The sequence below is a fragment of the Polymorphobacter sp. PAMC 29334 genome (genome assembly GCF_019431245.1).
GTDB classification, from domain to species: Bacteria; Pseudomonadota; Alphaproteobacteria; order Sphingomonadales; family Sphingomonadaceae; genus Polymorphobacter_B; species Polymorphobacter_B megasporae.
This window is the reverse complement of record NZ_CP080243.1, coordinates 617,034-1,068,092: the sequence shown is the minus strand read 5'-3', so window position 1 is coordinate 1,068,092 and position 451,059 is coordinate 617,034. Positions and strand designations below refer to the sequence as shown.

Annotated in this window: 433 protein-coding genes, 5 tRNA genes and 5 pseudogenes (1 of these 443 cut by a window edge); 236 read left to right on the top strand and 207 right to left on the bottom strand. The window is 66.6% G+C overall.

The window, feature by feature from the left end:
* Together KZX46_RS08980 and KZX46_RS08975 are read left to right on the top strand one after the other, a co-directional pair.
* Positions 1-2,008, top strand: the 3' portion of a protein-coding gene (locus KZX46_RS08980) for a YjbH domain-containing protein (protein WP_219776298.1). Its footprint begins 158 nt before the window's first position; the window shows 2,008 of its 2,166 coding nt (coding positions 159-2,166); the start codon falls outside the window, past its left edge; its stop codon occupies positions 2,006-2,008.
* A gap of 15 nt (positions 2,009-2,023) precedes the next feature.
* Complete coding sequence (locus tag KZX46_RS08975) at positions 2,024-3,460, top strand: mannose-1-phosphate guanylyltransferase/mannose-6-phosphate isomerase (protein WP_226896194.1); 1,437 nt, start codon at positions 2,024-2,026, stop codon at positions 3,458-3,460.
* 17 nt (positions 3,461-3,477) lie between these two features.
* Here the strand turns inward: KZX46_RS08975 and KZX46_RS08970 are convergent, their stop codons facing one another.
* Both KZX46_RS08970 and KZX46_RS08965 read right to left on the bottom strand, forming a co-directional pair.
* Positions 3,478-4,200 carry a GDP-mannose 4,6-dehydratase gene (locus tag KZX46_RS08970; protein WP_219776297.1) on the bottom strand — a complete coding sequence of 241 codons (723 nt, stop codon included), beginning with the start codon at positions 4,198-4,200 and terminating at the stop codon, positions 3,478-3,480.
* Positions 4,200-5,456, bottom strand: a complete 1,257-nt coding sequence (locus KZX46_RS08965) for an MFS transporter (protein WP_219776296.1) — start codon at positions 5,454-5,456, stop codon at positions 4,200-4,202. The genes KZX46_RS08970 and KZX46_RS08965 overlap by 1 nt, the downstream gene beginning before the upstream one ends.
* A gap of 88 nt (positions 5,457-5,544) precedes the next feature.
* Between KZX46_RS08965 and KZX46_RS08960 the strand changes: the two genes are divergently transcribed.
* From KZX46_RS08960 to KZX46_RS08945, 4 genes are all read left to right on the top strand, one after another.
* Entirely contained in the window at positions 5,545-6,147 is a 603-nt protein-coding gene (locus KZX46_RS08960) for a DUF937 domain-containing protein (protein ID WP_216710993.1), read from the top strand.
* Positions 6,148-6,155: 8 nt separating this feature from the next.
* Positions 6,156-6,698 carry a J domain-containing protein gene (locus KZX46_RS08955; RefSeq protein ID WP_219776295.1) on the top strand — a complete coding sequence of 181 codons (543 nt, stop codon included), beginning with the start codon at positions 6,156-6,158 and terminating at the stop codon, positions 6,696-6,698.
* A gap of 86 nt (positions 6,699-6,784) precedes the next feature.
* A complete protein-coding gene (locus KZX46_RS08950; RefSeq protein ID WP_219776294.1) occupies positions 6,785-7,846 on the top strand; it encodes a glycerophosphodiester phosphodiesterase in 1,062 nt (353 codons plus the stop codon).
* 100 nt (positions 7,847-7,946) lie between these two features.
* The gene (locus tag KZX46_RS08945) at positions 7,947-9,410 is read left to right on the top strand and encodes a capsule assembly Wzi family protein (RefSeq protein WP_219776293.1); all 1,464 of its coding nucleotides are present in this window, start codon (positions 7,947-7,949) and stop codon (positions 9,408-9,410) included.
* Here KZX46_RS08945 and KZX46_RS08940 read toward each other — a convergent pair.
* Genes KZX46_RS08940 through KZX46_RS23230 form a run of 12 tightly spaced genes read right to left on the bottom strand, consistent with a single transcriptional unit; the run spans position 9,385 to position 13,818 of the window.
* The gene (locus tag KZX46_RS08940) at positions 9,385-9,837 is read right to left on the bottom strand and encodes a PaaI family thioesterase (RefSeq protein ID WP_219776292.1); all 453 of its coding nucleotides are present in this window, start codon (positions 9,835-9,837) and stop codon (positions 9,385-9,387) included. The genes KZX46_RS08945 and KZX46_RS08940 overlap by 26 nt on opposite strands.
* Positions 9,834-10,274, bottom strand: coding sequence for a PaaI family thioesterase (locus KZX46_RS08935; protein ID WP_226896193.1), 441 nt, complete (start codon positions 10,272-10,274; stop codon positions 9,834-9,836). The genes KZX46_RS08940 and KZX46_RS08935 overlap by 4 nt, the downstream gene beginning before the upstream one ends.
* Positions 10,271-10,675, bottom strand: a complete 405-nt coding sequence (locus tag KZX46_RS08930) for a SufE family protein (protein ID WP_219776291.1) — start codon at positions 10,673-10,675, stop codon at positions 10,271-10,273. Before KZX46_RS08930 ends, KZX46_RS08935 begins: the two co-directional genes overlap by 4 nt.
* Before the next feature lie 40 nt (positions 10,676-10,715).
* Positions 10,716-10,955 carry a hypothetical protein gene (locus tag KZX46_RS08925; protein ID WP_219776290.1) on the bottom strand — a complete coding sequence of 80 codons (240 nt, stop codon included), beginning with the start codon at positions 10,953-10,955 and terminating at the stop codon, positions 10,716-10,718.
* A gap of 24 nt (positions 10,956-10,979) precedes the next feature.
* On the bottom strand, positions 10,980-11,261 hold the full coding sequence (locus KZX46_RS08920; protein ID WP_216710987.1) for a hypothetical protein: 282 nt from the start codon (positions 11,259-11,261) through the stop codon (positions 10,980-10,982).
* Between the two features lie 28 nt (positions 11,262-11,289).
* Complete coding sequence (locus tag KZX46_RS08915) at positions 11,290-11,556, bottom strand: hypothetical protein (protein WP_216710986.1); 267 nt, start codon at positions 11,554-11,556, stop codon at positions 11,290-11,292.
* 11 nt (positions 11,557-11,567) lie between these two features.
* Positions 11,568-11,843 carry a hypothetical protein gene (locus KZX46_RS08910; protein ID WP_216710985.1) on the bottom strand — a complete coding sequence of 92 codons (276 nt, stop codon included), beginning with the start codon at positions 11,841-11,843 and terminating at the stop codon, positions 11,568-11,570.
* A 23-nt stretch (positions 11,844-11,866) separates the two neighbouring features.
* Positions 11,867-12,268 (bottom strand): hypothetical protein, encoded by a 402-nt coding sequence (locus KZX46_RS08905; protein ID WP_216710984.1) that lies wholly within the window; start codon positions 12,266-12,268, stop codon positions 11,867-11,869.
* 24 nt (positions 12,269-12,292) lie between these two features.
* Entirely contained in the window at positions 12,293-12,673 is a 381-nt protein-coding gene (gene pspC / locus KZX46_RS08900; RefSeq protein ID WP_216710983.1) for an envelope stress response membrane protein PspC, read from the bottom strand.
* A gap of 11 nt (positions 12,674-12,684) precedes the next feature.
* The gene (gene pspB, locus KZX46_RS08895) at positions 12,685-12,984 is read right to left on the bottom strand and encodes an envelope stress response membrane protein PspB (RefSeq protein WP_216710982.1); all 300 of its coding nucleotides are present in this window, start codon (positions 12,982-12,984) and stop codon (positions 12,685-12,687) included.
* A 5-nt stretch (positions 12,985-12,989) separates the two neighbouring features.
* Positions 12,990-13,661, bottom strand: coding sequence for a phage shock protein PspA (gene pspA / locus KZX46_RS08890; protein ID WP_216710981.1), 672 nt, complete (start codon positions 13,659-13,661; stop codon positions 12,990-12,992).
* Between the two features lie 25 nt (positions 13,662-13,686).
* Positions 13,687-13,818 carry a hypothetical protein gene (locus KZX46_RS23230; RefSeq protein WP_255602164.1) on the bottom strand — a complete coding sequence of 44 codons (132 nt, stop codon included), beginning with the start codon at positions 13,816-13,818 and terminating at the stop codon, positions 13,687-13,689.
* 176 nt (positions 13,819-13,994) lie between these two features.
* Here KZX46_RS23230 and pspF point away from each other — a divergent pair, with 176 nt between their 5' ends.
* From pspF to KZX46_RS08855, 7 genes are all read left to right on the top strand, one after another.
* A complete protein-coding gene (gene pspF, locus KZX46_RS08885) occupies positions 13,995-15,038 on the top strand; it encodes a phage shock protein operon transcriptional activator (protein ID WP_219776289.1) in 1,044 nt (347 codons plus the stop codon).
* A gap of 83 nt (positions 15,039-15,121) precedes the next feature.
* A complete protein-coding gene (locus tag KZX46_RS08880; RefSeq protein ID WP_370647510.1) occupies positions 15,122-15,724 on the top strand; it encodes a superoxide dismutase in 603 nt (200 codons plus the stop codon).
* A 115-nt stretch (positions 15,725-15,839) separates the two neighbouring features.
* Positions 15,840-16,394, top strand: coding sequence for a ubiquinol-cytochrome c reductase iron-sulfur subunit (gene petA, locus KZX46_RS08875; protein ID WP_216710979.1), 555 nt, complete (start codon positions 15,840-15,842; stop codon positions 16,392-16,394).
* Positions 16,395-16,404: 10 nt separating this feature from the next.
* Entirely contained in the window at positions 16,405-17,739 is a 1,335-nt protein-coding gene (locus KZX46_RS08870; RefSeq protein ID WP_219776288.1) for a cytochrome b N-terminal domain-containing protein, read from the top strand.
* Between the two features lie 5 nt (positions 17,740-17,744).
* A complete protein-coding gene (locus KZX46_RS08865; protein WP_219776287.1) occupies positions 17,745-18,572 on the top strand; it encodes a cytochrome c1 in 828 nt (275 codons plus the stop codon).
* A 99-nt stretch (positions 18,573-18,671) separates the two neighbouring features.
* Entirely contained in the window at positions 18,672-19,511 is an 840-nt protein-coding gene (locus tag KZX46_RS08860) for an S-methyl-5'-thioadenosine phosphorylase (protein ID WP_219776286.1), read from the top strand.
* Positions 19,508-20,038, top strand: a complete 531-nt coding sequence (locus KZX46_RS08855) for an adenine phosphoribosyltransferase (protein WP_216710975.1) — start codon at positions 19,508-19,510, stop codon at positions 20,036-20,038. The genes KZX46_RS08860 and KZX46_RS08855 overlap by 4 nt, the downstream gene beginning before the upstream one ends.
* Before the next feature lie 3 nt (positions 20,039-20,041).
* Here KZX46_RS08855 and KZX46_RS08850 read toward each other — a convergent pair whose 3' ends face one another.
* Both KZX46_RS08850 and ychF read right to left on the bottom strand, forming a co-directional pair.
* Positions 20,042-20,632: an LGFP repeat-containing protein gene (locus tag KZX46_RS08850; RefSeq protein WP_219776285.1), complete on the bottom strand. Its 591-nt coding sequence runs from the start codon at positions 20,630-20,632 to the stop codon at positions 20,042-20,044.
* Between the two features lie 49 nt (positions 20,633-20,681).
* Complete coding sequence (ychF, locus tag KZX46_RS08845; RefSeq protein WP_216710973.1) at positions 20,682-21,782, bottom strand: redox-regulated ATPase YchF; 1,101 nt, start codon at positions 21,780-21,782, stop codon at positions 20,682-20,684.
* 144 nt (positions 21,783-21,926) lie between these two features.
* Here ychF and KZX46_RS08840 point away from each other — a divergent pair, with 144 nt between their 5' ends.
* The gene (locus KZX46_RS08840) at positions 21,927-23,027 is read left to right on the top strand and encodes an ankyrin repeat domain-containing protein (protein WP_219776284.1); all 1,101 of its coding nucleotides are present in this window, start codon (positions 21,927-21,929) and stop codon (positions 23,025-23,027) included.
* On the opposite strand, the gene pth is transcribed toward KZX46_RS08840, so the two are convergent.
* Positions 22,996-23,565, bottom strand: a complete 570-nt coding sequence (pth, locus tag KZX46_RS08835; RefSeq protein WP_216710971.1) for an aminoacyl-tRNA hydrolase — start codon at positions 23,563-23,565, stop codon at positions 22,996-22,998. The two genes, KZX46_RS08840 and pth, sit on opposite strands and share 32 nt — an antisense overlap.
* Before the next feature lie 21 nt (positions 23,566-23,586).
* Positions 23,587-24,234 carry a 50S ribosomal protein L25/general stress protein Ctc gene (locus tag KZX46_RS08830; RefSeq protein WP_216710970.1) on the bottom strand — a complete coding sequence of 216 codons (648 nt, stop codon included), beginning with the start codon at positions 24,232-24,234 and terminating at the stop codon, positions 23,587-23,589.
* Between the two features lie 328 nt (positions 24,235-24,562).
* Here KZX46_RS08830 and KZX46_RS08825 point away from each other — a divergent pair, with 328 nt between their 5' ends.
* A complete protein-coding gene (locus tag KZX46_RS08825; protein ID WP_226896192.1) occupies positions 24,563-25,189 on the top strand; it encodes an alpha/beta hydrolase in 627 nt (208 codons plus the stop codon).
* Here KZX46_RS08825 and KZX46_RS08820 read toward each other — a convergent pair.
* Both KZX46_RS08820 and KZX46_RS08815 read right to left on the bottom strand, forming a co-directional pair.
* Entirely contained in the window at positions 25,186-26,058 is an 873-nt protein-coding gene (locus KZX46_RS08820) for a TraB/GumN family protein (protein WP_219776283.1), read from the bottom strand. The two genes, KZX46_RS08825 and KZX46_RS08820, sit on opposite strands and share 4 nt — an antisense overlap.
* Positions 26,059-26,065: 7 nt before the next feature.
* Positions 26,066-26,674, bottom strand: coding sequence for a TMEM175 family protein (locus tag KZX46_RS08815; RefSeq protein WP_219776282.1), 609 nt, complete (start codon positions 26,672-26,674; stop codon positions 26,066-26,068).
* A gap of 82 nt (positions 26,675-26,756) precedes the next feature.
* Here KZX46_RS08815 and KZX46_RS08810 point away from each other — a divergent pair, with 82 nt between their 5' ends.
* From KZX46_RS08810 to ppdK, 4 genes are all read left to right on the top strand, one after another.
* Entirely contained in the window at positions 26,757-27,113 is a 357-nt protein-coding gene (locus KZX46_RS08810; protein ID WP_216710966.1) for a DUF6481 family protein, read from the top strand.
* A 197-nt stretch (positions 27,114-27,310) separates the two neighbouring features.
* Complete coding sequence (locus KZX46_RS08805; protein ID WP_219776281.1) at positions 27,311-28,201, top strand: glycine--tRNA ligase subunit alpha; 891 nt, start codon at positions 27,311-27,313, stop codon at positions 28,199-28,201.
* A gap of 18 nt (positions 28,202-28,219) precedes the next feature.
* Positions 28,220-30,649 (top strand): glycine--tRNA ligase subunit beta, encoded by a 2,430-nt coding sequence (gene glyS / locus KZX46_RS08800; protein WP_219776280.1) that lies wholly within the window; start codon positions 28,220-28,222, stop codon positions 30,647-30,649.
* A gap of 55 nt (positions 30,650-30,704) precedes the next feature.
* Positions 30,705-33,395: a pyruvate, phosphate dikinase gene (ppdK, locus tag KZX46_RS08795; protein WP_219776279.1), complete on the top strand. Its 2,691-nt coding sequence runs from the start codon at positions 30,705-30,707 to the stop codon at positions 33,393-33,395.
* Between the two features lie 47 nt (positions 33,396-33,442).
* On the opposite strand, the gene ispZ is transcribed toward ppdK, so the two are convergent.
* Positions 33,443-34,033 (bottom strand): septation protein IspZ, encoded by a 591-nt coding sequence (gene ispZ / locus KZX46_RS08790; RefSeq protein ID WP_226896191.1) that lies wholly within the window; start codon positions 34,031-34,033, stop codon positions 33,443-33,445.
* A 19-nt stretch (positions 34,034-34,052) separates the two neighbouring features.
* Here ispZ and ccmA point away from each other — a divergent pair, with 19 nt between their 5' ends.
* From ccmA to KZX46_RS08755, 7 genes are all read left to right on the top strand, one after another.
* Entirely contained in the window at positions 34,053-34,643 is a 591-nt protein-coding gene (ccmA, locus tag KZX46_RS08785; RefSeq protein ID WP_226896190.1) for a heme ABC exporter ATP-binding protein CcmA, read from the top strand.
* A complete protein-coding gene (gene ccmB / locus KZX46_RS08780; protein WP_219776277.1) occupies positions 34,640-35,278 on the top strand; it encodes a heme exporter protein CcmB in 639 nt (212 codons plus the stop codon). The genes ccmA and ccmB overlap by 4 nt, the downstream gene beginning before the upstream one ends.
* 90 nt (positions 35,279-35,368) lie before the next feature.
* On the top strand, positions 35,369-35,872 hold the full coding sequence (locus KZX46_RS08775; RefSeq protein ID WP_219776276.1) for a hypothetical protein: 504 nt from the start codon (positions 35,369-35,371) through the stop codon (positions 35,870-35,872).
* 69 nt (positions 35,873-35,941) lie between these two features.
* Positions 35,942-36,676, top strand: coding sequence for a heme ABC transporter permease (locus KZX46_RS08770; protein ID WP_219776275.1), 735 nt, complete (start codon positions 35,942-35,944; stop codon positions 36,674-36,676).
* Entirely contained in the window at positions 36,673-36,801 is a 129-nt protein-coding gene (gene ccmD / locus KZX46_RS08765; protein ID WP_219776274.1) for a heme exporter protein CcmD, read from the top strand. Before KZX46_RS08770 ends, ccmD begins: the two co-directional genes overlap by 4 nt.
* Positions 36,798-37,238, top strand: a complete 441-nt coding sequence (gene ccmE / locus KZX46_RS08760) for a cytochrome c maturation protein CcmE (protein ID WP_370647509.1) — start codon at positions 36,798-36,800, stop codon at positions 37,236-37,238. Before ccmD ends, ccmE begins: the two co-directional genes overlap by 4 nt.
* A gap of 4 nt (positions 37,239-37,242) precedes the next feature.
* The gene (locus tag KZX46_RS08755; RefSeq protein WP_219776273.1) at positions 37,243-37,767 is read left to right on the top strand and encodes a redoxin family protein; all 525 of its coding nucleotides are present in this window, start codon (positions 37,243-37,245) and stop codon (positions 37,765-37,767) included.
* A gap of 3 nt (positions 37,768-37,770) precedes the next feature.
* Here KZX46_RS08755 and KZX46_RS08750 read toward each other — a convergent pair whose 3' ends face one another.
* Together KZX46_RS08750 and KZX46_RS08745 are read right to left on the bottom strand one after the other, a co-directional pair.
* Positions 37,771-37,992: a DUF3072 domain-containing protein gene (locus KZX46_RS08750; protein ID WP_216710111.1), complete on the bottom strand. Its 222-nt coding sequence runs from the start codon at positions 37,990-37,992 to the stop codon at positions 37,771-37,773.
* Positions 37,993-38,058: 66 nt separating this feature from the next.
* Entirely contained in the window at positions 38,059-40,800 is a 2,742-nt protein-coding gene (locus KZX46_RS08745; RefSeq protein WP_219776272.1) for a TonB-dependent receptor, read from the bottom strand.
* A gap of 190 nt (positions 40,801-40,990) precedes the next feature.
* On the opposite strand from KZX46_RS08745, the gene KZX46_RS08740 reads away from it, so the two are divergent.
* Both KZX46_RS08740 and KZX46_RS08735 read left to right on the top strand, forming a co-directional pair.
* Positions 40,991-41,770, top strand: a complete 780-nt coding sequence (locus KZX46_RS08740) for a glucose 1-dehydrogenase (RefSeq protein ID WP_219776271.1) — start codon at positions 40,991-40,993, stop codon at positions 41,768-41,770.
* A gap of 155 nt (positions 41,771-41,925) precedes the next feature.
* On the top strand, positions 41,926-42,867 hold the full coding sequence (locus KZX46_RS08735) for a DMT family transporter (protein WP_226896189.1): 942 nt from the start codon (positions 41,926-41,928) through the stop codon (positions 42,865-42,867).
* 4 nt (positions 42,868-42,871) lie between these two features.
* Here KZX46_RS08735 and KZX46_RS08730 read toward each other — a convergent pair whose 3' ends face one another.
* The 5 genes from KZX46_RS08730 to KZX46_RS08710 all read right to left on the bottom strand — a co-directional run bounded on the left by KZX46_RS08730 (position 42,872) and on the right by KZX46_RS08710 (position 48,126).
* Positions 42,872-43,417, bottom strand: coding sequence for an HD domain-containing protein (locus KZX46_RS08730; protein WP_219776270.1), 546 nt, complete (start codon positions 43,415-43,417; stop codon positions 42,872-42,874).
* A 26-nt stretch (positions 43,418-43,443) separates the two neighbouring features.
* Positions 43,444-45,183: a class I adenylate-forming enzyme family protein gene (locus KZX46_RS08725; protein ID WP_219776269.1), complete on the bottom strand. Its 1,740-nt coding sequence runs from the start codon at positions 45,181-45,183 to the stop codon at positions 43,444-43,446.
* A gap of 71 nt (positions 45,184-45,254) precedes the next feature.
* On the bottom strand, positions 45,255-45,686 hold the full coding sequence (locus KZX46_RS08720; RefSeq protein ID WP_219776268.1) for a GNAT family N-acetyltransferase: 432 nt from the start codon (positions 45,684-45,686) through the stop codon (positions 45,255-45,257).
* A gap of 7 nt (positions 45,687-45,693) precedes the next feature.
* The gene (locus KZX46_RS08715) at positions 45,694-46,827 is read right to left on the bottom strand and encodes an acyl-CoA dehydrogenase family protein (RefSeq protein ID WP_219776267.1); all 1,134 of its coding nucleotides are present in this window, start codon (positions 46,825-46,827) and stop codon (positions 45,694-45,696) included.
* 135 nt (positions 46,828-46,962) lie between these two features.
* Positions 46,963-48,126 (bottom strand): acyl-CoA dehydrogenase family protein, encoded by a 1,164-nt coding sequence (locus KZX46_RS08710; protein WP_216710118.1) that lies wholly within the window; start codon positions 48,124-48,126, stop codon positions 46,963-46,965.
* Between the two features lie 39 nt (positions 48,127-48,165).
* On the opposite strand from KZX46_RS08710, the gene lgt reads away from it, so the two are divergent.
* The 5 genes from lgt (at position 48,166) to KZX46_RS08685 (ending at position 52,384) form a co-directional block, all read left to right on the top strand.
* Positions 48,166-49,041 carry a prolipoprotein diacylglyceryl transferase gene (gene lgt / locus KZX46_RS08705; RefSeq protein ID WP_219776266.1) on the top strand — a complete coding sequence of 292 codons (876 nt, stop codon included), beginning with the start codon at positions 48,166-48,168 and terminating at the stop codon, positions 49,039-49,041.
* Positions 49,042-49,088: 47 nt separating this feature from the next.
* Positions 49,089-50,075, top strand: a complete 987-nt coding sequence (locus KZX46_RS08700; RefSeq protein ID WP_226896270.1) for a class I SAM-dependent methyltransferase — start codon at positions 49,089-49,091, stop codon at positions 50,073-50,075.
* Entirely contained in the window at positions 50,072-50,605 is a 534-nt protein-coding gene (locus tag KZX46_RS08695) for a GNAT family N-acetyltransferase (RefSeq protein ID WP_219776265.1), read from the top strand. The genes KZX46_RS08700 and KZX46_RS08695 overlap by 4 nt, the downstream gene beginning before the upstream one ends.
* The gene (gene pgeF, locus KZX46_RS08690) at positions 50,602-51,366 is read left to right on the top strand and encodes a peptidoglycan editing factor PgeF (protein ID WP_219776264.1); all 765 of its coding nucleotides are present in this window, start codon (positions 50,602-50,604) and stop codon (positions 51,364-51,366) included. Before KZX46_RS08695 ends, pgeF begins: the two co-directional genes overlap by 4 nt.
* 82 nt (positions 51,367-51,448) lie before the next feature.
* The gene (locus KZX46_RS08685) at positions 51,449-52,384 is read left to right on the top strand and encodes a ribose-phosphate pyrophosphokinase (protein ID WP_216710122.1); all 936 of its coding nucleotides are present in this window, start codon (positions 51,449-51,451) and stop codon (positions 52,382-52,384) included.
* On the opposite strand, the gene KZX46_RS08680 is transcribed toward KZX46_RS08685, so the two are convergent.
* Both KZX46_RS08680 and KZX46_RS08675 read right to left on the bottom strand, forming a co-directional pair.
* Complete coding sequence (locus tag KZX46_RS08680; protein ID WP_219776263.1) at positions 52,381-52,599, bottom strand: hypothetical protein; 219 nt, start codon at positions 52,597-52,599, stop codon at positions 52,381-52,383. The two genes, KZX46_RS08685 and KZX46_RS08680, sit on opposite strands and share 4 nt — an antisense overlap.
* 61 nt (positions 52,600-52,660) lie before the next feature.
* Positions 52,661-52,972 (bottom strand): REDY-like protein HapK, encoded by a 312-nt coding sequence (locus tag KZX46_RS08675; RefSeq protein WP_219776262.1) that lies wholly within the window; start codon positions 52,970-52,972, stop codon positions 52,661-52,663.
* Between the two features lie 182 nt (positions 52,973-53,154).
* Here KZX46_RS08675 and KZX46_RS08670 point away from each other — a divergent pair, with 182 nt between their 5' ends.
* The 4 genes from KZX46_RS08670 to KZX46_RS08655 all read left to right on the top strand — a co-directional run bounded on the left by KZX46_RS08670 (position 53,155) and on the right by KZX46_RS08655 (position 56,857).
* Entirely contained in the window at positions 53,155-53,616 is a 462-nt protein-coding gene (locus KZX46_RS08670) for a hypothetical protein (RefSeq protein WP_219776261.1), read from the top strand.
* 145 nt (positions 53,617-53,761) lie between these two features.
* The gene (locus KZX46_RS08665; protein ID WP_219776260.1) at positions 53,762-54,217 is read left to right on the top strand and encodes a MarR family winged helix-turn-helix transcriptional regulator; all 456 of its coding nucleotides are present in this window, start codon (positions 53,762-53,764) and stop codon (positions 54,215-54,217) included.
* Positions 54,217-55,275 carry an HlyD family secretion protein gene (locus tag KZX46_RS08660; protein WP_219776259.1) on the top strand — a complete coding sequence of 353 codons (1,059 nt, stop codon included), beginning with the start codon at positions 54,217-54,219 and terminating at the stop codon, positions 55,273-55,275. Before KZX46_RS08665 ends, KZX46_RS08660 begins: the two co-directional genes overlap by 1 nt.
* 31 nt (positions 55,276-55,306) lie before the next feature.
* The gene (locus KZX46_RS08655) at positions 55,307-56,857 is read left to right on the top strand and encodes a DHA2 family efflux MFS transporter permease subunit (RefSeq protein WP_219776258.1); all 1,551 of its coding nucleotides are present in this window, start codon (positions 55,307-55,309) and stop codon (positions 56,855-56,857) included.
* 33 nt (positions 56,858-56,890) lie between these two features.
* Here KZX46_RS08655 and KZX46_RS08650 read toward each other — a convergent pair whose 3' ends face one another.
* Entirely contained in the window at positions 56,891-58,924 is a 2,034-nt protein-coding gene (locus KZX46_RS08650) for a M13 family metallopeptidase (protein ID WP_219776257.1), read from the bottom strand.
* Positions 58,925-59,062: 138 nt separating this feature from the next.
* Here KZX46_RS08650 and KZX46_RS08645 point away from each other — a divergent pair, with 138 nt between their 5' ends.
* Positions 59,063-59,410: a hypothetical protein gene (locus KZX46_RS08645; protein ID WP_216710130.1), complete on the top strand. Its 348-nt coding sequence runs from the start codon at positions 59,063-59,065 to the stop codon at positions 59,408-59,410.
* On the opposite strand, the gene KZX46_RS08640 is transcribed toward KZX46_RS08645, so the two are convergent.
* Positions 59,407-60,417, bottom strand: a complete 1,011-nt coding sequence (locus KZX46_RS08640) for a histone deacetylase family protein (RefSeq protein ID WP_219776256.1) — start codon at positions 60,415-60,417, stop codon at positions 59,407-59,409. The genes KZX46_RS08645 and KZX46_RS08640 overlap by 4 nt on opposite strands.
* A 10-nt stretch (positions 60,418-60,427) precedes the next feature.
* Complete coding sequence (locus KZX46_RS08635) at positions 60,428-63,250, bottom strand: pitrilysin family protein (protein ID WP_219776255.1); 2,823 nt, start codon at positions 63,248-63,250, stop codon at positions 60,428-60,430.
* A gap of 261 nt (positions 63,251-63,511) precedes the next feature.
* On the opposite strand from KZX46_RS08635, the gene KZX46_RS08630 reads away from it, so the two are divergent.
* Positions 63,512-66,256 carry a TonB-dependent receptor gene (locus KZX46_RS08630; protein ID WP_370647550.1) on the top strand — a complete coding sequence of 915 codons (2,745 nt, stop codon included), beginning with the start codon at positions 63,512-63,514 and terminating at the stop codon, positions 66,254-66,256.
* Positions 66,257-66,363: 107 nt separating this feature from the next.
* On the opposite strand, the gene KZX46_RS08625 is transcribed toward KZX46_RS08630, so the two are convergent.
* On the bottom strand, positions 66,364-66,693 hold the full coding sequence (locus tag KZX46_RS08625) for a YMGG-like glycine zipper-containing protein (protein WP_216710133.1): 330 nt from the start codon (positions 66,691-66,693) through the stop codon (positions 66,364-66,366).
* A gap of 71 nt (positions 66,694-66,764) precedes the next feature.
* Positions 66,765-67,751 (bottom strand): D-glycerate dehydrogenase, encoded by a 987-nt coding sequence (locus tag KZX46_RS08620; RefSeq protein ID WP_219776254.1) that lies wholly within the window; start codon positions 67,749-67,751, stop codon positions 66,765-66,767.
* 76 nt (positions 67,752-67,827) lie between these two features.
* Between KZX46_RS08620 and KZX46_RS08615 the strand changes: the two genes are divergently transcribed.
* Positions 67,828-68,328: an SH3 domain-containing protein gene (locus KZX46_RS08615; RefSeq protein WP_219776253.1), complete on the top strand. Its 501-nt coding sequence runs from the start codon at positions 67,828-67,830 to the stop codon at positions 68,326-68,328.
* A gap of 6 nt (positions 68,329-68,334) precedes the next feature.
* Here the strand turns inward: KZX46_RS08615 and KZX46_RS08610 are convergent, their stop codons facing one another.
* From KZX46_RS08610 to KZX46_RS08595, 4 genes are all read right to left on the bottom strand, one after another.
* Positions 68,335-69,756: an MFS transporter gene (locus tag KZX46_RS08610; RefSeq protein WP_226896187.1), complete on the bottom strand. Its 1,422-nt coding sequence runs from the start codon at positions 69,754-69,756 to the stop codon at positions 68,335-68,337.
* Between the two features lie 239 nt (positions 69,757-69,995).
* On the bottom strand, positions 69,996-71,102 hold the full coding sequence (locus tag KZX46_RS08605) for an FAD-dependent monooxygenase (RefSeq protein ID WP_219776252.1): 1,107 nt from the start codon (positions 71,100-71,102) through the stop codon (positions 69,996-69,998).
* Positions 71,096-71,812, bottom strand: coding sequence for a methyltransferase domain-containing protein (locus KZX46_RS08600; RefSeq protein ID WP_219776251.1), 717 nt, complete (start codon positions 71,810-71,812; stop codon positions 71,096-71,098). The genes KZX46_RS08605 and KZX46_RS08600 overlap by 7 nt, the downstream gene beginning before the upstream one ends.
* Positions 71,813-72,907, bottom strand: a complete 1,095-nt coding sequence (locus KZX46_RS08595; RefSeq protein WP_219776250.1) for a type III polyketide synthase — start codon at positions 72,905-72,907, stop codon at positions 71,813-71,815.
* A gap of 112 nt (positions 72,908-73,019) precedes the next feature.
* On the opposite strand from KZX46_RS08595, the gene KZX46_RS08590 reads away from it, so the two are divergent.
* Positions 73,020-73,955 carry a P1 family peptidase gene (locus KZX46_RS08590; RefSeq protein WP_219776249.1) on the top strand — a complete coding sequence of 312 codons (936 nt, stop codon included), beginning with the start codon at positions 73,020-73,022 and terminating at the stop codon, positions 73,953-73,955.
* Here KZX46_RS08590 and KZX46_RS08585 read toward each other — a convergent pair.
* Positions 73,916-74,485 carry a hypothetical protein gene (locus KZX46_RS08585; protein WP_219776248.1) on the bottom strand — a complete coding sequence of 190 codons (570 nt, stop codon included), beginning with the start codon at positions 74,483-74,485 and terminating at the stop codon, positions 73,916-73,918. The genes KZX46_RS08590 and KZX46_RS08585 overlap by 40 nt on opposite strands.
* Before the next feature lie 87 nt (positions 74,486-74,572).
* On the opposite strand from KZX46_RS08585, the gene KZX46_RS08580 reads away from it, so the two are divergent.
* Positions 74,573-74,649 (top strand) — tRNA-Arg (locus tag KZX46_RS08580).
* A 135-nt stretch (positions 74,650-74,784) separates the two neighbouring features.
* Here the strand turns inward: KZX46_RS08580 and KZX46_RS08575 are convergent.
* The 5 genes from KZX46_RS08575 to KZX46_RS08555 form a co-directional block, all read right to left on the bottom strand.
* Positions 74,785-75,546 (bottom strand): class I SAM-dependent methyltransferase, encoded by a 762-nt coding sequence (locus KZX46_RS08575; RefSeq protein ID WP_219776247.1) that lies wholly within the window; start codon positions 75,544-75,546, stop codon positions 74,785-74,787.
* Positions 75,547-75,669: 123 nt separating this feature from the next.
* Positions 75,670-76,134, bottom strand: coding sequence for a nuclear transport factor 2 family protein (locus KZX46_RS08570; RefSeq protein ID WP_219776246.1), 465 nt, complete (start codon positions 76,132-76,134; stop codon positions 75,670-75,672).
* Positions 76,131-76,778, bottom strand: coding sequence for a pyridoxamine 5'-phosphate oxidase family protein (locus KZX46_RS08565; RefSeq protein WP_219776245.1), 648 nt, complete (start codon positions 76,776-76,778; stop codon positions 76,131-76,133). The genes KZX46_RS08570 and KZX46_RS08565 overlap by 4 nt, the downstream gene beginning before the upstream one ends.
* 63 nt (positions 76,779-76,841) lie before the next feature.
* The gene (locus KZX46_RS08560; RefSeq protein ID WP_219776244.1) at positions 76,842-77,840 is read right to left on the bottom strand and encodes an alpha/beta fold hydrolase; all 999 of its coding nucleotides are present in this window, start codon (positions 77,838-77,840) and stop codon (positions 76,842-76,844) included.
* Between the two features lie 70 nt (positions 77,841-77,910).
* Entirely contained in the window at positions 77,911-78,462 is a 552-nt protein-coding gene (locus KZX46_RS08555; protein WP_219776243.1) for a carboxymuconolactone decarboxylase family protein, read from the bottom strand.
* 121 nt (positions 78,463-78,583) lie between these two features.
* On the opposite strand from KZX46_RS08555, the pseudogene KZX46_RS08550 reads away from it, so the two are divergent.
* The 4 genes and pseudogenes from KZX46_RS08550 to KZX46_RS08535 form a co-directional block, all read left to right on the top strand.
* Positions 78,584-79,348: pseudogene (locus KZX46_RS08550) on the top strand (LysR family transcriptional regulator); the annotation flags it as partial.
* 8 nt (positions 79,349-79,356) lie between these two features.
* Positions 79,357-79,464: pseudogene (locus tag KZX46_RS23480) on the top strand (hypothetical protein); the annotation flags it as partial.
* Between the two features lie 39 nt (positions 79,465-79,503).
* Positions 79,504-81,186, top strand: a complete 1,683-nt coding sequence (locus KZX46_RS08540) for a hypothetical protein (RefSeq protein ID WP_219776240.1) — start codon at positions 79,504-79,506, stop codon at positions 81,184-81,186.
* Between the two features lie 31 nt (positions 81,187-81,217).
* The gene (locus KZX46_RS08535; protein WP_219776239.1) at positions 81,218-81,766 is read left to right on the top strand and encodes an OmpH family outer membrane protein; all 549 of its coding nucleotides are present in this window, start codon (positions 81,218-81,220) and stop codon (positions 81,764-81,766) included.
* Positions 81,767-81,780: 14 nt separating this feature from the next.
* Here the strand turns inward: KZX46_RS08535 and ppc are convergent, their stop codons facing one another.
* Complete coding sequence (gene ppc, locus KZX46_RS08530) at positions 81,781-84,471, bottom strand: phosphoenolpyruvate carboxylase (protein ID WP_219776238.1); 2,691 nt, start codon at positions 84,469-84,471, stop codon at positions 81,781-81,783.
* 98 nt (positions 84,472-84,569) lie between these two features.
* On the opposite strand from ppc, the gene KZX46_RS08525 reads away from it, so the two are divergent.
* From KZX46_RS08525 to fghA, 3 genes are read left to right on the top strand one after another with little or no spacing between them, the layout of a single operon-like run.
* Positions 84,570-85,679, top strand: coding sequence for an S-(hydroxymethyl)glutathione dehydrogenase/class III alcohol dehydrogenase (locus KZX46_RS08525; RefSeq protein ID WP_219776237.1), 1,110 nt, complete (start codon positions 84,570-84,572; stop codon positions 85,677-85,679).
* Between the two features lie 18 nt (positions 85,680-85,697).
* On the top strand, positions 85,698-86,081 hold the full coding sequence (locus KZX46_RS08520; protein ID WP_219776236.1) for a VOC family protein: 384 nt from the start codon (positions 85,698-85,700) through the stop codon (positions 86,079-86,081).
* Positions 86,081-86,917, top strand: a complete 837-nt coding sequence (fghA, locus tag KZX46_RS08515) for an S-formylglutathione hydrolase (RefSeq protein ID WP_219776235.1) — start codon at positions 86,081-86,083, stop codon at positions 86,915-86,917. The genes KZX46_RS08520 and fghA overlap by 1 nt, the downstream gene beginning before the upstream one ends.
* A gap of 409 nt (positions 86,918-87,326) precedes the next feature.
* On the opposite strand, the gene cysN is transcribed toward fghA, so the two are convergent.
* On the bottom strand, positions 87,327-89,273 hold the full coding sequence (cysN, locus tag KZX46_RS08510) for a sulfate adenylyltransferase subunit CysN (RefSeq protein ID WP_219776234.1): 1,947 nt from the start codon (positions 89,271-89,273) through the stop codon (positions 87,327-87,329).
* The gene (gene cysD / locus KZX46_RS08505; protein ID WP_219776917.1) at positions 89,273-90,217 is read right to left on the bottom strand and encodes a sulfate adenylyltransferase subunit CysD; all 945 of its coding nucleotides are present in this window, start codon (positions 90,215-90,217) and stop codon (positions 89,273-89,275) included. The genes cysN and cysD overlap by 1 nt, the downstream gene beginning before the upstream one ends.
* Positions 90,218-90,612: 395 nt before the next feature.
* On the opposite strand from cysD, the gene KZX46_RS08500 reads away from it, so the two are divergent.
* The 5 genes from KZX46_RS08500 to KZX46_RS08480 all read left to right on the top strand — a co-directional run bounded on the left by KZX46_RS08500 (position 90,613) and on the right by KZX46_RS08480 (position 95,430).
* Entirely contained in the window at positions 90,613-90,879 is a 267-nt protein-coding gene (locus KZX46_RS08500; RefSeq protein WP_219776233.1) for a hypothetical protein, read from the top strand.
* Between the two features lie 269 nt (positions 90,880-91,148).
* Entirely contained in the window at positions 91,149-92,006 is an 858-nt protein-coding gene (locus KZX46_RS08495) for a Wzz/FepE/Etk N-terminal domain-containing protein (RefSeq protein ID WP_219776232.1), read from the top strand.
* A 61-nt stretch (positions 92,007-92,067) separates the two neighbouring features.
* Entirely contained in the window at positions 92,068-93,120 is a 1,053-nt protein-coding gene (locus KZX46_RS08490) for an EpsG family protein (protein ID WP_219776231.1), read from the top strand.
* Positions 93,121-93,153: 33 nt separating this feature from the next.
* Positions 93,154-94,245 carry a glycosyltransferase family 1 protein gene (locus KZX46_RS08485; protein WP_219776230.1) on the top strand — a complete coding sequence of 364 codons (1,092 nt, stop codon included), beginning with the start codon at positions 93,154-93,156 and terminating at the stop codon, positions 94,243-94,245.
* Positions 94,246-94,248: 3 nt separating this feature from the next.
* On the top strand, positions 94,249-95,430 hold the full coding sequence (locus KZX46_RS08480; protein WP_219776229.1) for a glycosyltransferase: 1,182 nt from the start codon (positions 94,249-94,251) through the stop codon (positions 95,428-95,430).
* Between the two features lie 100 nt (positions 95,431-95,530).
* On the opposite strand, the gene KZX46_RS08475 is transcribed toward KZX46_RS08480, so the two are convergent.
* The 4 genes from KZX46_RS08475 to KZX46_RS08460 form a co-directional block, all read right to left on the bottom strand.
* Positions 95,531-96,712 (bottom strand): putative sugar O-methyltransferase, encoded by a 1,182-nt coding sequence (locus KZX46_RS08475; protein ID WP_219776228.1) that lies wholly within the window; start codon positions 96,710-96,712, stop codon positions 95,531-95,533.
* A gap of 136 nt (positions 96,713-96,848) precedes the next feature.
* Positions 96,849-97,688 carry a GDP-mannose 4,6-dehydratase gene (locus tag KZX46_RS08470; protein WP_219776916.1) on the bottom strand — a complete coding sequence of 280 codons (840 nt, stop codon included), beginning with the start codon at positions 97,686-97,688 and terminating at the stop codon, positions 96,849-96,851.
* A 42-nt stretch (positions 97,689-97,730) separates the two neighbouring features.
* Positions 97,731-98,765, bottom strand: coding sequence for a GDP-mannose 4,6-dehydratase (gene gmd, locus KZX46_RS08465; RefSeq protein ID WP_219776915.1), 1,035 nt, complete (start codon positions 98,763-98,765; stop codon positions 97,731-97,733).
* 156 nt (positions 98,766-98,921) lie between these two features.
* Complete coding sequence (locus tag KZX46_RS08460; RefSeq protein WP_219776227.1) at positions 98,922-99,962, bottom strand: glycosyltransferase family A protein; 1,041 nt, start codon at positions 99,960-99,962, stop codon at positions 98,922-98,924.
* A 218-nt stretch (positions 99,963-100,180) separates the two neighbouring features.
* Here KZX46_RS08460 and KZX46_RS08455 point away from each other — a divergent pair, with 218 nt between their 5' ends.
* Positions 100,181-101,692: a lipopolysaccharide biosynthesis protein gene (locus KZX46_RS08455; protein WP_219776226.1), complete on the top strand. Its 1,512-nt coding sequence runs from the start codon at positions 100,181-100,183 to the stop codon at positions 101,690-101,692.
* Here KZX46_RS08455 and KZX46_RS08450 read toward each other — a convergent pair.
* From KZX46_RS08450 to KZX46_RS08410, 10 genes are all read right to left on the bottom strand, one after another.
* Positions 101,649-102,593, bottom strand: a complete 945-nt coding sequence (locus tag KZX46_RS08450; RefSeq protein ID WP_219776225.1) for a class I SAM-dependent methyltransferase — start codon at positions 102,591-102,593, stop codon at positions 101,649-101,651. The genes KZX46_RS08455 and KZX46_RS08450 overlap by 44 nt on opposite strands.
* Before the next feature lie 28 nt (positions 102,594-102,621).
* Positions 102,622-103,464 carry a hypothetical protein gene (locus KZX46_RS08445; RefSeq protein ID WP_219776224.1) on the bottom strand — a complete coding sequence of 281 codons (843 nt, stop codon included), beginning with the start codon at positions 103,462-103,464 and terminating at the stop codon, positions 102,622-102,624.
* Positions 103,457-104,296 carry an NAD(P)-dependent oxidoreductase gene (locus tag KZX46_RS08440; RefSeq protein ID WP_219776223.1) on the bottom strand — a complete coding sequence of 280 codons (840 nt, stop codon included), beginning with the start codon at positions 104,294-104,296 and terminating at the stop codon, positions 103,457-103,459. Before KZX46_RS08440 ends, KZX46_RS08445 begins: the two co-directional genes overlap by 8 nt.
* Positions 104,293-105,519 (bottom strand): class I SAM-dependent methyltransferase, encoded by a 1,227-nt coding sequence (locus KZX46_RS08435; RefSeq protein WP_219776222.1) that lies wholly within the window; start codon positions 105,517-105,519, stop codon positions 104,293-104,295. The genes KZX46_RS08440 and KZX46_RS08435 overlap by 4 nt, the downstream gene beginning before the upstream one ends.
* Positions 105,516-106,076 (bottom strand): dTDP-4-dehydrorhamnose 3,5-epimerase, encoded by a 561-nt coding sequence (gene rfbC / locus KZX46_RS08430; protein WP_219776221.1) that lies wholly within the window; start codon positions 106,074-106,076, stop codon positions 105,516-105,518. The genes KZX46_RS08435 and rfbC overlap by 4 nt, the downstream gene beginning before the upstream one ends.
* Positions 106,076-107,128 carry a CDP-glucose 4,6-dehydratase gene (rfbG, locus tag KZX46_RS08425; protein ID WP_226896185.1) on the bottom strand — a complete coding sequence of 351 codons (1,053 nt, stop codon included), beginning with the start codon at positions 107,126-107,128 and terminating at the stop codon, positions 106,076-106,078. Before rfbG ends, rfbC begins: the two co-directional genes overlap by 1 nt.
* Positions 107,125-107,898, bottom strand: coding sequence for a glucose-1-phosphate cytidylyltransferase (rfbF, locus tag KZX46_RS08420; RefSeq protein ID WP_219776219.1), 774 nt, complete (start codon positions 107,896-107,898; stop codon positions 107,125-107,127). The genes rfbG and rfbF overlap by 4 nt, the downstream gene beginning before the upstream one ends.
* Positions 107,899-108,734: 836 nt before the next feature.
* Positions 108,735-109,814, bottom strand: coding sequence for an IS630 family transposase (locus KZX46_RS08415; protein WP_219774168.1), 1,080 nt, complete (start codon positions 109,812-109,814; stop codon positions 108,735-108,737).
* A gap of 787 nt (positions 109,815-110,601) precedes the next feature.
* Positions 110,602-110,685 carry a hypothetical protein gene (locus KZX46_RS23475; protein WP_370647549.1) on the bottom strand — a complete coding sequence of 28 codons (84 nt, stop codon included), beginning with the start codon at positions 110,683-110,685 and terminating at the stop codon, positions 110,602-110,604.
* A 239-nt stretch (positions 110,686-110,924) separates the two neighbouring features.
* Positions 110,925-111,014 (bottom strand) — tRNA-Ser (locus tag KZX46_RS08410).
* Positions 111,015-111,158: 144 nt separating this feature from the next.
* On the opposite strand from KZX46_RS08410, the gene hspQ reads away from it, so the two are divergent.
* The 3 genes from hspQ (at position 111,159) to KZX46_RS08395 (ending at position 115,621) form a co-directional block, all read left to right on the top strand.
* Positions 111,159-111,587, top strand: coding sequence for a heat shock protein HspQ (gene hspQ / locus KZX46_RS08405; protein ID WP_219776218.1), 429 nt, complete (start codon positions 111,159-111,161; stop codon positions 111,585-111,587).
* 105 nt (positions 111,588-111,692) lie between these two features.
* Positions 111,693-113,510, top strand: a complete 1,818-nt coding sequence (locus KZX46_RS08400) for an ABC transporter ATP-binding protein/permease (RefSeq protein WP_219776217.1) — start codon at positions 111,693-111,695, stop codon at positions 113,508-113,510.
* A 74-nt stretch (positions 113,511-113,584) separates the two neighbouring features.
* Complete coding sequence (locus KZX46_RS08395) at positions 113,585-115,621, top strand: amidohydrolase family protein (RefSeq protein ID WP_219776216.1); 2,037 nt, start codon at positions 113,585-113,587, stop codon at positions 115,619-115,621.
* A gap of 282 nt (positions 115,622-115,903) precedes the next feature.
* Here the strand turns inward: KZX46_RS08395 and KZX46_RS08390 are convergent, their stop codons facing one another.
* The 8 genes from KZX46_RS08390 to KZX46_RS08355 form a co-directional block, all read right to left on the bottom strand.
* On the bottom strand, positions 115,904-116,476 hold the full coding sequence (locus KZX46_RS08390) for a fasciclin domain-containing protein (RefSeq protein WP_216709630.1): 573 nt from the start codon (positions 116,474-116,476) through the stop codon (positions 115,904-115,906).
* Between the two features lie 81 nt (positions 116,477-116,557).
* Complete coding sequence (locus KZX46_RS08385) at positions 116,558-117,298, bottom strand: anti-sigma factor domain-containing protein (RefSeq protein ID WP_219776215.1); 741 nt, start codon at positions 117,296-117,298, stop codon at positions 116,558-116,560.
* Positions 117,295-117,840: a sigma-70 family RNA polymerase sigma factor gene (locus tag KZX46_RS08380; protein ID WP_226896184.1), complete on the bottom strand. Its 546-nt coding sequence runs from the start codon at positions 117,838-117,840 to the stop codon at positions 117,295-117,297. Before KZX46_RS08380 ends, KZX46_RS08385 begins: the two co-directional genes overlap by 4 nt.
* Positions 117,837-118,598, bottom strand: coding sequence for an ABC transporter ATP-binding protein (locus KZX46_RS08375; RefSeq protein WP_216709632.1), 762 nt, complete (start codon positions 118,596-118,598; stop codon positions 117,837-117,839). Before KZX46_RS08375 ends, KZX46_RS08380 begins: the two co-directional genes overlap by 4 nt.
* The gene (locus tag KZX46_RS08370; protein WP_216709633.1) at positions 118,598-119,398 is read right to left on the bottom strand and encodes an ABC transporter permease; all 801 of its coding nucleotides are present in this window, start codon (positions 119,396-119,398) and stop codon (positions 118,598-118,600) included. The genes KZX46_RS08375 and KZX46_RS08370 overlap by 1 nt, the downstream gene beginning before the upstream one ends.
* A complete protein-coding gene (gene alr / locus KZX46_RS08365) occupies positions 119,395-120,408 on the bottom strand; it encodes an alanine racemase (RefSeq protein ID WP_219776214.1) in 1,014 nt (337 codons plus the stop codon). Before alr ends, KZX46_RS08370 begins: the two co-directional genes overlap by 4 nt.
* 134 nt (positions 120,409-120,542) lie before the next feature.
* Positions 120,543-121,577, bottom strand: a complete 1,035-nt coding sequence (locus KZX46_RS08360; protein ID WP_219776213.1) for a right-handed parallel beta-helix repeat-containing protein — start codon at positions 121,575-121,577, stop codon at positions 120,543-120,545.
* A gap of 604 nt (positions 121,578-122,181) precedes the next feature.
* Positions 122,182-123,687, bottom strand: a complete 1,506-nt coding sequence (locus tag KZX46_RS08355) for a replicative DNA helicase (protein WP_216709801.1) — start codon at positions 123,685-123,687, stop codon at positions 122,182-122,184.
* A gap of 129 nt (positions 123,688-123,816) precedes the next feature.
* Here KZX46_RS08355 and KZX46_RS08350 point away from each other — a divergent pair, with 129 nt between their 5' ends.
* Positions 123,817-124,494: a pyrimidine 5'-nucleotidase gene (locus tag KZX46_RS08350; RefSeq protein WP_219776212.1), complete on the top strand. Its 678-nt coding sequence runs from the start codon at positions 123,817-123,819 to the stop codon at positions 124,492-124,494.
* Positions 124,491-125,339 (top strand): 2,3,4,5-tetrahydropyridine-2,6-dicarboxylate N-succinyltransferase, encoded by an 849-nt coding sequence (dapD, locus tag KZX46_RS08345; RefSeq protein WP_219776211.1) that lies wholly within the window; start codon positions 124,491-124,493, stop codon positions 125,337-125,339. The genes KZX46_RS08350 and dapD overlap by 4 nt, the downstream gene beginning before the upstream one ends.
* Here dapD and KZX46_RS08340 read toward each other — a convergent pair.
* The 4 genes from KZX46_RS08340 to KZX46_RS08325 form a co-directional block, all read right to left on the bottom strand.
* Complete coding sequence (locus KZX46_RS08340; protein WP_219776210.1) at positions 125,336-125,596, bottom strand: hypothetical protein; 261 nt, start codon at positions 125,594-125,596, stop codon at positions 125,336-125,338. The two genes, dapD and KZX46_RS08340, sit on opposite strands and share 4 nt — an antisense overlap.
* A 127-nt stretch (positions 125,597-125,723) precedes the next feature.
* Positions 125,724-125,879 (bottom strand): hypothetical protein, encoded by a 156-nt coding sequence (locus KZX46_RS22830; RefSeq protein ID WP_226896183.1) that lies wholly within the window; start codon positions 125,877-125,879, stop codon positions 125,724-125,726.
* A gap of 309 nt (positions 125,880-126,188) precedes the next feature.
* Positions 126,189-126,470 (bottom strand): type II toxin-antitoxin system Phd/YefM family antitoxin, encoded by a 282-nt coding sequence (locus KZX46_RS08330; protein WP_219776209.1) that lies wholly within the window; start codon positions 126,468-126,470, stop codon positions 126,189-126,191.
* A 49-nt stretch (positions 126,471-126,519) separates the two neighbouring features.
* Complete coding sequence (locus KZX46_RS08325) at positions 126,520-127,065, bottom strand: TlpA disulfide reductase family protein (protein ID WP_226896182.1); 546 nt, start codon at positions 127,063-127,065, stop codon at positions 126,520-126,522.
* A 52-nt stretch (positions 127,066-127,117) separates the two neighbouring features.
* Here KZX46_RS08325 and argH point away from each other — a divergent pair, with 52 nt between their 5' ends.
* The 5 genes from argH (at position 127,118) to KZX46_RS08300 (ending at position 131,902) form a co-directional block, all read left to right on the top strand.
* On the top strand, positions 127,118-128,443 hold the full coding sequence (gene argH / locus KZX46_RS08320; protein ID WP_219776207.1) for an argininosuccinate lyase: 1,326 nt from the start codon (positions 127,118-127,120) through the stop codon (positions 128,441-128,443).
* Positions 128,440-128,667, top strand: coding sequence for a hypothetical protein (locus KZX46_RS08315; RefSeq protein WP_219776206.1), 228 nt, complete (start codon positions 128,440-128,442; stop codon positions 128,665-128,667). The genes argH and KZX46_RS08315 overlap by 4 nt, the downstream gene beginning before the upstream one ends.
* On the top strand, positions 128,667-129,935 hold the full coding sequence (lysA, locus tag KZX46_RS08310) for a diaminopimelate decarboxylase (RefSeq protein WP_219776205.1): 1,269 nt from the start codon (positions 128,667-128,669) through the stop codon (positions 129,933-129,935). The genes KZX46_RS08315 and lysA overlap by 1 nt, the downstream gene beginning before the upstream one ends.
* A gap of 54 nt (positions 129,936-129,989) precedes the next feature.
* A complete protein-coding gene (locus KZX46_RS08305) occupies positions 129,990-130,871 on the top strand; it encodes a UTP--glucose-1-phosphate uridylyltransferase (RefSeq protein ID WP_219776914.1) in 882 nt (293 codons plus the stop codon).
* Between the two features lie 272 nt (positions 130,872-131,143).
* Positions 131,144-131,902: a bifunctional precorrin-2 dehydrogenase/sirohydrochlorin ferrochelatase gene (locus tag KZX46_RS08300; RefSeq protein WP_219776204.1), complete on the top strand. Its 759-nt coding sequence runs from the start codon at positions 131,144-131,146 to the stop codon at positions 131,900-131,902.
* On the opposite strand, the gene KZX46_RS08295 is transcribed toward KZX46_RS08300, so the two are convergent.
* Together KZX46_RS08295 and KZX46_RS08290 are read right to left on the bottom strand one after the other, a co-directional pair.
* Entirely contained in the window at positions 131,899-132,585 is a 687-nt protein-coding gene (locus tag KZX46_RS08295) for a VIT family protein (RefSeq protein ID WP_226896181.1), read from the bottom strand. The genes KZX46_RS08300 and KZX46_RS08295 overlap by 4 nt on opposite strands.
* A 143-nt stretch (positions 132,586-132,728) precedes the next feature.
* A complete protein-coding gene (locus KZX46_RS08290) occupies positions 132,729-133,037 on the bottom strand; it encodes a hypothetical protein (RefSeq protein ID WP_219776202.1) in 309 nt (102 codons plus the stop codon).
* Positions 133,038-133,082: 45 nt separating this feature from the next.
* Here KZX46_RS08290 and KZX46_RS23225 point away from each other — a divergent pair, with 45 nt between their 5' ends.
* Positions 133,083-133,208 carry a hypothetical protein gene (locus KZX46_RS23225; RefSeq protein WP_255615356.1) on the top strand — a complete coding sequence of 42 codons (126 nt, stop codon included), beginning with the start codon at positions 133,083-133,085 and terminating at the stop codon, positions 133,206-133,208.
* A gap of 9 nt (positions 133,209-133,217) precedes the next feature.
* Positions 133,218-133,451: a hypothetical protein gene (locus tag KZX46_RS08285; RefSeq protein ID WP_219776201.1), complete on the top strand. Its 234-nt coding sequence runs from the start codon at positions 133,218-133,220 to the stop codon at positions 133,449-133,451.
* A gap of 8 nt (positions 133,452-133,459) precedes the next feature.
* Here KZX46_RS08285 and KZX46_RS08280 read toward each other — a convergent pair whose 3' ends face one another.
* On the bottom strand, positions 133,460-133,858 hold the full coding sequence (locus KZX46_RS08280; protein WP_219776200.1) for a hypothetical protein: 399 nt from the start codon (positions 133,856-133,858) through the stop codon (positions 133,460-133,462).
* A gap of 118 nt (positions 133,859-133,976) precedes the next feature.
* Between KZX46_RS08280 and purB the strand changes: the two genes are divergently transcribed.
* From purB to KZX46_RS23315, 4 genes are read left to right on the top strand one after another with little or no spacing between them, the layout of a single operon-like run.
* On the top strand, positions 133,977-135,281 hold the full coding sequence (purB, locus tag KZX46_RS08275) for an adenylosuccinate lyase (RefSeq protein WP_219776199.1): 1,305 nt from the start codon (positions 133,977-133,979) through the stop codon (positions 135,279-135,281).
* A gap of 51 nt (positions 135,282-135,332) precedes the next feature.
* Entirely contained in the window at positions 135,333-136,598 is a 1,266-nt protein-coding gene (locus KZX46_RS08270) for a Xaa-Pro peptidase family protein (RefSeq protein ID WP_219776198.1), read from the top strand.
* Positions 136,599-136,607: 9 nt separating this feature from the next.
* Positions 136,608-138,218, top strand: a complete 1,611-nt coding sequence (locus KZX46_RS08265) for a M28 family peptidase (protein ID WP_219776197.1) — start codon at positions 136,608-136,610, stop codon at positions 138,216-138,218.
* Positions 138,199-138,564, top strand: coding sequence for an aldo/keto reductase (locus tag KZX46_RS23315; protein WP_304610429.1), 366 nt, complete (start codon positions 138,199-138,201; stop codon positions 138,562-138,564). Before KZX46_RS08265 ends, KZX46_RS23315 begins: the two co-directional genes overlap by 20 nt.
* A 277-nt stretch (positions 138,565-138,841) precedes the next feature.
* Here KZX46_RS23315 and KZX46_RS08255 read toward each other — a convergent pair whose 3' ends face one another.
* Genes KZX46_RS08255 through hppD form a run of 4 tightly spaced genes read right to left on the bottom strand, consistent with a single transcriptional unit; the run spans position 138,842 to position 142,537 of the window.
* Positions 138,842-139,849, bottom strand: coding sequence for a fumarylacetoacetate hydrolase family protein (locus KZX46_RS08255; RefSeq protein WP_219776196.1), 1,008 nt, complete (start codon positions 139,847-139,849; stop codon positions 138,842-138,844).
* Positions 139,846-141,114, bottom strand: a complete 1,269-nt coding sequence (hmgA, locus tag KZX46_RS08250; RefSeq protein WP_219776195.1) for a homogentisate 1,2-dioxygenase — start codon at positions 141,112-141,114, stop codon at positions 139,846-139,848. Before hmgA ends, KZX46_RS08255 begins: the two co-directional genes overlap by 4 nt.
* Entirely contained in the window at positions 141,114-141,461 is a 348-nt protein-coding gene (locus KZX46_RS08245; RefSeq protein ID WP_219776194.1) for a TfoX/Sxy family protein, read from the bottom strand. Before KZX46_RS08245 ends, hmgA begins: the two co-directional genes overlap by 1 nt.
* Positions 141,461-142,537 carry a 4-hydroxyphenylpyruvate dioxygenase gene (hppD, locus tag KZX46_RS08240; RefSeq protein ID WP_226896180.1) on the bottom strand — a complete coding sequence of 359 codons (1,077 nt, stop codon included), beginning with the start codon at positions 142,535-142,537 and terminating at the stop codon, positions 141,461-141,463. Before hppD ends, KZX46_RS08245 begins: the two co-directional genes overlap by 1 nt.
* Before the next feature lie 194 nt (positions 142,538-142,731).
* On the opposite strand from hppD, the gene KZX46_RS08235 reads away from it, so the two are divergent.
* The 10 genes from KZX46_RS08235 to KZX46_RS08190 all read left to right on the top strand — a co-directional run bounded on the left by KZX46_RS08235 (position 142,732) and on the right by KZX46_RS08190 (position 152,171).
* Positions 142,732-144,861 carry a TonB-dependent receptor gene (locus tag KZX46_RS08235; RefSeq protein ID WP_219776193.1) on the top strand — a complete coding sequence of 710 codons (2,130 nt, stop codon included), beginning with the start codon at positions 142,732-142,734 and terminating at the stop codon, positions 144,859-144,861.
* Positions 144,862-145,396: 535 nt separating this feature from the next.
* On the top strand, positions 145,397-147,526 hold the full coding sequence (locus KZX46_RS08230; RefSeq protein WP_219776911.1) for a prolyl oligopeptidase family protein: 2,130 nt from the start codon (positions 145,397-145,399) through the stop codon (positions 147,524-147,526).
* 51 nt (positions 147,527-147,577) lie between these two features.
* On the top strand, positions 147,578-148,042 hold the full coding sequence (locus KZX46_RS08225) for a universal stress protein (protein WP_216709655.1): 465 nt from the start codon (positions 147,578-147,580) through the stop codon (positions 148,040-148,042).
* A gap of 67 nt (positions 148,043-148,109) precedes the next feature.
* Positions 148,110-148,667, top strand: a complete 558-nt coding sequence (locus KZX46_RS08220) for a NifU family protein (RefSeq protein WP_216709656.1) — start codon at positions 148,110-148,112, stop codon at positions 148,665-148,667.
* Positions 148,664-149,248 (top strand): malonic semialdehyde reductase, encoded by a 585-nt coding sequence (locus KZX46_RS08215; RefSeq protein WP_219776192.1) that lies wholly within the window; start codon positions 148,664-148,666, stop codon positions 149,246-149,248. The genes KZX46_RS08220 and KZX46_RS08215 overlap by 4 nt, the downstream gene beginning before the upstream one ends.
* On the top strand, positions 149,248-149,841 hold the full coding sequence (gene tsaB, locus KZX46_RS08210; protein ID WP_219776191.1) for a tRNA (adenosine(37)-N6)-threonylcarbamoyltransferase complex dimerization subunit type 1 TsaB: 594 nt from the start codon (positions 149,248-149,250) through the stop codon (positions 149,839-149,841). Before KZX46_RS08215 ends, tsaB begins: the two co-directional genes overlap by 1 nt.
* A complete protein-coding gene (locus KZX46_RS08205) occupies positions 149,838-150,305 on the top strand; it encodes a GNAT family N-acetyltransferase (protein ID WP_216709658.1) in 468 nt (155 codons plus the stop codon). The genes tsaB and KZX46_RS08205 overlap by 4 nt, the downstream gene beginning before the upstream one ends.
* 96 nt (positions 150,306-150,401) lie before the next feature.
* Entirely contained in the window at positions 150,402-150,824 is a 423-nt protein-coding gene (locus tag KZX46_RS08200) for a MucR family transcriptional regulator (RefSeq protein ID WP_219776190.1), read from the top strand.
* A gap of 61 nt (positions 150,825-150,885) precedes the next feature.
* Positions 150,886-151,353, top strand: coding sequence for a Fur family transcriptional regulator (locus KZX46_RS08195; protein WP_216709660.1), 468 nt, complete (start codon positions 150,886-150,888; stop codon positions 151,351-151,353).
* Positions 151,354-151,379: 26 nt separating this feature from the next.
* Positions 151,380-152,171 (top strand): 1-acyl-sn-glycerol-3-phosphate acyltransferase, encoded by a 792-nt coding sequence (locus KZX46_RS08190; protein ID WP_226896266.1) that lies wholly within the window; start codon positions 151,380-151,382, stop codon positions 152,169-152,171.
* An 86-nt stretch (positions 152,172-152,257) separates the two neighbouring features.
* On the opposite strand, the gene KZX46_RS08185 is transcribed toward KZX46_RS08190, so the two are convergent.
* Entirely contained in the window at positions 152,258-152,935 is a 678-nt protein-coding gene (locus tag KZX46_RS08185; RefSeq protein ID WP_219776188.1) for a DUF4136 domain-containing protein, read from the bottom strand.
* Between the two features lie 281 nt (positions 152,936-153,216).
* Here KZX46_RS08185 and KZX46_RS08180 point away from each other — a divergent pair, with 281 nt between their 5' ends.
* Positions 153,217-153,891, top strand: coding sequence for a PEPxxWA-CTERM sorting domain-containing protein (locus KZX46_RS08180; RefSeq protein ID WP_226896179.1), 675 nt, complete (start codon positions 153,217-153,219; stop codon positions 153,889-153,891).
* Between the two features lie 39 nt (positions 153,892-153,930).
* Here the strand turns inward: KZX46_RS08180 and trpS are convergent, their stop codons facing one another.
* The 3 genes from trpS to secB form a co-directional block, all read right to left on the bottom strand.
* Positions 153,931-154,953 carry a tryptophan--tRNA ligase gene (gene trpS / locus KZX46_RS08175; protein ID WP_219776187.1) on the bottom strand — a complete coding sequence of 341 codons (1,023 nt, stop codon included), beginning with the start codon at positions 154,951-154,953 and terminating at the stop codon, positions 153,931-153,933.
* Complete coding sequence (murJ, locus tag KZX46_RS08170) at positions 154,950-156,530, bottom strand: murein biosynthesis integral membrane protein MurJ (protein WP_219776186.1); 1,581 nt, start codon at positions 156,528-156,530, stop codon at positions 154,950-154,952. The genes trpS and murJ overlap by 4 nt, the downstream gene beginning before the upstream one ends.
* A 186-nt stretch (positions 156,531-156,716) precedes the next feature.
* Positions 156,717-157,235 carry a protein-export chaperone SecB gene (gene secB, locus KZX46_RS08165; RefSeq protein ID WP_219776185.1) on the bottom strand — a complete coding sequence of 173 codons (519 nt, stop codon included), beginning with the start codon at positions 157,233-157,235 and terminating at the stop codon, positions 156,717-156,719.
* 171 nt (positions 157,236-157,406) lie between these two features.
* Between secB and KZX46_RS08160 the strand changes: the two genes are divergently transcribed.
* Genes KZX46_RS08160 through KZX46_RS08150 form a run of 3 tightly spaced genes read left to right on the top strand, consistent with a single transcriptional unit; the run spans position 157,407 to position 159,762 of the window.
* A complete protein-coding gene (locus tag KZX46_RS08160; protein ID WP_219776184.1) occupies positions 157,407-158,039 on the top strand; it encodes a Tim44/TimA family putative adaptor protein in 633 nt (210 codons plus the stop codon).
* A gap of 3 nt (positions 158,040-158,042) precedes the next feature.
* The gene (locus KZX46_RS08155; RefSeq protein WP_226896178.1) at positions 158,043-159,251 is read left to right on the top strand and encodes a murein transglycosylase A; all 1,209 of its coding nucleotides are present in this window, start codon (positions 158,043-158,045) and stop codon (positions 159,249-159,251) included.
* Positions 159,229-159,762, top strand: coding sequence for a Smr/MutS family protein (locus tag KZX46_RS08150; RefSeq protein ID WP_219776183.1), 534 nt, complete (start codon positions 159,229-159,231; stop codon positions 159,760-159,762). The genes KZX46_RS08155 and KZX46_RS08150 overlap by 23 nt, the downstream gene beginning before the upstream one ends.
* Here KZX46_RS08150 and KZX46_RS08145 read toward each other — a convergent pair.
* The 8 genes from KZX46_RS08145 to KZX46_RS08110 form a co-directional block, all read right to left on the bottom strand.
* The gene (locus KZX46_RS08145; protein WP_219776182.1) at positions 159,746-160,561 is read right to left on the bottom strand and encodes a ferritin-like domain-containing protein; all 816 of its coding nucleotides are present in this window, start codon (positions 160,559-160,561) and stop codon (positions 159,746-159,748) included. The genes KZX46_RS08150 and KZX46_RS08145 overlap by 17 nt on opposite strands.
* Positions 160,562-160,636: 75 nt before the next feature.
* Entirely contained in the window at positions 160,637-161,047 is a 411-nt protein-coding gene (locus tag KZX46_RS08140; protein ID WP_216709669.1) for a F0F1 ATP synthase subunit epsilon, read from the bottom strand.
* On the bottom strand, positions 161,047-162,501 hold the full coding sequence (gene atpD / locus KZX46_RS08135; RefSeq protein ID WP_219776181.1) for a F0F1 ATP synthase subunit beta: 1,455 nt from the start codon (positions 162,499-162,501) through the stop codon (positions 161,047-161,049). Before atpD ends, KZX46_RS08140 begins: the two co-directional genes overlap by 1 nt.
* A gap of 21 nt (positions 162,502-162,522) precedes the next feature.
* A complete protein-coding gene (locus KZX46_RS08130; protein ID WP_219776180.1) occupies positions 162,523-162,927 on the bottom strand; it encodes an organic hydroperoxide resistance protein in 405 nt (134 codons plus the stop codon).
* Between the two features lie 10 nt (positions 162,928-162,937).
* Positions 162,938-163,231, bottom strand: coding sequence for a hypothetical protein (locus KZX46_RS08125; protein ID WP_219776179.1), 294 nt, complete (start codon positions 163,229-163,231; stop codon positions 162,938-162,940).
* Positions 163,228-164,127, bottom strand: coding sequence for a F0F1 ATP synthase subunit gamma (locus KZX46_RS08120; RefSeq protein WP_219776178.1), 900 nt, complete (start codon positions 164,125-164,127; stop codon positions 163,228-163,230). The genes KZX46_RS08125 and KZX46_RS08120 overlap by 4 nt, the downstream gene beginning before the upstream one ends.
* A gap of 22 nt (positions 164,128-164,149) precedes the next feature.
* Positions 164,150-165,685, bottom strand: a complete 1,536-nt coding sequence (gene atpA / locus KZX46_RS08115) for a F0F1 ATP synthase subunit alpha (protein WP_219776177.1) — start codon at positions 165,683-165,685, stop codon at positions 164,150-164,152.
* A gap of 2 nt (positions 165,686-165,687) precedes the next feature.
* Positions 165,688-166,242, bottom strand: a complete 555-nt coding sequence (locus KZX46_RS08110) for a F0F1 ATP synthase subunit delta (RefSeq protein ID WP_219776176.1) — start codon at positions 166,240-166,242, stop codon at positions 165,688-165,690.
* A 184-nt stretch (positions 166,243-166,426) separates the two neighbouring features.
* Here KZX46_RS08110 and KZX46_RS08105 point away from each other — a divergent pair, with 184 nt between their 5' ends.
* Both KZX46_RS08105 and KZX46_RS08100 read left to right on the top strand, forming a co-directional pair.
* Complete coding sequence (locus tag KZX46_RS08105; protein WP_219776175.1) at positions 166,427-166,933, top strand: DUF4142 domain-containing protein; 507 nt, start codon at positions 166,427-166,429, stop codon at positions 166,931-166,933.
* 236 nt (positions 166,934-167,169) lie between these two features.
* A complete protein-coding gene (locus KZX46_RS08100) occupies positions 167,170-167,751 on the top strand; it encodes a PEPxxWA-CTERM sorting domain-containing protein (protein WP_226896177.1) in 582 nt (193 codons plus the stop codon).
* On the opposite strand, the gene KZX46_RS08095 is transcribed toward KZX46_RS08100, so the two are convergent.
* Entirely contained in the window at positions 167,748-170,024 is a 2,277-nt protein-coding gene (locus tag KZX46_RS08095; RefSeq protein ID WP_219776174.1) for a patatin-like protein, read from the bottom strand. The two genes, KZX46_RS08100 and KZX46_RS08095, sit on opposite strands and share 4 nt — an antisense overlap.
* A gap of 76 nt (positions 170,025-170,100) precedes the next feature.
* Here KZX46_RS08095 and KZX46_RS08090 point away from each other — a divergent pair, with 76 nt between their 5' ends.
* Together KZX46_RS08090 and KZX46_RS08085 are read left to right on the top strand one after the other, a co-directional pair.
* A complete protein-coding gene (locus KZX46_RS08090) occupies positions 170,101-170,712 on the top strand; it encodes a TMEM175 family protein (protein ID WP_219776173.1) in 612 nt (203 codons plus the stop codon).
* 50 nt (positions 170,713-170,762) lie between these two features.
* Positions 170,763-171,044: a hypothetical protein gene (locus KZX46_RS08085; RefSeq protein ID WP_219776172.1), complete on the top strand. Its 282-nt coding sequence runs from the start codon at positions 170,763-170,765 to the stop codon at positions 171,042-171,044.
* A gap of 52 nt (positions 171,045-171,096) precedes the next feature.
* Here the strand turns inward: KZX46_RS08085 and KZX46_RS08080 are convergent, their stop codons facing one another.
* Entirely contained in the window at positions 171,097-171,603 is a 507-nt protein-coding gene (locus KZX46_RS08080; RefSeq protein WP_219776171.1) for a PEP-CTERM sorting domain-containing protein, read from the bottom strand.
* Positions 171,604-171,778: 175 nt separating this feature from the next.
* Here KZX46_RS08080 and radA point away from each other — a divergent pair, with 175 nt between their 5' ends.
* The 7 genes from radA (at position 171,779) to KZX46_RS08045 (ending at position 179,776) form a co-directional block, all read left to right on the top strand.
* The gene (gene radA, locus KZX46_RS08075) at positions 171,779-173,149 is read left to right on the top strand and encodes a DNA repair protein RadA (protein WP_216709681.1); all 1,371 of its coding nucleotides are present in this window, start codon (positions 171,779-171,781) and stop codon (positions 173,147-173,149) included.
* 5 nt (positions 173,150-173,154) lie between these two features.
* Positions 173,155-173,877 carry a CvpA family protein gene (locus KZX46_RS08070; RefSeq protein WP_226896176.1) on the top strand — a complete coding sequence of 241 codons (723 nt, stop codon included), beginning with the start codon at positions 173,155-173,157 and terminating at the stop codon, positions 173,875-173,877.
* Positions 173,874-175,226, top strand: a complete 1,353-nt coding sequence (gene cysS, locus KZX46_RS08065) for a cysteine--tRNA ligase (protein WP_226896175.1) — start codon at positions 173,874-173,876, stop codon at positions 175,224-175,226. The genes KZX46_RS08070 and cysS overlap by 4 nt, the downstream gene beginning before the upstream one ends.
* 231 nt (positions 175,227-175,457) lie before the next feature.
* Complete coding sequence (locus KZX46_RS08060) at positions 175,458-176,681, top strand: acetyl-CoA acetyltransferase (RefSeq protein ID WP_219776170.1); 1,224 nt, start codon at positions 175,458-175,460, stop codon at positions 176,679-176,681.
* Between the two features lie 80 nt (positions 176,682-176,761).
* Complete coding sequence (locus tag KZX46_RS08055; RefSeq protein WP_216709684.1) at positions 176,762-177,193, top strand: nuclear transport factor 2 family protein; 432 nt, start codon at positions 176,762-176,764, stop codon at positions 177,191-177,193.
* A complete protein-coding gene (locus KZX46_RS08050) occupies positions 177,190-178,971 on the top strand; it encodes an AMP-binding protein (RefSeq protein ID WP_226896174.1) in 1,782 nt (593 codons plus the stop codon). Before KZX46_RS08055 ends, KZX46_RS08050 begins: the two co-directional genes overlap by 4 nt.
* Positions 178,972-178,981: 10 nt before the next feature.
* The gene (locus KZX46_RS08045) at positions 178,982-179,776 is read left to right on the top strand and encodes a DUF1295 domain-containing protein (RefSeq protein WP_226896173.1); all 795 of its coding nucleotides are present in this window, start codon (positions 178,982-178,984) and stop codon (positions 179,774-179,776) included.
* A 34-nt stretch (positions 179,777-179,810) separates the two neighbouring features.
* On the opposite strand, the gene KZX46_RS08040 is transcribed toward KZX46_RS08045, so the two are convergent.
* From KZX46_RS08040 to KZX46_RS08025, 4 genes are read right to left on the bottom strand one after another with little or no spacing between them, the layout of a single operon-like run.
* Entirely contained in the window at positions 179,811-180,197 is a 387-nt protein-coding gene (locus tag KZX46_RS08040) for a nuclear transport factor 2 family protein (RefSeq protein ID WP_219776168.1), read from the bottom strand.
* Positions 180,198-180,217: 20 nt separating this feature from the next.
* Positions 180,218-181,150 carry a nitronate monooxygenase family protein gene (locus KZX46_RS08035; protein WP_219776167.1) on the bottom strand — a complete coding sequence of 311 codons (933 nt, stop codon included), beginning with the start codon at positions 181,148-181,150 and terminating at the stop codon, positions 180,218-180,220.
* Positions 181,147-182,292, bottom strand: a complete 1,146-nt coding sequence (locus KZX46_RS08030; RefSeq protein WP_219776166.1) for an acyl-CoA thiolase — start codon at positions 182,290-182,292, stop codon at positions 181,147-181,149. Before KZX46_RS08030 ends, KZX46_RS08035 begins: the two co-directional genes overlap by 4 nt.
* Positions 182,289-183,323 (bottom strand): hypothetical protein, encoded by a 1,035-nt coding sequence (locus KZX46_RS08025; protein ID WP_219776165.1) that lies wholly within the window; start codon positions 183,321-183,323, stop codon positions 182,289-182,291. The genes KZX46_RS08030 and KZX46_RS08025 overlap by 4 nt, the downstream gene beginning before the upstream one ends.
* Before the next feature lie 85 nt (positions 183,324-183,408).
* On the opposite strand from KZX46_RS08025, the gene KZX46_RS08020 reads away from it, so the two are divergent.
* A complete protein-coding gene (locus KZX46_RS08020) occupies positions 183,409-185,085 on the top strand; it encodes a class I adenylate-forming enzyme family protein (RefSeq protein WP_219776164.1) in 1,677 nt (558 codons plus the stop codon).
* On the opposite strand, the gene KZX46_RS08015 is transcribed toward KZX46_RS08020, so the two are convergent.
* Positions 185,082-186,539: a carotenoid oxygenase family protein gene (locus KZX46_RS08015; RefSeq protein ID WP_219776163.1), complete on the bottom strand. Its 1,458-nt coding sequence runs from the start codon at positions 186,537-186,539 to the stop codon at positions 185,082-185,084. The two genes, KZX46_RS08020 and KZX46_RS08015, sit on opposite strands and share 4 nt — an antisense overlap.
* 108 nt (positions 186,540-186,647) lie before the next feature.
* On the opposite strand from KZX46_RS08015, the gene KZX46_RS08010 reads away from it, so the two are divergent.
* The 5 genes from KZX46_RS08010 to KZX46_RS07990 are packed head-to-tail and all read left to right on the top strand — an operon-like array spanning position 186,648 to position 190,624.
* A complete protein-coding gene (locus KZX46_RS08010; RefSeq protein WP_219776162.1) occupies positions 186,648-187,127 on the top strand; it encodes a limonene-1,2-epoxide hydrolase family protein in 480 nt (159 codons plus the stop codon).
* A 52-nt stretch (positions 187,128-187,179) separates the two neighbouring features.
* Positions 187,180-188,133, top strand: coding sequence for a helix-turn-helix domain-containing protein (locus KZX46_RS08005; RefSeq protein ID WP_219776161.1), 954 nt, complete (start codon positions 187,180-187,182; stop codon positions 188,131-188,133).
* Between the two features lie 37 nt (positions 188,134-188,170).
* Positions 188,171-189,061, top strand: coding sequence for an SDR family oxidoreductase (locus tag KZX46_RS08000; protein ID WP_219776160.1), 891 nt, complete (start codon positions 188,171-188,173; stop codon positions 189,059-189,061).
* Between the two features lie 4 nt (positions 189,062-189,065).
* Positions 189,066-189,812, top strand: coding sequence for an SDR family NAD(P)-dependent oxidoreductase (locus KZX46_RS07995; RefSeq protein ID WP_219776159.1), 747 nt, complete (start codon positions 189,066-189,068; stop codon positions 189,810-189,812).
* The gene (locus tag KZX46_RS07990) at positions 189,809-190,624 is read left to right on the top strand and encodes an SDR family NAD(P)-dependent oxidoreductase (protein ID WP_219776158.1); all 816 of its coding nucleotides are present in this window, start codon (positions 189,809-189,811) and stop codon (positions 190,622-190,624) included. Before KZX46_RS07995 ends, KZX46_RS07990 begins: the two co-directional genes overlap by 4 nt.
* A gap of 13 nt (positions 190,625-190,637) precedes the next feature.
* Here the strand turns inward: KZX46_RS07990 and KZX46_RS07985 are convergent, their stop codons facing one another.
* Complete coding sequence (locus KZX46_RS07985; protein WP_219776157.1) at positions 190,638-192,968, bottom strand: TonB-dependent receptor; 2,331 nt, start codon at positions 192,966-192,968, stop codon at positions 190,638-190,640.
* A gap of 269 nt (positions 192,969-193,237) precedes the next feature.
* Here KZX46_RS07985 and KZX46_RS07980 point away from each other — a divergent pair, with 269 nt between their 5' ends.
* From KZX46_RS07980 to KZX46_RS07970, 3 genes are all read left to right on the top strand, one after another.
* A complete protein-coding gene (locus KZX46_RS07980) occupies positions 193,238-193,687 on the top strand; it encodes an iron-sulfur cluster assembly scaffold protein (RefSeq protein WP_216709699.1) in 450 nt (149 codons plus the stop codon).
* Positions 193,687-195,474, top strand: a complete 1,788-nt coding sequence (locus KZX46_RS07975) for a monovalent cation:proton antiporter-2 (CPA2) family protein (protein WP_216709700.1) — start codon at positions 193,687-193,689, stop codon at positions 195,472-195,474. The genes KZX46_RS07980 and KZX46_RS07975 overlap by 1 nt, the downstream gene beginning before the upstream one ends.
* A 78-nt stretch (positions 195,475-195,552) precedes the next feature.
* A complete protein-coding gene (locus KZX46_RS07970) occupies positions 195,553-196,572 on the top strand; it encodes an NADP-dependent oxidoreductase (protein ID WP_219776156.1) in 1,020 nt (339 codons plus the stop codon).
* 457 nt (positions 196,573-197,029) lie between these two features.
* Here the strand turns inward: KZX46_RS07970 and KZX46_RS07965 are convergent, their stop codons facing one another.
* Positions 197,030-198,466, bottom strand: a complete 1,437-nt coding sequence (locus KZX46_RS07965; RefSeq protein WP_370647507.1) for an AMP nucleosidase — start codon at positions 198,464-198,466, stop codon at positions 197,030-197,032.
* 74 nt (positions 198,467-198,540) lie between these two features.
* Between KZX46_RS07965 and KZX46_RS07960 the strand changes: the two genes are divergently transcribed.
* The 4 genes from KZX46_RS07960 to KZX46_RS07945 are packed head-to-tail and all read left to right on the top strand — an operon-like array spanning position 198,541 to position 200,659.
* Entirely contained in the window at positions 198,541-199,686 is a 1,146-nt protein-coding gene (locus KZX46_RS07960; protein ID WP_219776154.1) for an acyl-CoA dehydrogenase family protein, read from the top strand.
* Complete coding sequence (locus KZX46_RS07955) at positions 199,683-200,045, top strand: DUF423 domain-containing protein (protein WP_219776153.1); 363 nt, start codon at positions 199,683-199,685, stop codon at positions 200,043-200,045. Before KZX46_RS07960 ends, KZX46_RS07955 begins: the two co-directional genes overlap by 4 nt.
* A gap of 57 nt (positions 200,046-200,102) precedes the next feature.
* Positions 200,103-200,459, top strand: coding sequence for a hypothetical protein (locus tag KZX46_RS07950; protein ID WP_219776152.1), 357 nt, complete (start codon positions 200,103-200,105; stop codon positions 200,457-200,459).
* Positions 200,456-200,659, top strand: a complete 204-nt coding sequence (locus KZX46_RS07945; RefSeq protein ID WP_219776151.1) for a hypothetical protein — start codon at positions 200,456-200,458, stop codon at positions 200,657-200,659. The genes KZX46_RS07950 and KZX46_RS07945 overlap by 4 nt, the downstream gene beginning before the upstream one ends.
* Here KZX46_RS07945 and KZX46_RS07940 read toward each other — a convergent pair.
* The 4 genes from KZX46_RS07940 to KZX46_RS07930 are packed head-to-tail and all read right to left on the bottom strand — an operon-like array spanning position 200,656 to position 204,277.
* Positions 200,656-201,432: a class II aldolase/adducin family protein gene (locus tag KZX46_RS07940; protein ID WP_219776150.1), complete on the bottom strand. Its 777-nt coding sequence runs from the start codon at positions 201,430-201,432 to the stop codon at positions 200,656-200,658. The genes KZX46_RS07945 and KZX46_RS07940 overlap by 4 nt on opposite strands.
* Positions 201,433-201,466: 34 nt before the next feature.
* Positions 201,467-202,303: a tyrosine-type recombinase/integrase gene (locus KZX46_RS07935; RefSeq protein WP_255615537.1), complete on the bottom strand. Its 837-nt coding sequence runs from the start codon at positions 202,301-202,303 to the stop codon at positions 201,467-201,469.
* Positions 202,304-202,359: 56 nt separating this feature from the next.
* On the bottom strand, positions 202,360-204,150 hold the full coding sequence (locus KZX46_RS22820; RefSeq protein WP_226896172.1) for a hypothetical protein: 1,791 nt from the start codon (positions 204,148-204,150) through the stop codon (positions 202,360-202,362).
* Entirely contained in the window at positions 204,140-204,277 is a 138-nt protein-coding gene (locus KZX46_RS07930; RefSeq protein ID WP_219776148.1) for a hypothetical protein, read from the bottom strand. The genes KZX46_RS22820 and KZX46_RS07930 overlap by 11 nt, the downstream gene beginning before the upstream one ends.
* Before the next feature lie 198 nt (positions 204,278-204,475).
* On the opposite strand from KZX46_RS07930, the gene KZX46_RS07925 reads away from it, so the two are divergent.
* The 3 genes from KZX46_RS07925 to KZX46_RS07915 are packed head-to-tail and all read left to right on the top strand — an operon-like array spanning position 204,476 to position 206,201.
* The gene (locus KZX46_RS07925; RefSeq protein ID WP_255615536.1) at positions 204,476-204,958 is read left to right on the top strand and encodes a shikimate kinase; all 483 of its coding nucleotides are present in this window, start codon (positions 204,476-204,478) and stop codon (positions 204,956-204,958) included.
* Positions 204,955-206,052, top strand: coding sequence for a 3-dehydroquinate synthase (gene aroB, locus KZX46_RS07920; RefSeq protein WP_219776146.1), 1,098 nt, complete (start codon positions 204,955-204,957; stop codon positions 206,050-206,052). The genes KZX46_RS07925 and aroB overlap by 4 nt, the downstream gene beginning before the upstream one ends.
* The gene (locus tag KZX46_RS07915; RefSeq protein ID WP_219776145.1) at positions 206,052-206,201 is read left to right on the top strand and encodes a DUF2256 domain-containing protein; all 150 of its coding nucleotides are present in this window, start codon (positions 206,052-206,054) and stop codon (positions 206,199-206,201) included. Before aroB ends, KZX46_RS07915 begins: the two co-directional genes overlap by 1 nt.
* Here the strand turns inward: KZX46_RS07915 and KZX46_RS07910 are convergent.
* The gene (locus KZX46_RS07910; RefSeq protein ID WP_219776144.1) at positions 206,191-207,084 is read right to left on the bottom strand and encodes an MBL fold metallo-hydrolase; all 894 of its coding nucleotides are present in this window, start codon (positions 207,082-207,084) and stop codon (positions 206,191-206,193) included. The genes KZX46_RS07915 and KZX46_RS07910 overlap by 11 nt on opposite strands.
* Before the next feature lie 128 nt (positions 207,085-207,212).
* Between KZX46_RS07910 and KZX46_RS07905 the strand changes: the two genes are divergently transcribed.
* The 6 genes from KZX46_RS07905 (at position 207,213) to infB (ending at position 214,040) form a co-directional block, all read left to right on the top strand.
* On the top strand, positions 207,213-207,674 hold the full coding sequence (locus KZX46_RS07905) for a hypothetical protein (RefSeq protein WP_219776143.1): 462 nt from the start codon (positions 207,213-207,215) through the stop codon (positions 207,672-207,674).
* Positions 207,667-208,236 (top strand): hypothetical protein, encoded by a 570-nt coding sequence (locus tag KZX46_RS07900; RefSeq protein ID WP_219776142.1) that lies wholly within the window; start codon positions 207,667-207,669, stop codon positions 208,234-208,236. Before KZX46_RS07905 ends, KZX46_RS07900 begins: the two co-directional genes overlap by 8 nt.
* Positions 208,237-208,373: 137 nt before the next feature.
* Positions 208,374-208,937, top strand: coding sequence for a ribosome maturation factor (locus tag KZX46_RS07895; RefSeq protein WP_219776141.1), 564 nt, complete (start codon positions 208,374-208,376; stop codon positions 208,935-208,937).
* Between the two features lies 1 nt (position 208,938).
* Positions 208,939-210,531 (top strand): transcription termination factor NusA, encoded by a 1,593-nt coding sequence (gene nusA, locus KZX46_RS07890; protein WP_219776140.1) that lies wholly within the window; start codon positions 208,939-208,941, stop codon positions 210,529-210,531.
* Positions 210,518-211,234 carry a DUF448 domain-containing protein gene (locus tag KZX46_RS07885; RefSeq protein ID WP_219776139.1) on the top strand — a complete coding sequence of 239 codons (717 nt, stop codon included), beginning with the start codon at positions 210,518-210,520 and terminating at the stop codon, positions 211,232-211,234. The genes nusA and KZX46_RS07885 overlap by 14 nt, the downstream gene beginning before the upstream one ends.
* A complete protein-coding gene (gene infB, locus KZX46_RS07880) occupies positions 211,227-214,040 on the top strand; it encodes a translation initiation factor IF-2 (protein ID WP_219776138.1) in 2,814 nt (937 codons plus the stop codon). The genes KZX46_RS07885 and infB overlap by 8 nt, the downstream gene beginning before the upstream one ends.
* Before the next feature lie 68 nt (positions 214,041-214,108).
* Here the strand turns inward: infB and KZX46_RS07875 are convergent, their stop codons facing one another.
* Positions 214,109-216,088 carry a bifunctional diguanylate cyclase/phosphodiesterase gene (locus tag KZX46_RS07875; protein ID WP_219776137.1) on the bottom strand — a complete coding sequence of 660 codons (1,980 nt, stop codon included), beginning with the start codon at positions 216,086-216,088 and terminating at the stop codon, positions 214,109-214,111.
* A 254-nt stretch (positions 216,089-216,342) separates the two neighbouring features.
* Here KZX46_RS07875 and KZX46_RS07870 point away from each other — a divergent pair, with 254 nt between their 5' ends.
* Genes KZX46_RS07870 through KZX46_RS07855 form a run of 4 tightly spaced genes read left to right on the top strand, consistent with a single transcriptional unit; the run spans position 216,343 to position 220,614 of the window.
* Positions 216,343-217,479 (top strand): fumarylacetoacetate hydrolase family protein, encoded by a 1,137-nt coding sequence (locus KZX46_RS07870; protein WP_219776136.1) that lies wholly within the window; start codon positions 216,343-216,345, stop codon positions 217,477-217,479.
* The gene (locus KZX46_RS07865; RefSeq protein WP_370647506.1) at positions 217,476-218,285 is read left to right on the top strand and encodes an SDR family NAD(P)-dependent oxidoreductase; all 810 of its coding nucleotides are present in this window, start codon (positions 217,476-217,478) and stop codon (positions 218,283-218,285) included. The genes KZX46_RS07870 and KZX46_RS07865 overlap by 4 nt, the downstream gene beginning before the upstream one ends.
* The gene (locus KZX46_RS07860) at positions 218,285-219,169 is read left to right on the top strand and encodes an SMP-30/gluconolactonase/LRE family protein (protein WP_219776135.1); all 885 of its coding nucleotides are present in this window, start codon (positions 218,285-218,287) and stop codon (positions 219,167-219,169) included. The genes KZX46_RS07865 and KZX46_RS07860 overlap by 1 nt, the downstream gene beginning before the upstream one ends.
* Before the next feature lie 35 nt (positions 219,170-219,204).
* Entirely contained in the window at positions 219,205-220,614 is a 1,410-nt protein-coding gene (locus KZX46_RS07855) for a sugar porter family MFS transporter (protein ID WP_219776134.1), read from the top strand.
* 38 nt (positions 220,615-220,652) lie between these two features.
* Here the strand turns inward: KZX46_RS07855 and KZX46_RS07850 are convergent, their stop codons facing one another.
* Positions 220,653-222,437, bottom strand: coding sequence for an IlvD/Edd family dehydratase (locus KZX46_RS07850; RefSeq protein ID WP_219776133.1), 1,785 nt, complete (start codon positions 222,435-222,437; stop codon positions 220,653-220,655).
* Entirely contained in the window at positions 222,434-223,432 is a 999-nt protein-coding gene (locus tag KZX46_RS07845) for a LacI family DNA-binding transcriptional regulator (RefSeq protein ID WP_255602405.1), read from the bottom strand. The genes KZX46_RS07850 and KZX46_RS07845 overlap by 4 nt, the downstream gene beginning before the upstream one ends.
* A gap of 325 nt (positions 223,433-223,757) precedes the next feature.
* On the opposite strand from KZX46_RS07845, the gene KZX46_RS07840 reads away from it, so the two are divergent.
* On the top strand, positions 223,758-226,163 hold the full coding sequence (locus KZX46_RS07840; RefSeq protein ID WP_219776132.1) for a glycoside hydrolase family 3 N-terminal domain-containing protein: 2,406 nt from the start codon (positions 223,758-223,760) through the stop codon (positions 226,161-226,163).
* Between the two features lie 4 nt (positions 226,164-226,167).
* Positions 226,168-227,088, top strand: a complete 921-nt coding sequence (locus tag KZX46_RS07835) for a polysaccharide deacetylase family protein (protein ID WP_219776131.1) — start codon at positions 226,168-226,170, stop codon at positions 227,086-227,088.
* Positions 227,089-227,095: 7 nt separating this feature from the next.
* Here the strand turns inward: KZX46_RS07835 and KZX46_RS07830 are convergent, their stop codons facing one another.
* Positions 227,096-228,583 carry a tryptophan halogenase family protein gene (locus KZX46_RS07830; RefSeq protein WP_219776130.1) on the bottom strand — a complete coding sequence of 496 codons (1,488 nt, stop codon included), beginning with the start codon at positions 228,581-228,583 and terminating at the stop codon, positions 227,096-227,098.
* A gap of 362 nt (positions 228,584-228,945) precedes the next feature.
* Here KZX46_RS07830 and KZX46_RS07825 point away from each other — a divergent pair, with 362 nt between their 5' ends.
* The 7 genes from KZX46_RS07825 (at position 228,946) to KZX46_RS07795 (ending at position 237,482) form a co-directional block, all read left to right on the top strand.
* A complete protein-coding gene (locus KZX46_RS07825) occupies positions 228,946-232,149 on the top strand; it encodes a TonB-dependent receptor (protein ID WP_219776129.1) in 3,204 nt (1,067 codons plus the stop codon).
* 130 nt (positions 232,150-232,279) lie between these two features.
* Positions 232,280-233,050, top strand: coding sequence for a SapC family protein (locus KZX46_RS07820; RefSeq protein WP_226896169.1), 771 nt, complete (start codon positions 232,280-232,282; stop codon positions 233,048-233,050).
* Positions 233,047-234,078, top strand: coding sequence for a cupin-like domain-containing protein (locus tag KZX46_RS07815; protein WP_219776128.1), 1,032 nt, complete (start codon positions 233,047-233,049; stop codon positions 234,076-234,078). The genes KZX46_RS07820 and KZX46_RS07815 overlap by 4 nt, the downstream gene beginning before the upstream one ends.
* 62 nt (positions 234,079-234,140) lie before the next feature.
* A complete protein-coding gene (locus KZX46_RS07810) occupies positions 234,141-235,571 on the top strand; it encodes a GH1 family beta-glucosidase (protein WP_219776127.1) in 1,431 nt (476 codons plus the stop codon).
* A gap of 69 nt (positions 235,572-235,640) precedes the next feature.
* A complete protein-coding gene (gene rbfA, locus KZX46_RS07805; RefSeq protein WP_219776126.1) occupies positions 235,641-236,045 on the top strand; it encodes a 30S ribosome-binding factor RbfA in 405 nt (134 codons plus the stop codon).
* Positions 236,046-236,073: 28 nt separating this feature from the next.
* Positions 236,074-236,457: a hypothetical protein gene (locus KZX46_RS07800; protein WP_219776125.1), complete on the top strand. Its 384-nt coding sequence runs from the start codon at positions 236,074-236,076 to the stop codon at positions 236,455-236,457.
* Between the two features lie 98 nt (positions 236,458-236,555).
* On the top strand, positions 236,556-237,482 hold the full coding sequence (locus tag KZX46_RS07795; protein WP_219776124.1) for a Gfo/Idh/MocA family protein: 927 nt from the start codon (positions 236,556-236,558) through the stop codon (positions 237,480-237,482).
* A 43-nt stretch (positions 237,483-237,525) separates the two neighbouring features.
* On the opposite strand, the gene aceB is transcribed toward KZX46_RS07795, so the two are convergent.
* Positions 237,526-239,118 (bottom strand): malate synthase A, encoded by a 1,593-nt coding sequence (aceB, locus tag KZX46_RS07790; RefSeq protein ID WP_219776123.1) that lies wholly within the window; start codon positions 239,116-239,118, stop codon positions 237,526-237,528.
* 149 nt (positions 239,119-239,267) lie between these two features.
* Positions 239,268-240,677 carry a short-chain fatty acyl-CoA regulator family protein gene (locus KZX46_RS07785; RefSeq protein WP_219776122.1) on the bottom strand — a complete coding sequence of 470 codons (1,410 nt, stop codon included), beginning with the start codon at positions 240,675-240,677 and terminating at the stop codon, positions 239,268-239,270.
* Between the two features lie 142 nt (positions 240,678-240,819).
* On the opposite strand from KZX46_RS07785, the gene KZX46_RS07780 reads away from it, so the two are divergent.
* From KZX46_RS07780 to KZX46_RS07755, 6 genes are all read left to right on the top strand, one after another.
* Positions 240,820-242,415: an isocitrate lyase gene (locus tag KZX46_RS07780; protein WP_219776121.1), complete on the top strand. Its 1,596-nt coding sequence runs from the start codon at positions 240,820-240,822 to the stop codon at positions 242,413-242,415.
* Between the two features lie 112 nt (positions 242,416-242,527).
* Entirely contained in the window at positions 242,528-244,822 is a 2,295-nt protein-coding gene (locus tag KZX46_RS07775; RefSeq protein ID WP_219776120.1) for a molybdopterin cofactor-binding domain-containing protein, read from the top strand.
* A complete protein-coding gene (hemH, locus tag KZX46_RS07770; protein WP_219776119.1) occupies positions 244,819-245,835 on the top strand; it encodes a ferrochelatase in 1,017 nt (338 codons plus the stop codon). Before KZX46_RS07775 ends, hemH begins: the two co-directional genes overlap by 4 nt.
* A gap of 33 nt (positions 245,836-245,868) precedes the next feature.
* On the top strand, positions 245,869-246,591 hold the full coding sequence (gene phbB / locus KZX46_RS07765; protein WP_219776118.1) for an acetoacetyl-CoA reductase: 723 nt from the start codon (positions 245,869-245,871) through the stop codon (positions 246,589-246,591).
* 1 nt (position 246,592) lies between these two features.
* Positions 246,593-246,817 carry a ribbon-helix-helix domain-containing protein gene (locus KZX46_RS07760; RefSeq protein ID WP_226896168.1) on the top strand — a complete coding sequence of 75 codons (225 nt, stop codon included), beginning with the start codon at positions 246,593-246,595 and terminating at the stop codon, positions 246,815-246,817.
* A gap of 44 nt (positions 246,818-246,861) precedes the next feature.
* Entirely contained in the window at positions 246,862-247,515 is a 654-nt protein-coding gene (locus tag KZX46_RS07755) for a PEPxxWA-CTERM sorting domain-containing protein (RefSeq protein ID WP_226896167.1), read from the top strand.
* Positions 247,516-247,583: 68 nt separating this feature from the next.
* Here the strand turns inward: KZX46_RS07755 and KZX46_RS07750 are convergent, their stop codons facing one another.
* Entirely contained in the window at positions 247,584-248,096 is a 513-nt protein-coding gene (locus KZX46_RS07750) for a GNAT family N-acetyltransferase (protein ID WP_219776117.1), read from the bottom strand.
* 338 nt (positions 248,097-248,434) lie between these two features.
* Here KZX46_RS07750 and KZX46_RS07745 point away from each other — a divergent pair, with 338 nt between their 5' ends.
* The 10 genes from KZX46_RS07745 (at position 248,435) to KZX46_RS07700 (ending at position 258,116) form a co-directional block, all read left to right on the top strand.
* Positions 248,435-249,652: a hydrolase gene (locus KZX46_RS07745; RefSeq protein ID WP_219776116.1), complete on the top strand. Its 1,218-nt coding sequence runs from the start codon at positions 248,435-248,437 to the stop codon at positions 249,650-249,652.
* Positions 249,640-250,668 (top strand): arginine N-succinyltransferase, encoded by a 1,029-nt coding sequence (locus tag KZX46_RS07740; protein WP_370647505.1) that lies wholly within the window; start codon positions 249,640-249,642, stop codon positions 250,666-250,668. Before KZX46_RS07745 ends, KZX46_RS07740 begins: the two co-directional genes overlap by 13 nt.
* A gap of 3 nt (positions 250,669-250,671) precedes the next feature.
* Positions 250,672-252,066 carry a succinylglutamate-semialdehyde dehydrogenase gene (gene astD / locus KZX46_RS07735; protein ID WP_219776114.1) on the top strand — a complete coding sequence of 465 codons (1,395 nt, stop codon included), beginning with the start codon at positions 250,672-250,674 and terminating at the stop codon, positions 252,064-252,066.
* Positions 252,063-253,334, top strand: a complete 1,272-nt coding sequence (locus KZX46_RS07730; protein WP_219776113.1) for an N-succinylarginine dihydrolase — start codon at positions 252,063-252,065, stop codon at positions 253,332-253,334. The genes astD and KZX46_RS07730 overlap by 4 nt, the downstream gene beginning before the upstream one ends.
* Before the next feature lie 481 nt (positions 253,335-253,815).
* On the top strand, positions 253,816-254,583 hold the full coding sequence (cobA, locus tag KZX46_RS07725; protein ID WP_219776112.1) for a uroporphyrinogen-III C-methyltransferase: 768 nt from the start codon (positions 253,816-253,818) through the stop codon (positions 254,581-254,583).
* Complete coding sequence (locus tag KZX46_RS07720) at positions 254,580-254,867, top strand: DUF2849 domain-containing protein (protein WP_370647504.1); 288 nt, start codon at positions 254,580-254,582, stop codon at positions 254,865-254,867. The genes cobA and KZX46_RS07720 overlap by 4 nt, the downstream gene beginning before the upstream one ends.
* Positions 254,867-256,501 carry a nitrite/sulfite reductase gene (locus KZX46_RS07715; protein WP_219776111.1) on the top strand — a complete coding sequence of 545 codons (1,635 nt, stop codon included), beginning with the start codon at positions 254,867-254,869 and terminating at the stop codon, positions 256,499-256,501. The genes KZX46_RS07720 and KZX46_RS07715 overlap by 1 nt, the downstream gene beginning before the upstream one ends.
* Positions 256,494-256,895: a RidA family protein gene (locus KZX46_RS07710; RefSeq protein WP_219776110.1), complete on the top strand. Its 402-nt coding sequence runs from the start codon at positions 256,494-256,496 to the stop codon at positions 256,893-256,895. Before KZX46_RS07715 ends, KZX46_RS07710 begins: the two co-directional genes overlap by 8 nt.
* A complete protein-coding gene (locus KZX46_RS07705; RefSeq protein WP_219776109.1) occupies positions 256,892-257,374 on the top strand; it encodes a DUF934 domain-containing protein in 483 nt (160 codons plus the stop codon). The genes KZX46_RS07710 and KZX46_RS07705 overlap by 4 nt, the downstream gene beginning before the upstream one ends.
* The gene (locus KZX46_RS07700; protein WP_219776108.1) at positions 257,367-258,116 is read left to right on the top strand and encodes a phosphoadenylyl-sulfate reductase; all 750 of its coding nucleotides are present in this window, start codon (positions 257,367-257,369) and stop codon (positions 258,114-258,116) included. Before KZX46_RS07705 ends, KZX46_RS07700 begins: the two co-directional genes overlap by 8 nt.
* A gap of 25 nt (positions 258,117-258,141) precedes the next feature.
* On the opposite strand, the gene KZX46_RS07695 is transcribed toward KZX46_RS07700, so the two are convergent.
* From KZX46_RS07695 to hslV, 4 genes are all read right to left on the bottom strand, one after another.
* A complete protein-coding gene (locus tag KZX46_RS07695; RefSeq protein ID WP_219776107.1) occupies positions 258,142-258,645 on the bottom strand; it encodes a DUF1993 family protein in 504 nt (167 codons plus the stop codon).
* Between the two features lie 64 nt (positions 258,646-258,709).
* A complete protein-coding gene (locus tag KZX46_RS07690) occupies positions 258,710-260,113 on the bottom strand; it encodes an MFS transporter (protein WP_219776106.1) in 1,404 nt (467 codons plus the stop codon).
* A gap of 390 nt (positions 260,114-260,503) precedes the next feature.
* Positions 260,504-261,844, bottom strand: a complete 1,341-nt coding sequence (hslU, locus tag KZX46_RS07685; protein ID WP_219776105.1) for an ATP-dependent protease ATPase subunit HslU — start codon at positions 261,842-261,844, stop codon at positions 260,504-260,506.
* A gap of 5 nt (positions 261,845-261,849) precedes the next feature.
* Positions 261,850-262,395, bottom strand: coding sequence for an ATP-dependent protease subunit HslV (hslV, locus tag KZX46_RS07680; RefSeq protein WP_219776104.1), 546 nt, complete (start codon positions 262,393-262,395; stop codon positions 261,850-261,852).
* A 176-nt stretch (positions 262,396-262,571) separates the two neighbouring features.
* On the opposite strand from hslV, the gene infC reads away from it, so the two are divergent.
* Both infC and KZX46_RS07670 read left to right on the top strand, forming a co-directional pair.
* A complete protein-coding gene (gene infC / locus KZX46_RS07675) occupies positions 262,572-263,108 on the top strand; it encodes a translation initiation factor IF-3 (protein WP_216709747.1) in 537 nt (178 codons plus the stop codon).
* Positions 263,105-263,797, top strand: a complete 693-nt coding sequence (locus tag KZX46_RS07670; RefSeq protein WP_219776103.1) for a class I SAM-dependent methyltransferase — start codon at positions 263,105-263,107, stop codon at positions 263,795-263,797. The genes infC and KZX46_RS07670 overlap by 4 nt, the downstream gene beginning before the upstream one ends.
* A 55-nt stretch (positions 263,798-263,852) precedes the next feature.
* Here the strand turns inward: KZX46_RS07670 and KZX46_RS07665 are convergent, their stop codons facing one another.
* The 3 genes from KZX46_RS07665 to dgcA form a co-directional block, all read right to left on the bottom strand.
* Entirely contained in the window at positions 263,853-265,946 is a 2,094-nt protein-coding gene (locus KZX46_RS07665) for an acetate--CoA ligase family protein (protein ID WP_219776899.1), read from the bottom strand.
* Positions 265,947-266,246: 300 nt separating this feature from the next.
* On the bottom strand, positions 266,247-266,651 hold the full coding sequence (locus tag KZX46_RS07660; protein WP_219776102.1) for a host attachment protein: 405 nt from the start codon (positions 266,649-266,651) through the stop codon (positions 266,247-266,249).
* A 70-nt stretch (positions 266,652-266,721) separates the two neighbouring features.
* Positions 266,722-267,717 carry an N-acetyl-D-Glu racemase DgcA gene (dgcA, locus tag KZX46_RS07655; RefSeq protein WP_219776101.1) on the bottom strand — a complete coding sequence of 332 codons (996 nt, stop codon included), beginning with the start codon at positions 267,715-267,717 and terminating at the stop codon, positions 266,722-266,724.
* Between the two features lie 28 nt (positions 267,718-267,745).
* On the opposite strand from dgcA, the gene KZX46_RS07650 reads away from it, so the two are divergent.
* On the top strand, positions 267,746-268,048 hold the full coding sequence (locus tag KZX46_RS07650) for a hypothetical protein (RefSeq protein ID WP_219776100.1): 303 nt from the start codon (positions 267,746-267,748) through the stop codon (positions 268,046-268,048).
* Between the two features lie 3 nt (positions 268,049-268,051).
* Here the strand turns inward: KZX46_RS07650 and KZX46_RS07645 are convergent, their stop codons facing one another.
* From KZX46_RS07645 to KZX46_RS07625, 5 genes are all read right to left on the bottom strand, one after another.
* Positions 268,052-269,224: a glycosyltransferase gene (locus tag KZX46_RS07645; protein ID WP_219776099.1), complete on the bottom strand. Its 1,173-nt coding sequence runs from the start codon at positions 269,222-269,224 to the stop codon at positions 268,052-268,054.
* Positions 269,221-269,748: a DUF2141 domain-containing protein gene (locus KZX46_RS07640; RefSeq protein ID WP_219776098.1), complete on the bottom strand. Its 528-nt coding sequence runs from the start codon at positions 269,746-269,748 to the stop codon at positions 269,221-269,223. The genes KZX46_RS07645 and KZX46_RS07640 overlap by 4 nt, the downstream gene beginning before the upstream one ends.
* Positions 269,745-270,659 (bottom strand): hypothetical protein, encoded by a 915-nt coding sequence (locus KZX46_RS07635; RefSeq protein ID WP_226896166.1) that lies wholly within the window; start codon positions 270,657-270,659, stop codon positions 269,745-269,747. Before KZX46_RS07635 ends, KZX46_RS07640 begins: the two co-directional genes overlap by 4 nt.
* Before the next feature lie 125 nt (positions 270,660-270,784).
* A complete protein-coding gene (locus KZX46_RS07630) occupies positions 270,785-271,573 on the bottom strand; it encodes a DUF2334 domain-containing protein (RefSeq protein WP_219776097.1) in 789 nt (262 codons plus the stop codon).
* Between the two features lie 21 nt (positions 271,574-271,594).
* Positions 271,595-271,668, bottom strand: a tRNA-Cys gene (locus tag KZX46_RS07625).
* Between the two features lie 146 nt (positions 271,669-271,814).
* Between KZX46_RS07625 and KZX46_RS07620 the strand changes: the two genes are divergently transcribed.
* The 8 genes from KZX46_RS07620 (at position 271,815) to KZX46_RS07590 (ending at position 279,010) form a co-directional block, all read left to right on the top strand.
* Positions 271,815-272,447: a protein-L-isoaspartate O-methyltransferase gene (locus KZX46_RS07620; protein WP_219776096.1), complete on the top strand. Its 633-nt coding sequence runs from the start codon at positions 271,815-271,817 to the stop codon at positions 272,445-272,447.
* A 23-nt stretch (positions 272,448-272,470) separates the two neighbouring features.
* Positions 272,471-273,988, top strand: a complete 1,518-nt coding sequence (locus KZX46_RS07615; protein WP_216709756.1) for a TolC family outer membrane protein — start codon at positions 272,471-272,473, stop codon at positions 273,986-273,988.
* Positions 273,985-274,272 carry a DUF2497 domain-containing protein gene (locus KZX46_RS07610; protein WP_219776095.1) on the top strand — a complete coding sequence of 96 codons (288 nt, stop codon included), beginning with the start codon at positions 273,985-273,987 and terminating at the stop codon, positions 274,270-274,272. Before KZX46_RS07615 ends, KZX46_RS07610 begins: the two co-directional genes overlap by 4 nt.
* A 92-nt stretch (positions 274,273-274,364) precedes the next feature.
* Positions 274,365-274,562, top strand: a complete 198-nt coding sequence (locus KZX46_RS22815; protein ID WP_226896165.1) for a hypothetical protein — start codon at positions 274,365-274,367, stop codon at positions 274,560-274,562.
* Positions 274,546-275,181 carry a zeta toxin family protein gene (locus KZX46_RS07605; RefSeq protein WP_226896164.1) on the top strand — a complete coding sequence of 212 codons (636 nt, stop codon included), beginning with the start codon at positions 274,546-274,548 and terminating at the stop codon, positions 275,179-275,181. Before KZX46_RS22815 ends, KZX46_RS07605 begins: the two co-directional genes overlap by 17 nt.
* An 18-nt stretch (positions 275,182-275,199) precedes the next feature.
* The gene (locus KZX46_RS07600; RefSeq protein ID WP_219776093.1) at positions 275,200-277,980 is read left to right on the top strand and encodes a valine--tRNA ligase; all 2,781 of its coding nucleotides are present in this window, start codon (positions 275,200-275,202) and stop codon (positions 277,978-277,980) included.
* Between the two features lie 81 nt (positions 277,981-278,061).
* Complete coding sequence (locus KZX46_RS07595; RefSeq protein ID WP_219776092.1) at positions 278,062-278,496, top strand: hypothetical protein; 435 nt, start codon at positions 278,062-278,064, stop codon at positions 278,494-278,496.
* A gap of 85 nt (positions 278,497-278,581) precedes the next feature.
* The gene (locus KZX46_RS07590; protein WP_219776091.1) at positions 278,582-279,010 is read left to right on the top strand and encodes a hypothetical protein; all 429 of its coding nucleotides are present in this window, start codon (positions 278,582-278,584) and stop codon (positions 279,008-279,010) included.
* Here the strand turns inward: KZX46_RS07590 and KZX46_RS07585 are convergent.
* Both KZX46_RS07585 and KZX46_RS07580 read right to left on the bottom strand, forming a co-directional pair.
* Positions 278,997-279,965 (bottom strand): DNA topoisomerase IB, encoded by a 969-nt coding sequence (locus tag KZX46_RS07585; protein WP_219776090.1) that lies wholly within the window; start codon positions 279,963-279,965, stop codon positions 278,997-278,999. The two genes, KZX46_RS07590 and KZX46_RS07585, sit on opposite strands and share 14 nt — an antisense overlap.
* Positions 279,966-280,048: 83 nt before the next feature.
* Positions 280,049-280,300 (bottom strand): hypothetical protein, encoded by a 252-nt coding sequence (locus KZX46_RS07580; RefSeq protein WP_219776089.1) that lies wholly within the window; start codon positions 280,298-280,300, stop codon positions 280,049-280,051.
* Positions 280,301-280,693: 393 nt separating this feature from the next.
* Between KZX46_RS07580 and KZX46_RS07575 the strand changes: the two genes are divergently transcribed.
* From KZX46_RS07575 to KZX46_RS07565, 3 genes are all read left to right on the top strand, one after another.
* Entirely contained in the window at positions 280,694-281,374 is a 681-nt protein-coding gene (locus KZX46_RS07575) for a S24 family peptidase (protein ID WP_216709764.1), read from the top strand.
* A gap of 70 nt (positions 281,375-281,444) precedes the next feature.
* Positions 281,445-283,223 (top strand): acyl-CoA dehydrogenase, encoded by a 1,779-nt coding sequence (locus tag KZX46_RS07570; RefSeq protein ID WP_219776088.1) that lies wholly within the window; start codon positions 281,445-281,447, stop codon positions 283,221-283,223.
* Entirely contained in the window at positions 283,220-284,158 is a 939-nt protein-coding gene (locus KZX46_RS07565) for a cation diffusion facilitator family transporter (protein ID WP_219776087.1), read from the top strand. Before KZX46_RS07570 ends, KZX46_RS07565 begins: the two co-directional genes overlap by 4 nt.
* 4 nt (positions 284,159-284,162) lie before the next feature.
* On the opposite strand, the gene KZX46_RS07560 is transcribed toward KZX46_RS07565, so the two are convergent.
* From KZX46_RS07560 to KZX46_RS07535, 6 genes and pseudogenes are all read right to left on the bottom strand, one after another.
* Entirely contained in the window at positions 284,163-284,432 is a 270-nt protein-coding gene (locus KZX46_RS07560; protein WP_216709767.1) for an HPr family phosphocarrier protein, read from the bottom strand.
* A gap of 3 nt (positions 284,433-284,435) precedes the next feature.
* Entirely contained in the window at positions 284,436-284,840 is a 405-nt protein-coding gene (locus KZX46_RS07555) for a PTS sugar transporter subunit IIA (RefSeq protein ID WP_216709823.1), read from the bottom strand.
* 20 nt (positions 284,841-284,860) lie between these two features.
* On the bottom strand, positions 284,861-285,847 hold the full coding sequence (gene rapZ / locus KZX46_RS07550) for an RNase adapter RapZ (RefSeq protein ID WP_370647548.1): 987 nt from the start codon (positions 285,845-285,847) through the stop codon (positions 284,861-284,863).
* A gap of 243 nt (positions 285,848-286,090) precedes the next feature.
* Positions 286,091-286,234 (bottom strand): annotated as a pseudogene (locus KZX46_RS23470) (HPr kinase/phosphorylase); the annotation flags it as partial.
* Between the two features lie 74 nt (positions 286,235-286,308).
* Positions 286,309-287,865 carry an ATP-binding protein gene (locus KZX46_RS07540; RefSeq protein ID WP_219776086.1) on the bottom strand — a complete coding sequence of 519 codons (1,557 nt, stop codon included), beginning with the start codon at positions 287,863-287,865 and terminating at the stop codon, positions 286,309-286,311.
* Positions 287,866-287,901: 36 nt separating this feature from the next.
* The gene (locus KZX46_RS07535; protein WP_216709769.1) at positions 287,902-288,663 is read right to left on the bottom strand and encodes a response regulator transcription factor; all 762 of its coding nucleotides are present in this window, start codon (positions 288,661-288,663) and stop codon (positions 287,902-287,904) included.
* 153 nt (positions 288,664-288,816) lie between these two features.
* Here KZX46_RS07535 and KZX46_RS07530 point away from each other — a divergent pair, with 153 nt between their 5' ends.
* Together KZX46_RS07530 and KZX46_RS07525 are read left to right on the top strand one after the other, a co-directional pair.
* Positions 288,817-290,418, top strand: a complete 1,602-nt coding sequence (locus KZX46_RS07530) for a phosphoenolpyruvate carboxykinase (RefSeq protein ID WP_219776085.1) — start codon at positions 288,817-288,819, stop codon at positions 290,416-290,418.
* An 84-nt stretch (positions 290,419-290,502) separates the two neighbouring features.
* Positions 290,503-291,522, top strand: coding sequence for an NAD-dependent epimerase/dehydratase family protein (locus KZX46_RS07525; protein WP_219776084.1), 1,020 nt, complete (start codon positions 290,503-290,505; stop codon positions 291,520-291,522).
* 41 nt (positions 291,523-291,563) lie between these two features.
* On the opposite strand, the gene KZX46_RS07520 is transcribed toward KZX46_RS07525, so the two are convergent.
* On the bottom strand, positions 291,564-292,628 hold the full coding sequence (locus tag KZX46_RS07520) for an NAD(P)-dependent alcohol dehydrogenase (protein WP_219776083.1): 1,065 nt from the start codon (positions 292,626-292,628) through the stop codon (positions 291,564-291,566).
* A gap of 182 nt (positions 292,629-292,810) precedes the next feature.
* Between KZX46_RS07520 and KZX46_RS07515 the strand changes: the two genes are divergently transcribed.
* A complete protein-coding gene (locus KZX46_RS07515; protein WP_219776082.1) occupies positions 292,811-293,680 on the top strand; it encodes a 3-hydroxybutyryl-CoA dehydrogenase in 870 nt (289 codons plus the stop codon).
* A gap of 39 nt (positions 293,681-293,719) precedes the next feature.
* Here the strand turns inward: KZX46_RS07515 and KZX46_RS22805 are convergent, their stop codons facing one another.
* Positions 293,720-294,094: a TipAS antibiotic-recognition domain-containing protein gene (locus KZX46_RS22805; RefSeq protein ID WP_226896162.1), complete on the bottom strand. Its 375-nt coding sequence runs from the start codon at positions 294,092-294,094 to the stop codon at positions 293,720-293,722.
* Between the two features lie 40 nt (positions 294,095-294,134).
* Here KZX46_RS22805 and KZX46_RS23220 point away from each other — a divergent pair, with 40 nt between their 5' ends.
* Positions 294,135-294,323 carry a hypothetical protein gene (locus tag KZX46_RS23220; RefSeq protein ID WP_255615333.1) on the top strand — a complete coding sequence of 63 codons (189 nt, stop codon included), beginning with the start codon at positions 294,135-294,137 and terminating at the stop codon, positions 294,321-294,323.
* Here KZX46_RS23220 and KZX46_RS23465 read toward each other — a convergent pair.
* Both KZX46_RS23465 and KZX46_RS07505 read right to left on the bottom strand, forming a co-directional pair.
* Positions 294,285-294,380, bottom strand: a pseudogene (locus KZX46_RS23465) (MerR family DNA-binding transcriptional regulator); the annotation flags it as partial. The gene KZX46_RS23220 and the pseudogene KZX46_RS23465 sit on opposite strands and share 39 nt — an antisense overlap.
* A 134-nt stretch (positions 294,381-294,514) precedes the next feature.
* Positions 294,515-296,830 (bottom strand): DNA translocase FtsK 4TM domain-containing protein, encoded by a 2,316-nt coding sequence (locus KZX46_RS07505; RefSeq protein WP_219776080.1) that lies wholly within the window; start codon positions 296,828-296,830, stop codon positions 294,515-294,517.
* A 113-nt stretch (positions 296,831-296,943) separates the two neighbouring features.
* On the opposite strand from KZX46_RS07505, the gene KZX46_RS07500 reads away from it, so the two are divergent.
* The 4 genes from KZX46_RS07500 (at position 296,944) to KZX46_RS07485 (ending at position 302,044) form a co-directional block, all read left to right on the top strand.
* Entirely contained in the window at positions 296,944-298,182 is a 1,239-nt protein-coding gene (locus tag KZX46_RS07500; protein ID WP_219776079.1) for a UbiH/UbiF/VisC/COQ6 family ubiquinone biosynthesis hydroxylase, read from the top strand.
* Positions 298,183-298,342: 160 nt separating this feature from the next.
* Complete coding sequence (locus KZX46_RS07495; RefSeq protein WP_219776078.1) at positions 298,343-298,720, top strand: VOC family protein; 378 nt, start codon at positions 298,343-298,345, stop codon at positions 298,718-298,720.
* Between the two features lie 270 nt (positions 298,721-298,990).
* Entirely contained in the window at positions 298,991-300,742 is a 1,752-nt protein-coding gene (locus KZX46_RS07490; RefSeq protein WP_219776077.1) for an ABC transporter permease subunit, read from the top strand.
* Positions 300,743-300,751: 9 nt separating this feature from the next.
* Positions 300,752-302,044 (top strand): AAA-associated domain-containing protein, encoded by a 1,293-nt coding sequence (locus KZX46_RS07485; protein ID WP_219776076.1) that lies wholly within the window; start codon positions 300,752-300,754, stop codon positions 302,042-302,044.
* Between the two features lie 13 nt (positions 302,045-302,057).
* On the opposite strand, the gene KZX46_RS07480 is transcribed toward KZX46_RS07485, so the two are convergent.
* Entirely contained in the window at positions 302,058-303,335 is a 1,278-nt protein-coding gene (locus KZX46_RS07480; protein ID WP_219776075.1) for an amidohydrolase family protein, read from the bottom strand.
* Between the two features lie 28 nt (positions 303,336-303,363).
* Here KZX46_RS07480 and KZX46_RS07475 point away from each other — a divergent pair, with 28 nt between their 5' ends.
* Positions 303,364-305,550, top strand: a complete 2,187-nt coding sequence (locus KZX46_RS07475) for a penicillin acylase family protein (protein WP_219776074.1) — start codon at positions 303,364-303,366, stop codon at positions 305,548-305,550.
* A 9-nt stretch (positions 305,551-305,559) separates the two neighbouring features.
* Here the strand turns inward: KZX46_RS07475 and KZX46_RS07470 are convergent, their stop codons facing one another.
* On the bottom strand, positions 305,560-307,659 hold the full coding sequence (locus tag KZX46_RS07470) for a prolyl oligopeptidase family serine peptidase (RefSeq protein WP_219776073.1): 2,100 nt from the start codon (positions 307,657-307,659) through the stop codon (positions 305,560-305,562).
* A gap of 141 nt (positions 307,660-307,800) precedes the next feature.
* On the opposite strand from KZX46_RS07470, the gene KZX46_RS07465 reads away from it, so the two are divergent.
* Positions 307,801-309,288 (top strand): M28 family peptidase, encoded by a 1,488-nt coding sequence (locus KZX46_RS07465; protein WP_219776072.1) that lies wholly within the window; start codon positions 307,801-307,803, stop codon positions 309,286-309,288.
* 16 nt (positions 309,289-309,304) lie between these two features.
* Here KZX46_RS07465 and KZX46_RS07460 read toward each other — a convergent pair whose 3' ends face one another.
* Positions 309,305-310,246: a LysR substrate-binding domain-containing protein gene (locus KZX46_RS07460; RefSeq protein WP_219776071.1), complete on the bottom strand. Its 942-nt coding sequence runs from the start codon at positions 310,244-310,246 to the stop codon at positions 309,305-309,307.
* Between the two features lie 141 nt (positions 310,247-310,387).
* On the opposite strand from KZX46_RS07460, the gene KZX46_RS07455 reads away from it, so the two are divergent.
* From KZX46_RS07455 to KZX46_RS07445, 3 genes are read left to right on the top strand one after another with little or no spacing between them, the layout of a single operon-like run.
* Positions 310,388-313,579 carry an efflux RND transporter permease subunit gene (locus KZX46_RS07455; RefSeq protein WP_219776070.1) on the top strand — a complete coding sequence of 1,064 codons (3,192 nt, stop codon included), beginning with the start codon at positions 310,388-310,390 and terminating at the stop codon, positions 313,577-313,579.
* Positions 313,572-314,762, top strand: coding sequence for an efflux RND transporter periplasmic adaptor subunit (locus tag KZX46_RS07450; RefSeq protein ID WP_219776069.1), 1,191 nt, complete (start codon positions 313,572-313,574; stop codon positions 314,760-314,762). The genes KZX46_RS07455 and KZX46_RS07450 overlap by 8 nt, the downstream gene beginning before the upstream one ends.
* Entirely contained in the window at positions 314,749-316,167 is a 1,419-nt protein-coding gene (locus tag KZX46_RS07445) for an efflux transporter outer membrane subunit (protein WP_219776068.1), read from the top strand. Before KZX46_RS07450 ends, KZX46_RS07445 begins: the two co-directional genes overlap by 14 nt.
* 18 nt (positions 316,168-316,185) lie before the next feature.
* Here the strand turns inward: KZX46_RS07445 and KZX46_RS22795 are convergent, their stop codons facing one another.
* From KZX46_RS22795 to KZX46_RS07425, 5 genes are all read right to left on the bottom strand, one after another.
* On the bottom strand, positions 316,186-316,737 hold the full coding sequence (locus tag KZX46_RS22795) for a tetratricopeptide repeat protein (protein WP_226896161.1): 552 nt from the start codon (positions 316,735-316,737) through the stop codon (positions 316,186-316,188).
* Positions 316,728-317,987 (bottom strand): retropepsin-like aspartic protease, encoded by a 1,260-nt coding sequence (locus KZX46_RS07440; RefSeq protein WP_226896160.1) that lies wholly within the window; start codon positions 317,985-317,987, stop codon positions 316,728-316,730. Before KZX46_RS07440 ends, KZX46_RS22795 begins: the two co-directional genes overlap by 10 nt.
* A 150-nt stretch (positions 317,988-318,137) precedes the next feature.
* Complete coding sequence (locus tag KZX46_RS07435; RefSeq protein WP_226896159.1) at positions 318,138-319,448, bottom strand: DUF5690 family protein; 1,311 nt, start codon at positions 319,446-319,448, stop codon at positions 318,138-318,140.
* Positions 319,445-320,251: a phosphonoacetaldehyde hydrolase gene (gene phnX, locus KZX46_RS07430; protein WP_219776067.1), complete on the bottom strand. Its 807-nt coding sequence runs from the start codon at positions 320,249-320,251 to the stop codon at positions 319,445-319,447. Before phnX ends, KZX46_RS07435 begins: the two co-directional genes overlap by 4 nt.
* A complete protein-coding gene (locus KZX46_RS07425; RefSeq protein WP_219776066.1) occupies positions 320,248-321,384 on the bottom strand; it encodes a TIGR03364 family FAD-dependent oxidoreductase in 1,137 nt (378 codons plus the stop codon). The genes phnX and KZX46_RS07425 overlap by 4 nt, the downstream gene beginning before the upstream one ends.
* 123 nt (positions 321,385-321,507) lie before the next feature.
* Between KZX46_RS07425 and KZX46_RS07420 the strand changes: the two genes are divergently transcribed.
* The 8 genes from KZX46_RS07420 to KZX46_RS07385 all read left to right on the top strand — a co-directional run bounded on the left by KZX46_RS07420 (position 321,508) and on the right by KZX46_RS07385 (position 337,102).
* Entirely contained in the window at positions 321,508-322,473 is a 966-nt protein-coding gene (locus KZX46_RS07420) for a LysR substrate-binding domain-containing protein (protein WP_226896158.1), read from the top strand.
* Positions 322,470-323,003 carry an HD domain-containing protein gene (locus KZX46_RS07415; RefSeq protein ID WP_219776065.1) on the top strand — a complete coding sequence of 178 codons (534 nt, stop codon included), beginning with the start codon at positions 322,470-322,472 and terminating at the stop codon, positions 323,001-323,003. Before KZX46_RS07420 ends, KZX46_RS07415 begins: the two co-directional genes overlap by 4 nt.
* Positions 323,004-323,266: 263 nt before the next feature.
* The gene (locus KZX46_RS07410; RefSeq protein ID WP_219776064.1) at positions 323,267-325,987 is read left to right on the top strand and encodes a TonB-dependent receptor; all 2,721 of its coding nucleotides are present in this window, start codon (positions 323,267-323,269) and stop codon (positions 325,985-325,987) included.
* A 58-nt stretch (positions 325,988-326,045) separates the two neighbouring features.
* Positions 326,046-328,040, top strand: a complete 1,995-nt coding sequence (locus KZX46_RS07405; RefSeq protein ID WP_219776063.1) for a tetratricopeptide repeat-containing sulfotransferase family protein — start codon at positions 326,046-326,048, stop codon at positions 328,038-328,040.
* Between the two features lie 292 nt (positions 328,041-328,332).
* A complete protein-coding gene (locus KZX46_RS07400; RefSeq protein WP_226896157.1) occupies positions 328,333-329,997 on the top strand; it encodes a ShlB/FhaC/HecB family hemolysin secretion/activation protein in 1,665 nt (554 codons plus the stop codon).
* A gap of 47 nt (positions 329,998-330,044) precedes the next feature.
* The gene (locus KZX46_RS07395; protein ID WP_219776062.1) at positions 330,045-333,557 is read left to right on the top strand and encodes an MBG domain-containing protein; all 3,513 of its coding nucleotides are present in this window, start codon (positions 330,045-330,047) and stop codon (positions 333,555-333,557) included.
* Between the two features lie 5 nt (positions 333,558-333,562).
* Positions 333,563-334,222, top strand: a complete 660-nt coding sequence (locus tag KZX46_RS07390; protein ID WP_226896156.1) for a L,D-transpeptidase — start codon at positions 333,563-333,565, stop codon at positions 334,220-334,222.
* Between the two features lie 243 nt (positions 334,223-334,465).
* Positions 334,466-337,102 carry a TonB-dependent receptor gene (locus KZX46_RS07385; RefSeq protein ID WP_219776061.1) on the top strand — a complete coding sequence of 879 codons (2,637 nt, stop codon included), beginning with the start codon at positions 334,466-334,468 and terminating at the stop codon, positions 337,100-337,102.
* Positions 337,103-337,157: 55 nt separating this feature from the next.
* Here KZX46_RS07385 and KZX46_RS07380 read toward each other — a convergent pair whose 3' ends face one another.
* From KZX46_RS07380 to ligK, 3 genes are read right to left on the bottom strand one after another with little or no spacing between them, the layout of a single operon-like run.
* Positions 337,158-338,048, bottom strand: a complete 891-nt coding sequence (locus KZX46_RS07380; protein ID WP_219776060.1) for an amidohydrolase — start codon at positions 338,046-338,048, stop codon at positions 337,158-337,160.
* Positions 338,045-339,112, bottom strand: a complete 1,068-nt coding sequence (locus tag KZX46_RS07375) for a 4-oxalomesaconate tautomerase (protein ID WP_226896155.1) — start codon at positions 339,110-339,112, stop codon at positions 338,045-338,047. Before KZX46_RS07375 ends, KZX46_RS07380 begins: the two co-directional genes overlap by 4 nt.
* Entirely contained in the window at positions 339,105-339,779 is a 675-nt protein-coding gene (gene ligK / locus KZX46_RS07370) for a 4-carboxy-4-hydroxy-2-oxoadipate aldolase/oxaloacetate decarboxylase (protein ID WP_219776059.1), read from the bottom strand. The genes KZX46_RS07375 and ligK overlap by 8 nt, the downstream gene beginning before the upstream one ends.
* A gap of 98 nt (positions 339,780-339,877) precedes the next feature.
* On the opposite strand from ligK, the gene KZX46_RS07365 reads away from it, so the two are divergent.
* The 10 genes from KZX46_RS07365 (at position 339,878) to KZX46_RS07320 (ending at position 350,149) form a co-directional block, all read left to right on the top strand.
* Entirely contained in the window at positions 339,878-341,029 is a 1,152-nt protein-coding gene (locus KZX46_RS07365) for a LysR family transcriptional regulator (RefSeq protein ID WP_219776058.1), read from the top strand.
* Positions 341,030-341,093: 64 nt separating this feature from the next.
* Positions 341,094-341,921 carry an NAD(P)-dependent oxidoreductase gene (locus tag KZX46_RS07360; RefSeq protein ID WP_219776057.1) on the top strand — a complete coding sequence of 276 codons (828 nt, stop codon included), beginning with the start codon at positions 341,094-341,096 and terminating at the stop codon, positions 341,919-341,921.
* Positions 341,918-342,943, top strand: a complete 1,026-nt coding sequence (locus KZX46_RS07355) for an amidohydrolase family protein (protein WP_219776056.1) — start codon at positions 341,918-341,920, stop codon at positions 342,941-342,943. Before KZX46_RS07360 ends, KZX46_RS07355 begins: the two co-directional genes overlap by 4 nt.
* The gene (gene ligA / locus KZX46_RS07350; protein ID WP_216710231.1) at positions 342,940-343,392 is read left to right on the top strand and encodes a protocatechuate 4,5-dioxygenase subunit alpha; all 453 of its coding nucleotides are present in this window, start codon (positions 342,940-342,942) and stop codon (positions 343,390-343,392) included. The genes KZX46_RS07355 and ligA overlap by 4 nt, the downstream gene beginning before the upstream one ends.
* Entirely contained in the window at positions 343,392-344,234 is an 843-nt protein-coding gene (locus tag KZX46_RS07345) for a class III extradiol dioxygenase subunit beta (protein WP_219776055.1), read from the top strand. Before ligA ends, KZX46_RS07345 begins: the two co-directional genes overlap by 1 nt.
* Positions 344,231-345,193 (top strand): Gfo/Idh/MocA family oxidoreductase, encoded by a 963-nt coding sequence (locus KZX46_RS07340; RefSeq protein WP_219776054.1) that lies wholly within the window; start codon positions 344,231-344,233, stop codon positions 345,191-345,193. Before KZX46_RS07345 ends, KZX46_RS07340 begins: the two co-directional genes overlap by 4 nt.
* On the top strand, positions 345,190-346,350 hold the full coding sequence (gene pobA / locus KZX46_RS07335) for a 4-hydroxybenzoate 3-monooxygenase (protein WP_219776053.1): 1,161 nt from the start codon (positions 345,190-345,192) through the stop codon (positions 346,348-346,350). The genes KZX46_RS07340 and pobA overlap by 4 nt, the downstream gene beginning before the upstream one ends.
* 101 nt (positions 346,351-346,451) lie before the next feature.
* On the top strand, positions 346,452-347,900 hold the full coding sequence (locus tag KZX46_RS07330) for an aldehyde dehydrogenase (RefSeq protein ID WP_219776052.1): 1,449 nt from the start codon (positions 346,452-346,454) through the stop codon (positions 347,898-347,900).
* 29 nt (positions 347,901-347,929) lie between these two features.
* Positions 347,930-348,766, top strand: a complete 837-nt coding sequence (locus tag KZX46_RS07325; RefSeq protein WP_219776051.1) for a p-hydroxycinnamoyl CoA hydratase/lyase — start codon at positions 347,930-347,932, stop codon at positions 348,764-348,766.
* A 57-nt stretch (positions 348,767-348,823) separates the two neighbouring features.
* Positions 348,824-350,149, top strand: coding sequence for an alpha/beta hydrolase (locus tag KZX46_RS07320; protein WP_219776050.1), 1,326 nt, complete (start codon positions 348,824-348,826; stop codon positions 350,147-350,149).
* A gap of 15 nt (positions 350,150-350,164) precedes the next feature.
* On the opposite strand, the gene KZX46_RS07315 is transcribed toward KZX46_RS07320, so the two are convergent.
* Together KZX46_RS07315 and KZX46_RS07310 are read right to left on the bottom strand one after the other, a co-directional pair.
* Positions 350,165-351,127: a hypothetical protein gene (locus tag KZX46_RS07315; RefSeq protein WP_226896154.1), complete on the bottom strand. Its 963-nt coding sequence runs from the start codon at positions 351,125-351,127 to the stop codon at positions 350,165-350,167.
* Positions 351,128-351,189: 62 nt separating this feature from the next.
* Complete coding sequence (locus KZX46_RS07310; RefSeq protein WP_226896153.1) at positions 351,190-352,173, bottom strand: LacI family DNA-binding transcriptional regulator; 984 nt, start codon at positions 352,171-352,173, stop codon at positions 351,190-351,192.
* Positions 352,174-352,281: 108 nt separating this feature from the next.
* Here KZX46_RS07310 and KZX46_RS07305 point away from each other — a divergent pair, with 108 nt between their 5' ends.
* From KZX46_RS07305 to KZX46_RS07275, 7 genes are all read left to right on the top strand, one after another.
* Positions 352,282-353,460 (top strand): cytochrome P450, encoded by a 1,179-nt coding sequence (locus KZX46_RS07305; RefSeq protein WP_219776048.1) that lies wholly within the window; start codon positions 352,282-352,284, stop codon positions 353,458-353,460.
* A complete protein-coding gene (locus KZX46_RS07300; protein WP_219776047.1) occupies positions 353,457-354,578 on the top strand; it encodes a CapA family protein in 1,122 nt (373 codons plus the stop codon). Before KZX46_RS07305 ends, KZX46_RS07300 begins: the two co-directional genes overlap by 4 nt.
* On the top strand, positions 354,575-355,603 hold the full coding sequence (locus KZX46_RS07295; RefSeq protein WP_219776046.1) for a hypothetical protein: 1,029 nt from the start codon (positions 354,575-354,577) through the stop codon (positions 355,601-355,603). Before KZX46_RS07300 ends, KZX46_RS07295 begins: the two co-directional genes overlap by 4 nt.
* 119 nt (positions 355,604-355,722) lie before the next feature.
* Positions 355,723-358,347: a TonB-dependent receptor domain-containing protein gene (locus tag KZX46_RS07290; protein WP_226896152.1), complete on the top strand. Its 2,625-nt coding sequence runs from the start codon at positions 355,723-355,725 to the stop codon at positions 358,345-358,347.
* On the top strand, positions 358,347-359,891 hold the full coding sequence (locus tag KZX46_RS07285; RefSeq protein WP_219776044.1) for a tannase/feruloyl esterase family alpha/beta hydrolase: 1,545 nt from the start codon (positions 358,347-358,349) through the stop codon (positions 359,889-359,891). The genes KZX46_RS07290 and KZX46_RS07285 overlap by 1 nt, the downstream gene beginning before the upstream one ends.
* Positions 359,891-361,252 carry an MmgE/PrpD family protein gene (locus tag KZX46_RS07280; RefSeq protein ID WP_226896151.1) on the top strand — a complete coding sequence of 454 codons (1,362 nt, stop codon included), beginning with the start codon at positions 359,891-359,893 and terminating at the stop codon, positions 361,250-361,252. The genes KZX46_RS07285 and KZX46_RS07280 overlap by 1 nt, the downstream gene beginning before the upstream one ends.
* Before the next feature lie 175 nt (positions 361,253-361,427).
* The gene (locus KZX46_RS07275) at positions 361,428-361,880 is read left to right on the top strand and encodes a MarR family winged helix-turn-helix transcriptional regulator (RefSeq protein ID WP_226896150.1); all 453 of its coding nucleotides are present in this window, start codon (positions 361,428-361,430) and stop codon (positions 361,878-361,880) included.
* Between the two features lie 13 nt (positions 361,881-361,893).
* Here KZX46_RS07275 and KZX46_RS07270 read toward each other — a convergent pair whose 3' ends face one another.
* From KZX46_RS07270 to KZX46_RS07245, 6 genes are all read right to left on the bottom strand, one after another.
* Positions 361,894-363,618 carry a tannase/feruloyl esterase family alpha/beta hydrolase gene (locus KZX46_RS07270; protein WP_219776043.1) on the bottom strand — a complete coding sequence of 575 codons (1,725 nt, stop codon included), beginning with the start codon at positions 363,616-363,618 and terminating at the stop codon, positions 361,894-361,896.
* A gap of 2 nt (positions 363,619-363,620) precedes the next feature.
* Positions 363,621-365,864, bottom strand: coding sequence for a TonB-dependent receptor (locus tag KZX46_RS07265; RefSeq protein WP_219776042.1), 2,244 nt, complete (start codon positions 365,862-365,864; stop codon positions 363,621-363,623).
* Between the two features lie 232 nt (positions 365,865-366,096).
* Entirely contained in the window at positions 366,097-366,996 is a 900-nt protein-coding gene (locus KZX46_RS07260; RefSeq protein ID WP_219776041.1) for an ROK family protein, read from the bottom strand.
* Complete coding sequence (locus KZX46_RS07255) at positions 366,993-368,762, bottom strand: alpha-amylase family glycosyl hydrolase (RefSeq protein WP_219776040.1); 1,770 nt, start codon at positions 368,760-368,762, stop codon at positions 366,993-366,995. The genes KZX46_RS07260 and KZX46_RS07255 overlap by 4 nt, the downstream gene beginning before the upstream one ends.
* Positions 368,763-368,912: 150 nt before the next feature.
* Positions 368,913-371,132, bottom strand: a complete 2,220-nt coding sequence (locus tag KZX46_RS07250) for a TonB-dependent receptor (RefSeq protein ID WP_226896149.1) — start codon at positions 371,130-371,132, stop codon at positions 368,913-368,915.
* Positions 371,133-371,249: 117 nt separating this feature from the next.
* Positions 371,250-372,326, bottom strand: coding sequence for an alpha/beta hydrolase (locus KZX46_RS07245; protein WP_226896148.1), 1,077 nt, complete (start codon positions 372,324-372,326; stop codon positions 371,250-371,252).
* Positions 372,327-372,503: 177 nt separating this feature from the next.
* On the opposite strand from KZX46_RS07245, the gene KZX46_RS07240 reads away from it, so the two are divergent.
* A complete protein-coding gene (locus KZX46_RS07240) occupies positions 372,504-373,610 on the top strand; it encodes an alpha/beta hydrolase fold domain-containing protein (protein ID WP_219776039.1) in 1,107 nt (368 codons plus the stop codon).
* 26 nt (positions 373,611-373,636) lie between these two features.
* Positions 373,637-374,539, top strand: coding sequence for an alpha/beta hydrolase (locus KZX46_RS07235; RefSeq protein WP_219776038.1), 903 nt, complete (start codon positions 373,637-373,639; stop codon positions 374,537-374,539).
* A gap of 4 nt (positions 374,540-374,543) precedes the next feature.
* On the opposite strand, the gene KZX46_RS07230 is transcribed toward KZX46_RS07235, so the two are convergent.
* From KZX46_RS07230 to KZX46_RS07220, 3 genes are all read right to left on the bottom strand, one after another.
* A complete protein-coding gene (locus KZX46_RS07230) occupies positions 374,544-375,848 on the bottom strand; it encodes an MFS transporter (RefSeq protein ID WP_370647547.1) in 1,305 nt (434 codons plus the stop codon).
* 67 nt (positions 375,849-375,915) lie between these two features.
* A complete protein-coding gene (locus KZX46_RS07225; protein ID WP_226896147.1) occupies positions 375,916-376,971 on the bottom strand; it encodes an alpha/beta hydrolase in 1,056 nt (351 codons plus the stop codon).
* A complete protein-coding gene (locus KZX46_RS07220; protein ID WP_219776885.1) occupies positions 376,971-378,035 on the bottom strand; it encodes an alpha/beta hydrolase in 1,065 nt (354 codons plus the stop codon). The genes KZX46_RS07225 and KZX46_RS07220 overlap by 1 nt, the downstream gene beginning before the upstream one ends.
* 228 nt (positions 378,036-378,263) lie before the next feature.
* Between KZX46_RS07220 and KZX46_RS07215 the strand changes: the two genes are divergently transcribed.
* Complete coding sequence (locus tag KZX46_RS07215; RefSeq protein ID WP_255615322.1) at positions 378,264-379,250, top strand: substrate-binding domain-containing protein; 987 nt, start codon at positions 378,264-378,266, stop codon at positions 379,248-379,250.
* 38 nt (positions 379,251-379,288) lie between these two features.
* On the opposite strand, the gene KZX46_RS07210 is transcribed toward KZX46_RS07215, so the two are convergent.
* From KZX46_RS07210 to KZX46_RS07200, 3 genes are read right to left on the bottom strand one after another with little or no spacing between them, the layout of a single operon-like run.
* Positions 379,289-379,486: a Trm112 family protein gene (locus KZX46_RS07210; RefSeq protein WP_219776036.1), complete on the bottom strand. Its 198-nt coding sequence runs from the start codon at positions 379,484-379,486 to the stop codon at positions 379,289-379,291.
* Positions 379,483-380,166, bottom strand: coding sequence for an LON peptidase substrate-binding domain-containing protein (locus KZX46_RS07205; protein ID WP_226896146.1), 684 nt, complete (start codon positions 380,164-380,166; stop codon positions 379,483-379,485). Before KZX46_RS07205 ends, KZX46_RS07210 begins: the two co-directional genes overlap by 4 nt.
* Positions 380,167-380,180: 14 nt before the next feature.
* On the bottom strand, positions 380,181-381,080 hold the full coding sequence (locus KZX46_RS07200; RefSeq protein ID WP_219776035.1) for a tetratricopeptide repeat protein: 900 nt from the start codon (positions 381,078-381,080) through the stop codon (positions 380,181-380,183).
* A 164-nt stretch (positions 381,081-381,244) separates the two neighbouring features.
* Here KZX46_RS07200 and KZX46_RS07195 point away from each other — a divergent pair.
* Positions 381,245-381,319 (top strand) — tRNA-Gly (locus KZX46_RS07195).
* 31 nt (positions 381,320-381,350) lie between these two features.
* On the opposite strand, the gene KZX46_RS07190 is transcribed toward KZX46_RS07195, so the two are convergent.
* Genes KZX46_RS07190 through hemC form a run of 3 tightly spaced genes read right to left on the bottom strand, consistent with a single transcriptional unit; the run spans position 381,351 to position 383,969 of the window.
* A complete protein-coding gene (locus KZX46_RS07190) occupies positions 381,351-382,364 on the bottom strand; it encodes a hypothetical protein (protein WP_219776034.1) in 1,014 nt (337 codons plus the stop codon).
* Positions 382,365-382,386: 22 nt separating this feature from the next.
* On the bottom strand, positions 382,387-383,064 hold the full coding sequence (locus KZX46_RS07185) for a uroporphyrinogen-III synthase (protein ID WP_219776033.1): 678 nt from the start codon (positions 383,062-383,064) through the stop codon (positions 382,387-382,389).
* Positions 383,061-383,969: a hydroxymethylbilane synthase gene (gene hemC, locus KZX46_RS07180; protein ID WP_219776032.1), complete on the bottom strand. Its 909-nt coding sequence runs from the start codon at positions 383,967-383,969 to the stop codon at positions 383,061-383,063. Before hemC ends, KZX46_RS07185 begins: the two co-directional genes overlap by 4 nt.
* Positions 383,970-384,077: 108 nt before the next feature.
* Here hemC and tsaD point away from each other — a divergent pair, with 108 nt between their 5' ends.
* A complete protein-coding gene (gene tsaD, locus KZX46_RS07175; RefSeq protein ID WP_226896145.1) occupies positions 384,078-385,133 on the top strand; it encodes a tRNA (adenosine(37)-N6)-threonylcarbamoyltransferase complex transferase subunit TsaD in 1,056 nt (351 codons plus the stop codon).
* Positions 385,130-386,104, top strand: coding sequence for an NAD(P)H-dependent glycerol-3-phosphate dehydrogenase (locus KZX46_RS07170; protein ID WP_219776030.1), 975 nt, complete (start codon positions 385,130-385,132; stop codon positions 386,102-386,104). The genes tsaD and KZX46_RS07170 overlap by 4 nt, the downstream gene beginning before the upstream one ends.
* Here KZX46_RS07170 and KZX46_RS07165 read toward each other — a convergent pair.
* Positions 386,101-386,295 (bottom strand): DUF1674 domain-containing protein, encoded by a 195-nt coding sequence (locus tag KZX46_RS07165; protein WP_226896144.1) that lies wholly within the window; start codon positions 386,293-386,295, stop codon positions 386,101-386,103. The two genes, KZX46_RS07170 and KZX46_RS07165, sit on opposite strands and share 4 nt — an antisense overlap.
* A 62-nt stretch (positions 386,296-386,357) precedes the next feature.
* Here KZX46_RS07165 and KZX46_RS07160 point away from each other — a divergent pair, with 62 nt between their 5' ends.
* A complete protein-coding gene (locus KZX46_RS07160) occupies positions 386,358-387,179 on the top strand; it encodes an SDR family oxidoreductase (RefSeq protein WP_219776029.1) in 822 nt (273 codons plus the stop codon).
* 312 nt (positions 387,180-387,491) lie between these two features.
* Here the strand turns inward: KZX46_RS07160 and KZX46_RS07155 are convergent, their stop codons facing one another.
* The 6 genes from KZX46_RS07155 to KZX46_RS07130 all read right to left on the bottom strand — a co-directional run bounded on the left by KZX46_RS07155 (position 387,492) and on the right by KZX46_RS07130 (position 392,267).
* Entirely contained in the window at positions 387,492-388,115 is a 624-nt protein-coding gene (locus tag KZX46_RS07155; RefSeq protein ID WP_219776028.1) for a glutathione S-transferase family protein, read from the bottom strand.
* Entirely contained in the window at positions 388,112-389,650 is a 1,539-nt protein-coding gene (locus KZX46_RS07150) for an ABC transporter permease/substrate-binding protein (protein WP_219776027.1), read from the bottom strand. The genes KZX46_RS07155 and KZX46_RS07150 overlap by 4 nt, the downstream gene beginning before the upstream one ends.
* Positions 389,647-390,408, bottom strand: a complete 762-nt coding sequence (locus KZX46_RS07145) for an ABC transporter ATP-binding protein (RefSeq protein ID WP_219776883.1) — start codon at positions 390,406-390,408, stop codon at positions 389,647-389,649. Before KZX46_RS07145 ends, KZX46_RS07150 begins: the two co-directional genes overlap by 4 nt.
* A 144-nt stretch (positions 390,409-390,552) precedes the next feature.
* Positions 390,553-391,269 carry a M48 family metallopeptidase gene (locus KZX46_RS07140; RefSeq protein ID WP_219776026.1) on the bottom strand — a complete coding sequence of 239 codons (717 nt, stop codon included), beginning with the start codon at positions 391,267-391,269 and terminating at the stop codon, positions 390,553-390,555.
* Positions 391,247-391,684 (bottom strand): YcgN family cysteine cluster protein, encoded by a 438-nt coding sequence (locus KZX46_RS07135; RefSeq protein WP_216710263.1) that lies wholly within the window; start codon positions 391,682-391,684, stop codon positions 391,247-391,249. Before KZX46_RS07135 ends, KZX46_RS07140 begins: the two co-directional genes overlap by 23 nt.
* Entirely contained in the window at positions 391,674-392,267 is a 594-nt protein-coding gene (locus KZX46_RS07130) for an SCO family protein (RefSeq protein ID WP_219776025.1), read from the bottom strand. The genes KZX46_RS07135 and KZX46_RS07130 overlap by 11 nt, the downstream gene beginning before the upstream one ends.
* A 58-nt stretch (positions 392,268-392,325) precedes the next feature.
* On the opposite strand from KZX46_RS07130, the gene KZX46_RS07125 reads away from it, so the two are divergent.
* The 3 genes from KZX46_RS07125 to KZX46_RS07115 all read left to right on the top strand — a co-directional run bounded on the left by KZX46_RS07125 (position 392,326) and on the right by KZX46_RS07115 (position 394,874).
* Positions 392,326-392,919 (top strand): ankyrin repeat domain-containing protein, encoded by a 594-nt coding sequence (locus KZX46_RS07125; RefSeq protein ID WP_219776024.1) that lies wholly within the window; start codon positions 392,326-392,328, stop codon positions 392,917-392,919.
* A 72-nt stretch (positions 392,920-392,991) separates the two neighbouring features.
* A complete protein-coding gene (locus KZX46_RS07120) occupies positions 392,992-394,311 on the top strand; it encodes an ActS/PrrB/RegB family redox-sensitive histidine kinase (protein WP_219776023.1) in 1,320 nt (439 codons plus the stop codon).
* A complete protein-coding gene (locus KZX46_RS07115; RefSeq protein WP_216710267.1) occupies positions 394,308-394,874 on the top strand; it encodes an ActR/PrrA/RegA family redox response regulator transcription factor in 567 nt (188 codons plus the stop codon). Before KZX46_RS07120 ends, KZX46_RS07115 begins: the two co-directional genes overlap by 4 nt.
* Positions 394,875-394,943: 69 nt before the next feature.
* Here the strand turns inward: KZX46_RS07115 and KZX46_RS07110 are convergent, their stop codons facing one another.
* From KZX46_RS07110 to KZX46_RS07065, 10 genes are all read right to left on the bottom strand, one after another.
* Positions 394,944-395,465, bottom strand: coding sequence for an MmcB family DNA repair protein (locus KZX46_RS07110; protein ID WP_219776022.1), 522 nt, complete (start codon positions 395,463-395,465; stop codon positions 394,944-394,946).
* Between the two features lie 40 nt (positions 395,466-395,505).
* Positions 395,506-396,147 (bottom strand): cell wall hydrolase, encoded by a 642-nt coding sequence (locus KZX46_RS07105; RefSeq protein WP_219776021.1) that lies wholly within the window; start codon positions 396,145-396,147, stop codon positions 395,506-395,508.
* Between the two features lie 173 nt (positions 396,148-396,320).
* Positions 396,321-396,644 (bottom strand): DUF1491 family protein, encoded by a 324-nt coding sequence (locus KZX46_RS07100; protein ID WP_219776020.1) that lies wholly within the window; start codon positions 396,642-396,644, stop codon positions 396,321-396,323.
* Positions 396,641-397,105 (bottom strand): PTS sugar transporter subunit IIA, encoded by a 465-nt coding sequence (locus KZX46_RS07095; protein ID WP_216710271.1) that lies wholly within the window; start codon positions 397,103-397,105, stop codon positions 396,641-396,643. The genes KZX46_RS07100 and KZX46_RS07095 overlap by 4 nt, the downstream gene beginning before the upstream one ends.
* Entirely contained in the window at positions 397,105-397,680 is a 576-nt protein-coding gene (hpf, locus tag KZX46_RS07090) for a ribosome hibernation-promoting factor, HPF/YfiA family (RefSeq protein WP_216710272.1), read from the bottom strand. The genes KZX46_RS07095 and hpf overlap by 1 nt, the downstream gene beginning before the upstream one ends.
* A gap of 85 nt (positions 397,681-397,765) precedes the next feature.
* The gene (gene dnaQ, locus KZX46_RS07085) at positions 397,766-398,431 is read right to left on the bottom strand and encodes a DNA polymerase III subunit epsilon (RefSeq protein ID WP_216710273.1); all 666 of its coding nucleotides are present in this window, start codon (positions 398,429-398,431) and stop codon (positions 397,766-397,768) included.
* Between the two features lie 34 nt (positions 398,432-398,465).
* Positions 398,466-399,041: a dephospho-CoA kinase gene (coaE, locus tag KZX46_RS07080; protein WP_219776019.1), complete on the bottom strand. Its 576-nt coding sequence runs from the start codon at positions 399,039-399,041 to the stop codon at positions 398,466-398,468.
* Entirely contained in the window at positions 399,038-399,859 is an 822-nt protein-coding gene (gene aroE, locus KZX46_RS07075; protein WP_219776018.1) for a shikimate dehydrogenase, read from the bottom strand. The genes coaE and aroE overlap by 4 nt, the downstream gene beginning before the upstream one ends.
* On the bottom strand, positions 399,856-400,446 hold the full coding sequence (locus tag KZX46_RS07070) for a nucleoside triphosphate pyrophosphatase (protein ID WP_219776017.1): 591 nt from the start codon (positions 400,444-400,446) through the stop codon (positions 399,856-399,858). Before KZX46_RS07070 ends, aroE begins: the two co-directional genes overlap by 4 nt.
* Positions 400,443-401,279: a pyruvate, water dikinase regulatory protein gene (locus KZX46_RS07065; RefSeq protein WP_216710277.1), complete on the bottom strand. Its 837-nt coding sequence runs from the start codon at positions 401,277-401,279 to the stop codon at positions 400,443-400,445. The genes KZX46_RS07070 and KZX46_RS07065 overlap by 4 nt, the downstream gene beginning before the upstream one ends.
* 366 nt (positions 401,280-401,645) lie before the next feature.
* Between KZX46_RS07065 and hemE the strand changes: the two genes are divergently transcribed.
* The 3 genes from hemE (at position 401,646) to rho (ending at position 404,649) form a co-directional block, all read left to right on the top strand.
* Positions 401,646-402,689, top strand: coding sequence for a uroporphyrinogen decarboxylase (gene hemE / locus KZX46_RS07060; protein ID WP_219776882.1), 1,044 nt, complete (start codon positions 401,646-401,648; stop codon positions 402,687-402,689).
* The gene (locus tag KZX46_RS07055; RefSeq protein WP_216710279.1) at positions 402,689-403,129 is read left to right on the top strand and encodes a CopD family protein; all 441 of its coding nucleotides are present in this window, start codon (positions 402,689-402,691) and stop codon (positions 403,127-403,129) included. The genes hemE and KZX46_RS07055 overlap by 1 nt, the downstream gene beginning before the upstream one ends.
* 263 nt (positions 403,130-403,392) lie before the next feature.
* Positions 403,393-404,649, top strand: a complete 1,257-nt coding sequence (gene rho / locus KZX46_RS07050) for a transcription termination factor Rho (protein WP_216710280.1) — start codon at positions 403,393-403,395, stop codon at positions 404,647-404,649.
* A gap of 51 nt (positions 404,650-404,700) precedes the next feature.
* On the opposite strand, the gene KZX46_RS07045 is transcribed toward rho, so the two are convergent.
* Entirely contained in the window at positions 404,701-405,681 is a 981-nt protein-coding gene (locus tag KZX46_RS07045) for a quinone oxidoreductase (protein ID WP_219776016.1), read from the bottom strand.
* A gap of 80 nt (positions 405,682-405,761) precedes the next feature.
* Between KZX46_RS07045 and KZX46_RS07040 the strand changes: the two genes are divergently transcribed.
* The 6 genes from KZX46_RS07040 to KZX46_RS07015 are packed head-to-tail and all read left to right on the top strand — an operon-like array spanning position 405,762 to position 411,461.
* Entirely contained in the window at positions 405,762-405,998 is a 237-nt protein-coding gene (locus tag KZX46_RS07040; RefSeq protein WP_219776015.1) for a DUF6489 family protein, read from the top strand.
* A gap of 7 nt (positions 405,999-406,005) precedes the next feature.
* Positions 406,006-407,292 carry a tRNA uridine-5-carboxymethylaminomethyl(34) synthesis GTPase MnmE gene (gene mnmE, locus KZX46_RS07035; protein ID WP_219776014.1) on the top strand — a complete coding sequence of 429 codons (1,287 nt, stop codon included), beginning with the start codon at positions 406,006-406,008 and terminating at the stop codon, positions 407,290-407,292.
* 54 nt (positions 407,293-407,346) lie between these two features.
* The gene (gene mnmG, locus KZX46_RS07030; protein ID WP_219776881.1) at positions 407,347-409,197 is read left to right on the top strand and encodes a tRNA uridine-5-carboxymethylaminomethyl(34) synthesis enzyme MnmG; all 1,851 of its coding nucleotides are present in this window, start codon (positions 407,347-407,349) and stop codon (positions 409,195-409,197) included.
* Between the two features lie 47 nt (positions 409,198-409,244).
* On the top strand, positions 409,245-409,808 hold the full coding sequence (gene rsmG / locus KZX46_RS07025; RefSeq protein WP_219776013.1) for a 16S rRNA (guanine(527)-N(7))-methyltransferase RsmG: 564 nt from the start codon (positions 409,245-409,247) through the stop codon (positions 409,806-409,808).
* Positions 409,805-410,584: a ParA family protein gene (locus KZX46_RS07020; RefSeq protein ID WP_216710284.1), complete on the top strand. Its 780-nt coding sequence runs from the start codon at positions 409,805-409,807 to the stop codon at positions 410,582-410,584. The genes rsmG and KZX46_RS07020 overlap by 4 nt, the downstream gene beginning before the upstream one ends.
* Complete coding sequence (locus KZX46_RS07015) at positions 410,577-411,461, top strand: ParB/RepB/Spo0J family partition protein (protein ID WP_219776012.1); 885 nt, start codon at positions 410,577-410,579, stop codon at positions 411,459-411,461. Before KZX46_RS07020 ends, KZX46_RS07015 begins: the two co-directional genes overlap by 8 nt.
* Before the next feature lie 2 nt (positions 411,462-411,463).
* Here KZX46_RS07015 and holA read toward each other — a convergent pair whose 3' ends face one another.
* Genes holA through KZX46_RS06995 form a run of 4 tightly spaced genes read right to left on the bottom strand, consistent with a single transcriptional unit; the run spans position 411,464 to position 415,998 of the window.
* Entirely contained in the window at positions 411,464-412,492 is a 1,029-nt protein-coding gene (gene holA, locus KZX46_RS07010) for a DNA polymerase III subunit delta (protein WP_219776011.1), read from the bottom strand.
* Positions 412,493-412,502: 10 nt separating this feature from the next.
* Entirely contained in the window at positions 412,503-413,009 is a 507-nt protein-coding gene (gene lptE / locus KZX46_RS07005) for an LPS assembly lipoprotein LptE (protein WP_219776010.1), read from the bottom strand.
* Positions 413,006-415,582, bottom strand: coding sequence for a leucine--tRNA ligase (gene leuS, locus KZX46_RS07000; RefSeq protein WP_219776880.1), 2,577 nt, complete (start codon positions 415,580-415,582; stop codon positions 413,006-413,008). The genes lptE and leuS overlap by 4 nt, the downstream gene beginning before the upstream one ends.
* A 5-nt stretch (positions 415,583-415,587) precedes the next feature.
* Positions 415,588-415,998 carry a DUF3576 domain-containing protein gene (locus tag KZX46_RS06995; protein WP_226896142.1) on the bottom strand — a complete coding sequence of 137 codons (411 nt, stop codon included), beginning with the start codon at positions 415,996-415,998 and terminating at the stop codon, positions 415,588-415,590.
* A 271-nt stretch (positions 415,999-416,269) separates the two neighbouring features.
* Here KZX46_RS06995 and KZX46_RS06990 point away from each other — a divergent pair, with 271 nt between their 5' ends.
* The 4 genes from KZX46_RS06990 to KZX46_RS06975 all read left to right on the top strand — a co-directional run bounded on the left by KZX46_RS06990 (position 416,270) and on the right by KZX46_RS06975 (position 421,940).
* Positions 416,270-417,073: a hypothetical protein gene (locus tag KZX46_RS06990; RefSeq protein ID WP_219776009.1), complete on the top strand. Its 804-nt coding sequence runs from the start codon at positions 416,270-416,272 to the stop codon at positions 417,071-417,073.
* Between the two features lie 32 nt (positions 417,074-417,105).
* Entirely contained in the window at positions 417,106-417,774 is a 669-nt protein-coding gene (locus KZX46_RS06985; RefSeq protein ID WP_216710291.1) for a YggS family pyridoxal phosphate-dependent enzyme, read from the top strand.
* A 51-nt stretch (positions 417,775-417,825) separates the two neighbouring features.
* Positions 417,826-419,952 carry a M3 family metallopeptidase gene (locus tag KZX46_RS06980; protein ID WP_226896141.1) on the top strand — a complete coding sequence of 709 codons (2,127 nt, stop codon included), beginning with the start codon at positions 417,826-417,828 and terminating at the stop codon, positions 419,950-419,952.
* A 65-nt stretch (positions 419,953-420,017) separates the two neighbouring features.
* A complete protein-coding gene (locus tag KZX46_RS06975; protein WP_219776007.1) occupies positions 420,018-421,940 on the top strand; it encodes a M61 family metallopeptidase in 1,923 nt (640 codons plus the stop codon).
* Here the strand turns inward: KZX46_RS06975 and KZX46_RS06970 are convergent, their stop codons facing one another.
* From KZX46_RS06970 to KZX46_RS06950, 6 genes are all read right to left on the bottom strand, one after another.
* Positions 421,941-422,312, bottom strand: coding sequence for a MerC domain-containing protein (locus KZX46_RS06970; protein ID WP_219776006.1), 372 nt, complete (start codon positions 422,310-422,312; stop codon positions 421,941-421,943). It lies immediately after the preceding gene.
* Positions 422,313-422,368: 56 nt separating this feature from the next.
* A complete protein-coding gene (locus KZX46_RS06965; RefSeq protein ID WP_216710295.1) occupies positions 422,369-422,716 on the bottom strand; it encodes a teicoplanin resistance protein VanZ in 348 nt (115 codons plus the stop codon).
* On the bottom strand, positions 422,713-423,213 hold the full coding sequence (locus KZX46_RS06960) for a L,D-transpeptidase (RefSeq protein ID WP_219776005.1): 501 nt from the start codon (positions 423,211-423,213) through the stop codon (positions 422,713-422,715). The genes KZX46_RS06965 and KZX46_RS06960 overlap by 4 nt, the downstream gene beginning before the upstream one ends.
* 10 nt (positions 423,214-423,223) lie before the next feature.
* Positions 423,224-424,294, bottom strand: a complete 1,071-nt coding sequence (ribA, locus tag KZX46_RS06955) for a GTP cyclohydrolase II (protein WP_226896140.1) — start codon at positions 424,292-424,294, stop codon at positions 423,224-423,226.
* Entirely contained in the window at positions 424,291-425,094 is an 804-nt protein-coding gene (locus KZX46_RS22790) for an exodeoxyribonuclease III (RefSeq protein WP_226896262.1), read from the bottom strand. Before KZX46_RS22790 ends, ribA begins: the two co-directional genes overlap by 4 nt.
* 267 nt (positions 425,095-425,361) lie before the next feature.
* The gene (locus tag KZX46_RS06950; RefSeq protein ID WP_219776003.1) at positions 425,362-425,964 is read right to left on the bottom strand and encodes an outer membrane lipoprotein carrier protein LolA; all 603 of its coding nucleotides are present in this window, start codon (positions 425,962-425,964) and stop codon (positions 425,362-425,364) included.
* 119 nt (positions 425,965-426,083) lie between these two features.
* On the opposite strand from KZX46_RS06950, the gene KZX46_RS06945 reads away from it, so the two are divergent.
* Complete coding sequence (locus KZX46_RS06945; protein WP_219776002.1) at positions 426,084-427,040, top strand: hypothetical protein; 957 nt, start codon at positions 426,084-426,086, stop codon at positions 427,038-427,040.
* A gap of 8 nt (positions 427,041-427,048) precedes the next feature.
* Here the strand turns inward: KZX46_RS06945 and KZX46_RS06940 are convergent, their stop codons facing one another.
* The 3 genes from KZX46_RS06940 to KZX46_RS06930 all read right to left on the bottom strand — a co-directional run bounded on the left by KZX46_RS06940 (position 427,049) and on the right by KZX46_RS06930 (position 429,081).
* Positions 427,049-427,933 (bottom strand): tyrosine recombinase XerC, encoded by an 885-nt coding sequence (locus tag KZX46_RS06940; RefSeq protein WP_226896261.1) that lies wholly within the window; start codon positions 427,931-427,933, stop codon positions 427,049-427,051.
* 133 nt (positions 427,934-428,066) lie between these two features.
* Entirely contained in the window at positions 428,067-428,720 is a 654-nt protein-coding gene (fsa, locus tag KZX46_RS06935; protein WP_219776000.1) for a fructose-6-phosphate aldolase, read from the bottom strand.
* A gap of 61 nt (positions 428,721-428,781) precedes the next feature.
* Positions 428,782-429,081 carry an EthD family reductase gene (locus KZX46_RS06930; RefSeq protein WP_226896139.1) on the bottom strand — a complete coding sequence of 100 codons (300 nt, stop codon included), beginning with the start codon at positions 429,079-429,081 and terminating at the stop codon, positions 428,782-428,784.
* A gap of 146 nt (positions 429,082-429,227) precedes the next feature.
* On the opposite strand from KZX46_RS06930, the gene priA reads away from it, so the two are divergent.
* From priA to KZX46_RS06915, 3 genes are read left to right on the top strand one after another with little or no spacing between them, the layout of a single operon-like run.
* A complete protein-coding gene (gene priA, locus KZX46_RS06925) occupies positions 429,228-431,522 on the top strand; it encodes a primosomal protein N' (RefSeq protein WP_226896138.1) in 2,295 nt (764 codons plus the stop codon).
* A 59-nt stretch (positions 431,523-431,581) separates the two neighbouring features.
* On the top strand, positions 431,582-431,956 hold the full coding sequence (locus tag KZX46_RS06920; RefSeq protein WP_219775999.1) for a type II toxin-antitoxin system RelE/ParE family toxin: 375 nt from the start codon (positions 431,582-431,584) through the stop codon (positions 431,954-431,956).
* Entirely contained in the window at positions 431,953-432,282 is a 330-nt protein-coding gene (locus KZX46_RS06915) for a helix-turn-helix domain-containing protein (protein WP_219775998.1), read from the top strand. Before KZX46_RS06920 ends, KZX46_RS06915 begins: the two co-directional genes overlap by 4 nt.
* A gap of 128 nt (positions 432,283-432,410) precedes the next feature.
* Here the strand turns inward: KZX46_RS06915 and KZX46_RS06910 are convergent, their stop codons facing one another.
* A complete protein-coding gene (locus KZX46_RS06910; protein WP_219775997.1) occupies positions 432,411-433,181 on the bottom strand; it encodes a DUF3800 domain-containing protein in 771 nt (256 codons plus the stop codon).
* Positions 433,182-433,314: 133 nt separating this feature from the next.
* On the opposite strand from KZX46_RS06910, the gene KZX46_RS06905 reads away from it, so the two are divergent.
* Positions 433,315-434,571 (top strand): MFS transporter, encoded by a 1,257-nt coding sequence (locus KZX46_RS06905; protein WP_219775996.1) that lies wholly within the window; start codon positions 433,315-433,317, stop codon positions 434,569-434,571.
* 77 nt (positions 434,572-434,648) lie between these two features.
* On the opposite strand, the gene hisD is transcribed toward KZX46_RS06905, so the two are convergent.
* Together hisD and hisG are read right to left on the bottom strand one after the other, a co-directional pair.
* Positions 434,649-435,938, bottom strand: a complete 1,290-nt coding sequence (gene hisD / locus KZX46_RS06900) for a histidinol dehydrogenase (protein ID WP_219775995.1) — start codon at positions 435,936-435,938, stop codon at positions 434,649-434,651.
* The gene (gene hisG, locus KZX46_RS06895; protein ID WP_219775994.1) at positions 435,922-436,593 is read right to left on the bottom strand and encodes an ATP phosphoribosyltransferase; all 672 of its coding nucleotides are present in this window, start codon (positions 436,591-436,593) and stop codon (positions 435,922-435,924) included. The genes hisD and hisG overlap by 17 nt, the downstream gene beginning before the upstream one ends.
* On the opposite strand from hisG, the gene KZX46_RS06890 reads away from it, so the two are divergent.
* From KZX46_RS06890 to dcd, 8 genes are all read left to right on the top strand, one after another.
* Positions 436,574-437,683 carry a DUF2332 domain-containing protein gene (locus KZX46_RS06890; RefSeq protein ID WP_219775993.1) on the top strand — a complete coding sequence of 370 codons (1,110 nt, stop codon included), beginning with the start codon at positions 436,574-436,576 and terminating at the stop codon, positions 437,681-437,683. The genes hisG and KZX46_RS06890 overlap by 20 nt on opposite strands.
* Positions 437,671-438,249 (top strand): nucleoside triphosphate pyrophosphatase, encoded by a 579-nt coding sequence (locus KZX46_RS06885; protein ID WP_219775992.1) that lies wholly within the window; start codon positions 437,671-437,673, stop codon positions 438,247-438,249. Before KZX46_RS06890 ends, KZX46_RS06885 begins: the two co-directional genes overlap by 13 nt.
* A complete protein-coding gene (locus tag KZX46_RS06880; protein WP_219775991.1) occupies positions 438,242-439,219 on the top strand; it encodes a ribonuclease E/G in 978 nt (325 codons plus the stop codon). The genes KZX46_RS06885 and KZX46_RS06880 overlap by 8 nt, the downstream gene beginning before the upstream one ends.
* On the top strand, positions 439,206-439,379 hold the full coding sequence (gene yacG / locus KZX46_RS06875) for a DNA gyrase inhibitor YacG (protein ID WP_219775990.1): 174 nt from the start codon (positions 439,206-439,208) through the stop codon (positions 439,377-439,379). Before KZX46_RS06880 ends, yacG begins: the two co-directional genes overlap by 14 nt.
* 23 nt (positions 439,380-439,402) lie before the next feature.
* Positions 439,403-439,477: transfer RNA gene (locus tag KZX46_RS06870), tRNA-Phe, on the top strand.
* 1,056 nt (positions 439,478-440,533) lie between these two features.
* Positions 440,534-440,980 carry a hypothetical protein gene (locus KZX46_RS06865; RefSeq protein ID WP_216710310.1) on the top strand — a complete coding sequence of 149 codons (447 nt, stop codon included), beginning with the start codon at positions 440,534-440,536 and terminating at the stop codon, positions 440,978-440,980.
* Complete coding sequence (locus KZX46_RS06860) at positions 440,937-442,169, top strand: hypothetical protein (RefSeq protein ID WP_216710311.1); 1,233 nt, start codon at positions 440,937-440,939, stop codon at positions 442,167-442,169. Before KZX46_RS06865 ends, KZX46_RS06860 begins: the two co-directional genes overlap by 44 nt.
* Positions 442,162-442,842, top strand: coding sequence for a dCTP deaminase (gene dcd, locus KZX46_RS06855; RefSeq protein ID WP_219775989.1), 681 nt, complete (start codon positions 442,162-442,164; stop codon positions 442,840-442,842). Before KZX46_RS06860 ends, dcd begins: the two co-directional genes overlap by 8 nt.
* A 120-nt stretch (positions 442,843-442,962) precedes the next feature.
* Here dcd and KZX46_RS06850 read toward each other — a convergent pair whose 3' ends face one another.
* The 7 genes and pseudogenes from KZX46_RS06850 to KZX46_RS06825 all read right to left on the bottom strand — a co-directional run bounded on the left by KZX46_RS06850 (position 442,963) and on the right by KZX46_RS06825 (position 450,327).
* Positions 442,963-443,976, bottom strand: coding sequence for a hypothetical protein (locus KZX46_RS06850; RefSeq protein ID WP_219775988.1), 1,014 nt, complete (start codon positions 443,974-443,976; stop codon positions 442,963-442,965).
* 71 nt (positions 443,977-444,047) lie between these two features.
* The gene (locus KZX46_RS22785; protein WP_370647546.1) at positions 444,048-446,105 is read right to left on the bottom strand and encodes a S8 family serine peptidase; all 2,058 of its coding nucleotides are present in this window, start codon (positions 446,103-446,105) and stop codon (positions 444,048-444,050) included.
* Between the two features lie 525 nt (positions 446,106-446,630).
* Positions 446,631-446,918: pseudogene (locus KZX46_RS22780) on the bottom strand (DNA polymerase IV); the annotation flags it as partial.
* 459 nt (positions 446,919-447,377) lie between these two features.
* Positions 447,378-448,238: an alpha/beta fold hydrolase gene (locus KZX46_RS06840; protein ID WP_216710315.1), complete on the bottom strand. Its 861-nt coding sequence runs from the start codon at positions 448,236-448,238 to the stop codon at positions 447,378-447,380.
* Between the two features lie 305 nt (positions 448,239-448,543).
* On the bottom strand, positions 448,544-448,825 hold the full coding sequence (locus KZX46_RS06835; protein ID WP_216710316.1) for a DUF427 domain-containing protein: 282 nt from the start codon (positions 448,823-448,825) through the stop codon (positions 448,544-448,546).
* Positions 448,826-449,001: 176 nt separating this feature from the next.
* Positions 449,002-449,205 carry a hypothetical protein gene (locus KZX46_RS06830; RefSeq protein WP_216710317.1) on the bottom strand — a complete coding sequence of 68 codons (204 nt, stop codon included), beginning with the start codon at positions 449,203-449,205 and terminating at the stop codon, positions 449,002-449,004.
* Between the two features lie 540 nt (positions 449,206-449,745).
* Entirely contained in the window at positions 449,746-450,327 is a 582-nt protein-coding gene (locus tag KZX46_RS06825; RefSeq protein WP_226896136.1) for a TetR/AcrR family transcriptional regulator, read from the bottom strand.
* A 168-nt stretch (positions 450,328-450,495) separates the two neighbouring features.
* On the opposite strand from KZX46_RS06825, the gene KZX46_RS06820 reads away from it, so the two are divergent.
* On the top strand, positions 450,496-450,894 hold the full coding sequence (locus tag KZX46_RS06820; RefSeq protein ID WP_216710318.1) for a RidA family protein: 399 nt from the start codon (positions 450,496-450,498) through the stop codon (positions 450,892-450,894).
* The last annotated feature ends 165 nt before the right edge of the window (positions 450,895-451,059 follow it).

Sequence of the window (451,059 nt, the reverse complement as noted above, 5' to 3'; positions counted from 1 at the left end):
GTCGTGGCTTGAAGCAACGTTGCGCTACACCTCGGTCCGCAACCGGCTCTATTCGGACGTTCCCGCATTCAGCGGCAATCAGAGCTACAAGGATCGCGGCTTCGATCTCAAGCTCAAGCTGCTCGGCGAAGGGCGCATCCGTCCGGCCATCGCCTTCGGCTTGCGCGATTTTGTCGGGACCGGGCTGTTCAGCTCCGAATATCTGGTGGCGAACAAATCGTTCGGGCCGTTCGACGCGAGCTTCGGCATCGGCTGGGGCAATCTTGCGACGCGAGGGCCGATCCGTAATCCATTCACTTATATCTCGAGCAGCTTCGACAACCGGCCTACCTTCAGCGGCGGCGGTGGCGAGTTCAACAACACATATTTCAAGGGCCGGCGTGCGGGCCTCTTCGGCGGAATCCAATACGCGACACCGATACGCGGCCTGTCGCTCAAGGTCGAATATGACCCGAATAACTATCAATCGGAAGCGCTCGGCAACCGCTTGCGCGATCGCGCACCGGTCAATGCCGCGCTCGATTACCGGGTGTTCTCGTGGTTGCACGCGGCGGCGAGCTTCGAGCGCGGCGACAAGGTCGGCCTGACCTTCACCGCGACGACGAATTTCAATCGCCAGACCGAAGCTCCCAAGTACGATCCGCCGGCGCCGCCGATCGGCGTGGACGCCCAACCCACGCCCCCGACCGTTCTTTCCGCACCGCCGCCTGCGCAGAAGCTGGCGGCGGAGAGTCCGGTGATGCCGTCCGCCACCCCGACGCGCGCGCCGGCACCGGTTGCGCCGGTGCTGACCAGTGACGGAGCGCGGGTCCAGGCAGCGCTTTCAACGCAGGGCGCAACGCTGTTCGCCGCTAACTTCAGCGGCAATTCTGCCGAATTGTTCGTGACGCAGAACCGTTTCCTCAATGTCGCGACCGGCCTCGGGCGGGTCGCTCGGGCAGCCTATTCGGTGCTGCCAGCCAAGTTCACCTCGCTTACAATCGTCTTCGTCGAGAACGGCCTGCGAATCATGGCGGTCACAGTGCCGCGCGAAGGGCTGATCGAAGCGGTCAACGCGCGGCGGGGAGAGCCGGTCGACGCGCTGCTCAAGCAGACCGAATTCGCTCCTCCGCCAGCCGGCCTCGATAACGCCGAATATCAGGGTGATGTCCGCAAGGCCTATCCGCATTTTTATTACGCGTTGCGTCCTGGCCTCAAGACGACGTTCGGGCGCCCCGAGGCATTCGTGCTCTATGACGCCTTTGCGGCGTTCAACGGCGGCCTGTCGATCAGCCGCGGCCTCGGCATCGACGGCCAGTTTACGCTCAACCTTGCCGATAACTTCGATCGGCTGCGACTTCAGTCTGACAGCTCGCTACCGCACGTCCGTACCGACATCGCCCAGTATTTGAGCAAGGGCAAAACTGCGATCACTCATCTCCAAGCCGACTATAATTTCAACATTGCCCCGAACCTCTACGGCCATGCCTACGGCGGCCTGCTCGAGGAGATGTTCGCCGGCGTCGGCGGTGAGGTGCTGTGGCGACCGTATAATTCGAGCTTCGCGCTCGGCATCGAAGGGGCGTATGTCGCCCAGCGCGGTTACGACCAACTGTTCGATCTGCGCCAGTACCGGACGTTCACTGGCTTCGTCTCGGCGTACTACACCTTGCCGGGCAATCATGTTGACGCGTCGGTGAAGGTCGGGCGCTATCTTGCACGTGATTTCGGAGCGACCTTTGAATTGTCGCGACGCTTCGAATCGGGAGTCCGCGTCGGTGCTTTCGCGACGTTTACCAATATCTCGGCAGCGCGTTTCGGCGAGGGCAGCTTCGACAAGGGCTTCTATTTGTCGATCCCGCTCGATCTGCTTTACACGCGTCATGTTCGCAGCAGTATCGGCGTCGAATATCGACCGTTGATTCGCGACGGCGGCGCGCAGTTGATCGTTCGTCAGCCTTTGATCGGTACGACCGACGCAATGCGCGAGGGAAACTTCGATCGCGACTGGGATGGACTGACGAATTAGCCTGCGGAGACCATAGTGACCGAGCTTACCACACTCATCGTTCCAGTCGTGCTGTCGGGAGGATCGGGCACCCGGCTGTGGCCGGTTTCACGCTCTCTTCATCCAAAGCAGTTGCTGCCGATCGCCGCCGACCATTCGATGCTCCAGGCAACGGTCGCACGGCTGAGCGGGACGGGCTACGCCGGGCCGATCGTCGTCGGCGGCGAGGAGCACCGCTTTCTCATCGCCGATCAGCTCGCCGAGCACGGCTGCGTGCCCGCCGCGATCATTCTCGAGCCGGAGGGCCGCAATACTGCCGCAGCGATCGCACTCGCTGCGCTCAGCGCGCTGTCGCACGACCCGGCAGCGGTGCTGCTCGTGGTCCCATCTGACCACGTCATTGCCGACACGGCGGCATTTGGTCGCGCCGTCGAAACTGGATTGTCGGCCGCGAAGGCTGGGCATCTCGTCACCTTTGGCATCGCTCCCGCCGGGCCCGAGACCGGCTACGGCTATATCGAACACGGTGCGCCGCTCGATGGACTGGCTGGCGTCAGCGGCGTCGCGCGCTTTGTCGAGAAGCCCGACTCGGCGACCGCGCAACGGTTCGTCGACGGGGGCCATCATGCGTGGAATGGCGGCATCTTCCTGTTCGGTGCGCGCACTTATCTCGATGAGCTTGCAGCCTATGCTCCCGCGGTTGCCCATGCCTGCGCTGCAGCGATGTCCGCAGCGACGACGGACGGCGTCTTTATCCGCCCCGAACGGGCTGCGTTCCTCGGCAGCCCGAACATCTCGATCGACTATGCGGTAATGGAGCACACCGCCCACGCCGCCGTCGTGCCCGTTGAAATGGGCTGGTCCGACGTCGGATCATGGGGGGCATTGTGGGACATCGCGCCGCACGACGCTGCGGGCAATGCGCTCGATGGCGATGTCGTCGCGATCGAGTCAAGCAACTGCCTCGTCCGCGTGGACAACGGCCCGGCGGTCGCGATCGTCGGTGTCGAAGACCTCGTTGTCGTCTCGACCCGCGACTCGGTGCTGGTGATCCCGCGCAATCGCTCGCAGGAGGTCCGCGCCGTCGTCGACGAACTCAAGTCGCGCAACAGCACGCGGCACTCGCTTCAGCCGGTCGTCCATCGCCCATGGGGGACGTACGAGACGACCGACATGGGCGAGCGCTTCCAGACCAAGCGGATCGTCGTCAAGCCGGGCGGCCAGCTATCGCTCCAGATGCACTACCACCGGTCCGAGCATTGGATCGTGGTGTCAGGGACTGCGCTGGTCACAATCGACGGCATCGAGAAGATCGTCGGCGAGAACCAGTCGGCGTACATCCCGGCGGGGTCGCAGCACCGCCTCGAGAACCCCGGCAAGGTGCCGCTGCACCTGATCGAGGTCCAGTGCGGGCCGTATCTCGGCGAGGACGATATCGTCCGCTACGAGGACAAGTACGCCCGCGCCGGGTAAGCGGGGTCGGCGGTCGCCTACCCGGCAGCGACACCTTCGCAAAGCACGGTGACGAGATCCTCGCCCCACGTCACCGCCCGCCAGCCGAGCGCCGATGACGCCGGTCCAGAGTTGCCCGCATCGCCGTGTGCGATTGCGACTGAGGCGGCGGTTTTGGCGGCGGGGCGCTTGAAATAGGCGGCGGCGACTCGCGCGACGTCTTCGCCGGTCAACAGGCGTCCTGTAGCGATCTCAAGGACTTCAGCGGCTGGGCGCTGGAGCATGCGCCACATCGCGTCGACGTATTCGGGGGTCCAGCCGCAGTCGGTGGTGGTGGTGAGATCGGCGGGATCGGGGTCGATCCCGGCGGCGGTTGCGGCGACGATGCGGGCGACTGGCGTGGTGCCCGGGCCGAAACGTGATTCGTGCGGGTAGACATAGCCGATGGCGACGAATCGGCCGTCAGGCTTGGCGACGGCAGTGCCGGGATCGGCGGCGATGAAAACGCTCGCTGTGCCGCCCAGCGCGAACATATCCGCCGATGCCGCGACGTCGCCGCGTAAGTCGTAGATTTCATCGGCTCCTGCGATCGCGTCAGCAGCCTCCTCGGCCTGCGTCACATCGTCGGCCACCCCGAGTCGCGCGAGCAGGTCTTTGCCTCCGGTGCCGCGCACGACATAGCCTCGCGCGCCGAGGAGTCGTGCGAGATACGCCCCTGCGGCGGTGTCGAGACCAAGGATCGCCGCCGTCTTCACTGCCATCAAAGCCTCCGCAAAAGGGGAATCAACACGAGCGCACTAGCCCCGCACATCGCCAGAACGACGACGATCGGGACGCCTCCCGCGACCGCACTTCCCGCCAGCAACGTGCCGCCGACCTGAAACGCCGCATTGACGATGTTGTTCGCCGCAACCGCCCCCGACCGCGTCGCCGCGCCGCCCGCGGTCTGGAGGATACCGTAAAGCGGGACCGAGAATACGCCGCCGGCAAAGGCGAGGACGAACAGCGCGAGCAGGATCGGCCACGCCGCCGGACTGGTAACGAAACCGACGATGTCGCCCCCGTGTCCGCCGTCGCGGACCGTCAGCAACAGGCTGAGGCTCGCCGCCGCCATCGCCACCGCCGCCCAGGGTGCTGCCTTCGCCGAGACCCGGCCCTGAAGGAGCCGCCCTACCGCGGCCGAGCCGGTGGCAATCCCGACGGTGAACACCGCAAGGAACAGCGTCGCGACCGCCTCGGACGCGTGCAGGCTGCCCTTTACGAGCGGAACGAACTCGGTGGTGAAGATTGCGCCGAGTGCCCAGAACCATGAGATCGCCAGCGTCGCCAGCCATACCGGACGGACCGCGAAGGCCTCGCGGATGACCGCAGTCGATGCGGTCACTGGATTCCAGTCGATCGCCGGTGCGGCGGCCGCTGGCGGCGCGGGCGGAATGAAGCGCGACGCGACAACCCCGGCAAGCGCCGCCGCGAGCATCGCGCCGGCAGCCCAGCCGGTCGGCAACAGCCCGCCAGCGATCTGGCCGAGCAGGATCGCGACGAAGGTCCCGCCCTCGACCAGCCCGGTCCCGGTCAGGAGATGCTCGGGGCGCAGGTGCTGCGGCAGGATCGCGTATTTGACCGGGCCGAATACCGTCGAATGCGTCCCCATGCCGAACAGGCACGCAAACAACAGCGGGACCGATCCGAACATCAGCGCTATGCCGCCGATGCCGAGGATGACGACCTCGGCGAGTTTGACCGCGCGCGCGATCGCCGCCTTGTCGCGCGCGTCGGCTAACTGGCCCGCGATCCCCGAGAACAGAAAGAACGGCAGGATGAATACGCCCGCCGCCGCCGTCACCATCGTTGCCGCACTCTTGATATCGACGCCGGGCAGATGGAAGGTGATCAGGAACAGCATCGCCGTCTTGAACAAATTGTCGTTGAACGCCCCGAGGAACTGGGTGCCGAACAGCGGAACGAAGCGGCGCGAGAGTAGATCGGGTGTCTGATCGGGCTTGAGAACGTCGGGCATGGCCAACTCTAGCCCGGAGCGTCGCGATCTGTCACATCGGCATGATAGCCTTCACGCCTTATATAAGACCGAGACCAAGGGGCCAGCCATGTCGCAACAGCTTCTCGACCTGATCAACCGCTTTGGCGGCGAAGACGCGATTGCCGCAATGGCCGCGCGCGTCGGCCTGTCGCCCGAACAGACCCAATCGGCGATGGCCGCGTTGATGCCTGCGGTCGCGGGCGGCATGGCGAAGCAGGTCGAGGCACAGGGGCCGGGTGCGCTAGACGCCGCCGCCGCTCCGGCGACCGCACTGGCAAGCGGCGGCACGGTCGCCAGCGACGCGGCGGTCGAGCATGGCACCAATATTCTCGGCTCGCTGTTCGGCTCGTCGCAGGTCACCGACGTTGTCACCGGCAACGCCGCCGCCGCAACCGGGCTCGACGCGTCGAAGCTGTCCGCATTGCTGCCGATGATCGCGACGCTCGCGGCAGGTGCGCTTGGTCATGCCGGCGGCCAGGCCCCCGCCGAGGGCGGAGGGTTGGGCGGCATGCTCGGCGGGCTGCTCGGCCAGGTCACCGGCGGCACCACGGCGGGCACGGCCCCCGCGACCGGCGCGGCGGGAACGCTGATGTCGATGCTCGACTTCAACAAGGACGGCAACGTCATGGACGACATCATGGGCGTCGTCGGCAAGTTGCGAGGTCACTGACGAACGCCATGGCCGGCCCGTCACGCAACATGGACTGGGGTTTTCCCCGCTGGCGCGATTATGGCGGCACCGGCAACGCTGCGGTCACGGTGCGGATCTGCGACCGCGACGGCTGCAACGAGCCTGGCGATCGCCCTGCTCCCAAGGCCCCGAATCGCCCCGAACGCTGGTATTTCTGCGAGACGCACGCGGGCGAGTACAACCGCAACTGGAACTACTTCGAGGGCCTTAGCGCCGCCGACGCGCGTGCCCGTGAAGCCGACGAGTCCGCCGAGACGACCTTCACCCAGGCGAAGCACTGGGGCTGGGGCGGCGCGGGCGACGGCAGCCGCAGCCGCGCCGAACTCGATGCGCTGACCGCGCTCGAACTCGGCTCCGACGCCGACTTCGCTGCGGTCAAGGCGGCCTACCGCCGCCTTGCCAAGGCCAATCATCCCGACGTCGCGCCGAACGATGCCGCAGCAGCGCGGCGGTTCCAGGCGACGCAGGCGGCGTACGAAGTTCTCGAGCGCGCCGAGGAACGCCGCGCGACGACGTATTCGCCGGTCTGACCACGCTCGCGCGCCGGAGGCGGCAAAGTGTCGCCCGACTGTCATAATCGTGCCGTATCGCTGCCCGACACTTCGGGGGTGACATTATGCGCATACTTTTGGCGATGGCGATCGGGCTGCTCGCAGTGAAGGCAGCGGCAGCTGCTGCTGCGACAGTTGGGCAACCGATCATCATCGGCCATCGCGGCGCGGCGGGCGAACGTCCCGAACACACGCTCGAATCTTATCGGACGGCAATCGCGGGCGGGGCCGACTTCATCGAACCCGATCTCGTACCGACCAAGGACGGCGTTCTCGTCGCGCGCCACGAGAACGAGATCGGCGGCACCACCGACGTCGCCAAGCACCCTGAATTCGCCGCGCGGCATGCAACCAAGACGATCGACGGCGCGAGCATCACCGGCTGGTTCACCGAGGATTTCACCCTCGCCGAGCTGAAGACGCTGCGCGCGCGCGAGCGCCTGCCCGCGCTGCGCCCCGGCAACACGGCGTGGGACGGTAAGTTCGACATCCCGACCTTTGCCGAGATCCTCGCGCTGGCGAACTCCGAGTCGGCGCGAACCGGGCGGACCATCGGGGTCTATCCCGAGACCAAGCACCCGAGCTATTTCGCCGCGATCGGCCTGCCGCTTGAGCGCAAGCTCGTCGATGCACTCGCCGCCGCCGGTTATACGAAAAAGACCGATCCCGCCTTCATTCAGTCGTTCGAGGTCGCCAATCTCAAGGCGCTCAGGAAGATGACTGGGCTGCGGCTGATCCAGCTCGTCGACGAGGGCCATCCCGCCGACGATGCCGTGACGACCTACGATACGATGATGAGCCCTGCCGGGCTCAAGGCGATCGCGCTGTACGCTGACGGCATCGGCCCGGCGAAGTCGCGGATCATCCCGCGCGATGCCGCCGGTCGCTCGCTCGCGCCGACCAGTCTCGTCGCCGACGCGCATGCGGCCGGGCTGCTCGTCCACCCCTACACCTTCCGCTCGGAAAATTATTTCCTGCCCGTCGAGCTGCGCCGCGGCGACGATCCGAAGGCGCACGGCGATGCCGCCGCCGAATATCGCATGTTCTTTGCCGCTGGAGTCGACGGGCTATTCTCCGACTTCGCCGACGAAGCGTTCAAGGCACGCGCCCAAGCCAGGCCAGATTGAGCGGTACTGCACATCGATGCGCGACATGCATCCCGCGCGCGCCTATGGCTCGTAACGCAATGACAATGACCACGGCGCTGACGTCACATCCGAGGGAACGGTGAGGTCCAACAACCGGGTCCTGGCACTCGCTTTATTCTTGTCACTTGCCGCCGGTGCTCCGGCGTTCGCCGCACCTTGGGCCGAGGCCGGCGACGAGCAACTCCGCTCGGACCTGATGATCCTCAACGACGCGGGGGTAATTCGCGTTTTGACGACGCAATGGCCGATCCCATGGGCAGGCGTCGCGGCGGGGCTCGACGACCCTGTCCTTTATACCAAGCCCGCGTATGTCCGCGAGGCGGCGCGGCGCGTGCTCGCGCGGATCAAGCGCGAGACTGCCGAAGGGACCCGCGTCGAGAATTTCAGCGACGCGACCAACCGCCCCGCGCTGATCCGCGGGTTCGATGCGCAGGGGCAGGCGAACGCGCAGGATCAGGAGATCGTCGACATCACCAGCGGCGGCAGCGACCTCCACGTCGCGGCGGGGGCGATCAGCGACAATCGCAACAACGGCGGTGGGGCTGCGCTTGATCTCGACGGCAGCTATCTCGCGCAGCGGGTCAAGGGCGTCGAGATCTACGCGGGCGAGGTCGGCCATTGGTGGGGTCCCGGGTGGATTTCTGCATTGAGCTATTCGACCAACGCGCGCCCGTTCCCGCAGGCTGGCATCGCCAGCGCCGGAACGCAACGTTTCAAGACCCCTTTGCTGAGCTGGATAGGACCGTGGCGCGGCGAATTCGTCGTTGGCCTGCTCGACGACCGCCGCATCGACAAAAACACCTTGTTCGACGCGTTCCGCTTCACGTTCATGCCGCTTCGCGGGCTTGAGATCGGCTTCGCGCGGTCGCAGATCCTGTGCGGCGCGGGCCATCCGTGCAACGCGATCGACGCGATCAACCCGATCAACGACGATCTCCACCCGAGCAAGACGGCAAGCGAGGCCGTGTTCGACTTCAAGTACCACAGCACGATCGCCGCGCATCCGGTCGAGATCTACACCCAGATCATGAACGAGGATTCGAGCCCGATCACCCACAGCTTTTCGAGTTATCTGATCGGCACGAGCGCGTGGTTTCCGGTCGGCAAGAACACGCTGCGCGTCACCGGCGAATATGTCAGCAGCATCTCGACGTTAAACCTGTTCAGTTTCGGCACCGTCGGCTACGGCATCAGCTACACCGACAGTAAATACCCCGACGGGCTGCGGTATCGCGGGCGGGCGTTCGGTTTCAGCCTCGACAGCGACTCACGGCTGGCGTCGCTTCAGGCGAATCTGACCGACTCGGGCGATCGCAGCTACACGCTCAGCCTCCACCATGCGCTCGTGTCCCGCCCGGCGACGGGGACCGCCAACCCGATCACGACGACGCCGGTGACGATCGACTATGCCGAGGCGCGCGTTGGCTTGCCGACGCGGATCGGCGTGCTCGGACTCGCCGGGCGGGTTCAGACCGACCAGCCGCGACCGTCGCGCGGCGCGACCGCCGCTGCTGAAATCAGCCTGCGGGTTCGGATTCGCTGACGGCGGAAAGGATGATGTTGAGCTTCGCCGTCGCGATCGGACGGCTGTGGTCGTACTGCCACGCCACCGCAGTCAGGTTCGCCACCCGCCGCCCGAGCCGCATCACCGTCGCTACCGCAAACGTGTCGCGCATCCCGCCAGCGCGGAGATAGTCGACCGTCGCGGTCAGTGGCTTGAGCCGGGGCAGCGGCGCGTCGTCAGGCAACGCGAGGAGCAATGCCGCCAGCCCGGCAAATTCGAGCAGCCCGGCGACGACCCCGCCGTGGAGGCGTTCGGGCGATCCGATCAGCGCCGGGTCGAACGGCAGCCGCAGCCGCACCTCGTCGCCGTCGCGCTCGAAGGTCAGCCCGAGCAGCGCCGGATACGGCAACACGTCGAGCGTCCCGCGCTCGCTCCGCAGCAAGTCGCGCATTGGCTCGAGGCTCATGCCGCGCCGCCGTACATGAAGGTGCCCGCCATGTTGGCGAGCGGCAGCGCCGGGTCGCCCTGATGGGCGAAGCCGCGGACGAAGGCGACGCTCGACGTCAGCCGGTAGCAGATCGCCCGGCCGACGATCGTCACCCCCGGCTCGGGCCCGTGAAGATAGTCGAGGCGCAGGTCGAGCGTCGCGTGGCCGGCCATCGACTTGAGCTTGGCGAACACCGCGAAGCCGGCCGCGGAGTCCATCAGCGAGAAGATCGCACCGCTGGCGATGACGCCGTCGTCGACGATCAGCGATGGCGAGTACGGCAGGACGAGTTCGGCCCAATCGTCGCCGTGCGCCTGATAGCCGATGCCGAGCGCCTTCAAATGGGGGACGCCGTCCATGAAGCGCTGGATGAAGCGGGCGTTGCGCGCCTCGCGCTCGGCCTCGACGTCGCTCATGCCGCGAGTTCGCCGATCCGCGCGAGCATCGACGCGAGCCCCTGCGTCCGGTTCGACGACAGATGCCGCGCAAGTCCGAGCGCATCGAGGTTTGCCTTGACCGCGGCGACGTCGATGTCGGCCGGGCGGCGATCCTGGACCAGCAGCAGCACGAGCGCGACGAGGCCCTTGACGATTGCGGCGTCGCTGTCGGCGGAAAAATGAAGGAGGTCGCCTTCGCGCACCGGGTAGAGCCAGACCTGGCTGGCGCATCCCCTGACCCGGGTTGCCTCGGTCTTGAGCGCGTCGGGCATCGGCGGCAACGCGCGGCCGAGGTCGATCAGCAGGCGGTATTTATCGTCCCAGTCGTCGAACGCCTCGAACTCGGCCTCGACATCTTCGAAAGTGGTTGGCAGCGGCATCGCCGCTCGGTGGACTCGGGACGGCGCGGGGTCAAGGCGGTTAAAAGTCGACTCCCGCGGCGATCGCCTCGAGCTTCTTGATCCGCTCGCGCAGGTCGGCGAGGTCGATGCGGTTGGCGACGGCGGGGACATCCCCCGTCAACCGCCCGCCGCCGACGTCGAGCTGGTGGCGGCGCAGGTCGAGCCATGCCTTCCAGCTCCACGCGAAGACCATGCTCAGCAAGGCCAGCCCGACGAGGCTGCTCGCGGCGATGATCAGAAGCGAATCGGCGGGGACCATGATGAGTTCCTTTCGAAACTGGTTTCAGCGGTCGCGGTTCGGGGTACCGAGCGCGTCGATTTGATCCGACAGGCGCTTCGACGGATCGGTGGCAAGGCGTTCGAGGACGCGGATGCGCTCGTTCAAGCGGTCGATCTCCGACTTCATCCGCGTGCCGTCCTCGATGCTCACCGCGTTCGGCGCATCGACGAAGTCACGGTCGCGGCGGCTGCGCCTGCCCGATCTGCCGACCCCGTAGCGCGCGCTCGCGACCCTGCCGATCGTGACGATGAGAATGATCAAAACGACCATTTCGAACGGGTTCATCGAACGGATTCCTCTGTGAACGGTTGGGTTAGTTGAGCTTCGACGCGGGCGTGCGCAGATCGTCGATTTCGGCCGCCAGGCTGGTACCGCGGTCGGTGACGATGCGGTTGAGGACTGCGACATGCGCCTCGAGCCGCTCGATCTTCGCCGCATATTGCGCCGCCTGTTCGCCTGCGACCTTGGCGGTCGTGTCGAGCTGGCGCTCCTTGAAACTGAGCCAACGCTTCGCGACGCCGGCGAGGATTGCGGTCAGCGGGATCAGCACCCAGACGGCGCCCCAGATATAATTGTCCATGGCGTGTCCCCTTAGTTGAGCGGTGACGGCGCGCGCAGCGCCTCGATTTCGTGGGCGAGACCCGTCGCCCGGTCGGTGGCGATTCGGTTGAGGACCGCAACATGCGCCTCGAGCCGCTCGATCTTCGCGGCATGGTCCGCCGCCGTCGTGTCCGCGATCTTCGCCGCGAGTTCGTGCTTGCGTTCCTGCAACGCGATCCAGCTCATCAGTGGCTTGGTCAGCAGCGCAATGACCGGGATTGCCAGCACCGCGAGCGGAATAAATACCCAAAGAAAATCGAGGTCCATCGCCGCTCTCCTGCTGGCCGCGCCTAGCGCAGCGCCTCGATTTCGCGCGCGGTCCGCTGCGCGGGGTCGGTGACGATCGTTTCGAGCGTCGCGGTGCGGCGGGCCAGCGCGGCGACGTCGGCGGCCATGCGGGCCTGCTCGCTTGCGGCCTCGACAACCTCAGGCCGGTCGAGCTTGGCCGGGCGATGGCGGCGGCGGCGCGCCCAAGTCTGGAGGACGTAATAGAGCAGCAGCCCCACCATCAGGCCGAAGGTGAACGATCCACCGTCGAAGGGCCGCGAGGAATGGACACCGACGCTCCAACTATCATTTGCTCCCAGATGGCTCTTGTGCGTCGGGGTCGGTGGGGACGGCGGGCCGTCCTCGTCGCTCTCGACGACCGTGGTCGAACCGTCCGCCGAAGTCGTGATCGTCTTGGTCGTCATCAGATATCCCCTTGTCCGGCGCGCCTAGCGCAGCTGGTCGATTTCGTTGGCAAGGCGGCTGTTCGACGAGGTGACGTACGCCTCGATGTCGCGCAGCCGGCGCTCGGTTTCGCGGAAGCTCGACCGCGTGTCGCGGATCGTCCGCTGCGGTGCGACGCGGACCTTCTTCCAGAACTCGCGCTCGTCGGGCGTCTCTTCATAAAGCGAATAGGGCTTCGGCGAGGCGGTCCAGGCGACGATGAAATACGCGAAGAAGATCGGTGGGAAGAGGAAGAACATCGTCATGACGAAGCCGAGGCGGATCCAGAGCACGTCGACGTCGAAGTAGTCCGCGACTCCCGCGCACACCCCGGAAACCTTGGCGTTGCGCTTGTCGAGGTAGAAGCTCGTGCGGCGGGCAGACATGACGGTTCCCCTTAGCGGCGGGTGGCGAGGCGCGGCTCGGCCGCGTCGGTCAGGCGGTCGGCGATCCGGTCGGCGGGGCCGCGCAGCGCGCTGTCCTTCCAGCCGGGATTGTCGGCGGTGATGATCCGTTCGATCGAGTCGAGCCGGGCATCGAGCCGCCGGGCGGTTTCGTGGAGATCATCGAGGAGGTTTTCGTCCTCGATCGTGATCCCCTTCGTCCGCCGCCACTGCGACACGTAGTGAAGGATGATCCACGGCAGCCCGATGAAGAGCATCGCGCAGATCGTGATCGGAATGACCGCGTCTTCCATGACCGTCAGCCCTCGTTCTTTGCGAGCCGGGCCTTCATCGCCGCAAGCTCTGATTGAATTCCGTCGGTCTGGCGGAGGTCGGCGAACTCATCGTCGATCGTCCGCAACGGGCCACCGAGGTCGTACGAATCAGCGTGCCCCTCGGCGAGATCGGCGCGACGCTCGATCACCTCGAACTTGGCGAAAGCGTCCTCGATCCGGGGGCCCTTGTACATCGCCCGCATCCGCGACCGCGTGTCGGCGTTCTCGATCCGCTTAAGCAGGCTGTTCTGGCGCTGCTGCGCTTCGCGGATCTTGCCTTCGAGGCGGCGAATATCCTCGCCGTTGGCGTTGAGACCGTCCTCGAGCTGGGCGATGTCGGCGCGGGTCGCGTCGGCGAAGCTCTTCGCCTTGCTCTTCTCGAGCAACGCGGCGGTGGCGAGGTCCTCACGGCCCTTCGACAGCGCGAGCTCGGCCTTTTCGGTCCAGCTCGCCTGCGCTGCCTCGGCGCGAGCGACGGCGCGCTCCATTTCCTTCTGGTCGGCGATCGTGCGCGCAGCCCCGGCGCGGACCTCGGCCAGCGTCTCCTGCATCTCCATGATGATCATGCGGATCATCTTGGCCGGATCTTCGGCCTTATCGAGAAGCTCGGTGACGTTGGCGGCGATGATGTCTCGGGTGCGCGAGAAGATGCTCATGTGGGTCTCCTGGGGAGAAACGATTTTAGACGATGCGGCTGGCAGCGATAGGGGCAGCATAGGCCGGCCCGGCAGCAGCGGCGACGAAGCTTACCGCGAGCAGAGCCGAACCGAGGATGCCGATCACGGCGCGGGCGAAGGGGAAGTTGCTGGTCATCGTGGGTCTCCTGATTGGGCGGGGGCGATCCCCGTCTATGCAACATGCTATGCAGGAGCCGTGCCAAGTGTTTTCTGGAGACTAAGCCATTGTAATCGCTGAGCGGAGAAAATGAGAACTGCGCCGCCACGCGGAATAGTTGCGAACTATTGGGAAAATCCGCTAATATCGGGTTCATGCAGTTGCCCGCCGCCTTGATCGGTCACGCGCCGAGCTTCCTCGACGCGATCGAGCACGCCACCCGCGCGGCGGCGATCAATCGCCCGGTGCTGGTGATCGGCGAGCGCGGGACCGGCAAGGAATTGATCGCCGAACGACTCCACCGGCTAAGCCCGCGCTGGAGCGGACCGCTGATCACGCTGAACTGCGCGGCGCTCCCTGAAAATCTGCTCGATGCCGAGCTCTTCGGCTACGACACCGGCGCGTTCACCGGCGCCACGCGCGGGCGCCCCGGGCGGTTCGAGGATGCCGACGGCGGCACGCTGTTCCTCGACGAGATCGCGACGCTATCGCAGGCCGCGCAGGAACGCCTGCTCCGCGTCGTCGAATACGGCGAGTTGACCAGGCTCGGCTCGAACCGCGTCATTCGTGTCGACGTCCGCGTTGTCGGCGCGACCAATGAGGACCTGCCCGCGCTCGTCGCCGCGCACCAGTTCCGCGCCGATCTGCTCGACCGGCTGAGCTTCGAAGTCGTGACCTTGCCGCCCCTCCGCGCGCGGGCCGACGACATCCCCGTCCTTGCCGGACATTTCGCGCGACGGATGGCGGTCGAACTTGGCTGGGCGGGCTTTACCGGCTTCAGCGAAGCCGCCGAACATGCCCTCGCCGCGCACGATTGGCCGGGCAATGTCCGCGAACTGAAGAACGTCGTCGAACGGTCGCTGTACCGCTGGGGCGACGCCGTCGAGCCGGTCGGGCACATCGTCTTCGACGCGTTCGACTCGCCGTACCGGCCGGGAATTCGTCATCTGCCGTCGATCATCGCCGCGAACGATGCGCCCGCGCTGCCCGCCCTCGTCGCTCCTGGATCAGGCGGGTCGCCTGCGATCATCGACCACAGCAGCATCGCCGACCTTCGTCTCGCGGTGGCGTCGTACGAGCGCGACATCCTGACTGCGGCGCTCGCGAAGTGCCGCCACAACCAGCGCGCGACCGCGACTGCACTGGCGCTGACCTACGACCAGCTCCGCCATGCGCTCAAGCGCCACAATATGCTGTGAACGGGTTGCTTAAGCCGCGAGATTGAGGCGTTGTCTGCCCGCATTAACCGCCTGACCCGTAATCAACCTTGGAGGATCCGATCATGTTCACTTTGCCCCAGCTGCCGTTCGAACCGACCGCGCTCGAGCCGTACATGTCGGCGAACACCTTCAGCTATCACCACGGCAAGCATCACAAGGCGTATGTCGACAAGGCCAACGCCGCGATCGAGGGCACGCCAATGGCCAACATGTCCGATGTCGAGGTCGTTCGTGCGGCCAAGGCGAAGGGTGACCAGGGGCTGTTCAACAACGCGGCGCAGGCGTGGAACCACAGCTTCCTGTGGAACTCGCTGTCGCCGATGGGCGGCGGCAGTCCGATGGGCGCACTCAAGGATGCAATCGACCGTGACCTCGGCGGCGTCGAGAGCTTTGGTGAAGCGTTCAAGAAGGAGGCGGTCGGCCATTTCGCCAGCGGCTGGGCGTGGCTCGTCCACGATGGCTCGGCGCTCAAGATCATCAGCACGCACGACGCCGACACCGCGCTCGTCCACGAAGGCCTGACCCCGCTGATCACGCTCGACCTGTGGGAGCACGCCTATTACCTGGACTATCAGAATGCGCGCCCGGGGTTTGTCGACTCGTACCTCATGCACATGATCAACTGGGACTTCGCGAGCGAGAATTACGCCGCCGTCGCCGCCTAGAGCGTACATCCGCGCCAAAATGCCCGTTGCGCTCGCGCAACGCGCGCGTCTATCAGGGGTCATCCATTCGGGTGGCCCCTAATGCTGCCCGGTTTTGCGTTGACAAGGGCACGGCATGGCAACCCATCCGACCGACGACCTTACCCCTACGGGCGAGCGCCGCCGCGATTTCATTTTCGTCGCTACCGGCGCTTTCGCCGCAGTCGGCGCGGCCACGGTGCTGTGGCCACTGATCAACCAGATGAACCCGTCGGCCGACGTGCTCGCGCTGGCGTCGATCGACCTCGACCTCGCCGCGATTCAGCCCGGCCAGGCGGTCGTCGTCAACTGGCGCGGCAAGCCGGTGTTCGCGCGCAACCTGATGCCCAAGGAAATCGCCGAGGCGAAGGCGGTTCCGATCGCGTCGCTCCGCGATCCGCAGACCCTCGACGAGCGGACCAAGCCCGGCCACGAAAACTGGCTGATCACGCTCGGCGTCTGCACCCACCTCGGCTGCGTCCCGCTCGGTGCGCGCGAAGGTGAGAACCGCGGTGCCTTCGGCGGATATTTCTGCCCGTGCCACGGGTCGCAGTACGACACCGCCGCGCGCGTTCGCGCCGGACCGGCGCCGAAGAATCTCGAAGTGCCGGTGTACGCGTTCAAGACGCCCACCCAAGTCACGATCGGTTGAGGGTCACACCATGAGCTTCCCCTGGGCCAAGCATTACGAGCCGCAAGGCGCGTTCATGCAGTACGTCGACAGCCGGCTGCCGATCCCGCGGCTGGTCTACGACAGTCTCGGCGCCGGCTACCCGGTCCCGAAGAACCTCAACTATTTCTATAACTTCGGCGTCCTCGCTGGGGTCGCTCTGGTTATCCAGATCCTGACCGGGGTCATACTCGGCATGCATTATGCCGCGAACACGACGATCGCCTTCGACTCGGTCGAACACATCATGCGCGACGTCAACGGCGGCTGGATGCTCCGCTATATGCACGCGACCGGCGCATCGTTCTTCTTCGTCGTCGTCTACGTCCACATCGGCCGCGGGCTGTACTACGGGTCGTACAAGCCGCCGCGCGAAGTGCTGTGGTTGCTCGGCCTGGTCATCTTCCTGCTGATGATGGCGACCGCATTCATGGGCTATGTCCTCGTCTGGGGGCAGATGAGCTTCTGGGGCGCGACGGTCATCACCAACCTATTTTCGGCGATACCGCTCGTCGGCGAGACGATCCACACGTGGCTGCTCGGCGGCTTCGCCCCCGACAATGCGACGCTCAACCGCTTCTTCTCGCTGCACTATCTCCTGCCGTTCATCATCCTCGGCGTCGTCATCCTCCACGTCTGGGCGCTCCACATCCCGGGGTCGAACAACCCGACCGGGATCGACGTCAAGTCGGAGGCCGACACCGTTCCCTTCCATCCGTATTACACGGCGAAGGACTTCTTCGGCCTCGGCGTCTACCTGACGCTGTTCTGCGTCGTTGTGTTCTTCCTGCCGAACATGCTCGGCGAGCCCGACAACTACATTCCGGCGAACCCGCTCTCGACGCCGGCGCACATCGTTCCCGAATGGTATTTCTGGCCGTTCTACGCGATCCTTCGCGCCTTTACGCAGGACTTCCTGTTCATCCCGGCCAAGCTCTGGGGCGTGCTCGGCATGTTCTCGGCGATCCTGATGTTCTTCTTCCTGCCGTGGCTCGATACCTCGCCGGTGCGGTCGAACAATTATCGCCCGCTGATGAAGCAGCTATTCTGGATCTTCGTCGTCGATATCCTGGTTCTCGGCGTCTGCGGCGGCAAGCCGGCGGGTGAGCCGTGGCTGCGGATCAGTCAGATCGCCAGCGCCTATTACTTCATCCATTGGTTGATCCTCGTGCCGATCGTCAGCCGCATCGAGAAGCCGCTGCCGCTGCCGAATTCGATCAGCGAAGCGGTGCTCAAGAAGCAGACGAACACCGGCGCGCCGATCGCGCTCCAACCCAAGGGTGCAGGGATTGCAGAACTCCCCGCGTCCGGCCAGCCGGCGGAATAACTGACATGGTCAAGCTGATCGCCTTTCTCGTCGGTGCGGTGTTTTGCGTCGCGCTCCTGTTGGGCGCGGTCGTACCGCGCGACGCCACGCCGGCCGATCCGGTGGCGAAATACCATCTCGCGCCGAAGGAAATCACTTGGCAGAACGATGGGATCTTCGGGACCTTCGACCGCGCGCAGCTCCAGCGCGGCTACCAGGTCTACAAGGAGATCTGCTCGGGTTGCCACTCGATCAACCGCGTCGCCTTCCGCAACCTGACCGAGATTGGGTTCACCCCGGCGCAGGTGAAGGCGCTGGCGAAGCAGTCCGACGTCGCGACGATCGACGACAAGTCGGGCGACCCCACAACGCGCAAGTGCATCCCCGCCGACAAGATACCCGGGCCGTACGCCAACGATACCGCCGCGCGCGCCGCGAACAACAACGCGCTGCCGCCCAACCTCGCGCTGATCACCAAGGCGCGTGAGGAAGGTCCGCGCTACGTCTATTCGCTGCTGACCGGCTATCGCGACGCGCCGAAGGATTGGACCGTTCCCGACGGGTTGTATTACAACCCGTACTTCCGGTCCTTGAACGTCGCGATGCCGCCGCCGTTGTCGTCCGACGGGCAGATCACCTACACCGATGGCACCAAGTCGACGGTCGACCAGAATGCCAAGGACGTCGCCGCTTTCCTGACGTGGACTGCGGAGCCGAGTCTCGAGGCGCGCAAGCGTACCGGCGTCGGCGTGGTGATCTTCCTGATCATCCTGAGCGCGCTCGGCTACCTCAGCTACCAGCGCGTCTGGGCCGACCTCAAGCGCAAGCGACCGGGGATCGTCCCCGCCGAGTAGGCCTGACCTTACCGTCATCATCCCCGCGAAGGCGGGGACCGATCTCCAGCAACCGGAGACAGGTCCCCACTTTCGCGGGGATATTTTTTGGAGACCAGCATGCCCCTCGGCATCATCGGCGGCAGCGGCCTCTATGACCTGCCGCTCGACGACGCCGAGTGGCGCGCCGTCGACACGCCATGGGGCCCGCCCTCCGACGAGCTCCTCCACGGCCGCCTCGGTGAAACCGACCTTGTCTTCCTTCCCCGCCACGGCCGCGGCCACACGATCGCACCGTCGGACCTCAACGCTCGCGCCAATATCGCCGCGCTCAAGGCGGCAGGGTGCACCGCGATCCTGTCCCTGTCGGCATGCGGTTCGTTCCGCGAGGATCTCCCGCCAGGCAGCTTCGTCGTCATCGACCAGCTCGTCGACCGGACACGCGGGCGCGCCAACAGCTTCTTCGGCGACGGTATCGTCGCGCACGTCAGCCTCGCCGACCCGTTCTGCGCCAGCCTTGGCGACGCGATCGCCGCCGCCGCGCCCGATTGCATTCGTGGCGGCTCCTATCTCGCGATGGAAGGGCCGCAATTCTCGACCCGCGCCGAAAGCCGCCTGTACCGCGCCGCGGGGCTCGACGTCATCGGCATGACCGCCGCGCCCGAAGCCGCCTTGGCGCGCGAAGCCGAACTTTGCTACGCCACCGTCGCAATGGTCACCGACTACGATAGCTGGCGCGAGGGGGAGGCAGTCGACGTCGCCGCGATCGTCACCGTCCTCACCGCCAACGCTACGCGCGCGGCGGCGCTCGTCGCCGGTGTCGCCGCCGGGTGGAGCGGTTTCGCGTGCGGGCACGGCTGCGGCCATGCGCTCGACCACGCGATCATCACCGACCGCGCGAAATGGCCGCCCGCTACAGCCAAGCGGCTGAGCGGCATCGCCGGACGAGTGCTCGCATGAACGACGACCTTCGCGCCCTCGTCCGCACAATCCCAGACTTTCCCCACCCTGGGATCATGTTCCGCGACATCACCACGCTGCTCCTCGACGGCCCGGGCTTTGCGCGGTCGGTCGAGCTGATGGCGGAGCAGGTCGGGACCGGGTTCGACCTCATCGCTGGGATCGAGGCGCGCGGCTTCGTTTTCGGCGCGGCGCTCGCCAACCGTCTGGCCAAGGGCATGGTGCTGATCCGCAAGAAGAACAAGCTGCCGGGCGCGGTGATCGGGGTGAACTACGCGCTCGAGTACGGCGAGGACCGCGTCGAGATCCACGCCGACGCGGTGACGCCCGGCGCGCGCGTCCTGATCGTCGACGACCTGATCGCGACCGGCGGCACCGCGCTCGCAGCGGCTCAGCTCCTGCGCGCCGCAGGAGCAATCGTCACGCATGCGATCTTCGTCATCGACCTGCCCGCGCTCGGTGGCGCCGAACGGCTGCGCGCTGCTGGCGTCGAGGTCGACGCGCTCCTCGCCTTCGACGGCGAGTAAAGCCTACCCCTTGGCGGGGACGGGTGCGGTGTCGATCTTGACCGCGACGCCGGTGCATTGCGCGTTGGCGGCGCGCGCGCCGGCGATCCAGCTGATCGTGCCAAACTGGAAATTGCTCCGGCGGCCGCCCTGGACGCCGAATTCGTCGGTCGTCGGATAGCCGCAGGTGCCGCCCTCGCGACCGGTCGCGATCCACTTCGCACGGATCAGCCCGATGACGGCGTGGGTACCGGCCTTTGGCAGGAAGGCGATCGTCGCGTTGTTCGAAAAGTCGTTGTAGCGCCCGCCGCTTGCACCAGGCATCTCGTCGGTGACCGGGAAGCCGAGCCCGAGTTCGCGGCCGAGGCCGTTCCACTTCGCGCCGATCAGCCCCCACGCGGCATGCGCGCCGTACTTCGGGTGCCACGTGACGAAGCCGTTTTTGAAGCTGTTGATCCGGCCGCCATCGGCCGCCGGTCCCTCATCGCTCGCCGGCACGCCGAGCGGGCCAGACGACGCGCCGAGCGCGCGCCATTTGTTGCCGATCTCGCCGTAAACCTGAAACGCCCCTGCCGGCCGCCCCAATGCGAGACTCGCCACAAGCAATAAGATCACTCGCATTGTCCCCGAAGCCCCCCGGCAGTGTGGGAGGCACAGTAGCGCGTTAGACGTTGAACCGGAAATTGAGGATATCGCCGTCGGCGACGACATATTCCTTGCCCTCCGAGCGCAATTTTCCGGCATCGCGCGCGCCCGCTTCGCCGCCGAGGCGAACGAAATCGTCATAGGCGATCGTCTCGGCACGGATGAAGCCGCGCTCGAAGTCGCCGTGGATGACGCCCGCCGCCTGCGGGGCCTTGGTCCCAGCGGGGATCGTCCACGCGCGCGTCTCCTTCGGTCCGGCGGTGAAATAGGTCAGCAGCGCGAGCAGGTCGTAGCCGGCGCGGACGACGCGGGCGAGGCCGGTCTCTGTCAGCCCGAGTTCGCTGAGGAAGTCGGGGCGGTCGGCGGGGTCCATCTGCGCGATTTCGGACTCGATCGCCGCCGAGATGACGACCGACGCCGCTCCGCTCGCCGCCGCCATCTTGGCGACTGCCGCCGACAGCGCGTTGCCGCCTGCCGCCGACGCTTCCTCGACGTTGCAGACGTACAGCACCGGCTTCGCAGTCAACAATTGCGCCTGCGCCAGCACGCGCTCCTCCTCCTCGTCTTTCGGCACCGCCAGCCGCGCGGGCTTGCCTTCACGCAGCAGGTCGAGCGCGACACCGAGGATGCTCGCAGCGATCTTCGCTTCCTTGTCGCCCTGCGTCGCCTTCTTGATGAAAGCGGGAACGCGCTTCTCGAGCGATTCGAGGTCGCTGAGCATCAGCTCGGTCTCGACGGTCTCGGCATCGGCGACGGGATCGATCCGGCCTTCGACATGGGTGACGTCGTCGTCGACAAAGCAGCGCAGGACGTGGACGATCGCGTCGGTCTCGCGAATATTGCCGAGGAACTGGTTGCCGAGGCCTTCGCCCTTCGACGCGCCGCGAACGAGCCCGGCGATGTCGGTGAAGCCGAGCTGGGTTTCGATGATCTTGGCGCTGCCGGCGATCTTGGCGATCGCGTCGAGGCGCGGGTCGGGGACGGGGACGTTGCCGACGTTCGGCTCGATCGTGCAGAATGGATAATTCGCCGCCGCCGCGCTCGCGGTCTCGGTCAGCGCGTTGAACAGGGTCGACTTGCCGACGTTCGGCAGCCCGACGATACCGCAGCGGAAACCCATAGTCTGTCCTGGTGATAAAGGGGTGGCGGCGGGGCCGCGATGCCGGGATGCGTTACCGCGCTCCCCTCGCAAACGCCAGCCGTTGCGGCGACCGCGCGCGCATGCGAGTTTCCCCGGCAGGGGTGGCGGGCGTGGGGGACTGGGATGGGCGCAAAGCTGCTGGCGTTGATCGATCGACTCCGGAAGGCACCGTGGGTAGTCATCGCGCTCTTGCTCGCATCGACGGTCGGCGCGCTCGCGCAGTTTACCGGCGCGACCAAGACCCTCGTCGCCCTGCTCCATCCGCCGAAGCCTGACCCGCGCGCCGAGCTCGCCAAGCTCAATATTGCCTTCACTCCCGAGGCGATGGCGAAGGCCGCGACCGACGGCGACGCGCGCGCCGTCGGGCTGCTGCTCGACGCCGGGATGGCCGTCGACGCCGCGCCCGACCCGGCACAACCGCCACTAATGCTTGCGGCGCAGTCGGGGTCGGTCGCGACGGTGGCGCGGCTGCTGGCGGCCGGCGCCGATCCCGCGCGCAATGGCGCGGCCGGGACCGCGCTCGACTTTGCCGTCCGCTACCAGCACCCCGAAGTCGTCAAACTGCTGATCGCCAAGCCGCTGCCACCAGCGGTGGTCTTCGAGGCCTTCGTCAACGCGGGCTATTCGGGCGACGTCGCTGCAATCCGATTGCTCGCTCCACGCCTTGCCGACAAAAAGGCGGCAGCGACGGCCGCGCTTCAAGCTCTGGTCGTCGACACCCGCGATGGTCCGCGCGCCGCCCCCACGGTAGCGGCGCTGGCGGCGCTCAAGCCTGACCTGAACGCGATCGATGCCAACGGGCTCTCGCCACTGCACCGCGCGGTCGACGCCGATGCGATCACTGTTCTGACCGCATTGCTAAAAGCCGGTGCGAACCCGAACGTCCGCGCTTTTTGCCAGTACGAGGCAAATCCGGTGACGGCGACGCCCTTGGGTTGCGCGGCGACGCGCGGTTCGTCCGAGGGCCGCGCAAGCGCGTTGGCACTGATCGCGGCGCACGCCGATATCGAGGCGCGCGGTCCGGGGGGCAAGACGCCGCTGATCCTCGCGGCTGACAACAGCGACGCCGCGATGACTATCGTGTTGCTCGATGCCGGTGCCGATCCGCGCGCGACCGATGACAAGCGCCGGACCGCGCTCGACTATCTCCGCGCCGACAAATTCCACGACCTTTCCGACGCGATCGGCGCGCTCAACCGAGCCTTAGCGCAACGTCGTTTGTGAAGCGCACGTCGTCACCGGTGACGAGCCATTCGGCTTCGGCGGCGACGGCGTCGAGCATCGCCTCGCGGTCCTCGATCTCGGTCTTGGCGAAATTGCCGAGGACGTAGCCCAGCACGCGGTCCTTGTGCCCGGGGTGGCCGATGCCGAGGCGGACGCGGCGGTATTCGGGGTCGGACAAATGCGAGTCGATCGAGCGGATGCCGTTGTGGCCCGCCGCACCCCCGCCGCGCTTGACCCGGACCTTGAACGGCACGAGGTCGAGTTCGTCGTACAGCACGGTAAGCGCGTCGGTGCCTAGTTTGTAGAAGCGCAGCGCCTCGGCGACCGAGCGGCCGCTATCGTTCATGAACGTCGCGGGCTTGAGCAGCACGACCTTCTCGGTCCCGATCCGCCCGTCGGCAGCGAGGCCCTGAAAGCGGGTCCTCCACGGGTCGAACCGCCAGCGCGAATGGATCGCGTCGGCGGCCATGAAACCGATATTGTGGCGCTGGCCGGCGTGGACAGCCCCTGGATTGCCGAGGCCGGCGAAGATTTGCACTTCGCCGACCCCTGCGAACCGTTAGGCGATCTTGGCGGCAGCCGACTCGGCGGCAGCGGCAGCAGCGACGGCTTCGTCGGCGGCAGCATCGGCCGACTGGAGCGCCGACGGCGCGACCAGCGAGACGATGGTGAAGTCGCGATCGTCGATCACCGGCGTCACGCCATCGGGCAGCTTGACTGCCGAGATGTGAACCGAGTCGCCGATGTCGAGGCCAGCCAGCGAGATTTCGATCTGGTCGGGGATAGCATCCGACGGGCACGACAGCTCGATTTCGTGACGCACGACGTTGAGCGTGCCGCCGCGCTTCATGCCGGGCGACTTGTCCTCGTCGGTGAAGTGGACCGGAACCGCGACATCGATCGTCGCCCCGGCGGCAAGGCGCAGGAAGTCGATGTGGATCGGACGGTCGCTGACCGGGTGGAACTGGACGTCGCGCGGCAGGGTCCGCTCGACGACGCCGTCGATTTCGACCTCGACGACCGAATTCATGAAGTGCCCGGTCGACAGGAGCTTGGTCAGCTCCTTCAACGGCACGTGGATCGTGGTGGGGGCGGTCTTGTTGCCGTAGATGACGGCAGGTACGCGACCAGTCAGACGCACGGCACGGGAGGCTCCCTTGCCAGCCCGCTCGCGCACCGACGCCGCGAGTTTCATCGCTTCGCTCATGTGCTTTCTCCATAACCCCGCGCGCCTCCAGGGATGCGGGCGCGGGATTGGGGGCCATAAGCGAGAAAGCCGGTAAAGGCAACGTGAGTCTTCCTGTCTCCCCACCCGTCGAAACCGAAAGTGAGGAGGCGGCAGGACGTGCGTTCCCGCAACTTCGCGTCGCTCCCCCGCAACAAAATCTATCCAATCCCTACTCGAGCGATGGGGTATGTTTCGATCGTCGAGCGGATCACCCATGGTCTCCCCCGAAAGTGCTCGACCAACTGGGCGGGGATGTCGTGCCCATCGACGCTCCCGCCCACCTTTCCGGCCCTGCGGAGGATGCGTCATGGACAGCGACGGCGTGACCCGGATCATCGTCATACCCGGGCTCGGCGGCTCGGGCCCCGATCACTGGCAGGCGCTATGGGCGGGGGCACGGCCCCACGCACGGATGGTGCGGCAGGCGTCGTGGGACGATCCCTACCCCGACGACTGGATCGCCGTCATCGACGCCGCGATCAACGCCGCGCCGACCCCCGCGGTCCTCGTCGCGCACAGCCTCGGCTGCCCCGCGGTCGCGCATTGGGCGGCGCGCAACCCCGGCAACGAGCGAGTCGTCGGGGCATTGCTTGTCGCGCCGTGCGACGTCGAGCGTCCCGATGCCTGCCCCGCCATCGCCCGCTTTGGACCAGTTCCGCCCACGGCGCTGCCGTTCCGCTCGGTCGTCGTCGCCAGCCGTGATGACCCGTATGTCGAGTTCTCGCGCGCGCACTGTTTTGCCACGCGGTGGGGGAGTGCCTTCGTCGACGCCGGCGCGCTCGGCCACATCAACGCGAAGAGCGGCCTCGGCGACTGGGGCTTCGGGCAGGTGCTGCTCGACGACCTGCTCGCGGCGACGCGCGACGACCGTCATGCCCGGGTCGCGACCTTGCGCGGCGAGCTCTCGCCCCCGCCGCCATGCTTCGGCCTCTAGGGCAGTCGCTCGACCGTCAGCCCCTTCGCCTCGAGCAATTTGACGACGCTGTTCCTGCCCCCAAGATGCCCCGCGCCGACCGCGACGAACACCCGCCCGGGGGTCGCGAGCCGCGCTGCGATCCAGTCCGCCCACGCCTTGTTCCGGTTGGTCAGCAAGGCGCGCTCGAGGTTCGGCGTCGCCTGGAAGCCCTTGTCGAAGTCCTTCGCCAGCGCTTCGGTCTCACCCGCCTGCCAATAGGCGACGAGCGCGTTGGTATCGTCGCGCGCGGTCGACAGGTCGTCGACGGTCGAATCGAGCAATGCACGCGCATCGGTCTCGGACAGGTTGTCGAACAGCCGCAGCTGCGCCTCGGGAGTCTCGAGCCCGATCACCGGCTTGTTCTCGCCCTTCGCCCGCGCGGTCAGCGTCGCCTCGACGCCGTCGCCCGCGGTCAGCCCTAGCTGAGTGACCGCGCCATCGCCGAGTGCAATCGCCGCGAGCCATGTCTTCATTCCGTCGAGTCGCGCCGCCGGGAGCCCGAGCGCCGTCTCCCCCGCGAGCAATGCCGCGCGCTTCGACGGCGCGACGCGCGCGCTGAGCGGCGGCAGGCCGCGCTTCTCGCCGAGCATCGCCACCAGCGGCCCGAGCCCGGCGGGGTCGTCGGGCAGCACGGTTTCGAGAACGAGCGTGTCGGCGGCGTCGACCCGCGCGGCGATCTTCGGGCTCAGCCACTTGCTCCCTGCGGGCAGCGCATGGATCGTGCCGAACAAGGTTATATCGGTATCGGCGTCGTGGACGTGCCACATCGCGGGTTCGGCGGCGGCGGGAGCGGCCAATGCCAGCGGAACGGCAACAATGGCGGCGGCGAACAAGGGAAACAGGCGCATCGCGGCGCTATAGGCGCGGCTCGGGCTGAACGGAACCTGTCTCGCGGGCAGCGGCCCGGCCGACGCGGCGGTCGGGGATCAGCCACATCAGCGCGACCAGGGCGTAGATCAGGTCGGCCACCACGGGGGCGACGAACGCCATGCCGATCCCCGCAAGATACAGGAACGGCGACGCCTTGCCTTTGAGGTCGCGACCGAGCGCGGCGCGCAACGGCGAATCGGCTCCCTGCTCGCGGACGATCATCGACTGCATGGTGTACCAGGCGAGCGCGGTCATCCCGAGCGAGACGCCATAAACCGCAGTGGGCACCGGCGCGAACGGGTGCTCGCCGGTCCATGCCGTGGCAAAGGGAATCAGCGACAGCCAGAACAACAGGTTGAAATTCGCCCACAGGATCGCGCCGTCGACTCGCGGCGCGAGATGAAAGAAATGGTGGTGGTTGTTCCAGTAGATCGCCACGTAGATGAAGCTGAGGGCGTAGCTGAGGAAGATCAGCGCCAAATGCCCAAGCGCGGCGGGGTCGGTCCCCTCGGGCGGCTTGAGCTCGAGCACCATGATCGTGATGATCACTGCGATCACCCCGTCGGTCAGCGCCAGCAGTCTGTCGGATCGCATTGCCGTCTCCACCCGCCCTACATAGTTGCGAGTCATGCGGCATCGCACTATGTGCGAGGCACCATCCAACCAAGCGAGACTTATGGCCTTCAAGCTACCTGATTTCAACGACCGCAAGGCCACCGCCACCGCCGCGCGTCAGGCCGTCCTCGACAAGTTCAAGGCCGTGCCGGTTGCGACCCCCGAGGAACTCGCCGAGCGAGCCGCCCGCGCTGCGGCGCAGGAAGCCAAGAAGATCGAAAAGGCGCAGGCGCTCAAGGACCGCATCGCTGGCGAGAAAGCCGCCGTGATCGCCTCGCGCGAAGCCAAGGAAGCCGCCGCGCGCAAGGCCGCCGAGGACGCGCTGATCACCGAGGAAATGAAGGCGGCGGCGAAGAAGGCCGAACGCGACGCGAAATACGCCGCGCGCAAGGTCGCGAAGAAAGCGGCGAAGCGCTAGCTCCAGTTCGGAGGGGAGTCTCCCTTTTGGTCGTCACCCCGGCGAAGGCCGGGGCCCAACGAGCCCCGCTATGCGAACTTTGTAGTCTGCACGGCGATGGGCCCCGGCCTTCGCCGGGGTGACGGGCGAGGTTGAGGCCTCTCTGCCCTGTGCAACTTGACCCCCCTTCCCCGCGCCCGCTACACCCCGCGGCATCCATGTTGCACCCGCGAACATCTCCGGCGACGCCGCTGACCTTCCAGGACATGATCCTGACGCTCCAGCATTATTGGAGCGAGCGCGGCTGCGTCATCCTGCAACCGTACGACATCGAGGTCGGCGCGGGGACCTTCCACCCCGCCACCGTCCTCCGCGCGCTCGGCCCTGAGCCGTGGCGCGCCGCGTACGTCCAGCCGAGCCGCCGCCCGTCCGATGGCCGCTACGGTGAAAACCCCAACCGGCTCGGTGCTTATTATCAGTTCCAGGTCATCCTCAAGCCGTCGCCGCCCGACATCGTCGACGCGTATCTCGGCAGCCTCGCGGCGATCGGCATCGACGGGCGCAAGCACGACATCCGCTTCGTCGAGGACGACTGGGAGAGCCCGACGCTCGGCGCATGGGGGCTCGGGTGGGAGGTGTGGTGCGACGGTATGGAGGTGTCGCAATTCACCTATTTCCAGCAGGTCGGCGGCATCGACTGCGCTCCCGTCAGCGGCGAGATCACCTACGGCCTCGAACGGTTGGCGACATACATCCAAGGTAAGGATTCGGTGTACGACCTGCAGTACAACGACACGATGACCTACGGCGATGTCTTCCGCGAGAACGAGCGCGAGTTCAGCGCGTACAGCTTCGAGGCCGCCGACACCGACTTGCTGTTCCGCCAGTTCACCGACGCTGCGGGCGAATGCCGCGCGCTCGTCGAGCGTGGCCTGCCGCTCCCCGCCTACGACCAGGCGATCAAGGCGAGCCACATCTTCAACCTGCTCAATGCCCGCGGGGTGATCTCGGTCGCCGAGCGCGCCGCGTATATCGGCCGCGTGCGCGACCTGACGAAGGCGGTGTGCGAGGGCTGGGTGGCGAAGAACGCGGCGCGGTGGGCGGCGTGATTTACGCAGTGACCGGCATTGCCTGACTTCCTCCTCGAACTCCTCACCGAGGAAATCCCCGCGCGGATGCAGGCCCGTGCGATCGAGCAACTGCGCGACCGCTTCACCGCCGGGCTCGCCGCCGCCGGCCTCGCCGTCGGCCCGATCGCTGCGTCCGTCACCCCGCGCCGCCTCGTCCTCCACGCGGCCGGCCTCGACGCCGCGAGCACCCCCGTCAGCGAAGAACGCCGCGGTCCGCGCGCCGACGCCCCCGAGCAGGCCGTAGCCGGTTTCGTCAAGTCGACCGGCCTCGCCCGCGATGCGATGGAGGAGCGCGACACGCCAAAGGGGCGCTTCCTTTACGCGACGATCGTCACCCCCGGGCGCAGTGCCGAGGCGATCATTGCCGAACTGATCCCGGCGATCGTCCGCGACTTCGATTGGCCCAAATCGATGCGCTGGGGCGACGCCTCGACGAGCACCGCCAGCCTGCGCTGGGTCCGGCCGTTATCCGGCATCGTCGCGCTGCTCGGCGACGCGGTGGTCACGTTCGCGGCGGCGGGCGTGACGAGCGGGCGGACGACGTTCGGGCACCGCTTCATGTCGAGCGGGCCGATCGAGATTGGCGGCGCCGCGAGCTACGTCGACCAGCTTCGCGCCGCACACGTCATGCTCGACGCGAGCGAGCGGCGCGATCTCATCATCCGTGGCGCGGACGCCGCCGCGAGGGCCGAGGGGTTGGGGATCATCCCCGACGACGGTCTCGTCGCCGAAAACGCAGGGCTGACCGAGTGGCCGGTGCCGCTGATCGGGCGCTTCGACCCGGCGTTCCTCGACGTGCCGCGCGAAGTCATCCAGCTGACGATGCGGACCAACCAGAAATATTTCGCCTGCACCGACGCCAGCGGCAACCTCGCCCCGGCGTTCGTCTGCGTCGCCAATATCGCGGCCGACGACGGTGGCGCGGCGATCGTTGCGGGCAACCAGAAGGTGCTCGCGGCGCGGTTGTCCGACGCGAAGTTCTTCTGGGACGCCGATATCGCGCGGGTCCGCGACAGCGGCCTCGCCAGCTTCACGCCGAAGCTCGCCGACATCGTCTTCCACGAAAAGCTCGGCACCGTCGCCGACAAGGTCGACCGCGTCGCCAAACTCGCCCGCTGGCTCGTCGAAAGCGGCGCCGTCCTTCCTTCTCCCTCTCCCCTCAAGGGAGAGGGACGGTCGCGCCCTTCGCGCGACCAGGGTGAGGGTAAGGATGGCATAAGCCACTCTCCCGCCACTCACCCTCACCCTGGCGCGCAAGGGCGCGCCGTCCCTCTCCCTCAAGGGGAGAGGGAAGAAGCGCTCGCCGATCTCGCCGAAACCGCCGCGCGGCTGTGCAAAGCCGACCTCGTCTCGGCCACCGTCGGCGAGTTCCCCGAAGTGCAAGGCATCGCCGGCGGTCACCTTGCGCTGGCGGAGGGCCTCGACCCCCAAATCGCTGCCGCGATCCGCGACCACTACAAGCCAGTCGGGCCGAGCGACACTGTGCCGAAAGCGCCGGGCACGGTAGCCGTCGCGCTGGCGGACAAGCTGGATACGTTAATCGTTTTTTTTGCGGCCGGCGAAAGACCTTCAGGATCGCGTGATCCATTCGCCCTGCGTAGAGCTGCACTTAGCATAATTAATCTACTTCTAACCAATAATATTCGTATTGGTTTGACCGAAGTTATTGCAACTTCCATTATTGAGTTACTTCGACAGGCGGTGAAAGCGCAAGTTGCCGCACTCGACAATTCAGAGACCACCGCTGCTGATATTCAGCAGGCGATGTCTACATATCTCGCAGCGACAGAAAATCTAGCCGGCAAAGCGTTAGACGTCACATCGATACAGCTTCAGTCGAACTTTCGTTTCAGCAGTTTTATGCGACGCCTGAGCTCCCTTGAAGCCAATGACAGAGATGATCGGGCCGATGTCGTTATCTTCCTCGCAGACCGCCTTAAAGTTCAGCAGCGCGAAGCCGGTGTCCGCCCCGACATCATCGACGCGGTCTTCGCCCTCGGCGGCGAAGACGATCTCGTTCGTCTCTTGGCGCGGGTTAAGGCACTTCAGGCTGTCCTACAGACCCCCGATGGGCGTAGTCTCCTCGCGGGGTATCGGCGGGGTGTGAACATGTTGCGTATCGAAGAACTCAAGGACGGGCCTATCGACCCCGAGGTCGACGCCGAACTCCTTGTCGAACCAGCAGAAATTGCGCTCAACGCTGCGCTCGACGTGATCGTGCCGATCGTCGCGGCGGACGTCTCGGAAGAACGTTTCGAATCAGCAATGACCGCGCTCGCGCGGCTGCGGCCCGAGGTCGATTCGTTCTTCGATAGCGTGACGGTCAATTCGGGGGAGCAGGAGGTTCGTCGCAACCGCCTCGCGCTGCTTGCGCGGCTTCGCACCGCAGTCCATTCGGTCGCCGACTTCTCGAAGATCACCGACTGACAAAACATCGTCTTTAGTGTGAACTTATTTTGAACTTCGTGTTGGATACCCCGTGATGGCCACCGCCCCCGCCCCCGCCGCCACCCAGTTCGTCTTCCGCTTCGGCGGCGGTACCGCCGAGGGCGACGCCGGGATGAAGACCCTGCTCGGCGGCAAGGGCGCGAACCTCGCCGAGATGGCGTCGATCGGCCTGCCGGTGCCCCCGGGCTTCACCATCTCGACCGCGATGTGCGGCGTCTATTACGACAGCGGCGAAGACTTCCCGCCATCGCTCCACGACGAGGTCGCAGCGGGGCTCAAGCACATCGAGACGATCGTCACCGGCGTTGGCTTCGGCTCGGCCGACAACCCACTGCTCGTCTCGGTCCGCTCGGGCGCGCGGGTGTCGATGCCGGGGATGATGGACACGGTCCTCAACCTCGGGTTGAACGATACGACCGTCGAGGGGCTGGCGAAGGTCAGCGGCGACGCGCGCTTCGCGTGGGACAGCTATCGCCGCTTCATCCAGATGTATGCCGACGTCGTCCTCGGTATCGACCATTATCTGTTCGAGGAAGCGCTCGAGATCCTCAAGGAAGACCGCGGCGTTACGCTCGACACCGAGCTCACCGCCGACGACCTCAAGGGCCTCGTCGCCGATTATCTCGCCAAGGTCGCCGCCGAGCTCGGCCACGCCTTCCCGCAAGACCCGCACGACCAGTTGTGGGGCGCGATCGGCGCGGTGTTCGGTTCATGGCGGTCGGAGCGCGCGCGCGTCTATCGCCGGATCAACGACATCCCCGAAGCGTGGGGCACCGCGGTCACGGTCCAGGCGATGGTGTTCGGCAACATGGGCGCGACGTCGGCGACCGGGGTCGCTTTCACCCGCGACCCGTCGACCGGCACCAAGGCGCATTACGGCGAATTCCTGATCAACGCGCAGGGCGAGGACGTCGTCGCCGGCATCCGCACCCCGCAATACCTAACCCGCGCAGCACGCGAGGCCGCCGGCGCGAAGGCCGCGTCGATGGAAGAGGCGATGCCCGAGGTCTTCGCTGAACTGGCAGGCGTCTTCGACCTGCTCGAAGGCCACTACCGCGACATGCAGGACATCGAATTCACCGTCCAGCAGGGCAAGTTGTGGATGCTCCAGACGCGATCGGGCAAGCGCACCGCCAAGGCCGCGCTCAAGACCGCGGTCGACATGGCCGACGAGGGGCTGATCACGTCGGAAGAAGCCGTGCTGCGCGTCGACGCCGCTGCGCTCGACCAATTGCTCCACCCGACGCTCGACCCCAACGCGCACCGCGACGTGCTAACGAAGGGCCTGCCCGCATCGCCGGGAGCCGCGAGCGGAGTCGCGGTGTTCGATTCGGAAACCGCCGAGCGCCGCGCCGGGCTGGGTGAGGACGTCATCCTCGTCCGCACCGAAACCTCGCCCGAGGACATTCACGGCATGGTCGCGGCGCGCGGCATCCTGACCTCGCGCGGCGGCATGACGAGCCACGCCGCCGTCGTCGCGCGCGGCATGGGGCGCCCGTGCGTCAGCGGCGCGGGCGCTTTGTCGGTCGACCTCAAGACGCGGACCGCGCGCGTCGGCAACCGGACGATCAAGGAGGGCGACATGCTCACGCTCGATGGGTCGACCGGCGAGGTGATGGCGGGCAAGGTCGCGACGGTCGAGCCCGAGCTCCACGGCGACTTCGGGCGGCTGATGGAATGGGCCGACGCCCACCGCCGGATGAAGGTGCGGACCAACGCCGAAACCCCGCTCGACTGCCGCGTCGCACGCGGCTTCGGTGCCGAGGGCATCGGGCTGTGCCGGACCGAGCATATGTTCTTCGACGCGAGCCGGATCACCGCCGTCCGCCAGATGATCCTCGCCGAGGACGAAGCGGGACGCCGCACCGCGCTTGCGGTCCTGCTCCCCGAGCAGCGCGCCGATTTCGTCGCGATCTTCGAGATCATGGCGGGGCTGCCGGTTACGATCCGCCTGCTCGACCCGCCGCTCCACGAATTCCTGCCGCATGTCGAAACCGAATTCGCCGATGTCGCGAGCGCGGTTGGCCTGTCGGTCGACGCGCTCAAGCGACGGGTGGCGGAGCTGCACGAATTCAACCCGATGCTCGGACATCGCGGCTGCCGGCTGGGGATCACCTACCCCGAAATCTACGCGATGCAGGCGCGCGCGATCTTCGAGGCGGCGGTCGACGTCGCGGTGCGGACGGGCGAGAGCGTCGTCCCCGAAGTGATGGTGCCGCTCGTCGCGGCCCCACGCGAACTCGAGATCATCCGCACCGCGATCGACGCCGAGGCAAAGGCGGTGTTCGCCGAGACCGGACGCACGCTCGACTATCTCGTCGGCACGATGATCGAACTGCCGCGCGCCGCGATCCGCGCGAAGGAGATCGCCGCCTTCGCCGACTTCTTCTCGTTCGGCACCAACGACCTGACCCAGACCGCGCTCGGCATCAGCCGCGACGACGCGTCGAAGTTCCTCACCGCGTACGTCGAGCAGGGCATCTATGCGCGCGATCCGTTCGTCAGCATCGACGTCGAGGGCGTCGGCGAGCTGATCGGGATGGCGGCAGAGCGTGGACGAGAAGCCAAGCCGGCGATCAAGCTGGGGATCTGCGGCGAACACGGCGGCGATCCTGCGAGCATCGCGTTCTGCGAATCGCTCGGGCTCGATTACGTCAGCTGCTCACCCTACCGCGTTCCAATCGCGCGCCTCGCGGCAGCGCAGGCGGCGTTGAAGGCGCGGTAATCCTCTAGTTTGTCATCCCGCGAAAGCGGGGATGACAGTAGGCGGCCCTACTCCGTCGGCGGAGTATGCCGCATCAGGATCGGCGTCTGCGCGAGCGCGAAAACGAAGGTCAGCGCTGTCACGCCCCACACCTTGAATGTCACCCAGTCGTCGGTCGACAGGTTACGCCGAAGCACCTCGTTCAGCACCGCGAGCGCGATGAAGAAGACGATCCAGTTGCGCGTCAGCTTCGCCCAGCCGGCATCGCTCAACCCGGTAAAAGCATCGCCAAGGACGAGCTTGAGCAGTGGCCGCCCGGTCATCGCGCCGAAGATCAGCACGGCGGCGAGCAGGACGTAGATCACGGTCAGCTTGATCTTGATGAACGCCGGATCGTGGAGCAGCAGCGTCGCGGTGCCGAAGACGAAGACCATCACCCCAACCAGCCACAGCATCGGCGGGATTCGTCCGTAGCGGAAGTGCGCGATCGCCATCGACAGCAAAGTCGTCGCCATCACTGCCCCGGTCGCGACGTAGATGTCGGCGACGCGGTTGGCGATGAAGAAGACGAGCAACGGCGCGAAGTCGAGGATCGCCTTGACGGTCGGGCTGGGCGTGCGGCGGGGAACGGGCATGCCGCGCTGTAGCGGTTCGCTCATGGCCGGGCTAGGGGGAGGCGTGTCCGCGCCATCCTCGACCGCCATCACCATCACCGACCTCGCCTGCGACCGTGGCGGGCGGCGGGTGTTCGACGGTGTGTCGTTCACCCTTAGCCCCGGCGAGGCGCTTCAGGTCGAAGGACCCAACGGCGCGGGCAAGTCGAGCCTGTTGCGGCTGCTCGGCGGCTTGCTCGCCCCGGCGGCAGGGACGATCGACAATCCGTATCGTGTCGCTTGGGCGGGGCATGACGTCGCGCTCAAGCCGGGGGTGACGCTCGCCGACGAGCTCGCGCATTGGGCGCGGCTCGACGGTGCCGAACCAGCGGCGGTCGCGGCGGCGGTGGCGGCGTTCGCCCTGACGCCGCTTGTCGACCTCCCTGCCGGTATCCTGTCGAGCGGGCAGCGGCGGCGCGCTTCTTTGGCGCGGGCGATGGCGTCGGGGGCCGAGCTGTGGCTGCTCGACGAACCCGGAGTCGGCCTCGACACCGCGTCGCTCGGGCTGCTCGCAGCAGCGATCGGGCGGCATCGTGCGGCGGGTGGACTCGTCGTCGCGGTGACCCACGGCGAGATCGGCATCGACTGCCCGCAAACCCTCCGGCTCGGCGCATGATCTTCGTCACCCTCGTCCGCCGCGACCTCGCGCTGGCGTTGCGGCGACCCGGCGCGCTCGTGCTGCCGGTGCTGTTCTTCGTCCTCGTCGGCGCGCTGTTTCCATTCGCGGTCGGCCCCGATGCGCGCCTCCTCGCTCGGATAGCTCCCGGCGTGGTCTGGGTCGCGGCGCTCCTCGCCAGCCTGCTGCCGGTCGAGACTTTGGTCGAACCCGACCGCGCCGACGGGACGCTCGACCAGATCGTCACGCGCGGCATCGCGCTCGAGGTCTGGGCGGCGGCGCGGCTCGTTGCGCACTGGCTGGGCTTTGCCGGGCCGCTGCTGCTTGCGCTGCCGGTAGCAGGCATCCTGCTCGGCGTCCCGTTCGCGGTCATGGGCCAACTCGCCCTCGCCCTGCTGCTCGGCACCCCCGCGCTCGCCGCGCTCGCGCTGCTCGCCGCGAGCCTGACGACGGGGCTGCGCGGCGGCGGCGCGCTCGCCGGGCTGATCGCGCTGCCGCTGGCGTTGCCGGTTTTGATCTTCGGCGTCGGGATCGGCGGTGACGGCGCGCTCAAGCTCCTCACCGCGAGCAGCCTCGTTCTCGTCGCGCTCGCGCCGTTCGCGGCGGCGGCGGCGCTGAAATCCGCGCTCGAATAGACAATTTGGTACATTGCGGGTGCAGCTTTCGCGGAGCATTAATGCCGTCGTGCGGTCGGATTAGCCGGTGTCGCACGGAGGGGATATTCGATGACGCTCAAGATTTTCGCGCTCGCCGCCGCCTTCGGCCTCGCCGCCGCAAGCGCTCATGCCGCACCGCCCGCCCCGCAGGCGGTGACGCCGGTCAAGGGCATGAACTACGATTGCACCAAGGCCGGTAACAAGAACAAGGCCGCGTGCAAGAACGTCACCCCGGCGGGCGTTACCGCGACGACGCGGCCCGCGATTCCCGCCGCGACGACGCCGGCCCCCGCAAAAGCAGCGATGAACTACGACTGCACCAAGGCGGGCAACAAGAGCAAGGCGGCGTGCAAGAACGTCGTCGTCCCGCCGGTCGTCGCCGCCAAGCCGACCGCGCCGCTCGCCGCGACGCCGATGGCGGCCAAGCCAGCAATGGCGGCCGCGCCGCGGACTGCCGCTGCGAAGCCCGCCAACCCAAACCTCGTCGCCGCGACGCAGAAGAACGGCAAGGTCGTCCACTACGATTGCTCGAAGGCGGGCAACAAGGACAAGACGGCGTGCAAGGCGGCGTGATTCGCGCCTGACGTCATGGCGTCGCGGCCGGGGTGCCAATCCCCGGCCGCGATGTTAAATGGGTATCGCATGCATCGCTTCGCCAATCCCGCCCGCTTCCTCCGCATCGCGCGCGTCTGCACGCCGGTGCTGACGATGAGCGGGCTCGTGCTCGCCGCTGTCGGGCTATGGATCGGTTTATTCGCGTCACCGCCCGATTATCAGCAGGGCGACAGCGTTCGCATCATGTACGTTCATGTCCCCGCCGCATGGCTGGCGTCGGGTGGCTATCTCGGCCTCGCTATCGCCAGCGCCGTCGCGCTCGTCTGGCGGCACCCGCTCGCGGCGATCGCGGCGCGCGCGATCGCCCCGGTCGGCGCCTTGTTCACCGCCATCTGCCTCGTCACGGGCTCGCTCTGGGGTAAGCCGACGTGGGGGACGTATTGGGTGTGGGATGCGCGCCTGACGTCGATGCTCGTGCTGCTGTTCCTGTATATCGGCTATCTTGCGCTAGCCGGAGCCGAGGACGAGCGCCACGGCGGCGATGTCACCCTCGGGCGCGGCGCGGCGATCCTCGCGCTCGTCGGCGTCGTCAACCTGCCGGTCATCAAGTTTTCGGTCGAATGGTGGAACACTCTCCACCAGGGGCCATCGATCACGCTGACCAAGTCGACGATCGATCCGGCGATGCTGCTGCCGCTGCTGACCTCGCTCGCGGGCTTCAGCTTGCTGTTCGGCGGCATCGTGCTGATGCGGATGCGCGCCGCACTCGCCCGCCAGATGGTCGAGGCGCGCGGACGGCGGCTCGCGGAGGCTTACGCGTGAACCACGCTGAATTCGTTTATCCGAGCTATGCGCTGACGATCGCCGGGATGGTCGGCGTCCTCGCATGGAGCTGGCTGGCGATGCGGCGCGCCGAGGCCGCAGCAGCGAAGGCGAAGCGTCGATGAGCAAATTGAAGCCGAAGCACCAGCGGCTCGTCTTGCTGTGTGCTGCTTTGATCACGCTCGGTGGCGCAAGCACGTTGGCGCTGAGTGCCTTGGGCGACAAGGCGACGTATTTCTACGCGCCGAGCGATGTCTTCGCCCACGCCCCCGAACCCGGCACCGCGATCCGCCTCGGCGGGCTCGTCGAGCGCGGGTCGGTGGCGAAGCAATCCGACGGGCTGACGATCGCCTTCCGCGTCACCGACAACGCCCGCGAAGTTCCGGTGCGCTACACCGGCATCGTCCCCGACCTGTTCCGCGAAGGGCAGGGCGTTATCACCGAAGGGCGGTTCGGCCCCGGCGGCGTGTTCATGGCCGACACCGTCCTCGCCAAGCACGACGAGAAATACATGCCCCCCGAGGTCGCGGGGTCGCTTCACAAGGTCGGGCGCGTCGGTTGAGCCGATGACCTTGTGGCGGCGACCGAGCCGCATTGTTGCCCCGGTCGCGCTGGGCTTGGCGGTGGTGCTGCTCGGCTATCGCTGGTCACAGCGTCCGGTCGACCACCCCGCAATCGGCGCGCCCTTCCCCCCGCTCGCGCTCGCCTCGCTGTCGGGCACACCGCCGCTGACCGACGCCGGGCTCCGCGCCGGACATGTCACGCTAGTCAATCTGTTTGCGTCATGGTGTGTGCCGTGCCGCGCCGAGGCACCCCAGCTCGCCGCGCTCCACGATGCGGGGCTCGTCGTCGTCGGCATTGCCGTCCGCGATACGCCGGGCGATGCGGCCGCGTTCATCGCGGCGACGCATAGCAAGTTCGACCATGTCGAGCTCGACCCGCACTCGGCGGTACAAGCGGCACTTGGCACGACCGGTATTCCAGAAACCTGGGTCGTCGACGGGCACGGCTTCGTCCGCGCGCGGTTCACCGGCGACCTGCACGCCGGCGACCTGCCCGCGGTTCGCGCGGCGGTCGCGGCAGCATCATAAGCGCTACTTCCCGCGCCCGGTCGTCTCCTGAAGCTCGTCGATGCGCAACGAGGCATCAGCCTTGGTCAGCTCGGGATCGAACTCCTCATGCGCCTCTTCGCTCAGCGTCTTGAGATACGACGCCTGCGCCCCGGTCATCGGCTCGGCCCCCGTCGTCCAGTCGTGCGGATCCTTCTCCGCGTTCGACGTCGGGTTGGTCTTCGGGTTGGCGGTTTCGTCGGCCATTGTCGGTCTCCTTTAATCGACAAGAAAACCGGCTAGACCCGATGATGTTCCTTTTTCGTTCGTGCGTCAGAATTTCGCACGGACGGTTACCCCGAAGGTCCGCGGCTCGGCGGGAAAGACGATATACAGCTGGTTGGTCGAGGTGCCGTACTTCGCCGTGGCGTTGATCGTGCCGCCGCCCTGGAGCGGGGCATCGGCGGCAACCTGCTGGTATTGCTGGTTGAGCAGGTTCTGCGACCAGAGCTCGATGCCGTAGCGATGCCCCTTGCCGTACAGCCCGATGCGCGCGTTGACGAGGATGAAGCCGTTCTGCATTTTCTCGGCATCGAGGTCCGAGCCGGTGTTGAGGTCGGACTGGTAGCGGAAGTCGAGATACGCCAGCGCGGAGAAGTTCTCGTCGATCGCCGGGGTCCACGCCACCGATCCCGTCGTCGTATAGACCGAGGCGTTCGACAACTGGCTGCCGGGCAACTGGAACAGCGTCGGGGCGAGCGGGATGCCGCCGAGCCCGGTCAGGTTCTTCGCGTATTTCGTATCCTGGTAGGTGAAGCCCGCGGTGAAGGTGACGTCCTTCGCCGGATAGATGAACGCCTCGAGTTCGGCACCCTTCGAAACGACGCCCGGCCGCGCCCGGTTCGACGCGCACGTCACCGTCGTCGCGACGGTGTTGGTCCCGCCGGCAACGCTGTCGGCGCAGCCCTGGATGTTGGTCACCTCGAAATTGACGCCGTTGAAGGTGTTGAGCTGGAACTGGTCGAATTCCTCGTAGAACAGCGCGCCGTTGAGCTTGAACTGGCGCAGGTCGAGCTTTGCGCCGAGCTCGTAATTGGTGACGAGTTCGGGTTCGAAGCGCAGGTTCGACGCCTGAGGCTTGGCGGCGTTGAGCGCCGACGTGTCGAGGTTGAACCCGCCCGCCTTATACCCGCGTGAGTAGGACGCGTAGGTCAGGACCGCCTTCGACGGCTTGTACGACAGGATCGCAGCACCGGTGACGCGGTCCTCGTTCTTCGTCGCGCCGGGGTCGGTCGCGGTGGTGAAGCCGGTCCCGCTCGTGCCGTTGATCGCGCATGGCAGCCCGCCGAGCGCGGCGAGCGGCGACGCCCGCAGCGCCGCGCAGAAGGTGTTGTTGTGGTTGAAGCTCGTGTCGAGCGTCTTCTGTTCGTTGGTGTAGCGCGCGCCGATCGTCAGCAGGAGTTTATCGGGGACGATGCTGATGACGTTGTGGGTGAAAAAGGCGTAGTTGCGGCTCGTCTGGTCGAAGACGTCGCGGACGACGCCGGTGCCGCCGAACAGCGGCGATGCAGTTGGAAAGCCGATCGCGTTGGCGACCGAACGGAAACCGCCGATTGAATTCGCGGGTGACGACAGGCCCGACAGCAACGCGATCTGCCCTTTGACCGACGCCGGCACCGCCGCACTGCCGAGCAATGCCGCCGCGGTTGTCCGGTTGAAGCAGCTCGAGTCGGCGACGTTGACCAATGCCGCGCCAACGCCGAGCGCGCGGGCGAAATTGTCGGCGAGGACGCAATTCGAATAGCGTTCGGCATCGGCCCCGAACTTCAGGTCGTCACGCACCGTCAGGTTCTCATGGGCGTAATAGGCGCCGACGAGGAAATCGAGGTGGTTGGCGAATGCTGTCCCCTGAAGGCGGAGTTCCTGGGTGAAGGTCTTGAACTTGCGGTCGAGATCGTTGCGGCGAAGGATGTCGAGGTTTTCGAAATCGGCGTCGGAGCCGTTGTTTGCCTCATAGACCCGGTACGCGCTGATCGAGGTCAGCTTGACCGCACCGAGGTCCCAGTTGACCTCGCCCGACAGGCCGTAATCCTTGCTCCGCTGATGATAATTGACCCCAGGAGTGATCGAATCGAAGCGGCTAAACGGGGTGCTGCCGGTCGACTGGTTGATCACGCCGCCGAGCGCGTTGATGATCGGGATCAAGCTGTTCGGCGACGCCACGACATTGCCCTGTGCGTCGCGCGACAGGTTGCGCGCTGGGCTGAGGAACGCCGCCGCGCAGCACTCCTCGGCCTTGTGGCTGTAATCGCCGATCAGCCGGATGCTCAGGTCGTCGGTCGGCTTGATCAGCAACTGCCCGCGAATCAGGTAGCGGTCGCGGTCACCGGTCTTGCGCCCCGAGATCGAGTCGGTCAGCAGCAGCCCGTCGCGCTTGACGTAGACGCCGTCGATCCGCGCCGCGATCTTGTCGCCGACGACCGGCCCGGTGACGCTGCCCGCGAGGCGATAATAATTGAAGTTGCCGTAGCTCGCTTCGGCATTGCCGCCGAGGTCGAACGACGGCCCCTTGGTGATGATGTTGATCAGCCCCGCCGAGGCGTTGCGCCCGAACAGCGTCCCCTGCGGTCCGCGCAGGACTTCGATGCGGTCGACCTCGCCGAGTTCGGTCAGGCCGACGCCGGTGCGGCTGCGATAAACGCCGTCGATGAACACCGCGACCGACGATTCGAGCCCCGGGTTTTCGCCGACGGTGCCGATGCCACGGATTCGCGCGACCCCCGAGGCTTCGTTGGTCGCCGACGAGACGAGCAGCGACGGCGCGAGCTGGTTCAATTGGCGGATATCGCTGCCGCCCGAATTCTGCAGCTGTTCGGCCGAGACCGCGCTGACCGCGATCGGCACGTCGGACAGAACCTGGCTGCGGCGCGTTGCAGTGATGATGATGTCGTTGGCGTCGAACGCGGTCGCAGCAGCAGTGGCCGGCGCCACCGGTGGTGCCGTCTGGCCGACCGCCGCGCCGCCGCCTCCGCTCGCCGCAATCAACGCGCACGACGCCAGCCAGATGTTCTTCATGATTTCCACCCCCGCGGATGAGGCATTGTGCCTCGTTATTGAACTGAGGCTACGACAATCGCGGCGAGGCGCAAGGCTTATTGTGCAGATTGCTGCGTGGTGTTGCTGCACGGTATCGGTGCAGCATGCACTGTTCGGCTTGCTCTCGTGAGCGTCCGCGCTAAGGGTCGCCACAATCAGGGAGAAGCAGATGGCGAACGGTCGGCTGGCGGGAAAGGTGGCACTCGTCACCGGGGCGGCGTCGGGGCTCGGCGCGGCGATGGCGGCAAAGTTCGTCGCCGAGGGCGCGCGAGTCGTGCTGACCGACCTCAACGGCGCGGGGGCCGAGCGTCACGCGGCTTCGCTCGGCGATGCAGCGGCAGCAATCGCGCATGACGTCACCTCGCCCGACGAATGGACTGCGGCGGTGGCGTTCGCCGAGAAGACCTTCGGGGGCCTCCACATCCTCGTCAACAACGCCGGCATCGGCACCGGCGGGACGGTCGAAAGCACGAGCTTCGACGATTGGCGGCACCTTCACGCCGTCGACCTCGACAGCGTCTTCTACGGCTGCAAGCTCGCATTGCCGCTGATGGCGGCGTCGTGTGCCCGCGACGGCAAGCACGGGTCGATCCTCAACATCTCGTCGATCGCCGGGGTCATCGCCAGCGCCAACATGGCGGCTTACAACTCGGCAAAGGCGGGCGTCCGGCACCTGTCGAAGTCGGTCGCGCTCCACTGCGCCAAGCAGCGCTACAACATCACCTGCAACTCGATCCACCCGGTCTTCATCGACACGCCGATCCTCGACAATCTCGTCGGCGGCATCGAACGCGAGGAAGGATTGGCGAAGCTCGGGCGGCAGATCCCGCTCGGCCGGGTCGGCGAACCCGACGATGTCGCGTGGGGCGCAGTGTATCTGGTGTCGGACGAGGCGAAGTTCGTGACCGGGACCGAGCTGTACATCGACGGGGGTATCTCGGCGATGTGAGGGTGTCGGCCCTTCTTCCTGCTCCCCTCCCCTTCAGGGGAGGGGTCGGGGGTGGGGCAGTCGTCACGAACACCTCAGCAGAGGCAGGCCCCACCCCCGGGCCGCGCCAATCGGCACGTCTCTCGCCCCTCCCCTGAAGGGGAGGGGTAGAAGCGGTGCTTGCCCCCGCCTCCCCCGCCCGATACCCCGCGCACATGACCCCCGCCCGCCTTGCCTTCCCCGCGATGCTGACCGGCAGCGCTGCGCTCGCTTTCGGGCCGTGGCTCGTCCGGCTCGCCGATGTCGCGCCGGTGTCGTCGGCATTCTGGCGGCTCGCGCTCGCGATCCTGCCGCTGATCGTGCTGGCGCGTGTCGCCACGGGAGTACGTCGTGCGGACAGCGGTGCGCCTGTTGTGCGGCCGTCGCTTTCGACGGTCGGCGTGATCGCGCTGGCGGGTGTGTTCTTCGCCGCCGACCTCGCGCTGTGGCACCTCGGGATCAAGCGGACGACGCTCGCCAATGCGACGCTGATGGGCAATTCGGCGAGCTTCATCCTCCCCGCCTACGGCTTCATCGTCACCCGCACCCTGCCGGGACGCTCCGCAATTGCTGCGTTGTTGTGCGCCGCCGCCGGGATCGGTCTGCTCCTCGGGCGTAGCGCCGACGTGTCGGGCACGCATCTGGTCGGCGACCTGATCTGCATGGCGGCCGGAGCATTTTACGCCGCCTATTTCATCGTCGTCGACCGCGTCCGCTCGCAGGTCGCGCCGCTGACGCTGCTGGCGATGGCGACAGCGTTCGGGGCGATCGCGCTGCTCCCGGCGGCGCTGGCGATGACCGCGCCGGGGGCCGGATTCTGGCCGCACAACTGGACCCCGTTGATTTTGCTCGCGATCGGCAGCCAGGTCATCGGCCAGGGGCTGATCATCTTCGCGATGGGCTATCTGCCGCCGCTCGTCATCGGGCTGACCTTGCTCGTCCAGCCGGCGATTTCGGCGACGATCGGCGCGCTCCGCTTCGGCGAAGGTGTCAGCGGCGTCGAGGCGCTCGGCATGGCGCTGGTCGCGACCGCGCTGGTACTGGTCCGCCTGCCGTCGCGACGAGTCGCGACGGTTTAGACCGTCAGAATATCCGCTTCGGCGCGCTGAAGACGCGGGTCACTTCGGGTTCGAAGCTGGCGAGGCTGTCTGCCGGGAAGTCGGGGTCGAACGCCGGCGCATCCCATTCGTCGACGAGCTTCTCGGCAAAGGCGAACCACGGCTCGCTGCGGAAATCTTCGCGCATCGTCGGGGATTGCCCCATATATTCATAGTAATAGCGGCCCTGGAACGCCTGGTGGTGCTTGACCGCGTGGTAGATATCGTCGCGGACGTAGGGCTTGAGGATCTCGGCGGCGATCGCGCCGTGGTTGGGGATGCTCATCAATTTCCCGAGGTCGTGGCACAGTGCCGCGACGATCTCCTCGTCCGGTGCCCCCGCCCGCCGCGCAAGCGTCGCCGCCATCAGGCTGTGGCCGAGCTGCGACGCGGCGAACCCGACTTCGATCGCGTCGAGGCGGGCGAGCGACTCCATGATCTGGCGCGGGGCGGCCGATTTCTGATGGGTGCCGTGCTCGCGGGCGATATGCCCCCAGTCCTCGGCGGTTCCCTCGACCATGTTCGTGAACATCGAAAATGCTCCTCAGCCAGGACGCCTTATACCGCAGGTGCCGAGTAGATGTGACTGGTTTCTGCGAAGAGCTGCCGGTAGCGTTGCCGCAGCGCGACCTTGTCGATCTTGGCGCTGCCGAGCTTGGGCAGCGGTTCGTCGCTGAACCAGATGTGCGCGGGGACCTTGAACGAAGCGAGGTCGCGCGCGACGAACTGGGTCAGCGCCTCCGCCTCGAGTGCCGCGCCGGGCTTCGGATAGACCACCGCGCCGACGAGCTCGCCGAGCCGGTCGTCGGGCAGGCCGAAGACGCTCGCCTCGGCCACCGCCGGATGGGCGTAGAGCGCGGCCTCGACCTCCTGGCAGCTGATGTTCTCGCCGCCGCGGATGATGATGTCCTTCTTGCGGTCGACGATGAACAGATAGGCGTCGGCGTCGAGATAGCCGAGGTCGCCGGTGCGGAACCAGCCGCCCGGCATGAACGCCGCCGCGGTCGCCTCCGGATTGCGCCAATAGCCGCGGACGTTGGCGACCGACTTGATGCAGATTTCGCCGACGGTCCCGCTGGGCTGCGCAACCATCGCATCGTCGAAGATGCCGATCTCGACCAGCGGAGCCGCTGCGCGTCCGGTAGACGCCGGCTTGGCAAGGTAATTGTCGCGGTAGATGCCCGCGCCGACGCCGTTGGTCTCAGTCAGGCCGTAGCCCTGGACCGGGTGCTTGCCGGGGAAGGTGTGCTCAAGCCGATCGACGTGCTCGGGCGGGCGCGGGGCACCGCCGCTGGCGATGTCGACGAGGCTCGACAGGTCGTATTTGTTGCGGTCGGGATGGTTCATCAACTCGAGGCTCATCGTCGGGACGCCGACGAAATACGTCGCCTTCTCCTCGGCGATCATCCGCAGCGCCTCGCCCGCGTCCCATTTGTGCATGATGATCATCTTGCGCCCGATTGCGATCGACACGAGCAACACCGGCACCGACCCCGTGATGTGAAACAGTGGGACGTTAAGCAGCATCACCTGCTGTACAGGAGCCGGCGCCCCCGACGCGGCGGTCAGGCTGAGCAATGCCAGTCCGGTGACGAGATAGTTAAGCGACCCCGACACGATCGCGCGCTGGGTCGATACCGCGCCCTTCGGCATGCCGGTCGAGCCGCTTGTGTACATGATCGTCGCGTCGTCCTCGGGCACGATCGGCGGCAAATACCACGGCGCGGCACCGGCCGTGGCGAGCGCGTCGTCGAGGCGTGACAGGCCGAGCCCCGCCGCGACTTCGGCCGAGGTGCGGACCGTCAGCACCGGCACCGTAAAGCTGGGCATCGCCGCCAGCCGCCGCGCGCGCTCCTCGTCGGCGATGACGAGCCTCGTGCCGCTATGCGCGACACCGAACGCGAGTTCCTCGCCCTTCCACCACGCATTCATGGGCACCGCGACAGCGCCGAGGATGTGGATGCCGCAGAAACTCGTGATCCATTCGGGATAGTTGCGCATCGCCACTGCGACACGGTCGCCCTTGGCAATACCGCGAGCCTGAAGGACGGCTGCGACCTTCTGCGCCTGCGCGTAAATCTCGGCGAAGGTGTAGCGCTCGTCGCGGTAGACGAGGAACTCCTTGGCGGCATTGGCGGTAAAAAAGAAGGCGAGATAGTCGCGCATGTTCGTCGGGGCGTTGTCGAACACCGGATAGTCGGCGCCGCGCACCGTCGCGTGGCCGACTGCAAGCTGGCCGCCGGGGGCGGTTATCTGAGCGACGACGGCGTCGATCTGCTGGTCAAGGACGGATGTCATCGGCGAACTCCCAAGGGGGCGTGGCTCGATTCCACGTCTCTCATGCCCCTGATGTAACGCCCGCGAACGCTTTACAATCGCTTCGCGTAATTGATCGTTCGACCCACCTCGATGAAGCCGGTCGCCTCATGCCAGGCCGCGCCGGGCGAATTCTCCAAATCGCTGTCCGAGCCAAGGTAGCCGACGCCGCGAGCGCGCAGCCAATCTTCGACCGCAGCGAGCAGCAGCTTGCCGATTCCTGCGCGGCGGTCGTAGCCGGTGACGAAGATTCCCTGCAAGAAGCCGCTAAGTCCGTCGGGTGCGCCGTCGACATAATGTTGCAGCGTCGCCTCGGCCAAGCCGAGCGCAACACCGTCGCGTTCGGCGAGAAATGCGCCGAAATCATCTCTTGCGAGCAGCGCGGCGACGCCGGCCTCGTCGCTGATGTCGTCGGGCCACAGCCGATACTGGAGATCGTAGATGACTGCGGCGTCACCGACAGTCGCGCGCCGGACCGTAATCACGACGCGCTCAGTACCCCATCAGGGTGGCGAGGCGGTCACCGTGGAAGGCGATATCGCCGAAAGTCTCCTGCGCCGCGCGCGCCCGCTTCATGAAGAAGCCGATGTCGAAGTCGTCGGTCATGCCGATGCCGCCGTGCATCTGGACCGCCTCGTTGGTCGCGAGCTGGGCGACCTCGCCGGTCTTGGCCTTGGCGAGGCTGGCGAACAGCGGCACGCGGTCTTCGTCGGCGTCGAGCGCGGTCAGCGCGCGCAGCGTCGCCGAGCGGGCGAGCTCGACCTCGCAGAACAGATGCGCGGCGCGATGCTGGAGCGCCTGGAAGCTGCCGATCTTCGCGCCGAACTGCTCGCGCTGCTTGAGATAATCGACGGTGCGGGTGAAGCTCTCACCCGCGACGCCAAGCATCTCGGCGGCGAGGCACGCGCGCCCGGCATCGAGAACGCGGTCGAGGATCGCCCAGCCGCCGCCGACGCTGCCGAGGACATCGGCCCCGTCGACCTGGACGTCGGTCAGTGTGATCGTGGCGGCGTTGCGGCTGTCGACCATCGACCGCCGCTCGACCGCAACTCCGCCGGCCTTCGCATCGACGAGGAACAGCGTGATGCCGTCATTCCCGTCGTCGCCGGTCCGCGCCGCGACGATCAGCGTGTCGGCGACATTGCCGTCGAGAACGAAGGTCTTGGTGCCATTGAGCTTGAAGCCGTTGCCCGATGCCTCGGCGCGGGTGGCGACGTGGTCGGGCGTGTGCCGTACCGCTTCGTCGGCAGCGAGCGCGAACAGCCGTTTGCCGCTCGCGATCTGCGGAAGATACTGCGCCTGCTGCTCGGGCGAGCCGCCGCGGAGCAGCGCGGTCGCGCCGAGGATGGCAGTCGACAGCAATGGCGACAGGCTAAGGTTGCGGCCGACCGCCTCCTGGAGCAGCCCGGCGGCGACATAGCCGAAGCCCGACCCGCCGTGCGCCTCAGGCACCAGCACCCCGGCAAACCCCATCTCCGCCATCTTGTGCCACAGCGCGCGGTCGAAGCCGGTCGCATCGGCGGCATCGCGGAGCCGCCGCAGTTCGCCGACGGGCGCTTCGCTCGCGAAGAAGCCATCCGCCGACTCGCGGATCATCGTCTGGTCGTCGGTCAGTACCAAGGCCAAGTCGTCACTCCCCCAATATCTTCTTGCTGTCATGCTGGCGAACACCAGCATCCACGGCCGTGTCGGCATCGAACCCTGCGTTGCGCTCGACCGTAGATGCTGGCGTGCGCCAACATGACGGCGGGGTCGGTGCGCTCACGCCCCCGGCAATTGGAGCACTCGCTTCGCGATGATGTTGAGCTGGACCTCGCTGGTGCCGCCCTCGATCGAATTGGCGCGGCTGCGCAGCCAGTGGCGCGAGAGGTCGCCCTCGCCCTTGCCTGGGCCTTCCCAGACGAGCCCGTCCGATCCCGCGACCGACATCAGCAGTTCCTGCCGCTGCTTGTTGAGCTCGGTCCCGTAGTATTTGAGCATCGACGAGAGCGCGCCGACGCCCTGCCCCGCCTTCGCCTCGTCCTTGACCCGCTCCATCGTCAGCCCGAACGCGAGCGCATTGATCTCGTGGCGGACGATGTCGGTCCGCAGCGGCGCGACCCCGTCCTCGCCGAGCGCCTTGACCGCGATCTGGCTGAGCGAGCGGCGGCCGTCGTCGAGGTCGCCGATCATCTCGCGCTCGTGGGTGAGCAAATACTTGGCGATGTCCCAGCCCTTGCCCGCTGTCCCCATCAGGTTGCCCTTCGGCACGCGGACGTCGTCGAAGAAAGTCTGGCAGAACGGCGAATAGCCCGAGATCAGCTTGATTGGCGAAGTCGTGACCCCCGGCGACGCCATGTCGAACAGCAGGAAGCTGATGCCGAGATGCTTCGGCGCGGCAGGGTCGGTGCGGACGAGGCAGAAGATCCAGTCGGCCTTGTCGGCGTAGCTCGTCCACACCTTCTGGCCGTTGACGATATAGTCGTCGCCGTCGAGGATCGCCGAGGTCCGCAGCGCGGCAAGGTCGGACCCTGCGCCCGGCTCCGAATAGCCCTGGCACCAGCGGATCTCGCCGCGCGCGATCTTCGGCAGATGCTCGAGCTTCTGTTCCTCTGAACCGTATTTGAGCAGCGCCGGCCCAAGCATCCAGATGCCGAACGACGACAGCGGCGACCGCGCACGGATCGCCCGCATCTCGCTCGCCAGCACCTTCGCCTCGTCCTTGCTCAAGCCGCCGCCGCCGTACGCGACCGGCCATTCGGGGACGGTCCAGCCCTTCGCGCCCATCCGGTCGAGCCAGAGCCGCTGCGGCCCGGTCAGCGTCGCATGGCGCCCACCCCAGCAGACGTCGGCGTCGCTCGCGATCGGCAGCCGCATCTCGGGCGGGCAGTTCGCGGCGAGCCAGTCGCGGGTTTCTTGGCGGAACGTCTCGAGCGTGTCGGTCACGGCAGGCCTCACCCAATTGTCTTATCGCTTTCCCCGACTATGGTGCCGCGACGTCGCGACACAAGGGAAATCACGTTGCTCGACCATGCCCGGATCGCGCTCGATTGGTCGAGCCTCGGCCTATCGCCGGTTCTTTTCGAATTCCACGGTTTCGCGCTGCGCTGGTACAGCCTCGCCTATATCGGCGGCATCCTCGGCGGCTGGTGGCTGCTTGGCCGGATGCTCGATTCGTGGGCGGCCCCGATGAGCCGAGCCAATGCCGATGCGCTGATCACCTGGGCGACGGTGGGGATCATCCTCGGCGGGCGGATCGGCTATGTCCTCTTCTACGACTTCGCCAAATTCGCCGCCGACCCGCTCGCGATCCTGCGATTGTGGGAGGGCGGGATGTCGTTCCACGGCGGCGCGATCGGCTTTACCGCCGCGATCTTCCTGTTTGCCCGCGCCAACAATCTGCCGGGCATGCGCATCTGCGATTACGTCGCGTGCGTCGCCCCCCTCGGACAGGGCCTCGGGCGGCTAGCAAACTTCATCAACGGCGAGCTATGGGGCCGCGTCACCGGCAGCGACTGGGGGATCATCTTCCCGGGCGCGGGCACCGCACCGCGCTATCCGAGCCAGTTGTTCGAGTTCGCCGGTGAGGGCGTCCTGCTGTTCGTCGTGCTCAATGTGCTGTTCTACCGGACGCGCGCGCGGCTTTACCCGGGGTTCCTCGTCGGCGTCGGAACGTTCGGCTTCGGCCTCGTCCGCTTCTGCATCGAGTTCTTCCGCGAGCCCGATATCCAGGTCGGTTATCTCAAGTTCGGGCTGACGATGGGGCAATGGCTGTGCCTGCCGATGGTTTTCCTCGGTCTGTATCTGATGTGGTCGAGCCGGGCGCGAGCGATCCCTGCCGGGGCACCGATCCCGGCGTGACGCCGCTCGGCGACCGGCTCACGCGTGAGATTGCGGCGTCGGGGCCGATGCCGGTCGCGCGGTGGATGGGCCTGTGCAACTCACATTATTACGCGACCCGCGACCCGTTCGGCGCTGGCGGAGACTTCACCACCGCACCCGAAATCAGCCAGATGTTCGGCGAGCTGATTGGCGCGTGGCTGACCGATGTGTGGCGTCGCGCGGGGTCGCCAGACCGGGTTCGGCTTGTCGAACTCGGGCCGGGACGCGGAACGTTGATGGCGGATATGTTGCGCAGCATGGCTGCAGCGAGATGGGCTCCGGCGGTAGATTTCGTCGAGACGAGCCCGGTGTTGCGCGCGGCACAGGGCGATCGCGTGGCGAACGCGAGGTGGCACGATAGCCTCGACGCCGTGCCCGACGATGCGCCGCTGCTTCTTGTCGCCAACGAGTTCTTCGACGCGCTGCCGGTGCGCCAGTTCGTTCGCAGCGCGATCGGTTGGCACGAGCGTATAGTGGCGGTGGGCGATGCAGGCTTTGCGGCAGCGCTCGGGAACGCCGCTGCGACGCCGCTCATCCCAGAGTTGCTGTGGAACGCCCCCGTCGGCAGCGTCGTCGAGACCTCCCTCGCGTCGACCGCCATCGCCGCCGAGATTGGCGCGCGGCTGTCGTTGCACGGCGGGGCGGCGCTGTTCATCGACTACGGCCACAGCGGGCCGGTCACCGGCGATACGCTCCAGGCGGTGCGCGGCCACGCCCCCGCCGACCCCTTCGCCGACCCCGGCGAGGCCGACCTGACCGCGCATGTCGACTTCACCGCGCTCGCCGCGGCGGCGGGCACAGCCGCGTCGGGCCCGACCGGGCAAGGCGACTTTCTCCGCGCGATCGGCATCGACGCGCGCGCCGAGACCTTGCGCCGCCGGGCAACTGCGGTGCAACGCGAGGCGATCGACGCGGCGGTCGCGCGGCTTACCGGGGAGACGGCGATGGGGCGATTGTTCAAGGTTATGGCGCTGACCGGGCGCGACTGGCCCGCGCCGGCGGGGTTCGCATGAGCATCACCTATCGCACCGCGACCGTCGCCGACGCCGCCCTCCTCGCCGACCTCGGCGCGCGGACCTTCACCGCAACCTTCGGGCATCTGTATTCCTCGGCGAACCTCGCGATCTTCCTCGATAATCACACACAAGAGCGATGGGCGGCGGCGCTGGCGGGCGACGCGACGGTGCGCCTTGCCGAGGTCAACGGCGTTGCCATCGGCTACGCGCGGATCGGGCCGCTGACCTTTGCGGTCGAGCGCGGCGGACGAACCGCGGCCCAGCTCTATCAGCTTTATGTCGACGCACCGTGGCACGGCAGCGGCATCGCCGCGACGCTCCTCGACTGGTCGGCGACGACCGCGCGCGAGCAGGGTGCCGCCGACCTGTGGCTGTCGGTCTTCGTCGACAACCCGCGCGCCCGCCGCTTCTATGCGCGCGCCGGGTTCGTCGAAGTCATGCCGTACACTTTCATGGTCGGCGACCATGCCGACGAGGACATCATCTGCCGCCTCGCGCTCGATGTCCGCACTGAGGCCGCCGCATGACCGTCCCGTTCGTCACCGCCGCGGCACTGACGGGCACGCGACACGGCTTCTGCGGGCGGCGCGGCGGCGTTTCGACCGGCATCTTCGCCTCGCTCAACACCGGGCTCGGGTCGAGCGACGACGCGGCGGCGGTCGCCGAGAACCGGCGGCGCGCGGTCGCCGCTGTAGCTCCCGGCGCGACGCTCGCCACGGTCCACCAGATCCACAGCGCGATCGTCGTGATCGCTGACCCCGCGACCGCCGACGCCGATCGCCCGCACGCCGATGCGCTCGTCACCGACCGCCCCGGCGTCGTTCTCGGCGTCCTTGCCGCCGACTGCGCCCCGGTGCTGTTCGCCGACGTCGCCGCCGGGGTGATCGGCGCGGCGCACGCCGGGTGGAAGGGCGCGCTGTACGGCGTGCTCCCCGCGACGATCGCTGCGATGGAGGCGCTCGGCGCGCGCCGCGACCGCATCGCCGCCGCGATCGGGCCGTGCATCGCCCGCGCGAGCTACGAGGTCAGCCTGAGCTACGCCGACCCATTCGTCGCGGTCGATCCGTCGTTCGCAAGCTTCTTCACTGCCTGTCGTCCGGGCCACCTCCAGTTCGACCTCGAAGGCTTCGTCGCCGCGCGGCTTGCGGCCGAAGGCCTGACGCGGATCGAGGCTACCGGGCGCGACACCTATGCCAACCCCGGCGACTGGTTCAGCTATCGCCGCACGACGCACGCCGGCGAAGCCGATTACGGGCGGAATCTCGCGCTGATCGCGCTGGACCGATAACAGTGAGCGTCCGTCGGCGCAGCAAGTGTTGCCGATCGATGACGCCGCCGCTAAGACGCCGCGCATCAAGGGGACCGTGCGCATGAAGATTCTGGCGGGGAACGCCAACCCCGAGCTGGCGCAGGCGATCGCGTCGTACCTCGACCTCAAGCTGACGTCGGCCAGCGTCCGCCGCTTCGCCGACGAGGAGGTCTTCGTCGAAATCCACGAGAACGTGCGCGGCGAGGATGTCTTCGTCGTCCAGTCGACCTCGGCCCCGGCGAACGACAACCTCATGGAATTGCTGATCTGCATCGACGCGCTGCGCCGGGCATCGGCGCGCCGGATCACCGCTGTCGTGCCGTATTTCGGCTATGCCCGGCAGGACCGGAAGTCGGGCTCGCGGACGCCGATCTCGGCGAAGCTGGTCGCCAACTTGATCACCAAGGCAGGGGCCGACCGGGTCCTCGCGGTCGATCTCCACGCTGGGCAGATCCAGGGCTTCTTCGATATCCCGACCGACAATCTGTTCGCCGCACCGGTGATGCACGCCGATATCGTCGCGCGCCTGCCCAAGACCAACCTGACCATCGTCTCACCCGACGTCGGCGGCGTCCTCCGCGCCCGCGCGCTGGCCAAGCGCCTCGGCAACGCCCCGCTGGCGATCGTCGACAAGCGCCGCGAGAACCCGGGCGAATCCGAGGTCATGAATATCATCGGCGACGTCTCGGGCCGCGCCTGCGTCCTCGTCGACGACATCATCGATTCGGGCGGGACCCTGTGCAACGCCGCCGCCGCGCTGATGCAGTCGGGCGCGACGAGCGTCACCGCCTACATCACCCACGGCGTCCTGTCGGGCGGCGCGGTCGCGCGGGTCGAAGGATCCGAACTGACCGAACTCGTCATCACCGACTCGATCGCGCCGCTCGATGTCGTCAAGACTGCGAAAAAGATCCGGCTGATCACCATTGCACCGCTTCTCGCCGAAGCGATGCGGCGGACGAGCGAGGAAAGTTCGGTGTCGAGCCTGTTCGACTAGCGCGACGCGAGCGCGACCACCGGGGCATCGGCCTTCTGGCAGTGAACCGCGACGACCGGATAGCTGACATCGGTCGTCCGCGTCAGGATTTCCTCTGCCGCAGCATTGCACGCATCGACGGTCTGGTAGCGCGGGGCGAGAACCCGCACCGCCTGGCACTGGTCACCAGCGTCGCTGCAGCCGAGCAGGGTCATCGCGATCAGCAGGGGCGACATCAGGCAACTCCTTGGAGCTCTCCACTCGTCGCCTGATAACGTCGCTTCGTCGCGCTGGTTCCTAGGCGAGCGGCTCGGTCAACATGAAGAATGGCTCGGCACCGAGAAACGCCTTGAACTCGCGCGCGATGGCCTGGCTCGATGCGCCGGCGACGTCGGTCGTGAAGCCCTCCATGTCGGCGATGTCGATGATCTCGACATATTGATACGGCGCGGGGGCACTGCCGCCAAGCAGGCCGGTCGTGCGGTAGATCTGGAAGTCGTCGATCGACGGCAGCGCGCGAACACCGGGAATGTCGCGGGTTCGCGCCCAGTCTTCGTAGGCGGCAACATCGGTATCGGGCTTGAGGTTGAACAGCACGACGACACGCATGATCTTACTCCGAAGCAATTAACCACGCCAAAGTGGACGAAGCCGTGCGCCGCGGCAATCGCGATCGTCGCCGGATCGCCGCCGCCGCCAGCGCGTTATGTCCCGAGCCAGAACGATCGCCGATTGAGCGACCGCGCGCCTCTGCTACAGGGAGGTGGTAACCGGCGGAAGTGGACCGAATGATGCGTGCGACGATCGCCTTGATGATAATACTGGCGAGCGCCGCGGCTACGCCCGTCGCAGCGCAATCGATGCTCAAGGCTGCGCCGACCGACACCAGCCTGCCCCGGCAGAAGGTCGTCGAAGTCTTCGGCACCGATCCGTGTCCCAAGTCGACCGATCCCGACGAGATCATCGTTTGCTCGCGCCGTCCTGACGAGGACCGTTACCGGATTCCGCCGGCAGTTCGCAGCGACGCCCAAGCGCTCGCGCCGAACGTTGCCAACCGCAAGCTGCTGCTCGGCGACGACGCCGGCGGCGCGGGCGGCGGCATCGGGTCGTGCAGCGCGGTTGGCCCGGGCGGCGGCACCGGCTGCAACCAGGCGATCCAAGACCAGTATCGCGCGGCGCGGAAGCGCGGCGATGTCCCGCAGTCGATCTTGCCGCAGATCACCCCCGACGCGACGATTACGCCGCCCTACTAATCAGCACAAATCGTCGGGCATAAGGCGCAGGTCGTTCGGCCTACGCCTGTTGCCGCGCCGTGTCTGCGCCGCTCGAGCGGAACATATGCCGCGCTGCAGCATTTGACGCCTTGCTGATTACAAGCATGGCTATTATCTAGTACGCATGAAACAGGACTCGCTTGCCTTCCTCCTGAGCGACACCAGTCGCCTGCTGCGGCGGCGGTTCGATGCCAAGGCGCGGTCGCTCGGCGTGAGCCGCGCGCAGTGGCAGGTGCTGTTCGCCCTGTCGCGCAACGAGGGGATCAACCAGACCGGCCTCGCCGATTATCTCGAAGTCGAGACGATAACGCTGTGTCGGATGGTCGATCGGCTCGAGGAAGCGGCGCTGGTCGAGCGGCGCGCCGACCCCGCCGACCGCCGGGCGTGGCGGCTCCATCTGACGCCGACCGCACATCCGTTGCTCGAGAAGCTGCGTGGCATCGGGGAGGGTGTCGTCGAAGACGCGCAGGCGGGGGTCGACCCCGATGGGCTCGCAGCCGCGATGGCGGCGCTGTCGGTTATTCGCGCAAATCTTTCTTCACGCGCCGAGCCGTGTGTGAAGAAGTCGGGAGTCAAGTGATGCACGATGTGGTTGGACGCGACCAGCTGGTCGCCGCCCCGCGCCGGACGTTGTGGGAACGGGCTCGCCGCCCGCTGCTGATGATCCTGCTGCCGCTCTTCGTCATCGCTGGCGGCGTCTACTTCTGGTTGACCTCGGGCCGGTCGGTGTCGACCGACAATGCCTATGTCTCGCAGGACAAGGTGTCGATCAGCTCCGACGTCACCGGGCGCGTGATCGAGGTCGACGTCGGCGAGAGCCAGCAGGTCCACAAGGGCCAGGTGCTGTTCAAGATCGACCCCGAGCCGTTCCAGATCGCGCTCGAACAGGCGACCGCCAACCTTGCGACGGCGCGCGCGCAGGTTGCTGGGATGCGCTCGACCTTCACCGGCAAGGGCGCCGATGTCGCCGGCAAGCGCGAGGCGATCGCGTATGACGAGATCGATCTCAAGCGCCAGCAAGATCTGATGAAGGACGGCTTCACGACGCGCGCCCGGCTCCAGCAGGCCGAGCATACGCTGGCGCAGGGCCACGCGGACATGAATTCGGCACTCGCCGACGAAGCCAATGCCAGTGCCGCGCTCGCAGGCACCCCGGCGGGCCCGATCGACCGCCATCCGCTTGTGCTTGCGGCGGCGGCGGCGCGCGACAAGGCGGCGCTCGACCTGCGCCGGACATCGGTCATCGCCCCCGCCGACGGGCTCGCCAGCCAGACGACCAAGGTCCAGCCGGGCCAGATCGTCGCGCTCGGCATTCCGACGATGAGCCTGCTGCTCAGCGGCCACGACTGGGTCGAGGCGAACTTCAAGGAGACCGATCTCGACCATATGCGGATCGGCCAGAAGGCGACGGTCAAGCTCGACGCCTATCCGGCGACCCCGCTGACCGGGCACGTTCTCAGCGTCGGCGGCGGCACCGGGTCGGAGTTCTCGGTCCTGCCCGCGCAGAACGCGACGGGGAACTGGGTCAAGGTCGTCCAGCGCGTTCCGGTCCGCATCGCCATCGACGATCATCGCGGCCTGCCGCCGATCGCCGGCCTGTCGGCCAACGTCACGGTCTATGTGAAGCAGGACAAGTGAGCGGGCGGCGGTTCAGCGGCGTGACCGCCTGATGGCATCGACCGCGCTGCCCTTCGCCGCCGCGCCCGACAAAGCGGTCAATCCGCTGCTGGTGACGTGCGTCGTCATGCTGGCGACGTTCATCACCGTCCTCGATTCGACGATCGCCAACGTCGCGCTGCCACACATGCAGGCGAGCCTCGGCGCGGCGTCGGACACGGTGACGTGGGTCCTGACGTCGTACATCGTTGCCGCCGCGATCGCGACGCCGCTGACCGCATGGCTCGGCGGCAAGGTCGGGCGCAAGCGGCTGTTCGTCTTCGCCATCGGCGGCTTCGTCGTCGCGTCGATGCTGTGCGGGCTCGCCCAGTCGCTCGAGCAGATGGTGTTTTTCCGCCTGCTGCAGGGCGCTTCGGGGGCGTTTCTCGTGCCGCTCGGCCAGTCGTTCCTGCTCGACGCCTACCCCAAGGAAAAGCACGGTCAGGCGATGGCGCTGTGGGGCGTGGGCGTCATGGTCGGGCCGGTGATGGGGCCGGTGCTCGGCGGCTGGCTGACCGACAATTTCGAATGGCGCTGGGTGTTCTACGTCAACCTGCCCTTCGGCCTGCTCGCGTTGTTCGGCGCGCTTGCGGTCCTGCCCGCGCCTGAGAAATTGATGCGCAAGTTCGATGCGTTCGGCTTTCTCGCGCTCGGCATCGGCATCGGTGCGCTGCAGCTGATGCTCGACCGCGGCCAGCAGCTCGACTGGTTCTCGTCGTGGGAGGTGCGGATCGAGGCGGCGGTGTGCGTGATGGGGCTGTGGGTGTTCGGCGTCCACATCTTCACCGCGCGCGACACGATCCTGCCCGCGGCGCTGCTCAAGGACCGCAACATCGTCACCGGCTTCGCGTTCATCTTCCTGGTGGGGATGCTTCAGGTCGCGACGAGTGCGCTCCTGCCGCCGATGCTCGAACAGCTTTACGGCTATCCGGTCGTCATCTCGGGGCTGACGATGGCCCCGCGCGGGGTCGGCACGATGGCCGGAATGCTCCTCGTCGGGCGGCTGATTGGCCGGGTCGACGCGCGGATCATGATGATCACCGGCATGTCGCTGGTCGCGATCACGATGTACTGGATGACCGGCTTTTCGCCGATCATGGGCACCGGGCCGTTCCTGTGGTCGGGGCTCGTCCAGGGTTTCGGCGTCGGGCTGATTTTCGTCCCCCTCAACACGCTGGCGTTCGCGACGGTCCCGGCGGCGCTGCGGACCGAGGCGGCGAGTTTCTTCAGCCTGTTGCGCAACCTCGGCGGGTCGGTCGGGGTCAGCCTGTCGGTCGGCGTCCTCGCGCGCCAGACGCAGATCGCGCACGCCGATGTCGGCGCGGCGATCAGCCCGTTCACGATCACCGGCGCCGATCCGAGCATCGCCGCGGCGATGGGATCGGCGGGAGACACCGTCCTTGCGCTGGTCGATGCGGCGGTCAATCAGCAGGCGGCGATGATCGCCTATCTCGACGACTTCACGCTGATGATGTGGCTGTCGATCGCGGCGATCCCGCTGATCTTCGTCCTGAAATCACCGAAGAAGATCGTGATCGATCCCGAACATTCGGTGATGGAATAAGCGCCGGCGCGTCAACCGCACCGGCGCCGACCCTTACCAGATGCGGACGCGGTCGTCGGGCTTGAGATACAGTTTGTCGCCCGGCTTGACGTCGAACGCGTCGTACCACGGACCGAAGTTGCGGACTTCGAAGACGCGCTCTTTCTCGGGCGAATGCGGGTTCGACGTCAGCTGCGACAGGACCGCGGCGTCGCGCCGCTTGCCGCGCCACACCTGCGCGTAGCCGAGGAAGAAGCGCTGGTCGCCAGTCAGCCCGTCGATCACCGGCGCGGGCTTGCCGTGAAGCGACAGCTGGTACGCCTCGTACGCGATCCGTAGCCCGGCGAGGTCGGCGATGTTCTCGCCGAGCGTCAGCGCGCCCTTGATGTGGGTGCCGGGGAGCGGTTCGTACGCGTCGTACTGCGCGATCAGCTTGTTCGCGCGCGCGGTGAAGGCGGTGGCGTCGGCCGAGGTCCACCAGTCGCGCAATGCGCCCTTGGCGTCGTACTGGCGCCCCTGGTCGTCGAAGCCGTGGCTGATCTCGTGGCCGATGACGACGCCGATCGCGCCGTAGTTGACCGCCGAGTCGGCGTCGGGATCGAAGAACGGCGGCTGGAGGATCGCCGCGGGGAACACGATCTCGTTCATCGGCGGGTTGTAATAGGCGTTGATCGTCATCGGCGTCATGCCCCACTCGGTGCGGTCGAGCGGACCGCCGAGCTTGGCGAGGTTGCGGTCGTATTCGAACGCGTCGGCGCGGGTCGCATTGCCGACGGCATCGCCCGCGACGACCTTGAGCTTCGAATAGTCGCGCCACTTGGTCGGATAGCCGATTTTGGGATTGAACGTCGCCAGCTTGGCGCGCGCCTCGACCTTGGTCGCGGGCGACATCCAGCTGACCTGGTCGATCCGCTCGCCCATCGACGACAGGAGGTTGTGGACCAGCGCGTCGATCTTCGCCTTGGCGTCGGGGGTAAAGTATTTCGCGACGTAAAGCTGGCCGACCGCCTCGCCCATCGCGTCGTTGACCGCGTCAACGCCACGCTTCCACCGCGCCCGCTGGTCGGGCTGGCCCGACAGCACGGTGCCGTCGAAGGCGAAGTTTTCGGCGACGAATGCCTTGGGCAGTTCATCGGCGCGCGCCTTGAGCGTCCGCAGCGCGAGATAGTCCTTCCACACCGCGAGCGGCCGGTCGGCGACGAGCTTCGCCGTGCCGGTGAACGCTGACGGCTGGGCGACATCGAAGCGCGTCTGGTTGCCGACACCCGCGGCGGCGAAGAACACCGGCCAATCGAGTCCCGGAGCCTCGGCGGCGAGTGCGGCGGGGGACCGGAGGTTGTACGTCTTGATCGGATCGCGGTTCTCGACCTGCGTCCAGTGCGCCTGCGCGATCGCCTTTTCGAGGTCGTAGACCGCCTTCGCCCGCGCGTCGGCGTCGGTCATCCCGGCGAGGCGGAACATCGCGGCGATATGCGCGAGATACTTGGTCCGCGTCTCGACGAACTTCGGGGTGTCGACGAGGTAATAGTCGCGGTCGGGCATGCCGAGGCCGCTCTGGCCCATGCCGACCATGTAGCGCTCGGGGTTCTTCGGGTCCTGCTCGACGCCGACGTAGAACGGGCCGGGGACGGCGACGCGCTCGTCGCTGCCAAGCGCGCGGGCGAGGTCGGCGCGGGTCGAGATCGCGGCGATGCGGTCGAGCTCGGGCTTGATCGCGGCGATGCCCTTCGCCTCGATCGCCGCTTCGTCCATGAAGGTCGAATAATAAGTGCCGACGCGCCTGGCATCGGCGTCGCCGCTATTGCCGCCCTTCGCTGCCGCCTCGATAATCGCGCGCGTCCGGGCCCGCGACAGGTCGTCGAGGATCTGGAAGCTGCCCCAGCCCGCGCGATCGGCGGGAATCTGGGTCTTCTTGACCCACGCGCCGTTGCCGTAGCTGAAAAAGTCGTCGCCGGGCTTGACCGACTTGTCCATTCCCGCCGTGTCGACGCCGAAATCTCCGTATTGCGGAGCGGCGCTGGCGGTCGTTGCGGAAGTGATTGAAATCGCGAGAGCGATAAGGGAGACGGCAAGCGAAGTCGGGCGCATATAGGTCCTTCGAGTCGAAGAATGTGACAGCAGGGTTAATCTTCGTCGGCATAATCGGCAAGCCTCGCGGATCGTTCCGCTCCCGTTGAACGTTGCGCGGGGCGTGACGTCTCGTCACGTCAAACGGAGCCGCATTTCATGAACAAATATCTCGTCGCGCTCACCGCCGCCGTCATGGCCGCCGGTGTCGCCATGCCTGCGGCCGCCGCGATCAACGCCCGCCAGATCGAACAGCGCAACTCGATCGACGCCGGTGTCCGCAGCGGCACGATCAGCGCCCACGAAGCGCGCGTCCTGCGCCAGGAGCAGAACCTGATCACCCGCGCCAAGCTCCACACCAAGGACCGCAAGGGCGGCCACCTGAGCGCGATGGACAAGAAGAAGATCCACGACATGCAGGATGCTGCTGCCCGCCACATCGCGCGCTTCAAGCACAACGCGCATCGCGGCCACAACCATCGCGTCCTCGGCGCGAAGGTATTCTAAGCGAAGCCTGACAGGAAGGCGGCGACATTGTCCCCGAGTTCAGCGGTCGCATAGCCGCCTTCCATGACGACCAGGGTCGGGAGCGACAGGCTCGCGATCCGCGCGGCGACGGCGGGATAATCCGCCGTCGCCAGCGCAAACCCAGAGATTGGGTCGCCCGCGAAGGTGTCGGCCCCGAACGACACGACCAGCAGCGACGGATCATACGTCTTGAGCGCCGCCAGCGCGGTGTCGAGCGCCGCGAGATAGGGCGTGATCCCCGTCCCGCGCGGCAGCGGCAGGTTGAGCGTCGTTCCCGCTCCCGCCCCCTCGCCCGCCTCGTCGGCGTGGCCCCAGTAGAACGGATAATCGGTCGCCGGGTCGGCGTGAATCGATGCGTAAAATACGCTCGGGTCGGCCCCGAAGATGTCCTGTGTGCCGTTGCCGTGGTGGTAGTCGATGTCGACCACCGCGACGCGCGCGTGTCCGGCATCGCGCGCCGCCCGGGCGGCGATCGCGGCGCTGTTGAGGTAGCAATAGCCGCCGAAATAGTCGCTCCCGGCATGGTGTCCGGGCGGGCGGCACAGCGCGAAGCTGGTCCGCACGCTGCCGTCGAGCAGCGGCGCGAGCGCGGTCAACGCGGTCTGCGTGCCCCAATACGCCGCCTCCCACGTTCCGGGTGCGATCGGCGTCGCCGCATCGAAGCTGAAGCGGCCGAGCAATGCGTCGATCCGGCTGAGCTTGAGCGGCCGCCGCCCGACGACCGGCCAGACGTACGGCAGCGCGTCGCCCTCGCGCCCCGCCGCCTGCCACAAGGCGAACGCATCGCGGAGGAAGTCGACGTACTCGGCGGCGTGGACGCGGAGGATCGGCCCGAGCCCGAAGTCGCGCGCCGGGGCGAGGGGCGGCAGCGCGGCGACGATCGCTTCCGCCCGGGCGGCGGTCTCGGCGTGCTTTATCCATGCGCCGTTGTGCATCTCGCGTGCGGGCCTGTGCGCCAGCTGTTCGCGTGCGAAGACGCCAATCATTCCCGCGACTTCACTTGCCGAGCGTCGCCGAATCGAGGTCGAGCCGTGCGGCCGGAATCACCTCCGCCGTGATCCCCGCCTTGGCGAGTTCGGGCAGGAACTGCTTGGCGTCACCGACGATGATCGTGCTCGCCAGCGCCGGGTCGAACAGCGTCGCCGCCGTTGCGGTGATCGTCCCCGGCGTCACCGCGTTGACCGACGGCGAGAACCGCGCCAGTTCGCCGAGCGGAATCCCGTCGATCGCCAGACCGGCGAGCCGCCCCGCCAGCCCCGACACCGTCTCGACCGACCGCCCGAAGCCGCCGTTGAGCACCGCCTGCTGGATGTGGAGTTCGGGGAGCGGCACCGGGGTCGTGCCCATCTTCTTCAATTCACTCGCGATCAGCCCGGCGACCTCGGGGGCACTGGCGTTCTTGGTCGCGGTCGACGCGGTCAGCGACCCGACCCCGCGCCGCGCATCGATCCCGCTATTCGCCCCATACGCCAGTCCGCGCTTGACCCGGATCTCCATGTTGAGCCGCGACGAGAACCCACCGCCCAATGCCGCATTGGCAACGATCGCCGAGTAATACGCCGGGTCGGCGCGTGCCAATCCGGGTCGCGCAACGACCACCGAAGCCTGCGCCGCGCCGGGCAGGTCGACGACGATCGTCCGCGGTTTCGGGTAGGTCGCGGCGGCGGGTGCCGGACGTGTCTCCGCCTTCCCTGGAGCCCAGTCGCCGAACGCCTTCGTCGCCAGCGCGACCGCGCCGTCGAGGTCGATATCGCCGGTCATGATCAGCGTCGCCCCCGCCGGATTCCATCCGGCATAGGCTGCCGTCAGATCGGCGTGCGTGATTGCTTTCAACGACTTGATCGTCCCGCTGGCGATATGGCCGTACGTCGTGTCGCCGAACACTGCCTTGGTCGCGGTCATCCGCGCGAGGCTGGGCGGGCTCGTCAGCGCGATCCCGGCGTCGTCGATCGCCTGCGTCCGCGCCCGCTCGATCTCGTCGGCGGCGAACTTCGGATGCCGCGCGACATCGGCGAACACCGCCATCGCCGCACCGATCCGGTCGGTCTTGACCGTCATCGACAGCGTCGTGCCATCCCACGACGCCCCCGCGCCGATATTGCCGCCAAGCGCCTCGATCTCCTGCGCAATCTGCGTCGCCGACCGCGTCGCCGTGCCCTTGGTCAGTAGCGTCGCGGCAAGCTCGGCGGTGCCGCCACGCCCCGCCGGATCGTTCGCCGCGCCGCTACTGGTGACGAGCACTGCCGCGATCAACGGCACGTTGCGCCGGGTCGCGACCGCGACCCGCAGCCCGTTCGGCAGCGTCCGTTCGGCAACCACCGGCACCGGCACCGCGACCGGGGCCGCGGGCGGCGGCGGCGCGATGCGCTCGGCCGCGGTCGCCGGGACCACAACGACGACCCCTGGCGGCACCGTCAGCGGCGCGGGATGGACCGTCGCGGCGACGGTGATCGTGTCGCCCTTGGCACCCTTCGCGCTCTCGGCGGGAAGATAGCGGATCGCCGCGCTCGCCGAATCCTGCAGATACTTGCGCGCGACACGCTGGACGTCGGCAGCCGTGACCGCAGCGAGGTCGGCGACCGAGCGGTCGGCCGACGCCGGATCGCCGTCGACGATCACCGCCTCGGCGAGCGCGTTGGCGCGGCCGAGCGGCGTCTCGCGCTCCTTGATCGCGGCGGTCAGCAGCTGATTCTTGGCGACGTCGAGTTCGGCGGCGGTCGGCGGCGCGTCACGCAGCCGGGCGACTTCGCGGCGCAGTGCCGCCTCGCCGTCGGCCGCCGACTTGCCCCCCGCCAAGATCGCATAGACCGCGAACACGCCGGTATCCTGGCGGTCGTCGAGGTTCGCCCCCGCCGACGACGCGAGCTGGTCGCGGTAGACGAGGCTTTCGTACAGCCGCGAGCTTTCGCCCGCCGACAGGATCGCGTCGAGCACCGACAGCGCGGCGTCGTCGGGCGACTTCGACGGCGGCACCGCCCAGCTGATCGCGACCGCGGGCAGCGGCGTGTTCGGCGCATAGACGGTGTGCGTCGTCGCGACGGTGCGCGGCGGCTCGACCGTCGTCACCCGCGGGATCGCCCGCGCCGGGGTCGGGATGTTGGTGAAATACTTGTCGACCCAGCGGTCGAGGTCGGCGGGCTTGAAGTTGCCCGCGACGACGAGGACGGCATTGTCGGGGCGATAGTAGACCGCGTGGAAGGCACGAATGTCGTCGATCGTCGCGCTGTCGAGATCGGCGATGCTGCCGATCGGCGACCGCGCATACGGGTGGACCGAGTAACTGATCGCGGGGAGGTAGGTCTGGAATAGCGTGCCGTACGGGCGCGCCTCGCCCTGGCGAAGTTCTTCCTCGACGACGTTGCGCTCGCTGGCGAAGACCTTTGGCTCGACGACGAGCGACCCCATCCGCTCGGCCTCCGCCCACAGGATCGGCTCGAGATGATTGGCGGGGACGGTCTCGTGATACTCGGTGAAGTCGTCGTGGGTACTGGCGTTGTTGTTGCCGCCGACGTCCTCGGTCAGCCGATCGAGCTGTTCGGGGACGAGGTCGCGGGTCGACTTGAACATCAGGTGCTCGAACATGTGGGCGAAGCCCGATCGCCCGGCGGGGTCGTTCTTTGCGCCGACGTCGTAGATTACCTCGACCGCGACGTTCGCCGTCGTCGGGTCGGGCATCGCGAAGACCCGCAGGCCATTTGGCAGCGTCCGCATCGTATACGCGAGCGGTGCGACGGGCGAAGCCGGCACCGCCGGTGCCGCGAGCGCCGTGCTCCCGAGCAGGACCGCCGACATCGCCGCAAGCACCGTGGTCGTCCGCATTCACGCTTCCTTCGTCACATAAGCTGCGCGGACCATAACGGTATTTGCTGCGCCTGCCACCGCGCACCGTCGCCACGCACCTGTGGCGTATCCGCCACATGCCCGGGGCCATCAGTACGGTCGCGGACACGATTGCTTGCCGCACACGGCAACCTCCCGTAAGCGCCGCGCCGAGCGGTGTTAAGACCGTAACAAATATCCTTGGGAGTTACCGTGAAGCATATTCTGTTATTGTCGGCGTGCGCGTTCGCCATGCCCGCCATGGCTTTTGCGCAGGACGCAGCCGTCCAGAACCCGACCGCGCCACCGGCAAATACCGCTCCGGGCGCCAGCGCCGCCACCGCCGCAGTGGCCGATGGCAACGCGAGCGAGAACGCCGATACGCGTGACATCATCATCACCGCGACGCGCCGCTCGACTGCGCTGTCGAACGTTCCGATCGCGGTCAGCGCGGTCAACGCCGAATCGCTCAAGAATTCGGGCGCGAACGACGTCCGTGCGTTGAACCAGCTCGCCCCGTCGCTCCTCGTCTCGTCGACCGGCAACGAAGCCAACGCCTCGGCGCGCATCCGCGGCATCGGCACCGTCGGCGACAACCCGGGACTCGAATCGTCGGTCGCGGTGTTTATCGACGGCGTCTATCGCAGCCGCACCGGGTCGGGCCTCAACGAACTCGGCGAGATCGACCGGATCGAAGTCCTGCGCGGCCCCCAGGGCACGCTGTTCGGGCGCAACGCGTCGGCCGGCCTGATCAACATCGTCACCGCCAAGCCGTCGTTCGAAATCGGCGGCAACGCCGAGGCGACCTACGGCAACTACAATTATTACCGCCTGTCGGCCGGCATCACCGGCCCGATCATCGCCGACAAGCTCGCCGCGCGGATCGACGGCGTCTATGTCAAGCGCGACGGCTTCTACAAGGACATCACCGGCACCGACGGCAGCGACAACAATCGCGACCGCTATTTCGTCCGCGGCCAGCTGCTGTTCACCCCGTCCAGCGACATCAGCCTGCGTCTGATCGGCGACTACACCCACCGCGACGAAAAGTGCTGCGCCGCGGTCTATGTCGCGACCAGAGAGACAAGCGATCCCACCCCGAACACGACGACGCCGGGCTTCAACACCGACATGGCGGTCACTACCGACGCGTCGAACCGCATCGTCGATGTCCTGAAAAGCCTCGGCGGCGTCTTCCCGACCGACCCGTACAGCCGCCAGGTCACCGTCACCCCGAACCGCACCTATCGCAACACGACGACCGACGGCGGCCTGTCGGGCCAGCTCGACTGGGATCTCGGCAAGGTCAAGCTGACCGCGATCACCGCGTATCGCGTCTACAAGGCGGGCGGCGCCGGCGACATCGACTATACCAATGTCGACATCACCTACCGCCCCGACGACGGCAACGCCTATCGCCGCTTCCGCACCTTCACCCAGGAAGTCCGCGCGCAGGGGTCGCTGTTCGATGACCGGCTCGACTGGCTCGTCGGTGGTTTCTACTCGAAGGAGAAGCTCCAGGTCGTCGACAACGCCAAGTTCGGCACCCAGTACGGCGCGTTCGCGTCGTGCCGCCTCGTCGCCACCGTCAGCCCGGTCGCGGCGTTGCGCGATCCGACCGCGGCGGGCTGCCTCAGCCCGACCGGCCGCGCGGTGTTCGGCGGTGCGTTTGGTGCCGCTGCCCCCGCGATCATCGCCGGGCTCAACCGCCTGTCGACGCTCAACAATCTCGGCTCGGTTCGCGACGTCTATAATCAGGACAGCGAGAACTATGCGATCTTCACCCACAATATCATCAAGGTTACCGACAAGCTGAGCCTGACGCTCGGCGGTCGCTACACGCATGAGCGGAAGATCTTCGACGCCAACTTCAACAACAACAACACCGTCTGCCCGGCGCAGCAGGCGGCGCTCGGGCCGTTCCTGTCGAACGCGGCGCTCGCGGCGTTCGCCGGCGGCATCATCACGCTGACCTGCACCGGCAACTCGAGCGTCGACTCGAACCTGCTCAAGCTCAACAGCCGCCTGTCGGAGGGCCAGTTCACCGGCACCGCGGTCGTCTCGTACAAGCCGGTCGATTCGACATTGCTCTACGCGTCGTATGCCAAGGGCTATAAGGCGGGCGGGTTCAACCTCGACCGCTCGCCGCTCGGCGGATTGAACGGTGTCCTGACGCCGCGGACCAACGCCAACACCAGCGGCGACGAATTGAAGTTCGAAGCCGAGAAGGTCGATTCGTACGAGGCTGGCCTCAAGTTCAAGAGCCACATGTTCACCGCGAACGTCGCGGCGTTCCGTGAGGAGTTCAAGAACTTCCAGCTCAACACCTTCAACGGCAGCGTTTTCATCGTCCAGAACATCAGCTCGTGCGCGACCGGCCTTAACGGGGCCGACCGCGACAACTCCTCGACGACGGGCGCATGCACCAGCGGGACCAAGCCGGGCGTGATCAGCCAGGGCGTCGAGGTCGAGACCGGGATCTACCCGGCGAAGGACCTCGCCTTCTCGATCGGCTACACCTACGCCGAAACCAAGTACCAGCGGAACCTCGTGTCGAGCAGCGGCGGAGCGCCGTTGTCCGCCGCGCTGTTCCTGCTGCCGGGCAGCCAGGTCTCGAACGCGCCGAAGAACGTCGTGACGACGTCGATGGGCTTCACCCCCGACATCCCGAACACCGACGGCCTGAGCGCACTGTTCTACGTCGATAGCCGCTTCACCTCGGGCTACAACACCGGCTCCGACCTGTTCCCCGAAAAGCGCCAGCCGAGCTTCACCACTGTCAATGCCCGCGTCGGCATCCGCGGCAAGGACCAGCGTTGGGCGATCGAGTTCTGGGGGCAGAACGTGTTCAACCAGAACTACACGCAGGTCGCGTTCAACACGCCGTTCCAGGGCTCGCAGTCGGTCGCGCAGGTCCAGGCGTTCGGCGGCACCGGCAACCAACTATTCTCGGCGTTCCTCGCCGAGCCGCGGACCTACGGCGCGACGGTCCGCGCGCGCTTCTGACAATAGTGGCTGTCATCCCCGCGAAGGCGGGGATGACAGCCGGAAGATGCAAAAAGGCCCGCGCCAGTGATGGCGCGGGCCTTTTCGTTCGCGACGGGTTCAGGCGATCAATAGGGATCGTAGACGCGGTTGCGACCGTTCTCGTAATGATAGCGGCGGTTGTCGCTTTCGTAATAATAGCGGCGGCCGTTGCGATCCTCGTAGCGGTTGTGGTCGTCGGCGACGGCACCGACGACGGCACCACCGGCGGCACCGATCGCCGCGCCAAGCAGCGGGTTACCGGTCAGCGCACCGACAACAGCACCACCGGCGCCGCCGATCAAGGCACCCTTACCGGCACCGTTGACGTGCTGGTCGCCGTAGCGGTCGGTCGTGCAGCCAGTGGTCATCGCGCCGAGCGCAGTGATCGCGGCAAGGGCTAAAGGCAGGCGGGTCATTCGTTGGTCCTTCCGAAAACGTTACAGTCACAACCACCGGTCTTGCCGGTCGTTCCGTGAACGGTCCGTGACTAGGCCCAGCCCTCGAGAACCTGGTCGGGCGGGCGGTGACCGTCGGACCAGGTGCGGATATTGGCGATGACCTTCTCGCCCATCGCCTGCCGCCCCTCGAACGTCGCCGAGCCGAGGTGCGGCACGAGGACGACGTTGGGCATGTCGAGTAACGCCGGCGTGATGACCGGCTCGCGTTCGAAGACGTCGAGCCCGGCCCCGGCGATGCCGCCCCGCGCGAGGCACGCCGCGAGCGCCGCCTCGTCGAGGATCTCGCCGCGCGCGACGTTGATCAGATAGACGTGCCGCTGCATCAGCCGCAGCGCCGCCTCGTCGATCAGATGGTGCGTCTCGGGCGTCAGCGGGCAGTTGATCGAGACGATGTCGACCCGCGCGAGCATCGCCGCGAGCGTCGGCCAGTACGTCGCCTCGACCGCTTGCTCGGCGGCCGCCGGCAGCCGCTCGCGGTTGTGATAGTGGATCGAGCAGCCGAATGCGCGCGCGCGGACCGCGACCGCCTGGCCGATCCGCCCCATGCCGACGATGCCCAATCGCTTGCCGGTGACGCGGTGGCCGAGCATGCCCGTCGGCGACCAGCCGATCCATTCGCCCGCGCGGAGCAGTTTCTCGCCCTCGCCGATCCGGCGCGGCACGCTGAGGATCAGCGCCATGACCATGTCGGCGGTGTCGTCGGTGAGGACGCCGGGGGTGTTGGTGACGACGATGTTCTTCGCCCGCGCCGCCGGAAGATCGAGGTGGTCGACCCCGGTGCCGAAGTTCGCGATCAGCTTCAATCGCGGCCCGGCGGCACCGATAATCTCCGCCGTCAGGTCATCGCTGACGGTCGGCACCAGCACGTCGGCGCGCGCGCAGGCGTCGGCGAGCTGGCCCGCATCCATCGCGATATCGTCGAAGTTGAGTTCGACATCGAACAGCTCTGCCATCCGCGTCTCGACCGCCTGCGGCAGGCGGCGGGTGACGATGACCTTCGGGCGGGCGCGCGACATGAACAAGGGCTAGTTGCGGCGGCGATAGGCGTCAACCTTCGCGCTCCCTCTTAGCGTTGCGAGGCGTTATAGTGCGATGATGTTCCTCGCCGTCCTTGCCCTCGCTGCCGCTACCCCCGCCGCCAAGCCTGCGCCGATCGACGGCGACGCGACGCGCGGCGTGTCGGGGCTGCCGGTGCCGCGCTTCGTCAGTCTGAAGTCCGACAAGGCGTATCTCCGCACCGGCCCGGGCGACCGCTACCCGGTCAGCTGGGTCTATGTGCGTAAGGGGCTGCCGGTCGAGGTGATCCGCGAATACGGCATCTGGCGGCAGATCCGCGACATCGGCGGCAGCGTCGGCTGGATGAACAAGCAGCTCATCGCCGGCACTCGCACCGCCGTCGTCACCGGGCAGGTCCGCACGATGTTCGCCGGGGCCGACCTTCAATCGAACCCGGTCTGGCGGATCGAACCGGGCGCGCTCGTCCGTGTCGTGCTGTGCGACCAGGCATGGTGCCGCGTCGATCGTGGCGGCAAGTCGGGCTATATCCTGCGCAGCCAGCTGTGGGGCGTCCAGCCGGGCGAGACGATCGGCTGACCACGCTCAGCGCGGGGCCAGACGCTCCCCGCCCTTGACGAACATCAGCACGACCAGCCCGACCAGCACCAGCCCCGAGATCGGCAGCAGCCCGAGCCGCTGTGACCCGGTCGCGCCGGTCGCGATCTCGACGAGCAGCGGGCCGAGCCACATCGTCGCGTTGCCCGCGATCGCGAACAGCCCGAAGAACACTCCGACCCGATGCGGCGGCACCACTCGCGTCAGCATCGTCCGCCGCGACGCGTACGCCGCCGTCACGCTGACGGCACCGAGAAAGCCGCAAACGAGCAGCGCGATATCGGGCTGGGTGCGGAACAGCGGGCCGTTCCAGACGAGGGCATGTGCATGCTGGTCAAACGGCTGGAAGAACATCCGGTCCTTGCCCTGCCCGAGCCCGAGGATTTGCGACACGATCACCCCGACGAGTTCGATCTTAAGCGCCGCCTTCGGCCCGATCGTCTGGTCGAGCCAGCCGCCGAGAATGCCGCCGACGACCGAGAAGCAGCTGAGGATCATCCCGTAGGCGAGCAGCTCGAGCGACCCCCAGCCCATCGCCCCGCCCGCATAGATGCCGGTGAAGACGAGGATGCCGGTCAGGCCGTCGGTGAACAACAGCACGCTGCCGAGGTAGATGAGCGCATTGCGGTTGCCTCGTGCCTCGCGGAACAGCGCGACGAGGTCGGCCGCACCGCCACGGATCGCCGCGCCGATGCGCGTGCCGGTCGACGCGACGTCGGGAACGAAGGCGAACAGCGGGATCGATCCGACGAGCATCAGCGCGGCGACGAGCGGCCCGACGATCCGGTCGGTCTGATGCGTGACCGGGTCGAGGCCGAACAGCGGGTGAGCGGGAATGAAGCTCCACGCGACCTTGCCCGGCAAGGCGAATGCCCCGAAGATCACCGCGAGCATCACCACCGAGGTAAAGTTGACCAATGCCAGCGCCGCGCCCGACGCCGCCCCGGCGCGTGCCATCCCGGCAGCGGGCAACAGCAGCGCGTTGTGGAGCGTGTCGGACCACGCGATCAGCACGTTCATCGCGGCGAAGATCGCCAGCGCGCCGAGCGGCCCGATCACCCCGCCCGGCGTGACCCACCATAATGCGGCGACAAGCGGCACCATCAGCGCGAGTGTCGCTGCGAGCCATGGCTTGCGCGGCCCCATCCGGTCGACCGCCGCGCCGAGCAACGGCACCGTCAGCAGGACGATCCAGCCGCCGTACTTCGCCGCCGCCGCGACGAGCAACTGCCCCTGCACCGGATTGCCGATGACATCGCGGACGAAATACGGCGCGAAGATGTAGATCGTGACGAGGACGACGTACGGATCGCGGACCCCCTGGAACAACGCCCAGCTCCACGAGGCGCGGTCGAGTGCCTTCGGCGGCACGACTGCGCCGCCGCTCGTCACCGGTGCGATGCTTGCCACGATCGATGTCCTCCCCAGGACGGTTTTACCGATGATGGCGTAATTGAGCGGGCGTGCCTAGCGGGGTGGAGACCACCATTCCGGGCTTGACATTATGAACCGGATAGGCTAAGAAAAATCGAGTGTGGGAAAGTGTGCGTTACACAGAAATTTCTTGCAGAGTCGTTTTCCTTGAGCGGAAATGGAAAACGCAAAACACGTGCGTTTGTGTGAACTTGTTTTGAACTTAGCGGAATAGGTTAAATCTGCAGCCCGGCCCGCCGGAGCGCGGTGGGCGGTACCCGGGTCAGCGCCGCAGCCCAGCGCAGCAACGGCGGCACCAGCCCGATCCCGGCCACGAGCAGATGCCGCCCGGCGACCGTCTCGCCCGCCCGCTGGAGCCACGTCGCCCGGCCGATCTGCGCGGCGACATCGTGGCGGAAGCGCGCATGGTACGCTGCCGGGGTCGCCCCGCCGAGCACCGCCGCCGCCGCCAGCCGAGCGCTGTGGAGGGCGATGGACATGCCGTCTCCCGAAAACGACGGGATCACCCCCGCCTGGTCGCCGAGGCGGAACGCGCTGTCCTCGCCACGGTGGACGAAGCCGTACGGCACCCCCGAAATCGTCAGCGGACGGTCGAGCAGGGGGGTCGCATTGCCCAGCCGCCGCGCCAGATGCGGCTCACGGAGCAGGTCGGCGAGCAGCCCCTCGCCGCCCCCCGCCGCGTCGAACCTTGGGCGCCCAACGAGCAGGCACAGGTTGACCATCCCGTCCTCGACACGCTGCAGCCCGGCATAGCCGCCATCGAACAGGACGATCTCGATGACCCCGGCCAACGCCCGGAACGTCGCCGCATCGGCCCGGTAATATTGCTTGAACCCGATCAGGTGGTCGAGCGTCCCGGTCGTGTCGCGCTTGGCCCCCCGGACATCATGCTTGCCCGTCGCCAGCAGCAGGCTCGCCGGGGTCAGCGCGCCGCTGGTGGTGGCCAGCGCGGTGCCGTCGACCTGCCGGACCGTGACGCCACGCTCGACCTTCGCCCCCGCCGCCGCCGCGTGATCGAGCAGCGCCGCGTCGAGCCGCCGCCGGGTCAGTCCGAGCGCGGTGAACGGCAGCTGCGCCTCCGCGCTCCGGCTGCCCGACACCAGCCGGACCCGGTCGATCGGGCTCCCGCCGAGCCGTCCGGCATCGAAACCGAGCGCCGCCAGATGCGCCTGCGCCTCGGTCGACAGGAACTCGCCGCAGACCTTGTCGTGCTCGCCCGCCGTCTTCTCGAGTAGCAGCGGCCGCTGCCCTCCCTGCGCCAGCAGCGCCGCCGCCGCCCCGCCCGCCAGCCCGCCGCCGACGATGACGGTCGTGGCTACCACGACGTGCGCTTGAGCCGCTCGACGCACAGCCGGAAGGGGAAGACCTGGCTCACCGTCGCCCCGGTGATCCCGGCGGTGCCGAGCGCGCGCTCCCATTCGTCGGGGACGAAGCTCCGCGCCACCGACACCGGCCCGTCGTGGCGGACGAAGCGGTGCCAGCGCATCACTGCCGCCAGCGCGGTGAAGCCGTAGAAGGCGAACCAGTGGCGGCGGAGGTCGTTGACGAACCAGCCGCGGACCGCCTTCGCCTCCATCCACATCAGGAAGCGCCCGACCTGGCGGTCGGTCAAATGATGGGTGACGAGCGAGCTGACGATGAAGTCGACCGGCTCGTCAGGGTCGAAGTCGAAGACGTCGCCGGTCCGGTAGTCGATGCCCAGCGCGGGGTCGGTCGCGGCACGCGCCGCAGGCTCGCTCAACGGGTTGAGGTCGACCCCGATCAGCCGCGGGCGGAACCCCTTCGCGGTCGCCCAGCGGTGGATCGCCCGCAGCATGTCGCCCTCGCCGTAGCCGACATCGACGAGCGTGAAGGTGTCGCCGGGGTTCATTGTCGTGGTCGACTCAGCAAGCCACCTCAGCGTCGGCGGCCGTGCCAGCGTCACGGTGTTAACCGTCGCGAGGTCGCGCAGGCACGCGGCGAAGTCGGCCGCAGTCACACCGTCGGCGTCCATCATCTCGGACTCGGGCGATCGTTCGGCGAAGCTCCGCATCTAGACCGTCCGGAAGCGGAAGCTCTCCGCCGCCAGCCCAGGGCCGAAGGCGACGCCGAAGCCGTCGGTGGCGCTCTCGACAGTCGTGCCGATGCCCCGCAGGATGCGGTCGAGAACGAACATCAGCGTCGCCGAGCTCATGTTGCCGAAGTCGCGGAGGACGCCGCGCGACCAGTTCAGCTTGTCGGGAGCGAGGTCGAACCCGGTCTCGACCGCGTCGAGAATCGTCCGCCCGCCGGCGTGGACCGCCCATAGCGGATAGTCCGACGGGCGCGTGCCACGGAGCAGCCCGCGGTCGTCGTTGCGCTCATATTCGTGCTTGAGGGCGCGGGCGATCTTGCCCGGGACCTCTCCCGACAAATGCATATCGAAGCCCTGATCGCCGACCGCCCAGGTGATCGACTCGCCCGAATCCTCGATCGTCGTCGCGCGGAAGTCCTTGAGCGCGATGCCGGTCTCGTCGGCGGTAACGAGCGTCGCCGCGCAGCCGTCGCCGAACAGCAGCATCGACAGCAGCTGTTCGAGGTTGGCGGTCTGCTGGAAGTGGAGCGTGCACAGCTCGAGGTTGACCACCAGCACCCGCGCCGACGGGTCCGAGCGGACGAAGTGATGCGCCAGCCGCAGCGAGTTGACCGCCGCGTAGCAGCCCATGAAGCCGACCCCGGTCCGCTCGACTCCCGGATCAAGCCCCGCCGCCTTGACGATCAGCTGGTCGATCCCCGGAGCGATGAAGCCAGTGCACGACGCGACGACAAGGTGGGTGATTCGCTCACGCTCGCCGTCGAGATTGAGCGCGTCGATCGCCTGCATCGCCAGCCCGGGGGCGGTCTTAGCGAAGCGCGCCATCCGCGCGGCGGTGCCGGGAAAAGCGTCGGGGGTGTAGAAGCCCTCGGTGTCGGCCTCGAAGCCGTCGGGGTTCTCGACCGGGACGAAATACGAATAGCGATGCTCGATCGCCGCCCGGCTGACCATCCGCTTGAACACCGCCGCCTCGCGCCGTTCGGTGATGAAGCGCTGGACGAAATTGACGAACGCGGCATGGACGTCGTTCGGCGGAACGGCAGTGCCGATCCGATTGATATGCGCCGTCGCCAAATCGTGTCTCCTAGGGCGCACCCGAATCGATGTCGCAGCGATAACCAACCGCGCGCCGGATAGTTACGCTACACGGCTGGCCGTCGATGCCCCGATGCGTCACGGTAGCACAATGGCCGATGAACAACTCGATGGCTTCGCGCCGGTAGACTGCTTCACCGATGTGCCGGGGCTTGGCGTCGGCCATGCCGAGGACCGCTCGGCGCTGACCGGCGTCACCGTCATCCTGCCCGACGCGCCGATGACGATGGCAGTCGACGTCCGCGGCGGCGGCCCGGCGACGCGCGAGACCGACGCGCTCGCACCACATACGCTGGTCGAACGCGTCCACGCTCTGGTGCTGAGCGGGGGGTCGATGTTCGGCCTTGCCGCCGCCGATGCCGTCGCCGTCACGCTGTCGCAGAGCGGCATCGGCCTCGCGGCGGGGCCACTGCCGATCCCCGTCGTGCCGGCGGCGTGCCTGTTCGACATGGCGAACGGCGGCGACAAGACATGGGTCGAGCCGCCGCATCGCGCGCTCGGCCGGACTGCACTCGCAGCGTGCGCCCGCCCCGACTCGAGCGGCGCGGCGGGAGCCGGGTTCGGCGCGATCGCAGGTAGCCGCCCGGGTGGTATCGGCAGCGTCAGCGTGAGGGCACACGGCTTCACCGTCGGCGCGTTGGTCGCGGTCAACAGCTTCGGCGAAGTCTATCCCGGCGCCCCACCTGAGGATGCCGTCGCGCTGCCCAAGCTCGCGCGGTCCGGCGGACTATCGGCGCAAAGCACCTGCATCGGCGCGGTCGCCACCGACGCGCCGCTGACCCGCGCGCAGGCGCAGCGCGTCGCGATGATGGCGCACGACGGCCTCGCCCGCGCGATCCGGCCGATCCACACGCCGTTCGACGGTGACGCGATCTTCGCGATCTCGACCGGACCAGCAACCGGGGTCGACGCCGTCGCGCTCGCGATCATCGGCACGCTTGCCGCCGACTGCGTCGCCCGCGCGGTCCGCCGCGCGGTCTTTGGCAATCAGGGAGCGGCGGTCGCCGCTGCCGACGCCGCGGCATAGCTCGCGTCATATTCAGCCTGAAGCGCATCGACCCGGCCGATCACGGCCCCGGTCGCCTTGAGCGGCGCGGCAACATCGGCGCCGCCGCCCGCCGCCGCCGCAAGCTTCCCCGCGATGCCGTCGAGCTTCCCGCGCAGGTCGCCGAGCTGGTTGCCGAGGCGTTCGAGCCGCGTCAGTTCAAGCTGCGCCTTAGCCCACTCCTCGCTGTCGGCCTTTGTCCCCTTCGCCGATTTCGCCGCTTCCGCCGTCGCCGCGCGCTGCTCACCGATCCGCGTGCCGAGATTCGCAGCATCGCGGTCGATCGTCGCCAGCTGCGCGGGCACGTCGCCGATAGCAGCTCCGGCGCCTGTCGCCGGCGGCGGCACGGCGGCGGGAGCAGTCACGACAGCGGCCGTAGCGACGGGGGTTCCAACGGCGGCAGCCGATGGCCGCGGCCCCTCGATCGGACGCCGCGCGAGGCTGGGCCACGTTCCGTCTTTTCCGGCGCAGCCGGTCGCGACGAAAGCAAGCAGGAGGAGGAATGCACGCATCGCGATGCTCGTAAGGTGCACGCCCGCGACCCGCAAGCCGAACGCGCACTTGCATCCGCGCGCCGCACCCCCTATTGCCCCCTCAGCGCGCCCGTAGCTCAGCTGGATAGAGCATCAGACTACGAATCTGAGGGTCGGACGTTCGAATCGTTCCGGGCGCACCATTTTTCGCAGACTTTACCGACGATCGTTTGATCGTCGCTCTATCGGCTGTCCGCCTTGCGACGACGTCAGCGAACATGTGCCTGTGAGACTTGTCGGCAGCGAAACCTGACGGCCATAGCGCTAGCGGCAACCGATCACTTGGGGCGCTGAAAAACGAAGAAGAACTGGTCGGTGTGGCCGCTGACGGCAGAATCGAAGACCCTTGTTGTATGGGGGTCGGCGGGATTGCGCAGGAGGTCGCTCGCGCCCACGAACCGGAAACCCGCCGCTGCCATGTCGGATTTGACGACCTCGGGGTCGATCCGATGGGTGGTATTGGTCGCCTCGGTCTTCGTGCCAGCGGGCGCGACATGATCGATTACGACAAATCGGCCACCCGGTTTCAACGCTTGGAATACTGCCCTGTTGAATGCCGCAATGTCGGCGGGACCCATGAACGGGTCGTAGAGGTCGTGATAGTTATTGCGGATCCAGATCAGATCGGCCTTCGCCGGAAGGCGGAGTGTGTTGACGTGGGAAACCACGGTCACGACGTTCTTATGCCCCTCAAGGACCGTCGACCCAGCCGGCGGCGTCGCGATCTTGTCGTCCGTGTCGCCTTCGACCAGATGGACAGCAAAGACTCGTCCGGACTGACCGACCACGTCCGAGAATAATCGATCCCAGTAGTCGCCGGGCCAAATATCCGCGACGGTATTGCCCGGTTGAATGTGCAGGAAGGCAAGCAACTCGGCGGGATGCCGTAACGCATCTTTCGCACGATCGGCATCGGGCCTGCCAGGATTGGCAACAGCCGCTGAGATACTCGTGCCGGCCACGGGTACGGCATCGGCGGTGGCCCCGAAGAAGAGAGCGACACCGGCGACCACGCCGAACCGCCTGATTTTATGTGTCATATTTCCACCTCGCTTATTCAAACCACGACACTGCAGTCGTTACGACCAGCTTCGTCGTTGAGTTCGACCGCGCTAGACGCGCGGTTACCGACAGAAACGTCAGCAATTTCGGCTGCGGGCCGGTTAGAAACCCAGATCGCTCAGGCCCGGATGATCGTCGGGCCGCCGACCCAAGGCCCAGAGAAATTTACGATCGGCCTCAGTGATCGGGTGTTCGTTGATGCTGGCGATGCGCCGTTCCATCAGCCCGTCGGCGTCGAATTGCCAGTTCTCGTTGCCGTAGGCGCGGAACCAGTGGCCGCTGTCGTCGCGATATTCATAAGCGAAGCGGACGGCGATGCGGTTTGCCGTATGCGACCAGACTTCCTTGATCAGGCGATAGTCGAGTTCGCGTTGCCATTTACGTGACAGGAACGCCTCGATATCATCCCGGCCGGTGACGAATTCGGCGCGGTTCCGCCATTGGCTCCCTGGCGTATAGGCCAAGGCGACGCGCGCGGGGTCGCGGCTATTCCAGGCGTCCTCGGCGAGCCGCGCTTTTTCCGCAGCGGTGGCGTCGGAGAACGGCGGTAGTGGGGGGCGGCTCATGGCGTGGTCCTTCCAAGCTCGTGCCGGAGACCGGCGTTCTCGATTTCGAGGGCTGCGACACGGTCCTCGAGGCGTTTTAGCGCGATCGTCACGTCGGCAGCGTCGATCTTTTGTGGAATGTGCTGCGGGCAGTTGGCGTCCCAGGCTTCGATCTCGAAGAGGATCACCTGCTCGGGCCGCGCTCGATAATCCTGAGGCATCAGCAGAGCAGTCAGCTCGGCATCTCCCGTGACGACCCGCGCCCGGCCCCACAGCTTGATCCGGCGGCGATGGGCGTAATCCATCAGAAACAGGAACGCCCGGTCATTGTCGGCTAGATTCCCGACCGAGATATACTGTTTGTTGCCGCTGAAGTCGGCAAAGCCGATCGTCCGCTCGTCGAGTACATGGATGAAGCCCTTGGGACCGCCGCGATGCTGGGCATAGGGTTGCCCGGCGGCGTTGGAAGTCGCGAGGTAGGCCGTGTCGACCTGCGCCAGAAACTGCGTCAGGTTCTCGTCGATCGTCGTGTGAAAACCGCCGAGCGCCTCCTGCCGGGCGTAAGCGGCCCGCGACCCGCGCGCCGCCTGCATCGCCTTCACTGTCGCGGTGAAGGCAATATCGCTCGCCGGAACATTCACTGTGGAGCCTCGACCATCAAGCATTTCAACGTTCATTCGGTGACCGGCGGCCGGGATCACGCAGCCGAGATCCCGGCGCCGGGTCGGCTACTTCTTCGGCTTCACGTGCGCATCGTAGAAGCTCAGGATATGGCTCGCGATGAAGGGCAGATTGTCCTCGGTGGCGAAGTGCCCGGCATTGAGCCGGTAAAACTCTGCCTTGGGCAGGTCCTTCAGGTACGATTCACCGCCTTCAGGAGTGAAGAACGGGTCATGCTGGCCCCAGAAGATCAGCGTCTTCGGCTGCTTGTCCCGCAGGAACTTCTGCCACGTCGGGTAAAGCGCGACATTGTTCCGATAGTCGTAGAACAGGTCGAGCTGGATCCGCAGGTTCTTGGGCCCGGCGACCGAGGCCGCGTCGGTCTCGTAGCTCTCCGGGGCGATCAGCTCGGGATGACTCGAGCCGCCGAGATAGACCGTGTTCTTGATCGCATCGAGCGTGTTGAACCCGGCAAGCGGTGCCTCGGTGGCCGCAGTGCGGTTGACCCAAAGGGCCTTGCGGAAGCCGTCCCACGCCGGCGAAAGGCCGTTTTCATACGCGTTGGTGTTCTGGATGATCAGCCAGTCGAGCGCCTTGGGATTGCGGCCGACAATCCGGAAGCCGACCGGGCCGCCATAGTCCTGCACAAACAGGCCGTAATGGTCGAAACCCTTGGCCGCGAGGAACTTCTCGACCGTCACCGAAATCGCGTCGAACGAATAATGGTACGTCGCCGGATCGGGATGCGCGCTGTTGCCGAAGCCCTGATAGTCCGGGGCAATGACGTGGAACCGGCCCGCCAATGCCGGTATCAGATCGCGATACTGATGCGATGAGGAGGGCCAGCCATGGAGCAGCACGAGCTTTGGACTGCGCGGGTCACCCGCCTCGCGATAGGCGATGGTAAGGCCATCGACCTGGGTTGTGCCGTAGCGAACCTGGGTCGCGGCAACGGGGGTCGTGATGATCGTTGTGGGCGCAGCATACGCGGCAACCGACATGACGAGAGTCGAAACGGTAACGACAGCGCTCAAGGCGGCCGCCAGAAGGCGGGATTTACGGGTCATTGTCAGGTCCTTTGAAATTGGAGGGCTGCAAGCGGAGGCAGCAGATTGGTCGGGGCATCTGGCCAGTGGCTCAGGCGGCCTTGCGGACTTCGACAACGGGGAAGTCGATTTCGGTGCCGAAAATCTCGTTGACGTAGAAAGTCCAGGTGTTCAGCACGACGTGCTGGACGATCTCGAGCAACTGGGCATCGGTGTAGCCGGCGCGGCGCACCGCTGTGATGTCGGTCTCGCCAATGCGGCCACGCTGACGTGCCACCTTGGCGGCGAAGCGGACAGCGGCGTCGGCTTTGGGATCGTTCGACGCGCCGCTGCGGTTGGCGGTCATTTCCGCGTCGTCGAGGTTGGCGATGTGCTTGCCGATATACGTGTGCGCCGACAGGCAATAGGCACAGCCGTTCACTTCGGCGACTGCAAGCGCGATCCGCTCACGCGTCGGGGCGGCCAAGTCGCCTTTGCCGAGCGCGCCGAGCATGCCGAGGTGGGCCTCGAGCGCATGCGGGCTCGTTGAAATCAGCCGGAACATGTTCGGCACGATGCCGAATTGAGCATTGACGGCCTCAAGCAGCGGCTGCGACGTGATGGGTGCATCGGCGATCGTGGCGGGCGTCGGGATACGGGACATCGGAGCATTCCTTTTGGTCGCTGGCGGGCTGCAGCGCCCGGTGACAGTCGACTAAGCGCTTCCGATTTTGCGCAGTATCCGGTAATATCGACAGCCTTCCTTCCATGGATCGGGAGCATTAATGGACCGCCTCGATGCAATGGCCACGTTGATCGCCGCAATCGACGGTGGGAGCCTGTCGGCCGCATCCCGGAAGCTCGGCATGCCGCTCGCCACGGTCAGCCGGAAGGTGTCAGAGTTGGAGGCGCATCTGCGCACTCAGTTGGTGGTGCGAACCAGCCGCAAGCTGTTGCTGACCGAGGCCGGCCAGATCTATGTCGTCGCCAGCCGACGCATTCTCGATGAAGTCGAGGAGGCCGAGCGCGCGGCGTCGGGTGAATATCGTGCGCCGCAAGGCCATCTGACGATCACCGCGCCGATCATGTTCGGGCGGATGCACGTCGCGCCTGTCGTTCTTGCCTTCCTTCAGGCTTATCCCGAAATCGACGCGCGGCTGGTGCTCGCCGATCATGTCGTCAGTCTAATCGACGACCATGTCGATGTTGCGGTCCGGGTGGGCCCGTTGCCGGACAGCGCGATGGTGGCGACACGGCTCGGGGAAATCCGCCGGGTAACGTGTGCGAGCCCGGATTATCTCGCCGCTCGCGGGACACCCGAAACGCTGGCCGCGCTGGCCGGCCACGACTGCGTCATGTTCGAAGGCCTGTATGCCAATACTGTCTAGAGCTTCGGACGCGGCAAACAGGCCGTAACCGTGCCGGTCCGCTCGCGCTTTGCGGTCAACACGGCCGATGCTGCCATCGCCGCCGCGGTCGCCGGTACCGGTATCACGCGCGTTCTGTCCTATCAGGTCGCCGAGGCGGTAGCCGACGGCAAGCTCCTGCTGTTGTTGCAATCATTCGAACCGGAGCCACTGCCGGTCCATCTTGTTTATCCCGCCCAATTGGCACGAGCAACGTCGTCAACGGCGTCGGCGCGCTCGCCTTCGGAAATCGTAATCAGGTAACCGGTGACGGTTCGCTTGCCTTCGGTTCGGACATCGTGACCGGCGGTGCCAACACACTGGCGGTCGGTAACAACACCACGACGATGGGCGATCGTGCGTCGGCGTTCGGTAATCTTGCCAGCGCGGACGGCCAGCAGAGCACGGCGGCGGGCTATGCAGCTACGGCCGATGGACCCTTCAGTGTGGCGGTGGGCACAAGTTCCACCGCGAGCGCGTACGCTTCGACGGCACTCGGACAAGGTGCCATTGCTTCGGGCGCCGGTTCGGTCGCGCTTGGCACAGGAGCACAGGCAACGCAGCGAGGCAGTGTCGCGCTTGGTGGCGCTTCGGCGACTCTTCGCGGTGCTGCTGCGGGCTACTCGGCATTCGGCCTCGCCCCGTCACAAGACTCTGTCGGCGAAATTGCCATCGCCCAGTCACTCCCCTTTACCGATCCAGTGACCGGACTTCCGGCGGTTTTAGGCAATCGCCAGATTACCGGGGTGGCAGCGGGCAGTGCCGATACCGACGCGGTCAACGTCTCCCAGCTCCGCGGCGTGTCCAACTCGCTCGGCAGCGTCTTTGCCACCAGCCTCGGCGGCGGCGCATTTTATAATCCCGCCAACGGGGCCCTTACCGGCCCGGCCTATGTGATCAACGGAGCGAGCTACACGTCGGTCGGCGACGCGCTCGCCGCGGTCAGCGGGGCCAACGCTGCGACGGCCAATGCGGCCGTCCTGTACGACACCGCGGCCAAAGATGTCGTGACACTCGGCGGTGCAGCTGGAACGACGGTCCGCAACGTTGCGCCCGCCACGCTCGCGGCAACGTCGACCGACGCCGTCAACGGCAGCCAGCTGTTCGCCACCAACCAGCAGGTCGGCGCGAACACCGCTGCGATCACGACGCTCAGCAACAACATCGCTGGGTCGACGATCAGCCCGGTGCAATACTCGAACGCCGCGACGCCGACGGTCTCCAACGGAGGCGTCGTCACCAACGATGTCACGCTCGTCGGCAGCAACGCTGCGCTTCCGGTGGCGGTGCACAACGTCGCTGCGGGGACGCTCGCGGCGGGCTCGACCGACGCGGCCAACGGCGCGCAGCTCTACTCGACCAACGCGCATGTCGCCGGCGACACGGCAGCACTTGGCGGCGGCGCGGCCTTCAACCCCGCGACCGGCACCTACACGGCTCCCACCTACACCGTGCAGGGAGCCGCGGTGAACACCGTCGGCGGGGCGGTCGCGGCACTCGATAGCGCGGTCAGCCGGGCGCTCGTGGTGACGGCGAATACCGTCGGCTACGACGATGCCTCGCATGCCAGCCTGACCCTCAACTCGGGCGGTGCCGCGACGACCATCCATAATGTCGCGGCGGGTGTCGCTTCCGGAGACGCAGTCAACGTCGGCCAGCTCCAGGCGGCGTCGAACGCGACGCTGGCGTCGGCAGAGGGCTACACCGACCTGAAGATCGCGGGGCTCAACTACGACCTCCGCCGTCGCATGGATGCAACGGGTGCGAAGAGTGCCGCACTTGCCGGGGTACCCCAGTCGATCAATCCCGGCTCGGGCTTCATCGGTGCCTCGATCGGCGGACAGGGTAGCGAAGTCGCCTTCGCGATGGGTGTGTCGAAGGTGTTCGACGGGGCGCATCTCCCGGTCGTCAAGGCGGCGATCTCGGTCGACGCTCGCGGCTACAGTCCCAGCTACAACGTCGGTGCCGGCATCCACTTCTAGCACTGCACCGCAGCACGGACATCGACTGTCGATGAAGATCGCGCTCCAACTGGCCTTGCTGGCGACCTTAACGGTCGCCAGCAAAGTCGTTGCCGAAACACCGGCCGCGGTGCCTCCCGGGTTTTGCCTGTTTTCGCGAGGCACTGCGATCGCCTCCTCGCGCGCTGGCAATTCGGCGATCCATCAGCTGGATGAGCTTCAGAAGACTGCGGCCGCCTCGCTGGCGCGGCAGGAAGCGATGCTCAAACTTGAAGACCAGACGCTTGCGGGACAGCGCTCCAAGCTGTCCGCGACCGACTATCAGATTCGCCTGACCGAGCTCGAGATCCGGGTGCAGGACGTTGCCACCGCCAGGAGCCTCCACGACGAACAGGTTGCCCGGACCCGCGTCGCGGCTCAGGCGGCGATCGACGCCACGCTTGACCCGATCGTCGAAGCCTTGTTCCGCGAGAAACACTGCGCGGTCGTCATGGAGCGCAACAGCGCATATTTCTACGCCAACAACATAGATTTGACCGCCGAAGCGAGTCGCCGTCTCGACGCGGCTCTGACCGGCCGCAGCGCCGAAGCCCGGCGCTAACGGCAATGACGGCGCTACCCGCTGTTACGCAAGCCGGCGGCAATGCCGTTGATCGTCAGGTGGATCCCCTCGGCGATGCGCGGATCGTCTTCACCCGCGCGGCGTCGCCGGATCAGCTCGATTTGTAGTTCGTTCAGCGGATCGATGTACGGCAGCCGCAGCCGGACCGAACGCGCAAGGGCGGGCTGGCGTTCGAGCAGATACGCCTCGCCGGTGAGGTCGAGGAGCGCGTCGCGGGTCTGGGTCCAGCCACCCTCGATCCGCCCGAATACTTTCGCCCGCAGCGCCGCATCGGGGACCAGCGCAGCGTAGCGGCCGGCGACCCCCATGTTCGATTTCGCCAGCACCATCTCGAGGTTCGACAGCGTCGCGGCGAGGAACGGCCATGCCGCGACCATCTCGGCGAGCAACCCGCGGTCGGCGAACCCGGCGAACGCATGGCCCGCGCCGTACCATCCCGGCAGCATGATCCGCGCCTGCGCCCAGCTGAACACCCACGGGATCGCGCGCAGGTCCTCGATCCGGTCGGACTTGGTCCGCGATGCCGGGCGCGAGCCGATGTTGAGCTCGGCGATCTCGGTGATCGGCGTGGCGGCGCGGAAGAAGGTGTTGAAGCCAGGCGTGCCGTAGACGAGGTCGCGATATTCGGCGTTCGCGGCGGCGCTGATCGATGCCATCGCCGAACGGAAGCGCGCGAAGTCGGCGGGTGCCAGCTTCGGGGGTTCGAGGCTGGCGAGGACGGTGGCGGCGGTCATCGTCTCGAGGCTCGCCTCGGCGGCGGCAGGCGTCCCGTATTTCGATGCGATGACCTCGCCCTGCTCGGTAATGCGGATGCGCCCGGCGACGGTGCCCGCCGGTTGGGCGCGGATCGCGGCGAAGGCGGGACCGCCGCCGCGACCGACCGCACCGCCGCGCCCGTGGAACAGCTGCATCCGCAAATTGCGCGCGGCAAACACCGCGGCAAGCTCGAGCGCGCCTTCGTGGAGCGACCAGTTCGACGTCAAATAGCCGCCGTCCTTGTTCGAGTCCGAATAGCCGATCATCACTTCCTGATAGCCGCGCGCGGCAGCAAGCGCGGCGGCCTTCGGGCGATCGAGATAGTCGGCCATGACCTGCGGCGCGGCTTCGAGGTCGGGAATCGTCTCGAACAGCGGTACTGCCATGATCGGGCAGTGCGGCGGATCGCCGGGGATGTAGAGCCCGGCCTCCTTGAGCAGGACATAGACTTCGAGCAGGTTGGCGACGCCGCTGGTCTTCGACACGATGTACGCGCGGATGACGTCGGGGCCGAACGCGGCGTGCGCGGCGGCGGCGGCGCGGGCGACCGCAAGCTCGCTCAGCGTCTCGTCGCCGTAAGTGGCAAACGGGTTGAACAGCATTCGCGGGCTGGCGAGTTCGGTACCGAGGACGGCGACGCGCGCATCATCGTCCATCGCCTCATAGTCACCGGGAACGCCCGCGACCCGGAGCAATTCGGCGACGACGCGTGCGTGGACATCGGCGTTCTGGCGGAGGTCGAGCGTCGCCAAGTGAAAGCCGAAGATGCCGACCGCGCGCACCAGCCGGTCGAGCCGCCCGGCGGCAAGCGCCTCGCCGCCGTGCGCGGTCAATGATCCGGTGATTGTCGCGAGGTCGGCGAGCAGGTCGGCGGCGCGCAGGTAGGCGATGGCGGGGACGATGCCCGGGCGGCGCGATGCATGTCCCGCCAGCGCGGCAAAGCTCTCCGCGGTGCGTGCATAGACCCCCGACAAGGCGCGGCGATACGGCTCGTCGGCGCGGCTCGCCGAGGTGTCGCCGCTGGCATCGGCGAGCGCGGCGAGTTCGGGCGTGACCACGACGTTCGCCGCCGACATCGACAGCTCGGCCCCGAGCGCATCGAGCTCGTCGAGATAATGGCCGATCACGACCTCGGCCGCCTTCGCCAGCGCGGTCTGGAGCGTCGCCGCATTGACGTTCGGGTTGCCGTCGCGGTCACCGCCGATCCAGCTGCCGGGGCGCAGGAACGGCGGCAGCGTCGTGCCGGTCGCCGCCTCCCAGCGCGCCTGCAGCCGCGGCAGCACCGTGATGAAGTTGCCGAGGTACGTCAGGACCGACGAGATCTCGTCGCCGACGACCGGGCGAACCGCGCGTAAGGGGCGCGTCTGCCACAGGATCGTGATCTGGCGGATCAGCTCGGCTTCGGTTTCGGTGTCGCAGAAGCCGTCGCTGCACGCTGCCATCAGGCTGTTGATCGCACGCTCGCGGTCGATCACGCTCTTGCGGCGGACCTCGGTCGGGTGCGCGGTCAGGACCGGCGCGATCAGCGCGCCATCGAGCAACGCCGCGACCGCCGCCCGGTCGATGCCCTGCCCGCGCAGCGTTTCGATCGCCCCCGCCAGCGTCGCCCCCGGCGCGGTTTCGGGTGACGACCGTCGGTCCTCGGCGAGGTTGCTCAGGATCGAGAACAGCAGGAAGCCGCGGACGAAACGCAGCGTGTCGCCAAGGTCGAGCCGGTCGAGCCGCGCGCCGAGGTCGGCCGCCGCCGCCGCGTCGCCGTCGCGGTGGGTGACGACCGAGGCGGCGCGGATGCCCTCGATCGCATCGAACACCGCCGCGCCCTCCTGTTCGCGGATGACGTCGCCGAGGAGCCGCCCAAGATAGCGGAGGTCGGCACGTCCGGCGTCAGCAGTTAAAGCGGGGGCAACGGGTGCGGCGGACTGGTTCATCGCGCCAGTCAACCCGCATCGTCGCGGCCTGTCGAGCAGCGATTGCTGCGACGCACCGTATTGCTTATGCGGTGGCGCAAGCGAGATCGGAAACAACGATGAAGACACGGGCAGCAGTAGCGTTTGCGGCGAAAACCCCGCTCGAAATCGTCGAACTCGACCTTGAAGGACCGCGCGCCGGCGAAGTGCTCGTCGAGATCATGGCGACCGGCATCTGCCACACCGACGCCTACACGCTCGACGGCCTCGATTCGGAGGGGCTGTTCCCGAGCGTCCTCGGCCACGAAGGCGCGGGCATCGTCCGCGAGGTCGGGCCGGGCGTCACCTCGGTCGCAGTCGGCGACCATGTCATCCCGCTCTACACCCCCGAATGCCGCCAGTGTAAGTCGTGCCTCAGCGGCAAGACCAACCTGTGCACCGCGATCCGCGCGACGCAGGGCAGGGGGCTGATGCCCGACGGGACCAGCCGGTTCAGCTACAAGGGCCAGCCCGTCTTCCATTACATGGGCTGCTCGACCTTCTCGAACTTCACCGTCCTGCCCGAGATCGCGGTGGCGAAGATCCGCACCGACGCGCCGTTCAAGACCGCATGCTACATCGGCTGCGGCGTCACGACCGGGGTCGGCGCGGTGGTCAACACCGCCAAGGTCGCGCCGGGCGATACCGTCATCGTCTTCGGCCTCGGCGGCATCGGCCTCAACGTCATCCAGGGCGCGCGGCTGGCGGGTGCGGGGCAGATTGTCGGTGTCGACATCAACCCGGCGAAGGAGGATTGGGGCCGCCGCTTCGGCATGACCCACTTCGTCAACCCGAACGAGATCGACGACGACGTCGTCGGGCATCTGGTCGCGCTAACCGACGGCGGCGCCGACTATACCTTCGATTGTACCGGCAACACGACGGTGATGCGGCAGGCGCTCGAGGCGTGCCATCGCGGCTGGGGCACGAGCATCATCATCGGCGTCGCCGAGAGCGGCAAGGAGATTTCGACCCGCCCGTTCCAGCTTGTCACCGGGCGCAACTGGCGCGGGACCGCGTTTGGCGGGGCGAAGGGCCGGACCGACGTGCCCAAGATCGTCGACTGGTATATGAACGGGCGAATCGAGATCGACCCGATGATCACCCACGTCCTGACGCTCGACGAGATCAACAAGGGCTTCGAGCTGATGCATAGCGGCGAAAGTATCCGCAGCGTAGTCGTCTACTAAACCAAGGGGAGACAGAAGATGTTCAGTCACATGATGGTCGGCAGCAATGACATCGACCGGTCGAAGACGTTCTACGATGCGCTGTTCGGCGCGGTCGGCGGCAAGCCCGCGATCACCGATGAACACGGCCGGCTGATCTACATGCACAACGGCGGCATCTACATCATCACCAAGCCGATCAACGGCGAACCCGCTCACCACGCCAACGGCGGCACGGTCGGCTTCGCGATGAGTGGCCCCGAGCAGGCCGATGCATGGCACGCGGCGGGCGTCGCCAATGGCGGCACCGCATGCGAGAATCCTCCGGGCGTCCGCACCGGCGGCATGGGCTCGCTCTACCTCGCCTATCTGCGCGATCTCGACGGCAACAAGCTGTGCGCGCTGCACCGCATGCCCGCCTAATGCCATTCGAGACGCTCAGCGAAGTCCGCGCACACGGCGGCATCCAGGGCGTCTACCGCCACGATAGCACCGCGACGGGTACGCCGATGACCGTCGCGGTGTTCGTGCCGCAGCACGAACCGGGCACCCGCCTGCCGGTATTGTGGTATCTGTCCGGACTGACCTGCACCCACGCCAACGTCATGGACAAGGGCGAATATCGCGCGGCGTGCGCCGAACACGGCATCATCTTAATCGCCCCCGACACGTCGCCGCGCGGTGAGGCTGTCCCCGACGATGCAGCGTACGACTTCGGCCAGGGCGCGGGCTTCTACGTCGACGCCACCGAAGCGCCGTGGGCGGCGAACTTCCGCATGCGCACGTACATCGAGGACGAGCTGCCCGCGCTGATCGCTGCGGACTTCCCCGTCGACATCGACCGGCAGGGAATCACCGGCCACTCGATGGGCGGCCACGGCGCGCTGACGATCGGTCTCCGCAACCCCGACCGCTTCCGCAGCGTGTCGGCGTTCGCGCCGATCGTCGCGCCGATGCAGGTGCCGTGGGGCGAGAAGGCGCTCGGTGGTTATCTCGGACCCGACCGCGCGGCGTGGCGCGAATACGACGCCTGCGCGCTGATCGCCGACGGCGCGCGAGTCGCCGAGATGCTCGTCGACCAGGGCGACGCCGATAATTTCCTCACCGGCCAGTTGCGACCCGAATTGCTCGCTGAAGCGTGCAGCGCGGCGGGGATCGACCTGACCCTGCGTATGCAGCCCGGCTACGACCACAGCTATGGCTTTATCTCGACCTTCATGGCCGATCATATCGCGTGGCACGCTGCCCGACTGGGGTAACTAGTTGCAAAGACGGGGGATATCTCCTCTCGCTGACTCGGCTGAGTCCCCTGAATTGAAACCAGCGAAGCGGTTCGCGGTGGTGAAAGGTCACACGAAGTTCACGGAATGCGACATCGATTTGCGTTCTGACTTTGGCCCTTTTGAATACGCTCTACTGCCTCCCCTCCCCGTCAGGGGAGGGGCGAGAGACGGCGCACTTGCGCCGGCCCGGGGGTGGGGCTGTTCCAGCCTGAGGTGTTCGGGGTGACTCCCCCACCCCCGGCCCCTCCCCTAAAGGGGAAGGGAGCAGGAAGAGGGAGCGACCTCGCGACCAACAATGAGAAAGAACACGACACCGGCCTGACGGAACCCGACTCGAAGCCGGAGGCGTACCCCCTGCCCGCCCCTGTAGGACAGCGAAAATCGCTTAAGCAGTCCCGCCGCGCGCCAGCACCCCAACCAGCATCTCGACCGCCTCCTCGGGCGTCATCGCCGACGTGTCGATGCGGATCTCCGGCTGCTCGGGAGCCTCGTACGGGCTGTCGACCCCGGTGAAATGCTTGAGCTCACCCGCGCGGGCCTTTTTGTACAAGCCCTTGACGTCGCGGCGCTCGGCCTCCGCCAGCGCGGTGTCGACGAACACCTCGACGAACTCGCCCTCGCCGAACATCGCGCGCGCCATCGCCCGCTCGGCGCGGAACGGCGAGATGAACGACACCAGCACGACCAGCCCCGCGTCGACCATCAGCCGTGCGACCTCGGCCACCCGGCGGATGTTCTCGACCCGGTCTGGGTCGGTGAAGCCGAGGTCGCGGTTGAGGCCGTGGCGGACGTTGTCGCCGTCGAGCGTGTAGGTGAAGCGCCCTTCGGCATAGAGACGCTTTTCGAGCAGGTTGGCGATCGTCGACTTGCCCGCCCCCGACAGCCCGGTGAACCACAGGACGCGCGGACGCTGGCCGGTCAGCGCGGCGCGCGCGGCCTTGTTCACGTCCATCGCCTGCCAGTGGATGTTGTGGGCACGGCGCAGCGCGAAACGGATCATCCCTGCGCCGACGGTGGCGTTGGTGATCCGGTCGATCAGGATGAAGCCGCCCATGTCGGGGCTCTGCTCATACGCATCGAACGGGACGGTCCGGTCGAGGCTGATGTTGACGACCGCGATCGTATTGAGGTCGAGCTGCTTCACTGCGAGATGATCGAGCGTGTTGACGTTGATCGCGTATTTGAGCTCGGTCACCTGCGCCGAAACCAGCCGCGTGCCGATCTTGAGCCAGTACGGCCGCCCGGCCAACAGCGGCGCGTCGTCCATCCACACCAAGGTCGCCTCAAACTGGTCGGCGACCTCGGGCGGGGCGGCGGCGGTGGCGATGACGTCGCCGCGCGAACAGTCGATCTCGTCGGCGAAGGTCAGCGTCACCGACTGGCCCGCGACCGCGCGCGGCAGGTCGCCGTCGAGCGTGACGATCCGCGCGACGGTACTCGTCGCTCCCGACGGCAGCACCCGGATCGCGTCACCCGGCGCGACCGACCCGGCGACGATCTGCCCGGCGAAGCCACGGAAATCGAGGTTCGGGCGGTTGACCCACTGGACCGGCAGCCGCAGCGGTCCCGCCGCCAGCCGCTCGGCGTCGATGTCGACGTTTTCGAGATGCTCGATCAGGACCGGCCCGTCGTACCACGGCGTCAGCACGCTACGGCTCGCGATATTGTCGCCCGCGAGGCCCGAGATCGGGATCGCGGTGAAAACGTCGATGCCGATCTGGGCGGCGAAGGCGCGATAATCGGCGACGATGCCGTCGAACACCGCCTCGTCATAGCCAACAAGGTCCATCTTGTTCACCGCCAGCACGACGTGGCGGATGTTCATCAGGCGGACGAGAAAGCTGTGCCGTCGGGTCTGCGTCAGCACGCCCTTGCGCGTATCGATCAGGATCACCGCAAGGTCGGCGGTCGACGCGCCGGTGACCATGTTGCGGGTATATTGCTCGTGCCCCGGCGTGTCGGCGACGATGAACTTGCGCCGGTCGGTCGCGAAGAAGCGGTAGGCGACGTCGATCGTTATGCCCTGCTCGCGTTCGGCGGCGAGACCGTCGACAAGCAGCGCGAAATCGATGTTCTGCCCCTGCGTCCCAACGCGCTTCGAATCGGCTTCGAGCTGCGCGAGCTGATCGTCGAAGATCATTTTCGAATCGTACAGCAGCCGCCCGATCAGCGTCGACTTGCCATCGTCTACCGAGCCGCAGGTGATGAAGCGCAGCAGCGACTTATGCCGGTGCTGGTCGAGATACGCGTCGATGTCCTCGGCGATCAGCGCCTGCGCGCGATACGAGGGATCGATCACGGCGGCGTCGATCGCGTCGACTGGGGCGGCCATCAGAAATACCCCTCCTGCTTCTTGCGTTCCATCGACGCGTTCTGGTCATGGTCGATCGCCCGCCCCTGCCGCTCCGACGTGGTCGTCAGCAGCATCTCCTGGATCACCTCGGGGAGCGTCGCGGCGGTGCTCTCGACCGCTCCGGTCAGCGGGTAGCAGCCGAGCGTGCGGAAGCGGATCGACCGCTCGACCGGCACCTCGCCGGGCCGAAGGCGGAAGCGATCGTCGTCGACCATCACGATCATGCCGTCGCGTTCGACCGTCGGCCGCATCGCCGCGAGATACAGCGGCACGATCGGGATGTTCTCGAGGTGGATATATTGCCAGACGTCGAGCTCGGTCCAGTTCGAGATCGGGAAGACGCGGATGCTCTCGCCCTTGTTCTTGCGCGCATTATACAGCCGCCATAGCTCAGGACGCTGCTGCTTCGGGTCCCAGACATGGTTCGCCGAGCGGAACGAGAAGATCCGCTCCTTCGCCCGGCTCTTCTCCTCGTCGCGCCGCGCCCCGCCGAACGCTGCGTCGAAGCCGTATTTGTCGAGCGCCTGCTTGAGCCCCTGCGTCTTCCACAGGTCGGTATGCAGCGCCGAGCCATGATCGAACGGGTTGATGCCGCGTGCAAGGGCATCGGGGTTCTGGTGGACGATCAGCTCGAATCCATAATCGCGCGCGATCCGATCGCGCAGCGCGTACATCGCCTGGAATTTCCACGTCGTATCGACGTGGAGCAACGGAAACGGCGGCGGCGACGGGTAGAACGCCTTGCGCGCAAGATGCAGCATCACCGCCGAATCCTTGCCGACCGAATACAGCATCACCGGCCGCTCGGTCTCGGCAACGACCTCACGCATGATCTGGATCGACTCCGCCTCGAGCCGCTGGAGATGGGTCAACGCCGCCGCCCCCCCCTCAACCGCCTCGGCCCCATCACGTGCATCCGCAATCTTCGCAACCGCCACATCGTTTCCCTCGCTCCGCGCGACGAGGAAGACGTACGCGATTTGCCGCGTCGGTGTCGAAGTAGCTGTTCTAGTGGCGGAGAAAGCTGGCGAATGGGAGGGGAGGGCATGCCGTGGCGGAGAGGGTGTTTGTCGAGCGCTTTGTTATAAGGGCATGATTATTGGTGACTACATATTAGATCTCCTGACATGATACCCCCCGAATATTTCCCGAGGACGACCGACTGCATTTCTCTTGAAGCTGTTCACACGGTGCGGGCCAAGGAGGTTTGTGTTCGGCCTGTGTAGAGTGCGCTCCGGCATCCCGGCATATCCGCTCAATTGATCATTGCCTAAATACTTTCTGCATCATCAATTTGCGTGAAATCAGGATTTGCAAATTGTCTGCTAAGCTGATGATGCTCAGGTCAACATCCATTATACCGTGGCAGACGGAGGTGATAAGTCATGAGCTCAAGCGCCGTTCCCCAGAAAAACACGGGCGCGAACAATTTAAAAAAGAGTTAGTCGACACACTCGCGCCGCGACTTGTGCATAAAAGGCCTGTCGTTTTTGCGTACCCACACGCCCGGCACGGCATCGACATTCAATGGCCGACCGCTTTCGCCGTGATCCAGTTCCACAATGCGATTGAAGTCAGCCGTTGAGAGGAGAGAAACGCAGAGGGGGCGGATGCAACTCTCTGATGCTGTCGGGATCCATCTCTACCGATAGTTGAAGCGCTCGCACGAATGCGCGCTGAAGGTAGCGTGGCCTCAAATGCGTGCAAGCATACCCAGTAGGCCGCCCCCCCCAAATCGTGTCTAAGCCACATCCGGGTCTCAGCGGACTGCTGCTTTGCGCGTGGAATGTTCTGCTATATGACTGTCAGCGCGCAGCGGATATCCGAATAGCGATAAGGGCGTCGAAAACCAGAATGAGTGAACAAATTCCGGTGCAACCGCCGATCGCTTCGCTGGTTAATTTTTTTCACGCTGTCCGTCGCGGATGGTGGATCATCCTTATTTTCACCGTTGCAGGTACCGCAGTGGCGCTCGGGGTCGCTTATATTCTGCCTGTGACATACCGCGCCGACGTGTTGCTACAACCGGCGGATGACGAGACGCCAAAGGCATTGGGCGGCTTAGCGGCTCAATTTGGTGTCGGACTTCCGAACGATTCGAAGGCGGCCGAAGCTCAGGCCATTCTCGAATCGAAAGAATTTACGATTGAGTTCATCCAACGGGGCAACCTGATGCCCCTGCTGTTCGATAATATCTGGGATCCGGCAAAGCAGCGATGGATGGTCACGGATCCACGTAAAATCCCTACTCCGCTAGACGGTTATCGCAAGTTTCGCGACTCGATACGGCAGGTAACCCGCGACCGAACCACTGGTCAGGTGCTTCTGGCGATCGAGTGGAAGGACGGGGAGCATGCTGCCGCGTGGGCTAACGCGATGGTTGCGCAATTAAATGAGACCGTTCGGCAGCGAGCACTTCGCGAGGCCAACGAGAGTTTGCGATATCTCCGAGTTGCTTATGGGGACACAACTTTAACCGATGTGCGTACAGCGGTTTTGTCGCTGATGGCGAGCGAGCTCAACAAGGCGATGCTTGCGAACGTCCGTACCGACTATGCGTTTCGCGTGCTCGATCCGGCCATCGTTCCCAATCGCCGGGAAAAACCAAATCGAGTGTTGATCGCCGCCGCTGGTCTCGCGATTGGACTCGCTTTGGGTGTGATCATTGCACTGCTCGTGGATGCCAATCGGCGCCCGCTCTTACGCGACTGACCGACCGCCTCCCGTGGAACCCTATGTAGCCGTCTTCTGCCTGCTAACGGCATTGGCCATAGTGGAAATCTATGTTGACGATCCGGCCCTCAAGCCTAGCTTGGGACTGGCCTGCATCGTCATACTAACGCTATTTTCCGGCTTGCGCTGGGAGACGGCAAACGATTGGGGTAATTATCTCGAGTTCTTCCGCTTTACCCGTTCGGTCGATTACAATCCGTTCGATTTCGAAGTAGGATTCCGTGCTCTCGTCGTAGCGTGCCGCTGGGTCGGGCTGGGCTATACCGGTTTCCTGCTCGTATCGGCGCTGATCAGCAACGCCGCGTTCGTCTATATATTCGCACGACTTGGCCCGGTGGCTGTGCTCTCGGTCATGTATTTCTGTAGCTACTATTTGGGCTATATCGGTACACAGCGGCAGACGCTCGCCGGAGCATTCGCCGGGCTTGCTCTGCTAGCGTTCTTCGACGGGAAGCGGGTCAGGGCGGTAGCGCTCGTAGCGGTAGCAAGCCTCTTTCACAGCAGCGCCGTCGTCTGTCTCCTCGGCCTCGTCGTGCCACGCCGAAGTTTACCACTTCGGGTGCTAGCTGCCGCCGGCGTTGTAATCGGCGGTCTCGCGTTGGCAGCAGGTCCAATCGTTTCTCGGCTTCTGGAAGGAGCGGGTCTAGGCGGTCCAGTTTTTGGGAAACTGCTCTCTTATGTAGTCAAGGATGGTGGTTTAGCCCCACCAATTGACAACATTTTCTTAGGAGCGATCAAGCGGGCAATGCTCGGCTGCCTCTTTGCCGTGGCCTGCCGAGATCGATTTGCATCTCTTAGCAACTATATATTGAACTTATACCTTCTTTCAGTCGCATTGTTTTTTATGTTTTTGGCAATTATTCCGTTGCTTGCTCTTCGTATTGGATTGTATTTTACCTTTTTCGAGAATTATTTGATCTACGTTACAATTGTTCGGCTAGCACAAAGATATTGGCGTGAGGCGACGACTGCCTCATTGGTACTGCTAAGCTCTTTGCGGCTCTATTGGAGCATCACTGGTTACGAATCGGCATTGTTCGTGCCTTATAAATCTATTTTTAGCTATCAGGATCATAGTCGCTTCGCCTATTGACCCAGCGCCTTACAACCAGATTCGGGAATGATTTTGAAGACGATTGCGATCGATGCTGCCGCCTTGGCACCGCGCCGGACCGGCATCGGCAACTACCTTGTCAATCTTGTCAAAGGGTTGCTCGAAATTGCCGATGGCGTGCACTTCGTTTTTTACTCCAATGCGCCGGTCCTGGTCGACGACCTCCCGGGCGTGGTCGTGCGCGTATCACAGCCGGTCGGCCGCCGCGGCCCATATTGGCAGAACACTCAACTCGGGCCGGCGCTGATCGCGGATCGGCCGGCGGTGTTCTGGGGCGTGAATGGTTTGCTGCCGATCGTCCGGCCGCGGACGATGCGGACCGTCGTCACCGTGATGGACCTCGTCTATCACTTCGCCGGCGAAACTACGCCGCCGATCAGCCGCCTGTCGCGCCGTCTGCTTCAACCCTATGCTGTACGCGCTGCCGACCGGATCACGACGATCTCGGATGCGACCGCGGCGGACGTCCTCGCTGTCTATGGACGATCGTGCGATGCCGTTATCCGCCCTGTCGTCAATCAGGCCTATGGTCCGTCGGCGGCGGCCGATCGCGCGCGGGTTATAGCCAAGCACAATTTGCCGCGCGATTATCTCCTGACGCTCGGGACGCTCGAACCGCGCAAGAATTTGGTCGAGCTCGTCCGGGCCATACTTCTTTTAGCTGGACGGAACATCACGCTGCCGCCGCTGGTGATCGCCGGCGGACGCGGCTGGAGCGACGGAGCGCTGACCCGCGCCATCGAGGAAGGGGAGGCCGCCGGTGTCGTCCGCCGTCTCGGCTTCGTAGACGATGCCGATATGCCGGGCCTTTACGCCGGTGCCTGCCTGTTTCTGCTCGCCTCGCGCTACGAGGGGTTCGGCATGCCGGTCGTCGAGGCGCAACTCTGTGGAATTCCAGTGGCGGTATCCGACATCCCGTCGCTGCGCGAGTCGAGCGGAGGCTATGCGATCTTCTTTGCGCCTACCGCGGAGGGGATCGCCGACTGCCTCGCCGGTATCTTTGCCGGAACGACGGCGACGGTTTCGCGACCGCTCGCCACGATCGACAACGACCCAAACGACGCTGCACGTCGGATGTGGTCTGTTATCCAGCCGTTGCTATAATCGATGGCCAACCTGCTCGTTCTGACCCCGCGTTATCCCTATCCCCTGATCGGCGGCGACCGGTTGCGGATCCACACGATATGCCGCGAACTTGCCAAGAATCACCGTCTTACGCTGCTAAGCCTGTGTGAAACACGCGAAGAAATGACCGCCGAGCCCCCTGACGGTGTCTTTGCCACGGTTGAGCGCGTTTATCTGCCAAAATGGAAGTCGATGGCGAACACGCTCGCTGCCCTGCCATCGCGCACGCCCCTCCAGATCGCCTATTACCGAAGCGCCGCGTTTCGTTCGGCTGTCGAGCGGCTTGCTCCTGGTCACGATGCCGTCCTAGCGCACCTTGTCCGCACCGCAGAATACGCGGTTGCTTTCCCCGGTCCAAAAATCCTGGAGATGACCGACGCAATCTCCCTCAATTATTCGAGGGTTCAGCAGACTGGCAGCCGATCGCTACGGCGTCTGATCTACATGGTAGAGCAATCTCGGCTGGAGCGTTACGAGCGGGCAATCGCCGATAAATTCGATCTTTCCGTCCTGGTCTCGGAGATCGACAGGAAATTCCTGTTCGGTGACTCCCCAGGCCGGCTCGAGCGCACACTCGTGTGCTCAATCGGGGTCGACTGGGCGAAGCTGCCGTTCACCGCAAACCGCGCGGGCACGGTGATCGCCTTTGTCGGAAATATGACAACGCTGCAGAATCTCGATGCCGCGCGCCGCTTTGCCACCGATGTCCTTCCACTCATAGCGCAGCGGGTATCTGGCGCCACGTTCCGTGTGGTTGGGCGAATCAACGATGCGGGACGGCGCGCCCTCGCTTTGCCCGGCGTAGAGGTTACCGGCGAGGTCGACACGATTGCCGCCGCCGTGCGGGATGCGGCCATCGCTGTCTGCCCGATGCGGTTCGGTGCGGGAATACAAACCAAGGTGCTCGAGTACATGGCTCTTGGGCTGCCGACGGTGATAACGCCGATCGGACTGGAGGGGCTGGGAGCCGTCCCCGACCGCGATGTCGTTGTCGCGGACGGTGCCGAAGCCTCTGCGGAAGCAGTCGTGGCGTTGCTGCGCGCTCCGTTGCATCGCGAAAGCCTGGCGATCGCCGCTCGCCGCTATGTTGAGGATCACCACGGGTGGGACGCTTCCCTGCGCGCGCTGAGCACCCGCGTCGTGACGTTGCTCGGTACGCACTGAATATTGTGAATCCAAGTATTCAGATCGGACTAACGTGACAACTCAGTGAACCCCCAATTGTGCCTAACCGGCTATGCACGTTCTCAATACCGACTAACAGTTATATTGGTTGAGGTTTCCCGATATCATACCATTCGGTTACGTAACCCTTACGTAGCCAAAAAGGTGCACGGCTTCTTCGAGTAAATCCGCCCACGCCTGTTACCAAATCCGGCACGTTGTTCTGTGCCTGACCCCCGCCGCTTGGAACCTGACACTCTTGGTTGATACTCAGCATTTGCTTGGTTGTCTTTTTGATCCAGTTTAAATAGTCAAGCACGGCAGTAGCATCAATTTCCGGAAATGAGTCGACGTTGACTACAACGTCGTAGATGTCATCTACCATCTCACGTGCAAAGTATGGCGCGATAATAACTTCTGCTGTAGAATTTGCTGTCTCGCCAAAAAATTGGAAGCATCGTTCGGGCATGGTGCGGGCTAGGTAGTATGACTGAAGGACATTCATATGCGGCAGATCGATGATGCTGTACTTTTCGGTCCCAAACTTCATGCTCCAATAAGCGAGACGGCCAATTCCCCCGCCAATTTCGCAAATTTTTCGAGCATCACCGTTTGAATGCAAGGTATGCGCAATCGACTGACCATATACGTCGCGTTTATGTATCACGCGGCCACCCGACACGAGCTTGTAAAGGCCGCCGTCTATTTGAGGTGTGTGCAGCGAACGACCGATCTTCAACTCGATCATTTCAAGAAGGTCGGCGGCCGGCACGCTAAGCAACCAGCCCGCCTGCCCTTGCTCCGGATTCTCGACGGGCACAGCACCGACCTCTTCGGCAAAGGACGCGATCCGGTCTTTCATCCAGACGGCCATGAACCGGTTGTAGCTGCCCGATAAAGTGAGACGACGATGGGCGTGCTGCCCCTGCATAGTGCCGTGAGTCGCGTCTGTGCGGTACATATTGCAAAGATAAAATGCCAGTTGGTCAGCGGTACCATTTATAAGAATATCAAGGTAGCTATGCTGGATTGTCCGCACATCGGCCCAAATATCGTTAGTTGGACCGATAACCGCGCGCTCGGCCTCATTGGCCATACGAAACGCCTTCAGCAAACGCGCGGCGATGTGTCGATCTAGGTCAGTAGGAGCAATATCAGGCATGGCGAGCAGAGGCTCGTTTAAGACACGACTACTATCATGAATGATGATCTCCCACTCTTGACGGGAAACGAAAAATTGCCACCGAGCTCGGCCAATGCCGCGTCGGACAATCGAAAACATAGGGCCTCCCCGTTAAACCAATAGTATGTAGCGTGTCCCACCGACGGGACGATGATCAGCCGCGAAACGTGCTTGTGATCTGACAATAAACGTTTCTTAGAAAGGACGCCACGCCGCTTTGCATCGGTTTCGCCAGTCAGGCGTCCAGCATCCAGCGCAGCGTTCCGATAAAATCGTGCCTTTCCATCTTGCCGGTGATCGCGTCAAGCTTTGCGGAACTGCCGGTCAGCATCTTGACTTCTTCGGCGCGCATGAACGCCGGGTTGGTGACGATCTTGATCGTGTGACCGGTGATCTCCGCGCAGCTATCGACGATCCATTGCAGCGAGTAGCTTCGCCCCGAGCAGATGTTGACGATCGCACCGGCCACCGGTGAATCGAGCAGCCGGGCATACGCGGCGGCGACGTCGCGGACGTCGCTGAAGTCCCGGGCCACGTCGAGGTTGCCAAGCTCGACAACCTCCGCGCGGCGGCGGAAATGATCGACGATCTTTGGGATGAGGAAGCTCGGCGACTGGCCGACTCCGGTGTAGTTAAATGGCCGGGTCACCAAGATCGGCAGGCGGTCGAACCATTGCCGCGCCATAAGCTCCATCGCCAGCTTGCTGCAGGCATAGTGATTGACCGGCGCCGCCGGCATCACCTCGGTCAGCGGCGAAAGAGGAGAGTTGCCATAGATGTTGGCGCTGCTGGCGAGGATGATCTTGGTCGGCACGTGCCTCGCAGCCGCCGCAGCTTCGAGTAGGTTCGTCGTGCCGACGGTGTTGACGCGGTAGAAGTCGGCAGGATCGCCATGTCCAACGAAGCTTATCGCGGCCAGATGGATGACGGCATCGGGCTCGGCCACAGCAAATGCCGTCACTAGCGAGTCCCGCTCCTTCAGGTCGAAGCCCGGACTGGCGATCTCTGGATCGACTATCTCATGTCCCTTGGAGCGCAGTGTATTTTCGACATACCGGCCGGTGAACCCCGACATGCCGGTAACAAGGATTCGCAAAGGCACTTTTAGCTGAGCAAGTCAGAACGAGACGCCGGCGGTGACGCGGCGCATGTCGGCATCGACCATCAGCCGGCACAATGCCTCCAGGCTGGTCGTCGCCTCCCAACCCAGCTCAGCTTTGGCTCGGGCGGGATTGCCGATCAGCAACTCGACCTCGGCTGGGCGGTAGAATGCCGGGTCGACACGCACCACGGTCGCTCCGGTTGCAATATCGACGGCAGTCTCAGTATCGCCGCTACCGCAAAATTCGAGTTCCACTCCGACAGCCCGGAACGCCATCCGTACAAAGTCGCGAACCGTCTCGGTGCGATTGGTCGCCAGCACATAAGAGTCCGGCGTGTCGGCTCGCAGGATTCGTATCATACCGTCGACATAATCCTCGGCGAAGCCCCAGTCGCGCTTGGCATCCATGTTGCCGAGCGCCAACGTATCGAGCTTGCCAACCTTAATCCGCGCAACCGCGTCTGTGATCTTCCGGGTCACGAACTCCAGCCCACGTAGCGGCGACTCATGGTTGAACAGTATGCCGCACGATCCGTGAATGTCGTAGGATTCGCGGTAGTTGACGGTCATCCAATGCGCATAGAGCTTGGCAACGCCGTAGGGGCTCCGCGGATAGAATGGGGTCGTCTCGTCCTGTGGGATCGCCTGCACCTTCCCAAACATCTCCGACGTCGAAGCTTGATAAAACCGAATTTTCGTATCGATCAGCCGAATCGCCTCGAGCAGGTTAAGTGCGCCCAATCCGGTGATCATCGCCGTTGCGGTCGGCTGTCGAAACGACACGCCGACGAAGCTCTGCGCGGCCAGATTGTATATCTCGTCGGGCTTGATGCCGGAGATGAGTGACATAGTCGCGCCAGGGTCGACGAGATCATGTTCGACCAACTGCAGGTCGGGATGATCCCGCACCCCCAACTCGTCAATGCGCCAAAAATTCGCCGAGCTAGTTCGACGAAAAGTGCCGACTACCTTGGTTCCTTCGGCAAGCAGTTGGCGCGCCAGATATGCGCCGTCCTGGCCCGTTATGCCGGTGACAATCGCTGTGCGCATGAAAAAGAAGACTCCAGAAAACAGATTGGCGAGCTCGGCCACATAGAGGCACGCCAGCAAAGATCGAACCCAGATTGGAGGGCGAACTACTCATCAGTTGGCAAATTGTCACGCACTTTGCGACGGTAGCGAGCACGGCAGCGCCGCGGCGCAAGGCTAGTCCGGCTGGCGAGCCACCGCTGGCCTGCTTACACGGCACCGGTCAGGACCCTTCAAATCGATTGCTCGGCCAAGCTGAAAAGCCAGCCATAGCCGACGCGCCAACAGGCGCGGACCACGTGCCAACCCTCGGTCATGCCAATCCGTCCCTTCACACATACTTGCAAATGTGGCGTCCAGCTCGTTAGCTCGCGCTCGATTTGACGGGGTCAACGCCCATTGTGTAATGCGTGAGCCGTAGAGCATGCTTTCCCGCGCCAGAAGGCGAGCGAGGGCGTAGCGTGCCGGTGGCGACGTGGTCATCTCCGTAAATTCTTGCTGGATCGCCGCCATGTAGGAGGCCAGTGCCTCGACATGAGCGTTTATTTTCGCCGGCGTCATCATTCCGGAGGCACTCCCGGCGTGAAGCCGATATGCACATTGAGCGGTCTGAAGGCAGGCTTTGTGCCCGAGCGCAGATAGTCGCGCGAATAGCAGATCGTCGGCAAACAACAGGCTCGGAAAAGCCGGAATCCCTTCGACCTTGATGTAGTCGGACCGGCGAAAAACATAACCAATTCCGAACGAGTCTCGTAAGCCCCAGCTTCGAGCTTGAATAAAGTCAACTGCACTTTCCGTATGTGGAATAGGTCGGCAGGGCCGTATCTGGCAACCTGTATCATCGACCAAATTGAACAAAGCCTGGTAGAGAGAGGCTGTCGGTGTCGACCTTATCAAGGCATTAATTGACAACAGAAAATCGGGATAAAAATAATCATCATGGCCAATAAACGTGACGAAACAATCACCAAAATGATCCTCTTTTAGTAATTCTAGTCCGCGCTGCCAGTTTTCTACTATCGACAAGGGCCTATTGGCGCATCGTACGGTAATCCTGCTGTCGCTGTACTGGGATAATATATCCAGGGTATCATCCGTGCTAAAATTCTCTAGGATGACAAGGTGCCAATCACCATAGGTTTGGGTAAGAACGCTTTCGATGGCCGTAATTATATACGGTGCGCCATTACGCACCGGGAGAATGATCACGTGCTTCATCAAAAATCCGTTAGCCTTACAAGGAGGTACGATCGTGAAAAAGAGCATGGGGGCGCTATGCATCACGGCTTGTAAGCGCGTAATGCCCTCCCGTACAGTTTTTGGGAGTCGATCGCTTTGATACAAACTCGCCGTTTGGCTACGGTCGGGTGCCATCCAATGAATCTCGATTCGAAATCCGTTCCGGCAGGGCAATGAAACCCAGATTATCGTATAGCTTGTTGGCGACGGTCTTTGGCCGAGGCCTCTCCGGTGGACTGGCTCTGGTCGTAACGCCTGTCTACATCCGGCTCCTTGGTACCGAAGCGTACGGCCTTTTTGGTTTTTACTTGGTGCTCTTTGCCACAGCGATGTTTCTCGATCACGCGGTCAGTTCCACGATCATCCGTGCTCTCGCCCGCCCTCCAAGCAATGACGACGAGCGCCAAGTCTATAATGACACTCTTCGCACCGGCGAAGCGCTATCGATCGGTACGGCGTTGATCGTTGGCGCCGCAATCATCGGTTTTGCGCCGTGGCTTGCCCGGACGATGATTCACGCTGGAAGCCTACCGCACGATCAGGTCGCCGATGGCATCCGGCTTATTGGGTTGGTGACGGCGGCGCAGTGGCCGACGATGTTGTATAGTGGTGCCCTAACCGGTCTTGGCCGCCTCGTCGAGCTTAGCCTCGTACGCGGTGCCGTAGCAGTAGTGCAGTGGCTAGGCGGCGCGGGACTTCTGTGGCTAGTTTCACCTCGCATCGAGGTATTGCTCGCTTGGCAAGGGGCTTGCGTCTTTCTTCTCGCTATATTGCTCCGGTATATGATCCACCGTTCGATGCCGCGATCTAAGGCACCCCCGCGCTTTTCAAAGCAGGTGGTTGCGACCTCGTGGCGTTTTGGATTGGGTGCAATGACCATCGCCGTAACCGGCACCATTCTCACGCAAGCCGACAAGCTGCTCGTGTCGAGTTCACTTCCAGTAACAACCTTCGTTGCGTACTCCCTGGCTTTTACCGTCGCGTCAGTCACGTCCGTGTTTATAGTCGCCCCGGCGATGAGTGTCGCTTTTCCACATTTTACCCGACTATACGCCACTGCCGATGACTTGCGGCTAGGCAACGAATACCGAAGGTGGACGCAATTGACGATCGTCTTTCTGGCCCCCGCGACATGTGTGCTCGTCTTGGCGCCCGCCTCATTGCTTAATGCCTGGCTCGGCGCACGCTCGACGATGAGTGCTGAAATTGCAGCTTATCTGCCTTGGATTGCGTTGGGAACTATGATCAATGCGGTAATGCTGCTGCCATTCAACTTACAACTTGCAGCAGGCTGGACGTTACTTTCATCTATAAAGAATCTACTGCTGTTGCCGATATTCTTGCTTACGATCGTGATTGGCATACCTCGGTATGGTGCAATCGTAGGGGCAGAAGCGTGGCTAGCTCTTAACCTAAGCTACTATATCGTTGAGGTTTACTGTATGCATCGCCGACTTCTTAAAAATCACCTTCTTCGTTGGTGGGGTATAGACACGCTGCTTCCTGTAGCTGCCAGCTTTGCAATTTTTGAGCTACTACATACACGTTTTACCCCATCAAGTAGTTCTATAATCGAGCTATTGCGATCAGCGGTAATCGCGCTGATCGTTACAATAGCACTTATCGCGGCACTGCCATATCCGCGTGCGATCGCTTCAGACTTGTTTAGCCGGGCAAGGTTTGCACGGGCTCAACGTCGGCTCGACTAAAAATTGCAGTAATGCCGGCGCCTTTAAGTTCGTCTCGGCTGTTCCGCCTGCAAAGGTCGCGCACCGTCGAAAATATCAGTGCAAAAATGCCCCTTACATAACGGAGCTTAATGTGTTCGAAGACGTGTAGATTGTCAGCGGATTTGCTTAGATCGCGACTTAAGCGATCGTTGGTCGTGATCGTCGCCAGACGCAACGACAGACTAGTGCACATAGCGACAAGCGCATCCGGCGACCAAAAGTAAATGTGACGTGGAGCATCCAAGTGATACCATGATGCGCCGAATCGCTTCGCCTGATCGCCGGCGATATTGGGAACTGCGATAAGCAAAATGCCTTTCGGCTTGAGCCGCTGCGCCGCTGCGCGAATGACGTCCCATGGAGCAGGTAGGTGTTCTAGGCTGTGCCAGAAAACGATTACATCATAAAGCTTGTCACGGGCATCAAGTGTCGCTGCCGCATCGTCCGACTGGGTCACGCCAACGCCGACCGTGTCGCGCAGAAATTCGACCGCAACTGGGTTCATCTCGATTGTGTCGACATTGAACCCGGCATCCTTTGCGTTAATACTAAATAACCCTATCCAGGGGCCCACCTCAAGTAGATCGCCCCCGCGACAATGAGTCAGGATCGGTTCCAGTCGATAACGCTCGGCCATTGCCAATTTGCGAAGTTCCGACAGAGATTCTGGAATCTCCTGATATCCCCCCGCGTAAAACTGCGACAAGTTTGTCGGCAACGGATCAAGAAAGAATAGTTCACATTTTGGACATAGAAAGTAGTCGAATTCTTGTTCCGAAAGATGCCGATTTGTGTCGAAGGCGGCCAGTGCGAGAGGTGCTGGCGTACCGCAACGATGGCAGGCAGCTTGCCTCGGTTGTCCGGAAATAGAATTAAGCACTCATATTCTCCATGAGACGTTCTATTGCTTAACGGCTGACCAAAGCCGTGTTGCTTTGCGATCCCCAAGCCAATTGCGTGAGCAACTGACGAAAGCCTGGCTCAGACGTAAGAAACTGGTCCGTTCGATTGTCAGCGATAATTAGGTTATTCTGATTATTTGTCCGAAACGTATTGCTGTGCGGCCACTGGGTGGGGCTGAAGATCTGCCCATCGGCACCAGCCACGACAAGCTGGCCGCCTCGCGCACAAAGATGGCGGGACAGGCCAGACCGTCCGCTTTCGAGGATCAATGCTTGCTCCTTCGTCCGCGGCTCACATCGAATAGCACCAAAGCGGGAAAATGCCGAGCGAGAAACCAATACGCCATTCGAGCGCAAATGCGGATTTGGGAATTTTGGAAATCGGGTTAGGAAACGCGTAAGCTGTATTCGAGCGAGATGATGTCGGGCGCGAGCCAGTCTCGATGCACCGGGTAGCGGTGACCAACGAGGCGTTTCCCACGAGCCTGTCGCACCGGCCATGACCACGTCGGGACTAGCCAATGCCGCGGCCAGCAACGCTAGCCAGCCATCGACCTGCGGTCGCGCGTGAGAGTTAAGCAGGCACAGGTTTTTATGACTAAGCATGCGGGCAGCTTGGAAATAAGCGCTCCAGTCGAAGCCAGTCTCCGGTACGTCGATAGTACTGGCACCACAGGATGCAGCAAGTTGCTCGACCTCGTCCCGCTGATCTGCCTGCCAATTCTTCATTAGGAAGATCAGGTCGTGCGAGCATCGCGCCGGGTAAAGGGAATAAGCTGCAATAAACTTTTCGACAGTCTCGATCCCGTGCGCGCCTCGCGCGATATACGTGATTGCAATCTCAGCCATCGATTTCACCGAGCAGGCGCTCCAGCCGACTAGATGAGCCCCAAAATGCCATAGGCTCGTAATCCGGATACGGGAATATACCGCGATCGAGCGTGATCGACGAGCCGTTCTCACGCACGACGCGCTCGACAAAGCCGCGCACTGATGTCGGCTTGCCCGAGCAGACATTAAGGATCCCGGCACCTTGTACGCCCAGCGCCACATCGACAATCGCAGCTGCGACATCGACAACTGGCAGAAAGTCACGCAGTTGCTCGCCACCCGACATAGGAAACCGCGCATCGCCGCGTGCTATGGCAGCCATGATCTGCGGGTAAAGCGAAGTTGCCGCCTGACCTTCGCCGTACATGTAGAACAAACGCAGCCACGTCAGGTCGAAAGGCCGTGCTGCACGCAAAAACTCCAGCTGCTGCCGCAGCGCATCCTTGGCGTAGGCATACGGATTTCCGGGCCGGGCATCCACGGTCTCGTCGAGCTCACCATCCTGCATGCCGTATTCGTAACAAGTGCCAGCGATTATCAGACGGTCGGCCCCGCCGTCGATCAGCCTGCGGAGAAACGCATATTGTAACGGCAACTCAGTCTCGAAATGGTGGAGCGAGCGATAGTTCGGCAGGCCGGCCCAGGCGAGATGGATGATTGCGTCGGGACGACTAAGCCGGTCGAAGACATCGCCCGCGTCGGCAAGGTCGATAGCGACATGGGCAATGCCCACCGGCAAGTTGACAGGACGCGTCCGCGACGACGCCACGACCTCGACGCCGCGCCGCGCCAGAGCGGCAACGACGTGCCGTCCGACGAAACCGCTGGCGCCGGTAACCGCGACCTTCACGTCACGGCGATTTCGGGAATCGCGGTAACGAAACGCCCGCCCCAATCGCGGATATAGGCGAGCTGCTCGACGATCTCGCTGCGGAGGTTCCACGGCAGGATGATGACGTAATCGGGCCGCAACGCCTTCAGATGGTCCTCATCGACGATGGGAATCCGGCTGCCAGGCATAAAACGGCCCTGCTTGCCCGGGCTCCGGTCGACCACCCACGGTAGCAGGTCGGGCCGTATCCCGGCATAGTTGAGCACGGTGTTGCCCTTCGCGGCGGCGCCATAAGCACCGACGCTACGGCCGTCGCGCTTTGCGTCGAGCAGGAAGCGGACGAGTGCGTCCTTGATCGTGTCGGCGCGCGCCTGGAAGTTCTCGTAATAAGCGGCGGTCGTCATGCCCGCGTCGACTTCGGTCGCGAGCATCCGTGCGACCGCTGCCGTCACCGGATGCGTCGCGCTGTCGGCACGTTGGGCGAACACGCGCAGGCTGCCGCCGTGGGTCGAGACTTCCTCGACGTCGAACACCTGCAGGCCGTTGGCGGCGAAGATCGCGCTGACTGCGGTGAGCGACAGATAAGAAAAATGCTCGTGGTAGATTGTGTCGAACTGCGCCTCGGCGATCAGCTTCAGCAAATGCGGAAATTCGAAGGTCGCGACGCCGGTGGGCTTGAGCAGGACCGCAAAGCCGGCGGCGAAGTCGTTGATGTCCGGCACGTGCGCGAGAACGTTGTTCGCGGCGGTCAGGTCGGCGGCATGACCATCGGCGACGAGGCGCGTGGCCAGCTCGACCCCGAAGAAATCCTCGACCACCGGGATGCCCTTGGCACGCGCGGCAGCGGCAGTGCTTGCGGTCGGCTCGACGCCGAGGCAGGGGATGCCGCGCGCGGCGACGTGCTGCAGTAGATAGCCATCGTTCGACGCGACTTCGACAACGTTCGAACTGCTGTCGAGGCCGAAGCGGGCGATCATCGCGTCGACATACGCCGCGGCGTGCGCCAGCCAACTCGTCGAGGTGCTGCTGAAATACGCATAGTCGTGTGCGAACAGCTCCGCCGCGTCAGCATGATCCTGCGTCTGGACCAGCCAACAGTTGGTGCAGGTGAAAACCGTCAGCGGATACGACTTCTCGGCAGCTAGCAGCGCATCCTTGGTCAAATAGGCGTTCGACGGCGGCGACGCGCCGAGGTCGATCAGCTTGAGCGTGACCTCCGCGTGGCAGTGGCGGCACTTCATGCATCTACTCCGGTAAAATCTTCTTGGTTAACGGGATGTCCCGCATCACGCGCCGAAATCGTCGTCACAGCGAGCGGCCACGCAATCCCCAGTGACGGATCGAGCGGAGAAAGCCCAGCTTCAGCGTCAGGAGCATATGCGCGCGAGTGAAGATAGAGGAGCTCGCACCCGTCTTCCAACGCTTGAAACCCATGGGCGCAGCCCTGCGGAATCAGCAGCGCGCGGCCATTGTCGGCGGATAGCTCCTCGGCGTGCCAGCGCAGAAATGTCGGCGACCCCGCACGCAGGTCCACCGCGACGTCAAATACGCGACCGCGGATACACGTGACGAGCTTGTCCTCGGCATGCGGCGGACGCTGGTAATGGAGTCCGCGCATGGTCCCAGCCGTTTCGGTCAGCGTGTGATTGATCTGCGCGACCGGCAGCGCGAAGCCGGCTTCGCGAAGCTCATCGGCACAGAAGATCCGGCTGAGGAAGCCGCGAGCGTCACCAATCCGTTGGCGCTCGACGATGACAACCCCTGCGAGCGGGGTCGGTGTGACGGTGAAGCGGGCCATTAGGATGCCGCGTAGCGCGTGATCTGATCGCGGCAAACCTCGGCCATGACCTCGCCGTCGCGCCAGCGCCGATGCCACTCGACCGTAGCCTCGAGCGCAGTCGCCAGGTTCCAGCGCGGATGCCAGCCGAGGATATGCCGCGCCCGGCTGCTGTCGAGCTTGAGATAGCCGGCTTCGTGCAGCGCGATCTTTTCCTCTGCCTGCCACGTTGCACCGGGCGTCGCGGCGCAAAGATGGTCGAGAATCCATCGGACGGGGCGGGCATCTTCATCGGCAGGGCCGAAATTCCACGCGGTGTCGATGCCGTCGCCGTCGGTCGCAAGCCGCTTCGCCAGCGCCAGATAGCCCGCGACGGGTTCGAGCACGTGTTGCCATGGCCGCGTCGCACCCGGGTAGCGCACATTAAGCGCCTGTCCGGCGTCGGTGCTGCGGAAGAAGTCGGGGATCAGCCGGTCGGCCGCCCAATCGCCGCCGCCGATGACGTTGCCCGCACGCGCACTGGCGACGCGGACGCCCGCAGCGGAGAGAAATGAGTCGCGCATCGCGGCGGTGACGATCTCGGCGCACGCCTTGCTCGCGGAATAAGGATCACGTCCACCAAGCGGCTCGTTCTCGCGATAGGCCCATAACCATTCGTTGTTGGCGTAACATTTGTCAGTCGTCACGCTGACCACGGCACGAACAGTCGGGCAACTGCGAACCGCCTCGAGCAGGTTCGCGGTTCCCATGACGTTCGTCGCAAAGGTTTCGATCGGCTCGCTATACGACAGCCGGACGAGCGGCTGGGCGGCAAGATGAAAGACGATCTCGCAATCGGCTGCGACCAGCGCGGCGGTCAGCTTTGCGGAATCGCGTACGTCGCCGATTGTGTGGCCGGCAATCCGGTCAGCCATACCCGCAACGTCGAACAGCGAGGGGGTGGTCGGCGGTGCCAGCGAATATCCGTGGACCTTCGCGCCAAGCTCGCTGAGCCAAAGCGACAACCAGCCGCCCTTGAAGCCGGTGTGGCCGGTAACGAAGACCGACTTGCCTGCCCAGAACGCGTCGCTCACGTCCAGCACTTCCACGGTGCCGTCCCCGACGCCCATAATTGCTCGAGGTGGTTCTTGTCGCGCAGCGTGTCCATCGGTTGCCAAAAACCGGTATGCATGTACGCCTGAAGCTGACCAGAGGCGGCGATCCGGTTGAGTGGTTCCGCCTCCCAGGTCGTCGCGTCGCCGTCGATATAGTCGATGCACGCCGGCGACAGCACAAAGAAACCGCCGTTGATCCAGCCGCCGTCACCGCGCGGCTTTTCGACGAAGCCACGCACCTCCGACCCGGCCATGTCGAGAGCGCCGTAGCGGCCCGGCGGCTGCACGGCGGTCACTGTTGCAAGCTTGCCGTGCGCGCGATGGAACTCGATGAGAGCGGTGACGTCAATGTCAGCGACGCCGTCGCCATAGGTGAAGCAGAACTCACTTTCGCCCTTGAGATGCTCGGCAACCCGTCGCAGGCGACCGCCGGTCATCGTTTCGTCGCCGGTATCGACCAGCGTCACGGTCCACGGATCCGCCTTGCGGTTATGGACCTTCATCTCGTTGGTGCTCATGTCGATCGTCACATCCGACATGTGAAGGAAGTAATTGGCAAAATACTCCTTGATCACATAACCCTTATAGCCGCAGCAGATCACGAAATCGGTGATGCCATGATGCGAATAGAGCTTCATTATGTGCCACAGGATCGGGCGAACGCCGATCTCAACCATCGGCTTTGGCTTCAGATGTGTCTCTTCGGAAATTCTTGTGCCGAGACCGCCTGCAAGGATCACCGCTTTCAAACCACAAAACTCCCTAGTGCGTGCTGAAGTGCGTTCCGCGACGAGCGGAACGCTGTCGACGCGCGCCCTTAGCACTTGTCTCTGACCCAAGAAAGCGGGAGTACCTTCTTGGCCCCCCAAGATGGCTGTTGCGGCGGATCACGACCGAGATCGAGATCGCATCCGCAATGAGCGGCTGCGCATAATTATGAGCAGTCTAGAGGTCTACATGGCCAATTGTTGGGGCTGATCGGATTGGGTTACCCCAGATTGCGGCCAATTCAAAGCCACTGAAAGTATGAGTATGTGCGTGAACAGCGAGGCTCTGCACAAAAGCGTTGTCGAGCAAAGGCCGTAGACGGCCTATGCTCGCTGCGACTGCGTTCCAGTACATCTATCAACCGCCGTATTTCACACAGGGGGTGGCCGTCGCCGTTGCGGCGGTTGCCGAAGAGCGACCTGATTACTTCGGCCTGCCGCGCTGCAGGCACCTCGCCGTAGCTTGTAAGGTCGTAATCGGCGACGTGTATACCATGTTCTGGCTCCACGCTTTGAAGTCCTCAGCAGTGGTGAAGCGCTGCTCGCCGAGTTGGGCAATGGTCTTCCGGATCCCACCTCGTACCGCATCTTCCGAAGGTAGACTCATGAACACCTGCAACCCCAAGAATGAGCGCATCAAGCGAAGCTATTTCAACTGGAATGCCAACGCTAAGGGGCGTTTGCCAACGACAATCGATCACGCTGGACGAGCTATAAGATCCTACGAACTTTTATTGGCCAAAAAGACTTCAAGACATTTAGAAGCTGCGGTAGCTGGGGAACATGAAGCGACTACGACCGGTCACAGTTTGTATCGCCTAGTGGATTGATTCTAACGTTTGGTGCCCTCGCCTGACGGCGGCGATGATTTCGTCTGGATCGGCGCGCCAGACGAAGGGTCGGGGCTGCTGATTGTGCTCCTTGATGAAGCGGTTGATAGCGGCCTGGAGGTCGACAACGGAGCAGAAGACGCCGTTTTTCAGGCGCCGGCGGGTGAGCTTGGCGAAGAAGCCCTCGACGGCGTTGAGCCACGAACACGACGTCGGCACGAAGTGGAACGTCCAGCGCGGATGCCGGGCCAGCCAGGCGCGGACTTTGGGCTGTTTGTGGGTAGCGTAATTGTCGAGGATGACGTGGACGGCCTTGTCGGGCGGCAACTCGGCCTCGACGGTGTTCAGGAAGCGGATAAACTCCTGGTGCCGATGGCGCTGCATGTTGCGCCCGATCACCGAGCCGTCGAGCACGTTCAACGCCGCGAACAAGGTCGTCGTGCCGTTGCGCTTGTAGTCGTGGGTCATGGTCGCACCCCGGCCGCGCTTGAGCGGCAGCCCCGGCTGGGTGCGATCGAGCGCCTGGATCTGGCTCTTCTCGTCCACGGACAGCACGATCGCGTGCGCCGGCGGCGAGACGTAGAGGCCGACCACGTCGTGCAGCTTCTCGGCAAAAGCCTTGTCGTTGGACAGCTTGAAGCTCCGCCAGCGGTGCGGTGCCAGGCCATGGTCGTGCCAGATCTTGACGACCGAGGACGCAGCGATGCCGACCGCCTTGGCCATCGCGCGGACTGTCCAGTGCGTCGCTTCATGGTCGGGTGGTGCGAGGGTCAACGCCACGATCTTGTCGACCAGCGCAGTCTCGAGCGGCGCGATGCCCGGAGGTCGGGTCTTGTCGCGCAGCAAGCCATCGACGCCTTCGGCCATGAAGCGCTCCTGCCAGCGCCACACGCAGGTCTTCGACTTGCCCGTCGCCGCCATGATCGCAACAGTGCCCAGGCCGCCCGCTGTCAGGAGAATGATCCTGGCCCGCCACACGTGCTTTTGCGGGGAGCCGCGCGCCGCGACAATCGCTTCAAGCCGAGCCTTGTCCGAGGCCGTGACCTCGATCCTGATACCAGTGCGCATCCCCCAACGTCGCACGTTCGACCGTCGCCGGGAATCCCCAACAGGACTCGTCCGTCCCGATCAATCCACTAGATGGACTCGACGGCTTGAGCAACCAGCGGGCCTACCGATTTTTTGCGAATATCGGCCTCGCGAGCGGCTGTAAGCTTCATCTTCGCAGCCGGTATTTCCCAAACGGGGTCGGCGCCGTCTAGATGCGCAAACTCCGTTTACTCGGCGTGGCGAAGCACACTTGGACGCACGGCCATCAAGGCCAGCAGTCGAGAAGAAATCTTGGTGACAGGAGACGCCACTGCCCACTCATCGTCGACAAGAAGCTGACGTGCCTTAAAGCGATTGGTTGGCACTTGTTGACGTCCTTTAACCGAGAGTGGCTTAATTGCACTTCGAACGATCGCCGCGGGATCAGACTGCCCGATCCCCGATGCGATGGCATATACGAACACGCCAGATATACGTTGACGAAGGCGACGCGCCGTCTCGATCGCCGGGCGCTGCGCGACAACTCGCAGCGTCTCCAGCGCAATCCCGGCGTGATCTGGTTAATCGGCAAAACGCCTAGCGCCGGAAAGACATCGTTGCGCAAACTATCGATTACATAGTTCGCGTTGTCGGATTGCATTCCGCCTTGTTAAGATCGTTCCATGCGTTCGCTTAAATCTCAAAGATGTTGGCTGCTCCGGGCGGGCCCTCCACAACTGCAAGCTTCTTGATCCCAGGATCACGCCCGGCGCGGAGTACCACGCATACTGCATCACGTTTTTCGCGCGCCTTGCCGAGTTTGACCTCAGTACGGACCGAACGTCAGAACCTTTTCCTTGCCGGCGAATCTGTACTTCATCCGCCACGATCGATCACCGGTGACTGACACGTAGAGATAGAGGCCTTTGCCATCCGCGAACTTGTAAAGCTTGTTGGTGGGCTTCGCAGCTTTGCTTCAAAATCGGTTACCGCCATCATCCCCCCATCGAGCGATACTCCTGTCCCTCATATAACTCTAGTTGGCTGGATGCTGGGTATTGGGCTAGATCGCCTCGGACACAGACACGACCTTACCCGTAAGGAAAGTAATTCGCTGTGGGCTGATTTAGACTGTGCTGGACAAGTCCGTGGCGGAGAGGGTGGGATTCGAACCCACGGTGAGCTTGCACCCACAACGGTTTTCGAGACCGTCCCGATCGACCACTCTGGCACCTCTCCGCGAGGCGGCGTCAAGGGCGTTGGCCCGGTCGAACGCGGGCGTATAGACGAGCACGTCGTGGTTTGCCAATGCCCTTCACGAAACCCGGGCGCCTATTATATGTTATCTTTGCGTAACAGGGCTTCGGCCCGCTGAGGTCAACCATGACAGTGATCGATTTCACCTCGCCGGGCGGTCCGGAATCCGGCAACTCCGGTCTGGGCACACCAGCGGCGGATCAGGTGCAGCACGCGTCGGTCCCTGACCCGGCGGCGATCGCGCGGTTCGGTATCGGCGAGGTCGTCCGCCACAAGCTGTTCCCGTTTCGCGGCGTCATCTTTGACGTCGACCCGGAATTTTCGAACTCCGAAGAGTGGTGGGAGGCGATCCCCGAGAATGTTCGTCCGCGCAAAGACCAGCCTTACTACCATTTGCTCGCCGAGAACGACGACAGCGCGTACGTCGCCTATGTCAGCCAGCAGAACCTGATCCACGACGACCTGCCCGAACCGGTCCAGCATCCCGCGGTGACGCAGATGTTCGCGGCCTTCGAGGGCGGGCGCTACATTCTGCGCCCCGAGGTCAGGAACTGACTTTCGCTTAGGCCCTGCATCGCAGCCTGCGCCGCTCGCGATGCGAGCGGTGCAGGCTGCCGCACGGCGTTGCAGCACGGCGCGTTTCGTCCCATTTAGAGGGGCATGAGAGACTCCGCCGCCGTCATCGATACCAATCCCGACGTCAAGACGCTCCGCCGCTTCCTGCCGTATCTGTGGCCCGCTGATAGCCAGGGCCTGCGTCGCCGCGTCGTGGCATCGCTGCTGCTCGTCGCGGCCGGCAAGTCGGTCGGCTACGTCATGCCGTATTCGCTCAAGGGCGCGATCGACCGGATGAGCGAGGGATCGCACGGCGCGGTGGCGCTCGCGGTCGCACTCGTCGCTGCCTATGCCGTCGCGCGCTTCGCCGGAGTCCTGTTCGACAATATTCGCAATGCGATCTTCGAGCGCGTCGGTCAGACCGCGGCGCGCCATCTGAGCCAGGACGTCTTCGTCCATATTCACCGCCTGTCGCTGCGCTACCACCTCGAGCGGCGGACCGGTGCGCTGACGCGGATCGTCGAGCGAGGGACCAAGAGCATCGACACGATGCTGTATTTCATCCTGTTCAACATCTTCCCGACGATCGTCGAGCTGATCGTCACGACGACGATCTTCTGGCTGAGCTTCGGCTGGGGCCTCGCCAGCGCGACGATCGTCATGGCGACGATCTACATCGTCTTCACCCAGAAAGTGACGAGCTGGCGCAACGCGCTGCGGCGCGAGATGGTCGAGACCGACAACCGCGCGACGGCGCGTGCGGTCGATGCGCTGCTCAACTACGAGACCGTCAAGTATTTCAACGCCGAGGCGCACGAGGCGCAGGGCTACGGCGCCGCGATGAACAAGTGGACCGAGGCGGCGATCAAGAACCAAAATTCGCTGTCGTGGCTCAATATCGGCCAGTCGTTGATCACCAACGCGCTGATGGGCGGGGCGCTGGCGTATTGCGTGTGGGGCTGGAGCCGCGGGCGCTTCAGCGTCGGCGATGTCTTCCTGATCCAGACGCTGCTGGCACAGCTGTTCCGGCCGCTCGACATGCTCGGCATGGTCTACCGCGAGATCAAGCAGGGGCTGATCGACATGGAGGCGATGTTCAAGCTGATCGACACGCAGGCCGAGATCGCCGACGCCCCGGGCGCGCAACCGCTCCACGTCACCGGCGGGCATGTCGCCTTCGATCACGTCGACTTCGCCTATGAGAGCCGCCGCCAGATCCTCCACGACGTCAGCTTCGACATCCCGCCGGGGCACAAGGTCGCGGTCGTCGGCCATTCGGGGGCGGGCAAGTCGACGCTCAGCCGCATCCTGTACCGCTTCTACGACATCGAGCGCGGCAGCGTAACGATAGACGGGCAGGACCTCCGCAGTGTGACGCAGGACTCCTTGCGCCGTGCAATCGGCATCGTCCCGCAGGACACCGTGCTGTTCAACGACACGATCGGCTACAACATCGGCTACGGCCGCCCCGATGCAACGCAGGCGCAGATCGAGGCGGCGGCGCGTGAGGCGGCGATCCACGACTTCATCATGGGGCTGCCCGATGGCTACAAGTCGACCGTCGGCGAGCGCGGCCTGAAGCTGTCTGGGGGCGAGAAGCAGCGTGTTGCGATCGCGCGGACGATCCTCAAGGATCCCGCGATCCTGATCCTCGACGAGGCGACGAGCGCGCTTGATTCGGGAACCGAGGCGGAAATCCAGGACTCGTTACGCGCGGTGTCGCGAAGCCGGACAACGCTCGTCATCGCCCACCGCCTGTCGACGATCGTCGATTCGGACCAGATCCTCGTCATGGCCGAAGGCCGGATTGCCGAGCGCGGGACGCACGGCGCGCTGCTGGCGCAGAACGGCATCTACGCCGAGATGTGGGCGCTTCAGCAGGCCGAGGATGAGGACGCGGGGCAGCTGCAGGCGGCGGAATAGACCGCCAGCCGCGTATCCTTGCGCGGCTTCGAAGCCCGACGCATTGTCGCACCCTGACTTCGGGGGATTTTGGTATGAAGCGTTCGGTCTATCTCGGCGGCGTTGCCGTCCTGCTCGCCACGACTGCCGCGGCTCAGGTCCCTGCGGCCGACCTCGCCAAGCCACCCGCCACCGCGACGCACTTCGTCATCGAATCGACCGGCGGCAAGCATGGCGACTCGTACGTCTGGACGACCGCCGACGGCACCCGGATGGGGCGCGAGAGCATGAACCTGCGCGGACAGGTGTGGGAAACCGACATGTCGGGCAAGCCGGGCGCCGACGGCTTCCCCGCGACGATGACGATCCGCGGCGTCGCCCCGACCGGCGATGTCGCCGAGACCTTCGCCGTCGCCGACGGCACCGCGACATGGACCAGCCCAATCGACAAGGGCCAAGCGCCGTTCTCGGGCCACGCCTTCTACGCGTCGCAGGGCGGGCCGGCGGCGACCAACCTGTGGTTGCTCGAGCAGCTTCTCGCGAGTCCCGACAAGTCGCTCGACTTGCTTCCCGGCGGCAAGGCGCACGCGGCGAAGCTGACGAGCGTCGAGGTCGGCGAGGGCAAGGCGAAGCAGACCGTCACTTTATGGGCGGTGTCGGGGCTATCGACCTCGCCCTTCCCGTTCTGGGCGGACGCCAAGGATCATGTCTTCGCGACGACCTTCGGCATCGGCTGGCTGCCCGAGGCGTATGCGGGCGAGCAGGCGAAGCTCGAAAAGGCACAGGCCGCCGCGCTCGCCGAACAGGCCCCGGCGCTGGCGAAGTCGCTGGTGACGATCCCGCCCGCGCCTGTCGCGTTCGTTAACGTCAAGATGTTCGACGCCGACAAGGTGCGCTTCCTCGCCAACCAGACCGTCGTCGTCGACAAGGGGCTGATCGTCGCGGTCGGCCCGGCGGCGTCGGTCAAGGTCCCGAGCGGGGCGCAGGTGATCGAGGGCCACGGCCTGACACTCGTGCCCGGCCTGTGGGATTGCCACATGCACGTCGGCGACGATTATACCGGGCCGCAGGAGCTCTCGCTCGGCGTCACTTCGGTCCGCGATCCGGGCAACGACGATCTCAAGACGATCGACCGGCGCGAGCGCGCCGCCAAGGGCGTACTGCTGTTCCCGCATGTCTATCCGTCGTCGCTGATCGACGGCAAGGGGCCGTACACCGCGCAGGTGGCAAACGTCGCGACGAGCGAGGCGGAGGCGATCAAGCTCGTCGATCGGGCGCACGATAACGCCTTCACCGGGGTCAAGTTCTACGGCACCTTCGACCCGGCGTGGCTGCCCGCGACGATCGCCGAGGCGCACAAGCTCGGCCTCCACGTCCACGGCCACATCCCGCATGGGATTCGCACCTCTGTCGCGATCGCCGACGGTTACGACGAAGTCACCCACATCAACTGGATCGTGATGGAGGGCGTCCCCGAAAGCGCGCTGGCCACCGACAACGGCATCGGCCGCTTCGAAGCGCCCGGGCGCTATGCCAAGGACATGAACCTCGACAGCCCGGCGATGACGGGGCTGATTGCGACGATGGCGGCGAAGCACATTTATTCGGACCCGACGATGGTGACCTTCGAAGCGCTGTACGTCCCTGATAACGGCGACCTGTCGCCGGCATATGCGCCCTTTGCGGGAACGCTCCCGCCGACGACCGAGCGGGGCTTCCGCAGCGGCGGCTTCGCGGTGCCGAAAGACCTGACGCGCGGCGACTATCGTGCGAGCTGGGCGAAGATGGTGACGCTGCTCGGCAAGATGCACAAGGCGGGGGTGCCGATCGTCGCCGGAACCGACGGGTCGGGGATCGAGATCATCCGCGAGCTCGAGATCTACCAACAGGCGGGCTTTACCCCCGCCGAAGCGCTCGCGGCGGCGACGATCGTCCCCGCGCGACTGGTCGGGCAGGACAAGCACACCGGCTCGATCAAGGTCGGCAAGACTGCCGATCTCGCGCTGGTCGAAGGCGACCCCTCGGTCCGGATCGGCGATCTGCGTCAGACCCGGCTGGTGATGCTCGATGGTAAATTGCTCAACGCCGATGCGCTCAGGACCGCGGCTGGATATTCGGGCCGCCCCAAATAAGCACGTGAACCTTTCTGTACGTTATCGTACTGTTTATTACAATTGCGGAATTAATCGTGTTTTTGCCGAAACGGCGTGCTCGCAATTACTGCGCGGAAAAGCGATTAATTTGAACAAAATCAGACTGTTATACACTATTTCGTGCATCTCGGGGACGGAATAGTAGAATTGCCATTCTTGATTTTTGTCAACGATACATCGCTAGTCAAAAACGATCGTGCAGCTCCAAATAAAAAGGGGCGGACCTTACGGCCCGCCCCCTCATCATAGTCGTCTTGATGATTACGGCATCAACACGGTATCGATGACGTGGATCACGCCATTCGACTGATAAACGTCGGCGATCGTGACGGTCGCCATGCCGCCCTTCGCATCGGTCAGCATGAGCTTCTTGCCCATCATCTTCGCGGTCAGCGGCTCACCCTGAACGGTGGTCAGCGTCGCGGTGCCGTGACCAGCCTTGATCGCTGCGGCGATCGCCTTCGAGTCCATCGATCCCGAAATGACGTGGTACGTCAGGATCTTGGTCAGCGTGTCCTTGTTCTCAGGCTTAACCAGCGTGTCGACCGTGCCGGCAGGCAGCTTGTTGAAGGCAGCGTTGGTGGGCGCGAAGACGGTGAACGGACCCGGGCCCGAAAGCGTCGGGACGAGGCCGGCAGCCTTGACCGCGGCGACGAGCGTCGTGTGATCTTTCGAATTCGCGGCGTTCTCGACGATGTTCCGCGACGGCAACATCGCCGCACCGCCAACCATCACGCTCTTGGTGTGCATCATCTCGGCATTCGCCGAGATCGCGAGGCCGCTGGCAGCGACCGCGAACAAGGCAGCGCGGAAAGCGCCGTTAGTGATCTTCATGAAAAGCTCCCTCGGGATATCGTCCGTTGGTGGACACCGCGAGCTACGTTCGACCGATCGTATCGGTTGCGTCCGAACGATTCAGATCGGCGCGAGCTTACCGGCTGCGACGACAGGTCCCGTCGGCGCGCCCGTACGCGATCCGCCGGGGGGCTCGAGGCTGATCGCCAACGTCGCGCCGCTACTCATCTCGGCGCGCAACGCGGCCGGAATACGGTGCGCTTGCGGATCCTTGAGGTCGATCACGCCGAGCGATCGCGGTGCATCCTTGCCGACGATGATCCAGAGCTCAGGGGTCAGGCCCCGGCTCGAATCGGCAGCGGCCGGAGTCAGGATCACCGCGCCACGCGCCGGATCGTAGGTCGCCGTGATCAGCACCGCCTTGCTACTGTCGGTCGCTGCCATCGACGCCGCGAGCAACGCGCCCGGCGGCTGCACCACCAGAGCCGGCACCGGTGCCGGGCCAGGGCGGCTGACGAGCAGCGCGACCGCGATTGCCGCAACGCCGCTCGCGCCGAACGCAACCGCACGCCAGACCGCCAGCGGCGCCCACAGCGATTGCGATATCGCCAGGGTGCGCGAGGCGGCAACGCGGAACAGCTCGCGATCGACCGCATCCCAGACCGCACGCGGAGCCTCGATCGGCGCGATTTCGTCGGCCAATGGAGCAAGTCGTGCCTGCCATTCTGAAACTTCGCGCGCGAACGCCGGATCGCTCCGCAGGCGCAGCTCGGCACGCCGCATCGTCTGACCGTCGAGCGCGCCCAGCGCGAAGTCGAGCGCCAGGGCCGCGTCGGAGCCTTCGGGAATCTCGTCGGTCATGCCTCGAGCGCCGTCCGCATCCGCATCAGCCCACGCCGGACCCAGCTTTTCAACGTCCCGATCGGCACACCCTCGCGATCAGACATCGCCTCATACGTCAGGCCCTCGAAGTAAGCACTCCGAATGATCGCTGCGTGCTTGGGATCAAGTGTCGCGAGGGCCGCATTGACGCGCTTCGCATCGTTGTGCGCGTCGATCACGACATCGGCACCGGGCGCGGTGTCGCGCACCTCCGCAGCGTCATCGAGCGTCGTCGTCGGGCGGCTGCCGCGCGCACGCAGGCGGTCGATCGCACGGTTCCGCGCGATCGTGACCATCCACGTGATCGGGCTGGCACGCGTCGCGTCGAACTCCGCCGCCTTGCGCCAAACTGTGATGTAAACTTCCTGGAGCACGTCTTCCGCCTCGCCCCTTTCGAGCAAGATACGGAGGATAACACCAAACAGCTTCGCCGACGTCGCTTCGTAAAGCATCTTTAATGCATTGCGGTCTCCCGCGCCGATGCGGTCGAGCATCGACACCAGCCCCGCCGTGCCGCTCACGCGGTCTTTATCTGCATTTTGATCGGCCCCTCTGCACGGCCATTTACGAACTGATCGACGTATTCGTTCCCGCTGGCATCGATTTTTGCGACGGGGCCGTTCCAGATCATCCGTCCAGAATAAAGCATGGCGATCCGGTCGGCAATCTTGCGCGCGCTCGCCATATCGTGGGTGATCGTCAGCGCAGTGATCTTGAGATCGCGGACAAGGTCGACGATCAGGTCGTTGATGACGTCGGCCATGATCGGATCGAGCCCGGTGGTCGGCTCGTCGAAAAAGATGATTTCCGGTCGCACCGCAATCGCACGCGCCAGAGCGACGCGCTTCTGCATACCCCCCGACAGCTCCGACGGCCGCAAATCGGCGATGTCGGCACCGAGCCCGACCTGTGCGAGATTGTCGATCGCCGCCGCCCTGAGCGACGCCGCGCCGCGCCCGCGCGGCAGCGCGAAGCTGACGTTGCGCCAGACGGGGAGCGAATCGAAGAGCGCGCCGCCCTGAAACAGCATCCCGAACTTCGCACGGTGGTCGGCGAGCGCACGGCCTTGGAGATTGGTGACCTCGACCCCGTCGACCTTGATGCTTCCCGAATCGACCTTGAGCAGCCCAAGGATCGACTTGATCAGCACCGACTTGCCGGTCCCCGACCCGCCGATGACGACCATCGACGTGCCCGCCGCAATCTCGAGATCGACCCCAGCGAGGACGATTTTCGACCCGAAGCGCTTGTGGACGCCGCTGAGCTCGATCTTGTTCATCAGCCGCCGCCAAAGACGATGACGGTGATGATCAGGTTCGACATCAGGATCAGGATGAACGCGCTGACGACGGCATTGGTCGTCGCCTTGCCGACCCCGGCCGCGCCGCCGTTCGAATGAAAGCCGTGGTAGCAGCCCATCAGCGCGATGATGAAGCCGAACACCGCCGCCTTGACCATCGACGAAACGACGTCGTCGGTCTTGAGGAACGACACCGTCGTCCGGATATAGCCTGCGCCGTTGAAGTTAAGCCGATACGTCGCCAGCAGATACCCGCCGAGGACACCGATGATGTTCGACACCAGCACGAGCAGCGGCATGACCACGACCGCGGCAACGACGCGCGGCGCGATCAGGTAGCGATACGGATCGGTCCGGAGGGTCGTCAGGGCGTCGATCTGTTCGGTCACCCGCATCGTCCCGAGCTCGGCCGCCATCGCCGACGACACCCGCCCCGCGACCATCAATCCGCCGAGCACCGGGCCCAACTCGCGGACGATGCCGATCACCGTCACTGCGGGCACCGTCGACGAGGCATTGAAGCGGCTGCCGCCGATGAAGATCTGCTGCGCGAGCGCCGAACCGGTGAACAGCGCGGTCATGCCGACGACGGGCAGCGAGAAATAGCCGATGACGATCATCTGCTCGGCGAGCCGCGCCGGATAATAAGGCGGCAGCAGCGCGCGGGTGATCGCCTCCCACGCGAACATCACGACGCGGCCGACCGACGCGAGGCCGCCGAGGACGAAGCGTCCGATCGCGCGGAGCACACCGAGGATATCGTGAGGAACGCCGGTCATTGGTATTCACGCGCATAGCGGTGGCCGAGGCCGGTTAGCAACTCATACCGCGACCGCCCCGACGCCGCCGCCGCCTGGACGAGGTCGAAATCGACGCGCAGCCATCCGCCCTCGGTCACATCCGCGCCGGTGACGTCGACCGCAACGAGGTCCATCGACACACGTCCGATCACCGGACACGCAACGTCGCCGGCAAAGGCTTGGCCGATGTTCGACATCGCCCTCGGGTAGCCGTCGGCGTAACCGATGTTGAGCACGGCGACGCGAGTCGGACGCGCCGCGATCCACGTTGCCCCATAGCCGACGCTGTCGCCGGGAGCGATGTCGCGGACCTGGACCACCCGCGCGGCCAGCCCCGCGACCGGGACAGCTCCGGCGGTGCCGCCGTACAGCCCGATGCCGGGGCGGGTCAGTCCGAACGCATAGTCGGGGCCGAGCATGATCCCCGACGAATTCGCGAGGCTGGTGCGACGAGCGGGGACTGCGGCGACGACCTCGCGGAAGGCGGCGAGCTGGCGCGCGTTCATCGGATCAGCGGGGGATTCGGCGCACGCGAGGTGGCTGTGGAGCGTGTCGATCGCCAGCCCGTCTAGCAGCCCGAGATCGGCGCGCGCGAGGCCGAGCCGGTTGATGCCGGTATCGACCATGACGTCGCACGGCCGGGTCGTCGCGCTGCGCCAGGCGGCGACCTGCGCCGGCGTGCACAGCACCGGGACCGCGGCGGACTCGAGCGCGGTCGCCAGCTCATCGTGCTGGACGCCGTGGAGGACCGCGAGCCGCGCGCCGTCGGGCATTGCCCCGAGCGCCGCCACCTCGGCCCACGATGCGACGAAGAAATCGCGGCATCCGGCGCGGGCGAGCGCGAACACGATCTCGACCGCGCCGAGTCCGTACGCATCGGCCTTGACCGCCGCCCCGCACGCGGCCGCGCCCGACGCGTGCGCGAGGCGCCGCCAGTTATCGGCGAGCGCGCCGAGATCGATTGTCAGGCGGAGGTTGGCGGTATCCATTTTCGCCCCCGCGCTTACGCGACGACGCGCGCGGAAGGCAAACCTCCCGCGCGCGTCTTCACGATGATCGATGTCGACGCGGCGGTGCCGCGGCGGTCGTGGCCGCCGCCCCCGCGGGAGCGGCGGCGGCAACATCAAGCGGCGACGACCCGCGCCATCGGGCGGCGGGTGGCGAGCCCGACGAGGCCGAAGCCGGCGAGCAGCAGCGCCCACTCGCCCGGTTCCGGGATCGTCGCGGCGATCCGCTCCATGCTGGCGGTCGCGCCGATCGACGAAAAGTCGGCGAAGGTCGGCTTGTAGGTCGTGCCGGTCAGCCGGAAGTAAGCCGAAGCATAGTCGGTCGGCAGGACCGACGACGTGTTCAGCGAGCCAAAGGTATTGCCGGACACGACGTTGTTCGACCCGCCAATGACATTCAAGTTGACGAAGTGGGGGGCACCGGGCTGCGACGACAGGAAGTTGTTGGTGATAAAGCTATCGACGCAGCCATAGCAGGCGACGCCCTGCGACATCAGGCCGTTGATGATGTTTCCCGTCATGGTGATGCGCAGGCTACCCGTCGCGGACCCCAGGAATGAGGTGAATCCCTGGGTCATGCCGGTCGCGATATTATCGATGACCTTGATGTCCGATTGGACCGGCAGTCCGCCGGTGCTGGCAAGCTGGACGCAATCAGGGTGTGCGCCCGCCTGCGGCTTGCTGCCGCTGCAGCTATTGTTGGCGATGACCACATTATGGTCGTTGTAGGCGTCGTAGCCGTCCTTCGTCGCGCCGACGACCTTGTTACCGGTCAGCGTGATGTAGCTCGATCCGGTGACGCCGACTCCGACGCCGACGTTGGTGAAGGTCGAGTTCGTCACACTTGCATTGGTGACACCCTCCAGCCCGACTCCGGTTTCGCCGTCGGTGCCGCTTGCCACCACGGTGAGCTTGTCAAAGGAAAGGTTGCTGCTTTTGTAGACGACGATTCCTCGGCCGTACGCCGTCGGACCGCCCGTCGAGTCGTACCGTCCACCGACGACCTTGATATTATTGACCGACTGAAACTTGAGCGTCCCGATGAAGGTCGCTTTCGTTGCATCGATCGTGATCGCCTTCGTGGCGGTCTTGTTCTGGAGCGACGTGGTGCCGGCAAACGTCCCCGACAGCCGGATGGTGTCGCCGCTCACCGCCGTCTTCCAGATGCTCATTATGGTCGAAGATGTCGCATAAAGGATTTTTGCGTCTGCCGGAATCGACACGCCGACGGCACAGACAAGAGCAAAATGCTTAATAAGCTTAATCATAATACGCAACTCCACAAATACACACGTTACTATTTTATAAACAACTCTCCGACCGTATGCTTTTCGAACTATTTCCCTGTTACTATGGGGCCCAACTGTCCGTACCCGCAGCTACGAGATTGGTTGCACGTTCCACAGAGTAGAAAAGTGGTTTATCCATATTAGTCTTCAATCTTGTCATTTAGACTCTGTAATTTGCAGTACGAATAAATTCTGTACTTTGCTGTGCCGATGGATGCGTTGATAATCTGTTTACGATCTGCAGAGAGATTCGCGTCCGACTCACAGATCGCATTCGATGTTGCGTATATCAGAGACATGACTGTCCTAGCGACTCGGCGCCCCACGCCGCGTCCGCTGTCATCGAGTAATCGTCTGTTAAGGGCTGCGCAGCGGGCGAGAGCGATCAGCGTACGACAAGTGTACGCAACGTGACCGCAGAAGCGATCGTCAACTGCCCGTCATGAGTAGTCGCGCGTTGCGCGGGTCAGTCGTACCGCTCGGGTAGATACGCATCGTTAGCCCGGTCGCTGAATTTTGTCGTCGTCTTGTGGAATGTAAGTGGCACAGTACCGGTCGAGCCGTGGCGCTGCTTGGCAACGATGACTTCGGCAAGTCCGTGAAGCTTCTCGGCACGCTCTTTCCACTTGGCGTATTTCTCGATGTCTTCTTCGTCGGGCTGCTTCATCGCGTGATAATATTCTTCGCGGTAGATAAACAGGACGATGTCGGCGTCCTGCTCGATCGTCCCAGATTCACGAAGGTCGGCGAGCTGAGGCCGCTTGTCCTCACGGTTCTCGACCGCGCGGCTGAGCTGCGACAGTGCGAGCACCGGCACCTCGAGCTCCTTCGCCAGCGTCTTCAATCCGCGGGTGATCTCGGAAATCTCCTGGACACGATTCTCGTTCGCCGATTTCGCCGAGCCCTGGAGGAGCTGAAGATAATCGACGACGATGATTCCGACCCCCTTTTGGCGCTTCAACCGCCGCGCCCGCGTCCGCAGCGCCGCGATCGACAGCGCCGGGGTGTCGTCGATGTACAGTGGCAACTCGCTCAACTGCCCGGCGGCGCGCGCAAGGCTGTTGAATTCGGACTGGCTGATCTTGCCCATCCGCAGATTTTCCGAATTGACCCCCGACTGTTCGGCGAGGACGCGCGTCGCGAGCTGGTCGGCAGACATTTCGAGGCTGAAGAACGCGACCCCCGCCCCGCTCGACTGGCCCGGCTCGACGCCGTCGGCCTTGTCGCGTAGGAACCGCGCCGCCGCCGAGAACGCCATGTTGGTCGCAAGGCTGGTCTTTCCCATCGCCGGACGCGACGCGAGGATGATCAGGTCGGACTTGTGCAGCCCGCCGATCTTGGCGTTGATCGCGTCGAGCCCGGTCGTGTAGCCCGACAGATGCCCGCCCGACTTCATCGCGCGGTCGGCCATCTCGACCGCGAGCCGCGTCGCCTGGCCGAAGGTCTTGACCGACCCCGACACCTCGCCCTGCTCGGCGACCTTGTACAGTGCGAGCTCAGCGGCCTCGATCTGCTTCAACGGCTCGACCCCGGCGCCGGTGTCGAAGGCATTGGTCGCCATGTCGCGGCCGACGCGGATCATTTCGCGAAGCAGCGCGAGGTCGTAGATCTGCTGGGCGAAGTCGCGCGCGGCGATCAGCGCAGCGGACTGCTCGGTGAGGCTCGCGAGATATGCCGTGCCGCCGATCGCCATCATATCGGGGTCGGCGTCGAACAGCGGCTTGAGCGTCACCGGGGTCGCGACCATCCGCCGGTCGATCAGCATCAGGATCGCGTCGTACACCCGTCCGTGGAGCGGCTCGAAGAAATGCTGGCTGCCGAGCTTGAGCTGGACGTCCTCGACGAGCCGGTTGTCGATCATCATCGCCCCGAGCAGCGCCGCCTCGGCCTCGACATTATGCGGGAGCGCCGCTGCGGGAACGAGCGCGATCGGCGTGGCGGCGGCGGGTGTGTAGGGTGTTGGAAGCTGCATCGATCGCTTGTCGCGCAATCCCATCATCGGGACAAATTCTGCAGGGGATAACTCGGTGGGAAACCGTGCCTGAACCGTGTGGATGAGAAATATTTTCCACGTTACCGGCCCACCCGCTACACACCCGCCATGCCGCACCCGCTGAGCCACATCGACGCCTGGATCTTCGATCTCGACAACACGCTGTACCCGGCGAAAACTAACCTGTTCGCGCAGATCGATGCACGAATGGGGGCGTATGTCGCGCGCCTGCTCGGGGTCGACGCGGTCGAGGCGCATCGGGTCCAGAAGGGGTTCTTCCACCAGCACGGCACGACGCTGCGCGGCCTGATGGACGAGCACGGCGTCGACCCGCTCCATTTCCTCGACGACGTCCACGACATCGACCTGAGCGTCGTCGACCACGCGCCGCTCCTCGTCGAATCGATCGCGCGGCTGCCCGGACGCAAGCTGGTCTTCACCAACGCCGACACGTCGTACGCCGCGAAGGTGCTCGACCGGCTTGGACTCGAGGGCGCGTTCGAGGCGATCTACGACGTCCACTCGATGGCGTATCTGCCCAAGCCCGATGTGCGCGCGTATCGCGGACTATGCGAAACCCACGGCGTCAACCCCGCCCGCGCGCTGTTTGCCGACGACATGGAGCGCAATCTTGCTCCCGCCAAGGCGATCGGCATGGCGACGGTGTGGGTCGACAACGGCTCCGAACAGGGGCCGCGCCACGCCGCCCCCGACTTCATCGATTACCGCATCACCGACGTTTCCGATTGGCTCGCGGGCGTCGTCACCGAACTGGAAGCCGCATGACCGACCTGCCCAACGACCTCATCGCCCCGATCGACGAGGGCTGGGAAGCTCGAGCGACGATCACTCCCGCCACCGACGGCGCGGTCCGCGCAGCGGTCGAAGCGGCCATCGCCGGGCTCGACAACGGCGACTTCCGCGTCGCCGAGCAGGTCGACGGTGAGTGGCGGGTCAATCAGTGGCTCAAGCAGGCGGTGCTGCTGTCGTTCCGGCTGAGCGACAACACGCTGATCACCGGGGCTCCCGGCAAGTCGAGTTGGTGGGACAAGGTCCCGTCGAAGTTCGATGGCTGGGGCGAAAACCGCTTCCGCAGCGCCGGCTTCCGCGCCGTCCCCGGCAGCATCGTCCGCCGCGGCGCGTACATCGCCCCGGGCGTCGTGCTGATGCCGAGCTTCGTCAACATCGGCGCGTACGTCGGCGAGGGCAGCATGATCGACGCATGGGCGACGGTCGGATCGTGCGCGCAGATCGGCAAGGGCGTCCACATCTCGGGCGGCGCGGGGATCGGCGGGGTTCTCGAACCCCTTCAGGCCGGACCGGTGATCATCGAGGACGGCGCGTTCGTCGGCGCGCGTGCGGAGGTCGCCGAGGGCGTGATCGTCGGCACCGGCGCGGTCCTGTCGATGGGCGTCTATCTCGGCGCATCGACCAAAATCGTCGACCGTGCGACCGGCGAGGTTTTTGTTGGGCGCGTGCCGCCGTATTCCGTAGTCGTGCCGGGAACCCTCCCCGGCAAGCCGCTCCCGGACGGGTCGCCGGGACCGAACCTATACTGCGCCGTGATCGTGAAGCGCGTCGACGCCCAGACAAGGGCGAAAACCGCGATCAACGACCTACTGCGCGACTAAGCGGCGCGGGCGTCGAGGCGGCGCGGCAGGTCGTCGCCGGCGCACGCCGTCGCGTCGACGCTGATCACGACGGGGGTGACGAGGACGATCGAGTGGGCGATCGCCTTGCTCTCGTCCTGCGCGAAACGGACGGCATCGGCGCGGCTGGCGAACGCGCCGCCGATCACGCCGTGGTTCTCGCAGACGCAGTAACGGCCACAGAAATCTTGGCCGACGAGAAAGATCGTCGGGTCTTCGGGCGATGCAAAACGAGCCATACGGCCTCCACGTCGGGCCGGCGCGCGATGGCGGCCGATCGGCGACATCGGCGAAGATGATCGTGCGGGCATAAAGTTGCCATGTGGAAAGCTGAGCGGGCCGATAAGCCGGTCGGAAGCGTGACGCTCAGCGGCGCCGCCGTGCCGACAGGACCATTCTCGCCGGATCGTCGTCCCACGGATCGAACACCGCCGCCCCGCTCAGCCGGACGTCGCGGACATTGCGCGTGACGAGATAGAGGTCGTGCTCGATCGCGGTGGCCGCGAGCAGCGTGTCTATCACCGGCGGCGGGTGGCCGGTGTCACGCTTGATCCGCCCGTTGATCGTGCCCCAGCGGCACGCGACTTCGTCTGAGACGGGCAGAATGCGGCCGGCAAAATCGGCGGCGAGGTTGGCGCGTTGTGTTGCGATGATTGCGCGGCGAAGGTTCTCGTTGGGCAGGTTGGCGATCCCCTTGTCGAAACTCTGCCAGTGACAGGACGCTGATGTAGACCGTCGGCCCCGCCTGCGCCTTCGACCACGACTGCACTCGCCGATTACCGTTTGGTTTGATGATTTCCTGCGCGACGTTGGTATCGAGCAGCCAGACGATCAAAACTCGATGTCCCGGCCGGTGTCGCGATCGCGCTCGCTCTCGAGTTCGCCGAGCTCGGTCAGTCCTTGCAGCATATCGAAGAGCGAACGCGGCTTCACCGGCGGCGACAGGCGGTCGTACTCATCGGCGGCGACGACGACGACCGCAGGACGGCCACGCACCGTCACGCGCTGCGGGCCCACGTCGCGCGCGAGGCGGACGACCTCGCTGAAGCGCGCCTTAGCATCTTCGAGCTTCCACACGGGGTCGGCAGATTCAACACCGGTCTGGATCGTCATCGCGCTTCCTGACTAGATGACCAGTTGCACCATGCGTGCGCTTGCGATCCTACCCCAGCGCCGCCGCCACCTCGGGCGAGCCCCACTTGAGCGGTCCGTTGACGCGCCACTTCTCTCGCCCGTCGGTCCCGTAAAGGATCGACAGTGGCAGACCGGTCGCGCCCATCTTGACTGCGTAATTGCCCGGCTGGTCGAGCCACGTCATCAGGTTGGCGAACTTGCCGGGGGTGAAGAACTTGTCGACGCCGCGCCAGCCTTCAAGGTCCTCGCTGATCGGCAGGACCGTCAGCTTCGCCCCCTGCGCCTTCGCAAGCGCGTCGAGCGCGGGCATTTCGGCGCGGCACGGGACGCACCACGTCGCCCACAAATTGACCAGCACCGGCTTGTGCGCGGCGGCGACGAGCGCGGCGACCGTCGTCGTCTTGCCGCCCTTCGCCTCGATCGAGATCGGCGGGGCGGCCTCCCCGGCGTGGCTGCGGTCGATCTGGCCGAGCTTCGCCGGTTGCGACGCCTTCGCGTTTCCCTTAGTCGCCACGGCAGGGCCACCGCTCGCGAGGCCGGCCAACAGGAGCGTTCCGATTACGACGCGCAACATCACTTCCAATTCGCTATGGGGCGGCCGCTTCGGGGATGGCCCGGCGGCGGTGATGCGCGACATTAACGCCTCGATCCCGTTCGACAAGCGGCTGTGGCGTCAGGACATCGCCGGATCGCAGGCGCACGTCGCGATGCTCGGCACGCAGGGGATCATAGACGCTGCCGATGCCGACGCGATCGCCGCGGGACTGACGACGATCGCGCACGAATACGACACCGTTGGGGTCGTCGAGAACCTCGACCTCGAGGATATTCACATGCACGTCGAGACGCGGCTCGCCGAGCTGATCGGCCAGGCGGCGGGGCGGCTCCACACTGCGCGGTCGCGCAACGACCAGGTCGCGACGAGCTTCCGCCTGTGGGTCCGCGATGCGATCGACGCGGTCGACGACGGGCTCGCGGCATTTTCCGCCGCATTGCTCAGTCGCGCCGCCGAGCATGCCGAGACGATCATGCCGGGGTTCACCCATCTCCAGATCGCCCAGCCGGTGACGCTCGGGCATCACCTGATGGCGTATGTCGCGATGGCGGCGCGCGACCGCTCGCGCTTCGCCGATGCGCGGGCGCGGATGAACGAGTGTCCGCTCGGCGCGGCGGCGCTGGCGGGAACCGGGTTTCCGATCGACCGCGACGCGACGGCGAAGGCGCTTGGTTTCGACCGGCCGACGGCGAATTCGCTCGACAGCGTCTCGGACCGCGACTTCGCGATCGAATTCCTCAGCTGCGCGACGATGACCGGGCTGCACCTGTCGCGGCTCGCCGAGGAGATCGTCATCTGGGCGTCGCAGCCGTACGGCTTCGTCACGCTGCCCGACGCCTTTTCGACCGGGTCGTCGATCATGCCGCAGAAGCGCAACCCCGACGCGGCGGAACTTGTTCGTGGCCATTCGGGGCGGCTGATCGGCTGCCTGACCGCGCTGCAGGTGACGATGAAGGGGCTGCCGCTCGCCTATTCGAAGGATATGCAGGACGACAAGCCGCCGGTGTTCGAGGCGTTCGACCTGCTCGCGCTGAGCCTCGCCGCGATGACGGGAATGGTCGAGACAATGACGTTCAACCCCGGCCCGATGGCAGCGGCGGCGGGCGCAGGTTTCTCGACCGCGACCGACCTCGCCGACTGGCTGGTGCGCGAGGCGAAGGTGCCGTTCCGCGAGGCGCATCACATCACCGGGCGCGCGGTCCGCGCTGCCGAAGCGGCAGGCATCGGGCTTGCCGACGTGCCGCTCGTCGAGCTTCAGGCGATCGACCCGCGGATCACCGCGCAGGTGTTCGATGTGCTGTCGGTCGAGAAGTCGGTCGCGAGCCGGGTCAGTTTCGGCGGCACCGCGGCGGTCCGCGTCCACGAGGCGATCGCCGCCGCGAAGGCGGCGTTGTGAAGCGCGCGGTTGCTCTCCTTCTCCTGCTGGCGGCGTGCGGCAAGCAGGGCGAGCTGATGCCCAAGGCACCGCCGGGGGAGATGCCGAAGGTCGACCCGACCAAGCCGCTGCCGTCGACGCTGCTGATCCGTCCGACGCAGGCCGAACCCGCGCGGATCGACGATCCGCTCAGCCGTTCGCAGGAGCGCCGCGACGACCGCTTCAACCTGCCGCCGCCGGGCTGATGGATCACTTTGCCGATCGCGGGGGCGCGTTGTTTGCCGAGGATGTCGACCTCACCGCGCTCGCGGGCGAAGTCGGCACCCCGCTGTACGTCTATTCGACCGCGACGATCGAACGCCACTACCGCGTCTTCGCCAAGGCGCTCGCCGGGCTGAACAATCCGCTGATCGCTTATGCGGTCAAGGCCAACCCTAATCTGTCGGTAATCGCGACGCTCGCGCGGCTCGGCGCGGGGGCCGACGTCGTGTCGGAGGGCGAGATGCGCCGCGCGCTCGCTGCCGGGGTGCCGCCGGGCCGGATCGTTTTCTCGGGCGTCGGCAAGACCCGGGGCGAGATGGCGGCGGCGCTCGCGGCGGGCATCTATCAATTCAACGTCGAGGGCGAAGCCGAACTCCACGTCCTCAGCGACGTCGCGGTCGCGCTCGGCCAAACCGCCGCCGTCGCGCTCCGAGTCAATCCCGGGGTCGACGCCAAGACCCATGCGAAAATCTCGACCGGGCGCGCCGAGAACAAATTCGGCATCGCGATCGACCGCGTTCCCCACGCCTATGCCCTCGCGGCGTCGCTCCCCGGCCTGCGCGCTGTCGGAGTCGGCGCGCATATCGGCAGCCAGCTGACCGACCTCGCCCCGCTCGAGGCGACCTTCGCGCTGCTCGGCGACCTCGTCGCGCGCCTCCGCTCCGGCGGGCTGGCGGTCGAACGCGTCGACCTCGGCGGCGGGCTCGGCATCCCGTATCGCACCGGCGACACAGCCCCGCCGACCCCCGCCGATTACGGCGCACTCGTTGCCCGCGCGACCGCCGGGTGGGATGTCCGGCTGATGTTCGAACCCGGGCGGATGATCGTCGGCAACGCCGGGGTGCTCGTGTCGCGTGTCGTCACCGTCAAGCCGGGCGAGGCGCGCAGCTTCGTCGTCGTCGACGCGGCGATGAACGACCTGCTCCGCCCGGCGCTCTACGGCGCATGGCACGATATCCGCGCGGTCACCCCGCGCGGCGGGACGATGGTCGCGACGATCGTCGGCCCGGTGTGCGAGACCGGCGACACCTTTGCCGAAGACCGGACGATCGACCGGGTCGACGCAGATGACCTGATCGCGTTCATGACCGCTGGCGCCTACGGCGCGACGATGGCGTCGACGTATAACTCGCGGCCGCTGGTCCCCGAAGTGCTCGTCGACGGCGCAGATTGGGCGATCGTCCGCCCGCGCGAGGACATTGCCGCGCAGCTTGCGCGCGACCGGATCGCACCTTGGTTAAGCAACCATTAGGCAACTTCGTGTCTTTAGGGTGCGGTGCAGCAAAAGGGGAGTAAACCAACGATGATCAAGCCGGTTCGCAAGGCGATCTTTCCCGTCGGAGGGCGCGGCACACGCTTCCTGCCCGCGACCAAGGCAGTCCCGAAGGAAATGCTCCCCGTCGTCGACCGGCCGCTGCTGCAATATGCCGTCGAGGAGGCGATCGCCGCTGGGATCGAGCAGATGATCTTCGTCACCGCGCGCGGCAAGGCGGCGCTCGAGGAGTATTTCGACGTCGCCGCCGAACTCGTCGCCGAGCTCAAGGCGAAGGGCAAGACCGCCGAACTCGCGGTCCTCGAGTCCACCCAGCTCGAGCCTGGCCGCGTCGCCTACGTCCGCCAGCAGGAGCCCGCCGGGCTCGGCCACGCGGTGTGGTGCGCGCGGCTGATCACCGGCGACGAGCCGTTCGCGGTGCTGCTCCCCGACGACCTCGTCTACGGCCCGTCGTGCCTCAAGCAGATGGTCGATGCGTACAACCGCGTCGGCGGCAACGTCATCGCGGTCGAGCAGGTCGCACGCGAACGGACCGGCAGCTACGGCATCGTCACCCCGGGCGCGACCGACGGCAACCTGACCGAAGTGCTCGGCCTCGTCGAAAAGCCCAAGCCCGACGTCGCGCCGTCGACCCTCGCGGTGATCGGCCGCTACATCCTCCAGCCCGAGGTGATGACGATTCTCGCCGAGGGCAAGCGCGGCGCGGGCAACGAGATCCAGCTGACCGACGCGATGGCGCAGCTGATCGGCAAGCAGCCGTTCCACGGGCTGGCGTTCGAGGGCACGCGCTTCGATTGCGGCGACAAGGCCGGGCACATCATGGCGAACATCGCGCTCGCGCTCGACCGAGACGATGTCGGGCCGGCGGTGCGGGCGTATATCGCGGGGCTGGGGATCGCGCCGGCCGGCAACTAAGGTCGCTCGGCCAAGGAGCGAATCGCACCCTATCGCCGTCACCCCGGCGCAGGCCGGGGCCCAACTACCCGCGCAACGCGAAGTTCGGAGTGTGCACGACGATGGGCCCCGGCCTTCGCCGGGGTGACGGAAACAGGTGCTGTGCGCACATAAGCGGGTGCCGTGCGCACATCAGCAGGCGTGGAGCACACGTACGCGGGTACTGTGCGCATCAGCGGGCGCGGAGCGCACCTACACGGGTGCGGGCTTCACGAAATCGGATACAGTGCGCCATGCACTCGCTCCCCATCTTCGTCCGCCTCACCGGCATGCACGTCCTCCTCATAGGCACCGGCCCCGCCGCCGAGGCCAAGGCGCGGTTGATCGAGGGGGCGGGCGGGGTCGTCGTCCGTGACCTGCCGGCGCGGATCGCCTTCGTCGCGCTCGACGATGCCGCCGAAGCCGAGGCCGAAGCCACCCGCCTCCGCAGCCATGGCCTGCTCGTCAACGTCGTCGACCGCCCGGCGCTATGCGACTTCACCGTCCCCGCGATCGTCGACCGCTCGCCGGTCATCGTCGCGGTCGGCACCGGCGGCGCGTCGGCGAGCCTCGCCAAGGCGTTGCGCGAGCGCTTCGAGGCAATGCTCCCGGCACGGCTGGGCGGACTCGCAGACGCGATCTTCGCCGCCCGCGCCGCCGTTGCGGCGACGCATCCGACGATCGACGCTCGCCGCCGCCTGTGGGACACCGCGCTCGCGCCGGGCGGCGGGCTCGACCCGTTCGCGGATCACGGCCAACCCGCCTCGTCGGTCGCGGGGATCGGTGATGCCGAAGCCACCGCCGCGCTTGTTGAGATCGTCCTGACCTCCCGCGACCCCGACGACCTGACGCTACGCCAGCTCCGCCTGCTCAATCAGGCCGACACGATTTATCACCCAGCTGATGTTCCGCCCACAATCCTGGACCGTGCCCGGCGCGATGCCGACCGGATCATCGGGGCGGCGCCGCCATCGCTCCCTCCCGGGCGGACGGTGGCGCTGCGCCTGATCTAACCCACCGCCGTCCCGAACAAGTGCCCGACTCCGGCAGTCACCGCCATCGCCAGCGCGCCCCAAAATACCACGCGCACCGTCGCCGGGACCATCTTCGCACCCCCTGTCCGCGCTCCTGCCGCGCCGAGCACCGCGAGCACGACGAGCGCCACCGCGAATGTCGCATGGAGCAGCACCGGCGGCGGTGCGAGCAGGACGGTCAGCACTGGCCAGATGCCCCCCGCGGTGAACGTCGCCGCCGACGCCAGCGCGGCCTGCACCGGGTTCGCAGTCGACACCTCGGTGATGCCGAGCTCGTCGCGGGCGTGCGCAGCGAGCGCGTCCTTCGCCATCAACTGCGCCGCGACCTTCTTCGCCAGATCGGCGTTCAGCCCGCGCTTGATGTAAATCGCCGCGAGTTCGCGGGTTTCGCCGCGCGGGTCGTCTTTTTGCTCCTGCTCTTCGCGGGCAAGATCGGCGGCTTCGGTATCGGCCTGGCTGCTGACCGAGACGTATTCGCCCGCTGCCATCGACATGGCCCCGGCAACGAGCGCGGCAATCCCGGCGAGCAGCACTTGCCGCCCCTGCGGATTTGCCGCCGCGACACCGGCGATGACGCTCGCGGTCGACAGGACGCCGTCGTTCGCGCCGAGCACCGCGGCGCGCAGCCAGCCGATCCGGGTGATGAAGTGGTTTTCGTTCATCCGTCCGCTCATCGCTCCCACTGCAGGCCCGGCATGCACCCGAGATTTACCGCGAGGTCACGCTACAACGGAAAATGGGACGGCGCTCGCGCACCGTCCCATTCATCCGACTAAACTGCGATCAGTTCGATCGCAGCGCGATCCTACTGCTGCGGGGCAGGCGTCGCCGGCGGCGTCATCGCGTTGCCCGCGGGCGAACCCATCGGCGCGGCATCGGGCGTCGCCATCGGTGCAGCTGCGCCCGAGTCAGACATCGCGCCATTGCGCGGTGCCATCGGGGCACCCATCGATCCGCCGCCCGATGCCTGGGCAAGCGACTTTTCGTTGAGCGCCTTGGTCGCTTCCGACCCGCTCGACGCGTGCGATGCCATGCGGTGATGCATCGGCTTAGCGATCGCGGTGGATGTGATCGCCGCAGCGGCGATTGTGGCGAGAATGATCTTCGTCTTCATCTATAATCTCCTTGGCAGGCCATTGGGCCGACACCCGCTCGCGCAATGAACGCGTCGAGCGGGCATCGGTTGCCCGCCTACTGCGGTGTCGTCGCCGCAGTGCCCGGCGTCGTCGAGCTGTTGGGCGACATCGAGCCATGGCTCATACCGGTCGACGACCGGCGGTTGTGATGCTTCGTCGTGGTCGACGACGACGTCCCCGGCGACATGCTGCTCGACGACATGCTGTCGGTCGAGCTGCCCGTCGACGACATCGTGTCGGTCGGGCTGGTGCCGGTCGTCCCTATCGAACTCGATCCTGCCGACCCACTCGGTGACGAGGGGACCATTTGGGCCGAGGCCGTCGTTGCAGCGAGTGCCGTAGCGGCAAGTGCGATCATGAGTTTCATGGTCAATCTCCCAAGGTTTTGTTGAGTTTAAGTTCAGCGCGGCGGCGGATTGGTCGTCGACGTTGTCGGCGTCGTCCCGCTCGTCGCCGGCATTCCGCCGGTCGTGCCGTTGACCGCGGGGCTGGTGGTCGATCCGGGAGCGAGTGTCCCGACCCGGCCATCACCCATAGTCCCAGCGGTTGAAGCCCCGATCGGCGGCGTCACGCCGGTTGACGGCTGGGGCAGGCCAGGCGAATTCATCGAACCCGGCGACATCGCACTGCCGAGACCGGACGGGGTCGTTCCCGGCGCCCGCACCCCTGCCGGCGAATACGCTCCCGGGGCCGCTGATGCCGACCCGCCGACGATGCCGCCAGCGGCAGTCTGGGCATTCGCCGCACCGGCGAACACGAACGTTGCCGCACTCGCTGCAATAGCTAAGTGTTTGATCATAAAGACCTCCTGTCGTGTGCTGGTTAACGGACGGCGGCGGCGTCGGTTTCACCGTCCGTCGCGTTGGCGGCTCGGCCCGCCCCGTGCTAATTGCCGCACCCCGCACTGGAGCCGTCGCATGATCCCCCGCTATTCCCGCCCCGAGATGGTCACGATCTGGGAGCCCGAGACGCGCTTTCGCATCTGGTTCGAGATCGAGGCGCACGCGATGGATGCGCTCGCCGAACTCGGGGTAATCCCGGCTGAAGCGGCGGCGACGATGTGGGCGAAGGGCAAGTTCGAGGTTGACCGGATCGACGAGATCGAGCGCGAGACGCGCCACGACGTCATCGCCTTCCTGACCAACCTTGCCGAGCATGTCGGCGAGCCCGCGCGCTTCGTCCACCAGGGAATGACGAGTTCGGACGTCCTCGACACCTGCCTCGGGGTTCAGCTCGCGCGCGCCGCCGACCTGATGATCGCCGACATCGACGCGCTGCTTGTCGTTCTCAAGCGCCGCGCGTTCGAGTTCAGGATAACCCCGACGATTGGCCGGAGCCACGGCATCCACGCCGAGCCGACGACCTTCGGGCTCAAGCTGGCGCAGGCGTATGCCGAGTTCGACCGTTGCCGCGACCGGCTCGTCGCCGCGCGCGCCGAGGTTGCGACGTGCGCGATCTCGGGCGCGGTCGGGACCTTCGCCAACGTCGACCCGTTCGTCGAGGCGCATGTCGCCAAGGCAATGGGGCTGACGGTCGAACCGGTCTCGACGCAGGTCATCCCGCGCGACCGCCACGCGATGTATTTCGCCACGCTCGGCGTCGTCGCCGGCTGCGTCGAGCGGCTCGCGACCGAGGTCCGCCACCTCCAGCGCACCGAAGTCCTCGAAGCCGAGGAGTATTTCGCGCCGGGGCAGAAGGGGTCGAGCGCGATGCCGCACAAGCGCAACCCGGTGCTGTCGGAGAACCTAACCGGCCTCGCACGGCTGGTCCGCGGCTATGTCACCCCGGCGCTCGAGAACGTCGCGCTTTGGCACGAGCGCGACATCAGCCATTCGAGCGTCGAACGGATGATCGGCCCCGATGCGACGGTCACGCTCGACTTCGCGCTGGTCCGCCTGACGGGCATGATCGACAAGTTGCTGGTGTATCCCGACCGCATGCTCGCCAATCTCAACAAGATGGGCGGGCTGATCCATTCGCAGCGCGTGCTGCTTGCGCTGACGCAGGCGGGGGCGAGCCGCGAGGAGGCGTACGGCCTCGTCCAGCGCAACGCGATGCAGGTGTGGCAGGCCGACGGCAAGCTCCAGCTGCTCGACCTGCTCGTCGCCGACCCCGACGTGACACGTTGGCTGCCGACGGCGGAGATCGAGCCGCTGTTCGACCTCGGCTACCACCTCAAGCACGTCGATACGATCTTCGCCCGGGTGTTCGGCACGACTTAGGCTCGCCGACGGCCCTTGTCTTTCGCGCGCGGCGTCTCGATGATGCGGCGCATGATCCAAGCCGGACTCGACCGCCGCTCGCTCCTCGTTTCGGGGGCGGTGCTCGGCGCGCTCGCGATCCTCCCCTCGGGAACCGCCGCCGCCGAGATCGACACCGCCGGGCTTACCTCGATGACCGGCGACGTCCGCCCGATCGGCCCCGCCGAACGCGCAGCGCGGCTCGACGCGGCGCGCGCGTTGATGGCGGCGCACGGGATCGGGGCGGTGGTGATCGAGCCCGGCGCATCGATGGTCTATTTCACCGGGGTGAAATGGCGTCGGAGCGAACGGTTGACGCTCGCCCTGCTGTTCGCGACCGGCGACCCGGTGATCGTCACGCCGTTCTTCGAGGAGCCCTCGGTCCGCCAGAGTCTCGGCATCCCCGCCGACGTCCGCGTCTGGCAGGAAGACGAAAGCCCGGTCGCGCTCGCCGCGAAGATCATCGGCGAGCGCGGTGCCGCACGCGGCGATATCGGGATCGAGGAGACGGTGCGCTTCTTCGCCAGCGACGGGCTCGCCAAGGCGCTGCCGGAGGCGCGGATCGTGTCGGCGAACCCGGTCGTGCGCGGCTGCCGGATGCTCAAGACGCCCGCCGAGCTCGCGCTGATGCAGAAGGCGAGCGACATCACGATCGCCGCGTATCGCTGGACATGGCCGCGGGTCCGCGAGGGGATGACCCCCGGCGATATCGGCGCGCTGATGGACGCCGCCACGGTCAAGCTCGGCGGCGTTCCCGAATTCGCGCTCGTCCTGCTCGGCGAGGCCGCGGCGTATCCGCACGGCTCGAGCAAGCCGCAACGCGTCCGCGAGGGCGAGGTCGTGCTGATGGACTGCGGCTGCACCGTCGACGGCTATCAATCCGACATCTCGCGGACCTTCGTCCCCGGCCGCGCTCCCGACGCCGTCCGCCGCGTCTGGGACACCGTCGCCCGCGGGCAGCAGGTCGCGTTCGGGGCAGCGAAAGTCGGCGCCCCGGCGGGGAGCGTCGACGACGCGGTCCGCGCTTTCTACACCGCGCAGGGCTTCGGCCCCGGCTACCGCCTGCCCGGCCTGTCGCACCGCACCGGCCACGGCATCGGCCTCGACGGGCACGAGCCGGTCAACCTCGTCCATGGCGAGACGACGCCGCTGATCCCCGGCATGTGCTTCTCCGACGAGCCGGGACTGTATCTGCCGGGGCAATTCGGCGTCCGGCTCGAGGACTGCTTCCACATCACCGCCGATGGGCCGCGCTGGTTCTCGACGCCGCCGCCGTCGCTCGACCGGCCGTTTGACTGAGGGACCCTCATGATTGCCATCTCGCTCGCCGTGGCCCTCGCCGCCGCGTCGCCGATTTCCGCTGAGCACATCAAGGCCGACGTCCGCGTGCTGTCCTCCGATGCCTTCGGCGGGCGCGGGCCCGGCGAGGCGGGGGAAGCGAAGACGATCGACTATCTCGCCAAACAGTTCTCCGCTGCCGGCCTGCAACCCGGCGGCGAGAATAGCGGCTGGTTCCAGGATGTCCCGCTGGTCCGGCTCGACCGCGCCCCCGGCGCGACAATGGTCCTCGGCGTGCAGGGAACCGCGCGCCCGCTCGTCCTCGGCCGCGACGCCGCGCTGTCGCTGCGCAACGCCGGCACGACGACGGTCACCGCCGCGCCGCTGGTCTTCGCCGGCTTCGGCATCGTCGACCGCGCGAAGGGGTGGGACGCCTATGCCGGGGTCGACATGGCCGGCAAGATCGCGGTCGTCCTGGCCAACGACCCCGACTTCGAGGGCGGGCGCGACCTCGGCTTTGAAGGCCGCCGGATGGTCTATGCCGGGCGCGTCGGCGCGAAGCTCGAGGCGGCAGCGAAGGCGGGCGCGATCGGCGCGCTCGTCATCCACGAGGACGCGGCGGCGAGCTACCCCTTCTCGCAGGTCGGCAGCGGCGACACCTTGCCGCAATTTACCTTCGCCCCACTCGGCCCCTCGGCGTTCAAGTTCAGCGGCTGGCTGACGCGCGACGTCGCGGTCGACCTGCTCCGCCGCCACGGCCTGACGCTCGACGGGCTCAAGACCCGTTCGCGCGATCCGGGGTTCCGCGCCTTCGCGCTCGACGGCAGCACGGTATCGGCGAGCGGAATTCTGACCGCGACCCCGGTCATAAGCCACAATGTCATCGCCAAGCTGACGGGAGCATCGCGGCCGAAAGAGGTCGTCCTCTACGGCGCGCACTGGGACGCCAACGGGATGAACGGCCCCGACGCGACCGGCGACACGATCCGCAACGGCGCGGTCGACAACGCCACCGGCACCGCCGAGGTGCTCGAGATCGCCCGCGCCTTCGCGCATGGCGCGCGGCCGGCGCGGACTGTCGTCTTCGCGGCGTGGACCGCCGAGGAGAAGGGCCTCCTCGGGTCCGACTATTACGCCGCGCACCCGCTGTATCCGCTGGCGACGACCGCTTTGATGATCAACCTCGACCCGCACGTCGTTTTGCCGGCGGCGCGCGACATCGAGCTGATCGGCGGCGGGCGCACCCCGGTCGAGGCCGACGTCCGCCGGATCGCCGCCGCGCAAGGGTTGCGGGTCGACGACGAGCCCGCGGTCGAGGCCGGCTGGTACTTCCGCTCCGACCAATATTCGTTCGCCAAGCGCGGCGTGCCCGCGATCACGTTCCGCGCCGGGCGCGACCTGGTGGACGGCGGCCTCGCGGCGGGGGTGCCGATCGTCGCCGACTATAACGCCAAGCGCTACCACCAGCCGAGCGACGAATTCGACCCCAAATGGACCTTCGCCGGGACCGCGCAGGAGGCGAGCGTTGCGTTCGCGCTTGGGGCCGAGGTCGCCGATAGCGCGGCGTGGCCGGCCTGGAATCCCGGCGGCGAGTATGCACCGTTGCGCGCTGTGAGCGCGCGTGAGCGCGCACCTAAATAGCGGCGCAGACGGCCGCGTGCTCGACGGCGTCGCGGCCGATCTTGGCGTCACGCCGATGCAGGTTGCGCTCGCGTGGCTGCCGTGGCGGTCGCCGAATGTCCTGCTGATCCCAAGAACGTTGTCGGTGGTGCATCTGCGCGAGAACCTTGCGGTGGCGGCGATCGACCTGCCCGAAGACGCTATGGCGACGCTCGACACGTTGTGTCGGCGGCGACGCCAGTTCCGCCCGCGCACTGAATTCGCTGTCCTACACCCGGTTTGCGGGGGTATCGCAGGGGCTTCGAGTCGCCACCGGGCGGCGGGACGTGCGCTTTCTCATTGTCATCCGCTACAGCGCTCCCGCTAGATCGGTCGGTGCTGCAAGTTATCGGTCGGCGGAAGCCGCCGTCGACCGCCCTACCGGCGAATCCGCCACCTGCGGTGACGCGCGGTTCGCTGAAAAACGGTAGATTATGTCAACGCTGTCAACTTAAGCCGCTTGTCCAAGCCGCGTAGCGAGAATTCGATCCGCTGGAAGCATCGGTTAAATTAACAGTCAGGTCCGCGACTTCGGCGAGCGTTCGCCTCGAACGAAAACGTCCGATTTCGTCAACTCTGTCAACTTAACCGAACTGGCGGAGGGTTCAGTCCGCGACAACCGCCTGCTCGATCGCCCCGAAGATCGAATGATGCCGCTCGTCGAGCATCTCGATCCGGACGACATTGCCGGGGCGCAGGAACGGCGTCGTCGCCGCGCCGCCGGTGATCGTCTCGACGACGCGAACTTCGGCGATGCAGCTGTAGCCGCGCCCGCCCGCCGCAACCGGGAGCCCCGGGCCGCCGTCGGTGCCGCGGTTGCTGACGGTCCCCGAGCCGATGATGCTCCCCGCGCCGATCGCCCGGGTCTTCGCCAGATGCGCGATCAGCGTGCCGAAGTCGAAGGTCATGTCCTCCCCCGCGTCGGCGCGTCCGAACGCCTGTCCGTCGAGATCGACCGACAGCACGCCGTGGAGCTTGCCATCGCGCCAGCGGTCGCCGAGCGCGTCGGGGGTGACGAACACCGGCGACAGCGCGCTCGCCGGCTTCGACTGGACGAAGCCGAAGCCCTTGGCGAGTTCGGGGGCGATCAGCCCGCGGAGCGAGACGTCGTTGACCAGCCCGACGAGGCGGATCGCCGCAAGCGCCTCGTCACGGCTTGCTCCGCGCGGGACGTCGCCGGTGACGACGACGACCTCGGCCTCGAGGTCGAGCCCCCACGCATCGTCGACGAACGGGATCGGGTCGCGCGGCGCGAGGAACTGGTCCGAACCGCCCTGGTACATCAGCGGGTCGGTCCAAAAGGTCGCGGGCATCTCCGCTCCGCGCGCCTGCCGGACCAGCGCGACGTGGTTCACATACGCCGAGCCATCGGCCCACTGGTACGCCCGGGGCAGCGGCGCGGCGGCCTCGCGCTCGTGGAAGCGGCTGTGCGGGACGGCGTCGTGCGACAGGCTCTCGGCCACGCCGCGCAGCACCGGCTCGGCATGGTGCCAGTCGTCGAGGGCCGACTGGAGCGTCGGCCAAGCCAGCGGCGGCGCTGCGCACCATGCAAGGTCGTCGGACACCACGACCAGCCGTCCGTCGCGACCGTGCTTGAGACTGGCGAGCTTCATGGCAGTTTGGCCTTTGGAAAGCCGGCCCATGCGGCGTCATAGTCGGGCTGGGCGCGGTCGAGGGCGAAGCGGGTCGGGCGGAACGGCCAGCAGCTTTCGACCATGAACGCCATCGTCGCGTCGAGCTTGCGCGGGGCGAGTTGGGCGGCGCTGGCGGCCTGCCACGTCGACAGGTCGGGGCCGTGCCCCGCCATCAGGTTGTGGAGCGACAGCCCGCCGGGCGCGAAGCCTTCGGCCTTGGCATCGTACGCCCCGTGGATCAGCCCCATGCACTCGCTCATGATGTTGCGGTGGAACCACGGCGGGCGGAAGGTGTCCTCGGCGACGAGCCAGCGCGGCGGGAACAGGACGAAGTCGGCGTTGGCGCGCCCCGGCACCCCCGACGACGAGGTCAGGACGGTGTAGATCGACGGGTCAGGATGGTCGAAGCTGACGCTGCCAATCGTGTTGAAGCGAGCGAGGTCATACCGCCACGGCACGAGGTTGCCGTGCCAGGCGACGACGTCGAGCGGGCTATGGTCGAGCTGCGTCGTCCACAGGCTGCCGAGCGACTTCTGGATCAGCTCGAACGGCTCGTCGCGGTCCTCGAACCACGCCTCCGGGGTCTCGAAGTCGCGCGGGTTGGCGAGGCCGTTCGCCCCGATCGGGCCGAGGTCGGGCAGGCGGAACAGGCTGCCGTGGTTCTCGGCGACATAGCCCTGCGCGGTGCCGTCGGGGAGGAGGGCGCGGAAGCGGACGCCGCGCGGGACGAGGGCGATCTCACCGGGCGCAACGTCGATCCGGCCGAGCTCGGTGAGCAGCGTCAGCCGCCCCGCTTGCGGGATGAACAGCAGCTCGCCATCGGCATCGACGAAGGCGCGGACGTCCATGTCCTTGGCCGCGCGGTAAAGGTGGACGGCGACCCCTTCGAGGCTGGCCGGATCGCGGTTGGCGACCATCGTCGTGATCGAATCGATCAGGTCGAGCGGCGCGGCGGGCATCGCCAGCGGGTCCCAGCGCAGCCGGTTCGGCGCGAGCGGGTCGTCGACCGTGCCGGGGGCAAAGTCGGGGGCGCCGGTGTAGCGGACGAAGGGCGGGTGTGAGGCGCTCGGGCGGAGCCGGTAGAGCCACGACCGCCGGTTCTCGTGCCGGGGCGCGGTGAAGGCGGTGCCGCTGAGCTGCTCGGCGTAGAGGCCGAAGGCGGGACGCTGCGGCGAGTTGCGCCCGACGGGGAGCGCGCCGGGGACTGCCTCGGTGGCGAAATGGTTGCCGAAGCCGGTCAGCATCAGCCCTTCGCCTTCTTCACCGGCTTTGGCTTGAGCCCGGCCACGCTGGCGACGGCCCAGTCATGGAGCGCGGCGGAGTCGGCGACGACCTCGGACGGCAGGACGACGTAGGACTTGCTCGACGGGGCGTCGGGTTCATAACGGAGCGGCAGAGCGCCCGGCAGCGCCAAGGCCCGGTCACGCTCGGTGCCAGACAGCTTGAGCGCGAGGCCGACGTCGGACAGCGAGGCGAAGACGACCCCGGCGGCATAGCCCATGATGCCGCCGAACATCTTGCGGAACGACAGGTCGAGATCCGGGGCGGCGGCGAGAAGCTGCGCCTGCAGGTCGGCCGGGTCGGTTGCCATCAGGCCTCGACCTTGCCCGGGATGACCCCGCGGCGGAGCTGGTCGAGCTCGAGGCTTTCGAACAGCGCCTTGAAGTTGCCCTCGCCGAATCCGTCGTTGCCCTTGCGCTGGATGATCTCGAAGAAGATCGGCCCGACCATGTTCTCGGTGAAGATCTGAAGGAGGAGGCCGCCGCCGGTCTCGGGCGCGCCGTCGATCAGGATGCTGCGCGACCGCATCTCCTCGACCGAGTGGTTGTGCCCGGGGAGGCGCTGGTCGATCATATCGAAGTAGGTGTCGGGCGACTCCTGGAAGCGGATGCCGTTGGCGCGGAGCTTGTCGACGGTGGCGAAGATGTCGTCGGTGGCGAGCGCGAGGTGCTGGATGCCCTCGCCCTTGTAGGCGCGGAGAAACTCCTCGATCTGGCTGTGCTCGTCCTGGCTCTCGTTCAAGGGGATGCGGATCTTGTCGTCGGGGGCGGTCATCGCCTTGGAGAACAGCCCGGTCGACTGGCCCTCGATGTCGAAATAGCGGATCTGGCGGAAGCCGAAGATGCGCTCGTAGAACTCGGCCCAGTGCGCCATCCGCCCGCGATTGACGTTGTGGGTCAGGTGATCGAGCGTGTGCAGCCCGACCGAGTTATCGTCGACCCCGGCCCCCGGCACCGGCTTGAAGTCGACATCGTAGATCTCGTGCTCGCCGGTCCGGTCGACGAGGTACAGGTTCGACCCGCCGATCCCCTCGATCGCCGGGATGGCGAGCTCCATCGGCCCGACCGGGCCGGTCACCGGGGTGGCGCCGCGCGAAACCGCCTCGGCAAAGGCGTGCGCCGCGTCGCCGACCCGGAACGCCATCGCATTGGCGGAGGGGCCATGGGCGTTGCGGAACTCGGCCGCCTGTCCCGCGGTATCCATGTTGAGCAGGAAATTGATCGCCCCCTGCGCATATCGCCGCACGTCCTTCGACCGGTGGGTCGCGACGTGGGTGAAGCCCATCGCCTCGAACAGGGCAGCGAGCGCCTGGGGGTCGGGGCCGGTGAACTCGACGAACTCGAAGCCGTCGAGGCCCATGAAATTGTCGGTCGTGGTCGTTGCCATCGATGTCTCTCCCGGCCGGATGCAGGCGCTTCAGCGCCCGTTCACTGTTGCTGCGGACATAGGCGCACGCAGCGAGACCGGCAACGGCAGGCTTGAGATGACCGATGGCGGTAGCCTTGATGAACGATAAATGGTTTAGGCAGCGGTCGCTCGCTCGGGTAGATGTGATACTATATCGTTACATGGAGTTGCTCGTGCGCCCTACCCTGTCGACCGCGTCACTGCTCGCCGCGACCTGCCTGCTCCCCATCGCCGCCGTCGCCCAGGTCAAGCCGACGACACCACCCGCGCCATCCGACGAGATTGTCGTCACCGCGCGCAAGCTCGATGCCGCGCGCGACGCGATCCTGCCGAGCCTCGGCGCGAGCGACTATAGCTTCGACCGCGCGACGATCGACTCCCAGCCCGGCGGGCAGGACCGCGGGATCTCGCAGTTGCTCCAGCAGGCCCCCGGCGTCAGCCAGGACAGCGACGACGAGATTCACGTCCGCAACGAGCATGGCAACGTCCAGTACCGGCTCAACGGCGTCATCATCCCCGAAAGCATCGCCGGGTTCGGCCAGACGATCGACACGCGAATCGCCAAGTCGGTCAATCTGCTCACCGGCACCCTGCCCGCGCAATACGGCTACCGCACCGCCGGGGTGGTCAACATCGCGACCCAGTCGGGGGCGTTCGACCTTGCCGGTAACGTCGACCTGTATGGCGGGTCGAACGGGCGGGTCGAGCCGAGCTTCACGCTGCAGAACTCGACCGGCGGCCTCAACTATTTCGTCTCGGGAAGCTACCTCCGTGACGACCTCGGTATCGAGAACCCGACCCGGTCGCGGAGCGCGATCCACGACCGGACCGAGCAGTATCGCGGCTTCGTCTATCTGTCGCAGATCCTGTCCGACACCAGCCGGATCAGCGCGTTTGGCGGGACGGCCATCGGCAAGTTCCAGATCCCCAACAATCCGGGGCAGGTCGGCGCGTATCAGCTCAACCGCCAGACGACCTTCGATTCGTCGCTGCTCGACCAGAACCAGCGCGAGGTCACCCACTACGGCGTCGTCTCGTATCAATATTCAGGCGACGCACTCAACGTCCTCGTCGCGCCGTTCGTCCGCTATTCGCGGACCAGCTTCCTGCCCGATCCGGCGGGCGGCGACATCATCTTCAACGGCTTCTCCGACCAGTCGCGGCTGTCGAGTCTCGTCTACGGCGTCCAGGCCGACGCCAGCTACAAGCTGTCCGAGGCGCATACGCTCCGCGGCGGCGTCTTCTTCCAGAACGAGCGGACGCGGTCGAACGTAACGTCACGGGTCCTGCCGACCGACAGCGAGGGCAACCAGACGAGCGACACCGCCTTTCCGATCACCGTCGCCGGCAGCAAGACCGGCCAGCTTTACGGCGTCTATCTCCAGGACGAATGGAGCCTGACGCCCGAACTCACGCTCAACGTCGGGGCACGCTTCGACGCGGTCGACGCCTACACCAGCGAGAACCAGCTCAGTCCGCGGATCAATCTCGTCTACACGCCGACGACGGGAACGACCTTCCATGCCGGCTATGCCCGCAACTTCACCCCGCCGCCGCAGGAGCTGATCGGGACGACGACAGTCGCCCAGTTCAACGGCACGACCAAGCAGCCCGAGGTCCCCTTCTCGTCCGCGGTCAAATCCGAGCGCGAGCATTACTTCGACGCCGGCGTCCTCCAGACCGTCCTCCCCGGGCTGACGGTCGGCCTCGACGGCTATTACAAGATCAAGAAGGACCTGCTCGACGAGGGCCAGTTCGGCGAATCGCTCGTCCTGTCACCGTTCAACTACGAAAAAGGCTATGCCTGGGGCATTGAGCTGACGACGACGTACCGGCGCGGCGCATTGTCGCTGTACGGCAATGCGACGCGCGGGCAGGAGAAGGGCAAGAACATCGTCTCCAGCCAGTTCTTCTTTGCCCCGGCCGAGCTCGCGTACATCCAGAACCACTATATCTACACCGACCATTCGCAGAATTGGAGCGCGTCGGGCGGCGGCTCGTATGCGTTCGGCGACGGCATCGGCAAGCTCACCCCGTCGGCCGACTTCATCTATGGCGATGGTCTGCGCGCGGGGGATCCGGCGGGGATCGTCCCCAACGGCGGCAAGCTGCCGTCGTACGTCCAGGTCAATTTCGGCGTCAGCCAGTCGATCGACGCGCTCAAGGGCCTGTCGATCCGCTTCGACGTGACCAACGCCTTCGACCACAGCTATGCGATCCGCGACGGGTCGGGGGTCGGGGTCGGCGCGCCACAGTACGGGGCACGACGGGCATTCTTCGGGGGAGTCCGCGCGTCGTTCTAGTGGCGCGGCCGGGCCGGAAGGTTACACAAGTCCACTGAACGACCAGCTTTTTCGCATCCACGCGCGCTGTGATTGCCGCGTAGGCTGCGATCGCCCACTCCGCCGTCATCGCCGCGAAGGCGGGGACCCATTGTCCCAACGTTCAGTGGTGATGGGTCCCCGCCTTCGCGGCGATGACAATTCAGGCAGACGTCTCAGCATCTTGCCAATGCCACCCGCGGCCGACCGTGCCCAAAGGTTACACAAGTCCACGAAACGACCAGCTTTCGAGCTTTGAGCATGCAAGCTCTGCGGAGAAATCACGACGAATTGCATGTTTCGGTGACAGCCCTCCCGAGCCGCATAAGACAACGACTCCAACAATGAGAAAGAACGCGGTGCCGGCAAGTACGCGCCGACTCGAACCCGCGATCATACCGCATCGCCAGCCCTGTAGGACAGCGCCGCGCCGCTGATCGCGTCGCCGCAGGGATTGTCGTTCGCCGTCGCGGTCGCCTAGGTTGCTTGCGCCTTTGAGTCCGATAGGAACCCCGTGATCCGAACCCTGCTCGCCGCCTCGACGATCGCCACCCTCGGCGGTGCCGCCGCACCGGCAGCCGCCGCCCCCCCTGCCGCAACCGCGACCCCCGCCGCTACCGCTGCCGACCCCTACCTCTGGCTCGAAAGCGTCGACTCGCCCCGCGCGATGGCGTGGGTCAACGCGCGCAACGCCTACAGCACCGGGGTGCTCGAGGCCGACCCGCGCTACAAGACGCTATACGACGAGGCGCTCGCTATCGCTGGGGCGAAGGACCGGATTCCGCAGCCGACCTTCACCCACGGCGCGATCTATAATTTCTGGCAGGACCCCGACCATCTCCGCGGCATCTGGCGGATGACGACTCTCGCCAGCTATCGGACCGACGCGCCCGACTGGAAGACAGTCCTCGACGTCGACGCGCTCGGCAAGGCCGAGGGGAAGAGCTGGGTGTGGCACGGCGCGCATTGCCTCGAACCCGACGAGCGGCGCTGCCTGATCTCGCTGTCCGACGGCGGCGAGGACGCGGTCGTCGTCCGTGAATTCGACCTCGACACCGGCAAATTCGTCGCTGGCGGCTTCGACCTGCCGCGCGCCAAGCACGCCGTCGCGTGGGAGGACGCCGACCATTTGCTCGTCGCGAGCGAATGGACCCCCGGCGACCTGACCAGCTCGGGCTATCCGTACATCGTCAAGCGGCTAACGCGCGGCCAGCCGCTGTCATCCGCGGTCGAGGTCTATCGCGGCACCAAGGGCGACGTCGAGGTCAACCCGGTCGTCCTCCACGACGCGCAGGGCCGCCAGCTGACGATCATCCAGCGCGCGATCGACTTCTTCCACTATGAGACCTTCGTCGTCACGCCGACCGGGACGAAGCGCCTCGCGATCCCGGCGAAGGCGAGCGTCGCCGACCTCGTCGCCGGCCGCGTCGTCGTCAGGCTCGACGAGGCGTGGACGGCCGCCGGCACGACATTGCCGTCGGGGTCACTCGCCCAGCTCGACCTCGCCGCGGTCGAGGTCGCGCCCGATGCGCTCAAGCCGAGCCTGATTTGGGCGCCCGGGCCGCGCGATGCATTGGGCGACGTCGCCGCGACGCGCGACACGCTCGTCGTCACGACGCTCGACAACGTCCGCGGGCGGGCGTGGGTGTTTACCCCGGCGGCGGGCGGGCGGTGGACCCGGGCGAAACTCGATGTTCCCGATAATCTCGCGGTCGACCTCGGCGACGCCGACCGCCGCTCGAACCGCGCGTTCGTGCGGATGAGCGGCTTCCTGACGCCATCGTCGCTCGCGCTCGCCGACGCCGCGACGGGCTCGCTGGCAACGGTCAAGACGCTGCCTGCGAAGTTCGATGCGTCGCGCGACGTTGTCGAGCAGTTCGAGGCGACGTCGACCGACGGAACGAAAATCCCGTACTTCGTCGTCCACCGGAAGGACCTGAAGTACGACGGCTCGACCCCGACCCTGCTGTATGCGTACGGCGGGTTCCAGGTTAGTGAGACCCCCGATTACAGCGGCGCAATGGGCAAGCTGTGGCTCGAGCGCGGCGGCGCGTACGTCCTCGCCAATATCCGCGGCGGCGGCGAGTTCGGCCCGGCGTGGCACGAAGCTGGCTTGGGCGTGAAGCGCCAGATCGTCTACGACGACTTCGCCAGCGTCGCTCGCGACCTGATCGCCAAAAAGATCACCTCGCCGCGCCGCCTCGGCATCGAGGGCGGGTCGAACGGCGGGCTGTTGATGGGGGTCGAGTTCACCCAGCACCCCGAATTGTGGAACGCGGTAGTCATCCAGGTGCCGCTGCTCGACATGATCCGCATCGGCCAGATCGCCGCCGGGGCATCGTGGCAGGGCGAGTACGGCAACGTCGACGACCCGGCGGTGATGGCATTCTGGCAGAAGACCTCGCCGTACGCGAACCTGCGCGCGGGGGTGAAATACCCCGAGCCGTTCATCTTCACCACGACCAAGGACGACCGCGTCGGCCCGCAGCACGCGCGCAAGTTCGCCGCGCGGATGGAGGAGATGGGCTATCATTTCTATTATTACGAGAACACCGAGGGCGGGCACGGCGCAGGGGCGGACCTCAAGCAGGCAGCGCATACGACCGCGCTGACGATGACGTATCTGCAGAAAAAGCTGATGGAATAGGGTTAATTTGCCGGGCTTGTCCGGGGGCGGCAAGCGCCTAGACTGTGCCCCGTGGACAACGTTCGGACCTTCCTCGTCGTCGTCGACGACACTCCCGAGAGCCGGGTGGCGATGCGCTTCGCGGCGCTGCGCGCGGCGCACGTCGATGGCCGTGTCACCCTCCTCCACACGATGCCGGTCACCGAGTTCATGCAATGGGGCGGGGTCCAGGAGTTGATCGAGGCCGAGGCCAAGGCGAATGCCGAAGCTTTGCTCGCGGGCGTCGCCGACGAGCTTTTCACCTTGTCGGGGCAGCGGCCGGGGATGATCGTGCGGCAGGGCGAGCCGACCGCGGCGGTGCTCGAGACCGTCGCCGCCGATCCGTCGATCCGCGCGCTGGTGCTCGGCGCGGCGCCGAAGGGTGCGCCCGGTCCGTTGGTGGCGTTCTTTTCGGGCGAGCGCGCGGGGACGCTGCCGTGCCTCGTGATGATCGTCCCCGGCAGCCTCAACGACGCGCGCCTCGCCGAACTGGCGTGAGCGGCCGGCCCCGACTTGATCTGACGGGCGTGGCGCGCCACATGCGCGGTGACCCCGGAGACTGACCATGTACATCGAGACCGAGCGCACGCCGAACCCGCAGACGCTCAAGTTCCTGCCGGGACGCCCCGTCATGCCGTCGGGGACGATCGGCTTCACCACGCCGGAGGACGCCGCCGCATCGCCGCTCGCTGCCGCATTGTTCGGCCTCGGCGACGTCGAGGGCGTGTTCTTCGGGTCGGACTTCGTTTCGGTCAACAAGGCGGAGGGATCGGCCGACTGGTCGTCGCTGAAGACGCAGGTGCTCGGCATCCTCGTTGACCACTTCAGCAGCGGTGCGCCGATCATGGCGGGCGAAGCCGCTCCCGCCGCGGCGATCGACGACGACCCCGAGGATGCCGACATCGTCGCGCAGATCATCGACCTGCTCGACACCCGGATCCGCCCGCAGGTCGCGAACGACGGCGGAGACATCATCTATCGCGGCTTCAACCGCGGCATCGTCTCGCTCCAGATGCAGGGCGCGTGCTCGGGCTGCCCGTCGTCGACCGCGACGCTCAAGGGCGGGATCGAGTCGCTGCTCAAATATTACGTCCCCGAAGTCGTCGAAGTCCGCGCGGTATGATGCTCGACGACGCGGCGCTCGACACACTGTTTCGCACCGCCCGGACTTATTACAGCTGGGCCGATACCCCGGTATCCGACGCAACGCTGCATACGCTGTATGAGCTGGCAAAGCTCGGGCCGACGGCGGCGAATTCGTCGCCCGCGCGGTTCGTCTTCTGCCGTTCGGTCGAGGCGCGCGAGAAATTAGCCGGGTGCGTCAGCGCGGCCAACGCCGACAAGGTCCGCACCGCGCCGGTGACCGCGATCATCGGCATGGACATGGAGTTCTACGAGAAGCTGCCGCACCTGTTTCCGCACGCCGACGCGCGGTCGTGGTTCGCCGGCAAGCCCGACGCGATCCACGAGACGGCGTTCCGCAATTCAAGCCTGCAGGGCGCGTATTTGATCCTTGCGGCGCGGTCGCTTGGGCTCGACTGCGGGCCGATGTCGGGGTTCGACAAGGCCAAGGTCGACGCCGCGTTCTTCGCCGGCACCACGGTCGAGGCCAATTTCATCTGCTCGATCGGGCACGGCACGACCGAGAAACTGTTCCCCCGCTCGCCGCGGCTGGACTTCGACGAGGCGGCACAAATCAGCTGATGCGCCTCGTCATCGAAACCGCGTTCGCGCTCTCGGTGGCGTTGCTCGACGATGACCGCATCGTCGCCGAGGAGCATCGCGAAGTCGGCCGCGGCCATGCCGAGGCGCTGATGCCTGCCGTCGCCGCCGTCGTCGGCAACTCCCGGGTGACGGAGATCGTTGTCGACATCGGCCCCGGCAGCTTCACCGGCCTGCGGATCGGCATCGCCGCCGCGCGCGCGCTCGGACTGGCGTGGGGCGTACCCGTTACCGGCGTCGGATCGCTGAGCCTGATCGCCGCCGCCGCGTTCGCTGCCGACCCGTCACTGGCCGCAGTCACCGCAGTCGCCGATGCCGGTCGCGGACAAGTCTACTGGCAATCGTTCGACCGCGACTTCGCCGAGACGGGCGAGGCGGCGGCAGGCACTCCGGAAACGATCGCCCTCCCGCCGAGCACGACCTGCGCCGGACCGGGAGCGGCCCTTATCCCCGGCGCGCGATGCCTCGATCTTTCGCCCCCGCGCGCAGCGAGCCTCCGCAACCTGCCGCGCTCCGCCTGGTCGCTGCCCCCAGTGCCACTCTACCTCCGCGCGCCCGACGCGGTCGCGGCATGACCGCAGCGCTGCGCCTCGCCGACGGTCGCGACATCGCGCCGATCATGACGGTGATGACCGCGGCGTTCGACCCGCGTTACGGCGAGGCGTGGTCGGCGCCGCAGGTTCTCGGCTCGTTCGGCACCGGGATCGCCTGGGCCCGCCTTGCCGAAGATCATGGTGAACCGGTCGGCTTCACACTCTGTCGCCGTGTCGGGCCCGAGGCCGAACTGTTACTCATCGGCGTCCCGCCTTTATGTCGCGGCAAAGGCTATGGCGGCGAATTACTCAGTGCCGCACGACACGATGCACAAATCCGCGGGGCCGACGCACTATTCCTTGAAGTGCGGGAAGACAATAGTCCCGCTCTCGGACTGTATCGACGTGGCGGATTTATCGCTATCGGCAGGCGGCGTGACTATTACCGCGGCCCCGGCGACGTCAAGTTCGACGCCATCACATTGCGTTGCGATCTGGCCCGATAAATTAACTCACATATAGTCGCCTAGTCGCTTGTCAAAAAAGGATGCTCACTGCATATGACGCGATAATCATCCTCCACAAATAGTTAAGGGCTTACCATGACCGACCCCCGCGCGGCGCACGCCGAGTTGCTCACGTTGACCGCCGACATCGTCTCGTCGCACGTCGCCAACAATACCGTCGCCGTTTCCGATCTCGCGACTGCGATCAGCAGCGTCTATGCTTCGCTCGCTGGCCTTGGTGGCCCAGAGCCGGTCGAGACGCCGAAGCTTGAGCCCGCCGTGTCGGTCCGCGCTTCGATCAAGCCCGATCACATCGTCTGCCTCGAAGACGGCAAGAAGCTGAAAATGCTCAAGCGCCACCTGATGACGCGCTACGGCATGACCCCCGACGCCTATCGCGCCAAATGGTCGCTGCCCGCCGATTATCCCATGGTCGCCCCCGACTATGCCGCGCAGCGCCGGACGCTCGCGAAGAAGATCGGCCTCGGCACCAAGCGCAACGTTGCGCGCTCGCGCTAAGGCACGGCTTGCCGCTGCGCCCCGGCCTTTCTAGGGTGCGGCGGCAGCAGGACGTGACCCGATGAGCGGCAGGATCGATATCGAGACGTTGTGCGCGGCGAAGGGTCTGCGGATCACCGAGCAGCGCCGGACGATTGCGCGCGTCCTGTCGGATGCGGTCGATCATCCCGATGTCGAGGAGCTGCACCGTCGCTCGGCGGCGATCGACCCGGGCATTTCGATTGCGACGGTCTACCGCACCGTCCGTCTGTTCGAAGAATACGGCATCCTCGAGCGCCACGACTTCCGTAACGGGCGCTCGCGCTACGAAGCGGCGGGCGAGGAACATCACGACCATCTGATCGACATCGAGAGCGGTCAAGTCATTGAATTTCATGACGCCGAGCTCGAGGAACTTCAGCGCAAGATCGCCGAGCGCCTCGGCTTCCGCCTCGTCGATCACCGCATGGAATTATACGGGGTGCCGATCGTAAAGTCCTCGGCGGACGAACCCGCGGTCGCGAAGTCTCCGGTAGCCACGCCAACGTGACCAGCCCGGCGACGCGCGTGGCACGGATGCGTCCGGTGCGCGGGCGTGGCTTCGGGCGGACACGGGCGTTTGCTGGGATCGGCGCGGCGGCGGCGGCGCTGGTGCCGATCGAACTGGCGATGCGGCGGATCTCCCCCAAGAATCGCCCGCGAATTCCGTGGCTTTTCCATCGCGCCTTGACCCGGTCGCTCGGCATCCATGTCGTCGTTCACGGGCGGCAGGAGCGGCGCGGGGGGGTGCTGTTCGTCGCCAACCACGTCAGCTGGGCCGATATTCCCGTAATGGGAAGCAATATCCTTGCGGCGTTCGTGGCGAAGTCCGAAGTTGCCAATTACGGCCCGGTCGGCTGGCTATCGACGTTGAGCCGGACAGTCTATGTCGAACGCGACCGTCGGCAGAAGACCGGTGAAGCGCGCAATGCGATAGTCGAGCGTCTCGCGGCGGGTGAGAATGTCATCCTGTTCCCCGAAGGAACCAATAGCGACGGCGTCTCGGTGCTGCCGTTCAAGTCGGCACTATTTGCCGCGATCGAGGGACCTGGGTGCGAGGACTTCATCATCCAGCCGGTCGCGATCGCTTATACTCGGCTCAATGGCATCCCGATCACACGGGAGCGGCTGCCCGACATCGCGTGGATCGGCGACACCGCGCTCGCGCCGCATATGCTCAGCTTCATGTCGCTCGGTAAGGTACGGGCAGAGTTACGATTTTTCCCGGCCGTCAAAGTCGCCGACTTCGCCGACCGCAAAGCGCTGGCGCTGCATTGTCACAACGTGATCGCCGACGGTTACCGAAAGATGATGCGCGGCGAGGCCTGATCCGGCCTGCCGCACACACCCCGCACATCGACCGCACCCCGTCCCGAACCGCACCGCCGCAGTGGCGCGCATCCGGAACGCCGGATTTATCCGAGGTGCTTCGACGTATCGACGCGAACCTTGACCGTCTGACCCGAATTGCCGGGGAAGTTGGTGAACATCGCGGCGATCAAGTTCGGGACCAGCTTGGTCAGGTCGTTCGTCGTCGCGACGGTCTCGGCGCGGCCCTCGAAGACGCTGAGATTGTCGGCGACACGATTGATCCGCATGTCGACGTAGCTGTTGTACTGGGTCACCGAATAAATCTCGGGGCCGTAGCCATAGCCGCCGAAGCCACCATAACCGAACCCGCCGAAACCGCCGCCGTAACCGAAGCCGCCATAGCCGAACCCGCGACGGCCGAAACCGCCGTAGCCGAACCCGCCGTACGGGCCGAAGCCGCCGTAGCCATAGCCGAAGCCCGGGGTCGACTCGATCCGCTCGCGCGGCATGCCGACGGCATAGTCGAAGTTGACGACGAGCGTCGCGGCGCGCGGATCGGCGGCGGGGCGATAGCCAACCGCCTCGAGGCGCTGCGTGACCAGGTTGGCGTAGGTCGCGAACTCGAGCCCGCCCGCCTTGCGCGCGTCACGCGACTGGATCGTGAAGGTCTGGCCTGAGGGGGCGGGAAGCTGCTGGAAGCGCGCGACCCGCGCCTCGAACGGTTCGGCGCAGGCACCGACGAGGGTCAGCGCGACCAGCGGAGCAATAGTGGCAAAACGCATGTGGCTACCCTCGAAACGAATGATGAACCGCCTTATCGACCTGGCGGTGAATAAGGTGTGAACCCGAATACGCGGCAGAGGGTTCCTGTCCCTCGAATATGGCGTCCGGGCGCGACGGTTCAAGCCAGCCGGACGATTAGGGCGATCGACGGTCGGAAAACAGCAGCGCTCCTTCGCCCCGCTGGTCGAAAGTCGTAGATTGTCGGGCACGTTTACAGTCTGATTCCGATCACACCGTCGCCCGACAAAGATTTCAATTGGTTAACGTTTTGGCACGCTTCTTGCTCAAATTACTGAACGGCAATGCACTGCTAGGTCAATTGATTATGAAAATCCTCTTCGTGTCGATGCTACTGGTCAGTGCTGCATCGGCGGGTGCCTCGACGCTTTATTCGCAGTCGGCGACGTCGGGCGGCGCCGCTTACGCCAGCCAGAACGACACCTCCGGGACGTATGGCTATTTTGCCGTCGCATCGGATGACTTTACGCTCGGAAGCTCGGCCAGAATTACCACGGTCGACTTCGTTGGAGCGTATTTCGTCGGCGCGCCCAGCACCATCACCGCCTTTACACTGACGTTCTCCGCCGACTCCTCCTCGGCGCCCGGTGCGACTCTCTACAGCACGAAGATCGCGGGCAATGCCGGCGAAAGCCTTACCGGCGTCGTTGGTTCGTATTCGGCGGCGGTCGATTTCGCCGCGACCAGCGGGACGAAGTACTGGCTGTCGATCGTTCCGGACCTGACTTACCCGCCATCATGGGGCTGGGCGGCAGGCAACGGCGGCAACGGCACGGCCTATCAGGTCTTTTTCGGTGAGAGTACGGCTCTGCCAACCGATCTCGCCTTTTCGCTCGAAGGTGGTGCTGTTCCGGAACCGGCGAGCTGGACGTTGATGATCGGCGGGTTCGGACTCGTCGGCACCGCGCTGCGTCGTCGACGGCCGGTGGCAGCGTAACGGTTCAGGATTTCCGCGAACGCATGCAACCTGTCCCGGTCATCGCAGGAATCCAACCGCGTCGTAGACCTTTGCCAGCACCGGTTCGGCGATCGTGCGAGCGCGCATGGCACCATCGCGCAGGACGGTGTCGATGTGCCCCGGATCGGCGATCAGGCGGACGTATTCCGCATTGATCGGCGCGAGCTTCGCCACCGTCAGCTCCGCGAGCGCCGGCTTGAATGCGCCGAAACCCTTGCCGCCATACTCGGCCAGCACCGCGTCGACGGTCATTCCAGCCAGCGCCGCATAGATGCCGACGAGGTTGCGCGCCTCGGGGCGGCCCTCGAGTCCGGCAGCGGTGTCGGGAAGCACGTCGGCGTCGGACTTGGCGCGCTTGATCTTGGCGACGATCGCCTCGGCGGTGTCGGTCAGGTCGATCCGGCTCGCGTCGGCCGGGTCGGACTTCGACATCTTCGCCGCGCCGTCGCGCAACGACATGATCCGCGCCGCCTCCCCCTTCGCCCCGCCGATCACCGGCTGCGGCGGCACGAGCAGCCCCTCGCCGTAGGTCGCGTTGAACTTGATCGCGATGTCGCGGGCGAGTTCGAGGTGCTGCTTCTGGTCGTCGCCGACGGGGACGTGGCTCGCGCGGTAGCCGAGGATGTCGGCGGCCTGGAGGACGGGGTAGACGTACAGCCCGACGCTCGGCCCCTCGGCGTCCTTCCCGCGCTTCTCCTTGAACTGGATCATGCGGTCGAGCCAGCCGGTGCGGGCAATGCTCATCAGCACCCACGCGAGTTCGGCGTGAACCGCAACCGCGCTCTGGGCGAACAGGACCGTCTTCGCCGGATCGATCCCGGCAGCGAGGATACCCGCCGCCATCGACCGCGTCGCATCCGCCAGTCCGCTCGCGTCGTGCGGCATCGTGATCGCATGGAGGTCGACGATGCAATAGATGCACTCGTAGGCCGGATGCCCGCCGGTCCCGTCCTGCATCGCCACCCAGTTGCGCAGCGCGCCGAGGTAGTTGCCGAGGTGGAGGTTGCCGGTCGGCTGGATGCCGGAGAAAACGCGGTTCATTTGGGGGCCCTGCGGAGCTGGCTCTTGAGGTCGGCGAGCGAGAAGGCGCGGAGGAGATACGCCGCCACGACATAGGCGATCCCGCCGCCCGCGATCAACAGCGCGAGCGCGACGCCGCGTTCGACGAGGCTGCCGGTCATCCACGGCGCGACGAGGCGGTCAGCGACGAGCAGCACCGCCGCCATGACCGCGCTCGCCGCGACGAGCCGCCATGCATTCTTGCGCAGACGGTGGTCGACGCTGAAATGGCGGCGGCGGTGGAGGGTGAGGTAAAGCAGCCCGGCATTGACCCACGCCGCTATCGCGGTCGACAGTGCGATGCCGAGGATTCCGAGCGGCCAGATCAGGGCGATGTTGCCGACAAGGTTGACGAGCATCGATGCGACCGCGATCCGCACCGGCGTCTTGGTGTCCGACCGCGCGTAGAACCCCGGGGTCAGCACCTTGATCAGCACATACGCCGGGAGCCCGAGCGAGAAGGTCGCGAGCGCTCCGGCGGTCGCGACCGAAGCGGTGGCGGTGAAGCGGCCGTGTTCGAGCAAGGTATGAATGATCGGCCCGGCGCTGACGACAAGCGCGGCGGCGGAGGGGAGGGTCAGCAGTAAAACGAGTTCGATCGCGCGGTTCTGCGTGTGCATCGCCTGAGCTTCGAGCCCGCCCGCAAGCTGGCGCGACAGCGTCGGCAGCAGGACGGTGCCGATGCCGATGCCGATCAGCCCGAGCGGCAGCTGGTTGAGGCGGTCGGCGTAATAGAGATAGCTGATCGCGCCCTCGCCGAGGAAGCGCGCGGCGAGCGCGGTCGAGATCAGCAGGTTGAACTGGACCGCCCCCGAGCCGAGCGCGGCGGGGCCGATTACCCGCAGCAAGGCGCGGACCGGCGGGGTCAGCCGTGGCCATGTCAGCCGCAGGTTGATGCCCGCACGGTGGCACGCCCACAGCAGCCAGACGAACTGGAGGATGCCCGCGACGGTCACCGCCGCCGACTGGACCCGCGCGCTTTCGACCGGCGTCGCGCCGTGGAACAGCGTCAGCCCGGCGATCAGCGCGAGGTTGAGCAGGATCGGCGCGGCGGCGTTGACCCAGAAGCGCCCGATCGAATTGAGGATGCCGCCGAGCAGCGAGACGAGGCTGATCAGCAGCAGATACGGAAAGGTGATGCGGGTGAACTCGACCGCGAGGCGGTATTTCTCGGGACTGGCGTCGGGGAAGCCGCCGGTCATCGCCCACACCACCGGTCCGGCAAGCGCGACCATAAGGATCGTGAACCCGGCGAGGACCGGGAGCAGGACCGACAGCACCTGCTCGGCGAACACCCGCCCGGCGGCAAGGTCGCCCCCCGTCCCGTCGCCGCGCCCCGGCCCGAGCGTCCGGCTGAACATCGGCACGAACGCGGCGGAGAACGCGCCCTCGGCGAACAGAGCGCGGAACAGGTTGGGCAGACGGAAGGCGATCAGGAAGCAGTCGGACGCGAGGCCCGCTCCGACGAAGCGCGCGAACAGAACGTCGCGGGCGAAGCCGAGAACGCGGCTGATCAGGGTCAGGCCGCCGATCGTGCCGGTGGCGCGGACGAGGTTCATAGCGTGCCGGGCGATTGGGGGACGCGATGTGCGATCGACGGTCCGCAAAAGAGCGCGACAAAGCCGTGCCCACGGACAGGTTCGGCGGGACTAACCGGCCGCCCCGCCGTCCGGCTCGGCGCGAGTCCGCCGGCTGCTAACGAACGCAAGGGCGCTCGCTTCGCTGCCGGACGGCCGCGCCTTCGCTCAGGCATTCCCCATCGCGGGAGCGCCGGCACCCTCGGCGAGTTGCGCCTGCTGCGCCATATACAGCGAGCCGAAGTCGATCGGCTCGAGCAGCAGCGGCGGGAAGCCGCCGTCGCGGGTCGCGTCGGCGACGATGCGGCGGGCGAACGGGAACAGGATGCGCGGTGCCTCGACGACGAGGAACGGCTCGAGCGCTTCCTCGGGCAGGTTGCGGATCGCGAACAGCCCGCCGTACAGCAGGTCGACGACGAACGCGGTCTGGTCGTTGTTGTACGCGCGCGCCTCGATCTTCAGCTCGACCTCGTACAGGTCGTCACCCGCGCGGCGGGCGTTGACGTTGACGTTGATCTCGATTCGCGGCTGGGTCTCCATCTGGAGCGACGCGGGCGCGTTCGGGTTCTCGAACGACATGTCCTTGGTGTACTGGGTCAGGATGCTGACCTGCGGCTGCGCCAGCGCTTCGGCGTCGACGCCGTTTCCGCTGCTCGCGCCCATGAAGCCTTCGGTCTCGTCGACCATGTCTTGTCTCTCATCTGGGAAAATGCCGGACCGACCCGCTATCAGGCACCAACCGGGCGCGCAAGCGTTGGAGGGGCCGGTTGTACCGCAGGTGCGTGCACCTATGTCACACCGATGGACCGGCGCGCCGTGCGTTGCTATGGTTCGGTACGTTACCAGAGGCGAAGACCAATGTCGGACAGCGGAACCTGGATCGAGATCGTGCTGCTGGCGATGCTCGCTGGCTTCATCGGGCTGCGCCTCGTCAGCGTCCTCGGCAAGCGGACGGGCAGCGAGAAGCCGGTCGGTGATGCGTTTCGCCCGGGCAACCCCGCGGTGGTGCCCGTTGCCGCGACCCGCGTCGAGGCCCCGGCGCGCCGCCTCATCACCATTCCTACCGGCACCGCCGCCGACCTTGCTCCCGCACTGCAGGCGGTTGCCGACGCCGACCCGAGCTTCGAGCCGGAGAAGTTCGTCACCGGCGCCCAGGCCGCGTACCGCATGATCCTCGAAGCCTATTGGTCGGGCGATGCCGCGGCGATGGACAAGCTCGTCTCGGACGAGGTCGCGACGCACTTCCAGCGCGCGATCGAGCAGCGTGGGGGCACCGCCCTGGCGAACAAGCTCGTTCGCATCGACGCGGCGGCGATCACCGCGGCGCAGATGATCGGGCAGATGGCCGAAGTCACCGTTCGCTTCGACGCCGATATCGTCGCCGAGGGTTCGACCGCAGATGCGGAGACCCACGACGTCTGGACGTTCAGCCGCCATGTCGGCACCTACGATCCGGCCTGGCTCCTGATCGCCACCGACGTTCACGCGTAAGCGGTGACGTTCCGGCTCGCCCCGTTGCGGGCGCTCGCCGTTGCCGCCGGTCTGGTGCTCGCGGGTTGCGCGGGCGGCGTTAAGGTTGCGACGGTCCCGCCCGCTCCTTCTCGCGTCGCCGTCAAGGCCGAGACACCGCGCCCCACGATTACTTTTGCTGCGCCGCTCGCCAGCCGTCCGGGTTTTGCGACCGCCTACTTCGGCCCGGCGCTGACCGCATTTCGCCGGTCATGCCCAGCGTTACTCAAGCGGACCGACGCAAGCGGGCTGACGCTGCCCGGCGACTGGACCGCCGCCTGTGCCGCCGCCGCGACCGCGACCGACCCGCGCGCATTCTTCGCCACCGCGCTCCGCCCCGTGGTCGCCGGTGACGGCCGCGGCCTCGACACCGGCTATTTCGAGCCCGAACTCGCCGGGTCGCGCACCGCAGCGCCGGGCTTCGCGGTGCCGCTCTACCGCCGCCCGCCCGACCTTATCGACCTCGACCTCAGTACATTCGACACCAGCCTGACCGGCAAGCACGTCCGCGGGCGGATCGCGGGCAAGACCTTCGTTCCCTATTTCGATCGTGCCGCGATCGACGACGGCGCGCTCACCGGTCGCAGCCTCGAACTTGCGTGGGCGGCGGATCCGTACGAGGCGTTCTTCCTCGAGATCCAGGGATCGGGACGACTGCGGCTGCCCGACGGCACTATCCTTCGTGTCGGCTACGACGGCCAGAACGGCCACGCCTACACTGCGATCGGCAAGCTGCTCCGCGATCGCGGCGTCCTCGCTCCCGGGCAGGCGACGATGGACGGCATCATCGGCTGGATGCGCAGCCACCCCGCCGACGGGCGCGAGCTGATGCGCGCCAACCGCAGCTATGTCTTCTTCCGCGTCCTGACGACCCCCGCCGACCTCGGCCCGACCGGCGCGATCGGCGTCCCGCTGACCCCACGCGTCAGCGTCGCCGCCGACCCGAAGTTCGTCGTCCTCGGCGGCCCCGTGTGGCTCGACACGACGGTCGACGGCGCGCCGTTCCGCACCCTTGTCGTCGCGCAGGACACCGGCGGCGCGATCAAGGGTGCGAACCGGCTCGACGTTTTCTGGGGAGCCGGAGCAGCGGCGCGCGCCACCGCCGGCGGGCTGTCGTCGACCGGCAGCGTCACCCTGCTCCTGCCTGCCGCCGCCGCCGAAAGGCTGGTCCATGGCGCGCCGCCTGCACCCTGACGAGAGCGCCTTGTGGGCGCAGGTCGCGGCGTCGATCCGGCCGCTTCCCGGACGCGTCCGCCCGATCGTCGGCCCCGCCCCGCGCGTCATCGTCGACCAGCCGCCGCCAGCACCTGCGCCGCCGAAGCGCGCGCCCGCGGCGAACCGGATCGCGGTCGACGCGGCGACGCTCGATGGCGGCTGGGACCGCAAGATGCGGACCGGGCGGCTCGCCCCAGACCTGACGGTCGACCTCCACGGCTATACGCGCGACCGCGCCCATGCACTGTTGACGCGGATGATCGTCGAGGCGGCGACCGGCGGCGCGCGGGTCATGCTCGTCATTACCGGCAAGGGTGCGCGCGACAGCGACGAGGTTGCCAATAACTTTGGGCGTCCGCGCGGCGTGATCCGCGCCTCGCTCCGCGACTGGCTCCAGTCGTCCGACCTGCGTCCTTATATCGCCGCGCTGCGCCCCGCCCACCCGCGCCACGGCGGCGGCGGCGCGTGGTACGTCATCCTGCGGCGGTAGCGACCCGCAGGCGGAGAAGGCCCCACATCGCCGCCGACGCCATGCGGAACAGCGTGCCATTGGGGCGCAAGGCAACCGCGCGAAGCAGCATCCGCACGCCGTTATCGACGTGGCGGCGGCGGTACAGCCGGAGTGCACGGATGCCGTATTCACGAGTGTAGCGGCGATGATATTGCGCGGTGCGGTCGTGCGGCAGGACGTTCGCAGCGAACCATGCCCAGCCGAGTTCGTCGTCGCCCGCCTCGCTGAAGCGCGTGACGGCGACGACCAGCCGGGTGCGCAACGAGACCGGCGCAGCGGCGTGGTATCGGGTGAAATGCGTCTGGAACAGGCGATAGTGCGCGAATTCGTCGGCGGCGATGCGCCCGGCGATCGCCTGTAGCACCGGCTCGGGCGTCGCATCGCGGATCGCCGAGTAAAAGGACGAGGTGCCGGTCTCGACGACTTGCCGGGCAACCAGCTCGCCGCAGCGCGATCCCCGGATCGACTGGTCGGCGCCCTGCGGAATCTGGAACCCGGCGCGAAAATCATCGAGTGCGCGGGCAAAGTCGAACCCCGGGTCGGCGAGCTCGGCCCAGCGCCCAAGGATCGCGCCGTGCTGCTGCTCCTCGACCCCCCAGCGCTCGATTTCGCTGAGGAACGCCGCGTCACCCGCGAACACGCCGCTGAGGTATGCGACATAGTCGGCGGCGTTCGCCTCGACGAGCGCAGCGGTCTTGATCACCGCGAGCAGGTCGGCGTCGACCGCAGCGCGCTCGAAGCGCGCCCACGGTATTTCGTCAGGGGTCCAGCCGGTCATTACGCGATCAATACCAAAGTCGCGCGAAAGTTGCCATTAACCCGAAGGTTACGACTTTCGAGCGATTCACGTGGCTTAGTTGACCGCGACCGCCTGCATAGCTTCGAGCTTGGCGATGCGGACTTCGGCCGCCGCTATCTCGGGCTCACCGCTCGCGGAGCGGAGCGCCTCGCGCGCCGCGGCGAGATCGCGGGCTGCACCCTCGACATCGAGTTCGCCGACCGGGATCGCGCTTTCGGCGAGGATCGTCAGCCCGTCGGGACCGACCTCGGCGAAACCGCCGTCGATGAAGATGCGCTCGGGCACATCGTTCATGCTCGTCGGAAACACCTGGATTGCGCCGGGGCGGATCGTCGACACGAGCGGCGCATGGCCCGGCAGCACGCCGAAGTCGCCCTCGGTGCCGGGAACGACGACCATGTATACCTCACCCGAGCGCAGGAGCTTCTCGGGGCTGACGAGCTCGAAGTGGAGCGTTTCGGCCATTATGCCGCGTCCTGCGCCAGCCGCTCGCCCTTCTTGACTGCGTCCTCGATCGTGCCGACGAGGTAGAACGCCGCTTCGGGGAGGTGGTCGTATTCGCCCGCGACGATCGCCTTGAAGCCCTTGATCGTGTCTTCGATGGCGACGAACACACCCGGGGTGCCGGTGAAGATCTCGGCGACGTGGAACGGCTGGCTGAGGAAGCGCTGGACCTTGCGGGCGCGGGCGACGGTCAGCTTATCTTCTTCCGACAGCTCGTCCATGCCGAGAATGGCGATGATGTCCTGGAGCGACTTGTACTTCTGCAGCACCTCCTGGACCGAGCGCGCGACGGCATAATGCTCGTCGCCGACGGTGCGCGGCTCGAGGACGCGGCTGGTCGAGTCGAGCGGGTCGACGGCGGGGTAGATGCCGAGCTCGGCGATCGAGCGGCTGAGCGTCGTCGTCGCGTCCAAGTGGGCGAACGACGTCGCCGGGGCCGGGTCGGTCAAGTCGTCGGCGGGGACGTAGATCGCCTGGATCGAGGTGATCGACCCCTTGTTGGTCGAGGTAATCCGCTCCTGCAGCTGGCCCATGTCGGTCGCGAGCGTCGGCTGGTAGCCGACGGCGCTAGGGATGCGCCCGAGCAGCGCCGACACTTCGGAGCCGGCCTGGGTGAAGCGGAAGATGTTGTCGACGAAGAACAGGACGTCCTGCCCCTCGACGTCGCGGAAATATTCGGCATTGGTCAGGCCCGACAGCGCGACGCGGGCGCGGGCTCCCGGCGGCTCATTCATCTGGCCGTAGAACAGCGACACCTTCGACCCGGCGCTGATCGCATTGCCGTCGGCGTCGCTGGCGATGACGCCGGCTTCGAGGAATTCGTGGTAGAGATCGTTGCCCTCGCGGGTCCGCTCGCCGACGCCGGCGAACACCGACGTGCCGCCGTGGCCCTTGGCGATGTTGTTGATCAGTTCCTGGATCAGCACGGTCTTGCCGACGCCGGCGCCGCCGAACAGGCCGATCTTGCCGCCCTTGGCGTACGGGGCGATCAGGTCGATGACCTTGATGCCGGTGACGAGGATCGCGCTCTCGGTCGACTGGTCGATGAACAGCGGCGCCTCGGCGTGGATCGGCATCGTGATGTCGGCATTGACCGGGCCGCGCTCGTCGATCGGCTCGCCGATGACGTTGAGGATGCGTCCGAGCGTCATCGGACCGACGGGGACGCGGATCTGCGAGCCGGTGTCGGTGACGGGCTGGCCGCGGACAAGGCCGTCGGTCGCGTCCATCGCGATCGTGCGGACGGTGTTCTCACCGAGGTGCTGCGCGACCTCGAGGACGAGCCGCCGGTCCTCGACGCGGGTTTCGAGCGCCGACAGAATCGCGGGGAGCGCGGTGTCGAACTGGACGTCGACGACGGCGCCGATGACCTGCGACACGCGGCCGATGTTATTGGTGGTGGGAGTGGTGGCCATGATGCGGTCCTTAGAAATCGGTCAGACGACGGTCGGCGTCACGGAGATATTGCCGCGTGTCGCTTTCGAATAGGGGCAGATCTGATGGGCTTCGGCGACCATCGCCTCGACCTTGGCGTGGTCCTCGCCGGGCACCGACACGGTGAGTTCGACCGACAGGTCGTAGCCGGTGTCGCTCTGGCCGAGCGTGACCGCTGCAGAGACGCGCGCCTTCGCGCCGTCGACGCCGTGCTTGCGCGCGACGAGCATCAGCGCCGAACCGAAGCATGCCGAATAGCCGAGCGCGAACAGCTGCTCCGGATTATGCCCGTCGCCCGCGCCGCCCATTTCCTTCGGCGGAGCCATCGCCAGCGCGAGCGCGCCGGTATCGAGCATGGCGCGGCCTTCGCGCCCGCCCTTCGTCGTTGCCGTGGTCGTGTACGCCATCGTTCCGATCCTAGTGCTGCGGCAGCGACGAGCAGCGCGGGCCGCCGTCGAGCCAATCCCAGCCGGTGCCGTTTTTCGCGACGAGCGCGGTCGTCGGCGTCCACTTCGCGCGTGTAAAGCGCTCCTGGTACGAACACTTCAGCTCGCTCGGGTCACCGAGTGCGGCGCACGACAGTTTGCGCATCGGCGGGCACGTCTCGCCCTTCGCGGTCCGCAGCGCGGTGAATTCGGTCGCGCTCGGCCCGACGGGCGCGGCAGCGACGATCGCCAGCGCTCCGAGCGCGAGAAGAGCGCGCGCGATCACAGCGATTCGGCGCCCGCGATGATCTCGATCAGTTCGGTCGTGATCGCCGCCTGGCGGGTGCGGTTATAGACGATCGTCAGGCGGGTGATGATGTCGCCGGCGTTGCGCGTGGCGTTGTCCATTGCGGTCATCTGCGCCCCGAAGAAGCTCGCCTGGTTCTCGAGCATCGCGCGGAAGATCTGCACCGCAAGGTTACGCGGGAGCAGGTCAGCAAGGATCGATTCCTCGTCGGGCTCATACTCGATCGCAGCGGGGGGCGGGCCTCCAGCGGCGACGACGGGCTCGGCAGTCTTGGCGACCGGCAGCGCGGCGGGGATCAGCTGGACCGTCGTCGGCTCCTGAACCAACGCCGAGCGGAAGCGCGAGAAGAACAGCTCGGCGATGTCGAACTCGTGCTTGTTGAAGCGGTCGATGACCTGCTGCGCAATGACCTGCGCGTCGGCGAACAGCTGCGCCTTGCCGTGGACGAGGTCGAGCGTGTCGAGGATCATGTCGCGGTGGGTGCGGATGAACGCGGCGCGGCCCTTGCGCCCGGCGAGGAGCAGCTTGACGGTCTTGCCCTGCGCGATCAGCTCGTCGGCACGCTTGCGCGCCATGCGGACGATGTTGGTGTTGAACCCGCCCGCGAGCCCGCGCTCCGAGGTGACGACGACGAGCAAATACGTCTGGTCGGCCCCGGTACCGGCGAGCAACTTCGGCGACTCAGGTCCGACGGTGATCCGTGAGCCAAGCGACGCCATCACCGCCGCCATCCGCTCCGAATACGGACGCGCGGCCTCGGCGGCTTCCTGCGACCGGCGCAGCTTCGCCGCGGCGACCATCTTCATCGCCTTGGTGATCTTCTGCGTCGACTTGATCGACGAGATCCGCAGCTTGAGCGCTTTGAGCGATGCCATCTAGCTTTCCCCAGCCGCCCGCTTACGCGAACGTTCGCCCGAATTCGGTCAGCATCGCGTTCAGCGCCTTCTTCGTGTCGTCGCTGATGTCCTTCGACGTGCGGATCGCGGTGAGGACGTCGGCGTGGTTGGTCCGCGCCTCGGCGAGCAAGCCGGCCTCGTAGCGCGTCACGTCCTTCGTCGGCACCTTGTCGAGGAAGCCGTTGACCCCGGCGAAGATCGAAACAACCTGCTCCTCGAACGGCATCGGCTTGTACTGGCCCTGCTTGAGCAGTTCGGTCAGGCGCGCACCGCGGTTGAGCAGCTTCTGGGTCGAGGCGTCGAGATCGGAGCCGAACTGCGAGAACGCCGCCATCTCGCGATACTGGGCGAGCTCGAGCTTGATCGTGCCGGCAACCTTCTTCATCGCCTTGGTCTGTGCGGCCGAACCGACGCGCGACACGCTCAGGCCGACGTTGATCGCGGGGCGGATGCCCTGAAAGAACAATTCGGTCTCGAGGAAGATCTGGCCGTCGGTGATCGAGATGACGTTGGTCGGGATGTACGCCGAGACGTCGCCCGCCTGCGTCTCGATGATCGGCAGCGCGGTCAGCGAGCCGTTGCCGTGCGCATCCGACATCTTCGCGGCACGCTCGAGCAGGCGTGAGTGGAGATAGAAGACGTCGCCGGGATAGGCTTCGCGGCCCGGCGGACGGCGGAGCAGCAGCGACATCTGGCGATACGCGACCGCCTGCTTCGACAGGTCGTCGTAGACGATGACCGCGTGCATGCCGTTATCACGGAAATATTCGCCCATCGTGCAGCCGGTGTACGGGGCGAGGAACTGAAGCGGCGCGGGCTCCGACGCGGTCGCGGCGACGACGATGGTGTACTCCATCGCGCCATTCTCTTCGAGCGCGCGGACGATCTGGGCGACGGTCGAACGCTTCTGGCCGATCGCGACATAGATGCAGAACAGCTTCTTGCTGTCGTCGTCACCGGCGGCGGCGTTCGGGGCCTTCTGGTTAATGAAGGTGTCGATCGCGACGGCGGTCTTGCCGGTCTGGCGGTCGCCGATGATCAGCTCGCGCTGGCCGCGGCCAACGGGAACGAGCGCGTCCAGCGCCTTGAGGCCGGTCTGCATCGGCTCGTTGACCGACTTACGCGGGATGATGCCGGGAGCCTTGACCTCGACGCGGCTGCGCGTGACGTTTTCGATCGGGCCCTTGCCATCGATCGGGTTGCCGAGGCCGTCGACGACGCGTCCGAGCAGGCCCTTGCCGATCGGTACGTCGACGATCGTGCCGGTGCGCTTGACGGTGTCGCCTTCCTTGATGCCCGAGTCCGAGCCGAAGATGACGATACCGACGTTATCGGCTTCGAGGTTCAACGCCATGCCCTGCACGCCGCCGGGGAATTCTACCATCTCGCCCGCCTGGACATTGTCGAGGCCGAAGACGCGGGCGATGCCGTCGCCGACCGACAGGACCTGGCCGACTTCGCTGACCTGCGCTTCGGTGCCGAACGAAGCGATCTGGTCGCGGATGACTTTCGAGATTTCTGCGGCGCGGATGTCCATCGTCAGCCTTTCATCGCCGTGGCGAGCGTGTTCAATTTCGTGCGGATCGAGCTGTCGACCATCCGGCTTCCGACGCGGACGATCAGCCCGCCGAGGATTTCGGGATCGACGTTGAGAATGAGGGCGGCATCGGCACCGAGACCGGCGCGGAGCTTCGCCTTAAGCTGGACCTGCTGGTCGGCGTCGAGCGGATGCGCGCTCGTCACTTCGGCGGTGATCTCGCCGCGCTGGCTCGCGGTCAGCTTGGAAAAGTCGCGGATGATCGCGGGCAGTGCCGACAGCCGCCGGTTGTGCGCGAGGACGCCGAGGAATTTCGCGGTCAGCGGATCAAGCTGCATCGCGCCCGCAACCGCCTCGATCGTCCGGGTCGCGGTGACGCGGTCGATCATCGGGCTCGTCGTCAGCATCCGCAGGTCAGCCGATTCGGCGAGGCCAGCGGTGACCGACGCGAGGCTCGCCGCAACCGCGTCGATCGCCTTCGCGTCGCGCGCGAGGTCGAACAGGGCTGTGGCATAACGCCCCGATAGTCCAGCAACGATGCCGCCCGATGTTTCCACGAAACTCGCCCAAACAGGAAGCCAAAGAGCAGATTTGCCCCGGATATGCCCCACGCGGAACCGCAGGGCGGCCCCCGGCGCTAGGCGAGCGGGGCGTTAGCATGGGGGTCCCGCGCGCGCAACCCGGCGGGAACCTGCGAACCGGAGCGGCATTGACCGGCACCATCGTAAACAGGAGTTTCCCGTGAAGACATTCACTTTCCTCGCCGCTGCCGCCGTCACGCTGGTCCCCGTCGCCGCCTCGGCGATCGCTTTGCCCGCGAAGACCTATGTGATGAAGGCCGGCGCGTCCGACATGTTCGAAATCGAATCGGCGAAGCTCGAGACCGGCAGCGCCGATCCGCAGGTAGCCAGCTTCGCGCAGATGATGATCGCCGACCACGGTAAGTCGACCAGCGACGTCATGGCGGCAGCCGCCGCCGATGGCCTGCCCGCGATGACCCCGAAGATGACCTCCAAGCAGGAGTCGATGATCGACAGCATGAAGCGGACATCGGGCACCGCGCGCGACACGCTGTACAAGAAGCAGCAGATCCAGGCGCACCGCGACACGCTGATGTTCCAGAAGCAGTTCGCGATGTCGGGCGACAAGCCGCAGCTCAAGGCCACCGCCGGCATGATCGTCCCGGTCGTCGAGAAGCACCTCGACATGATCAAGGGCATGTCGTCGGGGGCGATCAAGGCACAGTAAGCCAGCAAGCACCGAACTTCGAGACGGCGCGGCGGGAATCCCGCCGCGCCGTTTTCACGTCGGCGACACCTCGTTTCGGCGGTTGAATGCCGAAGGGGTATTAACCATCCTGATCGATCGATCTGTACCGCAACGGTTCATCGCAAATACAGGCTTATAGTTAACCAAACGCGCGTCCGCCCACCCTCCAGCTGCGTAGTGCCGCGAGGGACTTTGAGATGGCGATGGAGACGAGCATGCGATTCTGGATAACGGGCAGCATCGGAATAATGGCGATCGGTGTCGCCGCGACGGCGAACGCCAAGGTCGTGACGACGATCGTCAACGCAAGCACCTACAATACGCCGTACACCATCGACACCGGCGGCGGAAACAGCCTGACGCTGAGCACGATCGACAAGAGCGCCTATTCGTTCAGCCCGGAGGCGGTCTCGACCGGCGGCGGGCTCGAGGTCACGAGCCTCGGCTTCCCCTTCTACTCGAGCCCGCAGCCGTCGGTATTCTTCGCCAACCGCGGCGGCGACATCGGGCCGACGACGTTCATCGGCTTCTCGTCGTTCGCGACCCCGACGACAATCCAGTATTCGGGCTCGGAAAGCATTCTCGGCTTCCGCTTCGATAGCGGCAGTGGCACCCAATATGGTTATGCCGACTTCACTGGGTCGAACCTCCACGGGTATCGCGTCGAGACCACCCAGGGCGCCAGCGTCGCAATCGGTTCGGTTCCCGAGCCGGCGGCATGGGCGTTGATGATCAGCGGCTTCGGCTTTGTCGGTGCCGGAATGCGGTCACGCCGGGCAGTCGCAGCGGCCGCCTAAGCCGCGTCGATCTCGCGGCGCAGTGTCGCGAACAGGTCGGGAATTGCCGTCAGGAACGGGCGTTCGGCGTCGAGTATCGCGTCGAACGCCTTTTTCTTGAGCGCGGCGATCCGTACCGGGTCGATCGCATCGTCGACCGTCGACACGACGATGTCGATCAGCCGGTCGGCGGCGTGGAGGCGGCCCCACAGATAATCGTTCTCGCGGTAGGCGCGGCTGAAGAACGCGCCGAACGAGTTGAACTGCGTCCCTTTGAGCGTCGCCATATAGCCGCCGCCGCGAATCGTCGTCGCGTCCTCCGGCGCGATCCGGTCGACCTTGATCTCATCGAATTCGTCGAGCCCGTCGCCCTGGAGCAGCGGCAGCATCGCGATGTCGTAGAACGGAAAGCCGAGATAGGCGCGGAGCAGCGCACGGCGGACATCCTTGGTCAGGTCCATCGCGAACAGCTCGACCAGCCGCGCGTCGGTCGCGGTGTCGAGCGCGCGCAGGTCGAGCGCCGCCTCGAACGCCGCCATCGCCGCCGCCGGTTCGCCCGCCACGCCGGCGCGGACGTCATCGCCGTAGAACTCGTCGCGCCGCCGGTCGAGATACGGGGCGAGCAACGCGTACATCGATGCCTTGAGCGCCTCGATCGCATGGCGGTCGGCCAAGTCGATCTGCGCCACTGCGAGCCGGTTCAACCGCCGCAGCAGGAAGCGAAGCCGCCGGATGCGGAAGTCGAGATCGAAACGCCGCAGAAAGCCGACATACGCCGACCCCGCCCCGCCGCGCTCGGCGGCATCCTCGACGACGAGCGCCTGGCTGGCAACATAAGCAGTGACGCCCGGGCCCGACCCGCCGAGTGCGGCGATCCGCGCAGCAATGCCGTCGACGACCTGCGCGAGCTTGAGCTGGCCGTATGCCGAATAGGCAAAGCCCGCACGCTGCGCCGCGACCGTCTGCGCCCGCGACCGCCAGTCCGACAGCCGCGCCGCCGACAGCGGCAGGAAGAAGAAGCGCGCGCCGATTGCCCCCTCGATCGCCGTGTCGACCTGCCCCGCCATGCCGTCGACGACCTGCCGCAGCCGCCGGACCCGCACCGACAGCGCCGCGATCGCCTCGAGATTGTCGCGGATCGGCTGCTCGCGCGGAATGTCGGCGAGCGCGCGGAGGATCGTCGTGAAGAACCCCGGCGGCTCCCCGGGCGTGCTCTTGCCGCCGTGCGCGCCGGGCTTGGGGTCGATATAGACGAAGCGGCGGTCGACCTCACGGTGCGCCGGGCGGTGACGCAGCGCCTCGATCGCCGGGCCGAACGGACGGTTGTTAAGCACGCTGCCATCGATCAGCGAGGCCTGCTCATAGACCTGCCCCATTGCTGCGCGGCGCGGGAAGATCCGCTTGAGGAACGCCGTCCGCCCTGGCCACGCCGCATTGCGCTCGGCGAGCACCGCGTCGATCTCGCCGACCTGCGCCGGCGGGAAGGCCCCCGGAAACGACGCGGTCGCGCGCGCGGCGAAGGCGAGTTCGGCGGGATCGCCGATGCTGCGTGGCCCGGCATGTTCACCACTGCTGTGAAAGTCGATCACCAGCCGATGCTCGGTCTCGATGATCTGCGGCGGCGAATGCAGCGCGAGCGCCTCGGGGCGCCCGTGAAAATCGGTCACCGTGACGAACAGGTCGAGCGGCAGCCCTTCCGGGATCAACGGCGGCGCAGGCGCATGGATCTCCATCGCCTTGAGCGCGTCGTACAGCATCGCGGTGAAGCCGACGCCCGAGAACGGCGGACGGAACCAGCGCGAGCGCATGAAGCGCGACAGCTTGGCGCGAACCTCGACCCGCGCCGCCGGATCGACGACGTCGTCGGCCATGCCATAGCCCTTCGACCGGGCGTACCAGACGAGCGGCGTCGCCCACCATTTGCTCATGCGCCCGTGCGCGACCGCCTGCGGATCGAGCAGCCGGTCGACGTCGGCCCCCGCCAGCCACAGGTCGCGGAGCGGCTCCATGTCGTGCCCGCCGGCGATCGCGTGCGACAGCAGTATGCCGTTGATGCCTCCCGCCGACGCCCCCGCGACGATGTCGACGAGGACGCGGAGGTTGAGATGCGGCTCGAGTTCATCAAGCAGCGCCGCGTAGACGATCTCGGTATCGCCCGGCGGTGCCTCGCCGTGCGTCCGCGCCGCCGACGCGCGGAGCAGCTTCCACACCTCCTTGGTGATGCCGTGCATGTAGATCGCGAGGCTGACCCCGCCGTAGCAGACGAGCGCGAGCCGCAATTCCTTCTCGCGCATCGTCACGCCTCCCTGCCGTCCATCTACGCTATCATTCGGCCGGAACCCCGAATAGTTTCACGGCTCAGGGGGCGACATGACCGACAAGAGCCACGACCGTTTCCAGCTCGAGCGGCTGGCGTTCTTCAGCGACGCGGTGTTCGCGATCGCGATCACGCTGCTGATCATCGAGGTCCATCTGCCGGTGACGACGCCGGAGACCGAGCAGGGCATCGCGCAGGGGCTCGCCGATCTCATCCCGCAATATATCGGCTTCTTCGTCAGCTTCTTCGTCATCGGGCGCTTCTGGATCGGCCATCACCGTGTCTTCGGGCGGCTGCAGAGCGTCGACGACGGGCTGATCTGGCGCAATATGCTGTTCCTGATGACGATCGCGTTCATGCCGTTCCCGACCGCGCTCGTCAGCCATTATGTCAGCACGCGGGTCGCGGTCGGCGTCTATGCTGGGTGGCTGACGTTCGCGGGCGTCCTCAACCTGCTTCTCGAGCGCTATGCGATGAAGGGGCCGCTCGCCGCGCCGGGCGGGCTCGACGACCTGCGTCGCTGGGCGCGTGCGGGCTCCGCCCCCATCATCGTCGGCGTCCTCGCGTTCGGCTTTGCGATGGTCTCGCCGCACCTTGCGCTGATCCCGCTGCTGAGCAGCCCAATCATCACAGCGCTGGTCAACCGCAAACCGAAAGCGGTCTAGGCGCGCGGCGCGAGCGGTGACAGCCACGCGGCGAAGTGCCAAGCAGGGGCATGGATCGCCACCCCAATATCCTTAATGCCGCGACCAACCTGCTCGGCGTGTGCTTCTTCATCCTCACCGGACTGCGGCTGACGCATTCGACGGCAATCACCTATGCCGACGAGGTGGCGTGGGTGGCGGCGCTGTGCCTGCTCTGCAGCACGTTCCTGTCGTACGTCGTGATCCGCAGCGAAAAGCCGAGGCAGTGGATCGAGCGGATTGCCGAAGCGACCTTTTTTGCCGGCATCGGCCTGCTGACAGTGGCGGTCGCGCTCCTCTGGCAGCTCTATTGACCGCGATGCCAGCCTGACCGTCGCCACCGGTCAGCCGCAAGGCGAAGGCGGATCAGGCGCGCGTTAGGCGGCGGTAGCGGAGTGCGACACCGGCAAAGCCCAGCCCGGCGACGAGCATCACCCACGTCGCCGTCTCGGGGACCGTCGCGACCCCCGAGACCAGATAGCGGACGTCGCCGCCGCTCGCGTTGTAGCAGTTCCCCGACCCGCGGCACTCGTACGATGACGTCAGCAGCGCGACGCTGCCGGTCGCCGTCGTGATATCCGACACGAAGCCGAGATGAAGGTCGGCGGTGTAATCGTGCTGGTTCACGTCGAGCCCGAACGCGGTGTTCGACGCCGAGTCGCTGGGGACCGCATAGGTCGCCCCGGTGAACACGCCCTGCGCTTTCGTCGTCAGGTGCGCGGTGTCGAGGAAGCCGTAGACGTTGAACGAGAAGCGTCCGGCCAGCGCGGTGCCATCGCTGAACACGCCATTGATCTTCCACACGCTGGCGTCGGCGGCGGCCGGGAGCACCAAAATCGCGGCAATCGCCAAGCGCTTGAAAAATCGTGTCATGCCCATCCCCATCGCCAATCTTGTGCGCGCCCAAATCCCCGGCACCCAAGTCGTTACGGTTCAATAACCATAATCCATTAAGATTGGCTTGATTACCGACGGCACCCCCGCAAGTAATCCGGTTGCGTGCCGTCGCCCGCGCGCCTATGTTCCCGCTTCGTTCACCGGAGATCGCATGGCCCGCGCCGCCGTTCGCTACGTCTGCCAATCGTGCGGGACAACGAGTCCGCGCTGGGCGGGGCAATGCGGCGACTGCAACGAGTGGAACACGATCCAGCAGGAGGCGGCCCCGGTCGTTACCGCCTTCAGCGCCAAGCACTCGCTGAGCAGCGGCGGTCGCGGCATCGGGCTGACCGGGCTCGACGACGACGTCGCGATCCCGCCGCGCACGTCGACCGGGATCGCCGAACTCGACCGCGCGCTCGGCGGCGGGCTGGTTGCGGGGTCGGCGGTGCTGATCGGTGGCGACCCTGGGATCGGCAAGTCTACGCTATTGTTGCAGGCCGCCGGGCGGATGGCGCTCGACGGCACCCGCGTCGCGTATATCTCGGGGGAGGAGGCCGCCGACCAGGTCCGCCTCCGCGCCCGGAGGCTGGGGCTGGCCAAGGCACCCGTCGCGCTCGCGGCGGCGACGTCGGTGCGCGATATCCTGACGACGCTCGGACAGGGCACGACGCCGGGCCTCGTCGTCATCGATTCGATCCAGACGATGCATTCGGACACGCTCGAAGGCGCGCCCGGCACCGTCAGCCAGGTCCGCGCCGCCGCCCACGAGCTGATCCGCTATGCCAAGACCAGCGGCGCGGCGCTCGTGCTCGTCGGCCACGTCACCAAGGACGGTCAGATTGCCGGCCCGCGCGTCCTCGAACACATGGTTGACACCGTGTTGTATTTCGAAGGCGAGCGCAGCCACCAGTACCGCATTCTCCGCGCCGTCAAGAACCGCTTCGGCGGCACCGACGAGATCGGCGTCTTCGCGATGGGGGCCGACGGGCTCGAGGAGGTCGCCAACCCATCGAGCCTGTTCCTCACCGACCGCGAGCACGCGGTCAGCGGCGCGGTGGTGTTCCCGGCATTGGAGGGCACGCGACCGGTCCTCGTCGAAATCCAGGCGCTCGTCGTCCGCCTGCCGTCAGGGGCGACCCCGCGCCGCGCCGTCGTCGGCTGGGACACCGCGCGGCTGGCGATGATCCTCGCGGTCCTCGAAGCGCGCTGCGGCCTGAGCTTCTCGAATTGCGAGGTCTATTTGAACGTCGCCGGCGGCCTGAGAATCAACGACCCTGCCGCCGACCTCGCCGTCGCCGCCGCGCTCGTCTCGGCGCTGACCGAGACCCCGGTCGGCCACGACACCGTCGCGTTCGGTGAGATCGCGCTGTCGGGTGAAGTCCGCGGGGTGGGCCACGCCGGGCTGCGGCTCAAGGAAGCGGCGAAGCTCGGGTTCGCCGCGGCGCTGGTGCCGGGGAGCACCGATGCGAGCGGCGGCATGCGCACGGCGAAGTTCCGCACGCTCGCCGGGCTGGTCGATCATTTGGGCGTGAAGACCTGACTAAAATGTTGGCCGTCATCCCCGCGAAGGCGGGGATGACGGCATGGGCGGGACCCGCTAACACCCCCTCCATCATGGCCAGCCTAACCGCCCTCGACATCGTCGTCCTCCTGCTCATCCTCCTCGGGGGCCTCGCCGGCCTCGCGCGCGGGTTCGTGACCGAGGTGCTGTCGCTGCTCGCGTGGGTCGCGGCGATCATGGCGGTGCGATTCCTGTATCCGGTCGGCAAGACCGTTGCGCTCCACATCACTGGAACCGATTCTGGCGCGGCCATCCTCGCCTTCGCGTCGATCTTCCTGACGACGTTCATCGTTTTCCGGATGATCGCGGGGGAGCTCGGCGACCGCACGAAATCATCGGTGGTCGGCCCGGTCGACCGCGTCCTCGGCCTCGGCTTTGGCGCGTTCAAGGGGCTGATCGGGGCATCGATCCTGTTCCTGATCGTCCAGTTCGGCTACGACACGATGGAGGACGGCGCGCCGCGCCCGTTGTGGCTGACCGCATCGCGGACCGCGCCGCTGCTCGAAGTGACGTCGAAGGCGATGGTCGATTTTGTCGAGAAGCGCCGCCACCCGGCCCCGGCGGCAACGGTCGACGATCCGGCGAGCAGCGACCGCGCCGGGCACGACCGGCCCAGCCGCGGGCATCCTGCCGCCAAGGGCTATGACAAGGACGATCGCGGCGCGCTCGACCGGCTGCTCGACAGCGGCAGCAAGACCCCGCTGTGAGCAACATCCGCCTCTACGACACGATGCGCCGGGCGAAGGTCGACTTCGAACCTGCCGATCCCGCGCGGGTCACGATGTACGTCTGCGGCCCGACGGTTTACGGGCGCGCGCACATCGGCAACGCGCGGCCTGCAGTAGTGTTCGACGCGCTCCAGCGCTTGCTCCGCCACACCTACGGCGCGAAAAACGTCATCTACGCGCGCAACATCACCGACATCGACGACAAGATCATGGCGGCGGCGGTCACGGAAGGCGTCGACCCCAAGGTCATCACCGACCGCTATGAGGCGCACTACCTTGCCGACATGGGTGCACTCGGCATCCAGCCGCCCGATCTCGCGCCGCACGCGACCGATCATGTCCCGCAGATGGTCGCGATGATCGGCGACCTGATCGCCAAGGGGGCCGCGTATGAAGCCGAGGGCCACGTCCTGTTCGACGTTGCCGCGCCGGGCGATTACGGCAGGCTGTCGCGCCGCCCATTGGACGAGATGATCGCCGGGGCTCGCGTCGAGGTCGCGCCGTACAAGCGCAACCCCGCCGACTTCGTCCTGTGGAAGCCTTCGGCAGACGATCAGCCCGGCTGGGAATCGCCGTGGAGCCGCGGGCGTCCGGGGTGGCACATCGAATGCTCGGCGATGATCGCCGCACATCTCGGGCACACGATCGACATCCACGGCGGCGGACTCGACCTGATCTTCCCCCACCACGAGAACGAACTCGCCCAGTCGAGCTGCGCCCACGACGGTGCGCCGCTGGCGCGGGTATGGATGCACAACGGCTTTCTCAGCATGGGCGACACGAAGATGTCGAAGTCGCTGGGGAATGTGGTCACGGTCGATGCACTATTAGAGCAGGGGTGGAGCGGCGAAGTCCTGCGGCTGGCGCTGCTGAGCGCGCATTACCGGCAGCCGCTGGCGTGGACGGAGGACTTGCTCACGCAGAGCAAGGCGACGCTCGACCGCTGGCAGGGTTTCGTTCGACGCTCGGACGTCGCCGCGACCGAGGTGCCCGAGCGCGTGATTGCCGCGCTGGCCGACGACCTCAACACACCCGCCGTGGTGGCGGCGATCGCGCGCCTGTCGCGCCTCGACGACGTCGGCGGGATGCGCGCGGCGATGGGGCTGATGGGATTGCTCGAGCCGATCCCCGAGCATGCCGAGCAACTTGTTCTGGCGACCTCGGATGCGACGCCGGTCGCCACGACCATCGACGACCTCGTTGCCGCCCGCACCGCTGCGCGCGCCGACAAGAACTTCGCCGAATCCGATCGCATCCGCGACGATCTCGTGGCGCAGGGCATCATTCTCGAAGACGGCCCCGGCGGCACGACGTGGCGGCGCGCCTGACGCTACGTCTCACGGCAATTTCTCCGGCGGATGATATTTCGCTGATACAATGACGCTGAGCCTCGTGAGCGCGGGGACTTATCAACTGTCCCTTGGAGATGGGCCCCTGCTTTTGCGGGATGACCGTTTGCACCCGCGGTCGAGCAACCCGCCCATTCTCCCCGCAACAAAGCGTTTGCGCCTCGCCGCGACACTTGTATAACCGAACCCACTTGGGACAGGACGCGCTAGATGACATATATCCTCGGCGGGTGGCAGAGCGATTTCTCGCAGAACTGGGATCGACGCGGGATCGACATGGCGGGGGCCTTCGCCGAGGCGATCAACGAGGGCATGGCATCGGCAAAGCTCGACCCGGCCGAGATCGACACCGGCCACGTCGGTAACTTCGTCGGCGACCTGTTCGCCGGACAGGGGCTGCTCGGCGGCTTCTTCGGCCTCGTCGACCCCGTGTTCGATGGCCTACCGACCTCACGTCACGAGGCGGCGTGCGCGTCGGGCAGCGTCGCCATGCTTGCCGCCACCGCCGAGATCGAGGCCGGGCGCTACGACCTCGCCTGCGTCGTCGGTCTCGAGCAGATGCGCAACGTGCCAGGCCAGACCGCTGCCGAAAACCTCGGCGCGGCGGCGTGGAACGGCCACGAATTCGGGGACGCCAAGTTCGTCTGGCCGCGCGCCTTTTCCGATCTCGCCGACGAATATGAAAGGCGCTACGGCCTCGACTACGCGCACCTGATGCGGATCGCCGAGATCAATTTCGGCAACGCCAAGCACAACCCGAATTCGCAGACGCGCGCGTGGAAATTCACCCCCGAAAGCTTCACCGCCGACGACGCCGCGAACCCGGTGGTCGAGGGACGGACGCGCAAGATGGATTGCGGGCAGGTCACCGACGGCACGGCGGTCGTCTTCCTCGCCTCGCCGAAGCGTGCCGCCGAATATGCCGCGAAGCGCGGCATCGCGCTCGACAGCCTGCCGCGGATTGCCGGCTGGGGACACCGCTCGGCGCCGATCAGCTATTCGCAGAAGATCCGCAACAGCCGCGACAACGCCTATGTCTTCCCCCAGGTCCGCCGCGCGATCGTCGATGCGCGCGCCCGCGCCGGGATCGACCTCGACGCGATCGACCTGATCGAGACCCACGACTGCTTCACCGCAACCGAATATATGGCGATTGATCATCTCGGCATTACCGCCCCCGGCGAAAGCTGGAAGGCGATCGAGGACGGCACGATCGAGCGCGGCGGCGCGCTGCCGATCAACCCGTCGGGCGGACTAATCGGCACCGGCCACCCGGTCGGCGCGACCGGCATTCGCATGGCGCTCGACGCGTTCAAGCAGGTGACGGGGACCGCCGGGGATTATCAGGTCGAGGGCGCGAAGACCGTCCAGACCCTCAATATCGGCGGTTCGACGACGACGACGGTGAGCTTCATCGTCGACCGCGCGGCATGATCGATCGACGTGAATTTGTCGCGGCGACCGCGGCCGGGCTGCTGCTCGGACCCGCGGCGGCGTCAGCAGGGGAGAAAAAGATGGACACTCGTTTCAAGCAGTTCAGCGCGGTCATCGACGCGTGGAAGCGCAAGGACACCGACTTCATCTTCGCCGCGATGACCGACGACATCGTCTGGCATTACGCTGCCGCGGTCGCCCCGGCGGCGCACGGCAAGGACGAGGCGCGCAAGTTCCTCGCGGCGTTCGGGCCGGGCGTCGGCGCGGTGCGCTGGCGGATCTTCACCCACGCCGAGACCGCTGACCGGCTGTTCGTCGAAGGCGTTGACGAATACGACACGCCCGAGGGCAAGACGATCATCGCGCCGTATTGCGGCGTCATCGAATTTCGCGGCGACAAGATCAGCGGCTGGCGCGACTATGTCGACCGCAGCGTGATCGACGACCAGAAGGCGGGGAAGCCGGTCCCGGTCCAGGTCACCGAACTGGTCAGCCGCCCCGTCGCCCGATGATGGCGACGGCAGCGCTCGCGGCCCCGTTCCGCGAGGCCGAGTTCATGCCGGTCGATCTCGCGGTCGATCGGCGTGCTGACGGCAGTGTCGTCATCCGCTCAAGGATCGAGCTCGGCGCGTATGAGGCGAACATTCCCGCCGCCTTCGCCGCGAGCGCCGCCCGCGCCGGGGACAAGACTGCGCTCGCGTTTCGCGGGGCTGACGGGGAATGGGCGCATACGAGCTATGCCGCGCTCAAGCACGACATCGACGCGGCGACACAATGGCTGCTCGACCATGTCCCGCGCGGCCGGGCGATCATCGTCATTGCAGGCAACACCCTCCCCGCCGCGGTCCTTACCTTCGCCGCCTACGCCGCCGGGGTGATTCATTGCCCGGTCGGACTCGCGTACGGCATGGCGGGCGGAGACCGCGCGCGGCTGCGCCACGTCATCGCCAAGACCGATCCGGCGCTGATCTACACCGACGCCAGTCCCGCACTCGCCGCGTCGATCGCGGCTGTCGGCGGCGACATCCCCGTAATTACGCCCGACCCGGCGCTGTTCGGCAGGAACGCGATCGCCTGGGCCGACGTCGTCGCGACCCTCATAACCCCGGCGGTTCAAGCCGCGCTCGCCGCGGTCGATCCGCAAGCGGTCGCCTCGTACATGCTAACCTCGGGGTCGACCGGCCTGCCGAAGGTCGTGCCGACGACGCAGGACAATATCGCCGCGTGCACGCAGCAGGGTCTGCTCGCGATCGGCAAGGCGGCGGGCTGGGGCGGGACGATGCTCGACTGGCTGCCGTGGCATCATGCGGCGGGGGCGTCGGTCCTGCGCGCGACCCTGCTTGAGGGCGGCACGCTGTACGTCGATGCGGGAAAGCCCGCGCCGGGGCTGTTCGATGCGACGATCCGCAACCTGCGCGAGATTCCGGTCGCGTATTTCAACAACGTCCCGCTCGGCTATGCGATGCTCGTCGACGCGATGGAGACCGACGAGGTCCTCCGCCGCCAGTTCTTCAGCAAGCTGCGGCTGATGCTCTACGGCGGCGCGGGGCTCGCGCAGCACGTCCTCGACCGGCTTCAGGCGATGGCGGTCGCCGAGACCGGGCATCGCATCCACATGACGACCGGCTACGGAATGACCGAGACCGTCACCGGCTGCATGGTCATCCATTTCCCGACCGACAAGGTCGGCATCGGCCTCCCAGCGGCAGGGCTCGAGGTCAAGCTGGTCCCGTACGACGAGCGGTTCGAGGTGCGGCTGCGCGGGCCGAATGTGATGCGCGGCTATCTCGACGATCCGGCCAAGACCGCAGCGGCGTTCGACGATGAAGGGTTCTACCGCACCGGCGACCTTGCGGTATTCCATGACCAAGCGGCACCTGAGGCGGGCCTCGCCTTCGCTGGACGGCTTGCCGAGGAATTCAAGCTGTCGAACGGGACGTGGGTCTATGGCGGGCAGCTCCGCGACGGCCTGCTCAAGGCGCTTGCGGGGCTCGTCGGCGAGGTCGTGCTGGCCGACGATGGCCGCGATTATCTGTCCGTGCTGGCGTGGGGAACGCCGGGTGCGAGCCTCGACATGGTCGTCGAGCGGCTGCGCGGCTTCAATGCCGGGCAGCATGGCGGATCGGCGACGGTGCGCCGGGTGCTGCTGCTCGACACCCCGCCCTCGGTCGACGCCAACGAGATTTCGGACAAGGGCACGATCAACCGCCGCGCCGTCCTCGACAATCGGCAGCCCGCGGTCGCCGCGCTGTACGCCGAGCCGCCGGGACCCGGCGTCGGCGTCATCTAAGGAAATTATGATGACCGCGCTGACCTTGGTGGCGACGAACGCCGCGATCCTCATCCTGTTGTTCCTCCTGCTCTGGGCGATCTGCCTCCAGACGCGCGACGTGACACCGGTCGACAGCGTCTGGGCGCTCGGCATGGTGGCGATGGCGGGGACGACGTTCATCCAGGCCGACGGCGATCCGACGCGCAAGGCGCTGCTGTTCGGCCTGTGCGCTGTGTGGGGGCTGCGCCTCGGCGGATACATGCTGTGGCGGTGGCGCGATCATGGCCCCGACCGCCGTTATCAGGTCATGCTCGGGCGCGCGCAGGAGGCGAAGGGCTGGGGTTTCGCCCGCGCGACGCTTGTCCTCGTCTTCGCGACCCAGGCACCGATGCTGTTCATCGTCTGTCTGCCGGTCCAGCTCGGGCAGGTCGACGGCGGCCCGCCGGTCGGGACGCTTGGGATGATCGGCGCGGGAATGGCGCTGTGCGGGATCGTCTTCGAAAGCATCGGCGACTGGCAGCTGACGCGCTTCCGCAAGAACCCGGCGAACGCGGGACAGGTGATGGACCGCGGCCTGTGGCGCTATACCCGCCACCCCAACTACTTCGGCGATGCGCTAACGTGGTGGGGGCTGTTCGCGATCGCCGCCGAGACTGGCACCGGACTGTGGGCGCTGCCGGGGCCGGTGCTGCTGACGTGGACGCTGATGAAATGGTCGGGCGCACCGACGATCGAGGGGCGGATGAAGCGCAAGAAGCCGGGCTACGACGATTATGTCCGCCGCACCCCGGCGTTCGTCCCATGGTTCCCCAAGGCGGCGTGATGCGGGGACCGCGGCCCCCGCATCGGCGGCCGCGCTACCGTCCGAACGAGCGCAGTGCCTTGCCCTGCGCCGAATCGAGATACTCGTCGAGCCGGGTGATCAGGCCGTCCTCGATCTTGATGACGCAGCACGCATCCATCGACCACGCGGTGCCGTCGGGTAGCGTCGCCTCGAGGACGTGCTGCTGGAGGAAGCCGTCGGCGAGCGCGACGCGGCGGACGACGCGGTAGTTGCGATCGGGCAGCGTCCGGACGAACCAGTCGAGCACCGCCATGTTCTCGTCGACGGTCTGCTCGACGCGGTCGGTGTTGTGCCACAGCTTGGCGCCGGGTGCGTAGCAAGCACGGACCGTGGCGACATCGCCGCGCTGGATCGCGCCGACGAATTTTTCGGCGAAGTCGAGGATTTCCTGTTCGGTCACGGTGCGTCTCCCAAGGTTGTTTATCGAACTGGTGAGTCGGGCCACGCGGCGAGCCGAGTGGCAGCGATGCGGAATTCATTCTCAAGCTGGTCGACGATCGCGGCGACCGGCTCGACCGCGCCAACGGCGCCGATGCCTTGCCCCGCCGCCCACAGGTCGCGCCACTTCTTCGCCGGGTCGCCGCCGTAATCGCGCCGCGCCGGTCCGCCGAGCGCGTTGGGGTCGTAGCCTGCCGCAGCGAGCGACGGCCGCAGCCACGATGCCGCCGTCCCGGTGATCGCGGCGCTGACGACGAGGTCCTCGAGCTCGGAAGCGACGACCATCGCCTTATATCCCGGGACCGCCATGCTCTCGGCGGCAGCGAGGAAGCGGGTGCCCATGTAGACGAGGTCGGCTCCGGCCGCGACCGCGCCGGCGATGCCCGCGCCATCGGCGATCCCGCCGCCGACGCAGATCGGTCCGTCGAAGAAGGCGCGGAGTGCTGACACGAAGGCGAACGGCGACAGCATTCCGGTGTGACCGCCCGCCCCGGCCGAAACGCAAACGAGGCCGTCGGCTCCCGCCGCTGCGGCCTTGCGCCCGAGCGCGACGGTGACGACGTCGGCGAGGACAATGCCGCCATAGGCATGGACCGTCTCGACCGCAGGTCGCGGACTGCCGAGCGCGGTGATGACGATCGGCGGCCGGTATTTCGCGACCATCGCGAGATCGTCGGCGAGGCGGGGGTTGGTCGAATGCGTGACGAGATTGACCGCCCATGGCGCATCGCCGGTACCGAGTTGCGCGGTGATTCGTGCCATCCAGTCGCCGACCTCGGCTGTGGTCCGGCAGTTGGGCGTCGGGAACGCACCGATGACCCCTGCGCGGCACGCGGCGACGACCATCTCCGGCCCCGAGATGAGAAACATCGGGGCGACGACCACCGGCAGCCGCAGACCGGGCCAACGGATCATGCGAGCCGCTCGACGATCATCGCGACCCCGACGCCCTGCGCGCCGGTCGCGACGACGAGGCCGAAGCGCCCGCCGCATTCGTCGAGCGCATCGAGCAGCGTCGACAACAGGATTGCGCCGGTTGCCCCCATCGGGTGGCCCTTGGCAATGTGGCCGCCGCCGACGTTGACCTTCGCCGGGTCGGGACGGCGATCGCGGTGGAACTTGGCGATGGTGACGGCGAACGCCTCCATGAATTCGATGCGGTCGATGTCGGCGAGGTCGAGCCCGGCGCGGGCCAGCGCGAGGTCCATCGCAGCGAAACCGGCGAGCAGCGATGCCCGCGCCTCCCCGCCCGCCTCGGCGAAGGCGACGATGCGCGCGCGCGGGTTGCCGCTCGCGGGGCCGATCAGCGCGAGCCCCGCGCCGTCGGTCATCGGCGGGGCGTGCGCCAGCGTGTGCCGATGGTCGACCGGCGCGTTACCGATGACGCCGCGATAGTCGGCGGCGATCCCGGCGAACGCCGCCGGCATGCCTGCGAGCTTGGCTGCGGTTGTCGCGCGAACTGCTTCATCGCAGTCGAGCCCGCCAACCGCGATCCGCGACGCGAGCAGCGCCGGGCGATCCTCGGCGGCAGCGGCGCGCGTTTGCGACTCGAGCGTCACCGCGTCCATCGCCGCGCGGTCGATGCCCTCGGCCTCGGCGAGCATGTCGGCGGCGAGTGCGACGGGGATGTAGCGCAGCGGCGGGGCGAAGTCGGTCGCGCTATAATAGTCGGCGGCGTCGGCCTTGAACGCGACGCGCGACAGCATCTCGACCCCGCCGGCGAGGGCGAACTGGGTCGTGCCGGCGTCCACCGCCGCGGCGGCATGGCCGATCGCCGACAGGCCCGAGGCGCAGAAATTGTTGAGGCTGTGCGCCGCCGTCGCCGGGTCGAGCCCGGCGGCGAGCTTGGCGACCATCGCGATGTGCCCGCCCTGCGCCGCGACCTGGCCGACGCAGCCGAGCACGAGCAGCCGCGCCGCGCGCGGATCGCGGCCGCGCGCATCGAGCGCATCGACGAGGTGGGCGACAAGACCGTGCGGGGTTTGCGCCGCGAGTCCACCGTCGGGCCGCGCCCGGCCGCGCGGCGTGCGGACCGCGTCGTGGATATACGCGGTCATGCGCGCCACGCCGTCGGCTGGTATGCGAACAGCCCGGGGGGTGCCGCGACAACGTCGGGAATCGCGCGAATCGCCACCGCCATCGTCGCGTCGGTCAGCGCGCGCGACGGCGGGCGCGTCGGATCGGCCTCGGCGATATCGAGTGTTATCGCGATGTTCGGGCGCCCGGCGATGTCGATCGTCCAGTGCCCGGGAACGAGCCCCTCGTGGAGCGCGCGGTCGGCGGTCCACAGGATAGCGAGGACGAATTCGACCCCGTTCGCCATGATCGCGGTCCAGCGCCACTCGGTTGCCGCGACCCGGCCCTTCGCGATCGTCCCGGCGGCGATGACGATATCGCGGGGCGCGAGCGTTAGCCGGTGGTCGGGGACGATCCGCGCGACCGTCGTTGCCATCGCCGCCGCCGCAAAATGGAGCACCTCGCCGAACAAGGTCGAATACAGGTCGCCGAGCGGTCCGTCGCGGATGTCTCCCGCCGCCGGGTCGGAGCCGAGCCCCATCAGGTCGAAGACGAACGCGGGCGACGCCATCGCGCTCGCCTCGACGGTCTCGCGGACGATGATCCGGTCGAGGTCGACGCACATCGCCGTCGCCGCGAGCGCGATCCGCTCGACGATCATTCCCGGATTGACCCCGACCCCGGCGAGCGTGACGCCACCGCGGATCGCCGCGTCGCGCAACCGGTCGGCGTACGCCGGACCATGCGCGTCGGGCCAATGGAAGCCAGCGGTCGAAACGATGTTCTTGCCGCTTTCGAGCAACGCGACGACGTCGTCGACGAGCGCGTCGTACGGCAAGGTGATCCGCGGGGTGTGGACGACGACGGTCGCGTCGGTCGCAAGGATCGCGGCGCGGTCGGCGGTGGCGAAGACCCCGGTCGGCGGGCGCTTCACCAGCGTTCCTGCATCGACCCCGGCCTTCGCGGGATTGTAGGCATAGACCCCGCGCAGATCGAGCCCGGGATGGTCGAGGATGCGCCGCAGTGACGTCCGCCCCATCGCTCCGGTCGCCCATTGAACGACGCCGATCATGCTCGCTTCCACCCCATGAATGGGGTCTAACCGACTTGTTCGGGCGTGTCAGTTACTTTATGCAAGTGACCCTGGGGAGTAGCCGATGTTTCTGACACCGCCCGAACGGGTCGCCGATTACAGTGCGCGGGGTTGGTGGCAGGGGATCACCGTCGACGCCCTTTTCCAGCGCACCGCCACTGTCGACGGCGATGCGGTGGCGCTGGTCGACCCGCCGAACCGGACCGCGCTCGACGGCAAAATGCCCGAGCGGCTGACGTGGAGCGCGGTTGTCGAGCGCGTCGAGCGGACGGCGGCGGCGTTTCTCGCGCTCGGACTTGTCAAGGACGACATCATCGCGGTCCAGTTGCCGAACACGGTCGACGCGGTCGTCGTCCTGCTCGCCAGCGCGCGGCTCGGGCTGATGGTCACGCCCGTCGTGATGCAATATCGCGAACACGAGCTTGCCTACATCCTCGCCCAGACCACCCCGCGCGCTTTCATTACCGTAACGACCTTCGCCGGATACGATCATGTGGGGCTGGCGGCGCGGCTGGCGGCCGACGTTCTGGACATGCGCGTCGTCACCGACATCGGCGCACTCGCGGCGGCCGCCGATCATGCAACGGTCGCGCCATACGTCGCAGATCATCCGACCGATGCGGCCGAAGTCCTGACGATCTGCTGGACCTCGGGAACCGAGTCGCGGCCGAAGGGCGTGCCCCGCGACCATAATCACTGGCTGCTCAATGCGCGCGTCGTCGCCGAAGCGACCGGAATGGTCGCGGGCGACGTCCTCCTCAACCCATTCCCGCTGGTCAACATCGGCTCGATCGGCGGGCTGGTGCTGCCGTGGCTGCTGCTCGGCGGGCGTCTGGTGCTGCACCACCCGTTCGACCTCGGCATCTTCCTCGGCCAGATCGCGAGCGAGGGCGTGACCTACACGATCGCGCCGCCGGCGGTGCTGACCGCGCTGCTGAATCAACCGGGACTGATAACCGGCGGGGCGATCGCCTCGCTGCGCGCGATCGGGTCGGGGTCGGCGCCGCTGTCGCCATGGCTGATCGACGGCTGGCTAACCCGCCACAATATCCAGATCTGCAATATCTTCGGCTCGAACGAGGGCGCGTCGCTGTTTTCGAGCCACGTCGACGTGCCCGACACGACTGAACGCGCGCGTTATTTTCCGCGCTACGGGGCCGAGGGCGTCGAGTGGCCGGGGCTGACGCCGAGCGTGATGCGGACGCGGCTCGCCGATCCGGTGACGGGCGCAACGATCACGACTCCCGGGCTGCCTGGGGAGCTGAGGATCGGCGGCGGCAATGTCTTCGGCGGCTATTGGCGCGCGCCCGAGCTGACCGCAGCGGCGTTCGACGAGCACGGTGACTTCCGCACCGGCGACCTGTTCGAGATCGCCGGCGACGGAGCGCTTGCGCGGTTCTACCGCTTCGTCGGGCGGTCGAAGGAGATCATCGTCCGTGGCGGCGTCAATATATCGCCCGCAGAACTCGACGACCTGCTCGTCGGCATGCCGCTGCTCGCCGAAGCCGCGACGGTCGGCATCCCCGACGACCGGCTCGGCGAGCGCGTCGCGGTGGCGGTCGTGCCGAAGGGCAGCGAAACCCCGACCCTCGCCGACGTCGTCGCGTGGATGGCGCGCGCGCACGATGTCGCGGTGTTTAAGCGCCCTGAGCGCATCTTTGTCGTCGACCGGCTGCCGCGCAACGCGATGAACAAGGTCGTCCGGAGCGACTTGCGCTCGCTCGTCCTCGCCAGGCTCTAGGCTTGGCGGAGGACCCGGCGGTCGGCCCAATGCGCGTGGGTGCCGCTTGAAATCTTGTGCGGCAGCGCGATCCGGCAGACCGGACCGGCAGCGAAGTCCTTGCAATCGATCAGGATGCACTCCGACGTGCCGCGATTCTCGTCGATGATGAAGCTGACGAGATAACCGTCGTCCTCGTCGATCGCACCGACGCGCGGGGCGAACGGTGCCTCGCTCGCGTAGCGACCCTCGTCGAGCTGCAACACCGTCGACTCGCCGGTCAGCATGTCGTGCTTGACGAAGCCGTTGAACAAGAACCAGCCGGGCTTGGTCGTCGTGCTGTACGCATAGCGGTACTTATGCCCGGCGTACGCCTGGTTGATCGTGCCGAATTCGAGCAGGCGCTCGTCGAGGCGCTCCTCGCGGGTAGACCCGTCGGTGAGATTGAAGCGCCAGCGATGGAGCGTCGGCTTGAAGCTATGCTCGTCGACGTGCGCCATCAGGTGGCCATAGCCGTCGTCGTTCGCGACCGGGCCGGGGGTCGGATTCTCCTGGAAATAGCCGTCGACGATGACCTCGTCCCCCTCCTCGTAGGCGTTGAGGAAATGGAGGACATAGGTCGGCGCGGCTTCGAACCAGCGGACCTCGCCGCCGTGACGCGGGACCAGCGCGAAGCGTGCCGGAATGTCGCGATGGAAACGAACCGCATGGACATCGCGCTTGAGCAATTCGGCATCCCAGAACACCGGCAGGTCGTTGAGGATCGACCAATGTTCGGAAAAGATCATGTCGTGCGGCAGCCGCGGCCCGGGCAGCGGCACCGGCTGGTACGTCGTCAGCTGGCCCTGCGCATCGACGACACCGTAATGCATGTACGGCGCGTGCTTCGAGTAGTTGAAGAACATCAGTTCGCCGGTGTGGTCGTCGACCTTGGGGTGCGCCGAGATGCCGTCGAGCGGGACCCACGGTGCAAGGCCCGACTGGTCGAGCGTCTCGGGATCGAGGACATAGCCCTCGCCGCACTGGTAGAAGGTCGAGATCGCCTTGCCGGCGTGGACGATGATGTCGGTGCTCGACGAATCCTTGAGGCGGCCGTGCGCGCCGAAGCCCGGGCGGAGCGAGACGCCGGTCCCGTCCATCAGCCCGCCCCACAGCGACCCGCCGGCGTCCTGCTCGGCGGCGAAGCACCGCGTCCGCACCCAGCGATTGCGGTATGTTGCCGAGCCGTTGCTGAAGTCGATCGCGTGGATCATCCCGTCGCCGTCGAACGGATGATAGCGGCCGAGCGGCTGGTGGAGCTGGTTCTCCGTATTGCGCAGATAGATGCCGTCGATGTCGGTCGGGATCGCTCCCGAAATGACGTCGAGGTCGACTGCGGTGACCTCCTCGTGCTGCGGCGTCCACGCGCCGTTCAAATATGGATGGTTGCTCGGCCGGAGCGACGCCACGACGGGCGGGAGGCGTTCGATCTGCATGTGAACAGGCGTAATTCAACCGGTTCGATTGTGCAAGTTAGTCTTGACGGCGCGTCACCGAGTCGCTCATAGGTTCTTTCATAAACATACCTATGGGGGGATAGATCGATGTTACGTTCGTTGCTGATTGCACTTGCGCTCGTGCTCCCCGCCGCCTCTCTCGCCGCGAAGGAGCCCATGATGCACAGCGACCCGAAGACTGTCGTCCAGACGATGATCGATGCGTGGGATCACCGCGACTGGAAGAAGGTGACCGACCTGTTCACCGACGACGGCGTCCTCCATTCGATGATGCTCGAACCTATCGTCGGCAAGGAAGCGATCGGCAAGCGGATCGACCTGCTCGGTGCCGGGACCGAGTCGATTACCCTCAACATTCATAACATCGCGGTCACCGGCAACACGGTCTTCATCGAGCGGACCGACGAGTTCGTCTTCAATGGCCATGCCGGCAAGGTTCCGGTCGTCGGCGTCCTCGAAGTCGAGGGCGACAAGATCAAGGCGTGGCGCGAATATTACGACCGCGCCGAACTCGTCGCGGCGATGGGGCTCGAGAAAGATTTCCACCCGGCGCCGACGACGCACTGAGGGTTACGCGTCTCGACGCGTCGCCCTGCCATAGGCTATGGTCGCTGCGACAATGCAAGCGACCAACCTCATCCGCACCTGCTCGATCTGGCGCGCGCTCGAGACCGTCGGCGACACACCATCGCTGCTGATCATCGAGGCGAGCTGGCTCGGCGCTCGGCGTTTCGACGATTTCTGGCGGATGACCGGGCTGCTCAAGGCGCTGCTCAGCGATCGGCTCAAGCGGCTGATCGAGGCGGGCATCTTCACCAAGACGCCGTATTCGACGAGCCCGCCGCGCTTCGACTACACCCTGACCGCCAAGGGTCACGACCTGTATCCGACCGCGCTGATGCTGCTGCGCTGGGAAAGCCTGTGGCGGTCCGATACCGACAAGATCCGCGTCGAGCTGACCCACAGCAAATGCGGCGCGGTGTTCCAGCCGGTGCCGAGCTGCAAGCATTGCCATGCCGAGGTCGTCGCCCCCGATGTCGACTGGATCGAAGGCCCCGGCGTCGGCTGGATGGCGCCGATCTACAGCCGCCGCCGCCAGCAGCGCGCGAGCAGCGGCGTCGCGACATCGCTGCTCGAGGATGCCGCGCAATTGATGGGCGACCGCTGGGCGAGCCTGATCATGCGGTCGATCTTCACCGGTATCCGCCGCTTCGACGAAATTCGCCGCGACACCGCGATCGCCACCAACATCCTCGCCGAACGACTCGCGTGGCTGACCAGCGCGGGGATCATCCGCCAGCATCAATACGCCGCCGGCCCGGCGCGGTCGGAATATCGCGTCACCCGCAAGGGCGTCGATTATTATCCGGCGCTGCTGCTCCTGCTCCAGTGGGGCGACAAATATTATTGCTCGCCCGAGGGTCCCCCGGTGCGGCTGACCCACAAGCCGTGCGGCCATGAGCTTGGCACCGTCGTCACCTGCTCCGCATGTCACGAGCCGGTCGTCGCGCACGACGTGACCTTCACCGTGACGAGGCGAGCGGCAGACATCGCGGTCGAAGCGACGGTTTAGACTTTCACTACCATACCGACAGGTTTAGGGTCGCGGCATGGCGGCATCTTCCAGCACCGATTTCAACGGCGATACCGGACGGGTGGTCGTCGTCACCGGTGCTGGGAAGGGCCTCGGTGCGGCCTTCGCGCGAGGGTGGGCGGCACGCGGCGCGCGGGTTGTCGTCAACAACCGTCATCACGGCAATGGCGCATCATCTGCGGAGACGCTTGCCACGGCGTTGCGTGCCGATGGCGGCGACGCGGTCGCCGATCTCCACGCTGTCGATGCACCGGGGGCGGCGGTGGTGATCGTCGCGGCCGCGCTCGCGGCGTTCGGGCGGATCGACGCGCTAATCCTCAATGCGGGAATCACCGGCCCGGCCGCAAAGATCCCTGCCCTGCCAGCCGACGCGCTGGCGGAGGTCATGGCGATCAACTTTTTCGCCAATACCGCGCTAATCGACGCCGCGCTCCCGCATATCGCGGCGTCGCCATCGGGGCGCATCCTGTTCGTCTCGTCGACCGGCGGCCTGTATGGGGTCCGCGGGCGGTCGGCGTATGCCGCATCGAAGGGCGCGATCACCGCCTATGCGCTCAGTCTCGCGCACGAGCAGCGTCGCGCCGGGATCGGAGTCAATGTCCTGTGCCCGTACGCCGCAACGGCGATGACCGCGGCACCCGGGGTCACCGTCGATCCGCGCCTCGCCCCTGATAAAGCCGCCGCCGCAGCCGTTTGGCTCACGAGCAGCGCCTGCACAGCGACCGGCGAAATCTGGGTGACCGGCGGCAATCTCGTTCGCCGTGCCCTGGCCATCGAGGGCGCGATGGCCGACGCCGCGACCCCCGAAGCCCTCGCCGCCGCACCGCCACCCCCGCCCGCCCCGGGCTTCGACGGCGGCGAGGCGGCCTTCACCGATTTCTACTCCCACCTGACCAAGGAAGCCTGATCCCATGAACATCGACGGCTGTACTGCGATCGTCACCGGCGGCAACCGCGGTATCGGCGAGGGCTTCGTCGACGAGCTGCTCGCGCAGAACGCGCGCCGCGTCTATGTCGCCGCGCGCTCGCTCGCTGACGCACAGGCGGCGGCGGCGCGCGACCCGCGGCTGGTCGCGATCGAGCTCGACGTCACCGACGATGCCGCGGTCGCAGCGGCTGCGGCGGCGTGCCCCGACGTCGACCTGCTAATCAACAACGCCGGCGCATTCGGCATGACGACCCTGCTCAGCGCACCCGACATGACCGCGATGCGCGCCGAGATTGCGACCAACTATCTCGGGATGGTCGCGATGGTCCGGGCGTTCGCGCCGATCCTCAAGGCGAACGGCGGCGGCGCGGTGGTCAACGTGCTGTCGGCGGGCGGCATCGTCGCCGTGCCGAACATGGGCGGCTACAGCCCGTCGAAGTTCGCCGCGCGCGCCGCGTCGGATTGCCTGCGCGCCGAACTCGCGCCGCAGGGCACGCATGTCGCCGCGCTGATCGTCGGCTCGGTCGACACAAGGATGGCGGCGCATGTCACCTGGGTCGAAAAGACCAGCCCGCGCGACATCGGCAAGGCCGGGCTGCTCGCCGCGCGCCACAATATTCCCGAGCACGATACCGACGTGCATGCGGTCTCGGTCCGCGCCCATCTCGCGCGCGATCCGTCGGGGCTCGCCAAGGCGATGGCCAAGTCGCTCAATCCGGCCGCGCGATGACCGCGATCCTCCACGGCCGGACGATCCTCGTCACCGGCGCCGCGGGCGATATCGGCGCCGCCGCCGCGCGCCACTTCGCCGCCGAGGGCGCGCGCGTCGTCGTCACCGACCGCCGCGCCGACGAGCTAAGCGCGGTCGCGGCGATGATCGGCGGCGACGTGCTCGCCCACGCGTGCGACCAGACAGACCCCGATGCAGTCGCGGCGATGTTCGCGGCAATCGCCAATTGGGGATGCCTCGACGGCGCGTTCGTCAACGCCGGGTTCGGCCGCTACGGTGCGCTCGTCGAGATGGACTATGCCCAGTGGCGGCGGCACGTCGACGTCAATTTGAACGGCGGGTTCCTGATCGCGACGGGCGCGGCGCGGGCGATGATCGCGGGCGGCAGCGGTGGCGCGATCGTGATCAATGCCTCGACCGCGGCGAACCATGTCTGCGACTTGCTCGGTGCCTATGCCGCGTCGAAGGCGGGGCTGGCGATGCTCGCGCGATCGCTTGCGTCCGAACTTGGCGTCCACCGCATTCGGGTCAACACGGTGTTGCCGGGTGTGATCGAAACGTCGATGACGCGGTCGCTGCTCGAAGACGCGGCGACCCGCGCCGATGTCCTGGCGGAAACCCCAGCAGGGCGGCTCGGCGCGCCCGGTGACGTCGCCGCGCTCGCCGCGTTCCTGCTGAGCGATGCCGCCGGCTACATCACCGGGGCCGAGATCCTCGTCGACGGCGGCCAGACGATCCACGGCTACCCGCGCTGGTTCCGCAGCGACTACGCCACCCCCGGATCACCGTGGGTGGCGCAGGCCAAGCCGTAGCGCGCTGCCCCCCCTAGAAGCCTGCGCTCAGCTCGATTCCGTACGTCCGCGGCGGGGCGTAGGTCGAGACCTGGTCACCGAAGAACGCGATGATGTTCGTCCGATACAGCTTGTCGGCGATGTTCCGGCCATAGACCGAGACCGTCCAGTCACGGTGGGGCAGCTTGAGCGACACCCTCGCATCGATCAGGCCGTACGGATTTTCCCAATTAAAATTGTCGGGAGCCCAGTACATCTTGCCCTGGTAGCGGTACGTCACCCGCCCCGACAGCGCCCGGTCCCAGCTGCCGAGCGAGGTCGTAGCCTCGACGCCGAGCGAAGCCTGCCACGTCGGCGTCCGCTGGAGGAAGTGCCCGGTGTTGTTGACGCCGTTGGTGTCGACGAATTGGTCGTAGCGCGAGTCGAGCACGTCGCCGGTGCCGAAGATCCGGAACCACGACACCGGTGCGACCTGGATTTCACCTTCGATGCCCTTGATCGTCGCCGACGAGGCGTTGTTGATGATGTTGCACAGGCACGACGCGCTGGTCTGCTGGACCTGCAAGTTCTTGTATTTCTCATAGAAGAACGCGGCGTTGACGCGGACGCGATGCTGCCAGAATTCAGTCTTGAACCCGGCTTCGTAGTTGGTCACGGTTTCGGGGTCGTACGGGGTTCGCGCGGCGAAGGCATTCGGCGCGTCGTTCTGGAAGCCACCGCCCTTGAAGCCGGTCGAGATCGTCGCATACGCGAGGATGCCGTCGGCCGGGGTCCACGTCAGCGTCGCCTGCGGCGTCGTCCGCTGCCAATGCTTGCCGTACGGCGTGGTGAAGCCCGGGTTTGCGGTCAGCGGGGTCAGCGGCGTCGGGTCGGTCGGCACGAAGCGGTCGCCGGTCGCGATGACGGTACCGGTCTGGGTACCGTCCTTCTTGTCGTACGTGTAGCGAACCCCCGCCTCAAGCTTGAGCCGCGGCGTGATCTTGAACCCGACCTGCGCGAAACCGGCGATGTCCTGGTTGAGCGCGGCGTCGTCCCAATGTGATTCACCCGACAGCGAGGCGAGCGCGAACGGCGGGCGTCCACCCGGCTGGAACGGCGTCTCGCCCCAGAAGCGCGCGAAGACGTGAACCTTGTTGTGGAGGTAATAGGCCCCGACGATCCAGTCGAAGCGGCTGTCGGCATAGTTCGACGTCAGGCGGAGTTCCTGCGAAAACTGGTGGTCGTCCTCGATGAAGTTGACCGGCTCGGCGAACAGCAATGTGGTGATGACGTTGTACGGATTCGTCGGCCCGAGGCCGGTCTGATCGTAGAGCGTATACGCGCGGCCATCGCGAAAGCCGCTGATGCTCGTCAGGCGGATGTCTTCGGCGACATCCTTTTCGAGGCGGAGGATATAGCTCGCATTCTTGTGCCGGACATATTGCGGGCTCGGCGAGGCATCGCCGGCGAAGGTCGGCCAGTCGGGCAGGCTCTGGCGGACCGATAGTCCGCCCGGACGCAGCGCGGCGATCAGTGCACGCCCGGTCGACCACGGCCGGACACCCGTCAGAACCGGGTCGGGGACGCCGACGCGGTTGATGCCGTCGCTGGTGTCCTTCGAATAGTCGACGATGAGCGACGCGGTGAAGTCAGAGTCCTTCGGCTTGTACAACAGCTGACCGCGGAACTGGACCGAATCGAGGTTTTCGAGGTCGACATTATGAATGACGTCGCGGGCATAGCCCGAGTGGTTGATCGTCTGGAACGAGAAGCGCGCGGCGAGCGTGTCGGTGATTGCGCCGGTTGCATAACCGCTGGTCTGCTTCAGATCGTAATTACCGTACGCCAGCGAAATCCGCGCCGATGTATCGAACGATGCGGGCGCCGACAGAATATTGATCGCGCCGCCGGCGACATTCTTGCCGAGCAGCACGCCCTGCGGCCCGCGCAGGACTTCGATCCGCGCGAGGTCATAGAACGACGTGTTGAGATTGCCCGAACGGCTGACATAGACATCGTCGACGAAGGTTGAAACCGATTGATCGGCAGTCGGCGAGCTCAAGCGCGTATTGACGACACCGCGAATATTGATCTCGTTCGACTGCGGCGAATTCGAGGTAAATGAAATGCCTGTAATGCTGCTGGCAAGATCGGCTAGGGACAAGATTTTTTGCTTCTCGATATTTGCGCCTGAAAGGGCGGTAATCGACAATGCAGCCTTCTGGACATTCTCTTCGCGCTTTTGCGCGGTCACAACGATCGTTTCGAGTGCTTCACTTTCGGGTACGGCGGCTGGACCTGCGGTCGCTACCTGCGCGGCCAACGGTGACGAGGCAAGCGCCGCTGCACCGATAGCGAGCATCGAGACCGTATAAAGTAACCGCATTTGCTTCTCCCCCCGCGTCGAACTTGGCGAAGCGCTAATCGCGCTCCTTGTCATCAGTCGACCGACACACCTTAAGCGAAGACGGGTGGGTATGTCAATGCAAGCTAAAGGCGAAACCGTACAAACGCCACTGCCTGTCGGGGCAGGATCAAGCGGTCGCAATTCGGGCCGGGCACTCGCCACCTGTGCCAAGAGGCGGCACCGCAAAACATAGTAATAGCGCGGCCGCGGGTTTGGCGGCGGCGATGCCATCGCCTATATCGGCTGGCATGAGCGAGACCCTGTACAACACGCAAATTCTGCGCCTCGCCGCATCGATCCCGCATGCCGTGCGCCTCGACGCACCGCAGGCGAGCGTCGTCCGGGTGTCGCCGATCTGCGGCAGCCGGGTGACCGTCGACCTCGACCTCGACGATGCCGGCCGCGTCGTGCGCTTCGGGCAGGAGGTCCGGGCGTGCGCGCTGGGGCAGGCCTCGGCGTCGCTGCTCGGGACGCACATCACCGGGCGAACCCGCGCCGAGATCGCCACCGCGCGCGATGCGCTCGCTGCATACCTTAAAGGTGACGCGGAGGCGCCGGGCGAATGGCCCGGTCTCGAGCTGTTCGCCCCGGCGCGGCCGCACAAGGCGCGTCACGGCTCGATCCTGCTCGCCTTCCAGGCGGCGGCACAGGCGGCGGATCAGGCCGCGGTCGGCACCATCGCGCTGACCCCCGCGTGATGCACGATACGTCCGCGCTCCGCGACGCGGTCGTCTATCTCGCTGCGGTCGTCATCCTCGTGCCGCTGTTCGCCAAGCTCAAACTCGGCGCGGTCCTTGGGTATCTCGCCGCCGGCATCCTGATCGGCCCCGGACTTCTCGGCCTCGTCACCGACACCAATGGCATCGGCCAGATCGCTGAATACGGCATCGTCCTGCTGCTGTTCGTTATCGGGCTCGAACTCAAGCCGTCGCGGCTGTGGGCGTTACGGCGCGACATCTTCGGACTTGGTTTCCTGCAGGTGACGCTGTGCGGGCTAGCGCTGACCGGCGTCCTGCTCGGGGTCACCGGCCTGTCGTGGCAGGCGGCGCTCGTCGTCGGGCTGCCGCTCGGCCTGTCGTCGACCGCGCTCGTCATGCAGCTCCTCGCCGAACGCCAGCTGACCGACACCCCGTTCGGCGAACGCATCTTCGCGATCCTGCTGTTCCAGGACATCGCGATCGTCCCGCTGCTGACCGTCGTCGGCGCGCTGTCGCGACTGCCCGACCCGACCGCGCGGCCCGGCTGGCAGACCGCCGCGCTGACCGTCGCTGCGCTCGCCGGGCTGGTGCTGGCCGGGCGCTATTTGATGAACCCGCTGTTCAAGCTGATCGGGCGGCTCGGCGCGCGCGAGGCATTCGCCGCCGCCGCTTTGTTCACCGTCCTCGGCGCGGCGCTGCTGATGCAAAGCCTTGGCCTGTCGATGGCGCTCGGCGCGTTCGTCGCCGGGGTGATGCTCAGCGAATCGCCGTACCGCCACGCGCTCGAGGCCGACATCGAGCCGTTCCGCGGGCTGCTTCTCGGGCTGTTCTTCGTCTCGGTCGGGATGACGCTCGACCTGACGGTGCTGCGCGACAATCCGGTGATGGTCGTGCTCCTCGTCGCGGCGCTGATGGCGACCAAGACCGTCGTCATCGGCGGGCTCGCGCGGCTGTTCGGCACCGGCTGGATCCGTGCGCTGCAGATGGGCCTGCTCCTCGCGCAGGGCGGCGAGTTCGGCTTCGTCCTCTTTGCGCAGGCGCAGCGCGGGCTGCTGATCGATGCCTCGGCGGCGAACCTGTTCGGCGCGGTGGTGACTGTGTCGATGGTGCTGACCCCGTTCGCCGCGAAGTTCGCCGCGGTGTTCAACCGCGCCGCGCCGAAGCGCACCGATCTCGACGGCCCCGACAAGGTCGTCCACCGCGACGCCGACGCGCGGGTCATGCTCGTCGGCGCGGGGCGGTTCGGGCAGGGCGTCGCCCAGATGCTGCTCGCGCGCGGCGTCGAGGTTATCGCGATCGACCTCGACCCCGAACTGATCGACGTCAGCAACCTGTTCGGCAACCGCGTCTATTTCGGCGACGGTCGGCGGGTCGACGTCCTTCGCGCTGCCGGGGCCGAGGGGGCGCAACTGCTCGTGTTGGCGAATGACGGCGCGTGGCCGCCCGAAGCCACGCTCGAACCGATCCGCGCGGCGTTTCCGCACCTGAAGATCCTCGCGCGCGCCTTTGACCGGATCCACCTGCTCGCGCTGACCCGGGCGAATGTCGACGCGACGGTGCGCGAGGTCTTCGATGGGTCGATCGCGCTCGGCCGCGAAGCGCTGGCGCTGCTCGACACCGATCCCGAGACGATCGTCGCGATCGAAGCCGAATTCCGCCGCCGCGACGCCGAACGGCTCGAGGAGCAATTGTGCAGCGGCGACCAGATGTCCGGGCTCGACAAGCTGTTCCGCCCCGGATCGGTGTTCGTCCCCGACGCGCTGGGCGAAATTCCCTTCCAAATCTGACGGGCGGACCGACGACGCCTCGACAGCGCCGCCCGGTTGCCCGATACGTCAACCAAACGCACCGTGGGGAGTTCGAGCATGACGACGAGCCGTGAAGTACGCTTGATGAGCCGTCCCGAGGGGATGCCTGTCGCCGACAATTTCGAGGTCGCCACCGTCGATCTCTCCGCACCGACCGCCGGGCAGATCCGCGTTCGCAACCGCTTCATGTCGGTCGATCCGTATATGCGCGGACGGATGTACGACCGCCCGAGCTATGTCCCGCCGTTCCAGATCGGCCAGCCGCTCCAGGGCCACGCGATCGGCGAAATCGTCGAGAGCCACGCCGACGGCTACGCGGTCGGCGATATGGTGACGTCGATGCTTGGCTGGCGCGAGGAATTCGTCGTCGACCCGACGGTCTTTGCCGCCATGCCCGGAATGTTCGATAAATTACCGACGTTGGCCGGGATCAGCCCCAGCGCATTCCTCGGCGTCCTCGGTATGCCGGGGATGACAGCGTACGCCGGGCTGCTTCAGATCGGTGCGCCGAAGCCGGGTGAAACCGTGTTCGTCAGCGGGGGTGCGGGCGCGGTCGGCTCGGTCGTCGCGCAGATCGCCAAGCTCAAGGGCTGCACGGTGATTGCCACTGCGGGCAGCGCGGAAAAGTGCGACTGGCTGCGGTCGCTCGGCGTCGACCACGCGATCAATTACAAGACCGGCAATTTGCTCGACGCCGTCCGATCGGCAGCGCCGAAGGGCATCGACGTGTATTTCGACAACGTCGGCGGCGAGCACCTCGAGGTCGCGATCGAATTGGCCAACCCGTTCGCGCGCTTCGCCGAATGCGGGATGATCGCGCAGTATAATGCCACCGAAGTCGTGCCGGGGCCGCGTAACATGATCCTGGTGGTCGGCAAGCGACTCAAGATTCAGGGCTTCATCGTCAGCGACTTTGCCAGCTTGCGCGACCAGTTCATGACCGAGATGGGCGGCTGGATCGCCGAAGGCCGGATCAAGTCGGAGGAGACGGTGATGGAGGGCATCGACCAAGCCCCAGCGGCATTCATGGGGCTGTTCACCGGGGGGAATACGGGGAAGATGGTGGTCAAGCTTTAGCGGCCATGCGCAGCGAAGCGGACGCCCTTCGCGTCTGTGAGCAGCGGCGGACTCGCGAAAGCGCCCGGCCGGCGGGGCGGCGGCCTAAAGCCGCCGAACCTGTCCGACGAAGGCGGGGGCTTTGCCCGCGCCCGCCCGCGATCTCTTCTGTCCTACACCCCCGTACCCGGCGTACCGTCAAACACTCGAGTCGCCACCGGGCAACTCCGCGTTCATTCTCATTGTTGGTCCCGTCGAGAGGGCTGGCTCCAATGATTCCACAGCCGGTGCAGCGCGAAGAACCACATGCGTTTGTGTGAACTTATTTTGAACTTAAGCTTTGGAGGGCGTCGCGGCAAAGCCGCGCCGTCGGTCGGGTTCGGCGATAAAGGTTCGCCGACCCGCCGGCCGGCTTCGCGCGAGTCGCGCGATAAGCGGCAAACGCGAAGGGCGTTTTCCGCTTATCGCTTGCCGCGCTTCAGCGGAAAGGCGGCTCGTCGAACGCTCTTAGCTTCCGCGAATGCAACCGGTCCCCCGCCGCGCGCAGCCGGTCGATCGCCGCGATCCCGATCTGCAGGTGTTCGGAAATCGCGCCCTCGTAAAAGCGGTTCGCCTGCCCCGGCAGCTTGATCTCGCCGTGCAGCGGCTTGTCCGACACGCACAGCAACGTCCCGTACGGAACGCGGAAGCGATAGCCCTGCGCCGCAATCGTCGCCGATTCCATATCGACCGCGACCGCGCGCGACTGGTTGAAGCGCAGCGCGGTGCGGCTGAAGCGCAACTCCCAGTTACGGTCGTCGGTCGTCACGACCGTTCCGGTCCGCAGCCGCGGCTTGACCGCCTCCCCATGCAAGCCAGTGATCGCCTCGGTCGCCTGCTGAAGCGCTTGCTGGACCTCGGCAATCGGCGGGATGGGAATTTCGGGAGGCAAAACGTCGTCGAGGACATGGTCGTCGCGTAGATAGGCGTGCGCCAACACATAGTCGCCGATCGCCTGGCTTGGGCGCAACCCGCCGCAATGCCCGATCATCAGCCACGCCTCGGGACGCAGCACCGCGAGATGGTCGGTGATCGTCTTGGCATTCGCCGGGCCGACGCCGATGTTGACGAGGGTGATGCCTGCGCGTCCGGGAGCGGTCAGGTGATATGCCGGCATCTGGTGGCGCCGCCACGCGCCGTCGGCTATCGCCCGCGCCGGGTCGGGATCATCCCGGCCGATGACGGTCCCGCCGCTGCACGACAGGCTGGTGTAAATCGTGTCGCCCTGCAACTGGCGGCACGCCCATTGGACGAACTCGTCGACATAGCGGTGGTAGTTGGTCAGCAGGACATATTGCTGGACGTCGGCAGCGGGCGTGCCGGTGTAGTGCTTGAGCCGGGCGAGGCTGAAGTCGGTGCGCGGCGCGTCGAACAAGGCGAGCGGACGCGTCGCGTTGAGCGATAGGTCCCACAGCCCGTCGGGCAGTTCGTCGCCGATATGCGTCAGCTCGGTCGTCGGGAAGAAGCGCGCGAGGTCGGCGGCGGCGACGGTGTCGAGCCGCAGGTCGTCGGCGCCGTCGAGAACGTACGGGTAGGGAATCTCGACCCCCGAGCGCGCCACCTCGATCTCGACTCCGAAGTCGGCGGTGAGCAGATCGAGCTGTTCGACGAGATAGTCGCGATACAGCTCGGGGTGGGTCACCGTCGTCGCATAATCGCCGGGCACGGTGACGCGGGCATAAGCGCGGATCAGCCGAGGCGCGCCGCCGCCATGGTAGCGCAGCCGCAGTTCGGGGTAGGCGAACGCCCCCGCCGCGCGCGCCGCCGGGTCGGGCGGAGTGCCGTCGCGGAGGTATGCCCCGAGCGCGGCGCGGAGCGCGGCGACCGAGGTGGCGTGGATGGCGGTGAGGGCATCGACGATCTGGGTGGAAGTCATCGCCTGCGGCATGCCCGATAATTGGCGGCCGGTCGACCGTCTGCTAGGGCAGCGCTCCCGACGGAGCCTTTTGCATGCAGTTCGACCTGACCGACGACCAGCGCGAAATCCAGGAGGTCGCGCGCCGCTTCACCGCGAGCGAGATCACCCCCAATGCGAGCCATTGGGACGAACACCACGTCTTTCCGATCGACACGATTCGTGCGGCGGGCGCGCTCGGCTTCGGCGCGATCTATGTCTCGGAGGCGAGCGGTGGCATCGGACTCGGGCGGATCGAGGCGGCGTTGATCATGGAAGCGATGGCGTACGGCTGCCCGTCGACCAGCGCGTTCATCTCGATCCACAACATGGCGTCGTGGATGATCGACAGCTTCGGCACGGCGGACCTGAAGGCGCGCTATTTGCCCGCGCTGGTGCCGATGGACAAGATCGCCAGCTATTGCCTGACCGAGCCGGGGTCGGGCTCCGACGCCGCCGCGCTGCGGACGCGCGCAGTGCGTGACGGCGATGACTACATCGTGACAGGGAGCAAGGCGTTCATCTCGGGCGGCGGGGTCAACGACGTCTATGTGACGATGGTCCGCACCGGCGTCGACGGACCGAAGGGCATCTCCTGCCTCGTCATCGACAAGGACATGCCAGGGGTCAGCTTCGGGGCACCCGAACGCAAATTGGGGTGGCACAGCCAGCCGACGGCGCAGGTCAACTTCGATGCGGTGCGCGTGCCGGTGGCGAATCGTGTCGGCGATGAGGGGCAGGGCTTTTCTATCGCCATGACCGGGCTCGATGGCGGGCGGCTCAACATCGGCGCGTGCTCGCTCGGCGGGGCGCAGCGTGCGCTCGACGAGGCGGTCGCCTACACCCGCGGGCGGTCGCAGTTCGGCAAGGCGATCGCCGATTTCCAGGCGACCCAGTTCAAGCTTGCCGACATGGAGACCGAGCTGCAGGCGGCGCGGATGCTGCTCTACGCTGCCGCTGCACGGGTCGAGGACAACGCCCCCGACAAGACGCGCTTCGCGGCGATGGCGAAGCGGCTGGCGACCGACACCGGCATGGCGGTGGTCGACCGCGCGCTCCAGCTCCACGGCGGCTACGGTTACCTGATGGATTACCCCGTCGAGCGCCTGTTCCGCGACCTCCGCGTCCACCAGATCCTCGAGGGCACCAACGAAATCATGCGCGTGGTGATTTCGCGCGAGTTGATGCGGGCGAGCAATTGACCGCGCGCTACCTCCCGTCGCTTGCTGCGTTGAGCGCGTGCCTGTCGATCGCGGTCGGCGCGGCGGCGGTCCACGGCGTCACCGACCCACTGGCAAAGGGCTGGCTCCAGACCGGGGTCCAGTTTCAGCTTCCCCATGCGATCGCGGTGTTCGCGCTGCTCGGCTGGCGCGATACCCCGGCGGTGCGCGGCGGTGCGTGGGCGCTGCTGATCGGCAGCCTGATCTTTGCCGCCACGCTCGACGGCCTCGCGCTCGGGGCTCCGCGCTGGTTCGGGGCGATTACCCCGATCGGCGGATCGGCAATGCTGCTCGGCTGGCTGTGGCTCGCGCTTGCCCCGTTCGTACCGGGGCGTCGCTAGCTTGTAGGAAACCAGCGGGCGGCTTATCATGATAAGGAAGATGATAAGGAACGATCGATGGCCGCCACCGCCCGCGTCACCGTCCTGTTCGATCCAGCCGAGAAGGCCGCGTTGCAGTCACATGCCTCTGCCGCGAAGATCAGCACGGGCGAATATATCAAGCGCGCGGTGTCGGCGTACGAGATGTACGAGGAGGTCGAGCTGACGCCGGAGGTCATGGTCCAGCTCGAAACCTATGCCGAGTTGCTCAACTCGGCGACGCGGACGATGAATGCGCAACTCGACGCAACGATCGCCCGGATCGACCGCGCGCTCGATCCTGCGCGGGAGGATGAAATCCGTGTACGCGTGATGCGCGAAATTGCCGGGATGAACCTCGACCGCGTCGCCGATTTATTCAGAGCCAACGCTTGAGCATCATCGACAATATTCTGAGCGGTACGCGTAACCTCCTGTTGCTGCAGTACAAGGTCGATCAGCTCACCGCGGACTACGCAAAGCTCGAGGCCCGGCAGGACAGTCTAACCGAGCGCGTCATCCGACTCGAGGTCATCATCTCCGAAGCGCAACGCGCCGCGGCGCGCACACCCGCCCTGCCGCCGCCGAACGCCTAGTTCCGGAAGCTCGGGTCAAGCCGGTCCATCTTCCGCAGCAGCGCGGGCCATGCGAGGCGGTCGGCGACGACGTCGAGCCCGTTCTTGCCTTGGCCCGCGGTCTTTTCTGGCGACCCCTGCGGCGGGTGGTAAAGGTTCGCGACGCCGCCCGACAGCGCCATGATCTGCGCCTCGCACGCACGCTCGAGGAAATACATCTTGATGAAGCATTGGCCGACGTTCTTGCCGACAGTCAGCGTGCCATGGTTGCGCAGGATCATCGCGTCCTTGGTACCGAGGTCGGCGACGAGACGCTCGCGCTCCTCCAGGTCGAGCGCGACGCCTTCGAACTCGTGATAAGCCACCTCGCCGCGAATCAGCATCGCGGTCTGGGTGAGCGGCATCAACCCTTCCGCCTGCGCCGCGACCGCCTGCCCAGCCGGGGTGTGGAGGTGCATCACCGCGAACGCATCGTCACGTGCCATGTGCAGCGCCGAATGGATGGTGAAGCCGGCGGCGTTGGTGATGTATGGCGTCGGCATCACCGGTTTGCCCTCGACGTCGATCTTGACGAGGCTCGACGCGGTGATCTCCTCGAACATCAACTGGTAGGGATTGATCAGGAAGTGATGCTCGGGACCGGGGACGCGCGCCGACAAATGGGTGAAGATCAGGTCGTCCCAACCGTAATGCGCGACGAGCCGGTACGCGGCGGCGAGGTCGACACGGATCGCCCATTCCTCGGGGCTGACTTGGTCCTGCACGTTGTCGACGGTCTTGAAGGCGGTAGCCACGGCGACTCTCCCAGTTTTTTTGAGTGTGCGCCCGTCAGACCTTGTCGGCAAGCGGATGGCGGGTGTTGACCAGCTCGACGAGCTTCGCGCTCTGGACATGGGTATAGATTTGCGTCGTCGCGATATCGGCGTGCCCGAGCAGCGTCTGCAGCGTCCGCAGGTCGGCACCGCCCTCGAGCAGATGCGTCGCGAAGGCGTGGCGCAAGACGTGCGGGCTGATCCGGTCGGGCGGGATGCCGGCGTCGGCGGCGAGGTCCTTAACGAGCTGGAACAGGCGGACGCGCGACAGATGCTTTGTCCCGCTGGGAAACAGGTAGCGCTCGGTGACGGCGACAGCGGCGGCGTGGGCGGCAACTGCGGCGAGCGCGCGCTGGCCGATCGGGACAAGGCGCTCCTTGCCGCCCTTGCCCGTCAGGATGGCGAAGCCCCGCCCCGGCTGGACCGCGTGGCGTGGCAGACTGACGAGCTCGGTCGCGCGCAGCCCCGAGCCGTAGAGGAGTTCGATCAGCGCGGTCAGCCGGAGGTTCGCGAGAGTCGGTGCCCGGTCGGCGAGCGCCGCGAACAGCCGCTCGACGTCGCCCAACCCGAGCGACTTCGGCAGCGGGCGAGCGCGCGCGGTCTTCGGCAGCCCCGCTGCGGGATCGTCGGCGCGGAGTCCCTCGGTAATCAGGAAGGTGAAGAACCCGCGCAGCGCCGACGATTTGCGCTGGAGCGAGGCGCGCGCGAGGTCGCGCCACTCATGCGCCAGCCGAGCCAGATCGTCGGGGGTCGCCGCCACGAGCCGCCCGCCGAGCAGCGCACTCGCGCCGTCGAGATCGCGGCAGTAGGCAAGGATCGTATTTTTCGCCGACCCGCGCTCGGCGGCGCACATGTCGAGGAACAGGGCGATGGCGCGGGTGTCGGCCAGAGCCTCTGCAACCGCTCCCGTCACCCCCGCGTGACGGCTTCGGCGGCGAGCATTCGCGCCTCGTGGTTCCAGCCAACCGCAACATAGGCAGCTATGATGTGCGCGAAATACGCTGGCGACACCGCCGCCCAACGCACCTGCAGCCCGGTCGCAGCGAGGACCGCGACCTCGCCGGTACGGTGCGCCGCCGCCGCCGCGTCGATCGCGCTGCTCCAGCTGTTGGCGACGGTCAGCCCGGCATCGCTTTTCGACGAACTCCAGTCGCTGCCGCGCGCATGGCCCAAGCCGTCGAGTGCCGCGAGCAGCAGTGCCGCGCGGTGCGGCGAGACGTCCTTGGCGTAAGCGGCGAAGCGGTCGGGCGATACTGCTATGCCGCCATTCGCACCGACCGCGAGCAGCGCCCACGCGCTGCGGCTCGCGGCGTCGTCGCCGCGCGCGACGACCGGCCACCATTTGGCGGCGCGGTCCTCGATCCCTGCCGACAGCATCGACGCAATCAATTCGGGCGCGTCGGACGCCACCGCTTGATCGACCGGCAACCGCGCGGCGGCGAGCGCGGTCTCGACGTGCGCGGCATAGCGGTCGTGCTCGTCGGCGCCACTTGCCCAGATCGTCCGCATCGCCGCGACGCGCTCGACCGTCGTCGGCGCGGCATAAGCGGCGCGCAGCGTTCCCGCCGGGGACGCGTCGAGCGCACTGCGATCGAGATCGGCGCTCGCCGCGCTGATCGCGCTGACCATGTCGTCGACCGAGACGATGCCGATTGCCGCCGCCGGGCGCAGCGCCGCCGCGCGGACGTCGGCGGCCTGTCCGGGCGCGCGGAGCACCCAGCCCCAGCTCGTGCCACCGGTCGCCTCGGCGAGCTTGGTCAGCAGCGGAAGCGGCACCGCGACTCCCGCGGCGGTCGCGACGCCGAAGCGATAGGGCGTCAGCCGGTCGACCGCGTCCCATTCGACGTTCGCCGCGCGACCGCCACCGGCCCCGCTGATCGTCGCAATGCGCTCGCCGAGCATGATGTCGAAAGGGTCAACTTGGTTACCGTCGCGCAGGCCGTCGAAGCCGCTCGCCGCGGTGATGTCGTCGCCCGCCATCGCCGCGCACATCGCCTCGCTCAGCTTCCACAGCGGGTCGGTCGAGACCGCGCCGCCGGTGTCGGCGAGCGGACACAGGCCGGGGAGATCGGCGGCGGCGAGGTGGACCTGCCCCTCGACGCGAACCAGCCGCGGCGTCACCCGGTCGATCGGCAGATTGTCGATCAACGCCTTGGCCCCGTCGATCTCGCCCATCTCGAGCAGGGTCCGCGCACGCTCGGCGATCCAGTCGCCCGCGTTGATACCGGCCGGGGCGGGAGCCTCCGACAGCAGCGCGCGACGCAGGACGATATGCGCCCAGCGCGCGGCGACCGGGGTCCGCAGCCGCCGCAGCAGGCCGGCGACGAAGCGCCCGTCGGACCCGGCGAAGACGTCTGGCCCATAACCGCCCGCATCGGGGGTCAGCGGACCGACGCTGCCGAGCGGCGGCCCGCTCGGCTCGGCGGCCGCCGCAGCGGTCGTTGCTGTTGCGGCTGCCGCATCGGCAGGCGCGACGGCGTCGGGCGTCGCATCGGCATCCGGCGCGGGGGGCAGCGCCAGCGGCGCGGGCGCGACGACCGGGGCGGACGGTGCCGCACCGAAGCTATCGGGCAGCAGCGACTTCGGCGCAGCCCCCGGAGCCGCTGCGGCGTCGGGCGCGGGCGCGACCTGCGCAGCCGACGGACCAGCCGCGAATGCCGCGATCAGCAGCAGCGCGAGGGGACGGCGATCAGTGGCCAAGGCGGTCGTTCGGGATGACGCGCTCGACGTGGTGCGTCGGCGCGGGGACGTTGGCGGTCATCAGATAGACGACCCCGCCCACGACGATCACCAGGACCGCAAGCAAGACCCACAACAAAAACCGCATGTCGTTCTATTCCCGATACCAATGTCGCGGGGCTTTGCCCGTCTTCGGCGCGGTGTATAGCGTAAGCTTGTCATGGAGTGCGACGCAAAAAGCCCGGCCGCAACGGCCCACCCGCCGCGGGTCGCGGCAGCACCGGCGACAGTGTCGCGTGCTGCGCCCGCAGCGGCGCCGACGCGGACGATCGTGCTCGTCGGGCTGATGGGCGCAGGCAAGTCGACGATCGGGCGTCGGCTGGCGTCGCGGCTCGGACTGCCGTTCGTCGATGCCGATACCGAAATCGAGCGCGCTTCGGGCCTGTCGATCGCCGAAATCTTCGAACGCTTCGGCGAGGCGCATTTCCGCGACGGCGAACGCCGCGTCATCGCCCGGCTGATCGACGGCCCGGTCAAGGTCGTCGCCACCGGGGGCGGTGCCTTCGTCGCCGCCGACACCCGCGCGCTGATTCTTGCCCGCGCGGTCGCGATCTGGCTCGACGCCGATATCGCGACGCTCGCCGAGCGCGTCCGGCGGCGCAATACGCGGCCGCTGCTCCGCGACCGCGATCCCGCCGAGGTGCTCAGCGAGCTCGCCGCGATCCGCAACCCGCTCTACGCCGAGGCGCATATCCATATCAGCAGCAAGCCGACTCCGCATGACGCCACCGTCCGCGCGATCCTCGCCGCGCTGGCGAAGCCGCGATGATCGTCCGGGTCGCGCTCGGCGAGCGGGCGTACGACGTCCACATTGCGTCCGGCCTGCTCGCGCGCGCCGGGGAGATCGTCGCGCCGCTGACTGCGCGCAAGCATATCGCCGTCGTTACCGATTCGACCGTCGCGCGCCTCCATCTCGAACCGCTGCGGACGGCGCTGACGGCGGCGGGGCTGACGATCGCGCCGATCATCGTGTCCCCCGGCGAGGCGACGAAAAACTGGCGGACGCTCGAAACCGTCGTTGAAAGCCTGCTCGGCTTCGGCGTCGAGCGCGGCGACGTCGTCGTTGCACTGGGCGGCGGGGTCGTCGGCGACCTGACGGGGTTCGCCGCCGCGATCCTTCGCCGCGGATGTAAATTCGTCCAGATCCCGACGACATTGCTCGCGCAGGTCGACAGCTCGGTCGGCGGCAAGACCGCGATCAACGCGACGGCGGGCAAGAACCTCGTCGGCGCGTTCCACCAGCCCGCCGCGGTGCTGATCGACCCGTCCCTGCTCGACACGCTGCCGCCGCGCGAATTGCGCGCGGGCTATGCCGAGGTCGTCAAGACTGCGCTGCTCGGCGATGCGGCATTCTTCGACTGGTGCGATGCCAACGTCGCTGCGCTGCTCGGGGGTGATCCCGCCGCGCGGACACATGCGATCGCCACCAGCGTCGCTGCCAAAGCCGCGATCGTCGCCGCCGACGAGCGCGAAACCGGCGACACCCGCGCACTTCTCAACCTCGGCCACACCTTCGGCCACGCGCTCGAGGCCGAGGCAGGGTTCTCCGACCGGCTGCTCCACGGCGAGGCGGTCGCGATCGGCTGCGCGCTGGCGTTCGCCTTTTCCGCCGAGCGCGGCTTGTGCCCACCTGCCGACGCGGCGCGGGTCGCCGATCATCTTGCCCGCGCCGGTCTGCCGAACCACCCGCGCGGGATCGCGACGACCGCTGCGCCGCTGATGGCGCATATGCTCCAGGACAAGAAGATGCGGAACGGCACGCTCGCCTTCGTCCTTGCCCGCGGCATCGGCGACGCTTTCATCGCCCGCGACATTCCGCTCGGTGAGGTCGAGACGTTCCTCGACCGGACGCTCGCCGCCTGATGCCGAAGGGCGTCAAGAAGGCCGATCTCCCGACGAAGATCTGCGCCGCCTGCGCCCGCCCGTTCGCGTGGCGCAAGAAGTGGGAGCGCGATTGGGAGAACGTCCGTTACTGCTCCGATGCGTGCCGAGCGAAGGGCGTCAGTTCGTAAAGCTCGACGCCGCCGCCGGAACCCAGGTGAAGCCGTCGCCCTTGGCGGCAATCGTGCCGACGCCGGGGTACGGGAAGTGCGGCGCAAAGATCATCTCGTGGCTCGCGGCGAGCCGCGTCAGTTCCGCTCGGCGGCTGACCTTGCCGACCGCCTTGTCCGAATCGAAGCCCATCGACCAGTCGGGCTTCGCCAGCGACACGATCGTGCTGTGCGCGGTGTCGCCGATATCGAGCAGCCGCACCTTGCCCGAGACGATCTCATAGGCGACGTGGCCCGGCGTGTGGCCGGGGATCGACATCGCGGTGATGCCGGGAACGACCATCGTACCGGGGGTGAAGGTCGCGACCTGCGGGGTGATCGCCGCGACCAGCTTCGCCGCGCCGGTGTTCGCCTGGAGGAAGGTCCATTCGGCCGCCGACATGCGTACTTTCGCATTCGGGAACGCCTGCGCCCCGTCGCTTGTGATCAGGCCGCCGACGTGATCGCCGTGGCTGTGGGTGATGAGGACGTCGGTAACATCGCCCGGTTTGACCCCGGCCGCGGTGAGGCTCGGCATGAGCTGGCTCGCCGCAACGCCGACGCCGGTATCGATCAGGACGAAGTGCCCCGGCAGCTCGACCAGCAGCGCGTTGACCCCGACCCGGACCGTGTCGGTCGGCGCCCCCGCCGCGGCGAGCACCGCCGTTACCGCAGGCACGCCAGCATCGACGCCGAAGGTCCCGCCGTCGTTGGGGATGAGGAAGTCGGTGTCGTGAAGCGCCGCGACTCGCAGCGCGCCGACAGTGACCCAGCGCGCTTCGGGCGCGACCGGCTGCGGCATCGGCGCCGCGGTCAGCGGCACGGCCAGTACGGCGGAGAGCAGCAGGGCGAGCTTGAAGGACATATGCGTCTCCTTTGCGGTATTGATGCACTCTTAGCGGGCGCACGATGGGTTCGGAAGCCATGCGATCGCGCTGAACGCCCGGGATGGGACATCTTGGCTCCCGACCGATATTGTTCTAAGCCTCAGTAATGGGCTACAAGACGTCACTCTCAATTAGAGCGTGTGCTTTAATTCTGGTTACGGTCCAGCTGTCCTCGCCAGCCTCGGCGGGAAACGAAATCCGCTGGTTTTCAGTTTTGGGCCAAACCGAGTTCAGCGACGTCCGGTCGCAGCTTCAAGTCCTGACCAACGAACTTGGCCATGCCCAGAAAAACCGCTTTTGCGTCGTGGGGCAGGTGGTCGGTCGTGATCGCCAAGCATATGTGCAGTGGCTGACGGCAAACAAGCTGATTTTGTGGGAGCCGCAGGAGAGCAACCCGAGGGCGATCGCGGGCTCTCGTCGTTACCTCGACCTCGACCGCGACGTCGTTGCTGGCAACGACGTCGACGGAAGTACTTATCAGCTGACCCGGGCGACGGCGAATAGGATCGTGCGAGCTTGTCGAAAGTTCGGCAATACTTTCACTGTTGAGCGACGCATCGATGGGTGACCCCAATGGTAACGATGAGGTCCACCTTGCGCCCGCCAGCACCGATGCCGGCGCGATGGAACGTTTGTTCCTGCTTGAGGCAACCTCTCCGGGCTACATCAACAAATATCGAGCCGAGGAAAATCTTTCGTCGATGCGCCTGATGCGTCAAACGATTGAAAACCGGCTGAAGTCGCCGCGTGAATATGGCGCGCGTGGAGCAACCACGCCGACCGACATCGTGGAGCTTGGCAACCAGTTTGCAGGCTTCAGCGCTTACCCGATTCTCGATGCGCGCATGGGTGCTAATCTGCAGGACATCTTGCGGTTCGCCAATGATTCGCATCACCCGCTGCAAAAAGCCTACCGCCAGTTCATTGCCGACAGTGTGACCGCGGCTACCGAAGATGTAGTGTCACTAAAGGCGATCTTTCCTAACGTCACCGCTTGGCGAACGCATGGCTCTTCATCGCCTGGACCACGTTTTCGCGAGTTGACGACTCTGAGCGGAAATACCTTTTATTCGACGCTGCCGGTCCCGCCGCATCCGCCACACGATGTCAGGCATCGCTCCCGGCCATAGATCGACATGCTGCGATTTGTGTAATCGTGTTGCACCGTTCGGTCCGTGGGACTATATCGCCTTTATCTTCACATCGTCAGCTTGCGAAGGTCGGCCCGGAACGCTCCGGACCGCCGCGAATGTCGTACAGGGTTCATTTGGCTACAGCCGCCGTCCTCGCCGAATTGATCGGCCCGATCGCCACCGCTCAGGGGCTTGCCCTCGTGCGCGTCCAGATGAACGGGTCGAAGGCCGGGCAGACATTGCAGGTGATGGCCGAGGACCCGGCGACTGGGCAGTTGACGCTCGAGCAATGCGAGACCTTGAGCCGCGCGCTGTCCGACATGCTCGACGAGAAGGACCCGATCGAGGCCGAATACGCGCTCGAAGTATCATCGCCGGGGATCGACCGCCCGCTCACCCGGCTCGGCGATTATGCTAAATGGGCCGGGCACGATGTCCGGGTGAAATTCACCGAGAGCATCGACGGGCGCGCCCGGCTCCACGGCGCGATCGTCGGCGTGACCGGCGAGAATGTCGATTTCAACGTACCGACGGTTGGCCCGGTGACGGTGCCGTTTGCCGCGATCGAAAGCGCCAAGCTGGTGCTGACCAACAAATTGATCGCCGCCAGCCGCCCGCTCGATTTCGGCGATGCCGAGCAGATCGTCGAAGACCCGGCCGAATTTGCCGACAACGACAACACGCAGGATGAGGACTGACATGGCCCAAGCCGCCACCGCGACCAAAGGCGTCGCCGCCGTCACTGCCAACCGCGCCGAACTGATCGCGATCGCCGACGCCGTCGCACGGGAGAAGTCGATCGACCGGATGATCGTCATCGAGGCGATGGAGGAGTCGATCCAGAAGGCCGCGCGTGCGCGTTACGGCGCCGAGAACGACATCCGTGCCAAGATCGATGCGAAGACCGGCGACCTGCGGCTGTGGCGCGTCCTCGAAGTCGTCGAAGCCCCCGAAGATTTCTTCAAGCAGATCAACCTCGTCGACGCCGCCAAGCTGCAGAAGAACCCGGCGCTTGGCGATTTCATCGTCGACCCGCTGCCCCCGATCGAATTCGGCCGTATCGCCGCGCAGGCGGCGAAGCAGGTCATCGTCCAGAAGGTCCGCGATGCCGAGCGCGACCGCCAGTACGAAGAATATAAGGACCGGGTGAACGAGATCATCACCGGCGTCGTCAAGCGTGCCGAGTTCGGCCATGTCGTCGTCGATCTCGGCAAGGCCGAAGGCGTGATCCGCCGCGACCAGCAGATTCCGCGCGAAGTCCTGCGCGTCGGCGACCGCGTCCGCACGCTGATCCTATCGGTCCGCCGCGAAATCCGTGGGCCGCAGATCTTCCTCAGCCGCGCTGCGGGTGAGTTCATGAAGAAGCTGTTCGCGCAGGAAGTCCCCGAAATCTACGACGGCATCATCGAGATCAAGGCGGTCGCGCGCGACCCCGGCAGCCGCGCGAAGATCGGCGTGATCAGCCGCGACTCGTCGATCGACCCGGTCGGCGCATGCGTCGGCATGAAGGGCAGCCGCGTCCAGGCGGTCGTCCAGGAGCTTCAGGGCGAGAAGATCGACATCATCCCGTGGTCGCCCGACGTCGCCACCTTCGTTGTCAACGCGCTCCAGCCGGCCGAAGTCAGCAAGGTCGTGATGGACGAGGAGGACAACCGCATCGACGTCGTCGTTCCCGACGACCAGTTGAGCCTCGCGATCGGCCGCCGCGGGCAGAACGTCCGCCTCGCCAGCGCGCTGACCGGACGCCAGATCGACATCATGACCGAGGCCGACGAGAGCGAGCGGCGCCAGAAGGAATTCGTCGAGAAGTCCGAGCTGTTCCAGACCGAGCTCGACGTCGACGAGACGCTCGCGCAGCTGCTCGTTGCCGAAGGCTTCAGCGAGCTCGAGGAAGTCGCCTATGTCGACGTCGCCGAACTCGCGGCGATCGAAGGCTTCGACGACGACCTCGCCGGCGAGCTTCAGCAGCGCGCGCAGGACGCCTTGGACCGCAAGGAAGCCACCGCCCGCGAGGAGCGCCGTGGCCTTGGCGTCGACGATGCGCTTGCCGCGATCGACGGCTTGACCGAAGCGATGCTCGTCGTTCTCGGCCATGCCGGCATCAAGACGATCGACGACCTTGGCGACCTCGCCAGCGACGAACTCGTGGCGAAGCGCGACGGCATCCTCAAGACGTTCGGCTTGTCGGAAGACGACGGCAACCGCATCATCATGGCGGCACGCGCGCACTGGTTCGACGAAGAAGTGAAGCCGGAAGCTGGGGAGGTCGCTAACGCGGATGTCCCAGAATGAAACCGGCATAGCGACCGACATCGACGTTCAGGGACCGACCGGGAAACCGTCGGCCCCCGAACGCAAATGCATCCTGACGGGTGAGCACGGGTCGCGCGACGCGTTTATCCGCCTTGCGCTCGACGACGCCGGGGGGGTCCACGCCGACCTCGCGGCGCGGGCGCCGGGGCGCGGGGCATGGCTGTCGCCCGACCGGACGTTGATCGCCACCGCCGCCGCCAAGGGCAAGCTGCGCGGCGTGCTGATGCGCGCCTTTAAGACGACGAGCATTACCGTCCCCGACACGCTCGTCGAGACGATCGCTGCTGGGCTCGAACGCCGCGCGCTCGACCGGCTCGGGTTGGAAAACAAGGCCGGGCACCTCATCTGGGGATCGGAGCGGATCGGCGATGCGTTGAGCGCAGGGCGGGTCCGGCTGCTGCTTCACGCGAACGACGCAGCGTCCGACGGCATGGCGAAGCTCGACGGCAAGGCGAAGGGCGCACCGAACACCGTCGTGTCGCTGGTTTTACCGGTGGGACGCGAGATTTTGTCCTTGGCGCTCGGTCGCGAGAATGTGGTACACGCCGCAGTCTGCGAGACGGCGGCGGCAGTGCGTGTGAGCGGGGCGGTTGCCCGCTGGCGCGCCTTCAACGGCTTGGATTTCAACGACATGGGGGCGAACGCCGCTCCCGCTAAAGGCATCAGGGTAACGCATGAGTGACGACAACAAACCCAAGCTCGGCATGCGTGCCCCGCTCGGTCTGAACAAGACGGTCGAGATCGGCAAGGTCAAGCAGAGCTTCAGCCATGGCCGCTCGAAGTCGGTCGTGGTCGAGGTCAAGCGCGCGCGCGTCCTCCATCGTCCGGGTGAAGTCCGCGAGGAACCCGTCGTCGAGGCCCCCGCACCGGCGGCCGCACCCGTACCCGCACAGGTAGCGCCCCCCGTCGCCACCCCGGTCGCGCCCGCCGCCCCCGTCGCGAAGGCCCCCGAGCCGACACCGGCCCCCGTTGCCGAGCCCGCCGCCGCACCGGCTCCGGTCGCGACGCCCGCCGTGCCAGCGCCGGTCGAGCCTGCGCCTGCGCCCGTCCCGGCGCGCCCGGTCGTGCCCCCGGTCATGTTCACCCCGGTCGAACGCGCGCCGATTCCGGTCCGCGCCGAGCCCGTTGCAACCTCGGCCCCGGCCCCGGCTGCGACCCCCGCGCCGGTTGCGGCAGCACCCGCTGCTGCGGCTCCCGTCGCCCCGACGCCCACTCCAGCCCCGCCGGTCCGTTCGGCGCAGGCGACGCCGCGCGGTCCAGCACCGAATCGCGGCCGCCCGGCCCCGACCCCCGCTGCGCCCGACCGGCTGACCGCGCAGGAGCGGCTCGCCGCGATGCTGCGCGAGGCCGAGGAACAGCGGATGCAGGCGCTCGAGGAAGCGCGCCGCCGCGAGGAGATCGAAAAGGCCGAAGCGATCGGCATGGAGAAGCTCCGCGCCGAGGAAAAGAAGAAGGCCGAGGAGGAAGCCGCGCTGCGTCCGCCCGAGGCGAAGGTTGCCGCTGGCCGCCTGCCCGGCACGATCACGCCGATCATCGACGAGGAAGAAGGCGGCAAGCGCGGCCTGCCCGCGCGTCCGTCGCGCGGCCGCGTCGACGACCGCCGCCAGGGCAAGCTCACCGTCACCCGCGCGCTCGACAGCGACGACAGCGTCCGCACCCGCAGCCTTGCCGCACTTCGCCGCGCGCGTGAGAAGCAGCATCGCGGCCACGGCGGCGGCGCCGGTCAGGCACGCCAGGTTCGCGACATCGTCGTGCCGGAGGAGATCACCGTCCAGGAGCTCGCCAACCGCATGGCCGAGCGTGGCAGCGACCTGCTCAAGGCGCTGAACCGTCTCGGCTCGCCGATGGCGATGACCGATGCGATGGACCAGGACCTTGCCGAGTTGCTGGTCGTCGAGTTCGGCCACAACATCGTTCGCGTGTCCGATTCGGACGTCGAAGTCGGCGTCATCGGCGCGGTCGATATCGATACCGATCTCGAGCCGCGGCCCCCGGTCGTGACGATCATGGGCCATGTCGACCACGGCAAGACCAGCCTGCTCGACGCACTTCGCGGCACCGACGTCGTCGCGGGCGAGGCCGGTGGCATCACCCAGCACATCGGCGCGTATCAGGTGGCGTTGAAGGGCGGAGAAAAGGTCACCTTCCTCGACACGCCGGGCCATGAAGCCTTCACCGACATGCGCAAGCGCGGGGCGAACGTCACCGACATCGTCATCCTCGTGGTGGCGTGGGACGACGGGATCATGCCGCAGACGATCGAGGCGATCGCCCACACCAAGGCGGCGGGCGTGCCGATGATCGTCGCGATCAACAAGATGGACAAGCCCGGAGCCGATGCGCAGAAAATTCGCACCGCGCTGCTCCAGTACGATGTCCAGGTCGAGGAGTTGGGCGGCGACGTCCAGGATGTCGAGGTGTCGGCGACCAAGAAGACCGGGCTCGACGACCTGCTCGAGAAGGTCCTGCTCCAGGCCGAGGTGCTCGAACTCACCGCCAACCCGAACCGCGCCGCCGAGGCGACGGTGATCGAGGCGAAGCTCGACAAGGGCCGTGGTCCGCTCGCGACGGTACTCGTCAACCGCGGCACGCTCAAAGTCGGCGATGTCTTCGTCGTCGGTGCCGAGTGGGGCAAGGTTCGCGCGCTGCTCAACGACAAGGGCGTCCAGGTCAAGACTGCGGGGCCGTCGGTCCCGGTCGAGGTGCTCGGCCTGTCGGGCGTCCCGCGTGCGGGTGACCCGTTCAGCGTCATGGAGACCGAGGCACGCGCGAAGGAGGTTGCGGCGTATCGCGCCGGGCTCATCACCGCCGAACGCACCGTTGGTCCGCCGGCCGACCTTGCGCAGATGTTCAACGCGCTTCGCGAAGCTAAGGCGCAGCAGTATCCAATGGTCATCAAGGGCGATGTCCAGGGATCGGTCGAGGCGATCGTCAGCGCGGTCAACAAGATCTCGACCGACCTCATCAAGGTCAAGGTGCTGCATTCGGGGGTCGGCGGGATTACCGAGTCCGACGTCACGCTGGCGGCGGCATCGAAGGCGCCGATCATTGGCTTCAACGTCCGCGCCAACGCCAAGGCACGCGAATTCGCCCAGCGGGACGGCGTCGCGCTCAAATATTACGACGTCATCTATAATCTGATCGACGACGTGAAGGCGGCGATGGCAGGGCAGCTCGGTCCCGAGTTCCTCGAGAACGTCGTGGGCCGCGCGCAGGTGCTCGAAGTCTTCCAGGCGGGCAAGACCGGCAAGGCCGCTGGTGCGCGTGTCATCGAAGGCACGATCAAGCGCAACCTGCGGGCTCGCGTCATGCGCGACGATGTCGTCATCTATGTCGCCAACGTTTCGTCGCTGCGGCGCTTCAAGGAAGACGTCAACGAGGTCCGTTCCGGGCTCGAGTGCGGTATCGGCTTGGAGAACAACACCGACATCAAGCCGGGCGACATCATCGAGACGTACGAGATCGAAGAGCGCGAGCGTACGCTTTAAAGCATCGACGAGCGGGTCGGGCCTTGTGCCCGGCCCGCAGCTTTGCGCGTCTTCGCGACCGCCGCGGTTCAGGCGACCTTGCGCGACTCGCGCTTGTTGAGAAATACGATCGAGGATTGAACCGGGAGCGTGCGCACCTGGTTGTCGGTACACGCCTGCAACGCATCGTCGGCGGTCAACGCCCGCGACAGGAAATGACCCTGAAGCTTCTGGACGCCGAGATCGCGGAGCAGGTCGTGCTGCGCGGCGCTTTCGACCATCTCGGCAGTCACCGGCGCCCCGATCGCCCGGCAAAGATGCAGCACGCCGACCAGCAGGTCATGCGCCGCCGGACTTTCGATCAACGACGCGATCAAGCTGCCGTCGAGCTTGATTCCGTCGAAGTTGATTTCGCGCAGGTAGCCGATCGAGGCATAGCCGGCGCCAAAATCGTCGAGCAGGATGCGGAGCCCGCCGCGCTGCAATGCCGATAGCGCGGCCCGTGCCGCGACGAAGTCGCTGAGCAGCGCGGTTTCGGTGACTTCGATCGACAGCCGCCCTGGCTCGAACTCAAGCTCGCTGACGATCGTCAGGATACGGCTGGCGATCGAGGGGGAGTTCAGTTCGGCGGCGCTCAGGTTGAACGACAGGCCGACGTCGGCCGGCCACGCCGACGCCGCCCGCAAGGCCATCGACAGCAAGTGCATCGTCATCTGGCTGGTGATGCCGGCCTGTTCGGCGAGCGGGATGAACTCGGCCGGCGGGATGACGCCGAGTTCGGGATGGGTCCAGCGTGCCAGCGCCTCGAACGCCATGATCCGGCCATTCGCCGCATCGACGATCGGCTGGTAATTGAGCGTGATGAGGTCGTTTTCAACAGGCGACGCAAGCGCCTGCTCGACCATGATCCGGCGTCGGGTCCGCGCCTCCATTTCCGGCTCGAAAGTATAGATGTCGGAACTATGCGCGCGTTTCGCCTCGTACATCGCGAGGTCGGCGCGATTGATCAACGACAGCGACGACGCGGCGCCCGACACATCATGCGCGAGACCGATCGATGCCCGCAGTCGAAAGACGTGGCCGCCGACGACGAACGGCTCGTCGAAGGCGTTCGCGATGCGGACGAGGCGCCGCTGCGCGTCATCCGGGCCGCCGACGTCGCGCAAAAGAACCGCGAACTCGTCGCCGCCCAGTCGCGCGATCACCGCGTCGCCCATGTCGAGCCGCTGGAAACGCTGCGCCGTTTCAACAAGCAGCTCGTCCCCGGTCCGGTGGCCATAGGTATCGTTGATGACCTTGAAGCCGTCGAGATCGACCATCCCGATCGCCAGCGCACGCGATGGCTGTACCGAGGAGGCCATTTTGAGGGCGTCGAGGAATGCCAGCCGATTGGCGAGGCCGGTCAGCGAATCGCGGTACGCGAGATCGCTGACTTTCATCTTTTCATACGCAATGTCGCTGCGCGTCTCGACCATCCGTCGAAGCTGCTGGTCCTGCCGGTAGATCATGCTGATGACGAGCGGCGACACGAGAAGGATGTTCGCCCCCATGCTCGCGAGCATCGTGTCGCCGGTCGACAGTAATGCGATCGACAGCGGAATCGTCCCGATGGCGACGACGATATACGCCGCCAGCGGCAGGCTCGACAACGAGACCGCACAGCTGATCGTGCACAGCACGGCGAACAGCGAAACATACGCCTTGGTCGCGCCGTCGCCATACGCCAGCATTGCGCCCCAGGCGCTGAGGATGATCGAAATGGCGAACGCCACCACCAGGGTCGCGGTCATCGACGAGCGCATCTGTGCTACCGTCAGGACGCGCGCCGCGGCTTGCGGCGACCAGAGGAGGATCACGCGCACGGCGATGACCCCGCAAACGACGATCGGCAAGATGTATGCAGCACTGCCGATTCGCGGGGCAGACACATAATCCAGAAACAATATGTTAATGAAGACCGCGAGGTACATCATCGGACGTTGCGGCAGCAGTGTCCGGTACTTCTCGCTCAGTAGATTGTCATCCGACTTCCAGTGAAACAGACTGTCGGTAAAGCGTTGGCGGAACATGGACGCAATCCCTGATACCGGTCCTCTTCGACTGGTCCGACCGCCGGTCCAGGGAGACTATCCTAGCGCGATCCGCCGCGGCGGTCACCATGCGGATTGTACGGTATCATAACTTCGCCGGGTCGCATGCCCACTTCGCCGCGGCGACCCTAGCGGCCATTTGCGACTGGTCGATCAGCATCGATAAAAGCAAACTTGACACTAATTTCGCCACCAGCGATGGTAGCGCTATCAATAAAAGAGCTTTGGGGATTATGGATCTGGGCATCACCGCGGACGCGCTGCCGAGCGATTGGCAGGCCGCCCGCCTCCTTGGTCGTATTGCGACCGCTGTCGGCCCGGTACCGATTCTCATCGCGGATGGGATCGTCTACGACATGACCGCCGCCGCTCCGACCGTGTCGATGCTGGTCGAGCAGCGCGTGTTGGACGAAACGCTCGGGACGAAGCTCGGAACCTTCGAGGCGCTCCACGCAGGCCTCGACCTGCTCAGCCCGATCGACCTGCACTGCGTCAAGGCTGCCGGGGTGACCTTCGCCGTTTCCGCGCTCGAACGCGTGATCGAGGAAAGCGCACGCGGCGATCCGGGCGCGGCGGCAGCGGTCAGGTCGCGGCTCGAAGGTATCATCGGCGTCGGCCTCCAGCAGGTCGTCCCTGGATCGCCCGAGGCGGCGACGCTCAAGGACCGGTTGATCGCCGACGGCATGTGGTCGCAATATCTTGAAGTCGCGATCGGCCCCGACGCCGAAGTCTTCACCAAGGCGCAGATCCTGTCGACGGTCGGCTGGGGCGCAGAGATCGGCATCCGATCGGATTCGACGTGGAATAACCCCGAACCCGAAATCGTCATGATCGCCGATTCGAGCGGCCATGCCGTCGGCGCGACGCTCGGCAATGACGTCAACCTGCGCGACTTCGAGGGTCGTTCGGCGCTGCTGCTCGGCAAGGCCAAGGACAATAATGCATCGTGTTCGATCGGGCCGTTCATCCGCCTGTTTGATGACGCTTTCTCGCTCGACGACGTCCGCCGTGCCGAGGTCAATCTGCTGATCGAGGGGACCGACGGCTACACCCTGACCGCCACCAGCAGCATGAGCCAGATCAGCCGCGACCCGACGAACTTGCTCAAGCAGACGATGAGCGAGCATCAATATCCCGACGGCTTCGCGCTGTTCCTCGGCACGATGTTCGCGCCGACCAAGGACCGCGACGAGCCGGGGCGCGGCTTCACGCATAAGGTCGGCGACCGCGTCTCGATCTCGACGCCGATGCTCGGTCGCCTCGTCAACCGCGTGACGACATCGAATCTCGCGCCGCCGTGGACGTTTGGCATCAGCCAGCTGCTCCAGAACCTCGCCGGGCGCGGCCTCCTGTCGGGATCGGGGCATTGAGCACCGCCGCCTCCGAGACGCAGGATTTGTCGGCAGCGCCTGCGGCTGGTCGCGCACGCTACCCGAGCCTTGCCGGGAAGCGCGTCGTTATTACCGGCGGCGGCAGCGGAATCGGCGAGGGACTGGTCGAGGCCTTCGTCGAACAGGGGGCCCGCGTCGCTTTCGTCGATATCGTCGACGGCCCGAGCCACGCGCTCGTCGAACGGCTGAGCAGCGACGCGGCGCATGCTCCGCTCTACCTGCGCTGCGACGTTACCGATATTGCCAGTCTCAAGACGACCTTGTCGGCGATCGAGGAGCAGCTCGGCGGGATCGACGTGCTGATCAACAACGCCGCGAGCGACGACCGACATTCGATCGCCGAGGTCACGCCCGACTATTGGGACGAGCGGATGGCGGTCAACCTGCGCCACCAGTTCTTCGCCGCGCAGGCAGTCGTCCCCGCGATGAAGCGCGCGGGCGGCGGGGTCATCCTCAACTTCGGGTCGATCAGCTGGCATCTCGCGCTCGCTGACCTCGTCCTCTACCAGACCGCGAAGGCGGCGGTCGAAGGCCTGACGCGCAGCCTCGCGCGCGACCTCGGGCGCTTCGATATCCGCGTCAACACGATCGTCCCGGGCAACGTCAAGACGCCGCGCCAGATGAAATGGTACACGCCGGAGGGCGAAGCCGAGATCGTCGCCGCGCAGTGTCTCGACGCACGGATCATGCCGGTCGACGTCGCCGCGCTGGTGCTCTTTCTAGCCTCCGACGATGCGCGCATGTGCACGAGCCACGATTATTTCGTCGACGCCGGCTGGCGCTGATGCCGTCGGGCCGCCCTGAACTGGCGTGCCGTGTCGGGGCGATGCTCGGCGAGGGCCCGGTCTGGGTGACGCGCGAACAGACGTTGTGGTTCGTCGATATCAAGGGTCATCAGGTCCACCGCTTCGATCCCGCCGACGCCGCGCTGACCAGCTGGAGTGTCGCGGCGCAGCCGGGCTGGATCCTTCCGATCAGCGGCGGCGGCTTCGCGGTCGGCATGCAATGCGGCATCGAGCGCTTCGATCCCGCCGACGGCAGCTTCGCGCCGATCGTCGTCCCCGAAGCGCACCTCCCAGGCAATCGCCTCAACGACGCCACCACCGACGCGCATGGCCGCATCTGGTTTGGCTCGATGGACGATGCCGAGGCGGCGCTGAGCGGCGCGCTCTACACGCTCGATGCGCGCGGCGTCGTCCATAGCGGACTACCCGAAGTCGCGATCACCAACGGCCCGGCGTTCTCGCCCGATGGCCGGACGCTATATCACACCGACACGCTCGGCCGGACGATCCATGCGGTCGAGGTCAACGACGACCACAGCCTCGGCGCGGCTAAGACCTTCGTCGAGATCGAAGACGGGGCGGGCTATCCCGATGGCCCGGTCGTCGACAGCGCGGGAAACGTCTGGACTGGACTGTTCGGCGGCTGGGCGGCACGCTGCTACGCGCCCGATGGCAGCCTGATCGAGACCGTGCGCCTGCCGACCGCGAATATCACCAAGATCGCGTTCGGCGGTGCCGACCTGAAAACCGCTTACGTCACGACCGCGCGCAAGGGCCTCGACGCTACGGCGCTCGCAACGCAGCCCGAAGCCGGCGACCTGTTCGCCTTCACAGTCGACGTGGCGGGGCTTCCGGCGACCGAAGCGATCGTCGCGCTGCACTGACATCGATCATAAATATAAAAACCTGAGGGGGTATCGTGGCAACCAAGACAATCGACCAAGTAAACGTCGCCTTTATCGCGCTGATCGTGGCGGTCGCGACGATTGGCGGATTCATGTTCGGCTACGATAGCGGCGTCATCAACGGCACGCAGGCCGGGCTGGAAAAAGCGTTCAACCTGTCGACGCTCGGCACCGGCTTCAACGTCGGCGCGATCCTGCTCGGCTGCGCCGCCGGCGCGTTCATCGCCGGGCGGCTCGCCGACCGGATCGGCCGCCGCACGGTGATGAAGATCGCGGCATTCCTGTTCATCATCAGCGCCTTGTGCGCCGGTGCCGCGACGTCGTCGCTGATGTTCATCCTCGCGCGCATCGTCGGCGGCCTCGGCGTCGGCGCGGCGAGCATCCTCGCGCCGGTCTACATCAGCGAGGTCGTGCCCGCAGCGGCGCGCGGCCGCCTGTCGAGCGTCCAGCAGATCATGATCATCACCGGGCTCACCGGAGCGTTCGTCGCCAACTACGTCCTCGCGCATTCGGCGGGCGGGTCGCTCGGCACCTTGTGGTTCGACCAGCCGGCATGGCGCTGGATGTTCTGGCTCCAGGTCATCCCCGCGACGATCTACTTCGTCACGCTCCTGCTCATCCCCGAAAGCCCGCGCTACCTCGTCCTCAAGGGCCGCGACGCCGAAGCCGAAGTCGTGCTGGCACGGCTGTTCGGCCCGGAGGAAGCGCCGCACAAGGTCGCCGCAATCCGGTCGAGCCTCGCCACCGACCATCATCGGCCGTCGTTTTCGGACCTGCTCGACAATACCACCGGCAAGATCCGGCCGATTGTCTGGGCCGGGATCGGGCTCGCGGTGTTCCAGCAGCTCGTCGGCATCAACATCGTCTTCTATTACGGCTCGGTGCTGTGGCAGTCGGTCGGCTTCAGCGAGAACGACGCGCTCAAGATCAATATCCTGTCGGGCAGCCTGTCGATCATCGCTTGTCTGTTCGCGATCCTCGTCATCGACAAGATCGGCCGCAAGCCGCTGCTGCTCGTCGGGTCGGCGGGCATGACGGTGGCGTTGACGATCCTAGCGGTGTGCTTCTCGACCGCGATCACGACCGGGGGGGCGCTCAAGATGAGCGACCAGACCGGGCTCATCGCGCTGGTTGCAGCGAACGCCTACGTCGTCTTCTTCAACCTGTCGTGGGGCCCCGTGATGTGGGTCATGCTCGGGGAGATGTTCCCCAACCAGATGCGCGGGTCGGCGCTCGCGGTATCGGGGCTCGCCCAATGGATGACGAACCTCGCGATCTCGGTCAGCTTCCCGTCGCTCGCAGCCGGGGTCGGCCTGCCGCTCACCTACGGCTTCTACGCGGCGAGCGCGCTCATCTCGTTCTTCTTCGTTCGCGCGCTGATCAAGGAGACGCGCGGTCGTGAGCTCGAGGACATGGTGGGCTGAGCGATTACCGGCCGAGGCGACGCCTCGGCCCGGTTGCGTCAATGATTGTGGCGTGGGGTAGTCTCGGCGACCCGGCGGTATTTAACCGCCATCTCGAGAACAGCGCCGGTCGATAGCTGGCCTGTCTTTTCCCGATACAGCTCCTCCCACGGCGTGTGGCTCGCAGGGATCGGCGGCGGGGTTTCGGCGCGACGTCGCGCGATCTCGGTGTCGTCGACCAGGGCATTGCACTCACCGGTGTTGGTATCGATGCGGATCGTGTCGCCGGTCGCGAGCCAGGCGAGGCCGCCGCCGACCGCACTTTCGGGCGAGGCATTGAGGATAGACGGGCTGTCCGACGTCCCCGACTGACGCCCGTCACCGAGCGTCGGCAGCCACGCGATACCGCGGCGGAGCAGCGCGTCGGGCGGCTGCATGTTGACCACTTCAGCCGACCCCGGCCAGCCGATCGGGCCGGCGCCGCGGATCACGAGGATGCAATTCTCGTCGATGTCGAGGGCCGGGTCGTTGATCCGGTGGTGGTAATCATCGGAGCCTTCGAAGACGATCGCGCGCGCCTCGAACACGCCTTCGGCACCCGGGCGGTTGAGGTAACGGGTGCGGAATTCCTCTGAGATCACGCTGATCTTAAGGATCGCGAAGTCGAACAGATTGCCCGACAGCGCGAGGAAGCCCGCGCGCTCCTTGAGCGGTTCGTCGAAGGCGCGAATGACCTCGCGGTCGTGGCTGTCGCGCCCGGCGATGTTATCGCCGAGGCTGTTGCCGGTGACCGTCAGGCAGTCGGTGTCGAGGTGCCCGGCCGCGGCGAGTTCGCACAATATGGCGGGGACGCCGCCAGCGCGGTGAAAACGCTCGCCGAGGAAGCGGCCTGCGGGCTGGACGTCGGCGAGCAGCGGTAGGTCGTAGCCGAACGTCGTCCAGTCGTCCGGGGTCAGCTCGACGCCGGCGTGGCGCGCCATCGCCATGACATGCGGCTGCGCGTTCGACGAGCCGCCGATCGCCGTGACGAGGCGGATCGCATTGAGGAAGCTCGCCCGGGTGAGGATTTTCGACGGGCGCAGGTCGGCGTACGCCATTTCGACGATGCGGACGCCGGTCGCATACGCCATCTGCGCGCGCTCGCGGTATGCGGCGGGGATGGCGGCGCATCCGGGCAGCGACAGCCCAAGCACCTCGGCGACGGCGTTCATCGTCGACGCGGTACCCATCGTGTTGCAGTGCCCGACCGACGGCGCGCTGTCGCTCGCGAGGTCGATGAACTCGGTTTCGCTGATCTCGCCTGCCGCGAGCTTGCGTCGCGCGCGCCAGATGACCGTGCCCGATCCGACCAGCTCGCCGTCGTGCCAGCCATCGAGCATCGGGCCGCCCGACAGCACGATCGCGGGGATATCGACGGTCGATGCCGCCATGATCCCCGACGGCGTGGTCTTGTCGCAACCGGTCGTCAGGACGACGGCGTCGATCGGGTAGCCGTAAAGGATTTCGACGAGCGCGAGATAGGCGAGGTTGCGGTCGAGCGCCGCGGTCGGGCGGCGGCAGTTCTCGAAGATCGGATGCGTCGGGAACTCCATCGGAATGCCGCCGGCGTCGCGGATGCCGTCGCGGGTGCGCTTCGCCAGTTCGAGATGGACCCGGTTGCACGGCGACAAGTCGCTGCCGCTTTGCGCGATGCCGATGATCGGGCGGCCCGAGCGGAGTTCGGGGGCGGTGATCCCGTAGTTCATGAAGCGCTCGAGGTAAAGCGCCGCCATGTCGGAGCGGCCCGGCGCATCGAACCAGTCGCGCGAGCGAAACCGCCGCACCGGCTCCTTGTCCGGCGTCATGGGCGCGACACCATGATCGACGGGCGGCGGCGCGGCGCAGCGTCGGACTGGCGGCGGATAAGCTTGAAGTCGAGTTGCAAGTGTTGCGGCTCCATCGGTTCGCCCGCGCGATACGCCCTGATTTCCTTGACGAGCAGTTCGACTGCGGCGAGCGACATGTCGGCGATCGGCTGGCGAATGGTCGTCAATTCGGGCCAGATCGTCGTCGCCAGCGCGGTGTCATCGAAGCCGCAAACGGTAAGGTCACTCGGCACGTCGATGCCGTGGCGGTGCGCCACCGCGACGGTCGCCGCCGCCATGTCGTCGTTGCTCGCGAAGATCGCCGACGGCGGGCCGTCGACCCCGATCAATTCTTCGGCGGCGTCGAGGCCCGAGCGATAGGTGAACAGCCCGTACTTGATCAGCGCGTCGGGAACGTCGAGCCCGGCGGCCGCCATCGCGTCGCGAAAGCCGGCGAGGCGCAACAGGCTCGACGGGTGCTCGCGATCGCCGACGATGAAGCCGATCCGCTGGTGGCCGAGCGAGATGATGTGCGCGGTCATCTCGTATGCCGCGCGATGGTCGTCGATGCTGAACGCCGAAAAGCCTGGCGCGGGGTGGCCGCTCGCGACCGTCACGCCGATTGCGTCGGCTGCGCGCAGGACCGACAGGACCTGCTCGGTGTCGCAGAGCGGCGGTGGCAGGACGAGGCCATCGACGCCGCCTGCGAGCAGGTGGCGCGCGGCCGCCTCGGCCTGGTCGCCGGTATCGCATTTCTCGATCACCAGCTGGATGTTGGCGCGGCTGGCATAGTCGAGCGTGCCGACAAGGAATTCGCTGAGATAGGCCGCGCTCGGGTTGCTGTAGAGCATGCCTATCTTGATCGGCTGCGCCCCGGCGAGGCTCTGCGCGGCGGGATTCGGCGAGTAATTCAGGTCGGCGATCGCGGCGTTGACCGTATCGCGGGTTGTCTGGCGAACGTTTGCCTCGCCGTTGATGACACGCGAAACCGTCATCGGCGAAACGCCGGCCTTGAGCGCGACATCGCTGATCGTTGTCGAACGGCGCTGCGGACGTCCCGGTGGTTTTGCCAAAGATCCTGCTCCCCCGATGTCGGTACGATGTTGCCTTGAGGTACGCAACGCACCCCTCGAAGGCCTCGCACCATCCACCTTTATGTTCGGCGTGCCAGCAGTCGTCGCGCGACGTCGATCGTACGATCGGATGCTGGTCAGGCCGGTCGACATTGACATGGTTTCGGCGATTGAAGCATGTTAGCGCTATCAAGAAAGGGTTGCGCTTCACGGGTCAAGCCCGGCGACGACCCGCGAGGGAGGATATATGTTTTTGCGTCCAATCCGGCGGCCCGTTCGCCTGCGATCAGGAGCGCGTCCGCGCACTGTCGGTCTCATTCTCGCTGCATCGCTCGCCCTGCCGGCGAATGCCGCTGTCGAGCGCCCGCTATACAGGGACGCGCACGCGCCGGTGGCGGCGCGGGTCGACGACCTTCTTGCCCGCATGACGCTCGCCGAAAAAGTCGCCCAGCTCGTCACCGTGTGGGAGGGCAAGGTCAAGCTGCTCGACACGCACCAGCGCCTCGATCCGGCAGCGCGCGCGACGCTGTATCCCAATGGTATCGGCGGCTTCGCACGCCCGTCCGACGCCGCCGGGGCGGTGTCGCCGCGCGTCCTTGCCGGCCGCGATGTCCGCAGCACGATCGAACTCGTCAACGACCTCCAGCGCGATGCCCTGACCCACACCCGCCTCGGCATCCCCATCCTGTTCCATGAGGAGGGCCTGCACGGGTACGCCGCGCTCGGCGCGACGAGCTTCCCGGTACCGATCGCCCTGGCGTCGAGCTGGGACCCCGATCTGGTCCGGCGAACGAACGTCGTCACCGCGCGCGAAATGTCGGCGCGCGGCGTGACGCAAGCGCTTTCGCCGGTCGTCGACATCGCCCGCGACCCGCGCTGGGGGCGGATCGAGGAGACCTTCGGCGAGGACCCCTATCTTGTCGGCGAACTCGGCGTCGCCGCGATCGAGGGGCTCGAAGGCGTCGGCAAGCCGCAGATGCTCGCACCGGGCAAAGTCTTCGCGACGCTTAAGCACCTGACCGGACACGGCCAGCCCGAGAGCGGCACCAATACCGGACCGGCGCCGATCTCCGAGCGCGAGCTGCGCGAAAACTTCTTCCCGCCATTCGAGCAGGCGATCGCGCGCGCCGGACCCGGGGCGGTGATGCCGTCGTACAACGAGATCGACGGCGTCCCTAGCCACGCGAGCAAGTGGCTGCTCCAAACCGTCCTGCGCGGCGAATGGGGCTTCACCGGCGCGATCGTCAGCGATTATTCCGCAATCGACCAGATTGCCGACCTCCACCACATCGCCCCCGACCATCAGGCTGCGGCGATTATCGCGCTCTCGGCCGGGGTCGACAGCGACCTGCCCGACGGCAACAGCTACAAAACCCTTGCTGCGTCGGTCGCGGCGAACCGCGTGTCGGTCGCGCTGATTGACGACGCGGTCCGCAAGATGCTCGAGATCAAGTTCCGCGCCGGCCTGTTCGAGCATCCGTACGCCGACGCCAAGGCCGCCGTCGCGGTGACCAACAACGCCGATGCGCGCGCGCTCGCCAGGGTCGCGGCGGCGCGGTCGATGGTGCTACTCAAGAATGACGGGACGTTGCCGTTGGCGCTGCCGTCGCTTGGCGCTGCGGTTCCGGTCATCGCGGTGATCGGGCCGAACGCCGCGGTCGCCCGGCTGGGCGGCTATTACGGCCAGCCGCCGGTGACGGTGTCGCTGCTCGACGGGATCAAGGCGAAGGTCGGATCGCGCGCCAGGATCGTCACATCGCTCGGGGTCAAAATCACCGAGAACGACGACTGGTGGGAGGACAAGGTCACCCTCGCCGACCCCGCCGAGAATGCGAAGCGGATCGCCGCTGCGGTCGACGTTGCGCGCGGGGCCGACACGATCGTGCTCGCGATCGGCGACACCGAGCAGACCAGCCGCGAAGGCTGGGCCGACAATCACCTCGGCGACCGCGCCAGCATCGACCTCGTCGGCGAGCAGCAGGCGCTGTTCAACGCATTGAAGGCGCTCGGCAAGCCGATCGTCGTCGTGATGATCAACGGCCGCCCGCTCGCGATCAACCGCGTCGCCGAGCAGGCGAACGCTGTCGTCGAGGGATGGTATCTCGGCGAGCAAGGCGGCACAGCGCTCGCCGACGCGTTGTTCGGTGACGTCAATCCCGGTGGCAAGCTGCCGGTGACGATCGCGCGCTCGGTCGGGCAGCTGCCGATGTTCTATAACTACAAGCCGTCGGCGCACCGCGGCTATCTGTTCAGCGACAAGACCCCGTTGTTCCCGTTCGGCTTCGGCCTGAGCTACACCACCTTCGCGGTCGGCGAACCGCGGCTGTCGACGCCGACGATCCGGCCCGACGGCACGGTCGATGTCAGCGTCGAGGTCCGCAATACCGGCGCGCGCGCGGGCGACGAGGTCGTCCAGCTGTACGTCCATGACAAGGTCCCGTCGGTGACGCGCCCGGTCAAGGAACTGAAGGCGTTCGAGCGCGTGACGCTCCAGCCGGGCGAAGCGCGAACGGTCAAGTTCACCCTCGACCATCGCGCGTTCGAACTGTGGAACCTCGAGATGAAGCGCGTCGTCGAACCCGGCGAGTTCGAGATCATGGCGGGCAACAGCTCGGTCGCTTTGAAATCGGCGACGCTGACGATCGCGCGCTGAGGCAATGAGTCGGCGGCGGTTTCTCCCGGCGATCGCCGCCCTGATCGCCATCGGCGCGGCGAGCGCCCAGGCGCGTCCGTCGATCGCGATCACCTTCGACGATCTCCCGGCGCACGGCCCGTTGCCGATCGGGACGACGCGCCTCGCCATCGTCGGGGACATCGTCGCCGCGCTCAAAGCCTCGCGGGTCGGCGAGGTCTACGGCTTCGTCAACGGCGTGCTGACCGAGCGCGAGAACGACATGCCGGTGCTGCAATTGTGGCGCGACGCGGGGCTACCGATCGGCAACCACGGCTGGTCGCACCTCAATCTCGACGAGGTTGGCGCACCTGCAGCGAGCGCCGACATCGTCCGCAACGAGTCACTGGTCGCCGCACTCGCCGGCACCACCGACTGGCACTGGTTCCGCTACCCGTATCTCGCCGAGGGTCGCGACCCGGCGGCGCGGCTCGCGCTGCGACATGAGCTGACCGCGCGCGGCTACCGCATCGCCGCGGTGACGATGAGCTTCGACGACTATTTGTGGAATCCGCCGTACGCGCGCTGCCTCGCGAGCCACGACGCCGGAGCGATCACGCAGCTCGAAACGAGCTATCTGACCGCCGCCGCCAACGCCGCCGACGAAGCCCGCGCCAATGCAAAGGCCGTGTACGGTCGCGACATCCCGTATGTCCTACTGATGCACGCTGGCGCGTTCGACGCGAAGATGCTGCCGCGCCTGCTTGCGCTTTACCGTCAGAAGAATTTCGCCTTCACGACGCTGGCGAAGGCCGAGGCCGACCCAGCTTATGCCGCGGACGGCGATCCGTCGCTGCCGCCGGTCGCCACGATCCGCGACCGCGTGCTGGCGGCCGGAAAGACACCGGCACCGCGGACCGACATCGCCCCGGTCCTCGCCGCCTTTTGCCCGACACCACCGAGCTGACGCCGGCTCACGCCGCCGCGCAATAGCGCGCAATGAAGGCATCGTGGGCGGGTGTCGCAGCGACCGTCGCGGCAATGCCCTTCCTGAGATCTCCCAGCGCCTGCCCCAGCTCACCGGGCTTGAGCAATTCGGCGACGCGGTGCCAGTCGCGCGGCATCAGCCCCTGGCCGAGCATTACGGAAACCCACGAATCGACGCGGAATAGGTCCTCACCACCCTGATAGGCCATCGCCGATTCGCGGAACAAGGCGATCCGCTCGGCAAGCGAATCGGGAATCGGCATATCGCGGCAACGCCGCCAGAACGCCGTGTCGGCGCGCTCCGACTGTTTATAATGCAAGATCACGAAGTCGCGGACGCCCTGCCATTCGCGCGCGGACTGGGCGTTGTAGCGGTCGGCGAGCGCGGCGGTCGTCCCGGCGAACGGGAACAGCTGGATCAGCCGCGTCACCGCGACATGAATCAGATGGATGCTCGTCGACTCGAGCGGTTCGACGAACCCCGAGGCGAGCCCGAGCGCGATGCAGTTACGCGACCAACTGCTCGTTCGCATCCCGGTCCGGTACCGGATCGGCCGCGGATCGAACAACGGCCGCCCGTCGATCGAGCCGAGCAGCCGCGCCACCGCTTCGTCCTCCGAAAGGAAATCGCTCGCATAGACCAGGCCGTTGCCGACGCGGGTCTGCAGCGGAATCTTCCACCGCCACCCCTCGCCGTGCGCGATCGCCCGCGTGTACGGCACCGCCGGCCCGGTGCTTTCGGTCTGCACCGCAAGCGCACGGTCGGTCGCGATCCACTCGCCCCAGTCCTCGAATTTCACGCCGAGGGTCTCACCGATCAACAGCGCCCGAAATCCAGTGCAGTCGATGAAGAGGTCGCCTTCGATTCGCTCGCCCGATTCGAGCTCGAGCGCGACGATCTCTCCGCTTTCGGCGTCGACCGGCACGCTGCGGATCTTGCCCTCGACCCGGCGGACGCCCGCGGCTTCGGCGAGCGAGCGGAGGAAGCGCGCATAGCCTCCGGCATCAAGGTGATACGCATAGGCCAAGGGCGGCTTGCCATCGCGCGTGAAGCGGCTGGCGAGCGCCGCGTTCTGCTCGAGCGAGAAATCACCATAGTCGGCGTTGGTCAGGCCCTGCCGTCGCGCCTCAAGCCAGAAATGCTGGAAGTCGCCCATCCACACCGAACGGCCGACCGATCCGAACGGGTGAAAATAGCGGGTGCCGTCATGTCCCCAGTTCTCGAACGATATCCCCAGTTTAAACGTCGCCTGCGACGCGCGCATGAAGGCGTCTTCATAGATGCCGAGCAATTCGTGGAAGCTGCGCGCAGTCGGGATCGTCGATTCGCCGACGCCGATCGTCCCGATCTCCTCCGATTCGACGAGCGTGACCGAGATCAGCGGACCGAGCTGCTTGACCAGCGCCGCCGCTGCGATCCACCCCGCCGTTCCGCCGCCCGCAATAACGACGCGCTCGACCCGCTTGCCCTGCATATCCGCCTCCCCATCGGTCCGCTCACGAGACCTTCGCGCTTCCTCCGTCGATCTCGATCGATCGGCGGGAGCGATACATCGAGCGTAGTGGATATAGACGCGTCGTGGGTAGCGCTATCGCCATACGACTTTTATCCCGCGCTGCGGCATTTCGAACGATTTGCATTTCCGCGCTTCAGGGTTCGTCAAACCGCGCTTTGAACCCGTATGCGATATTTTTACCACGCTTGGGATTGAATCAGAGCGTCAAAGTGCAGCTATGCGCAACGATCGCCATTCTCGATTGACACCCCCAACCGGTATGTTACCGCTCCCATCAAGAATAGCTGGCCACGCAATGCGCCGCTCTAGGGGGAGTTGATATGAATATCCGAATCTACGCGACTAATCTTGTTCGTTCGTCATCGACGATCGCAATCGCGGCATGTCTGACACTGCCGGCGCATCTATCCGCGCAAGCGACCAATGCCCCGTCGGCGGGTGCAGAAGCCACGAATGCTCAGCCTGGTCCCACGGTCGTCCCGGGCGTTGCTCCGGCGGCGGACGAAATCATCGTCACCGGCATCCGCGCCTCGCTCGAGCGGTCGATCGCGATCAAGCGCGAGTCGACCGGCATTGTCGACGCAATTTCGTCCGAGGACATCGGCAAATTCCCCGACACCAACCTCGCCGAATCGCTTCAGCGCATCACCGGCGTCTCGATCAGCCGGCGCAGCGGCGAAGGCGCCGAAGTCACCGTTCGCGGTTTCGGGCCGCAGTATAACCTCGTCACGCTCAACGGCCGCCAGCTCGCCGCCACCTCGCAGCAGACCGTCGGCGGCGACGAAAGCGCCGACTTCTCGCGCAACACCAGCCGCTCGTTCGACTTCTCGAACCTCGCTGCGGAAGGCGTCAAGACGCTCGAAGTCTACAAGACCGGCCGCGCCGCAATCCCGTCGGGCGGCATCGGCGCAACCATCAACGTCGTCACCCGCACCCCGCTCGATGCTCGCGAAAGCGGCTTCACCGGGTCGATCGGCGGCAAGGCGACATACGACATGAGCAGCGACGACTGCATCAGCTGCGGCTCGCATGTCACTCCGGAGTTCTCGGGCGTCGGCGGCTGGACCAACGAAGCCGGGACGTTCGGCGTTTCAGTGTTCGGCAGCTATCAGAAGCGCAACTTCAGCAACATCAGCGCGACGTCGAACGGCTGGAATATCACCACCTATTCGCAGTTCATCGATCCCGCGAGCGGCAACGTCAATGCCGCCACCAAGATCACCAACGCACCAACCGACCCGAATTCGCTCGTCGCTCGTCCGAACGACCTGCGCTACCACTTCGGCGAAGGCACGCGCGAACGGATCAACGGTCAGGGAACGATCGAGTTCAAGCCGAGCGACAGGCTCGACCTCAGCGTCGACGGCCTCTACGCGCAGAACATCCAGAAGGAACGCCGGTCGGATCAGTCGAACTGGTTCAACCGTCCGTTCGACCAGGTTACCTTTGACAGCGGTCACTCGGTTGCGACGACGACCTTCCTCCACGAGGTCATCTCGGGCGAGACCAAGGACGCCGGTTTCGAGCAGCAGTATCGCGCCCAGAAGGAGGCGCTGTACGACTTTGGTGCCAAGGCGAAGTGGGACGTCACCGATACCTTCCACCTCGTCCTCGATGGCCATATCGGCCAATCGAAGAGCACGCCGGACAATCCCAACGGAATGAGCTCGACACTCGTGTCGATCAGCTCGCCGACGCTCGCATCGCACTCGGTCGATTATAGCAACGGCTTCCCGGTCCAGACGGTCGTGTTCGCCGATCCGGCGACGGCGACCGCATCGCATCCGGTGATCAAGGGTAACGGCAACGGCGTGCTCGACACCGGCGACCTCGGCAGCCAGGTCGCCCGTCAGGTCGCGACCACCCTGTCGCAGGACATCAAGGAACTCCGGCTCGATGCAGGCTGGGATATCGGCGGGGGCAGCCGACTCGATTTCGGCGGCGATTACCGCACGACCAAGACTCGCTCGACGCAGACGCAATATCAGCAAACGCTCGGCGACTGGGGCAACGTTAATCCGCGCGACGTCAACGCGATTGCACCCGGCCAGGTTCAGGCATTCTGCCTCGTTTGCCGCTTTGCCGACAACAACCCCAAGGCAACCGGCGATGGCCTGACCGCGTTCCGGACAGAAGACGCGACAAAATTATACAATGCGCTCTCGAGCTATTATCTGGCGCACGGCAATCCGAACCCAATCAATGCTTTCGTCGACGATCGGGTCAAGGAGGACATCTGGGCAGCTTACGGCCAGTTCACCTGGAAGGGTGAGATCGGCGACCACGCCGCCAGCCTCGTCACCGGTGCGCGGTTCGAAAGCACGCGGGTCCGGTCGAATTCGCTTCAGGCCGTGCCGCTCGACATTCGCTGGCAGTCGGACAACGACTTCATCGTCGATGTCTCGCCCAACTATCAGCCGGTCGCTGCATCGGGTCGGTACAACAACCTGCTGCCGTCGATGGACTTCCAGTTCGAGATCAAGCGCAACCTGATCAGCCGCTTCTCGTTCAGCAAGACGATTTCACGTCCGAGCTACGGCAATCTGTTCGCATCGGGTTCGGCCGGCCAGCCGAACGACGCGACCGCAGTCGGCGGTCAGGCCACTGGAACGGCGAACGATGCCAACCTCCAGCCGCTGACCTCCGACAACTTCGACCTGTCGCTCGAATGGTACTTCAAGCCCGACAGCTATGTGTCGATCGGCTTCTTCGATAAGCGGGTGCACAACTTTATCGGTAACTCCGTCGTCAAGAAGAACCTCTTCGGACTTCGCGATCCGAGCTCGGGCGCTGCCGGCAGCCGCTCAGGCACTGCGAAAGCCGCACTGACGACGATTGGTGCCGATGTTACCGACGTCAACCTGTTCACCTACACCGCGCTGCTCCAGCAGAACAACGGCAACGCCGCTGCGGCCAACGCGGCCTTCCTCGCCAACTACAACGTCGGGGCGCGGGCGCTCAACCAGGCGTTCGTCGACCAGATCATCGGTGCCGTCGACATTGTCGCCGATCCCAACGACCCGCTGTTCCAGTTCAACGTCAATACGCCGGTCAACAATAAGGACGCCGAAGTCTATGGTGTCGAGGTTGCTGGTCAGTACTTCTTCGGCAACAGCGGCATCGGCGTCGCAGCGGCGTACACCCTCGTTCGTGGTAACGTCGGCATCAACATCGCCGCCGATCCGAACGTCGATCAGTTCGCGCTGCTCGGCCTGAGCGATACGTTCAACGCGACACTGATCTACGACAAGAACGGCGTCTCGGCCCGGTTGAGCTACAACTGGCGGGATCGGTACCTGTCGGGTCTCAACCGCGACGCCTACCACAACCCCGAGTTCACCGCGCCTTACGGTCAGCTCGACTTCAACCTCAGCTACGACATCACCCCGCACATCGCGGTGTCGCTCGAAGCGATCAACCTCAACAAGGAAGGCGTAAAGACCTACGCTCGCTCGCCGAACGAAATCTGGCTCGTCCAGGAAGGCCAGCGCCGCTTCCTGCTGGGTGCCCGCTACCGCTTCTAACGGCCAGAGTGACGGGGTCGCGAGCAATCGCGGCCCCGCGCGCTTTGCTCCACGTTGTGCAAAAGCAGCTTCCGGGTCATTCTTGGGACCTGGCGTCGGCGAGCGACCCATCGGAGAGATTGCCGTCGCAATGACCACGACGACCAGCCCCACAACCGCCCCGGGCCCCATGACCAACATCGTCAGGCTCAACAACATCGATCACGCCGGGCTTCGGGTGATCACCGCGCGTGGTGCCGAGTGGGGCGATGCGGTCAACCAGATCCCCGTCTTCCCAACCGAGTTCGAGGCGGTCCAGCGCGATTTTCCGATCGTCCTTCACCGCACGCCCGACGGGGCTTGGGAAGCGCTCGCGCTGCTCGGACTCGACCGCTACGAAAATCTATTCCTCGACGGCGACCGCTGGATCGCACGCTACATCCCCGCCCTGCTCGACCGCGGCCCATTTTCGATCGGCGTTCATACCGGACCGGATGGTCAGCGCGAGCCAATGGTCCATATCGATCTCGCCCACCAGCGGATCGTGCGCGACGGCAGCGTCACGCCAGCGGGGGAGCCATTATTTCTGCCGCACGGTGGAAACGCCCCGTACCTCGAGCGGATACAGGACGCCCTCCAGGTCATCCATACCGGCTATCTCGCGCAGTCCGCGATGTTCGGGGCGCTGGCCGACGCGGGGCTGATCGAGCCGGTCCGCATCGAGATCCAGCTCGACGAGACGTTGCGCTACGATCTCGTCGACTTCCATACGGTCGGCATCGAGGCGCTCGCCCGGCTCAGCGGCGCGGCGCTTGAAAGCCTGCACCGTCAGGGTCTCCTCGCCGCCGCCGTGCACATCGCCTCGTCGCTCGGCAACGTGTCGCGGCTGATCGCGCTCAAGAATGCCAAGCGAGCCGGATGATCACGATCGCCCGCCGTACCCGCGTTGTCGAGGCATCGACGCTTGAGGGCGATGGCATCGACGCGCTGCTGGCGTCGCCTTATCCGTCAATTGTGAGGGGACTGGCCGAGGCATGGCCGCTCGTCCAACGCGGCAGGGAGTCGGCGGGTGCCGCTATTGAATATCTGTCGACCTTCGCCGGACCGGCGCAGGTTGTCGGCTACACCGGCGCGCCGTCGATCGGAGGGCGGTTCTTCTACAACGCCGCGCTCGACGGCTTCAACTTCGCCCGAGAGCGAACCGGTCTAGGGGACTACCTCAACCGTATTCGCATGCACCTCGACGATCCCGGGGCACCGTCGATGTACATCGGCTCGACCGACATCGCCGCCTATCTTCCGGGTTTCGGCAACGACAACCCGCTGCCGTTTGCCAGCGCGACGCTCGACGCCCACGAGCCGATGGCGAGCATCTGGATCGGCAATCGGACGATCGCGTCGGCGCATTGGGACATGTCGAACAACATCGCCGTCTGCGCGGCGGGACGGCGGCGCTTTAGCCTGTTCCCGCCCGACCAGGCGGCAAACCTCTACCCCGGGCCAATCGAGCCGACCCCCGGGGGCCAGATCGTCAGCATGGTCGACTTCGACGCCCCCGACTTCGACCAGCACCCCGGCTTTCGCGACGCACTGGCAGCGGCGCAGGTCGCCGACCTCGGGCCGGGCGATGTACTGATCTACCCGGCATTGTGGTGGCATCAGGTCGAGGCGCTCGACCCGTTTAACGTGCTGGTCAATTATTGGTGGAACGACGCCCAGCCGTTCATGGACAATCCGATGACGACTTTGCTCCATGCGATGTTGTCGCTGCGCAACCGTCCGCTCGCCGAGAAACAGGCGTGGAAGTCGTTGTTCGACTATTACGTCTTCGGCTCGGCGGAGCTGGCGCGTGCCCACTTGCCGCCACACGTACAGGGGCCGCTCGCCGAACCCGATGACCGCGAAGCTCGCCGCTTGCGCGCACAAATTCTCCAGCGGATCAGCCGCTGAGGGCATACGACCGATCGAACGACGAAGCGAGCGCTCGACGCCGCCAACTTGGGAGGACTGACATGCACCGCCGCGACGTCATGAAGGCCGGATTCACCGCTGGAGGCGCGCTCGCCGCCGCCGCCGCAACCCCGGCGCTCGCCGCGCCACCGCGCCCCGCTGACCTGAAATTTCCCGACGGATTCGTCTGGGGCTGCGCGACCGCGAGCTACCAGATCGAAGGCGCGGTTGCGGAAGACGGGCGCGGCGCGACCAACTGGGATGTGTTCTCGCACACCCCGGGGCGCGTCGCGAACAACGATACCGGCGACGTCGCCTGCGACAGTTATCACCGCTACCGCGAGGACATCGGTCTGCTCAAGGCGCTCGGCGTCAAGGCGTATCGCCTGTCGATCGCGTGGTCGCGGATTTTCCCCGACGGCCGTGGTAGCCCCAATCCGAAGGGCGTCGATTATTATAATCGCGTGGTCGATGGCCTGCTTGAGGCGGGGATCACGCCGTACGTCACGATGTTCCACTGGGACCTGCCGCAGGCGCTTCCGGGCGGATGGCAGTCGCGCGACACTGCCTTGGCCTTCGCCGACTACGCGGGCTTCACGGCAGGCAAATTATGCGATCGCGTCGACCATTTCATGACGGTCAACGAATTACGCTGCTTCACCGATCTCGGGCATCAGGAAGGCAAGCACGCCCCGGGGCTGCGGCTCGGACCGGCAGCGGTCAATCAGGTCCGGCATCACGGTGTGCTGGCGCATGGGCTCGGCGTCCAGGCGATCCGGGCGCACGGCAACGCGAAGACGCAGGTCGGGCTCGCCGACAACACCAACTTCTACGTGCCGGTGATCGAGACGCCCGAGCATATCGAGGCGGCAAAGCACGCGGTCCGGCGCGAAAACGCGATGTTCCTGACTGCGGTCATGGAAGGCAAATACCTCGACAGCTATCTCGCCGAACAAGGCGCGGCGGCCCCCAAGGTCGAGCCCGGCGACATGGCGGCGATCGGCAGCCCGCTCGATTTCGTCGCGCTCAACGTCTACGCGCCGAGCTACGTTCGCGCCGACGACTCGCCGCAGGGCTATGCGATCCTGCCGCATCTGAAGTCGTCGCCGCGGATGGCATCGCCTTGGCTATATGTCGGCCCCGAGGTTGCCTATTGGGCGGTCCGTAATGTCAGCGAACTGTGGAAGCCGAAGGCGCTGTACATCTCCGAGAACGGCTGTTCGGCCGACGACCCGGTGACCAACGGCGTCGTCTACGACTCCGACCGCATCATGTACCTGCGGAACTATCTGACCGAATTCCGTCGCGCGGCGGTCGAGGGCTATCCGCTCAAGGGCTATTTCCTGTGGAGCCTGATGGACAATTTCGAATGGGCGGACGGCTATGGGCTGCGTTTCGGGATCCACCACGTCGATTTCGCGACGCAGAAGCGGACGCCGAAGCTGAGCGCGGCGTGGTATCGTGAACTCATCCGGCGAAACGAACTCGTCTGATCGCGCGACCCTTGCGGCGCTCGCGTCGCAAGGGTCGCGCGCGGGGCGCTTTGTTGCTAAGCTTGACCGATGAAACCCGCACAAGACGAGAAGGGCAAATCGGTCCGGCTGCTGCGCATCGGCGAGCAGGTGCGCCACGCGATGGCGGCGCTGCTCGCCCGGCGCGAGATCCGCAACCCAGTGCTCGAAAACACGATCATCTCGGTCAGCGAGGTCCGGGTCACTCCCGACCTGCGGCAGGCGATCGTCTTCGTTCACCCGCTCGGCGGCCCAGGGCTAAAAGTCGACGAGGCGGCGGTGCTCGCGGCGCTCAAGGAGAACAGCCGCTGGCTGCGCGGCGAGATCGCCAAGACGCTGGCGACGAAGTACACCCCCGACCTGACCTTCCGCCTCGACGAGAGCTTCGACGCGGGGGCAAAGATCGACGCGATCCTGCGGTCGCCGCACGTCGCGCGCGACCTCAACAGGCCATAGCTGGATCAACCAACCCGGGGAGATCACGATGATGCGCATATTATTCGTCGGCCAGGATCCCGACACGGTCGATTTTTCCGACCCCGCCCTGCCGCCCGGCTTCGATGCCGAGAAGATCAAGGCTGGCATCGCGCTCGGCATCAGCAAGATCGAGGAGCGCGGCTGGCAGGTCGATCCGTGCATGGTTCGTCCCGACGATAGCGCTGGTCCAATGATTGAAAAGCAGCTGGCGTCGGCGATTTATGATTGCGTCGTCATCGGCGGCGGTCTGCGCATTCCGCCGAAAAGCCTGTTGCTGTTCGAGGCTGTCGTCAACGCGGTCCACAAAGGCGCGTCGAACGCAGTGATCGCCTTCAACACGCGTCCCGAAGACACCGCCGACGCTGCGGCGCGGCGGCTTGGGCTCGGCTGAGCGCGGCGGCGATCGCGCCAACCGCTTAGCCGGTTGCGTTCCGGTATGGCACCGACGTAGGTGCCGGATCGTTCGACGACCCACCAGCGGGAGCAGCCATGACGATCAAACTCGGTATTCTCGGCGTCGGCAAGATCGCCCACGACCAGCATCTACCCGCGATCGCCGCGAACCCGGCCTTCACCCTCGTCGGGGCCGCGAACCGGTCGGGCGCGGTCGATGGTATTCGGACCTTTCCTGACCTCGACGCGCTCGTCGCGGGCGTTCCGGGGCTCGAGGCGATCACGATCTGCACCCCGCCGCAGGATCGGCACACGATCGTCCGCGCCGCGCTCAACCACGGCCTCCACGTCATGCTCGAAAAGCCGCCGGGGGCGAGCCTGAGCGAGATCGCCGACCTGCCGGGGCTGGCCGCGGCTAAGAACGTCGCGCTGTTCGCGACATACCACTCCCGTTACGCCCCCGCCGTCGCTCCGGCGAAGGCGTGGCTGGCCGATAAGCACATCACCAACGTTCGCGTCCGCTGGAAGGAGAATGTCCGCCAGTGGCACCCGGGGCAGGCGTGGATCTGGGAGCCGGGCGGGCTCGGCGTGTTCGATCCGGGGATCAACGCGATGTCGTCGCTGACCGAAATCCTCCCCGCCGCGTTGCTCATCACCAAGGCCGACCTGTCGTTTCCGGCCAATCGCGGGACGCCGATCGCGGCGATGCTCGAACTCACCGACATCGCCGGGCTGGCGATCAGCGTCGAGCTCGACTGGCGGCAGGTCGAGAACCAGATGTGGGAGATCGCGGTCGACACCGACGCGGGATCGTTGCTGCTGTCGGGTGGCGGCGCGATGCTCGATATCGCGGGCACGAAGACCGACGACCAGGACCAGCACGCCGAATATGAAGGGCTTTACAAACGCTTCGCCGAACTCGTGCCCCGCCGCGAAGTCGACTTCGATATTGCCCCGATCAAGTTGATCGCCGACGCCTTCATGCTCGGCAAGCGCATCGAGGTCGAGGCGTTCACGGATTAAGATAAGGGCCGTCATCCCGCGAACCGGGATGACGGCCGAATGCCTACGCCGCGAAATAGTGCGCGTACGCCGGAAGCGTCAGGAACGCCTCCAGATCGTCCGCCAGCGCCAGTTCGCGGAACACCTCGGCGGCCTCGACGAACTTGCCCGCGGTGTAGAAATTGTCCCCCACCGCCGCCTTCCACACGTCGAGCTGCTCGGTAATGACGCGCTCGATCAGTGCGGCATCGACGAGTTCGCCCGAATCGAGGCGCGTCTCGGTCGTCCGCCACTGCCAGACCTGAGTGCGGCTGATCTCGGCTGTCGCGGCGTCCTCCATCATGTTGTGGAGCGGGGCCGCGCCCTGTCCGCGCAGCCACGACGCGATATAGCCGATCCCGACATTGATGTTGTTGGTCAGCCCCGCGAGCGACTTTGGCCCCGGCGCGGGGGTGGTCAGCGCTTCCTGCGTGGCGACGCCTTCGGGGATGACATCGAGCTGGTTCGGCCCCGGCATCGCCTTGTCGAACACCTCCATCGCGACGCCGACGAGCCCAGGATGCGCGACCCACGTGCCGTCATGGCCGAAACCCGCCTCGCGCTCCTTGTCGGCGCGGACCGCGGCGAACGCCTTGTCGTTGGCGGCTTCGTCGCCCTTGACCGGGATGAATGCACTCATCCCGCCCATCGCGTGCGCGCCGCGCTTGTGGCAGGTGCGGATGACGTGGAGCGCATAGTCGCGCATGAACGGCACGGTCATGTTGACCGCCGCGCGGTCGGGCAGGACATGCGCCGAATCGGCGCGGAAGCACTTGATATAGCTGAAGATATAATCCCAGCGGCCGCAGTTGAGCGCGGCGATATGGTCGCGCAGTTCGTACAGGATCTCGTCGGCCATGAACGCGCCCGGCAGCGTCTCGATCAGCACGGTGCCTTTGATCGTGCCGACCGGGAGCCCCATCACCGACTGGGCGGTGACGAAGACATTGTTCCACAGCCGTGCCTCGAGATAATGCTCGAGCTTGGGCAGGTAGAAATACGGCCCCGACCCCTTGGCGACCAGCGCGCGGGCGTTGTGGAAGAAGTACAGCCCGAAATCGAACAGCGCGCCCGCGACCGGTTCACCGTCGACGACCATGTGCGCTTCGGGCAGATGCCAGCCGCGCGGGCGCACCAGCAGCGTCGCGATGCTGTCGTTGAGCTTGTACGATTTGCCTTTGTCTTCGAGCGTGATCGTCCCGGCGACGGCGTCGCGCAGGTTGATCTGACCCTCGACCATCGTCTCCCACACCGGCGACGACGCATCCTCGAAGTCAGCCATGAAGCATTTTGCGCCCGAGTTCAGCGCGTTGATCACCATCTTGCGGTCGACCGGACCGGTGATCTCGACGCGCCGGTCCTGCAGGTCGGGCGGCGACCCGGCGACCTTCCATGTTCCCGCGCGGACGCTCGACGTTTCGGGGGCGAAGTCGATTGCATTGCCCGCATCCCACCACCGCTGCCGCGCGACTCGGGCGCCGAGCAGCGCAGCCCGAGTCGGCTCGTACTGGCGGTGGAGGTTCGCGACGAAAGTTAGTGCATCGTCGGTAAGGACCGATTCGAAGCCGGGCTTCATTGCGCCGGTGATACGGATGCCGGCCAGCGAAGGCTGCGTCATGAAGAAACCCTTCAGGTGATAGATTAGCGTTGACGTTCGCCTAGCGGAGCGCCACAGGGCTGACAATCGGGGATCACGGAGTACTGGGGAGAGGGTGGCGGAGGTCGCGATGTAACGCGCCCCGCCATTGCCCCGCGCTCCCGATAACTTCAGATATCCGAAAATCCGAACGGCGCGCTCGCCCGGCGAAAATCGTCGGGCAGGACAGTGCGCCCGATCGGCGGGGCCGACCGCGCGGTGCAATGCGTCCGGTGGCACAGGTGGCAGGTCACGCCGATCGGCGTCGCGGTGTCGGGTCCGGGGCTCAACGGATCGCGGGTGTAGATCAGCCTCGCGGCATGCTCGGCGCTGCATCCGAGCGCGATCGCACGCTCGACCCGGGCCGCGCCGAAGGCTCCGCCCCCAGCGGTAACGGTGCGTGCGATCGAGAAGAAGCGCTGGCCCTCGGGCAGTTCAATCCATTGCGTGACGATCTCGCGCGGGCGGCGGAAGACCTGATGGACAGACCATAAGGGGCAGCCGCCGCCGTGGCGCGCGAAGGGGAAGCCTGCGCCGTCGAGCCGCTTCGAGACATTGCCCGCCGGGTCAACGCGGATGAAGAAGAACGGCACATAATTGTCGCCTGGCTTCTGCAGCGTCGTCAGCCGGTGCGCGACCTGTTCGAAACTCGCGCCGAACTGACGGGCCAACGCCTCGACGTCGTAACTGCGGCGTTCGGCGGCGCGGGCGAACGCAGTGTACGGCATCAGGATCGCCGCCGCCGCGTAGCTCGCCAGCGCCTTCTGCGTCAGCCGCTCGCCGTTCGCGGTTGTGAATCGGCTCCCCGCCATCGGCGCGTCAACCACGCCGCGGAGATCGAGGTAGGCAAGCTGGAGCGCGAGTTGAAAAGTCTGGCTGGCATTGTCGAGCGTGTCGTCGAGCAGCACCTCGTCGCGATGCCGGTCGAAGCGCCGCATCGCCCCGCCCATGACGTCGGACGGCAGCCGCCGGACGCGCAATTTGTGGCGCTCGCGCAGATACGCAACGAGGCCGCCCGCGTCGGCGACGGCAGCGGCGAGCACCTCGGCGGCATCGTCGATCGCGGGGAAGTTGTTACGCCGCGCCGCGAGAAAACGCCGTGCCTCGGCGACCGGATCGGCAGGCGCCGACTCTCCGCCCGGCCCTTCGGCACCTTGATCGGCGAGCGCGAGATGCTCCTCGCGGTACGCGGTGTAAAGGCGAAGGAACGCCTCGGTGATGCCGGGGAAGCCATTGACGATGTCGGCGGTCTCGATCGCCGGCATGTCGACGTCGGCGAACATCGGGTCCTTGAGGACGGTTTGCAGCCGGGCGATCGTGTCCGAGCCATTGTCGCTCGCGAGGGTCGCCATATCGAGCCGGTACGTCCGCGCCAGCCGGAGCAGCATGTCGGCGGTGAGGGGGCGCTGGTTGCGTTCGATCAGCGCGACGTACGACGGCGAGATGTCGAGGTCGGTCGCCATGTTGGCCTGCGTCAGGCCAAGGTCGCGGCGCAACCGGCGAAGGCGCGGACCCATGTAAACAGGGCGGTCGTTCGACACAGGACTTCCCTCCGGTTGTGCAATCCTTACATCAGCACAACCGAAGCCTGTAAAGTGTGACAGCACAACTTCGATAGGGCTTTTCGCATCTGCAGCACCGCCGTAACCGCCTCGGAGCAATCATGCGTAGGGCAACACTTCGATGTCATATCAAGAACATATCGCCCAGGTGAACCACCTTATCGGTGCCCAGAAGGGTAGCTGGGACGGCATCAACGCCGAGTCCGTCGCCAGGATGCGACTGCAGAATCGCTTCAAGACCGGCCTCGATATCGCCCGCTACACCGCGACGATCATGCGCCGCGACATGGCGGCGTACGACGCCGACCCTTCGAACTACACCCAGTCGCTCGGCTGCTGGCATGGCTTCATCGGCCAGCAAAAGATGATCTCGATCAAGAAGCACTTTGGGTCAACCGAGCGGCGTTACTTGTACCTGTCGGGCTGGATGGTCGCGGCGCTGCGGTCGGAGTTCGGTCCGCTGCCCGATCAGTCGATGCACGAGAAGACCAGCGTCCCGGCGCTGATCGAGGAACTCTACACCTTCCTCCGCCAGGCCGATGCGCGCGAGCTCGGCATGATGTTCCGCGACGTCGACGCCGCGCGCGCCGCCGGCGACGTCCTCAAGGAAAAGCAGCTCCTCGCTGCGGTCGAGAATTACCAGACGCATGTCGTGCCGGTGATCGCCGACATCGACGCGGGCTTCGGCAATGCCGAGGCGACATACCTGCTCGCCAAGAAGATGATCGAGGCCGGGGCGTGTGCGCTCCAGATCGAAAACCAGGTCTCGGACGAGAAGCAGTGCGGCCATCAGGACGGCAAGGTCACAGTCCCGCACGAGGACTTCCTCGCCAAGGTCCGCGCCTGCCGCTACGCCTTCCTTGAGCTTGGCGTCGAGGACGGCATCATCGTCACCCGCACCGATTCGCTCGGGGCCGGTCTGACCAAGCAGATCGCGGTGTCGACGGAGCCCGGCGACCTCGGCGACCAGTATAACAGCTTCCTCGATTGTGAGGAGATCGACGCCTCGACCGCACGGAACGGCGACGTCATCCTCAACCGCGACGGCAAGCTGATGCGCCCGAAGCGGCTGCCGTCGAACCTGTTCCAGTTCCGCGCCGGGTCGGGCGAGGATCGCTGCGTCCTCGACTCGATCACCTCGCTCCAGAACGGTGCCGACTTGCTGTGGATCGAGACCGAGAAGCCGCACATTGAGCAGATCGCCGGCATGGTCGACCGCATCCGCGCGGTGATCCCGAACGCCAAGCTCGTTTACAACAACTCGCCGTCGTTCAACTGGACGCTCAACTTCCGCCAGCAGGTCTATGACGCGCGGGCCGCCGCCGGTGCCGATGTCTCGGCTTACGACCGCGCGCGGCTGATGAGCGTCGATTACGACGCGACCGACCTCGCGATCGAGGCCGACGAGCGAATTCGCACCTTCCAGGCCGATGCGGCGAAGCGCGCGGGCATCTTCCACCACCTCATCACGCTGCCGACCTACCACACCGCGGCGCTGTCGACCGACAACCTCGCGAAGGAGTACTTCGGCAGCCAGGGGATGCTCGGCTACGTCAAGAACGTCCAACGCGCCGAAATTCGCCAGGGCATCGCCTGCGTCAAGCACCAGAACATGTCGGGCTCGGACATCGGCGACGACCACAAGGAATATTTCGCCGGTGAGGCCGCGCTCAAGGCAGGCGGTAGCCACAACACGATGAACCAGTTCGCCGCCTAGTCGCGGGACCAGTTACCCTGGGGAGGGTCGCTACGCCCGTCGCTCGACACCGAGCGGCGGGCGTTTTGCTGCGCCGTGCGCGTCACCACGACCCTTCGACAAGGGACCTGCGGTGCGCTATCGCCGCCAGATGAACGTGCAGTCGCCTCAGCCCGCGCTGCCGCCCGCGAAGTCGCGGCTGCGGACGACCCGGCGCGGCTTCCTCATCGGCACCGGCGCAGTCGCGGGGCTCGCGGTCGGTTATGCGGTCTGGCCGCGGCGGGCGGTGCTCAACTGGGCTGCCGCCCCCGACGAGACCGTGATCAACGGCTTCGTCAAGATCGGCACTGACGGGCGCGTCGTCGTCGCGATCCCGCAGGCCGAAATGGGACAAGGCGTGTCGAGCGCGCTGGCGCAGATCGTCGCCGACGAGCTAGGGGCCGACTGGAACACGGTGTCGGTCGAACCCGCGCCATTGAACCCGATCTACGCCAATCGCGGCATGGCGCTCGATGCGACCGCGGGAATGCCGTCGGCGCTGCGCGGCTTCGCGCGCTGGGGGCTCGGCGGGGTGATCGACCATTTCGACGTCCAGATGACCGGCGGCAGCACGTCGGTCCGCGGCTTCGCCAAGCCGATGCGGCTCGCCGGAGCAGCCGCGCGCGAGATGTTGTGCAGTGCCGCCGCACGCGAGTGGGGAGCGGATGCCAGCCAGTGTGACACCGCCAACGGCTTCGTCGTTTACAAGGCGAACCGCATCCGCTTTGCCGACATCGCGGGGAAGGTCGTCCAGAGCGATGCGCCGTCGGCGCCGGTGTTGCGGGTCAAGTCGACGCTTATGGGGAAGCCCGTCCCGCGCCTCGACATCCCGGCGAAAACCGACGGCACCGCGCGCTTCGGCATCGATGTCCGCGTGCCCGGCATGGTCTATGCCGCAGTCCGCTCGGGCCCGGCGGGCGATCCGAAGCTGGTCAGCGCCGACGGGGCCAAGGCGAAGGCAATGCCGGGCGTGATCGACGTCGTCCACGGCCCGACATGGGTCGCGGTCGTCGCGACGACGTGGTTCGGCGCGAATCAGGCCCTCGACGCGGTCGTCCCGGTGTTTGCCGCGCAACCGAAGCCCGCGGGTCAATGGGTGTCCGATGCTCCTCGGCGCGCGCTGGCAGGAACCGCGAAAGCCGTCCGCGACGACGGCGACGCGGCGGGCGCGCTCGCGAAGGGCGACGTCATCACCGCCGACTACACCGTCCCCTACCTCGCCCACGCCGCGCTCGAGCCGATGAACGCGACCGCGCGGGTCGACGGCGACAAGGTCGAGGTCTGGGCTCCGACCCAGTCGCTGTCGATCACGACATGGAGCTTGGCCAAGGCGCTCGGCGTCGACGAGGCCAGTATCATCGTCCACCCGACGCTGATCGGCGGCAGTTTCGGGCGCAAGGCCGAGGCCGACGCCTCGGTCCAGGCGGCGCTGATCGCTCGCGCGGTCAAACGCCCGGTGCAGCTCATCTACAGCCGTACCGAGGACCTAGCGCAGGACCGCTTCCGCCCCGCCGCCGCCGCCCGGATGCGCGGGTCGGTGGCGAACGGCCGGATCGCCGCGTGGGACAGCCGGATCGCCGCCCCCGATGTGACGTCGAGCTTCGCTGCTCGCAACCTGCCGGCGATGGCGGGCGCACCCAAAGCGAGCGCCGAGGCGGTCGATGGCGCGACGCAGATCCCGTACGACCTCGCGCACGTCCGCGTCGAACACGCGCTCGTCCTGACGCCGGTGCCGCTCGGCTTCTGGCGGTCGGTCGGTCACAGCTTCAGCGCGTTCTTCGTCGAGAGCTTCGTCGACGAACTCGCCCATGCCGCCGGGTCCGATCCGGGCGCGTTCCGCCTCGCGATGCTCAAGGACCAGCCGCGCCACGCCGCCGTCCTCACCGCCGCACTCCGTGCTGCCGGGCCATTGGGGCAGGTCGAGCCGTCGAGCGCGTCGGCAACCTCCGGCACCACCGCGGGGCGCGGGGTCGCGCTCCACGAAAGCTTTGGCTCGATCGTCGCGCAGGTCGCCGAAGTCGAATGCACCAAGGACGCCGCGCCGCGGGTTACCCGCGTCTGGGCCGCGATCGACTGCGGCCCCGTGGTCAACCCCGACGGCGTCCGCGCGCAGGTCGAGGGTGCGATCGCCTACGGCCTCGGCGCCGCGCTCAAGGGCAAGATCACCTTCGCCGACGGCGCGGTCGAGCAGACCAATTTCGACGGCTATCCGGTCCTGATGCTCGCCGAAGCCCCGGCGATCGAGGTCATCATCGTCAATGGCGAGCCCGGCAGCGCGTCGCCGATGGGCGGGGTCGGCGAGCCCGGCACCCCTCCGATCGCCCCTGCCGTCGCCAATGCGATCTTCGCCGCCAGCGGCCAACGCCTGCGCAGCTTGCCGTTCGCGTGAGTTCGCTGCCGCCCGATCACCCGCCGGTCGCCTTTGGCCGGATCGGGGTCCTGCTGGTCAACCTCGGCACCCCCGACTCGCCCGAGACCGGGCCGGTCCGGCGCTACCTCGCCGAATTCCTGTCGGATCGCCGCGTCGTCGAGCTGCCGCCGATCCTGTGGCAGCCGCTGCTGCGCGGCGTCGTCCTGGTCACCCGCCCGAAGCGGACCGCGGCGAATTACGCGAAGATCTGGGACCGCGAGGCGAACGATTCGCCGCTGCGGGTCATTACCACCGCGCAGGCGGCATCGCTGTCGGCGGCACTCGGCGACGGCGTGATCGTCGACTGGGCGATGCGCTATGGCTCCCCGTCGATCCCCGACCGATTGCAGGCGCTCAAGGATGCGGGGTGCGAGCGCATCCTGATCGCGCCGCTGTATCCGCAATATTCGAGCGCGACGACCGGCACCGTCAACGACAAGGTGTTCGCAACGCTGATGAAATGGCGCTGGCAGCCGGCGCTGCGGACGCTGCCGCCGTACCACGACGATCCGATCTTCCTCGACGCGCTCGCCGCCTCGTTCGCTGACGGCGTCGCCGGTCTCGACTTCGTCCCCGACCTGCTCCTCACCTCATTTCACGGCATGCCGCGATCGACCCTCGACAAGGGCGATCCGTATCATTGCCAGTGCCGCAAGACTGCGCGGCTGATGGGCGAGCGGATCTCCACGCCGTTGCGCGTGTCGTTCCAGTCGCGCCTCGGCCGTGCCGAATGGCTCAAGCCGTACACCGATGTCACCCTCGCCGAATTGCCTGCACAAGGCATCCGTAAGCTCGTCGTGATGTCGCCCGGCTTCTCCGCCGACAATCTCGAAACGCTTGAGGAAGTCGCGATGGAGGGGCGCGCGACCTTCCTCGAGGCCGGCGGAACCGACTTCGCCTATATCCCGTGCCTCAATGCCGGGGCGATCGGCAACGCCGCGCTTACCGCGATCGTCCGTCGCGAACTTGCCGGGTGGGTCCCCGCGCCCTAGGGTTAACCGCATCCTCTGGGGAGAGACGAGAACATGGCACGCGTAGCAATCGTGACCGGCGGAACCCGCGGCATTGGTGAGGCAATCTGCCTCGCGCTGCAGGAGGCCGGGGTCACCGTGATCGCCAATTACGGCGGCGACGACAAGAAGGCGGCCGAGTTCACCGCGCGCACCGGCATAGAAGCGATCAAGTGGAACGTCGCCGACCACCAGGCGTGCCTCGACGCGGTGGCGAAGGTCGAGGCCGAGCACGGCCAGGTCGACATCATCGTCAACAACGCCGGGATCACCCGCGACGGCACCCTGCTCAAGATGACCTACGAAATGTGGCGCGAAGTCATCGACGTCAATCTCGGCGGCTGCTTCAACATGGCGAAAGCGGCGTTCCCCGGGATGCGCAAGCGCGGCTTCGGGCGCATCGTCAACATCGGCTCGATCAACGGCCAGGCCGGGCAGTACGGGCAGGTCAATTACGCCGCCGCCAAATCGGGCATCCACGGCTTCACCAAGGCGCTCGCGCAAGAAGGGGCGAAGTTCAACGTCACCGTCAACGCGATCGCGCCGGGCTATATCGACACCGACATGGTCGCCGCGGTTCCCGCCGACGTTCTCGAGAAGATCGTCGCCAAGATCCCTGCCGGGCGGCTCGGCCAGGCGAGCGAGATCGCCCGCGGCGTCGTCTTCCTGACCGGCGACACCGCCGGATTCGTCACCGGGTCGACGCTGTCGATCAACGGCGGGCAGCACATGTATTGATGTGGCGGCGGGGCTGATCAAGCGCTCGGTGGCTATAGCCGGGCACCGCACCTCGATCAGCCTCGAGCCCGTCTTCTGGACCGCGCTCGTCGCTGCCGCGGCGGCGCAGGACCGCCCGCTCAACGCACTGATCGCCGAGATCGACGAGGCGCGGACGACCAACCTGTCGAGCGCGATCCGCGTCTGGCTGTTCACAAAGAGTAACGCTGCCGTCCCGAGACGGTAACCTGCGCATGTCAGGTAACGTTGGTTAACAAACGGGAACCAACAATGCGCACGATGATCATCCTCGCTGCCGCTGTCGCCGCGATCGCAGCCACGCCGGCTGCGGCCGACCTCACGGTGATTTCGGGCAGCGGCCAGCGGGCACTGCAGGTTGCGTATTACGGTCCTGTCGGCCAGTCGTTCACCGCGACCGATACCGACCTGACATCGTTCGGTTTCCAGTTCGAGACGTTCAATCCCGGCCAGCCCTATGCGCCGCTGACCTTCACCCTGCGCGACGGCGCCGGCTTGACCGGAGCGGTCATCGCCACCCGCACTGCGACGTTGCCGGTCATTCCGGCGACCCGCGTCGGCACGTGGTACGACTTCGACCTAACCGGCACGACGCTCGCTCTGGGCCATAGCTATACCGCGCTGGTCTCGACGACCTCCGCCCTGCTCGGCTTCGTCTACGGCCCCGACATCAACATCTACACTGGCGTTCCGCTGGGCAGCGACGCCTATGCCGGGGGTGCGCTCGTGACCACGCGCGACCTCGGCGACCGCATCTGCGCGAGCGGAATCTGCGATGCCAATTTCCGCCTGTCGGCGACGACGCCCGCCGCAGCGGTCCCCGAGCCGGCGGCATGGGCGCTGTTCATCACCGGCTTCGGTATGATCGGAGCCGCCAGCCGCCGTCGCTCAGCACGCTTCGCCTGAAGCGACCCGCAGCGTTGCCTTCGTTCGGTATCGGCATTCTGCCGGGGAGCGGGCGAAGGTCGGTGTAGCTATAGCGTTTTCGCCAGCACAGCGAATTCGAGCAAAATCCCGCCTTCGAGCAAGTCCTCCGGGAACGGCCGGACTTCGCTGGTGACCGAATATCCGCGGCGTTCGTAATAGGCGATCAGCGTGTCGCGCACCGACACCACCGTCATCTCGAACCGCGTCGCGCCGCGTTCGGTTGCAGCGTTCTCGGCGGCTGTCAGCATCGTTCGCCCGAAGCCACCCGCCTGCAGGTCGGGATCGACCGCGAGCAGGCCGATATAGGCGAGCCCGCCGCCCTTGATCGTCACCTGGACGCAGGCGCGGATTATGCCAGCATCCTCGCCGACCAGGATCGTCTGCGCGGGATCGGAGATGATCGCCGCGAGCGTCGCACGGTCGGTTCGCGGCTGGGTCAGCAGGTCGGCCTCGTTCGCCCAGCCCTTGCGCGACGCTTCGCCACGATACGACCGCTCGATCAGCGCGTGGAGGTCGGGGAGGTCGGCGGCGGTCGCGGGGCGGATTGACAGGGTGGTCATCGCCACGCCGATAGCGTGCGGTGGCGGCCGATGCCAGCCGCGCGAGAATTCGCTGTCCTACAGGGTGCGGCGTGAGTTAGCCTCTCCAGGCTGCCAACGGGCGGCGCGCGTTCTTTCTCATCGGTGAGCCCTCGTCACGCGTCTCGCCGGAAAGGCGGGAGCGAAAGCCTTGCCGGAAGGCTAAAGTGAAAACCCCCGCCGAAAAGGCGAACGCGCAAAACATACGCTTTTGTGTGAACTTATTTTGAACTTAGGCCCCGATGTGACCGGTGAACCGGCGCCGGCGATGGCTGCGGGTGGCGCAAACCGGCCGCCCCGGCTAAGACCGCGCCATGCTAATGACGACGATCCACCCCCCGACGGCTGCCGAGTCTGCGGTCCTCGACCGGATCGATGGTGCCGCGATGCTCGATCGGACACTGGCGTGGGCGGCGATCAATTCTGGGAGCCGCAACCTCGCTGGCCTTCGGACGGTGGCCGATGCGATTGAACCCGCGCTCGCCGCGCTGGGCGCCGTCAGCCGCCTTGCCCCGACCCCGGTCGATGCGGTCGACGCCACCGGTACCGCCCGGCCGCTCGCGCATGGCGACAACCTGCATCTCGTGGTCCGCCCCGACGCCCCGGTCCGTGTCCTGCTGACCGGCCACATCGACACGGTGTTCGCCGCCGACCATCCGTTCCAGGCGTGCCGCTGGCTCGACGCGACGACGGTCAACGGCCCCGGCACCGCCGACATGAAGGGCGGCATCGCGGTTATGCTTGCCGCGCTCGAAGCCATCGAGGCGTCGCCGTTCGCCACCGGGATCGGCTACGAGGTCGTCCTCAACAGCGACGAGGAAGTGTCGTCGCTCGGCTCGGCGGCGCTGCTCCGCGACGCCGCTTTGCGCTGCCACCTTGGCTTGACCTACGAACCCGCGCTGCCCGACGGCACCCTCGCCGGCGGGCGCAAGGGGTCGGGCAACTTCGCCGCCGTCGTCCGCGGCACTGCCGCCCATGCCGGGCGCGAGCCCGAAAAAGGACGCAACGCATTGCTTGCAGCCGCCGACCTCGCGCTGCGCCTCGCCGCGCTGGTCCGCGATGGGCTGTCGGTCAACCCGGCACGGATCGACGGCGGCGGGCCGAACAACATCGTCCCCGACCTTGCCATCCTGCGCTTCAACGTCCGCCCGTCGACGCTTGCCGACCAGGCCTCCGCCGAGGACGCGATTGCCGATGCCATCGCCGCGGTTGCCGTCCAGCACGATGTTGCCATCACCCTCGACGGCAGCTTCGCTCGCCCGCCGAAGCCGCTCGACGCGAACCAGCGTCGCCTGTTCGACCTCGTCCACAACTGCGGCGCGGCGATCGGGCTGGGGATCGGCTGGCGCGATACTGGCGGGGTCTGCGACGGTAACAACCTTGCCGCGACCGGCCTCGCGGTCGTCGACACGATGGGCGTCCGCGGCGGCGCGATCCATTCGGCAGACGAGTATATGGATACCGCCAGCCTCGTCGAGCGCGCCCGCCTGTCGGCGCTCGTCCTGATGCGCGTGGCGCAGAGCGGATGGATCCGGTGACCTGGCACATCCGCCCGGCGCGGGCCGACGACCTCGACGCACTGCTCGAGCTCGCGCATCTGACCGGCGGCGGCTTCACCAACCTGCCGCCCGACCGCGATGCGCTCGCGGCCCGGCTGGTCAAGTCCGAGGCCTCGTTCACCGCCAGCCTGACCGGCCCGGTCGACGAGATGTACCTGCTGATCCTCGAACAGACCTCGACGCGCCGCATCGGCGGCACCGCGGCGGTGTTCAGCCGGGTCGGCAGCGAATGGCCGTTCTACAGCTATAAGATTTCGAGTGCGTCGCAGACCTCGCGCGCGCTCGGCAAGACCTTCTCGATGCAACTGCTTAACCTCGTCACCGACCATGACGGGGCGAGCGAGGTCGGCGGGCTGTTCCTTCACCCCGACCTGCGCACCGGCGGGCTCGGGCGGCTGCTTGCACGCTCGCGTTACCTGTTCATCGCCGGGCACCGCGAGCGCTTCGCTGCCAAGCTCCTCGCCGAGCTCCGCGGCGTGCTGACCGACGACGGCGACAGCCCGTTCTGGGACAGCCTCGGCCGCCGCTTCTTTGGCATGGAATTTCGCGACGCCGACAAGTTCAACAGCCTCAACGGCAACCAGTTCATCGCCGACCTGATGCCCAAACAGCCGGTCTATGTCGCCCTGCTCAGCGAGGGCGCGCAGGCGGTCATCGGCCACCCCCACCCGCGCGGCGTGCCGGCTTTGAAGATGCTCGAAGCCGAAGGCTTCCGTTACGAGAATTACGTCGACATCTTCGACGGCGGTCCAACCGTGACCTGCCCTACCGAGAGCGTGCGAACGATCGCCGCCAGCCGCGCCGCACCGGTCGGCGAGCTCGCCGAGGGCAGCGGCGGCCTGCCCCGCGCCTTGCTCGCTGCCGGACGGCTCGGCGACTTCAGGTCATGGATTGGCCACGCCGACTGGTGCGCGGATGGGCTGGTCTTGCCCGCAGGTGAGGCGGAATTGATGCGGGTCGGCTTGGGCGACGAGGTGCGGCATGTCGGGTTTTAGCGTATGATCCAGACCTCCACCGACCCCTGCACCGGCGACATCGTCTGGCAGGGCCCTGCCGGCGAACCCGCCGCCGCGGTTGCCGCAGCGCGCGCCGCCTTCCCCGGCTGGAGCGCGACCACACTCGATGAGCGCATCGCCGCCGCTCATCGCTTCGCTGCCGTCGTCGGTGAGCGCGCCGAGGACTTTGCCGTGCTGATCGCTCGCGAAACCGGCAAGCCGTTGTGGGAAACGCGGACCGAGGTCGCCAGCGTCCGCGCCAAGGTCGATATCTCGATCACCGCTCAGGCGGAACGCGCCGGGACACGCAGCGGCACGGTTGCGGGGGTCCGGCAGGTCCTGCGTCACAAGCCGCACGGCGTCGTCGCCGTCCTCGGTCCGTACAACTTCCCCGCGCATTTGCCGAACGGCCACATCGTGCCCGCCCTGCTCGCGGGCAACACTGTCGTGTTCAAGCCGTCCGAACTGACCCCCGCTGTCGCCGACTTCATGGCGGCGTGCTGGGACGCAGCGGGGTTGCCGCCGGGCGTGCTCAATGTCGTTCACGGCGGCGGCGAGACCGGCAAGGCGCTTGCCGCCGCCGACATCGACGGGCTGTTGTTCACCGGCTCGCCGCGAACCGGGGCGGCGCTTGCCCGCCAGTTCGCCGAGACGCCGCACAAGATTCTCGCGCTCGAAATGGGCGGCAACAACCCGCTCGTCGTCTGGGACCTCGCCGACGACCGGCTCGACGCGGCGGCGGCGCTGATCGTCCAGTCGGCGTATCTGTCGGCGGGGCAGCGCTGCACCTGCGCCCGGCGGCTGATCGTCGGCCCCGATGCGGCCCCGCTGCTCGACCGCGTCGTTGCCCTGATCGACCGGATCGTCGTCGGTGCGCCGTTCGACGAGCCGCAGCCGTTCATGGGGCCGGTGATCGACAACCGCGCCGCCGACGCGCTTCAGGCGGGGTTCGCCGCCCTAGTTGGCAAGGGTGCCAAGGTAGTCCGCGGGCTCGACCGGCTCACACCGGAAAAGCCGTTCCTGACGCCCGCGCTGATCGACGTGACCAGCGTCGCCGACCGCGACATCGAGCTGTTCGGCCCCGTCCTCCAGGTCGTCCGCGTCCCCGACTTCGCCGCCGCGATGGTCGAGGGCAACGCGACCAAGTTCGGGCTATCCGCCGGGCTGATCGGCGGCGACGCGGCGCTTTACGACCGCTTCTGGCGGGAGAGCCGCGCCGGGGTGGTCAACTGGAACCGCCCGACCAATGGCGCGGCGTCGAACGCGCCGTTCGGCGGCGTCGGCCTCAGCGGTAACCATCGCCCGAGCGCCTATTACGCCGCCGATTATTGCGCATGGCCGGTCGCCAGCCTCGAGGCCGACGGCATCGAGGGCAGCATCGCGACAGGCTTGCGGTGAGCCTCGAGATCAACTTCGACGGGATCATCGGGCCGAGCCATAATTATGCCGCGCTGAGCCTCGGCAATTTCGCCAGCGCCAGCAACGCCGGGTCGGTCTCGCGGCCGCGCGACGCCGCGCTCCAGGGGCTGGCGAAGATGCGCGCGGCGATGGGGCTGGGTCTGGTCCAGGGGTTCTTCGTGCCCCCCGACCGACCGGCAACCGGCTGGCTGCGGCAGCTTGGCTTTGCCGGCAGTGACGACGAGGTCTGCGCCGCGGCAGCACGGGCCGATCCGGTCGTGTTCGCGCAGGCGATGTCGGCGTCGTCGATGTGGACCGCGAACGCCGCGACGGTTTCCCCGGCTCCCGACACAAGCGACGGGCGCTGCCACCTCAGCATCGCCAACCTCGCCCGGATGCCGCACCGCAGCCACGAGGCGACCGCGACCGAGCGACAAGTCCGGCTAATGTTCGCGCACCCGGCCTTCGCGGTGCATCCGGCGCTGCCGACCTTCGGCGACGAAGGCGCGGCCAACCATATGCGGCTGGCGGCGGCACACGCTGCGCCCGGCGTCGAGGTCTTCGTCTACGGCGTCGAGGGCGGTCCGTTCCCGGCGCGGCAATCCCGGCGTGCGTCCGAGGCGGTTGCCCGCCGCCACGGCCTCGACCCCGTCCGGACGCTGTTCGTCGAGCAGTCGCCGGCAGCGATCGCGGCGGGAGCGTTCCACAACGACGTCGTCGCGGTGGCGAACGAAGCTGTTGTCTTCATGCACGAACTCGCCTTCGCCGACCCAGCCGGGTTCGCCGCCGACCTCACCCGGCTGCTTCCCGAAGCGACGATTATCGCGGTCCCCGCCGCCGCCGTCAGCCTCGCCGACGCGATCGAATCGTATCTATTCAACTCGCAGCTGGTGACGCTGCCTGCTGGCGGCATGGCGCTGATCCTGCCCGCCGAAGCCCGCGCCAACCCGCGCGTCGCGGCGTATCTCGACGCCCTCGTCGCGAGCAACGGCCCGATCCGCGCGCTTCATTTCGTCGAGGTCCGCGAGTCGATGCGTAACGGCGGCGGCCCCGCCTGCCTCCGCCTCCGCGTCGTCGCCGACCCGGCAACGGTCGACCCGCGCTTCCTCCTCGATGCGGCCAAGGCCGAGAGCATCGAGCGCGTTGTCGGCGAGCACTGGCCCGCGGTCGTCGCGCCGGCCGACCTCGCCTCGCCCGGGCTGTGGCATCACTGCCGGCAAGCCCGGGCTAAGCTGTTGGTGGCGCTCGATTTAAGCGAGTTGGGCTGAAACCTGCGCGTTTGAAAGGTCACACGAAGTTCACGGAAATCGACATGGATTTTCGCGACGACCTCTATCTCGAAGGAGCGCGCGCAGACCGTTTCGCTGCCCCTCCCGTTGCCCTTCGGGCGGCCTGCGGCTCAGGGGAGGGGCGAGAGGCGGCGCTTGCCGGCCCGGGGTAGGGCCTTCCCGAGCGAAGGGCTCGGGGCGACTCCCCCACCCCCGGCCCCTCCCCTGAAGGGAAGGGGAGCAGGAATAGAAGGAGCCGGAAAGAACGGCGGCCAACAATGAGAAAGAGCGCGTTGCCGGGCTGACGCGACCCGACTCCAAGCGGAGAGCGTAACCCCTTCATGCCCCTGTAGGACAGCGCAAACCGGAGGCGGCGGCGCACCCATCGCAATATCCCACTAAATCGCTTGGGTAACGCGCCTTGACCCCGGCAAAGAAAGCCTTGCTTTCCAATCGGGTCCGCACAACCCACTTGCCGATCATGGCTCCATCCGTCCCACTAACCGGTCGCGTCACCCTTGTCGGGGCTGGTCCCGGCGCGCCCGATCTCCTGACCATTCGTGCCGTCCGCGCGCTGGCGGTGGCTGATGTCGTCGTCCATGACGGCCTGATCGACCCGGCAGTGCTCGACTTCGCCCCCGGCGCGCGCCGCGTCGATGTTTCGAAGCGCCGCGCCCGCCACACCCTGCCGCAGGATGAGATCGGCGCGCTGCTCGTCGCCGAGGCGCGCGCTGGCTACAATGTCGTCCGGCTAAAGGGGGGCGACCCGTTCGTCTTCGGGCGCGGCGGCGAAGAGGTCGAGGCGCTGCTCGCCGCCGGCGTCGCGGTCAGCGTCGTTCCCGGCGTCTCGGCGGCACTCGGCGCCGCAGCCGGGGCACTGATCCCGCTCACCCACCGCGACCATGCCTCGTCGGTCAGCTTCGTCGCAGGCACCTGCCAGAACCTCGCCGAGCAGGACTGGGCAGGTCTCGCCGGCAAGGGACGGACGCTCGTCGTCTACATGGGCGTGACCAATTCGACCGGGATCGCCGACAAGTTGATGGCCGACGGGCTCGCTCCCGAGACTCCATGCGCGATCCTCGAGCGCGGGACGCTGCCCGGCGCACGCGCGTTACGCACCCTGCTCGCCGACCTTGGCCGCGCGGTCGAGGACAATGCCGTCGTCTCGCCCGCGCTCCTCGTCATCGGCGACGTCGCGCGGCTCGGCACCGCGGTCGACGTCCTTGCCGCTTTTCAGGAATTCGCATGATCCGCTTGTTGACCGGCAATGCCCTCGAAACGGGCGACGTCGTCTGGTGGACCGGGTCGACCTGGAGCCTCGCGCTGCGCGATGCCGTCGACGTCGGGCCAGATGGCGACGCGCTGCTCGCGCGGACCGTCGCCGCCGAGCGGATCACCGATGCCGCCCTCATCGATGCCGAGCCGACCCCGGACGGCCCGCGCCCGCGGACGATGCGCGAGCGCGTCCGCGGTGCCGGGCCGACCATCCGCCGCGATCTCAACCGGCCCAACTCAATCGAAGCGACCGCCTGATGTATCGTTATGACCAATACGACCAGTCGATGGTCGATGCCCGCGTCGACGAGTTTCGCGACCAGGTCGCGCGGCGGCTGGCGAACGAGATCACCGAGGACCAGTTCAAGCCGCTGCGGCTGATGAACGGGCTCTACCTCCAGCTCCACGCCTACATGCTCCGCGTCGCGGTGCCGTACGGGACGCTGTCGGGGACGCAGATGCGGATGCTCGGGCATATCGCGCGCAAGTACGATCGCGGCTACGGCCATTTCACGACGCGGCAGAACATCCAGTACAATTGGATCAAGCTGTCGGAGGCCCCCGACCTGCTCGCCGAGCTGGCGGCGGTCGAGATGCACGCGATCCAGACGAGCGGCAACTGCATCCGCAACATCAGCAGCGACCAGTTCGCCGGCGCCGCCGCCGACGAGGTCGGCGACCCGCGCCCCTACGCCGAACTTCTCCGCCAATGGTCGAGCTTCCACCCCGAATTCAGCTTCCTGCCGCGCAAGTTCAAGATCGCGGTGATCGCCACCGACATCGACCGCGCGGCGATCCAGCTCCACGACATCGGGCTGCAGCTTGTCCGCAAGGACGGCGAGTTGGGCTTCAAGGTCTGGGTCGGCGGCGGCATGGGGCGGACGCCAATGATCGGCCATGTCGTCCGCGAGTTCATCCCCGCGCGCCAGTATCTCAGCTATTGCGAGGCGATCCTGCGCGTCTACAATCGCTACGGACGCCGCGACAATATCTACAAGGCGCGGATCAAGATCCTCGTCCACGAGCTCGGCGCGGTCGAATTCACTGCCCAGGTCGAGGCCGAATGGGCGATCGTCGAGCCCCTCGCGCTCGATGCCCCGCAGGCCGAATACGACCGGATCGTCGCGCAGTTCGCCGATCCCGACTACGACCGCGCCGCGCCCGACACCGTCGACCGCAGCGACCCCGACTTCGCGATGTGGGTCGACCAGAACGTCCATGCCCACAAGCAGCCGGGCTATGCGATCGCGACGATCAGCCTCAAGCCCGTCGGCGGCATCCCGGGTGACGCCACCGCCGCTCAGATGGACCTGATCGCCGACCTTGCGGCGCGCTATGCCCATGACGAGATCCGGGTCACCCACAGCCAGAACCTCGTCCTCGCCCACGTCCGCAAGGCCGACCTGTATGCGCTGTGGACCGCGCTCGAGGGCGCCGGGCTGGCGACGCCGAACCTCGACCTCGTCACCGACATCATTGCCTGCCCCGGCCTCGACTATTGCGCGCTGGCCAACGCGCGCTCGATCCCGGTCGCACAGAAAATCGCCGAGCGTTTCGCCGATCTCGACCGCCAGCACGACATCGGCGAGCTCAAGATCAAGATCTCGGGGTGCATCAACGCCTGCGGCCACCACCACGCCGGCCACATCGGCATCCTCGGCGTCGATAAGAAGGGCGAGGAGGCGTATCAGCTTTCGCTCGGCGGATCGGGAGCTGAGGACGCCAGCCTCGCCAAGATCCTCGGCCCGGGCTTCTCCGAAGCGGGCGTCGTCGATGCGGTCGAAAAAGTCATCGAGGCGTACCGGACGGTCCGCAGCGGCCCTGGCGAACGCTTCCTCGATACGTATCGCCGGGTCGGTGCCGGGCCATTCAAGGATGCGGTTTATGGGTAAGCGGGTCGCGGTCTTTCCCGCCGGTCGGCAGGATCTGTACGAGCGCAACAGATATTCGGCGGCGGTCGTGTCGGGTGGCTTCCTGTTCGTTTCGGGGCAAGTCGGCAGCCGCGCTGACGGCAGCCCCGAACCCGATCCCGAGGCCCAGCTTCGGCTCGCGTACCGGAACCTCGAAGCGGTGCTCGCGGCGGGCGGGTGCACGTTGGACGACATCGTCGATCTCACGATTTACACCGTCGACCCCGAGAAGACGCTGCCGATCGCAGCCAAAGTTCGCGCCGAGTTCTTCGGCGAGCCGCCGTATCCGGCGCTGACCGGGATCGGGGTGACGTGGCTTTACGGCTTCAACTTCGAGCTGAAGGTCATCGCCAAGCTGCCCGGGGAAGCCGCATGACCGACGTCCAGGACCAGTCCCCCGTCGCCGGCGCGGCACCGACGCCCGAGACGCTGACGCCGCCGCTCAGCTTCCGCGATAGCGCGCTCTACGACGGGCCAGTCGTCGCGCTCGCCGACTTCACCGCGACGTCGAACACCGCCGCCGTCCGGCTCGATCCGGGCGATGACGCTCGCGCGCTCGTGCCCTACCTGGGCGGGCTGCGGCTGATCGAGATTGCCTTCCCCAAGTACCGCGACGGACGCGGCTATTCGTCGGCGCGCATCCTGCGCGAGGCGGGCTACACCGGCGAACTCCGCGCGGCTGGCGACGTGCTGCTCGACCAGGTGTTCTTCATGCGCCGCGTCGGCTTCGACAGCTTCGCCCCGGCCAAGCCGCTCGATCCGGCCAGCGTCGAGGCTGCGCTGAGCCGCTACGACTATGTCTACCAGAAGGCCGCCGATGGCCGCCCCCCGGTCTGGGCATTGCGGCATGGCTGAGGCAGCACGCATCCCCGACGTCATCGACGTTGCCCCGGCATTCACGCTCGCCGAGGTCGGCGCGATGAACCTGCGCTTCGCGGGCGTCGACACCGCGGCAATGCTCGCCGAGCTGCTGATCGGCGAGCTTGCCGGGCGGACCGCGGCGGTGTCGTCGTTCGGCACCGAATCGGCGGTCCTACTCCATCTCGTCGCCGCGATCGACAAGACGGTGCCGGTGATTTTCATCAACACCCAGAAGATGTTCGGCGAGACGCTCGCGTATCGCGACGAGCTTGCCGAGCGGCTGGGGCTGACCGACCTGCGCGTCCAGCGACCCGATCCGTACCGGCTGGCGGCGCGCGATCCGACGAGCCTGCGGTGGAGCTTCGATCCCGACGGCTGCTGCGAGATCCGCAAGGTCGAGCCGCTGCGGGCTGCGCTCGCGCCGTTCGACGCGTGGCTGTCGGGGCGCAAGGGCTTCCAGGGCAAGACCCGCGCCGCGCTGCCGCGCTTCGAGCTCGACGAGGGGCGGCTCAAGGTCAATCCGCTCGCCGATTGGGACAAGGCGCGGCTCGACGCCTATTTCGCCGAGCACCAGCTGCCGCGCCATCCGCTCGAAGCGCAGGGCTTCGCTTCGATTGGTTGCGTGCCGTGCACGAGCAAGGTGCTGCCCGGCGAAGATCCGCGTTCGGGGCGCTGGCGCGGCTGGGACAAGACCGAATGCGGCATCCACGAACCCGCATTCGACCCTGCCTTCTAGGATCGACGGCCGGTCTGCTGTCGCGTCAGCCGCCGAGGTAGTCGCGCTTGCCGATCTCGACTCCCTTCGACCGCAGCAGGGCATAGGCGATGCTGACGTGGAAGAAGAAGTTCGGCAGCACGAACGTGAGCAGATACGCCTGCCCCGACAGGTTTATCGACTGCTCGCCGAACTTGAGGCTGATCTCGCGGTCCTCGGTGCCGTCGATCTGGTCGGCCGGGACCGACTCGATGAATGCGACGGTCTTGGCGATGCGCTCCTTGAGCGCGTCGAAGGTGGTTTCGGTGTCGGCATAGCCCGGCACGTCGATCCCGGCGAGCCGCGCGATGCAGCCCTTGACTCCGTCCGACGCGATCTGGATCTGCCGCGGCAGCGCGGCCATGTCGGGCGCGAGGCGGGCTTCGATCAACTCCGACGGGTCGATTCCGCGTTCGGCGGCGAAGGCGGCGCCCTTGTCGAGGATCGCGGTAAGCGAGGCGAACTGCCGGACGAACACCGGCACCGACGCCTGATACATCGAAAGGGTCATTGAATTTCCTGAGGTTGGAGGATCGTTTCGGACCTAGCATGGCCGACGGCGGGCGTCTTGCGCGTCATGCCGGTTTCTTGCGGTCGAGCAGGGCAAACGCCGCCAGTCCGGCTCCCAACGCGAGCGCCGCCGCGACGAACGCCGCGGTCTGGAAAGCGGCGACGAGCGCATCGCCCTTTGCCGCGAGCGCCGCGCCGAGCAACGCCGTCGCGATCATCCCACCGGTCCGCGCGACCGCGCTGTTGAACCCCGACGCGGTCCCGGTGTGGCGCGCGTCGACCGAGCTCAGCACCGCCGTCGTCAGCGGCGCGACCGCCCCCGCCATGCCGAGCGAGACGACGATCAGCGCCGGAAACACCTCGGTCCAGTACGTCCCGCCGCCACCGATCCGCGCGGCGAGGAGGAAGCCGCCGGCGACGACGATCGGCCCGACGGTCAGCGGCAGCCGCGACCCCGTCTTTGCCGCGAGCCGCCCCATAGCCCGCGACGCGATCCCGATCGTGACCGGCAGCGGCAGCAGCGCCGCCCCGGCGGCGAACGCCGAATAATGATCGGCCTCGATCAGGACGTACGGCAGCAACAGCAGCAGCCCGCCGAGCGCGCCGTAGAGCAGCAGGGTCAGCACCGTCAGCCCGGTGAAGCTGCGCGAGGTGAAAAGCGACACCGGCATCATTGCCCGGTCGCCGCGCCGCCACTCGACCGCGACGAAGGCGGTCAGCAGCACCGCGCCCGCGACGAGGACGACGCCTCCCCCGGCTCCGGTCGAGCGCAAGGTCAGTCCCCACGTCAATGCCCCGAGCGCGGCGGTCGCGAGGATGCCGCCGGTCCAGTCGAGCGGGGTGCCGTCGTCGGTCGACTCGCCGACGTAGCGCAGCGCGAGGACGATTGCCCCAGCCGCGATCGGCAGGTTGACGAAGAAGATCGCGCGCCAGCCGATCAGGTCGACGAGCCAGCCACCCGCGAGCGGCCCGATCGCGCCCGCGATCGCCCCCGCCGCCGCCCATGTCCCGATCGCCCGCCCGCGCGCCTCGCCGCTAAACGACGAGCCGAGGATCGCGAGGCTGTTCGGCATCAGCATCGCCGCGCCGATGCCCTGCGCCGCGCGCCCGGCGAGGAGCCACGGCAGAGATGGCGCGGCGGCGCAGAGTATCGAGGCGAGCGCGAACAGCGCGATCCCCGCCACCAGCAACCGCCGCCGCCCATAACGATCCCCCGCCGCGCCGCCGAGCAGGAGCAGCGCGCTCAGCGGCAGGAGGTAGGCGTTGACCACCCATTGGAGGTCGGGGGCCGCGCCCGCGAGGTCGCGCCCGATCGAGGGTAGCGCGACATTGACCACCGACCCGTCGACGAAGGCGAGGCTCGACGCGAGGATCGTCGCGGTGAGGACCAGCCCGGCATGCGGAGTCGATCCCTCGGGTTGCGCGGTTGCGCAGTTGGCGTCGCACGCGGTTGGCTGGGTCGAGGTCATTCGACCGCGCTACGGGCGAGCCGCGGTAACCGACTTGGCACTAGAGGCAATTTGGAAGTTGACGAAGTTAACGGACCGTTCGACCAGAATTTCTGCCCTTCGAACCGTTGCGGGATAATTTGGCCGCGGTTTGAGGGGGTGTTCAAGGTCATGGGTCGCAACTTAGTCGGAAACGCGAGGTGTAGGACAGCGCGTTCGTCTGCCCGACAGGACGGGAATACAGCGCCCACTTCTCGTCACCCCGGCGAAGGCCGGGGCCCATCTCTCCGCGCAACGCGAAATTCGGTGCTTGCACGACGATGGGCCCCGGCCTTCGCCGGGGTGACGATGAAGGACTGGCGGGGCTCTCGACGTCCGGCCAGCTGCGCCATCCCGACCAGACCCCGCGCCCTACAGGATGAACTTCGACAGGTCCGTGTCCCGCGCGATGTCGCCCAACTCGCGCTCGACATACGCCGCGTCGATCGTCACCGTCTCGCCGCCGCGCTCGCTCGCGTCGAAGCTGATGCCCTCGAGCAACTTCTCGCAGATCGTCTGGAGCCGTCGCGCGCCGATGTTCTCGACCGCGTCGTTGACCTGTGCCGCGGTCGCCGCGATCGCCTCGATCCCGTCGGCGGTGAAGTCGAGCGTGACCCCCTCGGTCGCGAGCAGCGCGGTATATTGCCGGATCAGCGACGCCTCGGTCTCGGTCAGGATGCGGACGAAATCATCCTTGGTCAGACCCTTCAGCTCGACGCGGATCGGCAGCCGCCCCTGCAGCTCGGGGAGCAGGTCGGACGGGCTCGAGACGTGGAACGCGCCGCTGGCGATGAACAGCATATGGTCGGTCTTGACCGGGCCGTACTTGGTCGCAACCGTCGTGCCCTCGATCAGCGGCAGCAGGTCGCGCTGGACGCCTTCGCGGCTGACCGACCCGCCGCGGACATCCGAAACCGCGATCTTGTCGATCTCGTCGAGGAAGACGATGCCGTTCTGCTCGGCCGACTTGACCGCCTCGCGATTGATGTCGTCGCTGTCGAGGCGCTTGTCGCTCTCCTCGGCGAGGAGGACGTCCCACGCGGCTTCGACCGACATCTTCCGGCGCTTGGTCTTGCCCGACATCTTGCCGAACATCTCGCCGAGATTGATCATGCCGACCTGCCCAGGCTGCATGCCGGGCATCTCGAACGGCATGCCGCCCGAATCCTCGACCTCGATCTCGATCTCGCGGCCCTTGATGTCACCGTTGTAGAAGCGCTGCTTGAACGCCTGCCGGGTCGCCTCGCTCGCGTCCTTGCCGACGAGGACGTCGAGCAGCCGTGCTTCGGCAGCAGCCTCGGCCTTGTCGCGGACGCTGGCGCGCTTGCTCTCGCGGATCAGGCGGATCGATTCCTCGACGAGGTCGCGGACGATCGAGTCGACGTCGCGTCCGACGTAGCCGACCTCGGTGAACTTGGTCGCCTCAATCTTGAGAAACGGCGCCTCGGCGAGCTTCGCCAGCCGGCGGCTGATCTCGGTCTTGCCGCACCCGGTCGGACCGATCATCAGGATGTTCTTCGGGCTGACCTCGTCGCGCAGGTCGTCGCCGAGCCGCTGCCGCCGCCAGCGGTTACGCAGGGCGACCGCGACTGCGCGCTTCGCGTCGCCCTGGCCGACGATATAGCGGTCGAGCGCGGCAACCACCGCCGACGGGGTGAGGGTGTCGAACGCCGTCGGCGCTTCGTCGGGGCCGGGCACGGAGATTGGGGACATCACATTCATCCGATTGATTCCAAAGTGACATTGTCGTTGGTGTAGACGCAGACCTCGGCGGCGATCTTCATCGCCTTGCGGGCGATCGCCTCCGCATCGAGGTCGGTGTCGGCGAGCGCCCGGGCGGCGGCGAGCGCGTAATTGCCCCCCGACCCGATCGCCGCGACGCCGAATTCGGGTTCGAGGACATCGCCGGTCCCGGTCAAGATCAGCGTCACATCCTTGTCGGCGACGATCATCATCGCCTCGAGCCGCCGCAGGTAGCGATCGGTCCGCCAGTCCTTGGCGAGCTCGACCGCGGCGCGGGTCAATTGCCCGGGAAAGCGGTCGAGCTTCGCCTCGAGGCGTTCGAACAAAGTGAAGGCGTCGGCGGTCGCGCCGGCGAACCCGCCAATGACGGCGCCGTCCTTGCCGAGCCGCCGGACCTTCTTCGCGTTCGACTTCATCACCGTTTGCCCGGCGGTGACCTGCCCGTCGCCGGCAATGACGACGCGGCCGTTCTTGCGCACCGACACGATCGTCGTGCCGTGCCAGTCGGGAAATTCTGCCATGTGAGGGGAGTTACTTTCAAACAAATGGGGTGTGGTTATCCCCAATGTAGGAAGGCCGGAGGCGGCGGAAAGGGCCGCGTTATTAAGCGGCTCCCCGCCTTTCGGAATCGCTCGAAAAGCGTTACATCAAGTAAACGCCAAGAATCACCTTAGGAGACCACGCCATACCACCCCCCATGACCCGCCGTCCGCAGAATGCCCCGGTGCCGATGAACGGCCCGCGCTACGATGAATTCATCACCGTTCCCAAGGTCCGCGTGATCGACCAGGACGGCGAAAATCTTGGTGTTCTCTACACCAAGGAAGCGATCGCCACCGCGCACGAAGTCGGCTTGAACCTCGTCGAGGTTTCGCCGGGCGCCGATCCGCCGGTGTGCAAGATCCTCGATGTCGGCAAGTTCAAGTACGAGGCGCAGAAGAAGGCCGCTGCTGCCCGCAAGAACCAGAAGACGCAGGAGATCAAGGAGATCAAGATGCGTCCGAACATCGACGATCACGACTATGATACCAAGATGAAGGCGGTCCAGCGATTCATCGAGGAGGGCGACAAGGTCAAGCTGACGCTGCGCTTCCGTGGCCGCGAACTGAGCCACGGCGAACTCGGTCTGCGCCTGCTCGAGCGCGTTCGCGACGACGCGGTCGACTATGCCAAGGTCGAGCAGTTGCCGAAGATGGAAGGCCGGCAGATGCTGATGGTCATCGCCCCGCGGTGAAGCCGTTGCCGATCGTGCTCGGGCTGCTTGTCATTGCCGCCGCGACGACGGCGGTGGTCAGCGGCCCGCTCGGCTCGCATTCGCCCGAGCCGAGCTTCCCGGCACTGTCGCGCCCGGTCGCGCCGATTGTCTCACCGCGCTGGTCGACCGAAGACGAGCGCGAGCACCTTGGCGAGGCCGAGAAGGTTATCGCGGTGCTCGGCGACTTGAAGGGCATGACCGTTGCCGACGTCGGCGCGGGCGAGGGCTATTACGAACCGCATCTGTCGCGCGCGGTGGGCCCATCGGGGCGTGTCATCGCCGAGGACATCGACGACGCGACGGTCGCCAAGCTCGCGCGTCGGGTCAAGCCGCTCCACAATGTCACGACGACGATGGGCCGCGCCGACAATGTCGGGCTCGCGCGGAGCAGCACCGACGTCGTCCTGATGGTCCATATGTATCACGAGATCACCCAGCCATTCGCTTTGCTGTGGCGGGTCCGCGCGAGCCTCAAGCCCGGCGGTCGCGTCGCGATCGTCGACGCCGACCGGACGACGGGCGATCATGGTACGCCGCCCGCGCTGCTCGAATGCGAACTCGGCGCAATGGGTTTTGCCCGCGAATCGACCCACGCGATCGAGGATGGGATCTACCTCGCGGTCTTCGTCCCGCGCGCCGCACCGAAGACGATCGTTCCCTGCCGCTAGCGCAAAGGGCTGGGACCGTCCCAGCTTGGCCAGGCGCTCTGGCGGAGGCCCAGCTTCAGGTCGAGATCAGCGCATCGAGGACGAGCGCGCCGTTGGGGTAGGCGACGACCGGGTTGAGGTCGACCTCGGTGATGCCCGGGGTTGCGCCGACGACACGGCCGAGCGCTTCGACGATCGCGGCGACCGCGTCGATGTCGCAGACCGGCGCGCCGCGAAAACCGTCGAGGAGCGGCGCGAGGCGTAGCGTGCGGATCGCGGCGACGATCTCCGCGCGCGACAATCCCGGCGGCAGCAGCACGACGTCGTGGAGCAGTTCGGCCGCGACGCCGCCGAAGCCGACCAGCAGCGTCGGTCCCCATGCAGGATCGCGACGCGCGCCGACGATCAGCTCGACACCCTTCGCCGCCATCGCCTCGACGAGGACGCCGTCAAGGTCGAGCTCGGGACGCGACGCGGCGAGGTTGGCGTGGAGCCGCTCCCATCCAGCCGCGACCGCCGCCGCATCGGCGAGGCCGATGATGACGCCACCGGCATCGCTCTTGTGCGGCAACGCGGCGGCCTGCGCCTTGAGGACGACGGGATAGCCGAGCCGGTCGGCCGCCGCGACCGCCGCCGCGACCGTCTGGGTCAGCTCGAACCCGGGAACATCGATTCCGTACGGCCTGAGCAGTTCCTTGGCGCGATATTCGGGGACGATCGATCCGGCGGGCGGCAGGCCGGCAAGGCCTTCGCCACCGCCAAGGGCGTGCACGACCGTCGCCGCGCAGCCGTCGATCCGCGCAAGCGCCCGTACTGCGCGCTCGGGCGTCGGCAAATACACGACTCCGAGCCCACGCAGCCGCGCGATGTCGGATGGCGCGACCTCCCCGCCCTCGTCGACGCCCGCGACGATGACGGGCTTCGTCATGCCGCCAGCATCGAGCGCTTCGGCGACCGCAGCGAACTTGATCCCCGACGTCCCGGGTTCGGTCTGGATCAAGGTCACGAGGACGGTGTCGATGCGGTCGTCGCCGAGCAGCGCGGCGATCGTGCGCCCGTACAGGCCGGGGTCGATCAAACCCTGCGCGGTAATGTCAGTTGGGTTCGAGACGGGTACGAACGCGGGCAGTGCCGCGCGCAATGCGGGGCTGTCGGCGTCGCCGAGCGGCGGCAGGTCGAGCGCGACCGCTTCGGACAGGTCGAGCAGCATCGCCTTCAACGCCCCCGATTCAGCGACGATCCCGACACCGCCGCGCGGCAGATTGGCAAAGCGCACTGCGATCTCGGTGACGTCGCCAAGCTCCTCGAGCGACGCGACGACGATCACCCCCGCCGCCTCGGCATGGACTTTCATCACCGCATAGCTGCCCGCCATCGCCCCGGTATGGGTGGCGGCACTCGCCGCGCCCGCGTCGCTGCTGCCGGGGTGGAGGAGGACGATCGTCTTGCCCGCTGCCCGCGCGGCGCGGGCGGCGGCGAGGAAGGCAGCGGGGCGGCGAAAATGCTCGACGACCATCGCGATCACCGCCGTCTCGGGCGATGCAACGAGGTGTGCGAGATAATCCTCGACGCCACTGGCGGCCTCGTTGCCGGTCGAGATGTATGCGGACAGCGGCACGTCACGCGCGATGAACGTCGTCGCGAGGACCGCCGCCATCGCGCCCGACTGCGACACGATCCCGACCCGGCGCGGACCCACTGCGCGCGCCTCGGGCATGGTGATGAAGGTCAGCGAGACGCGGTCGACGAAGTTGACGAGGCCGAGGCAATTCGGTCCCTCGACGACCATGCCCGCGTCACGCGCGATGCGGCCGATTTCCTCCTGGTCGGCGAGCCCCTGCGGTCCGTCCTCGGCAAAGCCCGCCGAGAACACGACCGCCGCACCGACGCTGCGGGCGGCAAGCCCGCGGATGACGTCGAGCACGCCGGCGCGCGGGATCGCGAGGACGGCGGCGTCGATCCCCGATGGCAGGTCGTCGACGCTGGCAACGCAAGGCCGCCCGCCGATCTCGCTGCGCTTCGGATTGACGAGGTGGATCGGCCCGGCAAAGCCCTGCCGCTCGAGATTGGCGAGGACCGACGCCCCGAGCGATCCCGGCTTGTCGGACGCGCCGACGATGACGACCGACCGCGGTCGAAGGAGCCGGTCGAGCGCGAGCGGAGCCTGCATGTCGTCGTGCTGCTGATCCACCGGCGCTCCCCATCACTCTATTTGTTTATGCACATAACATAAACTAGTCGTCGCTGCGCAAGCCCCGTGTCGCACAACCACCCGAGTCTCACGGCTCGACGGCGGCGGAGCGGCCGCCGCTGCACGATTTTCGGCAGGGGGACGATATCTTCCGCCCGGGATGAGGCAGCGGGGAGCACTGGCATCGCGGACCAAGAGCAGGTGCGCAGATCGCCGGCCGGGTCACCCGGAGTCGGCGGAGAGGAGCGCGTGTTGCCCACCTCCGCCACCGCGTACCAATTACGCCTTTTCGAGCATCGCGGTGATGTCGGCGATCGACGCCCCGGTCATTTCCTTGGCGACTTCGCCCGCGATCTTGCCCTCGGTGACCTTGTGCCAATGCTTGCGGAGTTCACCGAGCGTCTTCGGCGGCGCGACGACGACGAGCGCGTCGATCTCGCCTTCGAGCGCCATCTTGTTGAGCAGGCTGGCAACTGCTCCGGCGTGGCCGTCCTCGACCAACTGGGCATCGTCGGGGTTCGCCGAACTGCTGTGGTGGCGTCCGCCCGAAGCGATATTGTCCTCGCCGACGCCGGGCGTGCCGATCGCGGTCAGCTTCGGCGCGCTATCGCTGCCGCCGTTACGGAACAGCGTCAGTTTTTCCCCGTCGGCGACAGCGACGATCGTACCATGAGCGAGAAGCATTACGTTTTCCTTTGAAAGCTACGATCATTGAACCATCGGCGACCGCGATTGGGGCCGAATCCGTTCGGACTTACCCCCAAAGGCTCGGCTCGGGTGGCCAGACGTCGGAGGCGTCGAAGCGCATCCCGGAAGCGCGATCCTCGATCAGGAGCGGGCCGTCGAGGTCGGCGTACATGCCTTGCATCGCGACGAAGAAGGCCGGGGCGATGCCGAGCGAGGTCGACAGCATGCACCCGGTCATCACGCCGATGCCGCGCGCCTTGGCGGCGTGGACCAAAGCCAGCGCCTCGGTCAGCCCGCCCGCCTTGTCGAGCTTGATGTTGATGAAGCGGTAGCGGCCGACGACGGCGTCGAGGCTGGCGCGGTCGTGGACGCTTTCGTCGGCGCACAACGGCACCGGTGACCAGACCTTGTCGAGCAGGTGGTCGGATCCGGCAGGGACCGGTTGTTCGATCAATTCGACGCGGAGGCCGGCCATTTGATGCGCGATCGCCTCGATATCGAGCGTTTCCCACGCTTCGTTGGCGTCGACGATCAGGCGAGCATCGGGCGCACCGTGCCGCACAGCGGCGACACGCGCGAGATCCCCGGAGGCACCGTCCGCGCCCGACAGCTTGATCTTGAGCAATTCGCGGTGGCCGGCGGCGCGCGCGGCAATCTCCATCGCGCCGGGCTCGCCGAGGCTGATCGTGTAGGCGGTGAGCAATGGGCGCGGTTGCGGCAGGCCGATCGTCCGCCACACCGGCACGCCGCTGGCCTTGGCCTCGATATCCCATAATGCGGCGTCGACCGCGTTGCGCGCCGCTCCCGGAGGCATTGCCGTGAGCAGTTCGGCGCGGCTGGCGCCCGAGGCGATCAGCGGGGCCGCGCCCTCGACCTGCGCGAGGACCGATTCGGCGCTCTCGCCGCGGTAGTAGATCGCGGTGCCCTCGCCGCGCCCGATGTGCTCGCCATCGTCGATCTCGGCGGCGACGACATCGACGAAGGTTTTTGCCCCGCGCGCGATGACGAAGGCCCCGCGGACCGGATAGCGCTCGATACGGGCTGAGAGGCTGCGATTGGACATGGCCTCCCTTGCCGCTAAACCGGACGGCATGAAAGACGACAGCGAAGTCCAGCTCGATCCCGTCGCGACCGTCGCCCGGATCACCGCGCTCGAAATCCTCACCCGCCAGCTGATGGTCGTTCAGCTGCGCATCCTCGACGAGCTCGGCCAGATCGACCTGACCCCGGCGTATGTCCGCGAGCTGGCGACGATCTACACCGCCAAGGTCGACGAATCGAAGATCATCGAATCGTCATCGTCCGAGGTGAATTATGAGTTCAAGCTCAACGTCATTCACAACCTCGAGCGCTTTTTCGACGAGATCGCCGACCATCTGACGGCGAACCCGTAACCCTTAAGCGGCGCGCTTGAGCTTCGGCTGGCGCAGCGCCTCGAAACTGGCGAACAGCGCGGCGAAATGGTCGTCCATCGTCCGCACCGGGGTTGCCGGGGGGACCGGCAGCGTCCCCGCCGCGCGGGCATCGACGAAGCGCCCGATCGCGTCGGCCGCGCTCGTGGCGTCACCCGAGGCGAAGATCGTCCCGCCCGACTGGCGCGCGTGGTCGGCTGCGGCGCCGCGATCGGGGGTGATCAGGTGGAGGCCTGATGCACGCGCTTCGGCGGCAACGAGGCAAAAGGTTTCGGATTCGGAGCCGTGGATCAGCGCGTCGGCGCTCGCCATGAACCGCGCCATTTCGGCGCGGTCCGACGTCCGGTCGGCGAGATGAATGTGCGGGTTGCCGCCGATCGTCCGGCGGATCTTGCCCGAATCGCGCCCCGAGCCGACGATAACGAGCCCGATCGGACGGTGGTACGCCGCCGACATCACCGCCTCGACGATCATCCGCCAGCGCTTCTCGGGCGCATGCCGTCCGACGCCGAGCAGCAATGTCGCGTCGGGTCCGAGCTCGCATTGATGGAGCAGGCGGCGGCGCAGCGCCTCGTCGCGCAGCCCCGCCGAAAACACGTCGGGGTCGATCCCCATCGGATTGGTCACGACGCGACGCAGGCCCCCCGCGGCGAGGCGGTCGGTCAGGCTGTCGCACGCGCTGACGACCATGTCGAAATGCTGGTCGAGGCGGAGCAGGTGCCGCCAGTACCAGTCGAAACCCTTGTCGACGACCGCCGGCGACGCCAGCCCTTCGAACCAGCGGTAGGCGAAGGCTGCGAGCGGATCGGCGTGCATGAACAATGATCGCGGTGCCGAACCCGGCCAGCGCGCGACCATCGATGCGCTCCGCCACGGCGACGATGCCTCGAGGATGTCGGGGGCCTCGGCGGTGATCGCGGCGTGCAGCGCGACCTCGTCGGCGAAATAGCGATAGTTGCGATCGATCGGGAACAGCGGCCCCTGGAGCCAGACGATCTTCGCGCCTGGTCCGCGCTGCTCGACGCCGTTGGTCGCGCCCGGCGCGATGATCGTGACGTCGTGCCCGGCGGCGGGCCCGGCCGCGAGCTTGCGGTCGATATACGTCCGAACGCCGCCGCCGGTGGGCGTGTAGAAGGCGCAGACATCGACGATCTTCACTTGGCGTCCTCGAGCGGGCCGAACGAAAGCAGCCCATGGCGATAATTGAGCCGGATCGAGGCGCGCGTCACCCCCTGCCCGACCTCGACCTCGGACACGTCGGCGTGCGGCTTCGACAGGCCGAGGTGCGGGTTGCCGCCGAAGCCGATGCCGTCGGACGACAGCTTGAACTTCTTCGCGCCCGCGCGGTCGTGGATCAGCGCGACCGACCATGTCCCGCTGTGCGGCGCGCGGACGCACAGCTCGACCGGCCCGGCGGCGGGGACGTCGATGGTCGTGCGGCGGAAGACCTTGCCGTCGCGAACGAGATCGCGGTCGTCGGCGAGGAATTCGGTGTCGTTCGGCGCATAGAGTTCGAGCCGCAGCTTGCCGGTGCGGTCCTTCAGCCCGGCGGCGGTGACGAGCAGCGCCGGACCCTTTTCATGCGCGTGGCACATGCCCTCGGCGATGCCGTAATCGGGCACCGGCGCGGCATCGGCGGCAGGGGTCGCGGCGAGGATGGCGGCAGCAAGGAAGGCGATCATGCCGGCTTCTCCAGCCCGAGCAGGTCGGACGCGACAAGCACGCCGCCGACCGCGACATGGACGATGATCAGCAGCCCGGCCATCATCGCCATCAACGGGGCGATGCCCGACGCGGTGCCGACGATCAGCACCGCGACCCCGGCAAAGACCACGTCCTTGTTCGGCACCAGCGGCAGCCGCGAGATCAACAGTCGCAGCGTCGTCAGCATCATCCAGTAGATGAACGGCACCGTCGGCAGGACGAGGCTCCACATCACCGCGAGCAGCGTCGCCGACCCGAGGACGCGGATCAACTGCATCGTGCCGACGAAGATCAGGTCGCGGCGCGGCATGCTGAACACCCGCCCGCGCAGCAGCATGACGACGAGCGACGACACCAGCAGCACCGCGATCGAGGTGAACAGCGTCTTGCCGCTAAGCCCCATGTTGAGCTTTTCGAGCGTCGAATAAGCGAAGCTAAACATCACCAGCGTGACCGCGTTGCCGATCAGCGCCGACAGGATCGCGACGTCCTTGATCGCGCCGAACGGCGCCCCGGTCCGGATCGCCCCGGCGGAGTCGCCGTCGAGCGTCGCGCGACGCCGCGCCCAGGTGTAGAAATAGATCTCGCCCGAATAGCCGAGTAGCACCTCGTTCGAGATGAACTTGCGGACCAGCGCCGGGAAGCCGGCGGGCGGGATGCCCCACAGGCGGCGGAAGATGATGAAATCGACCGTCGGCTGCGCGAGATATGCAGCGACGAAGACCAGCCAGAACAGCGGCGACGACGGCACCAGCGCCCAGATGCGGTGGAAGTCGGTCCCGCGAAATGTATTGAGGGCGACGCCGACGATCGCCAGCGATACCAGCGGGCCGACCCAGCGGAGGATCGACTGGCCGAGCGTGCGCGGCTCGGCCGTGGTCGCGCTCATCTGCGCAGCGGCGCTTGCCGAACCCGCCGGAGTTGCCCCCGCCGGGCTGAGTCGACCAAGGTCGTGCACCGCGTCTGTGTCCTCAAAGCCGTTTAAACTGCCCCTGTCGTGTCCGCTGTGCAATGTCATTGTGACCTTGGCGTGGCAAGGGAGGGGGGCGTGGCCAGCGATGTCGCCAAATCGTTACCATGCCCCGCAAGCTCGGCGTAGCGTCCCGGACGATGCGACCGCGCAAAACGGCCGATAGTCGCGTCGATGCTGTTTAGAATCGACGGCTCACGCGTGTCGCCCGGATGAACCGCGACGCGGATCACGCGCTGCCCGCCAAGCGCGGTCCTCGCCGCCCCCGCGACGAAGCGCGAGCTTAGCCGCCGCCAGCGTGACCGCGACGCCCAGGTAATGACGGGACCGCGGGTCAGCGCAGCGCAGTTGTCGGGGTTCCAGACGCGGAAGTGATCCTCGGCAAGCGCGAACCCCGCATCGGCAAGCGCGGCGCGGGTGCCATCGCTATAGAGCCACGCTGGGGCAATGAAGCCTGCCGCCGGCCGGCCGGTGGCGTCCTCGACCACTGCGCGTGCGCGCGTCATCCGCTTCAGCGCTTCGGCGCGGTCGAGCGCGGCGAATTCGCCCTCGCCCGCCGTCATGTGGCGCGCAGCAAACCCCGCCGGAGCGGCGTCGCGGTGGCACCAGCCATGGACAAACATCTCGACCCCGGCATCGGCCCAGTCGCGCAGTCGCCGGGCATAGGCCGGGGATGCGCTCAACGGGGCCTCACCCCAATGATCGGCCACGACGAGCATCGCGAAGCGCGGCCCGCCAAGCAGCCGCTCGAGCCGGGCGGCAAGCACATCGACCTCGCGCTCGAACTTCGGGCCGACGTCGTGGATCGAAGCGAGCAGCAACCGTTCGGTCATGATACCCATGCAGCGCATATATGGAGGCCCGACCGGGAATCGAACCCGGGTGCACGGATTTGCAGTCCGTTACGTCACCACTCCGCCATCGGGCCGGCGCTGGCCGCGGGGTGTAGCCATATCGCTTGGCGACTGCAACCGCGCCCGCTAGACGCATCGCACCAAGGGCCGGTCGCGGTGTTGCGTCGCAACTGTATTACCCCTATAACTCACCGAAGCGATACGGAGCGGCGTAAGCGGGATGATGTTCGAGACAATGCGCGAGGCAATGGTCGAAAGCCAGTTGCGCCCGACCGGGGTCAACGATCCGGTCGTGCTCGCGGCGATCCGCGCCGTGCCGCGCGAACGCTTCGTTCCCCCCGCTCGCACCGGGCTCGCCTACGCCGACACCGCGATCGAGATCGCGCCGGGGCGCTGGTTGCTCGAGCCGCTCGTTACCGGTCTGCTGCTGACGCACGCGCGGATCATGCCGAGCGACCGGGTGCTCGTCGTCGGCGCGGGGACCGGCTACGCCGCCGCCATCATCCGCCATCTCAGCCGCCACGTCACCGCGGTCGAGGAGAACTCGGGCCTGGTGGCGGCGGCGCAGGCGAACGGCGTCGATGTCGTGACCGGGCCGCTCGCCGACGGCTGGGCGGCGCGCGCGCCGTACGACCTCATCTTCATCGACGGCGCGGCGGCGGTGCTCCCGTCCGCATTGCTCGCGCAGAGCGCCGACGACGGGCGGCTCGCGGCGGTGATCATCGGTGACGACGGGGTCGGCCGCGCGACGGTGGGGCGTGTCGCCGGGGGGCATTTTGCCGGCACCGGCTTCTTCGACACTGGCGCCGTTGCGTTGCCGGGCTTTGGCCGCGCGCCGAAATTCATATTTTAAGAGCGCTTGGGGGAATGGCCGGAATGACGCGTTTGACGGTGCTGGCCGTGGTCGCTGCCGCGGTTGGAGCCACGGGCTTCGCAGGGGCCGCCGCCGCCGATACGCTGCCCGATGCGCTTGCGGCGGCGTACGAGACCAACCCGCAGCTCACCGTCCAGCGCGCGATCGTCCGCCAGGCCGACGAAGGCGTCCCGCAGGCGCTCGCCAGCGGCCGTCCGACGGTCAGCGCGAGCGGTGTCGCGCAGCAGAGCGGCGATAATTTCACCAGCGATGGCGGGCGTTATTACAACGGCGCGCTCAGCCTCAACCAGTCGCTGTACCGCGGCGGCCGGACCCGGAGCGCGACGAGCGCCGCCGAGAACCGCATTCTTGCCGCGCGCGCCCGACTCCGCGCGGTCGAGGACAATGTCCTGCTCGCGGTCGTCACCGCTTACGCCGACGTGCTGCGCTATGCGCAGGTGGTCGAGCTCAACGAGAATCAGGTCAAGGTCCTCCAGCGCGAACTCCAGGCGAGCCGCGACCGCTTCGAGGTCGGCGACCTGACGCGGACCGATGTCGCGCAGTCCGACGCGCGGCTGGCGAACGCACAGTCGAACCTCGTCGTCGCGCGCGGCCAGCTCAACACCGCGAATAACGCGTATGTCCGCGTCGTCGGCCGCCCGCCGGTCGACCTCGCGCCGTTGCCGCCGCTGCCGCTCCTGCCCGGCACCGTCGGCCAGGCAACCGACCTCGCCAACGCCAACAACCCGTCGCTCGTCGCGGCGCGCTTCGACGAGGCGGCGGCGCGCTACGACGTCAGCACGATCGAACGCCAGCGGCTGCCAACCCTCGATGCCGGGGGCGGCGTCAACTACACTTACACCCAGTCGGGCACGGCGGGCTTTACGACGACGGGAACCGGATCGACCGGCACCGGGTCGACCGGCTCGGGTTCGACGGGGACCGGCTCGACCGGAGGGTCATCGGTCGTCAGCGGCAACTTCCACGCTTTCCAGCAGACCGCCGGGCTGACGCTGACGGTGCCGCTGTACCAGGCGGGACTCAACGGCTCGCAGATCCGCGCGGCACAGTCGGTGCGGAGCCAGTATATGGAGCAGATCGGCTTTATCGGGCGCCAGGCGGTCGAGACCGCAAGCAACGCCTTCGTCTCGGTCGCGACCGCGCGCGCGGTGATCACCGCGTCGGAAAGCTCGGTCAAGGCGAACCAGCTCGCGCTCGAGGGTGTGACACAGGAAAATCAGGTCGGCACGCGCACCGTCCTCGAAGTCCTCAACGCCGAGCAGGAACTCGTCGTCGCCCGGGTCAATCTCGCCGCCGCGCGCCGGGACGAATATGTCGCTGGCTACACGCTGCTCGCTGCGGTCGGAGAGGCCGAGGCCGACCCGCTCGCGGTACCGGGCGAGCATTACGACTCGACCGCGAATGCGAAGCGCGTCCGTCATAAGTGGGGCGATTACGACATCGACGACAACCCCGCGCCGCTGCCGCTGCCCGACCCGGTGGCCGCATCGAAGTCGGTCGCGATCGGGCCGCCTCGGTGAGCCCCGAGGCCGAGCTGCCGCAGTCGATCGACGACATCATGGCGTCGATCCGCGCAAGCCTCGCCGACGATGTCCCCCCCGTCGTCCCGGCTCAGTCCGCGGCGGCCCGCCCGCCCGCGCCGCCGCCGGTCCCGTCGGTCGCCGACATCAGCGCGTCACTCGACGACGTCGTCCGCTCGATGGTCGGGCCGATGCTGCAGACGTGGCTCGATACCCATCTCCCCGAGATCGTCGAACGCGTGACGCACGAGGAGATCCGGCGGCTGACCGGGCGGACCGACTAGCGTCTGTTCGCAGCGTACCGATTGAGCCGAAACGGCGGCTCCGCGTTGGAAGCGTGACGGCGACCTGCTATATCGAATCCGAGGAGACAGCGATGGCGACCAAGGCGGAGATCAAACCGACGCGACTGCCAACGCGAACCTACCGGCTCGCCGATGGTACGGTCGTCCGCAAGAAGGTCATCCAGTCGAATAGCCCGACGCTTGCCGAAGACATCCTGTCGGCTTTCCGTTCCAACGTCCGCACGATCCGCGCCGAACAGCGCAAGCGGGCGCGTGACGCCGCCGAATAGCACCGATCGGCCAATCCTGTGGCTCGTCGCGGGGCCGAACGGCAGCGGCAAGAGCTCGCTTTATAACAAATCCGACATCGCCGGGTGGAGTGGCGCGGTCTGGATCATCAATCCCGACCTGCTGACGGTGAGCATCGCCCAGGGCGAGTCGATGGCTCTGACCGCCGCCAACCTTGCCGCGGTCCAGCGCATCGAGGCGTGGCTCGAAACGTCGATCGACGTCTACCAGACGATCGGCGTCGAAACTGTCCTGTCCTCGCCCAAGTACCGCGCGCTCGTCGCCCGGGCACAGGACAAGGGTTTCGATGTTCGGATGATCTACGTGCTGCTCAGCCGCGTCGACCTCCAGATCGAGCGCGTCCGCGTTCGCGTTCAGACCGGCGGGCACGACGTCCCCGAGGGCAAGATCCGCGCGCGGCGGACGCGATCGTTCGAACAGCTCGCGTGGTTTGCGCGGCACGTCGACCAGCTGATCGTCTTCGACAATTCAGCGGGCGAGCCCGAACTGATGGCGACCAAGACCGGTGATGCGGCGATCGTCTGGCACCGTCGCCCGGTGGCCGCGCTGCGCATCGAACTTGCCGCCGCCGGGCTCGAAGGCTTGCCGCCGCTGCGCTGATCCGCAAAAGACGCAGGCATGACCACCGAAACCAATCCCGATATCATCGACAAGACCTTCGACCCCGCCGAGATCGAGGCGCGGCTATACGCGCATTGGGAGTCGACCGGTGCGTTCCGCCCGGCGCGGCCCGACGCGAAGCCGTTCACCATCGTCATCCCGCCGCCGAACGTCACCGGATCGCTCCACATCGGCCATGCGCTCGACAACACGCTCCAGGACGTGCTGATCCGCTACCACCGGCTCAAGGGGCGTGATGCGTTGTGGGTCGTCGGCACCGACCACGCCGGGATCGCGACGCAGATGGTCGTCGAGCGGACGATCGCGTCGCAGGGCCTCAAGCGCGCCGACATGAGCCGCGAGGCGTTCCTGTCGCACGTCTGGGAATGGAAGGCGCAATCGGGCGACACGATCACCCGCCAGCTCCGGCGGCTGGGGGCAAGCTGCGACTGGGCGCACGAGCGCTTCACGATGGACCCGGGCTTCTCGGCGGCGGTGACCAAGGTGTTCGTCGACCTGTATAATCAGGTCGATCCGACCACCGGGAAACGCCTGCTGTACCGCGACAAGCGGCTGGTCAACTGGGACCCCAAGCTCCAGACCGCGATCAGCGACCTCGAAGTCGAGCCGCGCGAGGTGCAAGGTAGCTTCACCCACATCCGCTATCCGCTGGCTGACGGCGTCACGCTAGCGAACGGCGCCGACCATATCATCGTCGCGACGACGCGCCCCGAGACGATGCTCGGCGACACCGCGGTCGCAGTCAATCCAGGCGACGAGCGCTACCAGTCGGTCATCGGCGCGCACATCGTCCTGCCGCTGACCGGGCGGCGTATCCCGATCGTTGCCGACGAACATGCCGACCCCGAGCTCGGTTCGGGCGCGGTCAAGATCACCCCGGCGCACGACTTCAACGACTGGCTGGTGTTCGAGCGCCATAGAGAAATTGGCTGGCTCAACATCCTCGACGCCGAAGCGAACATTGTCGCCGCCGACGGGATCCCAGCGAAATACGTCGGCATGACGCGGGAGAACGCGCGCAAGGCGGTCGTTGCCGATCTCGAGGCGCTCGACCTGATCGAACTGATTGAGGCGAAGACGATCCAGATGCCATACGGCGACCGCTCGGGCGTGGTCATCGAACCGTGGCTGACCGACCAGTGGTACGTCGATGCGGCAACGCTGGCGAAACCGGCAATCGAGGCTGTTCGCTCGGGCGCAACGAAGTTCGTGCCGACGAACTGGGACAAAACGTATTTCAACTGGATGGAGAATATCCAACCGTGGTGCGTGTCGCGGCAGATCACCTGGGGGCACCAGATCCCGGCTTGGTACAGTCCAGATGGCAAGTGTTTCGTGGCCAAAGATGAGCCGGACGCTGCGGACAAAGCGCTGTCGTATTACTCTGGCCGTGGCGAGCCGTTCACGCGCGTTCAATTCTATAACGAGGGTGCCGCGCCGTTCATCCGGGGTGACATCGGAGAAGTACTGCTGCTGCGACGAGACTCCGACGTTCTCGACACGTGGTTCTCCTCCGCGCTCTGGCCGTTCGGTACCCTCGGCTGGCCCGAGCAAACCCCCGAACTCGCCCGCTATTACCCCGGTGATGTCCTCGTCACCGGGTTCGACATCATCTTCTTCTGGGTCGCCCGGATGATGATGCAGGGCATCCACTTCATGGGCGAGGTGCCGTTCGCCACGGTCTACTGCCACGGCCTCGTCCGCGACGCCAAGGGCGCGAAGATGTCGAAGTCGAAGGGCAACACCGTCGACCCGCTCGCGCTGATCGACCGCTACGGCGCGGATGCGCTGCGCTTCACGCTGACCGCGATGGAGAGCCAGGGGCGCGACATCAAGCTCGATGAAAAGCGCGTCGAGGGCTACCGCAACTTCGCGACCAAGCTGTGGAATGCCGCGCGCTTCTGCCAGTCGAACGGCATCGCCGCGTCGTCGTCGGTAACGCCCCCCGCCGCCACCGCCCCCGTCAACCGCTGGATCATCGGCGAAGTCGTCGCCACCGCCCGCGCGCTCGATGGCGCGATCGCCGCATTCCGCTTCGATGGCTATGCCGAGACCGCGTACCAGTTCGTCTGGAGCCGCTTCTGCGACTGGTATCTCGAACTGACCAAGCCGCTGCTGGCCGAGGGAGCCGACGCCGCCATCGCCGCCGAGACCCGCGCGGTGACCGGCTGGGCGCTCGACCAGATCCTCGTCATGCTCCACCCGGTCATGCCGTTCCTCACCGAGGAGCTGTGGCACAAGCTGGGCCGCCGCGATCACGACCTGATCCTCGCGGCGTGGCCGGTGACGGATGAGGGGGCGATAGACACCGAAGCCGCCGCCGACATCGACTGGCTGATCGCGCTGGTCACCGAGGTCCGCTCGGCGCGCAACGAGCTCAACATCCCGCCGGGGGCCAAGCTCGGCTTCCAGTTGCAGAACGCCGACGCCGCGACCGAGGCGCGCCATTCGCGCAATGCCGCCGCGATCGAGCGGCTGGCGCGGATCGTCCGCGCCGACGGTGCGGTCGCCGAAATGGCGCGGATGCAGGTAGTCGACGGCGCGGCGACGATCTCGATCCCGCTCGGCGGCGTGATCGATATCTCGGTCGAGAAAGCCCGCCTCGAAAAGAACGCCGCCGCTGCGGAGAAGGAGCGCGATGCGCTGACCGGGCGGCTCGCCTCGCCCGGCTTCGTCGACAAGGCCAAGCCCGAGGCGGTCGACAAGGCGCGGGCCGACCTCGCAGCGCGTGGTGCAGAAGCTGAGCGGCTCCGTGCGGCGTTAGCGCGGCTCGGCTGACGTCGCACACGTGCGCTCTGTACCCGATCGCACGGTCGCGGCGTTAACGGCGCAGGTCATCGCGACCAAGGAGATTCAACCATGGCATTCTTAAAGACCCTGACACTCGCCGCCGCAGCGGCCGTCGCCTTCAGCGGCACCGCGAACGCCGGTGAGATGGTTCGTTCGGGAACGATCACGATCGACGAGGCGCAGTTCGGCTTCCTCATCGGCGGCAGCACCGGCGGCGGCGTCCTCCGCTTCCACGGCCATCGCTATCCGTTCAAGGTCGGCGGCGTCTCGATCGGGACGATCGGCGGCTCGAAGGTAAAGGGCTTCGGCACCGTCTACAACCTGCGCTCGATCGAAGATTTCGCCGGCACCTATTCGAAGCTCAACGCCAGCGCGACGCTGGTCGACGGGTCGGGCGCGCTCAAACTCAAGAACGAGCATGACGTCGTCCTCGAGATCGACACGACGTCGAAGGGTCTTCAGCTCAGCGCCGGCGCGGGCGGGGTCAAGATCACGCTCAAGTAGAGCTTGCTCGCCGCTTCGGCGATCTACTGAGCAGAAGCGTATGATCGTGCTAGACCAGCCCCTCAAACGAGGGGCTGGCAGCACAATGAATAAATACATACTCGGCGCGGTCGCGATAATCCTGCTGACCGGCGCGACCGGCAAGCCCGACATGCGGCTGCCGTCGGCGACGATTACGATCGACGAGACGCAATTCGGCTTCCTGCTCGGCGGCAACGTCGGCGGCGGCAAACTTCAGTTCGGCGATAAATTCTACCCGTTCAAAGTCGGCGGCATCTCGGTCGGCGACATCGGCGTCTCGCATGTCCGCGGCTATGGGCAGGTGTTCAACCTGACCCGCGTCGCCGACTTTGCCGGGACCTACACCCGCGTCGCGGCGAGCGCGACGTTCGTCAGCGGCTCTGGCGCGCTGCAACTTCGCAACAAGCACGGGGTCGTGATCGAACTCGACACGACGTCGAAGGGCCTCCAGCTCAGCGCCGGGGCGGGCGGGGTCAAGATCACGATGCGGTAGCGAGAAAGGCAATCAACCCGCGTTCGGCCGCGCTGAGATAGCGCGTCAGACGCGGCAGCTTCGCTTCCACGACCTTATCCATCTGACCGTCGTTGACGAGGGCGATCAATGCCGGATGGACATAGCTCTTGCGGCTGATCGCCGGCGTGTTGCCGAGCGCCGCCGCAACGGGTTCGAGCATCTCCTTCAAGGTCGTGACACCATCGCGGATCGCGGTGAAGGCGATGACGCTCGCGCCCCATGTGCGGAAGTGCTTCGCCGAGAAGCCGTCGCCCATCCCCTCGCGGATATAGGCGTTGACGTCGGACGAGCCGATGCGGTGCGGCTCGTTGTCATCGCCGACATACTGGAACAGCGCCTGCCCCGGCAGGTCGTGGCAGCGCCGGACGATCTTGGCGAGCGCCTCGTCGGCAATGACGACGCGCTGCATCTTGCCCGACTTGCCGCGATATTCGAGCCGGACCTTGTTGCCGCGAACCGCGCTATGTTCGTTGAGCAAGGTCGTCGCGCCATAGCTCTCGTTCTCGCTCGCGTAGACGTCGTTGCCGACCCGGACGTGCCCTGAATCGAGCAACCGGACGATCGCAGCAAGGACCTTGGACCGGCCGAGTCCGCGCTCGGCGATGTCGCGCTCGACGATCGCGCGGAGATGCGGCAGCGCCTCGCCGAAACCGCCGCAACGATCGTATTTGTCGGCCTCGCGCTGCTGACGGAAGCTCTCGTGATAGCGGTATTGCTTGCGGCCCTTGGCGTCGTAGCCGACTGCCTGAAGGTGTCCCGACGGGTCCGGGCTGAACCACACACGGGCATAGGCAGGTGGCACGCCGAGCTTGTTGAGACGGGCGATCTCGTCCGCCGCAGTGATGCGGACCCCGTCGATGGCGAAATAATGCCAGTGTTTACCGCGCTTGCGCCTCGTGATGCCGGGTTCGCTGGTGTCGGTATAGTTGAGCACACGGATCGAACGTTACGCGACCGGCAGCGGTTCCCAGTGCCGGAGCCGACTGCGGCAATTCGCTGTGGCGTCGCCGTCGACGCTCATGCGCCGACGTCGATCGTCATCACCGCGATATCGAGCACGAGCCCAGTCGCTGCGACGGTCGCCGAAATCACCCGCGCCTCGGCAACGATCGACCCCCTGAGGATCAGCCCGTCGAAGGATAGTGAATCGGCGGACACCGGTTCGGTGACGACGAGCGTGATTCGATGGCGCTGGCCGGCAAAGGTCAGGCTCGACCAATCGGTCGTTTCGAAGCTTTCGACGACCAGCGCCGGTGATTGCCTATTCATCGTTTCGGGAGCCGCGAGGGCGCGGGTCAACGCTCGGAGCAGACGGCCCTGCGCCTCCGACAGCATTGGCCTCATGACCGCGACTCGGGCGACGGGGCGGCGGCAATGAATGTCATCACCCTCGCCGCAGTCCGCGGACGCGGCTCGCGGCCTCGGCGCAGGTCAAAAACAAAACGGGGGTCGCCTGCGGCCTCGCGTCCGAAGCGCGATGCTGATATGTTCCGCCGACGAATGCAGCGTTCAATCTCTGTTAATAGGTGCGCCATGATGTTCTCCCGACTCGACTCGCTCGATCGACACAGGATGCGAAGTGAATTCCTACTAGTCTAGGTTAAAAACTATCTCTATACGCCGTTAATAGCGGGGTCTCGGGGGGAGAAAGGTCCGCTACGCATGGAAAACGTCGCTATACGTCAGCGGCTAGATGCACTCATCGCCGAACACGGCGAGGATTACGCGTCGCTATCGCGGCTCATCGGGCGAAATCCGACGTACATTCAGCAGTTCGTCAAGCGTGGCGTCCCGCGACGGCTGAGCGAAGACGATCGCCGCAAGCTCGCCGCGCATTTCGGCATCGCCGAACGCCTGCTTGGCGGCCCGGCCGATCGCGCGGGGCACGCGGTCATGGCGCGTGCCGGGATTGCGTCGACGCCCGGCGATTTCGTGCTGATTCCGCACCTCGATATCGGCGCGTCGGCAGGGTCGGGGGCCGAGCCGGGTCCCGAACTGCCGGTTGCGGTGCTCGCCTTCCAGTCGAGCTGGGTCCGCGGCCTCGCCAGCGGACGGCCCGAAGCGCTGTCGGTTATCCGCGTCGAGGGTGATTCGATGCTGCCGACGCTCGCCGACGGCGACAACATCCTCGTCGACACCGATGACCGCGAGCGCCTGCGCGACGGAATCTACGTGCTGCGGACCGACGACGCGCTGCTGGTCAAGCGACTGAGCATCAACCCGGCGACCCGGCGGCTGACGATCCGCTCGGACAATAGCGCGTATCCAAGCTGGGACGACTGCGACCCGGCGACGGTCGCGGTAATTGGGCGAGTGGTCTGGGTCGGACGGCGGCTGACCTGATCACGCGGGCCCGGTTTGCTGTCCTTCGCCGGGCGGCTATATCAGCGAGCTACCGTTGTAAGGCCGCCGCATGACCTATATCGCCCCGATCGCTGAACAGCGGTTCGTTCTCGAAACGATCGCCGACTTGCCCGGCCTGAGCGCCCTGCCGGGGTTCGACGGCGCGACGGCGGATATGGTCGAGGCGATCCTGACCGAAGCGGGTAAGATTGCGAGTGGCGTCTTCGCGCCGTTGAACGCGGTCGGTGACAAGGCGGGCGCGAGGCTCGCCGACGACGCGGTGACGCTGCCGGCCGGGTTTGCCGAAGCGTATAAACTCTATGTCGACGGCGGCTGGGCCTCGCTCGGCGCGCATTCGTCGCACGGCGGACAGGGGTTGCCGTTCGTTCTTGCCAGTGCAGTGCAGGAGCAGCTGACCAGCGCCAACATGGCATTCAGCCTGTGCATGATGCTCAGCCAAGGGGCGATCGAGGCACTGCAGGTTCATGCCTCGCCGAAATTGCAGGAAACCTATCTGACCAAGCTCGTCTCGGGCGAGTGGACTGGAACGATGAACCTGACCGAGCCGCAGGCGGGAAGCGACGTCGGCGCGCTGCGGACGAAGGCCGAGCCTGCCGCGGACGGGACGTACCGGATCGAAGGGTCGAAGATCTACATCACCTGGGGCGAGCATGATTGCGCGCCGAACATCGTTCACCTCGTCCTCGCCCGGCTGCCTGACGCGCCTGCGGGGACGAAGGGCATCTCGTTGTTCCTGTGTCCCAAGTTCTTGCCCGACGATGCCGGCAACTTCACCCGGCGCAACGACCTGCGGGCGGTCGGCGTCGAGCACAAGCTCGGCATCCACGCCTCACCGACGTGCACGATGGCTTTCGGTGAAAATGGCGGCTGTGTCGGCTATCTGGTCGGGGCCGAGGGCGCGGGCATGAAAGCGATGTTCACGATGATGAACCACGCCCGGATCAACGTCGGGTTGCAGGGCGTCGCGATCGCCGAGCGGGCAACGCAAGGCGCGGTCGCTTACGCTCGCGACCGGGTCCAATCGGCGAAGTTCGGAATGGGCGGCGCGCCGGTCCGGATCATTGAGCACGCCGACGTCCGGCGGATGTTGATGACGATGCGGAGCACGACCGAGGCGGCGCGCGCGCTGACCTATTACACCGCCGCCGCAGTCGACCGCGCGCACGCCGCCGACGATTCGGCGGCGGCGGGGCTCGCCGACCTGCTGACCCCGGTGACCAAGGCGTATTGCACCGATATCGGCGTCGAAATGGCGAGCATCGGCATCCAGGTGTTCGGCGGTATGGGGTTCGTCGAGGAGACCGGCGCGGCGCAGCACCTGCGCGACGCCCGGATCGCGCCAATCTACGAGGGGACCAACGGCATCCAAGCGCTCGATCTCGTCGGGCGCAAGCTGGGAATGGACGGCGGCGCGCATTGGAAGGCGCTGTTCGCCAAGGTCCGCCAAGACATTCGCGACCTGCCGCCGCGCGGCGATCTCGGCCTGCTGCGCCCGTATCTCGAGGACGCACTGGCGGCGCTCGAGAGCGCGACGGTGTGGCTGACGGGGAACCGCGGCGAGGCGCTGAGCGACACCGCCGCCGGGGCGACGCCGTACCTGCGGATGTTCGGCATTACGGTCGGGGGGTGGCTGATGGCGCGGCAGGCGGTGGCAGCGCAGGAGCGGCTGGCGGCGGGCGACGGCGACGCGGTGTTCTTGCGCGCCAAGATCGCTACTGCGCGTTTCTTCGCTGAGCAGGTTTTGCCGCAAGCCACTGCTTTGCTTGGACCTGTGACTCGCGGGGCCGAGTTATTGTACGCGTTACCCGAGGAGGCGTTCGCGGCATGAGCGGCAGTCACGACCACGCGCACGGACACGCGCACGGACACGATCACCACGGCCACGATCATCACGGCCACAGTCACGCCCCGCCCAAGGACTTCAGCACCGCCTTCATCATCGGGATCGTCCTCAACCTCGGCTTCGTCGCGGTCGAGGCAGCGTATGGCTTCCTCGCCAATTCGGTCGCGCTGCTTGCCGACGCGGGGCACAATCTGTCCGACGTCGCCGGTCTCGCCGCGGCGTGGGGCGCGACCGCACTCGCCAAGCGCGCGGCGAGCGAGCGTTTCACCTACGGCATGCGCAGTTCGTCGATCCTCGCCGCGCTGTTCAACGCTGTCCTGCTGCTCGTAGCGGTCGGCGCGATCGCGCTCGAGGCGATCCGCCGCCTCGGCGATCCGCAGCCGGTCGGCGGGGTCACCGTCATGGCTGTCGCCGCCGCCGGCATCGCGGTCAACGGCGTCACCGCATGGCTGTTCGCGCGCGGGCGCGAGGGAGACATCAACGTCCGCGCCGCCTTCGCGCATATGATGTCCGACGCGCTCGTTTCGGCGGGCGTCGTCGTTGCGGGGTTCGTCATCCTCGAGACCGGCTGGACGTGGCTCGACCCCATCGTCAGCCTCGTCATCGCGGCGACAATCATCTGGGGAACGTGGGGACTGCTCCGCGATTCGATGACGCTCGCGCTCCAGGGTGTTCCGCCGGGCGTCGAGCTCGACGCCGTCCGATCACGGCTCGCAGCCCTGCCCGGGGTTGCGCAAACCCATCATGTCCACATCTGGCCGGTCAGCACGACCGAGACCGCGCTCACCGCGCATCTGCTGTGCCCCGCCGGTCACCCCGGCGACGCGTTCCTGTGCGAGGCGGCGCATATGCTCGAGCATGATTTTGGGATCGGTCATGCGACCTTCCAGATCGAGCTTGTCGCGGGGTCGTGCGCCTGACGCGCTAATCCTCGCCGAACTTTCCCTCGACGAGCGCGACGAGCGCCGCGAGCGCTTCATCGGCCTGCTCGCCCTCGGCCGATAGCTCGACGGTGTCGCCCGGGGCGGCAGCGAGCATCATCAGGCCCATGATCGAGGTGCCGACGACGCTCGAATCGTCCTTCGCGACCGTCACCACCGCGTCGAAGGTCGACGCCAGCGTGACGAAGCGCGCACTCGCCCGCGCGTGCAGGCCGCGCTTGTTGCGAATCAGGACAGTGACAGGACCCGCCAAGACCTACGCCGCCTCGCCGAGGATCTTCGACGCGACCGAAATATACTTCCGCCCCGCCTCCTGCGCCGCGTCGACCGCAGCGGCAACCGACATCGTGCCGCGCACCGACACGAGGCGGACGAGCATCGGCAGGTTGACCCCGGCGATGACTTCGACGCGCTTCGGCACCATCAGCGAGATCGCGAGATTCGACGGCGTGCCGCCGAACATGTCGGTCAGGACGATCACCCCCGACCCGCGATCGACCTTGGCAATCGCGGCGGCGATGTCGCCGCGGCGAATTTCCATGTCGTCGTCGGGGCCGATGCAGATGCCTTCGAGCGCGGTCTGCGCGCCGACGACGTGCTCGAGCGCGGCGACGAATTCGGCAGCGAGCCGCCCGTGCGTCACCAGCACCAGTCCGATCATCGGCACGTTATTAAGTATCCTCACCGTGTCTGCTCGCGGCCCGGTAGCGCGGCTTCGTCGCCGTGACCAGCCCCGGCCCCGTCGGCGGCCGCGCTCGCCCCGCTTGCCTTGTCGCGGTGAACGACCGACCCGGCCCATCCCGCCGCCGCCAGCCGCTCCGCCATCATCCGCGCGACATAGACCGAACGATGCCGCCCGCCGGTGCAGCCGAAGGCGACGGTGAGGTACGACTTGCCCTCCGCACCGTAGCGCGGGAGCAGCAGGAGGAGCAGATCGGCGATCCGTTCGAACGCCGGGGCAAAGGCAGGGTCGGCGGCGACATACGCCCCGACCTCGGGGTCTTCGCCGGTCAGCGGGCGCAGTGCCGCGTCCCAGTGCGGGTTGGCGAGGAAGCGCACGTCGAAAACGAGGTCGGCGTCGCGCGGCAGGCCGCGGGCGAAGCCGAACGACATGATCGTCAGCGTCAGCGGGTCGACGCCGGCGCGGGCGAAGCGCCCGGCGAGCGCGCGGCGCAGATCGGAGACGGCATAATCCGAGGTGTCTATGACGATGTCGGCGGCGCGGCGCAGCGGCGCGACGATCTCGCGCTCGCGGGCGATGCCGTCGGCGGCGGGGCGATCGAGCGCGAGCGGGTGACGGCGGCGGGTCTCGGAAAAGCGCCGGGTGAGCTCGGTGCCGCTGCAGTCGAGGAAGACCAATGTGATGTCGACGCCTTCGGCGCGGAGGTCGCCGATGCGGTCGACGATCGCGTCGGCATCGAACGCCCGCGTCCGCGAATCGATGCCGATCGCGAGCGGGCGTTCGGCGTCGTGATCGGCGTGGCCGTCGCTCGTCGCGAGCAATTTGTCGAACAGCCCGAGCGGGAGGTTGTCGACCGCCTCATAACCGAGGTCCTCGAGCACCTTGAGCGCGGTCGAGCGCCCCGCCCCCGACATGCCGGTGACGAGGAGGGTGCGCGGCGAGGTCGCGGCGCCGGACGGCGAAACCGGGGAAGACAAAGCGGGCATATCCACGAAAACAGTCTCTACCCGCCGCCCGAACGCGGTCAACGCCCGTTCGACCTTGAGCGCCGCCGATGCGTCGAACGGATCGAGGCCGATGACCGGGATCGCGTGGCCGAAAACGTCGCGGGTGGTCGCCTCGGGCAGGCGTTCGGGCGACTCCGCGAGGTCGACGACGAGCGAGACGGGGACGCCGGCGACGTGGCGGATGGGGACGATGCCGACGCCGCGGACCTCGATCAGCCCGGCGATCGACGGCGGCGGCGCGACGAGGAGCCGGTCGCCATCGGTGGTCAGCGCGACGCGGTCGTCGGCGATCAGCGTCGCGCCGCGATCGATCAGCCGCAGCGCGAGGTCGGACTTGCCGCTGCCCGGCGGCCCGACGAGCAGCACCGCGCGCGCAAAACCCTGCGCGCCGATCGCGACGCCGGTGGCGTGGATGGTCGGCGGGCCGGGCGGGGGGACCGTCACGCGACCGGCAAAGTGACGGTGAAGCGCGCGCCGCCGCCGGTGCGATTCGCCGCGACGATGCTGCCGTCGTGCGCCTCGACGATCGTCCGCGAGATCGACAGGCCGAGCCCCGAGTGCCGTCCGAAATCCTCGGCTGCCGGACGTTCGGAGTAGAAGCGGCGGAAGATGTCGTCGCGATTTTCGTGCGGGATCCCCGGCCCGTTGTCGTCGACGCGCAACTCGACATGGCGCGCCGAGCGCGTCACCGCGACCGCAACGATGCCACCGGGGGGCGAGAACGACACCGCATTGTCGATCAGGTTGCGCGCGACCTGCGCCAGCCGGGCATTGTCGCCGTAGACGATCGCGGTCTCGCCGGGACCGGCATAGGCGACCGACACCCCGCGCGGCAGCGGCGCGCTCGAGTAGCCGTCGACGAGCCGTTCGACCTGCGTGCCGAGGTCGAAGCGTTCGTAGCGGCTGCGCGACAGCTCGGCGTCGAGGCGGCTGGCGTCGGCGATATCGGTGATCAGCCGGTCGATTCGCCCGACGTCGGTGCGGATGACCTCGAGCAACTGGCTCTGCAGCCGCGGCTCGCGGACGCGCCCGAACGTGTCGACCGCGCTCGACAGCGACGCGAGCGGGTTCTTGATTTCATGCGCGACGTCGGCGGCGAACGCCTCGGTCGCGTCGATCCGCTCGCGCAGCGTCAGCGTCATGTCCGACAAAGCGCGCGCCAATTGCCCGATCTCGTCGCGCCGCTGGTTAAAGCGCGGCACCGTCACATCGCGTGCTCGCCCAAGCCGGACCCGCTGCGCCGCGAGCGCGAGCTGGCGCAGCGGCCGGACGATCGTCGAGGCGAGATAGTTCGACAGCAACAGCGACGCGGCGAGGACGAACAGGAAGACATAGAATGACGACAGGCGTTCGGCACGGACAAGGCTGGTGATGTCGCGACTGTCGCGGGTCAGCTGGACGGTCGCGAACGGCGCATTCTCCGGTGCCTCGGCGGTGCCGAACAACGGCGCGGCGGCGCTGATGATGACGATGCGGTCGGGGGCAGCGCGCATCGTATCGGCGGGGCGGCCGGTCACGGCGGCAGCGGCGACCTCGGCCCACGCGGCGCGGTTGTCGACCGCGGGCTCGGCGTAGCCGACGATCTTGGGGAACGAGCCGACCGCCTCCACGACCTGGTCGAGAAAGCGGGCGACATCGCGGCGGAATGGATCGTCGGCGGGGTCGCGGAGTTCGAAGGTCGGCCCCGTCGCGCGCCAGCTATCGGCGGCGAGCGCGCCGTCGCGGTCGTAGACGCGCAGCCGCAACGCGCCGACCCGGCCGTAGCGCGCCGCGATCGCGGGGAGCGCGGCGGGCGGTGCCCCGGCCATGAAGCTCGCGATTAGAACCGCCTGCATGCGCATTTCGGCGCGGCGCTGGTCGAGCAACCGCTCGCGGAACGAGTCGAGGTAGAAGATGCTGCCGGTCAGCACGAGAATGGCGAAGACGTTGACCGCGAGGATGCGCGGCGCGAGGCTGAAGCTGCGGTTGGGGGTGTCGCCGCCGATATCGCGGGTCACCTGCTGCGCTCCGGCCGCAGCGACCGGCGCGGCGCGTCACTCCTCATTGAAGCGGTAGCCGACGCCGTACAGCGTCTCGATCGCTTTGAAGCTGGGATCGACGACGCGAAATTTCTTGCGCAACCGCTTGATGTGGCTGTCGATCGTCCGATCATCGACGTAGACGTCGTCCTGGTACGCGGCGTCCATCAGCTGGTCGCGCGACTTGACGAAGCCGGGCCGCGCGGCGAGCGCTTCGAGGATCAGAAACTCGGTAACCGTCAGCGCGACGTCGCCCTTGCCGTCGCCGCCCGCGACACCCCCAGGCGCGACACCCCATGTGACGCGGTGTCGCGCCGGGTCCATCGCGAGCCGTCCGCGGACGATCGCGGGCGCAGGCGCAGCCTCGCCATCGGCGAGCGGCAGCCCCTTGCGCGACGCCGCCCGCCGCAGCACCGCGCGAATCCGCTCGATCAGCAGCCGCTGGCTGAACGGCTTGCCGATATAATCGTCCGCCCCCATCGCCAGACCGAGCGCCTCGTCGATCTCGGTGTCCTTCGACGTCAGGAAGATCACCGGCACGTCGACCTTGTCGCGCAGTCGCCGGAGCAGCTCCATCCCGTCGAGGCGCGGCATCTTGATATCGAGCACCGCAAGATCGGGCGGGGTTTCGACGAGTGCCTTCAACGCCGCCGCGCCGTCCGAATACATCCGCACGACGAAGCCCTCGGCCTGGAGCGCGATCGATACCGAGGTCAGGATGTTGCGATCATCGTCGACCAGGGCGATGACGACCGGGGTAATGGCGGTGTCGGGCATGATGCGGGGACGGCCTGACAGTTGAATACGCCGCTCTGCCCCGCGCGCCCCGCCTGCGCAAGTCCGCCCTTTGACGGAGCCGCGGCGCATCCTGTAAGCGATTTGAAAATCTGCGGCGGCTATCAGTCCGCCGTCCTTGAGGAGACGTCGCCCGTGACTACCGTATCCGCCCCCCGCCACGGCCTCAACGCTCAGGGCTTTCCGACGACTGCGAAGGTCCACTGGAACCTGTCGACCGCGCCGCTGATCGAGCTCGCGGTCGCGCGCGGCGAAGGGCTGTTGTCGAAAGACGGCGCGTTCGTCGTCGAGACCGGCAGCCACACCGGCCGCTCGGCGCAGGACAAGTTCATCGTCCACGACGATGTCACCGGCCCGGTGATCTGGTGGGGCAAGACCAACAAGGCGATCACGCCCGAGCAGTTCGCCAACGTCAAGGCCGACTTCGCCGCCGCGCTCGCCGCGAAGGAGACATTGTTCGTCGAGGACCTGTTCGGCGGCTCGCAGCCCGAGCACCGCGTCAACGTCCGCGTGATCACCGAGCTAGCGTGGCACGCGCTGTTCATTCGCACGCTGCTGGTGCGCCCCGACGCCGCTGCGATCGCCGATTTCGCGCCCGAATTCACCATCGTCGACCTGCCGAGCTTCAAGGCCGACCCGGCGCGCCACGGCTGCCGTTCGGGCACGATCGTCGCGGTCGATTTCGAGGGCAAGACGATCCTGATCGGCGGCACGAAATACGCCGGCGAGATGAAGAAGTCGGTCTTCTCGATCCTGAACTACCTGCTCCCGGTCAAGGGCGTGATGCCGATGCACTGCTCTGCGAACATCGGCGCCGACGGCCGCACCGCGGTGTTCTTTGGCCTCAGCGGCACCGGCAAGACGACGCTCAGCGCCGATGCCAGCCGCACGCTGATCGGTGACGACGAACACGGCTGGTCGGACACCGCGGTGTTCAACTTCGAAGGCGGTTGCTACGCCAAGGTCATCCGGTTGTCGGCCGAGGCCGAGCCCGAGATCTACGCGACGACGCAGTGCTTCGGCACCGTCCTCGAGAATGTCGTGATTGACCCCGTCACCCGCGTCATCGACCTCGACGACGCGACGCTCGCCGAAAACAGCCGCGCGTCGTACCCGATCGACTTCATCCCCAACGCCAGCGCCGACAACCTCGGCCCGGTGCCGTCGAACGTCATTATGCTGACCGCCGACGCCTTCGGCATCTTGCCCCCGATCGCCAAGCTGACCCCCGAGCAGGCGATGTACCACTTCCTCAGCGGCTACACCGCGCGCGTCGCGGGGACCGAGATCGGCGTCACCGAGCCCGACGCGACCTTCTCGACATGCTTCGGCGCGCCGTTCATGCCGCGCCACCCGTCGGTTTACGGCAATCTGCTCAAGGAGCGGATTGCCAAAGGCGGCGTCGATTGCTGGCTGGTCAACACCGGCTGGACCGGCGGCATCTACGGCACCGGCAGTCGCATGCCGATCCGCGTCACCCGCGCTTTGCTCAACGCCGCGCTTGACGGCAGCCTCAACGATGCCGAGTTCCGCACCGACCCGAACTTCGGCTTTCAGGTGCCGGTGTCGGTCCCCGGCGTCGAGCCGCGCATCCTCAACCCGCGCGAGACGTGGGCCGACAAGGCCGCGTACGACGCCAAGGCGAAGTCGCTCGTCAGCATGTTCGTCGCAAACTTCGCGCAGTTCGAGGATCACGTCGATGCAGGCGTCCGCGAATCGGCCCCCAAGGCGGCGTAAATCGAGGTCCGCTGAGTAATACTCAAATCGCTCGACTTGCCTGCGGCTGCCTCTTAAGGTCGTCGCAGGCTGGGGGAGCATGACATGAGCAAGGGCAAGGTCCTCGTCACGGGGGCGTCGGGATACATCGCGGGCTATGTCGTCAAGGCGCTGATCGCCGATGGCTGGTCGGTCAGCGGCACGATCCGCAGCCTTGCCAAGGCCGACGCCGTCCGCGCCAGCCTCGGCCTCACCGCCGACCAGCTCCCGCTTACCGCCGCCGACCTGACGAGCGACGCCGGGTGGGCCGAGGCCACGGCGGGATGCGATTTCGTCCAGCACATCGCCTCGCCGCTGCCGACCGGCGCGGTCAAGACCGACGACGACCTGATCGTTCCCGCCCGCGACGGTGCGCTCCGCCTACTCCGCGCGGCGAAGGCGGCGGGGGTCAAGCGCGTGGTGATGACCTCGTCGGTCGCGGCGATGTATTACGGCATGACCGGGCAGGACCGGACGTACACCGAGGCCGACTGGAGCGACCTGACGTCGCCCGCGACCGGGGCCTATGCCAAATCCAAGACGATCGCCGAACGCGCTGCACGCGACTGGATCGCGGCCGAGGGTGGCGGCATGGAATATTGCACGATCAACCCCGCGCTGGTGCTCGGCCCGGTCCTCGGCAACGACTTCTCGGGGTCGCTCTTGGTCATCACCAAGATGCTCAACGGCGAGCTGCCCGGCCTGCCCGCGATCAGCTTCGGCATTTGCGACGTCCGCGACATCGCCACCGCGCATCTGTCGGCGATGACGACGCCCGGCATCGACGGCGGACGCTTCCTGTGTTCGGGCGAGTACCTGTCGATGGCCGACGTCGCCGCGATCCTCAAAAGCCGCCTTGCCGACAAGGCGAAGCGCGTGCCGACGATGAAGCTGCCGAATTTCCTCGTCCGCGTGTCGGCGCTATTCGACGCGCAGGTCAAGCTCGTCCTGCCCGAACTTGGCCGGACCCGCGTCGGCGACGCGAGTCATGCCCGCGCAGTGATCGGCTGGAACCCGCGCCCGGTCGCCGAGACGATCGTCGACACCGCGCGCAGCCTGATCGCGGCGGGACTGGTCAAGAGCTGAGCAGTTCGGGGACGGGCATCCCGCCCATCCCAGGTCCGGCATTATGCCGTCTTGAGCGACGCCATGTCGATGACGAAGCGATACTTGACGTCGCTCCGCACCATACGCTCATAGGCGGTGTCGATCTCGTCGATCGCGATCATCTCGATATCGGCGGTCAGCTTATGGTCGCGGCAGAAATCGAGCATCTCCTGCGTCTCGGCGATGCCGCCGATCAGCGAACCGGCGATCGCACGCCGCTTGAAGATGAGGTTGCCGACGGTCGGCGACGGATGCGGATGCTCGGGGACGCCGACCAGCGTCAGCGTCCCGTCACGCTTGAGCAGCGACGTCAGCGCGTCGAGGTCGTGGCTCGCCGCGACGGTATCGAGGATGAAGTCGAAGCTGTTGGCGTGCGCCGCCATCGCGTCCGCGTCTTTCGACACGATCAGCTCCTTCGCGCCGAGCCGGATCGCGTCGTCACGCTTTTTCGGCGAGGTCGAGAAGACATAGACCTCGGCCCCCATCGCGGCAGCGATCTTGACGCCCATGTGGCCGAGCCCGCCGAGTCCGACGATGCCGACCTTCTGCCCCGGGCCGACCTTCCAGTGGCGCAGCGGCGAGTAGGTGGTGATGCCGGCGCACAGCAATGGTGCCACTGCAGCAAGGTCGGCCTCGTCGTGGCTCACCGTCAGAACGAAGCCCTGGTCGACGACGATGTGATCCGAATAGCCGCCGAAGGTGTAGCCGCCGAGGACGGTATCGGGACCGTTGTAGGTGCCGACGAAGCCGGTGGTTTCGCAATATTGCTCCTCGCCATCGTTGCACGACGGGCAATGCCCGCAGCTGTCGACCATGCAGCCGACGCCGACGACGTCGCCGATCGCGAACTTGCTGACGCTGGCACCGACGGCGGTGACGCGCCCGACGATCTCGTGGCCGGGGACGCACGGATACTGGGTGCCGCCCCACTCGCTGCGCGCGGTGTGGAGGTCGGAATGGCAGACGCCGCAGAACAGGATGTCGATCGCGACATCGTTGGGCTGGACGTCGCGGCGGGTGAAGCTGAAGGGCGCGAGCGGCGCGTCGGCGGAATGCGCCGCATAGGCGTTGGCGGTCGTCGACATGATGATTCCTGACGGATTTGGCGGGCGCGGACTGGGGGCGCCACAAGGGATATCGGATGGCGACGGGCGATGTTCCACCCTTGAGGCCCGTCGGGCACGGATAATTTGCTGCGATGCAACAGACTGTTCAAGCCGCGCCGATCCTCGCTATGACTGAAATGCACAACGAGGACCGATAGAGCATGCAGACGATTGGCGTTATCGGCGCGGGACTGATGGGCAACGGCATCGCGCATGTCGCGGCGCTCGCCGGCTACGACGTCATCCTGTCCGACGTCGCGCTCGACCGAGTCGAAGCCGCGAAGGCGACGATCGCGACGAACCTCGCGCGCGGGGTCAAGAAGGGAACGGTCGACGCCGCCACGGTCGAGCCCGCTCTCGCCCGGATCGCGCTAACGACCGACACCGCCGCTTTCGCCGCCGCCGATCTCGTCATCGAGGCGGCGACCGAGAACGAGGGCGTCAAGGCGAAGATCTTCGCCGGCCTGTGCCCGCACCTCGCGCCGCATGCGCTGATCGCGACCAACACCTCGTCGATCTCGATCACCCGGCTGGCGGCGGCGACCGACCGCCCCGACCGCTTCACCGGGGTGCATTTCTTCAATCCCGTCCCGCTGATGGCGCTTGTCGAGATCATCCGCGGGCTGGCGACATCGGATGCCACCGCGACCGCGATGCACGGCTTCGCGACGAAGCTCGGCAAGTCCGCGATCGAGGCGGCCGACGCCCCTGCCTTCATCGTCAACCGCGTGCTGTGCCCGATGCTCAACGAGGCGATCTTCGCATTGGGCGAGGGCGTCGGCTCGGTTGTCGACATCGACACCGGGCTCAAGCTCGGCGCGAATCACCCGATGGGACCGCTAACCCTCGCCGATTTCGTCGGCCTCGACACACTGCTGTCGATCATGCGCGTCATGCAGGAGGCGACCGGCGACCCGAAATACCGCCCCGCACCACTGCTGGTGAAATATGTCGAGGCGGGGTGGCTGGGAAAGAAAACGAAGCGCGGGTTCTACGACTACTCGGGTGCCGAGCCGGTGCCGACGCGATAGACTATAGACGAGCAACTTCGTCGGTGGAGGCGCGTGCGCTCAACCCCGCGCCACCGCCGCCGCCTTGATGAAGTCCCACACCGCCTTGGTGAAGCCCGGCGTTGTCTCGGTCGACCACTCGTCCATCCGTTCGTAGAGCGCGACGACCTCGGTCCTCATACGCGCGTCGGCGGCCATGGTGAATGGCTTGAGCAGCGCGTTCCATTCGGTGAGATACGCCTGCGCCGCATTCGAGGCCGGATCGAGCGGTAAGGCCGCAGCGATCCGCGAGCCGATGTCGGCCCACTTCGCCTGATAGGCAGCCGGGTCGAATCCGCTCGGCAGGGCGCCCATCTTCTCGCGCCAGCGCGCTTGATCCTCGGTAGTATAATAGCGGTCGACGACCCTTTGCCATGCGGCGGTCTGCTCGGTCACGGTCTTCTCTCCTTGTCTGATGAGGGCGCAGAATGTGTCGATGTCGATTGTCGCATCGGCGGTCAGCGCCGCCTGCGCCGCGCGCAAGCCCGCAAGCGCATCGTCGATGCTCGCCCGCCGCGCGGACAGTGACTTGGTGGAGGCGCGCGACCTCGGCGGCCCCGTAGCGCCGCTGCCCCGCCGCCGATCGCTGCGCGCCGACGAGTCCGCGCGCTTCGTAGAAGCGTAAGGCGCGGGCGCTGAGCCCGGTGCGGCGGCAGACATCGGTGATCGACAGGGTTCCCATGCCCCGAGTCGTAACCGATGACGCTACGTCAACCGCAAGGGGTATTTCGGGGGGCGCTGTCCGACGTGGATTGCACTAGCGGAAAGGGGGGAGCGCCCATCATCTGGTTATGTTTGGCCGGGCCTTACGCACGCTTACATCCGTGTTCCATCAGGCTCGATCAGAACCTCGCGCCGCCCGACATGGTCGGCGACGCCGACATAGCCGTCCTTTTCCATGCGCTCGATCAGCCGCGCGGCGTTGTTGTAGCCGACGCGGAGCTGGCGCTGGAGGTAGCTTGTCGAGGCCTTGCGGCTCTCGGCGACGATCATGATCGCCTTCTTGTAAGTCTCGGCCTCCTCGCCGCCGCCCTCGCCGAGATCGAGCCCGAAGACTCCATCGCCCTCGACCGGCTCCTCCGTAACCGCGTCGACATAGTCGGGGCGGCCCTGGGTGCGGCAGTAATCGGCGACCGCCTCGACCTCCTCGTCGCTGACGAACGGGCCGTGGACGCGGACGACCTGCTTGCCGCCGGGCATGTAGAGCATGTCGCCCTTGCCGAGCAGCTGCTCGGCCCCCTGCTCGCCGAGGATCGTCCGGCTGTCGATCTTCGACGTCACTGAGAAGCTGATGCGGGTCGGCAGGTTGGCCTTGATGACGCCGGTGATGACGTCGACCGACGGGCGCTGGGTCGCCATGATCAGGTGGATGCCCGCCGCGCGGGCCTTTTGCGCGAGGCGCTGGATGAGGAACTCGACCTCCTTGCCCGCGGTCATCATCAGGTCGGCGAGCTCGTCGACGACAACGACGATCAGCGGCAACGGCTCGAAGTCGAGCGTCTCTTCCTCGTAGATCGCGTGGCCGTCGTCGTCGTAGCCGGTGTGGACCTTGCGGATGAACGGCTTGCCGCTCGCCTTCGCCTCGCGGACGCGCTGGTTGAACCCCGACAGCGAGCGGACGTTGATCGTCGACATCATCCGGTAGCGGTCCTCCATCTGCTCGACCGCCCATTTCAAGGCGCGGATCGCCTTCGCCGGCTCGGTGACGACGGGGGAGAGCAGATGCGGGATGCGGTCGTAGACGCTCAGCTCGAGCATCTTCGGGTCGATCATGATCATCCGGCACTGGTCGGGCGACAGCCGGTAGAGCAACGACAGGATCATGCAGTTGAGCCCGACCGACTTGCCCGATCCGGTCGTGCCCGCGATCAGCAAATGCGGCATTGGCGACAGATCGGCGATGACCGGATCGCCCGCGATGTTCTTGCCAAGCACCAGCGGTAGTGCGGCGGACTGGTCCTCGAACGCCGCCGACGCGAGGAGCTCGGACAGCGTCACCATTTGGCGATTGTGGTTGGGCAGCTCGATGCCGATGACGTTGCGCCCCGGCACGACCGCGACCCGCGCGCTGACCGCACTCATCGACCGGGCGATGTCGTCCGACAGGCCGATCACCCGGCTCGCCTTGAGCCCCGGCGCGGGTTCGAGCTCGTACATCGTCACCACCGGGCCCGGGCGGACGTCGCCGATCCGGCCTTTGACCCCGAAGTCGTCGAGCACCGATTCGAGCAGCCGGGCATTTTGTTCGAGCGCGGCGCGGTCGATCTTGACCACCGGCCCCTTCGGCACCGGCTTGAGCAGGTCGAGCGGGGGCAGTTCGTAGATGTCGCCGAGGCCAAGCGTCGGCTGGCGGTCGCGACGGCCGCGCTTCGCCGAGAGAGGAGGCGGCGCGGCAGGTGTGACGATCGTCGCCCGCGGCACGGCGGCCTGCTCGATCGCGGCGGCGGTGGCTTCGGGAGCAGGGCGGCGGCGGCGCTCGACCGGGGCTGCGGCGGGCTCGATCTCGTCATCGTCGCGGTGGCGGAACAGCCCAGTGATGGCTGCAGCATCGCTTCGATCGACACCGACGCCCCAAAGCAGCAGCGGCAGTGCGACCATCGCCAGGACGAGCGCGAGCAGGCTCGTTACCGGCAAAGCGGACAGCGCCGTGATCGACGATAGCGAGTCGCCCACGCTGGCGGCGATGAGCCCGGCAAGCCCGCCGCTCCCCGCCGGCATCGCTGCATCGGGATCAGGCCACAGCGCTCCGACCGCGCCCGCGGCGAACAGCGTCCCCGCCAGCGTCGCCAGCGCATAGCGCCGCCAGTTCGCAAGCCCCTTGCGCCGCAGCAGCCGTGCGCCAGCAACGACGAGCGCCGGAACCAGCGCGACGACCATATAGCCCGCAGCGAACAGCAAGGCGTCGGCGGCCCATGCGCCGGGAGCGCCGAGCAGGTTCTGGGGCACACGCCCGGTGACGGTGTTGAACGACGGATCGGCGGGGCCGTAACTTGCGAGCACCGCGACGATTGCCGCCGCGACGAACAAGAGCGCAATCCCGCCCGCGATGCCGACCCCGCGACTCAGCGCGGCCTTGGTTTCGGCGCCGACGATCTGCGCCCCGCGCCCCGTCGTTGCGGCCCTCGTTGCCATGCCGTTCGCCCTCCGTTCGCGTGACTGCCACGATGCCTTGGATCGAGTCGCGGGGCAAGATCGGGACATCGTGCCGCTTCGCAATCGCGGCGATGCGGGCTAAGACGCAACACATGCAGAGCGACGTTATCATCATCGGCGGCGGGCTGGTCGGCATGACGCTCGCGCTCGCCCTCGACGCGCATGGGCTGTCGAGCGCAGTGGTCGACGCCGCCGACCTCGACGCGACATTGGCGCTGGGCTTCGACGGCCGCGCGACCGCAATCGCCAGCGCCTCGGCGGCGATGTTCCACGCGATCGGGCTGGGCAAGGTCCTCGACGAGCAGTCGTGCCCGATCCACCGCATCCGCGTCAGCGACGGGATCACGACCAAGCCATTGATCTTCGACGCACTTGCGACCGATGGGCCCGACGCGTCCGGTGGCGGCGCGCTCGGCCACATGGTCGAGAACCGCCACCTCCGCGCCGCGCTGCTCAACGGCGGACGCGCGGCGGCGGGGATTGCCCTCCATGCCCCGGCGACCGCGATGTCGATTGTCCGCGCCGAGCACGGAGTGACGGTGACGCTCGCCGACGGCACGGTCCTGACCGCGCCGCTGCTGATCGCCGCCGACGGGCGCCGCTCGAAGATTCGCGACGGGGCCGGGATCGCGGTGGCGCGCTGGACCTACCCGCAGACCGCGATCGTGACGATGATCGAGCACGCCGAGCCGCACGGCGGCACCGCTTTCGAGCTGTTTTACCCGACCGGCCCGTTCGCGATCCTGCCGATGCAGGACACTCAAAGCGGGGCGCATCGGTCGGCGATCGTATGGACCGTCGAGAACGACGCCGCGGCGGGGACGATGAAGCTCGGCCTTCGCGGGCTTGCGGCCGAGATCGAGGCGCGGATCGGCGGGCTGCTCGGGGCGGTGACGGTGGTCGCGCCGGCGGCGTCGTATCCGCTCGGCTACCATCACGCCGCGACCTACACCGCCGATCGCCTCGTCCTGATCGGCGACGCGGCGCATGGGATACATCCCATTGCAGGACAAGGACTTAACATGGGGTTGCGCGACGTCGCGGCGCTGACCGAGGTGCTTGTCGACAGCGCCCGGCTCGGCCTCGACCTCGGCGCGCCGGCAGTGACGGCGCGCTATTCGGCATGGCGGCGGCTCGATAATTCGATGGTCGGGAGCGTCACCGATGGCCTCAACCGCTTGTTCGCGTTGAAGGGGCGGGTCCCGGCGGCGGCGCGGCGCTTCGGGCTGGCGGCGGTCGAGCGCGTCCCGCTGCTCAAGCGGCGCTTCATGGCCGAGGCCCGCGGCGAGACCGGCGACCGGCCCAAATTACTGACCGGGACCGCGCTTTAGCCCGTCGCGCCGCCACGCGCACAGGCACCGCACAACGCCGCACGTCGAAGGATCGTGCCCGCATCGAATGCACCCTGCCGTCACAGCTTGACGTCCCGACCGGCATAGCCGAGCCTTTGCCGGGTTTTCGATATTCGGCGACGGGCAAAGGGGTAGCGACATGGGCGTAACCGGTATCGGCGGCTTGTTCTTCCGGGCGCGCGACCCCGAGGCGCTGACGGCATGGTACGTCACCCACCTCGGCGTCGGCGCGGGATGCGGCGGCGGCGCGAACGACGACCCCGACCCGTGGACGTGGCGCACCGCCGCCGGCCCGACCGTCTTCGCCCCGTTCGCCGCGACGAGCGACTATTTCGCCGCCGACAAGCCGTTCATGCTCAACTTCCGCGTCACCGGCCTCGACGACCTGCTCGCCGGGCTGCGCGCGGCGGGAATCGATGTCGAGACACGCCCCGAGTGGGACTCGCCCGAGGCCGGCCGCTTCGCCCGAGTCCACGACCCTGAAGGCACCCCGATCGAGCTGTGGGAAGCGTCGTGAGTCGGCGCTAACGTCAGCCCGACAGGTTGCTCGAAGTCGATCCCGACGACCCCGGCGCGCATCGTCGCGAGGGCGTTTTCACACGCCTTGACTCGGTCAGGTTGCGAGGCCAAGCGCAGCCTGCGTTCGCCCGAAAGGTCATGCGCAACTTTAGCGAAACAGGCACCAATGCCAGGCGATAGCAGCAACCGAAGACGCACGCCGCCGAGGTCGAACGGGGCCGCCTGATCTCCAGGCGCTCGTGGCGGCAGGGCGGCCACGAGGGACACGATGGCGCAACGCGATGCCACGACTGAACGCGGCTGGCCGATCGCACGCTTCTTGCGGATGCGGTCTGCCCCGTCATGGGCCGACCTGATCAGCTTCCTGCTGCTCGCCGCCGCCGCCGTCCTGATCGTCCGGGGGGCGGGCGAGGCGAGCCAGCCGCTCGCCGCGCTGCGGGCGACGCCGGTGACGCTCGATGTCGCGCGGCTGCCCGAATACGCACTGCGGACGACGCTGCGGATGTTCGCCGCACTCGGCGCATCGCTCGTCTTCACCTTCGTCTTCGCCACCCTCGCCGCCAAAAGCCGCAAGGCCGAGATGATCATCGTGCCGGCGCTCGACATCCTCCAGTCGGTGCCGGTGCTCGGCTTCCTGACCTTCACCGTCACCTTCTTCATGAACCTGTTTCCCGGCCGCCAGCTCGGCGTCGAGCTCGCCGCGATCTTCGCGATCTTCACCAGCCAGGCGTGGAACATGACCTTCAGCTTCTACCAGTCGCTGCGGACCGTGCCGAACGACCTCGACGAGGTCAGCCGCCAGTTCGGCTTCTCAGGCTGGCGGCGGTTCATCCGGCTCGACCTGCCGTTCGCGACGCCGGGACTCGTCTGGAACATCATGATGTCGATGTCGGGCGGCTGGTTCTTCGTCGTCGCGTCGGAGGCGATCACCGTCGGCAACACGACCGTGACGCTGCCCGGCATCGGCGCGTGGCTGGCGCTGGCGATCGAACGGCAGGACCTGCACGCGGTCGCGATCGGCGTCGGCGCAATGGCGGTTGTCATCCTGCTCTACGATCAGCTGGTGTTCCGCCCGGTCGTCGCCTGGGCCGACAAGTTCCGCTTCGAGCAGACCAAGTCGCAGGAGGCGCCGCAATCGTGGGTCTATGCGATGGTCCGCCAGACGCGCTGGCTTCGCGTCGGCTTCGCCGCGCTGGCATGGCCGATGCGCCAGATCGGCCGGATCGACTGGTCGGTGCCGCGCCCGCCGGCGCTTCGCCTCGGCGGCGAGACGAGCCGCATTCTCGACATCCTGTGGCTCGTGATCATCGGCGGCTTCGCGGTGTGGGCGGTCGCGGTGCTCGCCGGGTTCGTCAGCCACACGCTCAACTGGAACGACGTCTGGACGGTCACCGGCCTCGCCTTCGCGACGCTGGTCCGGGTGCTCGTCCTGATCGTCGTTGCCAGCCTGATCTGGGTGCCGATCGGCGTCTGGATCGGACTTCGTCCGGTCTGGGCCGAACGCCTCCAGCCGATCGCCCAGTTCCTCGCGGCCTTCCCGGCGAACGTGCTGTTTCCCTTCGCCGTCGTCGTCATCCTGCGCTTCCGCCTCGACCCCAACATCTGGCTGTCGCCGCTGATCATCCTCGGCACCCAGTGGTACATCCTGTTCAACGTGATCGCCGGGGCGAGCGCGATCTCGACCGACATCAAGGAGGCCGCGCGGATCTTCGACATCCGCGGCTGGCAGTGGTGGCGGCAGGTCGCGCTGCCCGGCATCTTCCCGTACTACGTCACCGGCGCGCTGACCGCGTCGGGCGGGTCGTGGAACGCGTCGATCGTCGCCGAGGCGGTCAGCTGGGGCCACGAGCATATCGAGGCGGTCGGGCTCGGTTCGTACATCGCGAGCGCCACCGCAGCGGGGCGGTCGGCGCAGGTCGCGCTCGGCGTCGCCGTCATGTCGGTCTTCGTCACCGCGCTCAACCGCGCGGTATGGCGGCCGCTCTATCGCTATTCCGAACGCCGCCTGCGGCTCGACTGAGGAGCAATCATGACCGCCATTCTCGACCGGCCGCTCGTCGAAGTCCGCAATGTCCGCCATTTCTACGGCAAGTCGGCGGAGAGCAACCTCCTCGTCCTCGACGACGTCGACCTGACCTTGTTCGACAACGAGATCGTCGGGCTGCTCGGCCGCTCGGGCTCGGGCAAGTCGACCCTGCTCCGCTCGATCGCCGGGTTGTTGACCCCGACCGGGGGGAGCGTCGCGTTTCCGGCCCCCGCGACGACGGTCAGCATGGTCTTCCAGAGCTTCGCGCTGTTCCCGTGGCTGACCGTCCAGCAGAACGTCGAGGTCGGGCTCGAGGCGAAGCGCGTCCCCGCCGCCGAGCGGCGCAAGCGCGCGCTCGCCGCGATCGACCTGATCGGCCTCGACGGCTTCGAGAACGCCTACCCCAAGGAGCTGTCGGGCGGGATGCGCCAGCGCGTCGGCCTCGCCCGGGCGCTCGTCGTCGATCCGTCGATCCTGCTGATGGACGAGCCGTTCTCGGCGCTCGACGTGCTGACCGCCGAGACCCTGCGGACCGACCTTCTCGACCTGTGGTCGGAAGGGCGGATGCCGATCAAGTCGATCCTGATGGTGACGCACAACATCGAGGAGGCGGTGCTGATGTGCGACCGCATCCTCGTCTTTTCGTCGAACCCGGGCCGCGTCGTCGCCGAGATCAAGGTCGACCTGCCGCAGCCGCGCAACCGGCAGGAGCCGGCGTTCCGCGCGCTCGTCGAGGACATCTACGTCCGCATGACCAAGAAAGCCGCCCCGGGCGAGGCACGCGACGGACTGTTCCCGGGAACCGGGATCAGCATGGTGCTGCCGCGCGTGTCGACCAATACCCTCGCCGGTTTGATGGAGGCGATCGCCGCGCCGCCGTACAGCGGCAAGGCCGACCTGCCGCAACTCGCGCGCGAATTGCAGTACGAAGCCGACGAGCTGTTCCCGATCGCGGAAGTCCTCCAGCTGCTGCGCTTCGCCGAGCTCGAGGGCGGCGACCTTCGCCTGCTGCCGCCGGCGTTCCGCTACGCCGAGGCCGAGGTCGACCAGCGCAAGCAGCTGTTCGCGCAGCAGCTGCTCAACTACGTCCCGCTCGTCGCGCATGTCCGCCGCGTCCTCGACGACCGCGCCAGCCACCAGGCCCCAGCGCGCCGGTTTCGCGACGAACTCGAGGACCATATGTCCGAAGAATACGCCGACCAGACGATCCGCTCGGTCGTCCAATGGGGCCGTTATGCCGAGGTCTATGCCTTCGACGAGACCGCCGACCTATTCACCCTCGACAATCCGACCTAGCGGTTCGCTCTGGTTACTGACCGGCAGGCACCACGACCCCGCCCTTCATCACCATCCTGATCCGGCGGACTGCGCCGATGTCGGCGGTCGGGTCACCGTCGACCGCGACAAGATCGGCGAGCAAGCCCGGTTTCACCGCGCCAAGTTTCCCGGACAGATGCAGACAGCGGGCATTGCCCCACGTCGCCGCCACGAGCGCGTCGGCCGGGGGCATCCCGGCGTCGACCATCAGCTCGATCTCGCGCGCGTTCTGGCCGTGCGGGAACACACCGACATCGCCGCCCATGCAGATCGGCACGCCCGCCTTCATCGCCATGCGGAAACTCTGGCGGTTCAACACGACCCCCGGCGGCGCGGGCTCGCTGCCGTTCCAACCCCGATAGCGCGACGTCGCGTCGGATGCGGCGAGGGTCGTGCACAGCGCGATCCGCTTCGCCGCCATCGCCGCGAAGATTTCCGGCGTTCCGCCATAGCCGTGCTCGATCGTATCGACCCCGGCGGCGACCGCGCGGCGCATCCCCTCGGCAGTCGAGGCATGGACTGCGACCGGGCGGCCGGCATCGTGCGCGGCGGCGACCGCAGCCTTGATCTCGTCGAGGCTGAGCGTCGCGCGGCTGTCCTCGCCCGGACGCCAGCGGTAATCGGCGTAAAGCTTGACCCAATCCGCGCCCGCCGCGATCTGGCGGCGGACGGCGGCGGCGATCTGGTCGGTGCCCGAGACCTCCTCGGCACCCTGCGGGACCACGACGCCCGGCTCGAAGCCCTTGGGGCCATAAGCGCCGAGCGCGACGATCGCGCGTGTCGCAACCGACAGGCGCGGCCCGGGAACGATGCCCTCGTCGATCGCCGCCTTGAGTCCGACGTCGGCATAACCCGCACCCTCGGTGCCGAGATCGCGCTCGGAGGTGAACCCCGCGAGCAGCGTCGCCTTCGCGCTCGCCACGGCGCGCGCGGTCCGCAGCGCCAACGGCTCGTGGAGCACCTGATCGTCCCAGCTGGTCTCGTTATACGGGTGGAGGAACAGGTGGCCGTGCCCCTCGATCATCCCGGGCATCAGCGTCGTGCCGGGCAGCTCGATCGGCTTCGCATCGGCGGGGTGCGGCAGGTCGGGGCCGACCGCGACGATCTTGTCGCCGGTGACGAGCACCTGCCAGCGCGCGTGGACCTTGCCGTCGACGCCGTCGAACACGCCTGCAGGCTTGAGCAGCAGCGACCCGGTTTCGGCCGCCGACGCCGACGCCAGCGGACCGATCGTCAACGCCGCGAGTATCGCCAGCCACCGCATAGTCATTCCCTTTTTCCCACCCTAAGCTCGGCTCATGGATAAAGCCCTGCGACGCACACGCAATCTCCTGATCATGCTGGCGGCGGGAATGACGGCAGTGCCGGGTGCCGCCGAGACCGATACGGCGCGGTGGCAGCGCGAGGCGGCGCGGGTGACGATCGTCCGCGACGACTGGGGCATCCCGCACGTCAGCGGCCCGACCGATGCCGACGCGGTCTTCGGGCTGATGTACGCGCAGGCCGAGGACGACTTTGCCCGGATCGAGGCGAATTACCTGACCGCGCTCGGACGGACCGCCGAGGTCGACGGCGAGGACGCGATCTGGGGCGACCTGCGGCAGCGGCTGTTCGTCGACCCCGCCGAACTCAAGGCGGAGTATGCGAAGAGCCCGGCCTGGCTGCGGACGCTGATGGAGGCGTGGGCGGATGGCCTCAATTTCTACCTCGCCTCGCATCCCGGCACGAAGCCGCGCGTGCTGACCCGGTTCGAGCCGTGGATGGCATTGAGCTTCACCGAGGGGAGCATCGGCGGCGACATCGAGCGGATCTCGCTGAGCAGCCTCAAGACCTTCTACGGCCAGCCGACCCCGCCGACACCGGAGGAGTTGGGCATGGTACTGCGCGAGCCGTCGGGATCGAACGGCATCGCCATCGCGCCGCGGCTGACCGCGAACGGCCACGCGCTGCTGTTGATCAATCCGCACACCAGTTTCTATTTCCGGTCGGAGGCGCAGATGACCAGCGCCGCCGGGCTGAATGCCTATGGCGCAAGCACGTGGGGACAGTTCTTCGTCTACCAGGGGTTCAACGCCAGCGCCGGCTGGATGCACACCTCGTCGACCGCCGACGCCGTCGACGAGTTCGCCGAGAAGGTGACGCGCACCGCGAACGGCTGGTCGTATCGCTACGGCAAGGCCGCGCGGCCGGTCGCCAGCCGTGTCGTCACGCTCCGTTTCCGCCGCCCTGACGGCACGATAAGCGAGCGCAGCTTCACGACCTACCGCACGCGTCATGGCCCGGTCGTGTCGATGAAGGCGGGGAAATGGATCGCCACCGCGCTGATGTGGAAGCCGGTTCCGGCGCTCGAACAAAGCTATCTGCGGACCAAGGCGACCAACCTCGCGAGCTACATGACGAGCGCCGCGCTTCAGGCCAACTCGTCGAACGACACGCTGTTCGCCGACAGCACCGGCGAGATCGCCTTCCTGATGCCGCAGTATATTCCGCTGCGGAACGACCGCTTCGACTATACGCGGCCCGTCGATGGCAGCGATCCCGCGACCGACTGGCGCGGCCTCCACACGCTTGCCAGCCTGCCGAGCGTGGTCAACCCGCGCGTCGGCTGGGCCCACAACACCAACGACTGGCCGTGGAGCGCCGCCGGACCCGACAGCCCGAAGGCGGCTGACTATCCGCGTTACATGGATCAGGCGGGTGGGAATGCCCGCGGCGTCCATGCCGACCTGCTGCTGACCGGCAAAAGCGGCTGGACGCCCGAGACGCTGCGCGCCGCGGCGTTCGATCCGTACCTGCCCGCCTTCGCCCGCCTCCTGCCCGCACTCGTCGAGGCTTGGTCCGCCCTGCCCGCAAGCGATGCACGCAAGCCCGCCCTCGCCGCGCCGATCGCATTGCTCAAGGGCTGGGATTATCGCTGGAGCGCCGACTCGACTGCAACGAGCCTCGCGGTGTTCTGGGGCGACCAGCTGTGGCGCGACGTCGGCAGCTTCGCGCAGGCGGAACGGCTCAACGTCCCCGACTATATCGCCACCCGCGTCAGCCCCGACGCCAAGCTTGCCGCGCTGACGGCGGCGGTCGGCCAGCTGACCCGCGACTTCGGCAGCTGGCAGACGCCGTGGCAGACGATCAACCGCTTCCAGCGCCTCGACGATGCAATCGCGCCGCATTTCGACGATGCCAAGGCGTCGCTGCCCGTGCCCTTCACCTCGGCGCAATGGGGCAGCCTCGCCTCGTTCGGCGCCAAGTCGTGGCCGGGGACGACACGCTATTACGGCACGAGCGGCAACAGCTTCGTCGCGGTCGTCGAGTTCGGTTCGCGCGTGAAGGCGATGGCGGTGATGGCGGGCGGCCAGAGCGGCGACCCCACCTCACCGCACTTCGCCGACCAGATCGCCCGCTATGCCGCTGGTGCGCTCCGCCCGGTGTATTTCTACCCGGACGAGCTCAGCGGGCACGTCGAGCGCCGCTATCACCCCGGAGGATGAGCGTGGTCGCTACGGCTTGAGCTTCGCCTCGAGGAACCGCACCGTCGCGCTGTCGGCCTTGAGCCAACTGTCATAGCGCAGGAAGCCGTGGATTTCGTTAGGCAGGACAAGCTCGTCATAGGGCACCCCCGCCGCGTCAAGACGGCGGGCGAGGTCGATCGTCTGGTTGAAGCGGACGTTGCGGTCGTCGTCGCCCTGGATCAGCAGGACGGGTGACTTCCACGTCGCGACGTCGGCATCGGGCGAGCTGGTAAAGGCGGTCTTGACCAGCTCGGGCCAGTCGCCCTGCTCGTAGCGCTTCGCGGGAGCAGCCTCCTCGTACAACAGGCGCGACCAGTCGTGGACGCCGTGGAGATCGACGCCCGCCTTGAAGATGTCCGAGTTGCGGGCGAGCGCGAGGCCGGTCAGATAGCCGCCGTACGATCCGCCCCAGATGCCGATCCGCGCCGGGTCGACCCCCGGCAGCGACTGGAGATACTTCGCGCCGGCGACGACGTCCTGATACTCCGACGCCCCCGCCGGGCCGCCTTTCGCCGGATGCTGGAACGCGCGGCCATAACCGATGCCGAGCCGGTAGTTGACCGACAGGACGACGAAACCGTGCGCGGCGAGGTACTGGTTCACCGCATAGGCGTTCGAATAATAGTCCATGTACGACCAGCCGAGGAGCATCTGCCGCGGCGGTCCGCCGTGGACGAAGATCACTGCGGGCTTCTTCTCGTTGCCAGCAGTGACGAACAACTGGCCGTGGATCGTCAGCCCGTCGGCAGCGGTAAAGGTGACGCGCTGCGGCACGACGAGCGACGCGGCGGGATAGGGTGCGGCGCCGTCGATCGCGCGGTCACCGCCGGCACTGGCAACGTGGACCGATGCCGGGCGTTGCCCCGTGACCGCGACATAGGCGAGCCCGGAGCTGACTGGAACCGGAAGAAATTCGAGGCCGGTGCCGGGGGTCAGCATCGCCGGTGTGCCGCCGTCGACGTCGACGCGGTAGATGTGGCGGCGGTCGTCGTCGCTCGCATCGGGGCCGGTGTTGGCGGTGTAGAGCAGGCCGTGCCGGTCGGCGGTCGGCTTCACGTTCTCGACGATGAACTTGCCCGGCGTCAGCAACACTGGCTCGCCGCCGCCCACCGCGACGGCGTAGAGATGCGCCCAGCCGTCGAGTTCGGCGCGGAAGCTAAGCTTGTCGCCAGCCGCCCACGCCAGCCCGACCCCGCCCGGAACCTCGGGAAACGAACCGTCGAGCGTACGCGGGCTGTGCCAGACCTCGCGGCCTTCGCCGGTGGCGGCGTCGGCGACGCGGATCGACCACGGGTGAGGCACGTCGACGAGCATCGGCTCGGGGGTGCCGCCAGCGCCGGGACGGCGAGTGAAGGCGACGCGGCGGCCGTCGGGCGACCACACCGGGTCCTCGTCCTGTCCGGTCGACGGCGTCAGCCACGTCACGGTCTTCGCCGCGACATCGTAGACCCCGACAAAATTATGATCACGGCGATGCGAAACGAAGGCCAGCTTCGCGCCGTTCGGCGACCATGCCAGATCGGCATCCTTGCCGGCATCGTAGAACAGCCGTTCGGGCTTGACCTTGCCGCCGTCGAGCGGGGCGGTCCAGACCTGACCGTCCTTGACGTACGCCAACTTGCCCGTAGCCGATAGTTTCGGGTGGTCGCCCTCGGCAACCTTGACCGGTGTGCCGCCCGCGGCGAGCGCGGTCCAGATCGTCAGCTTCGGTTGCTCGAGCGCATCGGCGGGGTTCGGCTGGACGCCGCCCTCCGCGGGCCAGTTCGCATCGTGGTCGCCGCCGCGGACCCACGCCAGGCGGATGCCATCGGGCGAGAAGGTCAGCCCGGTCAGCTCCTGCCCGTCGTCGGCGGTGCCGCGCGTCACCTGCCGCGGCGCAAAGCCCGGCGCGGTCGCGATCCAGACATTGCGGACGCCCTTGACCGTCGTCAGCCATGCGATGCGGTCGCCCTTTTCCGCCGCAACGAGTTCATTGACGAACGGATAGGCGAGCATCGCCTCGAGGCCCGGCGGCGGCGTTTCGGCCGGAAGTGGCATCGACGCGAGAAGCATCGGCAATGTCGCGAGCCACCAAAACCTGAGCGTCACCGCGCATCCCCCTGCCGTTGCGGCGTAAACCTAGCCGCAGTCATGCAACTGTCAAATACGTCGCCGTCGAAGGCCGAGCCGAGCTTGGCGGGTGCCCGGCGGCGTGCAACATGGTGGCGATAAACCGGCGGTGAGCAGACCATGTCGATCGCGTTGATAGCCCTCGCACTGGCGACATCCCCGCCCGCGACCGACCGCGATACGAGCGCGTGGTGGGCGACGACGACCGTCTTGTCGAACGATGCGATGGAGGGCCGCGACACCGGCTCGGCAGCGTACGAGCGCGCGGCGAAGATCGTTGCCGCGCGGCTGGCGGCGGCCGGGGTCAAGCCGGCGGGTGACAATGGCAGCTGGTTCCAGCGCGTGCCGATGGAGCAAGTCGCGCTGCCGAAGGCCGGGGTCCACATCGCGGTCGACACGACGCCGCTCGCCTTCCTCCACGATATTACCGTCGAGCCGACGGTCGACATGCCGACCAAGCTCGACGCGACGATCGCGTTCCGCGGTTATTGCGGCGCCGCCGTGCTGGGCGATGTCCGGGGCAAGGTCGTCGTCTGCTGGGGGACGCACCGCCCGGGCCTGCCCGATGCGGCGGCGCGGCTCGCGGCGGTACGGACCGCCGGAGCCGCCGGCATCGTCACTGTCGCCGATCCGGGTTTTGCCGTCGAGCCGCCGCGCTGGCCGTTCGCCTATGCGCGGTCGGTCTGGCTCGCCGGGACCACGCCGCGGCACGAGGCGATGCTCGTCGCGGCGCTCAACGTCGCGGCGTTGGGACGCGTCGTCGCCGGTTCGAGCCATGACGCGGCAGCGCTGACCGTTGCGGGCACAATGGGCGAGCCGTTGCCGAGCTTCGACGCGCCGGGGCGTTTCGTCGCGAGCTTTGCCCCGACGCGCAAGTCGCTGACCGCCTCGAATATCATCGGCTTGCTGCCCGGTACGGACGCGGCGCTGGCCAACCAGCATATCGTTTTGTCGGCGCATCTCGACGGCTATGGCTTCGGCGAGCCGGTCGACGGCGATGCGTTGTACAACGGGACGCTCGACGACGCGGCGTATGTCGCGCTGTTGATCCAGCTCGCCGAGCGCCGTCACGGGCACGGCTATCGCCGCCCGGTGATGCTTGCGGCGTTCACCGGCGAGGAGAAGGGGCTGCTTGGGGCACGCTGGTTCGTCGCGCATCCGACGGTGCCGCTCGCGACGATCGCCGCCGACATCAACCTCGACCAGCTCCGCCCGATCTTCCCGCTCGACCTGCTGACGGTCCATGCGCTCGACGACACCACGCTCGGCAATGACGCGCGCGCGGTGGCGGGAGAGATGGGCATCGCCGTGCAGAAAGACCCCGAGCCCGAGCGCAACCTGCTCCGGCGAGCAGATCAGTGGCCGTTCCTCCAGGCGGGCATTCCGGCAACCGCCTTCGTCTTCGGCTATCGCCCGGGAGGCCCGAGCGAGCGCGTCTACCGCCACTGGTACGTCACCGGCTATCACAAGCCGCAGGACGACATCGCCCAGCCGATGGACTGGACCGCTGCCGCACGCTTCAACACCTTCTTCTACCGCCTTGTCGACCGCGTCGCCGACCAGCCCGCGGTCCCCGCGTGGCAGCCGGGAAGCACGCTCAAGCCGTGACGATCGCGCCGAAGCGTCAGGTGCTCGCCGCCGTGACGATATCGACCAGCTTACGGCACACCGGCGAGCAGGTGCTCGCCGCCGTGACGATATCGACCAGCTTACGGCACACCGGCGACATATCGCGATGATGGATAAGCCATAACCGGCTGATCGCGCCGGGGGAGTCGAGCGGAAGATAGACGAGATTGTCGAGGTGCAGCGCCGCCAGCGAGCGGGCCAGCACCGTGATCCCGAAGCCAGCGGCGACCAGGCCGAGCAACGTCGACAGCGCGCCGACCTCCTGCACCACCCGCGGCTCGAACCCGGCGTTCCGGCATAAGTGCGTCAGGTGCTCGTTGAACCCCGATCCGAGCTTGCTTTCGTAAAGCACAAAGGCTTCGTCGACGAGATCGGCGATAGCGAGCGCGGGCGACGATGCGAGCCGATGGTCGGTTCGCATCGCGACCATGATGTCTTCCTCGAGCAGCATGGTCGCGACCAGCGACGGCGGTAGCACCGGCGGCTCGACACCGCGGATGAAGCCGGCATCGAGGCTCCGCTCGGTCAGCCGCTCGACTTGCAGGGCGCGCGGCATCTCGGTCAGGTCGAGGTAGACCGCCGGATACGCCTTGCGGAAGTCGAACAATGCGGTCGACAGCAGCGGCGTCAGCGGTGCCGACGTGATGAAGCCGATGGTCAGCTCGCCGATCTCGCCGCGATCGGCCCGGCGGGCAGTGGCAAAGGCATGGTCCGCCTGCGCCAGGGTCTTGCGTGCTTCGTCGAGAAACGCCGTCCCGGCTTCGGTCAAGCGGACACGCCGACTCGTCCGTTCGAACAGTTCGACGCCCAATTCAGCTTCTAATGCGCGGATTTGCTGGCTTAGCGGCGGTTGCGAGATGCCGAGGCGCTCGGCGGCTCGGCCAAAATGCAGCTCCTCGGCGACACCGACGAAATATCTGAAGTGCCGCAGCTCCACGGATCAAGTCGCCCTTCGTATCGATCATGCTGCATCGAGTATTAGACCGCAGCGCATCATTCTTGCAAAACGCTTTGTCGATCAGCCGCCCGTGCCGGCTTACGTCCCGGCAACCGCGCGGAGCAGGTCTGTAATGGCGTCATGATCAGCATCGTCAAAATCGCCTTGCAGCGGCCTTTGACGTTCATCGTCATGGCTATGCTGATCGCGATCGTCGGCGTTCTCGCCGCGCTGCGGACCCCGGTCGATATCTTTCCCGACATTCGCGTACCGGTGATCGCAGTCGCGTGGACCTACGCCGGCCTGTCCCCCGAAGACATGTCGGGACGGCTGATCACGCCGTATGAGCGCGTGCTGACGACGACGGTCAACGACATCGAGCATATCGAGAGCCAGTCGCTGCAGGGCATCGGCGTGGTCAAGATCTTCTTCCAGCCGGGCGCCGATATCCGCACCGCGACGGCGCAGGTGACGTCGATCTCGCAGAGCGTGTTGCGCCAGCTTCCCCCGGGGGTCACGCCGCCGCTGATCCTCAATTACAGCGCGTCGACGGTGCCGATCCTGCAGCTCGCGTTGTCGGGCAAAGGCCTGAGCGAGCAGCAGCTGTTCGACATCGGCCAGAACCAGGTCCGGACGAGTCTCGTCACGGTTCCCGGCGCGGCGATCCCCTACCCGTCGGGCGGGCGCCAGCGGCAGATCCAGATCGACATCGACCCGCAGGCGCTCCAGTCGAAGGGCCTGTCGGCACAGGATGTCGGCAACGCTATCGCCGCGCAGAACCAGATCAACCCCGCCGGTTTCGCCAAGATCGGCTCGTATCAGTACAGCATCAAGCTCAACAACGCCCCCGACACCATCGCCGGATTGAACGACCTTCCGGTCAAGGTGGTCAACGGCGCGACGATCTACATGCGCGACGTCGCGAACGTCCGCGACGGCAGCGGCCCGCAGACCAATGTCGTCCACGTCGACGGCCGCCGTTCGGTTCTAATGACGGTCCTCAAGAACGGCGCAACCTCGACGCTGGCGATCGTCCAGGGGGTCAAGGACAGCCTGCCCACGATCGCCGCGACGCTGCCCGACAGCCTCCACATCGTGCCGATCGGCGACCAGTCGGTGTTCGTGAAGGGCGCGGTCACCGGCGTCATCGTCGAGGGGGCGATCGCCGCCGCGCTGACCTCGCTGATGATCCTGCTGTTCCTCGGCTCGTGGCGCTCGACCGTAATCATCGCGCTGTCGATCCCGCTCGCGGTGCTCGCCGCGGTGGCGATGCTCGCTGCGATCGGCGAGACGTTGAACGTCATGACGCTCGGCGGGCTGGCGCTCGCGGTCGGCATCCTCGTCGACGACGCGACCGTGACGATCGAGAGCATCGAATGGCACCTCGAAAAGGGCAAGGCGGTCGTTCCCGCCATCCTCGACGGCGCCGCGCAGATCGTCACCCCGGCGTTCGTCTCATTGCTGTGCATCTGCATCGTTTTCGTGCCGATGTTCTTCCTCCCCGGCGTCGCGGGATTCCTGTTCGTGCCGCTGGCGATGGCGGTGGTGTTCGCGATGATCGCCTCGTTCGTCCTGTCGCGGACGCTGGTGCCGACGATGGCGATGTATCTGCTGCGCGCGCATGCGGTCGGCGAGGATGGGCATGCCGCGGGCAAGCCAGGGTCGCGCAATCCACTGGTCCGCTTCCAGCGCGGCTTCGAACGGACGTTCTCGCGGATCCGCACGAGCTATGGCGGCCTGCTCGGACGCGCGCTTGCGGGACGCGGCATCTTCATGGCCGGGTTCATGGTCGTCGTGCTGGCGTCGTTCCTGCTCGTCCCGTTCCTCGGCAGCAACTTCTTCCCGAGCGTCGACGCCGGGCAGATCACGATGCACGTCCGCGCGCCGATCGGGTCGCGGATCGAGGATACCGCCGCCGAGTTCGACCTGATCCAGCGCCGCCTCCGCCAGCTGATCCCGCCGTCGGAGCTCGCCTCGGTCGTCGACAACATCGGCCTGCCGGTGAGCTCGATCAACACGGTGTATAATAACTCCGGGACGATCGGCTCGCAGGACGGCGACATTCTCGTCGCCCTGACCAAGAAGCATCGGCCGACCGCCGAATATATCGCGCTGCTGCGGCGTCAGCTGCCGAAGGATTTCCCGGGCACGACCTTCGCCTTCCTGCCCGCCGACATCACCAGCCAAATCCTCAACTTCGGCGCGCCCGCGCCGATCGACATCCAGGTGACCGGCAAGAATGCCGCCGACAATGCGGCGCACGCGGCGCGCATCCTCCGCGCGATCCGCTCGATCCCCGGGCTGGCCGATGCGCGGGTCCAGCAGTCGGCGCGCTCACCCCAGCTCAACATCGACATCGACCGCACCCGGATCGGCCAGTACGGCCTGACCGAGCGCGACGTCACCAACAGCCTGTCGACGACGCTCGCCGGGACCGCGACGTCGGCTCCCGTGTTTTTCCTCAACCCCGACAACGGCGTGTCGTACGCGGTCGTCGCCCAGACCCCGGAATACCGCATCGGCTCGATTGCCGACCTTCAGGGCGTGCCGATTTCTGGCGCAGCAGGCACCGCCGCCCAGACGCTCGGCGGGCTCAGCACCTTCGTACGGAGCAACACGTCGCCGGTTATCAGCCATTACAACATCGCGCCGGTCATCGACATCTTCGGGACGCCGCAAGGTCGAGACCTCGGCTCGGTCGCGAAAGACATCAACGCCGCGATCCACGACCTCGACAAGGTCAAGCCGAAGGGCGTGACCGTGACGCTGCGCGGTCAATACGTGACGATGAACGCCAGTTTCACCGGCCTCGGTTTCGGCATCGTCGCGGCAATTGCGCTGATCTACCTGCTGATCGTCGTCAACTTCCAGAGCTGGGTCGACCCGTTCGTCATCATCACGGCACTGCCCGCCGCGCTCGCCGGGATCGTCTGGATGCTGTTTGCGACGGGGACGACGCTGTCGGTCCCGGCGCTGACCGGCGCGATCATGTGTATGGGGGTCGCGACGGCGAACTCGATCCTTGTGGTCAGCTTCGCCCGCGAGCAGCTCGAAGTCCTCGGCGACGCGACCAAGGCGGCACTCGAGGCCGGGATGGTCCGCTTCCGCCCGGTGCTGATGACCGCGCTGGCGATGATCATCGGCATGACACCGATGGCGCTCGGGCTCGGCGAGGGCGGCGAGCAGAACGCCCCGCTCGGTCGTGCGGTGATTGGCGGGCTGATCTTCGCGACGGTCGCGACGCTGTTCCTCGTGCCGACCATTTTCAGCTTCGTCCACCGGCACGGCCGGGCAAAACATGCCGCACAGGAGCTTGAGCTCGCCAATGCTTGATCCGTCGCATACGCAGTTCGAGCCCGCCCGCACTTCATCCAGTTCGCGGACCCTGAAGCTTGCGGGCGTCGGTGCGGCGATCATCGCGCTGGTGGTCGTTGGCTACGGCATCACTTCGCGGAGCAGCGCCGACCACCAGCTCGTGGCCGTCTCCAGCGACGCCGCGATTCCGACGGTCTCGGTCGTCACCCCGACCCGCGGCGACCGTTCGACCGGGCTCGTTCTGCCGGGCAGCGTGCAGGCATATAATAGCGCGCCGATCTATGCCCGGACCAACGGCTATGTCCGGCGCTGGCTGGTCGATATCGGCGACCGGGTCGTCGCCGGGCAGACCCTCGCGATCCTCGATGCCCCTGAAATCGATCAGCAGCTCGCGCAGGCGGAGGCGAACTACCAGACCGCGCTGGCCAACGCCGCGCTCGCCAAGAGCACATCGGTTCGCTGGGTCGCGCTGCGTGCAAAGGATGCAGTGTCGCAGCAGGAGACCGACGAGAAGGCAGGCGATCTCGCATCGAAGAACGCGATCGCCAACGGCGAGCTCGCCAACCTCAAGCGCCTCCGCGCGCTGCAGGGCTTCACCCGGCTGACCGCGCCGTTTGCCGGCACCGTGACGAGCCGTTCGGCGCAGATCGGCGGCCTTGTCAGCTCGGGGACCGCGTCGGCGACGGCGCTGTTCACCGTGTCCGACGTCCACCGCATGCGGGTCTATGTCCGGGTGCCGCAGGGCGCATCGGCGCAGGTCCATACCGGGCTGCACGCGACGATGACCCTGCCCGAATATCCCGGGCGAAGCTTCGACCTCGTGTTGACGCGCAACGCCGGGGCAGTCGATCTTCAATCGGGCACCGTTCTGGTCGAGCTGCAGACCGACAATCCCGGCGGCGCGCTCAAGCCAGGGTCGTATTCGCAGGTAACCTTCCCCATCGCCGCAGCCGGTAACAGTGTCCATCTGCCCGCGAGTGCGCTGATCCTCCGGGCGAATGGCCCGACCGTTGCGCTGGTCGACGGCAATGGGCGCGTCACGCTCAAGCCGGTGACGATCGGCCGCGACGAGGGCAAGCAGGTCGAGATCAGCGCGGGTCTGACGGGCAGCGAGCGCATCATCGACTCGCCGCCCGACGCGTTGGAAAACGGCGACCGGGTCCGCGTCGAAGACCCGAAGGCTGGCCGTGTCCAAAGCTAGAAATGCTGCGACCGCCGCCGTGCTGACTGCTCTGCTGGCAACCGCAGCGTGTTCGCTGGCGCCGCCGTACCAGCCGCCCGCCACAGTCGCGCCGCCCGCGTACAAGGAGGTTGCCGGCTGGACCGCCGCCGCGCCCGCCGACGCTACGCCGCGCGGTGCTTGGTGGAGCATGTTCGCCGATCCGGTGCTCGACGACCTCGAGACCCGCGCCGAACAGGCCAGTCCAACGCTTGCCGCCGCCCTCGCGCGCTACGACGCTGCGCGGGCGCTCGTCAGTTTAACGGCGTCCGACCAGATCCCGACGGTCGTCGCAAACACTAGCGCGGGGCGTACCCGCGCCTCGGCAGGCCGTCCGTTATCCAACGGCAGCGCGGTGACGTACAACGCCTTCTCGATCGGGGCGACGCTCGACTATGAGCTCGACCTGTGGGGCCGGGTCCGCAATAGCGTCCGCGCCGACCGCGCCGACGCCGCCGCGAGCCAAGCCGACCTCGCCGCGGTCAGGCTCAGCCTTCAGGCTTCGGTCGCCGATGCGTATTTTCGCCTCCGCGGCCTCGATGCGCAGGCCGCGCTGTTGCACGAGACCGTGCTCGCCTACGAACGCGCCCGCGATCTGACGACGACGCGCCACGACGGCGGCATCGCCTCGGGCCTCGATGTCAGCCGCGCCGACAATATCCTGTCGGCAGCACGCGCGCAGATTTCCGCAACCGCCAACGAGCGCGCCGCGACCGAGCACGAGATCGCGGCGCTGACCGGCGCCGTCGCGTCGAGCTTCGCCATCGCCCCGCTCGTCCGCCCGCTCGAGCCACCGCCGGTCGCGTTCGGCGTGCCGTCGCAGCTTGTCGAACGCCGCCCCGACGTTGCCAAGGCCGAACGGCGGATCGCCGCCGCCAACTTCCGAATCGGCGTCGCGCGCGCGGCGTATTTCCCCAACATCTCGCTCGGGCTCGGTGGCGGCGTCGAGGCGACGAGCGGGTCGATCTTCAGCAGCGGCGCTGGGTTCTGGGCACTTGGACCCGCGCAGGCGTTGCTGACGCTATTCGATGGCGGCCGCCGCCGGGCGCAGGTGCGGATCTCGCGCGCGCAGTACGACGAGGCCGCGGCCAACTACCGCTCGACAGTTCTGACCGCGTTCCGCGAAGCCGAGGATCAGATCGCCGCGACGCGCCATTTAACGGCGCAGGCCGCCGACCAGCTGGCCGCCGCTCAAGCTGCCGAACGAACCCGTGAACTCGCGCTGGTCCGTTACCGCGACGGCGCGTCGGACTATCTCGACGTCGTCACCGCCCAGACTGCGTCGCTCGAAGCCGAGCGCGCGGCATTGGCGGTCCAGACCAGCCGGATGCAGACCGCCGTCTCGCTGGTCCGTGCCCTCGGCGGAAGCTACGTTCCGGCCGCCTGATCAGCAGATCGCGCTGCTCTAGCTTTCCAGCCCCAGCTTGCGCGCGCGCGCGGCGACTGCCGGCTGAAGAGCGATCGCGGCGGCCCGGTCAGCCGTCGCGCCAGCTGCATCGCCGACTTTTGCGCGAACGATGCTCCGCGAATAGAGCGACCACGCGCTGCGCGGGGCGATGCCGATGGCGGCGTCATAATCCTTGAGCGCCTGCGTGAGCTCGCCGCGGCGCAGACGGACGAGGCCTCGGCTGTCGAGATAGGCGACCGTTCCTGGGCGAAGCCGGACCGCAGCGTTGCAGTCGTCGAGCGCACGGTCGAGATCGCGGTTGAGCAGCGCCCGGGCCCAGCAGCGGCCGTTGAGCGCCTCCGGACGGGCGGCGTCTTCGGGATGAGCTTTCAGCCACGCATCGAAATTCAGCAGCGCCGCATCATACTCGTCGACGGCCACGAGCATCGACGCGAGCTGCAGACGCCGCTCGGACGACGGCGGCAGCCCCTTGTCGGCGACATGCAGATCCTCCGACGCTCCGGCCGGATCGTGCCCACGCAGCTTGAGACCGGCGCGCATCAACCGCACGTCGGCCTCCGCCGGTCGAGCGCGATCGCCTTGTCGAGATCTCCCGAGGCAAGCAGCGGCTGCCGGTTGGCGAGCCGCATTCCGGCGCGGATGCGGAGGGTGGTCGCGTCGTTCGGGGCGAGCGCCACCGCCTTGTCGAGATCGGCCAGCGCCGCTTCGAGCTTGCCGTTCGATGCCTGCACCGTCCCGCGGCGGGTATAGCCCTCCGCGGTGGTCGGCTCGGCGGCTTTGTCGGACAGGTCGAGCGGCGTGCCGTCGGCGCTGACCGCGCGGGTCGGCGTCAGTCCGAAGACCGGGCCGCCTTCGTAGGTGACGAGCATCTTGTTCGCCTTGTTGGCGACGTAGATGCGGTGAGTGCGGAAAAAGTCGAAGCCGATCAACATGTCGCCGTCGCCGATCGTGATGTCGCTGAACTGGATCCTGGGCTTGGGAATCGCCTCACCGCCGATTTCGAGCTTGTCGAACGTTCCGATCCAGGTGCGGAGGGCGCGACTGCCGAGGCCGGTCGACAGTCCGCTGGCAACGACCCCGGGGCTGTCCGGAGTGATGCCGGCGCGCCTCGCGGCGGAAAGGGTCATGATCGACGATTCGGCACCGGTATCGAAGACGGCGCGCAGCTTGACGCCGTTCAATGTCACGGTCCCGACGGTATGAACCTGAAACGGCGGATTTCGCGATTCGAGGGACACGATCGTAAACGGCTTGGTCCCGGCCCAATACGCCAGCGTTTCGACCGGGCAGTCCTTCGCATGCAGCAGCCGGATCGCCCCGTGGGGCAGGTCATATTCGACGTCGCCGATGCCGAGGAAATTCTGGCCGAGCAGCCCCACGGCTCCGGTGTCGGTGCCGCCGACGATAAAATCGACCTTGGGCACCGAGACGCCCCCAAGGCCGAAGTCGCGGACCGAGGCAATCGAGGCGGAGGTATCGCCGTTGACCCCGCGCAACCGGAACCACGTCGGTGCCGGGTCGAGGTGCAGCCCGAATTCCGCCGCCGACGCCCGTGACATCGTGCTGTAAAAAGCGCCGCTGTCGACGATGAAGCGCGCGTCCTTGCCACCGATCTTCGTCGTCACGATCGGGCGGTGTCCGGCGAGCATCACCGACATTTCGAGGAACTTCGAAAGCTGGCAGCTCGGCGCAGCGTATGCCGGGGCCGTGGTCAGCGCGGCGATCGACCCTAGGACGATCGCGGAGGCAGTCGACCACCGATTACTTTCACAACGACGTCGCGACCGGCCCGTGGACACTCCCCAATCCCCCCATGACATCAGTGACTGTCCCGCTCAAAGATCAAGCAATCGCACTAACTTACTATAGGCTGTTGATCCCGGTCTATATGAACTGATGGCAGCGCGACTATCCGACATCGCACCGTATCGCCGAACGCCGGCAACGCGTCAGGCGCGGGGCAAAACAGGAAGCAACCGCGAGGCGCCGTAAGCGATCGCAAGCAGCCCCGCACCGCACGTCGCATAAGCGATGTCGCACAGGAACTCGGTCCACGGCAGCGAGACATGGACGAAATAGCGGGTCAGAAGCAGCGCGACCGATCCCGCGTAGCCGCATGCGTCGGCGACGTAGATGAGGAAGCCGGCATTGCCCGACGCGTGGGTCGCGGCAATCAGCCGGTCGAATAACAGCGCGTTGAACGGGACATAGGCGAGGTACAGCCCGGCCCCGGCGGCGATCATCCAGCCGACCGCGCCGAGCCAGCCGAGCTGGAACGCGGCGGTGGCGAGGCCCATCGTCGCCAGCCCGACCGCGATCAAGGCAAGGTTCCAGATGACGCCACGGCGATTGTCGCGGACCCGCGTCAGCATCGCTAGCGCGACGAGGACGACCGCCGCGACCGGCAATTCAGACCAGGCGAAGATGCCCGCCTCGCCGGCGAAACCGAGTTCGCGCCAGATCTCGGCGGCGAAATTGTCGCGGAAGTCGCGGAACGCCGTCAGCAAGACATAGACCGCGATCAGCGCCACGAGGCCGGCGGCATGGGCGTGAAAGAAGGCAGCGCGCGTGCGCGAATCCATCGGCGAGCGTGGCGCGCGTTCGGCTTCGTCGCGCGCGTCGGGGGGCGGCAATTGTGCGAGCGCGGCGACCGCGAGCAGCAGCAGCGGGGCGAACAACAGCCCGGTCATCGCGGGCATCCAGCGTTCGCTTACGAGGTTACCGTCGAGCAGTGCCGCGCCGACCGCCTTGACCGCGCCCGACGAGACGATGAAGCTCGCGCACAGGATCGCGCCGAGGATCTCGGTCAGCCGCCGCCCTTCGAGGAAGCCGAACACCAGCCCCCAGATCATGCCGAGGCCAAGTCCGTTGAGAAACAGTGCGATAACGCCGACGACGGGCGGCGCGACGGCAAATCCGACCAGCGCGACCTCGGCGAACCCGATCAGCAGCAGGATCGCGACGGCACGATGCGCGGGCGGCATTTCGGAGACGATCTTGATGCCGATCAGCTTCGACAGCGCGTAGCCCGCGACCTGCGCGATCACGAGCATGATCTTGAAATCGATCGCGAACGGCCAGCCGGCGATGTGGGTGTAGCTCGCGACGGCGAACGGCTTGCGGTACGCGTACATCGCGAAATAGGCGGCGAACGCCGACGCTCCACCGTAGAGCGCGAACATCGACGGCGGGGCCCGCCGCAGCCAGCGCGTCACCGCGCTCTCGCGGCCCGGAAGCGCTGTAAGCGGTGCGGCGATCAAGGCTTCTCGCCCGCCGCGATGCGCGTGGCGATCGTCTCGAGGACCGGCCAGAGATCGGCGACGCTGTCGATGACATAGTCGGCTCCGGCGGCGTGGAGGGCGTCGGCCGACGCCCCGACGCGGCGCGCGCGCTCGGCCGGGTCGAGCGCATTTAAGTCGTTTAGCGACAGCCCGACGCCATTGCCCGACGCCGCGACCCCGACCGTCCACGCCCCCGCCGCCTGTCCCTCGCCGATGCCGACGACGGCGTCGTCGACCTTGACACACGCCGACGCGGGCCACGCGCCAAGCTCGACCAGCACCTTCCACAGCATTAGCGGCGACGGGCGGCCTTCCTTGGTCTCGCCCGAGCAGACGACGATCGCTGGGGCATAGCCTTGGTGCGCGGCGAGCGGCAGGATGTCGCCCATCATCTCGCGGGTGTATCCAGTGCACGAACCGACCGGCACCCCGGCCTGCGCAAGGCGCGCGGCGAGATCGGCAGCTCCCGGGATCAGCGCCGAGCAATCGCGCGCGGCGTCGCGCATCAGCGCCGCGACGGTATCGTGGAGCCGGGTGACGTCGTCCTCGGTTGCGTCGACGCCGTGCGTCGCGTGCCACGCCTCGGCAAGTCGCGGCAGCCCAAGGATCGCGCGGATATGGTCGCGCTTGGCCCGGCCCATGTCGGCGCGCGCCTCGGCTTCGGTGATCGGCACGCCTTCGCCGTCGAACAGCCGAAGCAGCGCGACGACGGGGGCACGGCTGCCGAAGTCGATCATCGTCCCCGCCCAGTCGAGGACGACCGCCTTAATGCCCGAAATCATGCCGAAACTCCCAGTGTCCGTCCGGTGAGATCGCCGATCACCTCCTCGGCGAGCGCGAACGACGTCGATGCCCCGGTGCCGCTGGTGACGACGACGAGGCGGACCCCCTCGGCGGGTGCCGCGACGAGGCTGTGCCCAGCCGCGGAAGCGTAGGTCCCGGTCCAGCGGTCGACGACCGGCGGCACCGCGCCGAAGACCTGCGCGAACTCGTCGAGGATCAGGCGCTCGACCTGCGCCGACGCGAACGGATCGGGGGTCGCGGCGTAATCGTGGCTGTCGCCCACAATCAGACTGCCGTCGGCATTCTGCGCGACGATGAGGTGAATGCCGTGGGCGAGATGGTCGGGCTGCTCCGCATCGAGCCGCGCGCACAATGCTGCCGCTTCGGGCAGCGCGGCATAGCCGAGGTAGCGGACGAGGCTGAGGTCCGACATCACCGTTGCTGGCAGCCGGAAGCCGGGCGACGCCAGCCGCAACATCTGCAGCTTGCACCGCGTCACCGCCGCCGCCGCCAATTCCTCGGGGAAAAGGGTCGCAAGATCGTCGCCCGAGCAGACCACGATCGCGGCAGCGTGGACCATCCCCGCCGACGTCTCGATTCGCTTGGCTTCGACCGCGTGGACCGCGACACCGAAACGGAACTCGACGCCATGCTCGCGCGCCAGCCATGCGGCAAGCGCGGGGACCGCCGTCCGCGAATCGACGCGCAGGTCGACCGAGCTGAACAGCGCGCCGGTCAGTGCGGCGGGAGCCATCGGCGCGATCCGCGCTGCCACCGCTTCACGCTCGAGCCATTCGCAGCCGTCGCCCATGTCGGTATCGAGGAACGCCGCGAGCACCGCTGCCGCCTCGGGCCGCTGCGCGACCATCATCAGGCCGGTCTGTTCGATCGCGATCCCGGCGCGCGGCGCGATCTCGGCCCAGACGTCGCGCGATCGCCGGGCGCGCTGCCAGACCGGGCCTGCCTCCTGTCCGGTCACCGTGACGAAGCCGAAATTGCGGATCGAGGCGCCGTTCGCCTGCGCGTCGCGGTCGACAACGACGACCCTGAGCCCGAGACGGCTTGCGGCGAGCGCATGGGCGAGGCCGACGATGCCGGCGCCGACGATGGCGATATCGAACGAGTCGGCCAAGCGATCTCCTTTCCCCGGTCGCGACGCCGGATCCGCCAAACTTCGCGCGCCTGTTCGCGGCGCGCCAAGTCATTCGACGAATGCCGCGCATAGGCCGCGTCTATAAGTCGCGCCGGCGCAGCTTTGGCCCGGTCACGCAACCGTCACGACCGCGGTCTACGCTGGGCCGTCATGGCGGCGAGCTACCAGCATCTCCGGGCGTTCCACGCGATCGCGGTCGAGGGCGGGGTATCGCGCGCGGCGCGCCGCCTCAACGTGTCGCAACCGACCCTGTCGCAGCAGTTGAAGGCGCTCGAGGCGCGGCACGGCGTGGCGCTGTTCGAGGGGCGCAAGTCGCCGCTCAAGCTGACGACGGCGGGGCGCGACCTGTTCCTGCTGACCCAGCGGCTGTTCGCGACGGCTTCGGACATCGACGAGATGCTCGGCGAGACGTCGAGCCTTAACGGCGGCATCCTCCGCCTCGGCTCGGATTCGCCGTTCTACGCCGCGCGACTGGTCGACCTGTTCCACCGGCGGCACCCGGCGACCGGGGTGCAGGTCCGCATGGGCAACGCCCATGATGTCATGCGCTGGCTGAGCGAGGCGCAGATCGACGCGGCGCTGGCGAGCGATCCGCCGGGCGACCCGACCTTCAGCTACGATCCGCTGTACACCGACGGCTTAAGCGTCGCGCTGCCGCTGCACCATCCGCTGGCGCTGCTCGACGCGATCCCGGTCGAGGCGCTGGCTGCACAGGTACTGCTGCTGCGCGAGCCGACGTCGAAGACCCGTTCCTTTACCGAACGCGCGCTCGGCGATGCCGGGGTGGTACCGCTCGCCAGCCTCGAATTCCACGGCCGCGAGACGATCCGCGAGGCGATCGCACTTGGGCTCGGCGTCAGCGTCTTCTTCACGTCGGAGTGCCCGCCCGACCGGCGGATCGACTATCGCCCGCTCGATACCGGCGACCGCGCCTACGAGCTTCGCGGCTTTCTGCTGTGCCTCAACGACCGCCGCCGCAGCGCGTTGATGCGCGCGGTCAAGGCGGTGATCTGCGACATGCGGCTCGAATGCGACGACCCCGCGCCGGTCGCGTTGGAGCTGGCATGATTGCTACCCTCGACGACATCGTCGCGCTTTACGCGCGGCACGGCCATCGCAGCTACGGCGAGGGCGTCAGCCAGCTCGAGCACGCGGTCCAGTGCGCGATGCTCGCCGAAGCCGAAGGCGCGCCGCCGTCGCTGGTGGTCGCGGCGCTGCTCCACGACGTCGGCCATCTTGTCGAGGACGGCGAAAGCGCCGCCGATGCGCGGCACGAGATGGTCGGTGCCGCGATCCTCGCCCGCGTGTTCGGTGCGGCCGTGGTGCGGCCCTGTGCGCTGCATGTTCAGGCCAAGCGCTACCTATGTGCGACCGAGCCCGGCTACGCCGCCGCGCTCAGCCCCGCGTCGCAACGCTCGCTCGTTCTGCAGGGCGGGGCGTTCGATAGCGCTGCGAGTGTGGCCTTCGCGCAACGCCCTTATGCGGGTGAGGCGATCGCTCTCCGACGGTTTGATGACAGCGGGAAACGGGTCGATGCCGGGGTCGGACGCCGCTTCGCCGACTATCTTCCGATGCTGTCGAAGGTTGCAGCGCGCTGACCGAGCGTTCGGCCAGCGTTAGTTAACATACTCGAAACATTAGGCGATCGGGAATTGCTGCACATGCGAACAGCGCGCTAAGCCAGTCTTCGAATCGCCGTCTGCGCGACACATCCCGTCGTTCCATGACAGATAGATGACGCTTCCCGCCGTCGGTCCATAGATATCGCCTATGACCGGCATATGGCCAAAGACTTGGCGCGCGCCCTCTCATCGGCGCGAGAGCGGCCCCGAGAAATTCAGCCGAGCAGGGGGCCGTGGCCATGAAAGCCGATCGTTTTGTCTATGGTGCCGTCGCCGCCCTGCTGTGCGGGTGCGGCAACGCCGCCCTCGCCGCCGCAACGACCGCTGCTCCCTCTGCCGTGCCCGACACGGCACCCGACGCGACGGCAGCCGACACCGCCGACAACGGCATCGGCGAGATCACCGTCACCGCGCAGCGTCGTAACGAAAGCATCCAGAAGGTCCCGCTGACGATCCAGGCGTTCACCGGCGAGACGCTGTCGCAGCTTCACGTCTCGACCTTCGACGACCTGATCAAGTACACGCCGAACGTTACCTTCGGCAACAACGGCCCGGGCCAGGGCGCGATCTTCATCCGCGGCCTCAGCGCCGGGTTCGCCGGCGGCCAGTCGAGCGCCACCATCGGCAACTTCCCCAACGTCGCAGTCTATCTCGACGACCAGTCGCTCCAGTTTCCGGCGCGTAACGTCGACATCTACGTCGCCGACATCGAGCGCGTCGAAGTGCTCGAAGGGCCGCAGGGCACGTTGTTCGGCGGCGGCGCCGAGGCCGGCGCGGTTCGCTACATCACCAACAAGCCCAAGCTCGACCGCTTTGAAGGCCATGCCGAGGCGATGTACGGCGGCACTTCGGGCGGCGCGGCAAACAACAGCGAAGTGCTGACGCTCAACATCCCGATCATCAAGGACAAGCTCGCGATCCGCGGGACGATCTACAACGAGCGCCGCGGCGGGTACATCGACAACGTATCGAGCACCTTCACCCGGTCGAACGCCGATCCGGGCAATTATTATCTCAACATCAAGCCGAATGCCGGCGGGCTTTGCCCCAACGGCCAGCCGCAGGCGGCGACATCGCCGGGCTTCTGCACCTTCGCCAACCAGCACCAGATCAATAACGGGACGACCGCGGGTAACGACTTCAACCCGGTCACCTACACCGGCGGCCGGATCGAAGCGCTGTGGGATGTTGCCCCGAACTGGGACATCCTGATCACCGAGAGCCTCCAGCACCTCGATGTCGAAGGCCTGTCAGCGCAATATCCGATCGGCTCGGACTTCCAGCCCTTGAAGCCGCTGCAGGTCACATCGTTCGTGCCGAGCTACGATCACGACCGGTTCGAGAGCACCGCATGGACCGTCCACGGCAAGCTCGGCCCGCTCAATGCCGTCTACACCGGCAGCTATCTCGAGCGGCATATCGACAACCAGGTCGACTATACCAACTACTCACGCACCGCTTACGGCATGTATTACGAGTGCACCGGCGGCGCGACCGGCTTCGGCAAGGGGGCGGCGACGTGCTTCTCCCCGGCGACCTACTGGCACGACCGGGTCAAGAACACGCATTTGACGAACGAATTCCGCCTGAGCACCCCCGACACGTGGCGAATCCGCGCGATCGGCGGGGTCTTCCAGGAGACGTTCCGCGTCGAAGACGTCATGAACTTCGAATATAAGACGATCCCGTCGTGCAACCCCGCCAACCTCGCGACGGCACTCGCCGGCGGCCAGCCGTGCGTCGCCAACACCCGGACCGTCGCCGGGGCGGAAGTCAACGAACCCGGCACGCGCGACGACAACACTGGCTTCGGCGAAGACGTCAAGCGCGGCTACACCCAGCTTGCCTTCTTCGGCTCGGTCGACGTCGACATCATCCCCGACGTTCTGACGATCACCGGCGGCACGCGCTATTTCAACTATAAGGAATACGAAGTCGGCGCGCAGTATTCGACCGGAACGAACTGCCTCAACGTCCCCAACGGTCAGTGCGGCCCGCTCGGCGGCACCTTCGACATCGGCGCGCATAACGATCACGTCAGCTATCACGGCTTCAAGAGCCGCGGCAGTGTGAACTGGAAGGTGACGCCGACGACGCTCGCCTACTTCACCTTCTCGCAGGGCTTCCGCCCCGGCGGGTTCAGCCGGTCGCAGCGCAACGTTGCGGTCGGCCCGGCGGCGGGTGGTACGGCGCAGTTCCAGACGCCGAACAGCTATGCGCCCGACAGCCTCGACAACTACGAGATCGGGATCAAGACGTCGCTGTTCGATCGCCGCCTCCAGCTCAACCTGTCGGCATACAACATGAACTGGAAGAACGTGCAGTTCCTGTTCTACAACCCGACCCAGCTCGGCAACACGACCTTCGGCATCAACGGCCCGAACTACAACATCAAGGGTGTCGAGGCGCAGTTGACCGCGCGGCCGACACAGGGGCTGACCCTCCTCGGAACTGCGACGTACAACGACAACAAGCAGACCAACTCGCCGTGCCTCGTCAGCAACATCGCGGCGTCGCCGACGTTCGGCAAGTGCATCACCTCGGTCAAGGGTGCGCCGTTCCAGAACCCGTTCGGCGTCGCCGGATCGGTCGCGGCGTTCTCGCCGCATTTCGAGGCGAGCGGGCGCATCCGCTACGACACTGAGATCGGCGAGTACAAGCCATTCGCGCAGGTTGGCGCGCAGTATATCAGCGCGCAGTACAACCAGCCCGCGACGTATCTGTCGGGTGACGGGGTGATCCTGCCGACGACGACGTTCCTGCGCTACCGGATGCCTGGCTATGCCACCGTCGATGCGTCGGTCGGCGTCAGCGCGCGCGCCGGATGGAACACCCAGCTGTACGTCACCAACCTGACCAATTCCCACGCGAGCCAGTTCACCTCGTCGGTCGAGTTCATCAAGGAGGAAATCCCCATCCGCCCGCGCGTCTTCGGCGTGCGCCTCGGCTATGATTTCTGACGCTGCGGTGTAAGCGCAGGCTGCGGGTGATCGGGCCCGCAGCATGCGTCCGGATGCCATGACCGTCGATCCCACTGCGTCGAGCGTCTTCGCGGAGATCGCCCGCCTGCGGCAGCTCCACGCCGCCGGCCGGCACGCCGATGTGCTTGCTGCGGGGAGCGTGCTGCTCGGCGAGGTGCCGGAGAACCGCGACCTGCTCCTCCTCGTCGCGACGAGCCAACGCGTGACGGGAGACATCGCGGCCGCGATAGCGATGCTCGACCGGCTCGAGGCGCTCCATCCGCGTTTTAGCCGGATGCTCCAAGAACGCGGGCTGTGCTTCGTCGCGCAGAAGGATGCGCCGCGCGCGATCGACGCTTTGCTGCGCGCGGTCAATATCAACCCCGCGCTCCCGATGAGCTGGCAGATGCTCGCGGGCGTCTATCGCCTTTCGGGCGATCCGGCAAACGCCGCGATCGCCGCCGAGCATGTCGCCGCGCTCGCCTCGCTGCGCCCTGCCGTCGTCGCCGCGACCTCGCTGTTCGCCGACGGCGACCTCGCGCCTGCCGAGGAGATCGTCCGCAATGTCCTGCGGCAGCACGGCGACGACGTCGAGGCGATGCGGCTGCTCGCCAAGATCGGCATGGCGCGCGAGGTGTTCGACGACGCCGAACTGTTGTTCGACGCGGTGCTCGCGCGCGTCCCCGGCCACCGCGCGGCGCGCCACGAATACGCCCAGTGCCTGATCCAGCGACACAAGTACGCGGCGGCACAGGCCGAGATCGCGACGCTCCTCGCCGCCGACCCGGGCAACACCGCATATCGCGCGCTCGCCGCGACCGCGGCGGTCGGCGTCGGCGACAACGAGGGGGCGATCGAGCTGTATCGCGCGCTGCTGGCGGACGTCCCGGATTCGCCCGACGTCCATTTGTGGCTCGGGCACGCACTCAAGACCGTCAGCCGCGTTCCCGAAGCGATCGCCGCGTATCGCGGTGCGGCGGCGGCGCGGCCCGACTTCGGCGATGCCTATTGGAGCCTCGCCAACCTCAAAACCTACCGATTTCCCGACGCCGAGGTCGACGCGATGGCCGACGCCGAGGCTGCGCCCGCGACACAGCCCGACGACCGCATCCATCTCGCCTTCGCGCTCGGCAAAGCGCACGAGGATCGCGGCGATTATGCCCGGTCGTGGGACCATTACGCGCGCGGAAACGAACTGAAGCGCGCCGAAAGCCGCTACCGCCCCGAGATCATCGAGGCAAACACCCGACAGCAGATCGCGGTGTGCACCCCCGCATTCTTCGCGCGCCGTGCCGGCTGGGGCGACCCCCGGCCCGACCCTATCTTCATCGTCGGGCTACCGCGATCGGGGTCGACGTTGATCGAGCAAATCCTCGCGTCGCATTCCGCGGTGGAGGGGACACAGGAACTTGCCGACATCCAGCGTATCGTCCTCGACCTCCAGGGCCGCGACCCCGATCCCGACAATCCGCGCTATCCGGCCATCCTTGCCGAAATGACCGATGCCGAGTTCACACGCTGGGGTGACACCTATCTCGCCGATACGCGTATCCACCGGACTGACCGGCCGTTTTTCATCGACAAGATGCCGAACAATTTCCGGCACATTGGCCTGATCCACCTGATGCTGCCGAACGCGCGGATCATCGACGCTCGTCGCGAGCCGATGGCTTGCTGCTTCAGCAACCTGAAGCAGCTGTTCGCAAACGGACAGGAGTTTACCTATAGCGATGAACATATTGCGCGATATTATCGGACCTATCTCGAATTGATGGCGCACTGGGACATCGCGTTGCCGGGTCGCATTCTGCGCGTGAATCACGAGAATGTAGTCGCTGACCTCGAGGGCAGTGTGCACCGGATTCTGGAGCATTGTGGCTTGCCGTATGAATCTGGGTGCGTCGAATTCTACAAAACCCGGCGACACGTCCGAACGCCGAGCTCTGAGCAAGTCCGGCAGCCAATCTTTCGCCAGAGCCTCGACCAGTGGAAAAACTATGCAGCGGAATTGATGCCACTGCGGCTCGCACTAGGTAACGCGATTGAGGGCTGACGCTGCAAACTGATCGCCGAGCCGCCGGTGCAACGACATTCACCGCCTTTGGTCGAGCAGGTGACGGTACGAGTTAATGTAACGTGCTCTGCGGCTCGTCAAAAAACGGGATAACCCCCTCTCAAGGTTATCGGCCTCGATCGAATACCATCCTTGGTCCCTTATTCATCCTTCACGGTTCACTAATCACTGCCCCGTAGAATCCACGAGTGCACAACGATCTCTTCCGGCGCGATTAAGCAAGTGTGGCAGCACCGTCTGTCGCAGCTGAGGCGGCCGAAGGGTGCGAGTTTTGAAGACGTTGGTGGTTGGCGCGGCGTGCGTGATGATGGCCAGTGCGGCAGTGGCGCAGCAGTTGCCGAGCGCAGGCGGCCAGTTGCAGCAGATTCCACCGGGAACAGAGCCACCTAGGGCTGTACCCCGGGTGACGGTCGAGCGCCCCACGCCGCCGCCACCCGTCGCTGCGGCAGGGCCGGGCATCGCCGTCGCGTCACTCGGCATAACCGGCGCGACCTTGTCCAGCGAAAGCGAGCTGATTGCAGCATCGGGCTTTCGTGCCGGATCCGTGATGACGCTTGCCGACCTCCAACTCCTGGCATCGCGGATCGCCGATTTCTATAATGCCCGCGGCTATTTCGTCGCGCAGGCCTACCTGCCGCCACAGCCGGTCGACGGCGGCCGCGTCGTCATCGCGGTCGTCGAGGGCCATTATGGCAAGGTCACGCCGCATAATACGAGCCGCGCGTCCGACCGCACCGTCCGGGGCGTACTTGCGGGACTCGCGCCGGGTGACCTCGTCGCGAACAAGCCGCTCGAGCGGCGCCTGTTGCTGCTCGGCGACCTGCCAGGCGTCGGTGTCCATTCAACCCTCGCGCCCGGCACCGCGATCGGCAGCTCGGACCTTGGCATCGACGTCACGCCGACGCATCGCATTTCGGGCGACGTCGAGGGCGATAACGCGGGCAATCGCTACACCGGCTATTTTCGCGCGGGCGGGACGGTCAACCTCAATGAGCCGTTCGGCCTTGGCGACGTCATCAGCCTGCGCGGCCTCGTCTCCGACGGCGGGCTGACCTATGTCCGGGGTTCGTATCAGGCGACCGCCGGGGTCGCGACGATCGGCGTTGCGTATGCCCGGCTCGATTACCGCCTCCACCGCGAATTCGAAAGCCTGCGGGCGCACGGTTCGGCGGACATCGTAAGCGTGTATGGCAGCTACCCGCTGATCCGGTCGTACAACGCGAATCTCAACGCGCTCGGCGGCGTCGATTTCAAGTTCTTCCACGACCAGGCCGATGCCGTCGGCAGCACGAGCAGCAAGCAGTCGCAGGTCGGCACGATCGGCCTGAGCGGCGATAGCCGCGACTCATTCGGCGGCGGCGGCGCGTCGTTTTATTCGATTGGCGGCACGTACGGAAACCTCGACATTCGCACGCCGGTGGTTCTCGCCGCCGACGCGGCGACGACGCGGAGTAACGGTGGCTTCGGCCGCTTCAACGCCGCGATCGGACGCGTGCAGGCGCTATCGGGGCCGCTCTCACTGTACGTTGCGGTCCGCGGCCAGGTCGCGACGAAGAACCTCGACATCTCGGAGAAGATGGAGCTTGGCGGGGCCTATGCCGTGCGCGCCTATCCCGAAGGAGAGGCGTACGGCGACGACGGCTACGTCGCCACCGCAGAACTGCGCCTAACGCTCGCCGCGCTTGCCCGGCGAGTCCCCGGCGAGGTTCAGTTGTTCGGCTTTATCGACAATGGCGGCATCACCTTCAACCACGACCGTTTCGCTACTGGTCGCAACCACGCCAACCTGACCGGCGGGGGTGCCGGCGTCAGTTGGGCGCGTAACGGCGATTTTCTCGTCAAGGCGTCGTACGCGCACCGCATCGGCAGCGACATCGTCACCTCCGAGCCCGACCACGCCGGACGGTTCTGGGTCCAGCTCGTCAAGTCGTTCTGACCATGAGCAGCCACAGCCCCCTCCCCCAGTCGCAAAGGTTGCGTCCGATGTTTACCGTGTCCCGTCGCGTTCGCCCGGTTCGCGCCCGTCTACTCGCCGGCAGCATGATGGTCGCCGGTTTCGCGACCAGCGTGCACGCCTTGCCCACCGGAGGCGCTGTCGCGGCAGGTGCCGCAACGATTACCGCCGCGCCGACGCAGCTTACGGTCCACCAATCGACGCAGAACGCCGTGATCAACTGGCAGAGCTTCGGCATCGGTCGCGGCGAGGGCGTCAGCTTCGTCCAGCCGAACAGCAATTCGGTCGCGCTCAACCGCGTCCTCGGTCAGGACCCGACTGCAATCCTCGGCAGCCTCACCGCGAACGGCAAGGTCTTCATCGTCAATCCGAACGGGGTGCTGTTCAGCCAGAGCGCGCAGGTCAACGTCGCGGGGCTGGTCGCGTCGAGCCTCGGGATCACCGACGGCGACTTCATGGCGGGGCGTTACAGCTTCTCCGGGGGCGGCGGCAGCGTCGTCAATCGCGGGAGGATCGTCGCCGACGGCGGGACCGTCGTCCTGCTCGGCGCACAGGTCAGCAATACCGGTCTCATTGCAGCGCGCCTCGGCTCGGTCGCGCTTGTCGCCGGGACCGCCGCGACACTCGATATCGGTGCGAAGGGCTTGCTTACCGTGACGGTCGATCGCGGCGCGGTCGATGCGTTGGCGGATAACGGCGGCATGATCGTCGCCGACGGCGGCAACGTCTTAATGACCGCGCGTGGCGCGAGCGGCCTGCTCAAAACCGCCGTCAACAACAGCGGCGTTATACGGGCCAATTCGATCGGCACGCGGAACGGCACAATCATGCTCCTCGGCGACGCCGCGAATGGGATCGTTTCGGTTGGCGGAACGCTCGCTGCCTCGGGTACTGCCGCTTCAGACACTGGTGGCACGATCGTCGCGACCGGCAATGCTGTCAGCGTCACCGGCACCGTCGATGCATCGGGGAGCGCGGGTGGCGGCTTGATCGCGCTCGGCGGCGGCTATCGCGGGAGCGACCCTTCGATCGCCAACGCGGCATCGCTCAACATGGCAGCCGGGGCAAACGTCACCGCCGACGCCGTCACCACCGGCAACGGCGGCCGTGTTGTCCTGTGGTCGGCCGGCGCGACCGACGTCGCCGGGACCATTTCGGCCCGCGGCGGGCGCCTGTCCGGGAACGGCGGACTCGTCGAGACATCGGGCGCACACGTCACGATCGCCGGCAGCGCGCTTGTCCGCACCATTGCCGCACATGGCAGCACCGGCCTGTGGCTGCTCGACCCGGTCGACTATCTGATCGCGACCGCCGGCGGCGACGAGACACCCTCGCAGGTAACGCTGAGCCTCGCCAATTCGAACCGGCTGATCATCGCCGACCATAATATCACCGTCGCCGACGCGGTGACGTGGACGACGCCGCAGACGCTCGAACTGCGTGCGGGCAACGACGTCCTAATCAACGCCGCCGTCACCGCGAGCACCGCCGGTTCGAAGTTTATCATCACCGCCGGTCACAATGCCGAGCTCAACGCCGCGATCACCGCGAGCGCGCTCGGCTCGCAGATCAACATCAACGCGGGCCAGGATATCAACCAGAACGAGGCGATCACCGCGAGCGCGGGTGGATCGGTCCTGCTCGTCGCCGACTCCGACGGCAGCGGCGGGCTGACCGGCGGCACCGTTCACCTAAGCTCGCTGTTCCCGGTCACATCGACCTCGAAGACGATCTATTACTCGCCCGAAAACGGCTATGGCGCGCCGAACGCGTATACCGGCTTCACCGCGTTCATGTGGGTGTTCGTCGCCGCCAAGGACAAGATCTACGACGGCACCACCCCTGCGGTGCTGACCTTCCGCGGCGATCCGACCGTCGGCGGCGCAGTCGATGTCCGCCTCAGCGGCGGGACCGGCAATTTTGACAATGCCAATGTCGGCACGCTCAAGCCCGTCACATTCACCGGTGTCGGCCTCGCCGGAGCCGACCAGGCGCGCTACGCGCTGTTCGCCGCCGCGGGCGTGACCCCGGCGTCGATCACGCCCGCGCCGCTGATCGTCACCGCCAACAACGCGAGCAAGACCTACGGCGACACGCTGGGGTTCACCGGCTCGGAGTTCACCTCGACCGGCCTCGTCAACGGCGAGACGATCGGCACCGTCACCGAGGTCAGCCCCGGCACCGTCGCCACCGCGAGCGTGGCCGGCGGCCCGTACGCGATCACGCCGAGCAACGCGATCGGCGGCAGCTTCAGCGCGTCGAACTATACCACGACCTACGTCAACGGCGTGCTGACCGTCGCCGCCGCGCCGCTGACGATCACCGCAAATAACGCGAGCAAGACCTACGGCCAGACGGTCGCATTCAGCGGTTCCGAATTCACCAGCAGCGGCCTGCGCAACGGTGATGTCGTCGGCGTGGTGACGCTGGCCAGCCCGGGCGCCGCGCCGACCGCGAGCGTCGCCGGTAGCCCGTACGCGATCACCCCGAGCGGCGGGTCGGGGGGCAGCTTCGTGCCGACCAATTACGTCGTGACCTACGTCAACGGTACGCTGGCGATCTCCCCAGCCGCGCTCGTCATCACCGCGAACCCGACGAGCAAGGTCTATGGCGACGCGTTGACCTATACCGGGTCCGAATTCACCACGAGCGGCCTCCAGAACGGCGAGAGCGTCGGCAGCGCGACCCTGACCAGCCCAGGGACAGCGGCAACCGCCGGGGTCGCGGGCGGCCCGTATCCCGTCACGGTCGCGGGTGCAGTCGGCGGGAGCTACACCCCCGCGAATTATTCGACGAGCTATGTCGGCAGTTCGCTGACCGTGACCCCGGCGAGCCTCGTCGTCACGGCAAACAGCACGAGCAAGGTCGCCGGAACCATGCTGACCTTTGCCGGAACCGAGTTCAGTAGCACCGGATTGAAGAACGGCGATACGATTGCCCATGTCGACGTGTCGAGCCCCGGGGCGACGAGCACCGCCACCGCGAGCGGCACGCCGTATGAGATCGTCGCCGGCAACGCCACCGGCGGCACCTATGTCCCGACCAACTATACGACGAGCTACACCAGCGGCGCGCTGACTGTAACCGCGGCTGCAAGCACCACGCCGACACCAACGCCAACGCCGACGCCAACACCCGGCACCGGTGGCGGGACCGGCACTGGTGGCGGGACAGGTACAGGCGGCGGGACGGGTACCGGGGGCGGGACCGGCACTGGCGGCGGGACAGGTAATGGCGGCGGCGCGGGACAAGGCGCTCAATTCGCCGGTGGCGGAGTGCTTACCGATACGGCGACATTCGAGGCGCTGGCGGCAGGAAGCGGCATCGTGCCGCTCGCAGTGGCAAGCGGCACGCTGCCGGCTGGCGTCGAGCTTGCCGTGCTTGGCGGCGGCGTCAGAGTTCCCGTCGTCCAGTATGCCACGATCACACCGCAGCCCGTACTACCCTATCCGACGCCGGTGACGCCTGCCGCCGCCCCGGTTGTGCCCGCCGTTCCTGCGGCCGTTCCGGTCATGCGGCCGCGCAAGCAGGACCGGAACTAGGCGGCGTGAACGCGTCCCACCCCGTCCGGGCGCTGCGCCGCATCGCTCATTCACTGCTGCTCGCCGCCGCCGCCGCCGCCATCGGCGCTGGTGCCGCCGCCGCACCGTTAACCGGCACGTCGGATGCGGTCCGTTCGGTAGCGGGGTGGATCGCCGCCTCGGGCGACGCGCACGACCGGCCTTTTGCGATCGTCGACAAGCGCAATGCCTCACTGTTCGTCTTCGACAGCAGTGGTGTGCTTATCGGCAGTTCGCCGGTGTTGCTCGGTCTGGCACGCGGCGATGACAGCTCGCCAGGCATCGGCACGCGCCCGCTCTCGGCGATCCGGCCCGCAGAACGCACGACGCCGGCCGGGCGCTTCGAGGCCGCGCCGGACATCAACGCCGCCGGCCACGCCATCGTCTGGATCGATTACGCCGCGGCGATCTCGATGCATGCCGTCGTCCCAGGTTCGCCGACCGATCACCGGCTCCAGCGGCTCGCCACCCCTTCGCCTGACGACAACCGCATATCCTATGGCTGCATTAACATCCCGGCGGCGTTCTTCACCGACGTCGTCCAGCCCGATTTCGCGAAAGGTGGGATCGTCTATATCCTGCCCGAGGTTAGGCCTTTACGCGACGTCTTTCGAATGGGCGCAGGTCGCGCCAGCGGCCAGCCGTGAGAATCCCGTTCTCACATCCGCCGGTCCAGGCGCCGCATAGGTAATTGCCTCTCCAAGGCTAACCACTTGCGGCAAGCTATCAGTCGCTGGACGGCATGTGGCGTTCTGACGCTGGGCGTTGGTCTCGGGAGTCCTTGCTGGGTCCTCCCGATCGGTTATGACGCTCGCCCTCAGCTTAATCCATGAGAAGCCCCAGTGCCCCAGCGGCCCATGGAGCCGGATGAACCAATTGGGGAATCGCAAGTGGCGTACCAGTACCGTTTCCGTGCCGCGGCTTCGACTGCGGCGCTCGCCGTTGGGTTGATCGCCATGCCCGCTGCCGCTCAGTCGGCGGCTAATCCAGCCCCTGTTCAACCACCCGTCGCCGTCGACGCTGTACCGGCTGCAACGGCAACTGGGGTCGGCCAGTCAGGGGTCGGCAATGCCGGCGTCTCGCAGACCGCTCCCGCTCAGACGGGGGGTGGCAACGTCGACGAAATCGTCGTCACGGCGCAGAAGCGCAGCAACAGCCTGCAGAATGTGCCGATCGTCGTCACCGCGATCAATCGCCAGCTGCTTCAGGACACCGGCGTCAAGGACATCAAGGATCTCGCGATCCTGACGCCAGGCCTGCTCGTCACCTCGACGTCCAACGAAGGCTCGACGACCGCGCGCATCCGCGGCGTCGGCACCGTCGGCGATAACCCCGGCCTCGAATCGTCGGTCGGTATCGTCATCGACGGCGTCTACCGCTCGCGCAACGGCGTCGGCTTCGGCGACCTCGGCGATGTCGACCGCATCGAGGTCCTCAAGGGCCCGCAGGGAACATTGTTCGGCAAGTCGGCGACCGCCGGCGTCATCAACATCCTGACTGCTCCGCCCGAGTTTACCTTCGGTGCCAGCGCGGATCTGACCGGCGGCAACTATGGTGCCATCGGCGGCGCGGCGCAGGTTACTGGACCGATCGTGACCGACAAGCTTGCGGCCAGCCTGTATTTCGCCGACCGCCAGCGCGACGGCTATTTCAACGTCAACACCGGCCCCGGTCCGCGCACCGCGACCGAGGATACTAACCGCAACTTCTACACCGTTCGCGGCCAGTTGTTGTTCACGCCGAGCGACGACTTCAAGCTGCGGATCATCGCCGACCATTCGCACCGCAACGAGACATGCTGTATCGCCGTCATCACCCGCGCGAGCCAGGCCCCGGGCGCGAACCTCGCCAACAACCTCGTCGCGGCACTCGGTGGCAACGACGGCAATCCGGCGACACCGTACAACCGCAACGCCTACGCCAATCGCCCCGACGGCCAGCGGATCAACGACAGTGGCATCTCGGCGCAATTCGACTGGAATGTCGGACCGGGCACCCTGACGTCGATCAGCGCCTACCGCGACTGGAAGAACACTGCCGGTTTCGACGCCGATTTCTCGACTGCCGACATCGACTACCTGCCCAGCGACGACAGCAATTCGTCGCAGTTCCGCACCTTCAGCCAAGAGGTCCGCTACGCCGGGACCGCGGGCAAGCTCGACTATCTCGTCGGAGCCTTCTTCGCCGATGAAAAGCTGCGCCAGAACACGAGCGTCCTCGTCGGCAGCCAGTTCACGCCGTACCTCAGCCTGTTGTTCTCGTCGCTGGTCGAGGGCAAGCCCGACGCGACCTTCCTCCAGACCGGCCTGACGTTTCCGTTCGTTCGCGGCGTCAACTTCGCCGCCGGCTCGGGCTCGGTCGACCGTTACCGCCAGCGCGACGACACTTATGCGCTGTTCAGCGACGACACGCTGCACATCACCGATCAGCTCAGCCTGAACGTCGGCGTGCGCTACACGCTCGACGACAAGAAGCTCAACGCGGTCAGCAACAACATCGGGAACGGTGCAGGCTGCGGCGCGGCTAACGCGGCGTTCGGCATTCTCAACGGGGTCAACCCGGCGGCGGCGGCACAACTCGCGGCGGTCAACGGCACGCTTTGCCTGCCGTTCCTCAGCCCCGGCTACAATAACTTCATTAATAACCAGACGCGCGAGGAGAACGTCCCGTCGGGGACGGCCAAGCTCGCCTATAGGCTCAATCGCGAGCTGCTGCTGTATGCGTCCTACGCCCGCGGCTATAAGGCGGGCGGCTTCAACCTCGATCGCGTCGAGTGCACCGTCGGTACCGCCGGTTGCGCCCCGGGCAGCGTAGCGGTGGTCACGCCGATCCTCAACACTGGCTTCGCCAAGGAAACCAACGACTCGTACGAGATCGGCGAAAAGGCGACGCTGTTCGACCGCAAGGTGCTGTTGAACGCCACCGCCTTTTACCAGAAGTATCAGGGCTTCCAGCTCAACACCTTCACTGGGTTGGTGTTTGTCGTGACCTCGGTGCCGCAGGTGATCAGCAAGGGCGTCGACGCCGACTTCGTTTGGCTGGCGTCGAAGGCGTTCAGCGTTCAGGGCGGCGTGACCTACGCCGACACGCGCTACGACCTGAATGATGGGCAGCTTGCTACGCTTCAGGCGCAGACCGGCTACCTCGGCGGCGAGCACTCGCGCGTTTCGCTCGCGCCACTGTGGTCGGCGTCGCTGTCGGGGACTTACTCGGTCGAAGTCGGCAACAACTACGTCGCCCGCCTCAACCTCGGCGCGAAATACTCGTCGGGCTACAACACCGGGTCGGACCTCGACCCCGGCAAGTACCAGTCGGGCTATGTCGTCGCCAACGGCCGCGTCGCGTTTGGACCCAAGGACGGCCGGTTCAGTGCCGAAATCTGGGCCGAAAACCTGCTCAATACGAACTACCAGCAGGTCGCGTTCAACTCGGGTTTCCAGAACGTCCCGACGAACGCAACTGGCGTGCTCGATGCGTTCCTGGGGGCGCCGCGCACGTTCGGTGGGACGCTGCGCGTTAAATACTAACGCTTTGTCGACGGTTCTGAAGGGCTAACTCGCTTAATTTGTGCGTGTGAGCCCTTCAGGCGTCGAGCCAATATAGTCGATCGGGATTTGCAACCAGCAGCTTCTGCTGGAGCTGCGCACTGACCGCTATCCGCGGCACGACATCTACCAAAGCGCCGTCGTCGGGGATGTTGTTTTCCATGTTCGGATGCGGCCAGTCGGTTCCCCACAACACGCGATCGGGGAAGCGTTCGACGACCGGGCGGACGACCGCGACGAAGTCGTCGTACGGCGCGCCGGTGACCGATAGCCGGTCGGCCCCCGACACCTTCGCCCACACATGCGGCTGGGCGTCGAGCAAAGCGACGAAGGCGCTGATGTCGGCACCCCCCGGTCCCTGCCCGATGTCGGGGCGGCCGAGGTGGTCGACGACGACGACGGTCGGGATCGCGGCGAGGAACGGCGTAAGTTCGGTCAGCAGGTCGGCCTCGAAATAGACGACGACGTGCCAGCCGAGCGGGGCGATCCGCTGCGCCAGCGCGAGGAAGGCGTCCTTCGGCGCATGGTCGACGAGGCGCTTGAGGAAGTTGAAGCGGACCCCGCGGATGCCCCCGGCATGGAGACGGGCGAGTTCGGCGTCCGAGATCGCCGGATCGACCACCGCGACGCCGCGCGCCGTGCCGTTCGACCGGGCGATGCCGTCGAGCGTCGCTGCGTTATCGGTGCCGTGGCAGCTCGCCTGGACGATGACGTTGCGCGCGAAGCCGAGGCTATCGCGCAACGCGAACAGCATCTCGGGGGTCGCATCCTGCGGCAGGTACTTCGCCTTCGGGCTGAACGGGAAAAGCGCCTCGGGGCCGAAGACATGGACATGCGCATCGACCGCGCCCGGCGGCGGGGTCCAAGCGGGCCGCGACGGCGTATCGGTCCACGACTTGATTCGCGCCGACTCGATTAGCCCAGTCATCCGAACACCGTCCCGTCCATCAATTTGCGTGCGGTGCGGAGGACGCCCGCGCTGACCACCGCGCCGGCGGCATCGGTTTCGAGGACGCAGCTCGTCTCGCCGCTCGGGTGCTCGACCGACAGCGTCTTGCTCAACCCCTCGGGCACGACCGCGACCGCGGCGGCGGGGGTTCCGGGGATCAGGCACGCGGTGGCGACGCTGACCGCGCCGAGGACGCCGATCGAGGCGTGCGCGCGCTTGGGGATGAAGCTTCGGACGGTGACCGCGCCGCCGTTCACCGGCGCGGCGACGAGCATCATCTTCGGCACCGATTTGTCGGCAACGTCGCCCAGGCTCATCATCGGCCCCGCGATCAGCCGGACCTTCTCGATTTGCGCCTTGACCGCATCGTTGGCGTCGAGCTCCTCGCGGCTCTCATAGCCGGTCGCGCCGACATCGGCGGCGGCGATGACGATGCACGGCATGCCGTTGTCGATCAGCGTGCACGCGACGCCGTCGATCGTGTCGACCGCATTGCCCGTCGGCAGCAGCGCGCCGCAGCTCGATCCGGCGGTATCGGTGAAGACCAGCGGGATCGACGCCGCGGTCCCGGGGACGCCGTCGATCCGGGCGTCGCCGGCATAGGTCACGACACCGCCGGGCGTCGCGACCGTCGCCACCGCGACCTGCCCGGTGTTGACCATGAAGATCGCGACCCGCGTCGTTTCTCCCGCCGCCGCGACGAGCCCGCGCTCGATCGCGAACGGCCCGACCCCGGCAAGGATGTTGCCGCAATTCTGTGCGTCGGTGACGATCGCCTTATCGACGAAGACCTGGAGGAACAGATAGTCGACGTCGACGCCCGGGCGCTCCGATCGCGAAACCACCGCGACCTTGCTCGTTAGCGGATCGGCGCCGCCCATGCCGTCGATCTGGCGCGGGTCGGGCGAGCCCATGAAGCGAAGCAGGAAAGCGTCGCGCGTGGCGCTATCGGCGGGGAGGTCGTGGCTGAGGAAATAGCCGCCCTTCGACGTTCCGCCGCGCAGCCACATGCAGCGGACGCCGCCGGGGACCACATCAGACATAAGTCAGCCCCAGTGCCGCGAGCTTGCCGCGCATATCGTACATGTCGAGCCCGAGTTCGCCGCCTGCGAGCCGGTTGCGCTTGTCGCCCTCGTTCGCCTCCCGTTTCTGCGCGGCGGCGAGGACCGTCGCCGCCTGTTCGCGCGGGACGACGCACACCCCGTCGTCGTCGGCGATGATGACGTCGCCGGGCATGATCGCCGCCCCGGCGCAGACGATCGGCACGTTGACCGAACCGAGCGAGGTCTTGATCGTCCCCTGCGCGAAGACCGCTTTCGACCACACCGGAAAACCCATTTCGGTGAGGTCGCGGACGTCGCGGACCCCGGCGTCGATGATCAGCCCGCGACACCCGCGCGCCATCGCCGAGGTCGCCAGCAGGTCGCCAAAATAGCCGTCCTCGCACGGGCTGGTCGGCGACAGGACGATGATGTCGCCGGGCTGGACGAGCTCGATCGCAACGTGGAGCATCCAGTTGTCGCCCGGCGGCGCGCTGATCGTCACCGCCGACCCGGCGATGCGCGCACCCGCGTAGATCGGGCGCAGGCGGCTGGCGAGGAGGCCGGTGCGGCCCTGCGATTCGTGGACGGTGGCGACCCCGCACGCGCCGAGCGCGTCGATGACGGCGGGGTCGGCGCGCTCGATCTGGCGTTTGACGAGTCCGGTCATCTGTCGCTCCATAAGACGGCCTTCCCCGTGCCGCCGCCACAGCCGCCGCCGCCAGTCACAGTTGCGGCTTTCGCATAAGTTCATGCTAATCGACAGGCATGGAGCCCGACCGCCTTAACCTTCGCCACCTCGACGTCTTCGCCGCGATCGTCCGGCTCGGCAGCGTCAGCGCGGCGGCGGCGGCGGCGAACCTGACCCAGCCGGCGGTGACGCAGGGCCTGGCCCGGCTCGAGCACCAGCTCGGCGTCGCGCTGTTCAACCGCCACCCCGGCGGGATGACCGCGACGGCGGCGGCGCGGGGGTTTGCGCCGCGGGTCGAGGCGGCGCTGGTCCATGTCGCGAGCCGCCGGGTGACGATGGCGCAGCTGACCGCGTTCGTCGCGGTGGCGCGCGGCGGCAGCTATGTCAGCGCGAGCGCGGCGACGGGCCTCGCGCAGCCGTCGCTCCACCGCGCGGTCCGCGACCTGTCGCTCGCGCTCGGGCGGTCGCTGGTCGACCGGCGCGGGCGCGGGCTGGTGCTGACGGCGGGGGGCTCGAGGATCGCGCGCGGGTTCCGTCTCGCGCTCGCCGAACTCGCCGCCGGGATCGCCGAACTCGAGGGGTTGCAGGGGCTCGCCCGGGGGCGGATCGCGATCGGGGCGATGCCGCTGCCGCGCGCGCGGGTGCTCCCGGCGATCGTCGCGGCGTATCATCGCGCCTTCCCGCACGTCGAGATCGTCATCGCCGAGGGGTCGCACGCCGAGCTGATCGAGCCGTTGCGCGACGGTGAACTCGACCTGCTGATCGGCGCGCTGCGCGATCCGGTGCCGGGGCCCGACCTCGTCCAGACGCCGCTGTTCCGCGACCATCCGGTGATCATCGGCCGCGCCGGGCACCCGCTCGCCGACGCCCCGCACACGACCGCGCAACTGGCTAGCTTCGAGTGGATCGTCCCCGCGCGCGGCACCCCGCTGCGCGCGATGTGGGAGGCGATGTTTACCCGCGCCGGCGTCGCCGTCCCCCGCGTGTCGATCGAATGCGGCTCGGTCATCCTCATCCGCGGGCTGCTCCTCGACAGCGACTGCCTGACGATGCTGTCGCCCGACCAGGTCGCGGTCGAACTCGCCGCCGGGCTGCTGGCGACGGTCGGCGGGTCGCCGGCGGGGACGCTGCGGACGATCGGGCTGACCGCGCGGACGGGGTGGATCCCGACCCCCGACCAGCGCGCGTTCATCGACCAGGCGATCGCGACGGCGGCACAGACTTCGTAGGAAGTTATACCGGCGATCGGATTGCGATTGGCCCTTCGCCGCCGCAGCGAGCAGGCGGATCGCCGTGGTCCCGGTCTCCCTCATCGGCTTCGGCGAAGCGGCGCAGGCGTTTGCGAGCGGAGCCGGCTGGGCGGCGCGCGGCTACGACATCGCCGGGCGCGGTGCCGATTTCGCGCAGTCAGGCGTCACCGCGATGGGCGACAACGCCGCCGCTGTTGCCGACGCGCCGCTGATCCTCAGCCTCGTCACCGCGAGTTCGGCGCTCGCCGCCGCGCGCGACGCGGCGCTGCATCTGACGCCGGGCAGCCTGTGGTGCGACATGAATTCGGTGTCGCCCGCAACGAAGCGCGCCGCCGCCGCCGCGATCGACGACGCGGGCGGGCGCTATGTCGACTGCGCGGTGATGGCCCCGGTCCACCCGAAGCGTCGCGACGTGCCGATCCTGCTCGCCGGGGACCACGCCGCCGCCGCCCTCGACGCGCTCGCCGCCGCCGGGTTCACCGCGCTTCGCGTCGTCGCCGGGGCGGTTGGCAGCGCCGCGGCGATCAAGATGGTCCGGTCGGTGATGGTCAAGGGGATCGAGGCGCTGACCGCCGAATGCCTGCTCGCCGCGCACCGCGCCGGGGTCACCGGCGAGGTCGTCGCTTCGCTCGGCCCCGACTGGGCGGCGAAGGCCGATTATAACCTCGACCGGATGCTCGCCCACGGCACCCGCCGCGCCGACGAGATGGACGAGGTCGTCGCGACTCTGACCGATCTCGGCATCGACCCGGTGATGAGCCGCGGCACCGCCGCCCGCCAGCGCGAACTCGGCGCAACGGGCTCGAACCCCGCCGGTCTCGCCGCGAAACTCGCGCTGATCGACCCCGACCAAAGGCAATGTGCCGCATGACGCTGACCATCGACTGCCACGGCCACTACACGACCGCGCCGCCCGCGCACGACGCATGGCGCAAGGAGCAGGTCGCCGCGTGGAAGGCGGGGACCGAGGCCCCGCCATATCCGTATATCTCCGACAACGAGCTGCGCGCCTCGGTCGAGGACAACCAGCTCCGCCTGCTGCGCGAGCGCGGCGCCGACATGACGATCTTCTCACCGCGCGCCTCGGTCATGGCCCCGCACGTCGGCGACGCGGGCGTGTCGCTGGCGTGGAGCCGCGCGTGCAACGACCTGATCGCGCGCGTCGTCGCACTTTACCCCGAGACCTTCATCGGCGTCTGCCAGCTGCCGCAGTCGCCCCACGCCGACATGGCCGCGAGCATCGCCGAGCTCGAGCGCTGCGTCGTCGAGTTGGGCTTCGTCGGCTGCAACCTCAACCCCGATCCGGGCGGCGGTCACTTCACCTCGCCGCCGCTGACCGACCGGGCGTGGTATCCGTTCTACGAGAAGATGGTCGAGCTCGACGTCCCCGCGATGGTCCACGTCTCGGGGTCGTGCAATCCGGGGCTCCACGCGACCGGCGCCTATTACCTCGCCGCCGACACGATCGCCTTCATGCAGTTCCTCGAAGGCGATTTGTTCGCCGACTTCCCGACGCTCAAGTTCATCATCCCCCATGGCGGCGGCGCGGTGCCGTACCATTGGGGACGGTATCGCGGCCTCGCCGACATGCTCAAGAAGCCGCGCCTCGCCGATCATGTCATGCACAACGTCTTCTTCGACACCTGCGTCTACCACCAGCCGGGCATCGATCTTTTGTTCGAGGTGATCGATCCGAAGAACATCCTGTTTGGGTCGGAGATGGTCGGCGCGGTCCGCGGGATCGATCCCGAAACCGGATATTATTTTGACGACACCAAGCGCTACGTCGACGCGCTGCCAATCGACAATGCGACCCGCCAAGCGGTCTACGAGGGCAACGCCCGCCGCGTCTTCCCGCGCCTCGATGCGCAACTAAAGGCCCGCGGACAATGACGACCGATATCCACGCCTATCTCGCCGAGCTCGAGGATATCCCCGGCACGCGCGTCTTCACCGCCGCGCGCAGCCGCAAGGGGTATCACCTCAACCAGTTCTGCATGTCGCTGATGAAGGCCGACAATCGCGCGCGCTTCAAGGCCGACGAAGCGGCGTATCTCGACGACTGGCAGCTGACCCCGGCGCAGCGTAGCGCAGTCCTGACGCGCGATTACAACGCGGCGATCGACGAGGGCGGCAACATCTATTTTCTCGCCAAGATCTTCTCGACCGACGGCCAGAGCTTCGTCCAGGCGGTCAGCACGATGACCGGGGCAAGCGTCGACGCGCACAACGAAATGATGATTGCCGGTGGCCGCTCGCCCGAGGGGCTGCGGTCGAAGCGCGACGCGGCGCTCGCCGCAGTTGCTGCCGAGGCCGCCGAGACGACCGGGAGCACGATCTGATGGCCCGCCTTACCGCCGGCATCGCCGCCAGCCACATCCCCGCGATCGGCGCCGCCGTCGATAACGGCAAGACCGCCGAGCCGTATTGGGCGCCGGTGTTCGCCGGGTTCGACTGGACCAAGGCGTGGCTCAAGGCGGAAAAGCCCGACGTCGTCATCCTCGTCTACAACGACCATGCGAGCGCGTTCAGCCTCGAGATGATCCCGACCTTCGCGATCGGCTGCGCCGACAGCTTCCAACCCGCCGACGAGGGCTGGGGCCCGCGCCCGGTCCCCGTCGTCGAGGGCCATGCCGACCTTGCGTGGCACATCGCGCAGTCGTGCATCCTCGACGAATTCGACCTGACGATCGTCAACAAGATGGACGTCGACCACGGCCTGACGGTGCCGCTGACGCTGATGTTCGGCCAGCCCGCGGCGTGGCCGTGCAAGGTCATTCCGCTAGCGGTCAACGTCGTCCAGTATCCGCCGCCGACCGGCAACCGCTGCTGGCGGCTCGGCGAGGCGATCGCGCGGGCGGTCGAGTCGTACCCCGAGGATCTCAACGTCCAGATCTGGGGCACCGGCGGGATGAGCCACCAGTTGCAGGGCCCGCGCGCCGGGCTGATCAACAAGACCTTCGACAACGAATTCCTCGACGACCTGACCGCCGATCCCGAGCGGCTGCGGACGATGCAGCATATCGAGTATCTGCGCGAAGCCGGGTCGGAGGGGATCGAGCTGGTGATGTGGTTGATCATGCGCGGCGCACTCGGTGCCGATATCCGCGAGCTTCACCGCTTTTACCGCGTCCCGGCGTCGAACACCGCCGTCGGCCACATGGTCCTGGAGAAGACGTCGTGAGGATCGCGCTCGCCGGGGCCGGGGCGTTCGGGGAGAAGCACCTCGACGGGCTCAAGCTGATCGACGGGGTGACGGTGACCTCGCTCGTCGGGCGGAACCTCGAGCCGACGCAGGCGATCGCGGCGAAGTACGGCATCGACCATGCGACGACCGATCTGGCCGAGACGCTCGCACGCGATGACGTCGACGCGGTCATCCTGTGCACCCCGACGCAGATGCACGCCGCGCAGGCGATCCAGTGCATGGACGCGGGCAAGCATGTCGAGGTCGAGATCCCGCTCGCCGACAGCCTCGCCGACGCCGAGGCGGTGCTGGCCAAGGCGCAGGCGACCGGGCTGACGTGCATGGTCGGGCACACGCGGCGGTTCAATCCGAGCCACCAGTATATCCACGGGCTGATCGCGAAGGGCGAGCTCAACCTCCAGCAGATGGACGTCCAGACGTATTTCTTCCGTCGCCGCAACATCAACGCCAAGGGCGAGGCTCGGTCGTGGACCGACCATCTGTTGTGGCACCACGCAGCGCATACCGTCGACCTGTTCGCGTATCAGGCGGGGCCGATCGTCGCCGCGAACGCGCTCGCCGGGCCGCTTCATCCCGAACTCGGCATCGCGATGGACATGTCGATCCAGTTGAAAAGCGAAAGCGGCGCGATCTGCACGCTGTCGCTGAGCTTCAACAACGACGGGCCGCTCGGCACTTTCTTCCGCTACATCGGCGACACCGGGACGTGGCTCGCGCGCTACGACGACCTGTTCACCGGCAAGGACGTGCCGGTCGACGTGTCGAAGGTCGACGTATCGGTCAACGGCATCGAGCTTCAGGACCGCGAGTTCATCGCCGCGATCCGCGAGGGCCGCGAGCCGAACAGCAGCGTCGCGCAGGTGCTGCCGTGCTACCGCGTCCTCGACGCGCTCGAAAAGCAGCTGGCGACATCCGGCGAGCGATCGTTCGCTTGAAGACCCAGGTCGCGATCGTCGGTGCCGGTCCGGCGGGACTCCTCCTCGGCCATTCGCTGCGCCAGGCCGGGATTGCGTGCATCGTCGTCGAGCGGACCAGCCAGGTACGCGTTGAATCGCGCATCCGCGCGGGAATCCTCGAAGCGACGATGACCGACTTGCTCGCGCGGCTCGGCCTCGACGCGCGGCTCAAGGTCGAGGGCTTGCCCCACGACGGGCTCACCCTCGTCAACGACGGCGCGGTGATCCCGGTCGACATCGTCGGCTCGACCGGCAAGCACGTCACCGCCTACGGCCAGACCGAGATCACCCGCGACCTGATCGACGCCGCCCCCGCCGCCGGGCTCGACATCGTCTGGGAGGCGGGCGACGTCGCGCTCCACGACGTCGACAGCGACCACCCGTCGCTGACCTTCACCGTCGACGGCGTCGCGCAGACGATCGAATGCGACGTCATCGCCGGATGCGACGGCTTCCACGGCCCGTCGCGCGCTGCGATCGGCGGCACATATTGCGACCGCGCCTACCCGTTCGGCTGGCTCGGCGTCCTTGCAGACGTCGCGCCGTGCCACCACGAGGTCGTCTACGCGAGCCACGACCGCGGGTTCGCCCTCGCCTCGATGCGCTCGCCGACGCGCAGCCGCTATTATGTCCAGGTCGGCAACGACGAGCGCGTCGAAGACTGGTCCGACGACCGGTTCTGGGATGAACTCGAAACCCGCCTCGGCCCCGACATCGCGCGTGGCGTCACCCGCGGCCCGTCGATCGAGAAGTCGATTGCGCCGCTGCGCTCGTTCGTCTCGGAGCCGATGCGGCGCGGGCGGCTGTTCCTCGCCGGCGACGCCGCGCACATCGTCCCGCCGACCGGCGCGAAGGGGCTGAACCTCGCCGCGTCGGACATCGTCTATCTATCCGAGGCGCTGATCGGCTGGTTCGCGCGCGGCGACACCGCCGGGGTCGACGGTTATTCGGCGCGCGCGCTCCGCCGCATCTGGAAGACCGAGCGCTTCAGCTGGTATCTGACGTCGCTGATGCACCGCTTTCCCGACGCCGGACCGTTCGAGCGCCGGATGCAGCACGCCGAACTCGACTATATCGCGACCTCGGCGGCGGCGCAGGCGAGCATCGCCGAGAATTACGTCGGCCTGCCGCTTTGACCTTTTGCCGCAACCCTGGCGACCAAACTCGCGACTAAAGTCCGATTTGCAGCCGCGACAATCTATGCTATGTCTCATAACAATAAGATTGGGGAGTGACGATGACTCTAGCTGCATCGGTTGTTCGAGACGACACGGCTCAGGCTCCGCACGCCACCTTCGATCGTCTCAACCCCGTCGATGGCAGCGTCGCGACGACGATGCCGGCGGCGACGGTCGCCGATGCCAATGCTGCCGCCGACGCGGCAGCGGGTGCGTTCGCCGCATGGTCGGTCCTCGGCCCCAACGCCCGTCGCGCACTGCTGATGAAGGCGGCGACGTCGCTCGAAGCCCGCGCGCCGCAGTTCGTCGACGCGATGATGGGCGAGATCGGCGCGACCGAGGGCTGGGCGCGGTTCAACCTCGCGCTCGCCGCCGGCATGATTCGCGAGGCGGCGGCGCTGACGACCCAGATTTCGGGCGAGGTCATCCCGTCGGACAAGCCCGGCTGCATCGCCATGGCGCTCCGCGAACCGGTCGGGGTCGTCCTCGGCATCGCGCCGTGGAATGCGCCGATCATCCTCGGCGTCCGCGCGATCGCGGTCCCGCTCGCGTGCGGCAACACCGTCGTCCTCAAGGCGAGCGAACAATGCCCGCGCACCCATAGCCTGATCGTCGAGGCGTTCGTCGAGGCGGGGCTGCCCGACGGCGCCGTCGGCATCGTCACCAACGCGCCCGCCGACGCTGCCGGGATCGTCGGCGCGCTGATCGACCATCCCGCGGTCCGGCGGATCAACTTCACCGGGTCGACCGCAGTCGGGAAGATCATCGCCGTGCGCGCGGCGCAGCAGCTCAAGCCGTGCCTCCTCGAACTCGGCGGCAAGGCTCCGCTGATCGTCCTCGACGACGCCGACCTCGACGAGGCGGTCAAGGCGGCGGCGTTCGGCGCGTTCATGAATTCAGGACAGATCTGCATGTCGACCGAGCGGATCATCGTCGTCGACGCGGTCGCCGACGACTTCGTCGTACGATTCAAGGCCAAGGTCGCGACGATGGCGGTCGGCGATCCGCGCGAGGGCAAGGCGCCGCTCGGCGCGGTGGTCGACCGCAAGACGGTCGACCATGTCGCGGGGTTGATCGACGACGCCGTCGCTGCCGGTGCAACGCTGGTGATCGGCGGCGCGAGCGATGGTGTTCTGATGCCCGCGCACGTCGTCGACCGCGTCACCCCGGCGATGGCGCTGTTCCGCGACGAGAGCTTCGGCCCAGTCGTCGGCATCACCCGCGCCCAGGACGAAGCCGAGGCGATCGTGCTGGCGAACGACACCGAATACGGCCTGTCGGCGGCGGTCTTCACCCGTGACACCGCGCGCGGACTTCGTGTTGCCCGTCAGATCAAGTCGGGGATCTGCCACGTCAACGGCGCGACCGTCCACGACGAGGCGCAGATGCCGTTCGGCGGGACCAAGGCGTCGGGCTATGGCCGCTTCGGCGGCAAGGCCGGGATCGACAGCTTCACCGAACTACGCTGGATCACGATCGAGACGCAGCCCGGACATTATCCGATCTGATCGATCGCAATCGACAACAGGGAACCGCCATGACCGAGACCAGCAACACCGGAACCGTCGCGTACGACGTCGTCGATCGCATCGCCTGGGTCCGCTTCAACCGCCCCGACAAGCGCAACTGCATGTCGCCGACGCTCAACCGCGACATGATGGCGGTGCTCGCCGAACTTGAATTCCGCGACGACGTCGGGGTGCTCGTCCTGTCGGGCGAAGGCACCGCATGGTCGGCCGGAATGGACCTCAAGGAGTATTTCCGCGAGACCGAGGCGAAGGGGCTCGGCGCGACGCGCGACGCGCAGCGCGAGGCTTACGGCTGGTGGCGCCGCCTGCGCTGGTACCAGAAGCCGACGATCGCGATGGTCAACGGCTGGTGCTTCGGCGGCGGCTATGGCCCCTTGTTCGCGTGCGACCTCGCCTTCGCCGCCGAAGAAGCGCAGTTCGGCCTGTCCGAGATCAACTGGGGTATTCTCCCCGGCGGCGGCGCGACCAAGGTCGCGACCGAACTGATGCCATTCCGCAAGGCAATGTACCACGCGATGATGGGCGAGAACGTCGACGGCAAGACGGCGGCCGAATGGGGCCTGGTCAACGAGGCGTTGCCCCTGGCCGCGTTGAAGGACCGGGTCGCCGAGGTCGCGGATGTCCTGCTCAAGAAGAACCCGGTCGCGCTCAAGGCGACTAAGGATGCGGTCCGCCGCATCGGCGTCCTCAGCTACGACGACGCCGAGGATTACCTCATCCGCGCGCAGGAAGCGGCGAACAGCTACGACAATCACGGCCGCAAGGAAGGCATCAAGCAGTTTATCGACGACAAGACCTTCAAGCCCGGCCTCGGGGCGTACGACACCAGCAAGCAGCGCGCCTGAGTTGACGGGCGCGGAGCGGGCGATCGTCCGCCTGTCCGCCGCAGAAAGGAGTCCGCGATGCGGATAGCCGACACCCTTCGGGGCCGACGCGGCCGTCACCCGTCTGGCCTGATCGGCGTCGCGCTCCTGCTCGTCTCCGCTCCGGTCGCGGCTGCGGAGGCACCGGCAACTTCCGCCGCGCGGTCCGAAACGGGTGAGCTCGTCGATGGCGCAAGCTGGCGCGCGACGGTGCCGCCGAACTGGAACGGCACGCTGCTCTTGTGGTCGCACGGCTATTCCCGGACGCGTCCCGCCGCCGAGGATGCGCCAGCGGCGTCGCGCGCGGCGCTGCTCGCCGCCGGCTATGCGCTCGCGGGATCGAGCTATGCCGAGGGCGGCTGGGCGCTGGCGACGGCGATCCCCGATCAGGAAGCGACGATCACGGCGTTCGCCGAGCGATTTTCGCGACCGAAGCGGACGATCGCCTGGGGCTATTCGATGGGCGCGCTGGTGACGGTCGCGCTCGCCGAGCGACCGCGTCGCCTGATCGACGGGGCACTGCCGATGTGCGGGTCGATCGGCGGCGCTGTGGGAATGATGAACATGGCGCTCGACGGCGCGTATGCCTTCCGCACTCTGCTCGCACCCGACTCGGCGATCCGGTTGACCGGAGTCGACAACGACGTCGACAACGCACACCGGGTAGCGGCGGTTCTGGCCGAAGCGCAGGCGACCCCGGCGGGGCGCGCGCGCGTTGCGCTGGCGGCGGTGCTGGCGGGGCTGCCCGGCTGGACGACGCATGACGGCCCGCGCCCCGCCGACGACGACGCCGCTGCCCAGCAGGCTGAGATGGCGAAGACGTTTGCGATGGGCGCGTTCCTGCCGCGGGTCGATCAGGAGCAGCGCGCGCACGGGGTGTTCTCGTCGAACACCGGGGTCGATTACCGGGCGCAGTTGGCGCTTTCCGGGCGTCACCCGCTTGTCGCCAAACTATACGCCGCCGCCGGTCTCGACTTGAACCGCGACCTCGACGCGCTCAATGCCGGATCGCGGGTAGCCGCCGACCCCGCCGCGACGCGCTATATGCTCGACCATTATACGCCGAACGCCCGGCCCACGGTGCCGACGCTTGCGGTGCAGAATATCGGCGACGGGCTGACCTCGCCGTCGCTCCAGCGCGCCTATCTCGAGGCGGCGGAACATCGCGCGCCAGGGATGACGAGCGGCCTGTGGGTGGCGGATGCGGGCCATTGCACCTTCACGACGCCGACCGTGCTCGCGTCGCTGCACCAGCTCGAGACCCGCATCGATACCGGGCGGTGGCCGGTCCGTCCCGCCGGATTCGTCGCCTACGATCCGCCGCCGATGCTGCGCCCGTGCATCCGCGACGGGGCCTGTCGCTAGACGCGGCGCGGGGCGTCAGTCGATGCCCTTCTTGCGGACCGTCCAGGCCTTGTCGGTGCACAGGCGGCAGTCGGCGCCCTTGAACCAATGTGCCGCCGCCGGATCATGGCGCAACTGCCAGGCGAGCCACGCGACCGCGACCTGCGCGTTGTCGCCGCCGTTCGCCAGCCCGAAGGTGCCGCCATGCCCGGTGTCGTGGCTGACGAGCATCGCCGGAACGACGGTGATCTTGTCGTAATCGTCGCTGCCGTTGGCAAATGCGACGTCGCCGGGGCCGCCCATGACATAGAGTACCGGCGTGTGCAGCGTCTTCAGCAGCATCTTGTCGACCTTGAGCCCGGCGATCGGGTTGCCGCCATCGGTGAAGACGCCGCTGTTATGGATGATTACCGCATGGATGCGCGGGTCAGCGGCAATCTGAAGCGCTTGCAGGCCGCCGCAGCTATGGCCGGAGACCGCGACCAGCGCCGGGTCGATCCGATGGTAGAGCGGGCTGCCCGCGCGGTTGTTTTCGGCGAGTGCCCAGTCGATCCCGGAGGCGACCTGCGCCGTGTCGGTCTTGATGCCGAGCGGCTCGGGAGCAGACCGCGCGGGGCGGCGCGGCGCGCCGGGGCCCGACAGGATTTTGCCCGGTGCGATGACGACATAGCCGTGGCTGGCGATCTCCGCGAGGTGCTGCCGGGCGCTCGCGGCATCGTCGCTACACCCGCCGTTGCCCCAGACAAGGACACCGAGCTTGCGCGACCCGAGCTTGGCCGGGTCGGCGGGAAGATAGACGACGTGGTCGGGCAGGCCCGGCTCGACGGTCTTGATCGCGGGGTAGGGGCCGGTTCCCGGTGTGTCGGGCATCGCATCGGCCGCCGCGCGCGCCACAGCCATCCGCGCCATGTCGGCGGGCGGTATGATCGGGACCGGCTGCGCACATGCCGCGCTCGTCGCCAGTGCCGACGTGACAATCAGTCGAATCCATCCCCGCATCGCGTTTCTCCGTCTTGTTATGTCGCAATACTGTTCGCAGGCCACTAGCGATGCAAGCCCTTTCATGCGCTTTCGCGGGCGATTATGCGGAAGCCGACGTCGATCGACCGTTCGGCCAGCTTGGTCCCGGCGGCGCGCAATCGCAGCACGCGATTGACCTCGTGGGCGATGCGGGCGCCGTCGACATCGACCGAGGTAATCGTCGGCCGCATGTCGCCCGCCATTCGCAAATTCCCGAAACCTGTGACCGCGAGCTGGGCGGGTACGGCAACCCCGGCAACCTGCGCCTCGACGATCAGCCCCTGCGCGATCCAGTCCGAGCCGCAGACGACGACGTCGGGCTGGACTGCAAGATCGGCGAGACCGCGGTAGCTCAGCCGCCCCTGGCCGAAGTGGCTCGGAACGTTGACCTCGAACCGGGTCGGCGGCTCACCGCCGTCGGCGATCCAGCGCTCGGCAAACGCGGCGGCGCGCCGTTCCGCACGCGGCGAGCGCGGCACGATCAGGTGCGGCCGCCGATATCCGCGATCCCGCAGGAAACAGGCCAGCGCGTCACCGATCGCACGGTGCGAAAACCCGATCGCGATGTCGATCGGATCGTCGGGCAGGCCCCAGGTTTCGATCACCGTCACCCGGCTGGTGCGAAGCTGCGCTCGGATCGCGGCATCGGCGACGATGCCCGTCAGAATGATCGCATCGACCCGCCGCGACAGCGCCGCATTGATCTGCGCGCCGAGGCGGCCATCGGTTGTCCCGGTCAGGGCGAGGATCACGCTATTGCCCTCGACCGACAGCGCGTCGATCATCGCTTCCATCGTGTCGTTGAAAATCGACTGGGCGATGTCGGGAACCAGCGCCGCGATCAGCCGCGATCGGCTCGACGCGAGCGCGCCCGCGGTCAGGTTCGGTAGATAGCCGGTCGCCGCGATCGCCGCCTCGATCCGCTGGGCCGTCGCTGGCGCAACGATACCCGGCGAATTGAAATAGCGCGAGACCGTCGCCGACGAGACATTGGCAAGAGCAGCGACCTCTTCGAGGCGAGGCACACGCGCGCGGTCGGACGGGGGCTGCATCACCGGTCAGCATAGAGCAGATTACGCGACCACCGCAAAAATACGCTTGCAAGCGCTTACACGCCCTCGTACGGCATTGTTATGTCGAATGACTTTAACCCGCTGCAGCCCGAGACGTTCGACAGCGCACAGGTCGAATATCGCACGCTGCGCGAGACCTGCCCAGTCGCGCATAGCGACACCTGGGGCGGCTTCTGGGCGCTGATGAAGCACGACGATGTCGTCGCGGCCGCGTCGGACTGGCGGACATTCCAGACGTCGAAGCAGAACGTCGTGCCGAAAGTCGCCTTCACCGGCCGCCGCCCGCCGCTCCACCTCGATCCGCCCGAGCATACGCCGTACCGCCGTGCGCTCGCGCCGCTGCTGACCGAAAAGCGCGTTGCCCGGCTCGAACCGGTCATGCGCGAGATCTGCCGCGGCTTGCTTGCAACGATGGTCGCGCAAGGCGGCGGCGACGTCTGCGCCGACTATTCGGCGCCGATGCCGGTCGCCATTTTCGCGCACTGGATGAACCTCGACGCGGCGGCGATCGAAGCGCTGACCGATGCCGGACGGAAGTATAATATCGCGGTCCAGTCGGCAGACCTGGTGACAACCAAGGAAACCAGCCTGCTCCTCTACGATATGGCGAGGCAGGTCGTCGCCGACCGCCGCGCCGCGCCGTTATCGGTCGACGAAGATGCCACAAGCGCGCTGCTCGCCGCCCGCGACGACGGCGAGCCGCTGCCCGACGAGATGATCGTCGGCACGATCCGGCAGGTCCTCGTCGTCGGGCTGATCGCGCCGAGCGTGATGATCGGATCGATCGCGGTCCATCTCGCGCGCGACCAGGAGCTCCAGTCGCGCCTGCGCGCCGCCCCCGAACTGCTGCCCGACGCGATCGACGAGCTGCTGCGCCTTTACACGCCGTATCGCGGCTTCGCCCGGACAGCGATCCACGACGTCACGATCCGCGGCCGGACGATCCCCGCCGGCGAGCCGATCGCGCTGGTCTATTCCTCGGCCAACCGCGACGAGGAGGTTTTCGAGCAAGCCGACACCTTCCGCATCGACCGGCCGAATATGAAGGACTCTGTCGCGTTCGGCCGCGGTCCGCATTCGTGCGTCGGTGCCGCGCTCGCCCGGCTCGAACTGATCGTCGCGGTCGACGAGCTCCTCAAGGCCGCGCCATCATTCTCGCTCGCCGGCGAGCCTGCGCCGACGCGCTTTCCCGAGATCGGCGCGCTGCGTGTGCCCATCACCTTCGGCACCCCCGCTTGACCGCGATCGTCCTCGCCACCGGCGATCTCGCGATGGACCGCGCCGATTACGACGAGAGCTTCGTCGCGACGCGCGACGTGCTGTCGGCGGCGGACATCGTCTTCGGCCAGCTCGAGACGAGTTTCGCCGCGCACGGGACGCGCTTGCCGCAGGCACGGCATGCCGTCCTCGCACGGCCAGAGGGCGCAGCAGCGCTCGGGCGCGCGGGTTTCGACGTCATCTCGTGCGCCGGCAACCACGTCCTCGACTGGGGCAACGAAGCCTTCGCCGAGACGCAGCGCCACTTGCGCGACGCGGGGATGCAGGTCGTCGGCGCGGGTCCGGACATCGCCGCGGCGCGGACACCCGCGCGCTTCACGCTGCCCGACGGGACGACGGTCGCCTTCCTCGCTTATTCGAGCATCCTGCCACAGGCGTATTGGGCCGACGAGCGCCGCCCCGGCTGTGCGCCGATGCGCGCCTTCACTGTCTACGAGCAGATCGAGCACGATCAGCCGGGGACGCCGCCGCGCATCCACACCTACCCTCATCGCGGCGACCTTGCGGCGATGGTGGCGGACATCCGCGCGGCCAAGGCGGCAAACGACATCGTCATCGTCTCGCAGCACTGGGGCATCCATTTCGTCCGCGCGAGCATCGCCGACTATCAGCGCGACGTCGCCCGCGCCGCGGTAGAGGCGGGTGCCGACGTCATTCTCGGCGGGCACGCGCATATCCTGAAGGGCTGCGAAGTGATCGACGGCAAGCCGGTGTTCTACTCGCTGTGCAACTTCGCGACCGACCTGCGGATGGACCCGGCGCACGCGGCGTCGGCGAGCTTCAACGAAATTCGCGCCCTCGCCGAGGTGTGGGAGCCCGACTTCGACAGCCTGTACAACTTCCCCGACGCGGCGCGGGCGTCGATGGTCGCGCGTCTCGAGATCGCCGACGGCAAGCTTGTCCGGGCCGGCTTCCTGCCGCTCGACATTGGCACCGACGCGGTCCCCCGCTTCGTCGATCGCGGTTCGGCGCGCCACGCCGAGATTGTCGACTATATGACCGCAGTCACAGTCGAGGCCGGCCTCAACGCGCGGTATCGCAGCTGCAACGACATGGTCGAGCTGGAGCTGGCGGCGTGAGCGCGCGGCGCGCCTTTCCGCTCGAGGCGTATGTCGGCGTCTATTTCCTCGTTTATCTGCCCAACGTCATCATCACCAAGCTGATCACCAGCCTGCCCCGCGGGGCCGGCGTGCCGCCGCTGACCGGCCTCGAAACGCTACCGGCCTCGCTGATCCTCAACGCGATCCTGACCTATCTCTTCATCTGGCTGGCGGGTTGGTACCGCGATGCGCATACCGTAACGGTGGCGGGGCGCACCTTGCCGGTGCCGACCCGCTATACCGTCCTGTCGGGGATCGGCACCGCGCTGATCCTGTTTACCGTGCCGCTGTCGTTCACCTTCAAGGGCGTCAGCATCCCGTTCATCCAGCTGCTGATGCGCGGCGACATCCTGATCATCGCGCCGCTGGTCGACCTCATCTATGGCCGCCGCGTCCGGTGGTGGAGCTGGACCGCGCTTGGCCTCGTCGCGCTCGCGCTGGCGATCACGCTCCACGCGCGCGGCGGGCTCAATCTGCCGCCGTTGGCGATCCTGACCGTCGTCCTCTACACGCTCGGCTACTTCATCCGCCTCGCGGTGATGACCCGTGTCGCCAAGACCGGCGAGCCAGCGTCGGTCCGGCGTTATTTCGTCGAGGAGAAGATCGTCGCGCTGCCGCTGTCGGTCGCGCTGCTTGCGGCGGTCTCGGCATCGGGCATCGGTGGCCAATCGGGTGAACTCGGCTTCGGCTTCATCACCATCTGGAGCGATCCGGTGATGGTCTGGATCGCCTTGATCGCGGTCACGCTGACGGCGATCTCGATCTTCTCGGCGATCATCCTGCTCGATGTCCGCGAGAACGCTTATTGCGTTCCGCTCGAACGCGCGTCGAGCCTGCTCGCCGGCATCGCCGGATCAATCCTCCTCGCCTGGGGCTGGGGCCTGCGGATGCCCAGCTCCGCCGAACTTATTGGCGCGGTCATCCTGATCGGCGCGATCGTGCTGCTGTCGGTCGCACCCCGGATCGGTGCCGCCGGGCGAAGAGCGCTCGCCGAAGCTCAGTAACACCGTTTCATCGGAATCACCGCCGCAGTGTCCGCAGAGACGCACCGGCTCAGCACAAGGGGAGTGACATGCACCACATTCTGCAAACGCATCGGACGGCAACGATCGCCGGAAGCGCCTTGGCGTTAGTTTTCGCGGCACCGGGTTTCGGCCAGACCGCCGAGCCGCGCGACCAAGCGGTCGCGGCCACTCCCTCGGCGACAGCCGCCGCGGGCGCCCCCGACACGAGCGCCGCCGACGCCGACATCGTTGTCACCGGCAGCCGCATTCGGGGCGTCACCGCGACCGGATCGAACGTCATCGCGATCGACCAGGCGAAGATCGCCGAGGAGCCGGTGATCTCGACCAACGATCTCCTCCGCCGCCTGCCGCAGGTCGTTGGCCTCGGGACCAACCGCAACGGCGGCTCGGCACAGAACGGGCAAGCCAATGCGACCAGCGGGGCGGGTATCAACCTGCGCGGTATAGGCACCAACGCGACGCTGCTGTTGTACGACGGCAAGCGCTTTCCGCCGCAGGGCACGCAGGGCCAGTACACCGATCCGGCAGTCCTGCCGTCGATCGCCCTCGAACGCGTCGAGGTCGTCGCCGACGGCGCGTCGGCGATCTACGGATCCGACGCGATCGCCGGAGTCGTCAACTTCATCCTGCGCAAGAAGGTCGACGGCGCCGAGTTCCGCCTGCGCAGCGGACTGACCGAAGGCGGCTATAACGAGCAGCAGGCGGCCGGCATCGTCGGCAAGACCTGGGCGACCGGCTCGGCGATGCTCGCGGGCGAATATACTCGCAACGACGCACTGATCGGCGGCGACCTGCCCTTCTACCAGGACAATAATGTCAATCGCGGCGGGCGCGACCTGCGGACGACATTCTGCAATCCGGGAACTATTACCGCGGGTGGCAGCACCTATGCGATCCCCACCGGCGGCGTGACGCGCGCGAATGTCGGTTCACTGGTCGCCGGGACCGCCAACCGCTGCTTCTACAATACCAACGACGCGGTCATCCCCCAGCAGCAGCGCGCCAGCCTGGTGGGCAACGTCAGCCAGCAAATCGGCGATCGGGTCCGGCTGTTCGCCGATGGATATTACTCGTACCGCGAAGGCATCTCGCTGGGGACGGGAGATACGTTCACCGCGACGGTCCGCAACACCAATCCTTTCTTTGTTTCGCCCGTCCCGGGTCTGACGTCCGAGACGGTAAATTACTCGCTGCTTCCCGAGCTCGGTGCAGACCGCAATCCGTACCACAGCTATTCGTGGAACCTGTCGGGCGGCGTCGAAGCCAAGCTGTTCAGCGACTGGGTGGCGACGGCCTATTATGCGCACGGCGAGTCGAAGGATATCGCCGATCGCCGTCTCGGCGTGAACTCCGCAGCGCTCGCGACCGCGCTCGCCGACACCAACCCGGCCACCGCGCTCAACGTCGTCGGCGGCCCGAACAATCCGGCGACGCTCCGGCGCATCAACGACAACTATTTCATCATCGCCGGTGCCACCCGGCTCGATGTCGGCAACGTCCAGCTCGCCGGATCGCTGTTCAACCTGCCCGGCGGCAACGTCCGCGTCGCGGTCGGCGGGGAGTACCGCAAGGAATACACCTTCACCGACCTGACTGTCGGCACCAGCGCGGCACAGGCCCATATCCGCGACGCGGGGACGCGTAACGTCAAGGCGGCGTTCGGCGAGTTATACGTGCCGATCTTCGCCGGCCCCAACGCGATCGACGGCATCCAGGAACTGTCGCTCTCGCTCGCCGGGCGCTACGAACATTACAGCGACTTCGGCGACACGACGAATCCCAAGGTTGGCGTGACCTACAAGCCGATTGCCGGCGTCACCTTCCGCGGCAGTTATGGCACGTCGTTCCGCGCGCCGACCTTCACCGAGGTCTCGACCGTCGCGGGCGGTGCCGGGCTGTATTACGACACGCTGCCGGGCCCCAACGGCAACCTGACCGGCATCGGCATCGCAGGCGGCAATCCGCAGCTCAAGCCCGAAACCGCAACGACCTATTCGGGCGGGATCGAGATCGCGCCGGTCCGCTTCCCCGGCCTCGTCGCGACGGCGAGCTATTTCCACATCGACTATAAGAGCCAGATCCAGGCGCTGCGCGGCACTGCGGGCATCCTGACCAACCCGATCTATGCGTCGTTCGTGACGCTCAACCCGACGGCGGCGCAGGTCAACGCGCTCGTCACCTCGGGCCTGCCGATCAACAGCGCGATCAATACGTCGGCGGTCTCGTTCATTGTCGATGGCCGCCGCCAGAACCTCGGCTCATCGCTCGTCGGCGGCATCGATTTCGGGCTGAACTACGACTGGACGATGGGGAATGCGAAGATCGATGCCGGGGTCCAGGGTAGTTATTTCACCGAATACAAGTTCCGGGCGGTCCCCGGTGCGCCGCAGATCGACGTGAGCAACACGATCAACTTCCCGCAGAAGTTCCGCATGCAGGCCGATGTCGGAGTCAAGCTCGACAAGCTTCATGGCCGCGTCACGGTCAACCACCTGTCGGGGTATCGCAACACGACGGTAACACCGAACCAGACGGTCAGCGCTTATGACACGGTCGACCTTTACGTCGGCCTCGACGTGACGCGCCAGCTCACCCTGTCGGTCGATGTACGCAACCTGTTCGATCGCAACCCGCCGTTCGTCGACACGACGCGCGGCTACGATCCGCAGTCGGCGAACCCCGTCCCGCGGCTCATCAGCGTGACGGCGGGGGTCAAGTTCTGATGCGCCGGCCGCTGGCGGCAGCGCTCGCGGCCAGCGCCGCGTCGTGGGCGCTTCCCGCTGCGGCGCAAGACTGTGGTGCGCTCGCTGGGCCGCATCCGGGAACGGTCGTCATCACCGCAGCGCGATCGATCGAGCCCGGGCCGGCGGGCTGGCAGCCCGACACGACGAGCTTCTACCGCCCGCTTCCGGTCAAAGTGCCGCTCTGCCGGGTCGAGGGGACGATCGAAGGCAATATCGGCTTCGAACTGTGGCTGCCCAACGCGGATAAGTGGAACCGGCGCTTGTTGGGCGCCGGGGTTGGCGGGGACGCCGGAGTCTATAACTACACCGACATGAGCCGCCGGATTGGCGAAGGCTTCGCTACGGTGACGACCGACAGCGGGCATAAGTCCAGCCAGGCGAGGTGGATGGCCGACCCCAAGGCGCGGGTCGACTACGAGCACCGGGCGACGCACCTGACCGCGCTAGCGGCAAAGGCGCTTGCGGCGGACTATTACGCCAAGGCCCCCGACAGGAGCTATTTCCTCGGCTGTTCGGGGGGCGGGCGACAGGCGCTCAAGGAAATGCAGCTTTATGCCGGTGACTATGACGGCGTCGTCGCCGGGGCTCCCGGGCCGTATATGCCGCTGATCTCGGTGCGGATGATGTGGTTCTCGTTGCTCCAGAAGCAAAATGCAGCCGCGGCGCTGACCGACGCCGACTGGGATCTCTACGAGCGGGCGTCGAACGCGGCGTGCGACGCCAACGATGGTGTCCGCGACGGCATCGTCGAGAACCCGCTCGCCTGCCATTTCACGCCCGCCCAGCTGGCATGTGCGCCCGGGCAGGCCAGCGCCTGCCTGCCGCCGGCCAAGGTCGCGATGCTGACCGAGATTGTTGCACCGATGCGCAACGAAACCGGACGCATTATGGACCATGGGCTGCTGCCCGGCGTCCGCACCCGGCCGGGACCGCCGTCGCCTTTGCTCCGCGCGATGTGGGCCGATGCGGTATACGACGATCCAGCTTGGGACGAGAACAGCTTTCGCCGAACCGCCGACCTCGACAAGGCCAATGCGATCATGCCCGAACTGCGCGCGGACAGTACCGCGATCGCGCCATTCATAAAGCGCGGCGGCAAGGCGCTGATCTATCAGGGATGGCAGGACCCGTCGGTAATCGCGGGGCCAACGATCGACTATTATCGCGAACTGGAGGCGGCGCAGGGCGGTGCGGCGGAGCTCGCGAAATCGGTTCGACTGATGATGGTCCCGGGCATGTACCACTGCCATGGCGGCCCGGGAGCCGACGAGTTCGGTGGATCGGGGCAGATCTCCACGCCCGCTAACCCGTCGCGCGATATCCTGTGGGCGGTGATCGACTGGGTCGAGCACGACCGCGCGCCCGACCGTATCGTCGCCGCCAAGATCGCGCACGGCGACGTCGTCCTGACGCGCGCATTGTGCCCATTCCCGCAGTCAGCCCATTATGACGGCGTCGGACCGCAAGACCGTGCCGCGTCGTTCGCGTGCCGCATCGATCCGTTGCTCGCGACAGCTCGATAATGCTCAGCGACGCGCTGTGCCGACATATCGCCGAAACGGCTTTCGAGGCGATCCCACCTGCCGCACTGACCAATACGCGGCTGGCATTGCTCGACGCAGTCGGTGTCATGCTTGCCGCTAGCGAGATGAGTCCCGAAGCCGCGCCATTCGCTGCGCTGGCGATGGCCGCGGGTACGGGTCCGGCGACTCTGCTTGGCCGGAATGAACGGACATCGCCTGCGCTGGCGGCGTTCGCCAATGGCGCCTTGGCACACGCGCTCGATTTCGAGGACACGTTCGACGCCGCGCCATGCCATCCGAATGCGGCGTTGGTGCCGGCGGTGCTCGCGCTGGCCTCGACGCGCGCGACGACCGGACGCGAACTGCTAACCGCGATGGCGATCGGCTGCGATCTGACATGCCGGATTGCGTCGTCGCTTACGCGTCCGATGACCGGCTCGTATCCGCCCCCGATCCTCGGCGCTTTCGGCGCGACGGCGGCAACGGCGCGGATCATCGGCCTAGACGCTGCGGCAACACGCGGCGCCTTGTCGCTCGTCTTGTGCCAGGCAACCGCGCCCGCCGAAATCAAATACAGCACCAGCACGACGATTCGGGCGATCCGTGAAGCATTCCCGGCGCAGGCGGCGGTCGTTTCGGCGCAGCTTGCGCGCGACGGTGTCGTCGGATTTGAAACACCCTTCGAGGGAGAGGGCGGCTTTTTTCAGATATTCGCCGGCGGCGGCTACGATCCGCAGGTGCTCACCGACCGGCTCGGCACATATTTCCACGGAGCGGAACTGACGTTCAAACGCTGGCCCGCGTGTCGCGGCACCCACGCCTATATCGAAGCGGCATTGCGGCTGCGCGAGGCACCGCGCTTCGACTGGCGGCGGATCACCAGCGCGACTGTCGTCGTCGGCGAGGTCCAGCAGATGCTTGTCATGCCGGCCGAGCGGAAAAGGGCTCCGACGACGTCGATCGATGCGAAGTTCAGCATTTTCTTCACCGTTGCGCTGGCACTCGTCAGGGGCGAGGTCGGGCTCGACGACTTCGACGCCGCGTCGCGCGGCAACGCCGACGTCCTCGCCATGGCGGCACGAATGTCGGCGAGATTTGACCCTGCCGCCATCCCTACGGCGATCGGCGGTATCGTCGAGATCGTATTCGACGACGGTCGAGCAGTTGAGGCCGCCGTCCCGATCGCACTCGGTCATCCAACCCGTTCGATCCCGGTGTCCGATATGGTCGAGAAGTTCGTGGCATGCGCTGAACGCGCATCGGTGCCCTGGTCACGTGCGGCGGCGGGGCTGCTCGCGCACAGGTTGCTGACGATCGACGACTGCGACGATATCTCCGGACTTTTCCAACCAGCGGTGTGACCCGGCCGCGCGACTGTTCGCCGCCACGCTGGTCTCATGCACTTACAGCTTGGATACAACTGCACTCCGCAAGTACAGGGGCGCAGAAGACCGATCGGACCGGGGCAACCCCAGCTTCGATCCATGTCGATCGCCACCCTGCGGATCGGCGGCCAGATGACGAAGCGAGATGCAATTGAGTGACGACTTAGAGAGCCCTGTCGACCTTGGCGCCCTGGGTAATTTTGCCGGCTATCACCTTCGGCGCGCCGCGGTTGCCTTCGCCGCGAACTTCGCAAACGCTATGCAAACGACGAAGATCCGGCAGGTCCAATTCGGGATCATGTCGGTGATTGCCGCGAATCCGGGCATGAACCAGGGCACGGTCGGTCGCGCGCTCGGAATCCAGCGTGCCAACATGGTGACGCTGATCAACGAGCTGGTCGACCGCGACCTCGTCGCAAGGAATGGCTCGGTGGGCGATCGCCGCGTCGTTTCGCTCTCGCTGACCACCGCTGGCGAGGCCGCCCTCGCGGATTGCATCACGCACATCGTTCCGCACGAGGAAGCAATGCTGGCGCACCTCGACGCGCACGAACGCGAACAATTGATCGTCCTGCTCGACCGGATCGCCGCCGTCGGCGCTTAGGGCCGGCCCGCTCTCACGAGCAGGTGAAGCTCGCAGCCTTCTCCACATCTCCGGTCCCGTCGTATCGCGCGACCTTGGGGAAGGCACAGAGCGGCCGCGTGCGTCCGGGCCACGGCGAGCGCGGGTTGGCCGTCGCGATCAGGCTCTCGGGTGCCTTGGCATGCTCGACCCACGCGACCACGGCGCCGAACGCGTCATAGCCGTCGGTTGCCGGTCCGCCCTGGCAATGCCCCATGCCGGGCACGGGGAAGACCCGCACGAAGCCCGCCGCGCCGCCACCGTCGCGCTGGTCGACCTCTTTATACCACGCGATCGTGTCCTCGACCGAGAAGACCGGATCGGACACGCCTTGCGGTACGACGAGCTTGCCGCCGCGCTTCTGGAACGCCGACAGGTCGGCAGAGCGCGAGCCGATGTCCTGCCATGCCGAGCGCGTGAAGCCGTTACCGGTCGCGTAGATCTTCGCGGCTTCGGCGTTCATGTCAGCGTGCAGCAAATAGTCGAGCTTCGCCTGATTATCCTCAGGCAGAGGCGTCGGCGGAGTCGTAAACACTGCGCCGAGCGAAGGACTACCCATCGCGACGTTGATCGAGGGCACCGGCCCGGCTCCCGTCTTCCACACCCGCCAGCCGTCGTCGCCCCAGCCCGCATCCCAGTAGAAACCCGAATAGATCGGCTTGCCCTTCGGATCGCGCGCGCCATCGTGAATCTTGCGTAGCGCGGTGATTTGCGCCGGTGTCAGGCACGAGTCCTGCTTACCTCCAGCACAGGTGATCTTCGCCAACTCGGGCAGCACGCGCTCGGAGGTGCAGCGGGTATAATCGGCGATGATCCCATCGACTACGCCGTCGGCCTTGTCGCATGCCGCGAGCACGGCCCGACGGACGAGCTGCCCGTCAGCGGCGGAGAAAGTACCGGCCAACGATGCCAGCGTCACCGGCTCGCCTTTTGCCCGCACGACACCAGCCAGCGCCTGCGTGTCCCAAGCCTCGGCCAGCGCCGCCCGCGGCAGTGCGAAGCCGGGGGCAGCCGCCACGATCCCGTCGAACAGATCGGGATAGCGCGTTGCCAGCATCATCCCCTCCTGCCCGCCCTTCGAGCAGCCGACGAAATAGCTCTTCTGCGGCGGGCGCTGGTAGAAGGCGGCGACGAGCGCCTTTGCCGCTTCGACCGTGGGGCGGAGCGACGTGCCGCCGTAATCGGCGCGCGCCTGCGGATCGAGACCGAACGCCGAGACGCCCCCGCGCGCCGGAACGGTGTTGGTCGCATTGTCGTGTCCCGAATCCTGCGACATGACAGCATAGCCCTGGACCAGCGCGGGCGCGGCCCCGCCACTGAGGCGTCCGATCGCGTCGCCGAGCTCGCCGTTGGTGCCGCCACCGCCCTGCATGAAGAACTTGCCGTTCCAGCTGTCGGGCAGGCGCAGGTGGAAGCGAATCGCATAATGCTGGCCGTCGGCGCCGGTGCGTTCGTGCATCGTCGCGATCACGTCGCAATGCGCCGGCAGCTCGAGCGCGGGCATCGGCGGGACGCCGGGTGGCAGGCGCGGGGCTGGCGCCGCCTCTGCGTCATGCCCCACCGCGCTGATGATGCGCGTCGTCGGATCGGGCCAAGCGACCCAGCCGGACTGTACGAGCGCGGCGCAGCGATCCGCCGGCTCTGCCGCCTGGACGGATCCGGCGAGAGAAGCCGCCATTACCGAACCGGCGACGAGGAGCATCGCCTTGATCTTGGGCATAATCAGAACCTCACCGCGACGCGGACACCATATTCACGCGGCGGCCCGTAGAACTGATTATTCCCGGTGATGCCGCTGACATAGGTCTTGTTCGTCAGGTTCGTGCCGTATCCTTCAAGCGTCCACTTCTTGACGCGCAACGTCACGAGCGCCGACAGCAGCCCGCGCGAGCGCAATGTGTCGAACTGTTGAGTGTAGAAATATCCGGCGTACTGCGAACCGACAAAGGCATAGTTGAGTCGCGGAGTCAGGCTTACGCCGTCCTTGATCGCGATCTCGTAGTCGATGCCGACGTTGTAGCTCCACTTCGGCGAGAACAGGTTCGGCCCGCCGCCGGCCTGCTGGAAATAGGGCCCGTAGTTGGTGCAGCCGGCGGTCGGGATCGCCCCGCACTGCGGCCCGAGCGTCGTTCCCGGCGGAATCAGCCGCGAATTGACTGCGGTCAGGCTGCCGAGCTTCGAATGAACATAGGCGAAGCCCGCATCGACATCGAACCCGGCATATTTGGCTTGGACCTGTCCCTCGACGCCGTAGATTTTCGCGCTCGCGACATTGACCACGCCGCTCTGGCCGGTGCTCGTGTCGACGAAATCAAACTGGAAGTCGTTGTAATTCATGTAAAACGCGCCGAGCTGGGTCCGCAGATGCTTGTCAAGCATCGTCGACTTCCAGCCGGTTTCGTAATCCCAAACAGTCTCCGGCCTGAACTGCGAGACCGACGAGTTCGCCCCGCCGGGCTTGTAGCCGCGCGCGACGAAGGCATAGACGAGATTGTCGTCGTCGACCTGGAAGTTGACGTTGGCCTTGCCGGTGAGGCGGCCGTCCTTGTGGTTGCTCCCAAGGTTCGCCACGGTCAGCCCGGTCGGGCCGAAGATGGTGCCATAGCCGATCGCGACCCCGCCATCCTGTGTCACCGCGTAATGCGAATAGCGCGCGCCGAGCTGGAACTCGACCCGGTCGGTGATCTTGTACCCCGCCTGCGCGAACGCACCGACGGTCGTCTTGTAGTCGTTGATGACGATGTGGGTCGGATCGACCGGAGCACCGGTGTGATTTAGGATGCGGACGTTGATAATGTTGTGCTGGAAATAACCGCCGAGGATCCAGTTGAAGCGGCCCGTCGTCGGTGACAGCAGGTTGATCTCCTGCGACACCTCGCGTTCGCGGACGAACTGGTCCTCGGTTTGGGCCGGCGTCGCCGCCGTATTCAGCGCCGTGCCGTCGGTATCGTAGAGGTTGGTGACCCGCTTGCTGGTGTACCCTGTCATCGAGCGGATGGTGATGCCGTCAGCGAGTTGATAGCGCAGTTCGAGATCGGCGAGAAAGCCACGCTCGTAGTTCGAGGTCGGCGCATCATGGTCGAGCGTGCGGATGTCACCGATCGCACCGGCACCGTACGGCGTTCCCGGCAACGGACGATAGGCATAGCCCCCGGTCTGCTTGTCGATCCACTCGACATGGCCGAGCGCGTGCAGGTTTCCCGGAGTCCACAGCACGCCGAGGCGGCCCGCCTTCTCGTCGAGGCGGTTCGGGTGGTTGTGGTACGTGCCGATATCGTTGAAATAGCTGTCGTGGCGCTCGTAGTTCCCCGCCGCGCGGATCGCCAGATTGTCGGTCAGCGGCACGTTGATCGCGCCCTGCGCCGCAGCGCTGCTGTAATTGCCGAGCGCGCCTTGGAGGAAGCCGCCGACCCGGTCCAGTTCGGGCGCCGCCGAATTGATGAAAATCGCGCCGCCGGTCGAGTTCGATCCGACCAATGTCCCTTGCGGCCCGCGCAGCACTTCGATGCTGCCGATGTCGTAGAAGCTCGACGTCGTCAGCAGGGGCGGCTGGAAGACGCCATTAATGTAGACCGCGACGCCGTTCGCAACGGCGGGCGATCCGCTCGCGATGCCGATGCCGCGAATGTTGACCGACTGGGTCAGGCCGGCGTCGACCACCGACAGCGATGGCGCGGCGAACTGGAGGTCCGAGATCCGGGTAACCGCTTTCTCCTCGAGCTGACTTCCCGACAGCGCAGTCGCTGCAATCGGGACGTTCTGGAGGTTTTCGGTGCGCCGCTGAGCGGTGACGGTGATTTCGGCGAGGCCTCCCGATTCAGCCGCCGTACTCACTGGCGTCGCGCTTCCCGCCGGGCTCGGCTCGGCTCCCGGGGGCGCAGCGGTTCCGGCGGATTGACCCCAGGCGGCCACCGGCGCGGCAGCTATCAACAGGAAAGCGGTCGACTCGAACAGGCGTTGGCGCATCGCAAGATCTCCCCAAAATCAAAAGCATCAAAGTAAAGATGCCGGGGGAGCCTCGGTGCCGGAGTCGTCGGCCGCTGAAATCGCCCCCTGCCGCCAGGCTTTTGCCTGATCGTTGACGTCAGGATAACGCGCCAAAAAGACGTCGGCAATGGATTGTTTTCAGACATAGCTTTTGTGTCGCAGGCCGGGACGATCACTGCTCAAAGTTCGTCGCGAGGCTCGCGGCGGCCGTCTACCGCTCGCTTCGTGCTTGCGCTTGGATGGCAAGAGCCACCGCCCCGAGCACGCCCGACCGATCACCGAGTGCGGGGGGAACCAATAGGCTGGCGAGCGCTGCGGGGTCATCGAGATCTGGCAGATAGCCCGCGAGTTGGCGGGAAAGGCGCGCTTGCAGGTGGGCAAACACGTGCGGGTTCTGACCGACACCGCCGCCGAGGACGATGCGCTGGGGTGCAGCGACGTAGCACAGCGTCGCCGCCAGCTGCGCGAGGTAATCGGCGATCAGCTCCCAGACCGGATGATCGGGCGAAACGTCAGCACCCGGTCGACCCATCCGCCGCTCGATCGCCGGGCCGCTGATCAGCCCTTCGAGGCAGTCACCATGGAACGGGCAGATACCGGGAAAGGGGTCGATAGCCGGGTCGCGCCGGACCAGCAGGTGTCCAGCCTCGGGGTGGAGGCGGCCGTGAACTGGGCGACCCGCGACCATGATCCCAACCCCGACGCCAGTCCCGACCGTAACATAGGCGTAGTCCTGCATTCCGCGGCACGATCCCCATGTTCCTTCGCCAAGCGCCGCGCCCGCGACATCGGTATCGAGCGCAATCGGCAGCCCCAGCGCCCGCAGTGGTGCGAGCAGATCGGTCCCCGACCAGCCGGGCTTGGGCGTTCGCAGCATATGGCCGTAGTCGGGCGCGGCGGGGTCGACGCGCAATGGGCCGAAACTCGCGACGCCGATCGCGTCGACGCCTGCTGAGTCAATTTCCCGGGCGACCAAGTCTGCAATTGCAGAAAGCGTCTGCTCCGGGGTCGTGGTCGCGATTCGCACCGGCGGACTCAGGTCGTCCGGACCGCTTCCGAAGGCGACGAAGACCTTGGTCCCGCCGATTTCGACGCCTGCGTATCGGCTCATTGATCGGCGAGCCGCCACAGGACCTCAAACGGCGCAAGGTCGACCGGACCCGCCGGGATCACCCGGTTTGTCAGCACATCGGATCCAGTTTCATCCCAGCCTCGCGGACACCGCACTGTCTGCGCCTCCGCCGACAAATTGGCGAGGCAAAGGAACCGGCGCCCATCGTCGCGGACAAAGCCGAGGACAGCGGCGCAATCGAGCGCCAGCGGCACCGCCCGGCCTGCAACGCCGAGCGCGTTCAGCGCGCGCGCCGCCGCACCGTAAATGCGAATTGCATCGCGCATTTGTCCTTCTGGAGCCTCAGTCGCTGACGCCCGGCTCCAGTCCATCGCCGGTCGCTGGAGCCATCGTCCTTCGTGGCATCGCGCAAGATCGTTGCGGTAAGTCACGTCGTTACCGAGCGCGACCTCATCGCCCATGTAGATCATCGGCCAGCCGTCGAGCGCGTGGATCGTCGCATACAGAAGCTTGAGCCGCGCAAGGGCCTCGCCCTGATCGACATCGGGGCGCCCCAGCCCAACCAGCGCCGCCGTCATCCCATTGGTCGATGGCACCCCGCCCGGCACGGTCTGAAATGCCTGTCCCCCCGAAAAACCGTCGCCGCCGTAAAAGTCCGACCAGCGCTGCAGGTCGGCTGGCGACGCATGTCCCGCGAGCGCGTTCCAGATCAAATCGTCGTGGCAGCGGACGTAATTGAGCCATGCCGCGTGGTCCGGCCGCTCCGCCGCTGCAGCGATCATCGTCCGCGCGATCATCGCGTCCTGATCGGCCAGCGCGCCCCACAAGGCGGTCATCACGCCGTTATTGTACGCGAGGTCGCTCCCTTTCGTGTCACCTTCGCCGAAGAACGGCGTCACGTCCTCGGGGCTCTCGATTGCTTCGGTGAGCAGGACGACGCTCGGCGCCGCGATATCGAGCGCAGCGCGGAAGGCGGCGACGATTGCGTAGGCTTCGGGCTGGTTGCGGCAGGTGGTGCCCGCGCGCTTCCACAGGAACGGCGCGCTATCGAGGCGGAAGCCCTGCACCCCGCGGTTCGCGTGGAACAGCAGCACATCGAGCATCTCGAGGAAGACCGCGGGGTTGGCGTAGTTGAGATCCCATTGATACGGATAGAAGGTCGTCCACACCCAGTCGGCCATCGCCGCGTCGTAGGTGAAATTGCCCGGTGCAGTATCGGGGAACACGTCGACGAGGGCCGCATCCCATCCCGCGACGTCCGCGCCGTCGACGACGTGATAATAAGCGCGGTAATGCGGATCGCCAGCGCGTGCCCGCTCGGCCCAGTCGTGCTCGCGCGCGGTGTGATTGCAGACGATGTCGAGGATCAGCCCCATGTCGCGCTGGCGCAATTCGGCGGCGAGACGTTCGAGTGCTGCCAGATCACCGAGCCGCGGTTCGACTTCGCGATAGTCGGCGACCGCGAAGCCGCCGTCGCTCTCGCCCGGCCGTGCCTTGAGCAGCGGCAACGGATGCAGCCAGCGAATGCCGAGCGATTGCAGATAGTCGAGCCTGTCGACGACGCCCGCCAGCGTCCCGGCAAATTGCCCGACATAAAAGGCGTACACGGTTTCCCCAGATCGCGCCGCCCAGCCGGCATCCGCCGATCGGCAACGATCGAGTGCCTGAAGGTCGGCGGCGCGACCGGCGACCGCGCGATCGAGCAGGTCGTCTGCCCTGGCGAACACCGCTCCCGCGTTGTCGCCGTAAATTCGTTCGAGGCAGGTCGCGAGGGCTCGGCGCGCCCGATCGGTTTCCCTTTCCATGATGTCTTCGGAGTCCCCGGTCAGGTGGTCGTGCAGCGCGCGAGCCGGCAAATGCAATCGGTTGTCGATAAACTCAAGCGGGTTGGGCCAGGGATGCGTCTCGATCCGACCGGACGCGGCGGGCTCGCGTCATCGAGCCCGCCGCGTCTGTCACGTGTTGAGGCGGAACGTCAGCCCGACCGTCCGCGGGCGCGGTCCGGCGAGCAGCGTCGGACCGTTGGCCGAGGTCGGCCCGCGATAGTCGGACAGGTTGTCGGCAAACACGCGAACTTCGTAACGGTCGAAGCTGACGCCGACGCTCGCCGAGTAAAGCTGATACGGGCTGACCGAAACGACCGTCGCGTCGCCGTTGCGCGCGCGCCCGACCGCGGTCGCCGACGCGGTGGCGAACATGTCGTAATCGCCGATCTTGCGGTCGTACGTCGCGTCGCCGCGGGCGTTGAACGGCGGTGTGTAGAACAGCCGCGAACCGTTGGTGATCCGCGTGTTCGCCTCGGTGAACGCGGGGATCACCTTGGTGAACTTCGAGTCGTTGACGTTGCCGATCGCCGAGAGCGTCAGACCCTTGAGCGGCGTCTTCCACGTCGCCTCGAGGTCGATGCCCTGGCTCTTGCCGTCACCGAGATTGGCGAACGCGGCGAGCCCGATCGACGTGTTGAACGCGCTTTGGATGTTCGTGTACTTGATGTCGTAGGCGCTGACGGCGAGACGGAGCTGACCGTCGAACAACGTCCCCTTCGTCCCGATTTCGAGGTTCCGCAGCCGATCGGGGCTAAGCGAAAGCCCGCTCGGGACGCCATCGGCGGTCACCGCGCTCGCCTGTGCCTGCGACTGGAGGATGCCGCTGCGGAAGCCCGTGCCCGCGTTAAAGAAAACCGTCCATTGCTTGCTCGGGTAATATGCAAGGTTCGCGCGCCATGTTACCGCATCGGGGTTGGCGTTGGTCAGGACGTGAACGCCGTTCGTCAGCGAATCTGCTTTCCGCGTGTCGTTGAAGTAGCGGATTCCGACGAGGGGGACGAGCTTACCGTCGAACAATTCGTAGCTGACTTCGGAGAAGACGGCTTCGTTCTGGGTCTTGGTCTGGGTGTCGCCGTTTAGAACGAGGCCCGGGAAGTTGAGGTTGAACGACGCGAGCCCGGTGGCGTTCTGGTAGAACACCCCGGCGACCCCGTGGAACGGTCCGCTGCCCGACGTCGCGACGCGGAATTCGTTGACGAAGCTATCGGCATTGCCGCCATTCGTAAGCGTCCCGATCCCGAGTGGTGCGCCGAGATTGAGGCCGACCGCAAACCCACCGGGCAGCGATTTCTGATACGACGTGGCGTTGGTCAGCGTGAACTCACCGACCTGCCGCGTGATCGTGCCCGAGAAATATTCGGCGTGTCGCCGGTCATAACCGACGACATTGCCCTGATACGATGCGTACGGCGGGCTCACCGAGTTGAAGACGCTGAGATAGTCCTCGTCGGTGCTGAAATACCAGGCACGGAGCCGAACGGTCGTGACGGCATCCGGCTGCCACAGCAGGACCGCCTGCAGGTCCTTCGCAACGACGTCGTTGGCATCGCGCTTCGTCGGGGTGCCGGTCGGCGCGCCGGGATAGACGTCGACATAGCCGGCGCGATAGTCGTAGCCGCCGCTGACCCGCAGCGCGAGGCTGCCGGGGACGATCGGCACCGAAATCGCGGCGGCACCGCGATAGTTGATCTGATGCGTATCGTTCGTCGTCGAGACTTCGGCTTCACCCGCCTCGGTAATCTTGTTGAGGTCGGGGTTCTTGGTGTGGAAGATGATCGTGCCCGCCGACGAGCCCTGGCCGTAGAGCGTACCCTGCGGGCCGCGCAGAACCTCGACCCGGTCGATGTCGAAATACTGGAGTGGCGGGGCGCTTTGGTTGTTGGGGACGCCGAACGGCGTGTCGTCGAGGTAGTATCCGACGAGCCCGTCGCCGATCGGACCGCCGGCGCCTGAACCGCGGATCGAGAAGATCCGGTAGCCCGCACCGATTTCCTGCGTCTCGGCGGCACCCGGGATGAGCGAGATGAGGTCGCCACCGTCGCGGATGTTACGCTCTTTGAGCGTCGCGCCGGAGAATGCCTGGATCGCGATCGGTACGCGGTCGAGCTTCGTCGCACCCGACTTCAATGCCGTCACGACGATCTCACCCATGTCTTCATTCGACGCTGCGGCTGTCTGGGGCACCCCCGGCGCGGCGGCGGGCGTTTGCACGACGGTATCCTGCGCGGCGGCAACGGCCGGGAGGCAGGCAAGCGCCATGCTCGCGCTGGTCAGCAGCAGACGGCTGCGCACAGCGGCGAACGAGCGGCCGCGCGGCGCATCTATGGTCAAATTTGCTGATGTGTTCATTCTCAAACTCCCCTATTTATCGATCGCTTTTCTGCAATCGTTTGCACGTTGCTATCACGAGTGTCATGCTCGTGCAATCCGGTTCGCGCCGCAGCTACCGTTGGCAAAAATGTCGCGTTACGCCGTCGCGAATGCAGCGCGGAGCGCGCTCTTCCATGCCCCCGCGAACTCGATCGCGACGCGCGCGCCGGGGGCGATGAAGTCGAAGCCGTGATAGGCTCCTGGCGTAACGCGGAGCTGGACCGGCACCCCCGCCGCCGCGAGGCGCTGCGCGTAGGTGATGTCTTCGTCGCAGAACAAGTCGATTGCGCCGACGCCGATGAATGCCGGGGGCAACCCGGCGAGATCGGTGACGCGCGCCGGCACCGCGCCGTATAGGGGGGTCCCGGTCCCCGCCGGCTGCCCGAGGAAACTCGACCAGCCATAGCGGTTGCCCGCCTCATTCCACCCGATCGTGCCGATGAACGGCGGCACGCGGCGGGTGCTGCCGGTGCGGTCGTCGAGCATCGGGTAGATCAGCACCTGATAGCGCAGCGGGACCTGTCCGCGATCGCGCGCGGCGATCGCCACCATCGCCGCAAGGCCGCCGCCCGCGCTTTCGCCCATGACCGCGATCCGCGAGCGATCGACCCCGAGCGCCGCGGCATTGGCATGCAGCCACGCCAACGCCGCGTAGCAATCCTCCATCGGGCCGGGAAAATGCGTCTCGGGCGACAGCCGGTACTCGACCTCGACGACGACGCAATCGAGTTCGGCGGCAAGCTTCTGCGACGCGACGACCGCATCGGCAGCGCGACCGAGGATCATGCCGCCCCCGTGAATATGCACCACGGCCGGACGCGGTGCGCCGCCGGGCCGCGCGCCGATCACCATGATCGGCACGTCGGGCTGGCCCTTCGTCCCCGCGACCGAGCGGCGTTCGACCGCGGCGGCCGGAGCGGGCAACGGCATGGGCGGCGGCGGGATATTCGCGCGAATTGCCCGTAGCCCCTCGTCGGTCCAGTGCAACGGCAGCGGGCGCGCCATCACTAGCCGCGCGCCCGCGCGCAGTTCGGGATCGACGCGATCGAGCGACGGGCCGGCGGCTCCCGATGCGAGCACCGAACCGACCGGGGACGCCGCTGCGGCCATCGCCGGCACGACAAAGCCCGACGCCATCAGGCCGAACTGAAAGCTCCGCCGCGTGAGGTCCATCGCTCATCCTTCCCATCCGGCGTCTGCGCGCGCTTCGTCGTCAGACTGCGGCTCCCACAAGGATTTGCAAGGAGATCCACGCATGATCTTGCAAACGATTGCAGCCTGTTGCTTATCTGTCGCGTAAGCAAATCATGCCGCAACCAAGCGGCGCGTGCGGGTCCAAGGGGGCGTGGGATGCATCGGTCACTGTCATATCGGGTCAAGATCGCGAGGGCTGCGGCGCTCGTCCTGGCCCTGTTCGCTGGAGCCTCCGGTCTCCAGGCGCAATCACCCAACGTCCCCGTCAAGGTCGACCAGGACGGAACCGTCCACGTGCCGGCGATGTTGGTGCCGGTGTCGAGCCTGTCGAGCCCCGAGGCACAGGCGTATGTCGCCGAACATCTCCGCCAGATGCAGCAGCCAGCCCTGCTGCAGCAGGTCGACGGCGTGCCGGTGTTCATGAAGCCCTACCTCGCGCGGCAGACCGCGCTATTCGCGCACAAGAAGGTCGAGGCGACGATCGGCGGCGTCCACGTCTATGACTACGCCCCCGCCGCCGGGATCGCGCCTGCCAACCGGCACCGCGTCTTGATCAATCTTCACGACGGCGGTTTCTCGGGCTGCTTCCCGGGCTGTGCCGAGCTCGAGTCGATCCCGGTGACCGCGCTCGGCCGGGTGCGCGTCGTCTCGGTCGACTACCGCGAGGGACCGGACCATAAATTCCCCGCCGCGAGCGAAGACGTCGCGTCGGTTTATCGTGCGCTGTTGAAGTCGTATCCGGCGCAAAATATCGGGATCTACGGCTGCTCGGCGGGCGGAATGCTGACCGGCATGGCGATGGCGTGGTTCGACGCGCACGGCCTGCCGCGTCCCGGCGCAATCGGCATTTTCTGCGCGGGAGTAACGACCTCCGCCTTCGGTTTCGGCGGCGATGCCGATTTCGTCGCGATCCCGATCGGCGAGGCGCGCGCCGCGCCGGTGTGGCCGCCAGCCGAGCCGAACGCCGTGACCAAGCTGCCATATCTCGCCGGGACCGATCCCAAGGATCCGCTCGTCAACCCGGGGGTATCGGATGCGGTGATGCGCCGCTTCCCGCCGACGCTGATCATCACCGCGACGCGCGGCTTCGAATATAGTTCGGCGGTCCACACCCACGCTCAGCTCGTCCGCCTTGGCGTCGACGCCGAGCTTCACGTCTGGGAGGGGCTGTTCCACGGCTTTTTCTACAATCCCGACGTCCCCGAATCGCGAGAGGCGTATGACGTGATGGTCCGCTTCTTCGACCGCCATCTCGGCCGATAGCGGGCGGTGACGGCGCGGGGGGACGCATGACGACCGCGTCACCGTTCCAGGAGCTACAGCCGCCGTCGTTACGCGGACGGCTGTTCGTGTGCCGCGATTTCCGTTCGCGCGCACTGCTGCCTCGCGACATCTTCGTCTGGGTGCCCGATGGCGGGCCCGGCGCGCGGTTTCCGGTGCTCTACATGCAGGACGGGCAAAACCTGTTCGACGCGCGCCTCGTCGCGTTCGGCACTGCGTGGGAGGCCGATCGCAGCATGGCCCGGCTGGCAGACAGCGGGGCGATTGCGCCCGCAATCATCGTCGGCATCGGCAGCACTGCCGATCGCTTCGTCGAATATGCCCCCGAGCTGATCCTCGACCGGCTGGCCGAGCCCGCGCGCCGAGCGATCGAGGCGGCGTGGGGCGGCGGCGCGCGGTCCGGCAGCTACGCGCAAATGGTCATGGAAGACATCCGCCCCCTTATCGACGCGCACTTCCCGACGAACTCCGCCGCGAGCGCGACCTTCGTCGGTGGATCGTCGATGGGTGCGGTTGCCGCCGCCGAGTTGCTGGCGCGGTATCCTAACCGCTTCGCCGGGGCGGCCTTGTTGTCGGCGCACTTCAGCCTGTTGCCGGTGACCGGCGCCGATCCGCTGCCCGCAGGCTTCGCCGAGCAGGTTGCGGCGGCGGTCGGAAGTTTCGCGCGCGCGTGCCTGCCCCCAGCAGGGCACCATCGGATATGGCTCGACCGCAGCACGCTCGGCATCGATGCATTTTATCCGCCGAGCCATGCGGCGTTTGTCGCGGCGCTGACCGGGCTGGGCTATGTCGAGGGCATCGACATGACCGCGAGCGTCTATCCCGGCGTCGGCCATGACGAGGATGCATGGCGGAGCCGGCTCGACGACGTCCTCGGCTTTCTGCTCGCGCCGGCGCGTGCTGCGCAGTGAGCGGTCAAGCGTTCGCCGATGTGCGGCCTGTGTGCGCGTGTGGTTCGCGTGCCCAGAATACGCTTGCCGCCGCTGCCAGCATCAGGACGCCGCATAACGTCAGCGCATTTCGCGCGTCGCCGGCGAGGAGCGTATTGAAATACAGCGGCATCGTCACGGCGTTGAGCAGCATCGGCGCGACGATCATCATGTTGAAAATGCCCATATAAACCCCGGTCCGTTCGGGCGGGATGCTTCGCGCGAGGATGATATATGGGTTGCCCATGATGCTCGCCCAGCCAATCCCGATCCCGATCGCCGGCACCAACAGCCACGATTTGTCGGCGATATGCGGAATAGCGGCCATTCCGAGCCCCGCAGCCACAAGACAAACTGCATGCGTCGTCGCTGGTCCCCACCGTTTTGACAGTGGTACCATCACCAATGCGGCAATGAACGCAATGCCGTTGTAGAAGCCACCAACAATACCATTATCGAGGACTGCCCGGCGGAAGCTCTCGGACAGCGGATTGGCCTCGTCGTACACCGAACGACTGATCGAATAGACGACATAATTCCAATACGCGAACATCGCATACCATTGGAACAGGCTCATCAGCGCCAGCTTTCGCATCGTCACCGGCATCGTGACGATCGCATCCCAGATCTCGCCCAGGGTGGCGCCAACGGTGCGCGACTTCGCCCGGATGACCGCCCGAGCCGCATCGCTCAGCGGCAATTCAGGAACACGCCAGATCGACCAGACGATCGTCGTGAACGACAAAACCGCGCCGATCGTGAACGCCGCCCGGGTGATGACGGGGATGTTGTGCGCGTCGACCGCATTGAGGTCGAAACCGAGCGCACTGACCATGAAGCTCGGCGCCAGATACGCGAGCATCTGGCCAAGCCCGGTGAACGCGCTCTGCGATAGGAAGCCGAAGTTGCGCTGCTCGTCGGACAGCCGGTCGCTGACATAGGCGCGATACGGCTCCATCGTGATGTTGTTGCCGGCATCGAGCAGCCACAGCGTGCAGACCGCCGCAAGGATCGTCGGCGCGAGCGGCATGACGAACAGCCCGATCGAACACAGCACTGCGCCGACGAGGAAATACGGCGTGCGGCGGCCCCAGCGCGACGCGGTTCGATCGCTCATCGCACCGATCAACGGCTGGATCAGCAGCCCGGTCAGCGGCCCGGCAAGCTGAAGTAGCGGGATGCTGGCCTCGCTTGCGCCGAGGTAAGAATAGATTGGTGCCATGTTCGACTGCTGCAGGCCGAAGCTGAACTGGAGCCCGAGGAAGCCAAGGTTCATCTCGACGATCCGCATGATCGGGAGGCGCGGCTTCAAGGCATAAGTCACGGCTGCTCCGACACGCGATGCGGCCAGCTTCGTGTCAACGCTGGGCAAGATGTATGTCCAGCCATTTGTGAAACAGCGCCGGCCAAGCGCGGTTGGTCGCGGCGGGTGAGCCAAGCCCAAAGCCATGACCACCGGTCTCGAAGAAATGCGCCTCGACAGGAACGTGCGCCGCACGCAGCGCGGACAGCATCATCAGGCTGTTCTCAGGCGGAACCGCAGGGTCGTCGAGAGCATGGACGAGAAAAGTCGGTGGCGTAACTGTCGTGACGTGCAATTCGACCGAGCGCATCGCCACCAGCGATGCCGGAGGGTTCTCGCCGAGCAGCGACGTCGCACTTTGCGGGTTGGTCAGCCGCGCATCCATCGTAATCACCGGGTAGATCAATCCCGCCGCTGCGGGTCGAGCATCTATCGCATCGACGGCATCGCGCGCGGCATAGACCGGCTCGGCAAAGGCGGTGGCGAGCGACGCCGCAATATGTCCGCCCGCTGAATAGCCGAGCGCCGCGACCTGCGCTTCGTCGATCGCAAAGCGCGCAGCATTCGCGCGGATCAAGCGCATCGCGCGCTGGGCATCCTGCAGCGGAACATTCCAGCGATGAGACCAGCCCTCGCCCGGCAGGCGATATGTCAGCACGAACACGGTGTAACCCATTGCGGCAAAAGCTTCCGCAGTCCCCGCGCCCTCATGCGTTCCGACGATGAAAGTATAGGCCCCACTCGGAATGAGCAGGATTCCGTGCCGGTTGCTGTCGCGCGGACGGAAGACGCGCAGATTGGGCGCGGCGACATTGCGGATGAAGCCCGGGGGCGACGCTGGCGGAACCGGGCGCGGGGCAAAGCCACCCTCGGGCGGCGCACCTGCCCACAGTGGGATGACTTCGGCGTTGATCCAGCTCGGAGGCAGCGGACCGAGTGGATTCATAGGTGACGGTGTTGCGGCGGCGAGAGGCGTCGCCGACCGCGCTACCGAACTCTGCGATAGCGCGAGGCCCACGCCAGTTGCGACCAGCACCGCACGGCGATCGATCTCGGGGCGGGCGTGAACGAGGGTCGGATTGTTTGCGCTGCCCGGTTCGATGGTCTGCATTAGACAGGTACCGCGAAGGCGGCCTTCATGGCGCTTTTCCACGCGGCGGTGAATTCGCGCGATACGCGCGCTTCGGGGACGACGAAATCGAAGGCGTGGAAGGCTCCCGGCGTCACCTGAACCTGAGTTGGCACGCCTGAAGCGACGAGCCGCCGCGCATAAGCCATGTCTTCGTTGGCGAAGAGGTCGATCGCGCCAACGCCGATAAAGGCCGGCGGCAGGCCCGCCAAGTTCGCCACGCGTGCCGGGACCGCGCCGGTTGGCACGCGATCGCCGCCAGCAGGCACTCCGAGAAACGCGGTCCAGCCGAAGCGGTTCGCCTCGGGAGACCAGCCGATCGACCCAATATACGGTGGCGTGGCTCGGGAGCTGCCAGTTCGGTCGTCGAGCATGGGATAGATCAGCGTCTGATAGCACAGACGGACCTCGCCGCGGTCGCGAGCGACGATCGCAACCATCGCCGCAAGTCCGCCGCCAGCGCTTTCGCCCATGATGGCGACCCGCACCGGATCGACCCCCAGCGCCGCAGCGTTGCGGGCAACCCAAACGAGCGCGGCGTAATTATCTTCGACCGGTCCTGGAAAAGGGGCTTCCGGCGACAGGCGGTAGTCGACGTTGACCACGACGCAGTCGAGTTCGGCGGCCACCGTCTGGCAGAAAGCGGTCATATTCTGCGCGCGACCCGAGATCATGCCGCCGCCGTGGATGTGAAGAATGGCCGGCCGTGGCGCGCCGCCCGCGCGTACACCGATGACCTGCACCACGACGGGCGGGTCGCCGCGCGCGCCGGGAACGGTGCGCGTTTCGACCGCGGGCGCGGGCGCGGGCGGCGGAAGCGAGGCGGGCGCGACCCACGACGCACGAAACGCAGGCAGGGAAGCCCGGGTCATTGGCGGGAAATGTTGGGCAAGCATGGCCGCAGCGGCGGCGCGCAGTTCGGGATCGACGAGATGAAGCGGGTTCATCTCTGCCGGAGCGGCCACGGTGCCGGCCGCCGCCGGACCGAGCAGCAATGCGGCTCCGGTTGCGCCAATGGCCTTCGACAAATCACGCCGGGTCAACATCACGAAACCTCTCCCCTCAATCGCCGCAGTTGGTTCTGCAATCGATTGCGAAATCCTACCGCCATCTCCGTTACATCGCAATGATCGTCGCGCGGCAATCGTCATGCACACTGCAGTGCAAGCCGTTCGAGCTGCGAGGCGTTGCGGCGCAGCCGGGATGCGGTAAGTGGCGCTATGCGATCGTCAAAGCCTACCAGTCCGAACGGCGCGTCTGCGGGGCCGCTGAAGATGACCGATATCGCCCGGCTCGCGGGTGTCTCGACCTCGACGGTTTCGCGCGCGCTGGCCGAAAGCCCGCTGATCCCGGTGAAAACGCGGCAGCAGATTCAGCAGATTGCGGCCGAACATAGCTATGTCATCGATCAACGTGGACAGCGGCTTCGGTCGAGTCGAACGCGCACGATCTGCGTCGCCATTCCGCTTGGGCACGAAGCAGACCAGATGATTTCGGACCCGTTCTTCCTCCAGCTCTTCGGTCATATCGCCGACGAGATCTCTGCGCGGCAGTACGACGTGCTGTTGTCGCGGATCCCGTCGCCAGCTCCGGGTTGGCTGTCGCGCCATGTCCAGACGCAGAAAGCCGATGGCTATATCATCGTCGGGCAAAGCGACCAGCACGCGGAGATCAACCAGGCGGCACGCGCTTTTCTTCCATTGGTGGTGTGGGGCGCGCATCTTCCCGAGCAGGCGTACTGCTCAGTCGGATCGGACAATATCGGCGGGGCGCGTGCCGCCGTGGATGCCTTGCTGCGAGCCGGGAGACGCCGGATCGTCTTCCTCGGCGCGTCTTCGTTGCCAGAAATCCAGATGCGGCTGCGAGGCTATACGACGGCGCTCGAGCGTGCCGGTATTGCCGTGGTCGACGAACTCATCCAGCCCGCGCATTTCACCGGGGATACGGCGTTGGCCGCCGTCCAGGACCTTATCGCGCGTGGTGTCGCTTTCGACGGCGTCTTCGCGGCGTCGGACGTCATTGCGCTTGGCGCGCTGCGTGCGCTTCAGACCAGCGGCGTGTCGGTGCCGGCTGACGTATCGGTGATCGGGTTCGATGATCTCGCCCTTGCCGAACATTCGAATCCGCGGCTGACGACGGTGCATCAGGATCTCAAGCATGGCGCTGCGGCGCTGGTCGAGTTCCTTTTTCGGCGGATGAACGGTGAGGAGACACCTTCGGCGACTTTGCCTGTGCGAGTCGTTCAGCGCGATTCGGTCTAGGCCCTAAGCGTCAGGAGACGGCAAGCGGCCATCGCCGCTTAAACGTCACGCGCCTCTTCGATCATCATGATCGGAATGCCCTTGCGGATTGGATACGCCAGCCCCGCCGAGTCGGACACAAGCTCGTTTGCGGCACGGTCGTAGCGCAGCGGCGAGCGCGTTAGGGGGCAGACGAGAATCGCGAGAAGGCGCGGATCAGGGTCGCGCGCAACGTGCTCGGCGACGTGCTCGGTCACTGGAGCAAATTGCCGTCGCTGCCGCCCGCGCCTTGGGCAAACGTCATCAGCGCGTTGAGCGTTGCCGCCCGCGCTGGCAGGTCGCGGGCTTCGAGGAGCGCCTGCCGCTCGACCGGATCGAACGGACAGACCGCCGACAGCGTCGTCACGAGCGAATCGTCGTCGGCCTCGGCGACTGCGGTCCAGTCGGCGCTCAACCCCTGCGTGTCGAGGTACGACCGCAGCGTCGTCTCCAATGCCGACCGTGCGGCGGGGGCAAGCGGGCGCGGCTCGCCCTCGTCATCGGCAAAGGCGTCGAAGTCGGGCATGACCTGTCGGTAAGGTGTCGTCACGTCGAGCTCGCGCGCGACGGCAAAACGCGCGACACCGGTCAGCGCGATGATCATCCGCCCGTCGCCGGTCTCGCGGAATTCAGTGATACGCCCCGCGCAGCCGACGTCGAACAAGCCAGGACGCCCCCCGGCGTCGGCGTCATCATCCATCGTCAGCCGGGGCTGGATCATGCCGATCAGATTCGAGCCTGCCATCGCGTCACGGACCATCGCCAGGTAGCGCGGCTCAAAGATGTTGAGCGGCATCACCCCGCGCGGCAGCAGCACCGCGCCGCCGATCGGGAAAACCGGCAAGACGGTCGGCAGCATCGTCATCTCCTCGTCGGGGCCGGGATCGGGCGTGTCCATCATTGCTTATACGATCAGGCGAACAGGATCGTCGACAGGCGGCGGCGCACCGCCGCAGCCCAGGGGTCGGTAAAGCCGGCAGCTTCGAGCATTTTAAGCAACCGCGCCTTCGCCGCGCCTTCATTTGCGTCGCGGTCGCCGGCGATGCTTGCGAGCAGAACGTCGGCCGCGCCATCGCGGTCTCCCCGCGCCATTAAGCCGCCAGCGAGCTCAACCGCACCGGCATGATCGCCAGGATCGGCGGCGACACGCGCGGCTAGCCCGGCGAGGTCGTCGACCGGCACCGCATCCTTAGCCAGCGCGATCGCGGCGAGCGTCTGGGCGAGCGTCGGATCCTTTGCATCGGGCGCGAGGGCGGCCAGCGCGGTGTCCGCCGCCTCATGCTGGCCGAGCGCGACAAGTGCGCGGGCATAGCCTGCGATGACCTCGACCCGGTCCGGGAACTCTTGCGCCAGCGCGCCGAACATCTCCGCCGCCTCCGCTGCCGCGCCCTCGTCGAGCGCTTCGTTGGCGGCAGCAATCATCTCCTTGATTTCCACCTCGGGGTCACCGGGCGCGGGCGGAACGGCGGCGAGCAGACGATCGACGAAAGTGTTGATTTCGCGCTCGCTCAGGGCACCCTGAAAGCCATCGACCGGCTGGCCGCGAAGGAAGGCGTAGACGGTCGGGATCGACTGGATGCGGAATTGCGCGCTGATCGCCGGGCTCTTGTCGACGTCGATCTTGACCAGCTTTACCCGCGGCGCGTGCGCGGCGACGATCCGTTCGAGGAGGGGGGTCAGCGTCTTGCAGGGGCCGCACCACTCAGCCCAGAAATCGACGAGGACCAGCGCGGTCGCGGACGCGTCGATGACGTCGCGCTTGAACGCCTCGATGCTGGCTTTATCGGATTGGGGGGACGACAGGCTGGCCACGCGCGATGACTCCGTTGTTCGGTCCCGGCATATGGGGGTCGAGTGCGGTGCTTGCCAAGGCTGGTCGGAACCGCAGCCCTACCCGATTTCAGGCTTGCCCCCGCCGCCGACCTGCTGTAGCGAGCCGTCTCCCGAAGCGCAGGTCAAACCAGCGCTTCCGCCGAGCGGGCGTAGCTCAGGGGTAGAGCACGACCTTGCCAAGGTCGGGGTCGAGGGTTCGAATCCCTTCGCCCGCTCCATTTTCGCTTCGGCTTCGGCCGGGCGACTTAGTCAGTTGGCAGCAAGCGTCGACGCCGGCGACGGGTCGAGCAGCAACGTCTCGAGCGCCGCCATGCCGCGCCATCCGGCGTCATAACGGTCGGCGGCGGCGAGCCATGATTGTGCCTTCGATCGCTGCGCAGGGGGGAGTGCGTTGATCTCGGCGGCGGCAGCTGTGACATTGCCCGCCGCAAGCGATGCCGCCGCGCGGTCGACCCGCGCCGGGTTCCCGGTGGATGCCGTCCCCGGACGCACGACGATGCCGGCAAGACTGTCGCGAAAGCCATCCCACCAGCTCTGCGGCACCGTCGTTACCGCCGCGCCCAACGCTGGCCTCAATTGCTCAAGCCCGCTGCGCAACCCGGGCAGCGTCACCGGGTTGGAACCGAGCACAGCGACCGCATCGACCGCTGCGGCGGCGCGCGGGCCGAATGACCGCCGCAGCGCCGGTTCAAGCGCACCGAGCCGGTTACCCTCGGTCAACTGCCGCCGGACCGCGCCCGTGACGAGCATTGCCTGCGCGCGGTCGGCGGCGGTCGTCGCGCTGGCGAGCGCCGCGGCGGTCGCGGCTGCACCCGAGTCGATTCGCGCGGTCAACGCCGCGAGGTCCGTCGCGATCTTGTCGGTCCGCCCAGTCGCAGCGGGGACAGTCGCGCCGAGCGTCGCGACCGTCCCCTCGAGCCGTGCGAGGCGCTCGCCACTCGCACCAATGGCCGCTGCGTCACCATTTGGCACGACGACGGCGGGACGGGCTTCGATTGCGGCGATCCGGGCATCGAGGGTAGCGAGATCTGCGACCGTCGGCGCGACGGTCGGAGCGAAGCCGGGCAGACGACTGCGAACGGACCGTTCGAACCACGGATTGGCGATCAGGCCGAGTGCGAAGGCGAGCAGCGCGGCGACGAGTACCCACGCAAAGACAGCACGTTGCGGGCGCGCGGCAACCGGCACGGCGCGGCTGCGCATCTGGTCGAGGCGCGCGCCAGACAGATCGCTCCCGCCGCGGCCCGTATCGAACGGTTCCATCGTCATACTCCGCGGGTGACCGTCATGAGGCTTTGTCGCACACGACTGCCGCAGCCGCAAAGAGTGCGTCGTCGGTCGGCGCAGCGGCGATTGCGACCGAGCGCCATCCGGCTCCGGCAGCAGCAGCGGCGGCGGGGCTGATCGCGACGAGTCGCAGCGTATTCCGGGCGATCCCAGCAGCGTCGACCGCGCACGAAAACGCCCCGGCGGAGCGTGGCGAATAGAGCGGGACGACGTCGATCGCTCCTGCCGCGAGCGCCGCCACGACGGCGGGCGGCAAGTCGACCGGTACCGCCGCATAGACCTCGCGGACCTCGACGCTCAGTCCCGGGGGAAACGCCGCAATGATGCGATCGACTCCGGCGAGGTGAAGAATGCGCGTCAATCGCGCGGCCGCAACGCTGGCGAACATGGCCGCACCAGTACCCGCACCAGCCCGAACCTCGCGCCAACCTGCCGCGCGCGCCGCCTCGGCGGTCGCCGCCCCGACGGCGAAGGCTGGCAGGCCAAAATAGCGCTCGGCACCGCTCCCGGCGCAACGAACACCGTTGGCACTGGTCAGGGCGATTGCCTCGGGTTCGATAACGGGCGGAGACCACGGCCGCGCTTCGATCCGCAGGAGCGGCGCCTCGATCACCGTCCCCAGCGTCGCCCATTGCGGTGTCGCTCCGCCCGGGCGCGTGACGAGAATCCGCGTCACTGCCCGCCGAACAGCCCGCGCAGTTCGGGGCTGGCGGCACCGAGCAAATATGCCGCCAGCGCATCGACCTCGGCGGCGGCGTCTTCGGCGCTGCGGTCAAATGCGCCGCCTTGCCGCTCGCTGCCGTCGGGCAACAGGATTTCGGCGCGGAAGACGACGCGGCCGCCTTCGATCTGCGCATAGGCGGCAACCGAGCTATGACAGTCGGCGGCAAGCGCGGCGAGGAAGCGGCGTTCAAGCAGGACGGCAGAGTGGGTCGGGACGTCGTCAATGGCCGCCAGCAGCGCCGCGACCGCATCGTCGCCCTCGCGGCACGTCATCCCGACCGCGCCCTGCGCCGGAGCGGGGAGCACCGTCGAGAGCGGCAGCGCGACGCCTTCGGCGATGCCGAGCCGATCGAGCCCCGCCGCCGCGAGCAACGTCGCGTCGGCCTCGCCCGCGGCGATCTTCGCCAGCCGCGTCGCGACATTGCCGCGCAGGGGCACGATGACGATGTCGGGGCGCTCGCCGAGGAGCTGCGCCGCGCGGCGCGGCGATGATGTTCCGAGCCGAGCGCCCTCGGGCAGAGCCTCGAGGCTCGCCGCGCCAATCAGCCGGTCGCGGACGTCGGCGCGCGGCAGCATCGCGGCGATCACGATGCCGTCGGCAAGGCGGGTTTCGACATCCTTCATCGAATGGACCGCGAGGTCGATTCGCTGGTCGAGCAGGGCGGCATCGAGCTCCTTGGTCCACAGCGCCTTGCCGCCGATCTCGGCAAGCGGGCGGTCCTGGACGCGGTCGCCGGTGGTGACGACGACGACGATCTCGACCGCGACATCGTGTGCCGCGACGAGCGCATCGCGGACCATATGCGCCTGCGCCAGAGCCAGCGGCGAGCCGCGCGTACCGAGCTTGAGGGTTTTCATCGCGAATCCTTGTGCAAGCGACGGCGGCGATTGGCAAGATTTGCGGGCGATTGCAACGACCGGCGCGGTTATGCGACGCAGCGCGCGGAACGCGCTATAGGGCGGCAAGTGACCGGATTTCCCCTCATCCTCGGTATCGAATCGTCATGCGACGAGACCGCCGTCGCGCTGGTTCGCGGCGACCGGACGATCGTCGCGCAGGCGGTCGCGAGCCAGGACGCGGCGCATCGCCCGTTCGGCGGGGTCGTCCCCGAAATCGCCGCGCGGGCGCATGTCGAGGTCCTGACCCCGATGATCGAGCGCGTTCTCGCCGATGGCGGTGTCACGCTGGGCGAGGTCGACGCGATCGCCGCGACCGCGGGGCCGGGACTGATCGGCGGGGTGATGGTCGGGCTGGTGACGGGCAAGGCGCTCGCCTTCGCCGCGAACAAGCCGCTGCTCGCGATCAACCATCTTGAAGGCCATGCGCTGTCGCCGCGTCTGGTCGATCCCGAGCTGGCCTTTCCGTATCTCCTCCTGCTGGTGTCGGGCGGACATTGCCAGCTGCTCGCGGTCGACGGCGTCGCGCGCTACCGGCGGCTGGCGACGACGATCGACGACGCGGCGGGGGAGGCGTTCGACAAGGTCGCGAAGCTGCTCGGCCTCGGCTTTCCCGGCGGTCCGGCGGTCGAGGCGGCGGCGCGGTCGGGCGATGCGGCACGCTTCAAGCTGCCGCGCCCGCTGCTCGGGTCGCCCGAGCCGCATTTCTCCTTCGCTGGATTGAAGTCGGCAGTCCTGCGCGCCCGCGATGCGCTGCCCGCGTTGACCGCGACCGATGCCGCCGATCTCGCCGCCGGGTTTCAAGCTGCTGTCGTCGATTGCCTGCTCGACCGGACGGTACGCGCGATGGCGCGGATGCCCGAGGCGACGGCGCTGGTCGTGGCCGGGGGAGTCGCCGCCAACGGCGCGATCCGGTCGGCGCTGACCGGGCTCGCCACCAGCCGCGGCCTGCCGTTCATCGCGCCGCCGCTGTGGCTGTGTACCGACAACGCCGCGATGATCGCATGGGCCGGGGCCGAGAGGCTCGCGCTCGGCCTGGTTGACGGGCTCGACGCGGTCGCCCGTCCGCGCTGGCCGCTCGACCCCGCTGCCGAGCCGGTTCGCGGCGCCGGGGTCAAGGCATGAGCCTGATAACGATCGGGGTCGTCGGCGGCGGCGCATGGGGCACCGCGCTGGCGCAGGTCGCGGCGGCGGGAGGGGCGAGGACGACGCTCTGGGCACGCGAGGCCGAGGTCGTCGCCGGGATCAACGCGGACCATGTCAACGCGCTGTTCCTGCCCGGCGTCGTGCTGTCCCCGGCGATCGTCGCGGTCCCGGCGCTCGACGGGCTGGCCGACGCCGATGCGCTGCTGATCGTCACGCCGGCGCAGGCGATGGCCGACGTCCTCGCGGGTCTCGCTGGCCAATCCCCCCGCCCGCTGATCCTCTGCGCCAAGGGCATCGCGCCGGGAGGCCGGTCGATGGCTGAGGTCGCTGCCGAGGCCCTGCCCGACTGGCCGCTCGCGGTACTGTCGGGGCCGACCTTCGCGCACGAGGTCGCTGCAGGGCTTCCGACCGCAGTGACGCTCGCCTGCGCCGACGAAGCCCTCGGCCAAGCTCTGTGCCAGCGGCTCGCCCAGCCAGCCTTCCGCCCCTATTACAGCGCCGACGTCGCCGGTGCTTGCATCGGCGGGGCCGTCAAGAACGTCCTCGCGATCGCCTGCGGGGTCGTCGCCGGACGCCGTCTCGGCGACAATGCCCGGGCGGCGGTGATCACCCGCGGGTTCGCCGAGATGCTCCGCTACGGTCTCGCCTGCGGGGCGAGCGCAGCGACCTTGGGGGGGCTGTCGGGGCTTGGCGACCTTGTCCTGACGTGTACCGGGACCGCGTCGCGAAACTTCACCCTCGGCGTCGCGCTCGGCGAGGGACGGCCTCCAGCAACGGGGCGGACGGTCGCCGAGGGGGCAGCGACCGCGCCGGTCCTCGCAGCGGCGGCGGCAGCGCGCGGCGTCGAGATGCCGATCGTCGCTGCGGTCGCGGGCCTTCTCGACGGCTCGCTGACGGTGGAAGCGACGATATTACAGCTGCTTAGCCGCCCGCTCCGCGCCGAGGTCTAGAAGTCGACGGCAACGCCGCGGCGTTCCCAGTCGCCGTAGCGGACCGGGTCGGGACCGTCGCGGCCGCCGATCTCGGGGACCGGCTGCGACGGGTCCATCTCGGGCTCGGGGCCACCCGGAACCGGCAATTCGGGGGGCTGTTCGCTCGGCAGGAGCGGTTCGGGCATGTCGGGACGGGGGATCGAGGCCATTGCGCTTCTCCGGTGGATGGATTGAACTGACATCAACATAGAAATGGGGAGGACGGGTTCAAATGACCGATCTGAACGGGCGCGCGATCGCGGTGACCGGGGCGGGGAGCGGAATCGGGCGCGCGCTCGCGGTGCTGCTGGCAAAGAAGGGCGTCCGCCTCGCGCTCGCCGACAAGGACGCGGCGGGGCTCGGCGAGACCAAGGCGCTGCTCGGCAATTCGCCGGCGACGACGACCGCGCTCGACGTCACCGACGACACCGCGCTCAAGGCGTGGATCGACGAGGCGGCACGCGAATATGGCGGCCTCGACGGCATCATCAACAACGCCGGCCTGTCGATCATCGCGCCGTTCGCCGACACGCCCGCAGCCGATTTCGACCGGGTGATGGACGTCAATTTCGGCGGCGTCGTCTCGGGCTGCCGCCACGCCTTGCCGCACCTGCGCGGGCGCGACGCGGGCTGGATCGTCAATATTTCCAGCGTGTTCGGCATGATGGGCTATCCGACGCAGTCGGCGTACAACGCATCGAAGTTCGCCGTGCGCGGGCTGACCGAGGCGCTGTACCTCGAACTCGCGCAGACCGACCCCGCCATCCGCGTCATCCGCGTCCACCCCGGCGGGATCAAGACCAACGTCGCCCGCAACGCCAAGTTCATCAAGTCGATGCCCGGTGCTCCCGGAGCGATGGATTCGGCGTCGGAGTTCGAGAAGAGCGCGCGGACCACCCCCGACCAGGCCGCCGCGACGATCGTCGCGGGGATGGAAAAAGGCAGCCCGCGCGTCCTGATCGGCGGCGATGCGAAGATGATCGACCTGCTCACCCGGCTGTTCCCGGTGTCGTATTACAAGCGCATCGGCGCCTTCCTCGGCGGCGGGCGGTAGCCGAGTCGCGCCGCCGAAAGTGTCAGGCCAGCTTGACGAAGTTGATGAACCTGACGCCACGTCGCGATGGAACGCGGGCTTCCACGAGGCGTCCCGACCACCAGCGCGACGCTTCGAGGGATGAGAAAAGGTCATCTGGTTACGCTGGGCCAGAAGCCGGGGTGTAGGACAGCGTTTTCTTACGCGGGCGTTTTCTCATCATATACATCGCCGTCATCCCCGCGAAGGCGGGGACCCATCAGCCCAGACGTTCGTGGTGATGGGTCCCCGCCTTCGCGGGGATGACGACTTAAGTGAACACCAACTCGTGCTCTAGCCGGCACCCGCGGCGATGCTCGGCCGGGCGGCGACCCGCGCGAACCAGTCGGCCAGCGCGGGGGTGTCGTCGAGCATGACAAGGCCGACTGCGCGGCCGAAGTCGAGCGTGCTCCACAGCGCGATGTCGGCGATGCTGAAGCGCTCGCCGGCGACGAACCCGCCCGGGGCGATTGCGGCATCGAACCACGCGAGCGCGGTGGCGACCTTCGCCCGGTTGCTCTCGCCGAAGTCCTTGTATTGCGGGACGACGACGGCAGCGGTGAACGGATGGCAGTGCATCCACACCATCGACAGCGGGATGCCGAGGACGGTCTCGACCCGGCGCAGCGCCATGTCGACGAGCGCGCGGTCGAGCGGATCGGTGCCGAACAGCGGCGGCTCGGGGTAAAGCGCGTCGAAATAGCGGCAGATCGAGATCGACTCGGCGATCACCGTGCCGTCGTCGAGTTCGAGCGCCGGAACCTGCCCGCGCGGGTTCTTCTCGACGAACGCCGGTGCCTTGTGCTCGCCCTTGAAGATCGCGAGGTCGGTAACCGGGATCGTCACGCCCTTCTCGGCGAGAAAGATCGTGACCCGGCGCGGATTGGGCGCGGGCGCGGCGGCGCTCCACAGCATCATTTTTTCGTCTCCCCCGTAAGCAGCGTCTTTGCGGCTGCCTCGGGCGACAACTTGTCCGATTCGCGGTCGACGAGCAAGTTCGCCCGGCGCATCGCGTCGACCCCGATCGACCCGACCAATGGGCGCAGCGCCGCATCGAGCGACCCATCCTTCGCCCGCGCGGGGGAGACGAGGAGCAGCGCATCGTACGCCGGAATCGCGCCCTTCGGGTCGGTCAGCACGACAAGATCCTGCGCCGCGATCCGCCCGTCGCTCGAAAACGCCGAGATGACGTCGGCCTCGCCGCTCGCCAGCGCGCGGTACATGAAGGTCGGCTCGAAAGACTTTTGCGTTTTGAAGGTCAGTCCATAGGCGTCGCGCAGCCCCGCCCATTCGGGTCGCGAGAGGAATTCGATGTCGGCGCCAAGGGTCAATCCGGGGGCGGCGCGGGCGAGGTCGGCGATCGACACGAGATGCAGCCGGGTGGCGAGATCGCGCCGGACGGCAAGGACGTAGGCGTTCTCGAAACCGAGCGGGCCGATGACCCCGACCCCGTATTTCGCGTGGAGTTCGCGGCTGAGTTGCGCGAGCATCGTAGCGCGCGGGAGCTTTTCATTATGGCCGAGGATGGCGGTCCACAATGTCCCGGCATAGTCGACGTAGGTGTCGATATCGCCGCCGGCGAGCGCGCGGAAGGCAACCGCCGAGCCGAGGCCGGTGTGCTCGACGACACGGCGCGGGGCGAGGCGGGCGGCGATGACGTCGGCGAGGATATATTGCTCGGAGAAGTTCTTCGCGCCGACGACGATCGGCTTACCAGACGCGGCCGAGCCGAGCTGCGGCACGACCGCGAGGCCGCCGATCAACATCAGCCCTACGGCTCCGGCGAACATCTTGAAGCGCGATCCGGTGCCAAGGCCCGACTCGACGAGCCCGAGCAGCGCATCGACCGCGACCGCGAGCGCCGCCGCTCCGGCGCAGCCGACGAGGACGGCGATCCAGTTCTCGGTCTGAAGCCCCGAAAAGATGAAGTCGCCGAGGCACGCCGCGCCGACCGCGGTCGCGAGCGTCGCCGCGCCGATCGTCCACACCGCCGCGGTCCGTACCCCCGCCATGATCACCGGCGCGGCGAGCGGGAGTTCGACCTGAAGCAACCGCTGGCGCGGGGTCATGCCGACCCCTTCGGCCGCCTCGACGATATCACGGTCGATCCCCATCAGCCCGTTCAACCCGCCGCGCAGCAGCGGCAGCAGCGCGTAGAGCGTCAGCGCGAGCAGCGCGGGGAGGAAACCGAGCACCGGCAGCGTGCCGCCAGTGACACCGCGCACCGCGAGCAGCGCCGGGTAGAACAGCGCGAGCAGCGCCAGCGCGGGAATCGTCTGGACGAGCCCCGCGCCCGCCAGCACCGCCCAACGCGCTCCGGGGCGGGTGCGGGTGAGCAGCACCAGCGGCGTCGCGACGACGATCGCCAGCCCGAGCGCGGCGGCGCTGAGCGTGACGTGTGCGGCGAGCTTGCCCGGAAGTTCGGCGAGTGCGGCGCTGAGTGCGGGGCTCATGCCAGCAGCGCCGCGAGCCGCTCGGCCTGGCGGCGCGGCGACGCGATCATCGCCGCGACCACCGGGTTAGCATGGCCGCGCATCAGTTCCGCCGGCGTCGCATCGGCGGCGATCTTGCCGCGTGCGACGACGATGACGCGGTCGGCGAGGAGCAACGCCTCCTGCATGTCGTGGGTGACGATAACGCTGGTCAGGCCGAGATCGTCGTGGAGGCCGCGGTAGCGCGTTGCCAGCGCATCGCGGGTCAACGGGTCGAGCGCGCCGAACGGCTCGTCCATCAGCACGATCTTCGGGCGTGCGGCGAGGGCGCGGGCGACCCCGACGCGCTGTCGCTGGCCGCCCGACAATGCAGCGGGGGCGCGCGCGCCGAGGCTTGGGTCGAGGTCGACGAGGGCGAGCAGCTCGTCGACCCGCGCGGCGATATCGGCGGCGCTCCAGCCGAGCAGGCGCGGCACGGTGGCGATGTTCGCGGCGACGCTGAGATGCGGGAACAGGCCGATGCCCTGGAAGACATAGCCGATGCCGCGGCGGAGTTCGGGCGGCGACACGTCGCGGACATCGCGCCCGTCGACGCGGACCGTGCCGCTATCGGCGTCGCTCAACCGGTTGATAAGCTTGAGCAGGCTCGTCTTGCCCGACCCCGATGCGCCGACCAGTGCGACGAAGCTGCCCGCCTCGATATCGAGCGCGACATGGTCGACCGCCGTCGTCGCGCCGAAGCGCTTGGTGACATCGGCGAAGGCGATCGCGGCGGGCATGCGGGGGAGGTTAGCGGGGAGGATGCGCGGCGTCTCCCCCCTGCCGTCACCCCGGCGCAGGCCGGGGCCCATCGTCGTGCAAGCACTGGAATTCGCGTTGCGGGGGCAGTTGGGCCCCGGCCTTCGCCGGGGTGACGAAGTGGGTTACGCAGCCCGTCCGACCCAATGCAACGCCGCGCCGTTTGTCGCGAGCCACGCGCGTGCGGTCTTGATGTCGCAATCGGTCAGGTCCTTGGCGAGCCGCCAGAAATCGCGGCCGTGGTTCGGGTGGACGAGGTGGGCGACTTCGTGGGCGACGACCGATTGGCGCACCGATGGCGGCGCGAGGATCAGCCGCCAGCTATAGCCGATCGCCCCGCTCGACGAGCAGCTGCCCCATCGCCCGGCGGGGTCGCGGACAGCGACTCCAGTGACATGGCGGTCGATCAGCGCGGCGATGGCGTGGGTTGCCGTGGCCATGTCGGCGAGCGCGGCGGCGCGAAGCCAGCGCAATGTCCGCCCCGGCACCGTCGCCTCGGGGCCGCCGATGACGAGCCGGTCGCCGTCGCGCTTGACCCCGCGCGGATGTGACGAACTCCAGTCGATCGAAAGGCTTGTCCCATCGAACGGGATCGCTGCGCCGGGTGCAAACGGCACCGCGACTGGCCACGTCGCGACCCGCGCCGCGATCCAGCCGTCGTGCGCGGCGATGAACTTTTCCGCATCGCCCAGCCGTCCGCGCGCCGGCAATGCGACCCGCACCACCCCGCGCACCGCGTCCGCACGCAGGGTCAACCGCCGGGCGCGCGCCGACCGCTCGATCCGCACCTCGACCGCGCGCCCGGCAAACGTCGCGACGCTAGAGCGGTGAGTCGATGACATGGTTTTCGAGATCGCCCGCGACGTCCTCGCTGATCGTCCAGCCGCGAACCGAGATTCCGGCGCGATGGACCGAGTCGGGATCGCCTGAAACCAAGGGATGCCAGTCGGCCAAACCCTGACCGCGATGGATGCGGAGATAGCCGCAGGTCGACGGCAGCCAGTCGATCGTCTCGAGCTTTGCCGGGGTCAGGCGGACACATTCGGGGACGTGCGCCTTGCGGTTGCGATAATCCTTGCACTGCCCGGTCGCGCCGTCGAGCAGGCGGCAGGCGACGTTGGTCGGCAGCAGCTCCCCCGTCTCCTCGTCCTCGAGCTTGTGGACGCAGCAGCGCCCGCAGCCGTCGCACAGGCTTTCCCACTGCGGCCGGCTCATCGCCGACAGCGGCACGGTCTCCCAGAACGGTCTATCGGACATAGGTCTTCAACTCGGCGGCGATCGCTTGCGGGGTCGCGCCATGATCGAGGAACGACACCGGCTGGTTCGCCGGGTCCATCAGGTAGATGATCGCGGTATGGTCGACGAGATAATCGGGGCCGGTCCCCGCCTTCTTCGCATAGACGCGGAACGCCTTGCGCGCCGCCTCGGCCTGCGCCGGGGTGCCGGTCAGCCCGACCATCGTCGGCGAGAAAGCGCGGACGAAGGTCTTGAGCACCGCGGGGGTGTCGCGTTCGGGATCGACGGTAACGAAGATCGGTACGATCTTCGCCGCCCGCGCCGGATCGTCGGCGGTAAAGACCTTCATCCCCTGTGCGATTTTCTGGACGTCGACCGGGCAGACGTCGGGGCAGAAGGTATAGCCGAAATACATCAGCCGCCAGCGCCCGGCATAGGTCTTGTCGGTGACGGCGTGCCCGTCCTGGTCGATCAGGCTGAACGGCCCGCCGACCCCGCTGCCGACGAGCGGCCCGGCCGGCGGCGGGGCCGAGCACGCGCCGAGCGATGCCGCGCCGATGACGACGGCGGCAAGGACGGCATAAGGCAGGCGACGCCTGTTCATTAAGAGTTGGTCCGTCTAGGTTAGGGCAGCGCGATCGACCCGTTATATAGGAGGCCCCATGCGCTCAGGCATCATCGCATTTGCCGCCATCGCATCGATCGCCACTGCGGGTCCAGCAGCGGCGCAGTTTTCGGACTCGTACAACTTCATCAAGGCGGTCCGCGACAAGGACGTCACCAAGGCGCGCGAGATCCTGAACAAGCCGGGCACGACGATCATCAACGCCCGCGAGCAGTCGACCGGCGACGCCCCGATCCACATCGTCGTCCGCCAGCGTGACATCGCGTGGCTCGGCTTCCTCCTCCAGGCGAATGCCGATCCGAACATCCGCGACCGCGACGGCAATTCACCGCTGCTGCTTGCCGCGACGGCGCGCTTTGCCGAAGGCGTCCGCGTCTTGCTTCTCGTCCACGCCGTCGTCGACCAGCGCAACAACGCCGGCGAGACGCCGCTGATCAAGGCGGTCCAGGCGAACGACCTCGACGACACCAAGCTGCTGCTCGACGCCGGGGCCAATCCCGATCTCGCCGACAACAGCGCGGGTTTTTCGGCACGCCAGTATGCAGCGCAAGGCGCGCACCAGCAGATGGTCAAGCTGCTAGCCGAGGCCAAGTCGCGCATCTCCGCCCCAGTTCAAGGGCCGCCTCGATGATCTAACCCCTCTCCCACCGACGGGAGGGGGGTAGGTCCGCTCATTCTCACCAAGCCGTAACGTTCATGTCGCATGGCGAGTGCGGCGCGCGCGGCGTATAACGTGCGTACAGTGGAGAATACCCGTTCCTTCGTATCGGCGGCGATCGAGCGGCCCGGCGTTCGCGTCCGAACGCTGGTGTCGCTGCGCTGGATCGCGATTGCGGGGCAGTTCGGGACGCTGATCGTCGTCGGGCTCGACCTCGACTACCCGCTGGCATGGCCGTCGCTGATTGCCGCCGTTGCCGCGGCGGCGGTGCTCAACGTCGGGTTATGGACGCTGTACCCGCGCAACGCGCGGTTCAACGGGCGCGACGCGCTGCTCCAGTTCGCTTTCGATCTCGTCCAGGCCGGGGTGCTGCTGTTCCTCACCGGCGGGTTGAAGAACCCGTTCGTCGTCCTGTTGATCGTCCCGGTGACGATTTCGGCGACATTATTGTCGGCGCGCGGGACGCTGCTGCTGACCGCGATGGCATCGGCAATCGTCTTTGTCCTGTGGCGCTGGGCGCTGCCGCTGCCGTGGATGGGCCCGCCGGTGATCCTGCCGCCGGTGTACCGCTTCGGCGTCGTCGTCGCGATCGCGCTCGCGGGGACTTTCCTCGCCGGATATACGTGGCTCGTCTCGGCCGAGGCGCGCAAGCGGGCACACGCGCTGGTCGCGACACAGTCGGCACTTGAACGCGAGTCGAGGATGTCGGCGCTGGGCAGCCTCGCCGCCGCCGCGGCGCACGAGCTCGGCGGTCCGCTCGGCACGATCACACTGATCGCGCGCGAGCTCGCCGACAGCCTCGGCGACGATCCCGATTTTGGCGAGGATGTCCGCCTGCTCAACCGCGAAGCCTCGCGCAGCCGCGCGATTCTTATCGGTATCGCCCGCCGTGCCGAGGCCGAAGACCCCTTCCCCCGGCTGTCGCTCGATGCGCTGCTCCATGAAGTCGCGCATCCGCTCGAGCCGGCGCGGGTTCCGATCCATGTCGCGGCGGCGGGCGGTGCCGCGCCGATGATCCGCCGCACCCCCGAGCTGCTCCACGGCGTCGCCAATCTCGTGACGAATGCCGTTCGCCACGCCGGATCGGCGGTCACGCTGACCGCGACGACCACGCCGACCGAGGTGTGCATCAGCGTCGTCGACGATGGCGGCGGATTTTCCGACTCGATGCTGCCGCATCTCGGCGAACCGTTCCTCGGGCCATCGGTGTCGGGGTCGGGGGGCACGGGACTGGGTATCTTCATCGCGACGACGTTGCTCGAACGCACCGGCGGGCGGCTAAAGTTCAGCAATCGACGGAGCGGTGGAGCGCAAGTCGACGTTCGCTGGTTACGGTCGCATATCGAAGTGCAGGAATTGGAATGATCATGGAAACAGCAGCGCTCGACTCCGCCGTCGCGACGGCCAACTTGCCCCTTCTTCTCGTCGACGACGACGCGCCGTTCCGCCAGCGGCTGCAACTGACGCTCGAGCGCAAGGGCTTTGCCGTCACTGGCGCGGGAAGCATTGCCGAGGCACGGCGCTATGCGAGCACGCTCAAGCCGGGGCATGCCGTCGTCGACATGCGGCTCGAGGACGGCAACGGGCTCGATCTCGTCACCGAATTGCGCACGTTGCGTCCCGACATCAGGATCGTCGTGCTGACCGGTTACGGCAACCTTGCGACCGCGGTCGCAGCGGTCAAGGCCGGGGCAGTCGATTATCTCGCCAAGCCCGCCGACCCTGAGGATATCGTCGCCGCGCTGACCGCAGCGCCGGGCACCCGCCCCGAAGCCCCCGCCGAGCCGATGTCGGCCGACCGGGTGCGGTGGGAGCATATCCAGCGCGTGTATGAACTCTGCAGCCGCAACGTCTCCGAAACCGCACGGCGATTGAAGATGCATCGGCGAACGCTGCAGCGGATTTTGGCGAAGCGGTCGCCGCGGTAGCGAGAGACGCTTATATTTAGATCGTCATCCCCGCCTTCGCGGGGATGACGGCCGTTTATTGCGAGACGATCACGGCAAGCGCAGCCCTTCGTCCGCGCCCGGATCGCCCAGCCACAACAGCCGCTGCGCTCCGCGTCGGGCAAAGCGCAGCGTCTCGGCCTTGCGCCGCGCCGCGTTGAGCCGGACCCACGCGGCTGGCCGGACGATTGCCGCATCCCAACGGTCGGCGACGATCAGCCCGGCGCGTGCGGGCTGGAACCACTCGCTGTCGAAATCACCGAGGGGGAAACCGGGCGGCACCGCCCAGTAATAGCGGTCGCAATAATCGAGGTATTCGGGCCATTTCGCGTCGCCGCGCAAATCGGCGAGCGAAACCTTGATCTCGACGAGCGTAAGCAACCCGTCGCTGCCGAGTCCGACGACGTCGGCGCGCCGCCCGTTACCGAGCGGCACTTCGGTCAGGGGGGCGATCCCGGCGTGCCACAACAGCCGCGAAACGCCGCGCGCGACGTCCTGCGCAGTGCAGGCCGTCGCGAGCTGACTGTCGGGGGCAATCTGACTGTCGGGGGCGAGTTCGGGAACGCTGGCCATCGGCTCAGCGTATCAGAACAATCGGGGAACGAAAACCGCTTTAGCGGTAGAAGACGTGGTTGCCGATCGTGCTGACCTTGTGGAGATTCGACCAGCTGGCGTTGATCCGGGTCGCATGAAACGACACGGCGCGCGGGGCGACGACGTCCCAGGCCGCGGTGGCAGCGATCGCAGCGATCGCCTTGGCGGTCTGCCAGTCGCGCGACGCGGCGGGGGTGCGGCTCTTGTCGAAGCTGAACTGGCCGTGCTGGGCGATGACGCCGCAGACGCTGTCGGCGAACTTGCCCGACGCGACGCGGTTGAGGATCACCTGGGCGACGGCGAGCTGGCCTTCGAGCGGCTCACCGCGGGCTTCGAAATAGACGGCGCGGGCGAGGCACTCGCGATCGCCGTAGGCGGTCGGCTGGGTGTCCATCGTGCGGGCGACGAGAGTGGCAAGCTGCGCCGGGCGCGGCTCGGCGGCGGCATCGCTCTCGGCGATCTGGGGGGCGTTGGCCGTCGAATTGGCGGTCGTGCGGTCGGCTGTCGTGATGTCGGCGGCTGGCTGAGTGGTTTCGATGGTCGTGGCGACGATCGGGGCCAGCGCGAGGGCCGCAACGGGGAATTGCCCCGCGGCCGGAAGAAGTGTCACCGCGACGGCCAAAGCGGCCAGACGGGCGAGAATCGGGAACCTGAAGGTCATTCGTTCGCTTGCTACCCACGGCGTTCCCGGATCCGCTCGGCCTCGATCCGAATGATCGTGCGTCGCTGGGCTGAACCCGGTTCGGTCCGCTTGGGCTGATGATCACCGGACCCGCCCACGGTTCCGGCACTCGATGCCGTTCGTGGTGAAGACCGGTTCACATTGTAGCAAGCTCAGTCGATTGTTTCGTCGATGAACCGTGCCGGATCAGGGGTGTCCAGTTCAATTACCCAAAGATCGGGGTCAAAGCCGCGCTGCCGGGCGACCCAGGAATCGACCGAGTCGCCGGCTGCTGCGGTGCGCCAGACGTACGATCCCGACTCGCCGAGCGCCCGCGACAGCGCACGAACGCTCCCCGATCGATCGCGGTGAATCAGGACGACGCTGCCAGCAACGGCGTCGCCGCGGTAAACGACGGTGGCGAAATCCCCGGCGGCGTTTACCCGCCGGAGCAATGCGCTGGTCCACGTCCCCGCCGACAGGCGGGGCTCGCTCACGCCGCCTCGCTCCGCGCGTCGCCGGTGACGAGCGCGTACAGCGCATCGGCCGACGCACTGCCGCGCAGCTTGGCGCAGAAATCGCGGTCACGCAGCGCGCGGCTGACGCGGGCGAGCGCCTTCAGATGTTCGGCGCCCGCTCCGGTCGGCGCGAGCATCAGCACGACGAGATCGACCGGAAGCCCGTCGAGCGCGGCAAAGTCGACCGGCGCGGCAAGCTTGGCGATCACCGCGACGATCCGCGGCAGGGTGTCGAGCCGACCGTGCGGGATCGCCGTTCCCGCACCAAAGCCGGTCGATCCGAGCGCCTCGCGCGCAAGAATCACCTCGGCGACATACCCGTCGTCCTGGCCGGTCAGCCGCGCCGCGTGCGCCGCCATCGCCAGAAGCACCGCGCGCTTGTTGACCGCGTGCAGGTCGAACTGCACCGCGGGCGAGATCAGGTCGCCGAGGGCGATCATCACACCCTCGGCTCGACCCAGCCGATGCTGCCGTCTTCGCGCCGGTAGACCATGTTGTGAACGCCCGACTTGCTGTTCTTGAACAGCAATGCGGTCGTGTTGCGCAGGTCGAGCATCATCACCGCGTCGCTGACCGTCGCCTCGGGAATGTCGACGCGGGTTTCGGCGATGATCAACGGATTGTCGTCGGCTTCCTCCTCGGGCGGCGCGGCGAAGATCGTATAGGCGGCGTTGTCGAGGTCGGTCTGGCTCTCGACGGCGCGCGCATTACCCGGACCGTTGCGGTCCTTGAGGCGGCGCATGTAGCGGCGGAGCTGCTTGTCGATGCGGTCGGCGGCACCGTCGAACGCGGCGTGCGCGTCCTGCGCTTCGGCGCGGCCTTTGAGGATCAGGTCGGACATCACGTGCATGACGATATCGACCGCAAAGCCACTGTGCGGGGCCGGGCTCAGCGTGACGTTGGCACCGATCGCGCGGCTGAAATACTTGTCGGCGATGGCGCGCAGCCGGGTCTGGACGTGCTCGCGAAAAGCGGCCCCGGCGTCGACCTGATGGCCTGAAACGCGGATGTCCATATTCGTCTCCTTGTGGCGGGCGGTGGCTCTAGGCCCGGCCCCGGATGCCGTCAATCAGCCGGGGTCGACTGGGAATTAGGCAACGCTACGACAACCAGACCGGGTCCTTAAGTCCCCCGATGAACGCGGCGTGGCGGGCGAGTTCGTCGGCGGATGCCGCATGCGCGCGCGCCGCGACCAATGTCCGTGGCGCCGCCGCTTCCTCGACGACCGCATCGGCGGTGAGGTCGAACCCGATCTGCCGCCCGCCGGTCAATTCGACGTAGACCCGTGCGAGCAGTTCGGCATCGATCAGCGCGCCGTGTTTCGACCGTCCCGACAGGTCGATGCCGTAGCGATTGCACAGAGCGTCGAGGGTGTGCTTCGCCCCCGGATGCTTCTTGCGCGACAATTCGAGCGTACACACCGCCCGATGCGCCGGGATCGCCGGCATCCGCGCGCGGCGCAGCTCCCAGTTGAGGAATTCCATGTCGAAGACGGCGTTATGCGCAACGAGCGGCGAATCCTCGATGAAGGCGAGGAAGTCGTCGACCACCGCTTCGAACACTGGCTGGCCGGTCAGGAACGCCGTCGACAGGCCGTGAACGCCCTCGGCATCCTTCGGCATCATCCGGCACGGATCGATGTACGAATGGAAGCTGCGCCCGGTGGCGACGCGTCCGCGCAATTCGATCGCACCGATCTCGACGATGCGGTGGCCATCCCCGGGCATGATCCCGGTCGTTTCGGTGTCCCAGACAATCTCGCGCATGACTCTATCTAGCGTCGATCCGACCCCAGACAAGTCAAAGGCCGGCGACGATCTCCTTGACCGCCCGCCATGTCGTGATCGTCGACCCGCCGTTCTGGATGACGATATCGGCGAGCGCCTGTTTTTCCGCGTCGGGGATCTGCTGCGCGAGGATCGCCTCGAACTTTTCCGCGGTCATGCCGGGTCGCGCCATGACGCGATCGCGCTGCACATCCTCGGGGGCCGAGACGACCGCGACAAGGTCGCAGTCGTCGTCGCCGCCACGCTCGTAAAGCAGCGGGATATCGAGGACGACAAGCTCGCGGGTACGGTAGCGGAACAGGAAGCGGGTGCGTGCCACCGCCACGAGTGGGTGGACGATGTCCTCGAGCGTCTCGAGCCGGTCGCTATCGGCGAACACCTCCTGCCCGAGCGCGGCACGGTCGAGGACGCCGCCGACAACGACGCCCGGAAACGCCGCGGCGATCGGGCCGAGCGCTGCACCGCCCGGCGACTGGAGTTCACGCACAACGGCATCGGCGTCGAACACCGGCACCTTCAACCGGCGGAACATCGCCGCGACGGTCGACTTGCCCATCCCGATCGAACCTGTGAGGCCAAGGACGATCATGCGATCAGCAACGCGCGAAGCTCCGCGTCATGATCGCGGGGGGCGGGGGCACCATAGAACAGCTCGAACGCGGCGGCAGCTTGTCCGACCAGCATCTGGAGACCGTCGATGGTACGCAACCCGCGGGCGCGGGCGGCCGCGAGAAGCGCGGTTTCGAGCGGAGCGTAGACCATATCGAAAACAACCGTAAAGGGGTGCGTAAGTGTACTCTGTACATTTTCGTACAATTCAGGCTGTCCGTGCATGCCACGGGGAGACGCGTTAACAATTAGGTCAGCAAGGGCAAAACAGCTGCCAATACTCTCCATCGGAACTCCAGTCGCGACGATGTCGAACTCTCGCGCGGTTTCCGCCGCCAGCCTCGGATTGCGGCTGACGACTAAGATTTCGCGATGGCGGGTGCCTGACAGCGCCGCGAATGCTGCGCGCGCTGCACCGCCGGTCCCGATGACGACGATCACCGATCCCGACAGATCGATCCCGCGCAGCGCCTCAGTGACGCCATCAATGTCGCTGTTATAGCCGCTTCGCGTGTCGCCCTCGACCACGACGGTATTGACCGCCCCGACCCGCGCCGCTCGCGGATCGACCCGGTCGAGAAAACGCATCACCTCGACCTTGTGCGGCGCAGTCACATTGACCCCGGACAAGCCCAGCGCCGGCAACGCGTCGATCGCCGTGCCGAGATGTTCGGGTGCGACCGGGAAGCGCCCGTAATCGCCATCGATCCCCAGCTTTGCCAGCCAGAAGCGGTGGATCAGCGGGGACTTCGAGTGCGCGACCGGCCAGCCGATGACCCCCGCAGAGGCAAAGCTCACGCCGCCAACTCGCCGCGCGTCCGCAAATAATCGAGCACTGAGAGCAGCGGCAGCCCCTGGATGACGAACGGGTCGCCCTTCACCTGCGTAAACAATTGCGCCCCCAGCCCCTCGATCCGGTACGTCCCGACGCACCCCAGCACCGCGTCGCCCTCGCGGTCGAGATAGTCCGATATGAACGCATCCGAAAGCGACCGCATCGTCAGCCGCGCGGTGTCGCTCGCTCGCCACACTGCCACGCCGTCCTCGGCGATCACCGCCGCCGCGATCAGCCGGTGCTCGGCCCCCATCAACCGGCGCAGCTGCGCCGCCGCGCCCGCCCGGTCGCCGGGCTTATCGAGCATCGCGCCGTCTGTGGTCACCAGTACTTGGTCCGCGCCGAGAATGAGGCCGCGCACTCGACGCGAAACCTTGATCGCCTTGGTCTCGGCGAGCGCATCGGCGATCCGATCGGCGCGCGCGCCTTCGGCGGCAAGGCCGTCCTTGATCGCATCTTCGTCGACCAGCGGAGCCTGTGCGATGAACGCCACCCCGGCCGCAGTCAGCATCGCCGCGCGCGCCGGACTCGTCGATGCGAGCGTGATCACTTTCCCTCGAGCTCGATATTCGCGCTGTCGCTCCGCGCCTGGACGAGATTGATGATCGCCGCTGCGGTTTCCTCGATCGATCGCCGCGTCACGTCGATCACCGGTATATCGTTGTCGGCAAACAGACGGCGCGCGAAGGCAACTTCGGCGGAGACGAGTCCAGCATCGACATACGCAGTATCTGCGGTCTGGCCGAGCGTCAGCAAGCGGTTGCGGCGGATCGAGATTAGCCGTTCGGGCGAAGTGGTGAGTCCGACGACGAGGGGCTTCGCGAGGTGGAACAGTGACGCTGGTGGCGGCGATTCGACCACCAACGGAATATTCGCGGTCTTGTAGCCGCGATTGGCGAGGTAGATCGACGTTGGGGTTTTCGATGACCGCGACACGCCGGCGATAACGATGTCGGCTTCCTCCCAATCCTCGGCCCCGACGCCGTCGTCGTGCGCCATCGTGAAGTGGATCGCATCGACCCGGCGGAAATATGCCGCGTCCATGACGTGCTGGCGTCCCGGCCGGGTCACCGCCGACTGACCGAGAAACTGCGACAGCGCGCTGATGATCGGGTCGAGCACCGACACCGCCGGCAGTGCCAGCTGGTCGCAGCGTAGTTCAAGCCGGTCGCGAACTGCACCGTTGATCAGCGTGTAGAGGACGAGCCCGGGCCGTTTGGCAATTTCCTCGACGACTCGATCGAGATGCCCCTCAGACCGGACCATCGGCCAGAAATGCTTGATCGTGTCGGTGCCCTCGAACCGCCCGAGTCCCGCCTTGACGATCGATTCGAGCGTCTCGCCGGTCGAGTCGGACACGAGATGGAGGTGCAATCGCGCCATGACCGATTTATTTCGTTCCCGCGAAATCTGGGGATAAGTCCACCATCAGCGGTTAGCGGCTTGGGCTGAAACCAGCAAGGCACGGGTTTCGTGTGATGTGTGCACCGCCCGTCCACAAGGGGACAACGTGTGGGGAGTGCCTGTGAACAACGGGGACAAGTCGGCCTCGCCATCGGAATCACCACCGGTTTATACGGTATCGCACAATAGGTGACCGTGGATAAATCCGAAATGCCGCTGACTCACAGCACTACAACTTCATCTAAGTCTTTTTAAGATTCTTGGAGAGTAGTAGTGCGATGGCAGGTACGAGCCGCGACCGGGACGGGGCTTGACGCCGCGCTGCCGCCGGGGTTTGCAAGGTCCATGATCTCCAGCGCCGCGACCTCACCGATCCTCGCCGTCCTCGGTGGCGAACACCTCGACCCGCCGCCGATGTGGCTGATGCGCCAGGCGGGGCGTTATCTCCCCGAATATCGCGCGCTACGGGCTGAAAAGGGCGGCTTCCTCGCACTCGTGTATGACAGCGTCGCCGCGTGCGAAATCACGCTGCAGCCGATCCACCGCTTTGGCCTCGACGCCGCGATCCTGTTCTCGGACATCCTGATTGTCCCGCACGCGATGGGGCAGGATCTGACCTTCGGGGTCGGCGAGGGACCGCGGCTCATGCCCGCACTGCTCGATGGTGCCTTCGACAGCCTGATCCCGGCGCCCGAGCGCTTCGCCCCGATCTACGACACCGTCCGGCGGGTCAAAGCGGCGCTGTCGCCCGAAACCGCGCTGATCGGCTTCGCCGGCAGCCCATGGACCGTCGCGACGTATATGGTCGCCGGGCAGGGCAGCAAGGACCACGAGATCGCGCGGCGGCTGGCGTATCGCGATCCGTCGGCATTCGGGGCGTTGATCGACCGGATCGTTGCGGTCACCGTCGACTATCTGTCGGGCCAGATCGATGCCGGGGCGCAGACCGTCCAGCTGTTCGACAGCTGGTCGGGGAGCCTTGCGCCGTCGGAATTCGAGCGCTGGGTGATCGCGCCGACCGCTGCGATCGTCGGCCGCCTGATGGTCCGACACCCCGACATCCCGATCATCGGTTTTCCCAAGGGGGCAGGCGCGAAGCTCGCCGCTTATGCCGCCGAGACCGGAGTCGATGCGGTCGGATTGGACGAGACGGTCGACCCGGCATGGGCCGACGCCATGCTGCCGCCGGGGATGCCGGTCCAAGGCAATATCGATCCGCTCGCCCTGATTACCGGCGGCGAGACGCTCAAGGCCAGTGTCGCGCGGATTCGTGCTGCGTTCGACGAGCGGCCGCATATCTTGAACCTCGGCCACGGCATTTTGCAGGACACGCCGATCGCGCATGTCGAGGCGTTGCTCGATATGGTCCGAAATGGGGAGCGCAGCTGATGGACGTCGGTTCGACCGCCTATCTGTGGGTCAAGGCGCTCCACGTCATCGCGGTGATCTTCTGGATGGCGGGGCTCTTCATGCTGCCGCGCTTCCTCATCTATCACATGGAATCAGCGGTCGGTTCGCCCGAGGATGCGGCGTGGATCGACCGCGAACGGCGGCTCAAGCGGATCATCCTGACGCCGGGGCTGATTGCGGTATGGATACTCGGGATCACGCTGGCGGTCAGTTATGGGCTCGCCGGGCAAGGCTGGCTCCACACCAAGATATTTCTCGTCGTCCTGCTTTCAGGCTATCACGGCTGGGCGTCGGCGACCGCGTCTAAGTTCGCGCGAGGCGTTCGGCCGTATCGTAACAAGACACTGCGCCTGTTGAACGAAGTACCGGCACTGGCGACGATCGCGATCGTTATCCTCGTCGTCGTCAAACCTTTTTAATCAAGGAGAGCGAAGATGGCCGAGCAGAAATCGAACAAGGAAGCCCGCAAGCCGAAGGCGAAGAAGGTCAAGACGATCGCCGCCAACCCGTCGACCAAGGGCATCGCGCCGAAGTCCTGAATTTTCGCGCCCGCCGGATCGCTTGACCGGCGGGTGCATCCCTCCTACGTTTGCTACAGCGCCGCCATCCTGGCGGAGCGCTCCCCCGCAGCCATCGCCTTTCCCCATCGCGACAGTGCCCGGACGACACGCAAAGATATCTAATGCATCTTCATGATCTGAAACGCAAAACTCCCGCCGAACTGGTCGTCATGGCCGAGGCGCTCGGGGTCGAGAATGCGTCGACACTACGCAAGCAGGACATCCTTTTCGCCATCCTCAAGACCGAGGCCGACAACGGCACGACGATCATGGGGACCGGCACGATCGAAGTGATGAACGATGGCTTCGGCTTCCTCCGCAGCCCTGAGTCGAACTATCTCGCCGGCCCCGACGACATCTATGTCTCGCCCAACCAGGTGCGTAAGTTTGGCGTCCGTACTGGTGATACGATCGAAGGCGAGATCCGCGCGCCGAAGGACGGCGAGCGTTATTTCGCGCTGACCAAGCTGATCGCGATCAACTTCGACGACCCGGACGTCGTCCGCCATCGCACCAATTTCGACAATCTGACGCCGCTGTATCCTGACGAGAAATTGCGTCTCGACACGCTCGATCCGACGATCAAGGACAAGTCGGCGCGGGTGATCGACATCGTCGTTCCGCTCGGCAAGGGCCAGCGCTGCCTGATCGTCGCCCCGCCGCGCGTCGGTAAGACGATCATGATGCAGAACATCGCGCGGTCGATCTCGGCAAACCACCCCGAGGTCTATCTGATCGTCCTGCTGATCGACGAACGCCCCGAGGAAGTCACCGACATGCAGCGGACGGTCAAGGGCGAGGTCATCTCCTCGACCTTCGACGAACCCGCCACCCGCCACGTCCAGGTTGCCGAGATGGTCATCGAAAAGGCCAAGCGCCTCGTCGAGCACAAGCGCGACGTCGTTATCCTGCTCGACAACATCACCCGGCTCGGCCGCGCCTACAACACCGTCGTCCCGTCGAGCGGCAAGGTCCTGACCGGCGGTGTCGACGCCAACGCGCTCCAACGCCCGAAGCGCTTCTTCGGCGCGGCGCGTAACATCGAGGAAGGCGGCTCGCTGACGATCATCTCGACCGCGCTGATCGACACCGGCAGTCGGATGGATGAAGTCATCTTCGAGGAGTTCAAGGGCACCGGCAACGCCGAAATCGTTCTCGACCGCAAGATCGCCGACAAGCGCGTCTTCCCGGCAATCGACATCGGCAAGTCGGGAACGCGTAAGGAAGAACTGCTCGTCGACAAGAACACTTTGTCGAAGATGTGGGTCCTGCGTCGTATCCTTATGCAGATGGGTACGATTGATGCGATGGAATTCTTGCTCGATAAGATGAAGGATTCGAAGAGCAACGAAGACTTCTTCGACGCGATGAATCATTAGTCGGCGATGCGGCGGCGTTGAGCCGCCGCATTCGCTTCGATCTGATTTGATTTACGGAATTAGTATCGTCGATCTCATCGTTGCGCGTCCCTCCATCGCGCGATGCGCTTCGGCCGCGTCGGTAAGCGGAAACGTCGCGCCGATATCGACGACGATCGTCCCATCGGCGATCAGGTTCAGCAGACGACCAGCGCCGGTCAAAATTTCGTCGCGGGTCAAATAATAGTCCATCATCGTCGGCCGGGTAACGAACAGCGAGCCCGACCGCGCGAGGACGCCGATGTTGACTCCCTCGACGGGGCCGCTGGCATTACCGTACGACACGAGCAGCCCGCGCTTTGCGAGCGAGGCGAGCGACCCCGCCCAGGTATCGCGCCCGACCCCGTCGAAGACGACGTCGACGCCCTTGCCGTCGGTCAGCTCGCGAACCGCACTAGGAACGTCGTCGTCGCGATAGAGGATGACGTCGTCAGCTCCCGCCTCCCGCGCGATCGCGGCCTTCTCGGCAGTTCCCGCGGTGCCAATGACCCGCGCGCCGACATGGCGCAGCCACTGCACGAGGAGTTGCCCGACACCGCCGGCGGCGGCGTGGACGAGGACGGTCTGGCCCGCCTCGACCTTGGCGCAGCGATCGACGAGCATCTCGGTCGTGCACCCCTTGAGCAACGCAGCCGCGGCGATTTCGTTGGTCACCAGCCCGGGCAGTGCGATGACGCGGCTGGCCGGCATCAATCGTTCGGTTGCGTAGGCACCGACCGGGCCCCAGCAGTAGCCAACGCGGTCACCGACGGCGAAGTCGAGTACCTCGGGACCGATCGCCTCGACGACGCCCGCCGCTTCGAGACCGATGCCACTCGGCAGAGGGAGCGGATAGAGTCCGGTCCGGTGATAGGTGTCGACGAAGTTGACGCCGATCGCGGTTTGGCGAATCTTGATCTCACCCGCTCCGGGATCGCCGACCTCGACGGTTTCTAGCCGGAGCACGTCGGGGCCGCCGGTGGCGTCGAAACGAATGACTTTGGCGTCGGTCATCGCGTGGGTCCTTGGTCGCTTGGCGGTTCTCGTGACCAACGCTAGACTTTGGCGTTCGCCGCAGCAAAAGGCCGGGTTGCATGAAGATTACGTTCGATATCGACTGTTCGCCGCAGGAGGCGCGCGCGTTTCTCGGACTGCCCGACCTCGAGCCGCTCCACGCACTGTATCTCGACAAGATGAAGAGCTTCGTCACCGAGGGTGTCGGTCCGGCGGATTTCGAAAGAATGGCCCGGGCGTGGATGCCGGGGATAAGCGAGGGGCTCGAGACGTGGCGCAACGCGCTGTTCAACGCGGGACGGCCGAAGAGCGACTGAGTCGCGCATGACGACGATCTTCGCGCTGTCGAGCGGACGGCCGCCGGCCGGCATCGCGATCATCCGAATATCAGGCGCGGCTTCGCACGACGCGCTCGCAGTTCTAACGCAGCGGGAGGTGCCCCAAGTTCGGCAACTGGTGCGGAGGCGGCTGATCGATCGCGCGGACAGTTCGGTTCTCGACGACGCGATGGTTGTCGCCTTTGCCGCGCCGTCGAGTGCCACCGGTGACGATCTTGTCGAGCTACACCTCCATGGAGGCGTTGCCGTTGTCGCGGCGGTGCTCGGCGCTCTGTCTCGGCTGCCGGGACTGATGCTGGCCAAGCCGGGAGAATTCACCCGGCGCGCGTTCGATAACGGCAAGCTCGACCTGTCCCAAGTCGAGGGTCTGGCGGACCTGATCGAGGCGGAAACTGAGCTGCAACGGCGACAGGCTTTAGGGCACGTCGAGGGCTTCCTGCGCGACCGCGTCGACGGGTGGCGAACGGCGCTCATCGAAACCCGGGCCGACCTTGAAGCGAGCCTCGACTTTGCCGACGAGGATGACGTGCCTGCAGGATTAGCAAGCGCGGCGCGAGGCCGGCTGACATTATTGTCCGCCGAGCTCGACGCCGCAGCGATCGACGCAACCCGAGGCGAACGTATCCGGGACGGCTTAACGGTTGCCATCACGGGCCCCGTCAATTCCGGAAAATCTAGCCTTGTCAACGCGCTCGCCAAGCGAGACGTCGCCATCGTCAGCGAGCACGCAGGAACGACACGTGACATCTTGGAGGTCCGTCTCGATCTCGGCGGCGCCGCCGTGACCTTGCTCGACACGGCCGGACTGCGGTTGACGACCGACCCCGTCGAGGCTGAAGGGGTCAAGCGAGCGATAGCGCGCGCCGCATCGGCGGATCTCGTCATCGTGATGGGCGGCGGTGCGGCCCGGTCTGAGGATCTGCAAATCGTTGGCAAATGCGATTTATCTGGCCGGAGCGCAGGGTGGGACGCTGGCCAGGTCCATCTTTCAACGAAGACAGGTGAAGGGATCGGTACCCTCGTTGCCTGGCTGACGATTTGGGCCAACACGGCGGTCATGCGTGCAGAACCTGCCTTAGTGACACGCGAGCGACACCGCACCGCAGTCGTTGGAGCGCAGGTCGACATCGGCAACGCGATAATGGCAAGCGACTCCGTACTCGCTGCGGAATATTTGCGCGGAGCCACTGTTCAACTCGACTCGATAGTCGGTGCCGTGACGAACGATGATGTGCTCGACGCGATCTTCATGCGATTTTGCTTGGGAAAATGATCGTGTTCCACGTGGAACATTTTGACCTTCGCGAGCGACGGCTCTAATTACCCGATGCGACATTTTGATGTTTTGGTTGTTGGTGGTGGGCACGCCGGGTGTGAAGCTGCCGCCGCGGCGGCCCGCATGGGTGCGCGGACAGCGCTAGTGACTTTCAATGCTGCCGATATCGGGATCTTATCGTGCAACCCCGCTATCGGCGGGCTTGGCAAAGGTCATCTGGTCCGCGAAATCGATGCGCTCGACGGGCTGATCGGCCGGGTCGGTGACGCGGCAGCGATCCAGTATCGCTTGCTCAACCGGAGCAAGGGCGCGGCGGTTCAAGGACCTCGGGCCCAAGTCGATCGAAAGCTTTATGCGGCCGAGATGCGCGCGACGATCAGCGCACAACCTGGATTGGATGTCGTCGAGGCCAAGGTTGAATCGCTAATGATAGGCGATCATGGCGAGATCACCGGCGTCAACACGTCGATCGAACCGATATGCGCAAGCGCGACTGTTCTTACGACGGGGACGTTCCTCGGCGCGACCCTGCATTGCGGGATCACTGCGACCGCCGGTGGGCGTGCAGGAGGCAGAGCCTCGAGCGCGCTCGCCGTCGCACTTCTCGACCTTGGCTTGCCGATGACCCGTTTCAAGACCGGTACTCCGCCGAGACTCGACGGACGCACGATCGACTGGGCGCGACTCGAGAAACAATATGGCGATGCGGTGCCTGTTTATCTGTCCGACACACCACTCATCCGAGCCAATAAGAGATCGCTTCCGTGTGGGATGACACGAACGAATGCGATCGTTCACGACATCATCCGGCGTAATATCGCGCTAGCGCCGATGTATGCGGGACGCATCGATGGTATCGGACCGCGCTATTGCCCGTCGATCGAAGACAAGGTGATGCGCTTCGGCGACCGCGACGGCCATCAAATCTATCTTGAGCCCGAAGGTTTCGACGACACCAGCATCTACCCGAACGGCATATCGACGTCGCTGCCAGCGGATATTCAAGCCGAATTTATCCATGCGATCGTGGGACTCGAGCGCGCGCAGATAACGCGCGCTGGATATGCGGTCGAATACGGCGTGGTCGACCCCCGCATTCTGACCCGGGCACTGGCGTTTCGCGATCGGCCAGGACTTTTCCTGGCCGGGCAAATCAACGGCACAACCGGTTATGAGGAGGCGGCCGGCCAGGGGATCGTCGCCGGAATTAACGCGGCGCGCGCGGCCGGCGGATCATCCCCCGTCGTGTTCGACCGCGCATCCTCATACCTTGGCGTAATGATCGACGACCTCGTGACGCAGGGTGTTAGTGAACCGTATAGGATGTTCACATCACGTGCCGAATATCGCCTGAGCTTGAGGGTTGATAACGCCGCTGAGCGCCTCACACCCCTTGGCGTATCGATCGGCGTGGTCGGATCGGAGCGGCGCGAGCGATTTGCGAAACATCACGACCAACTCAACGCGGCTCGTAAACTTGTCGCCAATCTGACGGCGACTCCAAGCAAGATTGCTACGGCCGGCATCCCGGTCAATCAGGACGGGAAATCGAGAACGGCAGCTATATGGTTGGCTCACCCGGGCATCGATTGGGCGGCGGCTTGCCGAATTTGGCCTGAGCTCGGCATGGTGTCCGACAAGATCGCTGCGACCGTCGCAACCGACATGCTGTATTCGGTCTACCTTAATCGCCAAGGTAACGACATCGCGCGCTTTCGAAAGGACGAGTCAATGTCGCTTCCGGAGGACATCGATTTTGTTGCTGTTGCCGGGCTCTCGACAGAGATGGTTGACCGACTATCGGCGGCGCGTCCTGTGTCGATCGGAGCAGCAATGCGCGTTCCTGGGATCACGGCCGGAGCGCTGACCGCGCTTCTGTCTCACTCGCGACGTGCAGCGTGAATGGGCGCGACGCATTTCGGTCAGCCTATGATGTTCCACGTGGAACAATGGACAAGTTGGACACCTATGCGGCATTATTGATCGAATGGCAGGAGCGGATGAATCTGGTCGCGCGCTCGACGCTCGACATCGTCTGGGAGCGCCATTTCGCCGATTCCGCCCAGCTGTCTGATCTGGTGACGGAGTCTGACGCAACTTGGTTGGATATCGGTAGCGGCGCGGGCTTCCCGGCGCTTGTCTTGGCATTGTTCCAATCGGGCGAGTTTCACCTCGTAGAAGCGACTGCCAAGAAATGCCGCTTTCTTTCTGAGGTTGTCGAGCGTCTTGATCTGTCCAATCGAGTAACAATCCACAATTGTCGGATTGAAGCGCTTCCAAAAATTCGTGCCAGTATAATAACGGCACGAGCTTGCGCATCTCTGTCACAATTATTCGATTGGGGGATACCACATGCGCGCGATGCGCGGTGGCTGCTGCTTAAGGGCAAGACCGCTTCAGACGAGGTCGAGGCAGCACGCGCGATGTTCACGTTCGATTGCGTATTGACCGCTAGCCGGACCGACCCCCAAGCGCGTATCGTCGACGCGCAACGGGTTCGGAGGCGGCAATGAGAATCGCGGTCGCGAACCAGAAGGGTGGGGTCGGCAAGACGACGACCGCAATTAATCTCGCGACTGCGCTGGCAGCTGCGGGGAAGACGGTGTTGCTGCTCGACATGGATGCGCAGGGCAACGCGTCGACCGGGCTCGGTATCGACCGACGCGCGCGCGATTGCTCGATCTACGACGTGATCCTTGGTGAGGCGTCGATTGCAGAGGCGACGATGCCCACGGCGGTCCCGGGCCTCTCGATCGTGCCATCGACGTCGTCACTCGCGGGGGCAGAGGTCGAGCTTGTCGGACTTGATCGTCGCAACCGGCGTCTCGCCGACGCGGTCGACGCAGCACCGGCATATGATTTTATTTTGACCGATTGTCCGCCGTCGCTCGGGCTTCTGACGCTCAATGCCTTGACCGCCGCCGAGACGGTGCTCGTCCCGCTGCAGTGCGAGTTTTTCGCGCTCGAGGGGTTGAGTCAATTGCTCGATACGATCGAACGGGTGCGCTCGGGGCTGAACCCAGCACTGCGTTTGCTCGGCATTGTCTTGACGATGGCCGATCGACGTAACCGTCTCTCTGAGCAGGTCGTCGCCGACGTTCGCGCGGTGATGGGTGTGCAAGTCTTTGAAACGACTATCCCGCGCAATGTCCGCCTGTCAGAGGCGCCGAGTCACGGGATGCCGGCGTTGGTCTATGACCTGCGCTGCGCGGGATCGCTCGCATATATTGCGCTCGCGCGCGAGGTGCTCGCTCGGACGCGAGTCAAAGGAGAACTCGTCGATGCTTGAGCGTAAGCGCGTTGCTGGTCTTGGGCGCGGGTTATCGGCGCTTATGGACGAAGGAGCTGCGGCGACGCCAGCGCGGACGACGTTACCGATCGCCGACATCATCGCCAGTGCGACGCAACCGCGGCGGCGGTTCGATGCGGCGGCGATGGAGGAACTTGTCGAGTCGATCCGCACGCGTGGGGTGTTGCAGCCGATTCTGGTGCGGCCATTTCCGGGGCGGCGGTATGAGATTGTTGCCGGGGAGCGCCGCTGGCGGGCGGCTCAGGCCGCACAACTCCATGAAATTCCAGTCGTAATTCGTGAGCTCGACGATGCGGCGGCGTTCGAGGTGGCGCTGGTCGAGAATATTCAGCGAGCTGACCTCAACCCGGTCGAGGAGGCCGAGGGGTTTCGACGGCTGATCGGCGACTATGGGCATACCCAGGAGGGGCTAGCCAAGATCGTCGGCAAGTCACGCAGCCATGTCGCCAACCTGTTGCGATTACTCGATCTTCCCGACGATATCCGGGAACAAGTTGCTGCCGGGGCGCTGAGTACAGGGCATGCCAAGGCGCTTATGATGTCGCCCGATGCGTCGGCGCTGGCGCTGCGTGCGATCAACGAGGGGCTGTCGGTCCGCCAGATCGAGGCACTCGCACGCCGGTCGAACCCGGGTAAACCTAGCGCACACAGCCCCGCACATACCGGCGCACATGGGCACGACGCCGATCTGGCGGCCCTTGAGGCGCGGCTTGCCGAGGCGCTCGGGATGACGGTGACACTGGCGGCGCCGAAGCCGCCAACCGGCACGATGACAATCGCGTTTTCGACGCTCGACCAGCTCGACCTGCTGTGCCGCCTGCTCGAGGCGGCGCATGTGACGCTGACCCCGCGCTGAGCTTAGCGCTGCGCTTGGGTCGCGATCCCGAGCAGGAGCTGCGCGACCGCGACGTCGCCTGCCGAGCCGCTGCGCTTGACCGCGCGTTCGGCCGCCAGCAGGCGGGCAAGGACGCCGCGGATCGCCGGGGTGCGCCATTGGCCGAGCTGCGCGGTGACCGCGCCTTTCTCCTTCCAGAACACTGGCGGCCGCGCCCCGTCGACCGCGCGCGATGCGCTCGCGCCGCCATCGACCGCGGCGCGAAGGTCGAGCAGCAGCCAGAAGCGCCGCGAAACGGTGCGGAGGAGAGTGATGCCCGGAATTCCCGACGCGGCGAAGCCGGTCAGCTGGCGGTCTGCGACGGCAGGCTTGCCTCCGGCAACGCCGTCGACCAGCGCGGCGAAGTCGGCATCGCCGAGGTCGGCACCGATCGCGGCGATGTCGCTCGCCTCGGCGGGGACGGACGCTTCGGGGGTCGCATCGAGATACAGCGCAAGCTTGACGATCTCCTGCCGCAGGATGCCGCGGTCACCGCCGGTTGCCTCGGCGAGCATCGATGCCGCGGCGCGGGTTGGTCGGACACCGACTTCGGCCGACATCTCGGCGATCGTCGCGGCGATGTCGCGCGCCTCGGGGGCGTAGCTCGCGTAGGCAAGCGCGTTCGCCGCGCCCTCGACGCGGGTCAGCAGCTTCGAGCCCTTCTTGAGCGTACCCGCGACGACGATGACCGGATTGCCCGTCGCCGGGGCGTCGAGCACCTGGCTGACCGCGGCGAGCGCGTCGTCGCCGGCATCGTCGACTCGGATCAGCCGCGTGCCGCCGAACATCGAGACTTCGCTCGCGGCGGCAACGAGTGCGGCGGGGTCGGCCGTTAGCGTTTTGCCCTCGATCACCGTCTCGCCGAGCGGGTCGTTCGGGTCGGCGAACTGACGGGCGATCGTACGCGCGAGATCGGCGGAGGCCGAGGTGTCGGCGCCGTGGAGCAGGACCAGCCGGATCGCCGGTTCGAGCTTGCGGATCGCGGCCGCGAGCGCGCCGCGGTCGGCCTTCATCGGGCCGTCGTCATTGCGCCTCGACCATGCCCCCGGCCTGGGCGAAGCGCGCGAGCCGGACGCTGATTTGTGCGGCGAGGTCGACCGCAAGGCGTTCGAGCGCGGTCGTCTCGGCGGCGACGACGGCATAGTCCGAGCTGACGCGGTCGATGCCGGCATCGCTCGTCGCGGTCGCGTCGAGGATGAGCGCGCCGGTTGCCGCATCGACGAGGCGGTAGCGCGCGCGAAGGGTTCGCCGCTCGCGCGCGATCGAATTGTCGCCGCGGACGCCGAAGCCGATGATCTGGTCATCGAGCTCGACCTCGAGCCGGTATTTCGGCTTGTCGACCGTCGTGCCGAGCCGGTCATGAAGTGCGCCCATGACGAGGTAGCCCGCGCGGTCGGGGATCGGCGCAATCGCGATCTGGGTCAGCGTCGTCGCGGCGACGCCGTGGCTGCCCCCCGAATAAACCGGCTGGAGGCCGCACCCGGCGAGGGCGACGAGCGTGGCAAGGGCGAGGAGCAGCGCGCGGATCATGCGACGAGGTTCACCAATCGGTCGGGGACGACGATGACCTTGCGCGGCGGCTTGCCGTCGAGCGCGCGGACGACCTTGTCGCGCGCGAGCACCAGCGCCTCGATCGTCTCGCGCGGCGCACCCTTGGCGGCTTCGACGCTGTCCTTGAGCTTGCCGTTGACCTGGATCGCGATGGTGACGGTGTCGTCGATCAGCAGTGCCGGGTCGGCGACCGGCCATGCGGCATCGGCGATCAGCCCGTCGTGTCCACGCAACGCCCACGCTTCCTCGGCGAGGTGCGGGATCATCGGCGCGGCGAGGGTGAGCAGCGTGTCGATCGCCGCCGTCCGCGCGATCGATGGCGCGGCGCGCTCGATCGTGCTGGTGAGTTCGTACAGCCGCGCCACCGCCTTGTTGAACTGGAGCTTGTCGATATCGGCGGTAACACCATCGAGGGCCTTCGCCACCGCGCGATCGAGCGCGTTGTCGAGGCCTTCGCCGCCGTCGGCGATCGCGAGCCGCCAGACGCGCTGCACGAGCCGCCATGCGCCGTCGATCCCGCTTTCGGACCAGGCGAGGTCGCGTTCGGGGGGCGAGTCCGACAGCATGAACCAGCGGACCGCGTCGGCACCGTAGCGCGCGAGGATCGAGTCGGGGTCGACGATATTCTTCTTCGACTTCGACATCTTGATGACGCGGCCGACATCGACCGGCAGCCCGGTCGCGCGTTCGAATACGCCGTCGTCGCGCTTCTCGATGTCTTCGGGGGCCAGCCAGGCCCCAGCCAGTTCGCTGCTGCCTTCGAAATCGCCTTCGTCGGCAGCCAGGCCGTTGGCGCGGATCTGGCGATACGTCTCGTGTGTCACCATCCCCTGGGTGAACAGCCCGGCGAACGGCTCGGTGACGTCGAGACGGCCGATGCGGCGGAGCGCGCGGGTCCAGAAGCGGGCGTAGAGCAAATGCAGGATCGCGTGCTCGACGCCGCCGATATATTGCGCGACCGGCAGCCATTGCTTCGCGACGACCGGGTCGAACGCCGCGTTGGCGGGCGAACTGGCGAAGCGGATGAAATACCACGACGAATTGACGAAGGTGTCGAGCGTGTCGGTCTCGCGGACGGCGGGCTCGCCGCACACCGGGCACGTCACGTGCTTCCACGTCGGGTGGCGGTCGAGCGGGTTGCCGGGGACGTCGAAGGTCACATCTTCGGGCAGGACGACGGGCAGTTGCTCGCGCGGGACGGGGACGACGCCGCAGCTCGGGCAGTGGATCACCGGGATCGGCGTTCCCCAATAGCGCTGGCGCGATACGCCCCAGTCGCGTAGCCGCCAGACGGTGGTGCCGGTGCCCCAGCCCTCGGCTTCGGCCTTGGCGATGACAGTCGTCTTCGCCTCGTCGATGCCCATGCCGTCGAGGAAGCGCGAATTGACCAGCGTTCCCGGCCCAGAATAGGCGGTATTGCCGTCGAACACGGGGTCGGTCGCGTCGCCGTCGGCGATGACGCGCGGCACCGGCAGCCGGTACTTGCGCGCGAAGTCGAGGTCGCGTTGGTCGTGCGCGGGGACGCCCATGATTGCGCCGGTGCCATACTCCATCAGCACGAAGTTCGCGATGTAGACCGGCAGCGTCAGCGCGGGATCGAGCGGATGAACGACGGTGCGCCCGGTGTCGAAGCCGAGCTTTTCCTGCGTTTCGAGTTCGGCGGCGGTGGTCCCGCCGGCCTTGCAGCGTTCGATGAACGCCGCCGCGTCGGGGTTGGTGGCTGCGGCGCGTTGCGCGACGGGGTGGTCGACCGCGACCGCGACGAAGCTCGCGCCGAAGATCGTGTCGGGCCGGGTCGAATAGACCTCGATCTCCTCCTCGCCTTTGAACGTAAACTTCAGCCCTTGGCTCTTGCCGATCCAGTTCTCCTGCATCAGCCGGACCTTGTCGGGCCATTCGTCGAGCGTCGCCAGCCCGTCGAGGAGTTCGTCGGCGAAGTCGGTGATCTTGAGGAACCACTGGCTGAGCTGGCGGCGTTCGACCAGCGCGCCCGAGCGCCAGCCGCGTCCGTCGATGACCTGCTCGTTGGCGAGGACGGTGTGGTCGACCGGGTCCCAGTTGACCGCGCTGAGTTTGCGGGTGACGAGCCCCGCCGCCATCAGGTCGAGGAACAGCGCCTGTTCGTGGCCGTAATAATCGGGCTCGCACGTCGCCAGCTCGCGGCTCCAGTCGAGCGCGAAGCCGAGCCGCTGGAGCTGGCCGCGCATCGTCGCGATATTCGCGCGTGTCCACATGCCCGGATGGATGCCGCGTTCGATCGCGGCGTTTTCGGCGGGCATGCCGAATGCGTCCCAGCCCATCGGGTGAAGGACTTCAAAACCCTGTGCGCGGCGCGCGCGGGCGATGACGTCGCCCATGACGTAATTGCGGACGTGGCCGACGTGGATGCGCCCCGACGGGTAGGGGAACATCTCGAGGATGAAGGTCTTCGGTTTCGGCGAGGCATCGTCGGCGATGAAGGTGCCGCGCGCGGTCCATTCCGCCTGCCAGCGCGCGTCGGCGGCAGACGAATCGAACTTGGCCGGCGGGCCGGCCGGCGCTTGACCGGGCACGCCGGTCACCCGGTGATCGATGCCTGGCGCAGGTCGCGGGCGTGGCCGAGGATCGTCTCCTCGAGCTTCTGGACGGTGCCGGCACGGACCGGGACTTCGACCCAGCCGCTCGCGCCGAGCTGCTGGCGGTTCGCGGAGACGCGAACCGCGTCGGCGCGGAGGACGGTGTCGAGGATCGTGATCGTCACCTTGATCCGCTCGTTCGGCGTCACCGGGCTGACATACCAGTCGGTGACGATGACGCCGCCGTTCGAATCGACCGAGGCGATCGGCATGAACGCGATCGTGTCGAGGCTCGCCTGCCACAGATAGGAATTGACGCCGATCGTCGACAGCCGCGCCGGGGCCAGCGCCTCGGGCCGCGGCTTTTTACCGTGGTGACCGTGGCTGCAGCCGCCGAGGAGCGCGAGCGCCATCAACGCCGCGCCAGCACTTGCTCGACCGACCGAAACCATTCGTGTAACTCCGCACCGTGATTGCGGCGCCCTTATAGGTCGCGGACGCGTTCGCGCAAAGGGCGATGCCGGTGGCGATGCAACGAGGCAACACCCTCGAATGATTCGACTCTCTAGCGAGGGGAATCAACAACGTGTGCCGTAGTTAATCAAGAATCCAGCAGCCTTTGCCGGTTATGGATGTTGTTGGGGACTGGGCGAAACTACAGCGTCCTGATAGTGGGCAGACGTCATGGGGATGGAAACAGCGAGGATTGCGGACGGGATCCGCATCGCCGTGCCGGCAGCGCTGCTGCTGGCGGCTCTCGTCGCGCATCCGGCATCGGCGCTGATCAAGACGCCCAAGCACAAGATGACGTCGTCCTTCGCGATCGACGCCGACGGAGCCGCCGACCGGCTGCGCGTCGGCAATCTCGCCTCATTCGCCCCGTCGCTCGTCGATGCCGGCAAGTTCAGCTTCACCGCGCCCGGCCAGGGTGCGGCGAACGCGCGGCTGGCGACGGTCGAGCGCGCCTTTCGCTTCACGCCGTCGGGCAAGGCCGACAACCGCCGCGCGTTCAGCGTCGGGGTGACCTCGCGCGTCGTCGCCGCGGTCGCCGATACGTCGAAGGCCGCCGCCCCGGTCGAGACCGCTGCGGTTACGCCGGCGGCGTATAACGTCGATCTCGCGGTCGGCTGGCGCAATTTTGCGGTCTCGGGCGGCTATTCGCGCTCCGAGATCCTTGGCGGGACGCTGCCGACGAGCCTGACGCCGCGCCGGAACGCGGTCGATGTCGGGGTCAGCTATCGTGGGGCAAGCTGGAAGACGAGCCTCCAGATCGCCGCCGAGACCGGTGCCCCGGCGCTGTTGACGCCGATCACGCCGCTGTCGCCGCTGCCTGCCGACCGGCGCTATTCGGTCGAATTCGGCGGTGCGTATCTGTTGACGCCGCAGCTCTCGCTGACCGGTGGCGTCCGCTACAAGACGATCGATTCGATCGCCGACCCCGCCAAGCGCGATCAGGCGGTCTATTTCGGGACGGCGTTCACCTTCTAGCCGTGACGCCGCGCGCTGCGTATAGCGCGGCGATGACGATCGAAGATGCAACGGAACGGCTGGCGGCAGTGCGCGATGCGATCGCGCGCACGGCGGCGCTGGCGAAGCGCGACCCGGCGGCGGTCGAGTTGATTGCCGTATCGAAGACCCACGATGCTGCGGCGATCGAGCCGCTGCTCGCCGCCGGGCAGCGGTCGTTCGGCGAGAACCGCGTTCAGGAGGCAGCGGCGAAGTGGCCGGCCCTGTGCGCAGCGTACCCCGGGGTACGGCTCCACCTTGTCGGCCAGCTCCAGTCGAACAAGGCGCGCGACGCGGTCGAGCTGTTCGACGTCATCCACAGCGTCGACCGGCGGTCGCTGGTGATCGCGCTGGCGGGGGCGATGGCATCGGCGGCCAAGCGCCCCGACTGCTATATCCAGGTCAATATCGGCGACGAGGCGCAAAAGGGCGGGGTCGCACTCGGCGAGCTCAAGGCGTTGCTCGACCTCGCGCGCGCGCACGATCTGCCGGTCGCCGGGCTCATGGCGGTGCCACCCGAGGGGATCGAGCCTGCGCCGTTCTTCGCGCTCCTTGCCAAACTCGCGCGCGATCACGGCCTGCCGGGTCTGAGCATGGGGATGTCGGCGGACTACGAAACTGCGGTGATGCTCGGCGCGACATGCGTCCGCGTCGGCAGCGCGCTGTTCGGTGCGCGGGGCTAGGAAATAGCGCGCGAGTCGGTGTAGCTTCCCGCGATTGGGGAGTTTTCTTTGATGAAATTGAGTTTGTTGATCGGCGCGTGCCTGCTTGCGATCGCGGCGGTGCCGACCGCCGCCGCGCCGTCGAACCCGCTCCTCGCGCCGTGGACCGGCCCTTATGGCGGCGAGCCGAACTTTGCCACGGTCAAGATCGCCGATTTCGCTCCCGCGCTGGACGCCGCAATGGCCGAGAACCTCGCCGAAATCGATGCGATCACCGCGAACAAGGCCGCACCGACGTTCGAGAACACGATTGTCCCGCTCGAGAAGTCGGGCGCGGCGCTCAACCGCGTCGGCGCGATCTTTGGAGTATGGTCGGGCAATCTCAAGTCGCCCGAGTTCCAGAAGGTCGAGATAGCGATGGCGCCGAAGCTGTCGGCGTTCGGCGACAGGATCACGCAGAACCCGGCGTTGTTCGCCCGGATCGACGCGGTCTATAACTCGCCCGCCAAGGCGAAGCTGACACCCGAACAGCAGCGCCTCGTCTGGGTCTACTGGATGCGCTTTACGCAGCAGGGGGCAAAGCTGTCACCGGCAGCGAAGGCCGAATTCGCCGCGAACAACGAAAAGCTCGCGACGCTCTATACCAGGTTCCAGCAGAACGAGCTCGCTGACGAGGAGAGCTATGTCCTGACGCTCGACAGCAAGGCGCAACTGTCGGGGCTGACCCCGGCGCAGGTCGCCGCCGCCGCTGCCGAGGGAGTCAAGCGCGGCCAGCCGGGCAAGTGGCTGATCACCAACACGCGCTCATCGATGGAGCCATTCCTGACCTACGCCGACGACCGCGCTGCCCGCGAAAAAGGCTTCGCGATGTGGACCAAGCGTGGAGATAACGGCGGTGCGACCGACAATAATGCGATCGTCACGCAAATCCTCCACCTGCGCGCGGCGAACGCGAAGCTGATCGGCTACCCGACCTACGCGCACTGGCAGATCGCCAGCAAGATGGCGAAGACCCCCGACAATGCCCTCGCGCTCGAACTCGCCGCATGGAAGCCTGCGGTCGCGCAGGTCAAGCAGGACGTCGCGGTGATGCAGGCGGTCGTCGACAAAGACGGCGGCACGTTCAAGATCGCGCCGTGGGACTATCGCTATTATGCCGAGAAGGTCCGCAAGGCGAAATACAACCTCGATCTCAACGAGGTGAAGCCGTACCTCCAGCTCGATCACGTCCGCGCCGCGATGTTCTTCGCTGCGGGCAAGCTCTACGGCTTCACCTTCACACAGGTCCACGGCCTGCCGGTGTTCCACCCCGACGTCACCGTGTGGGAGGTCAAGGGCCGCGACGGCAAGCATGTCGGGCTATGGTATTTCGATCCGTACGCTAGGCCCGGCAAGAATTCGGGGGCGTGGATGAACGCGTATCGCGAACAGTCGCGAGTCGACGGCGACGTTCCGACGATCGTCTCGAACAACGCCAATTTCATCAAGGCCGATCCCGGCCAGCCGGTGACGCTGTCGTTCGACGACGCCAAGACGATGTTCCACGAATTCGGCCACGCGCTCCACGGGCTCAACTCGAACGTCGTCTATCCGACGCTGTCGGGGACCAATACCGTCCGCGATTTCGTCGAATTCCCGAGCCAGCTCAACGAGAACTGGTTCACCACCCCCGAAGTCCAGGCGATGCTCGTCAACGCGCAGGGCGAGCCGCTCCCCACCGACCTGATCGCCAAGATCAAGCGCGCCGACACGTTCAACGCCGCGTTCGGCGTCGTCGAGGCGCAGGCCAGCGCGATTGTCGACCTCAAGCTCCATCTTGCGGGCGACGTGCCGATCGACCCGAAGGCGTTCGAAAGCACGACCCTTGCCGAACTCGGCATGCCGTCGGAGATCGTCATGCGCCACCGCATCCCGCAGTTCGGCCACGTCTTCGCGGGCGACGGCTATGCCGCGGGCTACTACGGCTATCTGTGGGCGGCGGTGCTCGACCATGACGCGTTCGAGGCCTTCACCGAGGCGGGCGGGCCGTACGATCCGGTCGTGGCGAAGCGCCTCCACGACACGATCACCTCGGTCGGCAACACCGTCGACCCGGCGGTCGCGTTCCGCAATTTCCGCGGGCGCGATCCGAAGGTCGGCGCGTATCTGCGGTCGATGGGCTTTCCGGTTCCTGTCGCGACGCCAGCGACGGGAAGCTGACGATCAACCTGACTTGACCGCTGAATTAGTCGACGACAGTCCCTCTCGCTGAAAGCTTTCTTTCGATGATCTCCCGTCTCGCCCTCGCGGCCGCCCTGCTTGCCGCTCCGGCGCTCGCGCAATCGCCGCCGCAGCCGCGACCCGTGCCGATGCCCCCGCCGACGATCGCCCCGGTCGACAAGCCGTATCCCGGCACGATCACGGTGCACGTCGACGCGACCGATCTCGACCGGCGCATCCTGACGGTTCACGAGACGATCCCGGTCGCGGGACCGGGCCCGATGACGCTGCTGTATCCCGAATGGCTGCCGGGCAAGCATTCGCCGCGCGGGCCGGTCGACAAGCTCGCCGGGCTGATCATCCATACCGGGGCGACGCGGATCGAATGGACCCGTGATCCGGTCGACGTCTACGCCTTCCACATCGACGTTCCGGCCGGGGCGACGGCGATCGACCTCGACTTCCAGTTCGTCTCGCCGACCGATCCGAAGCAGGGGCGCGTCGTCGTCACGCAGAACATGCTCAACCTCGAATTCGACCAGACGACGCTGTATCCGGCGGGGTATTTTACCCGGCAGATCCCGGTGTCGGCGACGGTCAAGTTTCCCGAAGGCTGGAAGGTCGCGACCGCACTGCGTCCGGTCGCCGGTGCTCCAGCGGGTGAAACCACCTTTAACACCGTGCCGTTCGAGACGCTGGTCGACTCGCCGATCTTCGCCGGACGCTACATGCGCGTCATCCCGCTCGACACGTCGTCGCGCCCGGTGACGCTCAACGTGGTGGCCGATCGTCCCGACCTGCTCGCGGCGACCGACGCGCAGATCGCGCCGCATGTGAAGCTGGTCAAAGAGGCGGTCGCGCTGTTCGGATCGAAGCATTTCGATCACTACGACCTGCTCCTCGCGCTGAGCGACAAGCAGGGCGGGATCGGCCTCGAGCATCATCGGTCGAGCGAGAACGGCTCGGTTCCGGGATATTTCACCGAGTGGGACAAGAATCCGGGGGCGCACGGGCTGCTGCCGCACGAATTCACCCACAGCTGGGACGGCAAGTTCCGCCGCGGCGCGGATTCGTGGACGCCGAACTACAACGTGCCGATGCGCAACTCATTGCTGTGGGTGTACGAAGGCGGGACGCAGTATTTCGGCACCGTCCTCGGCGGCCGGTCGGGCATCTGGACGCCGCAGCAGACGCTCGACAATCTCGCCGGTTATGCCGCGACGTATGATGCGGTCATCGGGCGGACGTGGAAGCCGCTGATCGACACGACCAACGATCCGATCACCGCCGCGCGCGCGCCCGAGCCGTGGCGCAACTGGCAGCGGTCGGAGGATTATTACACCGAGGGCCTGCTGATCTGGCTCGACGCCGACACGCTGATCCGCGAGCGGTCGAAGGGCAAGCGCTCGCTCGACGATTTCGCGCATCGCTTCTTCGGGGTCGACGATGGTGCCTGGACCGAGCTCAGCTACACCTTCGACGATGTCGTCGCGGCATTGAACGCGACCGAGCCGTACGACTGGGCAAAGTTCTTGAACGACCGGCTGACGTCGCACGGCCCGGGGGCGCCGCTCGATGGCATCACGCGCGGCGGCTACAAGCTCGTCTACACCGACAAGCAGAGCGATTTCGGCAAGGCCGCCGACAGCGCCGCCAAGCGCATCGATCTCAATTATTCGCTCGGCCTCAGCGTCGGCAAGGACGCCGACCTGACGCAGGTGATGTGGGGCGGCCCGGCGTTCAAGGCGGGGTTGACCGTCGGCACGGTGATCCTCGCGGTCAACGGCGAGGCGTATGACGGTGACGGCCTGAAGCGCGCGGTGACCGCGGCGAAGGCCGGGAAGCCGGTCGAGTTGATGTTCAAGAATGCCGACCGCTTCCGCGTCGTCACGATCGATTGGAGCGGTGGCCTCCGCTATCCGCACCTCGAGCGTAGCGGCAGCGGCCCGGCGTCGCTCGACGCGATCATCTCCAGCCGGACGAAGTAGTTAGGCCCGGCGCCGCCGCCAGCGGATGAGGTGCGCGGCGGCGACGAGGCTGACTCCGGCGACGGTGAGGATGCGCTCGGCGGGCAGACCTTCGTAGAAGGCGACTCCCAGCGTCATCAGGCTCAGACCGGCGGCTCCGAGTGCAAGCGGGACGAGGCCCTCGGGCCACGGATCGCGGGTCAGCACCCACAGGCTGACTGGCAGGGCGAAGGCGAGGAGCACCCAGTGCGTGCCGCTCCCCGCGATCGCGCCGCCGACCGACGGCAGCAGCGCAATCAGCAGCGGCAGGGCAAGGCAGTGAATCAGGCACAGGCCCGACGCCGAGACGGCTGCCCAATCGAGCCAGGATTGCGATGGACGCGACGCGGCCACGCGGGCCTCCCGAGGTTACTTTATATCATCGCTTAAATATGCGTCGTGCGCGGTGATTACAAGCGCGGAAGCAAGCGCCGCAGCACCCAGATGACTGTCAGCGTGACGACTGTGGCGACGGTATCGGCGATCCAGTCGCCCCATTCGGCGTCGCGTCCGATGAAGGGGATCGCCTGGACGATCTCGATCAGCCCGCCGAGCGCGCTCAGCCAGAGCGCGATGCGCCACAATTTCGTGCGCGGCCAAGCCCATGCCGCAGCGAGGCTCAACGTGATGAACGCGGCGATATGGTTGATCTTGTCGCCGTCGCCAAAGTCGGGTGCCTCGGCGTTCGGCAGGATCGCCGCGATGAACGTCCCGATCAGGATGACTGCAAAGATGACGCGAGGGAGGCGCGGGGTCATGCGATATCGATCCAGTCGCCGGGGGCAAGATGCGGCAGAAGGGCTTCGAGCGCCTCGCGGTCGATCGCGACGCACCCGGCGGTCGGGTGCCCGGCGATCATGCAGTGGAGGAAGATCGCGCTGCCCTTGCCCGGGACCGGCGGTGCATCGTTATAGCCAAGCTCGACGATGACATCGTACAGACCGTCGTCGCGCCATAGATGTTCAGCAGAAAACGGGTGCGGGTGGCGGACACGGCGGTTGTACGCGGGGTCGCGCACGTCATCCGACCAGCCGTCGGCCGGGTCGAGCGCGCGCCACGGCAGTGCGGTGACCGGCGCGGCGACGCGGTCGGGACGGATCATCGCCGAGCGGATCGCCCAGCGTCCGCGCGGGGTGCAGCCGTCGCCCTCGTGCTTGCTCGCGGCGGGTGTCGCGCCCGACCGGCCGATCAGGCACGGAGTCGAGACGCCGTCGGCGGTTAGAGTCAGTGCTGCTGTGTCGACGGCCAGGATCATGCGTGCCGCATTACAGATAATGCCCGCTGCGGTCGCGCTTGGTCGCGAGATAATCGGCGTTGTGCGGGTTGGGCGGCATCGAATGCGCGATGCGCTCGACGACGTCGATGCCGTGCGCGGAAAGGCTTGCGACCTTGTCGGGGTTGTTGGTCAACAGCCGAACCTGTCCGACGCCGAGCAGGCGCAGCATCGTCGCGGCGACGGCGAAATCGCGCTCGTCGGGCTCGAAGCCGAGGCGGAGGTTGGCGTCGACGGTATCGAACCCCTGGTCCTGGAGCGCATACGCGCGCAGCTTGTTGATCAGCCCGATACCGCGCCCCTCCTGCTGGAGATACAGCAATATGCCGCCCCCAGCCGCCGTGATCGCGGCCAAGGCGGCGCGAAGCTGCGGGCCGCAATCGCATTTGAGGCTGCCAAGGACATCGCCGGTCAGGCACGCCGAATGAAGCCGGGTCAGCACCGGCGGCGTCGTCCCGCGCGGGCCGATGACCAACGCGAGATGCTCGGGGCCGCCTTCGGCCGGGCGGAACGCGACGACTTCGGTATCGGGGGCGCCGTCGAGCGGCAGGCGCGCGCGGGTGACGATCCGCAGCCGGTCGGCGCGGGCGTAGCTCAGGATATCGGCGGCGGCGGCGGTCAGCGGCGTGCCGCCTCCGGCGGGAATGGCGAAGACTGCCGGCAGGATGCCGCCGAGCTTGGCCAGCCGCACCGCCGCCTGCGCCGCCGCCATCGCGGTCGGCACGCATGTGCGGAACGGTCCCTTGAACGGCAGGCGGAGGTCGTCACCGGGGTCGGCGATCGCGACCGTCGCGGCGAGGTCGAGCCATGCCGGGCGGTCGATCCAGACGACATCCTGCCCCGCCGCTGCGGGCTGATTGACGATGTGGAGCACCGCCGCCCGCCGCGCCGTGACGATGAGCCCGGCGCGCGCATCGGTCTCGAGCCGCGTAAGGACGAGGTCGTCGGCGAGTTCAGTGGCGAGGACATCGAGATCGCCCGCCGGGCTCGTTATCCGAACGACCTGTCCGCGACGGAGCTCGTCGACCGCGCGCGCGACGCTGGTGGCGGCGTCCGGGCTCACAGCGCGAACGTCGCGATCTGCGGGACGTGGTCCGATGGCTTGCCCCAGTTGCGCGCGTCCTCGACAACCTCGAACGCCGTCGCCGACCGCGCCACGCCCGGCGATGCCCAGATATGGTCGAGCCGCCGCCCGCGGTCGTTCACCGTGTGGTCGGCGTTGCGGTAGCTCCACCATGTGTACAGCCGCTCCGGCGCGGGGATGAACGTGCGGCCGAGGTCGACCCAGTCGTGGCTCGCGGCGAGACCGTCGAGGCGGTCGACCTCGATCGGCGTGTGGCTGACCACGTTGAGCAATGCCTTGTGGCTCCACACGTCGCACGGCAGCGGCGCGATGTTGAAGTCGCCGACAATGACGGTATCGTCGCGCAACCCCTCCGACCAAGCCGTCATCCGGTCGACGAAGGCGAGTTTTTGCGCGAACTTGGGGTTGAGCGTAGGGTCGGGAATGTCGCCGCCCGCGGGGACATAAACATTCTCGATAAGCAGTCCGTTCGCCAGCCGCGCGCCGATGTGCCGTGCCTCGCCGTTGTCCTGCCAGTCGAAGCGGCGTTCCTCGGTCAGCGGGACCTTCGACAGCGTCGCGACGCCGTGGTGCATCTTCTGCCCGCAGACGACCCGGTGCGTATAGCCGAGCCGGTCGAACAGCGCGTGCGGGAAGTCGTTGTCGATGACCTTGGTTTCCTGCAGGCACAGGATATCGGGCGAATGCTCCGTCAAGAACCGCTCGACGATGTCGAGGCGGAAGCGCACCGAATTGATGTTCCAGGTGGCGATCGACAGCGTTTGGTTCGGGGACGGCATCGCGGTCATGTAAGCACGCGCGGGCGCTCCACCAAACGAATTAGGCCCCCGCTCCGGGGGCATGGAGCGGGGGCCCGTCTGCGCTCGTCACGCAACGATCGAACCCGAATGCCCAGACAACAGGGGGGCAAATTCCAGACACCGGGCGGCGACCGCATGTCCGTGTTAGCGCCCGCAACATTGCTCGGCCATGAACAGAAAGGTTCATAAACCAGACAATATGCCGCGTGGTTAATTCGACCTTGCGGCGACGTCACGGCCGCGTCGCTAGCCGGTTTTTCCGGGTAGGCTTTTCGCGCGCGGATCGCGGAAACCGAAGCTCGCGGCGGGCACCGCGACGTTGTATTTCGTGCCGCGCAGGGTGATGTCGGTTCGGTTGTTCTGCGCGTCGAGGGCCGTCCAGCCGAGCAGCGCCAGTCCGCCCGGCGCAGCGGCGTCGGTAGCGAAGTTGAGCGTGATCGCGCCATATTCGGGGTGCTTGGGATCGCGCGCCTCGACCAGCAAACCGTTGCCCTGCTGCCCGACAACATGCGCAAAGCGGGCAAGGTCGGCGTCGCCGTCGAGCAGGACGCCGAGCGGGGTGCTCTTGATCGGGTATTGCGAGACCTGGTTGACCTCGTAATCGACGACGCTGAGCCGCTTGCCGTCGGCGACGACGAGCAGCGGTGCCTTGTCGTAGGCGAAGCGGATCTTGCCGGGACGCGACAGAATCAGCTTGCCGGTCGCAACGGTGCCGTTCGCCGCGGTCTGGCTGAAGTCGGCGGTCATCGTCGTCGTCGCCTGCAGCGCCGCCTTGACTGAGTCGATCGTCAACGGGGCAGCGGCGAGCGGGGTGGCGGCGAGGAGCAGGGCGAGAGCGAGGAGCTTCATAGTTCGGCAAATCCTTGAGACCGGCCAGCTTTAGCGCATCATCCGTTGAACCGCGACTGAACCTGTCGGATCACAGTTAATTCTGCTAAATGCCCAAGTTGAACCGGGGGATGGGCAAGATGGCGGGCGACGACGGGCACGCGGGACTGTCGATCGACACGATGATCGATCTCGCCGCCAAGGGCGACAAGATCAAGAGCGAGTATGACGGGTACAAGGCCAAGTACGACAAATACAAGATGCGCTATGACCAGGTTCGCGGCCTGCTCGACACCGACCGGCGGTCGGATGCGCTGTTCGACCTCGGCCTCGAGGGGCTGCAGAAGCTGCTCGGCGAGTTTATCGGCGAAGTCCCCATCACCAAGCTGTTCTGGAAGTCGTACAGCCAGTATTTCACTGCTCTCAAAGACGTTATCATGGTCGCCGGCGTCAACAACGACGTTGCCGCGCTTCAGGCGAAGATCATCGATCTCGCGCAGACGGCGCGGCGCAATGCCGACGCGATGACGAAGCGCTACGCGATAGACGGACCGCTTGCCGGCAAGTTCGACGACGAGGCGGCTTCGGTCGTTCTTGGCTTCAAGCTCAATCGCCCGCTTCTTGAAATGGCCGACGAGGCGATGCACCGGGCGCAGCCGACCGCGTCGGACAAGGCGCTGCGCGATTCGGCGATGCGCGAGGTGTTCCTGCTTTACGGCCATTACCGCGACGCGCAGCGCACCGGGGACGAGTGCATCGACGACCTCCTCGCGCAATGGGCGGCGATGGCGGCGACGCGCGCCGGGGTAATCGCGGCGCAGGCGCGGATCAAGGCGCGGTTCGATGCGCTCAAGACGGGCAAGACCGGGCTGCGGCGCGGGCTCGGCACAATCTTCGACGGGCTGGCAAGCCGCGACCTCGAACTCGCTGCGGTCAACGGTGAAATCCAGGATACCGACCTTGGCGTCGACCTCGAGGCATCGATGAGCGTCGTCGGCGGCCATGCCGACAAATGGGCGAAGAAGCTCGACGCGTGGAACGAGCAGATGCTCGCGATCGGGCTGGCGAAGCACATCTCTAGCCTGATGGGCGGCTGATCCGAACGTCAGGCGCGCGGGTGCGCGTTGCGGTAGACGTCGAGCAGGTGCGCGGCGTCGACCGCGGTGTAGACCTGTGTCGACGACAGGCTGGCGTGGCCGAGCAGTTCCTGGATCGAACGAAGATCGGCACCGCGCGCGAGCAGGTGCGTCGCAAAGCTGTGGCGGAGCGCGTGCGGGGTGGCGCTCGCAGGCAGTCCGAGGCCGGCGCGTGCCGATGCCATCGCCTTGCGGATCAGCTCGGGCGCGAGCGGTCCGCCGCGGACGCCGCGGAACAGCGGGGCCGACGCGCTTCGTGGCCACGGGCATAGGTCGGCATAGGCCTCGATCGCGGCGCGGACGACCGGGAGCAGCGGCACGATCCGTGTCTTGGCCCGCTTGCCGGTCACGGTGATCGTCTCGCCCAGCGGCAGCGCGCTGCCGGTCAGCGCAAGCGCCTCGGCGATCCGCAGGCCTGCGCCGTAGAGCAGCAACACAACCGCGGTGTCGCGCGCCGCAACCCACGGCTGGAGCGCGGCGTCGCCGATGTCGGCGACGAGCGCGCGCGCATCGGCGGGGGACACCGGGCGCGGCACGCGCGCAGCACGCTTGGGCGAGGCGAGGCCGGTCAACCCCGACGCATCGACTCCGGCGGTCGCGGCGAAGGCGTAGAAGGTGCGGAGTGCGGCGACCTCGCGCGCGATCGAGGCGTTGCCCAGCCCCTCGCTGCGCCGCGCCGCGAGGAAGGCGCGGAAGTCGGCGAGGGTGAAAGCCGACAGCGTCGCCGCGTCGACTGCGCGCCCGAGGTGTCGCCCGGCAAAGGCGATGAAGCGGTGGAGGCTCGCGGCATAAGCGCGGACGGTGTTCGGCGACAGCCGCCGCGCATCGGTCAGGCTCGCGCACCATTCGACCACGAGCGCGGTGGCGTCCGCCTCTGCGAGCGCGGTGGTCCCAACCTCCTTGTCATCCTCGCGCACGCGGGGACCCAAGGTCACTTCCCTCGGTGACATTGGCTTCCCGCGTGCGCGGGGATGACAAGATTGTCGGTCACAGGATCGTCTGCCCCGTCTTCGCCCAGTCGCTCGCGAACCCGGCGAGGCCCCGGTCGGTCAGCGGGTGGTTGGCGAGCGCGCGGATCACCGCCGCGGGCATCGTGCAGACATCGGCACCGATCTTCGCCGCCTGGAGGACATGGACCGGGTGGCGGACGCTGGCGACGAGGATTTCGGTGTCGAAGGCGTAATTGTCGTAGATCAGCTTGATGTCGGCGATCAGCGCCATGCCGTCGAAGCCGACGTCGTCGTGCCGCCCGACGAACGGCGAGATGAACGCCGCCCCAGCTTTCGCCGCGAGCAACGCCTGCGTCGCCGAGAAGCACAGGGTCACGTTGACCATCACGCCGTCGTCGGACAGCGTCTTGCACGCGCGCAGGCCGTCGAGCGTCAGCGGCACCTTGATCGTGATATTGTCGCCGAGCGTCAGCAGCTTCGCCGCCTCGCGCAGCATGTCGTCAGCCGACGTCGCGACGACCTCGGCCGAGACCGGGCCGTCGACGAGCTTGGCGATCTCGGCGATCACCTCGAGGAAATTACGCCCCGACTTGGCGATCAGGCTCGGGTTGGTCGTCACCCCGTCGAGCAGGCCGGTACGGCTGAGCTCCTCGATCTCGCGGGTGTCGGCGGTGTCGACGAAGAACTTCATGGCGGCGGCCTCATGGCGGGGATGCGCCGCTGTAGCGCCTCCCCGCGCGCGTCGATAGCCTTCAGGCGCTGCGCGCGCGCATCGCCGTCGGGGTGATCGTGGTGAAGTTGGCGACGTCGGCGAACACCGCTGCGGCATCGGGCGACGAGGTCGCGGCGGCAAAGGCGGCTTCGTCGGCGAAGTCGAGCGTCGTGACTGCAACGAACGGCGCGTCGGGCTGGTCGGCGAACAGCACGCGCGATCCGGTCAAGCCGTGCGGCCCGAACGTCGCGTGGACCAGCGGCATGTGCGTCGCCATGTAATAATCGGAGTCGAAGGTTGCGCCCGGGGTGGCCGGATAGGCGACGATATAGCTGGTCATGGGTGTCAACTCCCCGCCGGTCATGGTGCGCAGCGCGATCGCCGGCCGAATCGCCTCGCCGCACCGTAGCCTGCGGACACGCGCCGCCATAGCCTGGCAACCGGCCGGGGTGGCGGCGATTCGTCCCCGCGCCTATCTCGGGGGCGATGACCGCATCCCGTCCCCGCGTCCGTGTCCTCGTTCTCCAGCACGGCCTCGGCGCGCTCGATTACGCGGTGCCCGACGACCTCGACCTCGGCTACGGCGACATCGTCGAGGTCCCGCTCGGGCCGCGGACGATCGTCGGCGTGGTGTGGGAGGCCGACCGCTGGGCCGCGCGCGAGGTGCCCGATGCCAAGCTCCGCCCCGTCGTCCGCCGCTTCGACGTCCCCGCGATGACCGCCGGGTTGCGCCGCCTGATCGAATGGACCGGCGCGTACTACATGGCTCCCCCGGCGGCGGTGCTGCGGATGGCGCTGTCGGTATCGTCGGCGCTCGTCGCGGCGGCGGATATCACCGAATACCGGCTCGGTGCCGTTCCGGAAAAGCTCACCTCGCTCCGCGCCGCCGCGATCGAGCGCCTCGACGGGCGGCAGGGGTCGGTGCGTGAACTCGCGCGCCACGGCGGCGTGTCGGGGGGAGTGATCCGCGGCATGGTCAAAGCGGCGATGCTCGTACCCATCGCGGTCAGCCCCGACACACCGCCCCCGCTCCCCGACCCCGATTTCGCCCAGCCGGTGCTCAGCTACGAGCAGGCGGTCGCGGCGGAGGACATCGCCCGCGCGGTCGCCCTCCACGACTTTGCGCCATTCGTCCTCGACGGGGTGACGGGGTCGGGCAAGACCGAGGTGTATTTCGAGGGGATCGCGGCGGCGCTTCGCTCTCGCCGTCATCCCCGCGAAGGCGGGGACCCACCACAATCGGTCGGGGTGATGGGTCCCCGCCTTCGCGGGGATGACGGAGAAGGAGGCGGGCGTGCTGGCGAGGGGAAGGCACCAACCCCCACCGGCCAAACCCTCGTCCTCGTCCCCGAAATCGCCCTCACCGCCCCGTGGCTCGCGCGCTTCGCCGCCCGCTTCGGCTGCCCCCCCGTCTCATGGCACTCCGACCTCCGCGGCTCCGAACGCCGCCGGGCGTGGCGCGCGGTCGCCAACGGCACCGCCCGCGTCGTCGTCGGCGCGCGCTCCGCGCTGTTCCTCCCCTACGCCGACCTCCGCCTGATCATCGTCGACGAGGCGCACGAATCGAGCTTCAAGCAGGACGAGGGCGTCCAGTACCACGCCCGCGACGTCGCCGTGATGCGCGCGCAGATCGACGGCATCGCGGTCGTCCTCGCCACCGCCACCCCGGCGATCGAGACCCGCGTCCAGGTCGCGCGCGGCCGCTATACCGAGCTCAAGCTGCCGACCCGCTTCGGCGGCGCACAGCTTCCGCGCGTCGAGACGATCGACCTGCGGACCAACCCGCCGCCGCGCGGCAACTGGCTCAGCCCGCCGCTGGTCCACGCGCTGCGCGAGACCTTCGTCGCCGGCGAGCAGTCGCTGCTGTTCCTCAACCGCCGCGGCTATGCCCCGCTGACCTTGTGCCGGAGCTGCGGCGAGCGGATCGAGTGCCCGCAATGCACCGCGTGGCTCGTCGAACACCGGCTGACCGGCCGCCTCCAGTGCCACCATTGCGGCTATTCGGTGCCGGTGCCCAAGCTATGCCCGGCGTGCGGCGCCGCCGACAGCCTCGTCCCCTGCGGCCCCGGGGTCGAGCGTGTCGCCGAGGAGGTTGCGCGCGTCCTCCCCGACCTGCGCGTCGCGCTGGTGACGTCGGACACGATCTTCTCCCCCGCCCGCGCCGCCGCGCTCGTCGCGAGCGTCGAGGCGCGCGAGGTCGACCTGCTGATCGGCACCCAGCTCGTCACCAAGGGCTATCACTTCCCCGACCTGACGCTCGTCGGCGTGGTCGACGCCGACCTCGGCCTCGCGGGCGGCGACCTCCGTGCGGGCGAACGCACCTTCCAGCAGATCGCGCAGGTCTCGGGCCGCGCCGGGCGTGGAGCCAAGCCCGGCCGCGTCCTCCTCCAGACCCACCAGCCCGAAGCCCGGATCATGCGCGCGCTCGTCGAGTATGACGCGGAGGGCTTCTACGCCGCCGAGACCGACGCCCGCCGCGACCTCGGCCTGCCCCCCTTCGGCCGCCTCGCCGGGATCGTCGTCTCGGGCGAGGACGACGCCGCCGTCACCGCCACCGCCCGCGCGCTGGGCCGCAGCGCTCCGCAAGCCGAAGGCCTCGCCGTCCTCGGCCCCGCCCCCGCCCCGCTGGCAATGCTGCGCGGGCGCCACCGCCAGCGGCTGCTGGTCCACGCGCCGCGGAGCCTCGACCTGCAGGGGATCATCGCTGAGTGGCTCGAGGGGGTCGCGGTGCCGGGCAGCGTGCGGGTGACGGTCGATATCGACCCGTATAATTTCTTGTAAGCGACCGGCCTGCACGCCCCGCTTGACAGTCCTATGGTGAAACTACCATATCAACAGCGATGGATCAGATGAGGCCGGTTGCGTGGATCGGGTCGAGCTACAAGGATTTCCGCTCGTTCCCCGATCCGGTGCAGGACGGCATGGGCTACGCACTGTTTCTCGCGCAGGCTGGCAAGATGTACGGCGACGCCAAGCCCCTTAAAGGGTTCGGCGGAGCCGGGGTGGTCGAAGTGGTCGATGACCACCAAGGCGACACCTACCGCGCCGTCTACACCGTCAAGTTCGACGAAGCCGTCTACGTCCTGCACGCGTTTCAGAAGAAGTCGAAACAGGGTCGCAAGACCCCGATACAGGATCTGGAGATGATCCGCCGACGCCTCAAAGCCGCCGAGGATCACCACCGGCAACACCAGACACCGAAAGGCACGGCATGACCGAAGACCCCGATCTTTCCGTCCAGATGGGCACCAGCAATGTGTTCGCCGATCTCGGCCACGCCGACTCCGACACCCATCTGCTCAAGGCGCAGCTCGTCGCGCGCATGGCCGACGTCATGGCCGATCGCAAACTGACCCAGGTCGCCGCCGCCAAGGCCTCCGGTGTCAGCCAGCCCGACGTCTCGCGCATCCTCAAGGGCCAGTTTCGCGACGTCTCGGTCGAGCGGCTGATGCGCATGCTGACGCGGCTGGGGTGCGAGGTCGATATTGTCGTGCGGCTGGGAGGTCAGGAGGCGCGGCCGTCGACGATTCATTTCAGTTAGGTGCATCCCCCTGAGCGTTATTTCTGTGGCCGAGTCACTGGATATTGACGGGCCTTACTGCCCGCATTAGATTCTCTTAGCCGGGAGTGCGTCACCTTGCACGTTGAAGCCACGGCTTCACCCGGCGTCTAATCTAAGATCGGTCCAATCCACCCCGCCTTGGGAAATCGTACGAGTCCCCATCCGTCGATTTTTCCCGTTGGGGATTGCCTAAACGACGGACGTAGGCGGTTGTACCAAGTTAGATCACCAAACGCTTGTGCCCGCCAGATAGCGCCCGCGACCATATCCACAAGTTGAATTCCGATGCTCAGATGCGATGGAGCGAAGAAAAGTCTTTCGATAAAATTAGCGTAGTTTGAAGTATATTTACCCGACTCTCTGATCAGCCGCTCATGCTGTTGGCGCATGTTGTCGTCGTCACCTTTGCCGCGGTGGTCCGCTACGATTAATCCCATAGTGTCACTGCCGCTCGCTCGCGTAATGTCTTGGAGAAGATACTGAAATCTTTCGGTCACAGGTTTATATATCCGAAAGTACAAATCGCTTTGCGAATTCACATTCCCCAAAGCATAGCTTGTCGCAGATTCGCTGGCGCAAGCCACAATCCGACATGATTTAGCGTCAGTGATCAGCTTAAAGACATTATCACGAAACGTATTTTTGGCAGCGGGTAGCCATCCCAACATTGGATTGTCATCGTCAGTGTTATTGGGCGCGAAAAAGCGCCATTTTAGTTCACCATGATATGCCGAGGCTCGCTTTAGCCCGACCAACTTGTCGCGCATCCCGGACCAGCGATCCTCTGGAATAACGAGCCCTGCCATCACGAAGTACCCTTGGTGTACACTTTCGGGCTTTGACGGGGTACCGCTTTCATCGACGAAGAGTAGGTGCATTCGGCAAAACGATGGCAAACTTGCGACTAAGTCAACCCGACAAATTTCTCAGAATAGCGTCTACTGCCACTGCGAACCGGCCTACACTCAAAGTCGCCCAATATTTCTCTGCAGGCTAGCCTACTCAAGCCCCATGCCCATCGCCCGCCACACCCCCGCCTACCGCGCCCTTTCCACCGCGATGCTCGTCGCCGGGTTCGCGACCTTCGCGCTGCTGTATTGCACGCAGCCCCTCCTGCCGCGCTTCGCCGCCGAGTTCGCGATTACGCCGGCGGCGGCGAGCCTTGCGGTGAGCCTCGCGACGGGGCCGCTTGCGGTGGCGATCCTGTTTGCTGCGGTGGTGGCCGACCGGGTCGGGCATCGGCCGGTGATGATCGGGGCGCTGGGGTCGGCGGCGGTGTTGACGGCGCTGACGGCGGCGCGGTCGGCGGCGGTGTTGACGGCGCTGACGGCGGCGGTGCCGGGGTGGCATCTGCTCCTCGTCATGCGGCTGTTGACCGGGGTCGCGCTCGCCGGCATCCCCGCGGTGGCGATGGCGTATATCGCCGACGAGGTCGACGCCGCCGCGATCGGCCCGGCGATGGGGCTGTATATCGCCGGGTCGGCGATCGGCGGGATGGCCGGGCGGCTGGGAGTCGCGGTGGTCACCGAGCACTTCGGCTGGCGCGTCGCGATCGCCGCGACGGGGGCGACCGGGATCGTCGCCGCGATCGTCTTCGCCGCGTTGGTGCCGCGCTCGGCGGGGTTCGTGTCACGCCGCCCGAGCCGCGCGGCGTGGGTCGCCGGGGTCAGGCGGATCTTCGCCGACGGCGCGCTGCCGTGGCTCTACGCCGCCGCCTTCGTCCTGATGGGGGTGTTCGTCACCGTCTATAATTACGTCGGCTTCCGCCTGCGCGCCGCCCCGTACGGGCTCGGCGACAGCGCGGTCGGCGCGGTGTTCCTGCTGTATATCGTCGGGTCGTTCAGTTCCGCATGGGTCGGCGGCATCGCCGGGCGGCGCGGGCGGCGGAAAATATTCTGGATGCCGATCGTCGCGCTGATCGCCGGAGTTGCGCTGACCGCCGCGACGCCGCTGCCGCTCGTCATCCTCGGGATTGCCGTCGTCACCGCGGGATTCTTCGGCGCGCATTCGATCGCGTCGAGCTGGGTCGGACGCCGCGCGCGCGGCGACCGGGCGCAGGCGGCGGCGCTGTACCTATTCTTCTACTACCTCGGGTCGAGCGTCCTCGGCTCGGCGGGCGGGGTCGCGTGGAGCTGGGCCGGGTGGCCGGGGGTCGCGGGGTTTTGCGGCGTGCTCGGGGTGGCGGCTTTGGGCATCGGCGCGCGGCTTTCGGGGGTGCCGCCGCTGCCTGAACCCGAGGGGTCGGTCGCGCTCGCGTCGGCCGGATGAGCGCCTAAAGGGTGCCTACGGTGTGCGGGCCTGTGCGGGACGGTGTGCGCGTGGTGGTGCGCGGTCAGGTCGAGCGGTCAGCCGAGGCGGATACGAACCGAATTGGCGTGTGCGGGGAGGCCCTCGGCGGTCGCCAAGGTTACCGCCGCGGGGCCGATCGCGGCGAGTCCGGCGGCATCGCAGCCGAGGAAGGTCGTCCGCTTCATGAAGTCGGTGACCGATAACCCGCTGGAAAACCTCGCCCTTCGCCCCGTTGGCAGGACGTGGTTGGGCCCGGCGACGTAATCGCCGACCGCCTCCGGCGTATGCCGCCCGAGAAACACCGACCCAGCGTGGCTAACCCGTTGAAAGAGCGCGTCCGGGTCGTCGAGCATGATCTGCAGATGCTCCGCCGCAAGGGCATCGATCAGCGGGATCGCAGTGTCGAAATCGGGCACGACGATGATCGTGCCATACGCCTCCCAGCTCGCCCGCGCCGACGATTGTGTCGCAAGCTCAAGCAGTTGCCGCTCGACCGCCGCCGCCACCGCATCGCCGAACGCCGCCGAGTCGGTGATCAGGATCGACTGCGCAACAGCGTCGTGCTCGGCCTGTGCCAGCAGGTCGGCGGCGACCCATTCGGGGTCCGATTTGTCGTCGCTGATGACCACAACCTCCGACGGCCCAGCCACCATGTCGATCCCGACCACCCCGAACACCTGCCGCTTAGCCTCCGCCACCCAGGCGTTGCCAGGGCCGACGATCTTGTCGACTTTATCAATGTTTTCAGTACCATATGCCAAGGCCGCGATCGCCTGCGCGCCGCCAATGCGGAAGATCTGATCGACTCCAGCAAGCTCGGCGGCGGCCAAAACAAGCGGATTGAGCCGCCCGCCGGGGGTCGGCGTGACCATCACCACCCGCCCGACGCCAGAAACTTTCGCCGGAATCGCGTTCATCAGCACCGACGACGGGTAGCTCGCCAGCCCGCCGGGTACATACAGCCCCGCCGCAGCGACCGCTGACCACCTGTAACCCAATCGAATCCCAGCAGAATCGGTCGTATCGAGGTCGACTGGACGCTGCGCCGCATGGAACGCCCGGATGCGCTCCGCCGCGAGTTCGAGCGCCGCCAGCACATCGGGAGCAATGCTCGACCGCGCCGCCGCGATCTCCTCACGCGAGACCTCGACGCCAATTTCGTTCAGGTCGATCCGGTCGAACTTCGCCGTCAGCTCGGCAACAGCGACATCGCCCCTTGCTCGGACATCGGCAATAATCGCAGCAACATCTGACGAGACAGCGGCATCACTTTCGCGACGGGCGTCGACCAACGCCTTGAATTCGCACGAGAACCCGGGCGCGGTAGCGTCAAGCCGCAACGGCATGGGGGACCTCAGCGGCGGTGCGGAAGCGCTCGACCCACGGCACGACCTGCGCCGCGCGGGTCTTGAACGCGGCGCGATTGACGATCAGCCGCGACGATATCTGTGCGATCGTCTCGACCTCGACGAGCCCGTTTTCGACGAGGGTCCGCCCGGTCGAAACGAGGTCGACGATCCGGCTGCAGAGCCCGAGTATCGGCGCCAACTCCATGGCACCATTCAACTTTACGCACTCGGCCTGGACACCGCGGCGGGCGAAATGGGCGCGGGTGACGTTGGGATATTTGGTCGCGACGCGGACATGGCTCCACGTCCGCGGGTCGTCGCCGGCAGCTTGCTCGGCGGGTTCGGCGACCGACAGGCGGCACTTGCCGATGCCGAGGTCGACGGGTGCATAGATTTCGGAGAAATCGAACTCCATCAGCACGTCGTTTCCCGCAATTCCAAGCTGCGCCGCGCCGAAGGCGACGAAGGTGGCGACGTCGAACGCGCGCACCCGGATCAACGCTACGCCCTTGAGATTGGTCGAGAATTTGAGCGCCCGACTGTCCTCGTCGGTGAACGCCGCCTCGGGGATGATCCCGGCGCGCGCGAGCACCGGCAGCGCTTCCTTGAGGATGCGGCCCTTCGGCAATGCGATGATCAGTTCGTCGGCCATGCCGCCCGATACCGGCGCGACCGTTGCGCGTCCAGCGCGGCGCTGTCACAGCAACCCGATGACCGCAGCGATCCGCCAAGCCTTCGCCGACCAGGCCGACTGGGCGCGCCGCCTCGATGCGCCGTTCACCGAGCAGCTGTGCGAGACTTTGGGTACGATCATCGACGAGTCGACCGAGACAGGGCGGCGTGTGCTCGGCTGGCGCGGCGATCCGCGCGCCGACGCGCTCGTGCTGCGCCTTCTCGGCGGGCTCAACGCGATGGTACGTGGCGGCGAGGCCCCGTCGCTGGCGGCACTGTATCCGCCGAACCCGCTGCCCGATTCGGCAATGCTTGCGACGGGGTTGGGCGCGACGCTCGCCGACCCGCGCCTGCTGCCGTGGCTCGACTCCGCCCCGCAAACCAACGAGGTCGCTCGCTCGGGGATGCTGATGCCCGGCATGCTGGTCATCGCCGCCGAGACCCGGCTGCCGCTGCGACTGTTCGAACTCGGCGCAAGCGCGGGGCTCAACCTGCGGATGGACGGCTATCGTTATGATTTTGCCGGCCAGATCAGCGGGCCGGGCGACGCCCCGCTGACGCTCGCGCCCGCTTGGCAGGGGCCGCCGCCGCCGTTGGCTCCGGTTATTATCATCGAGCGCTGCGGCGTCGATCTCGCGCCGGTCGATGTTCGCGACCCAGCGGGCCGGGCGCGGCTGCTCGCTTATGTGTGGCCCGACCAGACCGCGCGGATCGAGCGGCTGAGTGCGGCGATGGCGGCCTTCGCCAATGACCCGGCCCCGCTCGATGCAGGCGACGCCGCGCCGTGGGTCGAGCAGCACGTCGCGCCGCGCCCCGGCACGGCAACGGTCGTTTACCACAGCATCGCGTGGCAATATTTCCCGCGTAATACCCAGGCACGGATCGCCGCGCATCTGAAGAAGCTCGCGGCAGCCGCGACCGCTGCCAATCAGCTCGCATGGCTGCGCTGTGAGTTCGAGCAGGCCAACGCTCCACGCCCGACGCTACGCCTGACGATGTGGCCCGGCGGCGAGGACCGGTTGCTCGCGTACGGTCACCCCCACGGTGCGACGGTCGAATGGCTCGGTTGATCCTCGCCTCAGCGAGCCCGCGCCGCTTGGCGCTCCTCGCGCAGATCGGCATCGTCCCCGATGCGGTCGATGCCGCCGACCTCGACGAGACTCCGTTGAAGCGCGAGCTTCCGGCCCCGCATGCGGCACGCTTGGCGGCGGCGAAGGCGGCTGCGGTGGCCGCGCGGCACTCCGGCGCGGTGATCCTCGCCGCCGATACCGTTGTCGCAGTCGGGCGGCGCATCCTGCCTAAGGCGGAAACCGAAGCCGAAGCGCGGATGTGCCTCGGCCTGATCTCGGGACGCCGCCACCGGGTGATTACCGCCGTCACCGTCGTCGACGCTGCCCGAGCCATGAGAAGCCGCTCCGCGTCATCGGAGGTGACCTTCAAACGACTGACCCAGCGCGAGATCGATACTTACATCGACGGCGGCGAGTGGCGTGGCAAGGCGGGCGGCTATGCGATCCAGGGCAGCGCCGTCGCACTCGTTCGCGCCTTCACGGGGTCGTGGTCGGGGGTGGTCGGGCTACCGCTCTACGAAACGCGCGCCTTGCTCACCGCTACCGGGATTGCGGTGAATGTCTGACGCGCTGATCGAATTCGGCATCGGCGAGACCCGCGCGATCGTGCTCGGCGCCGATGGCGGCATTGCCGAGGCCTATATCGAACGCGACGGCGGCTGGCGTGCGGGCGATGTCCGTGAGGTCCGGCTGACGACGATCCTCGCTCCCGGCGTGCGCGGCATCGTCGGTGTCGGCGGGGTCGAAGCATTGCTTGAGCCACTACCGCGCGCGTTGACTGAGGGCATGACGCTACGCGTCGAGGTCGTGCGCGAGGCGCTCGCTGAGGCAGGGCGACTCCGGTTGGCGAAGGTGATTGCGACCACTGCCCCGGTCGGCTCGGGGCCAGCGCTTGCCGACCGGTTGCGCAGCAGCGGAGTGGCGGTGCGCGAGGCCAGCCGACACGGCCCTGACCTGTTCGAGGCGGTCGGGTGGAGCGAGGTCGTCGAGGCGGCGCTGACCGGGCATGTGCTCTTCTCCGGCGGATCGCTGACAATCAGCCCGACCCCGGCGATGACGGTGATCGACGTCGACGGCGCATTGCCCCCGGTCGAACTCGCCCTCGCCGCCGCCGATGCCGCCAGCGCCGCGATCCGCCGATTCGACTTGACCGGATCGATCGGCATCGACTTCCCGACGGTGGCCGACAAGGCGGCGCGAACCGCGATCGGCGCGCGGCTCGATGTCGCGTTGCCGCAGCCGTTCGAGCGGACCGCGGTCAACGGCTTTGGTTTCGCCCAGATCGTCCGGCCGCGCCTGCGTGCGTCGTTCGTCGAGGTGTTGCGCGTCGACTCGCACGCGACGGCGGCGCTACGGCTGCTCCGCCAGGCCGAACGTGGCGCTGCCGGGCGCTGCACGCTGGTCGCCGCTGCGCCGGTCATCGCATGGCTCGACGCCCGGCCCGAGCTCGTCGCCGAACTCGCTCGCCGTGTCGGCGGCACCGTCGCCTTGCGGGTCGACCCGTCGCCAACTACGTCGGGGTATGTCGCGCCCTGATCCCGCTCCGCCTGCCTGCGTCCGTTGCGGCAAGCCGCAAGTTGCCGCGGTCGCGCCGTTCTGTTCGGCGGGGTGCAAGGACCGCGACTTGCTCGACTGGCTCGACGAGCGTCACGCAATTCCGGGGGAAGCGCTGGACAACGACCGCGAGCACGACTAAATCCGCCGCTCGCTTGGCGAAGCGCCCGGGTAGCTCAGGGGTAGAGCAGGGGATTGAAAATCCCCGTGTCGGTGGTTCAAATCCGCCCCCGGGCACCACGCAGTTGTTCGCGCAACTTAGAGCGCGTCCCCAGCCACGCTAACGATCGTATCAGCCACCATTACGGTAGCAGACCAACAAGGCCGCGGTGGTCAGTGCCGGGCGATGCGAGCCTCGTCGCTCGGTCGATGGCGCCTCCGGCCCTTCAGCCGGTCCATCCGCAACGCGTCATTCCGCTCGACAGATATTAAGGGCTGGGACAAGCTAAGGTCCGATCCAACCATCTTCGAGGAATGTCCATGGCCTGGTACAAGGACTCCGGCAAACTATCGACAAACAACCACGCCAACTTCGACAAGCTGTAGAAGCCCGGGGAGACGCCGCCCGACAACGGCATCTACGAGTGCCAGGGTTGCGGTGACGAGATAGCGTCGAACAAAGGCGTGCAATTGCCCTCGCAGAACCATACCCAGCACAGTCCGCAGCAGGGTGCAATCTGGTGGAAGATGATCGTCAGCTGCGAGAACCGTTGAAGCATCACGCGGATGTGCGACATTCGCCGGGCCGAAGGCTTCAACGAGCGATCGAAGGCGCAGGACGGTCGAACATTACGGAGCAAAATCAAGACTTGCTCGTCTTCCGATGGGCCTTGGCGAGCCTAGGCGACTAAGGGATATGGTCGGCATTCTACAACAGCGGTCGGGTGCCGTGTCCCGTGGAAGACGGTTTCAGGCAACGGCTCATCTATCCAAGACGGACAAGGCCGCTTTCGCAGCCTACGCCCAGACGGTCGGCCTTGACGCATCTTCGCTGCTCGTCGTGCTTCTTCTACGCGGCCATAGAGTCGCCGGCGAACCGGGACTTCTCGCAGACCCCCGATACAACGTCGCGGCGCACGGCGCCAAGATTACCGCGCACACGACGTCCGACGATGTCGCCGCACGGATCGTGGAAATCGTGAAGCGGAGCGGGTTGACTACATCGCGCTTCTGCGGCGTTGTCGTGCGTCTCGAGTTGGACCGACGCTGGCTGGCCGGAGAGACGCTTCAAACGACTCACGTTGAGTCGCGAAATAAAACGGTGTAGGATTGAAAATGTCAGGTAGGGGTGACGCGATGCAGCAGACGACCGAAGCTCCTCTTCTCTCCAAGTTCGTGATCGGCGATCTCGCGCTTCGATCCGCTCTGGAACTCGAGCTGGCCAAGAACTGCATGAAGTTCAGCCCGTTGCCGCTCCAGGACCTCGCGCAGGCCTTGCGCCAAACGTCGTTCCCGTCATCTGCGAACGCGGCAGCGGCGATGCGGCCGGGCTACTTCGAATCATTCAACCGGGTGTCCAGCAGTGAGACCGCCGGCTCCGGCGACGACGGTGCCATCGATCGTCTACTGGACTGGGCCGTCGACGGGCTAAACCGCTTGGCGGATCAGCATGGCCGGGGAGATGATTCGGACAAGGTCGTCGATTTCTGCCTTAAACTCCATTCCGAGTTCGTGGGTCGACCAGCTGCGGAGGCGAGATTTGGACGATCTGGAACAATCGCGGCACCGGCTAGCTTCGGCTAGACGTCGCGTAGACGCATTCGCGGAGCAGATCGTACAGCTGCGCAACTCCAGCTTCCCACACGAGGACGGCAAGGAGGCGCTCGGTTATCTCGACGCACATTTCGTAAAAATCCGAGCGAGATTGGGAGAGGAGTTGGCTGCTCTCAGACCCGATCTGGTCGACGACTTGTGCGCAAACGCCATCGTCCAGGTCGGCAAGTCGATCGTCATCCTCGGACTGATCCTTCGATCCACGAACGTCCGGAACCCCTTCGAACTGCACTACGCCCTTGGTGAGATGGTGCGGAGGACGATCGGAGACGACGTGCGCGTGCTGGTCTCATCGGAATGGCAGTACACGCCGTTCACCTGGCCGATGAACTTCGACATCCTACCTACATTCGTAATCATCGGTACGCCCGCCTCGGAATCGGGGAACGCCCTCGTCTCGCCCCTTGCCGGACACGAGATCGGCCACACGGCCTGGCGGCGGTATTCTGTGATAAGAGATGAATCAGCGAAAGCCATCGGGCCAGCAGTCGACGCTCAGCTCTTGGCGCGTCCCAGTGTGGAAAAACGCTTGCTCGAACAGATGAAACTCGATGACCTCGGTCGGCGATCTGTCGCCGAACGATGTTCATACAATGCCGCTCAACAGATCGAGGAGATCTTCTGCGACTTCTTCGGACTCCACCTATTTGGAACGGCATATCTCCACGCATACGACTATTTCATCGCTCCCGGAGCGGACATGACCACTCTTTCTTATCCATCCGATCTAAGCAGGCTGCGGTTCCTTGTAGAGGCGGCAACCGATTGGTCGATGCATCTCGACCGCGACTTCACGGAAAGGTGGATGTCTCCGAAACCGCCCAAAGGCGAAGCCGACATGCACGAGATCGTGACGGCAGCCGTCGCCGAGGTGGTGCCAATGATGCGCACCCTCCTGTCCGAGGAAATGCAGCGGCGCGGTCTCGTCCTCCCCAGAGAGCAGCGTGTCAAAGATGTCCTTGAAGCGTTCCGTCGGAACGAGCCTCACGAAGGCGAGGCCTCGTTCGCCGAGATCATCATCGCGGGGTGGCGCCGGCTCGCCAATCCTGAGGGAATGGCCGGGAAGAGCGATACTGAGAAGCTGCGCATCCTCAACGACCTGATTCTGAAGTCGGTCGAAGTGGCGGAATACCGAGACAAGGTCAGCCGCGATGCTTAACACCGACGAGATCGCCATGCGGCTCAACCATCCGGTGACGAACCACGACCGTCTGGCCATCGTTCCACGTCCCAACCTCGACGCGATGTTCACGCGGTCGGCGACGTCGGTGGATCTCAGACTTGGTCGCTGGTTCAGGAGCTTCAAGCAGAACCAAACCCCGAATTTCCCGCTGTGGCGTGACGGACCCGATGACGACGGAAACGACACGTCCGGCATCGGCACCAAAGAGCACTTCGTGCGCTTCGGCGAGGAGTTCATCCTCCATCCCGGCCGCTTCGTCCTCGGCGTGACGCTCGAATGGCTGTCTCTTCCGTCAACCCTGTCCGGTTACGTCACCGGCAAGTCGTCGCTGGGTCGGCACGGGCTCATCATAGAGACGGCCGCCGGCATACATCCCAAATTCACCGGATGCCTCACTCTGGAACTGGCGAATTGCGGAGAAATTCCGCTGACGCTCGCTCCCGGCATGTCGATCTGTCAGATATTCCTGCATTCGACGAAGACCGGTTCCGGCAGCAGCGGCGGTGACTTCTCCAGACAGCGCAAGCCCTCGATAAAGCTGCCTTCGCGTGATCCGGTGTTCGACAAGCTCAGAGCGAGCCGCGCGGATCGCCCACCAACACCGGCGCCGGATATCGCGGTAACGTCGCCGGACGTGGAAGCGGCATGAGCCGACATCGTTAGTCAGGTGCCACGTCTGTTCACGGAGAGGCATCCGGACCCCACGGCGCACCTCATCGTTTGATTGAGCAGACGCTGGCATCGACCACGGAAAACGTGATGGATCTGCTCAGAGATCGACGACGTGCGCGGGACCGTCCACCGTCTTCAGGATGTAGCCCCAATCGGCCGCGGGGTGCGAACCCCGCAACGCGGCGAGCGAAGGGGCGTCATGCGTCACTATGATCGTGACACGACGCCCGGCAGCCTTCGCCGCCTCGACTATCCAGACGAGCGTTTGGAGGTCGGGATTGCCGTGCTTGCCGTTCGCCGAGATCACGTAGACGTCGGCGGTCACTCTCTCGAAAAATCCGGCGTCCGCGTTGCGGTCGCTGCCGTGATGCTGGACCTTGAGCAGGTCCAGAGCGATCCTACCGTCGACCAGCAGACCGGCGGCCTCGAGACCCTGCAGGATGTGATCGCCCCGGGCATCGCCCGTCAGCAGCATGCGCCGTCCATCGGCTTCTGCGAGAAGAACGACGCTGCTTAAGTTGGGCACACTTCTGTCGGCATTTGCCAGAGCAGCGGCATCGGCCATGCGGTCGCCATGGTCAGCGATCCATCTCAACCAGGCGGTCCGCAGTTGACCGAGGTTGGCCGCGGTCGGACCGACGACGGTCAGCCTGACGTCGGCCAGGTCGACGGCGAAGCGCGCCGAGCCGTCCGGGCGGATGACGCCACCGGCGAACGCGGCATTCACCGGTACGCCGATACGCGCGGCGCTGCGCCTCAGGCGGGCGCCTTCGGCGATGCCGAAGAAGCTGTCGGCCGTGCCCCTCATCTCCATCTGCTGCGATCCGGCAACGTCGAGGATCGCCTGCAGACCTCTCCCGACCGCCCCTTCCGGGGTGTCGACGGTATCGGCGAACGAATTGTGCCACAGGTCGCGAACGACCAGCGCATCCGCTCCGTCGGCGTTGTCGCGTTCGATCTCGGCGAGCAGGTCGAGCACGCCGACAATGTGATCAGCGTCGATATGGCTGACGAGGACGACGTCGAGCGTCCCGCCGGGACCGATCACAGATCGGATGTACGGTCCGGCGACGGCATTCCACGTCCCGGCCGGACCCCCGTCGATCAGCATGCGGCAAGGACGGTCGCCCCCCGACTCGAGAAGAAGGCAGTCGCCTTCCTCCGCCCTGATCGCATGAAGCCTCACTTAGCGGCATTGCTCGTGAAATCCATGATCGAGCCCGTGGCGACGAGGGCGAACGACTGCGGAGGGAAGAGGATGTTCGATGCCACGACGGAGATAATGTATGTGCCAGTGACCATGTCGGTCACGCGGACGGACTGCACGTTGTTTCTGGCGTCGCGTGATACGAATGGTCCGAGGCCGGCGAGCGCAGTCGGCAGACAATGTGTCTGCGGAATGTCCTGGTTCGAACTCCACTTACGCGGTGTCCCAACCTCGTCGACCACTAGAAGAAGTGAGTTCTGCACGCCGTTCGCAGGAGGATCTGTCCAAACGAGGCAGAGGCGAAGCTCGCCAGGATCGGACGTGCGCAGTGTCCACTGACGCATCTCACCCGACTCTTGGAAGTCTAATTCGGGTTGACGCAGGGTGTCGATAAAAACCAGACACATCGAGCTTCGTTCGTCGTCAGGCAGCGTCCGTCGCATGTCGAGCCGGCCGAACCCCTGATGGTAGTTAGGCTCGCCGACTGGCGCGGCCACTGCGTCGACATGCGTCAGACGCTCGGTGCCGTTGACGAGCGTCGCTCTGAGCAGCGCGGCCGACGGGATGTGCCGACGTCGCATCGTGAAGTACTGGCGGACCAGCGCTGCCGCACCCGCGACGAGGGGCGCCGCCATGCTTGTTCCTCCCATGAAGGCGTAATGCGGATTGTGCGGGTAGGCGCCCCAGAAGTTCCGCAGCGGCGCCGACGCGGATCTGGTGGAGGCGATATCGGTACCGGGGGCGACGAGGTCCGGTTTCAACACGTCGTTGTCGACGGGCCCGCGACTGCTGAAGCCCGCGATTGCCGACGCGTTGCCAGACACCGTTTCCGTGGCGATCGGATCGTCGGGAAACTGGATCGACCACATGCTCCGCCACGTCATGCGCGAATAGCCCCCGCTGCTCCTGTCGCTGCGACTGGCTCCCACCGTTAGAGCGTTCTTCGCAGACGCCGGCGTGGCGATCGAAGGATATTCGACGAAGCCGCGAGCGGAGTTGCGCTGCGCGGACGGACCGACATGGCAACTTCCACTGTTTCCGGCCGCGATCACCGCCAGAAAGTCAGGATGGTCGTGCACGAACTTGTCGACCCGGACGGCGTTCGCCCCGTACCTCGATTCGAGAAAAGCTCCCCAACTGTTGTTGTGGATACGGACACCGGCGTCGTAGGCGCTCTGAAACAGGGAGCCGATCTCTTTCGGTAAACCCCCAAGACGTCCATTGGCATCCAGAAGCGACTGGAAGTAGATCGACGCTCCCGGCGCCGCACCCCGGAGCACCCCCCCCGAGGCGATGCCGGAGCCGGCGATCGTCCCGGCGACGTGCGTGCCGTGTCCGTTGGGATCGCCGTGATCACCAGGCCGTCCGAGTGCCTCTATGCCTACGATTCGCCCGGCGAAATCCGGATGAGCGTCGTCTATGCCCGTATCGGCGATGCCTACTATTTGCCCGGAACCGTCGAGTGTCGTCGCGACGTCTGTTCGTCCCGGCGTTCGCAGCCCGACGATCAAACCCGCCGAATCGTTCATCAGTTTCGGCGGAGCGGACCTTTGAAGCCGCGACACGTCGGGTATGTCGGCGACGCGCCGCAGATCCTCGCCAGCACCGGCGAACCTGACGCTGCCGGCATCGCTCGAAATTACGTGGCCGCCCAACTCGGTGATCTCCCGCACGACCGCGCGCTCGTCCGCGTCGACGTGAAGAACCGCCTCGAACTCTTGGAGGGCGTTCGGCAACGTCGTAGCCGCATCGGAATCGACGATCTTGTCGTCGATGCCGTAGGTGCGGACATCCGAGACGAAATCGAGCGCCCTAAGCCGCGCAGCCGACTCCGCCTTGAGGACGTATTCCTCCGAGTCGATCCTTTCCACAATCCGGACACCCGCATCCAAAAGCCTGCGCTTCCTGTCCGGCGTGATCGATCCCGTCACGCGGCCGATCAAGTAGTTGCGTCGACCGTCGGAGCGCTCCACCTCGAACGTCGGTCCAACCGGCGCCCCGAAGAACGCGGGACCGGCCGGCTTTGCGAACATCTGAACTCCCGGCGGCGCACGCACCTCCGCGGCCTTGCCGTGCAGGGCATCTCGTATCGACCCCAACGCCAGTGCGGGATCTGCGACGACCGGCTCGATCGAAATGCTGGTCAACCCCAGATCGACGATGGCGAGAACACCATGGTCGTCAGCCGTGCCTTGGCTGAATCCCCTCAGCCGTTCAGCGTTACGCAGGAAGCCGCGAGCCACGGCCTCGGAAACGAGCGCGTCGTCGCCTTTCGTCAAAGTGTAGACCTTGACCATGTACACCGCGGCGGACTCCCAGCAGATTTCGAATGATCTGCTCGACAGGCGGCGACAAGTCCAGTGAAAGCGGTGACGATTACGGATCGAATCGAGCCATAATTCGGAACTCGCGTGACGGACGCCGGCCTTCTCAAGATCGATCACGTTCATCAGGTCGCATTGCGATCTTCCCGGATTCTGAAGGCAGGCATCCGGATCGACGGCCATGGCGTTAACGACGAACTTGCACTGGCGAAGATCAGCCGCACTGCGGACTTTCTGGTCCGAAACCGCCCGGTAGACGTCGAACCGCGGCGGTACAAACACCAGCGTCGGACACCGGCGCAACGCGATGACGGACGCCATCGCCGAGCGGACGCCGAAGACCCTCGCCTCGTAGCTCACAGCAGCGACGACGCCGCGCGCCTGGGCGCTCCCGATCGCGACCGGCTTGCCACCGAGCGACAGGTCATCACGCTGTTCGACGCTCGCGTAGAAAGCGTCCATGTTGATGTGAATGATCTTGCGCGTCGTCATCGCGCTAATGCGCGCGATCAACCCCGACATCGAGATCGCCGACCGCCCAGCCTGCGAGGAGATCGTCATCGTAGCGGGCTTGACGACTTCGCCGACCGTACCGAGATCAGCCTCTTCGTCCGGTTGTTCTGGGAACTTGCATTGAACCACGACGTCGTCTCGAGCCTACCGCCCGGCACCGTCATGCTCGCCGGTCTCTGCGGCGAAGACGCGCAGCGCGGACGGCGGACGCGATGGCACCAGGTGCCGCGCTGATCCACGGTGGCAGGATCGCCGTGGACGATTTCCTCGGCGATCCCGACCTGCTGGTGCGGCGTGGCGACGGATATCATCCGACCGCGACCTAGACCGGACCAGACGCCCGCAACCCAGTCGAAGACCAGGTAACAGGCGCACGAGGCGCGCGATGGCGTTGCGCCGGGTGCCTCGCTGCGACTGTGGCCCAGTCTCCCTCGTGCGGGAGACCAGGTTGGGCGCTTCTAAGAGACGTCAGGTTGCAAGGCGCCGGTCGAGGAATTCCAGCATCGCCTCGCCGATCTGCGGACCGTGAGTTTCGAGGGCGAAATGCCCGGTATCGAAGAACCTGATCTCTGCGTCCGGGATGTCGCGTCGGAACGCTTCGGCGCCCGGGGGCAGGAAGAAGATGTCCTTACTTCCCCACACGGCAAGCAGCGGCGGCTTGTAGGTCCGGAAGTAGACCTGCCACGCATCGTATAGTGCGACGTTGGTGCGGTAGTCGTAGATGAGGTCCAGCTGGATTTCGTCGGTGCCCGGTCGTTTGAAGTAGGCGATGTCGAGAGTGTAGCCATCCGGCGAGACGAGCGCTTCGTCCGCCCCAGTCACGTATTGCGTGCGGATCGCGTCTGGTGTCAGCGCCGCCCGGACCGCGTTGCGGCTCTCTGCCGAAGGCTTCTCCCAATAAGTCTGGTACGGACCCCACGCCTTGCTCAGGCCCTCGGCATAGGCGTTGCCGTTCTGACTTATGATGGCGGTGACGCGCTCGGGATGTGCAGCCGCGAGCCGGAAGCCGGTGGGGGCGCCATAATCGAAGACGTAAAGAGCATAGCGCTTCAGCTCGAGCGCCTCGGTGAAGCACTCGATCGTCCGGGTGAGGTTCTCGAAGGTGTAGTCGTACTCGCCTCGGGGCGGCGCCTGGGTCAACCCGAAACCCGGGAGGTCTGGGGCGATCACACGGTACCTGCCCGCGAGCTGAGGGATCAGATGGCGAAACATGTGGCTGGTGGTCGGATAGCCATGCAGCAGCAATACGACGGGGGCGTCCGTCGGCCCTGCTTCCCGGTAAAAGACATCCACCTGCCCGACCTTCTGGGTCCTGTACCTCACGGTCATCGCATCTCGTTCCTTTTCATCGAAGACCTTAGTTCGGCCGTTTGAGCGCGGAGGGAAAGCTGTGGCTCGGACGGGGCGGGCGATCACGGCCGCCAACCCGATTGAGAGTATGGCAAGGGACGCGCGGCGGGAGAGGGAAAATCGGGGAGCGGTTCTCATGTTCAATTCTCTATCTCTTGCTGGCGCACGCACCGCGGTCCATGCTTCGCGTTCTCGATGTCCAGCGCGCCCGCCCGCCGTATGCAGCTCAACGGGAACGCGGTGCGGCGGCGGGCCGAAGACGGGTGGTTCCGCCAGCCAACTGCTCATGCAACCTGCACACCCTTCCAGAATGCAACTCGATCCTTGATGTCAGCAACAGCCGGGAATGGTTCGGGGTAATACCACGCAGCGTCTTTGTTCTCGGTGCCGTGAACGACGACTTTGAGATATCTGGCAGTTCCTTTCCAAGGGCATTGTCTCGTCGTCATGCTTTCCTTGAGCAGCTCGACCCTCACGGATGCTCTCGAGCAGTGTTGGTTGCCCTCGACGACGATAGTATCCTCGGCGTCGGCGGCGACTTGCCCGTTCCACATGGCTTTGACCATTTGAACCTCCGCGTACCCTCAGATCTGCCGCAGTCGGCTTCAGCGTTGCGTCCGGCGAGCGGGTGCCCGGTGGAGCGCATGGCTTGATACGCTGACCAGGCACTTCCAATTCGCTTCGGTACTGCTCCCGGTTACACCCTGGCGGCCCAAAGATTGGGAATGGCGCCTCACCCCCTTCAGGCGTAATCTTTTCGCCAGCGCAAGCGAAGATGCAGGCACGCCGTAATTGTCGTCAGACGCATCGGCGGCCCTGTCTGCCCAAGCAGGCTGTGCGCTTCGTTCATCCGCTTGGCCGACGCATCGCCCCAGCGCTCGATTGTCGTCAGGAAACCGATGCCATCGGAATAGCTCGACTTCGTCAACTCCGCTGGGCGTCGCATCGCCGCTCGCCTCGACCGGCCAGCGGGACAACCGACGGCCTTCGCCCTGTTTGCCCACTGCTTCGCCTGCGACAAGAACTCGACGGCCGCCGTCCGGATTGCACGTGCTCTGACCGGCGCGGGCATAGCGGTGCCGAGGTTCGACTTTACAGGTCTCGGTGAAAGCGAGGGTTCTTCTTCAGCGAGAGTGGCTTCGCCAGGCGAGCGAGTTCGACGCTCCGACAAAGGCGACGCTCGATCGGGGTGGGCGGGCATCAAGACGCCGAACGAGATGCCTTGACCGACCGCCATCCGTCCGCCTGCCGCGCCGACCGGGTGGGACGGCGGCACAGCGATGTCGTGCACTCAGGCAGCGATGATGCCGCAGATGCCCGCAATCGAACCCTCTGTGCCGGCAGCACGGTTGCGATCCTCTCGGTCAGCCCGGCTCCCGGATCGCCGGCGGTCGAGATCACGGATCTTACCTGGCCGACCAGCAGCGCTTGTTGGTGCCCCATCTCCGCTGGGAGGAGTTTTGGGCTTTCGTCGTGGCTGTGCCCGTCACGCCAGTAGGCCGGCGGCCAACCTCCGAAAGACCTCTATCGCCTTTGGCAGAGCAATTCGCGGCTCGTCATCCGCCGCGACCCACAGAGCTGCATTTAAGGCGGCGCCACTAAGGAGGCGGGCGGCCGCCGCGGCGTCGACCCGGCGGATAACACCTTCGCAAATGAGCTTGGCGACGGCCTGCTTGGTCATTGCCAAGCAAGCATTTTGGCTCGGCCAGCGGGAGGGATCGCCAAGGAACGCCGGGCCGTCTAGAAGCACGATGCGCTGTACTTCCGGGTCCAGTGCCATCTCGATGTAGGCCTCGCCTTCCGCGAGGAGGGCTTCCCAGCCAGTTCCCGCCAACGCTCCTGCCGCCCGCGCGCGCTCAGCCATCTCGTCGTCCACCTGCGCGACGACGGCGGCGAGCAGCCCCGTCTTGCCACCGAAGTTGTGGTAGAGCGCGCCCCGCGTAAGCCCCACCTGCGCGGTAAGGTCATCCATCGACGCCGCGGCGAAGCCCTTTTCGGCGAACGCTCCGCGAGCGGCCGAAATCAGCTTGGCGCGGTTCTCCTCCACCGTATCGACGCGACGTCTCAAGGCCGCAGCGCCTCGACCTCACATGATGGTCGAAAAGCATTTGACATACGCAGCGTATATTCGTTAATTGCCATACATGCCGTATATGAGATTGTTGGTCACCAGGCAAACGCTTGTCGTCGGCGACAAGCTCGACCGCCCTTGAAACGGTTACAGAGGATTCAACCCATGAAGCTACGCGATGCGATCTTTCCGGCGTCTCGACACGCCCTCTACGAGGCGCACGGCTATTCCGCGGCGATCCGCTCCGACGACCTCCTGTTCGTCTCCGGGCAGGTCGGCAGCCATGATGACGGCTCGCCTGAACCCGACTTCGCCGGCCAGGTCCGACTGGCATTCGCCAATCTGGAAGCCACGCTCTCGGCCGGAGGATGCGGGTTCGACGACATCGTTGATGTGACGACGTTCCATACCGACCCGGAAAAACAGTTCGAGACGATCATGGCCGTGAAGGCCGAAGTGTTCCGGGAGCCCCCCTATCCGACGTGGACCGCGATCGGCGTCAACTGGCTCGCCGGTTTCGATTTCGAGATCAAGGTGATCGCTCGGATTCCGACGCGGCGCTAGCGTCAAGACTCAAGCCCGATCGTACGGCGTGGAAGACCGCGGCTTGCGCCACATCGATGCACCTCGGCGAATTCAAACCGAGGACCGGCACCCTGCCGTACTGTGGATTTCCCCGCGACGTCGCTCGCCGGCTTGGCTCGCGTGCCTTCAGCCCGCGCCGCCGAT

What these genes read in the sequence shown, in the direction of transcription:
- KZX46_RS08970 (WP_219776297.1), bottom strand. Translation starts at nt 4,200, where the DNA reads ATGGCAGTGAAGACGGCGGCGATCCTTGGTCTCGACACCGCCGCAGGG.
- KZX46_RS08965 (WP_219776296.1), bottom strand. Translation starts at nt 5,456, where the DNA reads ATGCCCGACGTTCTCAAGCCCGATCAGACACCCGATCTACTCTCGCGC.
- KZX46_RS08960 (WP_216710993.1), top strand. Translation starts at nt 5,545, where the DNA reads ATGTCGCAACAGCTTCTCGACCTGATCAACCGCTTTGGCGGCGAAGAC.
- KZX46_RS08955 (WP_219776295.1), top strand. Translation starts at nt 6,156, where the DNA reads ATGGCCGGCCCGTCACGCAACATGGACTGGGGTTTTCCCCGCTGGCGC.
- KZX46_RS08950 (WP_219776294.1), top strand. Translation starts at nt 6,785, where the DNA reads ATGCGCATACTTTTGGCGATGGCGATCGGGCTGCTCGCAGTGAAGGCA.
- KZX46_RS08940 (WP_219776292.1), bottom strand. Translation starts at nt 9,837, where the DNA reads ATGAGCCTCGAGCCAATGCGCGACTTGCTGCGGAGCGAGCGCGGGACG.
- KZX46_RS08935 (WP_226896193.1), bottom strand. Translation starts at nt 10,274, where the DNA reads ATGAGCGACGTCGAGGCCGAGCGCGAGGCGCGCAACGCCCGCTTCATC.
- KZX46_RS08930 (WP_219776291.1), bottom strand. Translation starts at nt 10,675, where the DNA reads ATGCCGCTGCCAACCACTTTCGAAGATGTCGAGGCCGAGTTCGAGGCG.
- KZX46_RS08925 (WP_219776290.1), bottom strand. Translation starts at nt 10,955, where the DNA reads ATGGTCCCCGCCGATTCGCTTCTGATCATCGCCGCGAGCAGCCTCGTC.
- KZX46_RS08920 (WP_216710987.1), bottom strand. Translation starts at nt 11,261, where the DNA reads ATGAACCCGTTCGAAATGGTCGTTTTGATCATTCTCATCGTCACGATC.
- KZX46_RS08915 (WP_216710986.1), bottom strand. Translation starts at nt 11,556, where the DNA reads ATGGACAATTATATCTGGGGCGCCGTCTGGGTGCTGATCCCGCTGACC.
- KZX46_RS08910 (WP_216710985.1), bottom strand. Translation starts at nt 11,843, where the DNA reads ATGGACCTCGATTTTCTTTGGGTATTTATTCCGCTCGCGGTGCTGGCA.
- KZX46_RS08905 (WP_216710984.1), bottom strand. Translation starts at nt 12,268, where the DNA reads ATGACGACCAAGACGATCACGACTTCGGCGGACGGTTCGACCACGGTC.
- pspC (WP_216710983.1), bottom strand. Translation starts at nt 12,673, where the DNA reads ATGTCTGCCCGCCGCACGAGCTTCTACCTCGACAAGCGCAACGCCAAG.
- pspB (WP_216710982.1), bottom strand. Translation starts at nt 12,984, where the DNA reads ATGGAAGACGCGGTCATTCCGATCACGATCTGCGCGATGCTCTTCATC.
- pspA (WP_216710981.1), bottom strand. Translation starts at nt 13,661, where the DNA reads ATGAGCATCTTCTCGCGCACCCGAGACATCATCGCCGCCAACGTCACC.
- KZX46_RS23230 (WP_255602164.1), bottom strand. Translation starts at nt 13,818, where the DNA reads ATGACCAGCAACTTCCCCTTCGCCCGCGCCGTGATCGGCATCCTCGGT.
- pspF (WP_219776289.1), top strand. Translation starts at nt 13,995, where the DNA reads ATGCAGTTGCCCGCCGCCTTGATCGGTCACGCGCCGAGCTTCCTCGAC.
- KZX46_RS08880 (WP_370647510.1), top strand. Translation starts at nt 15,122, where the DNA reads ATGTTCACTTTGCCCCAGCTGCCGTTCGAACCGACCGCGCTCGAGCCG.
- petA (WP_216710979.1), top strand. Translation starts at nt 15,840, where the DNA reads ATGGCAACCCATCCGACCGACGACCTTACCCCTACGGGCGAGCGCCGC.
- KZX46_RS08870 (WP_219776288.1), top strand. Translation starts at nt 16,405, where the DNA reads ATGAGCTTCCCCTGGGCCAAGCATTACGAGCCGCAAGGCGCGTTCATG.
- KZX46_RS08865 (WP_219776287.1), top strand. Translation starts at nt 17,745, where the DNA reads ATGGTCAAGCTGATCGCCTTTCTCGTCGGTGCGGTGTTTTGCGTCGCG.
- KZX46_RS08860 (WP_219776286.1), top strand. Translation starts at nt 18,672, where the DNA reads ATGCCCCTCGGCATCATCGGCGGCAGCGGCCTCTATGACCTGCCGCTC.
- KZX46_RS08855 (WP_216710975.1), top strand. Translation starts at nt 19,508, where the DNA reads ATGAACGACGACCTTCGCGCCCTCGTCCGCACAATCCCAGACTTTCCC.
- ychF (WP_216710973.1), bottom strand. Translation starts at nt 21,782, where the DNA reads ATGGGTTTCCGCTGCGGTATCGTCGGGCTGCCGAACGTCGGCAAGTCG.
- KZX46_RS08840 (WP_219776284.1), top strand. Translation starts at nt 21,927, where the DNA reads ATGGGCGCAAAGCTGCTGGCGTTGATCGATCGACTCCGGAAGGCACCG.
- KZX46_RS08830 (WP_216710970.1), bottom strand. Translation starts at nt 24,234, where the DNA reads ATGAGCGAAGCGATGAAACTCGCGGCGTCGGTGCGCGAGCGGGCTGGC.
- KZX46_RS08825 (WP_226896192.1), top strand. Translation starts at nt 24,563, where the DNA reads ATGGACAGCGACGGCGTGACCCGGATCATCGTCATACCCGGGCTCGGC.
- KZX46_RS08820 (WP_219776283.1), bottom strand. Translation starts at nt 26,058, where the DNA reads ATGCGCCTGTTTCCCTTGTTCGCCGCCGCCATTGTTGCCGTTCCGCTG.
- KZX46_RS08815 (WP_219776282.1), bottom strand. Translation starts at nt 26,674, where the DNA reads ATGCGATCCGACAGACTGCTGGCGCTGACCGACGGGGTGATCGCAGTG.
- KZX46_RS08810 (WP_216710966.1), top strand. Translation starts at nt 26,757, where the DNA reads ATGGCCTTCAAGCTACCTGATTTCAACGACCGCAAGGCCACCGCCACC.
- KZX46_RS08805 (WP_219776281.1), top strand. Translation starts at nt 27,311, where the DNA reads ATGTTGCACCCGCGAACATCTCCGGCGACGCCGCTGACCTTCCAGGAC.
- ppdK (WP_219776279.1), top strand. Translation starts at nt 30,705, where the DNA reads ATGGCCACCGCCCCCGCCCCCGCCGCCACCCAGTTCGTCTTCCGCTTC.
- ispZ (WP_226896191.1), bottom strand. Translation starts at nt 34,033, where the DNA reads ATGAGCGAACCGCTACAGCGCGGCATGCCCGTTCCCCGCCGCACGCCC.
- ccmB (WP_219776277.1), top strand. Translation starts at nt 34,640, where the DNA reads ATGATCTTCGTCACCCTCGTCCGCCGCGACCTCGCGCTGGCGTTGCGG.
- KZX46_RS08775 (WP_219776276.1), top strand. Translation starts at nt 35,369, where the DNA reads ATGACGCTCAAGATTTTCGCGCTCGCCGCCGCCTTCGGCCTCGCCGCC.
- KZX46_RS08770 (WP_219776275.1), top strand. Translation starts at nt 35,942, where the DNA reads ATGCATCGCTTCGCCAATCCCGCCCGCTTCCTCCGCATCGCGCGCGTC.
- ccmE (WP_370647509.1), top strand. Translation starts at nt 36,798, where the DNA reads ATGAGCAAATTGAAGCCGAAGCACCAGCGGCTCGTCTTGCTGTGTGCT.
- KZX46_RS08755 (WP_219776273.1), top strand. Translation starts at nt 37,243, where the DNA reads ATGACCTTGTGGCGGCGACCGAGCCGCATTGTTGCCCCGGTCGCGCTG.
- KZX46_RS08750 (WP_216710111.1), bottom strand. Translation starts at nt 37,992, where the DNA reads ATGGCCGACGAAACCGCCAACCCGAAGACCAACCCGACGTCGAACGCG.
- KZX46_RS08745 (WP_219776272.1), bottom strand. Translation starts at nt 40,800, where the DNA reads ATGAAGAACATCTGGCTGGCGTCGTGCGCGTTGATTGCGGCGAGCGGA.
- KZX46_RS08740 (WP_219776271.1), top strand. Translation starts at nt 40,991, where the DNA reads ATGGCGAACGGTCGGCTGGCGGGAAAGGTGGCACTCGTCACCGGGGCG.
- KZX46_RS08730 (WP_219776270.1), bottom strand. Translation starts at nt 43,417, where the DNA reads ATGTTCACGAACATGGTCGAGGGAACCGCCGAGGACTGGGGGCATATC.
- KZX46_RS08725 (WP_219776269.1), bottom strand. Translation starts at nt 45,183, where the DNA reads ATGACATCCGTCCTTGACCAGCAGATCGACGCCGTCGTCGCTCAGATA.
- lgt (WP_219776266.1), top strand. Translation starts at nt 48,166, where the DNA reads ATGGTGCCGCGACGTCGCGACACAAGGGAAATCACGTTGCTCGACCAT.
- KZX46_RS08700 (WP_226896270.1), top strand. Translation starts at nt 49,089, where the DNA reads ATGCCGGTCGCGCGGTGGATGGGCCTGTGCAACTCACATTATTACGCG.
- KZX46_RS08695 (WP_219776265.1), top strand. Translation starts at nt 50,072, where the DNA reads ATGAGCATCACCTATCGCACCGCGACCGTCGCCGACGCCGCCCTCCTC.
- pgeF (WP_219776264.1), top strand. Translation starts at nt 50,602, where the DNA reads ATGACCGTCCCGTTCGTCACCGCCGCGGCACTGACGGGCACGCGACAC.
- KZX46_RS08685 (WP_216710122.1), top strand. Translation starts at nt 51,449, where the DNA reads ATGAAGATTCTGGCGGGGAACGCCAACCCCGAGCTGGCGCAGGCGATC.
- KZX46_RS08680 (WP_219776263.1), bottom strand. Translation starts at nt 52,599, where the DNA reads ATGTCGCCCCTGCTGATCGCGATGACCCTGCTCGGCTGCAGCGACGCT.
- KZX46_RS08675 (WP_219776262.1), bottom strand. Translation starts at nt 52,972, where the DNA reads ATGCGTGTCGTCGTGCTGTTCAACCTCAAGCCCGATACCGATGTTGCC.
- KZX46_RS08670 (WP_219776261.1), top strand. Translation starts at nt 53,155, where the DNA reads ATGCGTGCGACGATCGCCTTGATGATAATACTGGCGAGCGCCGCGGCT.
- KZX46_RS08665 (WP_219776260.1), top strand. Translation starts at nt 53,762, where the DNA reads ATGAAACAGGACTCGCTTGCCTTCCTCCTGAGCGACACCAGTCGCCTG.
- KZX46_RS08660 (WP_219776259.1), top strand. Translation starts at nt 54,217, where the DNA reads ATGCACGATGTGGTTGGACGCGACCAGCTGGTCGCCGCCCCGCGCCGG.
- KZX46_RS08655 (WP_219776258.1), top strand. Translation starts at nt 55,307, where the DNA reads ATGGCATCGACCGCGCTGCCCTTCGCCGCCGCGCCCGACAAAGCGGTC.
- KZX46_RS08650 (WP_219776257.1), bottom strand. Translation starts at nt 58,924, where the DNA reads ATGCGCCCGACTTCGCTTGCCGTCTCCCTTATCGCTCTCGCGATTTCA.
- KZX46_RS08645 (WP_216710130.1), top strand. Translation starts at nt 59,063, where the DNA reads ATGAACAAATATCTCGTCGCGCTCACCGCCGCCGTCATGGCCGCCGGT.
- KZX46_RS08640 (WP_219776256.1), bottom strand. Translation starts at nt 60,417, where the DNA reads ATGATTGGCGTCTTCGCACGCGAACAGCTGGCGCACAGGCCCGCACGC.
- KZX46_RS08635 (WP_219776255.1), bottom strand. Translation starts at nt 63,250, where the DNA reads ATGCGGACGACCACGGTGCTTGCGGCGATGTCGGCGGTCCTGCTCGGG.
- KZX46_RS08630 (WP_370647550.1), top strand. Translation starts at nt 63,512, where the DNA reads ATGGCTTTTGCGCAGGACGCAGCCGTCCAGAACCCGACCGCGCCACCG.
- KZX46_RS08625 (WP_216710133.1), bottom strand. Translation starts at nt 66,693, where the DNA reads ATGACCCGCCTGCCTTTAGCCCTTGCCGCGATCACTGCGCTCGGCGCG.
- KZX46_RS08620 (WP_219776254.1), bottom strand. Translation starts at nt 67,751, where the DNA reads ATGTCGCGCGCCCGCCCGAAGGTCATCGTCACCCGCCGCCTGCCGCAG.
- KZX46_RS08615 (WP_219776253.1), top strand. Translation starts at nt 67,828, where the DNA reads ATGATGTTCCTCGCCGTCCTTGCCCTCGCTGCCGCTACCCCCGCCGCC.
- KZX46_RS08600 (WP_219776251.1), bottom strand. Translation starts at nt 71,812, where the DNA reads ATGCGGAGCTTCGCCGAACGATCGCCCGAGTCCGAGATGATGGACGCC.
- KZX46_RS08590 (WP_219776249.1), top strand. Translation starts at nt 73,020, where the DNA reads ATGGCCGATGAACAACTCGATGGCTTCGCGCCGGTAGACTGCTTCACC.
- KZX46_RS08585 (WP_219776248.1), bottom strand. Translation starts at nt 74,485, where the DNA reads ATGCGTGCATTCCTCCTCCTGCTTGCTTTCGTCGCGACCGGCTGCGCC.
- KZX46_RS08575 (WP_219776247.1), bottom strand. Translation starts at nt 75,546, where the DNA reads ATGACACATAAAATCAGGCGGTTCGGCGTGGTCGCCGGTGTCGCTCTC.
- KZX46_RS08570 (WP_219776246.1), bottom strand. Translation starts at nt 76,134, where the DNA reads ATGAGCCGCCCCCCACTACCGCCGTTCTCCGACGCCACCGCTGCGGAA.
- KZX46_RS08565 (WP_219776245.1), bottom strand. Translation starts at nt 76,778, where the DNA reads ATGCTTGATGGTCGAGGCTCCACAGTGAATGTTCCGGCGAGCGATATT.
- KZX46_RS08560 (WP_219776244.1), bottom strand. Translation starts at nt 77,840, where the DNA reads ATGACCCGTAAATCCCGCCTTCTGGCGGCCGCCTTGAGCGCTGTCGTT.
- KZX46_RS08555 (WP_219776243.1), bottom strand. Translation starts at nt 78,462, where the DNA reads ATGTCCCGTATCCCGACGCCCGCCACGATCGCCGATGCACCCATCACG.
- KZX46_RS08535 (WP_219776239.1), top strand. Translation starts at nt 81,218, where the DNA reads ATGAAGATCGCGCTCCAACTGGCCTTGCTGGCGACCTTAACGGTCGCC.
- ppc (WP_219776238.1), bottom strand. Translation starts at nt 84,471, where the DNA reads ATGAACCAGTCCGCCGCACCCGTTGCCCCCGCTTTAACTGCTGACGCC.
- KZX46_RS08525 (WP_219776237.1), top strand. Translation starts at nt 84,570, where the DNA reads ATGAAGACACGGGCAGCAGTAGCGTTTGCGGCGAAAACCCCGCTCGAA.
- KZX46_RS08520 (WP_219776236.1), top strand. Translation starts at nt 85,698, where the DNA reads ATGTTCAGTCACATGATGGTCGGCAGCAATGACATCGACCGGTCGAAG.
- fghA (WP_219776235.1), top strand. Translation starts at nt 86,081, where the DNA reads ATGCCATTCGAGACGCTCAGCGAAGTCCGCGCACACGGCGGCATCCAG.
- cysN (WP_219776234.1), bottom strand. Translation starts at nt 89,273, where the DNA reads ATGGCCGCCCCAGTCGACGCGATCGACGCCGCCGTGATCGATCCCTCG.
- KZX46_RS08495 (WP_219776232.1), top strand. Translation starts at nt 91,149, where the DNA reads ATGAGTGAACAAATTCCGGTGCAACCGCCGATCGCTTCGCTGGTTAAT.
- KZX46_RS08480 (WP_219776229.1), top strand. Translation starts at nt 94,249, where the DNA reads ATGGCCAACCTGCTCGTTCTGACCCCGCGTTATCCCTATCCCCTGATC.
- KZX46_RS08475 (WP_219776228.1), bottom strand. Translation starts at nt 96,712, where the DNA reads ATGTTTTCGATTGTCCGACGCGGCATTGGCCGAGCTCGGTGGCAATTT.
- KZX46_RS08470 (WP_219776916.1), bottom strand. Translation starts at nt 97,688, where the DNA reads ATGTCGGGGTTCACCGGCCGGTATGTCGAAAATACACTGCGCTCCAAG.
- gmd (WP_219776915.1), bottom strand. Translation starts at nt 98,765, where the DNA reads ATGCGCACAGCGATTGTCACCGGCATAACGGGCCAGGACGGCGCATAT.
- KZX46_RS08460 (WP_219776227.1), bottom strand. Translation starts at nt 99,962, where the DNA reads ATGAAGCACGTGATCATTCTCCCGGTGCGTAATGGCGCACCGTATATA.
- KZX46_RS08445 (WP_219776224.1), bottom strand. Translation starts at nt 103,464, where the DNA reads ATGGCTGAGATTGCAATCACGTATATCGCGCGAGGCGCGCACGGGATC.
- KZX46_RS08435 (WP_219776222.1), bottom strand. Translation starts at nt 105,519, where the DNA reads ATGAAGTGCCGCCACTGCCACGCGGAGGTCACGCTCAAGCTGATCGAC.
- rfbC (WP_219776221.1), bottom strand. Translation starts at nt 106,076, where the DNA reads ATGGCCCGCTTCACCGTCACACCGACCCCGCTCGCAGGGGTTGTCATC.
- KZX46_RS08415 (WP_219774168.1), bottom strand. Translation starts at nt 109,814, where the DNA reads ATGCGCACTGGTATCAGGATCGAGGTCACGGCCTCGGACAAGGCTCGG.
- hspQ (WP_219776218.1), top strand. Translation starts at nt 111,159, where the DNA reads ATGACAGTGATCGATTTCACCTCGCCGGGCGGTCCGGAATCCGGCAAC.
- KZX46_RS08400 (WP_219776217.1), top strand. Translation starts at nt 111,693, where the DNA reads ATGAGAGACTCCGCCGCCGTCATCGATACCAATCCCGACGTCAAGACG.
- KZX46_RS08395 (WP_219776216.1), top strand. Translation starts at nt 113,585, where the DNA reads ATGAAGCGTTCGGTCTATCTCGGCGGCGTTGCCGTCCTGCTCGCCACG.
- KZX46_RS08390 (WP_216709630.1), bottom strand. Translation starts at nt 116,476, where the DNA reads ATGAAGATCACTAACGGCGCTTTCCGCGCTGCCTTGTTCGCGGTCGCT.
- KZX46_RS08385 (WP_219776215.1), bottom strand. Translation starts at nt 117,298, where the DNA reads ATGACCGACGAGATTCCCGAAGGCTCCGACGCGGCCCTGGCGCTCGAC.
- KZX46_RS08375 (WP_216709632.1), bottom strand. Translation starts at nt 118,598, where the DNA reads ATGAACAAGATCGAGCTCAGCGGCGTCCACAAGCGCTTCGGGTCGAAA.
- KZX46_RS08370 (WP_216709633.1), bottom strand. Translation starts at nt 119,398, where the DNA reads ATGACCGGCGTTCCTCACGATATCCTCGGTGTGCTCCGCGCGATCGGA.
- alr (WP_219776214.1), bottom strand. Translation starts at nt 120,408, where the DNA reads ATGGATACCGCCAACCTCCGCCTGACAATCGATCTCGGCGCGCTCGCC.
- KZX46_RS08355 (WP_216709801.1), bottom strand. Translation starts at nt 123,687, where the DNA reads ATGCAGCTTCCAACACCCTACACACCCGCCGCCGCCACGCCGATCGCG.
- KZX46_RS08350 (WP_219776212.1), top strand. Translation starts at nt 123,817, where the DNA reads ATGCCGCACCCGCTGAGCCACATCGACGCCTGGATCTTCGATCTCGAC.
- dapD (WP_219776211.1), top strand. Translation starts at nt 124,491, where the DNA reads ATGACCGACCTGCCCAACGACCTCATCGCCCCGATCGACGAGGGCTGG.
- KZX46_RS08340 (WP_219776210.1), bottom strand. Translation starts at nt 125,596, where the DNA reads ATGGCTCGTTTTGCATCGCCCGAAGACCCGACGATCTTTCTCGTCGGC.
- KZX46_RS08330 (WP_219776209.1), bottom strand. Translation starts at nt 126,470, where the DNA reads ATGACGATCCAGACCGGTGTTGAATCTGCCGACCCCGTGTGGAAGCTC.
- KZX46_RS08325 (WP_226896182.1), bottom strand. Translation starts at nt 127,065, where the DNA reads ATGTTGCGCGTCGTAATCGGAACGCTCCTGTTGGCCGGCCTCGCGAGC.
- argH (WP_219776207.1), top strand. Translation starts at nt 127,118, where the DNA reads ATGCGCGACATTAACGCCTCGATCCCGTTCGACAAGCGGCTGTGGCGT.
- lysA (WP_219776205.1), top strand. Translation starts at nt 128,667, where the DNA reads ATGGATCACTTTGCCGATCGCGGGGGCGCGTTGTTTGCCGAGGATGTC.
- KZX46_RS08300 (WP_219776204.1), top strand. Translation starts at nt 131,144, where the DNA reads ATGCACTCGCTCCCCATCTTCGTCCGCCTCACCGGCATGCACGTCCTC.
- KZX46_RS08295 (WP_226896181.1), bottom strand. Translation starts at nt 132,585, where the DNA reads ATGAACGAAAACCACTTCATCACCCGGATCGGCTGGCTGCGCGCCGCG.
- KZX46_RS08290 (WP_219776202.1), bottom strand. Translation starts at nt 133,037, where the DNA reads ATGAAGACGAAGATCATTCTCGCCACAATCGCCGCTGCGGCGATCACA.
- KZX46_RS23225 (WP_255615356.1), top strand. Translation starts at nt 133,083, where the DNA reads ATGAACGCGTCGAGCGGGCATCGGTTGCCCGCCTACTGCGGTGTCGTC.
- KZX46_RS08280 (WP_219776200.1), bottom strand. Translation starts at nt 133,858, where the DNA reads ATGATCAAACACTTAGCTATTGCAGCGAGTGCGGCAACGTTCGTGTTC.
- purB (WP_219776199.1), top strand. Translation starts at nt 133,977, where the DNA reads ATGATCCCCCGCTATTCCCGCCCCGAGATGGTCACGATCTGGGAGCCC.
- KZX46_RS08270 (WP_219776198.1), top strand. Translation starts at nt 135,333, where the DNA reads ATGATCCAAGCCGGACTCGACCGCCGCTCGCTCCTCGTTTCGGGGGCG.
- KZX46_RS08265 (WP_219776197.1), top strand. Translation starts at nt 136,608, where the DNA reads ATGATTGCCATCTCGCTCGCCGTGGCCCTCGCCGCCGCGTCGCCGATT.
- KZX46_RS08255 (WP_219776196.1), bottom strand. Translation starts at nt 139,849, where the DNA reads ATGAAGCTCGCCAGTCTCAAGCACGGTCGCGACGGACGGCTGGTCGTG.
- hmgA (WP_219776195.1), bottom strand. Translation starts at nt 141,114, where the DNA reads ATGCTGACCGGCTTCGGCAACCATTTCGCCACCGAGGCAGTCCCCGGC.
- KZX46_RS08245 (WP_219776194.1), bottom strand. Translation starts at nt 141,461, where the DNA reads ATGGCAACCGACCCGGCCGACCTGCAGGCGCAGCTTCTCGCCGCCGCC.
- hppD (WP_226896180.1), bottom strand. Translation starts at nt 142,537, where the DNA reads ATGGCAACGACCACGACCGACAATTTCATGGGCCTCGACGGCTTCGAG.
- KZX46_RS08220 (WP_216709656.1), top strand. Translation starts at nt 148,110, where the DNA reads ATGTACATCGAGACCGAGCGCACGCCGAACCCGCAGACGCTCAAGTTC.
- KZX46_RS08215 (WP_219776192.1), top strand. Translation starts at nt 148,664, where the DNA reads ATGATGCTCGACGACGCGGCGCTCGACACACTGTTTCGCACCGCCCGG.
- tsaB (WP_219776191.1), top strand. Translation starts at nt 149,248, where the DNA reads ATGCGCCTCGTCATCGAAACCGCGTTCGCGCTCTCGGTGGCGTTGCTC.
- KZX46_RS08205 (WP_216709658.1), top strand. Translation starts at nt 149,838, where the DNA reads ATGACCGCAGCGCTGCGCCTCGCCGACGGTCGCGACATCGCGCCGATC.
- KZX46_RS08200 (WP_219776190.1), top strand. Translation starts at nt 150,402, where the DNA reads ATGACCGACCCCCGCGCGGCGCACGCCGAGTTGCTCACGTTGACCGCC.
- KZX46_RS08195 (WP_216709660.1), top strand. Translation starts at nt 150,886, where the DNA reads ATGAGCGGCAGGATCGATATCGAGACGTTGTGCGCGGCGAAGGGTCTG.
- KZX46_RS08190 (WP_226896266.1), top strand. Translation starts at nt 151,380, where the DNA reads ATGCGTCCGGTGCGCGGGCGTGGCTTCGGGCGGACACGGGCGTTTGCT.
- KZX46_RS08185 (WP_219776188.1), bottom strand. Translation starts at nt 152,935, where the DNA reads ATGCGTTTTGCCACTATTGCTCCGCTGGTCGCGCTGACCCTCGTCGGT.
- trpS (WP_219776187.1), bottom strand. Translation starts at nt 154,953, where the DNA reads ATGAACCGCGTTTTCTCCGGCATCCAGCCGACCGGCAACCTCCACCTC.
- murJ (WP_219776186.1), bottom strand. Translation starts at nt 156,530, where the DNA reads ATGAACCTCGTCCGCGCCACCGGCACGATCGGCGGCCTGACCCTGATC.
- secB (WP_219776185.1), bottom strand. Translation starts at nt 157,235, where the DNA reads ATGGTCGACGAGACCGAAGGCTTCATGGGCGCGAGCAGCGGAAACGGC.
- KZX46_RS08160 (WP_219776184.1), top strand. Translation starts at nt 157,407, where the DNA reads ATGTCGGACAGCGGAACCTGGATCGAGATCGTGCTGCTGGCGATGCTC.
- KZX46_RS08150 (WP_219776183.1), top strand. Translation starts at nt 159,229, where the DNA reads ATGGCGCGCCGCCTGCACCCTGACGAGAGCGCCTTGTGGGCGCAGGTC.
- KZX46_RS08145 (WP_219776182.1), bottom strand. Translation starts at nt 160,561, where the DNA reads ATGACCGGCTGGACCCCTGACGAAATACCGTGGGCGCGCTTCGAGCGC.
- KZX46_RS08140 (WP_216709669.1), bottom strand. Translation starts at nt 161,047, where the DNA reads ATGGCCGAAACGCTCCACTTCGAGCTCGTCAGCCCCGAGAAGCTCCTG.
- atpD (WP_219776181.1), bottom strand. Translation starts at nt 162,501, where the DNA reads ATGGCCACCACTCCCACCACCAATAACATCGGCCGCGTGTCGCAGGTC.
- KZX46_RS08130 (WP_219776180.1), bottom strand. Translation starts at nt 162,927, where the DNA reads ATGGCGTACACGACCACGGCAACGACGAAGGGCGGGCGCGAAGGCCGC.
- KZX46_RS08120 (WP_219776178.1), bottom strand. Translation starts at nt 164,127, where the DNA reads ATGGCATCGCTCAAAGCGCTCAAGCTGCGGATCTCGTCGATCAAGTCG.
- atpA (WP_219776177.1), bottom strand. Translation starts at nt 165,685, where the DNA reads ATGGACATCCGCGCCGCAGAAATCTCGAAAGTCATCCGCGACCAGATC.
- KZX46_RS08100 (WP_226896177.1), top strand. Translation starts at nt 167,170, where the DNA reads ATGCGATTCTGGATAACGGGCAGCATCGGAATAATGGCGATCGGTGTC.
- KZX46_RS08095 (WP_219776174.1), bottom strand. Translation starts at nt 170,024, where the DNA reads ATGCGCGAGAAGGAATTGCGGCTCGCGCTCGTCTGCTACGGCGGGGTC.
- KZX46_RS08090 (WP_219776173.1), top strand. Translation starts at nt 170,101, where the DNA reads ATGACCGACAAGAGCCACGACCGTTTCCAGCTCGAGCGGCTGGCGTTC.
- KZX46_RS08085 (WP_219776172.1), top strand. Translation starts at nt 170,763, where the DNA reads ATGGATCGCCACCCCAATATCCTTAATGCCGCGACCAACCTGCTCGGC.
- KZX46_RS08080 (WP_219776171.1), bottom strand. Translation starts at nt 171,603, where the DNA reads ATGACACGATTTTTCAAGCGCTTGGCGATTGCCGCGATTTTGGTGCTC.
- radA (WP_216709681.1), top strand. Translation starts at nt 171,779, where the DNA reads ATGGCCCGCGCCGCCGTTCGCTACGTCTGCCAATCGTGCGGGACAACG.
- KZX46_RS08070 (WP_226896176.1), top strand. Translation starts at nt 173,155, where the DNA reads ATGTTGGCCGTCATCCCCGCGAAGGCGGGGATGACGGCATGGGCGGGA.
- KZX46_RS08060 (WP_219776170.1), top strand. Translation starts at nt 175,458, where the DNA reads ATGACATATATCCTCGGCGGGTGGCAGAGCGATTTCTCGCAGAACTGG.
- KZX46_RS08055 (WP_216709684.1), top strand. Translation starts at nt 176,762, where the DNA reads ATGGACACTCGTTTCAAGCAGTTCAGCGCGGTCATCGACGCGTGGAAG.
- KZX46_RS08050 (WP_226896174.1), top strand. Translation starts at nt 177,190, where the DNA reads ATGATGGCGACGGCAGCGCTCGCGGCCCCGTTCCGCGAGGCCGAGTTC.
- KZX46_RS08045 (WP_226896173.1), top strand. Translation starts at nt 178,982, where the DNA reads ATGACCGCGCTGACCTTGGTGGCGACGAACGCCGCGATCCTCATCCTG.
- KZX46_RS08035 (WP_219776167.1), bottom strand. Translation starts at nt 181,150, where the DNA reads ATGATCCGTTGGCCCGGTCTGCGGCTGCCGGTGGTCGTCGCCCCGATG.
- KZX46_RS08030 (WP_219776166.1), bottom strand. Translation starts at nt 182,292, where the DNA reads ATGACCGCGTATATCCACGACGCGGTCCGCACGCCGCGCGGCCGGGCG.
- KZX46_RS08025 (WP_219776165.1), bottom strand. Translation starts at nt 183,323, where the DNA reads ATGATCGGCGTCGTTCAATGGGCGACCGGAGCGATGGGGCGGACGTCA.
- KZX46_RS08020 (WP_219776164.1), top strand. Translation starts at nt 183,409, where the DNA reads ATGTTTCTGACACCGCCCGAACGGGTCGCCGATTACAGTGCGCGGGGT.
- KZX46_RS08015 (WP_219776163.1), bottom strand. Translation starts at nt 186,539, where the DNA reads ATGCAGATCGAACGCCTCCCGCCCGTCGTGGCGTCGCTCCGGCCGAGC.
- KZX46_RS08010 (WP_219776162.1), top strand. Translation starts at nt 186,648, where the DNA reads ATGTTACGTTCGTTGCTGATTGCACTTGCGCTCGTGCTCCCCGCCGCC.
- KZX46_RS08005 (WP_219776161.1), top strand. Translation starts at nt 187,180, where the DNA reads ATGCAAGCGACCAACCTCATCCGCACCTGCTCGATCTGGCGCGCGCTC.
- KZX46_RS08000 (WP_219776160.1), top strand. Translation starts at nt 188,171, where the DNA reads ATGGCGGCATCTTCCAGCACCGATTTCAACGGCGATACCGGACGGGTG.
- KZX46_RS07995 (WP_219776159.1), top strand. Translation starts at nt 189,066, where the DNA reads ATGAACATCGACGGCTGTACTGCGATCGTCACCGGCGGCAACCGCGGT.
- KZX46_RS07990 (WP_219776158.1), top strand. Translation starts at nt 189,809, where the DNA reads ATGACCGCGATCCTCCACGGCCGGACGATCCTCGTCACCGGCGCCGCG.
- KZX46_RS07985 (WP_219776157.1), bottom strand. Translation starts at nt 192,968, where the DNA reads ATGCGGTTACTTTATACGGTCTCGATGCTCGCTATCGGTGCAGCGGCG.
- KZX46_RS07980 (WP_216709699.1), top strand. Translation starts at nt 193,238, where the DNA reads ATGAGCGAGACCCTGTACAACACGCAAATTCTGCGCCTCGCCGCATCG.
- KZX46_RS07975 (WP_216709700.1), top strand. Translation starts at nt 193,687, where the DNA reads ATGCACGATACGTCCGCGCTCCGCGACGCGGTCGTCTATCTCGCTGCG.
- KZX46_RS07970 (WP_219776156.1), top strand. Translation starts at nt 195,553, where the DNA reads ATGACGACGAGCCGTGAAGTACGCTTGATGAGCCGTCCCGAGGGGATG.
- KZX46_RS07965 (WP_370647507.1), bottom strand. Translation starts at nt 198,466, where the DNA reads ATGACTTCCACCCAGATCGTCGATGCCCTCACCGCCATCCACGCCACC.
- KZX46_RS07960 (WP_219776154.1), top strand. Translation starts at nt 198,541, where the DNA reads ATGCAGTTCGACCTGACCGACGACCAGCGCGAAATCCAGGAGGTCGCG.
- KZX46_RS07950 (WP_219776152.1), top strand. Translation starts at nt 200,103, where the DNA reads ATGGCCGCCACCGCCCGCGTCACCGTCCTGTTCGATCCAGCCGAGAAG.
- KZX46_RS07935 (WP_255615537.1), bottom strand. Translation starts at nt 202,303, where the DNA reads ATGTGCGCCGCCGAGCGCGGGTCGGCGAAAAATACGATCCTTGCCTAC.
- KZX46_RS07930 (WP_219776148.1), bottom strand. Translation starts at nt 204,277, where the DNA reads ATGCGGTTTTTGTTGTGGGTCTTGCTTGCGGTCCTGGTGATCGTCGTG.
- KZX46_RS07925 (WP_255615536.1), top strand. Translation starts at nt 204,476, where the DNA reads ATGGGCGCAGGCAAGTCGACGATCGGGCGTCGGCTGGCGTCGCGGCTC.
- aroB (WP_219776146.1), top strand. Translation starts at nt 204,955, where the DNA reads ATGATCGTCCGGGTCGCGCTCGGCGAGCGGGCGTACGACGTCCACATT.
- KZX46_RS07915 (WP_219776145.1), top strand. Translation starts at nt 206,052, where the DNA reads ATGCCGAAGGGCGTCAAGAAGGCCGATCTCCCGACGAAGATCTGCGCC.
- KZX46_RS07910 (WP_219776144.1), bottom strand. Translation starts at nt 207,084, where the DNA reads ATGTCCTTCAAGCTCGCCCTGCTGCTCTCCGCCGTACTGGCCGTGCCG.
- KZX46_RS07905 (WP_219776143.1), top strand. Translation starts at nt 207,213, where the DNA reads ATGGGCTACAAGACGTCACTCTCAATTAGAGCGTGTGCTTTAATTCTG.
- KZX46_RS07900 (WP_219776142.1), top strand. Translation starts at nt 207,667, where the DNA reads ATGGGTGACCCCAATGGTAACGATGAGGTCCACCTTGCGCCCGCCAGC.
- nusA (WP_219776140.1), top strand. Translation starts at nt 208,939, where the DNA reads ATGGCCCAAGCCGCCACCGCGACCAAAGGCGTCGCCGCCGTCACTGCC.
- KZX46_RS07885 (WP_219776139.1), top strand. Translation starts at nt 210,518, where the DNA reads ATGTCCCAGAATGAAACCGGCATAGCGACCGACATCGACGTTCAGGGA.
- infB (WP_219776138.1), top strand. Translation starts at nt 211,227, where the DNA reads ATGAGTGACGACAACAAACCCAAGCTCGGCATGCGTGCCCCGCTCGGT.
- KZX46_RS07875 (WP_219776137.1), bottom strand. Translation starts at nt 216,088, where the DNA reads ATGTTCCGCCAACGCTTTACCGACAGTCTGTTTCACTGGAAGTCGGAT.
- KZX46_RS07870 (WP_219776136.1), top strand. Translation starts at nt 216,343, where the DNA reads ATGGATCTGGGCATCACCGCGGACGCGCTGCCGAGCGATTGGCAGGCC.
- KZX46_RS07860 (WP_219776135.1), top strand. Translation starts at nt 218,285, where the DNA reads ATGCCGTCGGGCCGCCCTGAACTGGCGTGCCGTGTCGGGGCGATGCTC.
- KZX46_RS07850 (WP_219776133.1), bottom strand. Translation starts at nt 222,437, where the DNA reads ATGACGCCGGACAAGGAGCCGGTGCGGCGGTTTCGCTCGCGCGACTGG.
- KZX46_RS07845 (WP_255602405.1), bottom strand. Translation starts at nt 223,432, where the DNA reads ATGACGGTTTCGCGTGTCATCAACGGCGAGGCAAACGTTCGCCAGACA.
- KZX46_RS07840 (WP_219776132.1), top strand. Translation starts at nt 223,758, where the DNA reads ATGTTTTTGCGTCCAATCCGGCGGCCCGTTCGCCTGCGATCAGGAGCG.
- KZX46_RS07835 (WP_219776131.1), top strand. Translation starts at nt 226,168, where the DNA reads ATGAGTCGGCGGCGGTTTCTCCCGGCGATCGCCGCCCTGATCGCCATC.
- KZX46_RS07830 (WP_219776130.1), bottom strand. Translation starts at nt 228,583, where the DNA reads ATGCAGGGCAAGCGGGTCGAGCGCGTCGTTATTGCGGGCGGCGGAACG.
- KZX46_RS07825 (WP_219776129.1), top strand. Translation starts at nt 228,946, where the DNA reads ATGAATATCCGAATCTACGCGACTAATCTTGTTCGTTCGTCATCGACG.
- KZX46_RS07820 (WP_226896169.1), top strand. Translation starts at nt 232,280, where the DNA reads ATGACCACGACGACCAGCCCCACAACCGCCCCGGGCCCCATGACCAAC.
- KZX46_RS07815 (WP_219776128.1), top strand. Translation starts at nt 233,047, where the DNA reads ATGATCACGATCGCCCGCCGTACCCGCGTTGTCGAGGCATCGACGCTT.
- KZX46_RS07810 (WP_219776127.1), top strand. Translation starts at nt 234,141, where the DNA reads ATGCACCGCCGCGACGTCATGAAGGCCGGATTCACCGCTGGAGGCGCG.
- rbfA (WP_219776126.1), top strand. Translation starts at nt 235,641, where the DNA reads ATGAAACCCGCACAAGACGAGAAGGGCAAATCGGTCCGGCTGCTGCGC.
- KZX46_RS07800 (WP_219776125.1), top strand. Translation starts at nt 236,074, where the DNA reads ATGATGCGCATATTATTCGTCGGCCAGGATCCCGACACGGTCGATTTT.
- KZX46_RS07795 (WP_219776124.1), top strand. Translation starts at nt 236,556, where the DNA reads ATGACGATCAAACTCGGTATTCTCGGCGTCGGCAAGATCGCCCACGAC.
- aceB (WP_219776123.1), bottom strand. Translation starts at nt 239,118, where the DNA reads ATGACGCAGCCTTCGCTGGCCGGCATCCGTATCACCGGCGCAATGAAG.
- KZX46_RS07780 (WP_219776121.1), top strand. Translation starts at nt 240,820, where the DNA reads ATGTCATATCAAGAACATATCGCCCAGGTGAACCACCTTATCGGTGCC.
- phbB (WP_219776118.1), top strand. Translation starts at nt 245,869, where the DNA reads ATGGCACGCGTAGCAATCGTGACCGGCGGAACCCGCGGCATTGGTGAG.
- KZX46_RS07755 (WP_226896167.1), top strand. Translation starts at nt 246,862, where the DNA reads ATGCGCACGATGATCATCCTCGCTGCCGCTGTCGCCGCGATCGCAGCC.
- KZX46_RS07750 (WP_219776117.1), bottom strand. Translation starts at nt 248,096, where the DNA reads ATGACCACCCTGTCAATCCGCCCCGCGACCGCCGCCGACCTCCCCGAC.
- KZX46_RS07745 (WP_219776116.1), top strand. Translation starts at nt 248,435, where the DNA reads ATGACGACGATCCACCCCCCGACGGCTGCCGAGTCTGCGGTCCTCGAC.
- KZX46_RS07740 (WP_370647505.1), top strand. Translation starts at nt 249,640, where the DNA reads ATGGATCCGGTGACCTGGCACATCCGCCCGGCGCGGGCCGACGACCTC.
- astD (WP_219776114.1), top strand. Translation starts at nt 250,672, where the DNA reads ATGATCCAGACCTCCACCGACCCCTGCACCGGCGACATCGTCTGGCAG.
- cobA (WP_219776112.1), top strand. Translation starts at nt 253,816, where the DNA reads ATGGCTCCATCCGTCCCACTAACCGGTCGCGTCACCCTTGTCGGGGCT.
- KZX46_RS07720 (WP_370647504.1), top strand. Translation starts at nt 254,580, where the DNA reads ATGATCCGCTTGTTGACCGGCAATGCCCTCGAAACGGGCGACGTCGTC.
- KZX46_RS07715 (WP_219776111.1), top strand. Translation starts at nt 254,867, where the DNA reads ATGTATCGTTATGACCAATACGACCAGTCGATGGTCGATGCCCGCGTC.
- KZX46_RS07710 (WP_219776110.1), top strand. Translation starts at nt 256,494, where the DNA reads ATGGGTAAGCGGGTCGCGGTCTTTCCCGCCGGTCGGCAGGATCTGTAC.
- KZX46_RS07705 (WP_219776109.1), top strand. Translation starts at nt 256,892, where the DNA reads ATGACCGACGTCCAGGACCAGTCCCCCGTCGCCGGCGCGGCACCGACG.
- KZX46_RS07700 (WP_219776108.1), top strand. Translation starts at nt 257,367, where the DNA reads ATGGCTGAGGCAGCACGCATCCCCGACGTCATCGACGTTGCCCCGGCA.
- KZX46_RS07695 (WP_219776107.1), bottom strand. Translation starts at nt 258,645, where the DNA reads ATGACCCTTTCGATGTATCAGGCGTCGGTGCCGGTGTTCGTCCGGCAG.
- KZX46_RS07690 (WP_219776106.1), bottom strand. Translation starts at nt 260,113, where the DNA reads ATGACCTCGACCCAGCCAACCGCGTGCGACGCCAACTGCGCAACCGCG.
- hslU (WP_219776105.1), bottom strand. Translation starts at nt 261,844, where the DNA reads ATGTCCCCAATCTCCGTGCCCGGCCCCGACGAAGCGCCGACGGCGTTC.
- hslV (WP_219776104.1), bottom strand. Translation starts at nt 262,395, where the DNA reads ATGGCAGAATTTCCCGACTGGCACGGCACGACGATCGTGTCGGTGCGC.
- infC (WP_216709747.1), top strand. Translation starts at nt 262,572, where the DNA reads ATGACCCGCCGTCCGCAGAATGCCCCGGTGCCGATGAACGGCCCGCGC.
- KZX46_RS07665 (WP_219776899.1), bottom strand. Translation starts at nt 265,946, where the DNA reads ATGCAGGCTCCGCTCGCGCTCGACCGGCTCCTTCGACCGCGGTCGGTC.
- KZX46_RS07660 (WP_219776102.1), bottom strand. Translation starts at nt 266,651, where the DNA reads ATGCTTCTCGCTCATGGTACGATCGTCGCTGTCGCCGACGGGGAAAAA.
- dgcA (WP_219776101.1), bottom strand. Translation starts at nt 267,717, where the DNA reads ATGTCCAATCGCAGCCTCTCAGCCCGTATCGAGCGCTATCCGGTCCGC.
- KZX46_RS07650 (WP_219776100.1), top strand. Translation starts at nt 267,746, where the DNA reads ATGAAAGACGACAGCGAAGTCCAGCTCGATCCCGTCGCGACCGTCGCC.
- KZX46_RS07640 (WP_219776098.1), bottom strand. Translation starts at nt 269,748, where the DNA reads ATGATCGCCTTCCTTGCTGCCGCCATCCTCGCCGCGACCCCTGCCGCC.
- KZX46_RS07635 (WP_226896166.1), bottom strand. Translation starts at nt 270,659, where the DNA reads ATGAGCGCGACCACGGCCGAGCCGCGCACGCTCGGCCAGTCGATCCTC.
- KZX46_RS07630 (WP_219776097.1), bottom strand. Translation starts at nt 271,573, where the DNA reads ATGACCGAACGGTTGCTGCTCGCTTCGATCCACGACGTCGGCCCGAAG.
- KZX46_RS07620 (WP_219776096.1), top strand. Translation starts at nt 271,815, where the DNA reads ATGATGTTCGAGACAATGCGCGAGGCAATGGTCGAAAGCCAGTTGCGC.
- KZX46_RS07615 (WP_216709756.1), top strand. Translation starts at nt 272,471, where the DNA reads ATGACGCGTTTGACGGTGCTGGCCGTGGTCGCTGCCGCGGTTGGAGCC.
- KZX46_RS22815 (WP_226896165.1), top strand. Translation starts at nt 274,365, where the DNA reads ATGGCGACCAAGGCGGAGATCAAACCGACGCGACTGCCAACGCGAACC.
- KZX46_RS07600 (WP_219776093.1), top strand. Translation starts at nt 275,200, where the DNA reads ATGACCACCGAAACCAATCCCGATATCATCGACAAGACCTTCGACCCC.
- KZX46_RS07595 (WP_219776092.1), top strand. Translation starts at nt 278,062, where the DNA reads ATGGCATTCTTAAAGACCCTGACACTCGCCGCCGCAGCGGCCGTCGCC.
- KZX46_RS07590 (WP_219776091.1), top strand. Translation starts at nt 278,582, where the DNA reads ATGAATAAATACATACTCGGCGCGGTCGCGATAATCCTGCTGACCGGC.
- KZX46_RS07580 (WP_219776089.1), bottom strand. Translation starts at nt 280,300, where the DNA reads ATGAATAGGCAATCACCGGCGCTGGTCGTCGAAAGCTTCGAAACGACC.
- KZX46_RS07575 (WP_216709764.1), top strand. Translation starts at nt 280,694, where the DNA reads ATGGAAAACGTCGCTATACGTCAGCGGCTAGATGCACTCATCGCCGAA.
- KZX46_RS07570 (WP_219776088.1), top strand. Translation starts at nt 281,445, where the DNA reads ATGACCTATATCGCCCCGATCGCTGAACAGCGGTTCGTTCTCGAAACG.
- KZX46_RS07565 (WP_219776087.1), top strand. Translation starts at nt 283,220, where the DNA reads ATGAGCGGCAGTCACGACCACGCGCACGGACACGCGCACGGACACGAT.
- KZX46_RS07555 (WP_216709823.1), bottom strand. Translation starts at nt 284,840, where the DNA reads ATGATCGGACTGGTGCTGGTGACGCACGGGCGGCTCGCTGCCGAATTC.
- rapZ (WP_370647548.1), bottom strand. Translation starts at nt 285,847, where the DNA reads ATGCCCGCTTTGTCTTCCCCGGTTTCGCCGTCCGGCGCCGCGACCTCG.
- KZX46_RS07535 (WP_216709769.1), bottom strand. Translation starts at nt 288,663, where the DNA reads ATGCCCGACACCGCCATTACCCCGGTCGTCATCGCCCTGGTCGACGAT.
- KZX46_RS07525 (WP_219776084.1), top strand. Translation starts at nt 290,503, where the DNA reads ATGAGCAAGGGCAAGGTCCTCGTCACGGGGGCGTCGGGATACATCGCG.
- KZX46_RS07520 (WP_219776083.1), bottom strand. Translation starts at nt 292,628, where the DNA reads ATGTCGACGACCGCCAACGCCTATGCGGCGCATTCCGCCGACGCGCCG.
- KZX46_RS07515 (WP_219776082.1), top strand. Translation starts at nt 292,811, where the DNA reads ATGCAGACGATTGGCGTTATCGGCGCGGGACTGATGGGCAACGGCATC.
- KZX46_RS23220 (WP_255615333.1), top strand. Translation starts at nt 294,135, where the DNA reads ATGTCGATTGTCGCATCGGCGGTCAGCGCCGCCTGCGCCGCGCGCAAG.
- KZX46_RS07505 (WP_219776080.1), bottom strand. Translation starts at nt 296,830, where the DNA reads ATGGCAACGAGGGCCGCAACGACGGGGCGCGGGGCGCAGATCGTCGGC.
- KZX46_RS07500 (WP_219776079.1), top strand. Translation starts at nt 296,944, where the DNA reads ATGCAGAGCGACGTTATCATCATCGGCGGCGGGCTGGTCGGCATGACG.
- KZX46_RS07495 (WP_219776078.1), top strand. Translation starts at nt 298,343, where the DNA reads ATGGGCGTAACCGGTATCGGCGGCTTGTTCTTCCGGGCGCGCGACCCC.
- KZX46_RS07490 (WP_219776077.1), top strand. Translation starts at nt 298,991, where the DNA reads ATGGCGCAACGCGATGCCACGACTGAACGCGGCTGGCCGATCGCACGC.
- KZX46_RS07485 (WP_219776076.1), top strand. Translation starts at nt 300,752, where the DNA reads ATGACCGCCATTCTCGACCGGCCGCTCGTCGAAGTCCGCAATGTCCGC.
- KZX46_RS07480 (WP_219776075.1), bottom strand. Translation starts at nt 303,335, where the DNA reads ATGACTATGCGGTGGCTGGCGATACTCGCGGCGTTGACGATCGGTCCG.
- KZX46_RS07475 (WP_219776074.1), top strand. Translation starts at nt 303,364, where the DNA reads ATGGATAAAGCCCTGCGACGCACACGCAATCTCCTGATCATGCTGGCG.
- KZX46_RS07465 (WP_219776072.1), top strand. Translation starts at nt 307,801, where the DNA reads ATGTCGATCGCGTTGATAGCCCTCGCACTGGCGACATCCCCGCCCGCG.
- KZX46_RS07455 (WP_219776070.1), top strand. Translation starts at nt 310,388, where the DNA reads ATGATCAGCATCGTCAAAATCGCCTTGCAGCGGCCTTTGACGTTCATC.
- KZX46_RS07450 (WP_219776069.1), top strand. Translation starts at nt 313,572, where the DNA reads ATGCTTGATCCGTCGCATACGCAGTTCGAGCCCGCCCGCACTTCATCC.
- phnX (WP_219776067.1), bottom strand. Translation starts at nt 320,251, where the DNA reads ATGATTTCGGGCATTAAGGCGGTCGTCCTCGACTGGGCGGGGACGATG.
- KZX46_RS07415 (WP_219776065.1), top strand. Translation starts at nt 322,470, where the DNA reads ATGATTGCTACCCTCGACGACATCGTCGCGCTTTACGCGCGGCACGGC.
- KZX46_RS07410 (WP_219776064.1), top strand. Translation starts at nt 323,267, where the DNA reads ATGAAAGCCGATCGTTTTGTCTATGGTGCCGTCGCCGCCCTGCTGTGC.
- KZX46_RS07405 (WP_219776063.1), top strand. Translation starts at nt 326,046, where the DNA reads ATGACCGTCGATCCCACTGCGTCGAGCGTCTTCGCGGAGATCGCCCGC.
- KZX46_RS07395 (WP_219776062.1), top strand. Translation starts at nt 330,045, where the DNA reads ATGTTTACCGTGTCCCGTCGCGTTCGCCCGGTTCGCGCCCGTCTACTC.
- KZX46_RS07380 (WP_219776060.1), bottom strand. Translation starts at nt 338,048, where the DNA reads ATGACTGGGCTAATCGAGTCGGCGCGAATCAAGTCGTGGACCGATACG.
- KZX46_RS07375 (WP_226896155.1), bottom strand. Translation starts at nt 339,112, where the DNA reads ATGTCTGATGTGGTCCCCGGCGGCGTCCGCTGCATGTGGCTGCGCGGC.
- ligK (WP_219776059.1), bottom strand. Translation starts at nt 339,779, where the DNA reads ATGACCGGACTCGTCAAACGCCAGATCGAGCGCGCCGACCCCGCCGTC.
- KZX46_RS07365 (WP_219776058.1), top strand. Translation starts at nt 339,878, where the DNA reads ATGGAGCCCGACCGCCTTAACCTTCGCCACCTCGACGTCTTCGCCGCG.
- KZX46_RS07355 (WP_219776056.1), top strand. Translation starts at nt 341,918, where the DNA reads ATGACGCTGACCATCGACTGCCACGGCCACTACACGACCGCGCCGCCC.
- ligA (WP_216710231.1), top strand. Translation starts at nt 342,940, where the DNA reads ATGACGACCGATATCCACGCCTATCTCGCCGAGCTCGAGGATATCCCC.
- KZX46_RS07345 (WP_219776055.1), top strand. Translation starts at nt 343,392, where the DNA reads ATGGCCCGCCTTACCGCCGGCATCGCCGCCAGCCACATCCCCGCGATC.
- KZX46_RS07330 (WP_219776052.1), top strand. Translation starts at nt 346,452, where the DNA reads ATGACTCTAGCTGCATCGGTTGTTCGAGACGACACGGCTCAGGCTCCG.
- KZX46_RS07325 (WP_219776051.1), top strand. Translation starts at nt 347,930, where the DNA reads ATGACCGAGACCAGCAACACCGGAACCGTCGCGTACGACGTCGTCGAT.
- KZX46_RS07320 (WP_219776050.1), top strand. Translation starts at nt 348,824, where the DNA reads ATGCGGATAGCCGACACCCTTCGGGGCCGACGCGGCCGTCACCCGTCT.
- KZX46_RS07315 (WP_226896154.1), bottom strand. Translation starts at nt 351,127, where the DNA reads ATGCGGGGATGGATTCGACTGATTGTCACGTCGGCACTGGCGACGAGC.
- KZX46_RS07305 (WP_219776048.1), top strand. Translation starts at nt 352,282, where the DNA reads ATGTCGAATGACTTTAACCCGCTGCAGCCCGAGACGTTCGACAGCGCA.
- KZX46_RS07285 (WP_219776044.1), top strand. Translation starts at nt 358,347, where the DNA reads ATGCGCCGGCCGCTGGCGGCAGCGCTCGCGGCCAGCGCCGCGTCGTGG.
- KZX46_RS07280 (WP_226896151.1), top strand. Translation starts at nt 359,891, where the DNA reads ATGCTCAGCGACGCGCTGTGCCGACATATCGCCGAAACGGCTTTCGAG.
- KZX46_RS07270 (WP_219776043.1), bottom strand. Translation starts at nt 363,618, where the DNA reads ATGCCCAAGATCAAGGCGATGCTCCTCGTCGCCGGTTCGGTAATGGCG.
- KZX46_RS07265 (WP_219776042.1), bottom strand. Translation starts at nt 365,864, where the DNA reads ATGCGCCAACGCCTGTTCGAGTCGACCGCTTTCCTGTTGATAGCTGCC.
- KZX46_RS07260 (WP_219776041.1), bottom strand. Translation starts at nt 366,996, where the DNA reads ATGAGCCGATACGCAGGCGTCGAAATCGGCGGGACCAAGGTCTTCGTC.
- KZX46_RS07255 (WP_219776040.1), bottom strand. Translation starts at nt 368,762, where the DNA reads ATGGAAAGGGAAACCGATCGGGCGCGCCGAGCCCTCGCGACCTGCCTC.
- KZX46_RS07250 (WP_226896149.1), bottom strand. Translation starts at nt 371,132, where the DNA reads ATGAACACATCAGCAAATTTGACCATAGATGCGCCGCGCGGCCGCTCG.
- KZX46_RS07245 (WP_226896148.1), bottom strand. Translation starts at nt 372,326, where the DNA reads ATGGACCTCACGCGGCGGAGCTTTCAGTTCGGCCTGATGGCGTCGGGC.
- KZX46_RS07240 (WP_219776039.1), top strand. Translation starts at nt 372,504, where the DNA reads ATGCATCGGTCACTGTCATATCGGGTCAAGATCGCGAGGGCTGCGGCG.
- KZX46_RS07235 (WP_219776038.1), top strand. Translation starts at nt 373,637, where the DNA reads ATGACGACCGCGTCACCGTTCCAGGAGCTACAGCCGCCGTCGTTACGC.
- KZX46_RS07230 (WP_370647547.1), bottom strand. Translation starts at nt 375,848, where the DNA reads ATGCGGATCGTCGAGATGAACCTTGGCTTCCTCGGGCTCCAGTTCAGC.
- KZX46_RS07225 (WP_226896147.1), bottom strand. Translation starts at nt 376,971, where the DNA reads ATGCAGACCATCGAACCGGGCAGCGCAAACAATCCGACCCTCGTTCAC.
- KZX46_RS07220 (WP_219776885.1), bottom strand. Translation starts at nt 378,035, where the DNA reads ATGTTGACCCGGCGTGATTTGTCGAAGGCCATTGGCGCAACCGGAGCC.
- KZX46_RS07215 (WP_255615322.1), top strand. Translation starts at nt 378,264, where the DNA reads ATGACCGATATCGCCCGGCTCGCGGGTGTCTCGACCTCGACGGTTTCG.
- KZX46_RS07205 (WP_226896146.1), bottom strand. Translation starts at nt 380,166, where the DNA reads ATGGACACGCCCGATCCCGGCCCCGACGAGGAGATGACGATGCTGCCG.
- KZX46_RS07190 (WP_219776034.1), bottom strand. Translation starts at nt 382,364, where the DNA reads ATGGAACCGTTCGATACGGGCCGCGGCGGGAGCGATCTGTCTGGCGCG.
- hemC (WP_219776032.1), bottom strand. Translation starts at nt 383,969, where the DNA reads ATGAAAACCCTCAAGCTCGGTACGCGCGGCTCGCCGCTGGCTCTGGCG.
- KZX46_RS07170 (WP_219776030.1), top strand. Translation starts at nt 385,130, where the DNA reads ATGAGCCTGATAACGATCGGGGTCGTCGGCGGCGGCGCATGGGGCACC.
- KZX46_RS07165 (WP_226896144.1), bottom strand. Translation starts at nt 386,295, where the DNA reads ATGGCCTCGATCCCCCGTCCCGACATGCCCGAACCGCTCCTGCCGAGC.
- KZX46_RS07160 (WP_219776029.1), top strand. Translation starts at nt 386,358, where the DNA reads ATGACCGATCTGAACGGGCGCGCGATCGCGGTGACCGGGGCGGGGAGC.
- KZX46_RS07155 (WP_219776028.1), bottom strand. Translation starts at nt 388,115, where the DNA reads ATGATGCTGTGGAGCGCCGCCGCGCCCGCGCCCAATCCGCGCCGGGTC.
- KZX46_RS07150 (WP_219776027.1), bottom strand. Translation starts at nt 389,650, where the DNA reads ATGAGCCCCGCACTCAGCGCCGCACTCGCCGAACTTCCGGGCAAGCTC.
- KZX46_RS07145 (WP_219776883.1), bottom strand. Translation starts at nt 390,408, where the DNA reads ATGCCCGCCGCGATCGCCTTCGCCGATGTCACCAAGCGCTTCGGCGCG.
- KZX46_RS07140 (WP_219776026.1), bottom strand. Translation starts at nt 391,269, where the DNA reads ATGTCATCGACTCACCGCTCTAGCGTCGCGACGTTTGCCGGGCGCGCG.
- KZX46_RS07135 (WP_216710263.1), bottom strand. Translation starts at nt 391,684, where the DNA reads ATGTCCGATAGACCGTTCTGGGAGACCGTGCCGCTGTCGGCGATGAGC.
- KZX46_RS07130 (WP_219776025.1), bottom strand. Translation starts at nt 392,267, where the DNA reads ATGAACAGGCGTCGCCTGCCTTATGCCGTCCTTGCCGCCGTCGTCATC.
- KZX46_RS07125 (WP_219776024.1), top strand. Translation starts at nt 392,326, where the DNA reads ATGCGCTCAGGCATCATCGCATTTGCCGCCATCGCATCGATCGCCACT.
- KZX46_RS07120 (WP_219776023.1), top strand. Translation starts at nt 392,992, where the DNA reads ATGGCGAGTGCGGCGCGCGCGGCGTATAACGTGCGTACAGTGGAGAAT.
- KZX46_RS07115 (WP_216710267.1), top strand. Translation starts at nt 394,308, where the DNA reads ATGATCATGGAAACAGCAGCGCTCGACTCCGCCGTCGCGACGGCCAAC.
- KZX46_RS07110 (WP_219776022.1), bottom strand. Translation starts at nt 395,465, where the DNA reads ATGGCCAGCGTTCCCGAACTCGCCCCCGACAGTCAGATTGCCCCCGAC.
- KZX46_RS07105 (WP_219776021.1), bottom strand. Translation starts at nt 396,147, where the DNA reads ATGACCTTCAGGTTCCCGATTCTCGCCCGTCTGGCCGCTTTGGCCGTC.
- KZX46_RS07095 (WP_216710271.1), bottom strand. Translation starts at nt 397,105, where the DNA reads ATGATCGCCCTCGGCGACCTGATCTCGCCCGCGGTGCAGTTCGACCTG.
- hpf (WP_216710272.1), bottom strand. Translation starts at nt 397,680, where the DNA reads ATGGACATCCGCGTTTCAGGCCATCAGGTCGACGCCGGGGCCGCTTTT.
- dnaQ (WP_216710273.1), bottom strand. Translation starts at nt 398,431, where the DNA reads ATGCGCGAGATTGTCTGGGACACCGAAACGACCGGGATCATGCCCGGG.
- coaE (WP_219776019.1), bottom strand. Translation starts at nt 399,041, where the DNA reads ATGATCGTCCTTGGCCTCACAGGTTCGATCGGGATGGGCAAGTCGACC.
- KZX46_RS07065 (WP_216710277.1), bottom strand. Translation starts at nt 401,279, where the DNA reads ATGGCGCGATTGCACCTCCATCTCGTGTCCGACTCGACCGGCGAGACG.
- hemE (WP_219776882.1), top strand. Translation starts at nt 401,646, where the DNA reads ATGATCTCCAGCGCCGCGACCTCACCGATCCTCGCCGTCCTCGGTGGC.
- KZX46_RS07055 (WP_216710279.1), top strand. Translation starts at nt 402,689, where the DNA reads ATGGACGTCGGTTCGACCGCCTATCTGTGGGTCAAGGCGCTCCACGTC.
- rho (WP_216710280.1), top strand. Translation starts at nt 403,393, where the DNA reads ATGCATCTTCATGATCTGAAACGCAAAACTCCCGCCGAACTGGTCGTC.
- KZX46_RS07045 (WP_219776016.1), bottom strand. Translation starts at nt 405,681, where the DNA reads ATGACCGACGCCAAAGTCATTCGTTTCGACGCCACCGGCGGCCCCGAC.
- KZX46_RS07040 (WP_219776015.1), top strand. Translation starts at nt 405,762, where the DNA reads ATGAAGATTACGTTCGATATCGACTGTTCGCCGCAGGAGGCGCGCGCG.
- mnmE (WP_219776014.1), top strand. Translation starts at nt 406,006, where the DNA reads ATGACGACGATCTTCGCGCTGTCGAGCGGACGGCCGCCGGCCGGCATC.
- mnmG (WP_219776881.1), top strand. Translation starts at nt 407,347, where the DNA reads ATGCGACATTTTGATGTTTTGGTTGTTGGTGGTGGGCACGCCGGGTGT.
- rsmG (WP_219776013.1), top strand. Translation starts at nt 409,245, where the DNA reads ATGGACAAGTTGGACACCTATGCGGCATTATTGATCGAATGGCAGGAG.
- KZX46_RS07020 (WP_216710284.1), top strand. Translation starts at nt 409,805, where the DNA reads ATGAGAATCGCGGTCGCGAACCAGAAGGGTGGGGTCGGCAAGACGACG.
- KZX46_RS07015 (WP_219776012.1), top strand. Translation starts at nt 410,577, where the DNA reads ATGCTTGAGCGTAAGCGCGTTGCTGGTCTTGGGCGCGGGTTATCGGCG.
- holA (WP_219776011.1), bottom strand. Translation starts at nt 412,492, where the DNA reads ATGAAGGCCGACCGCGGCGCGCTCGCGGCCGCGATCCGCAAGCTCGAA.
- lptE (WP_219776010.1), bottom strand. Translation starts at nt 413,009, where the DNA reads ATGATCCGCGCGCTGCTCCTCGCCCTTGCCACGCTCGTCGCCCTCGCC.
- KZX46_RS06995 (WP_226896142.1), bottom strand. Translation starts at nt 415,998, where the DNA reads ATGGCGCTCGCGCTCCTCGGCGGCTGCAGCCACGGTCACCACGGTAAA.
- KZX46_RS06990 (WP_219776009.1), top strand. Translation starts at nt 416,270, where the DNA reads ATGGGGATGGAAACAGCGAGGATTGCGGACGGGATCCGCATCGCCGTG.
- KZX46_RS06985 (WP_216710291.1), top strand. Translation starts at nt 417,106, where the DNA reads ATGACGATCGAAGATGCAACGGAACGGCTGGCGGCAGTGCGCGATGCG.
- KZX46_RS06980 (WP_226896141.1), top strand. Translation starts at nt 417,826, where the DNA reads ATGAAATTGAGTTTGTTGATCGGCGCGTGCCTGCTTGCGATCGCGGCG.
- KZX46_RS06975 (WP_219776007.1), top strand. Translation starts at nt 420,018, where the DNA reads ATGATCTCCCGTCTCGCCCTCGCGGCCGCCCTGCTTGCCGCTCCGGCG.
- KZX46_RS06965 (WP_216710295.1), bottom strand. Translation starts at nt 422,716, where the DNA reads ATGACCCCGCGCCTCCCTCGCGTCATCTTTGCAGTCATCCTGATCGGG.
- KZX46_RS06960 (WP_219776005.1), bottom strand. Translation starts at nt 423,213, where the DNA reads ATGATCCTGGCCGTCGACACAGCAGCACTGACTCTAACCGCCGACGGC.
- KZX46_RS22790 (WP_226896262.1), bottom strand. Translation starts at nt 425,094, where the DNA reads ATGCCGTCCCCGAACCAAACGCTGTCGATCGCCACCTGGAACATCAAT.
- KZX46_RS06950 (WP_219776003.1), bottom strand. Translation starts at nt 425,964, where the DNA reads ATGAAGCTCCTCGCTCTCGCCCTGCTCCTCGCCGCCACCCCGCTCGCC.
- KZX46_RS06945 (WP_219776002.1), top strand. Translation starts at nt 426,084, where the DNA reads ATGGCGGGCGACGACGGGCACGCGGGACTGTCGATCGACACGATGATC.
- fsa (WP_219776000.1), bottom strand. Translation starts at nt 428,720, where the DNA reads ATGAAGTTCTTCGTCGACACCGCCGACACCCGCGAGATCGAGGAGCTC.
- KZX46_RS06930 (WP_226896139.1), bottom strand. Translation starts at nt 429,081, where the DNA reads ATGACCAGCTATATCGTCGCCTATCCGGCCACCCCGGGCGCAACCTTC.
- priA (WP_226896138.1), top strand. Translation starts at nt 429,228, where the DNA reads ATGACCGCATCCCGTCCCCGCGTCCGTGTCCTCGTTCTCCAGCACGGC.
- KZX46_RS06920 (WP_219775999.1), top strand. Translation starts at nt 431,582, where the DNA reads ATGGATCAGATGAGGCCGGTTGCGTGGATCGGGTCGAGCTACAAGGAT.
- KZX46_RS06915 (WP_219775998.1), top strand. Translation starts at nt 431,953, where the DNA reads ATGACCGAAGACCCCGATCTTTCCGTCCAGATGGGCACCAGCAATGTG.
- KZX46_RS06910 (WP_219775997.1), bottom strand. Translation starts at nt 433,181, where the DNA reads ATGCACCTACTCTTCGTCGATGAAAGCGGTACCCCGTCAAAGCCCGAA.
- KZX46_RS06905 (WP_219775996.1), top strand. Translation starts at nt 433,315, where the DNA reads ATGCCCATCGCCCGCCACACCCCCGCCTACCGCGCCCTTTCCACCGCG.
- hisD (WP_219775995.1), bottom strand. Translation starts at nt 435,938, where the DNA reads ATGCCGTTGCGGCTTGACGCTACCGCGCCCGGGTTCTCGTGCGAATTC.
- KZX46_RS06890 (WP_219775993.1), top strand. Translation starts at nt 436,574, where the DNA reads ATGATCAGTTCGTCGGCCATGCCGCCCGATACCGGCGCGACCGTTGCG.
- hisG (WP_219775994.1), bottom strand. Translation starts at nt 436,593, where the DNA reads ATGGCCGACGAACTGATCATCGCATTGCCGAAGGGCCGCATCCTCAAG.
- KZX46_RS06885 (WP_219775992.1), top strand. Translation starts at nt 437,671, where the DNA reads ATGGCTCGGTTGATCCTCGCCTCAGCGAGCCCGCGCCGCTTGGCGCTC.
- KZX46_RS06880 (WP_219775991.1), top strand. Translation starts at nt 438,242, where the DNA reads ATGTCTGACGCGCTGATCGAATTCGGCATCGGCGAGACCCGCGCGATC.
- yacG (WP_219775990.1), top strand. Translation starts at nt 439,206, where the DNA reads ATGTCGCGCCCTGATCCCGCTCCGCCTGCCTGCGTCCGTTGCGGCAAG.
- KZX46_RS06865 (WP_216710310.1), top strand. Translation starts at nt 440,534, where the DNA reads ATGCAGCAGACGACCGAAGCTCCTCTTCTCTCCAAGTTCGTGATCGGC.
- dcd (WP_219775989.1), top strand. Translation starts at nt 442,162, where the DNA reads ATGCTTAACACCGACGAGATCGCCATGCGGCTCAACCATCCGGTGACG.
- KZX46_RS06850 (WP_219775988.1), bottom strand. Translation starts at nt 443,976, where the DNA reads ATGCTGATCGACGGGGGTCCGGCCGGGACGTGGAATGCCGTCGCCGGA.
- KZX46_RS22785 (WP_370647546.1), bottom strand. Translation starts at nt 446,105, where the DNA reads ATGTTCGCAAAGCCGGCCGGTCCCGCGTTCTTCGGGGCGCCGGTTGGA.
- KZX46_RS06840 (WP_216710315.1), bottom strand. Translation starts at nt 448,238, where the DNA reads ATGACCGTGAGGTACAGGACCCAGAAGGTCGGGCAGGTGGATGTCTTT.
- KZX46_RS06835 (WP_216710316.1), bottom strand. Translation starts at nt 448,825, where the DNA reads ATGGTCAAAGCCATGTGGAACGGGCAAGTCGCCGCCGACGCCGAGGAT.
- KZX46_RS06830 (WP_216710317.1), bottom strand. Translation starts at nt 449,205, where the DNA reads ATGCGACGCCCAGCGGAGTTGACGAAGTCGAGCTATTCCGATGGCATC.
- KZX46_RS06820 (WP_216710318.1), top strand. Translation starts at nt 450,496, where the DNA reads ATGAAGCTACGCGATGCGATCTTTCCGGCGTCTCGACACGCCCTCTAC.